Origin of the sequence: Pedobacter frigiditerrae, from assembly GCF_032678705.1 — a bacterium.
Lineage (GTDB): Bacteria > Bacteroidota > Bacteroidia > Sphingobacteriales > Sphingobacteriaceae > Pedobacter > Pedobacter frigiditerrae_A.
Genome location: NZ_JAVTSS010000001.1, coordinates 1038089 through 1499461, shown reverse-complemented (window position 1 = coordinate 1499461; position 461373 = coordinate 1038089). Strand labels below are relative to the sequence as shown.

General features: G+C 34.8%; 377 protein-coding genes, 2 tRNA genes, 2 other RNA genes and 1 riboswitch (2 of these 382 only partly in view). Of the genes, 157 read left to right on the top strand and 224 right to left on the bottom strand.

Translation table 11 applies throughout. From position 1 onward, the window contains the following. A protein-coding gene (locus R2Q59_RS05940) for a DPP IV N-terminal domain-containing protein (RefSeq protein WP_316784377.1) crosses the window boundary here: on the top strand, window positions 1-2650 show its 3' portion. The gene continues 524 nt to the left of window position 1, outside the view; 2650 of the gene's 3174 nt are visible here — the last part of the coding sequence; the start codon falls outside the window, past its left edge; it ends in the stop codon at window positions 2648-2650. A gap of 66 nt (window positions 2651-2716) precedes the next feature. Here R2Q59_RS05940 and R2Q59_RS05935 read toward each other — a convergent pair whose 3' ends face one another. Then, window positions 2717-3067 (bottom strand): GIY-YIG nuclease family protein, encoded by a 351-nt coding sequence (locus tag R2Q59_RS05935; protein WP_316766855.1) that lies wholly within the window; start codon window positions 3065-3067, stop codon window positions 2717-2719. 134 nt (window positions 3068-3201) lie between these two features. Here R2Q59_RS05935 and R2Q59_RS05930 point away from each other — a divergent pair, with 134 nt between their 5' ends. Both R2Q59_RS05930 and R2Q59_RS05925 read left to right on the top strand, forming a co-directional pair. Then, window positions 3202-3978, top strand: coding sequence for an XRE family transcriptional regulator (locus R2Q59_RS05930; RefSeq protein ID WP_131553899.1), 777 nt, complete (start codon window positions 3202-3204; stop codon window positions 3976-3978). Between the two features lie 76 nt (window positions 3979-4054). Continuing rightward, window positions 4055-4504 (top strand): hypothetical protein, encoded by a 450-nt coding sequence (locus R2Q59_RS05925; RefSeq protein WP_316784375.1) that lies wholly within the window; start codon window positions 4055-4057, stop codon window positions 4502-4504. Window positions 4505-4561: 57 nt separating this feature from the next. On the opposite strand, the gene R2Q59_RS05920 is transcribed toward R2Q59_RS05925, so the two are convergent. From R2Q59_RS05920 to R2Q59_RS05880, 9 genes are all read right to left on the bottom strand, one after another. After that, the gene (locus R2Q59_RS05920; protein ID WP_316784373.1) at window positions 4562-5254 is read right to left on the bottom strand and encodes a GDSL-type esterase/lipase family protein; all 693 of its coding nucleotides are present in this window, start codon (window positions 5252-5254) and stop codon (window positions 4562-4564) included. A gap of 18 nt (window positions 5255-5272) precedes the next feature. After that, on the bottom strand, window positions 5273-6628 hold the full coding sequence (gene glpT / locus R2Q59_RS05915) for a glycerol-3-phosphate transporter (RefSeq protein ID WP_316766842.1): 1356 nt from the start codon (window positions 6626-6628) through the stop codon (window positions 5273-5275). A 10-nt stretch (window positions 6629-6638) separates the two neighbouring features. Beyond that, window positions 6639-8789, bottom strand: a complete 2151-nt coding sequence (locus R2Q59_RS05910; RefSeq protein ID WP_316766840.1) for an alpha-galactosidase — start codon at window positions 8787-8789, stop codon at window positions 6639-6641. Next, window positions 8789-9694: a glycerophosphodiester phosphodiesterase family protein gene (locus R2Q59_RS05905; protein ID WP_316784371.1), complete on the bottom strand. Its 906-nt coding sequence runs from the start codon at window positions 9692-9694 to the stop codon at window positions 8789-8791. The genes R2Q59_RS05910 and R2Q59_RS05905 overlap by 1 nt, the downstream gene beginning before the upstream one ends. Window positions 9695-9698: 4 nt before the next feature. Next, window positions 9699-11102, bottom strand: a complete 1404-nt coding sequence (locus R2Q59_RS05900) for a calcineurin-like phosphoesterase family protein (protein WP_316784369.1) — start codon at window positions 11100-11102, stop codon at window positions 9699-9701. Window positions 11103-11243: 141 nt separating this feature from the next. Then, the gene (locus R2Q59_RS05895; RefSeq protein WP_316784367.1) at window positions 11244-12779 is read right to left on the bottom strand and encodes a DUF5689 domain-containing protein; all 1536 of its coding nucleotides are present in this window, start codon (window positions 12777-12779) and stop codon (window positions 11244-11246) included. A gap of 27 nt (window positions 12780-12806) precedes the next feature. Next, the gene (locus R2Q59_RS05890) at window positions 12807-14381 is read right to left on the bottom strand and encodes a SusD/RagB family nutrient-binding outer membrane lipoprotein (RefSeq protein WP_316766831.1); all 1575 of its coding nucleotides are present in this window, start codon (window positions 14379-14381) and stop codon (window positions 12807-12809) included. A gap of 11 nt (window positions 14382-14392) precedes the next feature. Beyond that, entirely contained in the window at window positions 14393-17728 is a 3336-nt protein-coding gene (locus R2Q59_RS05885) for a SusC/RagA family TonB-linked outer membrane protein (RefSeq protein ID WP_316766829.1), read from the bottom strand. A 393-nt stretch (window positions 17729-18121) separates the two neighbouring features. Next, window positions 18122-18886: a DeoR/GlpR family DNA-binding transcription regulator gene (locus R2Q59_RS05880; protein ID WP_131554035.1), complete on the bottom strand. Its 765-nt coding sequence runs from the start codon at window positions 18884-18886 to the stop codon at window positions 18122-18124. Between the two features lie 154 nt (window positions 18887-19040). On the opposite strand from R2Q59_RS05880, the gene R2Q59_RS05875 reads away from it, so the two are divergent. The 8 genes from R2Q59_RS05875 to R2Q59_RS05840 all read left to right on the top strand — a co-directional run bounded on the left by R2Q59_RS05875 (window position 19041) and on the right by R2Q59_RS05840 (window position 26878). Then, a complete protein-coding gene (locus R2Q59_RS05875) occupies window positions 19041-20633 on the top strand; it encodes a glycerol-3-phosphate dehydrogenase/oxidase (protein WP_316784364.1) in 1593 nt (530 codons plus the stop codon). Between the two features lie 23 nt (window positions 20634-20656). After that, a complete protein-coding gene (gene glpK, locus R2Q59_RS05870; protein ID WP_316784362.1) occupies window positions 20657-22147 on the top strand; it encodes a glycerol kinase GlpK in 1491 nt (496 codons plus the stop codon). A 71-nt stretch (window positions 22148-22218) separates the two neighbouring features. Further along, window positions 22219-22950 carry an MIP/aquaporin family protein gene (locus R2Q59_RS05865; RefSeq protein ID WP_316784359.1) on the top strand — a complete coding sequence of 244 codons (732 nt, stop codon included), beginning with the start codon at window positions 22219-22221 and terminating at the stop codon, window positions 22948-22950. 123 nt (window positions 22951-23073) lie between these two features. Next, window positions 23074-24198, top strand: coding sequence for a pyridoxal phosphate-dependent aminotransferase family protein (locus R2Q59_RS05860; protein ID WP_316784357.1), 1125 nt, complete (start codon window positions 23074-23076; stop codon window positions 24196-24198). Next, entirely contained in the window at window positions 24198-24812 is a 615-nt protein-coding gene (bioD, locus tag R2Q59_RS05855) for a dethiobiotin synthase (RefSeq protein WP_316784354.1), read from the top strand. Before R2Q59_RS05860 ends, bioD begins: the two co-directional genes overlap by 1 nt. A gap of 165 nt (window positions 24813-24977) precedes the next feature. Then, window positions 24978-25715: a DUF2071 domain-containing protein gene (locus R2Q59_RS05850; protein WP_316784352.1), complete on the top strand. Its 738-nt coding sequence runs from the start codon at window positions 24978-24980 to the stop codon at window positions 25713-25715. Continuing rightward, on the top strand, window positions 25700-26449 hold the full coding sequence (locus tag R2Q59_RS05845) for a methyltransferase (RefSeq protein WP_316784350.1): 750 nt from the start codon (window positions 25700-25702) through the stop codon (window positions 26447-26449). Before R2Q59_RS05850 ends, R2Q59_RS05845 begins: the two co-directional genes overlap by 16 nt. A gap of 21 nt (window positions 26450-26470) precedes the next feature. After that, window positions 26471-26878 carry a hypothetical protein gene (locus tag R2Q59_RS05840; protein WP_316784348.1) on the top strand — a complete coding sequence of 136 codons (408 nt, stop codon included), beginning with the start codon at window positions 26471-26473 and terminating at the stop codon, window positions 26876-26878. A 452-nt stretch (window positions 26879-27330) separates the two neighbouring features. Here R2Q59_RS05840 and rplT read toward each other — a convergent pair whose 3' ends face one another. The 9 genes from rplT to R2Q59_RS05795 all read right to left on the bottom strand — a co-directional run bounded on the left by rplT (window position 27331) and on the right by R2Q59_RS05795 (window position 36969). Then, on the bottom strand, window positions 27331-27675 hold the full coding sequence (gene rplT, locus R2Q59_RS05835; RefSeq protein WP_055131818.1) for a 50S ribosomal protein L20: 345 nt from the start codon (window positions 27673-27675) through the stop codon (window positions 27331-27333). A gap of 70 nt (window positions 27676-27745) precedes the next feature. After that, the gene (gene rpmI, locus R2Q59_RS05830) at window positions 27746-27946 is read right to left on the bottom strand and encodes a 50S ribosomal protein L35 (protein ID WP_113652647.1); all 201 of its coding nucleotides are present in this window, start codon (window positions 27944-27946) and stop codon (window positions 27746-27748) included. A 25-nt stretch (window positions 27947-27971) separates the two neighbouring features. Continuing rightward, complete coding sequence (infC, locus tag R2Q59_RS05825) at window positions 27972-28541, bottom strand: translation initiation factor IF-3 (protein WP_055131820.1); 570 nt, start codon at window positions 28539-28541, stop codon at window positions 27972-27974. Window positions 28542-28553: 12 nt separating this feature from the next. Continuing rightward, the gene (gene thrS / locus R2Q59_RS05820; protein ID WP_316784346.1) at window positions 28554-30479 is read right to left on the bottom strand and encodes a threonine--tRNA ligase; all 1926 of its coding nucleotides are present in this window, start codon (window positions 30477-30479) and stop codon (window positions 28554-28556) included. 111 nt (window positions 30480-30590) lie between these two features. Further along, window positions 30591-31679 (bottom strand): acyltransferase, encoded by a 1089-nt coding sequence (locus R2Q59_RS05815; protein ID WP_316784344.1) that lies wholly within the window; start codon window positions 31677-31679, stop codon window positions 30591-30593. A gap of 105 nt (window positions 31680-31784) precedes the next feature. Next, complete coding sequence (locus R2Q59_RS05810) at window positions 31785-32711, bottom strand: hypothetical protein (protein WP_316784342.1); 927 nt, start codon at window positions 32709-32711, stop codon at window positions 31785-31787. Between the two features lie 187 nt (window positions 32712-32898). Continuing rightward, window positions 32899-33627, bottom strand: a complete 729-nt coding sequence (locus tag R2Q59_RS05805; protein ID WP_316784339.1) for a (Fe-S)-binding protein — start codon at window positions 33625-33627, stop codon at window positions 32899-32901. Between the two features lie 25 nt (window positions 33628-33652). Continuing rightward, window positions 33653-34966 (bottom strand): MFS transporter, encoded by a 1314-nt coding sequence (locus R2Q59_RS05800; RefSeq protein WP_316784337.1) that lies wholly within the window; start codon window positions 34964-34966, stop codon window positions 33653-33655. Between the two features lie 110 nt (window positions 34967-35076). Next, window positions 35077-36969, bottom strand: a complete 1893-nt coding sequence (locus R2Q59_RS05795) for an ATP-dependent DNA helicase RecQ (protein WP_316784335.1) — start codon at window positions 36967-36969, stop codon at window positions 35077-35079. Window positions 36970-37043: 74 nt separating this feature from the next. On the opposite strand from R2Q59_RS05795, the gene R2Q59_RS05790 reads away from it, so the two are divergent. Beyond that, window positions 37044-40295 (top strand): amidohydrolase family protein, encoded by a 3252-nt coding sequence (locus tag R2Q59_RS05790; protein WP_316784334.1) that lies wholly within the window; start codon window positions 37044-37046, stop codon window positions 40293-40295. A 4-nt stretch (window positions 40296-40299) separates the two neighbouring features. After that, window positions 40300-40782 carry an SRPBCC family protein gene (locus R2Q59_RS05785; RefSeq protein WP_316784332.1) on the top strand — a complete coding sequence of 161 codons (483 nt, stop codon included), beginning with the start codon at window positions 40300-40302 and terminating at the stop codon, window positions 40780-40782. 301 nt (window positions 40783-41083) lie between these two features. Here the strand turns inward: R2Q59_RS05785 and R2Q59_RS05780 are convergent, their stop codons facing one another. The 5 genes from R2Q59_RS05780 to R2Q59_RS05760 all read right to left on the bottom strand — a co-directional run bounded on the left by R2Q59_RS05780 (window position 41084) and on the right by R2Q59_RS05760 (window position 45908). Further along, window positions 41084-43273: a radical SAM protein gene (locus R2Q59_RS05780; protein ID WP_316784330.1), complete on the bottom strand. Its 2190-nt coding sequence runs from the start codon at window positions 43271-43273 to the stop codon at window positions 41084-41086. Window positions 43274-43319: 46 nt separating this feature from the next. Then, the gene (locus R2Q59_RS05775; protein ID WP_316784328.1) at window positions 43320-43646 is read right to left on the bottom strand and encodes a DUF5615 family PIN-like protein; all 327 of its coding nucleotides are present in this window, start codon (window positions 43644-43646) and stop codon (window positions 43320-43322) included. Beyond that, the gene (locus tag R2Q59_RS05770) at window positions 43630-43872 is read right to left on the bottom strand and encodes a DUF433 domain-containing protein (protein WP_316784326.1); all 243 of its coding nucleotides are present in this window, start codon (window positions 43870-43872) and stop codon (window positions 43630-43632) included. Before R2Q59_RS05770 ends, R2Q59_RS05775 begins: the two co-directional genes overlap by 17 nt. Before the next feature lie 131 nt (window positions 43873-44003). Then, window positions 44004-45194, bottom strand: a complete 1191-nt coding sequence (locus R2Q59_RS05765; RefSeq protein ID WP_316784324.1) for an aminoacetone oxidase family FAD-binding enzyme — start codon at window positions 45192-45194, stop codon at window positions 44004-44006. Window positions 45195-45320: 126 nt separating this feature from the next. Then, window positions 45321-45908, bottom strand: coding sequence for a hypothetical protein (locus tag R2Q59_RS05760; protein ID WP_316766768.1), 588 nt, complete (start codon window positions 45906-45908; stop codon window positions 45321-45323). 565 nt (window positions 45909-46473) lie between these two features. Here R2Q59_RS05760 and R2Q59_RS05755 point away from each other — a divergent pair. After that, window positions 46474-47613, top strand: coding sequence for a 5-(carboxyamino)imidazole ribonucleotide synthase (locus R2Q59_RS05755; RefSeq protein WP_316766767.1), 1140 nt, complete (start codon window positions 46474-46476; stop codon window positions 47611-47613). An 88-nt stretch (window positions 47614-47701) separates the two neighbouring features. Continuing rightward, complete coding sequence (gene purE, locus R2Q59_RS05750) at window positions 47702-48193, top strand: 5-(carboxyamino)imidazole ribonucleotide mutase (protein WP_316766765.1); 492 nt, start codon at window positions 47702-47704, stop codon at window positions 48191-48193. Between the two features lie 48 nt (window positions 48194-48241). Here the strand turns inward: purE and R2Q59_RS05745 are convergent, their stop codons facing one another. After that, the gene (locus R2Q59_RS05745) at window positions 48242-48805 is read right to left on the bottom strand and encodes a YqgE/AlgH family protein (RefSeq protein WP_316766763.1); all 564 of its coding nucleotides are present in this window, start codon (window positions 48803-48805) and stop codon (window positions 48242-48244) included. 128 nt (window positions 48806-48933) lie between these two features. On the opposite strand from R2Q59_RS05745, the gene pdxH reads away from it, so the two are divergent. Next, window positions 48934-49584, top strand: a complete 651-nt coding sequence (gene pdxH / locus R2Q59_RS05740) for a pyridoxamine 5'-phosphate oxidase (protein WP_316766761.1) — start codon at window positions 48934-48936, stop codon at window positions 49582-49584. 46 nt (window positions 49585-49630) lie between these two features. On the opposite strand, the gene R2Q59_RS05735 is transcribed toward pdxH, so the two are convergent. Then, entirely contained in the window at window positions 49631-51148 is a 1518-nt protein-coding gene (locus R2Q59_RS05735; RefSeq protein ID WP_316784322.1) for a RagB/SusD family nutrient uptake outer membrane protein, read from the bottom strand. 19 nt (window positions 51149-51167) lie between these two features. Then, window positions 51168-54323, bottom strand: a complete 3156-nt coding sequence (locus tag R2Q59_RS05730; protein WP_316784320.1) for a TonB-dependent receptor — start codon at window positions 54321-54323, stop codon at window positions 51168-51170. Window positions 54324-54614: 291 nt separating this feature from the next. Here R2Q59_RS05730 and R2Q59_RS05725 point away from each other — a divergent pair, with 291 nt between their 5' ends. Beyond that, entirely contained in the window at window positions 54615-55502 is an 888-nt protein-coding gene (locus R2Q59_RS05725) for a 3-hydroxybutyryl-CoA dehydrogenase (RefSeq protein ID WP_316784318.1), read from the top strand. A gap of 65 nt (window positions 55503-55567) precedes the next feature. Further along, window positions 55568-56590 (top strand): Holliday junction branch migration DNA helicase RuvB, encoded by a 1023-nt coding sequence (gene ruvB, locus R2Q59_RS05720; protein WP_316766754.1) that lies wholly within the window; start codon window positions 55568-55570, stop codon window positions 56588-56590. Here ruvB and R2Q59_RS05715 read toward each other — a convergent pair. Continuing rightward, on the bottom strand, window positions 56587-56808 hold the full coding sequence (locus R2Q59_RS05715) for a hypothetical protein (RefSeq protein ID WP_316766751.1): 222 nt from the start codon (window positions 56806-56808) through the stop codon (window positions 56587-56589). The two genes, ruvB and R2Q59_RS05715, sit on opposite strands and share 4 nt — an antisense overlap. Before the next feature lie 82 nt (window positions 56809-56890). On the opposite strand from R2Q59_RS05715, the gene queG reads away from it, so the two are divergent. Both queG and R2Q59_RS05705 read left to right on the top strand, forming a co-directional pair. Next, window positions 56891-57826, top strand: coding sequence for a tRNA epoxyqueuosine(34) reductase QueG (queG, locus tag R2Q59_RS05710; RefSeq protein ID WP_316784316.1), 936 nt, complete (start codon window positions 56891-56893; stop codon window positions 57824-57826). Next, window positions 57827-58708, top strand: a complete 882-nt coding sequence (locus R2Q59_RS05705; protein WP_316784314.1) for a hypothetical protein — start codon at window positions 57827-57829, stop codon at window positions 58706-58708. It begins immediately after the preceding gene. A gap of 194 nt (window positions 58709-58902) precedes the next feature. On the opposite strand, the gene R2Q59_RS05700 is transcribed toward R2Q59_RS05705, so the two are convergent. Both R2Q59_RS05700 and R2Q59_RS05695 read right to left on the bottom strand, forming a co-directional pair. Further along, window positions 58903-60762: a M1 family metallopeptidase gene (locus tag R2Q59_RS05700; RefSeq protein ID WP_316784313.1), complete on the bottom strand. Its 1860-nt coding sequence runs from the start codon at window positions 60760-60762 to the stop codon at window positions 58903-58905. Between the two features lie 82 nt (window positions 60763-60844). Further along, window positions 60845-61783, bottom strand: coding sequence for a 3'-5' exonuclease (locus R2Q59_RS05695; protein WP_316784311.1), 939 nt, complete (start codon window positions 61781-61783; stop codon window positions 60845-60847). Window positions 61784-61932: 149 nt separating this feature from the next. Here R2Q59_RS05695 and R2Q59_RS05690 point away from each other — a divergent pair, with 149 nt between their 5' ends. Continuing rightward, window positions 61933-63906, top strand: a complete 1974-nt coding sequence (locus tag R2Q59_RS05690; protein WP_316784309.1) for a transglutaminase domain-containing protein — start codon at window positions 61933-61935, stop codon at window positions 63904-63906. After that, complete coding sequence (locus R2Q59_RS05685; protein WP_316784307.1) at window positions 63907-65808, top strand: DUF3857 domain-containing transglutaminase family protein; 1902 nt, start codon at window positions 63907-63909, stop codon at window positions 65806-65808. It begins immediately after the preceding gene. Window positions 65809-65957: 149 nt separating this feature from the next. On the opposite strand, the gene R2Q59_RS05680 is transcribed toward R2Q59_RS05685, so the two are convergent. The 11 genes from R2Q59_RS05680 to R2Q59_RS05630 form a co-directional block, all read right to left on the bottom strand. After that, entirely contained in the window at window positions 65958-66572 is a 615-nt protein-coding gene (locus R2Q59_RS05680; RefSeq protein ID WP_316784305.1) for a thioredoxin family protein, read from the bottom strand. A 3-nt stretch (window positions 66573-66575) separates the two neighbouring features. Next, complete coding sequence (locus tag R2Q59_RS05675; protein WP_316766734.1) at window positions 66576-67061, bottom strand: TlpA disulfide reductase family protein; 486 nt, start codon at window positions 67059-67061, stop codon at window positions 66576-66578. Between the two features lie 167 nt (window positions 67062-67228). Continuing rightward, window positions 67229-67777 carry a redoxin family protein gene (locus tag R2Q59_RS05670; RefSeq protein ID WP_316784303.1) on the bottom strand — a complete coding sequence of 183 codons (549 nt, stop codon included), beginning with the start codon at window positions 67775-67777 and terminating at the stop codon, window positions 67229-67231. A 4-nt stretch (window positions 67778-67781) separates the two neighbouring features. Further along, complete coding sequence (locus R2Q59_RS05665; RefSeq protein ID WP_316766728.1) at window positions 67782-68279, bottom strand: C40 family peptidase; 498 nt, start codon at window positions 68277-68279, stop codon at window positions 67782-67784. A 1-nt stretch (window position 68280) separates the two neighbouring features. Then, window positions 68281-70902, bottom strand: a complete 2622-nt coding sequence (mutS, locus tag R2Q59_RS05660) for a DNA mismatch repair protein MutS (protein WP_316766724.1) — start codon at window positions 70900-70902, stop codon at window positions 68281-68283. Between the two features lie 251 nt (window positions 70903-71153). Continuing rightward, complete coding sequence (locus tag R2Q59_RS05655; protein ID WP_316784301.1) at window positions 71154-72812, bottom strand: DUF4172 domain-containing protein; 1659 nt, start codon at window positions 72810-72812, stop codon at window positions 71154-71156. A 94-nt stretch (window positions 72813-72906) separates the two neighbouring features. Then, entirely contained in the window at window positions 72907-73680 is a 774-nt protein-coding gene (locus R2Q59_RS05650) for a sterol desaturase family protein (protein WP_316784299.1), read from the bottom strand. A gap of 63 nt (window positions 73681-73743) precedes the next feature. Further along, a complete protein-coding gene (locus tag R2Q59_RS05645; RefSeq protein WP_316766717.1) occupies window positions 73744-74469 on the bottom strand; it encodes a menaquinone biosynthesis protein in 726 nt (241 codons plus the stop codon). Between the two features lie 103 nt (window positions 74470-74572). Then, window positions 74573-75181, bottom strand: coding sequence for a histidine phosphatase family protein (locus R2Q59_RS05640; RefSeq protein WP_316784297.1), 609 nt, complete (start codon window positions 75179-75181; stop codon window positions 74573-74575). Window positions 75182-75255: 74 nt separating this feature from the next. Continuing rightward, a complete protein-coding gene (gene mqnE / locus R2Q59_RS05635) occupies window positions 75256-76440 on the bottom strand; it encodes an aminofutalosine synthase MqnE (RefSeq protein WP_316766715.1) in 1185 nt (394 codons plus the stop codon). A gap of 140 nt (window positions 76441-76580) precedes the next feature. Continuing rightward, complete coding sequence (locus tag R2Q59_RS05630; protein ID WP_316766713.1) at window positions 76581-77075, bottom strand: hypothetical protein; 495 nt, start codon at window positions 77073-77075, stop codon at window positions 76581-76583. A 102-nt stretch (window positions 77076-77177) separates the two neighbouring features. On the opposite strand from R2Q59_RS05630, the gene R2Q59_RS05625 reads away from it, so the two are divergent. Beyond that, complete coding sequence (locus tag R2Q59_RS05625) at window positions 77178-78293, top strand: aminotransferase class I/II-fold pyridoxal phosphate-dependent enzyme (protein ID WP_316784295.1); 1116 nt, start codon at window positions 77178-77180, stop codon at window positions 78291-78293. A 122-nt stretch (window positions 78294-78415) separates the two neighbouring features. Here R2Q59_RS05625 and cysM read toward each other — a convergent pair whose 3' ends face one another. Beyond that, window positions 78416-79288, bottom strand: coding sequence for a cysteine synthase CysM (cysM, locus tag R2Q59_RS05620; protein WP_316784293.1), 873 nt, complete (start codon window positions 79286-79288; stop codon window positions 78416-78418). A gap of 2 nt (window positions 79289-79290) precedes the next feature. Next, window positions 79291-80085, bottom strand: coding sequence for a serine O-acetyltransferase EpsC (epsC, locus tag R2Q59_RS05615; protein ID WP_316784291.1), 795 nt, complete (start codon window positions 80083-80085; stop codon window positions 79291-79293). Window positions 80086-80318: 233 nt separating this feature from the next. Beyond that, window positions 80319-80431, top strand: a riboswitch (SAM riboswitch). Window positions 80432-80668: 237 nt separating this feature from the next. Here epsC and R2Q59_RS05610 point away from each other — a divergent pair. The 3 genes from R2Q59_RS05610 to R2Q59_RS05600 all read left to right on the top strand — a co-directional run bounded on the left by R2Q59_RS05610 (window position 80669) and on the right by R2Q59_RS05600 (window position 84384). Then, window positions 80669-81991 (top strand): O-acetylhomoserine aminocarboxypropyltransferase/cysteine synthase, encoded by a 1323-nt coding sequence (locus tag R2Q59_RS05610; protein WP_316784289.1) that lies wholly within the window; start codon window positions 80669-80671, stop codon window positions 81989-81991. Window positions 81992-82015: 24 nt separating this feature from the next. Further along, entirely contained in the window at window positions 82016-83068 is a 1053-nt protein-coding gene (gene metX / locus R2Q59_RS05605) for an alpha/beta fold hydrolase (protein WP_316784287.1), read from the top strand. A 74-nt stretch (window positions 83069-83142) separates the two neighbouring features. Further along, window positions 83143-84384: a homoserine dehydrogenase gene (locus R2Q59_RS05600; protein ID WP_316766697.1), complete on the top strand. Its 1242-nt coding sequence runs from the start codon at window positions 83143-83145 to the stop codon at window positions 84382-84384. A 130-nt stretch (window positions 84385-84514) separates the two neighbouring features. Here the strand turns inward: R2Q59_RS05600 and R2Q59_RS05595 are convergent, their stop codons facing one another. The 3 genes from R2Q59_RS05595 to R2Q59_RS05585 are packed head-to-tail and all read right to left on the bottom strand — an operon-like array spanning window position 84515 to window position 89901. Next, window positions 84515-85861, bottom strand: a complete 1347-nt coding sequence (locus tag R2Q59_RS05595) for a dihydrolipoamide acetyltransferase family protein (protein WP_316784286.1) — start codon at window positions 85859-85861, stop codon at window positions 84515-84517. A gap of 56 nt (window positions 85862-85917) precedes the next feature. Beyond that, entirely contained in the window at window positions 85918-87165 is a 1248-nt protein-coding gene (locus tag R2Q59_RS05590; RefSeq protein WP_316784284.1) for a competence/damage-inducible protein A, read from the bottom strand. Between the two features lie 6 nt (window positions 87166-87171). Further along, window positions 87172-89901 (bottom strand): putative LPS assembly protein LptD, encoded by a 2730-nt coding sequence (locus R2Q59_RS05585; protein ID WP_316766688.1) that lies wholly within the window; start codon window positions 89899-89901, stop codon window positions 87172-87174. 56 nt (window positions 89902-89957) lie between these two features. Here R2Q59_RS05585 and R2Q59_RS05580 point away from each other — a divergent pair, with 56 nt between their 5' ends. Genes R2Q59_RS05580 through R2Q59_RS05570 form a run of 3 tightly spaced genes read left to right on the top strand, consistent with a single transcriptional unit; the run spans window position 89958 to window position 92620 of the window. Beyond that, a complete protein-coding gene (locus R2Q59_RS05580; RefSeq protein ID WP_316766684.1) occupies window positions 89958-90836 on the top strand; it encodes an N-acetylmuramoyl-L-alanine amidase in 879 nt (292 codons plus the stop codon). Window positions 90837-90877: 41 nt separating this feature from the next. Further along, window positions 90878-91651 (top strand): N-acetylmuramoyl-L-alanine amidase, encoded by a 774-nt coding sequence (locus tag R2Q59_RS05575; protein ID WP_316766683.1) that lies wholly within the window; start codon window positions 90878-90880, stop codon window positions 91649-91651. A gap of 15 nt (window positions 91652-91666) precedes the next feature. Then, complete coding sequence (locus R2Q59_RS05570) at window positions 91667-92620, top strand: MlaD family protein (protein ID WP_316766681.1); 954 nt, start codon at window positions 91667-91669, stop codon at window positions 92618-92620. A 108-nt stretch (window positions 92621-92728) separates the two neighbouring features. Here R2Q59_RS05570 and R2Q59_RS05565 read toward each other — a convergent pair whose 3' ends face one another. The 3 genes from R2Q59_RS05565 to R2Q59_RS05555 all read right to left on the bottom strand — a co-directional run bounded on the left by R2Q59_RS05565 (window position 92729) and on the right by R2Q59_RS05555 (window position 96362). Then, window positions 92729-93607 (bottom strand): exopolyphosphatase, encoded by an 879-nt coding sequence (locus tag R2Q59_RS05565; protein ID WP_316766678.1) that lies wholly within the window; start codon window positions 93605-93607, stop codon window positions 92729-92731. After that, window positions 93607-95667, bottom strand: coding sequence for a polyphosphate kinase 1 (gene ppk1 / locus R2Q59_RS05560; protein WP_316784282.1), 2061 nt, complete (start codon window positions 95665-95667; stop codon window positions 93607-93609). Before ppk1 ends, R2Q59_RS05565 begins: the two co-directional genes overlap by 1 nt. A 104-nt stretch (window positions 95668-95771) precedes the next feature. Then, window positions 95772-96362, bottom strand: coding sequence for a hypothetical protein (locus tag R2Q59_RS05555; RefSeq protein WP_316784280.1), 591 nt, complete (start codon window positions 96360-96362; stop codon window positions 95772-95774). A 76-nt stretch (window positions 96363-96438) separates the two neighbouring features. Between R2Q59_RS05555 and R2Q59_RS05550 the strand changes: the two genes are divergently transcribed. Next, the gene (locus R2Q59_RS05550; RefSeq protein WP_316784279.1) at window positions 96439-96930 is read left to right on the top strand and encodes a YajQ family cyclic di-GMP-binding protein; all 492 of its coding nucleotides are present in this window, start codon (window positions 96439-96441) and stop codon (window positions 96928-96930) included. Window positions 96931-96989: 59 nt separating this feature from the next. Further along, window positions 96990-97442, top strand: a complete 453-nt coding sequence (locus R2Q59_RS05545; protein ID WP_316784277.1) for a GNAT family N-acetyltransferase — start codon at window positions 96990-96992, stop codon at window positions 97440-97442. A gap of 56 nt (window positions 97443-97498) precedes the next feature. On the opposite strand, the gene R2Q59_RS05540 is transcribed toward R2Q59_RS05545, so the two are convergent. From R2Q59_RS05540 to R2Q59_RS05525, 4 genes are all read right to left on the bottom strand, one after another. After that, entirely contained in the window at window positions 97499-98461 is a 963-nt protein-coding gene (locus tag R2Q59_RS05540; protein WP_316784275.1) for a glycoside hydrolase family 43 protein, read from the bottom strand. 137 nt (window positions 98462-98598) lie between these two features. Next, on the bottom strand, window positions 98599-99543 hold the full coding sequence (rlmF, locus tag R2Q59_RS05535) for a 23S rRNA (adenine(1618)-N(6))-methyltransferase RlmF (protein ID WP_316784273.1): 945 nt from the start codon (window positions 99541-99543) through the stop codon (window positions 98599-98601). Continuing rightward, a complete protein-coding gene (locus R2Q59_RS05530) occupies window positions 99543-100856 on the bottom strand; it encodes a nicotinamide mononucleotide adenylyltransferase (protein ID WP_316784271.1) in 1314 nt (437 codons plus the stop codon). The genes rlmF and R2Q59_RS05530 overlap by 1 nt, the downstream gene beginning before the upstream one ends. A gap of 198 nt (window positions 100857-101054) precedes the next feature. After that, complete coding sequence (locus tag R2Q59_RS05525) at window positions 101055-101486, bottom strand: Hsp20/alpha crystallin family protein (protein WP_316784268.1); 432 nt, start codon at window positions 101484-101486, stop codon at window positions 101055-101057. A 74-nt stretch (window positions 101487-101560) separates the two neighbouring features. Between R2Q59_RS05525 and R2Q59_RS05520 the strand changes: the two genes are divergently transcribed. Next, on the top strand, window positions 101561-102052 hold the full coding sequence (locus tag R2Q59_RS05520) for a thioesterase family protein (protein ID WP_316784266.1): 492 nt from the start codon (window positions 101561-101563) through the stop codon (window positions 102050-102052). Window positions 102053-102462: 410 nt separating this feature from the next. Beyond that, window positions 102463-103359, top strand: coding sequence for a subclass B3 metallo-beta-lactamase (bla, locus tag R2Q59_RS05515; protein WP_410478917.1), 897 nt, complete (start codon window positions 102463-102465; stop codon window positions 103357-103359). 164 nt (window positions 103360-103523) lie between these two features. On the opposite strand, the gene R2Q59_RS05510 is transcribed toward bla, so the two are convergent. The 7 genes from R2Q59_RS05510 to R2Q59_RS05480 all read right to left on the bottom strand — a co-directional run bounded on the left by R2Q59_RS05510 (window position 103524) and on the right by R2Q59_RS05480 (window position 111394). Continuing rightward, window positions 103524-104768, bottom strand: a complete 1245-nt coding sequence (locus tag R2Q59_RS05510; RefSeq protein WP_316784262.1) for a hypothetical protein — start codon at window positions 104766-104768, stop codon at window positions 103524-103526. Window positions 104769-104806: 38 nt separating this feature from the next. After that, window positions 104807-105142 carry a hypothetical protein gene (locus R2Q59_RS05505; RefSeq protein ID WP_316784260.1) on the bottom strand — a complete coding sequence of 112 codons (336 nt, stop codon included), beginning with the start codon at window positions 105140-105142 and terminating at the stop codon, window positions 104807-104809. A 245-nt stretch (window positions 105143-105387) separates the two neighbouring features. Next, a complete protein-coding gene (locus R2Q59_RS05500) occupies window positions 105388-106680 on the bottom strand; it encodes an FAD-dependent oxidoreductase (protein WP_316784258.1) in 1293 nt (430 codons plus the stop codon). Window positions 106681-106829: 149 nt separating this feature from the next. Next, window positions 106830-107828: a 4-hydroxyproline epimerase gene (locus R2Q59_RS05495; protein WP_316766649.1), complete on the bottom strand. Its 999-nt coding sequence runs from the start codon at window positions 107826-107828 to the stop codon at window positions 106830-106832. Further along, window positions 107812-109308 (bottom strand): aldehyde dehydrogenase (NADP(+)), encoded by a 1497-nt coding sequence (locus tag R2Q59_RS05490; RefSeq protein ID WP_316784256.1) that lies wholly within the window; start codon window positions 109306-109308, stop codon window positions 107812-107814. The genes R2Q59_RS05495 and R2Q59_RS05490 overlap by 17 nt, the downstream gene beginning before the upstream one ends. Window position 109309: 1 nt before the next feature. Next, window positions 109310-110227: a dihydrodipicolinate synthase family protein gene (locus R2Q59_RS05485; protein WP_316766644.1), complete on the bottom strand. Its 918-nt coding sequence runs from the start codon at window positions 110225-110227 to the stop codon at window positions 109310-109312. Window positions 110228-110515: 288 nt separating this feature from the next. Next, complete coding sequence (locus tag R2Q59_RS05480; RefSeq protein ID WP_316766642.1) at window positions 110516-111394, bottom strand: AraC family transcriptional regulator; 879 nt, start codon at window positions 111392-111394, stop codon at window positions 110516-110518. Window positions 111395-111782: 388 nt separating this feature from the next. Here R2Q59_RS05480 and R2Q59_RS05475 point away from each other — a divergent pair, with 388 nt between their 5' ends. Both R2Q59_RS05475 and R2Q59_RS05470 read left to right on the top strand, forming a co-directional pair. Continuing rightward, entirely contained in the window at window positions 111783-114134 is a 2352-nt protein-coding gene (locus tag R2Q59_RS05475) for a beta-L-arabinofuranosidase domain-containing protein (protein WP_316784254.1), read from the top strand. A gap of 4 nt (window positions 114135-114138) precedes the next feature. After that, entirely contained in the window at window positions 114139-116532 is a 2394-nt protein-coding gene (locus tag R2Q59_RS05470; RefSeq protein WP_316784253.1) for a glycoside hydrolase family 127 protein, read from the top strand. 481 nt (window positions 116533-117013) lie between these two features. On the opposite strand, the gene R2Q59_RS05465 is transcribed toward R2Q59_RS05470, so the two are convergent. Both R2Q59_RS05465 and R2Q59_RS05460 read right to left on the bottom strand, forming a co-directional pair. Further along, entirely contained in the window at window positions 117014-118414 is a 1401-nt protein-coding gene (locus R2Q59_RS05465; protein WP_316766637.1) for an FAD-binding oxidoreductase, read from the bottom strand. 1 nt (window position 118415) lies between these two features. Then, window positions 118416-118778: a dihydroneopterin aldolase gene (locus R2Q59_RS05460; RefSeq protein ID WP_316784251.1), complete on the bottom strand. Its 363-nt coding sequence runs from the start codon at window positions 118776-118778 to the stop codon at window positions 118416-118418. Between the two features lie 126 nt (window positions 118779-118904). On the opposite strand from R2Q59_RS05460, the gene R2Q59_RS05455 reads away from it, so the two are divergent. The 5 genes from R2Q59_RS05455 to R2Q59_RS05435 all read left to right on the top strand — a co-directional run bounded on the left by R2Q59_RS05455 (window position 118905) and on the right by R2Q59_RS05435 (window position 122037). Then, window positions 118905-120095, top strand: coding sequence for an acyl-CoA dehydrogenase family protein (locus R2Q59_RS05455; protein WP_316784249.1), 1191 nt, complete (start codon window positions 118905-118907; stop codon window positions 120093-120095). A 146-nt stretch (window positions 120096-120241) separates the two neighbouring features. Further along, window positions 120242-120628, top strand: a complete 387-nt coding sequence (locus R2Q59_RS05450) for an SRPBCC domain-containing protein (RefSeq protein WP_316784246.1) — start codon at window positions 120242-120244, stop codon at window positions 120626-120628. After that, window positions 120628-120993 (top strand): DUF1801 domain-containing protein, encoded by a 366-nt coding sequence (locus tag R2Q59_RS05445; protein ID WP_316784244.1) that lies wholly within the window; start codon window positions 120628-120630, stop codon window positions 120991-120993. The genes R2Q59_RS05450 and R2Q59_RS05445 overlap by 1 nt, the downstream gene beginning before the upstream one ends. Beyond that, complete coding sequence (locus tag R2Q59_RS05440) at window positions 120990-121772, top strand: hypothetical protein (RefSeq protein WP_316784242.1); 783 nt, start codon at window positions 120990-120992, stop codon at window positions 121770-121772. Before R2Q59_RS05445 ends, R2Q59_RS05440 begins: the two co-directional genes overlap by 4 nt. Window positions 121773-121824: 52 nt before the next feature. Continuing rightward, a complete protein-coding gene (locus R2Q59_RS05435) occupies window positions 121825-122037 on the top strand; it encodes a DUF3185 family protein (RefSeq protein ID WP_136840153.1) in 213 nt (70 codons plus the stop codon). A 101-nt stretch (window positions 122038-122138) separates the two neighbouring features. Here the strand turns inward: R2Q59_RS05435 and lysA are convergent, their stop codons facing one another. Both lysA and R2Q59_RS05425 read right to left on the bottom strand, forming a co-directional pair. After that, window positions 122139-123308, bottom strand: coding sequence for a diaminopimelate decarboxylase (lysA, locus tag R2Q59_RS05430; RefSeq protein ID WP_316784240.1), 1170 nt, complete (start codon window positions 123306-123308; stop codon window positions 122139-122141). A 182-nt stretch (window positions 123309-123490) separates the two neighbouring features. Further along, entirely contained in the window at window positions 123491-124804 is a 1314-nt protein-coding gene (locus tag R2Q59_RS05425) for an aspartate kinase (protein WP_316784238.1), read from the bottom strand. Between the two features lie 177 nt (window positions 124805-124981). On the opposite strand from R2Q59_RS05425, the gene R2Q59_RS05420 reads away from it, so the two are divergent. Then, the gene (locus R2Q59_RS05420; RefSeq protein WP_316784236.1) at window positions 124982-126715 is read left to right on the top strand and encodes a phospho-sugar mutase; all 1734 of its coding nucleotides are present in this window, start codon (window positions 124982-124984) and stop codon (window positions 126713-126715) included. A gap of 714 nt (window positions 126716-127429) precedes the next feature. Here R2Q59_RS05420 and R2Q59_RS05415 read toward each other — a convergent pair. From R2Q59_RS05415 to R2Q59_RS05405, 3 genes are read right to left on the bottom strand one after another with little or no spacing between them, the layout of a single operon-like run. Continuing rightward, complete coding sequence (locus tag R2Q59_RS05415; protein ID WP_316784234.1) at window positions 127430-129418, bottom strand: beta-mannosidase; 1989 nt, start codon at window positions 129416-129418, stop codon at window positions 127430-127432. Beyond that, a complete protein-coding gene (locus R2Q59_RS05410) occupies window positions 129415-131547 on the bottom strand; it encodes an alpha-L-fucosidase (RefSeq protein WP_316784232.1) in 2133 nt (710 codons plus the stop codon). The genes R2Q59_RS05415 and R2Q59_RS05410 overlap by 4 nt, the downstream gene beginning before the upstream one ends. Further along, on the bottom strand, window positions 131544-133058 hold the full coding sequence (locus R2Q59_RS05405; RefSeq protein WP_316784231.1) for an alpha-L-fucosidase: 1515 nt from the start codon (window positions 133056-133058) through the stop codon (window positions 131544-131546). Before R2Q59_RS05405 ends, R2Q59_RS05410 begins: the two co-directional genes overlap by 4 nt. 64 nt (window positions 133059-133122) lie before the next feature. Between R2Q59_RS05405 and R2Q59_RS05400 the strand changes: the two genes are divergently transcribed. The 8 genes from R2Q59_RS05400 to R2Q59_RS05365 all read left to right on the top strand — a co-directional run bounded on the left by R2Q59_RS05400 (window position 133123) and on the right by R2Q59_RS05365 (window position 140101). Next, complete coding sequence (locus R2Q59_RS05400) at window positions 133123-133500, top strand: hypothetical protein (protein ID WP_316784229.1); 378 nt, start codon at window positions 133123-133125, stop codon at window positions 133498-133500. Between the two features lie 224 nt (window positions 133501-133724). Then, a complete protein-coding gene (locus R2Q59_RS05395) occupies window positions 133725-134495 on the top strand; it encodes an MbnP family protein (protein ID WP_316784227.1) in 771 nt (256 codons plus the stop codon). A gap of 2 nt (window positions 134496-134497) precedes the next feature. Further along, window positions 134498-135535 carry a cytochrome-c peroxidase gene (locus tag R2Q59_RS05390; RefSeq protein ID WP_316784225.1) on the top strand — a complete coding sequence of 346 codons (1038 nt, stop codon included), beginning with the start codon at window positions 134498-134500 and terminating at the stop codon, window positions 135533-135535. After that, on the top strand, window positions 135495-136505 hold the full coding sequence (locus tag R2Q59_RS05385; RefSeq protein ID WP_316784224.1) for a hypothetical protein: 1011 nt from the start codon (window positions 135495-135497) through the stop codon (window positions 136503-136505). Before R2Q59_RS05390 ends, R2Q59_RS05385 begins: the two co-directional genes overlap by 41 nt. A 68-nt stretch (window positions 136506-136573) precedes the next feature. Continuing rightward, window positions 136574-137227, top strand: coding sequence for an SCO family protein (locus tag R2Q59_RS05380; protein ID WP_316784223.1), 654 nt, complete (start codon window positions 136574-136576; stop codon window positions 137225-137227). Next, a complete protein-coding gene (locus tag R2Q59_RS05375) occupies window positions 137227-137649 on the top strand; it encodes a cytochrome c (protein WP_316784221.1) in 423 nt (140 codons plus the stop codon). The genes R2Q59_RS05380 and R2Q59_RS05375 overlap by 1 nt, the downstream gene beginning before the upstream one ends. 101 nt (window positions 137650-137750) lie before the next feature. Next, window positions 137751-138174, top strand: an RNA gene (gene rnpB, locus R2Q59_RS05370) — RNase P RNA component class A. Between the two features lie 526 nt (window positions 138175-138700). After that, window positions 138701-140101, top strand: coding sequence for a sigma-54 dependent transcriptional regulator (locus tag R2Q59_RS05365; protein WP_316784219.1), 1401 nt, complete (start codon window positions 138701-138703; stop codon window positions 140099-140101). Window positions 140102-140498: 397 nt separating this feature from the next. Here R2Q59_RS05365 and R2Q59_RS05360 read toward each other — a convergent pair whose 3' ends face one another. The 4 genes from R2Q59_RS05360 to gatB all read right to left on the bottom strand — a co-directional run bounded on the left by R2Q59_RS05360 (window position 140499) and on the right by gatB (window position 144838). Continuing rightward, window positions 140499-141221, bottom strand: a complete 723-nt coding sequence (locus R2Q59_RS05360) for an RluA family pseudouridine synthase (protein ID WP_131552552.1) — start codon at window positions 141219-141221, stop codon at window positions 140499-140501. A 250-nt stretch (window positions 141222-141471) separates the two neighbouring features. Further along, window positions 141472-142161 carry a response regulator transcription factor gene (locus R2Q59_RS05355; RefSeq protein WP_316766573.1) on the bottom strand — a complete coding sequence of 230 codons (690 nt, stop codon included), beginning with the start codon at window positions 142159-142161 and terminating at the stop codon, window positions 141472-141474. A 106-nt stretch (window positions 142162-142267) separates the two neighbouring features. Continuing rightward, window positions 142268-143374, bottom strand: coding sequence for a TlpA disulfide reductase family protein (locus tag R2Q59_RS05350; protein WP_316784215.1), 1107 nt, complete (start codon window positions 143372-143374; stop codon window positions 142268-142270). A 3-nt stretch (window positions 143375-143377) separates the two neighbouring features. After that, window positions 143378-144838: an Asp-tRNA(Asn)/Glu-tRNA(Gln) amidotransferase subunit GatB gene (gene gatB, locus R2Q59_RS05345; protein WP_316784213.1), complete on the bottom strand. Its 1461-nt coding sequence runs from the start codon at window positions 144836-144838 to the stop codon at window positions 143378-143380. Between the two features lie 229 nt (window positions 144839-145067). On the opposite strand from gatB, the gene R2Q59_RS05340 reads away from it, so the two are divergent. Further along, the gene (locus tag R2Q59_RS05340; RefSeq protein WP_316784211.1) at window positions 145068-145418 is read left to right on the top strand and encodes a hypothetical protein; all 351 of its coding nucleotides are present in this window, start codon (window positions 145068-145070) and stop codon (window positions 145416-145418) included. A gap of 33 nt (window positions 145419-145451) precedes the next feature. Then, on the top strand, window positions 145452-145988 hold the full coding sequence (locus R2Q59_RS05335) for a hypothetical protein (protein ID WP_316784209.1): 537 nt from the start codon (window positions 145452-145454) through the stop codon (window positions 145986-145988). Window positions 145989-146036: 48 nt separating this feature from the next. Here R2Q59_RS05335 and R2Q59_RS05330 read toward each other — a convergent pair whose 3' ends face one another. The 3 genes from R2Q59_RS05330 to alaS all read right to left on the bottom strand — a co-directional run bounded on the left by R2Q59_RS05330 (window position 146037) and on the right by alaS (window position 149920). After that, the gene (locus R2Q59_RS05330) at window positions 146037-146588 is read right to left on the bottom strand and encodes a hypothetical protein (protein ID WP_316766561.1); all 552 of its coding nucleotides are present in this window, start codon (window positions 146586-146588) and stop codon (window positions 146037-146039) included. Window positions 146589-146604: 16 nt separating this feature from the next. Continuing rightward, window positions 146605-147171, bottom strand: coding sequence for a hypothetical protein (locus R2Q59_RS05325; protein WP_316784208.1), 567 nt, complete (start codon window positions 147169-147171; stop codon window positions 146605-146607). 118 nt (window positions 147172-147289) lie between these two features. After that, window positions 147290-149920 carry an alanine--tRNA ligase gene (gene alaS, locus R2Q59_RS05320; protein WP_316784206.1) on the bottom strand — a complete coding sequence of 877 codons (2631 nt, stop codon included), beginning with the start codon at window positions 149918-149920 and terminating at the stop codon, window positions 147290-147292. A 235-nt stretch (window positions 149921-150155) separates the two neighbouring features. On the opposite strand from alaS, the gene R2Q59_RS05315 reads away from it, so the two are divergent. Next, window positions 150156-150491 (top strand): MerR family transcriptional regulator, encoded by a 336-nt coding sequence (locus tag R2Q59_RS05315; RefSeq protein ID WP_316766555.1) that lies wholly within the window; start codon window positions 150156-150158, stop codon window positions 150489-150491. A 77-nt stretch (window positions 150492-150568) separates the two neighbouring features. Here R2Q59_RS05315 and R2Q59_RS05310 read toward each other — a convergent pair whose 3' ends face one another. Both R2Q59_RS05310 and R2Q59_RS05305 read right to left on the bottom strand, forming a co-directional pair. Then, window positions 150569-151636, bottom strand: coding sequence for a serine hydrolase domain-containing protein (locus R2Q59_RS05310; protein WP_316766551.1), 1068 nt, complete (start codon window positions 151634-151636; stop codon window positions 150569-150571). Between the two features lie 138 nt (window positions 151637-151774). Beyond that, window positions 151775-151963: a hypothetical protein gene (locus R2Q59_RS05305; protein WP_316766549.1), complete on the bottom strand. Its 189-nt coding sequence runs from the start codon at window positions 151961-151963 to the stop codon at window positions 151775-151777. Between the two features lie 185 nt (window positions 151964-152148). On the opposite strand from R2Q59_RS05305, the gene R2Q59_RS05300 reads away from it, so the two are divergent. Then, a complete protein-coding gene (locus R2Q59_RS05300) occupies window positions 152149-152934 on the top strand; it encodes a mechanosensitive ion channel family protein (protein ID WP_316766546.1) in 786 nt (261 codons plus the stop codon). 37 nt (window positions 152935-152971) lie between these two features. Here the strand turns inward: R2Q59_RS05300 and R2Q59_RS05295 are convergent, their stop codons facing one another. The 6 genes from R2Q59_RS05295 to cmoA all read right to left on the bottom strand — a co-directional run bounded on the left by R2Q59_RS05295 (window position 152972) and on the right by cmoA (window position 157125). After that, on the bottom strand, window positions 152972-153217 hold the full coding sequence (locus R2Q59_RS05295; RefSeq protein WP_316766543.1) for a hypothetical protein: 246 nt from the start codon (window positions 153215-153217) through the stop codon (window positions 152972-152974). A 198-nt stretch (window positions 153218-153415) separates the two neighbouring features. Continuing rightward, complete coding sequence (locus tag R2Q59_RS05290) at window positions 153416-154264, bottom strand: NAD(P)-dependent oxidoreductase (RefSeq protein ID WP_316784204.1); 849 nt, start codon at window positions 154262-154264, stop codon at window positions 153416-153418. 75 nt (window positions 154265-154339) lie between these two features. Continuing rightward, window positions 154340-155233: an SMP-30/gluconolactonase/LRE family protein gene (locus tag R2Q59_RS05285; RefSeq protein ID WP_316784202.1), complete on the bottom strand. Its 894-nt coding sequence runs from the start codon at window positions 155231-155233 to the stop codon at window positions 154340-154342. 2 nt (window positions 155234-155235) lie between these two features. Further along, window positions 155236-155673, bottom strand: a complete 438-nt coding sequence (locus tag R2Q59_RS05280) for a DUF3592 domain-containing protein (protein WP_316784200.1) — start codon at window positions 155671-155673, stop codon at window positions 155236-155238. After that, a complete protein-coding gene (locus R2Q59_RS05275; protein ID WP_316784198.1) occupies window positions 155661-156383 on the bottom strand; it encodes an isoprenylcysteine carboxylmethyltransferase family protein in 723 nt (240 codons plus the stop codon). Before R2Q59_RS05275 ends, R2Q59_RS05280 begins: the two co-directional genes overlap by 13 nt. Window position 156384: 1 nt before the next feature. Continuing rightward, window positions 156385-157125 (bottom strand): carboxy-S-adenosyl-L-methionine synthase CmoA, encoded by a 741-nt coding sequence (cmoA, locus tag R2Q59_RS05270; RefSeq protein ID WP_316766530.1) that lies wholly within the window; start codon window positions 157123-157125, stop codon window positions 156385-156387. A gap of 143 nt (window positions 157126-157268) precedes the next feature. Here cmoA and R2Q59_RS05265 point away from each other — a divergent pair, with 143 nt between their 5' ends. Beyond that, the gene (locus R2Q59_RS05265) at window positions 157269-157742 is read left to right on the top strand and encodes a DinB family protein (protein ID WP_316784196.1); all 474 of its coding nucleotides are present in this window, start codon (window positions 157269-157271) and stop codon (window positions 157740-157742) included. An 83-nt stretch (window positions 157743-157825) separates the two neighbouring features. Further along, window positions 157826-158617 carry a S1/P1 nuclease gene (locus tag R2Q59_RS05260; protein WP_316784194.1) on the top strand — a complete coding sequence of 264 codons (792 nt, stop codon included), beginning with the start codon at window positions 157826-157828 and terminating at the stop codon, window positions 158615-158617. 302 nt (window positions 158618-158919) lie between these two features. On the opposite strand, the gene R2Q59_RS05255 is transcribed toward R2Q59_RS05260, so the two are convergent. Beyond that, on the bottom strand, window positions 158920-159231 hold the full coding sequence (locus tag R2Q59_RS05255) for a hypothetical protein (RefSeq protein ID WP_316766522.1): 312 nt from the start codon (window positions 159229-159231) through the stop codon (window positions 158920-158922). A 238-nt stretch (window positions 159232-159469) separates the two neighbouring features. Between R2Q59_RS05255 and R2Q59_RS05250 the strand changes: the two genes are divergently transcribed. Then, a complete protein-coding gene (locus R2Q59_RS05250) occupies window positions 159470-159937 on the top strand; it encodes a hypothetical protein (RefSeq protein ID WP_316784192.1) in 468 nt (155 codons plus the stop codon). 111 nt (window positions 159938-160048) lie between these two features. On the opposite strand, the gene R2Q59_RS05245 is transcribed toward R2Q59_RS05250, so the two are convergent. The 5 genes from R2Q59_RS05245 to R2Q59_RS05225 all read right to left on the bottom strand — a co-directional run bounded on the left by R2Q59_RS05245 (window position 160049) and on the right by R2Q59_RS05225 (window position 164486). Further along, the gene (locus R2Q59_RS05245) at window positions 160049-160429 is read right to left on the bottom strand and encodes a YchJ family protein (RefSeq protein ID WP_316784190.1); all 381 of its coding nucleotides are present in this window, start codon (window positions 160427-160429) and stop codon (window positions 160049-160051) included. Window positions 160430-160432: 3 nt separating this feature from the next. After that, complete coding sequence (locus R2Q59_RS05240) at window positions 160433-161026, bottom strand: cupin domain-containing protein (protein WP_316784189.1); 594 nt, start codon at window positions 161024-161026, stop codon at window positions 160433-160435. Window positions 161027-161349: 323 nt separating this feature from the next. Continuing rightward, window positions 161350-161670: a hypothetical protein gene (locus R2Q59_RS05235; RefSeq protein ID WP_316784187.1), complete on the bottom strand. Its 321-nt coding sequence runs from the start codon at window positions 161668-161670 to the stop codon at window positions 161350-161352. 166 nt (window positions 161671-161836) lie between these two features. Next, window positions 161837-162454 carry a hypothetical protein gene (locus R2Q59_RS05230; RefSeq protein ID WP_316784185.1) on the bottom strand — a complete coding sequence of 206 codons (618 nt, stop codon included), beginning with the start codon at window positions 162452-162454 and terminating at the stop codon, window positions 161837-161839. Window positions 162455-162581: 127 nt separating this feature from the next. Continuing rightward, entirely contained in the window at window positions 162582-164486 is a 1905-nt protein-coding gene (locus tag R2Q59_RS05225; protein WP_316784184.1) for a beta-N-acetylhexosaminidase, read from the bottom strand. A 235-nt stretch (window positions 164487-164721) separates the two neighbouring features. On the opposite strand from R2Q59_RS05225, the gene R2Q59_RS05220 reads away from it, so the two are divergent. Continuing rightward, window positions 164722-166560 carry an ATP-dependent nuclease gene (locus R2Q59_RS05220; RefSeq protein WP_316784181.1) on the top strand — a complete coding sequence of 613 codons (1839 nt, stop codon included), beginning with the start codon at window positions 164722-164724 and terminating at the stop codon, window positions 166558-166560. A 69-nt stretch (window positions 166561-166629) separates the two neighbouring features. Here the strand turns inward: R2Q59_RS05220 and trxB are convergent, their stop codons facing one another. The 5 genes from trxB to R2Q59_RS05195 all read right to left on the bottom strand — a co-directional run bounded on the left by trxB (window position 166630) and on the right by R2Q59_RS05195 (window position 171866). Further along, entirely contained in the window at window positions 166630-167610 is a 981-nt protein-coding gene (gene trxB, locus R2Q59_RS05215) for a thioredoxin-disulfide reductase (RefSeq protein ID WP_316766503.1), read from the bottom strand. 202 nt (window positions 167611-167812) lie between these two features. Next, complete coding sequence (locus R2Q59_RS05210; RefSeq protein ID WP_316766501.1) at window positions 167813-168973, bottom strand: membrane dipeptidase; 1161 nt, start codon at window positions 168971-168973, stop codon at window positions 167813-167815. Between the two features lies 1 nt (window position 168974). After that, window positions 168975-169592: a hypothetical protein gene (locus R2Q59_RS05205; RefSeq protein ID WP_316784180.1), complete on the bottom strand. Its 618-nt coding sequence runs from the start codon at window positions 169590-169592 to the stop codon at window positions 168975-168977. 15 nt (window positions 169593-169607) lie between these two features. Then, the gene (locus R2Q59_RS05200; RefSeq protein ID WP_316766497.1) at window positions 169608-170228 is read right to left on the bottom strand and encodes a hypothetical protein; all 621 of its coding nucleotides are present in this window, start codon (window positions 170226-170228) and stop codon (window positions 169608-169610) included. 9 nt (window positions 170229-170237) lie between these two features. Then, complete coding sequence (locus R2Q59_RS05195; RefSeq protein WP_316784178.1) at window positions 170238-171866, bottom strand: acyl-CoA carboxylase subunit beta; 1629 nt, start codon at window positions 171864-171866, stop codon at window positions 170238-170240. Between the two features lie 151 nt (window positions 171867-172017). Here R2Q59_RS05195 and R2Q59_RS05190 point away from each other — a divergent pair, with 151 nt between their 5' ends. After that, a complete protein-coding gene (locus tag R2Q59_RS05190) occupies window positions 172018-172728 on the top strand; it encodes a hypothetical protein (RefSeq protein ID WP_316784176.1) in 711 nt (236 codons plus the stop codon). Between the two features lie 1012 nt (window positions 172729-173740). Here R2Q59_RS05190 and R2Q59_RS05185 read toward each other — a convergent pair. Together R2Q59_RS05185 and gltB are read right to left on the bottom strand one after the other, a co-directional pair. Beyond that, window positions 173741-175207, bottom strand: coding sequence for a glutamate synthase subunit beta (locus R2Q59_RS05185; protein WP_316784174.1), 1467 nt, complete (start codon window positions 175205-175207; stop codon window positions 173741-173743). Window position 175208: 1 nt separating this feature from the next. Next, window positions 175209-179717, bottom strand: coding sequence for a glutamate synthase large subunit (gltB, locus tag R2Q59_RS05180; protein ID WP_316784172.1), 4509 nt, complete (start codon window positions 179715-179717; stop codon window positions 175209-175211). Window positions 179718-180520: 803 nt separating this feature from the next. On the opposite strand from gltB, the gene ffs reads away from it, so the two are divergent. The 3 genes from ffs to R2Q59_RS05165 all read left to right on the top strand — a co-directional run bounded on the left by ffs (window position 180521) and on the right by R2Q59_RS05165 (window position 182126). After that, window positions 180521-180620, top strand: an RNA gene (ffs, locus tag R2Q59_RS05175) — signal recognition particle sRNA small type. A gap of 85 nt (window positions 180621-180705) precedes the next feature. Further along, the gene (gene fsa, locus R2Q59_RS05170; protein ID WP_316766486.1) at window positions 180706-181365 is read left to right on the top strand and encodes a fructose-6-phosphate aldolase; all 660 of its coding nucleotides are present in this window, start codon (window positions 180706-180708) and stop codon (window positions 181363-181365) included. Window positions 181366-181604: 239 nt separating this feature from the next. Then, window positions 181605-182126 carry a hypothetical protein gene (locus R2Q59_RS05165; RefSeq protein WP_316766484.1) on the top strand — a complete coding sequence of 174 codons (522 nt, stop codon included), beginning with the start codon at window positions 181605-181607 and terminating at the stop codon, window positions 182124-182126. A 156-nt stretch (window positions 182127-182282) separates the two neighbouring features. On the opposite strand, the gene R2Q59_RS05160 is transcribed toward R2Q59_RS05165, so the two are convergent. From R2Q59_RS05160 to R2Q59_RS05115, 10 genes are all read right to left on the bottom strand, one after another. Next, complete coding sequence (locus R2Q59_RS05160) at window positions 182283-182780, bottom strand: HAD family hydrolase (RefSeq protein ID WP_316784170.1); 498 nt, start codon at window positions 182778-182780, stop codon at window positions 182283-182285. 112 nt (window positions 182781-182892) lie between these two features. Further along, complete coding sequence (locus R2Q59_RS05155) at window positions 182893-184956, bottom strand: glycoside hydrolase family 2 protein (RefSeq protein WP_316784168.1); 2064 nt, start codon at window positions 184954-184956, stop codon at window positions 182893-182895. 27 nt (window positions 184957-184983) lie between these two features. Beyond that, a complete protein-coding gene (locus R2Q59_RS05150; protein WP_316784166.1) occupies window positions 184984-186420 on the bottom strand; it encodes a sulfatase in 1437 nt (478 codons plus the stop codon). 5 nt (window positions 186421-186425) lie between these two features. Beyond that, window positions 186426-187907: an alpha-L-fucosidase gene (locus tag R2Q59_RS05145; protein WP_316784164.1), complete on the bottom strand. Its 1482-nt coding sequence runs from the start codon at window positions 187905-187907 to the stop codon at window positions 186426-186428. 46 nt (window positions 187908-187953) lie between these two features. Further along, window positions 187954-189150 carry a glycoside hydrolase family 88 protein gene (locus tag R2Q59_RS05140; protein WP_316784162.1) on the bottom strand — a complete coding sequence of 399 codons (1197 nt, stop codon included), beginning with the start codon at window positions 189148-189150 and terminating at the stop codon, window positions 187954-187956. Continuing rightward, window positions 189150-190757 (bottom strand): beta-N-acetylhexosaminidase, encoded by a 1608-nt coding sequence (locus tag R2Q59_RS05135; RefSeq protein WP_316784160.1) that lies wholly within the window; start codon window positions 190755-190757, stop codon window positions 189150-189152. The genes R2Q59_RS05140 and R2Q59_RS05135 overlap by 1 nt, the downstream gene beginning before the upstream one ends. A gap of 157 nt (window positions 190758-190914) precedes the next feature. After that, window positions 190915-192651, bottom strand: a complete 1737-nt coding sequence (locus tag R2Q59_RS05130; RefSeq protein ID WP_316784157.1) for a RagB/SusD family nutrient uptake outer membrane protein — start codon at window positions 192649-192651, stop codon at window positions 190915-190917. A 10-nt stretch (window positions 192652-192661) separates the two neighbouring features. Further along, window positions 192662-195736: a TonB-dependent receptor gene (locus tag R2Q59_RS05125; RefSeq protein ID WP_316784155.1), complete on the bottom strand. Its 3075-nt coding sequence runs from the start codon at window positions 195734-195736 to the stop codon at window positions 192662-192664. Between the two features lie 21 nt (window positions 195737-195757). Continuing rightward, window positions 195758-197389 (bottom strand): RagB/SusD family nutrient uptake outer membrane protein, encoded by a 1632-nt coding sequence (locus R2Q59_RS05120; protein ID WP_316784153.1) that lies wholly within the window; start codon window positions 197387-197389, stop codon window positions 195758-195760. A gap of 9 nt (window positions 197390-197398) precedes the next feature. After that, window positions 197399-200305 (bottom strand): SusC/RagA family TonB-linked outer membrane protein, encoded by a 2907-nt coding sequence (locus R2Q59_RS05115; protein WP_316784151.1) that lies wholly within the window; start codon window positions 200303-200305, stop codon window positions 197399-197401. 567 nt (window positions 200306-200872) lie between these two features. Between R2Q59_RS05115 and R2Q59_RS05110 the strand changes: the two genes are divergently transcribed. From R2Q59_RS05110 to R2Q59_RS05080, 7 genes are all read left to right on the top strand, one after another. After that, a complete protein-coding gene (locus R2Q59_RS05110; protein ID WP_316784149.1) occupies window positions 200873-204967 on the top strand; it encodes a two-component regulator propeller domain-containing protein in 4095 nt (1364 codons plus the stop codon). 121 nt (window positions 204968-205088) lie between these two features. Further along, window positions 205089-205310 carry a hypothetical protein gene (locus tag R2Q59_RS05105; RefSeq protein WP_316784147.1) on the top strand — a complete coding sequence of 74 codons (222 nt, stop codon included), beginning with the start codon at window positions 205089-205091 and terminating at the stop codon, window positions 205308-205310. A gap of 131 nt (window positions 205311-205441) precedes the next feature. After that, a complete protein-coding gene (locus R2Q59_RS05100) occupies window positions 205442-207658 on the top strand; it encodes a PAS domain S-box protein (RefSeq protein ID WP_316784145.1) in 2217 nt (738 codons plus the stop codon). 176 nt (window positions 207659-207834) lie between these two features. Further along, a complete protein-coding gene (locus R2Q59_RS05095; protein ID WP_316784143.1) occupies window positions 207835-209322 on the top strand; it encodes a L,D-transpeptidase family protein in 1488 nt (495 codons plus the stop codon). 5 nt (window positions 209323-209327) lie between these two features. Beyond that, the gene (locus R2Q59_RS05090) at window positions 209328-210197 is read left to right on the top strand and encodes a universal stress protein (RefSeq protein ID WP_316784141.1); all 870 of its coding nucleotides are present in this window, start codon (window positions 209328-209330) and stop codon (window positions 210195-210197) included. A gap of 14 nt (window positions 210198-210211) precedes the next feature. Continuing rightward, on the top strand, window positions 210212-210994 hold the full coding sequence (locus R2Q59_RS05085) for a TIGR00730 family Rossman fold protein (RefSeq protein WP_316784139.1): 783 nt from the start codon (window positions 210212-210214) through the stop codon (window positions 210992-210994). Next, complete coding sequence (locus R2Q59_RS05080) at window positions 210994-211731, top strand: sulfite exporter TauE/SafE family protein (RefSeq protein WP_316784138.1); 738 nt, start codon at window positions 210994-210996, stop codon at window positions 211729-211731. Before R2Q59_RS05085 ends, R2Q59_RS05080 begins: the two co-directional genes overlap by 1 nt. A gap of 41 nt (window positions 211732-211772) precedes the next feature. Here the strand turns inward: R2Q59_RS05080 and R2Q59_RS05075 are convergent, their stop codons facing one another. The 5 genes from R2Q59_RS05075 to R2Q59_RS05055 form a co-directional block, all read right to left on the bottom strand. Then, window positions 211773-212336: an HdeD family acid-resistance protein gene (locus R2Q59_RS05075; RefSeq protein WP_316766443.1), complete on the bottom strand. Its 564-nt coding sequence runs from the start codon at window positions 212334-212336 to the stop codon at window positions 211773-211775. Further along, the gene (locus R2Q59_RS05070) at window positions 212323-213210 is read right to left on the bottom strand and encodes a universal stress protein (protein WP_316784136.1); all 888 of its coding nucleotides are present in this window, start codon (window positions 213208-213210) and stop codon (window positions 212323-212325) included. The genes R2Q59_RS05075 and R2Q59_RS05070 overlap by 14 nt, the downstream gene beginning before the upstream one ends. A gap of 136 nt (window positions 213211-213346) precedes the next feature. Continuing rightward, window positions 213347-213943 (bottom strand): YceI family protein, encoded by a 597-nt coding sequence (locus R2Q59_RS05065; RefSeq protein ID WP_316784134.1) that lies wholly within the window; start codon window positions 213941-213943, stop codon window positions 213347-213349. 54 nt (window positions 213944-213997) lie between these two features. Next, entirely contained in the window at window positions 213998-215320 is a 1323-nt protein-coding gene (locus R2Q59_RS05060) for a hypothetical protein (protein WP_316784133.1), read from the bottom strand. A 29-nt stretch (window positions 215321-215349) separates the two neighbouring features. Beyond that, window positions 215350-215976, bottom strand: a complete 627-nt coding sequence (locus R2Q59_RS05055; RefSeq protein ID WP_316766434.1) for a YceI family protein — start codon at window positions 215974-215976, stop codon at window positions 215350-215352. A gap of 209 nt (window positions 215977-216185) precedes the next feature. On the opposite strand from R2Q59_RS05055, the gene R2Q59_RS05050 reads away from it, so the two are divergent. After that, on the top strand, window positions 216186-217040 hold the full coding sequence (locus tag R2Q59_RS05050; RefSeq protein WP_316784131.1) for a universal stress protein: 855 nt from the start codon (window positions 216186-216188) through the stop codon (window positions 217038-217040). A 227-nt stretch (window positions 217041-217267) separates the two neighbouring features. Here the strand turns inward: R2Q59_RS05050 and R2Q59_RS05045 are convergent, their stop codons facing one another. The 16 genes from R2Q59_RS05045 to R2Q59_RS04970 form a co-directional block, all read right to left on the bottom strand. Next, window positions 217268-217666, bottom strand: coding sequence for a hypothetical protein (locus tag R2Q59_RS05045; protein WP_316784129.1), 399 nt, complete (start codon window positions 217664-217666; stop codon window positions 217268-217270). 23 nt (window positions 217667-217689) lie between these two features. Beyond that, entirely contained in the window at window positions 217690-218724 is a 1035-nt protein-coding gene (gene adhP / locus R2Q59_RS05040) for an alcohol dehydrogenase AdhP (protein ID WP_316784127.1), read from the bottom strand. A gap of 29 nt (window positions 218725-218753) precedes the next feature. Continuing rightward, the gene (locus tag R2Q59_RS05035; RefSeq protein ID WP_316766421.1) at window positions 218754-220031 is read right to left on the bottom strand and encodes an acetyl-CoA hydrolase/transferase family protein; all 1278 of its coding nucleotides are present in this window, start codon (window positions 220029-220031) and stop codon (window positions 218754-218756) included. 117 nt (window positions 220032-220148) lie between these two features. Further along, window positions 220149-220850 (bottom strand): sulfite exporter TauE/SafE family protein, encoded by a 702-nt coding sequence (locus R2Q59_RS05030; RefSeq protein WP_316766418.1) that lies wholly within the window; start codon window positions 220848-220850, stop codon window positions 220149-220151. Further along, a complete protein-coding gene (locus tag R2Q59_RS05025; protein ID WP_316766415.1) occupies window positions 220847-221275 on the bottom strand; it encodes a FixH family protein in 429 nt (142 codons plus the stop codon). The genes R2Q59_RS05030 and R2Q59_RS05025 overlap by 4 nt, the downstream gene beginning before the upstream one ends. A gap of 254 nt (window positions 221276-221529) precedes the next feature. Beyond that, window positions 221530-222900 (bottom strand): cytochrome c oxidase accessory protein CcoG, encoded by a 1371-nt coding sequence (gene ccoG, locus R2Q59_RS05020; RefSeq protein WP_316784124.1) that lies wholly within the window; start codon window positions 222898-222900, stop codon window positions 221530-221532. Further along, window positions 222878-223810 carry a cbb3-type cytochrome c oxidase N-terminal domain-containing protein gene (locus R2Q59_RS05015; protein WP_316766411.1) on the bottom strand — a complete coding sequence of 311 codons (933 nt, stop codon included), beginning with the start codon at window positions 223808-223810 and terminating at the stop codon, window positions 222878-222880. The genes ccoG and R2Q59_RS05015 overlap by 23 nt, the downstream gene beginning before the upstream one ends. Continuing rightward, window positions 223797-223979 (bottom strand): hypothetical protein, encoded by a 183-nt coding sequence (locus R2Q59_RS05010; RefSeq protein WP_316766409.1) that lies wholly within the window; start codon window positions 223977-223979, stop codon window positions 223797-223799. The genes R2Q59_RS05015 and R2Q59_RS05010 overlap by 14 nt, the downstream gene beginning before the upstream one ends. 2 nt (window positions 223980-223981) lie before the next feature. Then, window positions 223982-226120, bottom strand: a complete 2139-nt coding sequence (ccoN, locus tag R2Q59_RS05005; protein ID WP_316784122.1) for a cytochrome-c oxidase, cbb3-type subunit I — start codon at window positions 226118-226120, stop codon at window positions 223982-223984. A 180-nt stretch (window positions 226121-226300) separates the two neighbouring features. After that, window positions 226301-226450 (bottom strand): cbb3-type cytochrome oxidase assembly protein CcoS, encoded by a 150-nt coding sequence (gene ccoS, locus R2Q59_RS05000; protein WP_316766404.1) that lies wholly within the window; start codon window positions 226448-226450, stop codon window positions 226301-226303. Next, window positions 226447-228828 carry a heavy metal translocating P-type ATPase gene (locus R2Q59_RS04995; protein WP_316784119.1) on the bottom strand — a complete coding sequence of 794 codons (2382 nt, stop codon included), beginning with the start codon at window positions 228826-228828 and terminating at the stop codon, window positions 226447-226449. The genes ccoS and R2Q59_RS04995 overlap by 4 nt, the downstream gene beginning before the upstream one ends. Window positions 228829-228836: 8 nt before the next feature. After that, window positions 228837-230228: an oxygen-independent coproporphyrinogen III oxidase gene (gene hemN / locus R2Q59_RS04990; protein ID WP_316784117.1), complete on the bottom strand. Its 1392-nt coding sequence runs from the start codon at window positions 230226-230228 to the stop codon at window positions 228837-228839. Next, entirely contained in the window at window positions 230164-230601 is a 438-nt protein-coding gene (locus tag R2Q59_RS04985) for a lactate dehydrogenase (protein WP_316766398.1), read from the bottom strand. The genes hemN and R2Q59_RS04985 overlap by 65 nt, the downstream gene beginning before the upstream one ends. 137 nt (window positions 230602-230738) lie before the next feature. Next, the gene (locus R2Q59_RS04980) at window positions 230739-231770 is read right to left on the bottom strand and encodes a response regulator (RefSeq protein ID WP_316784115.1); all 1032 of its coding nucleotides are present in this window, start codon (window positions 231768-231770) and stop codon (window positions 230739-230741) included. After that, window positions 231770-232957, bottom strand: a complete 1188-nt coding sequence (locus R2Q59_RS04975) for a PAS domain-containing sensor histidine kinase (RefSeq protein ID WP_316784113.1) — start codon at window positions 232955-232957, stop codon at window positions 231770-231772. Before R2Q59_RS04975 ends, R2Q59_RS04980 begins: the two co-directional genes overlap by 1 nt. A gap of 37 nt (window positions 232958-232994) precedes the next feature. Next, complete coding sequence (locus R2Q59_RS04970; protein WP_316784111.1) at window positions 232995-234770, bottom strand: hypothetical protein; 1776 nt, start codon at window positions 234768-234770, stop codon at window positions 232995-232997. Window positions 234771-235132: 362 nt separating this feature from the next. Here R2Q59_RS04970 and R2Q59_RS04965 point away from each other — a divergent pair, with 362 nt between their 5' ends. Continuing rightward, window positions 235133-235900, top strand: a complete 768-nt coding sequence (locus R2Q59_RS04965; RefSeq protein WP_316784109.1) for a DUF6920 family protein — start codon at window positions 235133-235135, stop codon at window positions 235898-235900. Window positions 235901-235910: 10 nt separating this feature from the next. On the opposite strand, the gene R2Q59_RS04960 is transcribed toward R2Q59_RS04965, so the two are convergent. The 5 genes from R2Q59_RS04960 to R2Q59_RS04940 all read right to left on the bottom strand — a co-directional run bounded on the left by R2Q59_RS04960 (window position 235911) and on the right by R2Q59_RS04940 (window position 242790). Then, a complete protein-coding gene (locus R2Q59_RS04960) occupies window positions 235911-236417 on the bottom strand; it encodes a hypothetical protein (RefSeq protein ID WP_316766392.1) in 507 nt (168 codons plus the stop codon). 143 nt (window positions 236418-236560) lie between these two features. After that, window positions 236561-237292 carry a hypothetical protein gene (locus R2Q59_RS04955; protein WP_316784107.1) on the bottom strand — a complete coding sequence of 244 codons (732 nt, stop codon included), beginning with the start codon at window positions 237290-237292 and terminating at the stop codon, window positions 236561-236563. Window positions 237293-237334: 42 nt separating this feature from the next. After that, the gene (locus tag R2Q59_RS04950; protein ID WP_316784105.1) at window positions 237335-238948 is read right to left on the bottom strand and encodes a hypothetical protein; all 1614 of its coding nucleotides are present in this window, start codon (window positions 238946-238948) and stop codon (window positions 237335-237337) included. An 80-nt stretch (window positions 238949-239028) separates the two neighbouring features. After that, window positions 239029-239661 (bottom strand): response regulator transcription factor, encoded by a 633-nt coding sequence (locus tag R2Q59_RS04945; RefSeq protein WP_316766385.1) that lies wholly within the window; start codon window positions 239659-239661, stop codon window positions 239029-239031. A gap of 57 nt (window positions 239662-239718) precedes the next feature. Beyond that, window positions 239719-242790 (bottom strand): two-component regulator propeller domain-containing protein, encoded by a 3072-nt coding sequence (locus R2Q59_RS04940; RefSeq protein WP_316784103.1) that lies wholly within the window; start codon window positions 242788-242790, stop codon window positions 239719-239721. 459 nt (window positions 242791-243249) lie between these two features. Here R2Q59_RS04940 and R2Q59_RS04935 point away from each other — a divergent pair, with 459 nt between their 5' ends. Further along, entirely contained in the window at window positions 243250-243507 is a 258-nt protein-coding gene (locus tag R2Q59_RS04935; protein ID WP_316766380.1) for a hypothetical protein, read from the top strand. A gap of 98 nt (window positions 243508-243605) precedes the next feature. Here R2Q59_RS04935 and R2Q59_RS04930 read toward each other — a convergent pair whose 3' ends face one another. The 4 genes from R2Q59_RS04930 to R2Q59_RS04915 are packed head-to-tail and all read right to left on the bottom strand — an operon-like array spanning window position 243606 to window position 250674. Then, complete coding sequence (locus tag R2Q59_RS04930; protein WP_316784101.1) at window positions 243606-245975, bottom strand: hypothetical protein; 2370 nt, start codon at window positions 245973-245975, stop codon at window positions 243606-243608. A 10-nt stretch (window positions 245976-245985) separates the two neighbouring features. Beyond that, the gene (locus R2Q59_RS04925; protein ID WP_316766376.1) at window positions 245986-247176 is read right to left on the bottom strand and encodes a DUF4249 domain-containing protein; all 1191 of its coding nucleotides are present in this window, start codon (window positions 247174-247176) and stop codon (window positions 245986-245988) included. 2 nt (window positions 247177-247178) lie between these two features. Continuing rightward, the gene (locus R2Q59_RS04920) at window positions 247179-249938 is read right to left on the bottom strand and encodes a TonB-dependent receptor domain-containing protein (protein WP_316784099.1); all 2760 of its coding nucleotides are present in this window, start codon (window positions 249936-249938) and stop codon (window positions 247179-247181) included. A 1-nt stretch (window position 249939) separates the two neighbouring features. Beyond that, on the bottom strand, window positions 249940-250674 hold the full coding sequence (locus R2Q59_RS04915; RefSeq protein ID WP_316784097.1) for a hypothetical protein: 735 nt from the start codon (window positions 250672-250674) through the stop codon (window positions 249940-249942). A gap of 189 nt (window positions 250675-250863) precedes the next feature. On the opposite strand from R2Q59_RS04915, the gene R2Q59_RS04910 reads away from it, so the two are divergent. The 6 genes from R2Q59_RS04910 (at window position 250864) to R2Q59_RS04885 (ending at window position 257938) form a co-directional block, all read left to right on the top strand. Then, window positions 250864-252711: a Xaa-Pro dipeptidyl-peptidase gene (locus tag R2Q59_RS04910; protein WP_316784095.1), complete on the top strand. Its 1848-nt coding sequence runs from the start codon at window positions 250864-250866 to the stop codon at window positions 252709-252711. 68 nt (window positions 252712-252779) lie between these two features. Further along, window positions 252780-253919 carry a hypothetical protein gene (locus tag R2Q59_RS04905; protein WP_316784093.1) on the top strand — a complete coding sequence of 380 codons (1140 nt, stop codon included), beginning with the start codon at window positions 252780-252782 and terminating at the stop codon, window positions 253917-253919. A 408-nt stretch (window positions 253920-254327) separates the two neighbouring features. Next, the gene (gene lepA, locus R2Q59_RS04900) at window positions 254328-256115 is read left to right on the top strand and encodes a translation elongation factor 4 (RefSeq protein WP_316766366.1); all 1788 of its coding nucleotides are present in this window, start codon (window positions 254328-254330) and stop codon (window positions 256113-256115) included. A gap of 87 nt (window positions 256116-256202) precedes the next feature. After that, the gene (locus tag R2Q59_RS04895; protein WP_316784091.1) at window positions 256203-257084 is read left to right on the top strand and encodes a bifunctional 5,10-methylenetetrahydrofolate dehydrogenase/5,10-methenyltetrahydrofolate cyclohydrolase; all 882 of its coding nucleotides are present in this window, start codon (window positions 256203-256205) and stop codon (window positions 257082-257084) included. A gap of 171 nt (window positions 257085-257255) precedes the next feature. Further along, the gene (locus R2Q59_RS04890) at window positions 257256-257516 is read left to right on the top strand and encodes a DUF6364 family protein (protein WP_316784089.1); all 261 of its coding nucleotides are present in this window, start codon (window positions 257256-257258) and stop codon (window positions 257514-257516) included. Then, window positions 257516-257938, top strand: a complete 423-nt coding sequence (locus tag R2Q59_RS04885) for a PIN domain-containing protein (protein ID WP_316784087.1) — start codon at window positions 257516-257518, stop codon at window positions 257936-257938. The genes R2Q59_RS04890 and R2Q59_RS04885 overlap by 1 nt, the downstream gene beginning before the upstream one ends. 109 nt (window positions 257939-258047) lie before the next feature. On the opposite strand, the gene R2Q59_RS04880 is transcribed toward R2Q59_RS04885, so the two are convergent. Next, window positions 258048-258383, bottom strand: coding sequence for a Rieske (2Fe-2S) protein (locus R2Q59_RS04880; protein WP_316784086.1), 336 nt, complete (start codon window positions 258381-258383; stop codon window positions 258048-258050). Between the two features lie 46 nt (window positions 258384-258429). Here R2Q59_RS04880 and R2Q59_RS04875 point away from each other — a divergent pair, with 46 nt between their 5' ends. The 3 genes from R2Q59_RS04875 to R2Q59_RS04865 are packed head-to-tail and all read left to right on the top strand — an operon-like array spanning window position 258430 to window position 261425. Beyond that, window positions 258430-259053 carry a 7-carboxy-7-deazaguanine synthase QueE gene (locus R2Q59_RS04875; RefSeq protein ID WP_316784084.1) on the top strand — a complete coding sequence of 208 codons (624 nt, stop codon included), beginning with the start codon at window positions 258430-258432 and terminating at the stop codon, window positions 259051-259053. Window positions 259054-259101: 48 nt separating this feature from the next. Next, entirely contained in the window at window positions 259102-260997 is a 1896-nt protein-coding gene (locus R2Q59_RS04870; protein ID WP_316784082.1) for an OmpA family protein, read from the top strand. Beyond that, window positions 260997-261425, top strand: a complete 429-nt coding sequence (locus R2Q59_RS04865) for a DUF6526 family protein (protein ID WP_316766352.1) — start codon at window positions 260997-260999, stop codon at window positions 261423-261425. The genes R2Q59_RS04870 and R2Q59_RS04865 overlap by 1 nt, the downstream gene beginning before the upstream one ends. On the opposite strand, the gene R2Q59_RS04860 is transcribed toward R2Q59_RS04865, so the two are convergent. From R2Q59_RS04860 to recQ, 3 genes are all read right to left on the bottom strand, one after another. Continuing rightward, window positions 261422-262144, bottom strand: a complete 723-nt coding sequence (locus tag R2Q59_RS04860) for a DUF2071 domain-containing protein (RefSeq protein ID WP_316784080.1) — start codon at window positions 262142-262144, stop codon at window positions 261422-261424. The genes R2Q59_RS04865 and R2Q59_RS04860 overlap by 4 nt on opposite strands. Before the next feature lies 1 nt (window position 262145). After that, window positions 262146-262955 carry a 3-deoxy-8-phosphooctulonate synthase gene (gene kdsA / locus R2Q59_RS04855; protein ID WP_316784078.1) on the bottom strand — a complete coding sequence of 270 codons (810 nt, stop codon included), beginning with the start codon at window positions 262953-262955 and terminating at the stop codon, window positions 262146-262148. A gap of 83 nt (window positions 262956-263038) precedes the next feature. Continuing rightward, entirely contained in the window at window positions 263039-265228 is a 2190-nt protein-coding gene (gene recQ, locus R2Q59_RS04850) for a DNA helicase RecQ (protein ID WP_316785467.1), read from the bottom strand. Window positions 265229-265315: 87 nt separating this feature from the next. Here recQ and R2Q59_RS04845 point away from each other — a divergent pair, with 87 nt between their 5' ends. Next, window positions 265316-266281 (top strand): KpsF/GutQ family sugar-phosphate isomerase, encoded by a 966-nt coding sequence (locus tag R2Q59_RS04845; protein WP_316784076.1) that lies wholly within the window; start codon window positions 265316-265318, stop codon window positions 266279-266281. 21 nt (window positions 266282-266302) lie between these two features. Further along, on the top strand, window positions 266303-267394 hold the full coding sequence (locus R2Q59_RS04840) for a mannose-1-phosphate guanylyltransferase (RefSeq protein ID WP_316766343.1): 1092 nt from the start codon (window positions 266303-266305) through the stop codon (window positions 267392-267394). Between the two features lie 69 nt (window positions 267395-267463). On the opposite strand, the gene rlmB is transcribed toward R2Q59_RS04840, so the two are convergent. Then, window positions 267464-268231, bottom strand: a complete 768-nt coding sequence (gene rlmB, locus R2Q59_RS04835) for a 23S rRNA (guanosine(2251)-2'-O)-methyltransferase RlmB (RefSeq protein ID WP_316784074.1) — start codon at window positions 268229-268231, stop codon at window positions 267464-267466. Between the two features lie 183 nt (window positions 268232-268414). Here rlmB and dnaB point away from each other — a divergent pair, with 183 nt between their 5' ends. Continuing rightward, window positions 268415-269980 carry a replicative DNA helicase gene (gene dnaB, locus R2Q59_RS04830; protein WP_316766337.1) on the top strand — a complete coding sequence of 522 codons (1566 nt, stop codon included), beginning with the start codon at window positions 268415-268417 and terminating at the stop codon, window positions 269978-269980. A gap of 323 nt (window positions 269981-270303) precedes the next feature. Here the strand turns inward: dnaB and chrA are convergent, their stop codons facing one another. Then, window positions 270304-271503 (bottom strand): chromate efflux transporter, encoded by a 1200-nt coding sequence (gene chrA / locus R2Q59_RS04825; RefSeq protein ID WP_316784072.1) that lies wholly within the window; start codon window positions 271501-271503, stop codon window positions 270304-270306. Between the two features lie 8 nt (window positions 271504-271511). Beyond that, entirely contained in the window at window positions 271512-271847 is a 336-nt protein-coding gene (locus R2Q59_RS04820) for a tetratricopeptide repeat protein (RefSeq protein WP_316784070.1), read from the bottom strand. A 110-nt stretch (window positions 271848-271957) separates the two neighbouring features. Between R2Q59_RS04820 and R2Q59_RS04815 the strand changes: the two genes are divergently transcribed. The 6 genes from R2Q59_RS04815 to R2Q59_RS04790 all read left to right on the top strand — a co-directional run bounded on the left by R2Q59_RS04815 (window position 271958) and on the right by R2Q59_RS04790 (window position 278310). Then, complete coding sequence (locus tag R2Q59_RS04815; protein WP_316766331.1) at window positions 271958-272695, top strand: electron transfer flavoprotein subunit beta/FixA family protein; 738 nt, start codon at window positions 271958-271960, stop codon at window positions 272693-272695. A gap of 114 nt (window positions 272696-272809) precedes the next feature. Further along, entirely contained in the window at window positions 272810-273778 is a 969-nt protein-coding gene (locus tag R2Q59_RS04810; RefSeq protein ID WP_316766329.1) for an electron transfer flavoprotein subunit alpha/FixB family protein, read from the top strand. 98 nt (window positions 273779-273876) lie between these two features. Continuing rightward, on the top strand, window positions 273877-274491 hold the full coding sequence (locus tag R2Q59_RS04805; RefSeq protein ID WP_316766325.1) for a bifunctional nuclease family protein: 615 nt from the start codon (window positions 273877-273879) through the stop codon (window positions 274489-274491). A 149-nt stretch (window positions 274492-274640) separates the two neighbouring features. Beyond that, window positions 274641-276026 (top strand): nucleoside permease, encoded by a 1386-nt coding sequence (locus R2Q59_RS04800; RefSeq protein ID WP_316784068.1) that lies wholly within the window; start codon window positions 274641-274643, stop codon window positions 276024-276026. Between the two features lie 26 nt (window positions 276027-276052). Further along, entirely contained in the window at window positions 276053-277174 is a 1122-nt protein-coding gene (locus tag R2Q59_RS04795) for a DUF3667 domain-containing protein (RefSeq protein ID WP_316784066.1), read from the top strand. Between the two features lie 8 nt (window positions 277175-277182). Next, entirely contained in the window at window positions 277183-278310 is a 1128-nt protein-coding gene (locus R2Q59_RS04790) for a DUF3667 domain-containing protein (RefSeq protein WP_316784063.1), read from the top strand. Window positions 278311-278566: 256 nt separating this feature from the next. Here the strand turns inward: R2Q59_RS04790 and R2Q59_RS04785 are convergent, their stop codons facing one another. From R2Q59_RS04785 to R2Q59_RS04735, 11 genes are all read right to left on the bottom strand, one after another. Continuing rightward, window positions 278567-279853 (bottom strand): citrate synthase, encoded by a 1287-nt coding sequence (locus tag R2Q59_RS04785; RefSeq protein ID WP_316766317.1) that lies wholly within the window; start codon window positions 279851-279853, stop codon window positions 278567-278569. 109 nt (window positions 279854-279962) lie between these two features. Then, window positions 279963-280496 (bottom strand): DUF3347 domain-containing protein, encoded by a 534-nt coding sequence (locus R2Q59_RS04780; RefSeq protein WP_316766315.1) that lies wholly within the window; start codon window positions 280494-280496, stop codon window positions 279963-279965. Between the two features lie 153 nt (window positions 280497-280649). Next, window positions 280650-281195 (bottom strand): hypothetical protein, encoded by a 546-nt coding sequence (locus tag R2Q59_RS04775; protein WP_316784062.1) that lies wholly within the window; start codon window positions 281193-281195, stop codon window positions 280650-280652. 155 nt (window positions 281196-281350) lie between these two features. Beyond that, window positions 281351-281869: a hypothetical protein gene (locus tag R2Q59_RS04770; RefSeq protein ID WP_316784060.1), complete on the bottom strand. Its 519-nt coding sequence runs from the start codon at window positions 281867-281869 to the stop codon at window positions 281351-281353. Between the two features lie 82 nt (window positions 281870-281951). Beyond that, window positions 281952-282455: an outer membrane beta-barrel protein gene (locus R2Q59_RS04765; protein WP_316766306.1), complete on the bottom strand. Its 504-nt coding sequence runs from the start codon at window positions 282453-282455 to the stop codon at window positions 281952-281954. Between the two features lie 195 nt (window positions 282456-282650). Continuing rightward, window positions 282651-283778 (bottom strand): DNA adenine methylase, encoded by a 1128-nt coding sequence (locus R2Q59_RS04760; protein WP_316784058.1) that lies wholly within the window; start codon window positions 283776-283778, stop codon window positions 282651-282653. 471 nt (window positions 283779-284249) lie between these two features. Then, window positions 284250-285155, bottom strand: coding sequence for a tRNA (adenosine(37)-N6)-dimethylallyltransferase MiaA (miaA, locus tag R2Q59_RS04755; protein WP_316784056.1), 906 nt, complete (start codon window positions 285153-285155; stop codon window positions 284250-284252). Window positions 285156-285168: 13 nt separating this feature from the next. Beyond that, on the bottom strand, window positions 285169-286011 hold the full coding sequence (locus R2Q59_RS04750) for a hypothetical protein (RefSeq protein ID WP_316784054.1): 843 nt from the start codon (window positions 286009-286011) through the stop codon (window positions 285169-285171). After that, window positions 286002-286382: a hypothetical protein gene (locus R2Q59_RS04745; RefSeq protein ID WP_316784052.1), complete on the bottom strand. Its 381-nt coding sequence runs from the start codon at window positions 286380-286382 to the stop codon at window positions 286002-286004. Before R2Q59_RS04745 ends, R2Q59_RS04750 begins: the two co-directional genes overlap by 10 nt. Window positions 286383-286442: 60 nt before the next feature. Then, window positions 286443-287528 (bottom strand): MBL fold metallo-hydrolase, encoded by a 1086-nt coding sequence (locus tag R2Q59_RS04740; protein ID WP_316784050.1) that lies wholly within the window; start codon window positions 287526-287528, stop codon window positions 286443-286445. Between the two features lie 129 nt (window positions 287529-287657). Further along, window positions 287658-288125, bottom strand: coding sequence for a YMGG-like glycine zipper-containing protein (locus tag R2Q59_RS04735; protein ID WP_316784048.1), 468 nt, complete (start codon window positions 288123-288125; stop codon window positions 287658-287660). A gap of 364 nt (window positions 288126-288489) precedes the next feature. Here R2Q59_RS04735 and R2Q59_RS04730 point away from each other — a divergent pair, with 364 nt between their 5' ends. Beyond that, on the top strand, window positions 288490-288675 hold the full coding sequence (locus tag R2Q59_RS04730; protein WP_055133765.1) for a hypothetical protein: 186 nt from the start codon (window positions 288490-288492) through the stop codon (window positions 288673-288675). Between the two features lie 134 nt (window positions 288676-288809). After that, the gene (locus R2Q59_RS04725; protein WP_316784047.1) at window positions 288810-290201 is read left to right on the top strand and encodes an MBL fold metallo-hydrolase; all 1392 of its coding nucleotides are present in this window, start codon (window positions 288810-288812) and stop codon (window positions 290199-290201) included. On the opposite strand, the gene R2Q59_RS04720 is transcribed toward R2Q59_RS04725, so the two are convergent. From R2Q59_RS04720 to R2Q59_RS04695, 6 genes are all read right to left on the bottom strand, one after another. Then, window positions 290198-290536: a hypothetical protein gene (locus tag R2Q59_RS04720; protein ID WP_316784045.1), complete on the bottom strand. Its 339-nt coding sequence runs from the start codon at window positions 290534-290536 to the stop codon at window positions 290198-290200. The genes R2Q59_RS04725 and R2Q59_RS04720 overlap by 4 nt on opposite strands. Window positions 290537-290924: 388 nt before the next feature. Continuing rightward, entirely contained in the window at window positions 290925-291461 is a 537-nt protein-coding gene (locus tag R2Q59_RS04715) for a DUF4199 domain-containing protein (RefSeq protein WP_316784043.1), read from the bottom strand. A 110-nt stretch (window positions 291462-291571) separates the two neighbouring features. Next, on the bottom strand, window positions 291572-292045 hold the full coding sequence (locus R2Q59_RS04710; protein ID WP_316784041.1) for a response regulator transcription factor: 474 nt from the start codon (window positions 292043-292045) through the stop codon (window positions 291572-291574). A 12-nt stretch (window positions 292046-292057) separates the two neighbouring features. Further along, on the bottom strand, window positions 292058-292441 hold the full coding sequence (locus tag R2Q59_RS04705; RefSeq protein ID WP_316766274.1) for a DUF3037 domain-containing protein: 384 nt from the start codon (window positions 292439-292441) through the stop codon (window positions 292058-292060). Next, window positions 292419-293213 (bottom strand): HipA family kinase, encoded by a 795-nt coding sequence (locus R2Q59_RS04700; RefSeq protein ID WP_316784039.1) that lies wholly within the window; start codon window positions 293211-293213, stop codon window positions 292419-292421. The genes R2Q59_RS04705 and R2Q59_RS04700 overlap by 23 nt, the downstream gene beginning before the upstream one ends. An 89-nt stretch (window positions 293214-293302) precedes the next feature. Next, complete coding sequence (locus R2Q59_RS04695; RefSeq protein WP_316766271.1) at window positions 293303-293995, bottom strand: DUF4397 domain-containing protein; 693 nt, start codon at window positions 293993-293995, stop codon at window positions 293303-293305. Between the two features lie 393 nt (window positions 293996-294388). Here R2Q59_RS04695 and traF point away from each other — a divergent pair, with 393 nt between their 5' ends. The 7 genes from traF (at window position 294389) to R2Q59_RS04660 (ending at window position 304902) form a co-directional block, all read left to right on the top strand. After that, on the top strand, window positions 294389-295195 hold the full coding sequence (gene traF, locus R2Q59_RS04690) for a conjugal transfer protein TraF (protein WP_316784037.1): 807 nt from the start codon (window positions 294389-294391) through the stop codon (window positions 295193-295195). Beyond that, window positions 295185-297221 carry a helix-hairpin-helix domain-containing protein gene (locus tag R2Q59_RS04685; RefSeq protein WP_316784035.1) on the top strand — a complete coding sequence of 679 codons (2037 nt, stop codon included), beginning with the start codon at window positions 295185-295187 and terminating at the stop codon, window positions 297219-297221. The genes traF and R2Q59_RS04685 overlap by 11 nt, the downstream gene beginning before the upstream one ends. A 3-nt stretch (window positions 297222-297224) precedes the next feature. After that, complete coding sequence (locus R2Q59_RS04680) at window positions 297225-299312, top strand: ComEC/Rec2 family competence protein (protein ID WP_316784033.1); 2088 nt, start codon at window positions 297225-297227, stop codon at window positions 299310-299312. Window positions 299313-299316: 4 nt separating this feature from the next. Continuing rightward, window positions 299317-300096, top strand: a complete 780-nt coding sequence (locus tag R2Q59_RS04675) for an enoyl-CoA hydratase/isomerase family protein (RefSeq protein ID WP_316766262.1) — start codon at window positions 299317-299319, stop codon at window positions 300094-300096. Window positions 300097-300115: 19 nt separating this feature from the next. Next, complete coding sequence (locus tag R2Q59_RS04670) at window positions 300116-300796, top strand: DUF4412 domain-containing protein (RefSeq protein WP_316784030.1); 681 nt, start codon at window positions 300116-300118, stop codon at window positions 300794-300796. 228 nt (window positions 300797-301024) lie between these two features. Then, a complete protein-coding gene (locus R2Q59_RS04665) occupies window positions 301025-302725 on the top strand; it encodes an LTA synthase family protein (RefSeq protein ID WP_316784028.1) in 1701 nt (566 codons plus the stop codon). A 5-nt stretch (window positions 302726-302730) separates the two neighbouring features. Then, window positions 302731-304902 (top strand): S9 family peptidase, encoded by a 2172-nt coding sequence (locus R2Q59_RS04660; RefSeq protein ID WP_316784026.1) that lies wholly within the window; start codon window positions 302731-302733, stop codon window positions 304900-304902. Between the two features lie 315 nt (window positions 304903-305217). On the opposite strand, the gene R2Q59_RS04655 is transcribed toward R2Q59_RS04660, so the two are convergent. Continuing rightward, a complete protein-coding gene (locus R2Q59_RS04655) occupies window positions 305218-305919 on the bottom strand; it encodes a DUF3307 domain-containing protein (protein ID WP_316784024.1) in 702 nt (233 codons plus the stop codon). After that, window positions 305919-306530 (bottom strand): SatD family protein, encoded by a 612-nt coding sequence (locus R2Q59_RS04650; RefSeq protein WP_316766247.1) that lies wholly within the window; start codon window positions 306528-306530, stop codon window positions 305919-305921. Before R2Q59_RS04650 ends, R2Q59_RS04655 begins: the two co-directional genes overlap by 1 nt. Window positions 306531-306659: 129 nt before the next feature. On the opposite strand from R2Q59_RS04650, the gene R2Q59_RS04645 reads away from it, so the two are divergent. The 4 genes from R2Q59_RS04645 to pdeM all read left to right on the top strand — a co-directional run bounded on the left by R2Q59_RS04645 (window position 306660) and on the right by pdeM (window position 312518). After that, complete coding sequence (locus R2Q59_RS04645) at window positions 306660-307697, top strand: ligase-associated DNA damage response exonuclease (protein ID WP_316784022.1); 1038 nt, start codon at window positions 306660-306662, stop codon at window positions 307695-307697. Next, complete coding sequence (locus R2Q59_RS04640) at window positions 307694-309286, top strand: ATP-dependent DNA ligase (protein ID WP_316766245.1); 1593 nt, start codon at window positions 307694-307696, stop codon at window positions 309284-309286. Before R2Q59_RS04645 ends, R2Q59_RS04640 begins: the two co-directional genes overlap by 4 nt. After that, window positions 309283-311760 carry a ligase-associated DNA damage response DEXH box helicase gene (locus tag R2Q59_RS04635; RefSeq protein ID WP_316784020.1) on the top strand — a complete coding sequence of 826 codons (2478 nt, stop codon included), beginning with the start codon at window positions 309283-309285 and terminating at the stop codon, window positions 311758-311760. The genes R2Q59_RS04640 and R2Q59_RS04635 overlap by 4 nt, the downstream gene beginning before the upstream one ends. 119 nt (window positions 311761-311879) lie before the next feature. Then, complete coding sequence (gene pdeM, locus R2Q59_RS04630; protein ID WP_316784018.1) at window positions 311880-312518, top strand: ligase-associated DNA damage response endonuclease PdeM; 639 nt, start codon at window positions 311880-311882, stop codon at window positions 312516-312518. Here the strand turns inward: pdeM and trxA are convergent. The 6 genes from trxA to R2Q59_RS04600 all read right to left on the bottom strand — a co-directional run bounded on the left by trxA (window position 312515) and on the right by R2Q59_RS04600 (window position 317236). Further along, on the bottom strand, window positions 312515-312811 hold the full coding sequence (trxA, locus tag R2Q59_RS04625) for a thioredoxin (RefSeq protein WP_316784016.1): 297 nt from the start codon (window positions 312809-312811) through the stop codon (window positions 312515-312517). The two genes, pdeM and trxA, sit on opposite strands and share 4 nt — an antisense overlap. Before the next feature lie 261 nt (window positions 312812-313072). Beyond that, window positions 313073-313681 (bottom strand): hypothetical protein, encoded by a 609-nt coding sequence (locus R2Q59_RS04620; RefSeq protein WP_316766236.1) that lies wholly within the window; start codon window positions 313679-313681, stop codon window positions 313073-313075. A gap of 1 nt (window position 313682) precedes the next feature. Then, complete coding sequence (bioA, locus tag R2Q59_RS04615; protein ID WP_316784013.1) at window positions 313683-314951, bottom strand: adenosylmethionine--8-amino-7-oxononanoate transaminase; 1269 nt, start codon at window positions 314949-314951, stop codon at window positions 313683-313685. Further along, window positions 314948-315823, bottom strand: a complete 876-nt coding sequence (locus R2Q59_RS04610) for a CPBP family intramembrane glutamic endopeptidase (protein WP_316766230.1) — start codon at window positions 315821-315823, stop codon at window positions 314948-314950. The genes bioA and R2Q59_RS04610 overlap by 4 nt, the downstream gene beginning before the upstream one ends. Before the next feature lies 1 nt (window position 315824). After that, entirely contained in the window at window positions 315825-316262 is a 438-nt protein-coding gene (locus R2Q59_RS04605) for an NUDIX domain-containing protein (protein ID WP_316784012.1), read from the bottom strand. After that, on the bottom strand, window positions 316259-317236 hold the full coding sequence (locus R2Q59_RS04600; protein ID WP_316766225.1) for a cation diffusion facilitator family transporter: 978 nt from the start codon (window positions 317234-317236) through the stop codon (window positions 316259-316261). The genes R2Q59_RS04605 and R2Q59_RS04600 overlap by 4 nt, the downstream gene beginning before the upstream one ends. 114 nt (window positions 317237-317350) lie before the next feature. Here R2Q59_RS04600 and R2Q59_RS04595 point away from each other — a divergent pair, with 114 nt between their 5' ends. Beyond that, on the top strand, window positions 317351-318547 hold the full coding sequence (locus R2Q59_RS04595) for a pyridoxal phosphate-dependent aminotransferase (RefSeq protein ID WP_316766224.1): 1197 nt from the start codon (window positions 317351-317353) through the stop codon (window positions 318545-318547). A 177-nt stretch (window positions 318548-318724) separates the two neighbouring features. Here the strand turns inward: R2Q59_RS04595 and R2Q59_RS04590 are convergent, their stop codons facing one another. Next, window positions 318725-319969, bottom strand: coding sequence for an ABC transporter permease (locus R2Q59_RS04590; protein WP_316768597.1), 1245 nt, complete (start codon window positions 319967-319969; stop codon window positions 318725-318727). Between the two features lie 163 nt (window positions 319970-320132). Here R2Q59_RS04590 and queA point away from each other — a divergent pair, with 163 nt between their 5' ends. Together queA and R2Q59_RS04580 are read left to right on the top strand one after the other, a co-directional pair. Further along, a complete protein-coding gene (queA, locus tag R2Q59_RS04585; RefSeq protein WP_316766222.1) occupies window positions 320133-321182 on the top strand; it encodes a tRNA preQ1(34) S-adenosylmethionine ribosyltransferase-isomerase QueA in 1050 nt (349 codons plus the stop codon). Between the two features lie 80 nt (window positions 321183-321262). Next, window positions 321263-321925, top strand: coding sequence for a 2-C-methyl-D-erythritol 4-phosphate cytidylyltransferase (locus tag R2Q59_RS04580; protein ID WP_316784011.1), 663 nt, complete (start codon window positions 321263-321265; stop codon window positions 321923-321925). Between the two features lie 50 nt (window positions 321926-321975). Here R2Q59_RS04580 and R2Q59_RS04575 read toward each other — a convergent pair whose 3' ends face one another. From R2Q59_RS04575 to R2Q59_RS04550, 6 genes are all read right to left on the bottom strand, one after another. Then, window positions 321976-322128, bottom strand: coding sequence for a lmo0937 family membrane protein (locus R2Q59_RS04575; protein ID WP_316766216.1), 153 nt, complete (start codon window positions 322126-322128; stop codon window positions 321976-321978). A 144-nt stretch (window positions 322129-322272) separates the two neighbouring features. Beyond that, window positions 322273-322494: a DUF2795 domain-containing protein gene (locus tag R2Q59_RS04570; protein WP_008240955.1), complete on the bottom strand. Its 222-nt coding sequence runs from the start codon at window positions 322492-322494 to the stop codon at window positions 322273-322275. An 83-nt stretch (window positions 322495-322577) separates the two neighbouring features. Beyond that, window positions 322578-323126 (bottom strand): cob(I)yrinic acid a,c-diamide adenosyltransferase, encoded by a 549-nt coding sequence (locus tag R2Q59_RS04565; protein ID WP_316766214.1) that lies wholly within the window; start codon window positions 323124-323126, stop codon window positions 322578-322580. A gap of 76 nt (window positions 323127-323202) precedes the next feature. Further along, on the bottom strand, window positions 323203-323961 hold the full coding sequence (locus tag R2Q59_RS04560; RefSeq protein WP_316766212.1) for an ABC transporter ATP-binding protein: 759 nt from the start codon (window positions 323959-323961) through the stop codon (window positions 323203-323205). Between the two features lie 50 nt (window positions 323962-324011). Continuing rightward, window positions 324012-324302: an Asp-tRNA(Asn)/Glu-tRNA(Gln) amidotransferase subunit GatC gene (gene gatC, locus R2Q59_RS04555; RefSeq protein WP_316766208.1), complete on the bottom strand. Its 291-nt coding sequence runs from the start codon at window positions 324300-324302 to the stop codon at window positions 324012-324014. Further along, the gene (locus R2Q59_RS04550) at window positions 324299-325030 is read right to left on the bottom strand and encodes a lysophospholipid acyltransferase family protein (protein ID WP_316784010.1); all 732 of its coding nucleotides are present in this window, start codon (window positions 325028-325030) and stop codon (window positions 324299-324301) included. Before R2Q59_RS04550 ends, gatC begins: the two co-directional genes overlap by 4 nt. Before the next feature lie 291 nt (window positions 325031-325321). Here R2Q59_RS04550 and trpS point away from each other — a divergent pair, with 291 nt between their 5' ends. The 4 genes from trpS to R2Q59_RS04530 all read left to right on the top strand — a co-directional run bounded on the left by trpS (window position 325322) and on the right by R2Q59_RS04530 (window position 328538). Further along, window positions 325322-326320 carry a tryptophan--tRNA ligase gene (gene trpS, locus R2Q59_RS04545; RefSeq protein ID WP_316784009.1) on the top strand — a complete coding sequence of 333 codons (999 nt, stop codon included), beginning with the start codon at window positions 325322-325324 and terminating at the stop codon, window positions 326318-326320. Between the two features lie 119 nt (window positions 326321-326439). Continuing rightward, window positions 326440-327054, top strand: coding sequence for a deoxynucleoside kinase (locus R2Q59_RS04540; RefSeq protein WP_131553686.1), 615 nt, complete (start codon window positions 326440-326442; stop codon window positions 327052-327054). Window positions 327055-327098: 44 nt separating this feature from the next. Then, window positions 327099-327860 carry a 3-deoxy-manno-octulosonate cytidylyltransferase gene (gene kdsB / locus R2Q59_RS04535; protein ID WP_316784007.1) on the top strand — a complete coding sequence of 254 codons (762 nt, stop codon included), beginning with the start codon at window positions 327099-327101 and terminating at the stop codon, window positions 327858-327860. Window positions 327861-328010: 150 nt separating this feature from the next. Further along, window positions 328011-328538, top strand: coding sequence for a hypothetical protein (locus R2Q59_RS04530; protein WP_316766200.1), 528 nt, complete (start codon window positions 328011-328013; stop codon window positions 328536-328538). Here R2Q59_RS04530 and R2Q59_RS04525 read toward each other — a convergent pair. Next, window positions 328535-331420 (bottom strand): triple tyrosine motif-containing protein, encoded by a 2886-nt coding sequence (locus tag R2Q59_RS04525; protein WP_316784006.1) that lies wholly within the window; start codon window positions 331418-331420, stop codon window positions 328535-328537. The two genes, R2Q59_RS04530 and R2Q59_RS04525, sit on opposite strands and share 4 nt — an antisense overlap. A 275-nt stretch (window positions 331421-331695) precedes the next feature. On the opposite strand from R2Q59_RS04525, the gene R2Q59_RS04520 reads away from it, so the two are divergent. The 11 genes from R2Q59_RS04520 (at window position 331696) to R2Q59_RS04470 (ending at window position 352305) form a co-directional block, all read left to right on the top strand. Further along, window positions 331696-334800 (top strand): TonB-dependent receptor, encoded by a 3105-nt coding sequence (locus R2Q59_RS04520; protein ID WP_316766196.1) that lies wholly within the window; start codon window positions 331696-331698, stop codon window positions 334798-334800. An 8-nt stretch (window positions 334801-334808) separates the two neighbouring features. Then, window positions 334809-336320, top strand: a complete 1512-nt coding sequence (locus tag R2Q59_RS04515; RefSeq protein ID WP_316766194.1) for a RagB/SusD family nutrient uptake outer membrane protein — start codon at window positions 334809-334811, stop codon at window positions 336318-336320. An 11-nt stretch (window positions 336321-336331) separates the two neighbouring features. Next, window positions 336332-337750, top strand: a complete 1419-nt coding sequence (locus tag R2Q59_RS04510; protein WP_316784004.1) for a PKD domain-containing protein — start codon at window positions 336332-336334, stop codon at window positions 337748-337750. Between the two features lie 50 nt (window positions 337751-337800). Beyond that, window positions 337801-338682, top strand: a complete 882-nt coding sequence (locus tag R2Q59_RS04505) for a glycoside hydrolase family 16 protein (RefSeq protein WP_316766192.1) — start codon at window positions 337801-337803, stop codon at window positions 338680-338682. Between the two features lie 211 nt (window positions 338683-338893). Beyond that, complete coding sequence (locus R2Q59_RS04500; protein WP_316784001.1) at window positions 338894-341665, top strand: outer membrane beta-barrel protein; 2772 nt, start codon at window positions 338894-338896, stop codon at window positions 341663-341665. Between the two features lies 1 nt (window position 341666). Then, complete coding sequence (locus tag R2Q59_RS04495) at window positions 341667-342437, top strand: GLPGLI family protein (protein ID WP_316783999.1); 771 nt, start codon at window positions 341667-341669, stop codon at window positions 342435-342437. Between the two features lie 364 nt (window positions 342438-342801). Beyond that, a complete protein-coding gene (locus R2Q59_RS04490) occupies window positions 342802-344427 on the top strand; it encodes a CTP synthase (protein ID WP_316783997.1) in 1626 nt (541 codons plus the stop codon). 89 nt (window positions 344428-344516) lie between these two features. Further along, complete coding sequence (yidC, locus tag R2Q59_RS04485; RefSeq protein ID WP_316783995.1) at window positions 344517-346331, top strand: membrane protein insertase YidC; 1815 nt, start codon at window positions 344517-344519, stop codon at window positions 346329-346331. 431 nt (window positions 346332-346762) lie between these two features. After that, window positions 346763-349675 (top strand): prolyl oligopeptidase family serine peptidase, encoded by a 2913-nt coding sequence (locus tag R2Q59_RS04480; RefSeq protein WP_316783993.1) that lies wholly within the window; start codon window positions 346763-346765, stop codon window positions 349673-349675. 26 nt (window positions 349676-349701) lie between these two features. Further along, window positions 349702-350856 carry a M14 family zinc carboxypeptidase gene (locus R2Q59_RS04475; RefSeq protein ID WP_316783991.1) on the top strand — a complete coding sequence of 385 codons (1155 nt, stop codon included), beginning with the start codon at window positions 349702-349704 and terminating at the stop codon, window positions 350854-350856. Window positions 350857-350889: 33 nt separating this feature from the next. Next, window positions 350890-352305 (top strand): nucleoside recognition domain-containing protein, encoded by a 1416-nt coding sequence (locus R2Q59_RS04470; protein ID WP_316783989.1) that lies wholly within the window; start codon window positions 350890-350892, stop codon window positions 352303-352305. A 183-nt stretch (window positions 352306-352488) separates the two neighbouring features. Here the strand turns inward: R2Q59_RS04470 and R2Q59_RS04465 are convergent, their stop codons facing one another. The 4 genes from R2Q59_RS04465 to R2Q59_RS04450 all read right to left on the bottom strand — a co-directional run bounded on the left by R2Q59_RS04465 (window position 352489) and on the right by R2Q59_RS04450 (window position 358087). Continuing rightward, window positions 352489-353961 carry a RagB/SusD family nutrient uptake outer membrane protein gene (locus tag R2Q59_RS04465; RefSeq protein ID WP_316783987.1) on the bottom strand — a complete coding sequence of 491 codons (1473 nt, stop codon included), beginning with the start codon at window positions 353959-353961 and terminating at the stop codon, window positions 352489-352491. 18 nt (window positions 353962-353979) lie between these two features. Continuing rightward, window positions 353980-357183 (bottom strand): TonB-dependent receptor, encoded by a 3204-nt coding sequence (locus R2Q59_RS04460; RefSeq protein WP_316783985.1) that lies wholly within the window; start codon window positions 357181-357183, stop codon window positions 353980-353982. A 101-nt stretch (window positions 357184-357284) separates the two neighbouring features. After that, window positions 357285-357542, bottom strand: a complete 258-nt coding sequence (locus tag R2Q59_RS04455) for a hypothetical protein (RefSeq protein ID WP_316766164.1) — start codon at window positions 357540-357542, stop codon at window positions 357285-357287. A gap of 101 nt (window positions 357543-357643) precedes the next feature. Continuing rightward, on the bottom strand, window positions 357644-358087 hold the full coding sequence (locus R2Q59_RS04450) for a PaaI family thioesterase (RefSeq protein WP_316783983.1): 444 nt from the start codon (window positions 358085-358087) through the stop codon (window positions 357644-357646). A 43-nt stretch (window positions 358088-358130) separates the two neighbouring features. On the opposite strand from R2Q59_RS04450, the gene R2Q59_RS04445 reads away from it, so the two are divergent. After that, the gene (locus R2Q59_RS04445; RefSeq protein ID WP_316783981.1) at window positions 358131-358520 is read left to right on the top strand and encodes an OsmC family protein; all 390 of its coding nucleotides are present in this window, start codon (window positions 358131-358133) and stop codon (window positions 358518-358520) included. Here R2Q59_RS04445 and R2Q59_RS04440 read toward each other — a convergent pair whose 3' ends face one another. From R2Q59_RS04440 to R2Q59_RS04420, 5 genes are all read right to left on the bottom strand, one after another. Beyond that, a complete protein-coding gene (locus R2Q59_RS04440) occupies window positions 358521-360107 on the bottom strand; it encodes a M1 family metallopeptidase (protein ID WP_316783979.1) in 1587 nt (528 codons plus the stop codon). It abuts the gene before it with no gap. Between the two features lie 93 nt (window positions 360108-360200). Then, window positions 360201-361235 (bottom strand): aldo/keto reductase, encoded by a 1035-nt coding sequence (locus R2Q59_RS04435; protein ID WP_316783977.1) that lies wholly within the window; start codon window positions 361233-361235, stop codon window positions 360201-360203. 55 nt (window positions 361236-361290) lie between these two features. Continuing rightward, a complete protein-coding gene (locus R2Q59_RS04430; RefSeq protein ID WP_316783975.1) occupies window positions 361291-362322 on the bottom strand; it encodes an LLM class flavin-dependent oxidoreductase in 1032 nt (343 codons plus the stop codon). An 11-nt stretch (window positions 362323-362333) separates the two neighbouring features. After that, entirely contained in the window at window positions 362334-362639 is a 306-nt protein-coding gene (locus tag R2Q59_RS04425; protein ID WP_316766149.1) for a metalloregulator ArsR/SmtB family transcription factor, read from the bottom strand. 70 nt (window positions 362640-362709) lie between these two features. After that, window positions 362710-362925 carry a hypothetical protein gene (locus R2Q59_RS04420; protein WP_316766146.1) on the bottom strand — a complete coding sequence of 72 codons (216 nt, stop codon included), beginning with the start codon at window positions 362923-362925 and terminating at the stop codon, window positions 362710-362712. A gap of 99 nt (window positions 362926-363024) precedes the next feature. Between R2Q59_RS04420 and R2Q59_RS04415 the strand changes: the two genes are divergently transcribed. Then, window positions 363025-363393: a hypothetical protein gene (locus R2Q59_RS04415; protein ID WP_316783973.1), complete on the top strand. Its 369-nt coding sequence runs from the start codon at window positions 363025-363027 to the stop codon at window positions 363391-363393. A 1-nt stretch (window position 363394) separates the two neighbouring features. On the opposite strand, the gene R2Q59_RS04410 is transcribed toward R2Q59_RS04415, so the two are convergent. The 4 genes from R2Q59_RS04410 to R2Q59_RS04395 all read right to left on the bottom strand — a co-directional run bounded on the left by R2Q59_RS04410 (window position 363395) and on the right by R2Q59_RS04395 (window position 368639). Next, the gene (locus R2Q59_RS04410; protein WP_316783971.1) at window positions 363395-363787 is read right to left on the bottom strand and encodes a response regulator; all 393 of its coding nucleotides are present in this window, start codon (window positions 363785-363787) and stop codon (window positions 363395-363397) included. A 1-nt stretch (window position 363788) separates the two neighbouring features. Next, on the bottom strand, window positions 363789-364772 hold the full coding sequence (locus tag R2Q59_RS04405) for a type IX secretion system membrane protein PorP/SprF (RefSeq protein WP_316766139.1): 984 nt from the start codon (window positions 364770-364772) through the stop codon (window positions 363789-363791). A gap of 273 nt (window positions 364773-365045) precedes the next feature. Further along, complete coding sequence (locus R2Q59_RS04400) at window positions 365046-367394, bottom strand: response regulator (RefSeq protein WP_316783969.1); 2349 nt, start codon at window positions 367392-367394, stop codon at window positions 365046-365048. Between the two features lie 99 nt (window positions 367395-367493). Next, window positions 367494-368639 carry a serine hydrolase domain-containing protein gene (locus R2Q59_RS04395; protein ID WP_316766135.1) on the bottom strand — a complete coding sequence of 382 codons (1146 nt, stop codon included), beginning with the start codon at window positions 368637-368639 and terminating at the stop codon, window positions 367494-367496. A gap of 100 nt (window positions 368640-368739) precedes the next feature. On the opposite strand from R2Q59_RS04395, the gene R2Q59_RS04390 reads away from it, so the two are divergent. After that, complete coding sequence (locus tag R2Q59_RS04390) at window positions 368740-369774, top strand: arabinogalactan endo-beta-1,4-galactanase (RefSeq protein ID WP_316783966.1); 1035 nt, start codon at window positions 368740-368742, stop codon at window positions 369772-369774. Here the strand turns inward: R2Q59_RS04390 and R2Q59_RS04385 are convergent, their stop codons facing one another. Beyond that, on the bottom strand, window positions 369775-371160 hold the full coding sequence (locus R2Q59_RS04385; RefSeq protein ID WP_316783964.1) for a glycoside hydrolase family 27 protein: 1386 nt from the start codon (window positions 371158-371160) through the stop codon (window positions 369775-369777). After that, window positions 371136-372209 (bottom strand): glycoside hydrolase family 43 protein, encoded by a 1074-nt coding sequence (locus R2Q59_RS04380; protein ID WP_316783962.1) that lies wholly within the window; start codon window positions 372207-372209, stop codon window positions 371136-371138. The genes R2Q59_RS04385 and R2Q59_RS04380 overlap by 25 nt, the downstream gene beginning before the upstream one ends. Before the next feature lie 147 nt (window positions 372210-372356). Here R2Q59_RS04380 and R2Q59_RS04375 point away from each other — a divergent pair, with 147 nt between their 5' ends. Then, a complete protein-coding gene (locus R2Q59_RS04375; RefSeq protein WP_316783960.1) occupies window positions 372357-373346 on the top strand; it encodes an FAD:protein FMN transferase in 990 nt (329 codons plus the stop codon). A gap of 218 nt (window positions 373347-373564) precedes the next feature. Here the strand turns inward: R2Q59_RS04375 and R2Q59_RS04370 are convergent, their stop codons facing one another. Genes R2Q59_RS04370 through R2Q59_RS04360 form a run of 3 tightly spaced genes read right to left on the bottom strand, consistent with a single transcriptional unit; the run spans window position 373565 to window position 377741 of the window. Next, entirely contained in the window at window positions 373565-375760 is a 2196-nt protein-coding gene (locus R2Q59_RS04370; protein WP_316783958.1) for a PepSY domain-containing protein, read from the bottom strand. A 15-nt stretch (window positions 375761-375775) separates the two neighbouring features. Beyond that, window positions 375776-376267 carry a DUF2271 domain-containing protein gene (locus tag R2Q59_RS04365; RefSeq protein ID WP_316766123.1) on the bottom strand — a complete coding sequence of 164 codons (492 nt, stop codon included), beginning with the start codon at window positions 376265-376267 and terminating at the stop codon, window positions 375776-375778. Between the two features lie 4 nt (window positions 376268-376271). Continuing rightward, window positions 376272-377741 (bottom strand): ankyrin repeat domain-containing protein, encoded by a 1470-nt coding sequence (locus tag R2Q59_RS04360; protein ID WP_316783956.1) that lies wholly within the window; start codon window positions 377739-377741, stop codon window positions 376272-376274. A 271-nt stretch (window positions 377742-378012) separates the two neighbouring features. On the opposite strand from R2Q59_RS04360, the gene R2Q59_RS04355 reads away from it, so the two are divergent. The 5 genes from R2Q59_RS04355 (at window position 378013) to R2Q59_RS04335 (ending at window position 382304) form a co-directional block, all read left to right on the top strand. Then, window positions 378013-379506 carry an ankyrin repeat domain-containing protein gene (locus R2Q59_RS04355; RefSeq protein WP_316783954.1) on the top strand — a complete coding sequence of 498 codons (1494 nt, stop codon included), beginning with the start codon at window positions 378013-378015 and terminating at the stop codon, window positions 379504-379506. 104 nt (window positions 379507-379610) lie between these two features. Further along, window positions 379611-380333: a superoxide dismutase gene (locus R2Q59_RS04350; RefSeq protein ID WP_316783952.1), complete on the top strand. Its 723-nt coding sequence runs from the start codon at window positions 379611-379613 to the stop codon at window positions 380331-380333. Window positions 380334-380655: 322 nt separating this feature from the next. Further along, window positions 380656-381156: a hypothetical protein gene (locus R2Q59_RS04345; protein WP_316766114.1), complete on the top strand. Its 501-nt coding sequence runs from the start codon at window positions 380656-380658 to the stop codon at window positions 381154-381156. Then, on the top strand, window positions 381140-381541 hold the full coding sequence (locus tag R2Q59_RS04340) for a DUF2809 domain-containing protein (RefSeq protein ID WP_316783950.1): 402 nt from the start codon (window positions 381140-381142) through the stop codon (window positions 381539-381541). The genes R2Q59_RS04345 and R2Q59_RS04340 overlap by 17 nt, the downstream gene beginning before the upstream one ends. A gap of 1 nt (window position 381542) precedes the next feature. Next, on the top strand, window positions 381543-382304 hold the full coding sequence (locus R2Q59_RS04335) for an oxygenase MpaB family protein (RefSeq protein ID WP_316783948.1): 762 nt from the start codon (window positions 381543-381545) through the stop codon (window positions 382302-382304). Window positions 382305-382652: 348 nt separating this feature from the next. On the opposite strand, the gene msrA is transcribed toward R2Q59_RS04335, so the two are convergent. Further along, window positions 382653-383144: a peptide-methionine (S)-S-oxide reductase MsrA gene (gene msrA / locus R2Q59_RS04330; RefSeq protein ID WP_316783946.1), complete on the bottom strand. Its 492-nt coding sequence runs from the start codon at window positions 383142-383144 to the stop codon at window positions 382653-382655. 149 nt (window positions 383145-383293) lie between these two features. On the opposite strand from msrA, the gene R2Q59_RS04325 reads away from it, so the two are divergent. From R2Q59_RS04325 to R2Q59_RS04275, 11 genes are all read left to right on the top strand, one after another. Further along, the gene (locus R2Q59_RS04325) at window positions 383294-384073 is read left to right on the top strand and encodes an NIPSNAP family protein (RefSeq protein WP_316783944.1); all 780 of its coding nucleotides are present in this window, start codon (window positions 383294-383296) and stop codon (window positions 384071-384073) included. A 298-nt stretch (window positions 384074-384371) separates the two neighbouring features. After that, window positions 384372-386792 carry an outer membrane beta-barrel protein gene (locus R2Q59_RS04320; RefSeq protein WP_316783942.1) on the top strand — a complete coding sequence of 807 codons (2421 nt, stop codon included), beginning with the start codon at window positions 384372-384374 and terminating at the stop codon, window positions 386790-386792. 24 nt (window positions 386793-386816) lie between these two features. Beyond that, window positions 386817-387731: an ATP-binding cassette domain-containing protein gene (locus tag R2Q59_RS04315; protein WP_316783940.1), complete on the top strand. Its 915-nt coding sequence runs from the start codon at window positions 386817-386819 to the stop codon at window positions 387729-387731. After that, window positions 387728-388507, top strand: coding sequence for an ABC transporter permease (locus R2Q59_RS04310; RefSeq protein ID WP_316783938.1), 780 nt, complete (start codon window positions 387728-387730; stop codon window positions 388505-388507). Before R2Q59_RS04315 ends, R2Q59_RS04310 begins: the two co-directional genes overlap by 4 nt. 187 nt (window positions 388508-388694) lie before the next feature. After that, window positions 388695-389048 carry an S-adenosylmethionine decarboxylase gene (locus R2Q59_RS04305; protein ID WP_316783936.1) on the top strand — a complete coding sequence of 118 codons (354 nt, stop codon included), beginning with the start codon at window positions 388695-388697 and terminating at the stop codon, window positions 389046-389048. Next, window positions 389048-390346 (top strand): DUF4178 domain-containing protein, encoded by a 1299-nt coding sequence (locus R2Q59_RS04300; RefSeq protein WP_316783934.1) that lies wholly within the window; start codon window positions 389048-389050, stop codon window positions 390344-390346. The genes R2Q59_RS04305 and R2Q59_RS04300 overlap by 1 nt, the downstream gene beginning before the upstream one ends. A 2-nt stretch (window positions 390347-390348) precedes the next feature. Beyond that, on the top strand, window positions 390349-390522 hold the full coding sequence (locus R2Q59_RS04295; protein ID WP_316783932.1) for a hypothetical protein: 174 nt from the start codon (window positions 390349-390351) through the stop codon (window positions 390520-390522). Window positions 390523-390529: 7 nt separating this feature from the next. Further along, the gene (locus tag R2Q59_RS04290; RefSeq protein WP_316783931.1) at window positions 390530-390754 is read left to right on the top strand and encodes a DUF350 domain-containing protein; all 225 of its coding nucleotides are present in this window, start codon (window positions 390530-390532) and stop codon (window positions 390752-390754) included. Between the two features lies 1 nt (window position 390755). Further along, window positions 390756-392267 carry a polyamine aminopropyltransferase gene (locus R2Q59_RS04285; protein ID WP_316783929.1) on the top strand — a complete coding sequence of 504 codons (1512 nt, stop codon included), beginning with the start codon at window positions 390756-390758 and terminating at the stop codon, window positions 392265-392267. Further along, window positions 392245-393897: an NAD(P)-binding protein gene (locus tag R2Q59_RS04280; RefSeq protein ID WP_316783927.1), complete on the top strand. Its 1653-nt coding sequence runs from the start codon at window positions 392245-392247 to the stop codon at window positions 393895-393897. Before R2Q59_RS04285 ends, R2Q59_RS04280 begins: the two co-directional genes overlap by 23 nt. After that, complete coding sequence (locus R2Q59_RS04275) at window positions 393890-394948, top strand: hypothetical protein (protein WP_316783926.1); 1059 nt, start codon at window positions 393890-393892, stop codon at window positions 394946-394948. Before R2Q59_RS04280 ends, R2Q59_RS04275 begins: the two co-directional genes overlap by 8 nt. Window positions 394949-394978: 30 nt before the next feature. Here R2Q59_RS04275 and R2Q59_RS04270 read toward each other — a convergent pair whose 3' ends face one another. After that, window positions 394979-395872 carry a helix-turn-helix domain-containing protein gene (locus R2Q59_RS04270; RefSeq protein ID WP_316783924.1) on the bottom strand — a complete coding sequence of 298 codons (894 nt, stop codon included), beginning with the start codon at window positions 395870-395872 and terminating at the stop codon, window positions 394979-394981. Between the two features lie 104 nt (window positions 395873-395976). On the opposite strand from R2Q59_RS04270, the gene R2Q59_RS04265 reads away from it, so the two are divergent. From R2Q59_RS04265 to R2Q59_RS04255, 3 genes are all read left to right on the top strand, one after another. Then, window positions 395977-396576 carry a YceI family protein gene (locus R2Q59_RS04265; RefSeq protein ID WP_316783922.1) on the top strand — a complete coding sequence of 200 codons (600 nt, stop codon included), beginning with the start codon at window positions 395977-395979 and terminating at the stop codon, window positions 396574-396576. A gap of 402 nt (window positions 396577-396978) precedes the next feature. Further along, window positions 396979-398754, top strand: a complete 1776-nt coding sequence (locus tag R2Q59_RS04260; RefSeq protein WP_316783920.1) for an aminopeptidase P family protein — start codon at window positions 396979-396981, stop codon at window positions 398752-398754. 344 nt (window positions 398755-399098) lie between these two features. Next, window positions 399099-399416, top strand: a complete 318-nt coding sequence (locus R2Q59_RS04255) for an HPF/RaiA family ribosome-associated protein (protein ID WP_316783918.1) — start codon at window positions 399099-399101, stop codon at window positions 399414-399416. A 164-nt stretch (window positions 399417-399580) separates the two neighbouring features. Here R2Q59_RS04255 and R2Q59_RS04250 read toward each other — a convergent pair whose 3' ends face one another. After that, window positions 399581-400624: a hypothetical protein gene (locus R2Q59_RS04250; RefSeq protein ID WP_316783917.1), complete on the bottom strand. Its 1044-nt coding sequence runs from the start codon at window positions 400622-400624 to the stop codon at window positions 399581-399583. Between the two features lie 309 nt (window positions 400625-400933). Here R2Q59_RS04250 and R2Q59_RS04245 point away from each other — a divergent pair, with 309 nt between their 5' ends. The 4 genes from R2Q59_RS04245 to R2Q59_RS04230 all read left to right on the top strand — a co-directional run bounded on the left by R2Q59_RS04245 (window position 400934) and on the right by R2Q59_RS04230 (window position 404815). Then, the gene (locus R2Q59_RS04245; RefSeq protein ID WP_316783915.1) at window positions 400934-401116 is read left to right on the top strand and encodes a hypothetical protein; all 183 of its coding nucleotides are present in this window, start codon (window positions 400934-400936) and stop codon (window positions 401114-401116) included. A 98-nt stretch (window positions 401117-401214) separates the two neighbouring features. Then, window positions 401215-401955, top strand: coding sequence for a hypothetical protein (locus R2Q59_RS04240; RefSeq protein WP_316783913.1), 741 nt, complete (start codon window positions 401215-401217; stop codon window positions 401953-401955). 126 nt (window positions 401956-402081) lie between these two features. After that, window positions 402082-403404, top strand: coding sequence for a DNA (cytosine-5-)-methyltransferase (gene dcm / locus R2Q59_RS04235; protein ID WP_316783912.1), 1323 nt, complete (start codon window positions 402082-402084; stop codon window positions 403402-403404). Beyond that, entirely contained in the window at window positions 403382-404815 is a 1434-nt protein-coding gene (locus R2Q59_RS04230) for a MutH/Sau3AI family endonuclease (protein WP_316783910.1), read from the top strand. Before dcm ends, R2Q59_RS04230 begins: the two co-directional genes overlap by 23 nt. Before the next feature lie 1029 nt (window positions 404816-405844). Here R2Q59_RS04230 and R2Q59_RS04225 read toward each other — a convergent pair. The 10 genes from R2Q59_RS04225 to R2Q59_RS04180 form a co-directional block, all read right to left on the bottom strand. Further along, window positions 405845-408766 carry a DEAD/DEAH box helicase gene (locus R2Q59_RS04225; RefSeq protein WP_316783909.1) on the bottom strand — a complete coding sequence of 974 codons (2922 nt, stop codon included), beginning with the start codon at window positions 408764-408766 and terminating at the stop codon, window positions 405845-405847. Between the two features lie 685 nt (window positions 408767-409451). Further along, window positions 409452-410402, bottom strand: a complete 951-nt coding sequence (locus tag R2Q59_RS04220) for a pectinesterase family protein (RefSeq protein ID WP_316783907.1) — start codon at window positions 410400-410402, stop codon at window positions 409452-409454. Window positions 410403-410443: 41 nt separating this feature from the next. Next, window positions 410444-411250 (bottom strand): rhamnogalacturonan acetylesterase, encoded by an 807-nt coding sequence (locus R2Q59_RS04215; protein ID WP_316766062.1) that lies wholly within the window; start codon window positions 411248-411250, stop codon window positions 410444-410446. A 1-nt stretch (window position 411251) separates the two neighbouring features. Continuing rightward, complete coding sequence (locus tag R2Q59_RS04210; protein WP_316783906.1) at window positions 411252-412748, bottom strand: pectate lyase; 1497 nt, start codon at window positions 412746-412748, stop codon at window positions 411252-411254. 17 nt (window positions 412749-412765) lie between these two features. Then, on the bottom strand, window positions 412766-415396 hold the full coding sequence (locus tag R2Q59_RS04205) for a glycoside hydrolase family 3 C-terminal domain-containing protein (protein ID WP_316783905.1): 2631 nt from the start codon (window positions 415394-415396) through the stop codon (window positions 412766-412768). 252 nt (window positions 415397-415648) lie between these two features. Next, on the bottom strand, window positions 415649-416677 hold the full coding sequence (locus R2Q59_RS04200) for a LacI family DNA-binding transcriptional regulator (protein WP_316783903.1): 1029 nt from the start codon (window positions 416675-416677) through the stop codon (window positions 415649-415651). Beyond that, window positions 416670-421049 (bottom strand): two-component regulator propeller domain-containing protein, encoded by a 4380-nt coding sequence (locus R2Q59_RS04195; protein WP_316783901.1) that lies wholly within the window; start codon window positions 421047-421049, stop codon window positions 416670-416672. The genes R2Q59_RS04200 and R2Q59_RS04195 overlap by 8 nt, the downstream gene beginning before the upstream one ends. A 334-nt stretch (window positions 421050-421383) precedes the next feature. Continuing rightward, entirely contained in the window at window positions 421384-423021 is a 1638-nt protein-coding gene (locus R2Q59_RS04190; protein ID WP_316783899.1) for a DUF4957 domain-containing protein, read from the bottom strand. A 10-nt stretch (window positions 423022-423031) separates the two neighbouring features. Next, window positions 423032-424858, bottom strand: coding sequence for a RagB/SusD family nutrient uptake outer membrane protein (locus tag R2Q59_RS04185; protein WP_316783898.1), 1827 nt, complete (start codon window positions 424856-424858; stop codon window positions 423032-423034). An 18-nt stretch (window positions 424859-424876) separates the two neighbouring features. Next, a complete protein-coding gene (locus tag R2Q59_RS04180; RefSeq protein WP_316783896.1) occupies window positions 424877-428116 on the bottom strand; it encodes a TonB-dependent receptor in 3240 nt (1079 codons plus the stop codon). Window positions 428117-428543: 427 nt separating this feature from the next. Between R2Q59_RS04180 and R2Q59_RS04175 the strand changes: the two genes are divergently transcribed. Beyond that, window positions 428544-429716: a sialidase family protein gene (locus R2Q59_RS04175; protein ID WP_316783894.1), complete on the top strand. Its 1173-nt coding sequence runs from the start codon at window positions 428544-428546 to the stop codon at window positions 429714-429716. A 114-nt stretch (window positions 429717-429830) separates the two neighbouring features. Here R2Q59_RS04175 and R2Q59_RS04170 read toward each other — a convergent pair whose 3' ends face one another. From R2Q59_RS04170 to R2Q59_RS04135, 8 genes are all read right to left on the bottom strand, one after another. Beyond that, a complete protein-coding gene (locus R2Q59_RS04170; protein ID WP_316783893.1) occupies window positions 429831-431474 on the bottom strand; it encodes a glycoside hydrolase family 28 protein in 1644 nt (547 codons plus the stop codon). 19 nt (window positions 431475-431493) lie between these two features. Beyond that, window positions 431494-432411 (bottom strand): alpha/beta hydrolase, encoded by a 918-nt coding sequence (locus R2Q59_RS04165; RefSeq protein WP_316783892.1) that lies wholly within the window; start codon window positions 432409-432411, stop codon window positions 431494-431496. A gap of 14 nt (window positions 432412-432425) precedes the next feature. Beyond that, entirely contained in the window at window positions 432426-433415 is a 990-nt protein-coding gene (locus R2Q59_RS04160; protein WP_316783891.1) for a pectinesterase family protein, read from the bottom strand. Window positions 433416-433495: 80 nt separating this feature from the next. Then, window positions 433496-434470, bottom strand: coding sequence for an alpha/beta hydrolase (locus R2Q59_RS04155; protein WP_316783890.1), 975 nt, complete (start codon window positions 434468-434470; stop codon window positions 433496-433498). A 94-nt stretch (window positions 434471-434564) separates the two neighbouring features. After that, a complete protein-coding gene (locus R2Q59_RS04150) occupies window positions 434565-435914 on the bottom strand; it encodes a hypothetical protein (protein WP_316783888.1) in 1350 nt (449 codons plus the stop codon). Window positions 435915-436097: 183 nt separating this feature from the next. Beyond that, window positions 436098-438965, bottom strand: a complete 2868-nt coding sequence (locus R2Q59_RS04145; RefSeq protein WP_316783886.1) for a glycoside hydrolase family 2 protein — start codon at window positions 438963-438965, stop codon at window positions 436098-436100. A 36-nt stretch (window positions 438966-439001) separates the two neighbouring features. Beyond that, window positions 439002-440384: a glycoside hydrolase family 88 protein gene (locus tag R2Q59_RS04140; RefSeq protein WP_316783885.1), complete on the bottom strand. Its 1383-nt coding sequence runs from the start codon at window positions 440382-440384 to the stop codon at window positions 439002-439004. Between the two features lie 913 nt (window positions 440385-441297). Beyond that, window positions 441298-443334 (bottom strand): glycoside hydrolase family 3 C-terminal domain-containing protein, encoded by a 2037-nt coding sequence (locus tag R2Q59_RS04135; protein WP_316783883.1) that lies wholly within the window; start codon window positions 443332-443334, stop codon window positions 441298-441300. Window positions 443335-443745: 411 nt separating this feature from the next. Between R2Q59_RS04135 and R2Q59_RS04130 the strand changes: the two genes are divergently transcribed. Continuing rightward, a tRNA-Lys gene (locus R2Q59_RS04130) sits at window positions 443746-443818 on the top strand. Between the two features lie 582 nt (window positions 443819-444400). Here the strand turns inward: R2Q59_RS04130 and R2Q59_RS04125 are convergent. Beyond that, a complete protein-coding gene (locus R2Q59_RS04125; protein WP_316783881.1) occupies window positions 444401-445831 on the bottom strand; it encodes a protein kinase domain-containing protein in 1431 nt (476 codons plus the stop codon). A 240-nt stretch (window positions 445832-446071) separates the two neighbouring features. Between R2Q59_RS04125 and R2Q59_RS04120 the strand changes: the two genes are divergently transcribed. Then, window positions 446072-447343, top strand: a complete 1272-nt coding sequence (locus R2Q59_RS04120; RefSeq protein WP_316783879.1) for a paraquat-inducible protein A — start codon at window positions 446072-446074, stop codon at window positions 447341-447343. Window positions 447344-447394: 51 nt separating this feature from the next. Continuing rightward, window positions 447395-448732: a paraquat-inducible protein A gene (locus R2Q59_RS04115; protein WP_316766009.1), complete on the top strand. Its 1338-nt coding sequence runs from the start codon at window positions 447395-447397 to the stop codon at window positions 448730-448732. Between the two features lie 74 nt (window positions 448733-448806). Here the strand turns inward: R2Q59_RS04115 and R2Q59_RS04110 are convergent, their stop codons facing one another. Then, the gene (locus tag R2Q59_RS04110) at window positions 448807-449457 is read right to left on the bottom strand and encodes a hypothetical protein (RefSeq protein ID WP_316783878.1); all 651 of its coding nucleotides are present in this window, start codon (window positions 449455-449457) and stop codon (window positions 448807-448809) included. A gap of 216 nt (window positions 449458-449673) precedes the next feature. Between R2Q59_RS04110 and R2Q59_RS04105 the strand changes: the two genes are divergently transcribed. Both R2Q59_RS04105 and R2Q59_RS04100 read left to right on the top strand, forming a co-directional pair. Continuing rightward, window positions 449674-451104, top strand: a complete 1431-nt coding sequence (locus tag R2Q59_RS04105) for a sensor histidine kinase (protein WP_316783877.1) — start codon at window positions 449674-449676, stop codon at window positions 451102-451104. Next, complete coding sequence (locus R2Q59_RS04100) at window positions 451101-451853, top strand: LytTR family DNA-binding domain-containing protein (protein ID WP_316783875.1); 753 nt, start codon at window positions 451101-451103, stop codon at window positions 451851-451853. The genes R2Q59_RS04105 and R2Q59_RS04100 overlap by 4 nt, the downstream gene beginning before the upstream one ends. 226 nt (window positions 451854-452079) lie before the next feature. Here R2Q59_RS04100 and R2Q59_RS04095 read toward each other — a convergent pair whose 3' ends face one another. The 3 genes from R2Q59_RS04095 to R2Q59_RS04085 all read right to left on the bottom strand — a co-directional run bounded on the left by R2Q59_RS04095 (window position 452080) and on the right by R2Q59_RS04085 (window position 454213). Further along, window positions 452080-452274 carry a YtxH domain-containing protein gene (locus tag R2Q59_RS04095; RefSeq protein ID WP_316765999.1) on the bottom strand — a complete coding sequence of 65 codons (195 nt, stop codon included), beginning with the start codon at window positions 452272-452274 and terminating at the stop codon, window positions 452080-452082. Window positions 452275-452498: 224 nt separating this feature from the next. After that, window positions 452499-453536, bottom strand: coding sequence for an NAD(P)-dependent alcohol dehydrogenase (locus R2Q59_RS04090; protein WP_316783874.1), 1038 nt, complete (start codon window positions 453534-453536; stop codon window positions 452499-452501). Between the two features lie 167 nt (window positions 453537-453703). Further along, entirely contained in the window at window positions 453704-454213 is a 510-nt protein-coding gene (locus R2Q59_RS04085) for a GNAT family N-acetyltransferase (RefSeq protein ID WP_316783873.1), read from the bottom strand. A 193-nt stretch (window positions 454214-454406) separates the two neighbouring features. On the opposite strand from R2Q59_RS04085, the gene R2Q59_RS04080 reads away from it, so the two are divergent. Together R2Q59_RS04080 and R2Q59_RS04075 are read left to right on the top strand one after the other, a co-directional pair. Beyond that, window positions 454407-454479: transfer RNA gene (locus R2Q59_RS04080), tRNA-Lys, on the top strand. Between the two features lie 226 nt (window positions 454480-454705). Further along, the gene (locus R2Q59_RS04075) at window positions 454706-455629 is read left to right on the top strand and encodes a TolB family protein (RefSeq protein WP_316783871.1); all 924 of its coding nucleotides are present in this window, start codon (window positions 454706-454708) and stop codon (window positions 455627-455629) included. 11 nt (window positions 455630-455640) lie between these two features. Here the strand turns inward: R2Q59_RS04075 and R2Q59_RS04070 are convergent, their stop codons facing one another. From R2Q59_RS04070 to R2Q59_RS04060, 3 genes are all read right to left on the bottom strand, one after another. Then, window positions 455641-456039 carry a hypothetical protein gene (locus R2Q59_RS04070; RefSeq protein WP_316783870.1) on the bottom strand — a complete coding sequence of 133 codons (399 nt, stop codon included), beginning with the start codon at window positions 456037-456039 and terminating at the stop codon, window positions 455641-455643. A 53-nt stretch (window positions 456040-456092) separates the two neighbouring features. Next, complete coding sequence (locus R2Q59_RS04065; protein ID WP_131553776.1) at window positions 456093-456272, bottom strand: histone H1; 180 nt, start codon at window positions 456270-456272, stop codon at window positions 456093-456095. A gap of 234 nt (window positions 456273-456506) precedes the next feature. Then, on the bottom strand, window positions 456507-456902 hold the full coding sequence (locus tag R2Q59_RS04060; protein WP_316765988.1) for a hypothetical protein: 396 nt from the start codon (window positions 456900-456902) through the stop codon (window positions 456507-456509). 113 nt (window positions 456903-457015) lie between these two features. Here R2Q59_RS04060 and R2Q59_RS04055 point away from each other — a divergent pair, with 113 nt between their 5' ends. Together R2Q59_RS04055 and R2Q59_RS04050 are read left to right on the top strand one after the other, a co-directional pair. Beyond that, window positions 457016-457783, top strand: coding sequence for an MBL fold metallo-hydrolase (locus R2Q59_RS04055; RefSeq protein WP_316765985.1), 768 nt, complete (start codon window positions 457016-457018; stop codon window positions 457781-457783). 432 nt (window positions 457784-458215) lie between these two features. Continuing rightward, window positions 458216-458659 carry a DUF2721 domain-containing protein gene (locus R2Q59_RS04050; protein ID WP_316765982.1) on the top strand — a complete coding sequence of 148 codons (444 nt, stop codon included), beginning with the start codon at window positions 458216-458218 and terminating at the stop codon, window positions 458657-458659. A gap of 34 nt (window positions 458660-458693) precedes the next feature. On the opposite strand, the gene R2Q59_RS04045 is transcribed toward R2Q59_RS04050, so the two are convergent. Then, entirely contained in the window at window positions 458694-459278 is a 585-nt protein-coding gene (locus R2Q59_RS04045) for a TIGR00730 family Rossman fold protein (protein WP_316765979.1), read from the bottom strand. A gap of 167 nt (window positions 459279-459445) precedes the next feature. After that, window positions 459446-461373, bottom strand: partial view of a TonB-dependent receptor gene (locus R2Q59_RS04040; RefSeq protein WP_316783869.1) — the 3' portion only. Its footprint extends 661 nt past the window's final position; 1928 of the gene's 2589 nt are visible here — the last part of the coding sequence; the start codon falls outside the window, past its right edge — the gene reads right to left on this strand; its stop codon occupies window positions 459446-459448.

Here is a 461373-nt window from a genome sequence, read left to right as displayed (position 1 = left end):
ATATTTATCCGTCGGTAAAAAAGACGCCTTCACATCTATGTGGATGCGTGATGCTTTATTGAATAGAGATATTCCATCATTAAAAGATTTAACTAATTCTAATAAATACTTCCCCTACCGTTACGGCCAGGCATTTTGGACTTTTGTAGGCTCTCTTTATGGCGATACCACTATTGTTCCATTATTTAAGAATACAGCCAAATTTGGTTATGAAAATGGGATTAAATATACTTTAGGCTATGATGATAAAACGTTATCTGGTTTATGGAAAAATTCAATTGAACAACATTACAGACCATTATTAAAAGCCGATAGTTCACAAATTAAAATATCAGGTGCTAAAATTATCGACAATAAAAATGCTGGGAACATGAATGTTGCGCCTGCTATTAGTCCAAATGGGAATTATTTAGCCTTTTTATCTGAAAAGGATTTATTTGGAATTGACTTGTTTCTAGCGGATGCACGAACAGGAAAAATCATTAGAAAGTTAAGTAGCCAGATTGCTAACTCCCATATTGATGATTTCAATTTTATTGAATCTGCTGGTGCTTGGTCGCCAGATAGTAAACAATTTGCCTTTAGTATTTTTAGTCAGGGGAAAAATCAAATGCTCATTATTGATGTAGCAAATGGCAATACTATATCTCAAACAGCTATGGGGCGAGTTGAACAATTTGGAAATTTAACTTGGTCGCCAGATGGTAAGGAAGTAGCATTCTCTGGCATGGTTGAAGGACAAAGTGATATTTTCTCTTATAACTTAACTACTAAAGAGCTTACACAAATCACTAATGATGAATATTCTGATTATGCACCAAGCTTTTCGCCAGATGGCAAAAAAATAGTTTTCTCATCTGATAGAGCTGCTATAGTTGCTGGAAATATTAATGCTGTTAATCCGATTAATTTAACCGTTTACGATTTTACTACAAAATCTTTAAGCAATATTCCAGTTTTCCCTGGTGCTAATAATTTAAACGCACAGTTTTCTGGAGATAGTAAACGTATTTTCTTTTTATCTAATCGTGATGGTTTCAGGAACTTGTACGAATATAATTTAGATAACAGTTCTGTAAAACAATTGACTGATTACTTTACTGGTATTAGTGGTATTACGGAATTTTCTCCTGCTATAACTGTTTCTAGAAATGATGATATTGTTTACAGTTATTACAGATACCAAAGATATACGCTTTACAATTCTGCTTTAAGTAATTTCAAATCTAAAACTGTTGATGCTAAGGATGTAAACTTAGATGCAGCAGTACTACCTCCAATGGAAAACGTTGGCGTTAACATTGTTAACTCTAATCTAGGCAACTTTGAGCGCTTTGAGAAAACAACAACAGATTCAATGAAAACTGTGGCTTATGTTCCTAAATTTAAACTAGATTACTTAGCCAATAGTGGCGTTGGGGTTTCTACAAGCCGATTCGGAACAGGAATTCAAGGTGGCATTATGGCTATGTTCAGTGATATCCTTGGTAGAAATCAAATCATTGCCAATTTATCAATTAATGGAGAAATTTCAGATTTTGGTGGATTAGTTGGATATATTAACCAAAGACATAGAATTAACTGGGGTGTTGGTATTTCTCATATTCCGTATGTTACTGGATTCACAAGCGTCGGGTTTTATGATGGCTCTACAACAACAGACCCTATTGATACCATAAGCACTAACATATTAAGAACTTTTGAAGATAAATTAGAATTATTTGGCTCTTACCCTTTTAGCAAGGTTCATCGTTTTGAAGCTGGGGGTGCATTTTCTTATTATAGTTATCGCCTAGATAGATTTAATAATTATCATGTTGCAGGCAATTATCCCTATGGTTATTTAGGTTCTGATAGGGAAAAAGTATCCAATTCAAAAGGCTCAAGTCAATTAGGTATACCTTTAAAAGCATTTTCTATCATGCAAACAAATGCATCATTTATAGGAGATAATTCCATATTTGGAGTAACCGCTCCATTAGATGGATTTAGGTATAGAGTTGGTGCAGAAAAATATTTTGGTGATTATAATTTTGCTGCTGTTACAGTAGATGGAAGAAAGTATTTCAGAGCTAAGCCGGTTACATTTGCAGTAAGATCTTATAACTATTTGAGGCTTGGTGAGGATGGAGAAAATCTGTATCCTTTATATGCAGGCTACGGCTATTTAATCAGGGGTTACGATGCAAATTCATTTTACAACAGCAAATATCAAACCGTTGGTACATTTGATATTGATCAATTATCTGGAAGTAAATTAGCTGTATTTAATTTTGAAGCTAGACTACCTTTTACAGGTCCTAAAAAACTGGCGCAAATACAGTCAAGATATTTGTTTTCTGATTTAAACGTATTTTTTGATGCAGGCTTATCTTGGACAGAGACTTCTAAAGTTGTCTTTAAAAGTCAACCCACTTACCAAAGTATACCTTTAGTTGATAATCAAGGAAATCCGGTTTTAGATCAAGGTGGTAATCAAAGAACAACACTAGTAACTAATGAAAGAGTACCAGCGATGAGTGTAGGTGTATCTCTTAGGATTAATGTGTTTGGTTATTTTGTAATAGAACCATACTATGCATATCCTTTTCAACGTAGAGACTTAGGAGGTAAAGGTGTATTTGGTTTAAACTTTGCCCCTGGATGGTAAAAACATTAGCTTTAAATAAAAAAACCACGGCAAACTGTCGTGGTTTTTTTATGAGCTTACTTTTAATTATGACAAAATAGCTAAGGGTAAAGCAACTTGCGTATTAATCTTTCGGTGAGAAAGGATATTTTCAAAATCTAAACCGATAGTTAAATCAACCCAATCAGGATTACAAGAACGAACAATTCTTTCCTTCTGCATTCTTGTAAAACGACTTACCAATTTAAAGCGGCTTAAAGCTTGTGCTTCTGTTCTAAACTCTTCAAAATAAACCAAACGAGTTAACTGTTGTCCACTATCAAAAAAAAGATTTGGCATCTGTTTATAGAAGTCTAACGTTTTAATAAGATCTGCGCTCATTCCTACGTGTAAGCTTGTACGGTTTCTGTCGGTTACGATGTAAACAAATTTTTTCATGACTTCGTGGCTTAATGGGTTAAAAACTAAATTAATTAGATTAATGTTTGCACTTTCAATAAATATTACTAACTTTATTGGCACAATAATACTAACAATTTTAGTAAAAACAAATTTATTTTAAAATTATTTTTATGTCAAACATTTCATCCAACCTTAAGTACTTAAGAAAGAAAAAAGGTCACACACAGCAGCAATTTGCTGATGCTATGGAAATTAAGCGTTCATTGATTGGAGCCTATGAAGAAGATAGAGCAGAACCAAAATATGACTTACTAAAAAAAATAGCAGAATATTTTGACTTAACCATTGATGAATTTATCAATGAAAACATAAATGATAATTGGAAACCAAAACCAAAGAGTCAAGGTTCTAATTTAAGGGTATTAAGTATTTCGGTTGATCAAAATGATAATGAGAACATAGAACTAGTTCCCGTTAAAGCAAGTGCTGGATATTTAAATGGTTTTTCAGACCCCCAATATGTTAAGGATTTGCCAAAATTTCAATTACCATTGCCAGCGTTAAAACAAGGCACATTTAGGGCATTTGAAATTATGGGAGATTCGATGTTGCCTATTCAACCAGGTAGTGTAATTATTGGCGAATACATGGATAATTGGAACGATGTTAAAACTGGCGAAACTTATGTAATCATCAGCAAAAATGAAGGCGTGGTATATAAAAGAGCTGGCAATCGCTTCAAAGAAAACAAGGAATTGAAATTGATATCTGACAACAAGGTATATGATCCTTATTCTGTTGATGCTGATGACATTTTAGAGATTTGGAGAGCGAAGGCCTATATCTCTACAACTTTACCAGACCCTACTCCTGAACCAACTATTGAAACGCTTTCAAGTATGATGGCTCAAATGCAAAAATCTATTTCTCAATTAAATAAGAATTAACATATTTTAACAAAGACCGATTAAACTCTTTACTACTTTTTTCATCTATGCTATTAAATAACCAATTATTAAACAGATGAAAAAAATACTTTACACAATAGCTTTGGTTGTAATGGGAATTACAGCAAGTTATGCACAAAAACGTGAAAGAACTGGAAGAGAAAATCAGACACCAGAGCAAAGAGCCGAAAAAGCAGCTACAGCATTACAGCAAAAACTTTCATTAACTGCCGATCAAAAACAAAAAGTTCAACAAATTGAATTAGATCGCATTAAGAAAAATGAAGAATGGCGCAAGGCTGATGAAGGTACAATGAAGGGAAAGATGGAAGAGCGTAAAGCTTATATGAAGGCCTCTAAAGATAAAATGGATGCTATCTTAACTGCCGACCAGAAAAAAACTTTAGAAGCTTCTCGTGCAGAGATGAAAGATAAGATGAAAGACAGAAAAGGTGGTAAAGGTCCGAGAGGCCCAAGACCTGGAAATGGAACTCCTCCTCCACCTCCACCAGCAAATAATAATTAATTAAAAAAGGTCTCGAAAAATAATTCGAGACCTTTTTACTTTTAATGACCGTCTATATTATTTGAGATAACCCGTAGAGTTTAAAAAATCTGCCCAAACCTTATATCCTTCTGGAATAAGATGAAGACCATCTTTAGTCAGCTCTGCTCTTAAATGGTTATCCTTATCTAAAAATTGTGAATACAAATCTATAACCGTTACATTTTTTGCAGCCAACTTCTTAATCTCACTATTTAAATAAAGAATGTGGTCATCTTTACCATAATGATTTTTAAACTTCTCAAATGAAGCATTAACAGGTAATAAAGTATTAAAATAGATTTGAGTTTTCTTAGAACCTTTTCTAATCCTATCTACTATTTTTTTGTAATTACTTAAAATTGCACTATCAGGAATGTTCCTAGAAATATCATTTATCCCTATTAGGATAAAAATCTTTTTAGGTTTTCCATCAATAATATCTTGCAGACGTTCTAAAACTCCGTAAGTAATATCGCCAGAAATACCTCTGTTTTTTGCTTGAGGAAGATTTAGCAATTTAGCCCAATCAGTGCCTGCTGTAATACTATTTCCTAAAAAGACATAATCCTTTTTTGAGGTTTCTTCGGTTTTCCACTTGGTTACAATTTCCTTATACTTACCGGGGCGATAAGTACTATCCCATTTTACAGTTTGCGCATTTAATTGAGTAAAAGAAACTACTAAAAGTAAGGTGAGTGTTATTAATATTTTATTAAACTGTGTTTTCATATCAATGCAATTTATTAATTAATGAGATAATGGAGTAAGGTTAGCTAAATTTTTCTTCTCCCTATTCCATGTAAATGATGTAAAGAAAATAGCAACTAAACATGAGGCGGCTATTACCATAAAACTCGCATCCCAACCTTGTTTATCAACTAATCTTCCTAAGGCAGCATTTGCTAATAAATCTCCAATAAAATAACCAAATAATCCCGTTAGGCCAGCTGCTGTACCTGCTGCTTTTTTCGGCACCAAATCAATAGCTTGTACACCTATTAACATTACTGGACCATAAATAAAAAAGCCAATCGCCCAAAGTGAGGCATTTTGAACTAAATGATTTGAATCAGGACTTTTCCAATAAACCAATACAGCAACTAGTGTCATTGCCATATAAATGATTGTTACTGGCGCTCTTCTTCCATTAAATACTTTATCACTAATTATTCCACAAAGTAAAGTTCCTGGTATTGCAGCTAATTCGTAACCGCCAGAAGCCCAAGCAGCTTCACCTTTTGTATAATGCTTAACCTCTTGCAAAAATGTTGGTGCCCAATTAATGATACCGTTTCTAACTAAATATATAAATGCATTTGCAATAGCTATAAACCAAAGTAGTCTATTGTTTAAAACATATTCTAAGAATATTTCTTTGGCTGAAAACTCTTTTTCTTGCGTTGCAGCATTATAACTTTTAGGATAATCATTATTGTATTCTTCAATTGGGGGTAAACCAACTGATTGTGGTGTATCTCTAATTAACACTAAAGCTAATATTGCAAATAGAATTGCTACTAATCCAGGAAAATATAGCATACCATGGTAATCAGCAAAAAGCTCAAAACCTAGCACTGTTAATGGTCCTACTAAAAAACCTCCTATGTTGTGCGCTAAGTTCCAAACAGACATTGCCGTTCCTCTTTCTCTGATAGAATACCAATGTGCAACTACCCTACCGCTAGCTGGCCAGCCCATTCCTTGGAACCAACCATTTATAAACATCAAAACAAACATAATTGCAATTGATGAAGTAGCAAATGGGATAACCCCCATAAAAATCATGGTAAAGGCAGATAATATTAAACCGATAGAAAGGAAATACCTAGCGTTACTCCTATCGGATATATTCCCCATTAAAAATTTACTAAAACCGTATGCTATGGAAAGTGCTGACGCAGCTATACCTAATTCGCCTTTACTAAAACCTAGTTTTTGCAGTTCTGGAATAGCAAAAGAAAAATTCTTACGGACAAAATAATAAGCAGCATAGCCAAAGAAAATTCCGATAAATACTTTGATACGTTCTTTACTATAGATAGATTTAATTTTATCTTCTGGCAAACGAGGTATATGCGCCGCCGGTGGTGGAAAAAGTCCCATTTATATATATTTAGTTAGTTGTAGTTATTTCTAAAACCACGCTTGTAAGTGGCTCTGAGTTGGTTTTACTTACATCAATACCAACATTCATTAAATATTCGCCTGTGTAAATTTTATCATTGCTTGCCAATGCAGATTTAACATTAGGCATTAAATTTATCTCTTTAATTTTATACTTTTTTAATGGGTCTAAACCTTGCAATTTAACTGGATTAAAAAACTCCCTGTATCTAGAACTCAAATTGTAAGCAAATAAAACAGCATTGTTTTTCGCTTCGTCGCTATACATCAAAACTGCTCTATTATTCTCATAAGGAGAAACCAATCGATATAAATTACCTTGATAAACAGTAGGGCTAAAACGCTTGTAATTAGCAACTGCTTGTTGACTAAACAATAACTCGTCTTTTGTAAATTCAGCTACATCAATATCATAACCTAATTTATCCATCATGGCTACATCTGTTCTGAATTTTAAAGACTGCTTGCCCCAACTAGTAATATGATTAGCAATTGTATTTGCAGGAAAGAAATAAGAAAATCCCCATTGGATAAACACCCTTTCTAATCCATCGGTATTATCACTTGGCCAAAACTCTGTGAAATACTTCATTGCGCCATAATCTACTCTACCGCCACCACCAGAACAAAGCATGATTGGTACATGAGGGTATTTCTTTCTAATCTTTTCTAAAACTGAATAAAGTGCTTTTGTGTAGTCTATATATAAATGAGATTGATTATAACCCAAATAACTTGAATATCCATTTGTGATGGTTCTATTGCAATCCCACTTAATGTAAGCCAAGTTTGGATTTTCTGTAAATAAATCATCTACTATTTTAAAAACATAATCTTGAACTTTTGGATTCGTTAAATCTAAAACCAATTGATTACGTTGATAGTTTTCTGCCCTGTTTGGCAATTTTAATACCCAATCTGGATGTTTTTCATATAATTCACTTTTCGGACTAACCATTTCAGGCTCAATCCAAATTCCAAATTTAATTCCCTTCTCAGTTGCAGATTTTACTAGATAAGAAACGCCATCTGGCAATTTCTTTTTATCAACCATCCAATCACCTAAACTCGTTTTATCGTTATCACGAGGATATTTTTCTCCAAACCATCCATCATCTAATAAGAACAAATCAACGCCTAAGCTTTTAGCTCCATCGAACAAGTTAACTATCTTTTGCTGGTCAAATTTAAATCCTGTTGCTTCCCAATTGTTTAACAAGGTGAATCTTCCTTTTTCACCATCTAAAACTGCAAATTTTCGAGCCCAAGTATGTAGATTTCTACTTGCTAATCCTTTTCCCTTATTGCTATAAGTAAAAATAAATGCTGGAGTAGTAAAAGTTTCTGCTGGTTTTAAATGATACTCTGAAGCATAATTATTAATTCCAGTTGCGATATGAAGATTATCTCTATTATCAAGTTCGAAAGAAAATTTAAAATTTCCAGTCCAAGCCAAGGTACCAGCAATTAATTCTCCGGTATCTTCTGTTGAAGGTTCATCACCAATGGTTAAGAAAAAGTGAGGTGCTTGATATTTATTAGCTCTCGTTCCTAACTTACTGTCGATAATTTTTATTCCACTTGTTAATTGCTGCTCCTGCATGTTCATTTCCTTTGCCCAATCGCCATGAAATTGAGTTAGAAAATATTTGTTTGCGTTAAAGTGCAACATCGAAGAAGCATAATTAGTTAAAATAATTTCTTTCTTCTCTGCATTTTTAATGCTTACCCAATTTTTAAAAACATTTTGTGCTGAATAAGCCAAGTAATGTAAAACAACTTCAGTATTATAAATTTGGTCTTTTAAAAATATGTCAGTTTGAGTAGAACCATCAACATTTGTTTGAACATTGTGTTTAACATACCTTAATTCTAAAGAAGGGTTTCCATCTGTATGAACAGCACGTATGGCTGGCTCAAATTCAAATTCCATTCCTCCTGCGGGATATGCTTCAAATCTTTTGTCTGAGTAACTTTCATCCGCCAGTTTAACACCAAAATAACTTTGATAAATTCTTTTGTTGTTACCAACTTTAAATATCAACTCTGTGTCTTTACCAGATATTTTTATGGTTGTAACTTCTTGTGCTAATAAATTTAAAGACGCGAATATTAGAAATAAAGAAAACAGTTTATTCATTATAATAAATTTGGATAGTCTGATATAATACCATCAACCTTTAAAGATTTTAAACGATTAATTTCTTCAGTTGCATTTGCAGTCCAAGGCACAACTTTAACTCCATCAGCGTGAGCCTTTTTAACCAATTCTGCATTTACCATACTGTAATTAGGACTTAAAATAAATGGTTTGTAACCTAAATCAGCTATATTTTCCTCGTATGTTTTTTTATTACTTACCAGGAAGGATGTTTTTACACCTGGATATTTTTGATTGATGATTTGAATGGTTCTTTTGTCGAAAGATTGGATAACTACAAAAGGTGTAATCTTTTTACTTTCAATTACATCCATCAATAATTTAACGAAAATCTCTGGTGTTGGATTAACGACATTATCTCCAGCCACGTCACATTTAGTTTCAATATTATAGAAGAGTTGTTTTTTCCCTTTTGTCTTGATATCAGCCTGAACAACATCAATTAAATCTGATAATAGAGGGATAAAGGTTTTAACCTTCTTTTGTTGAGGAAAACCTGTATTTACTTTTGTGCCGATATCAAAGGTTTTTAACAAATCGTAATTCATTTGAAAAATGGCATACTTCTTAGCGTCCTCTTTCGGAATTTCTTTTCCTTCAGGAGTCAACATAAAACCTGGGCTTAAATAATCATCATGCGTTACCACAACTTTATTGTCTTTAGTAATATGTGTATCCATTTCTAAGGTGGTGATACGCTCCATTGTCATCGCATTTTGCATGGCGATGATTGTATTTTCTGGCATTAAGCCTCTACCACCTCGATGTGCTTCGGCACTGAAAGAAGGGAAACTCACATTTTGCATATTTTTTTGATGGGTTGATTGGCTACAACCACTTACTAAAGCTACAGTCAAAAAACTGAATAAGATATTTAATTTCATAATATTATGCTTCTGCGATAAATTTTTCACCGAATCTATCGGTTGCAACAACTTTTACTTTTTTAATAGAGGGTTCAAAATGTGCCACGAATAAATGTTCAGTCATTTTTGGTTCTGCAAAAGTTCTTCCCATTGGTAATTTATCGCCTTTAAATAAGGTAACCGACATTGGGTCAAATCCTTTATGTATCTCCATCTCTCCCAACGATTTTCCATCTAGGAAATATTCTACTTTCCATTGCGGATCCCAATTCCAAACATTGACAATTAATCTTTTCTGATTTGTTAACTCATCCACATAAATACGTAGCTGATTTGTTCTTTCTAATCCAGTAGGCTGATAATACCATTTCAGGTCAGTTCCATTAACTTCATAAACACCATAACCTGAAGGCGTACCATCTTCACATATAGGGCCAGTCCACCAAGCGCCGCATACAGTACCGTGATTATGCTCGTATATATTATTTTTTATAGTGTTTTTGTTATAGTGTGTATGGCCAGACATAAAATGAACATTTGTAAAGCCATTTAATACTTTATATAAATCTTCATTATTTTTAACAGCATTATGAATTGGAATGTGTGCACAAAGGATAACTAATGCATTTTTTGGAACAAATTGTAAATCTTTAGCCAACCAATCTAATTGAGCTTGAGAAATGAAACCATCGTAGGTACGTTCAATCCCCAGGTACCTGACATCATCTAAAACTACATAATGAGCTTTACCTCTATTAAACGAATAATAAGTTGGTCCGTAATGCTCTTGGAAAGTTTTGTCAGATGTTTCATCGCCACCCATGCGATAATCCATATCATGATTACCTAGTGCCTGAAAAAATGGAATGCCCATTTCAGTTACCGCTTTGTTATAATCAACAAATAATTCGTGATTATCCCAAACTATATCGCCCACGCAAACACCATGAACTAGTGCGTTACCTAAAGATTTAATAACCTTTTTTGTATCAGGCACAGACTCAGACATCATTTTCTGAACATCTTTTTTGTTTTTTACTTGTGGGTCTGCCCAAATGATAAAATTATGTTTATTATCATTTTGTTTTAATGCTTTTAACTCGAAATTTAACTTAGCGTTAGCACTTGCATTTTGATAATGCTTAGCTAAATAACTATCTGTTTTAAACTCATAACCAGATGGTGTACTTAACCATACAAATTTGGCTAGCGTATTAACTTCAATGATATAATTGCCGTCTTTGTCAGTTTTAACAACATTAAAACCATCAGAAACAACAACATTTGCAACTCCTTTTCCATTACTAGTTATACTACCAGAGATTTTATTATCTGCATCGAATAACGAAAATGGATAAGATTTTAAACTAACAAATAATGTAGTGGCTAATAAGCTGCCTTCTTTTATAAATGATCTTCTATTCATTTTTAGTTTTTGAAACTATTTTAATTTAGAATGAAACCGTTAAAAACAATTTCTTACCTAATGGGATGATTTTAAAAAAACCCAGAACATTACATTATAAAAATGAGCGTTCTGGGCTTATATATAAATTATTTATACTTATTATTTTATTTCAGTTGACTCAGCATTTTCAATTGCACTTAAAGGAGAGGTTTTAGTTAAGGTAAAAGATTTCTGTGTTCTTGCTTTAACCCATTTACCTAATGTAGTATCAAAAATACCTCCTAATTGATTGAAGTAGCCCAAATCTGCAGTGGTATAAATAAAACTAATTGTATTTGTACCTTGTCTATAAAAAGGTTGAGGTTTTAATGTGATAGGGTCAATTGCATCATATAAATCGGTATTACCAACACGATAACCATAAGCAGGTGGACCAGCTTGATACAACAAACCACCAGTTGCAATCCAAATCACATCAATTGGTTGAGATGACTCTACAACATTTGTACCCCTAAACACAGCCATTCCAGATGCATTACCACTATTCGCAAAGATACCTCCATTTTTAGTTCCAAATCCATCACCATCTGTTGTGGTATAGTTAAATGACCTTATCCACTTAGAAGATGCCATACTAGTAGAACTTGCGCCATTTATTAATTTACCTGCACCACCTACGTAAAAGAATTCGCCTTTAGCAACAGTTCCCGAAGTTAAGTTAAATTTAAAAGTTCTTAAACCTCCAAGCGCCCAACCTGTAACCGGATAGGTTGCTGGAGTTGAAGCTCCTGCATTATTTGTTGTAACAAGTGAGAAAGGAGTTACTGCAAAATCTATGTTTTTTGTCGCTTTAAATTGAACATACTCATAGTTACCATCACCACCAATAACATCAGCTATATAACCAGTTATTACCATTTCTGGAACATCTACAGTAGAGCTTAAAGTAGTGATATCAGTAGCATTTCTTAATCTTATTTGAGGAACTAATTTTCCATCAGTTGATGATTTGAGCATAACTATACCTGTATAATTCCCAGAGAAAGGTGGTTTCACATTAGCAAAAGTTGCACTTGCCTCTGTATGAAGTGTGATATTTTCAAAACCATCATTTAAAGTCTTATCTCCAGACAATACATCGGTTGGAGCCAATGGAGGATTATAAGTTCCTTTAACAATGGAAACCAATGTGCTTTCATACTTACCTGGATCTGTCAAGATAAAACTACTAGGCACACGATTTGCAGCAATCGGTCTATTTGAACCTTTCTTTTTAACATCTCCAGCAGAAATATTTAAAACTTGTAAAATTCCATCTACTCTTTTTAATAAACCACCTGCAATTTTAACATGTACTGAATCTCCAGACACATACTTAGCGGCTTCTGTACCAACAGGAATTGCTATCCCTCTCAATTGACCTAAACGAAGTCTATCTTGAACGATTAATAGTCCTGAGGGCAAGTTACCTGAGGTGTGATCTGAAACAACAATCCCTCTGATGCTATCAGAACCAAACATAACTGGATTAGTTAAGCTTACATCTGATCCTTTATATAGATTTCTTAAATCAAACATCGGAATAAACGAGCTCACATTTCCGCCTGGATAATTTCCATAATTATCATCTTTACATCCAGACCACGCTAAAGCGATCGAAAGTAAAATGAGGCTATTTAATATTATTTTTTTCATCGTAATAATTTTATAAATCTAATATGATTAAGGTTTTTGCCACCAAACATTAGTAAAAATCTCATCTGCACCTTGCGCAGCAACTGCTGCCTTATAGTTTGTTGGATTAGCCGATTCAACATATACAGGATATGTCATCCTCGCAGGCATTACCCCACCATTTCTTAAACCAGGGCCTTTAGGTAAAACAGGGTGACCAGTTCTACGATATTCAAACCATTGCTGCATATCTACCAAAAATAATGCATAATATTTTTGCAAGTGAATTTGTTCCATTTTACCATCAACTGATAGTGCGGGATTCCAGTCAATATCAGCATTATTGATATAACTAATTACTTTTGCATCAGTTGCTGAAGCTGGGAATGAAGGCACCCAATAATTTATTGAACTTGCTATTCCTGTATTATAATATGATTCGGCAGTCCCTGTAGTAATCCACCCCTTTAATGCAGCCTCAGCTAAAATGAATTGTAATTCTGCGTAGTTCATTATAATCCCTGTTAATGGAGATTGTTGTAAAGATCTAGCTCCAATTGCAACACTTGATACTGTATTGTCCGTTGCATAGAAATAAGACTGTACTGTTACACCCGCTCCAACAGCATAACCGCTCGGCACACCCACAAAACCAGATGATCCTTGAGCAATACCAAATCTGTTAATTTGGCCAGTTGCTGGATAACCGCTTGAGGCAGATATATCAATTCGTGGATCTTGCCAATCTCTTAAATGATCTATAAAGAAACTTCCAATTGCAGGTGCTCTAAAATCTTGTGCTCTCACGTTGTTTACAAAAGGAGAAACATACGCTCCCGTTCCAATTTCACCAGACCATTTTAATACACCAGACTCAGCATTACTAGTCATGATAGGATAAGTTGTAGGGTTTTCAACTATTTGCTTAATTTTTGCAATGTTAACAGCAGAAACTTCAGATTTTCCAGAAGTTCTTAACAACAATCTTAAATATAGTGAATTACCTAATTTTCTCCATCTCGCCACGTTGCCAGCAAAAACAGGATCGCTTGCCGTTGTAATAGCTGTGCCAGCGGTTAGTAAGGTATTAGCTTCTTCTAACTTTTTATAGATATCGTTATATATATCTTTTTGTCTATCAAATGCAGGTTCTAAAATTCCTTCTTTACCCTGAGCAGATTGAAGGTATGGTACATCACCATAAGTATCAGTTAAATTTGAATATAACCAAGCTTGGCAAATCAGTGAAATTCCTTGATATGATTTATTAGCTTGATCTGGCTCACCTGCTAGCTTGTACATATCTTTAAAATTAGTAAGCTGAACATACCATGAATTCCATAAGTAATCTGCAATTGACCTTCTATATTCATACCTAAATACCGTTGCATCTCCATCACTTATAGACACGGTAACTTGCATTAATTCATTATTAAAGTTACGGTTTCTGAGCATTCCAGCTGCAAGTGAATTTACAAGCGCTGGAGCCAAGAGTTTATTAGCTGTAGTCTCTCTAATGTTAATGGGATCTGTATTTACTTCTTCAAATCCCTTGTCACAAGATGAAAGCAAAGTGATACCAACCACCATTACACTCATTACTTTATATATTATCTTTTTCATTCTTAAAAAAATTAAATACCTATTGATAAATTAAATCCAAACGTTCTTGTAGACGGCAGTTGACCAATCTCAAAACCTTTAGAAATATCAGAACCATTCAATGTTCCAAACTCTGGATCAAACATTGGCCATGGAGACCAGATGAAAAGGTTACGTCCATAAACACCTATTGTTACAGATGACAAGCCTGTATTTTTAATCCATCTATTTGTGATTTTCCAATTCAAAGTAGCTTCTCTCCATTTGATGAAATCAGTTTTAAAAGTACTACCTTCAGCATTATCAGCACCCATATGAGAGCGATAGTATTCATCAATATCAAATGTAATTACATCATTCTTACGGTAAGAACCATCAGCATTTCTAATTACACCATTACCCACAATACCATTGTATCTACCAGGAACGGTTACTTGTAGTTTCCCTTGTTCAACCATTTTGTAGTTTAAAAGTGAATGAGCTACTCCTCCTAATTGAGCATCGAACAATAAGCCTAAGCTCACGTTTCCTAAACTAAAGGTATTTTGGAAACCAAATTTATATTTTGCAGTAGTGTTACCCAAATAAATTACATCATCAGTAATTTTAGCAAAACCGGTAGTTGCATCATACACAACCTGACCATCTGGTGAACGAACATATCCTCTTCCATATAAATCGCCCATACTTCCACCAACTTTAGCAACAATTTGCCCACCTGCTATTGGTCCAGTTCCAATAATAATCGAACTATCTGGCAAACTAATAATTTTATTCTTGTTTGTAGCAAAAGTGATATTACTATTCCAATTAAATCCACCTTTCTTTTTAGCAGATATTGGTGTTCCATTTATGGCAACTTCCACTCCGGAGTTATTGATTTGACCTGCATTAACGATAGCGCTGTTAAAACCAGAAGATCTATCTACAATACGGGTTAAGATTTGATTGTTGGTATGTCCTAAATAATAAGCTACATCAAACCCTAATCTACCTTTTAACATGCTCATTTCAGCACCGAATTCAAAGGTCGTGGTTTTTAGTGGTTTCAAATTAACGTTTGGTAAAAGCCCTGGATTAGTTAAAGCACTGTCAGGATAAATGCCATTTGCAGCTAATTGATAATTATAAGCTGTTCTATAAGGGGTTGTACCACCACTACCTACTTGTGAAGCAGAGAATCTAAGCTTGGCAGAACTAATAGCTTTAGGAAGTTTCCAATAATCTGAAGCACTGAACGCTAAACTAGCAGCTGGATAAGAAAAACCAACATTATCTGTTCTTGTTGGTGTAGCCAATGCACTGTTATAATCTTTACGAATACTTAACTCTAAAAATAAATAGTCCTTGTATTCTAAATTGGCAATAGCCAACAAGCTATTGAACCTATATAATGCAGTATCTGGAATAGAAATTAATGGGTAAAGATTATTATCCAATCTATAGATGTTAGGAATTCTTAATCCATCAGCTCTTAGGTCTCTTTTAGTATATTTATTTCTTAATTGTTGCCCACCAACACTCGCTGTTAATTTAAGGTCTCTACCAACTGTAGTATTATATCTTAGCAAGAAATCGCCACTTGCCTCATATGTAAGCAAATCTTGGGTACGATAAGAACCTTGCGGCAACCTTGTACCTGCATCATAAGGACGCTCTTGTGCACGTTTTTCCTTAGTCAAGTCCAAAGAAGCACTAACCCTTAAACTTAATTTTTTAGAGAAATTATAAGTTGCAGCTATGTTCCCAGTATAGTTATCTCTATTTGTTCTATTGATGAATTCATTTACAATAGCGTATGGATTTTCTGGGAATGAGCTATATGGATATTTAATCGCCCTATTTTCCTGGCCATTTACCCAATAATTTTTAATGGCATTTAAATCTGCATTTGGTTGCCAAAAAATGAACCAATACATGATAGATTGGTTACCATATCCGTTGCCAGGAAGATTATCACTAAATCTGTTATTATAGGTTAACTTGGTGGTAAAGGTTAAATCTTCAGTAGCTTTAGTTGTGGTAGATAAAGATACGGAAGTACGCTCCATACCTGATTTAGGTACAATCCAAGTATTATCTTGATTGGTTATAGAGATACGACCATTTGTTTTACCGATTTTACCATCTAAACTTAGCGAATTAGTGATGTTATAACCAGTATCAAAAAAATCTCTAATCTGATTTTTGAAAGGAACCCATGGTGTCCTTGTCAATCCAACACCTTGCCTTGTTCCGTCATATTGAAAAAAAGATTGCCCATCAAACCTTGGGCCATAAGCAGAACTTGTTCCACTTGTGCTTGCACCATCAGCACTTGCCCCATAAGAATAGTAAGCAGCCCCATCTAATCCTTGTCCATATTCGTATTGTAAATCTGGCCAACGGTTAACTTCCTCAAATGAACCATTTGAAGTAAATTTAATGTTTACACTATTTTTAGTTCTTTTAGAACTTCCAGATTTTGTGGTAATAATTACAGCACCATTTGCGCCCCTCTGTCCGTAAAGAGCAGCAGCACCAGGTCCCTTTAACACGGTTACACTTTCAATATCTTCAGGATTGATATCATTAATGGTACTTCCATAATCCGCAGGCATGTTATCACTACCTGTTCCGTATACAGCGTCAGAAGCATTTGCAGAACGTCTACCCCCACTATTACTAATTACCACACCATCCAAAACGATTAAAGCTTCATTATCTCCCGTTAAATTGTTCTCACCACGTAAAATAATTTTAGTTGAACCTGCCGGGCCACCATTTGACCTTACCAAGTTTAAACCAGCTACCTTTCCCGACAAGGCATCAGTCCAGTTGTTAGCAACAGCGTTTGTAAGTTGAGTGCTATCAATTGTCGTAGTAGCAAAACCTAATGACTTTTGTTGGCGTTTAATTCCTAAAGCTGTAGTAACCACAACCTCATTCAATTGACTAGTATTTTCTTTCATTCTAATTACAAGGTTATTCTGGGTATCAGAAATAACTCTAGTAATAGTAGTATAACCAATCATTGAAAAACTAATGGAAGCACCTTTTGGAACAGAAACCGAATAAGCTCCCTTTTCATTTGTTACTCCTAATACTTTTTTAGAATTATCCATAATGGTAATCCCTGGAATTGTTTGGCCATCTATATCATCATAAACCACCCCTTTGACTAATACGTTTTGATTTGCAGTTTGTGCAAATGAGGTTTGCAAGATCAATGCCTGAGCTAAAATCCCAAACAAAAAAATCTTAATACAAAAGGCCGAGCCGTAAATGAGATTAGTAATAAGTTTTTTGTGATGTTTCTCTGCGACTTTACTTTCACTTCGCAAAGCATGCCTAGGCACTACAACATGTTGAGTAAATGTTTTGTTCATAATTAATATATCCGGTTAGTTTATGCAATTTTTTTAGTTTCATTACCGGAAGCCCCAAAAGTATAGGACCAACGTTAATACAATATTAACCCAAGGTTAATATGAAACTATATTCTATTACGAATTATTTAAATTTTTGTTTTTAAATATTTCGATATAAAAATATAAAAACAAATTGAAACTAATAATAAATTTTTCTTTTACCAAGAAAACTGCCTGTTTTAAATAGGTAAACTATGAATTTAATACAATAGCCACAACTTTAATGATTGGATTATATTAAAATTAGGCTAGACTAAGCTTGATTTGAATTGCTAACAAAAACGAAACCCTCTTGATGTAACATTTCGTTTACAAAAAGAGGGTCTTAACTATATATTATTGTTTTAACCTTTAAACAATAGTAACTGTAACGCCCAAAGCTTCTAAATGATTTATAATTTGTTGCGAAACACCTTTGTCTGTTATGATATGATCAATATCCTCAAGCCCACATATTTTACCAAAACCTCGTTTTCCAAATTTTGTAGAGTCAGCTAGAACGACCGTTTTTTGAGCAACATTAATCATTTTCTTATTTAAATGCGCTTCCATTGCGTTTGTTGTAGTCAGCCCATAATCCAAATCAATCCCATCAACACCCAAGAACAGTGTATTGAAATAAAAGTCCTGGAGCACTTGTTCTGCATAGGCCCCCATTACAGAAGAGGAGCTTTTACGCAATAAGCCACCCAACTGTATAACCTCAACAGCGGGTTCACTCATCAATTCTAATGCAATATTAAGCGCAGAAGTTACTACGGTTAAATTTAATCCTGACGGTATATTTCTTGCAAAATACAAGAGTGTCGTGCCTGAGGCAACTACAATAGAATCGTTCTCCTTTAGCAATTTAGCAGCAGAGGCACCTATTTTGTTCTTTTCTGTAGACTGTATTTTCTCTTTTTCATTTACCGGTCGGTCTACTGTATATGGATTATTAACTGTTGCTCCACCATGAGTTCTAAACAACAAGTTCTTCTCTTCCAGCAGTTTTAAATCCTTCCTAATAGTTACAGAAGATACTTTAAGCTCCTTACAAAGCTCTACTACATTTATATACTGGTCCTTTTGTATTCTGTTAAGTATAAATTGATGCCTTTCGGCTAAGTTCATCATCATAGTCTATATAGTCTGGTTCTGCAAAATAATAAATTAAACAAAAACTTATTCGATTTATGTCAAATTAATATTTTTTTTTCATTTCATTTTATTATTTCGAAATGTATTACTTATACTTGCTTATTGTTTCGTTTTATTATTTTTATCATTAATGCATAGAATACATAAATATCAATTAACCGATCAATCAGATTGGGACGTTATCATTATTGGTGGGGGCGCTACTGGATTAGGGACTGCCTTAGACTCGGCAAGTAGAGGTTTAAAAACTTTATTAGTTGAACAGTCTGATTTTGCTAAAGGAACATCAAGCAGAAGCACCAAATTAGTGCATGGCGGTGTACGCTATATGGCACAAGGCGACATTGGTCTCGTAAAACATGCATTAAGAGAAAGGGGTTTATTAGAATTAAATGCAAAACATCTCGTAAATAAAGAAGAATTCATCATTCCATGTTATGATTGGTTTTCTGTTATTAAATACTTAACAGGATTAACACTTTATGATTGGCTAGCTGGAAAATATAGTTTTGGAAAGTCTAAATTTTTATCAAAAAAGGAAACCTTAAGTTTAATGCCTGGCATTAAAGATAAAGGTCTTAAAGGTGGCATTAGGTATTTTGATGGCAAGTTTGATGATGCTAGACTAGCTATAAACATTGCACAAACAGCAATAGAACAAGGAGCAACATTAATCAACTACATGAAAGTTACTAATCTTATAAAGAACAAGGATGAAGTAACTGGAGTTGAGATTGAAGATGCGATTACAAAAGATAAATTTAAGGTTAATGGCAAGGTAGTTATTAATGCTACTGGTGTTTTTGTTGATGAAATCTTAAAAATGAACAACCCCAATGCTAAAAAAATGGTTAGGCCAAGCCAGGGTGTCCATATCGTTTTACATAAAGAATTTTTAGATAGCAATTCTGCCTTAATGATTCCAAAAACATCTGATGGCCGTGTGTTATTCGCAGTGCCTTGGCATGACCATCTATTAGTCGGGACAACAGATACACCACTTAACGAACATAGCTTGGAGCCTAGGGCATTAAAGGAAGAAACTGATTTCATCTTAAAAACAGCAGCTTCATATTTTAAAACGAAACCCACCGAAAATGACATCTTAAGTGTTTTTTCTGGCTTAAGACCATTGGCTGCTCCTACTGATTCTAATGGAAGCAGCACAAAAGAAATAAGCAGAGATCATAAATTAATTGTTTCCGCAAAAGGCTTAATTACAATTACTGGAGGGAAATGGACTACCTACCGGAGGATGGCAGAAGAAACTGTTGATTTAGCAATCAATGAAGCTGGATTAAATTCTGCAGCATGTATTACTAAGGATTTAAAAATTCATGGTTGCACAACTTCAAATGATGATAGTTATTTAAACATTTATGGTTCAGATAGAAAACATATCGAGTCCTTAATTAAGGAAAACCAAAAATTGGGAGAAAAATTACATCAAGATTTCCCTCATACAGTAGCAGAAGTTGTTTGGTCTGTTAGAAATGAAATGGCAGAAACTGTTGAAGATATCCTAAGTAGAAGACTAAGAATGTTGTTTATTGATGCAAATGCAGCAATTGAGATGAGTGAAAAAGTAGCTTCAATATTAGCATCAGAATTAGGCGCTGATAAAAACTGGGAAGAAAATCAAATAAAAATATTTAATACATTAGCTAAAGGATATATTTATCACATAGAAAAGAAAGAAAAACAAGCTGCTTTTGCTAGCTAAAAAGCCTAACCAGATATAAACTTATGAGCAATTACATCTTATCTCTCGACCAAGGGACCACTAGTTCGAGGGCTATAGTTTTTAACCACAATGGTGAAATTGTTGCCATTGCCCAAAAAGAATTCACACAAATTTATCCCAAAGCAGGTTGGGTAGAACATGATCCTCTTGAAATTTGGTCTACACAATTATCAGTAGCTGCAGAAGTTATTGTAAAAGCAGGTCTATCTGCAAGTGACATCAACTCAATTGGGATTACAAATCAAAGGGAAACTACAGTTGTTTGGGATAGAGAAACTGGGCAACCTATTCATAATGCTATTGTTTGGCAAGATAGACGTACTTCAGATTACTGTGATAGCATTAGAAAGCAAGGTCTAGCTAATAAGATACAAGATAAAACAGGGTTGATTATCGATTCCTATTTTTCTGCTACAAAAGCTAAATGGATTTTAGAAAATGTTGAAGGCGCTAAAGAGAAGGCAGCAGCAGGAAAATTAGTTTTTGGAACGATTGATACTTGGCTAATTTGGAAATTGACAGGAGGTAAAACCCACGTTACGGATGTGAGTAATGCCTCTCGTACCATGATGTACAATATTCATGATCTATCTTGGGATGAAGAATTACTAGAGCTTTTTGGCATTCCGAAATCTATGTTGCCAGAAGTAAAATCATCTAGTGAGATTTATGGAGAAACTGCGGGTAATATTTTAGCTGCTAAAATACCAATTGCTGGCATCGCTGGAGATCAGCAATCTGCCCTATTCGGACAGATGTGTACTGAAGTTGGAATGGTAAAAAACACTTACGGAACTGGTTGTTTCATGCTGATGAACATTGGTAAAACGCCTAAAATTTCTGCAAACAATTTATTAACCACTATCGCTTGGCAAATTAATGGAGAAACTCATTATGCCCTAGAAGGAAGTATTTTTATTGGTGGTGCCGTTGTGCAATGGCTTAGAGATGAGCTAGGGATGATATCCAAGTCTGCCGATGTAGAAACTTTAGCAGCAAAAGTAAAAGATACACAGGGAGTTTACATTGTTCCAGCATTTGCTGGATTAGGCGCACCACATTGGGATCAACATGCTCGAGGCACAATTACAGGATTAACAAGGGGGACAAATAAATCGCACATGGCAAGGGCTGCATTAGAAAGCATTGCTTATCAAACAATGGATGTATTAAAAGCCATGGAAGCTGATGCGGGTGTTGGAATAGCAGAATTGAGGGTTGACGGTGGAGCAACAGCAAACAATTTGTTAATGCAGTTTCAGGCAGATTTATTAAATTGTAAAGTTATTAGACCAGAAGTTACCGAAGTAACGGCCATTGGCGCAGCTTATTTAGCTGGTTTGGCAACTGGCTTTTGGAACAGTATTGATGAGATAAGGTCGCAATGGAAAATTGACAGAACTTTCGTAGCCGAAGAAGGAATTGACAACATAGAAAGAATTAAAGGCTGGAATAGAGCTGTAAAAGCAGCAAGAGTTAACGCTGAAGATTAATTATCAGTTCTCAATTTCCACAACAGAAAAAGTTAAACAATTTATCAGTTTAAACAATTAACCTATTTAAAATGAACGTATATCTCGCAGAATTTATCGGTACAGGTCTAATGATTTTACTTGGCAACGGCGTGGTGGCTAATGTTGTACTAAAAGATACCAAAGGAAACAATAGCGGCTGGATTGTAATTACAACAGCCTGGGCACTAGCCGTTTTTGTAGGTGTGGTAGTTGCTGGCCCGTACAGTGGCGCACACTTAAACCCAATTGTAAGTTTAGGTTTAGCAATTGCACATAAATTTGATTGGGCATTATTACCAGGTTATGCTGCTGCTCAACTCGGCGGCGCAATGACGGGTTCCTTTTTGGTTTGGTTAATTTACAAAGACCATTTTGATGCAACCGAAGATCAAAGCCTTAAAGCAGCGCCTTTTGCAACAGGTCCTGCAATTCGCAATAACATATCCAACTTACTTTCAGAAATTATTGGAACGTTTGTGCTAATATTCGTTATTTTCTACCTTACTAGTGCTACTATGGGCACAAAAGAAAATCCAACTCCCTTCGGCTTAGGTTCATTGGGTGCTTTGCCAGTAGCTTTTTTAGTTTGGGTTATTGGCCTTGGATTAGGAGGAACAACAGGTTACGCTATTAATCCGGTTCGAGATTTAGGTCCAAGAATTATTCATGCAATTATACCAATGAAAGGAAAAGGCAGTAGTGGTTGGGATTATGCCTGGATTCCTATTTTAGGACCAATTATTGGCTCTACGTTGGCCGCATTGGCATTTTTAGCCATATAGGAACTTCTACTTTTACAAACTTTTTAACACCTTGATTTTAGTTTGTCAAAGTTTATTTAGAATTAATTAAATATAAATTGAAAAGCCCTGATTATTATCGGGGCTTTCTTATTTTTGAGCCCAATGGAAAAAGCAGAAATTTTTCTTCAACAAAAGTTAAGTGAAAGAACTGAGAATGGATTGTTAAGGAAACTTACAAGCGCTTCTCTCCCATTCGATTTTTGCTCAAATGACTATTTAGGTTTTGCTCGTTCTCTCACATTAATATCATTAATTGAAGAACAAATACAACAAATTAAGCCATTTAAAAATGGTTCTGGCGGCTCTAGGCTTTTAAGTGGAAATCATCCTTATGTTGAAGAAACTGAAAAATTCATTGCCAGTTTTCACAAGGCAGAAGCTGGATTAATTTTCAATTCTGGTTATGATGCAAATGTTGGTTTGCTTTCTTCCATCCCTCAACGTGGAGATACAATTATTACCGACGAACTTATTCACGCAAGTTTAATAGATGGCGCAAGATTAAGTTACGCAGAGCGATTTAAGTTTAAACATAACGACTTAAATGACTTAGAACAAAAGCTAAAATCTGCAAAGGGCATAATCTACGTAGTAATAGAAAGTGTTTATTCAATGGATGGTGATTTGGCAAAACTTAATGAAATTAGCGAGTTATGTAAAAAGTATAAAGCCAATTTAATTGTAGATGAAGCTCATGCAACTGGTATTTTTGGTGCAAAAGGAAAAGGCTTGGTTAACCAATTAGGAATAGAAAATGATGTTTTTGCCAGAGTAATTACTTTTGGAAAGGCAATTGGAACACATGGTGCTATAATTCTAGGGAGTGAAAACCTCCGTAATTACCTTATTAATTTTGCTCGTTCTTTTATTTATACAACTGCAGCACCTTTACATAATATTGTTGCGGTAAATTGTGCTTATCAATTATTGGATAAAGGAAATTACCAAGCAGAAATAGCACAAAAGATAGACCTTTACAATACGTTAATCCAAGAAATAAAACTTCTCAGAATTAAAAGCAATAGCGCTATCCAGACTATCTTGTTTAATAACAACGAAATAACTAAAAATGCTGCTAAATATTTGCAGGATAAAGGATTTGATGTAAAAGCCATTCTTAGTCCAACTGTAGCAGAAGGAAAAGAAAGACTAAGAATTTGCTTGCATAGTTATAACACCGACAAAGAAATTATCGAGTTAGTTAATCATTTAAAAGCATTTGAATAATGGCAAATAATTATTTTGTAACAGGAATTGGAACTGGAATTGGTAAAACGATTGTTAGTGCAATTATAACCGAAAAGCTAAACGCAGATTATTGGAAACCCATTCAATCTGGCGATTTGGAGCAAAGTGATAGTTTAGCCATTGAAAGGTTAATAAGTAATGATAAAACCAAAATCCATCCAGAAACTTATCGTTTAAACAATCCACTTTCGCCACATTTATCGGCAAAAATAGATGGAATTGAGATAAAGCTCAATCAATTTATATTACCAGAAACTCAAAACAATTTAATTGTTGAAGGTGCAGGAGGTTTAATGGTTCCACTAAATAATAAAGAACTTATTTTGGATTTAATCAAATACCTAAACCTTGAAGTCATTTTAATTTCGCAAAACTATTTAGGAAGCATCAACCATACCTTACTAACCCTCAACACTTTAAAACAACATAATATTAGCATCAAAGGCATTATATTCAATGGAGAAGCAAATTCAGAAAGCGAAAGCTACATTTTGAACTATACTGGGATAAGTCTTTTAGGAAATATTCCAGTTCTTAAGGCTTTAGATAAAACAAGTATTGTTGAAGCTGGAAAAAATATAAATCTTTTTTGAAAATCAGTTTCAGTATTTCATTTGAAGGTTCAGTCCTGCTGTCCATTATAGCCCTCATACTTCGGGGCTGCCATTTCCATCAGGTTTAAAACGCAAAAGTTTTGCAATAAACAGCGTTTTGGGATGCAGAAAGAAAATAGCATATTTAAACATTAAAAGGGTTAGATGTCATTTCTTAAAAACCATCCGTTTGCAGTAGAAGCTCATTTCAAAAGTACAATTGTACTGACTTATGCTTTGCCAAAAACGCAATTGGAAAGTTTGCTTCCTAAGTGTTTAACACTCGATACACACAACGATAAATGGGCTTTTGTTGCTGTAGCTTTAGTTCAAACAGAAAATCTCCGACCAAAAGGATTTCCAAAATTTATGGGTAACGATTTCTTTTTGGCTGGTTATAGAATTTTTGTCCGTTACACCAATAATGCAGGAAAAAACCTAAGAGGTTTATACATCCTCAAGTCTGAAACTGATAAAAAGAAAATGGCATTTTTTGGCAATATATTTACCCATTACAATTATACTGCTACAGACATTAAGTTATCAGAAACTGATGAAAATATAAATATCTATTCTAATAAATCCGATTTAAAAATTGAATTAAGGAAGAATGAAAATGCACATTTACCAAAGGGAAGTGTTTTTGAAGATTGGAAAACCGCAAGGAGATTTGCTGGTCCGCTCCCATTTACCTTTACTTATAACGAATTAAATAATGAAGTAACCATCATAGAGGGCGTTCGTCAAAATTGGATTCCCAAACCTATTGAAGTTTTAAAAGCAGAAATTGGATTTATCAAACAAGAAAAATTTAAAGGAGCACTTTTAGCTAATGCTTTTATAAACGAAGACATTCCCTATCATTGGAAAAAGGGTAAAACTGAAATATGGAAAGGGCTTTAAGAAAAACATTTCAGGGAGTTTTAAATATCATCAGATTCAACTGGCATTTTTATGTTTTGGCTTTCGTATTAATTGCCTGTTTGTTTACAATTACGGTTTTATTTCCAAACCAATTCAATTGGATAGGCTACTTGCTTATTATAGGAATTATATTAGCTACAACATTATCATTAGTTGCTTCTTATTACATTTATGATTTATCTAATTTATACAGCTTAAATTGGCTTGATGATTTAGAAATTAAAAGTGGAAGCCATTTACTAAACATCAATGCTGGTCTTGATGAAACTAGCTACCTTTTAAAGCAAAAATATGCTGCTTGTAGCTTAACTCCTATGGATTTTTATAATTCTGCCAAACATACAGAAATTTCCATAGAAAGAGCTAGAAAGGCTTATACGCCTTATCCAGGAACTTCATTAATTGAAACAACAGATATTGGTCTATCTCTAAAAAGTATTGATTGTACATTCGTTATTTTAGCTGCACACGAGATTAGGGATAAGCAAGAGCAAGTTGTTTTCTTTAAACAAATCAAACAAGCGTTAAAAGATGATGGGAAGATAGTTGTAGTTGAACACAGTAGAGATATTTATAATTTTTTAGTTTATAATTTCGGTTGTTTTCACTTTTTTAGTCCAAGAAGATGGAAAGAGGTTTTTAGAAATTCTGGACTAGCGTTAATCCAAACAAAGAAAATTACACCTTTTATTAATGTTTATTATTTAACTTAACATTCTTCGACTACGCTCAGAATGACAAACTCTATAGAATTACACCTCAAAATAGTTGGCTTTATATTAGTTGTACTGGCATTTGTGCATATTATTTTTCCTAGATATTTTGCTTGGAAAGAACAGTTGAAATCATTGACATTGATTAACAAACAATTGATGTATGTGCATACGTTTTTTATTGCAGTAACTACATTGCTAATGGGTGTGCTTTGTATGTTGTGCGCTAAAGAATTGACAACGACAGCTTTCGGTCAAAAAATAGCTTTCGGTCTTGCGTTATTTTGGGGAATGCGTTTATTCTTTCAGTTCTTCGTTTATTCCAAAGATTTATGGAAAGGCAAAAGATTCGAAACTTGTGTTCACATCCTATTTTCTATCCTTTGGTTATACATAACTGTTGTGTTTGCTATGGTAGCGATTAATTAACCGCAAAGACACAAAGAGCGCAAAGAAATATCAAGTAAAAATTCCAAGTTTAACGTCGTTATATTCTATTTTCCAAATATTGAAGTATGTTTACTTTCAGACATACAATTTCGCTTTGCAAAGGACCTCTTATTTCTTGCACTGTTTTAAGTTCTCTAAACTGGTCCCGATAGTTATCGGGAGGAGCGGTATACTTTTTACACAGTCCCCTTTAGGGGATTTAGGGGTAAAAAGATTTAGCGGAAAGCCAGACTGACTTTAATAGATGTAATGAAATTGCTTTTCTCAAAAAATGTTATTCCTACTTTATAGTATTCTAATTCGAGAGATTTTTCGCTTCGCTCTGAATGACAATCTAACAAAAGTCCTTCGACAAGCTCAGTATGACACGAATTGAAAAGGCATAAAAAAAGGGGAACAAATTGCTCCCCTTTTCTTTTGTATTGTATTTTTTATTTTACTGCATCAATAATTGCTTTGAAAGCATCTTTATGGTTCATTGCTAAGTCAGCTAATACTTTACGGTTTAAACCGATATTTTTAGCTGCCAATTTACCAATTAATTGAGAGTAAGATACACCGTGCTCACGTGCTCCAGCGTTGATACGTTGGATCCACAATCCGCGGAATTCTCTTTTCTTAACTTTACGGTCACGGTAAGCATATTGCAAACCTTTTTCTACCGTGTTTTTAGCAATGGTGAATACCTTGCTTCTTGATCCCCAATAGCCTTTGGCCATATTTAGGACTTTTTTTCTTCTGCGTCTAGCAGCTACTGCGTTTACCGAACGTGGCATAGTGTGTTGTTTTTGATAAGCGGTGTTGCGTTAGCAATCTTAGTTACCGAGTACCTGGTTAAAAAATTAGTTATTTACCGATTGCAAGCATACGTTTAACGTTGCCCATATCAGCATCACTTACCAGACTAGTCTGGCCTAAGTTACGCTTACGTTTAGTGCTCATTTTTGTTAAAATGTGGCTTTTGTAGGCGTTCTTTCTTTTGATTTTACCTGTTCCAGTAAGCGAAAAACGCTTTTTAGCACTGGAATTGGTTTTCATTTTTGGCATAACCTTGTTTTAATTTATATATGTATTACTTCTTTGCTACTTTAGGTGCTAATGTTAAAAACATACGCTTTCCTTCTAATTTAGGTAATAATTCTACTTTACCTATATCTTCTAAAGCTTGTGCAAACTTTAACAATAAGATTTCACCTTGTTCTTTATAAACAATCGCTCTACCTTTAAAGTGTACGTAAGCTCTAACTTTTTCGCCGTTTTCTAAAAAGCTAACAGCATGTTTTAACTTAAATTGAAAATCGTGATCGTTGGTATTAGGACCAAAACGAATTTCTTTAATAACAGTCTGTTTAGCGTTTGCTTTTATCTCCTTTTGCTTTTTCTTTTGTTCGTAAACAAACTTGCTATAATCGATAATACGGCAAACAGGTGGAACTGCATTTGGAGAAATCTCTACTAAATCTAATTCCAACTCATCAGCAAGTGCCAAAGCTTTTGCCAATGGGTATATCCCCGGCTCAACATTATCTCCAGCTAATCTAACTTCTTGAGCTCTGATATACTGATTAATATTATGTTCTGCTTCTTTTTTCTTAAAAGGAGGACGTGGTCCCCTATTAAATCCTGGTCTTCCTAATGCCAAATGTAATTTCTGTTAAACTGTTATTTCTTTAATTATTATTTCACTAAACTCTGCCAAAGTCATTGAACCTAAATCTCCTTGTCCGTGTTTACGAACCGAAACTTTTTGCTCTTCCATCTCCTTTTCGCCGATTATGAGCATATAAGGCAACTTTTTAACTTCAGCATCTCTGATTTTCCTTCCAATCTTTTCATCTCGAAAGTCTATCAGACCGCGAATATCGGAATTATTTAGTTCATCTGAAACTTTTTTTGCATATTCTTCATACTTCTCTGAGATAGGAAGAATTATATATTGTTCCGGAGAAAGCCATAATGGGAAATTTCCAGCGCAATGTTCTATCAAGACTGCCACAAAACGTTCTAATGAACCAAATGGTGCACGGTGAATCATTACTGGACGATGTTTTAAGTTATCGCTACCAGTATACTCCAATTCAAAACGTTCTGGCAAGTTATAATCTACTTGGATTGTACCCAATTGCCATTTTCTGCCCAATGCATCCTTAACCATAAAATCTAGCTTAGGGCCATAAAAAGCAGCCTCGCCAAGCTCTACAACAGTTGGCAAACCCATTTCTTCTACAGCTTCTATTATAGCAGTTTCGGCTAATTTCCAATTCTCATCAGAACCAATGTATTTGGCTTTATTTTCTGGATCACGTAATGAAATTTGTGCAATGTAATTATCGAACCCTAAAGATTTGAAAACATACAATACCAAATCGATTACTTTTTTAAATTCTTCCTTAACTTGATCTGGACGACAGAATAAGTGAGCATCATCTTGAGTAAAGCCTCTAACACGAGTTAAACCGTGTAATTCTCCGCTTTGCTCATAACGATAAACAGTACCAAACTCTGCAAAACGAACCGGTAAATCTTTATAAGAACGAGGCTTAAACTTATACATCTCACAATGGTGAGGGCAGTTCATCGGTTTTAAGAAAAACTCCTCTCCTTCTTGTGGTGTTTTTATAGGCTGAAAACTATCCTTACCATATTTCTCATAGTGACCAGAAGTAACATACAAATTCTTATGACCAATATGGGGAGTGATTACCTGTTCGTAACCAGATTTAACTTGTGCTTTTGTTAAAAATTGAGCTAAACGTTCACGCAAGGCAGTTCCTTTAGGTAACCACATAGGTAAACCAGCACCAACTTTTTCAGAGAACATGAACAACTCCAGTTCCTTACCTAATTTACGGTGATCACGTTTTTTAGCCTCCTCAATCATTAACAGGTATTCTGTTAATTCACTTGCTTTAGGAAAAGTTACACCGTAAATACGTGTTAATTGTTTTTTAGTTTCATCTCCACGCCAGTAAGCACCAGCAACATTCATCAATTTTATAGCTTTGATAAAACCAGTATTAGGAATGTGTGGACCGCGGCATAAGTCTGTAAACTCACCTTGTGTATAGAAAGTAATTTTACCATCATCTAAACCTTGTAAAAGATCTAGTTTGTAATCATCACCTTTTTCTGTAAAATATTGAATTGCATCAGCTTTGCTAACACTTTTTCTGCTAAACTCTTCTTTTTGTTTAGCTAGTTCAAGCATTTTGGTTTCGATGGCTTTAAAATCATCCGAAGAAAATTCTCTATCTCCAAAATCTACATCGTAATAGAAACCGGTTTCAATGGCAGGGCCAATACCGAATTTTGTACCTGGATAAAGTGCTTCTAAAGCCTCAGCCATTAAGTGTGCGGACGAATGCCAAAACGTAGCCTTACCAGCTGTATCATTCCATGTTAGTAATTTAACAGTAGAATCAGCTTCAATTGCTCTTGAAGAATCCCAGATCTCTCCGTTAACTTCTGCCGCTAAAACGTTTCTTGCTAAGCCCTCAGATATTGACAAGGCTATTTGATGGGCAGATGTGCCCTTTTCATACTGACGGCTTGAACCATCAGGTAAAGTAATGTTAATCATCTACAACTATGATTTAAAGGTTAAAAAAATTGTTTAGTAAAATCACATACCAAGTGATTTTTGAAATGCAAAGATGCCTATTTTAGGATAGATTTCAAAGTATAAGCACTCTTAATTTAAAGAAGTTTTCGTTAGCTTGTTTTTTAAATAATTACGAATTGGCGTATCAATAAATATCAAGATCAGATAAGCGAGGATAATTAATGAGATAACCGAAATAGGAATTACAAAAGCCAGTGTAGAAAGCGAGGGCTTAACCACAGCAACGTAAGTTAGGAATATCCAAACAAAAGGATAATGCGTCATATATAGTGGATATGATATTTCTCCAGATAATTCCGCCAACTTTTTCACTGATGGCTTTAAAGAACTACCAGCTCCTAAGGAAACTATCAATGGGAAATAAATTATAGCTAGCATTGGCTCAACAAGCCAGTTGTATTCATCATTATATGGAATTAAAAATCCAATTAATAAAAATATACCCAATCCTAAAAAGCCTATGTTATTTTTGATAATCCAATTTGACCGATAAATTAACATCCCGAAAAGGAATGAAAATAAAACTCTTGCGCCACCATCCCAAAAGTTTGGACCACCCCAACCACCTGCAATATTTTTAGAATTAAAAGCTACATAAAAAAGAATAACTGCTCCTAATATGGTTAGTAGCTGTAAGACTCTTTTTGGAGCTTTAAAAAGTGCTGAAGCGTAAACTATATTTATTATATATTCCCAAAAGAGTGACCAAGCAGGTGCGTTTAGATTGAAGAGATTAAAGTATCGCTCCTCCATTACTGGGTATGGAATTACGAAAACAGAGCTTATAAAAATGAGTGCAGTTTTGCCAAAACCATAACTAGCATAAAAATCGCTAAACGGGTCAAAAAGAAAAGTAAGCAAACCTAAAATAGAGCCAATAATTACTAAAGGTTGTAAACGAATGAGCCTTAACTTAACAAATTGCCAGATGCCTATTTGTCCAATTCTATTGTCATAGGCATAGACTATTACAAAACCAGATAGACAGAAAAAGAAATCGACTGCTAAATAACCATGGCCAATGAAATTTTTACTATAATCAGTAATTGCTATTTCCATAAAATGAAAAACAACTACTGCAATTGCAGCTATTCCTCTTAATCCATCTAAAATCTCAAAATGTTGTTTTGTCTTTAGTAAGTTTTCTTTGGCAATCATTATATGTGTGCGAATAGGACTTTAATTCCCAAATCTAGAAAATTTAACAACAAAAAAAGTCTCCCGATTTTACATCGGGAGACTTTCATAACTATGTAGGAAAAATTAATTAATAATTACACTTCTAACTTGACTACCTTGGCCACCTCTATTACCGCCACCGCTAAATCTTTTCATCATGTTTTGCATCTTAACCACATACTCTTCTTGAGTAATTGGAGTAGCCTTTTTCGGAGCTGTTACATCTTTAGCACTTACACCTCTATATTCAATACTTTTAGCAGTTGTTGCACTACCTTTAGTCTCAATAGATAAAACTGTACCTTCCGTCCACATATTTGGATTTGGCGAAAAATTGAAACCTAATTCAGTTGTATACCAAACTGCTGTTTCATCAGCAATCTCACCAACTTCACCTAAAACTTTCGCTTTACGGATAGTTTTAACAATAGCTTTTTTACAGTTAAAACCAATTATTTTTTTTGTCTCATCAGATTTTACAATTTCAAATCTTGGTTCTCCTGGTAAATATTCAATTGAACTAGTAGTTGCAGGAGCAGTTGCATTAGCACCACCTTGAGCCTGACCTTGTCTGTTACCACCCATATTTAAATTAGGTTGTGATGCAACAGTTAATTTGCTTTGCATTACGTAAGTTGTATCACTTAAGTCAAATACTTCTACCAATTTTTGGTCAGCGAAAGAATAGAAATATTCTCTTTGGCCACCAGCACCACCAGCAAAACGCATCATACGCATCATTCCACCACCACCGCCACCACCATTGCTATCGTCAGTATCTTCTACAGGCATATAGCTTGCGTTAGTAGCAGTAAATAACAATTCGAAGTTTGCTTTTTGATTTTTTGGCATCCGAGCTTTCATCTCTTCAGATAAAGTTATCCCTCTTTCAGCAGCCATTGCCACAGGATCTATCGCTGTTTCAAACTGGATTGCTCCAGATTTTTTTTGAGCCTGACTTGTTAAGGCTATTGAAAATAAGCCAACAAAGGCAATCAGAGTTTTGTTCATTTTGTAAATGTTTTTGATACTACAAATTTATTGTAGTTTTTAGACTTGAAATGTTAAAAAAGGTTAATTTGTTTTAACATAACTTTTTTATTACATAAGGATAGACTGATAGTCAATGGACCATAGTCCATAGACGTTGCGCAACGCATCCAGACTATCAGCTAAATACTATTGTCCATTAGCCAAATTAATAATCTAACCAACCATTTGCCAATACATCGGCAATATGCATTGTTTTTATAGGCACATTATTTTTTTTGATGTAGCCATCCAAATGCATTAAACAAGATAAATCTGTAGAAATAATGTATTCTGCTTCCATTTCTAGTGCATTATTTACCTTTTGTTCTGCCATAGCCGATGAAATTGCATCGAATTTAACGGCGAAAGTACCGCCGAAACCACAACACATATCAGTGTCTTTCATCTCTACCATTTCTAAACCGTGAACTTTAGAAAGCAGCTGACGAGGCTCTTCTTTTATTTTACATTCTCTTAAACCGCTACAGGAATCATGGTAAACCGCTTTTCCATCGAGCTCTGCTCCAAAATAATCTTTCTTAACAATGTTGATTAGGAAATCAGAAAGTTCAAAGATGTTACCTTGCATATTCCTGCATTTATTATGAACTATAGTATTTGTAAACAAATCATTAAATCCATTTTTTACCATACCTACGCAAGATGCAGATGGAGCAACTATATATTCATTATCAGAAAAATCGTTTAAAAATTTGTTGCCAATTTCTTTGGCTTGCTCCCAGTAACCAGCATTATAGGCTGGCTGACCGCAACAGGTTTGCTTTGAGTTATAACTTACTTCGCAACCTGCCTTTTCGAGGACTTTAATTGTATTAAATGCAGTTTCAGGATATAATTGGTCTACAAAACAGGGAACAAATAACTCTATCTTCATTAGTGGATATTAAATTTCAGGCTCCCTACTCAACAACAACAGTTTTCGGCTCTACCTTTTTTAAGAACAGCAAAAATACTAAACCTAAAATAAAAAACACGGTTAATGCGATAACAGAATTTCTCATACTCCCAGTATATTCCTCAATATAGCCAAAACTAAACATACCAAATACGAGTGCAACCTTCTCTGTTACGTCATAAAAGCTAAAGAATGAAGTATGATCTGGACTTTCTTGTGGCAAAAACTTAGAATAGGTTGAACGCGATAAAGATTGAATTCCGCCCATTATTAAACCAATTACAGCTGCTAAGGCATAAAATTGATATTCTGTACGTATGAAATAGGCTGCTACACATGAACCAATCCAAATGATTACAACGCCTATCAAAACATTAACATTGCCATATTTTTTTGATGATAAATATGACATCAGCATTGCACCAGGAATAGCTACCAATTGCAAAATTAGAATAGTTGCTATCAGTTTTTCTGTTGGGAGATGTAATTCCTTTTCTCCAAATATGGTTGCCACTAACATTACGGTCTGCACACCCATAGAGTAAAAGAAAAAAGCATATAAAAAACGCTTTAGGTAAGCCATTTTTTTAACCTGTAACCATACCTTGTTTAATTCGTTGAATCCATTTGTAAAAACATTTTTTTCTGCTTTAAAGTTTGCACTGCCCTTAGGCAGGTTTCTGAAAGGAATTTGTGCAAAAACCATCCACCAGATGCCAACCATAAAAAATGATAACCTAGCTGGAATTGAGCTATCAGTTATGCCAAACCAATCTGGCTTAAAGACAAACACAAAACATATAATTTGCAAAATGATACTACCAATATATCCATAAGTAAAACCTTTGGCACTCACTTTATCTTGTTGGTCAACAGTTGCAATTTCTGGCAAATAAGAATTGTAAAACACTAAACTTCCCCAAAAACCTATCGCCGCAATAACACATAAGATAACGCCCAATTCCAAAGTTTCTATCTTGAAGAAAAACAACCCGCAACAAGCTAATGAACCTAAATAGGTAAACATCTGCATAAAAACCTTCTTGTTACCTCTTGTATCTGCAATAGAAGAAAGTATCGGAGACAAAATTGCGATCACCAAAAAAGCAAAAGCCATGGCGTAACTGTAAAGGGCAGAGTTAACGAACTTTCTTCCAAAAAAATTCACATAATCAATCGTATCAGGATTTTTATCTGATGTGATGATTGTATAATAAGCTGGAAATATGGTTGAAGTGATAACTAGGTTATAAGCTGAATTAGCCCAATCGAAATAAGCCCAAGAGCGAATTGTCTTTTTGTCGTTTTTTGCTTGCATAATTTTAGATTAACTAAAAGTAGATAAAAAATCGCTTAGTTGTTAAATGTGGAGTTGTTTAGTTGCTTGGAACTTTCACTCATATCTCAAATCTCATGTCTAACATTTCATTACAAATAATACTTCTTTCCATCAGTCTTAATTTTTCCAGCATCCAATAATTCCCTAATTCTTTCTATTTTTTCATTGTCAGTACCCGTCTCTAAACTTTCAACTAAATCGTCCAAACTATAATGCTGGCTTTGCAATAGCGTGGCAATTTCAAATTCTATTTTATCTTTCAATTGAGCTGCTTCTTCTAACTTCCTTTCAGCAAGGCAGATATCGCAGAAACCACATTTTTCGGCATTCGTTTCTCCAAAATAATGTAGCAATTGTTTACTTCTGCAAAGTTGTGTAGATGCATAACTTAAAACTGCACTTACTTGGTCTTTTTGAATTTGCTGGCGAAGCTTGATATATTTTACGTCGATATCTAAATGAGCTTGGTCTCTTCTGGGCAAAATAAATTGCAGTTGCGGTTGGTCGGTTTGTGGCAGATAAGACAGGATTTCAAATTGCTGTAAACGATTTAAAATTTCAATTACATCTTTGTAAGAGAGTTTTAAGCGATTAGATAAATCTGATTCTTTTATTTTTACATAACCATCAAAAGCACCTCCATAACTACGCTGAATAGTTTTTATAATGGGGTCGTAAGCAGAATTCTCTATTTGAAAACGATATACATCTTCGTGGCTTGCCGTAAACATAATCCTCGATTGCAAGAAAATATTCTCAGACAAGGCGATATAACCATCGTGTTCCAAGAATTTCAAAGCAGCTAAGGTTTTAATTACACCTAAACTAAATTTCTTGCAAAAATCGGCTATATCAAACTCAAAACTTAAACCCTCTCCAGCGCCAAATGCCAGTTGAAAATAACTTCCTAAATAATGATACGTTTTTTTGATTTCATCTACAGTTGGGTAACTATCGGTATATTTTGCATTCAATATCAGCTGATCTGATTTATTAGCTAATAATACTGCAAAGGCACGATTTTCATCTCTTCCTGCCCTACCTGCTTCCTGATAATAAGCCTCTAAACTATCTGGTAAATCTAAGTGTATCACAAAACGAACGTTTGGCTTATCGATTCCCATGCCAAAAGCATTGGTAGCAACCATAATTCTAATTATATCCTTCTTCCAATCTTCCTGTTTTTTAAAACGTAAATCCTTTTCTATCCCAGCGTGATAAAAATCTGCAGCGATTCCATTTCGTTGTAGAAAATGAGCTACCTCGGCTGTTTCCCGCCTATTTCTCACATAGACTAAGCCGCATCCTTTAACATTTTTAGCTATTTCGATTAACTTTTTATGTTTATCTTCCAAATCATAAACCACGTAACTTAAATTTCTACGCGAGAAACTTTTAACAAAAACCTGAGCATCCTTCATCTCCAGTTTCTGAACGATATCTTCTTTTACAAAAGCTGTGGCAGTAGCGGTTAAGGCTAATATTGGCTTATCAGGATGAATTTCTCTAAGTTCTTTAACTTTTAAATACGGCGGACGGAAATCATATCCCCATTGGGAAATACAATGAGCCTCATCAATGGCTATTAAATTCACATTCATATAAGAAATGCGAGCCCTTACTATTTCCGAAAGCAATCGTTCTGGAGATAAATAAAGGAATTTGATGTTACCGTAAATACAATTATCTAAAAGGATATCAATTTCTCTTTTACCCATCCCAGCATAAATGGCGATGGCATTAATTCCTTTGGCTTTTAAGTTTTCAACTTGGTCTTTCATCAAGGCTACCAAAGGAGAAACTACGATGCAAATGCCATCCATCACCATTGCTGGAACCTGAAAGCATATAGATTTTCCTCCGCCAGTTGGCAACAAAGCAAGGGTATCTTTTCCGTTTAAAACCGATTGGATAATCTCATCCTGTAGTGGTCTAAAATTATCAAATCCCCAATATTTTTTTAATATCTCCGCTGCTGTCATAAAAAGGTGTCATCAAAACTAATAAAAACGATGTGATATTATTAAATTGCGAAAAATTTATCTCAATCCTTCATATGAACAAAATTCTCCTATTCACAAGTAGTTTATTTCTTACCATTTCATTTGCTGCACAAGCTCAAAAAGAAGCCCCAAAATGGGATGTAGAAAAATATAAAGGCCAAACCAAAACTTTCAACATTAAAACTGATGAAGGAACTTGGATGAATTTAGATGTTAGTCCAGATGGCAATGAGATAGTTTTTGATTTGTTGGGTGATATTTATACTATGCCCATTGTTGGTGGGACAGCCAAGTTAATAAGTGGTGGAATTGCCTTTGATATTCAGCCACGTTATAGCCCAAATGGGAAATACATTTCTTATACTAGTGATAAAAGTGGTGGTGATAACATTTGGATCATGGATCGTGAAGGTGGCAATAAGAAACAAATTACAAAAGAAACTTTTCGATTGCTAAATAATGCCACTTGGATGCCTAATAGTGAGTATTTAATTGCTCGTAAACATTTTACGGCATCTCGTTCGCTAGGTGCTGGCGAAATGTGGATGTACAGCATTTATGGTGGTGATGGCGTACAATTAACCAAAAGAAAAAACGACCAACAAGATGCCGGAGAGCCGAATGTATCGCCTGATGGCAAGTTTTTATACTTTAGTGAAGATGTTTCTCCTGGCCCCAATTTCGAATACAGCAAAGACCCAAATGGATTAATTTATGCCATTAGGCAATTGGACTTAACAACAGGAAGATTAACAAACTTAATTGCTGAACAAGGTGGCTCTGCTCGTCCGCAAATATCGCCAGATGGTAAGTTTATGGCTTATGTAAAACGAGTGAGATTAAAATCTGCTTTATATGTAGAGAACATTAAAACTGGCGAAGAATATCCTTTATATGAAGATTTATCACATGACCAGCAAGAAACCTGGGCTGTTTTTGGGGTATATCCAAACTTTGCATGGACACCAGATTCGAAACGCATTATATTTTATGCTAAAGGTAAAATCAAACAAATTGATTTATCTACATTGTATGTTTCAGACATTCCTTTTGAAGTAGATAGCAAACAAACTGTTCAACAATCATTGCATTTTGAACATGAGGTTTTCAATCCAGAATTTACAGTTAAAATGGTTAGACAGTTAACTACATCGCCTGATGGCAAAATTGTAGTGTTTAATGCTGCAGGTTATTTATATAAAAAGGAGTTACCTAATGGAACACCTGAAAGATTAACCAATGGGATTGATTTTGAGTTCGAGCCAAAATTTAGTCCAGATGGAAAGACTGTAGTTTATGCAACCTGGAGTGATGAATTTAAAGGAGCCATCAAAAGAACGGAGATAAAATCTGGCAAAACGACCTATTTAACTGATGAAAAAGGCTATTACTATTCACCATCTTACTCGAACAAAGGTGATAAAATTGTTTATAGAAAAGGTAGCGGTAACGAAACCTTAGGCTTAACATACAGCAAAAACACTGGTATATTTATAGTTCCAGCGAATGGCGGTCCAAAAACATTGGTAAGTGAAAATGGTATCAAACCGATGTTTAACATTGATGATAGTAGGATTTATTTCCAAGGAAACGAAGCTGGTAAAAAGGCATTTAAGAGTATGGATTTGAATGGCGGAAATGAGCGAACACATTACACTTCTCAATATGCCAATCAGTTTGTTCCTAGTCCAGATGGGAAATGGATGGCATTTACAGAACTGTTCAACGCTTACATCACTCCGATGGTTACCGCAGGGATTGCTTTAGATTTATCTGCTAGCAACAAATCTATTCCTTTGGCTAGAGTTACAAAAGATGCTGGAACATATTTACATTGGAGCGCTGACAGTAAAAAATTACTTTGGACTTTAGGCGAGCAATATTACAATAGAGAAGTTAAAAATACTTTCACATTTGTGGAAGGTGCACCTCAAGTTTTACCAGAACTAGATACGGCTGGAATTGCATTGGGTTTAAAATTAAAAACTGATGTTCCGACTGGATTTTTAGCTCTAAAAGGTGCTAGAATTATCACGATGAAAGGTGATGAAGTTATTGAAGAAGGCACAATCCTTTTAGAAAACAATAAAATTATCGCTGTTGGTAAATTGGCAGATGTGAATATTCCTGCAGATGCAAAAATTATAGATGTAAATGGCAAGACCATTATACCAGGAATGATTGATGTTCACGCTCATTTACGTACTAGTCCAGACGGGATTAGTCCGCAACAAGATTGGTCTTATTTAACCAATTTAGCTTTTGGCGTGACCACATCTCATGACCCTAGTAGTAATACGGAAATGGTTTTTAGCCAAAGTGAAATGTTAAAAGCAGGTAGAATGATTGGTCCGCGATTATACTCTACTGGCTCTATATTATATGGTGCAGATGGCGATTTTAAAGTGGTAATTAATAGTTTAGATGATGCTCTGTCTCATTTAAAAAGATTAAAAGCAGTTGGTGCATTTTCAGTAAAATCTTATAATCAACCTCGTAGAGACCAACGCCAGCAGATATTAGAAGCTGCAAGACAATTAAAAATGGAAGTTGTGCCAGAAGGCGGTTCTACATTTTTTACGAATATGAATATGGTTGCCGATGGACATACAGGAATTGAACATAGCATTCCAGTTGCTCCAGTTTATAAAGATGTAACTACTCTTTGGAACAACACAACTGTGGGATATACGCCCACTTTAATTGTAGCTTATGGCGGTCAGTGGGGCGAAAATTATTGGTACGATAGAACGAATGTTTGGGAAAATGAGAGACTTTTAGCTTTTACGCCAAGGTCGATAATTGATTCTCGTTCAAGAAGAAGAACTACTTCCGAATATGGAGATTATAACCATATCGATGTTTCAAAATCTGTAAAACAAATTGCCGATGGTGGAACAAAGGTGAATCTAGGCGCTCACGGGCAAATACAAGGTTTGGGTGCGCATTGGGAGTTATGGATGTTTGTGCAAGGTGGCGCAACGCCATTACAAGCTATCCGCAACGCAACTTTAAACGGTGCACATTATTTGGGAATGGATAAAGAAATCGGATCTTTAGAAGTAGGTAAATTGGGCGATTTAGTGGTAATGGATTCGAATCCTTTGGATGACATTAGAAACTCAGAAAGAATTAAGTATGTGATGGTTAACGGTAGGCTGTATGATAGCATGACGATGAATGAAACTGGAACTAGAGAAAAAGCTCGTACTAAATTATGGTTCGAGTTAGACAAAGGGGTTGCGTTTTCTATTCCTTATAAAATATCTGAAACTTGGACTTTTACAGTGCCAAATTGCGATTAACTTAATGGAAGATGGAAAAGGTAAAAGGAAAAATGGAACTGAAATAATACTTTCTACTTCTATCAATGCGCATTTTCAAGTCGTATTTGATTGTGCCAGAAGTATAGATATCCATCAATTATCTACTGCAAAAACCAATGAAAAAGCTATTGCAGGCAGAACTAGTGGTTTGTGCGAACTAGGTGATGAAATAACTTGGCAAGCCAAACATTTCGGATTTTATCAAACCTTAAGCTCAAAAATAACCAAGCTAAAAGCGCCTTATCATTTTCAAGATTGTATGGTAAATGGTGCTTTTAGTTTCATAAAACACGACCATTATTTTGAAGAAAACAATGGAGTTACCGAAATGAAAGATGTATTTGCTTATGGTGTTCCTTACGGGATTCTAGGGAAGTTATTTAATAGGATTATCCTTAAGAAATACATGACTACTTTTTTGATGGAGAGAAATAGAGTAATTAAAGAGGTTGCTGAAAGGCAATAATTTATTTTTTTCTAGCCATATTTCCTATTTTCAACTGTTAAAACAGACGTTTCCCTTTCTTCTCCCAGTTAACATCCACATTTGTTCGTATAAATGCCCATTTTGCAAAAGCAGTCTGCTACTTAACACGAATAGCTCACGAAGGAATATCGAATGAGGGGTGGATTTAACGTGCACTAAAGGTGCACTTAACGTGGACTTGTGGTGGACTTGAACAAGGCCTGAAACGATAAAATTTAAGATGAACTAGAACCTTAAAAAGGTTCAAATTAATGGTGGGATTATGAAAGCTAAGTTAAGTTTAAAGAACTAAAAGTCCAAATTCCCTTAAGGTATTGATTGGTTTTGAATACCAGAATAATTCAAAATGTTCAATGTTATTTTCAAAATCAGCTTTGATTTCTTGAAAGGTCAAAGTCTTTTCATTTGAAACTGAGATTTTGTCTAAAATAGAAATCATCCACTCCCCTTCTTTTATACTGGTCTGAATGCTGAAAGATTCCTTTTTACTATGGAAATTCAAAGTCATCATTTCCCAAGTATTGCCTTTTTTAGATTTAACAAAGGTTTCTGTCGTTGGTTTTCCTCCCAACCAAACTATTTTGGCTGTTGGTTTAACATTAAAATTATCAGCATCATGCAAAGCTTTATCAATAAAATTGGAGGGGATGGTAGTTCTAGGAATTTTAAAATCAAACCAATCTTGGAGCTTGTAATCGAAACAAATGCCATGCATAAAATTGAAGAGCGATTTTTTCAATCCGAAACTGAACTTGTTGTGGTCAATTCCAGTTTTATCTGTATAGTTTATATCGTTGTTGGCAAAAGTTCCAATGGCTTCCGTTTCCTTTACCACACCAAATTTCTCAGGATACAAACCTACTGGACTATGCGCTGTCATTGCAAATTGATGCCAAAAGCCAGATTGCAAAACTCCAGCTTCAAATAATTGACGAACCATTTCTAAGCTATCCACTGTTTCTTGCACGGTTTGAGTTGGATAACCATACATTAAGTAAGCATGAACCATTATTCCTGCCTCAGTAAAATTCCGAGTTACCTTAGCAACTTGCTCTACTGTTACACCTTTATCAATCAGCTTCAATAATCTGTCTGACGCGACTTCTAAACCGCCAGAAACAGCGATACAGCCAGACGCTTTTAATAGTAAACACAAATCAGCAGTAAAACTTTTCTCGAAACGAATGTTAGTCCACCAGGTAACAGAAATCTTTCTTCTTAAAATTTCTAAAGCTACTTCACGCATTAGCGCTGGTGGTGCCGCTTCATCCACAAAGTGAAAACCATTTTGACCTGTTTTTTCGGCTAGGTCTTCTATCCTATCCACAATCAGCTTTGCGGCAACAGGTTCGTAAACTTTGATGTAATCTAAAGAGATATCGCAGAAAGTACATTTACCCCAATAACAACCGTGTGCCATAGTGAGTTTATTCCAGCGACCATCACTCCACATTCTGTGCATCGGATTTACAATTTCTATGACTGAGATGTAATTGTCTAACTGCAAATCTGAATAATCTGGCGTACCCACATCAGCCTGTTTGTAGTCGCTCTTTAAAGCATCGTTTCTATAAGCAACTTCTCCATTTTCTAATAAAAAAGTTCTTTTGTAGAGATTAAATTCGCCACCTTTTATAATCGCATTGCACAATAATTCAATTGGTAATTCACCATCATCCAAAGTAATGTAATCGAAAAATTCGAATACTCTTTTATCAGAAAGTGAACGTAATTCTGTATTTGGAAAACCACCACCCATCGATATTTTAATATGCGGATAGTTTCGCTTTACATATTGTGCACAGCGAAAAGCCGCATATAAATTCCCTGGAAAAGGAACAGAGACGAGAAATAGCTTAGGTTCAACTTCCTCTATTCTACTTTTAAGGATATTGATGAGAATTTTATCTATGTAGGTAGGCTCTTGATTTAAAGCAGCATACAATTCATCAAATGAATTTGCGCTTCTACCTAATCGCTCTGCATAACGACTAAAACCAAAATTTGGGTCTACACATTCTACAATAAAATCAGATATATCTTCTAAATAAAGTGTGGCTAAGTGTTTGGCTTTATCTTGCGTTCCCATTGCACCAAAAGCCCAATCTAACTCCTCTAACTGCGCAAAACGAGAAGCTTCCGGCAAATAATCTTCTTGGCAAATCTGTAATGCTAATGTTGGATTTTTCCCTTGTAAAAATGCGATAACAGAGTCTATTGTTTTTAGGTATTCATCCCATAGAGAAATAATCCGATTGGCATTTTCTGACAGATGTTCAATTCCCCCTTTGGGGGTTAGGGGGCTTAATCCTTTTTTAGAAAACAACGCTAAGATTACTTCAATTCCTAAATCTGCTTGGGTTGAAGAAATCCCTTTTGTATTTAAAAAACCTTTGATATACGCAGTTGCTGGATACGGAGTATTCAGTTGTGTAAATGGCGGTGTAATTAAAAGAAGGTCGCTTTTCAAAGGATTTGTTTTCTGCAAAAATACAGGAATTTTCTTAAAGAGAATTTTATGGCTTGGAAATAATATTACTTCCTGCTTTTAAATTCCCTTTTAATGCAATTAAGATTTCAGGAACAAATTCTTTAAGCGTTAAATAAGTATTATCTTTTGCGTTTAATACAATTATGGGCAATGTATATTTAGCAAAGTTTTGCTGAAATTGAAGGTTTTTATCAAATGTAATCAAAGCAATAAATTCATTTTCAATCATCAACTTCAACAATGCTCCATTTTTCACACCATTCCAATTCATATCTCTAACTGTATAAATTTCGTGGTTTTGAAAATGTTCTTTTAATCTTTTGGGAAGATTTTCATCAAGAAGCAATTTCATATAACTTTTCTATATTCCCAGCTGTAACTAATTTATTTGCTACTTCCAATAATGCCAAAACTTGCTTTTTTGAAACACCAGGAAAGTCTTCTAAAAATTCATCAATGGTAATTCCTTTTTCTATGTGGTCAAATAAAGTTTCAATTGGAACTCTAGTACCAGAAAACACAGGCTGACCACCTAAAATTTCAGTATCAACTGATAAAATGTCTTTTAATGCTTCCATACTATCAAATTTACTAAAATATTTCTATAAATTCTGTTTAGTGAGCTACTAGATTAGTTTAGCATATCCTGAGAAACGAAACAATTCTCCTGCAAGAAAGACCCTGAAATAAATTCAGGGTGACGAACATATTATAAATTCTGTGCAATTACAAAACCACTTGCCCAAGCCCATTGGAAGTTATAGCCACCCAACCAACCAGTTACATCCATACATTCGCCGCCAAAATACAAACCTGGTATTTTTTTACATTCTAAAGTTTTAGAGGAAATTTCGTTAGTATCAATTCCACCACGCATTACTTCGGCTTTATCGTAACCTTTATCTCCTGCAGGTTTTACTTTAAACTCGTGAATGGTTTGATGAATTAGTTCCATGTCACCTTTGCTTAAATCGGCTACGGTTTTTGTCAATGGCAAAAACTTCCCCAAAGCATCTGTAAATTTTTTGGCATAAAAGCGGTTTAACAAAGTTGATAATAGTGTTTTTCCGTTTGATTTACGTTCATCGTCTATTAATTCAATTATGTTTTGATTGGGTAATAAGTTGATATTAAATACTTCGCCCCTTCGCCAGTAAGAAGAAATTTGCAAAATTGCAGGGCCGCTTAAACCCCAATGTGTAAATAGAATATTCTCTTCGAAGGAGATTTCATCGTTACTCACTTCACAAAAAACAGAATTGCCAGATAGTTGTGCATACCAATCTTCATCCTTACCCGTAATAGTTAATGGAACTAAAGCTGGAGCAGTTTTTATAATTTTCAATCCATTGTTACGAGCAAATCTCAATGCAAAATCAGTTGCACCCATTTTTGGAATTGGCAGTCCGCCACTTGCAATTACCACTTTGGGAGCAGATATAGATTTGATTTTATCACCAACGGCATAACTTACTGTAAAGCCTTCATCAGTTTGCTCAATATTTTTTACATCGGCATTGCACCAAATTTCTTGCTCCATTTCTTCGCAAAGTGATGTAAAAACTTCAACTATATCTTTAGCATTCTTATCCTCTGGAAACAGCTGACCTAAGGTTTTCTCCTTACCTACAATACCATAAGTTTCAAAAAAGTTGACGGTATCTTCAACTGTCCATTGATTAAAAGAAGATTTAAGGAAATGTGGATTGGCAGAAATAAACTGTTCTGTGGTTGCCCATTGATTGGTAAAATTGCATCTACCACCACCAGAAATTAAGATTTTAGCACCAGATTTGTTATTTTTTTCGAGCACAATAACTTTTTTGCCCAAAAAACCAGCTTGCACTGCACACATTAACCCACAAGCACCGGCACCAATAATTATTGCATCTGCATCCATTGTTGCAAAGTTATAAGAAATAATTGGTTAGTGGAGACACGAACCAAGGCGAGAAAGTTATAAGAAAAGCTATAATTCTAAATTAAATTGGTTAGGAAGACCCGAACTAAGAAAAGGGAAACAAAGCTATTTATTTAAGTCATTAACTTTTTTCATTAATCTTTCAAAATACGCAATCATATCCTCTCCATTTTTTGATGGAAAAGTCTCAATAGCAAGGGCAAAATTCTCTACCAATTCGTTGTATTTCTTAAATTGGTTTTTCATTTTTTCTTCATCGCCCGTTTCCCAGTATTCACTTTCGTCATTAACAATGAAATTACTAAAATATTTATCGTTTAAATATTTAAGCAAGTGAATAATAAATTGATGTAATTCGACACCTGCATATTGCGTTTTTACGGAAATTGTATTCAGAAATATTTGTTCTTGCTCATCTTGAGGATTTAGAGAAAGAAATAGTCTAATGGGGCAAATCATTACGCCACTCCTCAAAAAAGTTAAAGAAATAGTTTCACAATTAGTTGGTGTAAAGCTAATGCCATAAACCTGTTTAGAAGATGGTATCTCTTCAACCGAGTTTTTAGAAAAAACAGCATCGTAAATATGATATTTCCATTTGTAAATCTCTGCTATGTCTTTTACTTCTTCAATTAAATAAGGCAGCAATTCAGGTGCTTTTATTTGTCCGCTGTAATGAATACTTAATCCCATAAATATTTCTTAAAGTATGATACCTAAGTTATTAATGTTTGAGTGAACAAAGAACAATTACGGCTTAAAAATAAATTGGTTTAAGAAGACAAGAACTGTTAATAACAATTTTATTTTTTGCTACGCTTATAGTTATTATTATCCCAGGGGGATAATATATATAGCAAATTATAAAAGATACATTCGACCCCAGCTGGGGTCGGATACTACATTAACTATCAAGCTATAAATATAAGACCTCCCTGAGGTCAAAAAATATGAGTATTCTTTTTCTTGAAGACACGAACCAAGGCGAGACGCCAATGTGCGTGTCTCCACGCACATTGTATTCATTTACATAAAGTTTGCAGGTAATAGTAGCACAATTATTTGTTAACTAGCCGCGACAGTAGCGAACACGTAGCCAAAGTTTACGCAGGGCGAAGTAAAGCGGATGGCGGGACTAAATTTTAATAGTAGCACTGAACCTTGCGCTTCAAAAAAATAGATAAAGCTTGATTTCACAAAATCCCAATTCGCGTTTATTTTTTGTTATTTTTGCGTCTCTAAAAATCTATTACAAATAATGGCAAAACAGATAAGCGAGTTAAAATTAGGCATATTAGGTGGCGGACAACTAGGCAGAATGCTGATACAAGAGGCCATTAACTATAATTTAACCACTTTAGTTTTAGACCCAGACCCAGATGCACCTTGCAAAAGTATTGCTAACAAGTTTGAGTGTGGTTCTATTACAGATTTTGATACGGTTTACAACTTCGGTAAGAAGGCAGACATTATTACCATAGAAATCGAAAAAGTTAACATCGAAGCTCTAGAACAATTAGAAAAAGAAGGTAAAATGGTGTTTCCCCAGTCTCGTGTTATTCGTTTAATACAAGATAAAGGTGTGCAAAAGCAATTTTTTAAAGAAAATGGCATCCCTACTGCTCCTTTTCAATTGGTAAGTTCTGTTGCTGATTTAACCAATGGAAATTTTCCTTTTCCATACATTTTAAAACAACGTAAAGATGGTTATGATGGCAAAGGTGTAATGAAAATCAGCAATCTTGCCGATGTAGATAACGCTTTTGAAGCACCATCGTTAATTGAAGAATTGGTAGATTTTGATAAGGAAATTGCGGTTATTGTTGCCAGAAATGCAAATGGCGATATGAAAACCTTCCCGATGGTGGAAATGGAATTCAATGCCGAAGCTAACTTGGTAGAATTCTTGATTTCTCCATCAACTTACCCTGACGATATTCAAAAAAGAGCAGAGAAAATTGCCATTGATATTGCATCTGCCTTAAATGTTACTGGAATTTTGGCAGTAGAAATGTTCGTTACCAAAAACGGAGATATTTTGGTTAATGAATTAGCTCCTAGACCGCATAATAGCGGGCACCAAACTATTGAAGGCAATTATGTTTCTCAGTTTGAGCAGCATTTACGTTCCATTTTTAATTTACCATTGGGCGATACTCGTTCTATTAGCAATGCTGTAATGATTAATTTATTAGGAGAAAAAGGTCACGATGGTTTAGCTAAATACGATGGTTTAGAGAAAATAATGGCCATTGATGGTGTTTATGTACATTTATACGGAAAGAAATATACCAAACCTTTCCGCAAAATGGGACACATTACCATTGTAGACCAAAACCGCGACCACGCTATTGAGAAGGCAAGATATGTGCAGCAGACTTTGAAAGTGATTTCATAAATAGATATGAGATGTGCGATATGAGAATTGAGACAATCGCAAACAAGAATAAACGATAAAAAATACTGAATTACCAAAAAATAAAAATATGAGCGCAAGAGTAGGTATAATAATGGGTAGCAAATCTGATTTAAATGTGATGCAAGATGCTGCTGATATCTGTAAGGAATTTGGTGTTGAATTTGAAATGACTGTAGTTTCGGCTCACCGTACACCTGAAAGAATGTTTACTTATGCTAAAGAGGCTGCGCAAAAAGGTTTAAAGGTGATTATTGCTGGTGCTGGTGGCGCTGCTCACTTGCCTGGAATGGTTGCATCAATTACAACATTGCCAGTAATTGGCGTTCCCGTTAAATCTTCAAATTCTATTGATGGTTGGGATTCTATCTTATCTATTCTGCAAATGCCAAATGGTATTCCAGTTGCAACAGTTGCTTTAAATGCGGCTAAAAATGCTGGTTTATTGGCTGTTCAAATTTTGGCAACTGCCGATGATAGCTTAGCTCAAAAGATGCAAGCTTACAAGGATGAATTAAGGAAAAAGGTAGAGGAAAGTGCCAGTGAGATGAGTTTGGAGTAAGGAGTTGGGAGTTTAAAGCACTCCAAACTAAAAACTCTCAACTCCAAACTAATTCAAACTCGGATCAATAGGGAAATTACTAACGTGAGCGTACTTTGGACCCAAGTTGATGATAACTTCTCTCCAAAGTTCTTCTTCATTGTGTGAAAAGACAACATCTTGATGGAACTGGTCGGAAACTATCCAAGTATTTTCATTGATCTCTTCAGTCAGTTGATCTATACCCCAACCAGAATAACCTAGAAAAAACTTTACTTCATCAGTTGAAATGCTATTATTGTTCACCAATATTTTAAGTGTTTCAAAGTTTCCACCCCAGTAAATTCCTTTTGCGATTTCTTCTCCACTGTTTAATTTATCATAACAACGATGAATAAAATGGATGGTATCCACTTCTACTGGTCCGCCAATAAAAACAGGGAAATCTGCTTCCCATAAATCGGGAACCAAATCCTTTAATAAAAACTGGCTTGGATGATTTAAAATAAAACCTAAAGTACCTTCCTCACTGTGTTCTGCCATTAAAACAACCGAACGTTTAAAATTTGGGTCATTCAAAAACGGCTCTGATATCAGTAGTTTTCCGGTAGAAGGTATTACTTTGCTTAACATTTGTGAAAATTAAGAAACCAGAATGATTATACAAAATGTAGCAGAATAACAATTGTATTATAAGCATAATCAAACAAAATTATATTCTAAATCAAAAAATTGAAAAAACTAAAGTCTATTTTTGTGCTATGGAACTAACAAAAGAAATGATACAAAGTTTGCGACAAGACTATCGATCTGCAGAGTTAAGCGAAAAGGATGCAGATAAAAACCCAATTAAACAATTCGAAAAGTGGTTTGCTGCAGCAATGGATGCTCAATTATATGAGCCAAATGTAATGACTTTGGCAACTGCTGATAAATCTGGCAAACCTAATGCCCGTATCGTTTTGTTAAAAGGATTTGATGAAAATGGTTTCAGTTTCTACACCAATTACTTAAGTACAAAAGGCAAAGAGATTAAGAAAAACCCACAAGCTTGTTTAGTTTTCTTTTGGGCAGAGCTAGAAAGACAAGTTCGTATTGAAGGTAAGATTGAGAAATTATCTAAAGAAGCTTCAGAAAAATATTTCCATTCTAGACCAATTGGCAGTCAAATCGGCGCAATAGTTTCTCCTCAAAGTCAAATTATAACTGATAGGCAACTATTAGAAAACAAGGTAGAAGAATTAACTACTCAATATGAAGGTAAAACAATTCCAAAACCAGCGCATTGGGGCGGATACATTGTTAAACCAACGTCTATAGAGTTTTGGCAAGGCAGAACAAGCCGTTTACATGATAGAATTAAATATGATTTGATTAACGGTAAATGGCAGACGAATAGATTAGCGCCTTAAAACAAAAAAAACCCGCATATGCGGGTTTTTTGTTAGGTTATTAATATTATGGATTTTGAGGTCCAATATTTGGATTTGCATCAATCTCAGATCTAGGAATAAACCACTCCCATCTTACATCTCCAGCTGGTAATTGCAAGAAATTTGCTACAGATGCAGCAGTAAAGTTAGGAACATTTGCTGTCGTTCTATCTAATGGCAGATTTAAGCGTTTCAAATCTAAATATCTGAAACCTTCACCCCAAAGTTCAATCCTTCTATAAGTTAAAATCTCATTAATCAACGTTGCACCCGTACTTGTAGAAATTACATAGTTTGGATTTCTTTTGAAATTCAAAGTGTATAATGCTTGTTGAGCTAACAATGTTTGGGGCACAGCAGATTTAGCATAGGCCTCAGCTAGGATTAAGTACATTTCTGAAGTCCTCATAATTGGCACATCTCCTAAAGATGGGTCACCAACTGTTTTAACAGAATATTTTCTGCTCATAAAAGGCTGTCTAACAAATGTAGTTGCAGGTAATGGGAAGTTTGTTGCTGTTGGTGCTGGTTCCCACATTTTAGCTCTTACATCAGTTGCTGGAATTTGAGCGTATAAAGCAGAGTTAATTCTTTTTGGTGTACCTCTTTGATAAGTTGTATTTGCATTGTATGCAATTTGAGCAAAGAAAGAACCAAATGTATCACCTTGTTCTAAATTAGGCATCATTGCCCACATTACTTCAGATAAAGATGGTGCATTATTAAATCCACTTTGATAGGCTGCTGCATCCATTAATGGATATGCGTTACCGTCAATAATTTGTTTTGCATATGTAATTGCAGTTGCATAGTCGCCCATAGTTAAAGCAACCCTAGCTTTTAAACCTTTAGCAACCCAAACGTCAGCATGACTCTTACTTACTTTTGTTGTAAGATTTAAAGCAATTGCTGCATCAAGATCTGCATTGATTTGAGTATAAACAGCCTCAACACTTACCCTTGGTTTTTGACTATCAGTAGATTTCAACAATAAAGGAACAGCTAATTGGTTGTTAGGCTTTGCAAGTGCATCGTATCTTTTTCCATAAAATTGAACTAGATAAGAATAAGCATAAGCCCTTAATGTTAAAGCTTCTGCCTTAATTCTATTTTTGTCTGCAGCAAGACCAGGAACCTCATCGATGTTATCAAGAATTGCATTTGCATTACCTATAATTCTATAGAAAGTTCTGTATACCCAAATGTTAGAAGCATGGGTATCAGTCCTAGGTGCCACATAATTACCCTCTCCAGTAGAAGTAAACCAAGTAGCAGCACCTTGATGCAAATCTTCTCCCATAAAATCAATCGCCAACATGATACCAGCAACACCAGGCTTACCTTGTGCGTTACTTGTGGTAGTTGTTGTTCTTTCGAACATATATCTGTAAATACCATTTAATACAGTATTTGCATTAGTAGTACTTGTAAATACATCTCCAGCAGCAACTTTATCAGTTGGTGCGGTTTCCAAATACTCTTTTTTACAACTAGAAATAGCTACTAAAGCTACCACAGCTGAAAATAAAATAATTTTTTTCATCTCTTTAAATATTAACTAATTATAGTGAAAGACTTAAACCAAAACTATAAATTCTGCCCGACAAATAAGTTGCACCATTTACACCATCAAATGATTGTCTTGGATCTAATCCTCTTCTCTTAGAAATTGTCCCTAAATTCTCTCCCGTAAAAAATACTTTTGCACCAGCAACATCAATCTTACTTAGTAGCGATTTAGGCAATCTGTAAGAAAGATTTACGTTAGCAAAGTTTATATATGATGCATCAACTAACCACCTGCTAGAAGCAGCATTAATGTTAGTAGTGTTACCATAATCTAAGCGAGGGATTTGACTAGTTTTATTGGTAGTGGTCCAAGCTCCAGCAGCATCAGCATGTAATGCAGAGCCATAACTAAGGCTCATTAAACCTTGATAAACACTATCATAGAACTTTCCACCAATTTGATAGTTAATTAAGAAAGATAATGATAAATCTTTGTAAGTAAATGTATTGGTAAATGATCCAGATAAATCTGGGATTGCGGTTCCAGAGTAAGCGAATTTAGCAAAGGTTTGGTTTGTTACATACTGAACACCATTTACCGTTCTAATGTTTGAAGCAGCAGTTCCATCTGCTGGAATATATAATGCAGAACCATCATTAGGATCTACACCCGCATATTGTCTCAACCAAAAAGCATAAATATCTTGACCAACTTCCCTTCTCTTTGTACCAGAAATTATGGTTGGTGTTTCAACAGGTAATGCAGTAATTTCATTTTTAAATATTGTCCAGTTGGTTAACAAATTCCAGTTAAAGTTTTTGGTTCTTAAAATATCGCCGCTTAGCTGAAGTTCCCAACCTCTATTTTCCATTGAACCAATATTTGCTAACTCAGAAGTAACAGCATTAGATAATGGTTTTGGAATACTGAAAAGCAATTCTCCTGAACCTCTCTTAAAGTATTCTAGTTCTCCTAATATTCTGTTTTTAAGAAATCCAAAAGATAAACCTAAGTTTAATGTTTTAGATGTTTCCCATTTTAAATTAGGTGCTGCTAAACTTGAAAGCAATACACCTGGCTCACTACTGTTGTTAAAACCTAGGTCATAAAAAGCATCATAAGCATAGAAAGTATCTAAAGCATTGTTTCCAACTTCACCATAAGAAGCTTTCAATCTTAAATCACTAACCCAATTCAAGTTTTTCATGAAATCTTCTTTAATAATACTCCATGAGGCTCCTGCAGAGAAAAATGTTCCCCATCTTTTTGCAGCAGCAAATCTAGAACTTCCATCTCTTCTAACCGATCCCTCCAAAAAATATTTTTCATTGTAATTGTAAGTTGCTCTAGAAAAATAAGATTCAATTCTATCCAGATCTCTATTTCCTGTTAAGCCACTAATTGTAACAAAGTTTGCTAACTCAGTGTTTCCTCTAGCGGTTTGGCTAGTTTTACTTCCAGAGAAAGATCTGATTGTATAATCATAATTTTCGTGACCTAATGTGGCGGTGATATTATGGCTACCTAGCATTTTTCTATAGTTTAAGATTTGGTTAAATGTATAAGATTTAACAGTGTTAGTAGCATATGATGCAAGACCATTTACAGAAGCTCCATCACCTACCAAAGGATTTTGGTATTGATTTGTTACGTTGCTTCTAATATCGATATTAATCGCAGGTGTAAAAGTGAAATCTTTTAAGAATGTAACATCAACATAAGTTCTAGCACCAAAATTATTTCTTCTAGCCAAGTTATCATTTAGCATTGTCTCATAAATTACGTGCCTACCTGCTGATGCTCCTGTTGGACGATTAACCGCTCCTGGATGTTGACCAAAATCATACCAGTCCTCTCCTGTAAGAGGGTTAAAAATAGTTGAGCCACTAGCTGAACGAGCGTGAACTGGATAAATTGGCCCCATACCTCTCGCAAAGCTAAACGCATTTACAAAACTAGAAGCATTACCTGTTGCACTATCAAAAGCATTGTTTAAATCAGTAAGTGATGCAGATAAATTTAAACCAGTTTTTAACCAAGGCTTAATCTGTCCATTAACATTAATACGTCCGTTAAATCTTTTAAAATCTGATTTAATAATGTATCCATTGTCTTTCAAATAACCTAATGATACGAAATAATCAGCTTTCTCAGTTTTTCCTGAGAAACTCATATTCGCATCCGTTCTTTTACCCGTTCTTGTCATCGGTTTAAACCAATCAAATTCATCATACAGTAACGACGCATTTGGGTTAAGCATACCATCTAAGCCAACTACTTGATTATTTGGAACATTAAAAGGATTGTAAACCAAGTTAGTAGCCACTGTATTTGTTGCATTCTGAGAAGCAACAGCTTCTGTTTGAGCAGGAGATGCAGTGAACATCAAGTTATTTTTAATAGCTTGCCAGTAAGCTGGATAGTACTGATAAGCATCTAATCTGTTATATTCGGGTGTCCCTCTTTCAGAAAAACCTTGGTTAATAGTCGCATTAAGACTAGATGACCCTGATTTACCTCTTTTTGTGGTAATGATAATTACACCATTTGCAGCTCTAGCACCATACAAGGCAGATGAAGATGCATCTTTCAAGATTGAGATGTTGTCGATATCATTCACATTAATATCACCAATACTTCCATCATATTGTGATCCATCTAAAACGACTAGAGGACTACTTGATGCAGCAAAAGAACCGAAACCACGTAAACGGATTGTCGTATTAGTACCTGGTTGGCCATTTCCAGAGGTAGTTAATACTCCAGGAGATGCACCTTGCAACAATTGAGTTGCATTGGTAACTGTACGCTTTTCAATGTCAGCAGCTCCAATAGTTGCTACAGAACCAGTAATTGCACTTTTCTTTTGTGTACCATAAGCCACAACAACTACCTGATTCAAAGTGTTTGTTGCCGTTTCTAAAGAAACATTAATAGTTGTTTGGTTGCCAACACTCTTTTCAATAGTTACATAAGACAAGTAAGAATAAACCAAAACTGTTTCTGAACTTGGTACGGTAATACTATAAGTACCATTGTTTTCAGTTTGAACGGCAGTATTAGTACCTTTAATTTTTACGGAAACTCCAGGAATTGGAAGACCATCTTCCGCACCTAAAACTTTACCGGTAATCTTTTTGCTTTGTGCAAATGCTGTACTAATAGCAAGCAAGCTCAAAACAAATAATTTTAGTAATTTTTGTTTCATTTAAGTTAATTTAATGTTAAATTTTTAAAAAAATAGAGCGCAATATACAGCTATCGATATTGTATTGCAATATTATTTTTACAAAGAAAAAGTTTTTTTTATAATGTTTAAACATCCAGTTTTTTAAATATTATCATAAAACCCAACAAATTTTAAATACTAAATCGATTTTTTTTAAACTCAAAAAAGCATCAGTATTTAATATATAACGATCTAAAAATTTACAAAATCTGATAAAATTCTTTCATAGTACTACTTTTAATATAGATTTGCTTCTTGATAATTTATGGTATGAAAAACATAGCAGTAATTGGTTCTGGTACAATGGGTAATGGAATTGCACACACATTTGCGCAATTTGGTTATCAAGTAAAATTAGTAGACATTAATCTTGATGCTTTAGGAAGAGCAATAGCAACCATTACTAAAAATCTAGAAAGGCAAATAGTCAAAGGAACATTAACTGAAGAAGCAAAGGAAGCAACATTAGCTAATATTACAACGGTTACTGATTTACAAACAGGCGTAGAGAATGCTGATTTAATTGTTGAAGCAGCAACAGAAAACATAGAACTTAAATTAAAAATATTTAAGGATTTGGACCAATTTGCCAAACCTGAAGCCATTTTGGCAAGCAATACTTCTTCCATTTCTATTACCCAAATTGCTTCCGTTACCAATCGTGGTGATAAAGTAATTGGTATGCATTTCATGAACCCCGTTCCTGTGATGAAATTGGTAGAAGTAATCAAAGGTTATGCAACCAGTGATGACACCACTTTTCAAGTAATGGAGCTTTCTAAGGTCATTGGTAAAATTCCTGTTGAAGTGAATGATTATCCTGGCTTTGTGGCAAACAGAATATTAATGCCAATGATAAATGAGGCCGTTTATACTTTGCATGAAGGTGTTGCAGGAGTTGATGAGATTGATACAGTAATGAAGTTAGGTATGGCACACCCGATGGGACCATTACAGTTAGCAGATTTTATTGGCCTTGATGTATGTTTGGCAATTTTAAATGTATTAAACCAAGGTTTCGGAAATCCTAAATATGCGCCTTGTCCGCTATTGGTAAATATGGTAATGGCGGGTAAAAAAGGGATTAAATCTGGTGAAGGATTTTACGACTATAGTAATGGTATTAAAGAAGCAAAAGTTGCTGCCAAGTTTTTATAAGTTGAGTTAATGGTTTATAGTCAATGGACCATAGACTATTAACAATTAACCATTATCTTTACACTATGAACGAAAATCTAGATCCTTCTTCAGACAACCTTAGCCCTATTGAACGTGATATTGAAAAAGTATTACGTCCGCAGGAATTTGAAGATTTTACGGGTCAGGATAAAATTCTAGAGAACCTTAAGATTTTCGTTAAAGCTGCAAAACTTCGTGGCGAATCTTTAGACCATGTTCTATTACATGGCCCTCCAGGATTAGGAAAAACTACACTTTCTTATATTATCGCCAATGAAATGGGTGTGAATATTAAGGTAACATCTGGTCCGGTATTAGACAAACCTGGAGATTTAGCTGGTTTATTAACTAATCTAGAAACTGGAGACATTCTTTTTATTGATGAAATTCATCGTCTATCACCTTTGGTGGAGGAATATTTATACTCGGCAATGGAAGATTTTAAGATTGATATCATGCTAGAAAGTGGGCCTAACGCTCGTTCAGTACAAATTAGCTTAAATCCTTTCACATTAGTTGGCGCAACCACACGTTCAGGTTTATTAACTGCTCCGCTAAGAGCTAGGTTTGGGATTAATTCTAGGTTAGCTTATTATGATGCTAAAATATTAACTACGATTGTATTACGTTCATCGGCGATTTTAAATACACCAATTTCTGATGAGGGAGCATACGAAATTGCCCGTCGTAGTAGAGGAACACCTCGTATAGCAAACGCACTTCTGCGAAGAACTAGAGATTTTGCACAAATAAAAGGAAACGGTAGCATTGATACGGAGATTGCTCGTTATGCATTAACGGCCTTAAATGTTGATGAACATGGTTTAGATGAAATGGATAATAAAATCCTACTGGCCATTATAGATAAATTTAAGGGAGGTCCAGTAGGATTAAAAACTATTGCAACTGCTGTTGGCGAAGATGATGGTACAATTGAAGAAGTATATGAGCCTTTTCTAATTCAAGAAGGTTACTTAATGCGTACTGCTCGTGGACGTGAAGTTACCGAAGCCGCGTATAAACACTTAAATAGAATCAAATTAGGCCAAACTGGCAAGCTTTTCTAAGTTGTAGTGTTATTTCTAAAAAAGAAAAACCACACTACTAATAACAAAATAACTACAATAGGAATTATCCATTTCATAGCTTGCCCTGCACCCTCGTTGTCAGGTTCATTTACAGTTGGTGCTGGTCCAGGGTTATCTTTATGGGCATCATAATTTTTTTCAACTGGAGGGACGCTTTTATTTGGGTCTTCGGTATGATTACCTTCTTTATTTTCCATGACGTTATAATTTAGTTTTCAATTCTAATAACAACTAAAGCATTAAAAGGTTTTTAGCTCAAAAGCCTATCTTTGTAAATCAATGTTTAATAATTCTGCAAAATATAGTCAAATGATTAAAAATGAGGCATTACGTCTTGGTTTTATGGCTTGTGGAATTTCAAAAGCAGAGTTTTTGGAAGAAGAAGCACCGAGGTTAGAGAATTGGTTAAACAACAACCATCATGGCGAGATGAGTTATATGGCAAACCATTTCGATAAACGACTTGACCCTCGCCTACTTGTTGATGGTGCAAAATCTGTAGTTTCTTTAACCCTAAACTACTTCACCGAAGAAAAACAATCAGATATTAATGCTCCAAAAATCTCTAAGTACGCTTATGGTACAGATTATCACACTGTGATAAAAGAAAAGCTAAAAGAGTTACTGGCATTTATTAATGACAATATTGGAGAAGTTTCAGGGCGCTGTTTTGTAGATTCTGCACCTGTGATGGATAAAGTTTGGGCACAAAAATCTGGCTTGGGTTGGCGAGGGAAAAATTCAAATTTAATAAGCAAGGATGCAGGTTCTTTTTTCTTTTTAGCAGAGCTAATTATAGATTTAGATTTAGCATACGATACTCCTTTCGTTGCCGACCATTGCGGCTCTTGCACTCGCTGCATTGATGCTTGCCCAACGGATGCTATAATGGCGCCTTATTTGGTTGATGGCAGTAAATGTATTTCTTATTTAACCATTGAGTTAAAAAATGAAATCCCAAATGAATTTAAAGGGAAAATGGAAAATTGGATGTTTGGTTGTGATATTTGTCAGGATGTTTGCCCATGGAATAGGTTTGCAACACCACATACAGAACCAGCTTTTACACCAGCTTTAGAGTTATTAAACCTTAATAAAACAGAGTTGATTGAAATGACCGATGAAGTTTTTAAGCAAGTTTTTAAAGGCTCAGCAGTTAAAAGAACAAAATATACAGGCCTAAAAAGAAATATAGACTTTTTAAGAGAATACTAGATGAAATACCTAATTAGCTTTCTTTTATTGATTTTGAGTTTTCAAGATTTGAATGCGCAAACCCTTAAACTAAAACCTCGCAAAGCTGATGCATTAACAGGTACTGCCTTTGCAAAGTCTATCTCTGATAGCACCTTAACGTTAAAACAAAGAGAAGAAATCATCTTTAATGAAATTAAAAATGGGAATGTTCCTAATTTTTTAAGGAAATTAAGTGAGGTAGTTGATTCTATTAAAATTGAAAATCAGATTGCCCGAGTTAGTTATTACGCTTTACCAGATTACTTTTGTATTGGCAGCGATGATGATTATTTCTATGTACCAATGACTCCTATCTTGGCTCAAAAAGTTGCTGATTTAACAAAATGTAACTTACCAACAAAAAAGATGGTTGATAACATTTATAAAAGTGCGAGTATAAAGCTAACGCCTCAGCCAATTCCACCTACAAAAGCAATGACAACCTTACCTATATTCATTGCCCATAATGATTCTGTAAAAATTCAACTGAAACCTTATTTAAGTAAACATAATAACAGTGCATTAACCGCTGGTAATAAGAAAAATGTTATCATCAGCAATAAGATTTACACAGAAAAAACACCTAAAGTAGTTATTTATGGCTGGCATAAAATGGATGGAAAAGCCATCCAACCAGTATATAACAAGCATACTAACACTTGGGCAGATTATAGCCACGGCATAAGGCTAATCCAACAAAAAGTAAGAGTGGAGGAGAATTTAGAAGGCAAAACAGATCCAAGAAGTAGAAGAACAACTATCAAAAAGCTGCTGAAAAACCCTATACTTTATAAATTGTTAAGTGATGAAGGTGTGATTGAGAAGCCATTTTATCCTTTAACGGAATACTGGATTGACTAGGTTTTGGATATTACAACCTTAAATAATTGCACAGTTTTAGGTTTAATAAACGGGATTGAAGCGAAAATCCTTTTTGTTTTCTCTTAAGCTTTGACAAATTATAGCACGATGGAAAGAAAGTTTTCAAAGCTGAAAACAAAAAGATTGTAGCAAAAAGCCCGACTAACAATAGTCGGGCTTCTGCATTTGCTTTTCTAATTTTTCACAGTGTAAGTGTTGTTGCTTTTATCTTTATCAGGAACGTGACTACTACCTAAAACAACTTTTGTCAGCTTTTTTGTAGTTGAAAACCTAGCTACCACTTCCTTATTTTCTGCTTTCCAAGCCACAATACTCATATGACTCTTTTCTATAGACCCATCTTCGTATGTTAAAGTTAAATCTACAGGCAAGGGTTTATTGCTTTTGTTTTCAACAATAACAGAATAACCAGTTTGGGTTTTAATTACATCTTTTATAGCCAAATCAGTAACTCCTTCTTCAAAAAACCAGCGTTTCCAAAACCAATCAAGATTTTCTCCAGCACCAGTATTCATGCTATAAAAGAAATCGTACGGCATTGGATGCTTGCCATTCCATTGCGTAATGTAATTGTGTAATGCTTTATTAAAACGTTCTTCGCCTAAATAATCTTTTATAAAAAGATAGCCGAAGCCAGGTTTTGGATAATTATTGGTAAATGATGCAATTCCTTTTAAATCTGGCGTTAAAGTCATAATTGGTACGTCGTCTTTTGTACCAGATGTACTTCCAGTTGGCCCAACGCCATAATCGTCTACAATAGTAGAATCTATCATTGGCGAGATTAACCACTCGCCTATTGTAGCCCAACCTTCGTCCATCCAACCGTATTTAGTTTCATTAGTACCCATATAAAATGGAAACATGGTATGGAATATTTCGTGGTCTGTTAAAGTAATAGCATCTGCCCTATTATCAACTGGGTTATCATTTACCATCATTGGATATTCCATTTGGTCTAAGCCATCGAAAACTGTTTCGTGACTATAAGGAAAAGGCCATTTTGGAAAGACATAACTCATGTAATAAACTGTCTTTTTTGCAAAATCAATTACTTCGTAAAAATCTTTATGACTAGCATTAAAAACTGCATCAACCCTAGTTCTTCTTTTTGAGATTGAGTCTACTACTAAACTTGTAGCTTTCCACAGATAATGATTGCTTGTTGCAAAGGCAAAGTCGACTACGTTCTTAGCTTCAAACTTGAAAATGTTAAAATCTTTTTGGGCAGTTACTTTATTTTGAGCTAAAGTTATACTATCAATTACATCAATGGTTTCATTGCTTTTGTTCGCTAATTGAAATTTTTTAAACACTTCTTTAGAAAAAACCTCACTTCCGTTTAATAAATCTCCTGTTGCCCAAACACCGTAATTCTTAGGTACAGTAATGGCAGCTTTGAAATTGCAAAAATCGTTGTAAAACTCTTCTGAACCACTGTAAGGGATTTTGTTCCAACCATCTATATCATCGTAAACTGCAACTCTTGGAAATGAATAAGCAATAAAATGAGCACCTTCATCAACTTGACCAGTACGCATGTGCGAACCTTTATTTAAAATATAGTGATAGTCAAATTTCAACTTTAAACTTTTTCCAGGAGCTAAAGGAGTAATAGCAGTATGCATATTTGTGCCCTCTATAATTAAACTAGCAATTTCTTTTGGCTGATTATTTATTTGTGCACTTGTAATTTGAACTCCATCACCTAAGTCAGCATCTTTGATTCTTGCTTTTCTAACTACTCCTTTTTGATAAAGATTTGGATATAACTTAAACCAAAGTTCATTTAAAACATCAGGACTATTATTCACATAATTAATTTCCACTGTCCCTTTTACTTCTCTAGTAATTGGGTTGAAATTTATTTTCAAATCATAGTCGGCAGTATTTTGCCAATACTTTGCGCCCGGTGCGCCGCTTATATCACGAGTTCCTTTTTGAAAAGCCTGCTGAAAAACAGGTGCGACAGGAAGTTGAGCTTGTGCAAAATTGGACAGTACTAATAAAATAAATAATATTTTCACCTTCATAGGGTAACTGTATAAATGTTAAACTGGTAATCTGTTTTGAAAATCAATTAACCGATTAATCAGTTAACCAATTTGGCAACAGCTATTTACCAAACTTCATTTTTAATTGCTCCAGCATGTCATTATTTATTGGTTTAGCTGGTTCTTGAGGTTTTATTGGCTTCTGTTCTACTTTTGGTGCTTGAACTTGTTGTTTTGCAGCTTTTGCTTCTTCTTTCTTCTTATTCCAACGTGCCCAAATTTCATCTAATTTCTTTTTGGTATACAATGGGAAATCGCCTTGTTTCATCCAAGCATAATAACTTGGTTCAACATCCAAAACAGATTCTACGGTTCTCCCTTTGTGTTTTCCAAAATTAATAACTTCTTCTCCATTTTCGTTATAAACCATCCGCCCTGCGAAATCTACTACCTTATTCATATTGGTAAAGGTATGTAAGGCATCTACATCGTTTTGAACTGGAGTTGACTTTAAGCCTTTCTTGTCTTCAAATTCGGTGTCTTTATATTTATCTAACTGAGCCAATAAAACTTCATACGTGGCTCTAATATCAGCTTCTGCAGAGTGTGCATTGATAATGTCCTTATCACAATAAAATTTATAAGCAGCCTTTAATGTGCGTTGTTCCATTTGATGAAATATGTTTTGTACATCTACAAACTTCCTATCGCTCATGTCAAAATCAATTCCAACTCTTAAAAACTCTTCAAGCAACATCGGAATATCAAATTTGTTAGAATTGTATCCTGCTAAGTCTGCATCTCCAATAAAATCCGCTATTTCTTTTGCCGCAGTTCTAAATGTTGGTTCGTTTTTAATATCTTCATCGTAAATACCATGAATTAAAGAAGTTACCAATGGGATTGGAATTTCTGGGTTGATACGTTTTGTAAGTACTAATTCATCGCCGTTTGGCATAGCTTTCAAAATTCCAATTTCTACAATTCTATCGGCACCAACATTTATACCTGTAGCTTCTAAATCAAAGAATGCTAAAGGTCTTTTTAAATTTAATTTCATTTTTTTAAGGTATATAATTGAGATTTTACTCTCTTTTTCAAATGTGCTAAAAAGGATTGGTTAGTACTACAAAATAGCTAAAATTTTAGTTGTAAATTATTTCATTTTGTTAAACCGTAGATTTAAATTGCCGAAAATTAACCACTTATATGAATCGATTCTTCTTTTTAGCTCTTTTCTGTTTCATCACATCAAATATTTACGCCCAAAACTTTAACTACGGTTCCATACAGAACGATGAATACTATTTCGACAAAAGCAAAATAGACAGTACTGCTAATGCTGTTGTGCTAAAAGAGTTTGGTACTGCTGCTATGCAAATAGATGATGCGACGGGAAGGTTAGTCATTCAATTTGAGCATCATGTAAAAATTAAAATTTATAATAAGGAAGGTTTCAAATTTGCCAACATTGTTATTCCAACTTATAAGGACGACAATAAACAAGAGTTTGTAAATGATTTAAAAGCATCGACCTTTAACATGGTAAACGGGGAATTTGTGGAAACCCTGATGGATAAAAAAGCAGTATTTACTGAAAATAGAAACAAATATACCCAGCTAACCAAATTTACCCTACCGAATATTAAAGACGGGTCGATTATAGAATATAGTTATAGAATCGAATCACCGTTAATTTTCAACTTTAGAACTTGGGAGTTTCAAGGAGATATCCCTAAAGTTTCGAGTGAATTTGTAGCCAATATACCAGGCAATTATAATTACAATGTTTCGCTTCGCGGATATCAAAAACTGAGTGACTCGAAAGCTGAGATATACAAAGAATGTTTAAGGTTAAATGGTGTGTCTATTGATTGCTCAAGGATGACTTACATCATGAAAAATGTGCCTGCTTTTGTGGAGGAGGATTACATGACGGCGGCGAGTAATTTTAAATCGGCCATGTATTTCGAGCTTTCTGATGTGCAGTTAACTAATGGTAGCAAGCAGAGCTATACCAAAACTTGGAATGATGTAGATTACGAGCTTACTTCTGATAAAAATTTCGGCTCGCAGATGAAAAAAGCATCGGTATTTAAAGATTTAATGCCTGCCATTTTAAAAGGTGAAACAGACAATTTAGCGAAGGCAAATGCTGTTTACAACTACATAAAAAAGCAAATAAAATGGAATAACTATTATGGAAATTATAGTATGGAGAATACTAAAACCATTTTAGAAAACAGGTCTGGTAATGTGGCAGACATTAATTTAACCTTAATTTCAGCTCTTTCTGCTGCCGGATTAGAAACTGAAGCGGTTATATTATCTACTCGTGAAAATGGAATGCCAAATAAACTTTTCCCAGTTTTAAGCAGTTTTAACTACGTAGTTGCGAAGGTAAACATTGGAGATAAAACTTATCTTTTAGATGCAACCGAACCCTTATTGCCTTTTGGCTTGCTGCCGATAAGATGTATCAACGATCAAGGAAGGGTAATTAATTTAAAGAAACCATCTTATTGGATAGATTTAAAAGCTTCTCAAAAAAGTGTAACTACCTATGTTTTAACAGGAAAACTAAATGCAGATGGAAAAATAAATGGTGTAATTACAACTACTACTGTTGGCTATGCTGCTTTTAATAAAAGAAAAGACATTAAAAAATATAACTCTACTGAAGAGTTTGTAGAAAAACTTGATGAACGTTTAACAAAAATAAGCTTATCAAACCCAGAAATAAACAATGTTGATAGTGTGGAAAAACCTTTGATGGAAAAATACGAAATTGAATTTTCAGCTCACGATGCTACCGACAAAAATCAATTGTTTATTAACCCCTTTTTTATTAACCGAATTACAAAAAATCCGTTTAATTTAAACGATAGAATGTATCCTGTAGATTTAGGAGCAGCTTCTGATGAACGAATTATCATCAACGTGACTTTACCAGAAAAATACGAGTTAGTAGAAAAACCAAAAGATATGGCCATTAGTTTACCTACAAGTGGAGGAAGATATTTGCTACAAAGCAGCATAGAAGATAACAAATTATCTGTTAATCAAATACTTCAATTCAACAAAGCGATTTACAATGCAGATGACTACCTCTACTTAAAAGAATTTTACAGTAAAATAATTCAAAATCAAAAAAACGATGTCTTGTTAAAAAAGGCAAATTAAATGAAAGCATCTATCCTATTTCTTCTATTAATTTTAGGTCTATCTAGTTTTGCACAAGATAATTACGACGTTGATTTAATTCCATCCTCCTTGCGTAACCGTGCCAACGCCACCATTAGAAATAAAGAAACGGTTGTTGATATGCGTTCGCCAGAAAACGTGATGTATACTGTTAAACAAGCCATTACCGTATTAAATAAAAATGGAGATGAAAGTGCTAGATTAGTTTTATTTTATGACAAAAACACTAGTATTAAAAGCATTAAAGGCGAAATATATAACGAAGTAGGTAAAAGTGTAGGTAAGTTTTCACAGGGCGATTTTAAAGATGAAAGTGCCGTACAAGGATTCTCTCTTTTTGAAGATAGCAGAGTTAAACATTACTTGCCATCTGTAAATACTTATCCTTACACCATTGTTTATAATTACGAAATTCGTTTCAAACAGAACTTAATCATCCCTGACTGGATACCAAAACCTTCTTATAATGTATCTGTAGAAAAAAGCACTTATACTTTTATATGTAAGCCAACCGACCAATTCCGTCTAAAAACACAGAATTTACAAAGCAAAGCTGAAGAAAACATTACTAAAGACCAAAAAATTTTAACGTGGAAAGTAAACAATCTTCTAGCTGTTAAATCAGAGCCGTTTAGTCCGAATGAGGAAACCTACCAAACCAGTGTTAAAATTGCTCCAGAACAATTTAGCTATTTCAATTATAAAGGAAGTTATACAAATTGGCAAGAGTTAGGGAGATGGGCTTATGATAATTTATTAAAAGGTAAAGATAAATTACCAGAAGCAACCATACAACTGGTGAAAGAGTTGGTTAAAAACGAAAAAACTGATAAAGATAAAGCCAGAAAAATATATCAATATTTACAAGAAAAAACTAGATATATAAGTGTTCAAGTTGGTATTGGCGGCTTTCAACCAGTTACAGCCGCAGAGGTTGACCGTTTAGGTTATGGCGATTGTAAAGGATTAGTTAATTATATGCAAAGCCTATTAAGAGCAGCAAATATAGAATCTTATTATTGTGTGGTAGAGGCAGGAAGCCAAAAAATAAGTTTAGACCCCACTTATGCAAGTATGAATCAGGGTAATCATATCATTTTATGTTTGCCACTTAAAGGCGATACAATTTGGCTTGAATGTACTAGCCAGAAAATACCTTTTGGGTTTTTAGGCGATTTTACGGATGACAGAAATGTTTTAGCTTGTACGGCAGAAGGTGGCAAATTATTACGCACTCCAAAACTGCTAACACAAACAAATCTCCAAGTTCGTAATGCGGAATTAACTTTAGATAAGGATGGTAATGTTTCAGGAACTGTTAAGACTACATTCTCTGGAGCTCAATATGACAACCATGAAGAATTTATCGGAAAACCTTTGTCTGAGCAGCAAAAGTTGTTGAAGGAAGCTTACGATATAGATAACATCAACTTTGAGCAAATTAAATACGCTCAAAAGAAAGAAATTGAACCCGTTATTACAGAAAACCTAAATATTAATATTAGAAATTATGCTACGATAAATAATACTAGATTGTTTATGCTGCCTAATGCTTTTAACGTTAAAGCTGCTGTTCCTGAAACTAAAGGTAGAACATTACCAATTTACATTAATCGTGGTTATAGAGACGAAGACACCATTGTTTACAACCTACCGGATAATATAATCCCAATAATTATACCCATTGAAAAAAGTTTAAACAATGATTTTGGTAGTTATACAATAAAAACGCTTATTGAAGGCAACAAGTTAATTTGTGTAAGAAAATTCACATTAAACGACGGAACATTTCCAGCAGAAAGCTATACTGCTTTTACGCAATTTATTAACGAGGTAAGTTCTTCAGATAGGTTAAAGTTAGTGCTTAACTTAAAAAAATAATGCCTAAGCCAATACCTATTATCATCAACAGATACATCAATATTTCTGTTGATGCAAAACGTTTGTATTTAGACCAAAATGAGTAATCTTCCTTAGGTTTAGGCATAAAAAATCCCGAGTTTTTAGTTCGGGATAAAAGTATGAATTATTTATTTCGTAGTTCCTTCTTTCTTCCATTTTATACTGCAACCAACAGCTTTGGTGCTTGTAATTTCTGGCTTTTTGCCCTGTAGCAAAGAATTAACGGCAGCTTTAACATAAGTAGTTTTATCAGCGTTAACTTCTTCTTGATCGTTATCAATTGCTCCTATATAAGCAACTTCATTTCCTTTGGCAGTTTTAGTTAACACAAACGTGTGAGGTGTTTTTGTGGCACCGAATTTTTTGGTATAAATATGATTTGGATCTTCTAAATAAGCATAGCTGAAGTTCTTTTCCTTGGCAAGCTTTTGCATATTCTCATAACTATCTCCAGGAGAAGTGCCTGGGTCATTGGTATTAATGGCGATAACTGGATATCCTTTTGGACCATATTCTTTATGTAAAGCCTCAACCCTACTTTGATAAGCCTTTGCAACAGGACATGTATTACAAGTAAAAACTACAATGTATCCCTTTGCATCCTTATAGTTTGCCAGTGAAACATTCTTCCCATCAACATTCTTCAAATTAAAATCTGTAGCAACATCTCCAACTTGATAACCATTTTGCGCTTTTGCCATAATGCCTAGCATCATTAAGCAAACAATTAAAACTTTTCTCATTTTTTAAAGTTTGTAATCTCCGTGAACTATATTTTTAACTAAATCTTCTAATTCATTGTTGGCAAATTCTTTCTCAAAAAACAATCTGCGAGTTCTCATTGCAACTAAGGTAGCTGGAATTGAGCCAGACCATTTTTTATCTACTTTTTCTATAAATGCTTGTTGGTCGGCCTCGTTAATAACATAGACTTCTGATTTAAGTTTATGTTTTTTAACAAATGGAATAACATCTGATTTAAGCTTAGATTTAAAATCCATACTTATTAAAATCACTTTTACTGGCCTTTTAAAATATTCTTTTTTTAATTTCTCAAAACTTGGTAGCTCTGCAACACATGGTCCGCACCAAGTTGCCCAAAAGTTAATTACATAAGTAGTATCCTTACCTTTTGCTATCCTTCTATCTAACTCACTTAAAGTTAGTAATTTAACTTGAGCATTTGCAAAACTAAATGTGCAAATTAAAAAAAATGTAAACACATATTTCATCTATCAACAACGTTGTTTGTAAATATTATATAAATCAAATTTTGTAAAAAAATATAAACTCTTAATTTGTCATTCCGAGTTCCGAGGAATCTCATAGTAAGAAAATATAGAATTAATGCAGTATTTGAGATTCTTCACTGCGTTCAGAATGACAAAGCATGCTAAAATTAAATTAATTTATCAACTATCTTCTCTACAAATTTGTTTTTAGGTGTTAGCTTTTGATTTTGTTCATCATCTATTCTGCCTATATATTTTATTAAAAAACCAGCTTTAGTTTTTTGCAATACAACAGCAGTTGGAGTTTCTTTAATGCCTAACAACCAAGTGTATTTAAACTTATCGTCAGACAGATAAGGGAATTTGAAATCCTTTTCCTTTGCCAATTTTTTCATTGCTGGCATTGCATCAAAAGGATACTTTATTGGGTCATCTCCATAAGGGCCAATAGCTACTAAGGGATAACCTTTTACTTTGTACTTTTTATCTAAAGCACTAACCCTTGGCTCATAAGCAATGCAATGGTCGCAAGTTGGTGTCATGAAAATTAAGATAAAACCCTTGGTATTTTTCTGTGCTTTTAAATCATATACAGTTCCTGTGGTGCTAAGCAAAGCTAAATTGGGTAAGGTTTCGCCAACCTTTAAAGCTTTTTGGGCATAAGTTACAGAGCTGATAAAAATCAACAGGTAAAGAGAGAAAATTAGTTTACGCATATTCTTATTTTAAAGTTCCTGTTTTAACAATTGCTTTCTGATAAACAGGTAAATTCAGGTCATCAACTACCACACCTCTTGTAGTTGATGCATGTACGAAAAAGTTATTATTCAAGTAAACGCCAACATGGTCTACTTCAGTACCGCCAAAGGAGAAAAATATCAAATCACCTTCCTCTAAATTATTTTGGCTTTTCTTTTTTATCACTTCTGCTTGGTCTCTTGAACGTCTTGGTAACGTACGACCGTAAATATCTCTTTCTAATAACAAAGCGAAACCTGAGCAATCAATTCCTTTTTTATCCAATCCGCCTAACCGATATTTAACGCCAGTCCAATCTGTGATGAAACGATATAAATCTTTACTTTTTAAAGCTGCCATCGCATCTGCCGCTTTTGAAGCTTTATTCTCTGGCTTTACAGGATATTTCCTCGAACCACAGGATGATATGAACAATAGCAACAATGCAGCAATAAAACAATGTATCTTGAAATTTTTCATGCTATGTTTTTATCAATCTCTGTATCTCATCCAATTTAAGTAAAGCTTCAACAGGTGTTAAAACATTTACATCCAAGTTATTTAGCGTATCTCTAATTTTAACTAAAACTGGGTCATCAATTGCAAACATTTGTAACTGATAAGCTTGATTTTGAACTTTTTTAATGCTGTCTTTTATACTTTGTCCTTCAGTTCTATCAATCTCTAATCTTTTTAATATTTCGTTCGCACGATTAATCAATTTAGACGGCATACCAGCCATTTTTGCAACATGGATACCAAAACTATGCTCACTTCCCCCTGGAACTAACTTACGCAAGAAAATCACTTTGTTGCTCATTTCCTTAATCGTTACATTAAAGTTTTTGATACGTCCCATTGTATTTTCTAATTCATTCAATTCGTGGTAGTGCGTTGCAAATAGAGTTTTCGGTCTCGCTGTTGGATGTTCGTGTAAAAACTCTGCAATGGCCCAAGCAATAGAAATCCCATCGTAAGTACTTGTACCACGACCAATTTCATCCAATAAAATCAAACTTCTGTCTGAAATATTATTCAAGATACTTGCCGTCTCATTCATTTCAACCATGAACGTACTTTCTCCAGATGATAAATTATCTGAAGCACCTACACGAGTAAAAATCTTATCTATCAAACCGATGTTTACAGCCTTTGCAGGAACAAAACAGCCCATTTGCGCCATCAAAACAATTAAAGCGGTTTGCCTTAAAATTGCCGACTTACCAGACATGTTCGGACCAGTAATGATGATGATTTGTTGTGTATCATTATCCAAGAAAACATCATTGGTTATGTATTCTTGACCAATTGGCAATTGTTTTTCTATTACCGGATGGCGACCACCTTTAATGTCTAACTCCTTTTTGTTGTTTAAATCTGGTTTTACATAATGATTTGTAACTGCCAATTGCGCAAAGCAAAGCAGAACATCTAGCTGTGCAATTAAATAAGCATTAAGCTGGATAGGTTTGATGTAATGCGAAACCTGATACATCAATTCATTGTATAAACGAACTTCAATAGCTTGAATTTTCTCCTCAGCTCCTAAAATCTGTTCTTCATACTCTTTAAGTTCTGGCGTAATGTATCGCTCTGCATTAACAAGCGTTTGCTTGCGAATCCAGCTTTCTGGAACTTTATCTTTATGCGTATGCGTAACTTCTAAATAGTAGCCAAAAACATTATTGAAGGATATTTTTAATGACGGAATCCCTGTGCTTGCAGCTTCTCTTTTTTGTATCTCAACTAAATATTCTTTTCCGCCGAAAGCGATTTTTCTTAAACGGTCTAAGTCTTCATCAATCCCATCAGCAATAACATTTCCTTTAATCAGCAAAGCTGGAGGGTCTTGATTTAACTCTCTCTCTAACTTTTCCTTAATACTTAAACAAGGATTTAACTGGGAAGCTAATACCGTTAAAAACGGATTTTGAGTTTTTTCTGCAAGGTTTTTAACTTCTTCTATATGAGTTAATGCTCTTTTCAGTTGCACCAATTCCCTCGGTCCGGCTTTTTGCAAACCAACTTTAGAAATTAATCTTTCTAAATCTCCAATCGGTTTTATGTGACTTAAAAACTCTTGCAATAAATCGTCATGATTCACCAAATATTCAACCATTCCCAAACGCTCTTGGATTGGTTTTAATTCTTTAAGCGGCATGATAATCCACTTGTGCAACATCCTTGCTCCCATCGGGGTAGATGTTTGGTCTAAAACATCAAATAAGGTTACGCCATTATCGTTTGCGGTACTTACCAACTCTAAATTGCGAATGGTAAATCTATCCAACCACATGTAACGGTCTTCTTCTAATCTAGAAATAGAAGAAATGTGCTGTAAGTTACGATGCTCGGTTTCTCCCAAATAGTATAGTACAACTCCAGCTGCTACAATACCCGATTGTAATTTATCAACTCCGAAACCTTTTAACGAATTAACTTCAAAGTGTTTGGTTAATATTTCATTTGCATAATCGTTGGTAAACGCCCAATCATCTAGCGTATAGGTGTAAAATTTGTCTCCAAAAAGATTTAAGAACTCTTGGCGTTTACTTTTCTGAAACACAACTTCCGTAGGTCTAAAACCTTGCAAAAGTTTATCTATGTATTCGGCATTTCCTTGGGCAACTAAAAATTCTCCTGTTGAGATATCGCAGAAAGCAACCCCTAAATTTTGTTTGTCGAAATATACGGCCGCTAAATAGTTGTTAGATTTCTGACTTAAAATATTGTCGTTATAAGCAACACCAGGCGTAACTAATTCCGTAACTCCTCTTTTTACGATGGTTTTGGTAGTTTTTGGGTCTTCTAACTGGTCGCAAATTGCTACCCTTTGTCCTGCCCTAACTAATTTGGATAAGTAATTTTCTAAAGAATGGTGCGGAAAACCAGCTAACTCTAAAGCCCCATTAGGACCAGTACCTCTTTTAGTTAAAACGATGCCTAAAATATTGGCTGTTTTAATGGCATCTTCACCAAAAGTTTCATAAAAATCGCCTACTCTAAACAATAACAACGCCCCAGGATATTTCGCCTTTATCGTGTTGTACTGCTGCATTAATGGTGTTACTGTTTCCTTTACTTTAGCCAAAATTATCCTCATTTACTAAAGTGTAAATATACTATCTTGAGGCTTAGTCTTGAAGTTTTTGTGGAGAAAATGTTTAACCGTTAGCAAGTTTAATTGTTAAATTGAACTATTGCTAAATTGTTGCTTCAATCTTTGGAAAAGGAAGTTTCATCGCATTCTTTAATGTCAGTCCTGCTGTCCATTATAGCCCTCATACTTCGGGGCCGCCATTACCATCAGGTTTAGAATTTAAAAGCTTGTGATACTATTGAAGTGTTAGGCGCTTAAAACAAACTTTGCTGAGCCAATGGTTTTGGAGGAAGACCTATAAATTTAAATTCATTTGGAAGAACATCGTACTGCTTTTTTACTGGATTAAATTTTCTCAAAACAATACTTGTACAATCAAATTCCAATTTAGCTTCTTTAAACATCTCCAAAGCAATTGTAACGTTTTCTTCAGTCAATTTTCTTCCTATAGAAATGTGAGGGTCTTTACTGTGATATGATTTTTTGATATTAAGATTTTTTTGAATTCGTTTCATTAAATCTGTCAAAGTCTCCTTAGTTGGTTTATCTGGCGCTAAAAACACAGCTCCATTAGGATAACTACTTACTCCTTCAAAATTTAAATGAATTGGACTTTCGTAACCTGCTATTTCTTTTAAATGATTTATAATATCAACTATTTCATCCTCATCCGTTAAGAATTCACTTATTGTAATATGTGCTTTAGAATTACTGCTGTTATACCAGTCAATCTTAGTTTTTAAATCATCCTTCCAACCTTTTACTTTGTTAAGGCCATTTTCATCAGGCATTATAACAACTGAATATAAATCTTTCATTACCTGATAATTAATATTACGTCCTTCACCTAAAAATGGAAATGCACCCATCTCATTTAAGGCTTTCAAATCTCTTGTCGCGGTCGCTTTTGATGCACCTGTTATGCTCATGTATTTTTTTGCTGTCATCCCCCCAATAAATCCGTCCTTACCGGCATTAAACATTTTGTTGAGTGCTTTTTCTTGCCTAGAGTTTAGTTTGTCCTTAAACCTATCGAAGAATTTCACCTTTTCTATTGTGAAACTTGCTAGTTCTCTAATTTGTTTTTGCGCCTTAATAGCGGTCTCTGCAAAATATTTTATCCAAGCAGTAACTTCATTACTTTTTGACCCTTGTTGTAGCGCATAGTAATATTCTTTTCTCTCTTGTTCAAAAACACTTGATAGGCTTAAAATTAAAGGTCTCTTTAATGTTTGAGACAAAGCCTTCTGCGATATTGCACGCCCAATTCTCCCATTACCATCTTCAAATGGATGGATACTTTCAAAATATAAATGTGCTATTGCAGACCTTACTATTGCATTTCTTATTTCCTTCTTACCATTTGGCGCTGTATCATTAAACCACTCGATGAATAAATCCATCTCAGCTGGAATTTGCGATGAAGGAGGTGCTTCAAAATGTACTTCTTCCTTGCCCACACTACCCGATACAACCTGCATTGGTTCTTCTCCCTGTCTCCAATTTCCAATCACTATCCTGCGTTGTCTAAAAGTTAATAAAGAATGCCATTCGTATAATTTATCTTTCGTCAAATCGTCTTGGTAGCTTTCCCTAACATCTGTCATTAATTTTGCAATGCCCACCGCTTTCTTATCGCTAACGAACTCTTGTTTATCATTTAATTGCAAATTATTTTTGATTGATGACATTACATCCTGCCTGCTCAAATATTCATCTTCTATCTCGGAGGTTTTTAACGCTTCAATTAAGATAGTTTGAATTAATATTTCGTTATGCGAATTTTGGTCAGTAGCCCTTAGCAAACCGCTTACCAAACCAACTTCTTCAGCAAAATCGTAAAGTTTATTTTCTAAATCTTCAAGTTTAAACTTAAAGTTAGGCCAATCTGGAAGTTGCCAATTGTAAAGCATGAGCCGATTAAATTTTTATTCGGCTTAAATATACGTATTTTATGAGCCAATTAAATTTTTATTCGGCTCAATTTTCTATTATATCGTGAGTCGATTAATTTTTTAACCCAAATCTATTAGATTGAACCCTATCATATTCCTGAACATAATTCGGATTTTCAGTCTTACACAACCTATCCCATATCCTAAAATACAAGCCGTAATTACCATTAAACTTACTGTGATGTAAATTATGATGTACCGATGTATTTATAATTTGAAATAGGAAAGAATTTCTAAACCATTTAGGAGCTGTTTCATAACCTAAGTGACCATACACATTGATGATAAAACCAACCAAAACAAAAAGAATAATCCCCAACTTATGCATCGGTAAAAACAAAACAATTAAAATAATAACCGCATTCTCAGCAATAGTTTCTAATAAACTGAAAGAATAGGAAGTAAAAGGCGATGGATTTGTAGACTTGTGATGAACCAAGTGTACCAACCTAAATACTTTAGGTTGATGCAACAATCGATGCATCCAATAAAAATAAGTATCATGGATAATTAAACAAATAAGCACACTAACAAATATCCACCAAATTGGATATTCATTAACGTCTTGATATATTTTTGTGTAGGCAGTAAATGGAGTAAATAGGATGAAATAGCCAATTAATGTAGTTACAACTATCATTTGGAACGAATAAACAAGCTCTCTTTTATAATCTTGTTTACTCGATAACCTCGCTTGTATTTTGGCCTTTTTAGATTTTGAGCTTAAGACAATATAATACAACACAAAAGGAATGCCTGCGAAAAGGATGTACCTAATGGTTGAGATACTGAAAATACGTACTATTTTTTCAAAGTCTTCTTGCATAACCACAAATCAATAAACAAGTTAACTTATATTAGATGATTCAACAAGTATAGCAGATACCTTTTACAATTGTTCAATATAACTCAGAAATAAATTTAGTGCTTTTCTTTTATCAGCAGTCAATTCAAAGTTCAACTTGTTCAACAAATAATCATCTAAATCAAAATTTGTTATAGATTTTAATTCCTTTAAAACTTCTTTTCTATGTGCTAAACCAAACTTTAAGGCTTTGTCAAACTCAGTTACAAATGCTAATGGAATTTCTTTATTGGCTACCCAAGCAGCATATACAAATGGCAAACCTGTAAACTTCATCCACTCCTCACCCATATCATAAGCGTAGGCAAAATCAGCTTTACGCCCAAAAGTTCTATCGCCAATCAAAACAATGGCATCGGTAACAGTTACCTCTTCTGTTATAAATTCTACATCAACCTTAAAATAAAATTTAAGTAGAACCTTAGCTAAATTATTTGATGTTCTAGATTGCGAATCAAGTTTTAAAGTCTTTATCTCAGCTGCCGGAACTTTAGAAAATATGAATACGGAATTTACCGCACCAACAGAACCAATACAATAAGAACCAATAATGTTTGCATTAGGCACAAAAGGAATGGCAGCAACTGGTATTAAACCTATATCAACTTGGTTACTAATTAGTTTAGCAGCACAATCTGAAGGAATATCTAAGCTTAAATCTATCTGATTGATTACTTCACTTCTTTCAATTCCGTAAATAAATGGTTTGGTATTGGTATAAGAAACGGCTGATATTTTTATTTTATTCACTTTAGTTTTACTCCTTCTTTACCATCTAAGAGAGCTTAGAAAAGCTAAGACAGCCTTTAAAAATCATACTCAGATGCCCTTAGATTTCTTAGATGGTGAGTTATTATTTTAAATGGTCTGTATTATTAAAATCGATTACTGAAAACTGCCCATCGGTAAACTCCATTTTATAAAGCGTTGTATTTTGATGTGGGAAATCACCCATTTCTGAGAAAGGCTTTTTAAGTAACATGCACAACAATAAACGCATCGCTCTGCCATGCATACAGACCAAAATCCTCTTTTCGTCAGTTCTGCTTTTTATCAATTCAATGGTTTCGTGCATCCTCAACATCACATCATTAGGACTTTCGCCACCTTCAAATTTAGCCTCGTAATTGCCACCTTGCCATTTTTCTACAATCTCTAAAAATGCGTGTCTTGCTTCTGGGGTATTCGGCTGACCTTCCCACAATCCCCAAGCCAACTCATCTATGCCTTCGTGTTGTTCCCAAGGTAAACCTAAATCAATAAATTGTTGAACTGTTTGATGCGTTCTCTTTAAGGCAGAAGTATATATCTTATCGAATTGGATATCTTTGTAGCGATTAAAAAAAGCAGCTGCTTGGACTCTTCCTGTATCATTCAAGTCACTATCCACTCCTCTACCTTGTACAATTCCTTGCCTGTTTAATTCTGTTTCGCCGTGGCGGATGATGTATATTTCTTTCACAAATATTGAATTAGAGAATGATTGAATTTTGAATGATTATACTACTCGATCATTCAAAATTCAATCACTCGATATTAATTAATTACAGGCAATTTATAGTATTGTGGTTTAACATCTTCTTCAAAAACAACATCAGTAAAATCAGTTACCACATTGTATAAAGTATCTCTTTCAATTGGTTTGCGACCAACTTGTTTAATTAAATTAACCAATTCTTTGGTGCTCATTGCAGGGTTTTGCTCTTCAGCACCTGCCATCGAATAGATTTTAGTGGTATCATCCAATGTTCCATCGATATCGTCAACGCCAAAGTTTAGAGACATTTGAGCAGTTTCTCTGCTAATCATAGCCCAATAAGCTTTGATGTGGTCAAAGTTGTCCATATAAATTCTAGCAATGGCATAATTCCTTAAATCTTCAATTACCGAAACTTCAGGCACATTGCTCATTTGATTATGCTGATTTCTGAACTTCAAAGGGATAAAAGTTTGAAAGCCCCTGGTTTTGTCTTGCAACTGACGCAACTGCTCCATGTGATCTACACGATGCTCAAATTTTTCTATGTGACCATATAACATGGTCGCATTAGAGCGCATTCCTAATTTATGCCATTCTTCGTGTATGGCTAACCACTGCTCCCCAGTACATTTATCCTTAGCAATCTGCTCTCTAATTTCTGGATGAAATATCTCTGCACCTCCACCTGGAATTGATTCCAATCCAGCTTCCTTCATCAACTTCATCCCAGTTGCATAATCAATTTTAGCTTTTTTAAAGATATAATGATATTCAACAGGTGTTAAAGCCTTTACGTGTAAATCTGGTCTGTGTTTTTTAATTGCGGTAAATAAGGCAGAATAAAAAGCAACATCGTACTGCGGCAAAACACCGCCAACAATGTGAACTTCTGTAACGGGCTCTCCATCGTATTTTTTAACAATGTCTAACATTTCTTCCATTGTTAATGCCCAACCTTCTTCCTTCTGTTTAATTAAACGAGAATAGGAACAAAATTTACAATCGTAAACACAAAGATTGGTAGGCTCCAAATGGAAATTTCTGTTGAAATAAGTTTTATCGCCATGCTTTTCTTCTCTAACAAAATTTGCTAAAACTCCTAAATAACCTAGTTCTGCATTTTCATATAGATATACACCATCATCAAAAGTAATGCGTTGGTGATTTTGAACTTTTTGAGCAATAACCTTTAATGGAGTTGGAAGATTTGGATTTTGAAGAAGAATGTCTAAAGCCTGCACCGTAATTCTTTTTTATGTTTACGCAAAAGTACAACATTGCCCTAATTGAACATCATTTTCTTGTAAAAATGGCTTATTTAGAAACAATAAAAGCCCCAATTTTCATTGGAGCTTTTTTATCGAGACAAATTCGTATTAAACTATTTAGCTGCTTTTGCAAAATTCAAAACAACATAAGCAGTTCTTCCCCCGTATTCAATTGGAGATTTAATTACCATCATGTTATCATCAGCAGATGCTAATGCCAATCTGTAACCTGATGTTACGTTTTTAGCTTTATCACCTTCAAATAACTGTTTGTATTGGAAAGTTCCATCAGCTGGACTTACGGACCAGAAAATTGCTTGGGTTTTGGCTGCACAACTAGCACTTGCTGGTAAACTGTAACTTCCATTTCCACTGTTAGTTAAGCTCCAAGTACTGCCTATAAAACATTTATAAGAGCTTTCGCCCAAGAAAGATTTAATGGCAACGTCAGGAATTCCTTCAAAAGTTACATTGTTAATTACCCAATTACCTGTTACATCACCTCTTTTTGCTGATACAGCACCTGCAGCTGTAGTTTTCGGAGAGCAGCTTTGTAACACTATTATAGAACTACAAACTAAGGCTGCTATTAAAAATATTCTTTTCATATACTTGTTTTTTGATTAGCTAATTACATAAATCTTGCCAAAAGTGAAATTTAGGAAGATAAAAATTTAGCTTTGTTATTATAATTTCTAATCGTGTTTAAAATGAAACCAGAAACTACTGCTATCCATGCGCTCAATTTAGTTAAAAGTGCCACAGGCGATGTAACTATGCCAATTAGTTTATCTACCACTTTTTTAAGAGGAGAAGATGGTGGTTATCCGGGTGGACACATTTATAGCAGAGCTAGCAATCCCAATCGCTCTTCATTAGAAAAAGTAATTACAGAATTAGAATTTGGAGAAGATACTTGTGCATTTTCATCTGGTAACACGGCTGGAATGACTGTTTTTCAGGCTTTAAAAGCTGGCAGCCATATTATTTGCCCTGATGATATGTACTGGGGATTAAAAAAACAACTACTCACTATTTTTAATGATGTACTAACGTTTGATTTTGCTGACTTAACAGATTTAGATAATATAGAAAGTTTCATTAAACCGAACACGGTGATGATTTGGGCAGAAACACCATCAAATCCTTTGTTAAAAGTTACAGACATACAAGGGTTAGCAAACATCTGTAAAAAACATAATTTGATGCTTACTGTAGATAGCACCTTTGCCTCTCCTATTCTACAAAATCCTATAAAATTAGGTGCAGATATCGTAATGCACTCTACTACTAAATATATTGGTGGCCATAGCGATGTTTTAGGAGGTGCTTTAACAACGGCTAAAAAGAATGAATTTTGGGAAAGGGTTATAAATGTTCAGCAAACTGGTGGTGCTGTACCTTCACCTTTTGATTGTTTCTTGTTACTAAGAAGCATTAAAACCTTAGCTTATAGAATTAAAGGCCATTGTGAAAATGCAATGAAACTAGCTGAATATTTAGAAGCACATCCCAAGGTTGAGGCTGTTTATTATCCTGGTTTAAAATCTCATGCTCAATACGAGATTGCAAAAAAACAAATGAAAGATTTTGGCGGAATGCTTTCTATCTTAGTTAAAGGCGATGCAATAGCTGCCCGAAAAGTGGTAAATAGCGTGAAAATATTTGCTCAAGCTACAAGCCTAGGTGGTGTAGAAAGCTTAATAGAACATCGTGCTTCAGTAGAAGGTCCAGATACTAAAACACCACAAAATTTAATTCGGATTTCTGTTGGTTTAGAACATATAGATGATTTAATTGCTGATTTAGAGAAGGCTTTGCGTTAGCATCTGCTTATTGGGCATCTTAATGCGATATAAATTTAACAGGCAGCGATAAAAAAATCTCTCTTCAACCTATAATTAGCATTACGATTGCCAGTCAAGCTGGCAATGACGCTTAGTAATGCCTACCCAAACAAATCGCTACTTAAATACCTATCTCCTCTATCGCAGGCGATAAACACAATCAAACCGCTCTCCAGCTCTTCTGCCAGTTTAAGTGCACAATGTAAAGCACCACCACTGCTCATTCCCGCAAAAATGCCTTCTTTTTTTGCTAAAGCTCTGGTTGCTATAATCGCATCTTGCTGAGAAACATCCATAATTCTATCTACACGCTCTGGCTCATAGATTCTAGGTAAATATTCAATTGGCCAGCGGCGAATTCCAGGAATAGATGACTCTTCTGTTGGTTGGCAACCTATGATTTGAACATTTGGATTTTTCTCCTTTAAATATCGAGAATTACCCATGATACTACCTGTGGTTCCCATACTGCTTACAAAATGAGTAATTTCACCATTGGTTTCTCCCCAAATCTCTGGACCAGTGGTTTTATAATGTGCTAAATAATTATCGGGGTTCGCAAATTGATTTAGCAGAAAATACCCTAATTGTTTTCCTTTCTCCTCGGCATAATCCCTGCATACTTCAATAGAATCTAACAAAGTAACTTTAGCACCAAAAGCTTGCATGGTTAAAGTTCGCTCTTTTGTAGAACTCGATGGCATTACTAATTCTATTTCAATACCATAAATTGAGGCAATCATAGCTAAAGCTATACCTGTATTTCCACTTGTAGCCTCTATCAATTTAGTGTTTTTATCAACCTCCCCACGCTCCATCGCACTGCGAATCATATTTAAAGCTGCCCTATCTTTCACACTTCCTCCAGGATTATTCCCCTCTAGCTTAGCATAAATTTTTACGTTTGGGTTTGGATTTAAAAAGCGTATTTCTGCCAACGGTGTATTGCCAATGCAGTCTATAATTGTCTTCATACTTATTTAATTTTAATTTCTGACTGATGATAAACTGTAGAATTTTCTGGAACGCTCATCGTTAACCACACGTTTCCACCAATTAAACTATAATCGCCAATAACAGTTAAACCGCCTAAAATGGTAGCACCAGAATAAATAATTACATAGTTACCAATAGTTGGATGTCTTTTGGTATTACCTTTAGATTTATCAACACTTAATGCACCTAAGGTTACCCCTTGATAAAGTTTTACGTGATGACCTATCTCTGTAGTTTCACCAATTACTAAGCCGGTTCCATGGTCAATATACAGATATTCACCAATTTTTGCTGCTGGATGAATGTCTATGCCGGTTATCGTATGGGCATATTCTGTAATAATTCTGGGGATGTAAGGCACTTCTAATAAATATAACTCATGGGCAAAGCGATACATCGCGGTAGCAAAAAAGCCAGGATAACACCTAATAATTTCGAATTCACTTTGTGCTGCTGGGTCGCCATCAACTAGTGCAGAAAGGTCTGTATTTAGCTTTCGATAAATTTCTGGCAGTCGTTCAAAAAAAGATTCCGCTATCTCTTTGTAGTGATTCTTCTTACAAGCTTTAGTCGATTTTAATATGAGTTGCAACTCCTCTTTAAGTTCAAAAAAAATACCTTTCAATATATCCTGGGTATAATTACTGGATGACCCTCGTTCTGGAAAAAGGAGATTAAGTAGGTCATGAGCCCAGCTTGCAATGGCTTGATTTGATGGTACTACCTGCTGTTGATTTTGACGAAAAATGATGCTATCTAGTAATTTGGCTTCCAATGGTTATAAATTTATTTACTCTACAAAGTTAGTATACTTTATTTGTAATCAATATATTTTGATATTTTAAAACGCTTAATAGCTTATCCAAATTTAAATTCATAAAACAAACTACTGTAAAACAACACATTAAAAAATAATCAGAATTAAATTTTGTATTTAATTATAAAAAACTCTACTTTTGGAATATGATTTGGCGAAAGCTAGATTAAAGTCAATACCGTTTAGGTTTTGATTTATAAAGAAGTGGCGAGAGACAGGCTCTTTGACCCACTGGCAACCCTCCCTAACGGAGAAGGTGCCAATTCCTGACCACTCAACATGGTGTTGATTGGAGATATAAATTAAGAAAGATGAAAACATTAAATTCAATTTCGCAAAGCGAAAATCTTAACTTAAAACCACAAGGTTCGGTTTCTACTATTGTAAATCAAATTCGTTGTAATTCACAGCTGATGAATTGTATGTGCAGTTGCATGTACTAATTTAAAATCTTCCTTTTTGTCTTTCAATCCGGAAGGTCCCAAAACATGGGATACGCAAAATTATAGCATCAAATTCAATTACAATTAATTTAGAAATCATGTCAACTACTCATAAATTCGAAACACTACAATTACACGCTGGCCAAGAAATAGACCCAACAACAGGTTCAAGAGCTGTTCCTATTTATCAAACTACATCTTATGGCTTTAAAAATTCTGAGCATGGCGCCAATTTATTTGCCTTAAAAGAATTTGGCAATATTTATACTCGCTTAATGAACCCAACCACAGATGTATTCGAGAAAAGAATTGCGGCTTTGGAAGGTGGCGTTGCCGCATTAGCTGTTGGTTCTGGACAAGCTGCTCAGTTTATTGCCCTAAATAACATTTTGCAAGCAGGCGATAATTTTGTTTCATCAAGCCATTTATATGGTGGTTCTTACAACCAATTTAAAGTTGCTTTTAAACGTTTAGGCATCGAAACAAAATTTGCCAATGGCGATGACCCATCAGACTTTGAAGCGAAAATTGATGAGCAAACAAAAGCAATCTATCTGGAAACTATTGGCAATCCAGCATTTAGCATTATAGATTTTGAACAAATTGCAGCTATTGCAAAAAAACACGACTTGCCTTTAATCGTAGATAATACTTTCGGTGCTGGTGGCTATTTATTTAGACCATTAGAACACGGGGCTCACATCGTTGTACAATCTGCCACAAAGTGGATTGGTGGTCACGGGACAAGTATTGGAGGGGTAATTGTTGACGGCGGCAACTACAATTGGGCAAATGGTAAATTTCCTCAATTTACAGAACCTTCAGACGGTTACCACGGTTTAGTATTCAGTGAGGTATTTGGTGAAGGTGGACCTTTTGGAAATATTCAATTTATTATCCGTGCTCGTGTAGAAGGATTAAGAGACTTCGGTCCTGCCCTTTCTCCTTTCAATTCGTTTTTATTAATTCAAGGATTAGAAACTTTATCACTTCGTGTTCAACGTCACGTAGATAATGCATTAGCATTGGCTAAATGGTTAGAAAATCATCCAGCGGTTGCTAAGGTAAATTACCCAGGATTAGAAAGCAGTCCTTATCACGCCAATGCAAAAAAATATCTAAGCAACGGTTTTGGAGGTGTACTTTCATTTGAGTTAAATGGGGACAAAGAAAATGCAATTGCTTTAGTTGACAACTTAAAATTAGTTAGCCATTTAGCGAATGTGGGAGATGCAAAAACCTTAATTATTCAACCTGCAGCAACTACACATCAACAATTGAGTATAGATGAGCAAATTGCAGCCGGAGTAACACCGAATCAATTAAGAGTTTCAGTAGGTATCGAGCATATCGATGACATCAAAGCAGATTTCGAACAAGCATTTGCGACCATTGGTTCATTGGCATCATTGGTTCATTAGTCAAATAACAATACAAATTAGAACATGTCTATTATATATAAATATCCAAAATTATTCAAGTTAGAAAGCGGTAAGAAACTACGCAATCTTGAAATTGCTTATCAAACTTTTGGTAAATTAAATGCTAATAAAGATAATGTGGTTTGGGCTTGTCATGCACTTACAGCAAATGCTGATGTTTTAGATTGGTGGGAAGGATTATTTGGAAACAATGCCTTATTTAACCCTAACGAGCATTTTATAGTTTGTGCAAATATCTTAGGTTCAAATTACGGAACAACAAACCCATTAAGTGAAAATCCAATAACAGGTCAACCTTACTATTTATCTTTTCCAGAATTTACCATTAGAGATTTAGCATCCGCACATCATTTACTGGCTAATCATTTAGGAATAGATACCATAAAAGTTTTAATTGGTGGTTCTTTAGGCGGACAACAGGCTTTAGAATGGTCATTATCAAAAACTCAAACCATAGAAAACTTAGTTTTAGTAGCTACAAACGCTGTACATTCTCCTTGGGGAATTGCTTTTAACGAAAGTCAGCGTTTGGCAATAAGTTCAGACAGAACCTTTTATGCAAACCAGCCAACTGGCGGATTAAAAGGCTTGAAAGTAGCACGTAGCATCGCATTATTGTCTTATCGCACTTATCAGGCGTATGCTGACACGCAACTAGAAAGCGTTAACGAAAAAACTACTGGTTATAGAGCTGCATCTTACCAAAATTATCAAGGTGAGAAATTATGTAAACGCTTCAATGCATACAGCTACTGGTATTTAAGCAAAGCGATGGATAGTCATAATGTTGGTCGTGGTAGAAAAAGTATTGCAGCGGCACTTAGTGATGTGAAGTCTAACACCTTAGTAATTGGAATTGAAAATGATGTTTTATTTCCGATAGTTGAACAACAATATCTGGCTAAAAACATTAATGGAGCACAATTTAGCAGTATTAATTGTGCTTATGGCCATGATGGTTTTTTAATTGAGACCGATAAACTGACAAACATTATTGGCACCTTTTTAAAAGAGAGTGCAAACAAGAAAATTATAAAATTAAACAGAACAGCTTAATCGTTTTTCGTCAACCGTTTTTCGAACAACGAACAACAACAAACGAGCAACGAAAAAGAACAACGAACAAAAAAATGAGTAAGAAACTTAAAATAGGATTATTTGGATTCGGAGTAGTTGGACAGGGATTACATGACATTATCCGTGGACAAAACCTTAATTTAGAGATTGTTAAAATCGCTATTAAAAACCCTGAAAAAAAGCGCAGTTTAGATGCACATCTTTTTACTACCTCTCACGAAGAGATTTTAAATGACCCAGAAATAAATACAATTGTAGAATTAATTGATGATGCTGATGCAGCTTTTAGAATTGCTAAAACAGCATTAAGTAGTGGCAAAAATGTTGTATCTGCAAACAAAAAAATGATTGCCTTACATTTAGCAGAGTTAGTTCAACTACAAGCAGATAATGGAACATCTTTACTTTATGAAGGTGCAGTTTGCGGCAGTATTCCAATCATCAGAAACTTAGAAGAGTATTACGATAATGAGCTTTTACACGGAATCAGTGGTATTTTCAATGGTTCATCAAATTATATTTTATCGAAAATATTTAATGAAGGTTTAGCTTATTCTACTGCCTTAAAACAAGCGCAAGATTTAGGATTTGCAGAAACGGATCCAATTTTAGATGTGGGAGGTTATGACCCAAAATTTAAATTGACAATAGCTACAGCTCACGCTTATGGTTTGTTTATAAATCCTGATAAGATATTAAATGTTGGTATTCAAAATATTTCTGAGGCTGATATCCAATATGCCAGAGAGAAAAACTTCAAGATAAAATTGGTGCCAACAGCAAGGAAAATTAGCACTAAACAAGTGGTAACTTTTGTATTGCCTAAGTTTGTTAAGGCTGATGATTTCCTTTACAATGTTGAGAATGAATACAATGGCGTAACTGTTCAGGCAGCTTTTGCCGATAAACAATTCTTCTTTGGTAAAGGCGCAGGCGGTCACCCAACTGGTGCGGCCGTACTTTCAGACATTGCTGCCTTGCGTTACGATTATCGTTATGAGTACAAAAAATACCACCAACAAAACGGCTTAATTCATACGGATAAAGTTAGCATTGAAGTGTATTTACGCTACATTCACGAATACACTGTAGAGAAATTACAAGTTGAAAATATCTCTGAGCGTTTCTCTCGCAACGATTATAAATATGTAATTGGAAGCGTGAGTTTAAAAAGTTTAATAGAAAATAGAGATTTACTTTTAAATAAAGATGTGTTTATCGCACAGACTGGCAAGTTAACTTACAGTCAACAAGATATTGCAGCCATTGCCGAAGAAGGTGTATTGGTAAACTAAAAATTATTTCCTGCCTGCCGGCAGGCAGGTGTTTTGTTTTGATTGCAAATAGCCTCGATTTCATCCATCGGGGCTTTTGCTTTTCTAGAGGTTGATGGCTAATAGACCATAGTCCATTGTCCATCAACAACTAACTAATCTCCCTATTAATATCCCAGTTTTCTAAATAATCCGCTACTCGGCGAACAAAAGAACCACCTAAAGCACCGTCAACAACTCTATGGTCATAAGAAAGAGAAAGAAACATCATGTGACGAATGGCTATTACATCACCAAATTCTGTTTCTAAAACTGCTGGTTTCTTTTTAATAGCGCCAACTGCTAAAATAGCAACTTGTGGCTGATTAATAATTGGAGTTCCCATTACGTTACCAAAAGAACCAACATTGGTTAATGTAAATGTTCCATTTTGAGTTTCATCTGGCTTCAATTTCGAATTACGAGCTCTTGAAGCTAAATCGTTAACTGCTTTTGTTAAACCCACTAAATTTAACTGGTCGGCATTTTTTATTACAGGGACAATTAAATTTCCACTTGGCAAAGCTGCTGCCATACCAATATTAATGTCTCTTTTTTTAATGATTTGTGTTCCATTAACAGTTACATTAATCATCGGGAAATCTTTTATCGCTCTGCTAACCGCTTCGATAAATATTGGAGTAAAAGTTATTTTTTCGTTTTCACGTTGCTCAAATGCCTTTTTAACCTTATCTCTCCATTTTACCATATTAGTCACGTCAGCTTCAACAAAAGAAGTTACGTGCGGAGAAGTTTGCTTACTCATCACCATGTGTTCGGCAATCAGCTTACGCATCCTATCCATCTCCATAATTTCATCGCCACCACTTACCGAAGTTACTGGTTGAGATTTAGGAGTTTCAGGTTTTACAGCTTGAACTGGTACTGTAGCTTGCATTGGAACCTGAACAACCTTTTCTGGAGCACTACCGTTTTTACTTTGGATATAATTTAATAAATCGTCCTTTGTTAAACGACCCTCAGCTCCGCTTCCTTTGATTTGGTCAAGTTCTGCTAGGGCAATGTTTTCTTGAGCAGCAATATTCTTTACCAAAGGCGAATAAAAGCGTTCTGAGTCTTTAAAATCAATTGGTTGAGCAGTTGTTTGATTGTCTTGAGGTAATTGTTCAGTACCAGGAATATTTTCTACAGGTGCACTTACTGGAGCAGTTTCTTCAACTATTGGAGCTTCAAAAACTGGCGTACTTTCTACATTACTATCTGTTTCAATTATTGCAATTACAGCGCCAACTTGTACAACATCATCAGTTGCAAAAAGTTGCTTTACCAATTTACCAGCCACAGGCGATGGAACTTCAGAATCTACCTTATCGGTTGCAATCTCTAAAATAGTATCATCCAGTTGAATCATATCTCCTGGTTGTTTATTCCATTTAATGATGGTTGCTTCTGCAACACTCTCTCCCATTTTTGGTAACAATAATTCGTATTGAGCCATATTGTCTGATTGTTTATAATTGGTAATCGAGCGCAAAAGTACGCCTTTTTACCTATTTAATTCAAATCTTGTTTCAAGAGATTTAAAAGCAAGGTTAAAGCCGCTGTTGCTGAACGTTCTATATTTTGAATTCGTTTATTACTAAAAGTGAATAATTTAGCAATGGTTTCTTTTTTTGATGAAATAGCTATCCACACTGTGCCTACGGGTTTACCTGGCATACCACCATCTGGTCCGGCAATACCACTAACGGCAATTGCATAGTCAGTTTTAAAATGTTCAATTGCACCTTGTGCCATTTCTTTTACGGTTTGTTCACTTACCGCTCCAAAATCAGTTAAGGTTTGATGCTTAACGCCCAAAATAGATTCTTTCAAATCGTAAGAATAAGCAACTGCGCCACCAGCAAAAACTGCAGACGAACCAGCGTGCTGTGTCAATAAATGAGCAATATATCCGCCAGTACAACTTTCTGCGGTAGATAGTGTTAAACCATTAGTTTTCATCAAATCTAATATTGCTTTTTCCAAAGGAACATCATCTTCTGCCGCTACAAAAGTTTTAATTCTTTCTATAATTTTTTGAGCGTGTAGATTAACCTCAGCTTTTAAGGCAATTTCATCATTACCAATGGCACTTAATCGTAACCTTACTTGTCCAAGTTTTGGTAAGTAAGCCAGCTTAATATGGCTTGGCAAAGCATCTTCTAAATCTTCTATTTGTTGAGCTAAAAAAGACTCGCCTTGTCCGATTGTTAAAATGGTTTTATGAACGATGAAAGGTAATTCGAATGCTTTTTGTAAACGAGGAAGAATCTCATCTTCCATTAAATACATCATCTCAAATGGAACACCTGGCATAGAGACAATGATTTTTCCATCAACATCAAACCACATACAAGGTGCCGTTCCATTTTTATTTTGAATAACCGTACAGCCATCTGGAACATCTGCTTGTCGCCTATTTAAATCAATCATCGGTCTATTTAGCTTTGCAAAAAGACCTTCAACATGCGCCAATGTTTCAGCATCCCTTCTCAAAGGCATATTGAAATATTTTGACAGTGTAAGTTTAGTGATATCGTCTTTTGTTGGCCCTAATCCGCCGGTAATTAAAATGATGTTTGCTCTTTTTTGGGCTTCATCCAAGGCTTGTATGATATGGTCCGCATTATCAGAAACTGAAGTAATTTGTTTTACACTAATTCCAATCTTATTCAGCTCCTTACCCATCCAAGCAGAGTTGGTATCTACTATCTGACCAATTAATATCTCGTCGCCTATGGTGATGATTTCCGCTAGCATATATTTTTAGTATTTGGTGTAATAACCTTTTCTTTTGCTCAATTTCAAATCTTGCAGTACTGATGCTTTCACTTTAATATCAATAGAATAACTTTGGTAAGCACCAAAAGGTATCCAACTTGCACTTAAATCCCAGCAATGTAAATCTCTGTAAATTGCAAAAGAGGTATAGGAAATATTTTTAGCCTTAAAATCGTAACCAGAGTTAAATTGAATTTTCCATTTTGGCGTTAAATTAAAATCACCATTAAAATTCAAGGTATTGCTAATTGTTCTGGTTTCTTTTCTTCCTAATGGATTGCTATAGTTAAAACTATATGAAAGCGCAATGTTCCAAGGGATATTAAAATCTACAAAGGCATTTGGGTCTCTACTTATTGCTTGCAATCTGTCAGTCTCTTCTTGCGTTCTTCCGGCAGTAGGAGTTTGATTCTTCACTGCATCTACATTTTTATTACGACTTTTTAAAGCTTCTGGATTAAAGCTGAAATCTGTAGAGAAAGTGATGCTAGTAATACGCGGTAAACGATAACTATCTACTTCACGATAGCTAGGAATAACTGACTGATTTGCTGTACCAGCATTAACAACTGTGCCAACATTTTTAACAGCATAAGGGCTTAATGACCCACTAAAATTAAACCCAAGTTTATCGGTAAACTGAGAACGACCACCAAAACTGATAGGCGCTAATTTCATACTATCGGCCACAAAATTATAAGAACTAGAAAATGTTAAACCTTGGATAATGGGAATTTTCTTTTCCCCTGTTCCAGTTGTATCTGCTGCAGAGGCAACTTTTAATTCGACATTATTATCCAATGAAAAACCAATTGAAGCTTGTTTTCCTGCTGATGGCCCACCATAAATTCCTTGCTCAAATATCGAATATTTTAGTGGCTTTCCTTTTGCGTCTCTTATTATTTGACTGCCATCAGTAGCGATTAATTCCCTTTTCCCAGGTCTTAAATCATTTTTGTATAATTCTTGGTTTTTATAATATCCAAAATTACTGGATGAAAAATCTGGTTTGTAAGAAAAACTAAAATTGGGTGTCATTACGTGGCTAAACCCTTTAATTTTTCCCATATTGGCAAACCTCTTTCTAAAATAAAGCTTTGTAGACATACCAGTACTCAAGGTATATTCGCCTGCCCTTTTAAAACCATTTACAGTATCTGTAACAACTGTTGGAGAACCTGTTGGATTTTCTAAGTAAAAATTTTTAACAGTTTGGAAATACCAACGCTCGTTATAATTTACACTTGTGTTAAAGTTTAAATATTTAAATAGGTTAAAAGGTAAACTAATTGGAATATTATGTTGAAAACCATTTTTAAATCGCTTTAAGCCATCTTTATCAAAAAGCATATCTTCTTTAGTATTAACAGTATTGCTAGCTTGTAAGCTATAACCAACTGTTAATTTTTGATACCATTTTTGCTCTCCAACGCTATTCTTTCCATAAAATGGAGTAAGAGTAGACATATTTAAACTTACTTGAGGTAACGTTAAACTAATAGTTTTTGCTTGTGTTTCTTGACTGTGAGAAAGAGCAGCCGTTAAGTTAAATAATCCATCGCCAAATACTTTACCATAGGCAATACTAGAGCTTAATGTGTTCTGTGCTATTTGATTAATATCATAAGTCGCATTTGCTGCAGTTGTACTAAAATAACTACTCGTTCCAGCATTTACCGAAGCACTAAATGTGGTACCTGGTCTTGCGTTAGCATTCTGACTATGTGTCCATCCAATGTGAAAATTTTTCTGAGGCTTATATTCTGGCGTACCTTCCAGACCATTTCTTGTACTAGAATAAGCTAAGTTTAAATTACCACCATACTTATAACGCTTCAAGTAATTTGTTGCTAAATTTAAGTCGTAAGAACCATTGGTGAAGATATTACCAGTTACTTTAGCATCCCAATAATCACTTAGTATAACATAATACCCACCGTTAGTTAAAGAGAAGCCCTTTGTAGCATCTTCTCCTGGGGTAGGTAAAATAAAACCAGATGATTTCTTATTTGGTTTAGGAAAAAACGCAAAGGGCAAACCCAATGGCATTGGGATTCGCTCAAATTCAAAGTATACTGGACCAGTTATAATGTGATTTTCTGTAGCAATGCCTTTAGTAATATGTAAACCGAAGTGTGGTTCTGGCAAATTACAGGTGCTATAAGTTGTATTAGAAACGTGAAATTCATTATCTGGCTGTACTTTTGTTCGTCCTCCTGTAAAAAAGCCACCTTCTTGTTCTTTAAAAATACCATCCACATTACCTTTTCTAGTCTTGGTATTATAACTTATAGAATCGGCAATGCCTGTTCCGTCAGCTCCCATTTTAAAAATAGGTCTGCCATAATATTTGCCTTTATCATTTGTAATACCTCTGGCAAAAATGATGTTATTTTTAGAGTCGTATCTAATATATTCTGCATCAAGTTCAAAAGTATCATAAATCACTCTAGCCTTTCCGTAAAAATGAACTACACCATTCTTTTTATCAACATGGGTTGAGTCATTTGCAAAATGTTCAATCTTATCATCAAGTCCATCTACGCCTTTTTTCATCTTAACCTTGCTCGTATCTTTTTTAGATGTATCTACTGGTTTAGTGATTTTTTTGGGTACTTGCTGAAAAGAAATAGTAGATGTTGCGAGTGCTTTATTACTAACAGATGTTAATAAAAGAGTAAACGTTATAAAAATGATGTATCTTAAAAGTTTCAAATTCGTGTGTGAATGTTATTTTTGCAATAATGTTTATCCCAAAACGTTCAAAATTAATGAAAAATATACCATTGGTTAGGCCAAAAGCAATTTTGATTGTACTTATTTCTATCATATCTATCTTAGGTATTGATAATCAACTATTTGCGCAAGAATACAAAATTAAAACAATTGTAATTGATGCGGGTCATGGAGGCAAAGATGGGAGCACAAGAGGCTCATATTCTACTGAAAAAGATGTTGCGCTTAAAACTGCCATTAGATTAGGTAAGCTAATTGAAGAAAACATGAAAGATGTTAAGGTCATCTTAACACGAAATGACGATACTTTTGTTCCTCTTTATGAACGTATCGCCATCGCAAATAATGCAAAAGCAGATTTATTTATCTCCATTCATTGTAATGATATGCCGGTTGTTAGCAGTCGTTATATCAGTGGTTATACTAGAAATAAAAAAGGTAAAAAGGTTCCTGTTTACAAAACTAGGTATGCAAAAAGCACTTCTACAAGGGGTGTAGAGACTTTTGTGTCTGGTAGTGGAAGAATAAACGAACAAGATGCAGCCATTAAGCGAGAAAATGCGTCTATCTTTTTAGAGGATAACTATAAAGAGAATTACGATGGTTTTAATCCTGATGATCCAGAAAGTGCTATCATTTTATCCTTAATGAAAAACACCTTTAGAACACAAAGTTTAAAATTAGCCAAAATGGTACAAGACCAATATGTAAGCGTTGGCAGGGTTAATAGAGGTGTTCAAGAAAAAAGTTTAGCTGTTTTAGCTAGAGCAGGAATGCCTGCAATATTAACAGAAATAGGTTTTATCAGTAACCAGGAGGAAGAAGACTATATGAATTCAGAAGCTGGACAAATTGAAATTACCAATTGTCTTTTAAAAGCAATACAAGCCTATAAAATAAGTGTGGAGATTTAGTTGACGATATTTATTATAAATTTGCAGTTCAAACACCGATAATGAGATTAAAACACGTCCCTTTTTCACTTCTTATTCTATTTTTTATCAATATAACTGTTGCAAACGCACAAGGATATAAAATAAAAACCATAGTAATTGATGCTGGCCACGGTGGCGTAAAACCTGGCGCAAAAGGAAAATATTCTTATGAAAAAAATGTTGCCTTACAAGTTGCATTAAAGTTAGGCAAGAAATTAGAAGAGGAACTTCCAAACATAAAAATCATTCAGATTCGTAAAACTGATGTTGATGTTGATTGGTATCGCAGAGCTGAAATAGCTAACAATGCAAAGGCTGATTTATTTATATCAATACATTGTAATTCGATGGAAAAAGGGAATCATTACACCAAAGGAACAGAAACTTTTGTAGGTGCTTATCGTCGTATTAACGAAATGGATGCTGGAATTAAAGAAAATGAAGATATTATAAACGATAAGAATTATAAGAAAAAAGGGACTTACGACCCAACAGACCCTGAAGAATTAATTATGTTATCTTTGTATAAATCTCTTTATCGTGCTAAAAGTTTAGCATTGGCCAAGATGGTGCAAAAAAACTATACTGACGTAAACAAAAGGGTTAACAGAGGTGTTAAGGAGCAAGGATTATTAATACTCCAAAGAGCAGCAATGCCTTCTATTTTAACAGAAATTGGATTTATATCTAACCCTGCGGAAGAAGACTACATCAACTCTGCAGATGGGCAGGAAGAAATTGTAAGTGCAATAGTTAATGCCATCAAACAGTACAAAAAAGAAATTGAAAACTAACAAACACCAAACTACGTGAAGATAAAAAACGAAACCAAGGTAGGCGTATTAGCAGCATTTGCAATAGCTTTATTAATAATTGGATATAACTTTTTAAAAGGGAATTCGATATTTTCTAGCGAAACAACATTATATGCTAGATATACTCAAGTAGATGGATTAGGCGTTTCTAAACCTGTATTAATTAATGGTTTTCAAATTGGAAGAGTTGACAAATTAGAACTAGATTCAAATGGTACTATTTTAGCTACTTTAAAAATCAAAGCCCAATACGAAATACCAATTAATACCATTGCTAGGCTAGAAAGCACAGATTTACTTGGTGGAAAAGCTGTAGTAATGGTTTTAGGGAATAGTAGAGAGATTGCAAAAGAAGGCTATGTTTTAAATGCCAATGTAGAAAAAAGTTTAATGGAATCTGTTCAGCCAGTACAAAAGAAAGCTGAAATGATTATTACAAAAATGGATTCTATCCTGACTAGCGTAAATGCTATTTTAAATCCTAACTTCCAGAAAAACGTAGATAAAAGCTTTACCAGCATTGCTTCTACCCTAGCATCGTTAGAAGGTACTTCTAAAAAGGTTGATGCATTGGTTGGCTCTGAGAGCTCAAAATTATCTGCTATTTTATCTAATGTTGAAACAATAACTGTAAACTTTAAAAATAACGGAGCTAAGATTGATGCCATTTTAACGAACTTAAATACAGTAACAGATAAGGCAGCTGCATTAAATTTTAAAGCAACTATCGATAACGCGAATAAAGCAGTCGCTGATTTACAAGGAATGGTTTCTGATTTAAAAGGAGGAAAAGGTTCTTTAGGCAAATTGCTTAATGACGATGAAATGTATAAAAACCTAACCAACGCAGCTAAAAATCTAGATAACTTGATGATAGATTTAAAGGCTAATCCTAAACGTTATGTACACTTCTCTGTATTTGGTGGCGGTAACAAAACAGATAAATAGGTTTAACTAAATTTATGAAGCCGCAGATGAGCAGATTATTTTTCTGTACATCTGCGGCTTTTTTTGTTGGTTATTGTTATATCCAATTGAGATTATCTGGATAAATTTCTACGCCAAGTTCTCTTCAATCAGTAAATTTATAATCCCATCAACCATACCAACTTTAGGTACGTAAATTTGTTTAATGCCTGTCCATTTCATTAAAGTAAGATAAATTTCACAAGCTGGGATAATTACGTCTGCCCTATCTTGGTTAAGTTTTAACAAGGTTATACGCTCTTTTAATGAGTAAGAATTTAGTTCATTGTACATCGAGTTTAGTTTTGCAAAATTCAATGGCATATCCTCTTTCTCACCAGACATGCGAAACAATTTATTGATGTTTCCTCCTGTACCAATCCCGGCTAAGTTTTTCAAATCCTTTGTACGAGACTTAACCCAATCTTTCATTTCTTCCCAAGTTTCATCTTTATCTTGGTTATCTAAAATCCGGATGGTACCTATATTAAATGATTTTGAAGCAACAGGCTGTTTATTTACAAACACTGACAATTCTGTACTTCCTCCACCAACATCTATGTACAAATAGCTCTTATTGGCGTCTAGGTTTTGTTCTATATGGTTAGAGTAAATAATATTGGCCTCTCTCTGACCTCCAATAATTTCTAAGTCAATGTCTGCAACTTTCTTTATTTTTTTAATGATTTCTTTTCCATTTCCGGCTTCCCGCATTGCGGATGTAGCGCAAGCCAAATATTTAGTAACTTGATAAACGTCCATCAAATTTTTAAATGCACTCATTGTCTTTACTAAATCATCAATCTTTTTTGGAGAAATTTTCTGATCTAAAAAAGCATCATCACCTAAACGTAATGGCACACGCACTAATGTATTTTTCTTAAATCCGTAACCTTTTTCACTTTGTGTAATATCGGCAATTAATAAACGAACGGCATTTGAACCGATATCGATAGCAGCATATCTCATTAGCTATTGTGTTTGTTTTTGAGGTAGTTATAGGTTTGTACTTGTGCCCTAACTTTAGCGGTTAATCTATTTTTATGATATTTGTTATTGTTTAATTTTGTGATATCCCTTGCCTTCACATTATCCTGTAATTGAAACTCAATAATATCACGAATTTCATTTCTCACTTGTTCGTCTAACACAGGAAAGCCTACTTCCACCCTGTGCTCAAAATTTCGGCTCATTAAATCTGCCGAAGAAAGAAACATTTCTTCTTTCCCATTATTGCCAAAGATGAAAACACGAGCGTGTTCTAAGAATTTATCTATGATACTGATTACTGTAATGTTTTCACTAAAGCCAACAACACCTGGTACTAAACAGCAAATACCACGAACTATTAATTTGATTTGAACACCAGCATTACTAGCTTCATATAATTTCTCTACTATACCTTCATCAGCCAAACTATTCACCTTTAAAATCATATATGCCGGCTTTTTTGATTTGGCAAATTTGATTTCCCTGTTAATTAAATCATAAATCTTGTTTCGAGAATCAAGTGGAGAAACAATTAAATGTTTAAAATCCTTGGCAATTGTTTTCTTATTAAGTGCTGTAAAAAGCTTCAATAAATCGGTTGTAATTTCTTTTTTAGCAGTAAAAATGCTGTGGTCACAGTAAATTCTGGCTGTTTTTTCATTAAAATTACCTGTTGCTAAATTTGCATAATAAACTGGTCTTCCTTTCTCAATTCGTTTGACTAAGCAAATTTTAGAATGTACCTTATAATCAGATAAGCCATAATTAACATTTACACCTTCTTCCATTAACCTATTTGTCCAGAAAATATTGGCATTTTCATCAAACCTTGCTTTTAATTCTACCACACAATTAACTTTTTTACCATTTTTAGCAGCGTTAATCAAGGTGTTTATTACTTTAGAATTTTCTGCAAGGCGATAAAGGGTAATATTAATCTCCGTTACTTTAGGATCTATTGCTGCTTCACGAAGAAATAAAATGATATAATCGTAAGATTGATAAGGTAAATTAACGAGATAATCTCTTTCAGCAAGCTTATTAAAAATACTTTCGGTTCTATGTAAACCTTTAACTTTTAGCGGCTCAACTGGCGGATATTCTAACTCTTTTGAACCAACATTTGGGAAAGCAATAAAATCGCCAAATCTGTGGTAACGGTTACCTGGTATTAATCCTTCTGCTTCAATTTTTAACTTTGAAACTAAGACACTCAACATATCAAAAGGCATTTCAGTATCATACAATAAACGCATTGGTTTACCTTTTTTACGTTTATCTAAACTTGTTTTCAGTTCTTCTATAAATTTATCGCTGATATTTTTATCAATATCAAGTTCAGCATCTCTAGTTAGCTGAATAGAGAAAGCTTCAATTTGGTCGTAATTGAAAACATAGAAAATATCATCCAAACAATACTTTATAATATCTTCTGCCAAAATGATAAATTTTAATCCATTTGTCTCTGGTAAAACTAAAAATCGAGGTAAGTTACTAGGTAATTCAATTAAGGCATATTTTTCTCCTTTTTTTGAACCTTTTTTAATCAACCTAACAAAGAAATACAGACGTCTATCTTTTAGTTCAGGAAAAGGACCATCCAAATCTATCATAATGGGAACCAAATTCGATAAAATCTTATCCCTAAAATGATTTCGAACAAACTCCCCTCTAGCTACGTTGAGTTGCGTATCGTTTAAAATAAATATACGATTTTGAGCTAATTCGTTTATTAACGTAGCTTGAAATAGATTTTCGAATTTGCGCTCGTGTTTAACTACAATGTTTTTAATCTCATTTAAAACCTTTTTAGGATTAAAGCCAAGTAGCGCCTTGGCCTTATCATTTAGGTTAACCAAACGACTTAAAGTAGCTACACGAACACGATAAAATTCTTCGAGGTTAGAAGAAAAAATTGAAAGGAATTTTATCCGTTCAATTAAGGGAACGGTTTCGTCTGCTGCTTCCTGCAAAACACGTTCATTAAAATAAAGCCAACTTATTTCTCTATTTAAAAACGGTAGCTTCTTTTTGGCCATGGATAAAAATCAAAAAAATCTTCTGACCTTATCAGAAGATTTTCAAATCTGCAAATTTTAGTGTTAAGTTAGTGTTAATTATTAGCTAATTCAACACCATAAATTTACTTTTTAGTAGTGCTTCCTGTATTTTTCTTAGTCGGAATTGCTTTTGCCGGAACTTTTTTGACAGGATTATTTGCAACTGCTTTTACAACTGCCTTTTTTGCGCTACTTGCTGCTGTTGTTGCTTTATTTGCCATGGCTTTAGTTTTAGTTGCTACTTTTCTTACTGGTTTTTTCAAAGCTGCTTCTGCTTTTTCTTCAGATGCTATAGTTGCTACTTTTACACTTGAGGCTATAGGTTTAGCCTTAGCAACAGCTTTTTTAACTACTTTAGTTACAGATTTATCAACCTTCTTCATCAGTTTAGATGCATCCTTTTTAGCTAACTTAATTTTCTTAGGTGCAGCTTTTTTTGCAGCCGAAACATCTTCAATTTTATGTGCTACAGCCGATTTAACATCTTGAAATGTCTTTGCTAGTTTTTTCGCTGCTACCTTACTTAGTTTTGCTACATCTTCTGCAATTAATTCGGCGTTATGTCCTAACCCTTTAACTGCTTCTAAAAATCTTTCTGTTAAAGTATGTTCTATTTGTTTTTTAACCGCTTTTTTGGTTGGTTTTTTCGGAGATTTAGATTTATTGGTTTTCATATATTTTTTAGCGTTTTTTGTATGGTGATTTATATTTAATTAAATCTATTATTTTTTATCAACTTAAGCCACAATTATGCCCACTTTCGATATTGTAAGCAAGGTAGATGCGCAAACTTTAGATAATGCCATCAACAATGCAAAAAAAGAGATTTTAAACCGTTATGATTTCAATGGCTCTAACAGTACTGTAGAGCTGGATAAAAAATCGAACACCATTACCATTGTTACTGAAGATGACATGCGTCTAAAGGCAATCACCGATTCAATCATCTCTCGAATGGTAAAACAAAACTTAGACCCAAAAAGTTTGGATTTCGGAAAAGAACATGCTGCTTCTGGTAATATGATTAGAAAAGAATTAAAAATTAAGGAAGGAATTGACAAAGAAGCTGCAAAAAAAATTGTTGCTAAAATCAAAGATTCTAAGTTAAAAGTGCAAGCTTCTATGATGGACGACCAAGTTCGCGTACAGAGCAAAAACATAGATGATTTACAGAAAGTGATCTCACTTTGCAGAGGCGAAGACTTTGGCCAGCCTTTGCAGTTTATTAACATGAGGAACTAGTTAAACTATGTGCTGATGGTCAATGGACTATAGTCTATGGACTATTAACGATATTTACAATGGAAATTACCGAAAACGATTTCATTTTTTCTGATGACAGCAATTTAGTTGATGTAAAAGCTGTGCATAATTACTTGAGCACACAATCTTATTGGGCAAAAGAAATCCCATTTGAACTTGTTAAGAGATCGATTGAAAATTCTTTATGTTTCGGAATCTATAAAGATGGAAAACAAGCTGGTTTTGCTCGTTGGGTTACAGATAAAGCTACATTTGCATACCTATGCGATGTTTATATAGAAGAAGCTTTTCGTGGATTAGGCTTATCTAAAAAACTAATGTCGTTAATGATGTTTCATCCAGATTTGCAAGGCTTAAGGACTTACTGTTTGGCAACATTAGATGCTCATGGCTTATATGCTCAATTTGGATTTAAACCTGTCAGCACTCCAGAAAAATTAATGGAAATAAGAATACAGGATATTTACATTAATGGAAAAGGTAAAATGTAAGATGGAAAATGTTTGGTCCATCTACCATCTTACATTTTCCATATTACCTCTTACATCTATAACTTGCTTTTCTTCACCCCTTCGTTTGTAATCTTAACAGGATTAATCAATCCATCTTTATCAAATGTCATTAAATCTATACAAGTAACACGGTGATTGCCATCTGTTTCACCTATTGGCCTGCGGTGATAAATAATATACCATAAATCCTTTTTAACGTTGTGCACCACAGAGTGATGTCCAGCTCCTCTTGCAATGCTAGGGTCTTGTGTTAGTATCCTACCAATACGTTTAAATGGACCCATTGGAGAGTCGCCAATAGCATAAGCAACAAAGTAGTTTGGCCCAGTCCAACCTCCCTCACTCCACATAAAATAATATTTACCATCTTTCATGAACATAAAAGAACCTTCGGTGTATCCTTCTGGTGTAATTTCTTTAAAAGTAGAGCCATCTGGATAAGGAATAAAACCTGTAAAATCTTTATTTAATTTGGCAATGTTACAATGCGACCAGCCACCATATATTAAATAATATTGTCCGTCTTTATCCTTAAAAACAAATTGGTCTATCGGCTGTGCCTTATTATGAAATTTATCTACTAATGGTTTACCTAAATAGTCTTTGTATGGTCCTTCAGGTTTATCAGCAACAGCTACACCAATACCACCCACTTCTTTATCACTTTGTATATCATTAGCACCAAAAAACAGGTAGTACTTTCCATCTTTTTGAGTGATAGATGGCGCCCACATTGCTTTATTTGCCCATTTAATTGATGCTGTATCAATAATCCTTTCATGTTTTTTCCACGTAATCAAATCTTTGGAGGAGAATGCATCCATAAAAACCTGCTCTTTATATTTTGCCGAATAAGTCGGGTAAATCCAATAAGTTTTACCGAAAATCTGACCTTCAGGATCTGCATACCAACCTGGAAAGATAGGATTACCTGATGTTTGCCCTTGCGCAAAAATTGGAAGCAAGAACAATAAAATAGTAAATCGTTTTAGTTTCATAATGCAAGATATATAATTGATTTATTATTTTATAATTTTTGTCATTCAGAGCGCAGCGAAGAATCTACTATTCTCGATTCTCTTAAATAGATTTCTCGTTCCTCGGAATGACAAATCTACCTGAAATAACAAGTCCATTACCAACCCTTAACCCAATCTTCTTGCTGCTTTTCATTTAAATAAGTCCAGGCTACAATCCGTGTGATTTTATTCCCAGTGCTCATTTCGCTTTCCCTTATCTCTACAGCTTCTGCCCTATTTAACATCGCGTAAATCCCACCTAAATTCTCGCTTTTAGAAACCAAAGTAGTAAACCAAAAACATTGATTTTTAAATGATTTACTTTCTTCAATCATTTTCGAAATAAAACCTACTTCTCCACCTTCTGTCCATAATTCAGCATCTTGACCACCAAAATTAAGTACAGGCCTCGAATGGTTTTTATGACCTAAATTTCTACTTTTCCTTTGCGAACCTGCCAGCGCTTCTTCCGCCGATGCGTGGAAAGGAGGATTGCAAATTGTTAAATCAAATTGCTCTTCTTTATGAATGATATTTTTAAAAATGTTCTTTGAAGATTGCAACCTTAATTCAATTGCATTTTTTAGTGATGGATTAATATCCACTATGTTTTTCGCAGAGCGGATAGCAACATCATCGATATCAGAACCTACAAAACTCCATCCATATTCTTGATGTCCGATAATTGGGTAAACACAATTTGCACCTACGCCTACATCCAATACCTTAATCTTTTTTCCTTTCGGGATGACTTGATTATGGCAAGAAGCCAATAAATCTGCAGCGTAGTGCATATAATCGGCCCTACCTGGAATGGGTGGACATAAATATCCTTCTGGGATATCCCAAAAATCTATTTGATAGAAATGTTTAAGTAAAGCTTTATTTAATATTTTAACCGCAACTGGATTAGCAAAATCTATTGATTCATCACCATATTTATTTACGGAAACAAGGCTTTTGAGTTCAGTACAAGAAACAGTTAATGCCTTAAAATCGTATCGCGAACGATGCTTGTTTCTTGAATGTAATGTGCTTTTTTCAGCTCCAGGCTTTTCCATTAAACAGTTTTAACGTCGTCTTCACTGTAATCATTAATGTCTGTAATGTAACCATTAGTCAATAAAAACTCAAATAATGGTTTTGCATCTGGCGTTACAGGCATATTACTTGTAGAAATAACCGTATTGGTCTTTTTATCTATAAATGGATAAGCGAAAAGTTTTACATTTTGCGTAAACATATCACTCACATAAGCCAATAACTGACTAGAATAATTTTCGCCGAAGTTTTTAGAGTTAAACACAAACTTTAAGTTGTTGATGTTGGTTGAGATACCAACACTTTTAGGCTTACAACGACCTAAATATTTTGCTAACCTATTGTGACGGGTAAAGTTAGAAACGATAACCAAGTTGCCAGTTGCACACATTTCTTCAGCTCTTTTAGCAACAGCTTCTAAATCTATATCATCCGGCGTTTCTTGTTCGTTTGTTAAAACATTAGTTAACAAAACCTCAATCATAACGGCCAAATTGCCTTCTTCAACTTTGTTTGTACGTTTAAATTGTTCAGTAGCTTTGTTAAATAAATTAAAGTTAGGTAATGATTTCTGTCCGTATTTGGTACGCAAAATCATGATATCTTTTTTGTACAATAAATCTTTAGCCTGACGAGGGTGAGCATCTGCATCAAAAATTGCTGCTGCAGAAAAGTCTTTCATGATCAAATAAAGATTTAGTAAAGTGTTGTTTACTTCAGAAAACACAGGGCCTTTTACAGAAATTAAATCTATTTCTACAGAACCGATAGTTAAGTTATCCACTAAAGATTCAACCATCACTTTTGGTTCATTGTGGTGATAAAAAGCGGCATAAACTAAATTAACACCAATGATACCTAAAACACGTTGTTGCATGTTTACATCAGTATCAAATAGGCGAACATGAAAAAAAACTTCGTTTGGTAAGCCACCAGGTTCTGTTTGAAAGCAAATTCCTACCCAGCCATGAGGTTCATTAGTTCTTTTAAAATTTAGCGTGGTAACTGTATTTGCAAAAGCGAAAAAAGTGCGGTTTTCGTATTTTTCTCCTAATAAACGTTCATTCAGTAAACTAAATTCGTGGTCTAACATACGTAAAAGCCTATTCTGACTTACATATCTACCAGAAGCTTCTGCCCCATAAATGGCATCACTAAAAGTCATGTCATAAGCAGACATGGTTTTAGCAACGGTACCAGCAGCCGCACCAGCTGTAAAAAAATTACGAGCTACTTCCTGGCCTGCACCTATTTCTGCAAATGTGCCATAGATTTTCTCGTTCAAATTTATTTTTAGTGCCTTCCGCTTCGTATCAAGGATTTCTCTTTCCATGGTGCAAAAATAGTAAAAATCATTAGTTCATTAGTATCATTGGTTCATTAGTGTCATTAGCTCATTGGTATCATTGGTTCATTAGTTCAATTTACGCCCTGCCCAATGAACAAGTGAACCAATGAACTATAAAGACAAAGGGCGATATCTCTCAATACCGCCCTTCTCAACCTTAAACTCAAAATCAAACTTATTGTATTATGAAACTACAATTTCTTTATGTGCTTGTTTAGCTTCGTCTAACTTGCCAATAGTGATATATAAAATACCATTGGTGTATTCTGCGCTAATTTTATCAGCATCAACTCCTTCAGGCAATACAAATGACCTTGCAAATGAGTTATATTCAAATTCTTTACGTGTATAATCTTTTTGGCTATCAGCTTCTACTTTTTTCTCTGCCCAAACAGAAAGATTATCTTTTTTCAAGTCGATTTTAAAGTCTTCTTTGTTTAATCCAGGAGCAGCTAATTCAATTTTATACGCGTTAGCACCTTCATAAATGTTTACATTAGGCACTTTATTTACACCGTGATTTTTATTTAATGCATCACTAAACAAAGAATCGAAAACATTGTTAAAATAAGGTGCTGTGTTTCTCGTTTTGTTATTAAATTTTACTAAAGTCATTTTTATATCCTCCGTTATTTTATTTTTTAAATTATAATTGTTCATATTCAAACCTTATTCCAAAGCAAATATTTATGTTTTTTAAGTCATTTTGGCGCAAAAAAGAAAAATCAACAGACAAAAAGTCAGTATTAGTGGGTCACATAGACACTTTCAAGTATAAAACCAATATCGAAATGCGTTTTGCAGATCTAGACATGATGGGCCACGTAAACAATGCCGTATACTTTACCTATATGGAAATCGGAAGAACAAAATATTGGAAACACGCCATCAATTGGGATTGGAAAACAACAGGTGTTGTAATTGGTCAAGCATCAATAGATTACATTGCCCCTATTTTCTTAGAAGATAAAGTGAGCATGTATGTTCGTACATCCAGAATCGGCAACACCAGTTTTGATTTAGAATATTTGATTGTAAAGGATGTAAATGGAAAGGAAGTAACCTGCAGTAAAGGCAAAACAGTTTGCGTAGCTTTTGATTACGGTTCTAAAACCCCATCGGCCATACCAGATAAAGAAAGAAATAAGATGATTGCGTTTGAGCAATTGGAGACCACTTAAAAATATTTGTAATGCTTGTCATTCAGAGCGCAGCGAAGAATCTATTTAAGCATACTTAGATTGTAGATTCCTCATTCCTCGGAATGACATTTTATTTGAAAAGCAAAAACACTATAAATATTAACGTAAGCCCAGCTATTTGCTACAATCTTTTTGTGCTTCGACAAGCTCAGCATGACAAAAAGGATTTACGCTACTATCTGGTTTATGTTCATTAGTGCTGTGCAACTATTAAGGGTTGCAAACCTCAAATGTATCCTTCCTTAATGCAATGAATTATATATTAAAAACACAAATGGAAAGGATAATCTTAGATTTTAACATAATCACTGTTCTCTAAATAATTTAAACTAATGCTATCAATTACCAATGGTAATCTTTTTAGTTACTTTGAATATTTATATTTGAAAATGATTTCAAGTCCGTTAAAACATCCCATTTCTGCACTTATTATTTGTTTTGCAATTTCAACTTTCTGCTTCAAATCCACTGCCCAAACAATTGTAGAGCCAAAAGACACACCTGCTGAATGGTCAAAACCTTATCCTCCATTTCGCATTGCAGGCAACTTATATTACGTTGGAACTTATGATTTGGCCTGTTATTTAGTAGTTACCGAGAAAGGAAATATCTTAATTAACACTGGCCTAGCAAATTCCAAACAAATCATTAGCAACAATATTAAAACGCTAGGATTCAAGCTAACTGACACCAAGATTTTATTAACTACACAAGCCCATTATGACCATATGGGTGCTATGGCGGCATTGAAAAAAGCTACTGGCGCTAAAGTATTGGTTAATGCAAAAGACGCACAAGTAATGAAAGATGGTGGAAGCTCTGATTATGCATTAGGAAATGGTGTAAAAACTTATGTTCCTTTAAATCCAGATGGGTTATTGCGTGACAAAGCTGTAATTGGCTTAGGAAGCACCAAGTTGGTCATGCTAGACCATCCTGGGCATACTAAAGGCTCTTGTAGTTTTATGCTAGAAGTAAAAGATAAAGCCAAAACCTATAAAGTATTGATTGCCAATATGCCAAGCATTGTTACCGATAAGAAATTTAATGAAGTTGATACTTATAAAAACATAGAGAAAGATTATGCTTACACCTTAAAAGAAATGAAAGCTTTATCATTTGACATTTGGTTAGCTTCTCACGCTAGTCAGTTTAACTTACACCAAAAACACCAACCAACTGATAGCTATAACCCAACTGCTTTTGTAGATAAAAAAGGATACGATAAAGCATTAACGGATTTGCAATTGGCTTTTGATAAAAAGGTTAAAGAAACTAGCAAATAGCATTTTTTACCATCTAAGACATCTTAGAGAATCTAAGGGTATGGAGAATACGACTAAAGAAACCAAAGTTGCTTATATTAAAAAACCAGCTAATAAATCTTAGCTGGTTTTTTAATGCTCTTTATCTTTCCGACTTACGGACTTCCTGACTTTTCTGACTCTCTTTATTTAAACCCAAATATCAATGGGAATATAAAGGTTACAATGATAGTCCATATAAAGTAGACTGGTAAGTAAGAAGCTATTGTTTTACCTACATCATCAATTTCTACTTTCTTAGTGAGTACTTTAAACAGCTTAGTAGTAACCAATAATAGGTTAATCAATATCAAAACATTACTTCCTAAAACAGCTGCCCTATTCGGTGTAATGCCCATTTCAACAATACGGAATACAATTGCAGAAAGTGCAACTACATTTACAATAATGGTTACTGTAGCCAATAAAAAGAGTATCCAGATAGCCATTGCATTTTTTGTTGCTTTAGCTGTTTCTACAATAGAAAAGAAGATAATTGCCAATACACCAATTAACAAGGCATTAAAGATTAATAAAAACTCTCTGTCGTTATATGGGTTTTTACCTGAGTAAACAATGGCAATTAGGTACACTACCAACATCACCAATACTAACGGACTAAAAATCTTAGCGATTACTGGCGAAACTTTACCAACCAATTGCGGATTTGTTTGAACCAAATAAGTACCTACCATAGGTGCTGCAGAAATTCCGAAAACACCAACGTATTGGAAATAGATATCTTCAATTTTAAGACCGATGAGACCAAAAAGACCTACAGTTAGTGCAGACATGATACCACCAGCAATTAAAATAAGGGTAGTCATTACAACTAAATCACCGTTATATTTTAAAAAGCCAAGGCGTTGTTGTTTATCAATAGATTGCTGACCAACAAAAGCAATTCCCAATATTGACCATAAGAATAAACCTAAGTGAATGCATGATAAAATCAAAGTATCACTTTGTTTAACATTGGGAAGGCAATTGATATAAATTAGCCCTAACAATGTTGCACCAGCAATGAAGGCAATTTTAGGGAAAGACAGCTTGTTTTTCCATGCAAAGAAAACAGTTAACATTGGAAAAACAATAAAACCGATATTGCGTGGATAGAAATAGTCTTCGTTTATATTAAAAAAAGAAGGTATTTTGGCAATAAGTCCAGCTATTAACGAGGCTATCATTACAAATAACAACTCGCTACGAGAGCCCCAATTTAATTCAGGACTTTCATAATGCAATCTTTCATTCCAACAATCGGCAATAGGATTTCCTTTAAGTTCAGGATATACTACATCAAAAGACCTTTTAAAACGAACCTTATTGTTCCTGTACAAAGCTTCAAGTTCTGTCGGATTGCTATGGTGATTGCGTATTTCGTTTTCCATGATTTTAAAATTGAATTAAGATAGCTAAATTCTAAAGCTTAGTTCCAAATTGTGCCAGCAAAACCTAATACAGTGCCCATCCATAAACCAATAATAAATATGATGAAGCTTAATAAGATACCAAATATCTTTTTCCAAGTTCCATGATTAGTGAATGAATCTATATAATAATTTACTGCACCACCTGTTGCACCAGCTAATGGTAAAATGATAAAAGGTCTAATCATCCAAAATTTCCCCCAAGCTGGGTTAGGATTTTTTGTAGCATAAAATAATAATGAAACTACTGCGAAACCTATAACCCCTCCTATTAACATTCTTGTAACTAATTGTGGCGTAAAGGCAAACTTTGTTAAGTTGTTTTGATTTGTCATGACAATTGTGTTTTAAATATTTTGTGATTTGGTACGTTTTCTAATTAACTCCACAAAGATAATGTAAAACACTTTGAATTTCAAAGTACTTTATTAAAATAATTCAATATTGTTAATAATTATTCAATCAACATCATAAAATTGTTCATGACGAAACTAATACTAGCAGTAAAAAAAGAATATTTAAATCGTTAATCCTTTGGCAGAAAAACAGATTTAATCAAAATAATGAAAAAATATAGCGGCTAACCAAACCTATCAGGCTTATATACCTCAACTCCTACAGACAATTTGCTTCCAACCGCTAATTCTGCCACCAGTTTACCTGTTGCTGGCGCTAAACTAACCCCCATCATCCCGTGACCGCCAGCGATAATCAAATTTTTCAGTTTCTGCGTGAAACCAATATAAGGTAAGCCATCAGGTGAACATGGCCTAAAGCCATACCAAATTTTATCAATCTGAGGAATTGGAACTTGATAATCTGGATAATAATTAGGTATTGAATTGACAATTCCTTCTACCCTATTCATATTTACCTTATCATTCATTGGCGCAATCTCCATAGTGCCACCAAAACGAATTTGACCATTCATAGGTGTTACCGCAACTCTTGCTTCTAACAATAAAGATGGATGATGAATTTGCTGTCCATTTGGATCTACCATGAAGGAATAACCCTTTCCTGGCATAATTGGAATATTTAAATCTGCCTTTTTAGCCAATTCTGGCAACCAAGCCCCACCAGTCATGACTACTAAATCTGGCGTATATGTTTGGTTGGTGGTTTTAATGGCCGTGATTTTCCCTGCATTTGTTTCAAAGCCTGTCACCTTGCAATTAGTAACAATTTCTACTTCGTTTTTCCTTAAATAAGCAACTAATTGTTGTACTAAATCGCTTGGCGACAAATGTGCATCACACCTGTAATGAACTGAACCTAAAATATCTAATGCTGTATCTGGCTCTAAATCTTGTGTTTGTGCTGGTGTTAGCGGTTCTACATCTAAGCCTAAACTTTGCGCTTTTTTAGCTAAATGGATTTCCTCATCGCCAGCGGCCTGACTTTTATACAACATCAAAATCCCTTTTTTCTCTAGACCAAAATCTAACGTTGGTTCTTTTGCTAAATCATCATACAGTTGTTTGCTCAGCAAATGTAAATCTCTTAAAGGTTCGGCCGATATATCTACATGATTTTGGTTAGAGTATTTCCAGAACTTCAATCCCCAAGAAATTAAAGCTGGATTTAAAGATGGCTTTACATAAAAAGGACTTTTGCTATCAAACATCCATTTGATGCCCTTACTAATCATTCCCGGTGCAGCTAATGGCACAAAGTGGCTAGGCACAATCATTCCTGCGTTGCCAGACGAACAATTATTAATTAAATCGCCTTGCTCTAACAAAGTAACCTTAAAGCCTTCTTTTAGCAAATAATAAGCCGAGCAAAGCCCAATAATACCAGCACCAATGATGGTAACGTTGCCTTTATTGATGGAAGATGGAAGAGGTAAAATGGAAGATGGAATTGTCATAATTGGGAATAGGGAATGGGGAATAGGAAATAGATTTTGTTAAGAGATTCTTCGACTACGCTCAGGATGACAAATATCTTTTAAAGAGTCTTATTATTTGAGTTTAGCTTTTGAGATTTGGCTATAGACCATCAACCATTGACCATCGTCTAAATAACCTGAAACCCATGTGCATAAGGGTCATCATCATCTATAAAAATGGTATTGTAACCTGTTACTTTTGCCCAGCCTTCTATGCCTGGAACAATTGCTGGTTTGCCATTAATGGTTGTTTCCTCTTCAATGGTGCCAATAAATTGAGAACCGATAATACTCTCGTGAATAAATTTATCGCCTTTTTTTAACTTTCCTTTTGCAAACCATTGCGCCATACGGGCAGATGTTCCCGTCCCACAAGGTGAACGGTCAATTGCTTTATCGCCATAAAAAACAGCATTTCTAGCCGTTGCTTCTGGAGAAATAGTTGCCCCAGCCCATAAAAAGTGACTTAAACCATTGATATTTGAATCTTCTGGATGAACAAAAGTATATCGCTCATTCATCAATTTACGACAAGTCCTACTCCAGCTGATTAGTTGGTCGGCAGTATAATTCTCTAATCCTTTAAAATTTTCTTGCGGATCAACAATGGCATAAAAATTACCACCATAAGCTACATCCACAGTTATCTTACCTAAATCCGGACAATCAACTTCCAAACCTTCGGCTGCTAAAAACGATTTAATGTTAATCAGTTTTACCGATTTAACTTTACCATCAATCTGTACATATTCTACTAAAACCAATCCTGCTGGTGTCTCTAAACGCAGCTTTCCTGGTACTTTAGGGATCACCAAACCTTCTTCAATAGCAATGGTAACAGTTCCAATTGTACCGTGACCGCACATGGGCAAACAGCCACTGGTTTCGATGTATAAAACACCAATATCATTTTTAGGGTCTATTGGCGGATATAAAATACTGCCACTCATCATGTCATGGCCACGAGGTTCAAACATCAACCCTTTACGTATCCAATCATATTCCTTCAAGAAATGCAAACGACGTTCCATCATTGAATTTCCAATTAGAATTGGTCCGCCACCTGCAACCACCCTTACCGGATTACCGCAAGTATGTGCATCTATACAACTAAATGTTTTTTTCATCCAGCGGTGATTTAGTTAATTCGTTATTTACAGTCCGCCAAATACCTAACGGATTTCCATTTTTTAACTCGTTTGGTAAAAACTCATCATCCCAATTTTGGTAAGACATTGGTCTGGCGAAACGTTTAATTCCATCTGCCCCTACCGAGGTAAATCTAGCATCAGTACTTGCAGGGTACGGACCTCCGTGATGCATCGCTAAAACTACTTCCACACCTGTGGGAACATTATTTAAAATAAAACGACCACAAATTTCTTGTACTTCATCCAACAGTTGTTGATGATTTTTAATGTCTTTGGAAGTGGCCATTAAGGTAGCCGTTAACTGGCCTTCCATCGCCTTTGCTACAGCCAACATTTCTTTTTCATCAGCACATTGAATGATGAGTGAATACGGTCCAAAAACCTCTTGATGTAAAACTGGATTAGCTAAAAATGTTTTTCCAGAAGTTGTGGCAACGCTGATGAGCACTTTGTCCACTGCTTGCGAATCGTCGGTTTGCCCAATTAATTGAACTCCCCTTTGCGACAATGCTTTTTCTAATTTTTCGTTGAAATTAGTCGCAATTCCTTTATGTAACATCCTAGCCGGTGTTATGCCTTCTATTTCTCTTTTTAAATGGACGATAAATTTATCTAAGTTCTTATCATCAATAGCCACCATTAAACCTGGATTGGTACAAAACTGACCCATTCCTAAAGTAATGGAACCCGCCATTTGTTTAGCCAAGGTTTCAGTCTCTGTAGCTAGCTTTTCTGGCAATAAAAAAACAGGATTAACACTTCCCATCTCTGCAAAAACAGGGATAGGGGTTTTTCGCTGATTAGCCAAATCGAATAATGCTTTTCCACCACTAAAAGAACCTGTAAAGCCGACTGCTTTAACAGACTCGTGTTTCACTAAATATACACCGCTTTCGAAACCAGCACCATAAATATGTGTAAAAATACCATCTGGCATATTGGTTTTTTTGGCTGCTTTTAAAATCGCATCTGCCATTAAAGTAGATGTTTTTGGATGTGCCGGATGTGCCTTTACAATAACCGGACAGCCTGCAGCCAAGGCACAAGCCGTATCGCCACCTGCTGTTGAATAAGCAAATGGAAAATTACTTGCGCCAAAAACCACAACAGGCCCAAGCGGAATTAATATTTTACGTACATCTGGTTTTGGTGGAGTACGTTCTAACAATGCAGTATCAATGCTTGCTTCTAACCAATTCCCTAATTCAGCAGCATCTGCATAGCTATTCAATTGAAAAATTGTTCTAGCTCTTTCTCCTTGCAAACGTGCTTGTGGCAAATTAGTTTCTGCCATGGCCGTATCTATTAACTCGTCGCCAAGTTCAGCTATTTCCAAAGCGATTGCCCGCATAAAATCGGCACGCTGTTTAAGGGTATAGGTTTTATACTGATGATAAGCTTTTACAGCTTTTTCTAATGCGATATCTATTTCTGCCGTGCTGGTGTCTTTATACATGTTACAAATTTAAATAATCTGGCAATTGCGGACGAGTAGCTAAAGCATCATTTATAATTTTTAAAACTCTTTCTCTTTCTGCGCCTTTAATAACCAATCTTGGTGCTCTTACATATTCAGAACTTAATCCTACAGCCGTAGCAGCCAATTTAATATATTGCACTAATTTAGGATGAATATCTAACTCTAACAATGGCATAAACCATCTATAAATTGCTACTGCATCATCATATCTTTTTGCTTTCACTAATCTGTAAATAGCTACTGTTTCTGCAGGGAATGCATCAACCAAACCAGCTACTAAACCATTAGCGCCCATCATTAAACACTCTAGTGAAATGGTATCTACTCCACCAAGGATTTTAAATCTATCGCCAAATTTGTTAATCATATTTGTAACATTGGCCAAATCCCTTGTGCTTTCTTTTACTGCCTGAATATTTGCATAAGGCAATAATTGCTCAAACATCGGGATGCTTACCTTAATACCATAATCTACCGGATTGTTGTAAATTAAGATTGGTAATTTGGTAGCACTAGCAACTGCTTGAAAATAAGTTACTACTTCCTCATCATCTGCTTTATATTTCAATGGTGGCAACAACATCAAGCCATCTGCACCTAATTGTTCAGCCTCTTGAGCCATTGCAATGGCAACTTTTGTACTTTGCTCTGCTACATTGATGATAACAGGAATTTTTCCATTTACTGATTTTACACAGTAGCTTAAAAACTCTGCTTTTTCCTGCGACGTCAAGGTACTCGCCTCGCCCAAGGAACCACCAATGATAATTCCATCAACGCCAGCTGCTATTTGCGCATCTAAGTTCTTTTGAAATAGTGGATAATCTATCTCATCGTTTGCGGTAAAAGGTGTTAAAAGTGCCGGATAGATTCCTTGCCAAGCTACGTGTTTCATATCAAAATAATTTTAATCAAAAGTAATGGCTCAACATCCAATATCTTTCGCAGGATTTAATGAAAAGTAAACGGATTTTAACCTTTGGAAAGAAGAGGTTGATAGCTAATGGTTCATGGTTAATAGAAATGGCGCTTTACTGAACTAAATTTGCATTAAGGAGGAAGAAGCTGATGGTCGATAGTTAATAACTTGATAGCTTTACCTAAATAAATTATTCAATAGCTGGAAAACTTAATGTTATATACTCAGGCCATGGTCTATCAACCATTGACCATTAACCACCCCTTACCCAAAATTACTAAAATAATGCTCCAGATAAGCTTTCGGAGATTCCCCTTTTACTGCTTTAAAGACACGATTAAAGTTAGTAACACTATTAAATCCGCAAGTATAAGCAGCGGTCGCGATGTTTTCATATCGCCCACTTGTTAACTTTTTACAAGCTTCATTGATGCGCATTTCATTTAAAAAAGACACAAAAGTCTGTCGGGTATGTTTCTTAAAATACCTACAAAAAGCTTGTGGTGTCATGTGGGCCTGTTCTGCCACTTCTTCAAGGGTAATGAGCCTCTCATAATGTTGCATGATATAGTTAAATATATGTGCTATCCTTATTCCTTCATTCTCAGAAAACTGAGATGAACGAACAGCCGCTAATGGTTCTGCTTTATTAGACGTTAAATACAATGAATTTAACAATTGCAAAAAACTAATCATTAATTCTTGATTTTTTGCTTGTTGAACGGATAACATTTGTGAAATGACCAATTCATTATGTTTCGATGGCACCTTAAATCCAGCTTGATGCTGATGCAAAAACGATTTTAACAACTGCATTTCGGGTAAATCCAACAAGGGCGTTAACTTACCATTTGGGTCAAAAAATATCATTAAGGCTTGTATTTGCAAACCGCTATTTTCTACAAAATACTCTGGATTACTTTTAAATAAGTGAGGTTGATTAGCGCCTAACAGATACACATCATTTGCTTTGAAAGCGTATAAATGATTATCAACTACCAAAGTTCCCTCTCCCTCTTTTATCCAAATCAATTGCGCTTCGTTATGCCTGTGCAAATGTGTATAAAAATGAGGCATGATATCTTCCTGCACAATCACTGCACTATCATGGGCAACCGGAATGGTAAATTGCAAAACCTTCATAACGCATCAATATTACCTCTATTTTTTTAAATAACTACTATTAAGGTTAAAATTTGTTAATTACTAATCAATTTGAAGCTGTTATAAAAAAGGTTCACCACCCAAAAAGACACCTTAGAAAACCTAAGAAAAAATGAAAACCTATGTGCAAAAAGGTTAACCATCTAAGACAGCTAAGAAAATCTAAGGCATGCTTGGTTTCATAGGTGGATCAAAAACCCATCGACACTAAGATGCCTCAAGATTTCTTAGATGGTAGAAAACTTTGTGCTCTTAGCATCTTTTCGGTAAAAAAAACAGATGTTAAAATCCGTAAAGTTTAAGCCAAAAACCTTATTGCACATCCCTTCCAAATCCATTAGTTTTATTTAGTTAAATCTCCTCTTTTATGAAACGATTATTGCTTGTTTTCGGTTTACTATTTTCGGCCAATGCTTATTCACAAAATTACCTTACCGAATATAATGACACCAAGGCAATTATAAAACCTCAAGTACCCATCAAGGCTTATCCTTTTAACTTACAAGATGTAAAATTATTGGAAAGTCCCTTTTTAACCGCAATGAAAGCTGATGCAGCTTACCTCTTGAAAATTGATGCTGATAGGTTACTTTCTTCTTTCCGTCGACACGCTGGATTACAAGAAAAAGGAAAGATTTATGGGGGTTGGGAATCTGATGGTTTAGCCGGACATACTTTAGGTCATTACCTTTCTGCTCTTTCTATGCATTATGCCTCTACAAAAGATGAAGCATTTTTGAAAAAGATAAATTACATCGTTAACGAATTATACGAATGTCAAAAAGCTCGTAAAACTGGTTATGTTGGCGCTATCCCTAATGAAGACAAAGTTTGGGAAGAAGTAGCTAAAGGCAATATCAAAACAGGTGGTTTCGACCTCAATGGCGCTTGGGCTCCTTGGTACACCGTTCATAAGATCATGGCCGGATTGCAAGATGCATTTCTTTATGCCAACAATACCAAAGCATTGCAAATTAATCAAGGCATTGCCAATTGGGCAGAAAACACGATTAAAGGGTTAGATGACGCACAAATTCAGAAGATGTTAATTTGCGAGTATGGCGGAATGAGCGAAGTAATGGCCAATACTTACGCTTTTACAGGAGACAAAAAATACCTTGACCTTTCCTATAAATTCTACGACAAAAGAGTGTTAGATACATTGGCAAATGGCAAAGACCAATTAGCTGGCAAGCACTCAAACACACAAATCCCTAAAATCATTGCCAGCGCAAGGCGATATGAACTTACCAATAACCCTAAAGATTTAAAGATTGCCACTTTCTTTTATAACGCAATTACCAAAGACCACACTTATGCAAATGGAGGTAATAGCAATTACGAATATTTGAATGCACCAGGTAAACTTAACGACTACCTTACTGATAATACCACCGAGACTTGCAATACCTATAACATGTTGAAATTAACAAGGCATTTATTTGCTTTAAATCCAGAGGCGAGTTACATGGATTATTACGAGAAGGCTTTATACAACCACATTTTAGCTTCACAAAACCATAACAATGGGATGACTTGTTATTTCGTGCCTTTAAGAATGGGTGGCAAAAAAGAATTCAGCGACGAGTTTAACACCTTTACTTGTTGTGTTGGCTCGGGTATGGAAAACCATGTTAAATACAACGAAAGCATTTATTTTAGAGGTAGCAATGGCGATTTATTTGTCAACCTATATATCCCTTCAATTTTAAACTGGAAAGAAAAAGGCGTAACCATTAAACAAGAAACACAATTACCCGCCTCAGACTTGGTTACGTTTACGGTTAATACAGCCAAACCTACCAAATTCACCTTCCGTTTCAGATATCCGCATTGGAGCAAAAATTTCTTAGTTAAAATTAATGGCAAGGTCGAAAAAGACATCGTTAAAAGCGCAAATGGTTATGTAATTATTAGTGGCACTTGGAAAAAAAACGATAAAATTGAACTGATCATTCCTTCAAACCTATATACTGAGGCTATTCCAGACAATCCAAATCGCAGGGCAGTATTTTACGGACCAACGTTATTAGCTGGCGTTTTAGGAGAAAAAGAACCAGATCCTTTAAAAGGTGTTCCGGTTTTTGTAAGCAGCACAAATAATGCGAACGACTGGATTAAAACAACGGATAAAAGTAAACTTCACTTTGTGACCAACAATTTAGCTAAACCTAATGAAGTGCAACTAGTTCCTTTTAATCAGGTTGATAACAGTTACTATTCTGTTTATTGGGATGTTTTTACACCAGAAAGCTGGACTGTGCAGCAAAAGATTTACGAAGCCGCCAAACTTGCAGAGCAAAACCTACTAGCACAAACCATGGATATGTTTAGACCGGGTGAAATGCAACCTGAAAGAGACCATAAATTAATTGGAGAGAAAATGCAAACAGGTGAAGAACATTTGAAGAAATGGAGAATTGCAGGTGTAGATGGTCATTTAAGCTTCGAAATGAAAGTTGATGAAAACCTAACTAATTCATTAATGTTGATGTATTGGGGAATGGATAATAGAGATAGAAGATTTGATATCTTAGTAGATGGAACTCAAATCGCATCAGAAGATTTAAATAAATTTAAGGAGAGCAAGTTCTATAACATCAGCTATGCTATACCAGCAGAATTAACCAAAGGCAAAAAGATGGTTACCATTAAATTACAACCTAAACCAAGAAATAGTGCAGGGCCGTTTTACGAAGCTAGAACTATAAAAAACTAAACGCATGAAATCTAAAATATTATTATTATTCGCCTTTGGTTTAATCGCCATCTCTACAAACGCACAACAAAAGGATTATCCTATACAACCTGTTCCATTTACTCATGTTCATGTAAATGATGAGTTTTGGGCGCCCAAAATGGAAGTAAACGCCAAAGTAACCATTCCCTATATTTTGCAGAAATGTAAAGAGAATGGCAGGATTGATAATTTTTTAAGAGCGGCTAAACTATTGGCAGGCGATAAAATGACGGAATACACTTTTGACGATACTGATTTGTACAAAGTAATTGAAGGTGCATCTTATGCCATGCAAGTACAAAAAAACCCAGAGTTAGATTTATACTTAGATAGCTTGATTAAAATCATTGGCGCTGCCCAAGAAAAAGATGGCTACTTATATACTTTTAGAACTGTTGGCGCCAAAAAACCACACGAATGGATTGGCGATAAACGCTGGGTAAAAGACCAAGATTTGAGTCACGAGTTATACAATTCTGGCCATTTATTCGAAGCCGCTGTTGCCCACTTCCAATCGACTGGAAAAAAGAACTTCTTAAACATCGCCATTAAAAATGCAGATTTATTGGTGAACACTTTTGGCTGGGGTAAGCTAGAAATTTACCCAGGGCATCAGATTGTAGAAATCGGCCTTGCCAAATTATACCGCGTAACTGGCAACAAAAAATACCTAGACTTAGCGAAATTCTTTTTAGATGTTCGCGGACCAAAAGGCGATGCTTATAACCAAGCGAACGAGAAAGTTTTGAAACAAAAAACAGCTGTTGGTCACGCCGTACGAGCAACCTATATGTACACAGGAATGGCAGATATTGCCGCCTTAACTGGAGATCAAGCTTACCTCCACGCCATTGATGACATTTGGGATGATGTGAGTTTAAGGAAATTATATATCACTGGCGGTATTGGCGCTACTAATAATGGCGAAGCTTTTGGCGACGCCTATCAATTGCCAAACATGTCGGCCTATGCCGAAACTTGTGCTGCCATTGCCAATGTGTACTGGAACAACAGGATGTTTTTATTACACGGCGATTCGAAATACATAGATGTTTTAGAACGCACACTTTATAACGGTTTGCTATCTGGAGTTTCGCTAAGTGGCAATAAGTTCTTTTATCCAAATCCATTAGCCTCAATGGGGCAACACCAAAGAAGTGCTTGGTTTAGCTGTGCTTGTTGCATTACCAATATGACTAGGTTTTTGCCTTCTGTTCCGGGTTATGTGTATGCGCAAAACGGAAATAAGTTATATGTGAATTTGTTCATGAGCAACATCAGTACTTTAACCATTCCTGTAGCTGGCAAGGTAAAAATCACTCAACAGACGGAATATCCTTGGAAAGGGAAAATAGACATCGGCATAGATCCGGAAAAATCGAGCGACTTCTCTGTAGAAATCCGTATCCCAGGATGGGCAAAACAGCAACCCGTTCCTGGTGATTTATATCAGTTTGCAAGCCATACCCAAAGCGTAATCAACATTTTTGTTAATGGCAAAAAAGTAGCTTATACCATAGATAAAGGTTATGCTGTTTTAAAACGCAAATGGGCCAAAGGCGATAAAATCTCTTTCGAATTACCAATGGAAACGCAAAAAGTACTGGCCAATACAAATGTGAAAGACGATAGAGGCCGCTTAGCTTTACAACGAGGACCATTAGTTTACTGCCTAGAAGGCCCAGATAATGCAGAAGGTTCAGTACAAAACATCTCTATTAAAAAAGAAACGGCATCTACCACAACCTATCAGCCTGAATTGTTAAACGGAGTGTACACCATTAATTTAACAGGGTCGAGTTATAAAAAACAATTAAACACCGATGTACTTTTAGAAACTACACAGCCAGTAAAAGCAATTCCTTATTACGCCTGGGCAAATCGTGGTTCGACTGAAATGACCGTTTGGATTCCTTATGAAGCCAATGCCATCAGGGCTAAACCGGCACCGACAATTGCAGCATTAAGTACCGTAAGTTCTTCTCTAAATGTACCTAGAATGTACAAGGCTTTAAACGACCAATATGAACCAACAAACTCTATAGATGCCAATTTCCCGTATTTACATTGGTGGCCTAAAAAGAACAGCACCGAGTTTGTTGCCTATACTTTTGATAGCGAAAAAACAGTCTCTTCATCATCTGTTTACTGGTTTGATGATGCACCTTATGGCGGTTGCAGAATTCCAGCTGCATACAAAGTATATTACCAAAAAGATGGCGCCTGGGTAGAAGTTAAATCTATTAAAACAGACGCAATCGCCAAAGACAAATACAATACCATCACTTTCGAACCAGTTAAAACAACCGCTTTAAAACTAGAAGTGCAATTACCAGCAGATAACTCCGCAGGGATTCACGAATGGGTGGTTAAGTGAGTTGGGAAGCTTGGAGTTGGGAGTTAAAAGCCTAGAGCATAAAAGCGATTATCACCCTTATCATCGCGAAGGATCTATATTATTCTCCCTAGAGATTCACTTCTTATAAATCGAGGCAAGCTATTGTTAGAAGGACAACATCCTATGAATATATTAAATGCTTTTTCTGAAAAGCAAAAACACCAAATAAATTAACGTTAGTCCAGCTATTCGCTTCAATCTTTTTGTGCTTTCTAAATAATCATCCGATGAATATCTGCAGTATTCTAAATTCATCGGATGACTAAATCTATTCAAAAAGGATTTTCGCTACTATCTGGTTTATTTAAGTTAGGAAAGTGCTACTATTGAAAGTTGCATAGTTTGCTAAGAACCACCTCGCCTTTCAGGCACCCCTCCAAAGGAGGGGAATGTAGTTTGCAATTCCCCTCTTGTAGAGGGGTGGTCGAAGACTGGGGTGTTTACGCTATTTTTAACTCACTTAAGGTGTTATCTTCCCTGGATTTAAAATTCCATTCGGGTCGAAAACCTTTTTAATGTTTCGCATTAAGTTCAAATGGATTTCGCTGTATTTAATTGGCATGTAATCCTTTTGAACCAAACCAATTCCGTGTTCACCAGAAATTGTACCACCTAAAGCAGTTGTTAGCTCAAATACCTCTACAATTCCATCTTTTAATTTATGTTTCCAATCTTCATCGCTCATTCCGGCTTTAATGATGTTGATGTGCAAATTACCATCACCTGCGTGACCATAACAAACACTCTCGAAACCGTATTTAGCACCAATTTCTTTTATGCCATTCACTAATTTAGGCAAAGCAGCTCGTGGCACAACAGTGTCTTCTTCCTTATAAACAGAGTTAGATTTTACCGATTCAGCCATCGTTCTACGCATCCTCCACAATTCTTCCTTCTGCTGTGCAGTATCAGCGAAAAGTACTTCGGTACATCCAAATTCTTCGAGCACCATATTTACTTTTTCGCAATCCTTAAAAATAACATCTAAATCATCTCCATCAAATTCAATCATCAAAAAGGCATTTACATCATCCTTTAAATCGAATTTTATATCGTCAAATTTAATTACCCACTCTACTCCTTTTCGTTCCATAAACTCTAAAGCTGATGGCGTAACGCCAGCTCTAAAAATTGCAGAAACGGCGCCACAAGCTTGTTCGTTTGTAGAAAAGGAACCCAACATCAACACTGTTAAACTTGTTCTAGGAATAAGCTTAGTTACAATTTTTGTAACCACCGCCAAAGTTCCTTCAGAACCAATCATCAACTGTGTTAAATTATAGCCTGAGGCATATTTTAAGGTATTCGCACCTGTCCAAATCACATCGCCATTGGCTAAAACAACTTCTAGGTTAAGGATGTATTCACGAATAGTCCCATACTTCACCACTCTTGGTCCACCAGAACCATGAGCCACATTACCACCAATGAAACACGAACCTTTACTACTAGGGTCAACGGGATAAAGCAACCCTTTTTCTGCAACCGCATTCATGAATTCTTCGGTAATTACACCAGGCTCTACAGTTGCTTGCAGGTTTTCTGTATCAATGTCAATGATAGACTTGAACTTCTCCATCGACAACAAAACCCCACCAAAAATTGGCAATGCTGCACCACTTAAACCTGTACCGCCACCTCTTGGTGTTACCGGAATTTTGTAACCGTTACAAATTTTAAGTAAAGCAGAAACGCCATCCGTATCAGTTGGCTTAACTACAACTTCAGGATAGTATTTTAAATCTTCCGTTTCATCATGAGCATAATTTGCAAGGGATTCATCGTCTACAAAAACGTTTGACGCACCAATTGCATTTTCAATTTCTGCTAAAATAGCGCTGGTTATTTTAGTGTATTCCATTTTATTTCGAAGAAGTATAACTTAATTGTACAAATGAATGCCCAATTTCCCCAGGCATCATTGGATGTATTTTTCTAATTCCAACTACTATGGTTGACAAAAATGAGTAATTAGACAACAACTCATCTATAATATTTCTAACAACCGTTTCTAGTAGCTTTTGAGTTTCTTGCATTGCCTTGGTAATGATGCTATTTATCACCTCATAATTAACGGTATGTTGCAAATCTTCTGTATCCCCTGATGGCGTAAAAGTTACCTCAGCATCTACCAAAAAATGATTTCCGGTAAGCTGTTCTTCAGGATAAAACCCATGATAAGCATAAAATTTTACGTCTTTTAAAGCAATAGTCTGTACAAACATTAGGTTTAAATTATTTAAAGCAAGATTTAAGGGCAAAATTAAATTTTTATGTGGTTTTTACCAGTCATTACACTAAATTATTACCTTTGATTTTACCAGATTATCAATCCAAATATACTGTAAAAGATGAACAAATCAGCCAAGAAAGACCTTTACGAAGCACCAGATTATTATCAGTTAGATGAACTTTTATCCGAAGAGCACTTATTAATTCGCTCAACTGTAAGAGATTGGGTAAAAAAAGAAGTTAGCCCAATAATTGAAGATTATGCACAAAGAGCAGAGTTTCCAAAACATTTAATTAAAGGTTTAGGAGAAATTGGTGCATTTGGCCCAACTATACCTGTAGAATATGGTGGCGCTGGTTTAGATTATACGGCATACGGAATTATCATGCAAGAAATTGAACGTGGCGATTCTGGAATTCGTTCTACCGCCTCCGTTCAGGGATCGTTAGTAATGTACCCAATTTACGCTTATGGAACAGAAGAGCAACGCAAAAAATATCTACCAAAATTAGCCACAGGCGAATTAATGGGTTGTTTCGGCTTAACAGAACCAGACCATGGTTCTAACCCAGGCGGTATGGTTACCAATATTAAAGATAAAGGCGACCACTATCTATTAAATGGTGCTAAGATGTGGATTTCTAATGCTCCTTTTGCTGATATTGCTGTAGTTTGGGCAAAAGATGAAGAAGGAAAAATTAGAGGAATGGTAGTTGAACGTGGTATGGAAGGCTTTACAACTCCAGAAACACATGGCAAATGGAGTTTGAGAGCTTCAGCCACTGGCGAATTAGTTTTCGACAATGTAAAAGTTCCTAAAGAAAATATCTTCCCTGACATTAAAGGTTTAAAAGGACCATTAGGCTGTTTAAACCAAGCTCGTTATGGCATTGCTTGGGGAGCTTTAGGCGCTGCGATGGATTGTTATGATACCGCACTTCGATATTCAAAAGAACGTGTTCAATTTGGTAAACCAATAGGCGGATTTCAATTACAACAAAAGAAATTAGCCGAAATGATTACAGAGATTACTAAAGGTCAGTTATTGGTTTGGCGTTTAGGCACACTTAAAAGCGAGAACAGAGCAACAGCGGAACAAATATCTATGGCAAAACGTAACAGTGTAGAAATTGCTTTAGACATAGCCAGAAATGCTCGCCAAATGTTAGGTGGAATGGGAATTACTGGAGAATACTCTATCATGCGCCACATGATGAACTTAGAATCTGTTGTAACCTATGAAGGAACACATGATGTTCATTTATTAATTACAGGAATGGACGTAACAGGATTAAATGCGTTTAAGTAGTCTTGAGTAGGATTTTTAGGATTAATAGATTATAGGATTAGAAAATTTTAAAGCATTTGGTTTTAGCACAGATAACATATTAAGCTATTATCTTAGCATCTCTAAATCCTATTCATCCTAATAAAGAAAAAAGAAAATATATCAAAATGAAGAATTACAAAAAATATATACCTCTACCAGCACCACCAGAAGAAGTTTATTTAGCCTTAACTAAACCTCAAAGCATTCAATTATGGACAGGCGCTGAAGTAGAATTTACAGAAGAAGCTGGCACCGAATTCTCTTTTTGGGAAGGCGATATCGTAGGTAAAAACATCGAGTTTGAACCTAATAAGAAAATTGTACAACAATGGTATTTTGGTGACGAAGGTGAACCATCTATTGTAACTATTAAACTTCACGAAGATAAAAAAGGAACATCATTAGAATTTGTTCAAACTAACATTCCTGATGAAGATTATGATGATTTCACTGCTGGAATTGAAGAATATTTTTTAGGTGGATTAGCTGATTTCTTCGAAATAGAATATTAATGTTAAGCGATTTAGATAATTTCTACTTAAAACGAGAAGAGCCTACTAGAGGCTGTTTGTTGGCATTAAGAGATATTATTTTATCACACACTAATGAAATTACCCCTGAATGGAAGTATAAACTTCCATTTTTTTATTTTAAGGGTAAAATGCTTTGTTATTTATGGATACATAAAAAATTCAAAAAACCTTACATTGGATTTGTTGATGGAAATTTAATTGACCATCCAGATTTATTGGTAGAAAAACGTGCTAGAATGAAAATCCTTTTGATTGACATTGAAGAAGATTTACCAATTGAAAAGATTAATAGTATCTTAACACAAGCTATTTATATTTACGACAACAAAATTAACGCTAAATGAAAAATTTAACGCTGCCCTCTCTTCTTGTATTAACTGTTTTATTCATTAGTTCTTGCAGTACCCCCTCCTATTTTGTACCAGCTATTGCAGGTAACGATGTTTCCTATTTACCAAAACCAATGGGCTCTGATTCCATTAAAGTTAAAAACTATATAAGTGCAGGCCTTGCGGGATTAAGTTTACCTTATGGTACCGGCGATTTGACAATGGGAGTGTTAAATTATAGTAGAGCTCATACTACTAAAAACTTGAATATTGCTTATGGTGTTTTTGGCTTTGCTGGCGAAACAAATTATGACAGTGAGTACAATAAAGATAATAATATACCAGAATTTGATGGAAAGGGAATCTTTGGCGGTGGATTAAGAACTTCAATTGGCTATTATGACAATGCTGGTAACGCAGAATTTAGAATTATTAGCTGGGAAAACGCTTTGACATTCGAAAGTGGAGGTTATGCAGATTTTAGGAAACAAATGAAAAACCTAAATAATCCAAATATAATTAGTTCTACAAAAACAACACTATTTACCACGGGAATGGCAAGTGAAATTATTTGGCATCCTAAGAAGAATTTTAATCATCATTATGCTTTTAGACTATTTTATGGTGTAACTCCAGGTTTAAATAACAGTTTAAGAAATCAGTATAATGAAAGCTTAAAAGGTGGGGCATTTGACTTTGCCTTCTATTTCAAATTAAATAAATTATACGGTATCATAAATTCTGGTGTAAATAAAGGTGCTTCGAGCAAGCTAAGCCTTGGGTTTTCTTTTTAGCTAAAATCAAACATTTATTATTATTAAATGTTCTTATCCTAAAGCTAAAATCATGGGAAGAACATTAGGAATAATATTAATTGTGCTAGGAATTGTATTATTAGTATGGACAGGATTTACCTACACCAAAAAAGAAAAAGTAATTGATGCAGGCCCAATTCAAGTTTCTGCTGATAGAGAGAAATCGGTTAATTGGCCACCTTATGTTGGTGGAATTGTATTAATTGCTGGTGTGATTGTATTTGTTGGCTCGAGGAAGAAATAAATAGATGTTTGTCATCGAGCTCTTTTGTCATTCCGCGGAACGAGGAATCTAAAAGTAGAATTACCCTCTTAGATCCTTCGCTGCGCTCTGGATGACAAATATTATATTATTTCCTCACTAGAAACAATGTGAACATTTTCTCTCAAATTGTAATGAGAAGCCATTACCTCGCCATAAGCGCCCGTACTTCTAATGGCAATTAAATCGTTTCTAAAAGTTTCTGGCAATTCAACTTCCTTACCAAAACAATCTGTGCTTTCACAAATTGGTCCTACAACATCGTATTTAGTTGAGAGTTTGGAGTTTGGAGTTTGGAGTTGACTGATATTCTCTATTTTATGATAAGCTTGATATAACGCTGGACGCATCAATTCGGTCATTCCTGCATCTAAAATGATGAAGTTTTTCTTCTTGCCATTTTTCACGTACAGTACTTTACTGATTAAAGAAGAGCTTTGTCCAACCAAGGCCCTACCTAATTCAAAGTGAACTTCCTGATAAGGCTTTACTTCCAAGAAATCTGAGAATATTTTAAAATATGATTTAAAATCTGGTATTTGCTGCTCTGGATTGTGATAATCAATTCCTAATCCACCACCAACATTTAAAATGGTTACTTTAAATCCGTGGTCTTCAAACCAAGTAGCAAATTCGTTAACACGGATGCAAAGGTTTTTATAAACATCCATATTGGTAATTTGAGAACCGATATGAAAGTGAATGCCAACAAATTCTAGATTTGGAGAAATATTTAAAATAGCAGCACAAGCAGGCATATCCCATGAATTTACGCCGAATTTATTTTCATCTAAACCAGTGGTGATGTTCGCATGAGTATGTGCATCAACATTTGGGTTGATACGAATGGCTACTTTAGCAACTTTTTGTTTTGCTTCAGCAAGTTCATTAATTACCTGCAATTCTTGAACAGATTCTACATTGAAACAGAAAATATCATTATCCAAGGCATCATTAATCTCTTTGTCGGATTTTCCTACACCAGCAAAAACAATTTTATCTTTAGAAAAACCAACTTCAATAGCTTTTTTAACTTCACCTCCACTCACACAGTCCGCACCAAAACCAATCTTTTCAATTGCCTTTAAAACCAGCGGATTAAAGTTTGCCTTCATTGCATAGTGAACATGAAACTTGTAAACGCTTGAAGCTTCTTCACAAGCTTTTAACGTACGTTCAAGCAAATTTAAATCGTAATAGTAAAATGGAGTTTCTAAATTCGAGAAATGTGCTATATCTTTATCGGAAAACATAATCTTTGAAATTTCTATTAATATTATTCTTGGTCTTTTTGGCAATAATGTATGCCGGTAATTATTTCGATTATAGAAGAGGTAACATTACCAGAAAAGAATTTGAAAGAAGAATTCGACTTTCGTTTGTACTCCTACTGTTATTTATCCTAGCCTACGTATATCTTAGAAAGCGATTTTAATTATTCAAAAATCCTATCGTGTAAGCTTCTTAAAGCTTCAACCTTGTTTTCTGTTCCTACTAAAAGTGAAATGTTATAAGCACTACCTCCATAAGAAATCATCCTAACTGGAATATGTTTAATTGAATCTAAAACTTTAGCTGCATAACCATGTTTTTCTGCTCCAAAGTCACCTACAACACAAATAATTGATTGATCTTTATCAATTTCAACACTACCAAATGAATTTAATTCTTTTACAATTTCATCCAGGTTATCTGTAAAATCGATAGTTAAGGAAACGGCAACCTCAGATGTGGTAATCATATCGATTGGTGTTTTATATCGCTCAAAAATCTCGAAAATCCTTCTTAAGAAACCATAAGCCAAAAGCATTCTGCTCGATTGGATTTTAATAGCAGTAATGCCATCCTTAGCAGCAATAGATTTAATCTTACCTTTTTCACTCTCCGTACTAATTACAGTACCCAAAGCTTTTGGCTCCATGGTATTTAACAAACGAACTGGGATCTTATATTTCTGTGCTGGAAAAACAGATTGTGGATGCAAGATTTTTGCACCAAAATAAGCCAACTCAGCTGCTTCATCAAAAGATAAATGAGAAATTGGCTTAGTTCCTTTTACAATTCTAGGGTCGTTATTGTGCATCCCATCAATGTCAGTCCAGATTTGAACTTCTTCTGCTAAAATTGCAGCGCCTAATAACGATGCAGTATAGTCACTTCCGCCTCTGCGTAAATTATCTACCTCACCAAAGCTATTTCTACAAATAAATCCTTGTGTAATAAACAAGTTATTTCCTTTATATTTTTCCAACAATGGAGTTAAATGTTCTGTTGTAAAAGGAATATCTGGCTCATTATCTTCATCAATTTTCATAAAATCTAAAGCTGGTAAGAGCACAGACGGCACTCCTATCGACTTTAAATAAATATGATATAACGTAGTTGATAATAACTCACCCTGTGCTAAAACAACTTTATCTTCTATATTGGTAAATAAATCGTTAGCTAATGATGCTAGAAAATTAAAATGATAATCTACTATTTCCTGACCTTGTTCTCTAAAATCGCCTGCTGGCAAAAGCTCGATCACAAACTCATTATATTTTTGGTTTAACGCCTTTATTAATTTGATAGCCTCATCCTTTTCTTCCTTAATTAATTTAGAAGAAATTTCCACTAAACTGTTTGTTGTACCAGACACCGCTGATAATACAACTATTTGTTCTTCAGCTGGATTAATGATATCCAACAGTTTTGTCATTCGCTCAGGGCTACCTACAGACGTTCCACCAAATTTTAATATCTTCATTTTTAATTTTAGAATGCGTATTTTTCTTATTATTGTATCGGGGCGTGAAAATAAGGAAAAGAGGGCTAATTTTCGCCAAAATGACAAAATAAAATTCTGATAACGTTCTCGTAAATAGACCTGAACAATTTTAATTCTGTTTTGTATTATTAATTACAACATCAATCAATTTAAAAAATGCAATTAGAAGAAAGCACCCTAGCAACCATTAACGAATGGCTTAATGGCAATTATGACCAAGAAACAAAAAATTCAATTCAGGCCTTATTAGACAATAATTCGACCACAGAATTAACAGATTCATTTTATAGAAGTTTAGAGTTTGGAACTGGTGGTTTGCGTGGAATCATGGGGGCTGGCTCTAACCGCATTAACAAATATACCATTGGAACTGCTACACAAGGTTTGGCTAACTACTTGAACAAGAAATATCTAGGAGAGAAAATCAGTGTAGCCATTGCACACGACAGCAGAAACAATTCTGATTATTTTGCAAAGATAACTGCCGACGTTTTTTCGGCAAATGGCATTAAAGTTTACTTCTTCTCGGCTTTACGCCCAACTCCAGAACTTTCTTTTGCTATACGCGAATTAGGCTGCAAAAGTGGTGTGATGTTAACTGCTTCTCACAATCCTAAAGAATATAACGGTTACAAAGCTTACGGCAATGATGGTGGCCAGTTTACTTCTCCAGATGACAAAATGGTAATGGATGAAGTGGCTGCAATTAAAAGTATTGATGAGGTTAAATTTGACCGAGTTGAAAGTAACATTGAATTAATTGCAGAAGCAATCGACAAAAGTTATTTAGATAAGATTACAGCACTTTCGGTTTCGCCAGATGCTATTGCTCGTGAACACGATTTAAAAATTGTTTACTCTCCTATTCACGGAACTGGAATTACTTTGGTACCACAGGCTTTAGCTCAATTTGGTTTTACAAATGTTAACATAGTTGAAGAACAAAGCAAACCAGATGGGAATTTCCCAACCGTTGTTTATCCTAATCCTGAAGAAAAAGATGCTTTAAGTTTAGCCATTAAAAAAGCTGAAGAACTTGATGCTGATTTAGTTTTAGCTACAGACCCAGACGCCGACCGTGTTGGTATTGCCGTTAAGAATAATGACGGAGAATTCGTTTTATTAAATGGAAATCAGACTGGTAGTTTATTAATTAACTATCTACTAACCGCTTGGGAAGAAAAAGGAAAATTAACAGGCAATGAATATGTGGTTTCTACTATTGTAACAACCAGTTTAATTAAAGCTATCTGCGATGCTAAAGGCGTTGAGTATTTTAACACCTTAACAGGATTTAAGTGGATTGGTCAGGTAATGACCCAACAACAAGGCAAAAAGACTTTCATCGCAGGTGGTGAAGAAAGTTATGGCTATTTAATTGGCGATTTAGTAAGAGATAAAGATGCGGTAATTTCTTGTGCATTTATTGCCGAGATGACTGCATTTTATAAAGATAAAGGCAGTAGCTTATATCAAGCGATGATTGACATGTACGTGACTTATGGAATGTACAAGGAAGATTTAGTTTCGATTACCAAAAAAGGTAAAACTGGTGCTGAAGAAATCAAAGCGATGATGGAGACATTTAGGAATAATCCACCAGCAAAACTGGGTGGCTCTGAAGTGGTTACCTTAAAAGATTACGAATTAAATAAGGAAACTGATATTAAAGCAGGTTCTAGTAAAGAATTAGGTTTTCCAAAATCTGATGTATTGCAATTCATTACCGCTGATGGAAGCATCATTTCTGCTAGACCAAGTGGTACAGAACCTAAAATTAAGTTCTATTGTAGCGTAAATACACCGCTTGAAAGCGCTGAAGACTTTAAAGCTACAGAAGAGAAGTTAGCAGAAAAGATTAAAAAGATTATGGAGGATTTACAGGCTTAAACCTCACCCCAACCCTCTCCTGAAGGAGAGGGAGTGCATAGTTGGAAAGGCAAAGTCAGTCTGAGCGAACTTGTCCCGACTTCTTCGGGAGTCGCAGACTCCTTATTGAATTTAAAGGTTGGTGTTTTACATCAACCTTTTTTGTTGCCTGTTATTTTGAAGAAAGCGCTTGAGCTTGTCAAACTAAAACCGTCAGCTAAAGTAAATGGAAAGGTTGAGTGAACGTGTGCTGATTTAAATCGGGAACGAAATCCTTAAACTTATGGGAATCAACACTGAAACTAATATATGATAAAAAAACATAATTTGCTGCATCTTACAGAAACGAGAGGATTTGGGCACTTCTGACCTGTTTGAAATTGGTTTGTTCCAGACTTCTCCCAGTGTTGTTCGAGAAACCTTGCTTTAAAGGCCGATTCTCCGAACGAATCTGGGAGGAATGTGGGAGAAAACACCTGCAATTCTGCCCCTTGACAGCTTAAAAAAATTATGTTTTTTTTGAAAGTTTTACATTTTTTTTACTTTACTCGCTAAATTTCAGATGGATTTGATTAAGGGTGGCGAATCTCTTGAAATTTTGTTAATCATCTTGTTACGTCATTTCGAGCGAGCGCAGCGACGAGAAATCTACAACACAAATATCACAGGATATGTTCAGGTAGTTAAAATTACTAACAGATTTCTCCATCGTGAAAAACTCTGTCGAAATGACGCTTAATTCCCTACAACATCCCAAAGCGACTTCAACTTTACTACCACATTCTTAACCTTCAAATCTTTTTGATCAAAAGTTATAATCTTCATTTTCCCTGCTTCCAAATCGAAATAATTATCGCTTAGTTTTCCTTTGTAACCAGCAATATCTACAAAAACATACTTAGCAAAATTTGAAGATTTCAAAATGATTTGATTGCCTTTAATTTGATAAGTAATTTTAGGATTAAGCAACTTTAAATCTTTTGGTTTAACAATATCTCTTTCGATTTTCACATCATCCCTATAAGCTTCTTTTACAGCATACCACGCTGCTTTTGGAGCACGGTCATAATAATCTGTTATACTCCAACTTGCCACTGGCCAACAATCATTTAATTGCCAGAGCAAAGTCCCCATATTGTAAGGTGCTTTACTTCTGTGGATTAAAATCATATTCTTGAAACCATAATATTGCACACATTGAGTGAGATAAGTATAATCTTCAACCGAAAGTTTATTGATTTTTGACGAATCAATCATATAGTTTTGGAGGTAAATATTCAGCTTTGCAAAACCATTCCCCGCCTTTTGATGGTCGTTTAAAACCTTGGAGAACAAATACCTATCCTGTGGTTGTGTATAAGCTAAAACGCTAGCATAATTCGGCATAGCCTGCATGCCGTACTCACTCACAAATCTTCCTGTTTTATTTTCAAAAACCTCAAAGTCTTCATTGCCCCACCAAACACCCCAATAATGACTATCACCTTCTGTAAAGCTATTTTTTACACCCCAACCATATTTTGGCGAAGTGCTAATGTAAGGTCTACTGGCATCAACTTCTTTTACCCATTTGGTAATACTATCTCTAAATAGTCGGGTGTAATCATCCCATAATTTAACCGAATCTTTAGGTTTAATGCGATATTGATTTTGCCATCCCCAACGATTAAAAGCTTCATCAATTTCATTGTTACCACACCATAAAATAATGCTTTTATGATGTCTCAATCGCTTAACTTGATATTTTACTTCCTCTTTTACATTGGTAAAAAAAGCTTTATCTCCTGGCACCATTGTTCCTGCAAACATAAAATCTTGCCAAACGTAAATCCCTAATGAATCGCACAAATCGTAAAACTCATCAGCTTCATAAATTCCACCACCCCAAACTCGTAACATATTCATATTGGCATCTTTTGCCATCATCAACATTTTGCGATAATCATTTTTAGTCATCCGAGTTACAAATGCATCAGATGGAATGTAGTTTGCGCCTTTCATGTAAACAGGCTTACGATCAATCTTAAAATAGAATGATTTACCATCTTTATCGGGCTGTTGCACCAACTCTACATTTATGGGCGCTACAAAAGGTTTTTCAGTCGGTTTGGTGTTGTAACTTTCCAATCTCACTTCTTTCCAAATGCCAACACCTGTTAATTTCGGTCCCCAATCCCAGCCAAAATGAAACTGTGCTTTGCGTACATAAGCTCTTGGATTATCTGGAATGAAATAAGGTAAATCGGCTTTTGCAATGGCATCAACTTTGTTTTGTGCTGAATAAAACTTAACCAATAATTGATTTCCTTTTGACTTAACAAGGCGTTTCACATCAACTGTCCACTGACGGAACATGTTATCAGCTTTTAAAATCAGTTGACCATTTAAATAAACATCAGCATAGGTATCTAAACCGTCGAAGACTAAATCTATATGATTAGAAGCAAGGGTCTGAGCAGAAATATCAAAGGTAGTTTTGTAGTCCCAGTTTTCTTTTTCTACCCATTGAACCTTCTTTTCGTTAGCACGATAAAATGGGTCTGGTATTAACTTGTTATTCATTAAATCTACATGCACCTCCCCAGGTACTTTTGCAGGATACCATTTAGCATCATCCTGTTCTTGAAAAACCCAATTGGTAGTTAATTTTTGTTTTAAGATTTGGGCATCCGCCTCAATAGGTAGACAAAAGATGTAAACTAAAAATATTTTGTACAACTTCATTTTCTTAATTTTTGAAAAAACCATTCCATTGGGACATTTTGCTTTTTTATTTTTGAAGAAGCCACCTTCAAACTCAATTCAGCATCTCCAGTAGCTTGAAAATATGATATTTTGAGACTGTGAAATCCTTTTTTTAAAGCAAATTTTTCCATTTTCTCAATACCACCATGCAAACCATCATTATACAACAATTCACCATCGATCCATAAATTACTGCCATCATCAGCTGATAGAAAAAAATCATAGATATCCGTTTCTGGTATTTTAATATAACCTTCATAAATTAATCCTACTTGTTCTTTTCTAGTGGTATCTACCAATGAAATTTGGCTTGCAGACTTTACTTTAACGGGTTTTAATTTCTCTAATTCATCTACCGAAGTAATAAAAGATTCATAAATACTTAAGGTTAATCCTTTTATGATGTCTTTAGGTATAATTGCATTTTTCCACTGATATACCTTTAATGGGATGGTAACTAATTCACTTGGCAGGATATTTTTGGCGAAGGCCTTCACATTTAAAGTTGAGCTAGTTGTTATTTTCAAAGGCGATTGATATAAATTTGAAGTTGTTGTTGGTAAAGTGCCATCAAGAGTATACCTGATTTCATCATTTGAGCTTATGGTTACCACAGGATTTAAAGCTCCAATACTATAATTAACCGATACTTTAGGTTTTTTAGAAAAAGCACCATAATTAAAAATCTTTAGTACATAAGCATAATTACTTTTGATTTTATTTGGGTCGAATGATGGAAGAGTTACGACCACATCATTACCATTATTTTCCCATTTTAAGGATTCTTTAGTTTCTAATAATTCAATTCGGGTATTAGATTTAAACGATAAATTTTGCAGGACTATTTTTTTGTCTGATGGATAAATTGGCAATAAAGCATATAAGTTATTGGTTGTAGCATTATATGTAAAAAAGCAATTCTTAACGGCATAACCAGTTTCTGGATTTAATGTTATTTTTAACAAATAATCGCCACTACCATCTTTTGCTTTATAGTCTTTTCTACCTTCAGACCACTGAGAAGCATTTCTCCATCGTTCTGTGCCATAAATTGCTTCGCCATTTATATTCATCCAATTACCAATTTGCAACAAACGCTCCTGCATAATTGGTGGAATTTTACCATGTTCATCGGGACCAATATCTAACAAAAAATTACCACCCCTACTTACTTTATCAATCAACTGTAAAACTAAAGACTGCGCAGAATTATAATCCCATGCATCTTCCTCCCTATTGTAGCCATAAGAAAATCCCATTCCACGGCTCTCTTCCCAATAATGATATTCAAAATCTAAATCTGGTTGGTATTCGGGCGTAAAAACAGCTCCATGTTTAAAGCGTACATCGCCACTTCCCCATCTGTCATAAGTAACCACATTTTGTTTAATTGGACTATCATTGTAAAGCCATGCTAAAAACTCCTTGCTTTTCCAGGTCTCTGCACTAGCTTCCCATTCACCATCTGTCCAAAACACATCTGGTTTATAAGTATTTACTAAATCTTTCATCTGCGGCCAAGCATGTTCATTCACATATCTACCTTTATCATTTCTCCATAGTGGATTATACCACTCCATTAAAGAATAATATAGCCCTGGATGCACCGATGTTTTACGGATAGCTTTAAATAAATCGCCAAGCAAATCACGGTGAGGCCCAATTGTAACAGCATTCCAAGGAAACCCCCAGTTCTTATCGGTTTCTTTACTTGGCCATAATGCATAGCCATCATGGTGTTTTGAAGTCAATACAACATATTTTGCACCTGATTTTTCAATCAAATTAGCCCACTCATCTGGTTTAAAAAGCTCAGCTTTGAATTGGTCGGCCAATTCGTAATAAGTTAAATTGCCAAACTTTGCTTTATGGTAGTTTACACGAGCGGTATCCCCATCAGTTAAACCTCTCTGATACCATTCTGAATAACTTCCCTTTCGCCCATAAGCTGGAACAGAATAAACTCCCCAATGTATAAAAATACCAAATTTGCTATCCTTAAACCATTGTGGTACTGGCCTACTATCTAACGAACTCCAGTTTGGTTGGTAATTTTGAGCAGATGCTGATGTAATACCTAACAACAATAAAATGATTATTTTTTTCATTTGCTTTTATACAATCCCAACTCAGTAATTGTTGGATTTAACCTCGATGATAATATTCGTAACCTTACTTCTCTTGCTTTAACGGATTTAAAACGCAATAATCTTTTATAACCAATTGTAGTGCCTTGAGTAATCGTTTTCCAATCCTCCCCCTCTTTATATTCTAACACAAACTTTTCAACTCTTTGGCCAATGGCGATGTTTTCTTGCAGCGATAAAACATCAAATTCTATTGGTTTTGAAAAAGTAAGGTTAATGGTAGCAGTGGTATCTTTAGGCGAGGCAACATAATAAGTATTTTGACTGCCATCTAATATTGAATTTAAATTATTACCATTACTTGCCTTTAAGCTAGCTTGTTTGGCTATGTTTTCTGCAAATAATTCGTTCCTTAAAAACGACCAATCTTTTAAGGTTTTGATATCACTCTCGCTTATTAAACCATTTTTATCGGGTGGAACATTCAATAACAAGACACCATTCCTGCCAACCGATGAAAAATAGATATCCATCAATTTCTCTGGTGTTTTCACTTTATTATCTTGTTCTGGATGATAAAACCAACCATCACGAATAGATACATCAGTCTCTGCTGGATACCAAACCAAACCTTTAGCATTTAAAATCTTCGAGCGACTACCTAAATCCTCACCCATTTTATCACCAGCTGGCACAAAAGCCACTTCCTTTTGAGAATTATCGGCAATTGCTTTTAACATATTCTCATCCGCAGGCAAAACACTCCATTCCGTTTCACGCCCATAACCACTTTCAGTTCCTACCCAACGCACATCTGGTCCCATAACTGCAATAGTTGCCGATGGCTGTAGTTTTCTAATCAGCTTGTACCAATTGGCAAAATCATAAACAGGCTTTTTACCATTTGGACCGGTTCCATTTGCACCATCAAACCAAACCTCATCTACTTTACCATAATTGCTTAGTAATTCGGTTAACTGGTTTACGAAATATTCATTATAAATTTTACTATCGCCATAATCCTTATGGTTCCTGTCCCATGGGGATAAATAAACACCAAAACCAATTTTGTATTCTTTACAGGCAGCGGCTACTTCTTTAACCACATCGCCCTTTCCACCTTTCCAAGTACTGTTCTTAACACTATGTTCCGTAAATTTACTAGGCCATAAACAAAAGCCATCGTGGTGTTTTGCAGTTAAAATAACCTGTTTAAAACCTGCCTCTTTCATCGTTCTAACCCACTGACGAGCATCAAGTTTAGTTGGATTAAAAATTTTAGGGTCTTCCTTTCCATCACCCCACTCTCTATTGGTAAAGGTATTTACGCCAAAATGAAAAAAAGCAGTTAATTCTAACTGTTGCCAACGTAATTGTCTCGTAGACGGTTTTACATTCGCTGCTTTACGAATAATGTCCTCGTGCTTATCCGTTGCTTTAATGATGACTTGATTGCCAGTATTTTCTTGAGCAAAAAGCGAAGAATTAACTAAAACTAGACCAGCAAAAAGAATTGTTTTTATAGTTCGCATATTTCGGAAATTAATATACAGTTTTTGCTTTAATTGAGCAGTAAAAATGTTTAGTTTTGCCGCGATGAAAATCTGGAAACAGTTCATAGCGTTATTTCTTTTGGTTGGAATTTTAACCAACTGTTTTAACTATTGGATTTTATCATCATCTTATATTCTCAACAAACAATACATTTCTACAGTACTTTGTACCAATAAAGATAACCACGAACTTCATTGTGAGGGTAAATGTTTCATGGATATCAAACTGAAAGAACTGGACCAAAAGAATAAACACGACCAAGATAATTTAAAACGAATTATCGAAACTGTAGCACCAGTTACGGCTAGTCTTTTAGCACCAGTTTACGAATTGCCAGTGGAAATTTTTGCGATGAATTATCTGCAAAAAAAACCAATAAAAACTTCCCTCTCTATCTTTCAACCGCCTAAGCACGCATAACATCTATTTGTTACCTTGAATTGCTGTCCTTTGATAGGCAAATTATCAAGGTCGTTCTTGAATTTTCGTCAAGACTAACTATTCGTATTAATTTTTCCCGCTGATTTAACAGATTACGCAGATTGACAATTAAATCTGCGAAATCATTTTCATCTGCGGGAACCAAATAATTAATTGTCAAAATCGCTTTGACATAACTCTACATTTTTTTAAAATTTCAAATAATGAATATCAAAAATATATCAATCGCAATTGTTGCGATTTTAACTATTGCATTTACTTCTTGCAAAAAAGATGAAACCATTAACACAGCCGAAAAGGGAACTTTTACCTTAGAATTCGAAAATCAGATAAATGGCGTCCCACTAGTATTAAACACTCAAAATTACACCAATGCCACTGGCGAGAGTTTCAATATTTCTACATTTAAATATTATGTAAGCAATATCAAATTAACCAAAACAGATGGGTCTATCTATGCAATTCCTGAAAGTTATATTTTAATGGATGCAGCAAAACCAAGTTCTTTATTAAACAATCTCAAAGACATTCCGGCAGGAGATTACACTAAAATAGCTTTTACCATTGGTGTAGATAAGGAGCGGAATTTGGCAGGTGCACAAACTGGAGCATTAGATCCAGCTTTAGGAATGTTCTGGACTTGGAACAGTGGTTACATCTTTGTAAAATTCGAGGGAACATCACCACAATCAACAGCAACAGACAAATCATTAACCTTTCACATCGGTGGAATTGTTGACCCAAATAACACCATTAGAACTTTTAGCACAGATTTTAGTACTGGAAATCCGCTAAGAATTAGGGCAGATAAAAACCCTCAAGTTCATTTTGTGGTGAATGCTGGAAGTTTATTTAAAGGAAAACAAAACATCAGCTTTGCTCAATTAAACTTTACCATGGGCGGCGCTAATTCTGTAATTGTAGCAGATAATTACGTAAATGGTTTATTCGAATTTGAACACATACACAATTAACTATGAGGCATTTAAAAATATACCTCATACTTATAGCAAGTATGGGGATGTTGTATGCCTGTAGTAAAACTGAAATAGTTAAACCACAAACTGAAGAAATTCGGTTTGTGGTTCCTACTAACTTTCCAGATGCGGTATACAAATTCGATGGAAATATTTTAACTAATAATGGCTTTGCTCTAGGCAAAAAGCTATTTTACGATGCACGATTATCAGCAGATAAATCAATTTCCTGCGGTAGCTGTCACCAACAATTTGCAGGTTTTGCAAACCTAGACCATAAAGTAAGTCACGGGGTTAACAATTGTTTAGGGAAGCGAAATGCACCTGTATTATTTAACCTAGCTTGGCAAAGGGAATTCTTTTGGGATGGTGGTGCTAAAAACTTAGAAATTGTACCCATTAATGCGATAACAGATGTATGTGAAATGGGAAGCGACTTAAATACAATTGTCACTTTCTTAAATAACACGGCTCCCTACCCTAGCCTTTTTAAAGATGCTTTTGGTTCAGCAACCGTCAATTCGCAAAACCTTTTGAAGGCACTAACACAGTTCACGGCGGCGATGGTTTCTGCAAATAGCAAGTATGATAAAGTGATGAGAAAGGAAACTGTTTTTACTACTGAAGAACAACAGGGATATCAGTTATTTAAGGATAAATGTGCCAACTGCCATACCGAGCCTTTATTTACTAATCTAAACTACATCAATAACGGATTGGATTTAAACAGTGTTGATGAAGGGCGCAAAACGATTACAGATTTAGTTAGTGATAAGGGGAAGTTTAGAGTTCCAACTTTGAGAAACATCGAATTATCATCGCCATATATGCATGATGGCCGTTTTAATACATTAGAAAAAGTACTAGAACATTATAATGCTGGTGTGCAAGCGAATGAAAATTTAGACGTTTCGCTTTCCAAGAATTCGCAGCTAGGTATTCCGCTATCTAATATTCAAAAACAACAAATTACAAGTTTTTTAAAAACATTAACAGATGATGAATTTATCAAGAATAAAATTTTCAGTGAAAATTAACATTATACTAGTTACCCTGGTTACAATTTCCATAAGCGCTTCTGCTTGTGATATTTGTGGTTGTTTCATGGGACTAACGCCTTACGACAACCAAAGTAGTTTTGGCTTATTATATCGCTATCGTTCTTTTAGCGGATACCAAGGGCAAAACAATTACACTTTCCCAAAAGGCAGTAGTTTTTTCTTTCCAAAAGACGATAAAACATCTCCACTAACAGGCCACAATAACAATCCGAACGATTATGAATTATACCGAACAATGGAAGTTAGAGGCAGGTACTTTGTGCATAGAAGAATTGAATTAAATGCGATTATTCCCTATAATTCAAACAGCGAAAGGTATAATGGTAATACTTCATCTATTTCTGGAGTGGGCGATGTAAATCTTTATGCTGGTTATCACTTGATAAGGAAATTAGCCCAATCAACTTTTAATCAGCGTTTAATTGTAGGTGCAGGCGTTAAATTACCTAGTGGAAAAAATGATATCAAAACAGCTACCGGTATCAAATATTCTGCTTTAATGCAACCTGGAACCGGCAGTACCGATGGATTTGTTTATGCTAATTATTTAATTGGCTATAAAAAATTCGGAATGAGCATTAATACTTCCTATAAAATAAATGGGGATAATAGCGAACAAGAAGGAATTGCCAATAGCAGTACAACATTTTTAAATCTGTTTTACACCCAAAGAATTAATAAGAATTGGCAAGTAATGCCATCCGTTCAGTTTTTTTATGAAAATTCTGCTGGCGAAACTTATAAAGGAGTAAAAACAGGAGAACACAAGATGAACAACTTGATGGCTGGTATTGGGGTAGATTTATATTATAAAAATATAGCACTTAATATGGGTTTGCAAAAAAATGCTTGGCAAGCCAAAACAGACCATCCACAAAGTTCAGCTAAAATCTATTTAGGCATCACCTACAACATCAATCAATTATATTATTTACTTAAATCTTAACAAATCTTACACGCATACGTTAAACTTTATTTGTGTTTAACGTATGTTTGTAACCAATTTCAATCATCATGATAAAAATTAAAAACATTGTCGCCATCGTTGCTTTAATAAGTTTAAGCATTTGCTTTTACGCTTGTAACAACGATAAAAAATTACCTATTTACGGTCAACGCGAAGCACAAATAACAAAAGATGCAGATGGAAATGAAAAAGTAGATACCATTTACCAAACCATTCCAAATTTTAAATTCTTAAATCAAGATAGCACTTACTTAACTCAAGATGCGTTTAAAGAAAAGATATACATAGCAGATTTTTTCTTTACTTCTTGCACCACCATTTGCCCTATCATGCATAGAAACTTGAAGACTGTTTATGATGAATATAAAAACAATCCAGATGTGATGTTTTTATCTCATACAATAGATTTCAAATATGATAAACCTTCGGTTTTAAAAAATTACGCCCAAAAACTAGGTGTCGACACTAAGAAGTGGCAATTTGTTTATGGCCCTAAAGAAGAAGTTTATTCATTGGCTGAAAAAAGCTATCTAACTGTGGTGGGCGAAGATAAAACAGCGCCAGATGGTTACATGCACCAAGGTTGGTTAGTATTAATTGATAAGGAAAAAAGAATGCGTGGCGCTTATGATGGCACAAAGGAAGAGCAAGTTGCCAAGCTAAAAGAAGACTTGAAAACACTTATAGCAGAAGAAAAATAATGCGCAAAACCATTTTACTTTCTATTTTTTCTATTGTCATTTGCTGTATCATTTATTCCTGCCAAAATGCAGAAGAAATGGAACAAACTCAATACATTTCTGGTGGTAAGGATTTATACATTAAATATTGTCAGAATTGCCACAGTGCAAATGGAGAAGGCTTAGGCGAACTTTATCCGGCATTAACAGATACTATTTTTTTAAAGGAAAATAAAGAACAATTAGCCTGCATCATTAAAAATGGTTCAAATAAGCCAATGGTGATTAATGGAAAAAAATATGATGGTAAAATGCCAGCGTTTAAACAAATTGAAAACATAGATTTAGCTAAAATCATAGTTTACATTACCAATTCATTTGGCAACAAACAGGGAATGTACAAGTTTGAGCAAGTTGCTAAGGATTTGGAGAAATGTAAGTAGTTTGGAGTTGAGAGTTTGGAGTTTGGAGTTTCGCTTAACTCTAAACTCTCAACTCCAAACTTTTTTAAGCTTTTCAGCTTAAAAACCTATCTTTAAAAAAAAATGCAAGCCGTTCTATCGCCGTATCTTAATGGTAAGGAGGAAAGTCCGGGCAACATAGAGCATCTCGCTTCCTAACGGGAAGGCATTTAGGATTGAAAACCTGGATGACGGAATAGTGCCACAGAGAATATACCGCCACGTAGTACACACATTGCTGCTTTGCAGTAGCAATTGTGTTACTACGTGGTAAGGGTGAAAACGTGAGGTAAGAGCTCACGAACTCGCTAAGCGATTAGTGTTTTGGTAAACCCCGGGAGTTGAAAGACCAAATAGGCTAACGTCCCGATAGCTATCGGGATAAAGGGCTGCTCGTCCGATGTTAGTGGGTAGGTCGTTAAAGATAAATGGCAACATTTATATTAGATTAATGATAGAAAACTGATTTATCAGGAACAGAACCCGGCTTATAGGCTTGCATTTTTTTCTTTTTTTGAAGCGCAATAGCTTGCTTTTTTTTATGCCACCCCTACTTTCCGCTTTATCTTTTCATTAAACCCATAAGGTTTTGAAAACCTTATAGGTCTATAAAAAGGATATCGCTACAATTAGGGCTATTTAACCAAGGCTTGTGCAAGTAAAATCCCTCATAGTAGCACAACCCATAGTTTAATAAACCTGATTGAAGCGATAGCTCTTGAGCTGAAAGCGAAAAGACTAAAGCTGAAAGCAGGACTGCTCTTGCCAAATGATGAAGGCATTCATTTTCAAAAAATAATTGTTACTTACCACAAAGACACCAAGAAGACAAAGGTTCTTATTAATCAACTTGTTTAGCTCGGTGAAACACCAACCGATAGTTCAACTTGCCCAATGAACTGATGAACAAATGAACTAATGAACCATCTACCAAACCTTTAACCTATTTTAACGTTTATAACTGTATAAAAAACTATACATTAAACAAAAAATAATATATTAGCATTCTTATATAATTGTATACCTAATAACTATGGCAAAACTGCTTATAATTGACGACGAGAGAGCGATAAGAAGCACTCTTCGTGAAATTTTAGAATACGAAAGCTACGAAGTAGATGACATTGACAATGGCATTGACGGATTAGAACTCATCAAAAAAAATAATTACGACTTAGTCTTGTGCGATATCAAGATGAATAAAATGGATGGTATGGAAGTGCTTGAAAATGCACTTTTAATGAAACCAGACCTTCCATTTATCATGATATCTGGACATGGAACCGTAGAAACGGCAATAGAAGCGAGTAAAAAGGGAGCCTTCGATTTTGTTTCAAAACCACCTGATTTAAATAGGTTGTTAATTACGGTTCGTAATGCTTTAGACAGAGGAACATTAGTTACTGAAACGAAAGTCTTAAAACGCAGGGTTAGCAAGACTCGTAATATTTTAGGAGAATCTGATAGCATCAGTAAAATTAAAGAAACGATTGAACGTGTTGCTCCAACCGAAGCTAGGGTATTAATCACTGGGGCAAATGGTAGTGGTAAAGAATTAGTAGCAAGATGGATTCACGAAAAGTCTAACAGAGCTGATGCACCTCTAATTGAGGTTAACTGTGCAGCAATTCCATCAGAATTAATTGAAAGTGAATTGTTTGGTCACGAGAAGGGTTCATTTACTTCTGCAGTAAAACAACGCATTGGTAAATTTGAATTGGCTAATGGCGGCACTTTATTTTTAGATGAGATTGGAGACATGAGTCTTTCGGCTCAAGCGAAAGTATTAAGAGCCTTGCAAGAACATAAAATTACCAAGGTTGGTGGCGAGAAAGAACAAGAAGTTAACGTTCGTGTTTTAGCGGCAACCAATAAAGATTTATTGAAAGAAATTGAATTAGGTAATTTCCGTATGGATTTATACCATCGATTAAATGTTATTAATATTCATGTTCCGCATTTAACGGAAAGAACTGATGATATTCCTGTAATTGCACAAAACTTCTTAGACGAAATTTGTGGTGATTATGGAATGCCTGTTAAAAAGATTAGCGACGGTGCAATGGAAGCTTTAAAGGGTTTGCCTTGGACAGGTAACGTTCGAGAATTGCATAATATGATTGAACGTTTAATCATATTAAGCGATAAAACGATTACTGAAAATGATGTAATTGCTTTTGCTAATCCAACTGGGGGAACAAATATTGGTACTGCTGTAGCTGGTGGTGGTAATGGTTCTTCTGGTGGTTCTGCTATCAATTATGAGAAATTCTCTAACTTCCAAGATTATAAGGATTTCGCAGAAAAAGAATTCATCAAGTTTAAATTAGAAAAAAACAATTGGAACGTTTCTAAAACAGCTGATGACATTGAAATTCAACGAAGTCACTTGTATAGTAAAATTGAGAAATTTGGCTTAAAAAGAGCGGAGTAAAAAATTGGAAGGTTGTAAGGTTTGAATGTTGAAAGGTTACCCACCCTAAACATTTCAACTTTACAACTTTTTATCACTTTAAACTTGTAAAAATTTGTATCTAGTCTAAGCGTCTCGCAAAGACTTTTACAATAATTTTCTATTTTAGCGAGACGCTTAGACTAGAGATTTTAAGGTTTGAATGTTGAAAGGCTATTCATCCTGAACATTTCAACTTTACAACTTTTTATCACTATAAACTTGTAAAAATTTGTATCTAGTCTAAGCGTCTCGCAAAGACTTTTACAATAATTTTCGTTTTAGCAAGACGCTTAGACTAGATATTTTAAGGTTTGAATGCTGAAAGGTTACCCACCCTGAACATTTCAACTTTACAACTTTTCAACATTACAACAACCTATGAATCAAACTTATCCAACAACTTCAATAATGTTGTAAAATCCTTTGGATATGGCGCTTCGATGTGAATATCTTGCTCATCTAAACCTTTGAAAGTTATTTCTTTGGCATGTAAGGCAAAACGTTTCATGATTGGTTGTTCTTCTTCATCCTTCGCAATGCGATAACCTTTTTTAAGCGCAGATAGAAAAACTGGTTTTCCTTTATACATATGGTCACCACAAATTGCAGCACGTTGGGTAGCCAAGTGAATACGAATTTGGTGCATTCGACCTGTAACTGGCTTACATTCAACCAAAGTATAATGTTTGTAATGTGTTAAGGTATTAAAATAAGTCTCAGCACGTTTGCCCTCTGCTCTATCTATCGTTACATTTTTATTACCATCGTTTAAGATTGGCAGGTCGACGAATAGATTATCAAATTGCCATTGACCATCTACCACAGCGTGGTAAATCTTTTTAACTTTCCTACGCTCAAACTGCATGGCCAAGTTGCGGTATGCATCAGGGTTTTTAGCGATTACGATAGCACCAGAAGTTTCTTTATCTAATCGGTGACAAACTTGTGCATCGTCTGAATATTGTCTAGCCATGCGAAGGATATTTACTTCGGCACCAGCTGTACGTTCGTCTAGTGAAGCTACAAAAGGAGGTTTGTTTACAACGATGTAATCATCGTTTTCGAATAAGATAAGGTCTTTAAAAATTGGATATTTCACGCTGTGTTGTTATGTAAAGCGCAAAAGTACGAATATTTAGGGGCATTGAGAGAGATGGAAGAGGTAAAATGTAAAATGCCTGCCTGCCGGACAGGCAGGGAAGATTGAAGTCGTTGACTACGGTAAATTTTGAACGGAATTATAATTCCAAATGGCTTGAACAAAAAAAAGTCTTAGCGAGACACTAAGACTAATTATATTTTTAAATATTATCTTTCGGACTTTCCGACTTTACTGTCTTTCTGACTATTTAACTCAACTCAAACTTATAACCAACTCCTTTTACAGTAGCTACATAAGTTTCGCCTAGTTTTTCACGGAGTTTACGGATATGAACATCAATGGTACGATTGGTTACCACAACTGAATCTTCCCAGATGTTTTTAAGGATTGATTCTCTTGTATAAACTTTACCTGGTTTCGAAGCTAACAAATACAATAATTCGAATTCTTTTTTAGCTAAAACAACTTTAGTTCCGTTTTGATACACCAAATAAGCTTCTCTATCAATTACTAAATCGCCTATTTCAACTTTGTTGTCAGATACTTCTTCGCCACTTGTATTTCTTCGAAGAATAGCATTTATCCTGCTTACTAATGCTCTTGGTTTAATTGGTTTGGCGATGTAATCATCAGCACCCACATTAAAACCAGCAATTTCAGAGTACTCTTCGCTCCTAGCAGTTAAAAACACCATGAAAGTATTTTTAAACTCAGGTATTGCCCTCATTAAACGACAAGCTTCAATTCCATCCATTTTGGGCATCATGATATCCAAAATAATCAAATCTGGTTGAACTTTTTTGGCAACAGTAATTCCTTCCTGACCATTGCTTGCTAAAAATACCTGATAACCTTCTTTTTTTAAGTTGTATTCAATCAGCTCTAAAATATCCGGTTCATCATCAACAATTAATATTTTCTGTTTCGCTGTGCTCATCGCTTATTTTTATTTATTACGAAAGTAAGTATTGATTTGCACTATTGGGTTAAAACTAGGTTAACAAATTGTTAAGCAAGTCAAATATTTTAACACTGAGTTAGGTTTAGGGTAATGTCTTGTTTAAAAAAGTTTCCAGTTCTTCGCCTCTAAGGTTTCTAGCGATGATTTTTCCACTTGGGTCAATAAGAAAAGAAGCCGGTATTGCCTCTACCTGATATAACCTTACGCTTGCTCCTTCAAAGTCGGCTAATTCACTTGCATGTGTCCATGTTAAACCATCTTGTTTAATAGCTTGTTGCCAAGCAGCTTTATCTTTATCTAAAGAAATACCTAAAATAGTGAAGTTTCTATCTTTAAACTTATTGTAAGCTTTAACCACATTTGGGTTTTCATTTCTACATGGCCCGCACCATGAAGCCCAAAAATCAATTAAAGTATATTTTCCTTTAAAATCTGTTAGGTTAATAGTTTTTCCATCAATAGAATTGATACTGAAATTAGGTGCCTGTTGACCAACCTGCACTGCTTTTAATTTAGTCACTTTTTCTACAAATGTTTTAACAGCAGTATTTTTCTTTAAATCTTCATCCACTTTCTCAGCATAAGCAACCATGGCAGCTTCATTACCTTGTGGATTAATTAAACTGATGGCGTAAAAGCTAACTAGCGATTTTGTATTTTCTTGTGCAAATTTAATAATAGCATCATTTAATTCTTTTAATGCAGCCATGTATGTAGGTGTAATTTGTTGTATTAATGCTTCTCTACTATCAGGATTGGCGGCTACCTTTTGCTCAAAATCACTCTTGATGGTTTCCACTTTTGCCGAATAGGTATTCTTTAGTGTATTAAACTCTGTTATCTTTTCAGCATCATCAGAACCACTAAGTTTATATTCGTGATTTTTATTATTTAAATCTGCATTTATGATAACTTCATCACCATTTTTAGCAATTAACATGTATTCATTTGTCCCATTGTTTACACGATAAAAATCAGCTTCTGGTGCAACTCCTTTAAATTCAAATTCACCTTTCTCAGATAAGTTGGTCGAATCTAAAACAACCATGCTGTTACTTGACATTCCGTATAAATACACTTTCTTTTCTGCACCAACATTTTCAAACTTACCATCTATAGTAAATTTCGTTTTGTCTTTACAAGCTGTAAAAACAGTTGCCAAGGCTAATACATATATTAATTTCTTCATCTTTTATTTTAATTTTTCTATGATTGAATCACTTATTTTCTTGGCATCGGCTTTGCCTTTTGCTAATTTCATTACCTCACCAACAAACAAACCTAAAACGCCTTTTTTGCCAGATTTGTATGCTTGTACTTGTGGTTGGTATTTTGCAAACACCTCATCTATAAATCCAGATAAGGCATCATTGTCTTCTACAATCAGTAAATTTAATTGAGCTGCTAGGCTTTCAACATCAGTATCCTTTTCCTCTAAAGCAGGTAAAAGTTGTTGCAATGCATTAGCCTGACTTACCTTTTTATCATCTACCAAGTTAATAACAGCAGCTAATTGATTAGGTTTTACTTTGTAATCGGCAATACCGATTCCTTTTTCATTTAACAAAGCCCTAACAGAACCTAACAACCAGTTAACCAAACTCTTTTGATTTTTAACCTCAAGCTTAGCTTCATTAAAATAATTGTATAAATCTGTGTCCTCTGCCAATAAATTTGCTTCCGTTTTATTAATGCTAAAATCAGCAATCAATTGTTTTGCAATTTCTTTTGGTAAGGCTGGCATGGCCGATTTAATTTCTGCTAACCATTCATCAGATATGGAAATCGGTTGTAAATCTGGGTCTGGAAAATAACGGTAATCATTAGCCTCCTCTTTGGTACGCATAGGCGATGTGGTACCTTTATCTGCGTCAAAATTTAAAGTGCTCTGGATAATTTTACCTCCATTTGATGTTACTTCAACCTGTCTGCCGAATTCAAATTCCATTGCTCTACGTACATTTCTAATAGAGTTTAGGTTTTTAACTTCGCAACGAGTGCCAAATTCAGTAGTGCCGATTTCACGAATAGATATGTTGGCATCACAACGCAATGAGCCTTCTTCCATGTTACCATCACTCACATTTAAATGGCGCACCAATTGCCTAATTTCAGTTAACAAAGCCGATGCTTCTTCCGCACTGCGAATATCTGGTTCAGTTACAATCTCAATTAATGGAACGCCTGCCCTATTTAAATCTACATAAGAATACTTAGCATCTTGGTCATGTAGGCTTTTACCTGCATCTTCCTCTAAATGTATCCTGTTGATGCCAATTCTTTTTTCTTCGCCATTGGCTAAAACCACATTCAGAAACCCATTTCTACAAATAGGGCTATTATCTTGAGTAATTTGATACCCCTTTGGCAAATCTGCATAGAAATAATTCTTACGGTCGAAAAAGTTATGCTGATTGATTTCACAGTTTAAGGCCAATCCTATTCTAATTGCTTTAGCAACAACTTCCTTATTCAATTTAGGTAAAGCACCTGGCAAAGCCAATGAAACTGGCGAAATGTGCTCATTAGGTTTTGCCCCAAAAGTGGCGCTATCAGAAGAAAATATTTTTGATTGTGTGTTTAACTGTACATGTATTTCTAAACCAGAAACCAATTCGAAGGTTACATTTTCAGTTGCAGTTTTTGTACTCATTTAGCGGGTAATATGTATTAAAACAGTCATTTATGACTAGTCAAAGATAGAAAAATATCAATCAATTCTATTGTAAAAAGGCTAACAATATACTTATGGCATAGAAATGGATTTGATATTGGTACACGCAAAATTTTAAAGCTATGAAACCATCATGGTTTTTCAAACCACAAAGTGGGATGGAAAATTCTGATAGCTTCATCACAATTAAAACCAAAACTTTATACAGATGAAAAAATTAATCGTATTTGCAATGTTAGGAATTGCATCAGTTGCTTATCAACCAGCAAAAGCTCAAGTTAGTATTAATGTTAACATCGGCACACCTGCTTATTATGGTTACAATACCTATTATGAACCAGCTCCCGTAGTTTATGTAGATAGAAATGTAAGGTACCATCGTAACTACAATTATTATCCAAAAAGAAATGTGGTAGTATATAGGGCACAGCCTCAACGCCGTACCTATTATAGTAGCTACAGACCTGTAAGCAGACATTATTCAGTTAAAAATGTTAGCTATAAACATTATAACAAGTCTTTTAAACATGGTAGAGGCCATGGTAAAGGAAGACATTAATTCAAATATTCACCAATAACTAAATATAATAAAATGAAAAAATTGATGCTGGTAGCCATGCTAGGGATAGCTTCGTTACTAAACAATACCGCTACAGCGCAAATTAATATTAACATCAGCGCTCAACCCTTATGGGGACCAACTGGCTACGACCACGTAGATTATTACTACCTACCGGATGTAGATAGTTACTATAGCGTACCAAAACGACAATTTGTTTACTTAAATAATGGCAATTGGGTTTTTAACAACACCTTGCCTGCTCGTTACAGCAGTTATAATCTTTATAATGGCTACAAAGTTGTTGTTAATGGAGATAGGCCTTATCTAAATTACAACACAGATAAAGTTAAATATGCCAAGTTTAAAAACTATGGAGGTAAACAACTTGTCATTAAAAACAGTAACGATAAAAAGTACTTTGTTGTTAAAGGTCATCCACATGGAATGCCACCAGGACAAGCTAAAAAGATATATAGTGGTAACGCAAAAGGAAAAGTGATTATGAATAGCCCTGGTAAAGGAAATAGTGGAAAAGGGAACAACGGAAATGGAAAAGGGAAGCATTAATCAAAATAAATAAAAAAGTCCCGACCAAATGGTCGGGACTTTTTTATTTTAAAATCTTTTTCCAATAGTAATACCTGCTCGCGGGTAAGCATCAGCGTTGTTAGCGCCAAAGAGTCTACCTGCACCCAAATAAATCTCACCGACAAAACCATTTTTTGTAAGGAATTTAGCTCCAGCAGCAGCTCCTAAACCAAAATTTGTTTGGGTTTTATCTCCATAATAGGTATAAACATCTGTGACATAGTCATATTTATAATAAGAGCCATAACCATCAGAAGAAATAACTGCTGCATTTCCTTCAATAAAAAAACCATTTGCTTTTTTACCGCCAAAATAGACTCTAAAATTAGGTATAATCCCAAAATTAAATTCAGGATTTTGATCAATTCCAAACAATACAGCAAGACCAACACTCATGTCATCCTTCAAAATCCTCTCATAATTTATTTCAGGAAAACCACCAACAGTATAGGCTAGGTTTAGTTTTAACTCATTGTTGCCGCCTATACCAGAATTCTTGCTAGAAGCAGTATCCACTTTTTGAGCGTATGTAAAGATAGTTGAGGCTAATAAAAAGCCTGAGAGTATTAATTTTTTCATATTTATGAATTTCTGATTAAAATCTTTTGCCAATAGTAATACCACTTCTGGCGTAAGCATCTATTGTTGTACTACCAAAAAGCCTCCCAACACCTAAATATATTTCTCCAACAAAACCATTCTTAGTCAAGAATTTAGCTCCTGCTGCTGCTCCTAAGCCAAAATTAGTATAGGTTTTAGAAATTGGGTTGAAAGTTGGGTTATAACCAGGGGGATATGAAGTATAGGCCAAGGAACTATAATCATAATATTCGTCTCTATTAGAAATTATAGCTGCATTTCCTTCAATAAAGAAGCCATTAGCCTTTTTACCACCAAAGTAAATTCTATAATTCGGAATTACCCCAAATGAATACTCTGCGCTTTTTTCTATACCAACCAGTACTGCGATACCAACACTCATATCGTCTTTGATAATTCTCTCGTAATTTAGCTCTGGAAAACCAGCAACAGTATAAATTAGATTTAATTTTAACTCATTGTCGCCATTGATTTTACTTTTGCTTGCTGCAGTATCTACCTTTTGAGCAAATACAAAAACAGATGAGGCTAGTAATAAGCCTGAGAGTATTAATTTTTTCATAGGTAATTTTGTTTTTCTTAGCTCTAAAGTATAAAATGTTTTTTTAATTCCTAATACTTTAGTTAAAGGTTTTTAATTCGGCCTCTGACTTCCGAACTTTTACCCTTTACAACTAAAACTAACCTATAAAACTCTTTGCTTTTTCTAATACTTGAGCTAAACCTGCAGCATTTTTACCACCAGCAGTTGCATAAAATGGCTGACCGCCACCACCACCTTGGATTTCTTTACCCAATTCACGAACGATTTTAGCCGCATTTAAGCTATCTGAAACTATGTTTTCAGAAATCATTACTGTTATACCTGGTTTATTGTCAATTAAAGTGGTTAAAACTAAGTATAAATCGGGCACTAAAGCTTTTACTTCAAAAGCTAAGTTTTTAACTGCTTCTGCGTTAGGCAAATCTACTTGAGTGGCAATAAAATTGATGCCGTTTATATTTTCTGCTTTAGCTGCGATATCTTGTTTCATATCTCCAGCCTTCGCTAAAATGCTTTTTTCTACTTCTTTCTTAAGTTTGGCATTTTCGTCTATTAAAGCTTGCACTGCAGCGCTGATATTTTGAGCTCCTTTTAGGATATTTTTAAGTTGATGTAACTCTTTACTCTGGTTAACGATGAATTGTTCTGCTTTATCAGCTGTAATAGCCTCTATCCTACGCACACCAGCTGCCACAGCACTTTCAGAAACAATTTTAAAATAACCAATTTGTCCGGTTGCTTTAACGTGTGTACCGCCACAAAGTTCTTTAGAGAAATGGTCGTCGAAAGTAATTACACGAACAAAATCACCATATTTTTCACCAAATAAGGCTGTTACACCAGAATTAATTGCATCATCATAAGGTACATTTCTTTGTTCCTTTAATTTGATGTTAGCTCTAATTTTCTGGTTAACGATATATTCAACTTCTGCTAAATCATCTTCACTAATTTTTGCAAAATGTGAAAAATCGAAACGTAGGTTTTCAGCGTTCACTAAACTTCCTTTTTGGTTTACGTGTGCACCTAAAACCTTTTTTAAGGCTGCATGTAATAAGTGAGTTGCCGAGTGATTATCTTCTGTTAATTCTCTTTTATCTTCGTCAATTACTGCCCAAAATTTACCATCAAGGTCGATAGGTAAAGTATCTGTATAATGAACAATAACGCCATTTTCTTTTTTGGTATCGGTAATTTCTACCCAAAACTGACGGCTATGGTCTTCTAAGCGACCAGTATCGCCTACCTGACCGCCACTTTCTGCATAAAAAGGGGTTTGGCGTAAAACAATTTGATATTGCTCCTTACCTTTTGCACTTACTTTGCGGTATTTTAAAATCTCGGTTTCAATCTCTGTTAAATCATAACCAACAAATTCGGTATCGTTATCTTGGTTTACAATTATCCAATCTCCCGTATCAATTGCAGTTGCAGCACGAGAGCGATTTTTTTGTTCTGCCAATGCTTTATTGAAACCTTCCATATCAACAGACAATCCTTTTTCACGAGCCATCAACTCTGTCAGATCTATTGGAAAACCGAAAGTATCATATAATTCAAAAGCGAAATTTCCATCAATTACATCTTTTGTTTCATACTTCTCAAAACGCTGAATACCAGTAGCTAAAGTTCTCAAAAACGAAACCTCTTCTTCTAAAACTACTTTTTGAACGAAGTCTTTCTGCAGATACAATTCATCAAACACACCCTTAAACTGCTCAGCTAAAACTGGCACCAATTGGTTTAAGAATGGTTCTTTTAAATTCAAGAATGTGTAAGCATAACGCACAGCTCTACGCAAAATACGACGAATTACATAACCAGCTTTATTATTTGAAGGTAATTGTCCATCAGCAATTACAAAAGAGATGGCTCTAATATGGTCGGCCATTACACGCATGGCTACAGCCTCGTTCCATCCTTTATCTCCAGGTTCAGCACTGCTACTATATTCAAATCCAGATTTATCTGCAATAAATTGAATTAATGGTTGGAAAACATCTGAATCATAATTTGAGGTTTTTCCTTGTAAAACACGCACTAAACGCTCAAAGCCCATTCCTGTATCCACATGTTGTGCAGGTAAAGGTTTTAGAGAACCATCCTTCACTCTGTTAAACTGCATGAATACATTATTCCAAATCTCAATTACTTGAGGATGGTCGGCATTAACTAAACTCTTACCGCTTACCGCCAAACGCTCAGCTAAGGGACGACAATCAACATGGATTTCTGAGCAAGGTCCACAAGGTCCAGTATCGCCCATCTCCCAGAAATTGTCTTTTTTATTGCCTAATATGATCCTGTCTTCATCTACAAACTGTTTCCAAAGTTCAAAAGCTTCTGTATCTCTTGGTAAACCTTCTTTTTCATCACCCTCAAAAATAGAGACGTACAATTGGTCTTTCGGAATTTTATAAACTTCAGTTAATAATTCCCAGCTCCAGGCAATAGCTTCTTTTTTGAAATAATCTCCAAAACTCCAGTTGCCCAACATCTCGAACATGGTATGGTGATAAGTATCAATCCCTACTTCTTCTAAGTCGTTATGTTTACCAGAAACACGTAAACAACGTTGCGTATCGGCAACACGGGGATATTTAATGGCAGCTTCTCCTAAAAACAAATCTTTAAACTGGTTCATCCCTGCATTGGTAAACATTAATGTAGGGTCATTTTTAACCACAATTGGCGCAGATGGCACAATGTGATGTTGCTTGCTTTTGAAAAAATCTAAATAGGTCTGTCTTATTTCTTTCGCTGTCATCTTTGGAAGTTGTAATGTTGGAATGTTGTAAAGTTGAAATGTTGTTAATTGACTAACAAAAATTATCAGCAACTAACCTGTAACATACTACTAAACATTCCTTTGAGTTCTTAGTGTCTTTGTGGTTATTTAACGTTAACAAAATTAAAATTTTTATTGTGGTATTTTACTAAAAACCGATTACATTTGAATACTTTAAGTAAAACTCACAATCAATTCATAATCAGCTAAGAAGATGCCGTATAAAGAGAGAGAAATTAATAAAATGTATTATACAATGGGTGAGGTTACCGAAATGTTTGGCGTAAATGCTTCACAAATTAGGTTTTACGAAAAGGAATTTGACGTACTTCAACCTAAAAAAAATAAAAAGGGAAATAGACTTTTTACCCCAGAAGACATTGAAAACTTAAAAATCATTTTCCACCTGGTGGATGATAAAGGTTTTACCTTAAAAGGCGCAAAAGACCATTTAAAAAACAACAGTGGTGAAGTTAAAGAAAATCAAAAAGTGATTGCTTCTTTGGAGAAATTGAAAGATTTTTTATTGAAGCTGAATGAAGAGATATAGAAGAGGGGAAATAAGAAATAAAGAACTTGTCTCATTACGCAATACTCTTTTCTCAATTCCACATTACATCTTCCATCCTACCTACTTATCGCTTCATCCAATATTTTTTTAAGCGATACATATCTTTCTTGTTTGCCATCATTTTTCAAATAGTAGGTCATTAAAAAAGCTGCGTATTTGTTTTTGTTGTCAACCAAAGGATAACTACCAAATAAACCAGGACTACTAACCGTATCATTGCTTACCCATTCTCCAAAGCCATAGCCAATTCCTCCGGCTTCTGATGGCGAATAAGCAACTTTTACACCATCAGTTATGCGATTAATCTGCATTTCTTTGATACTGTTTTCGCTTAAAATCCTATTGCCTTTATAAACTCCTTTGTTTAAAACCATCACCAAAAAGTTTATGTAATCTTCTGACGAACTGGTCGCTCCACCTGCTGGCAAAACAACCTTATTTTGCCCAAATGAAGTGTTCTTCATAGCTAAGGGCCGAGCTATTCTTTCTTGAAAAAGTTGTTCGAAGTTTTTACCTGCAACTTTCTCTATTACAGCACCAGCAATTTGTAAGCCTATATTGCTATAACGAAATACTTTACCTGACTCTCCTTCCATCGGCAAGTTGGCTATATTAGCTACTGCATCATCCATATTAGCATAGCTTCGCATGGCTTCTAAATCATCTTTTAAATTTAAAGCCTTTATACCTGTTTGATGAGATAGACATTGAGCTATCGTTATTTTCCCTTTACCTTTTTTTGATAGGATCGGAAGATATTTTCCAACCGTGTCATTCAATTTCAGTTTACCTTCATCAACAAAAGTCATAATTAATGAGGCACTTAACCATTTACTACAGCTAGCAATTTGAAGTGAAGTTGATGCAGTATAATCATCTTGATTAAATGTTTTGCCTTGGCGTTTTGCCATCATTCTACCTACTATTTTTTGACGAGTATTTAATTCGCTTTCTCCATGGGAGTAGATTACTTTCCCATCTTTATATATCATAAGATATGCTCTCCCGCCCATTACTTTAACATTATCGGAAAGCCATGCATCTATTTTGGTAAAATCGTTTTGTGCTTTAACGGAAAGAGCGCTTAATAATAGCCCAATAAAAAGAAGTTTTATATGTCTCATACTTAATGAATTATTATATCAAATATAAATAATTGCATAAAGGATATTCCAATTTTTGCGTAATAGCCTTAAAAAAGAACAATTGCAAAGCATCCACCCTACAATTGTTCAGTATTAATTAACTATAACTATTAAATTTTATTGATTTTTAGTTGTATCAGGGAGTTTGTTAGTAGTATCTGGCATTTTTTTGGTGGTATCAACCATAGGTGAATCTATTTTATTGGTATCAACCATAGGTGAATCCATTGTGCTATTTGCTTCTTTGCTTGAGCTACATCCTACTACTGCCATACCGGCAATTGCAAGAACTATTAAAAATTTCATTTTCATCTTGTTTTCTTTAGGGTTAAATTTTTGGATTGTTTCGATGTATACTTTATAAAGGATTTAATTAAAAAAAAGTTTTAAATCTTTTAAAAAATATCATGTAGCTATATGTTAACCAATTACTTACCTATTATTTTACCACCATAAGAAAACCACCAGCGATTTAAGTTGTTAACTTAATAATGAATTTAGAGAAATTTTATAATCGTGTATATGACTGGGTGATTGTATTTGGCCCACGTCTCATTTTAGGAATTGCCGTTTTATTTGCTGGCTTGTGGCTTGTTAAAATTGTCATCAAATGGATACAAACTAGTATGCACAAAAAGGAAGTGGACCCGACTGCTAAACCTTTTCTAATAAGTGTAATTGGTGTGGCATTAAGAGTATTGCTCATTTTAGGTGTGATGCAAATTTTGGGTATAGAGATGACCCTCTTTACTGCACTAGTTGGCGCCTTTGGAGTAGCTGCTGGTTTAGCACTTTCAGGCACCTTACAAAATTTTGCCAGTGGAATAATCATCCTTTTAGTTAAGCCCTTCCAAGTTGGAGATAATATTGTAACACAAGGATTAGAAGGGACAGTTACATCTATTCAAGTCTTTTATACTTTCATCACAACTTTTGACAACAGAGCAGTAATTGTACCCAATAGCAAATTATCAAATGAAGTGATCATTAACATTAGCAGGCAAGGAAATAGAAGATTAGACATTGAATTGAAAATTGGCAATGCCATAGATTTCGATGCACTAAAAGCTGTAATTAATGGCGCAATAGATAAATGCAAGAATACCTTAGCAAAACCAGAAAGAAGAATTGGTGTAGCTAGTTTAGAAGGAGATAGTTATAAAGTAAGTGTTAACGTTTGGGTAAACGCACACGGCTTTCAAGACACCAAACTTGCTTTACAGGAATTGATATTAAAAGATGTTAAAGACTCAGGCATTAAATTGGCAGGACTTTAAATAGTTAGGAGTTGCGAGTTAGGAGTAATATAGAATTCTAACTTCCAGCATATTCTAGTGTTGGGTATTTTGTTTCTATAAAATGTCCCAATTCTCCAATAAATTCATCAGGCATTTGCCTCCCACCAATTTGCTCCCAGCCATCTTTAACTTTGTTAATTGTCCCTATTAGCTGGTCGCCAACGCACACATAAAAAACATCACTCATGTCTGCTTGCATTAAGGTATAAAGCAGCGGAAGTTGATTCTCAAACAATTCGCACAAATAATCAATTTTTACCATGACCCATATCAATTAATTTTCCATTTGAATAACTTTATTAGACAACCATAAAACCAATCAAAATGTTTGATGAATTTTAATGATAAATCCCTAAAAATTTAAATATCTTCTCTAGATATGAAATTACAGAATTTATTGAAATTTAAAAACAACAAATTGTTAATTTTCTCTGACAAAGAAGTAATAAATGTGATATACTTATACCTTCTTTGCTATGGCGATGATGTCTTCCTCACCTAATTCTTGTTCTGCATTTTTAAAGCTCTCATAAGCCGCATTAGCCAAGGGCGAATTTAATCCTTCTGCTTTTGCTAAGCCTAAATCCTTAGCTATGTGTTTCAAGGCAAAAACTGCATTATAATTTTCTTGCAAAATGGCATCACCTTTAATTTTCATGAACACATTACCTAAGGCACTGTTATTAATTAGCTCTAATAACTCTTTAGTATCAATCCCTTGTTTTTTAGCGAATGAAACTGCTTCTGCCAAGCCTTGTGCATGAAAACTTAACAAGGTATTTATAGCCAATTTAGCAGAATTACCAGCTCCTATCTCTCCTACTTGTAAAGACAATTTGCCCAGCACATCAAATATGGGTTTTACTTTTTCAAATGCAGTTTTATCTCCGCCGGCCATGATAACCAATGAACCTTCTATAGCTTGTTTTAAACTTCCAGAAACTGGCGCATCAATATAAAAAGAATCTTTTTCACCAAGTAAAGCTTTCATTTCTTTACTGATAGCTGGCGAAACCGTACTCATGTTGATGATGATTTTTCCAGCAGATGCTGAATGAATTAAACCATGTTCACCATTAATGACATCATTAGTTGCTGTATCATCAGCAACCATTAAAATCACAACTTCACATTCTTGCAATAAATCGCTTGGTGTATCAATAAATTTTGCTCCCTCTGCAATTAAATCATCAGCCTTGATGGCACTTCTATTGTAAACAAAAAGTTCATAGCCTGCATTAATTAAATTTTGAGCCATTGGGATACCCATTTTCCCTAAACCAATAAAACCAATTTTTGTATTGTTCATGGTTTAAAGATAGGTAGTCCAGGGTTAATGGTCAATGGTAATTGCAAACTGATAACTGCAAACTGATAACCCGGACTACTCCACTCCTTTAACCTTCATTTTAATGGTATAAATAGATTTAGATGCGGTTATGAACAAGACATCTCTGTTTTTTCCTCCAAAACATAAATTTGCGGTATGATTTTCAGGAACATTGATATGTCCTATTTGTTCGCCTTTCGAATTGTATATCGTAACTCCTTTTCTGGTGAGGTATAGGTTACCTTGGTTATCTAAAGTCATCCCATCAGAGCCCTGACTTACGAACAGTTTACGATTAGTTAGGCTTCCATCCGATTTAATATCATACCTATAAGTCTTATTTGCCTTTGCATCGGTCACATATAAGGTTTTTCCATCCAGACTACCCACAATTCCATTTGGTCTTTGTAACCTATCATCAACAGCTATTATACTTGAACTTTCTTTTGGAAGGTAATAAACTTTTTCTCCAATAATAGCTGGAGCTTTACGTGTCCAATAATCTCTTTGATAATAGGGATCTGTAAAATAAGTCCCACCTTTTTTATCGATCCATAAATCATTTGGACCATTTAAATCGGCCCCTTTTGGATTTTTATAAATTATGGTAGCTACCGCATTTTTATCAAATGACCATAGTTCAAATTGTTCATCAGCACAAGCAATTAAATTACCTTTTTTATCAAAGAATAAGCCATTTGCCCTTCCAGCCTTTGCTGTAAAAAGCGATAACTTACCTTCAACATCATATTTCCAAATGGTATTATTTGGTTGGTCGGTAAAGAAGATATTTCCTTTTTTATCTACCGCAGGCCCTTCTGTAAACTTAAATTGTGAAGAAACCAGTTTGAGGCTATCTTGAATAAATAGAGCTTGATTTTCTTCTATTTGGGCGTTTGCAACTAGATTCAACGAGATAAAGAAAATAATTAGAAAAAATTTTAACATGTTTAAAATATACCAATCAAAAATATAATTAAACAAGTAAAAAAAACAACTAACCCAATAATTAAAATAAGATATTCAAAAAAATAACTTTTTTTATCATCAATGATGAAGTCTTTAGGGCTTTCAGGTAAAAATAATACTTTCACTTTTTCTCTTTTTTTATAGGCGGATGGATTTGTACCTATGTGATTTTTATAGGCGACAGTCTTCCCTTCCATTATATCGAAGCTTACTAAGGGATAAAAAACATTTACATTTGAGTCGAAGCTTGACTCTTCAATTAAATCCTCAACTTCGCCAATAACTGAAATTGCCTTATTTTTATACTTTTGCCTTTTATAAATATTCATTAATCCTCTTAAAAATAGGATCAATCCAATTATGGAGGCAATAAAGTATGGATTACTTAATTCGTTAACCAGTAGCTTTAAGCCTTCCACTTTCCACTTTTTTTCAAATAACGAATAATTACGTAATAAGCAGCTAAAACAACTAAAGCCGTAATACCAATTTTATCTCTTAAAGCATTGTCTCCATCAGTTAGTTGAGGATAATAGTAAAGCAAAATCACTACAATTCCCAACATCCAAACTGTTTGTGTATTGTACTCTTTAATTAACCAGCGTTTGCCATTAAAAGCCATACTGCCTATTGTTTTGTGTATGCCACTAAAGTTAATCCACCACCTATTTACACGGGCACAATATTCATCAAACTGTTTACCGAACTTTCCTCTTAAAAAGTTTTCTTCGGCAAGTACAATTGCTTGATAAATAAATAAGAATAACGGAATGAATACGCACATAAAAATCACAGAATTCATTAAAATCCCTACACCCACCAACATTAAAATATTGCCTACGTATAGCGGATTTCGACCGTGATTAAAAAAACCTTCTGTTACTAAATCATCTGCGTGGACCTTCTTGTTTAAACCACCCCTAACAATATAAGCTAGGGAAATAGCTACCCCACGTATTAACTGGCCTAATATGGTAATAAACAATCCGATAACTAGTGGATATAAATAATAATTTACGCCAAACTCACTCTCTCTAAATATTTGAGGAGATGGAATAAACAAAGCTAAGTACAAGAAAATGAATAAAAAGTTTCTGTACCTGAAAAAAAAGTTTCCTATAGCAATCATATTAGTTTTTTACCGCGATAAAGCCTGAAAAATTATACCATTTAAAAAAGGTTTCAGTATGTTGAAAACCAGCCTCAGCTAACATCTTAAAGTTTTCACTTAATTTATAAGGAATTAAGACGTTCTCTAAAGCCTCTCTTTTTTGAGAAATCTCCATTTCACTATAATTATTTCTACGTTTATAATCGTAATAATATTTAATGAAATTTCTGTTGAACAAACTATCTTCTGCTAGAATCTTTTCTGAAATGATGAGTACGCCTCCTGGAACTAAACCATCATAAATTCTTTTTAATAGTTTCTCCCTAAAAATAGGACGCATGAATTGGAGAGTTAAACAAAGAATTACAACAGATGCATTTTCTATTTTAATCTCATTGTGCAAATCTGCATTAACTAGTTCATAATCGCGTTTAAAATCTGCTTGCTTCAATTTAAGATCGCATTTTTTAAGCATCTCAGCTGAATCATCTATTCCCACAAACTTTATGTTTTCAGAAACATAAGGATTCAATCCAATCATTGTAGTGCCAGTAGAACAACCTAAATCTACCACATTTGTATTTGGTAATGCATGTTCGGCTGCCAACTCAATAATCATACGTTGTATTTCATTGTAAAAAGGCACAGACCTTTCTACCATGTCATCAAATGCATTGGCAACAGTAGCACCAAACTTAAAATCAGAAGGTTTTTTTATTTCTTCCTTAAATACGTTATCTAAATTTTCCTTCTTGTCCATATAAGGTTTAAATTGTTCATTATGATTAGCGTTAAAGATATTGTTTAATCATATTTAAAGCTAACTTAAACAATTGATTTAACTAAGAATTAACATTTGTATAAAATATTTGTTTCAAACAAGTATTACAATTACTTTAAACTATGGTTAATCTATTAAAACAACAATATGATTTGGTTTGCAGTGCAAGAGCAGTAGAATTATCTTTTTTAAAAAAATTTACAGAAGAACAATTATTAACTCCTGTATTAGAATTTAATAATAAAACGATTATTTATTTTGCTGTTCATATCAATCAAGTTTATATTCATTGGATAGGCAAGTTTGCTTTAGACCTAGACATAGCTTATATAGATGAAGAAAATATACAATCCATAGCTCAGTTAAATGAGTTGTTTGATAAAACTAACCAATTAATGGAAAAGTTTTGTGATACATTTGCCCATAATTGGAGCATAGAGATTGATAAAAATTTATCTGATAAAAAAATCAAAACATCTCCCTTAAAACTTTTTACACATGTAATAACCCACGAGTTTCATCATAAAGGACAGATGATGACCATGGCAAGAATATTAGGTAAAACGCCACCAGATACTGATGTAATTAGGACATAATTCTAGCAAAATTCGTAACGGCTTTAACACATTGCATCATGTAAACTGCAATAGCACTACCTTTGTACCATCAAAATTATTTTATGAAACTGAGACAATTATTCCCTATTGCCTTGTTTTGTACAAGCCTGTTTTTAATCTCTTGGGGTTATACTGGTCACAGAACAATTGGTCAAATTACACAGAACCATCTTAATCCTAAAGCAAAAGAGGCCATCAAGAATCTATTAGGAGACACAAGCATTGCTGAAGCTTGCACTTGGGCAGATGATGCCAGAAGGGAACCAGAATTTGCAGAAACAGCCAATTGGCATTTTTTAAATCTTCCATTGGGACTTTCTTTTGAAGATTTCAAAAAATACATTGACACCGTAAGTAAAGAAAATGTTTATTCTGCTTTAAACAAAGCAAAAATAGAATTGACAAATTCTCAATCTACAAAAATTCAAAAAGTGCATGCACTTAAATTTATCATGCATTTTGTAGGCGATTTACACCAACCCATGCACATTAGCAGAGGTGAAGATAAAGGCGGTAGTACCATTCAATTAAACTTCGATGAAAAAGGAACCAACTTACATAGTCTTTGGGACACCAAAATGTTAGAAAAACAAGGCTTAACTTACGATCAACTGGCTACTAAATACGATAATATTTCTGCAGAAAACATTAAACAATGGCAAAGCGACCCACTGATGCAATGGCTTTGGGAAAGTTATCAAATCTCAACTCAACTGTACGCTGATGTAGAGGCCATAAATAAAAGAGTAATTGATGATGCCTATTATCAAAAATACTTGCCTGTTGTAGAAAAACGTATTCAACAATCAGCGATTAGATTGGCAGGCGTTTTAAATGAAATATATCCAGAATAATTATAATAATATTTTTTTATTAAGCGGGGTAAGCAATCCTTAAGGAAATCTTGTCCCTCTTTCTGCTTTAGTTCTTTCGCTTTCATTTTAAAAGCTTTGGCTTAGGCAAGTTGCAACTCTCTATAGTAGCAGAGGTTTGAGTTATTTAAACGGGTACCGATAGCTATCGGTAGAAATGGAAAGCCCACAGGTGAGGCTGGACCGAAGACTTGCCTGCCTGCGATAGGCAGGAAATGAAAAGCCCGTCTAACTTTGATAGAAGATTAGGAACTTGCTTTTCAAAAAACTAAAAATTTAAAATTCTATTTATTTCCTTTAAAAACATTTACCGTACTTGTTTTCCAAACAATGTAACCTTGTAGTGCACAAATTTGCGCCACTTCTTTTTCTACAAAATCTGGAACATCGTTGGCTATTCTCCAACGAACGCTATATTTTAGGTTGTAACTGATGTAGATAACAATATCATCATCCATTGGCGGCATTGATGCCAAGGATTTTAAATGAACGTTTTGCAAATCGGATGCTAAACGTATTAATCTTTCCTTTAGCACTTTAGCTAATGGCGCATGCGGATTAAACTCATCAAATATGGCAACGACAGTAACGGTCATAAAAAATTATGCTATTATTTTTAGCAAATGTAATAAAATTTACCAAAGATAAAAGCAAAAAAATGTCAGTTTTATTATTTATATGCAGATTTATGCTAAACTTGCTCTAAACCAAAACTTTGTGTTTTTATGTTTAATTGATTTATTTCTATTGCAGTAATAGATACCTTTTAAAACTATAACACCGATGTCGCTATGTGGTGAAATCTTTACCTATCTTTGTACAAAGAAAAAACTCATGGCAGTACTACATAAAAAAGAAGAAAAAATACAAGCAGTATTAGGCAGATTGCCTAAAAAATATACAAACGAAGAATTTGTTGCCATGTTTATTAAACTATATTCTAAAGATTGGGGCAAAATTAAATCTGCCTACATTAAACAATCTCAAGACAAAGAACCAGGAACCATTATTAATATGCCTAAGCCTGACCTTTACTTAAAACAGGTTTTAGAAACTTATTTAAAAAACAATGTAGCTATTGTTGAAGTTAAGGAAGAACCAATAGTGGCTGCAAAAGCACCTAAAATTGTTAAAGAAAAGGCAGCTGTTAAGAAAAAAGAAGTGATAAAGGAAAACATTACTGAAGAAGAAGCCACTGCAACAGTTAAAAAAGCAAAAGCACCTGCTAAAAAGAAAGTAGTTGAAGATGAAGCTACTAGTAAACCACAAAAGGCAGAAAAAGTTAAGAAAGAAAAAAAATAATAGCGTTGATATAATAAATAGTTTCTTTCGCTGTTTATATATACGAGAGCGTTAATTTAGATAATGGGGATTGGTCTTTTGATTAATCCCCGTTTCTTTTTTAGAAAAACGTTATTGTTTGGGATATGTACCTTTCAAATAATACCAAATCCCATGTTCTTGTTTAAAAATAGACGTTTCATGATGAATAAATGTTTTTAAACCATTTTGGTAAAAAGCCTTAAATTCTACAATATCCTCTTTTGCTTCACAGATTTCTAGTTTAAGCCAAACATTACTTTTAGCCCAGTTTTCTATTTCCTTCCTTTCATAAAAATGTATTTGCGAAGGATGGGTGGTTTCGATTAAATAATCAATTAAATGTAAGGCGTAGGCAGAAAAACGAGAACGCATTAACTTTTCTGGTGTTAATGGTTTTTCTTTATCTAAATGAAATGGTTGGCAACAATTAGCATAGCTTAAGCTACTGCAACAAGGACAATCGATATGCAATGTTTATACTTTAATTTTTTGCAAAATGACTGTTAATGAAGGTGATATTAATTCTAAATCATGTACTCTATTCATTGGAATATCTATAAAATCACCTAGTTTCATAATTCTTTTATTTCCAGCTACAGTGAATTTACATTCTCCTTCTAATATCAACATACTTTCTAATACGTCAGGATGAGACTCTTCCTTAACACCAGAGGTTGTAGTAACTACCATTTGCAAAACATCCTCATCCTCACGAAGCACGTGTATGGCCTTACCTGCCACTGGTTCCATTTCTAGGTCCTTCGCAAAATTTAACCAGTTTTTATAGCTCGAATAGGCCGTAATTATAGGTAAATCATTAACATTCATCACTTGCTCTTTCTGTAAGTTCACGATGTTATCTATTATCCTACCCCTTAATGCTGGTCTTGGACTGTCAGCATCTAAATCTGAATAGCTTTCAAAAGTCATTTCAATTTCTGAAATCTTTTGAAGTAGTTCAGGATGATTTTTTACTGCTCTTTCTATGTTAAGTTTCTCGTCATTAGGCAAAGAATCTAAAACATAAAGCGCTAACATTCCACTTTCTAAGTAAGGTGCTAAATTCAAGGTTATAAATACGGTTAGTTTTAACTCTTCCTTTAACAGTAAAACAATTTACTAATTAAATTTAAAATAAATATAGGATATATTTTAATTTTAAAACCATTAGGAATAAATAATTTATCAACAAACAACCAACAAATCAACCATGAGTTCAGTCAATATTACAAAAACGCCTATTTTAATTCAAAATTGAACTGAAATTCAGCCTTAAAAAAGCACAAAGGCACTAAATAAGCGAAAATCCGACAAAAAAATGAGCCATAAACAAAACACCCCTTGTTTATAATCAAAACAAAGGGCATCTATTAAGTTTTTATAGCAGTAATCTATCTTCTCACTCTGCTAGGACTATAAGCTATAAAATGATCTGCTCCCAATTGAGATTCTATTACTTGTTCTTTGATATGAATTTTTGGATATTTAGTATTAATGCGACTTAAAACTGCATCTGCAAAATCATCCATACTTTTTTTGTCTACTTCTACACTTACGGTTGGGTAATAATCATGTTCAATAGCTAATTTCTGCTCAAGTGAAACCTTTTCTAATTTCCAATTTTCTGACGGCATAATTCCATTTTCATCATTTGCATTGCTTAAATGGAAAAGATATTCGGTTGCCATAAAGGCGATGTTGTTAGTTTTCATTATATAATTTTAAATGGCTAAATGCCTGTAATTAACCTAAGGAAATGGTCAGCACAAAGAGTAAGCCCAATACGATAAGAACGTCAAAGGTAACTATATAATCGCCATCAAATTATAAACGATAGAAATAATGCAAATATTTTACAAATTAGAATATAAACGGTGTTTATTCTCCTGGTTTAACATCACTTGTAGAAAAACTATTTCCGCTTAATCTATATTTAATGGTTTTAATTAATGTTGTTGTTTTACCACTATCTACATTAACCACTGGAACCGAACGAAACAGATCGCCATTTTTAACGAAAAATTTATCATTCCCTTCATAACCTTTTTTAAGGTTATCCTTTAAACCTGGAAAACTAATTTTATCAAAACTTCCGTTGCTGTATTCAAAAACATTTAAGTCGTTTACGTTTTTCCTTACCACATATTGAACATATAACTCTGGATTTCCGTCATTGTCTAAATCCATGTTCCAAGCATCAGCAATAATGCCTTTTCGCTCAACAGAGATCGATTTGTAGTTGTTTTTTACAGAATCAGACATCAACAATAAATAACCACCTAAGCTATCCACTCCTTTTCCCCAACTTAGCACTTCAAAATTAAAACCAGGCTTAATTTCTATGTTTTTATAAAACGGAAATGGATTTGGCTCTTTAGTATCGCCTTTGGTTGCTGGTGCAGGAGCCAATGCCTTGTCGTCACTTGTACAAGCAGCTATGCATAAAACACTGGCTAAGGCACAACATCCTAATTTAATAGCTTTAATTAATTTCATTTTATGATGATTTTATTTTTTAAACATTAAGAATTTGCAATCGTTAAGTTAAACTTAATTTCTATTCATTTCTAAATGTTTAGTTTTTGTTACGAATTTATCTTTTGAATTATCATATCCACGAAAATTATTTCGTTTTAACATCGGCAGCTCCATTATTTAAAATTGTTTCTGTAACCACACTCCTTCTTCCACTTGGCATGATCACAATGGTTTTAAGCACTTTCTTTTGTCCTTGTAGCACCATCACTTTTATGGCGTTTTTATATTCAGTTGCATTTTCTGATGGACGATAATTGTCTAACGTGTAAAAGATCTTAGCACCAGGAATTGGAGATTTTAGTTCAACTGTTATATTTTCTCCGTTGATTACCTTTTCTGTCTGACCAATTGGCGTTGGCACCCAATAATTGGTATTGGTTTTATCCAGCTTCGCTAAATGTAATGGCAAACGTTCTTCCGTGAAGTTTTTGATATCTTTTCTTTCTACAGGGCTCCATGCTATTTCGGACAAAGAAAACAACCTAGGCAAAAGCATGTATTCTACCTTAGCAGGTGTTTCCATATATTCTGTCCAAATATTAGCTTGCACCCCAATTACATATTTACGTTGATCTGAATTTAATTCTTTCGGAACTGGATCATAACCATAAACCTTAGTAAAATTAGACAAACCACCGATGGTTAAAGGCTCATCAGTTGAAGTAGATTGTTTATGATCAAAATATAAACCTGCAGAACCAGGCGTCATGATTACATCGTGATTTTGTTTAGCAGCCTCAATACCACCTGCTTCTCCTCTCCAAGACATTACGGTTGCATTTGGCGCTAAACCTCCTTCTAAAATTTCATCCCAACCAATAATAGACCTCCCTTTTGAATTAATGTATTTCTCCATTCTTTGGATAAAATAACTTTGCAAACCGTGTTCGTCTTTCAGGTTATTGTCTTTAATAAATTGCTGACAGAATGGCGATTGTTTCCAATATTCTTTAGGGCATTCATCTCCACCAATGTGGATGTATTTTGATGGAAACAAGGCAATAACCTCATCCAACACATTTTCTAAAAACTTGAAGGTATTTTCAGTCGGCACAAAAACATCGTCAAAAACACCCCAAGTTTGTTGAACTTGTTTTCCTTTCCTATCGCCATTCCAAGGAGTTTTATCACTAATAAATGTATCTCTATCAGGGAAACAACTTAATTCTGGATAGGCCGCAATTGCCGCACCAGCGTGACCAGGCATTTCTATTTCTGGCACCACGTTAATGTATTTAGAAGCGGCATAAGCCACCACTTCCTTAACTTCTTCTTGGGTATAATAACCTTTATGCACTTCATTGTCATTACCACCTGTACCTGGATAATTACCTGCAATAGTTCCATTTCTTGTACTACCTACGCTAACCAACTTAGGATATTTTTTAATCTCAATTCTCCAACCCTGGTCCTCTGTTAAATGCCAATGAAAATTATTTAATTTATACTGAGACATGAGGTCGATGTATTTTTTAACAAAAGAAACAGGAAAAAAATGACGAGCGACATCAAGGTGTAAACCACGATATTTAAAACGCGGATAATCATTTATCTCTACTGCTTGAATATTAATTTTATCTTGTTTTTTCTCAGGCATTAATTGCATTAAAGATTGCACTGCGTAAAACAAGCCTACTTCTGTACCAACCACTTTGATTTGGTTAGCTGTGATTGTAATTGTATAACCTTCCTTTGGCAATTGAACAGCACCTGCCGATGTTAAAACAATAGCTTTTTGACCAGCTGTTAATGTTTTTGCTTCTCTTAAAGCGAAACCTCCTTTAGTTACTATAAATGCATTTAATAAATCTGCAGTTTTAGCGTTGGCGGCTTCTTTGCTAACTAATACAACAGTTTTATCTAAAGCAAATGTTCCACTGTTTTTTTTAATGGAAACTGGAACAGGAATAATTCCAAGGTTCGCATCTGTTTGCGCAAAGGTTTGAAAAGCAAGAAGACTTGCCAAGAAAAATAATAGGGATCTTTTCATGGTGTGTGTTTTTTAATATTTGGTAGCCCAAGATATAAAATTTAGAAGAGATAAAGGGAAGGAAGGTTTTAAATATTTAGTGAGGGTATTTCTAAAAAGCAATACATAAATTAAACTTTAATTTAAGATTTAGAACAAAAAATCATATAAATATTTTAAGTATATAGACGAGTAACCTAATTTGATTATATTATTCTTATTTTACAACAGTATTAGACCAAATTAACCTCACAGAATGAAGTATCAACAGTTTAGAATCCAAAACTTTAAGGGTATTGAAGATATCACTTTTAACTTAGATAAATCCCCTGATGCCAATATTTACACACTTGTTGGCTTGAATGAAAGTGGTAAAACGACAATACTTGAGGCAATGAACTTATTTAGTTCTGGGGAAAAAGATTTGAATGCACTGGATTTACCTGGATCTTCTGTTACAGATTATGAGGAATTGATTCCTATCAGCAAAAGAGACAATTTTAACGGCTTAATAAAAATTGAAGTCACCCTGAAACTTGAAAAAGAAGATTTGGCTATCATTAATAACCACTTAAAAAAAAATACAGAATTAAAACAAGTACAACCTAGACAGACGGTGACCTTCATAAAAAATTTTGAGTATAAAAATTCTAAATACGAAAAATCTTTTATGAGATGGAGTGGATTCAGTGCATGTACAAAGAGAAACCCAGCAAAATACATTCCACTCGGTGATAAATACAAAAATGAAATAAATCTAGATTTAGCAAAAATCTGTTTAGACTTATTGCCAAATATTCTCTATTTTCCTAATTTTCTATTTGATTTTCCGAACCAAATTTTGTTAGAAGCATCCGAAAAACCTTCACCAAAAGAGGCTTTCTATTTTGACCTTATACAAGATATTTTAAATTCTTTAGAAAATGGCACTACAATTCAAACGCATTTAATTGATAGAATCAAAAGTGAAAACAAAGTAGACAAAAAAAGCCTACAACGTTTGAATCAACTAATGGAGAAAAAAATTACCGAGGTTGTTTTTGAAGCTTGGAACATTATTTTTAAAAGAAAAATTCTGGATACCAGAGTGAAAATTGACTATGATACGAATGAAAACAATTTAACATATTTAGAATTCACCATTGAGGCAAACGATGGAATTTATCAAATAAACAATAGGTCTTTAGGTTTTAGATGGTTTTTTGTTTTCCTCTTGTTTACTCAATTTAGGCCGTTTAGAAAGGACTCGCCAAGTGGCATTATATTCTTATTTGATGAGCCTGCATCTAATTTACACTCGTCAGCACAACAACAACTTCTAAAAAGTTTCGAAAACCTTATAGGTAATGGTAAAATTATCTACACAACTCATAGCCATCATCTTATAAATCCGATTTGGCTCGAAAGTACTTATGTTGTAAAAAACGAGGGCCTTCGTCTTGAAAGACCCGAAGAATACGATATTAGAAAAACAAACATTATTATTCAACCATACAGAGAATTTGCTGCTGCACATCCTCACAATACAGCTTACTTTCAGCCGATTTTGGATGTTTTAGATTATACACCAAGTAATTTAGAAAACGTGCCTAATTGTGTTTTTTTGGAAGGTAAAAATGATTATTATACTCTTAAATATTTTAAGGATGTCATTCTAAAACTTGATTTGGATTTAAATATGGCTCCAAGTACGAGTTCAAGTAATATGGACACCTTGATAAGCTTATATTTAGGATGGGGTAAGGAATTCCTTGTTCTATTGGATTCTGACAAAGAAGGTCATAACCAACTCAAAAGGTATGTAGACAGTTTCGGGATATCTGTAGAGGGGCGTATTTTTACACTCGAAAATATCGATGCAAATTGGAAAAAAATAGCTTTAGAAAAAATATTTAGACAAGAAGAGTTGTTAGCTTTTCAAACACTTATATATCCAGACACGACCGAGTTTAACAAAACTCATTTTAATAGGGCAATACAGGAGTGTTTAATAAAAAAAACAGAATTTGATTTTTCACAAGAAACAAGAAACAACTTCAATACATTGTTAAATTTCCTAGCTCTATCATTAAATAATAATACTAATCTTAAATAAAAAAGCTTCCTGAAAATCAGGAAGCTTTTTTAATATTCCGTAGCTAGTGGCTTAACAGCCATTTAACAATTAAGGATAAGTTGATGCCAACACATTAACAGCATCGCCTTTGGCTGCCAAGTAACGTTCTGCATCTAAAGCAGCCATACAACCAGAACCAGCGGCAGTAACCGCCTGACGGTAATAATGGTCTTGTACATCGCCACAAGCAAACACCCCTTCTAAGTTAGTTTTTGATGTACCAGGTATAGTAGTTAGATAACCCGTTTCATCCATGTCTAACCAGCCTTTAAAAATATCGGTATTTGGTTTATGACCAATAGCCACAAAGAAACCCTCCACATCTAAAACTTTGGTTTCTTCAGTTTTAACGTTTAAAATTTTAATACCAGTAACATTTTTCCCATTACCAATAACCTCAGTTGCCTGTGTGTCATAAATAACTTCAATGTTTGGTGTGTTTAATACGCGATGAACCATTGCTTTTGAAGCACGGAATTCATCTCTACGTACCAACATGTATACCTTTTTACAAAGTTTAGCCAAGTAGGTTGCTTCTTCTGCAGCTGTATCTCCTGCACCAACAATGGCCACATCTTGACCTTTAAAGAAGAAACCATCACAAACAGCACAAGCAGAAACGCCAAAGCCATTGTATTTTTGCTCACTTTCTAAGCCTAACCATTTTGCAGTTGCGCCAGTGGCGATGATAACGGTGTCAGCAGTGATGGTTTTAATTTCATCAACCACTACTTTACGAGGGAAAGAAGAAAAATCTACAGAACTTACATAACCGAAACGAATTTGAGTTCCAAATCGCTCTGCTTGTTTCCTAAAATCTTCCATCATTTCTGGCCCCATGATACCATCTGGATAACCAGGAAAATTATCTACATCGGTAGTTTGAGTTAACTGACCGCCCATTTCCATACCTGTGTACATTACTGGTTTTAAATCGGCACGAGCAGCATAAATTGCAGCCGTATAACCTGCGGGACCAGACCCTATAATTAAACATTTTACGTGTTCTATTTCTTGTTCTTGCGACATGTTATTTGTATTAATGATACAAATTTAATCTTTTAAGTTCGAAAGCTCAAAGCTTGTGGAGAAAGATGAAATTGTGGAGATAATTCAGTTAACAGCGGGCAGTTTTCAGTATACAGTTTACAACATAACAATTTAACACTTAACCTTCCAGTTTTCAGTTGGTAGTTTACAACAATTCAGCAATCAAACAATATAACAATTCTCAACTTCCTTTATTCGCCTTCAAAACCCTAACAAAATTCCCTCCCAATATTTTAGTAATTTCGGTGGCTTTGTAACCTCTTTTAACTAAGGCGGCTGTGATTTTTGGATAATCAGCGATGCTTTTGATACCTAACGGAAATGCTTCTGCCCCATCAAAGTCGGCACCTAAACCAACATGATCTACACCAATTAATTTTACGATATAATCTATATGGTCTATTAGCTTTTCAATAGATGGTCGCGTGGCATCAGCGTCTGCTTGATGGAGAGAAATTAAGGTATCAATGGCATTGCTCCTACCATACTTTGCCGATAATATTTTTAGTTCTGCATCATATTTTGCGAAGAATATTTTTTGCTTAGCGTTATATGTCGAATCTAAAAAGCCAGCATAAAAGTTAAGCGAGATCACACCACCATTTTTACCGACGGCCTTAATTTGTTCGTCATTTAAATTTCTAGGTACCGGATTTAAAGCATATACACAACTGTGTGATACCAATACAGGTTTTTTAGTGATCGCAATGGCATCAAAAAATGTTTTTACGCCAACGTGAGACAAATCTACCATTACACCTAAATCGTTCATTTTACGAATAATTTGTCTGCCCAACTCATTTAATCCTGCGTTTTCTGGCTTTACTTTTTTTGAGGTCTCTTCTGCTGCAGAACTTGCCCATGAGGTACTATTGTTCCAAGTTAGGGTCATATAAATCATTCCTCTTTTGGCAAGCATTTCTAAGTTTTCCAAGCTGTTCTCAATCATGTGCCCGCCTTCTACACCAATCATTGCCGCAAGCTTCTTAGCCGCAACAGCTTTTTCTAATTCTGCAGCATTCTTAACCAATGTTATCCTATCAGGATATCTTTTGATTAAACTATATAAAGAATCGATTTCTTGATTGGCCAAGGCATAACCACCACTTTCATCACACCAAATAGAAAAAACCTGAACATCCAAACCACCTTGTTTTGCCCTTACCAAATCGAAGTTTCCTGTTTTTTGGAGTTTACCAATATCGATACCAGATTTAATTTGATTGAACAAAATATCACCATGTGTATCTACAACAATGGCTTGTTGGTGAATTGCTTGTGGACTTTGAGCAAAACTAAAAAGACTAAATAAAGAGGCAATAACACTAAATAAATACTTCATATTAATTTTTCACCTCGCCTTTTACTTTTTTTGTTTTTTTAACATATCTGGTTGATTTCCGAACACCATTTTCAAAAGTATCTATTCGGGTTCTATTCTCTGATATCCACTCCCCGTGTTTTTCATTATTTAGGAAATTTCCAGAAAGTGTAACATCACCGTATTTATCGTACTCTTTATAAGCACCATTGGCTAAGCCACCTTTAAATTCCATATAGCTAGAAACATTCCCATCTGGATAATAAGTAAACCAGTTGCCCTCTTCTTTGCCGTTCACAAAGTCACCTTCTTGGCTCTTAAATCTAGCCTTGCCTTTTAAATCATATCTTGTTCTATTGATATTATTATAATCTACAACACCAGTATAAAAAATAAATTTCCCATGAGGGATAGTTAACATTTCATCATTATATGAACCTGTTTGTAATAAATTATCATTAAGATCATACCTTTTGAACATCCAAATATCTTGGTCGCTCAGCTTACCATAAATAGCATAGGATGTTGCTTTATTTTTATTCGATGTAACTTTATCTCCATAAAAATATACAGGTTTAATTTGTGCATTTACCTTAATGAAACCTGTGATTAAAAATAGAAGTAATAATATTTTTTTCATTTAAACTTAAACGTATTAATTAAAAGCAGGTGAGCCATATTCTCTTCTCAATAATTTTTTATCCTTAACACTAGATTTTAAAATACCCATTTCGTAAATATCTTTTTGAAGACCACCATACAAAAGCCATTCACCATCCATTTTTCCGTTAACATAATTCCCTGTACTTATCATTTTCCCTTTTCTATCGTAGCTAGAATAGAGTCCATTTAACATATTTTCTACAAAAATTTCTGAAGTTAACACTTTCCCATCGGGATAAAAAGACAACCACACTCCAGTTTTTTTACCGTCAATAAAATTACCTATTTGACTTGTAAATCTATACCTATCTTTAAAGTAGTAAAAAGTATCAAATTGATTATTAAACATATCTACATCCCCATAATAAGTGAATTTGCCATGAGGAGTTTTCAAATCTACATCCTTATAAGTGCCAGTCATGATTAAATCGTTATACAGATCAAAGCGTTTTATTGTCCATAACTCTTCTGTACTTAATTTACCATAGATGGCATAAGATGTTGCTTTTGTAGAATCTGTAGTAATTTTATCATTGATAAAATAAATAGGTCTTACCTGAGCTAAGGTGGCACCACTAATTACGAAACAAGCTAGAAAGAAAAACCATTTCATATCCTTTAATTAAGTCTGTATAATTCCAACATTAAAAGCCTTTTTAATTGGCGATTGATTTGCAGCTTCAATTCCCATAGAAATCACTTTACGTGTTTCTAAGGGATCTATCACCCCATCTACCCATAAACGTGAAGCCGCATAAAATGGTGTGGTCTGACTATCATATTTATCTGTAATATTTTTAAGCAGTGCAGCTTCCTTTTCTGGAGTAATCGTTTCTCCTTTTGCTTTTAAGGATGCTTCCTCCATCTGTAAAATTACTTTAGCTGCCTGCGCACCACCCATAACAGCAATTTTCGCACTTGGCCAAGCGTAAATTAAACGCGGATCATAAGCCTTACCACACATGGCATAATTACCTGCACCATACGAGTTACCTATTACAATTGTAAATTTAGGAACGACAGAATTTGCAACTGCATTTACCATTTTAGCCCCGTCTTTAATAATGCCACCTTGTTCTGATCGGCTACCCACCATAAAACCAGTAACATCTTGTAAAAAGACCAAAGGGATTTTCTTTTGGTTACAATTCATGATAAACCTACTTGCCTTATCTGCACTATCTGAATAAATAACCCCGCCAAATTGCATTTCGCCCTTCTTAGATTTTACCACCTTACGTTGGTTGGCAACAATACCAACTGCCCAGCCATCAACCCTAGCTAAGCCACAAATAATGCTTTGCCCGAATAATGCCTTATATTCTTCAAATTCAGAGTCATCAACCAAACGAAGAATAATTTCACGCATATCATAAGGTTTCTCCCTGTTTTCTGGCAAGATGCCATAAATGTCTTCTTCATTTAATTTGGGCATGGCCGATTTAATCCTATCAAAACCTGCGTTTTCTGGCTTACCAAGCATACTCATTATTTTACGAATACTATCTAAACAAGCCTGATCATTTGGATGTTTGTAATCGGTAACACCAGATATTTCGCAATGCGTAGTTGCACCACCTAAAGTTTCGTTATCAACTTCTTCGCCAATGGCAGATTTAACTAAATAAGAACCTGCTAAAAACACTGAACCTGTTCCTTCAACTATCATAGCTTCATCGCTCATGATGGGCAAATACGCACCACCTGCTACACAAGAACCCATAATTGCAGAAATTTGTACAATACCATCGGCACTCATCATAGCATTGTTTCTAAACATCCTACCGAAATGCTCCTTATCAGGAAAAATCTCATCTTGCATTGGCAGATAAACACCTGCACTGTCAACTAAATAAATAACAGGTAATCTGTTTTCCATTGCAATTTCTTGCGCTCTTAAATTTTTCTTAGCTGTCATCGGGAACCAAGCCCCAGCTTTTACAGTGGCATCATTGGCAACTATTAAACATTGTCTGCCAGAAACGTAGCCAATTCCAGTAACCACGCCAGCGCTTGGACAACCCCCTTGTTCTGCATACATTCCATCAGCTGCAAAAGCACCCAATTCTAAAAATTCAGTACCTTCATCGGTTAAATAAGCAATTCTTTCTCTTGCCAATAACTTGCCTTTTTCTTTTTGCTTAGCAGCATTCTTTTCTCCCCCACCCTTAAACATCTTGTTCAACTTGGCTTTAAGCTCATAAACCAGTTGTTTATTTATATCCTCGTTCTTGTTGAATTCTATATTCATTTTTTTATTTGGTTAGACTAGCCGTTAAACTGGCGATGCGAGCAAGTTAGCAGTTAAATTTAGTAAACTAAAACCTGTTTTGGTATTCAGTTGTCAAATAATTTAGTTTGCCCTCTCATAACAAAAAGTATTCTTTATCGTTTAATGCATAATGAAATACCTCATTGTTATCTTAATTTTTTGTGCGCAGATTGGCAAATCGCAAACATTTTCTTATCCAGCCTTAAACAAACAAGGGAAAGATATTGCAGCGCTTGTTCCTTTGAGATGGAAAGCTATTGATACCGCTCTTGGCGATTTAAATAATGATAAAATAGAAGATCTGGCCATCATTTATGAATACAATTTGCCAATATCTGAGAATAGAGCTTATGGCGATAATGAAACAGATTTGATTAAAGAGTTTCAAAGACCAAGGGTTTTAGCCATTTATTTCAAAAACCTACAAAGTGGAAAGTATACCTTAGCCACACAAAATAATAACTTTATTTTAAGAGCTAATGAAGGCGGCTCTTTAGGCGACCCATTAAAAAACATCAGCATTGCGGCCAATAAGTTATTATTGCAGTTTGAAGGTGGTGCCAATTGGCGATGGAAATTAAATTATGAGTTTAAATATCAAAACAAGGATTGGAACCTAGTTAATGCAAATAACATCTATTACAATGCCATGTCTGGTGAGATGACCAACAGGCAATATAACTTCTTAGCTAGAAGAATGAGATTGATTTCAGGGAATTTGGCCGATCAAGAAGGAAATAATTTAATAGATGAAGAAACGCTTATTTTCACCAGCTTTAAGACTTTCGCAACCTTCAAAAAACCCTGGACTTGGGAAATCAGCAAGGATAACTTTTTGTAGCGTTCAATTAAGACTTATTTTTTGTCATTCTGAGCATCGCGAAGAACTAAAAGAGTCAGTTTCTCAAACGAAAAGATTATTTGAAAACAAGGTTAGTGGCATTTGGCATATTCAGCCCTTCTTTTCACTTTACTTCGCTTGCGTTCCTTCGGCTCGTGCCATTTCAATGAGGTTTATATTACAAAGGCAGTAGTTCTTTTGGAGGGATTGTTCCGGCAAGAAATAAAAAAGCCACAGAGATTCAGATTAAAATCTGCGAATCTGTGGCTATAATGTTACCGTCATTTCGACGTTAGGAGAAATCTGCTAGTAGATTTCTCGTCGCTGCGCTCACTCGAAATGACGATTTTACACAAAAAAGCAAAAGATATTTCAGACCTAAAACCTGCGAATCTGTGGCTAAAATGTCATCGTCGTTTCGACGTAGGAAAAATCTGCTAGTAGATTTCTCGTCGCTGCGCTCGCTCGAAATGACGATTTTACACAAAAAAGCCATAGACCTTCAGACCTAAATCTGCGAATCTGTGGCTTTAATTTTACCGTCATTTCGACGTTAGGAGAAATCTGCTAGTAGATTTCTCGTCGCTGCGCTCACTCGAAATGACGATTTTACACAAAAAAGCAAAAGATATTTCAGACCTAAAACCTGCGAATCTGTGGCTAAAATGTCATCGTCGTTTCGACGTAGGAAAAATCTGCTAGTAGATTTCTCGTCGCTGCGCTCGCTCGAAATGACGGTTTTATACAAAAAAGCCACAGACTTTCAGACTTTAAAATCTGCGAATCTGTGGCTATAATGTTATCGTCATTTCGACCTTGGGAGAAATCTGCTAGTAGATTTCTCCTCGTGAAGAACTCGTTCGAAATGACGATGAGGCATAGAAAAGCCACATACATTTCAGACCTAAATCTGCGAATCTGTGGCTTTAATGTTACCGTCATTTCGACGTTAGGAGAAATCTGCTAGTAGATTTCTCGTCGCTGCGCTCGCTCGCAATGACGATTTTCTTATTTATGCATAAGCAACCGCATCCTTAGATGGCAACTTGCTATAACCCATTAAATACTCATCTACTTTTCTAGCGGTTTCTCTACCTTCAGAAATGGCCCAAACTACTAATGACTGACCTCTTCTCATGTCACCTGCAGCAAAAACTTTTGGAATATTAGTTTGAAACTCACCTTCAATAGCTTTTACATTTCCACGTACGTCTAATTCTACACCTAGTTTCTCTATCAATCCTTCTTTTTGAGGATGTAAGAAACCCATCGCTAATAAAACCAATTCGCAAGGATATTCTTTCTCAGTGCCTGGAACTTCTTTAAAACCTAAAGCTCTTCCATTGGCATCAATTTCCCACTGAACTTCAATTACACTTAAAGATTTCAAGTTGCCATTTCCATCAGCATTGAATTTCTGTGTATTAACCGCCCAATTTCTGTGTGCGCCTTCCTCGTGCGAAGAAGTTACTTTTAACAACATTGGATATTGTGGCCAAGGCATGTGTTCAGTTCTAGATTGAGGTGGCATTGGCATGATCTCAAACTGCGTAACCGATTTTGCACCCTGACGGTTTGAAGTACCGATACAATCTGAACCTGTATCTCCACCACCAATTACAATTACGTTTTTACCAGTTGCTGTTAACTCTTTTCCTACAACCGGTCTGCCACCAACTCTTTTGTTTTGTTGTTTCAAGAAATCCATTGCAGGATAAATGCCTTCTAATTCTCTTCCAGGTAAATTTAAATCACGCGGAATTGTAGAACCACCAGCCAATACCAAAGCTTGGTAATCTCTTAATAAAGTGCTTAACTCCACGTTTTCACCAACATTTGCATTACAATTAAATACAATGCCTTCCTCTTCCATCAAGCTGATCCTTCTCTCCACTACATCTTTCTGTAGTTTAAAATCTGGAATACCATATCTTAATAGACCACCCGGAACATCATCACGTTCAAAAACTACCACTTCGTGACCAGCTTTATTTAGTTGAGCTGCAGCTGCCAACCCTGCTGGACCAGAGCCAATTACAGCAACTTTTTTACCTGTTCTAATTAATGGAGCATTTGCTTTGATGAAACCTTTTTCAAAAGCAATTTCTATAATGTGTTTTTCAATTTCCTCAATTGATACTGGAGATTTGTTGATACCTAACACACAAGCGCTTTCGCAAGGTGCAGGACAAATCCTTCCTGTAAATTCTGGGAAGTTATTAGTGCTTAATAATATTTCAGTAGCGTTTAACCATTCTCCTTTATAAACTGCATCATTAAATTCTGGTATTACATTACCTAATGGGCAACCCGATTGGCAAAATGGAACGCCACAATCCATACAACGAGCAGCTTGTTTATTCAACTGTTCTGTTGGAAGCGGATCAAGGAATTCGTTATAATGTTGTAAACGATCTTTTGGTTCTTGTCTTGAAGGCGAAACTCTTTCGTATTCAAAAAATCCTGTCACTTTTCCCATCTTAATTGATTTTAACTTGTTGACGTTGTAATAAAACTGCTTTGTATTCTTTAGGGAAAACTTTAACGAAATGTGCAGATTGTGTTTCCCAATCACTTAAAATAAATTCTGCAACCCTACTGCTAGTTAACCTGATATGATTTTTAAGTAAAGTCTGGATTCTTTCTTCATCCTCTGCTTGTAGCGGATCTAAATCAACCATCTCTGGGTTACATTTGTTAGCAAAGGTTTTGCTTACATCATAAATCCAAGCAATACCACCACTCATACCAGCAGCGAAATTACTTCCAGTATCTCCTAAAACCAATACTTCACCACCTGTCATGTATTCACAACCATGATCTCCAACACCTTCTACAACTGCGGTTGCACCTGAGTTACGTACAGCAAAACGCTCACCTGCTTTACCTCTAACATATAACTCCCCAGACGTTGCTCCATAAAGTGCTACGTTACCAATAATGATATTCTGTTCTGGTACATAAGTAATATCTCCGAAAGGATAAATAACCAATTTAGCACCTGATAAACCTTTACCTACATAGTCATTTCCTTCTCCTTCTAATGATAAGGTCAAACCTTTAGCAGCAAAAGCACCAAAACTTTGTCCTGCAGAACCGTGGAATTTAAAGTTGATGGTGTCAGCTGGTAATCCAGCACCTTTATGAACTTTAGAAACTTCATTAGATAACATCGTTCCTAATGCTCTATCTGTATTTTTAACTTCAAAGTTGGCAAAAACAGGCTCGTTATTTAAAATGGCTGCTTGTGCTTTTTCAATCAATTGATGATCTAACACATTATCCAACCCGTGATCTTGGAATTCGGTTTGAGTTAATGGTAAACCATTTGAAGGTTCTTTATATAAGATTGGTGTTAAATCGATGTGTTTTAACTTCCAATCATCCTCACTAAAGTCTCTTACTTTTAACACCTGAGACTGACCAACCATTTCATTGATTGTTCTGAAACCAAGTTCAGCCATGATCTCACGTAATTCTTCAGCTAAGAAATGGAATAAGTTTACCACATGATCGGCATCACCAGTAAATAACTTTCTTAATTCTGGATCTTGAGTTGCCACACCAACCGGACAAGTATTTAAATGACACTTACGCATCATGATACAACCAGCAGTTACTAATGCAGCGGTGGCTACTCCCCATTCTTCTGCTCCTAATAAAGCAGCAATGGCAATATCACGACCAGTTTTTAACTGACCATCAGTTTGTACAACTACCCTACTTCTTAATCTGTTTTTAACCAAGGTTTGGTGTGCTTCTGCCAAACCTAATTCCCATGGCAAACCTGCATGTTGAATTGAAGTTAATGGCGATGCACCTGTTCCACCATCATAACCAGAAACTAAAATTACATCAGCATGTGCTTTTGCAACTCCAGCAGCAATGGTACCAACACCTGCTTTAGAAACTAACTTCACGTTAATTCTAGCGGCTCTGTTGGCATTTTTCAAATCGAAAATTAGCTGTGCTAAATCTTCAATAGAATAAATGTCATGGTGTGGTGGTGGTGAGATTAAACCTACGCCAGGTGTAGCATGACGAACTTTTGCAATCCAATCATCCACTTTGTGACCTGGTAACTGACCACCTTCTCCTGGTTTTGCACCTTGAGCCATTTTAATCTGTAACTCATCAGCATTGGTTAAATAATAACTGGTTACTCCGAAACGAGCAGATGCAATTTGTTTAATGGCCGAACGCATCGAATCGCCGTTTGCCATTTTTTGGTAACGCATCTCGTCTTCACCACCCTCTCCAGTATTGCTTTTTCCGCCGATGCGGTTCATGGCAATTGCTAAAGTTGAGTGTGCCTCATGAGAAATTGACCCAAATGACATGGCGCCAGTTGCAAATCTTTTTAAGATAGATTCAGTAGATTCTACCTCGTCTAATCCTACTGCAGGGCGAGAATAATCAAATTCTAATAAGCCACGAATGGTATATGCCTGAGCAGTTTGCTCATTAATTAATTTAGAATATCTCTTGAAAGTCGCAAAATCATTTCTTCTTGTTGCATTTTGTAACAAGTGGATGCTTTCTGGATTAAACAAGTGTTTTTCACCGCGTCTTCTCCATTTATAAGTTCCACCAGCCGCTAAAATTGGTTCTGCTTGTGTTTTTGGTCCGAAACTACGACGATGTTTAATCAAGGTTTCGTGAGCAATTTCATCTAATCCTAATCCGCCGATACGAGATACAGCACCAGTGAAATGTGTGTTAACTACTTGCTGATTGATACCTAAAATCTCAAAAATCTGTGCACCATGGTATGATTGTAATGTAGAAATTCCCATTTTAGAGAAGATTTTCAATAAACCATTATTTGTAGCGTAGATATAATTTGAAATTAATTTCTCTTGACTTAAACCGCTTTCAACGTCAAATCTTCTGATGGTTTCTAAAGCTAAATATGGGTTAACAGCAGTTGCACCAAAACCAATTAAGGTTGCAAAATGATGAACCTCCCAAACATCACCTGCTTCTACCACTATACCAACTGCACCACGATATCCTTTTCTAATCAAGTGATGGTGAACTGAAGAAACCGCCAATAAAGAAGGAATTGCAGCATGTTCTGAATCGATTGCTCTATCTGAAAGCACAATTACTTGGAAACCATCTTCAACCGCATCTACCGCATAACGACATAAACGATCTAAAGCTTTTTGCATTGCTCCAGGTTTGCCATCAGCTCTAAAATACATTTGAAGTGTTTTAGATTGGAATAATCCAGTATCTATACTTCTTAATTTTTCTAGTTCTAAGTTGGTTAATATTGGATGTTTGATTCCCACACAGTGACACTGCATTTGGTTCTCTTCCAATAAATTACCGTTGTTACCCATAAATCCTGCTAAGGACATGACTACCTTTTCACGAATTGGATCGATTGGTGGATTGGTAACCTGAGCAAATAGTTGTTTGAAGTAAGAAGACAAATGTTGTGGGCGTTTAGACAAAATAGCCAATGGCGTATCTGTACCCATTGATCCAATTGCTTCTTTACCTTCAATTGCCATTGGTTTTAACAACAAATCGATATCTTCTCTGCTGTAACCAAAAACTTGTTGGTATTTAAAGATAGAATCTTCTGCCAAGTTGGTAAACATCACCCTTGGTTCTGGCAATTCTTCTAATTTAATTTGATATTGATTAATCCAATCTGCATAAGGACGGCGACCACAAACTTGTTGTTTGATTTCTTGATCACTGATAATTCTGCCTTGTTGCATGTCTACAACGAACATCTTACCTGGTGTTAATCGGCCTTTTTCAATAACCGTACTTTGGTCAATTGCTAAAGCCCCAGATTCTGAAGCCATGATTACCCTATCATCGCTAGTTAGCACATAACGAGACGGACGTAAACCATTACGATCTAAAGTAGCACCGATTAAACGGCCATCAGTAAAGGCAATGGCTGCTGGTCCATCCCATGGCTCCATTAACGAAGCGTGGAATTGATAGAAAGCCTTTTTAATTGGATCCATGTCATCGTTACCATCCCATGCTTCAGGAATTAACATCATTAAAACGTGAGGTAATGAACGACCAGCGTGCAGTAAGAGCTCAACAACGTTATCTAAACAGCCAGAATCTGATTGGGTCTCATCAATTACTGGAAGAATCATGTTTAATTCTTCTGGTGTAAAATATGGTGAGGCAAATGATTTAACGCTAGATCTAAACCAGTTCAAGTTTCCTTGCAAGGTATTGATCTCACCGTTGTGGGCAATAAATCTAAATGGTTGTGCTAATCTCCAAGAAGGAAAAGTATTGGTAGCAAAACGTGAGTGAACCAAGCCAAACGCAGAAACCATGCGTTTATCACTTAGCTCAGTAAAGTAAGTTCTTACTTGTAAAGAAGTAAGTTGACCTTTATATATAATGGTGCGTGAAGAGAAAGAAACGATATAAAAATTCTCTTTACTGCCATCAACAGTATTATAAATTGTTTTGGTTAAATAGGTTTTAAGGACGAAAAGTTTACGTTCAAAGTCTGCGCCTTCTGCAATATCATAAGGTCTGGCAACAAATACTTGCTCAATTTCTGGTTCAACAGAAAGTGCCATGTTACCAATATCAGTTGTATCGATCTGTACTTTTCTAAAACCCAGCACTTCTAGTCCAAGTTTTTCTGCAGTACGATAAATAATCTCACGGCATTCTTCTCTTGCACGTATTTCTTTAGGTAAAAATAGTTGACCAACGCCATAATCGCCATAAGCAGGCAAGCTAAAGCCTGTTCTTAAACATTCGTCGAATAAAAACTCATGCGGAACTTGAATCATGATCCCTGCTCCATCACCTGTATTTGGTTCTGCGCCACAAGCGCCACGGTGATCTAGGTTTTCGAGAATGGTAATGGCATCTGAAATTATTTGGTGCGATTTTCGACCTTTTACATGGGCAACGAAACCGATACCACAGGCATCGTGTTCGAAACTTTTACGGTATAGTCCTTGTTGTTCATTCAAGTGTTCCATTGTGGTTTGCTAGTTAGTGTATAGGAAACACTAAGATACTGATTTTTTATGACAAATTACATAATCGGTAATATTTTTGAGATACATTCATATATTATCTATTATTTTGACTATTAATTATCAATTTCATAATTGTTAACGATATCATTTGCAATATTGTTAAAGCCAAAAAATACTATTCTTGCATAAGAAATTGAAATTTAAGACTTAGGAAAGGTTTTTCAGTGCTGTAATTAATTGTAATCCGGCTTTACATTTTATCTTTTACTCGAGAAAAACGAGCAAAAGGATGCCATTTCAATCCGGTTTACGAACACTAGCCTGTGCTACTATGGTGGGTTGCAAACTACCAAAAGAACCACTGCCTTAATGATATAAACCTTTCCCGATAGCTATCGGGAGTAATGGAAAGCCCGAAGGTGAGGTACGAGCCGAGGCTTGGAATGAAAAGAAGGGCTGAAATAACCGAAATATCCTGCCATTGTTTTTCTAATCCTATCTATTTAGCAAGCAATTCAACAATAAAACAATCTTAGCATTGCCCCATTAAAAGGAGAGATTGGTTCGGGCGATGAAAAATCGACCTCCGAAGAATCGGAGCAGGCTCTCGCAATGACGAATCTCTATTAGCTAACTTGCAATTCAACAATAAAACAATTCAACAATCTAATAATCCAACAATAAAACAATATATCAATACAACAATCTTAAATATAATCAACTATCAATCAAACACATAAGTTTAATCTCAAAAAATCGCATTTTTCTTTTTGTAAAACGCTTCCTTTTTCTACCTTTGTGCCGGGCAAGTCTTTTACGATCAGCTCCCTTTGAACTCCCCCAGGGCGGGAACGAAGCAAGGGTAGAAGGTTGTAGCGGTGCGATAAAAGTTGCTTGCCCATTTTTTTTCTCTTACCCCTGAACGGGCTATTTTACTAATCAGGGTTTCTTCTGAACCGAACCATATTCTTATAAATACTATTAAATTATGAAATTTTTTATTGATACTGCAAATCTTGACAACATTAGAGAAGCACAAGATTTAGGCGTTTTAGATGGTGTAACTACTAATCCTAGCTTAATGGCTAAGGAAGGTATTACTGGAGATGCAAATGTAATTGCTCATTATAAAGCAATTTGTGATATTGTTGATGATAATGTTAGTGCTGAAGTAATTGCTACTGATTACGAAGGTATCATTAAGGAAGGGGAAGCTTTAGCTGCTTTAAATCCTAAAATCGTTGTTAAAGTTCCGATGATTAAAGATGGTGTTAAAGCCATTAAATATTTCACCAACAAAGGCATTAAAACAAACTGTACGTTGATTTTCTCTGCTGGTCAGGCGTTATTAGCTGCTAAAGCTGGCGCAACTTATGTTTCTCCATTCTTAGGTCGTTTAGATGATATTTCAACTGATGGCTTAACTTTAATTGAAGACATCCGTTTAATATTTGATAACTACGGCTACCCTACTCAAATTTTAGCTGCATCTATCCGCGGACCATTACATATTGTAGCTTGTGCTAAATTAGGTGCTGATGTAATTACAGCGCCTTTAGCTGCAATTACTGCTTTATTAAAACACCCTTTAACTGATAGCGGTTTAGCTACTTTCTTAGCAGATCACGCTAAAGCAAGCGGAAAATAACTGATTGTTATCTTGAGCTCGTCGAAGGGCAATTATAAAACATATTTAAAAGCCCCGAATATTTCGGGGCTTTTTTCATTTTTGACTTTACTGTTTAAGGTGTTAACCTTACAGAAACATAGGCTTTAATGCGTAAATATCCTTGTTCTTTCTTCCTTTCTTTATCCCTATAAATACTCATATTTAGGTATTGATAAAAACCCTCCATTCTTTATATTTACTTCATCAAAATCCTTATCATGAAAGCAAAATTAATCCTCTCTATATTATTGCTGGTATCAATAACAAGCTCTGCTCAATTAACTTTAAATGAGACCATCAATTACATTGATAAGAAGTTAAAAGAGACAGAAGACTTGAAAAGAACTTACAATGATCAGTTTACCTATGTGTTAAGTGGCTTAGGCCTCGGAATAGATGGCAGCAATAAGGATAAAGTGATCTTATCGTATAACCGAAAATTCTCTGATGGCACAAGTGATGAACTACAATATATATTCGACCCAACCCACATTTCGGATGTCCTCTTAATAAGCGATACTTATAAAGATGCTGTAGGAATGGTAAACTTGAAATTTGTTGGAGAAACCTCTATTACTAAACAACGAATAAATGGTAAGGTAACGGATACCACAACATCTGGATTTACATTGCCTTATCTCCGAACTGATCCATTGAATTATGAGCGACTGAAAAAAGCCTTCATCTTATTAAAGCAATTATATGCCGCTAAAAAAGCACCAGATCCATTTGCCAATTAGTGGGCATGTCATCGTCTCGATAGAACATAATTCGGATAACATCTTGTCGTTATATTGAACTCAGCGCTAGCCTGTCCGGCAAGCAAGCAGCGAGGATATATCTGCCAAGAAGGAACAAACTCATAGATCTCTCCTATCGTCGAAATGACGAGAAGCCTAACTCAACAAAACAGCTTTCACTTGATCGTAATTGATCTGTTCATCTGGCTCAATTAATATCCCCTTCACTCCTGCTCCGTTAGCGGCTTCTACATCCCTAGGTTTATCGCCAATCATGACAGATAAAGCTGGATCAATATCATATTTAGCAATCGCATCTAATAGCATACTTGAACCAGGCTTTCTACATAAACAAGGGTCGTTTACGGTTGGGTGGTGTGGACAATGATAAGCATCGATAAATTCTACGCCTTGTTTTTTATAAGTATCGAATAAGATTTGATGCATTTCTGCTAAACCTTCTTCTGTATATCTTTTTAAAGCAATGCCGCCTTGATTGGTAATTACGATTAATAAATAACCATCGTCATAGAACTTTTTTAATGGTGGTATCTGATATTCCAATACTTCAAAGTCTTCTTTACGGCATATATAATCATTGATTTCGTGGTTTAAAACGCCGTCTCTATCTAAAAAAATTGCTTTATTCTTCATGTTGCGAATATCATAATAATTTTTGGTTCTTTAACTTCATATCCAATGCAGCGCACCTGTCGCGACTTCTTCAGTAGCGAGGAGATACACCATCTCAACACCTTACCTCTAATCACTTCAAATTCCAAGTAATCGTATCACTATATTCTTGCTTGTTTTGGCTTGATATCACTTTAAGTGTATTTTTTCCTTTTTTAAGCTGGATATTTTCAAATACATAATGTACAGGAACATCTTTTACCAAAGGTTTTGTTGTTACTTTTTTGCCATTTAAGTAAAGAATTGGTTCTCCAACATTTGAGTAAACAGTTACTGGTGTAATGGCATTTACTCTTTCTGTAGTCCTACGTTCGGTTAAATACAAAACCGGTTCCTTGCTCCAATTTGCTTTATACCAGTAAAAACCATCCTTTTTGAGCTTTCTATCAAACGTTACCAAACCTTTCATGTTACGAGCTGGCATACTTCCCCTGTTCCACATTGGTGTAGCAAAATCGAATGTATTCCAAATATAAGAAGCACTAATGATAGGATGTTTAGCGATGACTGGCCATTGCATTTCATGGGTTTTAGTCGCAAAGTTTTCTGGGTATTGAGGCAAGGTATAATTCCAACTTTCTTTTAATGTTGCTTGTTCTTGTTGTTGCAAAACATTGGCATCAGCACCATATTCTGCCAACATCATTAAATTGTTAGGGTATTTTTGCGTTAGGCCATTTGCCCATTTCTCAATGTCTCCTATTTTACCTTCATACCAACCATAATAACGATTCATACCTTGGATGTCTGCATTTAAATTGGTTGGTCTATCCATTTCTCCATAACCACTTACCGATACCGTATAACGATAGGGATCTATTGTTTTAGCTAAATCATTTAAATCACGTGTAAGCACAGCTGGAAAATCTGCAGGCGTTTTTCCATAAACCTCGTTGTGTAAACCCCATACATAAATAGCAGGGTGATTATAGTTTTGTTTAACCAGCTCTTCCAACTGTTGTTTGGCATTATCACCTTCTTCGCCCGAAAAAGTATTGACAAAAGGGATTTCTGCCCAAATCACAAAACCCATGGTATCACATTGTGAGTACAAATATTCAGATTGCTGGTAATGCGCAAAGCGGATGGTAGTGGCTCCCATTTCTTTAATAATATCTAAATCTTCTTTGTGTTGTGCATTACTTAAGGCACTTCCATAACCCCATCTGTCTTGATGACGGGCAACACCATACATATTATACGGTTTGCCATTCAGCATCATTCCTTTTCCAGCAATCAGTTCAAATTTCCTTAAACCCAAAGGCTGAGTTACTTCATCTATCACGATATTATCTTTTAAGATTTTTGTGACCACTTTATAGAGGTATGGATTATTAAAACCATCCCAAAGAGTTGGATTAGAGATATTTATATCTTGAACAAATTGTTGTCTGCCTTGTGTAGTAAGGTGGTGCGAACTTGTTTTTTCTACTATACTTTTACCAAATTTATCATAGATGGTACTGTTTATCACTATATCTTCTGCTTGAGCACTGCTATTTTCCAACTTAACGGCAAGACTTAAATCAGCACTTGTTGTGCTTACATTTTTTTGAGAAATATAAATTCCTGGAGAAGCATAATCTGTTGTGGTAATGTTGATTTTGTTGGTTACAATTAAATTAACAGGTCTATAAATACCTCCGTAAACCCCAAAAAGAAAATGATTGATAGGTATAATGTCTTTCCTTGCTTTGTTATTGGCTTTTACCAAAATGGTATTTGGGCTACCTAATTTAATGGCATAAGTGATGTCAAAACAAAAAGCACTGTATCCACCTTTGTGCGTGCCTACCAATTTATCGTTCACATACACTTGGGCAACTTGTCCAACGCCTTCAAATCGCAGGAATAGTCGTTTGTCTTTATATTCATTACCAAAGGTGATTTCCTTTTTATATTGCCCTTCACCTTCATAAAACTGCTTGGTTAATTGCATATCCGTTGCATTCCAAGTATGTGGCAAGGTAACTTTCTCCCAGTCTTTTTTGCCAACAGTGGTATCATTTGTTTTTTTAAATATCCACCCTGTGTTAAAATTGGATACAATACGTGAAGTTTGTGCTTTGGTAAATTGATTAAGGCTTAAAAATAAAATGGTATAAATTATAATTTTAATAGTTTTTGGGTTGCTCATTGTGTGTTTTTAGTAATTGTTTTTTTTTTATTTGTTAACCACGGCAGGTTTTCTTCTATTGGCTCCTTTATTTTTTGTCAGGTCATCCCCTAAATCTGCTCTTGCTTGTTCTACGTAAACCATTATTTTTTTAACCATTTCTGGATATTGATTCTGCACGTCGTAAGTTTCTCCTGGATCATGGGCTAAATCGTATAAGGCCATTGGTACATTTATTACCGGTGTTGTTCCATTTTGACCATCTTTTCCTAACACCCCTGCTACGTATGATTGTGTTGCATGTGGCAATACCAATTTCCAGTTCTGATAACGCACAGCCTTGAGGTTATTTGTATCATAATAGTAGTAGAAAACATCTCTGGGACTTTTAATGGTTTTCCCTAATAAAACCGAGCTAAAATCTATTCCATCTATTCGCTCTTTTGGCAAAGTGCTACCACTTAATTTCATCACGGTAGGTAAAATATCCATATTGGTTAACAAGCCGCTAAAAATGCTCCCTGCTTGCACTTTACCCTTCCACCTAATAAAGCATGGTACGCGGGTTCCGCCTTCCCAAGTAGTTCCTTTTCCCTCTCTAAATCCGCCTGAAGAACCTGCATGATTGCCGAAGCGTAGCCAAGGTCCATTATCACTTGTTACAATTAAAATGGTATTTTCTGATAGTTTATATTGGTCAAGCGTTTTAATGATCTCGCCAATTGTCCAATCTAATTCCATGATTACATCTCCAAATAAGCCTATACCACTTTTACCCTTAAACTTTGCAGAAGCTGCCAAAGGAACATGTGGCATAGGTTGTGCAAAATAAAGGAAGAAAGGTTTTTGCTGATTTTTAGCAATAAAGTCTACGGCTCTCTTAGTCAACTTGCCACCAAACTCTCCCTGCTCTGCGAGATTCTGGATATTGCCTATTGTTTTATCTCCTTCTAATATTGGTAAAACAGGGTATTTGAATTGTGGTGTTCCAGCCTTAGCAGGATTTCCGTCATAATCTACCGGCCACATGTCATGTGAATACGGGATACCATAAAAACTATCGAAGCCATAATGTATAGGAAAGTAAGGTGCTTTTGAACCTAAATGCCACTTACCCAACATACCTGTAGTGTAACCATTCTTTTTTAATAGTGATGCAATGGTTTCTTCAGCAGGATTCAATGCAATCTCCGCCCAAGGCATCAGCGCACCAGCCAAGCCCAATCTATTTGGATATGTTCCTGTTAACAGCGCCGCTCTTGATGGACTACAAACTGCTTGTGCCGCATTAAAATGAGTTAAACGCATTCCTTCTTGTGCCATTTTATTAAAATTTGGTGTAGCAATGCCTGTCATTCCATAAGGCTCGGTATCGCCATAACCCATGTCATCCATGTTGATAATGATGACATTAGGTTTTGTAGCCGAACGTTGGGCTAATGAGGCTTGCGTAAACAAGAATAAAAAGATGACCAGGTATTTCATTTCATTTAGGTTTTAGCATCACCAAAAGACTTGCCATTAGTTTTAGTTTCATTCAATTCTATGGCAATTACAAAAGGACTAGTTGTATTTAAATTAGTGGGTAACTGAATATCGAAATAGACATTCGAATCTCCACTCATTCCCATATCCACAGTTGTGATTTGAAGTTGATTTTTACCATTTAACAAGAATGCTTTAGTTGGTTTTTGTTTGTAACTATTTGGAATAGTAAGCCTTAATACGTTATTTACTGGTTTATTGATTACCGTAAGATAGAGTTTGTTGTCTCTTTTGGTATAATAACCATATTCAGGTTTTGGCAAGCCTGAATACCTCACTCCATAAATTGCATCACCATTTAATTTGTTCCACTCGCCAAGTTTAGCAGCGGTATTGGCTTCTTCTGAGCGGATATTCCCTTTACCATCTGGACCAAAGTTAACGACCAAATTGCCGTTCATGGATACCGCATGCAACAACATATCAGTTAAATCATTCGCTGTTTTAATATATGATGATTTCCAATCCGAATTATATCCCCATTGATTGGGTGGAATAGTCATTACACAATCCCAATCGCGGCCATTTAGCACTTCAATACTGCTTGGCAATTTACGCTCCCAACCTTGCTCATAGTCGCCCATCATTTTACCATTGCTATCAAAATGGCGTTTCCCATTTTCATCAGCACGAAATCGACTTCCTATAATTAATCCAGGATGTAAGGACCTCAATTCCTTCTCTAAGTCATCGGCAAATTTGCTTTGTTTAACCCACGCGGCATCCCAAGTACCATCAAACCATAAACCTTTAGCTTTTGGATAGTTTTTTAATAATTCTATCAGTTGATTTCTGGTAAATTGCTTAAAATCTTCATAAGCAATGCTATCTGCTTCTGTTTTTGGTATCGCACTGCGGTAACCTTTATGGTTCCAATCGATGATAGAAAAATATAAATAAACATCAATTCCTTGGGCGTCATAAGCATCTACGACTTGTTTTACGATGTCTTTTTTATAAGGCGTATTGGCGATGGTATAATCGGTGTATTTACTAGGCCATAAAGAAAATCCATCATGATGTTTGGTGGTAAAGATGACATATTTTGCACCCATGGCTTTTGCTTGTTTCGCCCATTTGTTGGCATCAAAATCTGTGGGATTAAACTGTTTGTAAAGGTTATCATAAGTTGTTCTCCAGTTTGCAGGAGCTGATGGGCCAGACCACGAACGAATCCATTCTGCCGCTCCGTTATAACTTTTGCTTTCCCAATGCCCACCTGGAATAGCATAAACGCCCCAGTGTATAAACTGACCAAGGCCATAACTGCGCCAACGTTCCATATCGGCATCGGTTCGGTTACCAGTTCTATGTGCACCATATTTTAAAGGGATGGTATCGGTTTTACTTTTTGCTGCTTGTTGTGCATAAGTAGAAATTGATGTGACTATCATCAAAATTCCAAATAGCAAGTTTCTCTTTTTCATTGTGTATATTTAGAGGGTAATCATTTGTGGCTGATGTTAAATAGGATTACAAATACCATTTCTTATATCTCAACAGAGCTTCTAGAAAATAGTAATCTGCATAAGTTAAAGGCACGTCTACTTCAGATTTCCCTGGTAAGGAACCTGTGCTGTGCATTAATAAAAAACCACCATTTTCTCCAAGTTTTGCTCTGTAGTTTGGTGTAGAGAGTGATTTCAACATCTGCTCTGCAGCAGTTACATAAGTTTCTTGCTCTTTTTTTGTACTGTATTGTCCTAATTCTAGCAAAGCTGATGCAATTAAACTTGCTGAGGAAGCATCTCTAATTTCATTTGGGATTTGAGGCGCATTAAAATCCCAATAAGGAACTTTATCTTTTGGAAGGTTTGGATGGTTTAGAATAAATTGCGCAATGTTTTTTGCTTGATTTAAGTAGCGTTTGTCTTTAGTAAAGCGATACATCATGGCATAACCATAGAGTGCCCAACCTTGTCCCCTGCTCCAAGCAGATTCATTTGCTGCACCTTGAGCGGTTTCTTTTTTAATCACAGTCCCATCAACCATGTTATAATCTACTACGTGATAAGAACTATAGTCTGGTCGGAAATGGTTTTTAAGGGTTTGGTCTGCATGCGAAATTGCAATTTGTTTATAAAGCTGATTTGTTCCATTTGCGCTTACCCAATTTAACAACTCCAAGTTCATCATGTTATCGATAATTACTGGTCCTGCCCATTTTTTACTGGAGTTCCACGATTGAATGACTTTGGCATTTGGTCTATAACGTGTGCTTAGGGAAGCCGCAGCGGTATCTATAGTTGTTTTATAACTAGGATCTTTTAGCAACCTGTAGGCGTTGCCAAAACTACAATACATCATGAAACCTAAATCATGGTTGCCTTTGTAGTGTTTCTCCTTTTCTAGAATGGCTAATCTGCTTTTAGCTTCATTTAAGATTTCTTGATCACCTGTATATTCGTAGATATAAAGCAAAGCACCCGGAAAAAACCCACTGCACCACCATTTAGTATCACTAGTTTCTACTTTTTTACTTGCAGCATAATAGGTTTTTGGCATTAAATGAGGTGCTACATTTTTAGCTAAGATTTTATATTGCTGATTGGCAAATTGAAATTGTGCTTCAATTAGGGCTTTCATTTCCTTCTTGACAATTGCATTTTGCGCATTTGTAGTGAGAAAGGTTATTGACAATAAACAAATAGCGATTAGGGTCTTTATCATTAATCTATATAACTAAGTGGTTGTTTTCTTTCGGTTACGGGTTCTGGGTTTCTAAGCGGATAAAATGGATCGTAATAATACAATCCAGCTAGTTTGTATAGCGGCAAGTGAGTTTTCATTCTATCCGTGAAAGCGTTTGTATTTTTATTAATATTTGTTGTCCAAGCGGCTTCAGCTAAGGCGCTAATACGTGGAAACAGTAAATAATCTAACCTTTGAATGGTTGGCGCAGTCTCTGTCCATAAATTGGCTTGTATACCCAATATATTTTTAGCCTGTTCTGCATTTTCAGCTAGTTTGCTAGCATCAAATTCATATACATTTTGGATTGGGTTATATAGTTTATTCCATTTACGACCATACTGATGGGTGCTGTCTTGTACAAAATCAAAATACAGTGGTAAACGAGGACATAAAACGGTTTGATATTTATTATTTAATGCCGTTTGAAGTTGTTTAGGTTGATCGTGTCTCCACCAAAAAATAATAGTCTTGTCGGCAGGTAAACCAGCATCAGCCATTTCATCCCATACCAAAACCTTGGCATTCATCTGATAAACTGAATCTGCCATTCTTTTCATGAAATACAGCTCAACTGCCTTATCATCTTTTAGATTCTCTTTTTGTTTTAAGCTGGAAATCTCAGGGTCAGTTTTCCATTTTTCATTTCCGTAACTTACTTCATCGCCACCTAAGTGTATTAATCCTGATGGGAAAAGCACATTTGTTTCTTTTACAATGTTGGCTAAATATTGGTAGGTACTTTCTTTACCTGGATTAAAAGTAAACTCTGGATGAGCTTTTGAACCACCACCGGAATAAGCTGGATAAGCCATGTTAGCTGCAGTAGCATGACCTGGCATATCTATTTCTGGAATTACCGTAATGTATCTTTCAGCTGCATAAGAAATGATTTCCTTGATATCGCTTTGGGTATAATACTGTGCGGGAGCATTAGGGTTTAAGTAATTACCAATACCACCAATCAAGGTTAATTTTGGGTACTTTTTAATCTCTAAACGCCAAGCGGGTTCGTCTGTTAAATGCCAATGGAAACGATTAAGTTTATAAAATGCCATCCAATCTAAAATAGCCTTTACCTTTTCCTTTCCATAAAAGGCTCTAGACTCATCTAGCATGATACCACGCCATGCATAGGCAGGTTGATCTTCGATCACTAAATTTGGGATTGACAAACTTTGATTTGTAGCTTTAGCCGTTCTAACCAATTGCAAAAAGGTAGTTATTCCATAAAAAAGACCACTTTCTGTTGCTGCCGAAATTGTTATTTTGTTGGTATTGATGGTTAAGCTATACGCCTCATCATTAGTTTTACTTTTACCCTTATTGGTTAACTGTAGATAAATACTTGGTTTTTCTGATTGATGAACTGCAACTAAACTTAATTTGGTAAAGGTTAACAATTCATTTTTTAAGTACCAGCTTAGTTTCTGTAATTGTTGATTTGCAACAATTAACGTTGTTTGATTTAAAGTAAAACTACCCTCCTTTTGCAAAAGCGAATTAGGCATGGGTATGAGTGATGGCTGCTGCTGAGCCGCAGCATTAATTGCAATAAAAAGCAACAGGAATAAAATCTTCTTCATATACTAATTTAGTGCAATTACTTTTGTAGATAAAACTTTGTTATTAAATAAAGGGAAAAGGTTAATCGATGGGTATGATTTCCATTGATTAGCGGTTGGCATCCCCGATAGGGATAACCAACGCTAACCAAATTATTAATCAACACAAACATTATTTTTACCAGCCTGGGTTTTGTATAAGTACCTGGCTCTTGTTAATTTCTGATTGTGGTATAGGGAAATAATACATTTGAGGGGCTGTAAACTTTCTTGTTTCAAAAGTAAAACGAGCTCCCGTAGTAGTAGATCCATTACGTGTCCATCTCATACCCGTTGCAGGCCCATTGATTAGTGTTTCTGCCACTTTCCATCTTTTGATATCAAAGAATCTTGTTGCTTCTTCGAAGGTTAGTTCTACTCTTCTTTCATTTCTAATCACCTCTCTCATTTGCTCTTTAGTTAACAGTAAAGGCAACTTGAATGGGTTTAAGCCTGCTCTTTCTCTAATTTGCTCTACGGCTTGGTATACTTCTGCGCTGGGTCCGCTAAATTCATTTTGTGCCTCGGCATAGTTGAGCAATATCTCAGCATATCTTATCGCTACTAAGCCAATGTTATTTGATATCCCAAAATTTCCACCAGCACCTTCATGACAAAACTTCCTGTATAAATAGCCTGTTTTTGTAGACCCTGAAGTACCTAAACCATCACCTGGCGCATTCGCGTACAGGTTAACTACTGTTTTGGTATTGGTGGTGTTATTTAACCACAAACTTCCATCATATAATATCGAGTAATAAAATCGAGGATCTCTGTCTTTGTACATATTGGCCTCAACATAGCCCGAGCCAGCTTCATTGATATTCTTTCCATTTTTCATTGGATAAGTGTCTACCAATTCTTGCGTTGGATAAGAATAGGCTTGTCCGCCTCTAGAAACTGGCAAGAGATAAGTTTCATACCATCTACCAGTCGATTTCATCACTTGAAAAATATGTTCTTCGGTATTCCTTGTGATCATCATTTGGTAATAACCGTAACCAGGTGCTGTGGTATTGTCCTTAACCAAATTGTAAGTCCCTAAATCTATTACAGCTTTTGCAGCATCGGCGGCAACTTTCCATCTATTATTATCTAAATTGTCATAACCGGCCAAACTTTTATTTGCACCAGTACCAGGATTTTGTCCGTTAAACAATGGGCTTGCCGCTAATAACAGCACTTTAGATTTTAAGCCTAATGCAGCACCCTGGGTAGGGCGACCAAAATCTTCAATCTTTGTGGTTTTTGGTAATGCTGCACAAGCATCCAATTCGGCAACAATATAATTTACGGTTTCAGCAAATGTAGATCGCGGTAAACCAAAATCATCTGTTATCGCATAAACTTTATCACCAATAATGGGAACGCCACTGTAATTTCTTAATAAATGCCAGTAATAATAGGCTCTTAAAAATCGAGCTTCTAATTTTAAACTTGCTCTTCTTGGTGCAGAAATTGGAGCCCTATCTACATTCGCCAAAAAGACATTTACTCTCCTTATGTTATTGTAACAGTTGTTCCAATGATTTTTAAATCTAGAAAAGTCTGCCAAAGAAGCAAATGTTGCCGAATTAAAAGCAGGTGCAGCTTGTGCAGTTGCTCCACTCCAAACAATATCCGAATCGTCTGATGCATCGCTGTATGACCACAAACCACCACCCGTTAATCCGTTATCTAAATAATAGGTTGTAGCCAAACCAGTGTAAACACCAGTTAAGAATCTAAATGTTAGTAGACTATCTGCAAAAACTGTAGCTTCATTTAGCTGACCCACATCTGTTTTGTCTAAAAAACTACTGTCATCAACCTTTTTGCAGGCACCCAATCCTATTGCTAACAGGACAATTAATGCAAAAGCTTTTAAATTTTTCATATTCTAATTATTAAAATGTTACCTGTAAACCAAAGTTTACAATCTTCTGTTGAGGATAAGATGAATAGGCTTCTACGGTTCCTGTAGAGTTTATTGATTCTGGATCGATATCATAAATCTTTAATTTAAACCACGTAACTAGGTTAGCCGCATTGGTATAAATCCTTGCATTTTTTAATCCGATTTTATTAACCAGTTTGTTATTAAAATTGTAACCTAACTCAATATTTTTCAGCCTTATATAATCAGTTGGGCGTAACCAAAAAGTAGACATGTCAAAGTTAGGCCCACCTAATCGTGGTAATTCTGCAATGTCCTTTGTCTCTGGTGTCCATCTTTTTAAGTGTATTTCTGATGGAATACCATTTACGTTCCCAATTTGAAACATGGTTGATGCACTTAAGCTACCTTTTGCCGCCCCTTGGAATAGAAGGGAAATATCAAACCCTTTGTAGTTTGCGCCTAGAGAAAAACCATAGTTTATTTGAGGGATATTTGGATTACCTATAGGGCCAATATCACCTTGATCAATCTTTCCATCATTATTAATGTCGGCATACTTTAGATCTCCAGGTTTAACGCTTCTTCCAACAGATGTTGGACTATTAGCGATATCATTAGCATCATTATAATAACCTATATTGGTATAACCATAAATTTGTCCGATAGGTCTTCCTGTTCTCATTAACAATGGATTACCTTGATTATATGGCTCGTCTCTTTCGATAATTTTATTTTTGTAAAGTGAGATGTTACCTTTAAAAAAGTAAGAGAAATTTTTAGAGAAATTATCCTGATAAGATAGATCTAGCTCAAAACCTTTATTGTTAACTATACCCAAATTAACAGGAGGCAAAGTGATCCCAGAAAAATTAGGAACAGTTTCTCTCACGGTTAAGATATCATATCTCCTGTGATCGAAATAATCAAAAGTGATCCCCAATTTACTATTCAACAATTTGATGTCGGTACCGATATCCAGTTTTCTTTCCTGCTCCCATTTCACGTCTGAATTAGCCAAAGCACCAGGTGTAATTCCGTATTGTAAAGTATTGTTATCGCCAAACCAATAAGAGTTTGCAGCAGTTGCAGGTGCATTATAAATTTCTTCGTAGATATATCGGTAAGCACTCGGGAAATCATCAGACCCAACTGTACCTAATGAGCCTCTAATCTTCCAGTAATTGATAAATGGAATAGCTTTTTTAAAGAAAGGTTCTTCACTGATATTCCATGCAGCACTCACCGCTGGGAACAAACCATTTCTTTTACTAGCTTTAAACCTGTCAGTACCATTATAAGCGCCATTTAACTCAATTATATATTTAGATTTATAATTATAACCCGCTCTTAATGAATAACCTCTGAAGTTGGCAGGTACAGTTGCACCAGAAATATCTGTTAATTGATTGTAAACCACTAAACCATATAAATTATGATTTCCTAATTGGCGGTTATAGTCGATTATACCTTGTGTATTAATTTTTCTAAATGGAACACCATAGGTAGTAGCCAATGTTAAAGGCTCTATCCTACTTAGTTCTGGAAATACTGGATCTAAAACATCAGACCCTGTTAAATAAGCAAAAGTTGGAAAACGACCTCTAGTAAGTGACCTGCCAAACTCAACATTATTTGTATAAGCTAAAATTACTCTTGCAGCTAAACCTTTGGTAACAAAATCTAAGTTTTGGTTTGCTTTAATATTGGCATTTAAGTTATTGCTATAATCCCTATTGTAACCAGCATATTGCAAAATACCAACGGGATTTAAGGTTGCTGATTTTCTACCACCATAACTTCCATCAGCATTTTTTACAGGGTAGTTCCAAGGCGTTAATAATCCGCTACTTAATCTTCTCCAAAATGAGATGGCACCACCTGCAAGGACATCTGGCAAGTTTGGTTGATTAACTTCATTAAATCTGGCAGATAAATCTAGTTTTAGCGTAAGTGTTTTAGTTACATTTAAATCGATATTAGACCTAATGTTGTATCTCTTTAAGTAATAGTTACTGTTAAAGTTCTCCTCCTTTGCTATCTCTTTTAATATACCGTTTTGGAAAACACTACCAAGTGCCACAAAATATTTTAAGTTTTGCGTACCGCCAACAATATCAACGTTATTACTTTGCTGTAAGGCACTTTTACGCATTACCTCATCATACCATTTTACGCTTGGATAACGATATGGATCATCACCTAATTTAAAATGATTTAAAGCTTCTTCTGTAACCAAACCAGGATAAGTTAGATTTGGATCCCTACCTTCATTTACTTCTTGTTCTTTTAATAAGGTCAACGCATCATAAGCACCTAAAGGTTTCCTTCTAATTGTTGGCATTTGCATACCAAAATCACTTCTAAAGGTAATTTTTGGTTCAGAAACCGTACCTCTTCTAGTGGTAATAGCAATTACGCCGTTTGCACCCTTTATCCCATAAATAGCTGTAGATGATGCATCTTTTAACAAAGAAACACTCTCAATTTCATTAGAACTTAACTGGCTCAATTGTTCATACGGATATTCTACATCATCAACAATTACAAGCGGTCTATTTGATGCACCTGTGTAGGTACTTATACCCCTGATATAGATATTAGCCGCATCTGCCCCTGGTTGACCACTGGTTTGTTGTTGAAATAAACCAGGTAATCGGCCTGCCAATGCATTCTGAAAACTTGCTGCTGGACTTTGCCTTAATTCTTTACCAGACACTGTACTGGTTGCACCAGCATTAGTGATCTTTTTTTGTGCGGTAAAACCAACTACAACAACCTCATTTAAATTTGAGTTGTCTTCTTTTAAAGTAATTTTTAATGGTTGACTGGTGATTGTGATCACTTTTTTAACATAACCAACAGAACTTACAATTAAGCTCGTACTTCTATCGCCCACTTTGATGTTAAAATTACCATTGGCATCTGTGATAACGATGTTTTTAGGATTTTCTTGTTCTGTAATTGTTGTAGAAATTAAAGGAGTGCCAGTATCATCTACAACTACACCTCTTACCACCTTTGTTTGTGCATAAACCAGATTAGTTAACAGCACAAATAATATTATATTAAGTAATTTTTTCATTATTCTATTTTATGCGTGTAACTAATTAGACCATCCTGGATTTTGAACCATTCTATTGTTAGCCAACATTTCGGCCTGTGGTATAGGATACCAATACATTTTAGAAGCATCGAAAGCAGCATTTACTACATTAAAATAGTTGTAGGTTAGCGCAGTTCCTGTTTTGACAATCTGTACACCCCTAACTGGTTTGTTCAACTCTACTTCTGCTAGTTTCCATCTTCTTAAATCCCATGTTCTATGTTCTTCAAAAGCGAACTCAATGCGGCGTTCATTCTGGATGATGGTGCGTAACTGATCCTTAGTTAAGGTTAATGACAAGCCATACAAATTATTTGCACCAGCTGTTATACCTGCTCTTCTTCTGATTAAAACCAGGTTGTTCACGATATCTGCAACTGCACCACCAGATTCGTTTAAAGCCTCCGCATGATTTAATAGAATCTCTGCATACCTTAATAAAATAACATGGTGGCCTTGGTTCGAGTAAGAAGTTGATGTTTCAAACTTGCCCATGAACTTTCTAAGGTAATATCCAGTTCTCGTCTGTGTTCTGTTTCCACCAGGTTTGTCTTGTCCACCATCAAATGTTTCTACTGGTCTACCCAACCAATTTTTACCATTGTGCATGATAGTTGCCGTTAACCTTGGGTCTCTGTTAGCATAAGGATTATTTGGGTTATATATAGAACCGGCATCAGAAATGGCCTTCCCATCCAGCATTAAAAAAGCATCAACTAAATTTTGCGATGGACTAGTTAAACCAACACCTTGCAAATAACCTATTGGGCCATTGTTAACTTCGATACTTGTATTTAAGGCATTCTCTTTAATAAAGATAAACTCAGTGTTTTTTGTGGCATTGAAATTTGCAATCCAATCGGTTACCAAAGTATAACCCAAGGCTTTTACATCAGCTGCTGCTTGTGCTGCAAGTGCCCACTTTTGAGTATTGTTTGTTGGATTACTTAATGGACTAGCTGCATATAAAAGCACCCTAGATTTTAAGGCTAATGCTGCACCTAGGTTTGCCCTTCCCCAGTCGCCATCAGAAACGGCGTAAGGAAGTAGTAAAGTTTTAATTGCATCTAACTCGCTAACGATATAGGCATAACATTCATCAAGTGAACTTCTAGGTATGTTTATATCATCATCAATAGTATAAACCTTATCGCCAATTAAAGGCACACCACCCCAACGTTTCACTAATTCGAAATAAAAATAAGCCCTTAAAAATCTTGCTTCTGCTTTGAACTGCGTCTTTAACAAATCTGTGGTTGGTACTACATCTATTTTGCTTAAAAAGAGGTTTGCTTTTCTTATGCCTAGGTAATTTCTACGCCAAACATCATCTGGTAAGGTACTAGATGAAATTCTTCCGGTACGGTAAAAATCTGCTTGTGTTCCTATTCTAGATGGTACTGCATCATCAGTTCCTGCATCTAAAAAAGTACCATCAATTCTATTGTACCAATCTGGCAATAACAAATAGGTTCCGTTTAAAAACTGTTTTGCATAATCAGCATTTTTATCTGCAGGATCAAAAATCAAATCCCCTGTTATCCTTTCTAAAGGTTCTGCTTCAAACTTTTTTGTGCAACCAAGCGCCAAGAACAGGCAGGTGATTGCGAAATATTTTTTATAATTATTCATGATTAAGAATTAAAACTGAAGGTTAACACCAAAATTGAATATCCTTTGATTAGGCACACTCCCTAAGAGTACTTCTGGATCTACGTCCTTTAGCTTTGTAGAAGTTAAAAGGTTAAGTCCATTTGCGAATAATCGGACATTAGAAAAGCCAACAAATTTGACCATGTTGCTTGGCAAGCTATAGCCTACTTCTACATTTCTTAACCTCAAATAGCTGCCATCTTTAATCCAGAAAGAAGAAGTTTGGTTATTGTTTGGATTACTTCCAACACTTAAACGTGGATATTCTGCTTGTGCTGCAGTTGCAGGTGTCCATCTTAACAGGCTGCTTTCTAATGCTTGTCCGTAGCCCCCAGTTGAACCAGTTGCAGCAAAATTGGTGAAGTTGTAATAAACGTTCCTGTTTGCCACACCATTTAAGGTAAATGAAAAGTCGAACCCTTTATAATTGAACCCAGCAGTAAGACCGTAATAAAACATCGGTTTAGTACTGCCTATAGCCGTTACATCATTGTTATTGATGATGCCATCATTATTCAAGTCTTTGTATCTTAAATCACCTGGAACAGGCGTATATCCATCAACCTTTGGTCCGTTGTTAATTTCTGTGGCATTATTATAAAAGCCATCAGCTATGTATCCAAAAGTTTGACCAATTGGCAAGCCGGTTCTGTACTCGTAAGCATTATTTCTAAAAGGCTCATCATTAAATACTACTTTACTAGCACTCCAATTACCATTTGCTGAAATGAAATACTTGAAATTGTTGATTTGGTTTTGATAGCCTGCGCCAAGTTCAACACCAGAATATTGACTCTTGCCGATATTTTCTGATGGAAGCACAGCGCCAATTACTGCACTAGCGTTTGTTCTTCTAGTTTGCAGTAAATCGTAAAAGTTGTTTTTATAATAATCTGCAGTAAACCATAACTTATCATTTAACAATGCCGCATCAAATCCTATGTTAAATTTCTTTGCTTTCTCCCAAGTTATATTTGGATTGGCAAGCGTTGATTCGTCTTTTGTATTTGAACTTGTTAATGGATTTCTACTGTAAAAGGTATCTCCATTTTCAAAATTTTGTAGGTATTGGAAATAACCAGCTGCAGCATTTGTAGCGGTTAACCCATAAGAAGCTCTTATTTTTAATGAGTTAACAGTCTTTTTCAAATCGCTAAAGAATGCCTCATTGGCGATATTCCATCCTAATCCAACTGTTGGGAAAACTCCCCATTGGTCTCCCTTTTTATACCTATCATAACCCATATATGATGAGCTAAGCTCCAATAGGTATTTGTTATCATAGTCGTAATTAAACCTACCACTTACAGATTGGTTGACTTGAGATAAAGCACCTCCTAAAACATAGCTATCTCTAACATATAAGAGTTGAGCCTGAAAGGTATTTTTATCTATTGTTTTATTGTAACCTAAATCAAAACGAGAAAATATTTGTCTATTTTGATCGGCAACAGTAGAAGTATTTGCTTGGGTACCATCTCCACCAATGGTATTATAAGTGGTTACCCCTGTAGTCGCGTTAACTACTGGTGTGTATACAGCAAAAGTTTTACTTCTGTTGATGCTCTCGCTATAATAAGAATTAAATGATACCGCTCCACTTGCATATAAACCAGTTATAAACTTGTCTAGCTTTTGTGTTAATGAAATATCTGCTCCTAAATTTCTATTTACCGATGGCCTATAACCCGATTTAATCGCCATTCCATAAAGGTTATTTTGAAACTCTGTATTTCCTCCCAATGAGCCATTTTCATTCAATCTTGGATAGGCATTATTTGGCGTAGTTAAAAATGCGCTATAAATACTAGCTACCGTAGATCCTGGCTGGTTACCATTTCTAATTCTTCCAAATAAGTTTAAGCTAAGTAAAGTACTCTCTGTTAAATCAACATCGATATTACTCCTGAATGAAAATCTTTTGAAGCTATTGTTCGTTTCGTAAGTATTGATGGTTTTATCGGTAATTAAAAACCCATTTTGGTTCAAATAATCTAAATCTACAAAATACCTTGTGGTCTTATTCCCTCCCCTAGCATTTATGTTTTGTCTACTTACCGCTGCAGAGTTCTTTAAAATTTCATCGGCCCAATTTACATTAGGATGCGTAAATGGACTAGTCCCATTTTTATATTTATCTAAATCTGATGCTGTATAAATTGGTTGTCTGCCATCATTTATCAAAGCCTCATTAAATAAGGAAGCGTAGTTAAATGCATCAAGAAATTTAGGTGTATTAATTTGTTGCTGTAAACCGTATTGGCTAGTTACCCTAATTTGCTTAGGTATATTTGCGCCTCGTTTTGTTGTAATTAACAATACACCATCTGCGGCTTTCATGCCATAAAGTGCTGTTCCAAGTGCATCTTTTATTACGGTTATGCTTTCTATTTGTTCTGGATTAATGCTTAAATATGAGCGAGGAACACCATCAATTACAACTAAGGGCGAACGTCCTCTTAAGGAAAGGTTTGGTTCATCAGCACCAGCTTGAAAGCTATTTTGCACTACATACAAACCTGGTAATTTGCCATAAAGCATTAGTCCAACTTGTGGTGTCGGAAAACTAGTCAATTCTTCACCACTAACAATAGCAGATGATGAAATTCTTTTTGCATTTTTTTGCTTCCCAAATAGTACAGGAACCTCGTTACTTGGCAAAGCAACAGCGACAGAATTCTTTAATTTGTTTCTCAATGAATCCCTCACATTTGATAGAGAATCATTTTGAATTTGTTTAGTTTGTTGTTGCGATGAGAATGGCTCTATATAATTTATCTTCTTTGAGGAAGAATTAATGGTTGAGAACGCCAAAGCATCAACACTGTTTGTAAAAAGAAGTACTATTCCAAAAAAAGCGACCAATTTTACAACTGAAGTATATGTTCTATTCATTTAAATTAATTTATTTGGTGATAAATTTGTTTCTTTTTGGCATTTCATCGGTATCGAATAAACACACAGTACAGCCAGTGCAATACTTTTTAAGTACTGCCTTTTCCATAAAAATTAGATTTTAAGATTTTAATAACCCAACACTAATCAACCTTAAATTAATGGGCGATTAATTACAGGATACCTTATAAATGAATAAGATTTAATGTTAAGCTGAAGCTTTTGTTTAACATTAAGTAAAAATGTTTGATTGCTAAAAGCGGTACTTTTAATTGAAGTAAAATTGTTTTCATGTTTTGGTTAGTTTATGGTTTTGTTGGTTATTTGATTTTGCATTGCGTATAAACTAGTTAACAATAAATGTTGGTTTCATTCATTAACTAATACAATGCTTTCTACTTGTCAAAAATAGAAGGGTCGCCTTTCAATAAGGTCGAAAATTGTAAAAGAAAGGGTAGAAAAACTGCAATGTTTCTTCAATTTTGATAAGTTCAAGCTATATTTAACCATTAACTCACAAAGACTTATTTATCCTAATCAAAAGATAAGCTTGTCTAAATTTAAATTATGAAACACTGGTTGAAAGCCTTATTGCTTTTCATATTTGTACTGTTTTTTAAGGTAAGCCATGGGCAGAAAAGGATTTCCTTTAACCATTTATCAATGGAAAATGGCTTATCACAAAATTCTGTCATGGCAATTACGCAAGACAAGAATCAGTTTTTATGGTTTGGTACACGCAGTGGTTTAAACAGGTACGATGGATATAGATTTAAGGTTTATACAAGTTCAGAAAGTCATAGTAGCATTTCAGACAACGTAATTACTTCTTTACTTACAACTAGTAATGGGTCTATTATCGTTGGAACAGAAAATGGTTTAAATTTCTATGATGAAAAAACCGATCAGTTTATACGCGTAAACAAACATCGCTCTGCAAATTCAATAAGCAGTAATGCCATAGAGTGTTTATATGAAGATCCTCAAAAAAATATATGGGTTGGTACTTTAAATGGGCTTAATTTATTAATCGACAAAAAAACACAAAAGTTTAAGACTTTCTATTTTGCCAAGGCTAACTCAGGAAATAACTTAAATAGCATCATCTCTATATTTAAAGACGATAGACAAAATTTGTGGCTAGGCACACAGAACGGTGGTTTAATAAGAATGTTTACCAAAAACGGCAACTATTATCATGAAATATATAAACATGATGTTAGCAATGCAAACAGTATAAGCTCTAATTACATCACAAGTATTACCAACGACCAACAACAGAATTTATGGTTAGGTACAGACAATGGCTTAAACATCTTTAACTATAAGGACAAAGCCTTTAGTCGCTTACAAAAGAATATTAACAGTCCAAATTCGCTAGTAAATAATGATATCAGAAGAATCATTTGTGATAAAACTGGTAATTTATGGATTGGTACACAAGAAGGAATTAGTATTTTAAATCCTGCAACAAAGCAATTTGATAATTACAAGCATGATCCAGAGTTAAAAAGCACGCTAAGTCAAAACTCTACGCACAGTATTTTTCAAGATAAACACGGCTCTATTTATATTGGCTCTTATTACAAAGGACTGAGTGTGGTTTACCCCTATTCTACCAATTTCAATATTTATAAAAACACCACATCTGCCAATAGCATTAGTAGCAATATCATTAGCGTAATGATAGAAGATAAATACAATAACTTATGGATAGGAACTGAAGGTGGAGGATTAAATTATCTTAATAGGGATAATAATACTTTTAGTCATTATTATGCTAATCCAAATAATCCGGCAGCACTAAAAACAAACCTGATTAAAACACTCTTCTTAGATAAGACTGGGCAGTTAATTGTAGGTACACACAGAGGTGGATTATATGTTTTTAATGAACTTACCAAGCAATTCAAAAAAATAGCTAATGTTAAAGACGATAAGAACAACATAGGCACAGCTGAAATTATAGCTATTGCACAAGATAGTTATGGTACAGTTTGGGTGGGCTCAAAAAATGGACTTTCAACGCTGGTTAAACAAAATGGTGAATACCTCGATAAAACCATTAAAAGCCCAATAGAAAAGAAAATAAAAAACAAATACATTCAGGTTGTATTTGAAGACCAAACTAAAAATCTTTGGATTGGAACCACCGCTGGTCTTTATACCTACTTACCTCAAACTGGAAAAGTAAGCTCTTATTATAAAAACACAGATTCGAATAGCTTAAAATCTGATCGTATCAATTGTATCATACAAACCAAAACAGGAAGTATCTGTATTGGAACTTATTTAGGTGGATTAAGTATTTTTAATACAAAAACCAGAACATTTAAAACCTATACTCAAAAAGATGGCTTGCCTAATAATAACATTTTAGGCATTATTGAAGATGACCAAAACAACCTTTGGATAAGTACCGACAAAGGATTATCCAAAATGGAAATCTCCACTAAAAAATTCAATAACTATACTAAAAGTGATGGTTTAGCTGGCAACGATTTTAACTTGAGGTCTTTTCTTAAAGATCGAAATGGCAAACTGTTCTTTGGCGGATATGATGGCATCACATCATTTTATGCAAACCAAATAGAAGTTAACCCCAATGTTGCGAAAATCAGTTTTACAGGCTTAAGATTGTTTAACGAACCAGTGTTGGTAAATGGCCCTGACAATTTACTAACTCAAGATATTAAAGAAACAAAACAACTGGTATTTAAGCATAGCGACAATAATTTCAGTATAGAGTTTGCATTACTAAACTATATTAAGCCAGAAAAAAACAATTATAGTTACAAGCTAATAGGTTACAATAAAAATTGGGTAAACACTAATGTGCCAATTGCTACATACGCCAATCTAACACCTGGCAATTACACGTTTGTGGTAAAAGGAATTAATAATGATGGTAAATCCAGCGGAGAAGCTATACAATTAGCCATTAGAATTCTACCTCCATTTTGGGCAACTTGGTGGGCCTATTTATTATATGCTTTACTTTTTTCTGGCATACTATTCTTAGTTATACGTTATCTGTTTGTGCGTGAGCGATTAAAACAAACTGAAGAGGTACAAAGAATGAAATTAAATTTCTTTACCTACATAGCTCATGAAATTAGAACACCACTTACGCTAATTATTGGCCCTTTAGAAAACTTACTAAGCAATTCTCACCACAATCCTGAGCTTCATAAACAGGTAGTCCCTATTAAACACAATGCAGATCGTTTAATAAGATTGATTACCGAGTTAATGGATTTTAGAAAAGCCGAAACCCATCATCTTAAACTTCACGTTAGCGAAGAGAATATAATTGATTTTGTGAATGAAATCTTCCTTTCATTTGCCCACATTGCTCAGGATAAAAACATTAAATATGAATTTGTTCATCAAATAAACAAAATCAACTTATTCTTCGATAAAATTCAACTCGAAAAAGTAATGTTTAACTTGCTTTCAAATGCATTTAAGTTCAGTGCTTTTGGTGGTACAATTACCTTAACCGTAATTGAAAACGAAAGTGAAATTGAAATTAGCGTGACTGATAATGGCAAAGGTATACCCTTAGAGAGCCAGAAAAATCTTTTCAGCGATTTCTTTCAGGTAGATGAACAAGATACCAGTCAAATTGGTTCGGGAATTGGTTTAGCCTTATCTAAAATGATCATTAAGGCGCATCATGGAGAAATTGGCTTTATAAGTAATCCAGCACTAAATGCAGAAGAAGGATTTACCAAGTTCACCATCCAATTAAAAAAGGGAAAATCTCATTTTAAACAAGAGGAATTTGAGAATGTTAAGGACCATAAACAACTGGTCAATACTTATGCATATAATTATGATGAAAGTCAAGTAAACGAACTCATCAAAACGGAGCATCCAACTGCTAAAGAAACCATATTACTAGTTGAAGATAATACTGAAATCATACAATTTATTTCAAAGCTCATTTCCAATCATTATCAGGTAAAAGAGAGCCTAGATGGACTTAGCGGATGGGAAACAGCCGTTAAAATACTACCAGATTTAATTATTTGCGATGTCATGATGCCCAAAATAGATGGTTTGGAACTTTGTAGAAGGCTAAAAGCAGATGAACGTACCAGTCATATTCCAATTATTATTCTTACCGCACGTTCTTCTCATATACACCATGTTGATGGACTTGAAACCGGTGCAGATTTATACATCACAAAACCATTTAGTCCAGAGCTGTTATTGTTAAGCGTTCGCAACTTATTATTATCTAGGGCGGCAGTTAGACAACGATATTTAAAGTATTCCAATCTAGAACCTGGAGATGTTATTTTAAATTCTACAGATGAAGTCTTCATGTCGAAGCTATTAAATTATATAGATGAGCATATTGCTGATGAAAATTTTGGTGTATCAGAGTTAGCTTCAAAAATCGGCATGAGCCGACCGGTTTTATATAAAAAAATAAGAATGCTGACAGACTTATCAGTTAATGATTTTGTGAAATCTGTTCGTTTAAAAAAAGCTAGGCAATTGTTTTTACAAAATAGATATACCATTTATGAAGTTGCTTACCAAGTGGGCTTTAACGATCCGAAATACTTTAGTAGAGAGTTTAAAAAACAATTTGGCGAAAGTCCTCGAGAAGTAATGAACAATACCACAGATAATGGAAAATTGGAGTAATCATCAATAAATACGCCTGTATTAGCGCAAAGATTGCGAATTTTCTACCTCTTCTTTTACAATAATCAACCCCATTGAACCTTACTAGCGCTTAAATTAGCTAAGCTGAAGCATACAAAAAATGGAAGATTATTTAATATTAGAAATAGAAGAATTTCAAGCTCGAACCAAGAACTCCTTAATACAAATTGGCATAACACACATTAGTAATTTGACTTGTTTAAGCGCAAGAGACTTACGATTTATTTATGGGATTGGTAAAAAGGGTAGAGAAACAATTTTAGAATTTTGCCTTAAAAACGGTATACAACTTAGCGAAAGAGATTACTATTTAGATGTATAGTATGAATCTCAGCTTAATTTATAACAAAAATAGCTAATGTTTGTTCCTTCTGTTCTTTGTATTGAGTTCCTTACCTCTCTCCGCTGATTTTGCTTATATTTGTTTAAGCCAATATAACAACCTTGCCCCCTATGGAGAAACCTTCATCCCTAATGGAGAACATTATTTCTGTATCGCCTTTGCCGACGGCAGTAGTAGATACTAATATGCGCTACCTAGCAGTTTCAGAAAAATGGATCTCTTTTTATAATCTTCAGAACATTCCATTAATTGGCAGATCGCACTATGAAGTTTTCCCAGAGATTAATGATACTTGGAAGGATATACATGCATCATGTTTAAAAGGAAATGACCAAACCTGCGAAAGTGATAGGTTTGAACGAGCCGATGGCACTGTAATGTATATTAAATGGGAAGTAAGGCATTTTTTAGGCAACGACGGGAAGATTGCGGGAATGATGATGACGAGTGAGGACGTAACCCAAAGTACTGGTACTTTGATTAATGAAAATCGTTTCCAGCTTTTCATGGAGAATTTCCCTGGGCTTTGTTGGATATCTGGCGAGGACCTAACGCTTAAATATGCAAATAAAAGTTTTTATGAAACACTACATCTTTCTGAAGATATTATAGGAAAGAATAGTGAAGCGATATTTGGCCATGGCATCGCAGTCATTGCAAGCGAGCAGAATAAACAAGTATTGTCTACAGGTAAGGTAATCGAGTTTCAACAAACACTACGTAACGAGCAAGGACATCCACAGGTTTACAAGGTTTACAAATTTCCATTTTCAGATGTAAAATTGGAAGAAAGAATGGTTGGCGCTATTGCATTTGACATCACTAAAAGTACCTTACTTCGCCAAGAACTAGACAAGAGTGAAGCGCAGTTCAAGCTTGCCTTCGAATATTCGCTTATCGGCATGGCGTTAATTAATCCAGATGGCCGTTTAAAAAGAGTAAACAGGAGCCTTTGCCAAATGTTAGGCTATACAGAAAAGGAAATTAAAAATCTAACTGTACAGGATCTAACCCATCCAGAAGATCGAGCGAAAACCTTCGCTATGCTAGAAGATTTCGCCAGTGGCAAGATGGAGCAGGTTAAATATGAAAAGCGTTATCTTCATAAAAATGGAAATATTATTTGGGTGATTATTGCCGCTACCATGCTGCATGACCACAATGGGCTACCATTATATTATGTTTCACAAATTGAAGACATTACCAAGAGGAAGGAAATTGAAAACGACTTAGTGCTGAGTGAGAAAAAATACAGAACCATCTTTGAAAATGTGCAAGATGTATTCTACCAGACAGATCAGCAAGGATTAGTCATCGAAATAAGCCCTTCCATAGAACAATATTCAGGCTTTTCAAGAAGGGAGATTATTGGCAAGCCTGTATCCGACTTCTATTTTTATCCGCAAGATAGGGAACGGATCATGGAAAGCTTAATAACCAATGGTTACGTAATTGATTTTGAAGTTAGGTTAAAAACAAAAGACCATGAACTTCGCTACGCATCAGTAAATGCCAGATTGATTATTGAAAATGGATCTATTGTGGCAACTGAAGGAAGTATGAGAGATGTAACGACGAGAAAGTATCAAGAAAATGCATTAAAAGCATTAAACTCTGAGCTTACTGCATCTAACCAACAAAAGAATAAGTTACTTTCTATTATTGGCCACGATTTACGAAATCCAATTTCTGGTAGTTTGCAGCTTTTGGGACTAACAATTGACAGTTTATCTGAAATAGATCAGGATCAACTTAAAGAGTACCTTGAAGCAATGAAAAAGGGACTGTCTAGTGCTAATGAATTATTAGAAGATTTATTAGACTGGGCGAAATCTCAATTTAACGCAGCTACCTTTGCACCAGTTGAAATTGATGATGTGCGAGATTTGCTCGACAGAGCCATACAAACTATTGGTCCGTTGGCTGCTAAAAAGAACATCAACCTTGTAATCGACTTAAAAGAAATGATTTCTTTAAAAGCTGATAAAGCGATGCTCGAAACAATCATTCGTAATTTATTAACCAATGCCATAAAGTTTACATCGCCCAATGGCACAGTAACCTTAAGTGTTACTCCGCAAGAAATGGCGACCAAATTTTGTATAAGCGATACTGGTATTGGAATTCCGAAAGAACGAATAGCCTTACTGTTCGGTCAGACTGCTTTTAGCACATTTGGCACCGCCGATGAAAAAGGAACAGGAATGGGATTAGGTCTGTGTTATGATTTTGTTACCAAGCATAAAGGACAAATTTGGGCAGAAAGTGAAATAGGAAAAGGTAGTTGTTTCTGCTTCACAATACCAAAAATTGATGATTTCGATTGACAAATCGTTTTTCTGGATGCAACTTTTGGAACAAAGATGCCTGATGTTTAATTCCATTTACATCTAAATCCATTATATTTTTCTTTTTGCTAAACTCATACAATCATTTTAATAAGTGACCACCATCACTTTTATAAACTTCATTGATAATGAACTTTATAACATAAAATGATAACATGAAAACTGGTCAAACTATCTCCATTATCAGAATAGGTCATAAGTTGATGACCTTAGCAATGGGTATCTTTTTTATACTTTCTTTTTTTGCTAATGATGATCTGTTTGCACAGTCAACGAGCATCAGCTTTGCTACACCAGATTCAATTAAAATTGAAATTGAGAAACAGTTAGACAATCCTGACTTATTAAAGCAATTTAACTTTCCAAAAACTGTAAAACGATTTTATAGCCTAAACTCAAATCAAGCTAATTGGTTAAGGCCAGAGCAGGATATTAAGCCTACAGTTTCAGCGATGCTTTTATTGGATTGTGTAAGACAATTCGGATTGCAACCAGCAGATTACCATAATAAAGTTCTCAATTACGTATTGATGTATGATGCACTGAATAACAATAAATTAAAAGCCACCGTGAAAGTGGAATTTGAGCTATTACTAACTGATGCGATGATCAGTATGATTAACCATTTGCATAATGGTAAATACAACCCTTTTTTAGATAAAGATTCAATTGATAATGGTTTAAAGAATGAGTTTAATGCAGAAGAACTGTTGTTAAAATTTAAAAACAGTTCTAGTTTAATGGAAAACATTTTAGCCGTACAACCTCAAATTGATGAATATAGCAAATTACAAGGTTATATGAAATTGATAGCTGGTCAATATACCTGTGATGCTTATGAAACACCTGAAAAAGAAATCAGATTAATTAGCATGAATATGGAAAGGTTAAGGTGGATCAATACTGCCGGTTCTACTTATTTACACGTAAACATTCCAACTTACAAACTTTATTACCATACTGCAGATTCAATTTATGAATTTAAGGTGGTTGTTGGTAAACCTTCAACGCCAACCCCTACTTTAAAAAGCTTTATTTCTCATTTAGAAAGTGCACCGGATTGGAAAGTACCGCATAAAATTTTTATTAATGAACTCTTACCAAAAGCGATAAAGGATAATTCTTATTTCGATAATAATCACATGGCTGTTTATGATCAAAAAGAAAATTTCATCAGCATTAACAGCAAAACTATCGCTCAAATAAAGCAAAACCCCAAATTATACCATGCTAGGCAAACAGCAGGTTGCGATAATGCCTTAGGAAAAGTAGTTTTCCGTTTTAATAATGCGTATGACGTTTATTTACATGACACACCTGAGCAGCAATATTTCAGTCGTTCGAAAAGAGCGCTTAGTCACGGTTGCGTGAGGGTACAAAAAGCAGAAAATTTAGCTGCCTTGTTGTTGGAGAAAGATCAGCAATCAAACCAAATTACAACACTTAAGACAGCTATGATCAATTATACCAAACGGCAATTTACCCTCAAAAACCCAGTTCCCGTCCTCATTACTTACCTCACTACTACTGTAGAAAACGGGCTTATCGTGTACCATGAAGACACATACAAATTAGACAATGTCTTAGAAAAACAGATATTTGGCGAGCCGGCTCAATTCAATAAAGTTTCCATTAAAAAATAACCATCATGAAAAAGATACTTCTACCTATAGATTACTCTACCTATTCAGATAATGCAGTAAGATATGCTATAAATATTGCTAAAAAAATAAATGCTGAGATCCACCTTTTCCATGGTATTGAAATGGCTGAACTTAGCCCGATGGCTGGAGTAATGATGTGGCCAATAGAAAACTTTAGCGAATTAAAGGAAGATGCTGACGAAGATTTAAAGGTTTATATTGAAAATTTAAAAGATGATACTTCACTTGGTTTTCCACTACCAAATATCACTTTTAGTAGCGAGACTGGTTCGGTAAAAAAGATAATTGATAAGCTTTCTCAAGAAAGCCATATAGATCTTATAATAATGGGTTTAGCTGGAGCTGGAAAACTTGATCGGTTCTTTTTGGGAAGCAATAGCAAGGATGTTATAGAAAAAACATGTATTCCTGTGTTGTTAGTTCCAAAAGAAGCGCCTTATAAACCAATTAACAAAATAGCTTTTGCCACAGACTTTACCGAAGGTGATATAAATTCTATACACAATGTAGCTAGAATATTTTGCCTTTTAGATCCAGAAATCCTTCTCGTTCACATAGATGAAGCAGCCTCAGACTTTCATGACCCAAGAACACCAGCAAATGTTTTTTTGAATAGAGTAACTTGTAAACTTAATTATTCGAAAATCTACTACAGGCATGTAAACGCTAAAAAAGTAGAGGAAGGACTTAAATGGTTGTCTGAAAATGGTCAAATTGATATGTTAGCTATGATCCATCGTCACCCAAACTTAATTTCAAGAATACTAGATGGAAGTTACACTCAAAAACTAGCAACCATGGTACAACTGCCCTTATTGGTTATGCCTGAAGACAAAACACCAATTGGGTGGTAAAATATTTAGACAATATGAACAGCATAAATGCTTTACCAGAACAGACAATCCTCAAAACTGTTGATTTAAGCGCTCCACGACAAGAAAAGGATCTGGAAAAGGTGTTTTTGGAAGGACCTCGCTCTCGATTGAAAGAGTTTGTTTTTGCTTTAAAAATATTGATCGAATTTATTTCTGGTTTCAGGGTATTACACTTTATTGGACCTTGTGTAGCCGTTTTTGGCTCGGCTAGGGTAACCGAAGATTCTAAGTTTTACCAAAGCGCAAGAGAAATTGGTGCTGGATTGGCTAAAATAGGTTTTACGATCATAACTGGGGGCGGACCAGGTATAATGGAGGCGGCAAATAGAGGAGCCAAAGAAAACAAAGGTCAGTCGGTAGGTTGTAACATCAGGTTACCAAAAGAGCAGCATCCTAACCCTTATTTAGACAAATGGTTTAGCTGTAAATATTTTTTCGTGAGAAAAGTACTGATGTTTAAATACTCTGATGCATTTGTAATTATGCCAGGCGGAATTGGCACACTAGACGAGTTTTTTGAAGCCCTTACACTCATTCAAACCAAAAAGATATTAGATTTTCCTATAATTCTATTCGGAAAGGATTTTTGGGAGCCTTTACAGCCTTTATTCAACTCTATGTTAACTGCAAATATGATTACTGCAGAGGATATCAAATTAGTGCTCTTTACAGATTCTGTTGATGAAGCGCTTGAACATATTAAAATTACCGCATTAGCAAAACATGCAGAAAAAAGAAGGCAAAGCTTTAGAAGACTGCGCATATTGGGCGAATAATGATTGAGAAATACTGGCTATTTTATTTACTGGCGCTTATCGCCGAAATCATTGGGACAATCAGTGGTTTCGGTTCGTCGATACTTTTCATTCCAATTGCCTCCCTGTTTTTTGATTTTAAAATCGTCCTCGGCATTACAGCCATCTTCCACATCTTTAGCAACCTCTCCAAAATATACTTGTTTAAGAATGGCATTGATAAAAGAATTGCCATAAAAATGGGCATACCTGCAGTTATATCTGTAATCATTGGAGCATTGTTAACTAACCTTCTACCTCAGAAAGAGCTAGAAATAATGATGAGTACAGCTATTTTTATTGTTGCTATTTACCTGCTATTTAATTCTTCTAAAAAATTAGCCGATACAAATTCAAATTTGATAAAAGGTGGTTTGGTTTCTGGATTTTTAGCAGGCCTTGTGGGAACAGGTGGCGCCATACGTGGATTGACACTTACCGCATTCGGACTTGAAAAGAATGTGTTTATTGCTACCTCTGCACTAATTGATTTAGGGGTGGATACAAGTAGAGCAATTGTATATACCGCAAATGGCTACGTTCACAAAGAGTTTCTGATTACCCTACCCTTTTTATTAGTGATTAGTTTATTAGGAACCTGGGTGGGCAAAATAGCATTAAAGAAAATACCACAAAATTGGTTCAAAAACATTGTTTTAATTATTATTTTGCTTACCTGTTTAATAAAGCTTTTGATATATCTTTTTCATAATGTTTAGACAGGTTGAACATAACATTAAAAGCCTATTTTATATATCTACTACTTAGGCATTAAACTCTTCAACCGTTGCGAAAATATAATTCTAAATATGCCAGATAGCACAAAAGCTATCCCTGTAATGAAAACTATGTTAATTAGTTCTGCAAAAGGGTTTATGAGAATAAGAATTGATGGCAGGATTAAAACCATACTAGTAACCAAAAGCCATAACCATCCTTTTACACCAATTGTTTTTAAAGCTATCGAACTGCTAACTGTCATGAATGCCCTAAAGAGCATCCAAATACCAATAACAAATGGCATTAAAATTATAGCAATCAAGGGATAATTCAGTAAATAAACTCCCAAAATCGCGTCTATTAGTCCCCCAATAAATATCCAACCCCAATCTTTTATTTTACGAATATGAAAGATTGAATAAAGGGATTCGAATAGACCAGTAGTCAGCAAACCTATGGCTAATAATAGGCTAAGAAACAAATAAGATTTTTGAGGAGAAACTATAATCCATGATCCTAAAAAAACAAATAACACTCCACTAGCATATAATAGCCACCAATACTTTGTATCGTAGCCAATTACATTAAAACTATGCTTTTTCATAACTGTATTTTTTTTCGCTTGGTTGGAAAATGAGCAAAGGAATTTCTGTAAACCTCGAGAGTTTATGAGCATAACTACCATTTAATAATTTATCTAGTAAACTATGTTGGCGATGAACCATGGCAACAAGGTCAATTTCTTTATTATTTCTTATCCACCTAAATCCTTCATCTATATCAGAATGCCAAATATTTTCAAATCTGATATTATCGTAAGCTAACTTTTTAATAACATCATTATAGTAAGCCAGATTTCTTCCTTCTACCCTTTCTATTTGCTCTAACTCATAACTTGTAATGTGATAAACCACAATTTCTGCATCGAGATTAGTTGCCATCTTACACAGATATTGGAGCGGCTCTAAATCATCAATGGATAAATTGGTTGAGAAGGCAATTGTTTTAATTGACTTGTATTTAGCAACATAAGGCACATATAAAACTGGGAAATCAGCTTTATCAATCATTTCTTTGCTATTGCTGCCTAAAGCCCATTGTACCAGTTGACCGGCACCAGCCATACCCATAACAACTAAATCTATATTTTTTCGTGTTACAAATTCTTTAACAACTTGGCAAACTTCTCCTTTTTCACTTTCGAAAGTAATTTGAGGGCAATAGTTATTGGTTACGGTAAGTTTTTCATTATCAAGTTTGTGAACAAGTTCATTAAGGCTACTGTCTGATTCTATTTCAAGATCAACCTCTTCTATTAATGGCCAAGCAACTTGTGCTGCAATTGGAGATTCTGAAGGCACCTTGAAGGCATTACAAAGTATGATATTTGATTTTTGCGCTTTTGCAAAATTGATGGCATAATGGGCTGCGTTTTCTGCAGCAATTGAAAAATCTGTTGGCACTAATATATTTTTCATCACATATAGGTTGGTTATTTAAAACATTGATTTATATCCAAAGCTGCTAATTAACAGCAACAAAACATGTGACGTTCATCACTTATAACAATGATTTACAACTTACTTTGACTTCGAAAATACCTTCGATTTTAGGTTACACGGCCAATTCCATCTTCAACAAGAAAGCAACAATCAACTGGTCCTTTGCTTGTATCAATTTACCCATCTTTTTTGGCGGTGATAGATTGAAATCTGAGAAGTTGATGGGTTGAAGCCCAATTAGCTCCAATGAGTTGTTCTTCATTTTTAATTGATAGCATATCTCAAATCTTTTAGCTACTCCAGCTATAACTATTTCTACATTGCCTTTGATAAAACTTTTTCCCTGATCTAAACTTGGCGTTTCCTTTAACGATAAAAATTTGATTCGAAGGATTGGAAATTTCTCATCTTGTAGGGTCTTAAGCAATTGTTTAGTCATCATCATGTTACTACAATCGAAGTTTTTTACTTCAATGTTTAATAGACCTGAAAGCACAATTTTGTTGTTTTTATCTTGAGCAACAGTAACCGTATCTGTTTTTGGATATTGTAAAATTGCACAGGAGAACTTGTTTATATTGGTAGTACCATTCACACTGAGGCTGCTGTTTTCACTAATTACCCATCTAGAAGCACGATTTGCCGTTGTATAACTTGTTTTGAAACTAGTTAAAAGGAAAATTAAAAGGATGGCTGTTAATGTTTTCATCTTGATTTGTAAAAAAGGCAGAAACGATATTGTTTCTGCCGATGATATTATTGTTTAAAATCCTACAACTGCTTGGATCACATATCCTTTGAATTTTCCTGCATTGCGATAATCTGCAGTTGGAAAGTCTTTATATTTCTGTGTTACATATTCACCTTTTAGCAAAATGTTTTTAGTCATGAACCATCCCGCAGCAAAAGCAATACGATCTATTTTTACATCGCCAGTATAATTAATTGCTGGTGTAGCTCCAACTGCAGCTACATTAGCCAATAAAGCAGTAACCACATTGTATTTAGCGCCTATGAAGAAGTTTTCTGTTTCACCAAATCTGTACACCCCATCAATTGCCATTTGCTCTGCTCCTCTTACACTGGTTTCTGTTTTAGATCTGCCTTTGGCATTTTCGTAGGTGGCAAACAATTCTAAGCCTTGTAATTTCACAAAAGCATTTAACTGTAAGGCATTTACTTTTTTACTGAACCCAGGATTAAATCTTCCTGAAAAAGCATTAGCCGCTGTTGTACCACCTGCTTTTTCTATCACCATAAAATAATTAGAACCGGTACGGTCGCCACCAAATAAGGTTTGACCACCAGAGCTGTTATTGCTGTAATAAGAAGCTGCAAAACGGAACCTTACATCTTTGTTTAGTTGTTTATCAAATCCACCTTTTAAATAGATGGCTGGAGATTTATGCACATTTGCATCTTGTGCTGTAGCAATCAAGCTATCAATATTTCCTTTAATCATCCCGTTAGAAACACCAATCATACCAAATAAGCCATTTTTCCTAACCAAAATTTCTCCACCAATTTCGGTTGTAAAACCATCCAGGATGTAGTTTTCTATAAAGGGATTATAGATTGTTTGTCCACCATCAGATCTACGGAAATGCTGATCGCCATAGTTAATTTCCATGTGGCCAATTTTAATGGTTGTTACCGACATGATATCGTCCCAAACTTTACCTTTAAATGGTAACTTATCAAATTGGATGTAACCACCTTTTACCCAAGTCTCGTTGTGGTGACGAGAAGAAAGATAACTAGTTAAGTTTAACCTAATTCCATCAGCCAATTGCACATCCATAAAAAGATTGGCATTTGCAGTGTTAAACCCTGGAGTAATTTTATATAATCCGCCAGATGCGTTTTCATGTTTTAAACCCTGAAAAGACTGTGTAAAACCTGCACCGAAATTCACCTTCAGCTTATCGAATACAGCATTGCTGTCTTTTGGCGCTTCAAATATATTGATGCCAGATTTATCGTATGGACGTAGGTTTAATACTTGAGCATCGGCGCTAAAGCTAAAGAGAATGATTAATGCAGTAGCAATTAATGTTACTTGCATATTTGTTAAGGTATTTTTCATGATTTGTATTTTTTTAGAGATGAGTATTGTTATTTAGCTAGGCTTGTTTTACCATAGCTTAAATTAAATTGAATGATTAAATCGTTACCAACTTTCATGGCTCCCAGCATAAAACTTGGTGGCTCTATACCGTAATCGGTTAACATTAGTTTTTCTGTTCCATGGCAGGTTATAGAGCCATCTGCATTTACTAAAGCCATTACTTTCATACCTATGCTTTGTGTTTTACCAGCTATGGTTAATGTACCAGTGGTTTGAATAGCATATTTGTTTGCTTGAATCATGGTAACTGTAGCAAACGTAAGTTGATAGCTAATTTTTGGAAAAGCATCAGCTTTTATGCTTTTATAAGTCCTATTATCCATTGATGTTTTATCACTCTTTAAACTTTTTGCAAGCACGGTAAATTTGAGTGCCGTTAAATCAACCAGTTCATCACGACTATTAAACTTAAAAGTGCCAGTGCTTTCTAAATCTTTTGCAGTCATTGTCCAATCATGAACATTTGATTTACCCAAAACCTTAATGGCATTATCTTTTGAGGAGGTTAACTTATATGCTGTTTGAGCCATGATCACCTGTGGTGAAAGCATAAACATTACAATAGCGATTTTTAAAATGTTCCAGCCGTACTGGAGTTTTTGATTAGTTTTCATAAGGTGATGATTGAGTTTTAATTGTTAATCAAATGTAGCTTGATAGTTAGCTAGCGGTAATGATTAGCAATAGGTATAAAACTGATACTTATCACTTTTTTAAAACATAATTATCTGAAAATCAATATATAATGACAATCATTTTTTAATATGCTTTAACCCACAATTAGCTTCAAAGTCGCAAGTTATTTTTGAGTAAAACAATTGCCATGAAAAAGATTCTTATACCTATTGATTTTTCTGTTTGCGCAGATAACGCAGTTCATTATGCCATTCAATTGGCAAGGGTAGCAAAAGCTGATGTTCATATTTGCCATGCCATAATTCCTATAGAAAGTAATATCATGTATGGGATTGCTATTTCTACACAAAATGATGAGCAAGCGCAGTTATTAAAGACAGAACAATACCTTAAAACTTATGCTGAAAAAATTATTAAGGATGAAAATTTAAATACACCAACCTCTCCTAATTTAATTTATACTTGCGCAGCTGGGACTGTAAAAAACGTTATAAAACAAATGCTCGAACAACAAAAAATAGACTTAATGATAATGGGTTTGTCTGGAGCTGGTGAGATTAAAAGGTTTATGATGGGCAGCAATAGTAGAGATCAAATTGAGGCTGCAAAAGTTCCAATTCTATTGATTCCTAGAAAGGCACATTATGCTTTTATTAAAAAGATTGCATTTGCAACAGACCTTAATATTGGGGATATGAATTCGATACAAAATATTGCTAGGCTATTCTGCAGATTTGAACCTGAGGTTTTACTGACACATATAGATGCTTTACCCTCTACCATTCAGAACCCTAATAGTGATGCCAACTTGTTCCTGAAAAATGTAACTGGGAAAATCAATTATTCTAAAATCTATTATCGCCATATACAACAGAAAAGTGTTAATGATGGCTTAATGTGGTTAGTAGAAAAAGGCCAGGTGGAAATCTTGGCAATGATTCATCGTCATAAAGGGATGTTTGCAGAACTTATTAATGGTAGCCATACACAACAAATGGCAAAAAGTATAACGTTACCACTTTTAGTATTACCTGAAGATTAAAGAGTAATAAAATACTATAAATTGTAAAAACCCTGAGTTTGATAATATTTAGTAAAATAATTTAGTAAAATAATGTAAATACCCTACATTAAAACCAAAACGTCATTGCGAGGATCGATTTTTCATCGTCCGAAGCAATCTGCTTTGTGTGTCGGGTTTCAAAATTCCCCATCGCACTGGCAGATTGCTTCGCTTTAGCTCGCAATGACGAATATTGAATTTACATTCTAATTTCCTTCTACCATCAAAAAGAGTTTGCTTTTCATCAACCTATCAGACAATAAAAGTTCTTGCACTTCTGAGGTAATAGTTGCATGTTCTTCAATTAAATTAATCCCCACAATATGTTCTGCATCTTTTAAAATTCCTTCCAGCAAATGCTGATGTTTGATGACTAATTTCTTCAAATTCACCGTTTTTTCTTGCAAACTTGCAAGGCTCTCACTAATTAGGTTAATTTGTTTTGCAGTGTGGCTTTTTCCAATCACAAATAATTTTTGCCCAAAAAGTTTTTGAAAAAAACGATTCTCATCTTCTAAAAACAACACGTGAGACATCCATTCTTTATTTTGCAAGTAAAGTTCTTGCAATTCTGTTGATAATCGTGATTCTGATAAAACATCCATTTTTTTAAATTTTAAGTGATTATTTAAGGATTAGAAATTTGAAGTACAATACGACCTTCAATCTCTCCCTTTTTCATTTGTTCTAAAATTTCGTTAATGTCTTCTAGTTTCGCCGCGTGTACAGTTGCTTTTACTTTTCCTTCTACTGCAAAGCCAATTGCTTCTTGCATGTCTTTCCTCGTGCCCACTATAGAACCCCTAACTGTATAACGATTTAATACGGTATCAAAAATTGGCAAGTCGAAGCTACCTGGAGGCAACCCGTTAAGCGAAATTGATCCTTTTCTCCTCAATGCTGTTAATGCCTGTTTAAAAGCAATTGGAGAAACTGCAGTAACCAGAACGCCATGCATTCCACCTGTTTGCTTTTTTAGAAAAACACCTGGGTCGTCATTTAATGCATTCACCGTTAAATCGGCTCCTAATCTTTTGGCAAGTGCCAATTTATCATCCGAAACATCAATTGCTGCCACATGTAAACCCATCGCTTTTGCGTATTGAACGGCTAAATGCCCTAATCCACCTATGCCCGAAATAGCTACCCACTCACCTGGTTTAGCTTCAGTTTCTTTTAAACCTTTATAAACAGTTACACCTGCACAAGTAATTGGCGCCATTTCTAAAAAATTTATTCCTTTTGGAAAATGAGCTACATATCTTGCATCGGCAACAACATATTCTGCATAACCACCATCAACACTGTACCCTCCATTCTTTTGGCTTTCACATAAAGTCTCCCATCCGGTGATGCAAAATTCGCAGTGCCCACAAGCACTAAATAACCAAGGCGCACCAACTACATCGCCTTCTTTTACATTTTCTACTCCTCTACCCAATGCCACAACATAACCTACTGCCTCGTGACCAGGAATTAGTGGCAATTTTGGCTTAACGGGCCAATCGCCCATGCAAGCATGCAAATCTGTATGGCAAACGCCACTGGTAACTACCTTGATTAACACCTGATTTTCGCCAGGCATTTTAACTTCAACTTGTTCTATGGTAAGCGGCTTGCCGAATTCACGCAACACTGCGGCTTTCATTGTTTTTGGTATCATGATATGATTATTAGCAGGTGAAAATTTGATTAACTGAATCTCTTTTTATAGGCGATTTCTAGGTTTTCTCTATGGTTAGGATGAGCAATGCTAATAAGTGCTTTCGCTCTTTGTTTTAAGCTCAGACCGAATAAATTTACTTTTCCATATTCGGTCACAATCCAATGCACATGACCTCTGGTAGTTACTACACCCGCCCCTTCTTTTAAAAATGGTACAATCCTACTGATGCCTTTATTGGTTTGCGATGGAATGGCGATGATGGGTTTACCACCTTCAGAAAGTGAAGCGCCATGAATAAAATCCATTTGACCGCCTATGCCAGAATATTGAAGTGTACCAATAGAATCTGAGCATACTTGTCCTGTAATATCTATTTCTATGGCACTATTAATAGCCGTAACTTTTGGGTTTTGCCTAATGATGCTCGTATCGTTTACATAGGCAATATCCATTACCCTAATTGCAGGATTATCGTTTACAAAGTCGTAAAGCTTACGTGTGCCTGTAATAAATGAAGTAACCGACCTGCCCACATTCAATTTCTTTTTGCTATTGTTGATCACACCGCTTTCTAGCAATGGTATAATGCCATCAGAAAACATTTCTGTATGAATGCCTAAATTTTGATGTGTAGTAAGGTTTTTAAGCACTTGGTCTGGGATACTTCCAATCCCCATCTGTAAAGTAGCACCATCACTTATTAAGGAAGCAACATTATAACCGATTCTCTCCACAACATCATTTACCTGACCTGCGTAGTTTACCTCTGGCAAATCTGTATTGTACCAAACCATCGAATCGATTTGTTTTACATGAACAAAACCATCACCATGTGTTCTGGGCATTAAGGGATTTACCTGTGCAATTACGTGTCTAGCAACTTCTATGGCAGATTTAGCAATATCAACCGAAGTTCCCAATGAGCAATAACCATGTGCATCTGGCGGCGAAACCTGTATTAAGGCCACGTCTATCGGTAATATGCTTTTACGAAATAACTGAGGAATTTGACTTAAAAAGATAGGCACATAATCACCATTCTCACTGTTAACTATATTTCTTGTAGTTAATGAAACGAAAAGTGAATTGAAATAGAATGCTCTTTTAAGTTCAGGGGCATCAAAGTTAACATTACCTAATGTTGTAATACTCACTAATTCAACATCTCTAAGCTGATGATGTCTTTTTTGTAAAGCATTAACCAAACAAATAGGAGTTGCCGCTCCTCCGTGGATAAATACCCTATCTCCAGATTTTACAATGGCTAAGGCTTGGTCTTCATTAATATAATTGTGGTTTTCCATTAAATGCTTATTGATACTCAAAAATACCTCGCACTCAGTGTTAAATTAATGACAAACAATAGCTAGAAAACTGATAGTAATCAGATTCTTCTTATAGACGAAATAAGAAAGTGCTCATTATAAACATTCTACAACATGCCCGCTATGTTGTAAATGATTGTTAGGTGATAAAAACGGAATACCTAATTCGGCACTTCGCATGATAAACAAAACCCCTAAAAACAACATGAACCAAGGAATGAGCTTGTTTGGGTTAAAACGAATGTATTTCTTCAGGTAAATTCCACCTAAGGATATCAACAACATTAAAGGGGTGGTTCCCAAGCCAAATAAAAACATAAAACTGGCGGCGTCTTTTATGGTTGCCGTATTTAAAGCAGTTGCCAAAGCAAGGTATACCATTCCGCAGGGAATTAATCCGTTTAGCATTCCAGCAACAAATCCCCAAAGTGGTAAGCCATATATTTTGCCCATTAAATTACTTATTGGCGCAATTAGTTTAGATTGAAAGTTGCTAAAAACCTTGAGATATCTTTTACTGAAATATAATGCCGTAAAAACTACCATCAACACGCCAACAATTAAGCTCAGGGTATGTTGGCTGACAATGAGACTAATGCTGTTCCCAATAAATCCAGCTAACATACCAAGTACAGTGTAAACTAAAATCCGCCCAAATTGATAAAGCAATAGCTGCAGGGCAGATTTATAGTAGTTTTGCTTACCTAATGGCAGACTCAACATTAACGGTCCACACATGACGGCGCAGTGCAAACTTCCTAATAATCCAAGTAAAAATGCTAAAGGTAATCCGTTCACAGGGTGATGCTTTTCTTAAATTGATATTCCTTGCCGTTACTTTCCCATTTCAGTTCTAGAAACCAAAGACCAGCTGGCAAGCCTTTTTTGTCGATAAGAATCAAATGAGCATCACCTACGGTTAAACCCTTTGTTTTGATATCGTTTTTAACAGTTGATGGCCTCATCAATTTAAGTTCATAACAGGCACTGTCTTTTAATTGAATAATCAACTGACTATCACTCAAACTTAATTTCGGTTCTTGGTGACCATTTATAGTATTCTGAGTGGCATTGTATTCTTTGTTGTAGTTGATGCCTTTTTCATAATAATCCTCATCAACTAAGGCGTCATTACCATGTACACTAAACATATAAACTACCATTGCCACAATGAAAAGCATAAAGGCTATCATGCCTAAGATTATTTTTGTTCCCCAATTCATATTTTTAGTAGTTTAATAAGGATTGTTAAATTGTTGTATTGATAAATTGTGATATTGTTGAATTTGAAACGCCCCCGTTGCAACTGCCCTCCGACTTGTCGAGGGAATGTTTTAGGCAATTCCCCTCCTCTGGAGGGGTGCCTGAAAGGCGGGGTGGTGTTTTCAATTCTATTTATATTTAATGTGATATGTATTATAAGTTTTGGATTATTGCATTGCTTATTGCAAACTGAAAACTGCCAACTGCAAACTGACTAGGGTTGCGAAAAAAAAGATGTTTTTGCCGTACTAATCACCTTTCCATCAGCTACTATTTCAAATTCAACATCAGATTTATAAGCATCTATATTTTCTGGTTTTTTAGTGAGAAAAAATGTAAGATGAGTAGTGCCTTCTTTTGCTAAAGTTTCTGGTGCTTGTATAAACTTAATCTCATCTTTAGAATTTGCCGACCTAAATTTAAATTTGATTGCTTTATTGGTTTTATTAATGAGCTCTGCATTGTATAAGTTGCTTACAGTGCCATCCTCGTGGGTTTGATATAAAATTCCACTTGCTCTAAGTACTGTTGTTTGCACATCTTGTCGCTTATAAATTAAGCTAAAAAACACCAGCATGACCACAAATAAAACCGCTGCATAACCATACGCCTTTATCCCCAATTTATAAGGCTTTTGTTTTTGGATAAAATCTTGTGTATAAAAACCAATAAGGTTTGCAGGTTTGTTAATTTTGAGCATTACTTCATTGCAACTATCTATACAAGCAGTACAGTTTACACATTCTAATTGTGTGCCTTGGCGAATATCTATTCCCGTTGGACAAACCTGTACACATAAACCACAATCTATACAATCACCTTTGGTTAAGTCGATATTGTTTTTTTGGAGATATGCTCTTGGCTCGCCTCTTTTTTCATTATATACTACGATTAAACTTTGATTATCTAACAACACACCTTGTAAACGACCATAAGGGCAAATTACAGTGCAAACTACCTCACGTACATAAGCAAAAACACCATAAAAAATGAAAGTAAATAACCAGATAGATAAAAATCCAGAAATATGTAAACTAACTGGTTCTGTGATTATTTTATAAAGTATATCAGAACCAATTAAATAAGCTAAAAAGGTATTAGCAATTGTAAATGAGATACATAAGAATAGAAAATGTTTAAACCCTTTTTTAAGGATTTTTTCTCTTGTCCAATTTTGCGCATCAAGTTTTTTTTGCTGGTTGGCATCACCTTCAATCCAATATTCAATTCGTCTAAAAACCATCTCCATGAAAATAGTTTGCGGACAAACCCAACCACACCACAGCCTCCCTAAAACCACGGTAAAACAAACGATGAAAATAAGCATGATTAACATCGCCAATGCAAAAAGATAAAAATCTTGCGGCGTAAAAATTAAACCGAAGAAGACAAATTTGCGTTCAATAAAATTTAATAAAACGAGTTGCTCATCGTTATATTTAACAAAAGGAAAAGAAAAAAGACAAGCAAGCAAAACATAACTTACCCATTTTCGGTAGGTATATAATTTGCCCGAAGGTTTTTTAGGGTAGAGAAATTCCCTACCCCATTTTTTAACTTGTTTAACCTTTTGGATTGGTTTCATTTTTTACGGTATCCGTAGTTAATTTTGCTTCGTATTTTTCTCCTTGAGGCGCTTTGGCATTAGCAGGTTTGGTTCCTTTTAAGGATTCTATAAAGTTTACAACTTCAGCAATATTTTTAGCACTTAGGTTTTTCTCCCAACTTGCCATTCCTTTTGCCGGAACACCATATTTAACGGTTTTAAAAACATCACTAATGCTTCCGCCATGCAACCAATATTCATCTGCTAAATTTGGCCCAACAATGCCCTGCCCCTTTTCGCCATGACAAGCCACACAGTTTGCTAAAAACACAGCTTTACCATTTGCAACTAATGATGGGTCGACTTTCACAGAGTTTTCATCAAATTTCTCTCCTGCTTTTGCCAAAAACATTCTTTTATCTTCCGTTGCTTTAGCCATTTCGGTTTCATATTCCTGATCCTGTCTTGGTCCATCTGCAAAATGATAATAATAGATATAGCCTACCGCAAAAATCATTGTGCCATAAAAAAGCACGTTAAACCATCTTGGCACTGGATTATCCAATTCATGAATGCCATCGTAAGCATGCGGAATTGTCATATCTGCTTCTTGTTCGAGCGGTTTTAGGCTAAGTAATTTTGTCCAGATGTTTGGTTTTGATTTTTTCTGCCTCAACCATTCTTCATAAGGTAAAGCCACAGGAGGCTCATATTTTTTAAATAAGGATGGGTCAGCCTGCACTTTAAGCATAACTTTAAAAGCATTAAAGAGTATAACAGTAACCAAAAGCAAAACAGCAGCGAATATCAATAAGGCTACAATTAGTACCTCCGTTGTACTTAATCCAATTGAGGGACTAGGAATTACAGCAGCCATTTTTTCAGCTGCACTTGCAAACACCTGCAAGCTGATCATTAAAATTCCGAACGTTAGTTTAAGCTTTCTCATCTCCTTGTATTTGGTTGTCTTCAATTGGTAAATTGCTCATTAAACTGATGTGGTTTTTATTTAGCTTAAGTAGATACACGCCCACTAGGACAAAAAACACCATAAATATGAGTAATGAGGTTATCAAGTACATTTCACCTCCAGCTAGGTCTTTAATTTGTTTAAACATGATTATTGGTTTGATGGGATAGTTGATTTATTTGCTTTGATATCAGTACCTAATCTTTGTAAATAGGCAATTACAGCTATAATTTCTTTATCGCTAGTTACCTTGATATTATTTTGCCTTAAGTCTTTAGCAATAGTATCTGCCTGTTTTTTTAACGATACATTTGCTATTTTATCAAAGTCTTCATCATAAGGAACACCAAGCGTTTGCATAGCCCTAATTTTACTGGCCGTAGTTGTGGTGTCTAACTTCTGACTAATTAACCATTGATAAGATGGCATGATACTGCCTGGCGACATAGAGGTTGGGTCCAATAAATGATTAAAGTGCCAAGTATTACTGTATTTACCACCAATCCTGTGTAAATCTGGCCCAGTACGTTTGCTACCCCATAAAAACGGATGGTCGTACACAAATTCTCCAGCCTTGCTGTATTCTCCATAACGTTCTGTTTCTGAGCGGAAAGGGCGAACCGTTTGAGAGTGACAGTTTACACAACCCTCACGGATATAAACATCTCTACCTTGTAGTTCAAGTGCCGAATAAGGTTTTACACTAGCTATGGTTGGTATATTAGATTGAATGGTAAAAGTTGGCATCATCTCTACCATACCACCAATTAAGATTACAATTAGCGCTAAAACCATTAATTTTATTGGTTTGCGTTCTAATCTTCTATGCCATTTTTTGTCTGATGCATCTTCAACCATTACCTTTTCTAAAGGCATTGCTTCTGCAGCTTCATTAGCTACTAATTTTCCCCTTAACATGGTTTTAGCGAGGTTAACCGTCATTACAATAACTCCGATTAAATAAAGCCCTCCGCCAATGCTTCTTAACACATGCATTGGAATAATTTGCAAGGTTGTAGTCAGAAAATTGGGATATTTTAATAATCCCTCTGGAGTGAACTCTTTCCACATTAAACCTTGTGTAAAACCAGCCCAATACATCGGCACTGCATAAAACAGAATACCTAAGGTGCCAATCCAGAAATGGAATGAAGCCATTTTTTTAGAGTAAAGTTCAGTTTTATAGATGCGTGGAATTAACCAATACAACACACCAAAGGTTAAGAAACCATTCCATCCTAATGCGCCAACATGAACGTGGGCAACAATCCAATCGGTAAAGTGGGCAACCCCATTAATTTGTTTTAACGAAAGTAATGGACCTTCGAAAGTTGCCATGCCATAAGCAGTTAAGGCAACAACCATGAACTTTAAGGTTACATCTTCACGAACTTTATCCCAGGCACCACGCAAGGTTAACAAACCATTGATCATGCCACCCCAACTTGGCGCAATAAGCATAATTGAAAATGCAACCCCTAAAGATTGTGCCCATCCTGGTAAGGAAGTATATAATAAATGGTGCGGGCCAGCCCAGATATAAATAAAGATTAATGACCAAAAGTGCAGAATACTTAACTTATAAGAATATACAGGCCTGTTCGCCATTTTCGGCAAAAAGTAGTACATCATTCCCAAGTACGGCGTAGTTAAGAAAAACGCAACCGCATTATGTCCATACCACCACTGTACCAAGGCATCTTGAACGCCTGCATACACATAATAACTTTTAAAAGCTGAGATTGGTAATTCAAAAGAGTTAACGATGTGCAAAACTGCAATAGTTACAAACGTGGCAATGTAAAACCAAATAGCCACATACAAATGCCTTTCTCTACGTTTAATAATGGTACCAAACATGTTGATACCAAAAACCACCCAAATTAGTGTAATGGCAATATCTATCGGCCATTCTAATTCGGCATATTCATGCGATGTTGTAAGACCTAAAGGCAAGGTTATTACTGCAGAAACGATGATTAATTGCCAACCCCAAAAATGGATTTTGCTTAATACATCGCTAAACATTCTTGCTTTTAAAAGGCGTTGTAAAGAATAATACACACCCATAAAAATGGCATTGCCTACAAAGGCGAAAATTACCGCATTGGTATGCAAAGGTCTAATTCTGCCGAAAGTGGTGTATTGGTTGCCCAAATTCATTGAAGGTTTAAACAACTGCATGGCCACAAGCAAACCAACCGTCATTCCGATAATACCCCAAATAATGGTGGCAAGACCAAAATTTCGTACAATCTTGTTATCGTAAGTAAATTTTTCTAACTGCATAAAAAATAGAGATTTATTGTTTTGTGATACAACAAAAGTATTTACTGAGCCAAGGTTGCATGATGATAAGGCTTAGTTGAAAAAGTGATATTCGTCAGAAAATGGTTAGGCGTTTGATAAAGGTTGATGGTTGATGGACCATAGACTATTGACTATCGACTATTGACTATTGACTATTGACTAACTTTCCTCTTCCTCATCAAACAGCATTCTCATGGCTGGTGTAACCACATCATCGTGTTGACCACTTTTGAGCGACCAAATAAATGCCGCTAAAAATACCAATGCCATTAAAACGCTGCAGCCCACAAGAAAATAAAGTATGTTCATATCAAGTTGTTTTTACGAGCGAAAAATCTGGTGGCAATGGTAGTAAAACTGATAATGGTAATGGTGCTTAAAGGCATCAGCACTGCTGCAACTAATGGATAAAGTGTACCTTGTACTGCATAATACAAACCAACACAATTGTAAGCAATGGCAATAGCAAAGCTGATTTTAATGATTTTCAATCCGTCTTTACTTAATTGATAAAAACTGGGAAGAAACTCCAAAGAACTCCCTTTTAAAATGGCATCGCAACCTGGCGTAAAATTGTTAATGTTATCGGTAATGGCAATTCCAAAATCACTCTGTTTTAAAGCTCCGGCATCGTTAAGACCATCACCAAGCATCATTACCTTTTCCCCGCTTTCTTGTTGTTGTATAATCGCCGCCAACTTTTGTTGCGGACTTTGCTCAAACTTTATGGTTGTTGATAAAGAGAAAAATGACTGAAGTGCTTTTTCGTCCTTATTAGTATCTCCAGAAAGCACTTTTAAGCTAAACTGCTTTGTCAACTTGGTCATCAGCTCAGCCAAATTCGAACGCCATTGTTGAGTAACTATAAAAGAACCTTTGTAAGCACTATCAATTACAACATGAACACCATTATGTTGGTCTGGCTTAATATCAAAAGGTAAAACAGACTGATTACCTGCATAAACCATCTGATTATTCACCAATCCCCTAATTCCCTTCCCTGGTGTTTCTTTAAATTTTGAAATTGGATAAAATTTACCGTAAGAAAAACTGTTTAAAATTTGCCTACTTAAAGGATGTGAGGAATGATTGAGTAATGAAACCAGCAACTTCTTATCATTATCAGTAAGTGTTCCAGTAAAACTGATTTTTGCATCTTCTATGGTGGTCAATGTTCCAGTTTTATCAAAAACAATAGAATTGCAATGGGCCAATTCTTCAACAGCATCAGTATTTTTTACATAAAAGCCCTTTTTATCGAATACTGATAAAATAGCAGAAAGCGTAAAAGGAGTGCTTAACGCCAACACACAAGGACAAGCAACGATGATAACTGCTGTAAATGCCGCCCAAGCTTTTGTACCATTGTTATGGTAAAACCAATAAGCCATGGCGATAAAGGCGATGATAAACACAGCGATACTGAAATATTTAGCTACACTATCATTAAAGTTCTGTTTAAAATTATGGCTGTAGTTTTCCTTATTCCATAGGCTTGTAAGATAACTTTGCGAAGCGTTTTTTAAAACTTCTATTTCAATGCCCTCTCCCATTTGTTTGCCACCTGCATAAATAACTTCACCCAAAACCTTTTGTTGAGGTTCTGTTTCGCCAGTAACAAAACTCATGTCTAACCACGCATCGCCTCGCATCAAAATAGAATCTGCAGGTACTAGCTCTCCATTCCTAATCCATAAGCGATCGCCAATTGCCAATTCATTTATCGCCTTTGGCTTCTCCATTCCATTTTGCAAAGTGGTAATGGCTATTGGGAAATAAGAGCGATAATCTCTATCAAAAGAAATATGATGATAAGTGCGCTGTTTAACCCACTTTCCCATCAACAGCAGAAAGACCAGTCCAGTTAAGGTATCGGCAAAACCTACTCCGTTGTTAAAGACGACAGCAAATGCGGTTCTTAAAAACAACACCGCGATAATTAAAGCTAATGGCGTATCTAAATTAATGTGTTTGTGTTTTAAACTGGCAAGGGCCGATAAGAAATAATCTTTACCGCTAAACAATACAACTGGAATAGAAAAAGCTAAATTTAACCAGCCAAATAAAGCCTTAAATTGAGGTTCTAGATTTGATATGCCAAAATATTCTGGAAAACTAAACAACATCACATTCCCCATGCAAAAACCAGCAACGCCAATTTTTAGGATAAGTGCTTTATCAACTCTGTTGCTATTTTCCTTTACCACATCTTGTAAATTAATAGCTGGCTCATAACCAATTTGCACTAGAATTTCTACAACTTTTCTTAAAGCAATTTCATTATGTTTAAAGCTCAAGTTAACCTCTCTTTTCAAAAAATCTATTCTAGAACTGTAAATAGCTGGATTAATTTTATACAAATGTTCTAAAAGCCAAATGCATGAACTACAATGAATGGCAGGAATATAAAAGGTGACAATGCAATTTTCCTTATCCTGATAATTGACCAGTTGTTTAACAATACTTGGTTCATCTAAATATTCAAAGTGGGCATTTGTTTCTAACCTCTTTCCAGGGCTATCATTATAAGCATAATAAGCACACATGTTATTAGCAGACAGTATTTGATAAACCCCCTTGCAACCTGCGCAACAAAAATGTTTATCGGCTATAACCAAATCAACGCCAGAAATATCCTCACCACAATGGTAACATAAGTTAGCACTCAATATTTTTTGCTGTTCCATACACCTAATTAAACTGCGTTACTAAATAGATTGGTTTGCGGTTGGCGATCCCATAAGTGTTCATCAAATGCCATACATACATTCCTCAGAAAGGATTTTCCTGTCTCAGTAATGCTTACTTCTCTTCCTGTAATCTGAACCAAATTATCAGCTATTAGAGGCTTCAATCTTTCGATGATTACGGTTGGAATTTCTGTATGGAAATAGGTGAAACCTTTGCACATTAAATTTGATATATGTTGTCTGATATACAAATCTTTATCAGTTAAAAGGTGACCTTTTTCTACAGCAAAACAATCATTGTTAATTTGAGCTACGTAGCCTTCCAATGTTTTGCTATTTTGTGCAAATGCTGTTTCGCAATCGCTGATGGAAGAAACGCCCAAACCAATTAATATTTTGGTATGTTGGTCGGTATAACCCATAAAGTTTCTGTGCAATTGATGGCTTTCGCTGGCTTTAAATAAGCTGTCTTTTTTTAGTGCAAAATGGTCCATCCCTATTTCTTGATAACCAGCACTAAGCAATAAATCTCTGCCAATCTGATACAATGCAAACTTTTCGTTACCCTGTGGAATGTCCTTTTCTGAATAATGTCTTTGTCCAGGTTTTAACCACGGCACATGGGCATAACTATAAAAAGCAATTCGCTCTGGCCACATATTAATAACCTCTATTATGGTCTGTTTTAATCCTTTTAAAGTTTGTCCTGGTAAACCATAAATTAAATCGAAATTGATGGAATCATAGCCCAGCGCTCTTGCTTCTTTGGTGATATGGGCAACTTGCTCAGGCGTTTGGAAACGATTAATCATTAGTTGTACTTTCGAATCAAAATCCTGAATACCTAAGCTTAAACGTTTAAAACCCAATTGATGTAAAACCTGTAGATGAGTTGTAGTTGTATTGTCTGGGTGACCTTCAAAGGAACAAGCAATTCCCTCATTATCTTGCCCAATTATTGAGGTAATTAAATACTTTAAATTTTGTGGACTGAAAAACGTTGGCGTTCCGCCTCCTAAATGCAGTTCTTTAATTTTAGGTTTTTCACCTAATACTTTACAATACATTTCCCATTCTTTAATTAAAGCAGTGATGTAAGGAATTTCTACACAATGGTTTTTGGTAATTCGGGTATTGCAGCCACAATACGTACATAGGCTTTCACAAAATGGCAAATGGATATAAATACTTATTCCATCTTCTTTATGAGTAGCGTAACTTTTAATTAAAGAATTTAACCATTGGCCTGTGGTAAATTTATCCGTATTCCAATATGGAACCGTAGGATAACTGGTATAACGAGGAGCAGCAACATTATACTTTTTGAGCAACTTAGTGGTGTCCATTTTCTTTGTGAACAAGGTTAATGAAGCAATTACTTTGGCAACAACAAGCATCGCCAACACATTTACCTGCTGCCCAATTATCCAAATTGGTAATAACTTGATGCATGTTTTCTAAAGTACCACCGTTCTTAAACGGAATGTTTGCAATTTTTATTCCTGCGGCTTTAGCTGCAGGCAAATCAATATGGTAATATTCATAAGAAGATGTGGCTATATATTTAATGCCCAAAGCTTTTAAACCATTAATGATATCAGCGTTTATGGGATCCTCATTAAAAACTATCAGTGCCTCTTTACCAGCAGCAAAGTTTAACGTATCAAGTGTTAAACTATTTGCTATTATAGTAATGTCATGTTTTTTATAGTTGGCCAAAATGAGCCATTCTTTTTCTTTAGGATTGATATTATAGGCAATTGCTTTCATTCTGCATATTTTATATATACAAAACTAGCTTAGAAATACCCTAGAACTGATGAGATGGATTAGAAGAAAAAATGATATTCGTCAGAAAACTATGGTCTATAGTCTATGGACCATAGACCAATAGACTACAAACGAATCTACTGCTTAACGTTTCTCAATTTTTCAATAGAAAGAACATGAATGGCATTTCCGTTTTTTTCGATGAGTTTTTCATCTTTAAAATCTGCCAGCATTCTACTTACTGTTTCACTTGCTGTGCCAACCAAAGCAGCTAAATCATCTCTTGAAATTTTTAGTATGCAACTATCACTATTGGAATCGCCAAATTTACCTGCTACTTGAACCAAAGCATCAGCAACACGCTTACGGACTGAGAAATAAGCCAACCTTAACATTTGCTCTTCCTTTTCTTGCACACTTCCAGAAAGCAAACCAATAAAAACACTTGCAATTTCTTGATGATTTAATAGATAGTCCATGAAATCTGCCTTTGCAATTAAGGTAATTTCACAATCACTTAAAGTCGCTGCGTTATCGGTATAATTAGATGCTTTGCATAAACTTTCATAACCAAAAAAATCACCATCATGGTACAGCGTTGAGGAAAGTTCTCTCCCATCCTTCGCTATTTTATAACTTTTAACCTGCCCTTTTTTGATGAAGTATAAATAAGAAGGATCGTCATTCTCAATGTAGATAATTTGTTTATTGGCAAAAGACCTAGTTTTTCCCTTGGCTTTTAACGCTTCAAATAAGGTTTCTTTATCCCCGCCAGCTGATTTAAAGCCAGCTGGTTTAGCTCTTTTCTTGAGCCTGCTTTCTATAGCATTAAACAGTTCTAAATCATCAAAAGGTTTGGTGAGGTAATCATCTGCTCCCATTTCCATTCCTTTACGCATATCGGCACGCTCTGCCTTTGCTGTCATAAATATAAATGGGATATTTGCAGTTTGAGGGTTCTTTTGCAAAAGATACAATACGCCATAACCATCTAATTCTGGCATCATGATATCACAAAGGATAATATCAGGCAAATGTTTAATGGCTAAATCAACTCCAATCCTTCCATTTTTAGCACTAAAAGTTTCGTATCCAGCCAAATCTAGTATTTCAACTGTCCCTTCCCTTATATCATCGCTATCTTCAATTACTAATGCTTTCTTCATCATTAAAATTTAAAATGGAGTTTAAATGTAGTGCCACTGTTTTGTTCACTTTCACAAGTACAAGTCCCGTTCATTAAACCAACATAGCGTTTCACAATGTTTAGCCCTAAACCAGTACCAGGAATATCACCAGTATTATGCGCCCTAAAAAATGGTTCAAATAAATTGTTCATTTCAGAAGCCGGAATTCCTATTCCATTATCTTTAACATCAATAATCAGTTCATGCTCATTTACAGTACTATTAAACTGAATCATTGTATCCTCTCCAGAATATTTAATGGCATTTGAAATTAAGTTGATGATACAGTTCTTTAATAAGTTTTGATCTAGAAAAACCTGACTTGTAGTGCCTTTATGTTCGTAAACAATTAGTTGCTTCTGCTTGGTCATTAATTGCATTTCTTCGGCAATTTCTTCGGCATAAGTAAAAATATCAAACCATTGAGATTTTACTTCAACTTTTCCAGCTTCTAGCTTTTCTAAAGAGAGGAAATCATTTAATATCGTAGTAAGGTTGTTGATTGCATTTTTGATTTTACCAGTATGTTTTTCTACACTTTCTACATCCTGTTTCTCTACGTATTTATTGATTAGAGAAGCTGATAATTGTATAGAACTTAAAGGAGTTCTAAACTCATGAGAAGCCATAGAAACGAATCTTGTTTTAAGTTGGTTAAGTTCTTTTTCTTTCTCGAAAAGTGTACTTACATGCTCCTTAGCTGTTTCTAGCTCATTTATGGATTTAATTAATTCTTTGGTACGCTCCTTAATTTTTATCTCTAACTCTTCAGTATAGCTTTTAATTTTAATCTCGTCTTCTTTCTGTCTGCTTAGGTCATGAATAAAGCCAGTGTAAATTCTTCTATCTGTAAATTTAATTTCGCTTACACCAAGCCTAAAAGGAAAAGTTGAGCCATCTTTGCGCTGCCCTGTTACTTCCCTACCAATGCCTATAATCTTTTTTTTACCTGTATGTTCATAGTTAGAAAGGTAACTATCGTGTTTATGCCTATCAGGCTCTGGCATTAATACAGAAACATTTTTACCCAGCAATTCATCTCTACTTTCAAAACCAAAAAGTTCTAAAGCTGCAGGATTTATATTTTCAATTAGCCCTCTATCATCAATAGTTATAATTCCGTCAATTGCGTTTTCTATTATTGCTATTAATAACTTTTCTCTTTCCATACCTAAAGTTTCCATCCAAATATAGCGCTAATTCCTGTTAAATACTGATGTCATTTAATCTAGATTCAGCTAACATTAATGGATTAAAGAACTTCGTTTTAAAAAGTATATTCTCTCCAGAAAATTGTACATAAAGGTATTTATAATAATCGATGCCTCTTAAAAGCTGTGCCTTAAAGTTTACCAATTGCGCATGTTTTTTAACATTCACATCTTTTAACAAAATTTTTATTTCGGTGCTTAAATAATTGATGTATAAGTCCAGTTCTTTTATAAAAAAGTTTGGCCTTTTTACTTTTTCCAACAAATCCAATTTCCCATAAATATGGCCTACCATTTCATCCAAAGAATATTTCCTTGAAAAATAAGCTAAATTAGGTCCAGGGCAAATAGCTACTGCCTTACTTTCCTTTGGTTTCAAAATACCGATTTTCTGATAGGTTGAGCTACATAATCCTTCGCAAAGGCATACCTTTTCAATTACATTTTCCAACTGTCTTTCAAATTCGTTTATAGACAATTCCTTACTTTTTAGTTCATTAATCTTAAGGTGTTGATATTCTCTTGAAGCTGTACAAATTGGTTCTGTAGTAAATTCTGTGTTAGTGCATAGGTACTTTTTGGTACAAGGACTTCCTGGTCTGCCTTTTTTAATTCTCTCTAACCTCTCCTTTTCTATTCCACTTCCCTTAAAGTTATTAAATAAAACACCCAATGGGGATGAATTACTTAAATAGAATGAATCTTCGTTTGCAGCTGTTAACTGATTTAATGTAGTATTATCAACATTTGTTACTTCTGGCACCAATAAAAACGGACTACCCCAACCAGTTGAATCTAACTTATAATGCTTAAGCAAAAACTCATTTTCTTGAGCGGTTCCAATACCTCCTTGTACACTCAATTTTTGAGGTTGCATTTGCGCACTTGTTATTCCTTTTGAATGCAAAGCAGCAACATACAATTCAAAAAGTTCCTCATTCATTTGCATTTTCATTTGCTTAAACTCTTCCAAAATAGGTCCAAGTAAATATCCAGCAGTGGCAAAAGCATGACCTCCACAATTTAAACCGCTCTCTACCCTAAATTCAGATACCCAAATTCCTTTTTTCGCTAAAAATTTTGCCTGTATAAATGCAGATCTGAAATCACTTACCTTTAAAATAATCTTCTTTTTAAGCTCATTATTTTCATTGGGATAAAAGTCATCAAATTCTTCCAAGTAACTGTATAAACGTGGATTCATCCCTGCTGAAAGTACCAGTGAAGAACTCAATCTACTTTTTGCAAAACCGCGAAGCGCAGCCATTGCATCACTGCTCTCATCTCCAGTAAAGCCCATTCCGCTTTCATGGTTAACACGGTCTACCTTCGACATGATATTTACATCAATTGAACCTTTTTCCATCCGTTTACGTAAAATATTCTGAAAGATAGTTTTACGTTCTCCTTCTGGGTATTCTAACATCAGTTCGTAACCCTGTTTCAATTGAGAATCATCAGGTAGCATTTCAAAATACTTACAAAGCTCATTATCTTCTTCAAATGGTAATTTTTTTAGGTTTTCAAAATCATAATCTACCATTTTATCTAACATATTTAAGTAGCAAGAAATTCTTCTTGCCCTACTATCTTCTGCTTTTTTTGGTATAGGAATATATTCAATTTCTTGGCAATGATATTCACGCATCCGTTCAATCAATTCATCATCAACAACAGACACCACAGATGATATACCATATTTAGCAACTTTTAACGGCGTATCAATTGAAAATCCTAAACCTAAAACTGGAATGTGAAATTTATGTATCATAATAGTTTATGTTTTTTAATGTTCAAATGTATCGTGGCTACGAATTGCAGAAGCTTGGACATATCACCTAAAAAAATGATTTTGATCACTTTTTAAGATGTTATCATATAAAATACATTAGAATTAGCACTGTGATACAAACATTAATTGATGCTGATAATCAATTTATAAAGTGATAAGCATCAATCTTCATACAAAATGATTCTTAGAAATTTATAACATCAAATTAAATAGAATGAAAAATCAAAACAGAGCACTTAAAATTGCCAATAAAGATAATTCCAAGTCTATCATAATTATTGGAAGTGTCATCATACTGCTTCAGGTAATCTATCACCTTGCAGTTGGTTATTAAACCTAAGATGGGAAATGTACTATATCAGTTTTATACTGAACTGAGAAAAGCAAAAGCATTAGTTAAAAAGATTTATACAGGCAAAAGACCTGTTACTGATTTACCCAAAGCAATGCAACATTTCGTTATTAAATCTGGAATTTTATCATTAGGCAATATCCATCAGGTAAAAATTGAATGGAAAAACACCATGCTAAAATTCTCAAAAAAAGGATATTGGAAATCTATTACTTGCCTACAACACAACTTCCTTCCTGATCCAATAAGGTTAGTTTATATGAAAGCGAAAATACTAGGTATAATTGGACTTGAAGCTTTAGATAGTTTTCGTCATGGTAATGGAAACATGCTAGTTAAGGCAGCTGGACTATTTAAGCTTGTTGATGCAAAGGGTTATAAAATGGATAAAGCAGAATTAGTTACGATCTTGGCAGAAACCATGATTATCCCTGATTATGCATTGCAAACCTATATCAAATGGGAAGAAATTGATTTATATACCGTTAAAGGCACCATTAATTACCATGGCTTAAAAGCAACTGGCCTATTTTATTTCAATGAAAATTTTCAAATGATAAGATTTGAAACTAATGACAGGTATTATACCGAAAGCAATGGTAATTTATTAGAAACTAAATGGATGGCTCAGTGCAAAACCTACATCAAACACAATGAATTAACTTTTCCCTCACAATTTTCTGCAACTTGGAATTTACCACAAGGTGATTTAACTTACTTTAAGGGAGAGATTAGAAATATCATTTTTAGTAGGTAATAAATAAATTCTATATGTCATCCTTCGCATCGTGAAAATCTTTTGATGAACTTCCAGTTCTACTTTGATATTCATTTGGATGCTCATCAGGTTTTTCCGAAGAACCAGTAAATGCATCATCAGTTAGCGAATCATAACCTTGTGTGCCTGTATTATCTAAACCATCTTTTGGAGCTGTGCTTTGTTGCATAACTTTTGGCGCAGATGGAGTTTGTTTAGTCCACCCAACACCAGCCCCTTCCAATTCCTCAACTTTCTGTTCAATGGGTTTAAAATAGGCTTCAAGATCTAAATGAGCTCCTTTGGGCTGCGGATTACGACTAATTGTTTCATGCTCTTTTTTAGTATAATAACCTAAATCTTCACCATCAAGGTTGATGTGATAATCGACTCCATCTCTAATTACAATTATGTGAGCTAATTTTTCTTTGATAAGTATATCGAAAATTAATTTATCTCCTCTCATTTCATTTTCATTGATGACAATGGAGTTTTCTCTTTTATTTTCATCTTTCATGGCGATAGCTTAATAACCAATAGATAACATCAGCCTTAAAGACATTGTTTCGTTTCTATACAAAAAAGCCGCCTAAATCTTTTGATTTAAACGGCCATTGATTGCTAATTTAGTTTATTAATTTGTTTGGTATTTAACCTATATTAAAAAGTTCTTTTTCCTTTTATGGTTATTGTAGCATTATTACCATCTACAAAAACCTCTGCTAATACATCACCCGTCAATGTTGCAAGGGTTTTCCCATCACTTGCATCTATCAATTTATTAGCACTGTTAATACTACCTTTGAAACTATTAACCGTAGTACCTTGATCTTTTTTTGCTGAGCCACTAAAGATTTTCAAGCCACGAGACAATACAATATTAAATGTTCCTTTTTCTGGTCTAGTGCTATCATAAGTGCCTTCGAAACATTCTATTAATTGATTTGAAGTTTCTTTAATGATATTAAAAGAGCTAGTTGCGTGACCAGGAATGTTGAAAGCCGTAACTACTGGATTTTGCCCAGTAGGATTTACCGAAAACGTAACACTAACTGGTTGTCCGTTCCAAGTACCTGTAAATGCCCCAACATAAGTTGTTCCGGCAACTATAGCAACTGTAGATGTAAGCGTGGCAGTTATACCATCTAAAACCATTGTTGCCGTTATGGTTGTTCCAGTGTTTGATAAATCGAATTTAATAGTACCGCTTGAACCAATAATAACACCTTTATAAACTCCTTTATTACTTGCATCGTTAGCTGCAACTGCATCTGGTGTGGTTTTACAAGTTGTGCAGGTATAAACAGGTTCTTCAGTTGTTTTTTTCTTACAACCTGATATTGTAATAGTTACAAATGCTAATATTAGCATAGCGGAAGTTATTTTCTTCATGAGAGATAATTTTAATTTAATGTGATTTATTTAGACGATTAATTATTGAAATACATATTTATTTACCCATAGTTTTTTGTAATCTTCATCACTGCCAACAAATACTAAACTATGCTCATTTAAATCAGCTATCGGGTTAAAACTTTGAGTTAGATAATACTTCTCATTTCCTAGAATGGTAAAACTATTTACAGTAGAACTTTGAGTATCTAATTTGGCAATTCGAGGGAAGTATCGAGGAAAATAGCTTTTGTACCCTGCATAAGCTGCTAAAAAGTCTGCATAACCTTCAAAACCTTTTACTTCTAAAATTAACCAATACAATGATTTACCATCCTTACCAAGTATAAATGATTGCTTAACAGGATAAATTTCACTTTTCTTGTCACTATTGAGTTTTTCGACACCATATTGGGCTTTCAACTGTCCTTGTTTATCAAAATGGAAACAAACAATATCTTCATAGGTTGTTACTGGATTTCCCATTCCCAAATTGGTTTTTCCGTTCAACTGCCCAGCAATTAAATACTCGCCGTTTGGTGTTACCATGAACTCTTGTACCGAGAATTTACTTCCCTTGTAAGCATCAGCTTTTTTATCTGTAGGTGATGTTTTAAATTTCCCTTTAAAATCACTTACTAATGCAGTTGTTGCAAAATCCAGTTTATTCCCAGTAAACTTTAGCAAATGGAAACTGTCCATCTTTTCTGTTGCTTTTTTCTCCCAATTAAAATCATATTTATTGTTTGCTTCTTTAAAACATGGGTTTAAAATTGCACCTGCATAATCATCAAACACTTCGCCATATGCATCTTTAGACTTGGTTGATGTGCCACAGAAAAAAACAGACCCTTCTTCTTCGGTCACCTCTACAATTAGCAGATTTGTAGAAGGACTTTTAAAACCTACCTTATCAACCAATTGCCCTTTTCCTGTATATCTTAAATAAGTGTATGCCGTTAAGTCTGCAGCCCCTTTTTTCGGCGCAAAAACCAATGCTATATCTCCATTCTTAAGCTGAGTACTATAAACAAGTGATTGCCCTCCTGTAATATCTACAGGTTTAGCAATGATTTCTGAACTTGAATTAAATTGTATGATAAAAAAGTCGGTTGCCTTTTTATTTTGCTTGCTCTCTTGCCCGCCCAATACAAAAAGCGATTGATCTGTATTATTGATAAAAGAAGCATATCCTTCATATTTACCATCGTCATTTCTCGCTTTGATGGTTTCAGTTGAAATTGACTTCTTTGTGATGTAACGTTGTTTTTTATAGTCCCAGGCTTGTAGATCTGTATACTTATTAAATTTCAGCTTCATGCTTAAAATATCAAAAGAACTACAACCGCCAACAGTTGCATAATAACCACTTACAGTTCGCTCTGGATGTTGACCAGCACTTTCTTTTGGCTCGGTTACTTCCTGATTTTTTAAAAATTTAATTTGCTGATCAAAAGTGTATGTCTCATAGAAAATTTCATTTTTCTTTTTATCACCAGGTATTTTATAGGTAATGGTATAATTACCAGCCACATTTTCTGCTTTTAGTAAATATCCTTTAGTTGCTTTTTTTGATAAATCTTGTACCGTTTCCTGAGCTTGGGCACTCAACATTGCAGGTAAAAGTAAAATAGAGAGAATTAGGGAGCGTTTCATGATTGCTTAATTTTATTTGTAAAACTAAGCCCCAACAGGTAACGGCAAAATGTGAAAAAAGTAGTAATTATTAACGATGATTATTGATAACCTGTTTTGCGCAATGCCTCTTTTTTATTCTTTACATGAAGTTTCTCATAAGTATTTCTAATATGGGTACGCACGGTATCAATAGAAATAAACAACTTATCTCCTATTTCTTGATAGCTAAAACCCTTACTTAACCATAACAACACTTCATTTTCTCGTGGGCTCAATTGTTCTTTTGCATCAATGTAAGGAGCTTGGTTCTGAAAAGCCATCACTACTTTACGAGCAATCTGGCTACTCATCGGACTTCCGCCTTTTCGTAAATCAATTAAGGATTCTATTAATTTTGAAGCTGGCATATTTTTAAGTACGTAACCAGAAGCACCCGCTTGCAGTGCTTTAAATACCCTTTCGGCATCATCATAAATGCTTAACACCATAAACTGAACCTCTGGACGAAAAGGCTTTAACCACGTAATAAAATCAATGCCCGACTTCTCTGGCAGTTGAATATCAGTTAAAACAATTTCAATATCATAGCCTAATCCACACTCAAAATAGTTAATGGCTTCTTCGGCAGTTACAAAAGATGCTTTTAGATTAAACTCTCCACTGCCTGCTAATAATGCCGATAGGTAGTTCCTTATCTTCTCATCGTCTTCTATAATTACAATTGGCACCATAAGCTTGAAAGGTAGGTTTTAATTCTTGTTCTAGAAATGTGATAAAAGTAGTATTAACTAGTGCTTGCTAGAAAAAGTAAAATGGACACATAAGCCTTTATTGTTGTTAAGCCAAGTTATCTCTCCACCAATGTCATCCATACGTTTACGCATATTTTTAAATCCATTATTCGAAACTTTGGTTGTCGATGTGATGAAGCCAATTCCATTATCTTGCACATCAAAAAACAACATATTCTCTACAATGCTACAACTCAATGTAATCTCAGTTGCATTTGCGTGTTTTAGTGCATTGTTAAGGGCTTCTTTTATAACTAGATATAAATTTCTTCGCTGCTCATTAGTTAACTTAATTTCTGGAATTTCATCTGGAAAATCAATAAACAACTGCAATTTAAATGGTTCAAAATTCTGCTGCATTTGCTCTCTGGTATAAGCCAATAAGCTTTCCAATGTGTCATTTTGAGGATTTAAAGCCCAAATAATTTCATTAATGCTTTCCAGCAGTTTTCTGGCTGCAGTAGAAATACCTTTAACATCTTTCTGAACAGAAAGGGAGGCTTCTTCTTGTGTTTGAATGAGTTCGCTCAATAATGCGATATGTGTCAAACCACTTCCAATTTCATCATGCATATCCCTGCTGATTCGATTTCGCTCTGAAGTAATCGCATGCTCCCTTTCAAGAAAACGTAGTTTCCTTCTAATTTTAACCTGCGACACTTGAAATGTAACATACACAATTGTACCCAATATAAAAATTCCTAATAAAACATAAAACCAAGGCCTCTGCCAAAACGGTGCTTTAATGGTTATCAAGACTTTTTCTACCTCACTCCAAACGCCATAGGTGTTTGATGCCTTTATCTTAAACACATAATTGCCAGGTGGTAAATTAGCATACCGTACAGATTTATTATAAGTCAATATCCAATCTTGATCCCACCCTTCTAGTTGATACTTGAGTTTATTAGCTTCAGGCAAGGTATAATCCAATGCTGCAAAATAAAAATTGAAATCATTTAAGTTGTAACTAACACTAATATCTTCTTCCGAAAAGTATGGTAAAGTCTTTTTAAAAGCTACATTATTTACTTCTATTTTAGTAATTGCAGCAACAGGATTACTTGATGCTAATGTTTTTTTACCTGGCTTGAACCAATTAAAACCCTTAATACCGCCAAAATAAAAATTACCAGTGCTGCTTTTATAAAATGAACGTGTATTAAACTCATTGCTTTGTAAACCATCTAAATAAGAGTAATTCTCGAAAGTATTAGTTTGACGATTAAAATAAGATAATCCCTTATTGGTACTTATCCATAAATTATGATTTTCTTCCTCTAATGTCCCATAAACGTAAGAATTTGGCATTTTATTCTTTTGATTCCAGGTTTTGTGCTTTCCAGAGCGTGTATCAAAATGAACTAGTCCTTTTCCTGTCCCAATCCATAAAAAATCTTTGTCCTTTTCATCTATACTAATACTCCTTAAATCTATTTTAGGTAAATACATATTCAATTTAGTATAGGAAGAGCCTGAAGGTTTAAGATGATAAAGACCATTACCAGATAATGCAATAAATAAAGTTTGGTCTTCCATTTCTATGATATCGACAGCGGTACTTATTAAATAGTTTTCATTTCGGAGGGCATAACCTTTATAAACTCCATTTTCTCGAACAATCTTAACTAATCCATTCATCGTTGCAGCTAACATCGCTCCATTTTTTAGCATAATTATCTGAAAAACAAAAACATTTAGTTTAGGGAAAATGGGAATATTGTAATCAATTTTAATGGTATGAAATTGTTTTTTTATAGGATCAAATCTACTGATTCCCCCACTACTCCCAACCCATATTTGGCCTTTATTATCTTTTGTAATCGTACTTACAATATCACCTGGTAAGCTAAGCACATCGCCTTCTTTGTGTTTAAAGTTTTTTAGTTCTCCAGTTTTAGGATTGTAAATGTTTAATCCACTGCTATGGGTTCCAAACCATATATTTTGTTGCTTATCTTCATAAAAACACTTTATAAAATAATCTTTTAGAGCTGGGTAATCCCCTACGGATAATGGAAACAAATTAAATTTAGGTTCTTTTAAATCTAATTTTGCTACTCCACCTCCATCAAAACCAATCCATAAATTATTGTTTCTATCAATAAAAAAGCAAGTAGTAATATCAAATGGCAATGATTTTAAAATAGAATTATCATGATGATAATTATGCCATTGATCATTTTTGGTGTCATAATAAAATAAACCATCGCCTCTTGAAGTGAACCATTCTCTTCCATAAAAATCTTTAATATGATAAACTGAGAAAAAGTTAATTGCTTTCCCTTTTATTTTCTTCTCAACAACACGTTCGCTATTATCATTTATGGATTTAAATACAACACGGTCTTTATAAGTTAAAATTGTTCTGTCCTTTTCAAAAAAGATGCTTTCTGGTGGGTCTTTTATATATTGATAGGAATAAAGATGTGTTTTGCGATCAAACAGGATATATGGTTCGTTTTTAGACAATAACCTTAACCATACATTGCCTTTAGTATCACAAATAGATTGTGTAAAAACCACTTTGTTATAATCTATTTTAAAAGGAATAGGATATGATTTTAATGTTAATGTTCTGGTATTAAATTCAAAAACCCCTTTAATTACATTTATAATAACCAAAGTTTCGTCATTCTCCATAAACAGGCATTTGAAACCACTATTTCCAAATTCAGCATTATCAAAGGATTTGATTCTTTCAACAACCTCGATTAGTCCATTCCATTTATAAATGCCACTTTCATTGCTATACCAAATATTTCCTTTTTTATCTTCAAATAAACCATCCCTTACATAGTTGTTCACTACATCATTTTCATTTTTTGCTTCATACTTGAAATTTTGCAGCGTACTCCCGTCATAACGAGATAGCCCATCTGGTGTGGCGAACCACATGAAACCTTTTTTATCCTGATAAATACCATAAACCGAACTATGGGGTAATCCATCATCTATTCCAAGGGTTTCAAAACGAGAATTAAGTTGCTGAGCTAAAGTGGTATCGCTAATACAAGCAAATGAGATAAATAGATAGAAGCTAATGAACCATTTTATATTTAGCTTCATTAGTTAACATTGAAAGTTAACAAAATCATTTGAGAGGGATAATTACCTAATAAGTTTTAAACCAATAAGTTAAATACACCAGCAATAATAGATAAAAGTTTTGATATTCCAATTGGTTGTATGGCTAGAGGTGAAAAATCAATGATCCTAAACTGCAAAGGAAATTCTTTTTAAATCCTAAATAAAAAGTCTAATATTTTTATAAACTACATGCTGAAATGATCACTATTGTAAAAGAATTATACCAAGACACCGTCTAGAGTCCGTCTTAACATATACGCTTTTAAGAACTTTTTACTACGCAGGCTTAACTAAGGGTTTGATAGCAAGAAGATTGTTTGAAGAATTCTAAAGAACTCTATTTTGACTATTGTTAACCTATCCTTTGCATATTTTTAAATTCAACAAGTTTTGCATTTAAGGTCAATTTTTATAATTTAGCCAAGCACAAGCGCTCAAATGAAATATCACTACCAATACGTATCAAAAACTACAGTAAGAATAGAGCTTATACCAGAGGATAAAAAAGAAATTTCCCTCATCGCAAAGTTATCGCAGGGCGAAGAAGATAACGAGCAATTAATGGAACTTTTTCGAAAAGGATTAGAAAGTTATAATACTGGCACTATACTCATCAAAACAAAGTTCATGAATTTCCCAAGTGTTGCACTTTGTATCTACACCATATCAACGCGAACCATAGACAATGTGGCATAACATTGCATAAAAATTAAGATAAAAAATCATCATTGATTTATTTAAAGGAAGAGATTCTTAATATTGATTCAAATTGATGCTGGATATGAACTTTGAAATCAATTGATTTTCTCATTGACTTTAAAAATAAAATGGGCATTGCCGATGTTACCATCTTTTGATAAGCCATTTACTACGCCGATATATGTTCCAGCAACATCTGAAGTATAAAAAGTTATTTTACCCTCCCCTTTATCGTTGATACTAATATTTGGCGACCAATACAGCACATTTCTAAAGTCTGGTAATCGGTTATTGATTTTAGATTCCGAATCGTATGATGGATTATAAAACTCTCTTTTTAATTGTAGTCCATCATAATCTAATACTACTGAATTTGGATTAATCTCGATATTTGCCAAATTACTTTTGAAACTAAAAAAACTCAATATTCCATCAAACTTCGATGAGCCATAATGATAAGATTCTGGAACGATTTCCAATCTCTCAATCTTATTGGGATCAATCGCCATAACTTTATCCATATTAAAATAGGGTAATCCATCTAAAAGTACTAGAGGATCATCATCTAACGGCACATCTTTGGCCAATAACTTAATACGATAACCTTCTTCATTTTTCGATATAAAGGTTTCCTTAACTATCTCTCTTAAGCTTTCTTCCATAGTTTTAAAGCGATCATAATCGTTAAATTTGTAATTTTTAAAAGCTTTACCATAAAATGTAACACTATCAGTTACCAAACCATTTGAAATATTAAATTTATTAGGAAAATAAGCACTCTGAACCTGAATGTTCATATTATAGTTCTCGAACTGATCAATTAAATGCCCACCTAATCTGAAATTAATTGAATTAGATATACGATATTTTTCAAAAAATGGACTTTGAATAGTAATTATAGATGAAGTATCTTTTTGATTCGTTTGAACAACAATTTCATTTAATCCATAAAGATCTTTAGTATTAAATATGAAATTACCAGCAGTATCACTTAAAGTTTCATAAAATTGTCCAATTTTTCCGGCACTGCCTAAATATACATTAGCATAATTAAGTGACTTCCCATTTTTCTCCTTAATTTTACCTTTAATCAAATGCCCATTATATTCTGGTAAGAATTTAAATTCACTTTTAGGCTGTTTTATATCGTTCCAATTGAACCTACGCCAACCTTGTGTGATTAGCAAATTATTTAGATCTGAATAAACTTCTTCATTATTTGTAAAATAATATGAGGGATTTTCTACATACCCTTTCAGCTCAGAAACCAGCCAAAAGTAACTCACGATATCACTTTCATCCATCCCTTGCAATGAATCTATTTTATGTACACTTACTGAAAGGTCGGCCGAATTAATAATACCTACTGAGTCTTTGAGCAATACACTTACATCAACCTTTTTGCGCAATGAATATTGTGATTGATCAACTTTTAGTTGAATATCTAGCTTTTTAATTGGCAATTTAAAAAATAATCGTTCACATATTGCGGTTCCTGTCTCATTAAAAATGGTAAAATGAGATATGCCTTCATCAAGCTTTGCTGTTTCAATAAAAAAGGAGGCTTTCCCACCAATTACATCTGTAGTAATAGCATTAGAGATATTTTTACCATGGTGAGAAAAAAGATATACCTTTTCATTTTTTATACTTGAATGAAGATCAACTATCAAATTGCCATCTTTTTGCTTGTTTACAGACATCACGTAACCTGTCCTTTTGGCCGTTAAAAACTCCTTTTCTATCTTCTCCTTTCCTAAAGATGTTATAACTGCCTTATAACTCATATTTGGTTCAGGAATAAATGTAAACTTTCCAATGCCAAATTTTGATGTTTTAAATCTTAGAATGGTATCGTTTTTTTGATTGACAATTGCACCGGCTAAATCTAAACCTTTTCCGTTTTCACCGACTGCCTTAAAACCTACATTGCTTTTTAATCCCTCAACTAAATCTCCACCTTCAGCAAAAAATTGAATATTAAAATTTGGCTTAGCTAGATTTGAAACAGCAGGAGATATTTGTGCGTTTAGCAAAGTGATTTTCTTTTCAAAAAATAACTCTACATCAAAATTTTTCATCCAGTTTGTATAAGCCCTAAGCTTATAAGAACCATTTTTTAAAGTTTTTGGAAGTTCAACTGCACCGTTTCCATTTCCATTTTTAAGTGAGATTTTTAATTGTTTAACTGGCTGATTTAGTTGATCTAATAATTCGACGTAAGCAACTTTACTCAAATCGGCAGGTTGATGCTGATTAGCATCAACTATATAGATTTTTAGCCATAATACTTCTCCTACCAAGTATTGCTCCTTATCGGTATGAATAAATATTTTTTCTTGAAAAACACCTTTTTGGTATGTTGTAAATGTATTTTGCAACTTCTCTAATACCTGAGCTTTAATGCTACCATGCACAAACATCAATAAGAAAACAACGGTTATTCTGCTAAATATTTTTCTCATCAAACTATTTTTATTGCCAAAAGGCAGGTTTTTTATTTGTTCCCCTTAAAGTACAGTCTACACATTCCTTACCGGATGCCAACACACCTGTACCACTAAAACTTATTGGTATAGTAAACCCAGATTGAAAATAAAGAGGAAAGTCAAATGGTGTTAATGGCTCTACAACAGCAGCATTACAATCCGCATTCAACGGTTTATTAAAACCTGGCAGTTCTCCTTTTGTGATGTATATTCTTTGTTTTTGAATTGTCCCAGCACTTATAAATCCTATAACTGGTTCTAAAGGATTAGTTTGATTATGAATATTTCCAGTCAATTGAGATGGTTGCGCATCAAAGATAGAACCTAAGGATTCTGTATTTTTTTTTAGGTTTTGCCAAAAATCATAAGCTTCTTTAGTCAGTGCATACTGTTTAACCAAAATGCTATACCTTTCTGTAAATTTCTCTGAAGTTGATGGATTAAGCACTATTGGTTGCTTAAAAATAACATCCTTATCAAGTTTTACAGAAGATCCGAGAACTATCGTGCTAGATTTTGTATTACCCCAACATTGGTAAATAGAATTAGCAGGATCTCTAAACACTACATTCTTTCCATCCCATATTAAAACAGATTGGTATGCTGCATAGAATATCCAGGTTTCTTCATACTCCCATCTGTAATATCGCGTTTTGTCGGCTTGATCTTTTGTATTTACATAAATCTGCAGTCCTTTAGTAACATCTGCATCATACCCTAAAACATCAATTACAGGAGATATTTTAGTTTCCACAAAATCAGATAAATAAACAGTCCCATTTGTAGTTCTAATTCTAAGTCTATATTTTTTATTGGGATCCAGATTTAAAGGCAAACTTCCGTAAGTTCCCTTTTTTGTTGACAATTCTGGTAATGGATATACCTGATTAGATTCGCTTTCTACTGTTACTGTTGCACCAGTTTCTGGTTTGGCAGTTGTTTTTTGTGATACTAAAACAGTTCTGCTCAAATTTATTATAGTAGAATCTGCGCCAGTATTAATTATACCTTCTACCACTAAAATATTAGTATTTACAGAAGCTACAACAGGGTTAAAATTCTCTTTGCAACTGCTTAATAACAAAAACAAAGCAAATATTGGGAGGTATGTTTTCCACTTAGGGAAATTGTTTACCCAGCTTTCATTTATATGTAAATTAATGTTAGTCTTCTTCATGGCTAAAATTTAATATTGTAACTTATAAATGGTAAAATATTAGCAAATATGGATAGTTTATATCCTGTTATTACACCGTTTTCTTTTGTAAAATAAGTAGAGTAAGCATTTTTTCTTCCTGTTAAATTATACAAACCAAAGGTAAATGAATTATGAAAGGTTTGATCTATTTTATGATTCCCCTCAATATTAAATGCCAAATCTGTTCTAAAATAATCTGGAATTCTATATGCATTTCTATCAGTATAAAATACCCTTTCACTACCAGAATAGTAATATTTAGCTATAGGGAGTGTAATTGGTCTTCCAGTGCTATAGGTTACATTTAACGAAAGACTATAACGTTGTTTAAATGCATAGTTACCTGTAAAATTAAATGCATGAGGTTTATCATGATTTGCTGGATAATATTCTCCCCTGTTAATCGGTTCGCCAATTAATTCATTATCCATTTTTAACATTGTTCTTGAATAAGCATAGCTCATCCATCCAGTTAATTTACCTGCATTTTTCTTTACGAAAAACTCTATACCATATGCTTTTCCTTGGGTACTAATAATGTCAGTTTCAATATGATGGTTCATTATTAAGTTTGCACCACTTTTGTAGTCTAAATAATCTTTTAATTTTTTATAATAAACCTCAATAGAGGTTTCAATTGCTTGGCTATTATAATTTTTGTACAGACCTAATGAAACTTGGTTTCCAAATTGTGGTTTAATATTTGGATCACTTAATTTATAAATATCAGTAGGTGAGATGGCGGTTGTATTGGAAAGTAAATGAATATATTGTCTAAGTGTATTATATGCCGCTTTTATTGAAAAGTCATCAGCAAAGTTATACCTAGCAGACATTCTCATTTCAGGGCCATGATAGGTTTGAATTGGTTTATTTTTTCCAAAGCTGGTTTGTGAAATCTGGTTTTCTACAGTAATTGGCAAATTTGGAGCATAATTATTTACAGTGTAACTACCTAAATAATTATACAAAGAATACCTTAGCCCAAGGTTTACAGCTAACTTATCGCTTACCTTAAATTCGTCACCAAAATAAATGGCACTTTCTAATGCCTGTTCTTGCTGAACTATATCTTTAATCACTAAAGACTCCGAACCTATTGGTTTAAATTCTCCTGGATTCAATTTGTAATAAATTGATGATAGTCCAAATCTTAAACTATGTTTCTCATTTAATTTATAATTAAAATCGGTTTTAAAATTTGATTGATTAATTTTAAACTTCAAATTATAGGCATTAATAGGATTTATATCGCTCATTATGCTATAATCATAAAAGTCAGTTCCCAAAATAAATGAGACATTTAATTTGTCATTAAAAATATGCTTCCACTTAATAGATGCATTTTTATTACTGTAATTATAACTGGTATCGCTGTTTAACTTAAAATTATCTTTGCTATAATATGCCGCAATAGACAGTTCATTGTTTTGATCAAATTGATGATTTATCCCTAAATTGAAGTCATAAAATGATGCTTTACTGTTTTCATAAGCCTCTGGAAGAAGTTTCAACAACCAATTTGAATAGGTTGCCCTACCGCCTAAGATAAAAGATGTTTTGTTACTATCTATAGGCCCCTCTATACTAAATCTACTCGTAATTATACCTATACCGGCTGTTCCTGTAATTTTTTTCTTGTTTCCGTCTCGGTTGTTTACTTCTAAAACTGATGAAAGTCGACCCCCGAATTTCTCTGGAATTGTGCTTTTATACAATTGAATATCTTTTACTATATCAGGGTTAAAAGCAGAGAAAAAACCAAAGAAATGAGAAGGATTATAAATTGTTGCATCATTAAGTAAAATTAAATTCTGATCTGTAGAACCACCTCTAACATTAAAACCCGTACTAGCCTCTCCAACTGTTTGAACGCCTGGTAAAGTTAATACTACTCTCAAAACATCAGGCTCACCAAATAATGAAGGCACTTTTTTGATGGTTTTCAAATCTAATCGGCTCACTCCCATTTCCAGATTTTTAACACTAGATAATTTATTGGCTAAAATCTGCACCTCTTTTAAGGTTAAAACCCTCTCTTTTAAATCAATATTCAATTTTCCATCACCATAAATCATAACTTGGCGTTTGGCATCGATTTTACCAGCTGCCTTTATAATCAAAGTGTGTTTCCCTAAAGGCATATTTAACGAATAAAAGCCCTCTTGATTTGATATTGCTTTAATTTCAGAATTTTCTATCAAGATGTTGGCACCTATTACTGGTGCCTCTGTTGTTGGCTCACGAATAACACCACTTATCAAAGCTGTGCCAGATTTAGATTCATTCGTCTTAATTCCTATTTCATACAATTTGTTTGCCGTTGTGGCGAATTGTATTCTTTCATCTGTCAGATAGCTTGAATCATTTTTTTTTATGCCAGCATGTTCTTTGCCTAGCTTATTTACGTAATAACCTTGTGCTAGATCTAAATCGATTGTTTTACCCTTAATTAAAAAGATATTTTTATCATGAATAGCAAAATTGATATTCGTTCCCTCAAATATCTTTTTTAATAAATTATTAATGGTAAGTTGATCTGATTTGACCGTGATTCTTAAACTATCTAATTGTGAAATATTAAAATAAAAATGGTAGTCGCTTTTTGCTTCTAGATCTTTAACTATCTCGTTTATATTTGCTTGTTTAAAATCAACACTGTATAGAATTTCCTTGTCTTTTTGTGCAAAAACTACAGTTGAAAAAAACAAGGAAGATATAATGAGTAAAATTATACGCATATCAATTTATTAAGCTGTCATGATATTTTGCAATTAAAAGAATTACCTTGATAGGGTCATCTTTAAACCTGACACTAGCCTCTTGCAATTGTTTTTTCATTTCTTTTTTATTTTTATCTAATAAATTGATGAGCGAGTTTTCATCACTAAATTTATAATATTGATTATCTTTTTCTAACAGGTATACTGTTTTCGGTTTAAAATAGTAAGGAATATCTGATTTAGTAGAAAAACCTAATTTCTCAGTGTGTTTCGCTATTACCTTTATTTTTCCATCATATAAAACCTCAAAAAAGCCAGGTTCTAAGGAAATTTTACTGGCTGAGTTTTCAAAATTAAAGTATCTAAAATGATGTTTTGCAACTTCAAATTCACTTACTTTTTCAGTTATTAAACTATAAGCATTTCCATCTACAACAGAAACTAATTTATCAATGTATAAATCGTACATTAAAGGAACTTCGGTATACTTTACACCTTCATAAAAAATTGTCCCTTTAACAAAAACGGTATCTAAAAATATGGCAGATCCCTCAACACCGTTGCCATAAGTGTAATAGGTCGGCCCATTAAAAAGTCTAGATTGTTCTTTAATAGCGGTTATAAAAATACGTTTGGCATTTTCTAAAGATAAGTTTTCGGGATCCTTTTCTTGAGTAGATTGGGCAAATACAGTTTTTACACATAAAATATTCAAAAACAACATACAAAAAACTAAAACCAATTGCTTCTTCATAAAAAAGTGATTTTTTTATGCAATATATATAATTCGTTTTAAAATAAAAGTTCCTACTATACAATAATACTATCGATTTTATTGGTTTCAGGAAATTAAATGTTTAGTAAAAATTAAGATAGACAATCATCATTGATTTATTTACAGGAAGAGATTCTTTATATTAGTCGTTCGTACTAAAACAAAAAGATGATCAATACTCTCCTACCTAAAAGCAAGGCAGTTATTTTCTCACTGACCTTATTCATAACTTCTTTTTCGGCCACTGCCCAAGAAAAAGCTGTACCCGTATTTAAAGATGGCGAAGCCCAGATTGTGGCCGCATTTGAAACGCCAGAAAAATGGATACGCCACGATTTATGGGTAGAAACCACATTTGATACAGATGGTGATGGAAAACTCGATCGCATGCATGTAAGCGTAACCCGACCTTTTCAAACTGAAACTGAAGGATTAAAGCTTCCAGTTATATATGAAACAAGTCCTTATTACGCAGGAACAGCTGGTACAGCACTAGGAACATTTTGGGATGTAAAACATGAAGTTGGCGTAAAACCTCCAGTGGCACGTATTCATCCGACAGTAAAACGCACAGGAACCAGACCTATCATTTCTAATTCATTAATTAGAGAATGGGTTAGACGAGGTTTTATCATCGTTCATTCTTCATCTCCTGGAACAGGACTTTCTCAAGGCTCTCCTACTGTTGGTGGCATTAACGAATCATTAGCACCAAAGGCTGTTATAGAATGGTTATCTGGAAAAGATAACGGTTATACAACACCAGACGGAAATGAAAAAGTAAAAGCATTTTGGAGTACCGGAAGCGTTGGCATGACGGGTACTTCCTACAATGGTACATTACCTGTTGCTGCTGCAACTACAGGTGTTGAAGGCTTAAAAGCAATTATCCCAGTTGCACCAAATACTTCTTATTATAACTATTACCGCTCAAACGGCTTAATTAGAAACCCAGGTGGCTATTTAGGTGAAGATGTTGATGTATTGTATGATTATATCCATAGCGGAGCTGAAGACAAAAGAGCTTATTCGGACAAAACTGTAAGAGATGGCGAAATGGCAAAAGGAATGGATCGTGTTACAGGTGATTACAATAGTTTTTGGGCAGGAAGAGATTACCTAAATGCTGTAAAACCGTGGAAAGCCGCTTTATTAATGTCGCACGGCTTTAACGATTGGAACGTAATGCCAGAGCATAGCTATCGCATTTACAAAGCTGTTGAGGGAAAAGGAATTCCTGCAAAAATCTACTATCATCAAGGCGGTCACGGTGGCCCACCCCCATTACAAATGATGAACAGGTGGTTTACTCGTTATTTATTTGGCATTGAAAATGGCGTGGAGAAAGAACCAAAAGCCTATATCGTAAGAGAGAAAGAGCCTAATACAAATCCTACTGCTTATGCAGATTATCCAAATCCAGCAGCGGCTGATGTTAAACTTTATTTGGGTGCTGGCGGACCTAGCCATGGCACCTTATTGACTAGCAAGCTAGCAAATCAATCTTCAGAAAAACTAAGTGACGATGTTTCCTTCTCAGGTAGTGATTTAGCTAAGGCAGAAAAATCAGAACATCGTTTATTATATGTTAGTCCGGTTTTAAAAGAAGCCATTCATTTATCTGGCCTTGCACAAATTAGTGTTAAACTAGCTAGCAGTAAACCAGCAGCAAACTTTTCAGTATGGCTAGTTGCATTGCCTTGGAGTGAAGGAACTGGTGTAAAATTGATGGATAACGTGATCACGCGTGGCTGGGCAGACCCTCAAAACTATAAATCGATAACTAAGGGCACTCCATTAACGCCTGGTAAATTCTACGATTTGAAGTTTAATCTTCAACCAGATGACCAGATTATCCCAGCTGGTAAACAAATTGCATTAATGATTTTCTCTAGCGATAAGGAATTTACGCTTTGGCCTAAAGCTGGTACAGAAATCACCATCGATTTAAATGGTACCACACTTACTTTACCTGTGGTTGGTGGAGCAAGCGCATTGGAAAAAGCCATCAAATAAATCTTTTATAAAACATCCATAACTGAAGCGATAATTATCCTATCGCTTCAGTTCATAAACAATCTTAGATGAAAAAATTAATTCTATTTCTCTTCTTCATTATCGCATTAACCTCAAAATCTCAATCACAAACTGTTAAACTACCAGATTCTATTTATTCTGGCAAACAAGGTGGTTTGCATGTACAGGGTGTAGTGGTGGATCAAAAAAATGGATTTGTTTATTTTTCTTTTACAGATAAGTTACTTAAAATGGATTTGAAGGGTAATCTAATTGGTAGCGTAACTGGGTTTGTTGGTCATCTGGGCGATTTAGACCTTACTGCCGATGGGAAAATTTATGGTTCATTAGAATATAAAAACGATGCAATTGGTAAAGGCATCAAAAAAGAATTAGGCGTTAAAACGGTTAATGAAGATGGTTTTTACATCGCCATATTTGATGGATCAAGAATTGTACGCCCTAATATGAATGCAGAAAAAGAAGATTTACTGCGTACAGTTTATATCAAAGAAGCAGTAGATGATTACAATGCGAAAGTTAAAGTCGGCAGTAAAGAGGTTGCTCATCGCTTTGCATGTTCTGGCATAGATGGCGTTGCCTTTGCACCTGCTATGGGTAATCCGAATAATGCTAAAAAATTCCTGTATGTCGCTTACGGTGTTTACGGTGATACGGCTAGAAATGACAACGATCATCAAGTGATTTTGAAATATGATATTGCTGATTGGGGGAAATACGAACAAAAGCTTTCACAAGATAAATTGCATCACTCTGGTCCACAAAAACCATTAGAAAAGTATTTCGTAAAAACAGGCAATAGTCGTTATGGAATTCAGAATATGGCTTACGACCCATCCACTGGAAATTTATTTGCCGCAGTTTACAAAGGATCAAAACCTCAATTTCCAAACTATGACTTGTTTGTTATTGATGGCAAGAGAAAGCCTTCCGAAACTTATATCTTATCAGACAACCAAAAAATAAAAGTAAAATCGCTTTCATTATTAGCTGCTGGAAAAAATGATGTTAAATCTGGTATTAGGGGCTGGTCGTTTCCTTATGGCGCTACAGGTTTGTTGCCATTGGGCGATGGTTTATTCTATATCTCTCATAACAGTAAAGCTAAAGATGGGCAACAACAATCTACTATTTATAAGTACAAATGGATTGGTAATGAGAGGAATGCGTTTGAGTTAGTGAAGTAAAGGGCTGTGTAATACTTAACAAATCACGTCATTATGAGTCTCTGTTTTTCATAGGGCGTAGAAATCTTTTAAGAATAGCGTTTCCTACAAGTTTCCTGCCCATTGCTCAAGCTTGCCTCGGTTAGCCACCGAAAGGCTCTTACCTTTCCCTTGATGGAAAGGTAACCAAAGATCAAGGCTTAGTAGCATTTCTCGGTCTGCTATGTCAAAGTGGGTTTAGGTGTCATCATGAGCTTTTCGAAAGACAGTAAAAAGATTAAGTGTAAAGCTGCAATAAATTGTCAAAGTGCTATTAGAATTGCATTTAAACTTATTTTTTGCCTTTCAAACATCTTCTCTTCATAAATTGGGATTTCGCTTTGCTCAACATCTTACTTTTTCCTTTAAAAAAACTATCTTTGCACAAAGATGAAGCACATACGTAATTTTTGCATAATTGCACATATAGACCACGGCAAAAGCACATTAGCCGATAGGTTACTAGAATATACAGCGACGATTTCTCAACGCGAAAGTCAGGCTCAATTGCTTGATAATATGGATTTGGAGCGTGAACGTGGTATCACGATTAAAAGTCACGCTATACAAATGAATTTCAAAATTGATGGTCAGGAATACAATTTTAACCTAATTGATACACCTGGACACGTTGATTTTTCTTACGAAGTATCTCGTTCTATTGCAGCCTGCGAAGGTGCTTTATTGATTGTAGATGCATCTCAAGGTATACAAGCTCAAACTATTTCTAATCTTTATTTAGCATTGGAACACGATTTAGAAATCATTCCGATTTTAAATAAAATGGATTTGCCTGGGGCGATGCCTGAAGAAGTAAAAGACCAAATTATTGATTTGATTGGTTGCAAAAGAGAAGAAATTATTCCTGCATCTGGTAAAACTGGAATGGGAATACCTGAAATTTTGCAAGCTATTGTAGACAGAGTTCCAGCACCAGTTGGCGACCCAGAAGCTCCGTTGCAAGCTTTAATTTTTGACAGTGTATTTAACTCATTTAGAGGAATTATCGCTTACTATAAAGTTGTAAACGGCGAAATCAAAAAAGGTGACAAAGTAAAATTCATTAATACTGGTAAAGAATACTTAGCTGATGAGGTTGGTATTTTAAAACTGGATATGTCGCCAAGAGCATCCGTTAAAACTGGAGATGTGGGTTACATTATTTCTGGTATTAAAGAAGCTCGTGAAGTTAAAGTTGGAGATACGATTACAAATGTTGCTAGACCATCCTTAGACGCTATACAAGGTTTTGAGGAAGTAAAACCTATGGTATTTGCAGGTATTTACCCTGTTGATACTGATGAGTTTGAAGAACTTCGTGAAGCAATGCACAAGTTACAGTTAAACGATGCTTCTATCGTTTTTGAGCCCGAAAGTTCTGCAGCTTTGGGTTTTGGTTTCCGTTGCGGTTTCTTAGGAATGCTACACATGGAGATTATCCAAGAGCGTTTAGAGCGTGAATTTGATATGACGGTAATTACTACCGTTCCCAACGTATCTTACATTGCACATTCAACTAAAGGCGAAGAAATTTTTGTAAATAATCCATCTGATTTGCCCGACCCAAGTAAATTAGATTCTGTTGAAGAGCCATTTATCAAAGCAAACATCATTACAAAAGCTGATTTTGTTGGACCTGTAATGTCACTTTGTATCCAGAAAAGAGGAACAATTGTAAATCAATCATACTTAACTTCTGATAGAGTTGAGTTGGTTTTTGAAATGCCAATGGGCGAAATTGTATTTGATTTTTATGATAAATTAAAAACGATTTCTAAGGGTTATGCTTCTTTCGATTACCATCAAGTAGGTTACCGCAAATCTGATTTGGTACGTTTAGATATGTTAATAAACGATGAACCAGTTGATGCTTTGTCTTCATTAATTCACCGTAGCAATGCTTATGATTTTGGTAAAAAAATCTGCGAAAAGTTGAGAGAACTAATTCCTCGTCAACAATTTGAGATTAAAATTCAAGCTTCAATCGGCGCTAAAGTTATTGCTCGTGAAACTTTAAGTGCTTTACGTAAAGACGTTACCGCTAAATGTTATGGTGGTGATATTTCTCGTAAACGTAAGTTATTGGAGAAACAGAAAAAAGGTAAAAAACGTATGCGCCAAGTTGGAAACGTAGAAATTCCACAGAGTGCGTTTATGGCAGTTTTAAAATTAGATTAACATAGTATTGCGTATTGCGATATGCGTATTGCGATTTTGCAACACGACTTTATGTCTCAATACTCAATACGCTATACTCAATACTAAATGCAACTACTCGACGGCAAATTCGCATCAGAAAAGATAAAAACAGAAATAGCAGCAGAAGCAGCAGATTTTTTAGTACAAAGTGGTCGTAAACCACATTTAGTTGCCATATTGGTTGGTAATGATGGTGGTAGCGAAACTTATGTTGCCAGTAAGATGAAAAACTGTGAGAAAGTTGGTTTTAAATCTTCATTATTTAGATATGATAATTCGGTTACTGAAGCTGAGTTGTTAGCTAAAATAGAAGAGATTAATAAAGATGCGGATGTTGATGGTTTAATAGTCCAATTACCTTTACCAAAACATATCGACCCAGAAAAAGTTACTGAAACTATAGATTATCGCAAAGATGTTGATGGCTTTCACCCTGTGAATTTGGGCAGAATGATGCGCAATTTACCTTGTTTTATTCCGGCAACTCCTTATGGCATTTTATTGATGTTACAAGCTTATCATATTGATACAACTGGTAAACATTGTGTTGTTGTTGGTAGAAGTAATATTGTAGGTAGTCCGATGAGTATTTTAATGGCTCGTAACGCAAACCCAGGAAACTGTACGGTAACCCTTACACACAGTAAAACGCACAACTTAAAAGAAATGGTTTTGCAGGGCGATATAGTTGTAGCTGCAATTGGAAGAAAGAACTTTGTAAAGCAGGATATGGTTAAGCCAGGTGCAATTATTATTGACGTTGGCATTAACAGAGAAACTTCAACAGAAACCAAATCTGGCTTTAAACTATACGGTGATGTAGATTTTGAGAATGTAGCTCCAAAATCATCTTGGATTACCCCTGTACCTGGAGGCGTTGGCTTAATGACTATAGTTGGTTTATTGAAGAATACTCTAGCATCTGCTAAGGGTGAGATATATTCTTAATCCCCTCTAAATCTTCCCAAAGGGGGGGCTTTTTAAATATTCGAAATAAGTTAAAAGATTTGTCAGTCTGAGCGTAGTCGAAGACTCGGATGAGTGAAATTAAATTTACACGTATAAGTAATTTTTATTTCACGTAGTAATTACTATCTTTGATTACTAAATTAGAGAATTATGGATGCGAAATTAACTTTAAGCTTTAATCAAGATGTTGTAGCAAAAGCAAAAAAATATGCTGCAGCTAATAATATAAGTTTGTCTCGTTTAATTGAGCATTTATTAACCCAGGTTACAGCAAAAGAATACAAGTCTTTAGAAGATTTTCCAGTAGCAGATTGGGTAAGTATGGTTGCAGAGGGCGAAGTAGAATATAAAAGAACGCCAAAAACTTCTCGCAAAGCTGGCAAAGATGAGTTCTTCTCTTCTAAAAAATAATGGTTAGGATTTTCTTAGATGCCAACGTTCTTGTTTCTGTGTTAAACAAGGAATATCCAACTTTTACATATTCTTCAAGGATTTTAAGTTTAGCATCAAATCCAAAATTCGAAGTGTACACCTCTCCTCTTTGTTTAGCCATTGCTTTTTACTTCGCAGAGAAAAAGCATAAATCGGCTTTGGCAAAACAAAAGATTGATATCCTTTGCCAACATATAAAAATTGCAGAAAACCTTAGCGATGGAGTTATTAAAACGCTAAGCAATAAAAAAATACACGATTTTGAGGATGGCCTTGAGTATTATGCTGCCAAAGAAAATAAATGCAATTGTATCGTAACTGAAGACACCGAAGATTTTTACTTTTCAGAAATTGAGGTTTTGGATTGTAAGGAGTTTTTTAATAGGTATTTATTGAATTAAGAAAATATAAATATGTTTTCGTCATTGCGAGGCACGAAGCAATCTTACAACGTTTGCAATGTCTCCTATAAAGCTTAGGATTGCTTCGTACCTCGCAATGACGACTTTCTTAAGAAAACAGCTTCTTAATCCAACTTTGCTTAAAACCCACATACAATCCATCTTCTCTCAACTCTGTTGGATAAATATCAATATAATCCCCTTGTCCTTCCGCCCCTCTTCCTGTAGTTAGGCTATATTCGTACCTATGTATAGGACAAACAATATTTCCTTCTTTGCACCATCCTCCACTTAAAATTCCTCCTGCGTGTGGACAAGTATTTTGAATTGCAGAAAAATTTCCCTTATGCTTAATTACACAAATTTTCTTTCCATCGGCTTTTGCCATTTCTACAAAATCTTCTCTTTCAGTTTCTTGTTTTGACAAAACCTTTACCCAAATCATCTTTTCTACTTTTTTGAATGTGTATATTTGCGCTCTAATTTACAAAATGGCACACAATATACCAGAAGATGGGACATTACTTCCTTTAATGGAAGAATTTTATACGATACAGGGCGAAGGATACAATACCGGAAAAGCTGCTTATTTTATTCGTTTAGGAGGATGTGATGTGGGTTGCCATTGGTGTGATGTGAAAGAAAGTTGGGATGCAGAACTACATCCACTTACACTTTCGGATGATATTGTGCAGAAAGCAGATACATTTCCAGGTAAAGCGGTAGTTGTTACCGGTGGAGAGCCATTAATTTATAATTTAGATTATCTAACTAAAAAACTTCAAGACAAAGGAATTTTAACCTTTATAGAAACCTCAGGCGCCTATCCTCTTTCAGGTTCTTGGGATTGGATTTGTCTTTCTCCAAAGAAATTTAAGGCTCCAAGACCAGATATTACTCCTTTTGCCAACGAGCTAAAAGTTATTGTTTTTAATAAAAGCGATTTCGAATGGGCCGAAAAATATGCCGAAAGCGTTTCTTCTACTTGTAAATTATATCTACAACCAGAGTGGTCAAAATCTAAGGAAATGACACCCCTAATTGTTGATTATGTAATGTCCAATCCAAAATGGGAAATATCACTGCAAACCCATAAATTCCTCAACATTCCATAATATTCGATATTTTATTTACATTAGTCATAACCAAATCCCCATGGCTGAATGAAAAAATATTTAATATTTTTCTTTTGTTTAAATACTTTTTCGGCAATTGCCCAAAATTCGCTTAATAAAAAAGCGCAAGAAAGTTTTGAGGATGCACAACAGTATTTAAGACAGAATATTTATGAGGATGGGATAAAGCATTTAGATGAAGCTATAAAAGCCGACCCTAAATTTCAGTTAGCCTATATTCAACTAGGTGACCTCTACCGTAGGTTAAAAAACCATACCAAAGCCAAAGAAAATTACAGAAAAGCTATCAGCTCTGCTCCAAACATAGAACCTAGAATTTACTACGTTTTAGGAGAAAGCGAATTGTTGACAGGCGATTATAGCCAAGCCAAAAATAGTTTCCTTTTGTTTCAACAAAAGTACGCGGGAACAGATAAAGATTATATTAGCAGAACTAAGAAGTATATTTTAGATTGCAATTTTGCTATAACAGCCATTAAATCGCCGACAAAATATGAGCCTATTAATATGGGTTTTTATGTTAACAGCAGCGATAGAGATTATTTTCCAGCGCTAACCGCAGATGGGCAAACCATTATTTTTACGAGGGTTGTAAAAGGTAATGAAGATTTTTACATCAGCACCAAAAAAGATAATGAATGGCAAAAGGCTATTCCATTAAGCAATAAAATTAATACCCCTAATTTTAATGAGGGGGCTCAATCTATATCTCCTGATGGAAAATATCTGTTTTTTACAGGTTGCAATCGCCCAGATGGCTTAGGTAGATGTGATATTTATGTTTCTAGAAAAGAAGGAAATGATTGGGGCAAAGTAATTAATTTAGGTAAAATCATTAACTCAGAATTCTGGGAATCCCAACCTTCAATAAGCCCTGATGGAAGTACACTTTATTTTGTAAGCAACAGACCAGGAGGAATTGGTGGTTATGATATTTGGAAAAGTACGCTTACAGACGAAGGAAAATGGACTGACCCAGTAAACCTTGGTCCGAAAGTAAATACACCTTACGACGAGAATACGCCCTTTATTCATGCTGACGGAAAAACACTCTACTTTTCGTCAAACGGATGGCCTGGCTTTGGCGATAAAGATATTTTTTATAGTCGCATGGCGGATGATGGTCAATTTTCCACCCCTGTTAATTTAGGTTATCCTATAAATACTTTTAATGAAGAAATCGGTTTAATAGTGACCGCCGATGGTTCAGAAGGGTTATTTTCATCAAATATAAAAGATGGAGGATTTGGCGACTTAGATATTTATCACTTCTTATTGCCAGAAAAAGTAAAACCTTTACCCATAACTTATGTAAAAGGAATAGTAAGAGATAAAGAGACCAAAGCATTATTAGAGGCAAATGTTCTAGTAATTGATTTGAAGGCGAACAATCCTGTTTTTAACGATTACACGTCTAAAGAAACTGGAGATTTTTTAGCTGTTATGCCTATTGGAAGTGAATACTCCTTTAATGTTGAAGCTGAGGGTTATTTATTTAACTCTCAAAATTTTCAGCTTACAAAAGTAAATGCCAACAAGCCTTACCTGTTAGAGATATTGTTAGACAAAATAAAAGTAGGGAATACAGTTACCTTATATAACATCTTCTTTGATACCAATAAGTACGATTTACTTCCTACCTCTAAAGTTGAGCTAAGTATTTTGATAGATTTACTTATGGGTAATCCAACTATGTCTATTGAAATTCAAGGACATACGGATGATGTTGGTGATTTAAAATTAAACGATGTGCTTTCTGAAAACAGAGCAAAAGCGGTATATGATTTCTTGGTAAATAATGGGATTGATAAAAAACGACTTTCTTATAAGGGATATGGAGAGACAAAACCAAGGTCTAACAACACTACTGAGGAAGGTAGAAAGCAAAATAGAAGAACAGAATTTGTAATAACGAAAATATAATGGAACAAAATTTCAAAAACCATGGTAGATATGTAAAAGGATACCATTTTGTGTTATCTTTCTTAATAGTTGCAGGAACGATTGGGGCAATCGCTAACTTCTATCATTCTCTAACTAATGCAAATCATTATAATTCGGCTTTGCTGCTGATTTTATTTATGATTGCCATCATTTTATTCTGGTATGTTAGACAGTTTCCACTTAAAGCACAAGATAGGGCTATTTTTGCCCAAGAAAACCTGAGATATTTTACTCTATCGGGAAAATTGTTACCTCAGGAACTTAGAGGTAGCCAAATTATAGCACTACGTTTTGCTTCAGATGAAGAATTGGAAGGATTAGTAAATAAAGCTGTTGCCGAAAAATTATCAGCAAAAGATATAAAAGCTTTAATAAAAAATTGGAGAGCGGATAGATATAGACTTTAACCTTTTAGTTTTTTTCCTTTTTTAACATTGATTTCAGAACCTTCAGCTAACATTACTGAATCAGGTTCCACACTAGCTAAGAAAGCGAAATCTTCTCCATAATTTTTCTCGAAATCCACATCTATTTTATAATCGATAATGGGATAAGTTTCCCATCGTGGATGTCCTACGCCATATTCCGAAGTGATATTTTCGCCAATTTTGGTATAACCCCAATAATGTTCGGTAATAAAATCTTCTTCGCTATCTATTAAGATAGGTTGGCTGTTTGGCATAGCTGTAACCGATATAGAATTCCAATTTTTTAATTTCCAAGCATACTCAACACCTAATTGATTTTCATTTTGTAACCAAGAATGTTTCATTGGCAAAGTCCTATAATTCTCTTTGTAAATTGTGTTTGCAATAAAAGTGATTGCTGGTTTGGGCACAATTTCACTTACAAAAACAACTCCTCGTTTCCAATCACCGTTGTCCTTATACTTTACATAGAACCTTAAATTAACCTCTTCAAAATTACCATGAAATGGAATGTTAACTCCTTTTAAGCGAGTGTTTACAAACATGAAACCAACAAGACTAACATAGTATTTGCCTTGCCAATCATCCAGTTCTGTAAACGGAGGTAAATATTTTAGTAAAACTTCTTTATCAACAGCGTAATTAGCTAGGATTAATTTTCTCCATTCGGCCGTTAAGAAGATATCATTTCCAATCACTCTAAATAATTGCTTGTCTTACTCTAATCAATTTAATCAATAAATCTTCAAGCAAAGCCAAGTTTAGCATATTTGCTCCATCAGATTTTGCATTTGCAGGGTCTGGATGGGTTTCAATAAATAAGCCATCGGCACCTACGGCAATTGCCGCTTTTGCAATCGTAGCAATTAACTCAGGCTTGCCTCCAGTAACACCACTGCTTTGATTTGGTTGTTGTAACGAGTGTGTACAATCCATTACTACTGGTACGCCGAAACTTTGCATTTCGGGTAAACCTCGGTAATCAACTATCAAATCTTGATAACCAAATGTATTTCCCCTATCAGTAAGAATAACTCTGTTATTTCCTGAATCTTTGATTTTGTCTACAGCAAATTTCATAGAACCAGCAGATAAAAATTGCCCTTTTTTAACATTGACAACTTTTCCAGTTTCTGCAGCTGCGATTAATAAATCAGTTTGGCGACAAAGGAATGCTGGAATTTGCAAAACATCAACATAAGCTGCTGCCATTGCTGCTTCTCCACTTTCGTGAATATCTGTAACTGTTGGCACGTTAAATTCTTTCCCGATTTTCTCAAGTATTTTTAATGCCTTTTCATCTCCAATTCCTGTAAATGAACTCCCTTTACTTCTATTCGCTTTGCGATAAGAACCTTTAAAAATAAATGGGATATTAAGTTTGTCAGTAAGTTCAACTATTTTCTCAGCAATTCGAAGAGCAATATCCTCACCTTCTATGGCACAAGGGCCAGCCATTAAAAAGAAATTATTAGAATCTTGGTGTTTTAATTTATCTAGTTGCAGCATTTTATAGTATGTAAGATGTAAAATGGAAAATGGAAAATGTGACTGTTACATCTTACATTTCACCTCTTCCATCTTACCTAATTTTAGTTCCCTAATTCGGACATGAATTTAATCCGCATTAATTGTATTTCTTCACGAGTGTAGTCGCTTTCGCCTAAATCATTTAAAGCATCGTCGATTGAATCGTTATCCGCAGACCTAAAATAATCGAAAACTTCATCCTGTCTGTCTTCATCAATAACTTCATCAACAAAATAACCTAAATTAAGCTTTGTTCCAGAATTTACAATTGCTTCAACTTCTTTTAAAATATCAAAATAAGTAATGCCTTTAGAGCGGGCAATGTCTTCTAAACCAATTTGTCTATCAATATTTTGAATGATAGAAACCTTTAAGGCTGATTTATTTGCTTGAGTTTTAATTACTAAATCAATTGGCCTTTCGATATCATTATCCTCAACATATTTTTTAATGAGTTCGAGGAATGAACTACCAAATTTTAGAGCCTTACCATGACCAACACCAGAAATCTGTTTCAATTCATCCATACTAATAGGATAATGAGTACACATTTCTTCTAAAGATGGGTCTTGGAAAACTACAAAAGGAGGAACATTTTTTTGTTTTGCGATTTTCTTACGTAAATCTTTTATTAAGCCTAATAATTGAGTATCCAAAGCTCCAGTACCATGTTTTACGTCATCTTCATCATCATCTGCTGCGCTTTCTATCAACTCATTTAAAATGAATTTTAAGTTGTAAGGGTTTTCAATAAAGTCTTTACCTATTTTGGTTAAGTGCAATAACCCGTAACTATCTATGTCTTTGGCAACGAAATTATTAAGTACAGCCTGTCTTATTAAGGATTTCCAAAGAATTTCGCCATCCTCTTTTCCGATTCCAAACTCAGGCAATTTATTTTGTTCATAAGCAATAGTTTGCGCCGTTTCACTTCCCATAAAAATGTTAAGTAAATGACTGTCGTCAAACTTCTCACCTGTAGATTCAACTAACTTTAAGAAGGTCATCAAATGCTTCTCTGCTTCAAATAATTGTTTTGGCTTTTTGCAATTATCGCACATGCAGTTACAGCCAGTCTCATTAAAATTCTCGCCAAAATAATGTAAGATTTGTTTTCTTCGGCAAACGCCAGATTCGGCATAATCAATTACTTCCTTAAGGATTTGTGTTCCAATTTCGCGTTCAGAAACTGGCTTATCTTTCATGAACTTAGCCAACTTATCTACGTCTTTTTGTGCATAAAAGGCCAAACAAACACCTTCACCACCATCTCTACCTGCCCTACCAGTCTCCTGATAGTATCCCTCCATACTTTTTGGAATATCATGGTGAATTACAAACCTAACATCTGGCTTGTCTATCCCCATACCAAAAGCAATTGTAGCTACAATTACTTCAGCATCTTCCATTAAAAATTTATCTTGAGTTTCTGCTCTAACTTTTGGCTCTAAACCTGCATGATAAGGCAAAGCTTTAATGCCATTTAAATTTAGGCTTTCTGCAACTTCTTCAACCTTTTTTCTGCTCAAACAATAAATAATGCCAGATTTACCTGTATTATATTTAATGTATCTTATGATTTCCTTAATTACATCCCTTTTGGGGCGAATTTCATAAAACAAATTCGGCCTATTAAATGACGATTTAAACAAAGTTGCATCAGTCATCTGAAGATTTTTAACAATATCTTGCTGCACTTTTGGAGTTGCAGTTGCCGTTAATGCAATGATTGGAATTTCTTCTCCTAAACCAGTTATTACCTGCCTAATCTTTCTGTATTCTGGTCTAAAATCATGTCCCCATTCCGAAATACAATGCGCTTCATCAACTGCAACAAAAGAAATTTTAAGCAACCTTAAAAAATCAATATTCTCTTGTTTAGCTAATGATTCTGGAGCAACGTATAACAATTTAGTTTGTCCATCAAGTAAATCAGATTTAACTTGGGTAATTTCTGTCTTGTTTAATGATGAATTTAGAAAATGTGCAATACTATCACTTCCTCCAAAAGCTCTTAACTGATCAACTTGATTTTTCATTAATGCAATTAAAGGTGAAATAACAATTGCTGTTCCTTCACTCATTAAAGCAGGCAGTTGGTAACAGATAGATTTACCACCACCAGTAGGCATAATTACAAACGTATTCTTCCCTTCAAGTATATTGGTTATGATAGGCTCTTGGTCTCCCTTGAAGTTATCAAAACCGAAGAAAGTTTGCAAGTTATCAAACAACGACTTTTTCACGTCCATTTTTTGTATCAAATATTCTGTGCTATTATTGTTCAAAATAACATAATTTTGCAGTAATTAAAGCATCAATATACTAATAAATTCTCTTTGAAAAGTAAAAAATCTATTATCGAAAGCGCCACAACCACGCTAAAGTTAGAATCTGAAGCAATTTTAAACCTTTTGCAGTACATAAACGATGATTTTGTTGAGATTGTATCTGCAATTTTAGCTTGTAAAGGAAGGGTTATTGTAACAGGAATAGGTAAAAGTGCAATCATCGCACAAAAAATTGTTGCTACTTTTAATTCAACCGGTACGCCAGCAATTTTTATGCATGCTGCAGATGCAGTACATGGCGATTTGGGTATGATACAAAGGGACGATATCGTTATGTGTCTTTCTAAAAGTGGTAATACGCCAGAGATAAAGTTGTTAGCTCCATTATTAAAACAATCAGGTAACTTATTAGTTGGCATGTTAGGTTCTGTAGATTCTGACCTAGCAAAACAAGCAGATTTTATTTTAAACACAAGTGTAGAAAAAGAAGCCTGTCCGCATAACTTAGCACCAACAACGAGCACAACAGCACAATTAGCCATGGGCGATGCTTTGGCTGTTTGCTTATTGGAAGCCAGAGAATTTAATACGAATGATTTTGCAAGATTTCATCCAGGTGGTTCATTGGGCAAAAGATTGTATTTAAAGACTGGTGATTTAGCTGTAAAAAATGAAAAACCAAGTATTAGTCCTGATGCTTCTGTTAAAGATGTAATTATAGAAATTAGCAAAAACCGTTTAGGTGCTGTTGTTGTTATTGCCGATGAAAAGATCATAGGAATAATTACAGATGGAGATATTCGAAGAATGCTTGAAAATCATACAAATATCGAAGAAATTAAAGCTTCGGATTTAATGAGTACTAATCCAAAAAGAATTGACAAAGATGAATTGGCTTTATTAGCTTTAGAAATAATCAAGAAAAACAATATTACTCAACTTTTGGTGACAAAAAACGAGGAATATTTTGGAATAATTCACTTACATGATCTTTTGCAAGAGGGTATTATATAAATAAAATTATATTTGCGATAAATGAATAAAAATAACTACGCATTAATTATGGCTGGTGGCATAGGAAGCCGCTTTTGGCCTGTAAGCAGAACAGAACATCCTAAGCAGTTTATTGATTTTTTTGGCATCGGAAAAACTTTAATCCAAAGTACTTACGATAGATTTTTACAGATTTGCCCAGCAGAAAATATTTTTATCGTTACAAACGATTTGTATGTAGATTTAATTAAACAACAAATCCCATCAATTAGTGAGAACCAAATTTTAGCCGAACCAGTAATGCGCAATACCGCACCTTGTATTGCCTATGGTTCAATGAAGATTGCAAAACTAAATCCTAATGCAGTTATCGTAGTTGCCCCATCAGACCACACCATTGCGAACCCACAAGGTTTTGTAGATGCTATTAATCAATCTATTGATGCTGCTGCTAAAAATAAATGTTTAGTTACATTAGGCATAAAGCCAAATAGACCAGATACTGGTTATGGCTACATTCAGTATGCTGATGAAGTTTTATCAACAGATGAGGCCATCCACAAGGTTAAAACATTCACAGAAAAACCAAATCTAGAATTAGCACAATCTTTTATCCAAAGTGGTGATTTTCTTTGGAATGCAGGTATTTTTATCTGGTCGGCAAAAGCTATTAACAAAGCTTTTGAAAAACATTTACCAGATATGCATGAGATTTTCCAACAAGGAAATTCTTTTTACAATACCAATAACGAATTGAAGTTTATTGCGAACGCCTACCTTCAGTGCACAAATATTTCTATCGATTTCGGCATTATGGAAAAAGCCGACAATGTTTATGTTTTGCCAGCAGATTTTGGTTGGTCTGACTTAGGAACTTGGGCTTCTATTTACGAAATGGCGGAAAAGGATTACGTAGGAAACGCAGTAATACCGTCTGAACAAGTAATGATGTTCGATTCATCAAACTGTATGGTTAATGTTCCAAGCAAAAAACTAGTTATACTTCAAAATTTACACAATTATATTGTTGTCGAATCAAACAATACCTTGTTAATTTGCCCACGTTCTGAAGAACAGAACATCAAAAATGTGGTTGCAGATGTAAAAGCCAAGTTTGGTAACAAGTTTATATAATGGATGATGTAGAATGTAAGATGGAAGATGTATTGGATACATACCATTTTCCATCTTACATTTACCCTTTTACATACTCCTCTGTCTAACTGCTTCGTATAAAATTACACCAGCAGAAACAGAAACATTTAGTGATTCAATTTTACCTGCCATAGGTATTTTTGCTAAATGATTGGCAACACGCAATAAGTCGTTAGAAATTCCTTCGTCTTCAGAGCCCATTACAATTGCCGTTGGCATTGTATAATCTGGAGCGTAAATTAAATCGCTAGTTTTTTCTGTGCAGGCAACAATTTGCAAACCACTATCTTGTAGAAACAAACAGATTTTACGCAAGTTATCATGTCTACAAATTGGAATGCTAAATAAAGCACCTGCTGAAGTTTTTATTGCATCAGCATTAATTTGAGCTGCATTTTTTAGTGGAACAACAATAGCGTGAACACCTACACAAGCAGCCGTTCTAGCAATTGCGCCCATATTACGGACATCTGTAATGCTATCTAAAATTAAAATTAATGGAGTCTCTCCTTTCTCGAACACAGCAGGAATAATATCTTCAATGTTTTGATAAGTAATCGGAGAAATTACAGCAATAACCCCTTGATGGTTTTTCTGCGTCATTCTATTCAATTTTTCAATTGGAACGGAACTTAATGGAATTAAAGTGCCGTGTAGCAAGGTTTTTAACTCTGTAAATAAATCGCCAGCTAAACCACGTTGCAAATAAATTGTCTCTATATCTCGCCCTGCTTTAATCGCTTCAATTACAGCTCTTATACCAAAAACAAATTCATTATTTTCTTTTACGCGTTGTGGTCTTCTAAAATTATCCATAATTTAAATCTGCTACAAAAGTAACAAATAGATATGAGATACTAGATGTGAGATTTGAGACATAACAGTCAGCTAGATTATAGTTTAAAAAATATTTTTATCAACACTAACTGTATCAAGTTGTTAACAAACAACGTAAAACTTGTTAAAACAAACGGCTTAACTTTTAACTACTTTTGTTCTATGATTACCGATAACGAACAACAGGGACAAGGAAAATTTTCAACTTCAGCACGTAAAAGCAGATTATCTACTTCTATGAATACCATGGGCAAAATACCGCCACAAGCTATTGATTTAGAAGAAGCTGTACTGGGTGCCTTGATGTTAGAAAAAGATGCATTGTCTACAGTTATCGATATTTTAAAGCCTGAAGTTTTTTACGCTGAAGCACACAAAAAGATATTTGAAGCCATTCAAACTTTGTTTCAAAAATCTAAACCTGTTGATATTTTAACGGTAACTTCAGAAATGCGTACACAGGGCGTTTTAGAAATGGTTGGTGGTGCTTATTATATCACAAACTTAACTAATCGCGTTGCATCTGCAGCAAACATAGAATACCACGCTCGTATTATTTCTCAAAAATACATTCAACGTGAGCTAATAAGAATTTCTACTGAAATAATTACCAATGCTTATGAAGATACAACTGATATTTTCGATTTATTAGACCACGCAGAGAAAAACTTATTTGATATCGCCCAAAATAACTTGCGTAGAGATACTCAAAAAATGGACGAAATCATTAAACAGTCTTTGGCTACACTTGAAGAGTTACGCACAAAAACTGATGGTTTAACTGGGGTTCCGTCTGGCTTTACCGATTTAGATAGAATTACTGGGGGGTGGCAAAAATCGGATTTGGTTATCATTGCAGCAAGACCAGCGATGGGTAAAACAGCTTTCGTACTTACTTGTGCCCGTAATGCTGCTGTAGATTTTAAAAGACCAGTAGTTGTTTTCTCATTAGAGATGTCTTCAGTACAGTTGGTAAATCGTCTAATTTCTGGTGAAACTGAAATTGAGCAAGAAAAAATTAGAAAAGGTAATTTGGCTGAATGGGAATGGCAACAACTGCATAGTAAAATTGGAACTTTAACAGAAGCTCCACTCCTAATTGATGATACGCCAGCACTTAATATTTTCGAATTTAGAGCGAAGTGCCGTAGGCTAAAAGCTCAATATGATATCCAATTAATCATTATCGATTATTTACAATTAATGCATGGTAAAGGCGAAGGACAAAGTGGTGGTGGTAATCGTGAACAAGAAATTGGTAGTATCTCTAGGGCATTAAAATCAGTTGCTAAAGAACTAGATGTTCCTGTTTTGGCACTTTCGCAGTTAAGTAGAGCGGTAGAAAGTAGACCTGGCCCGAACGGAAAACGACCAATGCTTTCAGATTTACGTGAATCTGGGTCTATTGAGCAAGATGCGGATATGGTTCTATTTTTATACAGACCAGAATATTACGGCTTAACTGAAGATGAAAATGGCCGTTCTATGGCGGGTGTTGGTGAAGTAATTATTGCGAAACACAGAAATGGTGAAACTGGTATCGTGCCACTTCGCTTTATCGGTAAGTACGTTAAATTTGCTGATTTGGAAGATAACTTTGCCCCTCAAAACAGTTTCTCTGGAGAAAGTCAGATGATGCCATCTCAAAGCTTTGATAAACCATCTGGAAATGTAATCATCAGGCCTTCTAAAATGGATGATTTTATTGATGACGGAGCTCCTTTTTAAATTATCTGAATCAAAAAAAGTTAATAATTCGAAAAACAAGGGTGGACATTCTTGGCTAAACCTGACCCACCAATGTTCCTGCCATAAGTCCCGATAGGTATCGGGATGGCATCCTCGAATGTCGCCTGCCTGCCGGACAGGCAGGGGTTTAAAGCACAAAGTAAGTATTCCTTTTGTTAGGTCTGCTCCCTGCAACTGTAAATAGTAGCAGTAGCCAAATTTTATAAACCTTGGCGAAGCGGCATCTCCCGATTTTTATCGGGAATATAGCAAAGCAAAGGACCGAACTTGGCTTTCCTCACAGTTATTGCTTTTCAAAAAAATTAAAGGAGAAATCCTAATACAATACCTGCAAGAATTATAAACGGCGGACTAACCTTTGTAAAGTTTAAGGTCAAGAACGTTCCTATAATTAACGTAATTGGCAACCATTCAAATCCAATCGGCTTTGCCAATAAAATAAAAGCTGCGATAATAAAGCCAACACTTACCGCATTTATACCAGAAAGCGATTTTTTTATTCTAGTAATTTTCTTCAAATCATCCCAAAAAGGAACAATAAATAACAATAAAATAAGCCCAGGTAGATTAATTCCTAAAACTGCTAAGCTACCTCCAAAAACTTGTCCTACTATCCCATAGCCACCTTGTTTCATACTCAAAGCTCCCAAATAACTTGAAAAAGAGAACGTAGGACCTGGCAAAATCTGTTGTAGAGCGAAACCAGAAATGAAATCAGATTGCAATAAATAATGCTTCATCTCTACAAACTCTGTAAACATTAACGGCACTAAGACCTGTCCGCCTCCAAAAACGAAAATTCCGTTACGATAGAAATTTTCAAATAACCTAATAGGTAAACTAAAAGGTGATGTTCTATTAATTATCGCTCCCAACATAGCCATTACTAACAAAACACCTATAAAATAAGAAAGCTTTCGAGGATTAATATTTGCGAATAACCTCACTCGTATCTGAGCTTCATCTGATGGTGTACCTATTGCTGACGAAACCATCCCTCCCACTAAAATTGCAATTGGAAATACATAGGCATTCTTTAAAACTAAAGTTGCTACAACAGCACCAAAAGCAAGAAACATAGAAATCTCGTTCACTAAGACTTTTCTGCCTAACTTAAAAGCCCCATAAGCTACTATGCCTAATGTAATTGGATGAATATATTTTAAAATTTCTTGAAACTTTTCTTTTTGATCTAACATGGCATAGCTAATCGCCGCTAAAGTCATTATTGCTGCAGAAGGTATAATCCAAATCAAAAATGTTAAGATTGCCAATTTTAATCCGCCTACTTTGTAACTGATACCCACCAATGTTTGTGTAGAAGCAGGACCTGGCAAAACTTGCGCTAAAGCATTAAGTTCTAATAGTTCTTCTTCAGAAATAAAGTGAGTACTTTTTACGAAATATCTTAATAAAAGAGAAATGTGCGCCTGTGCTCCTCCAAATGCTGTAAAAGTGAAAAAGATTACATTTCTAATAAATAAGAGCTGTCGTTTTGCCATATTACGATTCAGTCATCTTCATAATCTAAACCAGCTGCAGAATTGTATGCACCTTGCAATTCTGAAAGTGCATGCATATCTCTTTTAGCTCTAGCACTAGCCATCCCTTTTTGGTAAATATCAATTGCTTTATCTTTTTCTCCGGTTTTTTCATACAACTTACCAAGGTGATAATAGGTGCCAACATAATTTGGGTGTTCATTTACCAACTTCAAGTAATAAGCAAATGCATTATCTGTGTCATTTAATGAATTGTATTCGGTTGCTAAAGCATATAAAATAAAGCTATCGTTAGGTTCGTTCTCTAAAAACTCTAATAACTTGGCTAATCGTGTATTTTGCATTTTAAATCCCTGCTTTTTTAATTAGATTTGCACAAAGACAATTTAAGGAAATCATCGTCGTATTAATATCGCTGATGTTGGTTTTCACAACTTTAATCAAATATATACTTATGAAAATATTAGTTTGTATTAGTAATGTACCAGACACCACGACAAAAATAACTTTTACTAACGATAATACACAATTCAATACTGCCGGTGTACAATTTATTGTAAATCCTTATGATGAAATTGCATTATCGAGAGCTATTGAACTTTGTGAAGGTGGTAAAGGAACAGTAACAGTTATTAATGTTGGAGAAGCTGCTACAGAGCCTACCATTAGAAAAGCCCTTGCTATCGGTGCTGATGATGCGGTTAGGGTTAATGCGACACCTCGTGATGCTTATTTTACAGCTTTTCAGATTGCAGAATATGCAAAAGCAAATGATTTTGATGCCATCTTATGTGGAAGAGAATCAATAGATTACAACGGTTCTCAAGTTGCAGCTATGATTGGCGAGTTTCTAGACATTCCTTCTATCTCAATCATTAAAAAATTAGATTTCGACGGAACAACAGCGACTATTGAAAGAGAAATTGAAGGTGGAAAAGAAGTTGTTTCTGTTACGGGAAAATTTGTAGCAAGTTGTGCTGAAGGTACTGCAGAAGCGAAAATTCCGAATATGAGAGGAATCATGTCTGCAAGAACTAAACCACTAACGGTTGTAGAAGCTGCTGCTGTTGAAGAATTAGGTAAGGTAACAAAATTTGAAACCCCTGCTCCTCGTGGCGCAGTTAGGTTAGTTCCTGCTGAAAGTGCAGAAGATTTAATAGGTCTATTGCATAGCGAAGCGAAAGTAATATAAAATTGAGTTGGCAGTTTGGAGTTTTCAGTTCCCAATTGCCTTTATAAAGAGATAATTAATAGGGTTAATTTCATATAAAATTAAAGTCCCTTTAGGGGATTTAGGGGTAAATATATGTCAGTATTAGTATATGTAGAACAAGTTGATGGTAAATTCAAGAAATCTGTTTTTGAAGCAGTTTCTTACGCAAAAGCCATCGCCGATAATCAAAATACAAGCTTAACAGCAATTTCTATAGGAAACGTAGCTGAGGGCGATTTAAAAGAATTGGGAAAATACGGTGCAGCTAAAGTTTTAAATGTTGCAAATGACCAATTAAAAACTTTTGTAAATCAAGCTTATGCAGCTGTAATTGCAGAGGCGGCGACAAAAGAAGGTTCGAACATTGTTGTTTTATCTAACTCTTTCTCTGGTAAAGGTTTATCTCCGCGAATTGCAGTGAAACTTAAAGCAGGCTTGGTAGATGGAGCTGTGGAGTTGCCAAATTTTGATGGTGGTTTTTCGGTTAAAAAGACGGCTTTCTCTGGTAAGGCTTTCGCAGTTACTTCATTAACATCAGCAAACAAAGTGATTGCTTTGAACCCTAATGCTTTTGGTGTTAAAGAAAATCCTGCAGAGGCAGTAATTGAAAACTTTAGCCCTGAAGTTAAGGCTACAGATTTAACTGCAATTGTTAAAGAAATTGTTCGAGCGACCAACAAAGTATCATTACCAGATGCAGAATTAGTAGTATCTGCTGGTAGAGGTTTAAAAGGTCCTGAAAATTGGGGAATGATTGAAGAGTTGGCAGACTTATTAGGTGCAGCAACAGCTTGTTCAAAACCAGTTTCTGATGCAGATTGGAGGCCACATTCAGAACACGTTGGACAAACAGGGATTGCAATTAGTCCGAATTTATACATTGCGATAGGTATTTCTGGTGCTATTCAACATTTAGCTGGAGTAAGTTCATCAAAAGTTATCGTTGTTATCAACAAAGACCCAGAAGCTCCATTCTTTAAGGTAGCCGATTATGGCATTGTTGGTGATGCATTCGAAGTTGTTCCAAAAATAATTGCTGCTTTAAAAGCACATAAAGGATAATATAAATTTGTCATCCTGAGCTTGTCGAAGCCTGCCTGCCGGACAGGCAGGGATTTGTTGAAGATATTTCGACTAGCTCAATATGACAGTCTAAATCTATGAAAAAAGTAAAACTCGATATAGTTGGTTTATCTTATAGCCAAACACAGTCTGGTGCTTATGCGCTTGTTTTAGGCGAAGTAAATGGACGTAGACGTTTACCGATTATTATTGGTGCATTTGAGGCTCAGGCAATTGCCATTGAAATTGAGAAAATGACTCCTACCCGTCCGCTTACGCATGACCTTTTCAAAACATTTGCTCAAGCTTATCATATCGAGATTCAAGAAATCATCATCTATAATTTAGTTGATGGCGTTTTCTTTGCCAAATTGATTTGTAGTGATGGAGAAACTACACAAGAAATTGATGCTAGAACTTCGGATGCTATAGCCTTGGCTGTGAGATTTAACGCTGTTATTTACACCTACGAATTTATTTTATCTTCTGCTGGAATTGTCATAGAAGGAAATGATTTTCTATTCTTAGAAAACATGGATTCAATTACTAAGGAACAAAGTACGGAAGATATGCCTACTTCCATCCCAGTTTCTGGTTATCAAGGTTTAACTGATGAGGAACTACAACAAAAATTAGAAGAAGCATTAGCCGAAGAGGCTTACGAAAAGGCCGCTCGTATTAGAGATGAATTAAATAAAAGAAATTCATCCTAATTATTTAATAATTTTTGCCGTTTTATCTAAATTGTTGAAAAAACAATTAAACAATCACGTTTTTGTCCACAATTTTATTGCCTACATAGTTATTGTTTCAAAATAATTATAACTTACAGCTACTTTTGAAATAAACAAAACTAGCTTATATGAATATCAAGTTTCGCTTAACCATAATGAGTTTCATGCAATTTTTTGTGTGGGGCGCATGGCTAATCACTATTGCAAATTATTGGTTTGGTACTAAACAATGGGATGGTGCACAATTTGGATTAATTTTCGCCACCATGGGTTTTGCATCGTTATTTATGCCTACAATAACAGGTATAATTGCAGATAAATGGATTAATGCGGAAAAGCTTTACGGCATACTTCATATTCTTTATGCAGCTACATTAATTTATATACCTCAAGTAGAAAGTCCGAATGAGTTTTTCTGGACCATATTTTTGGCGATGTGTTTTTACATGCCAACCATCTCTTTGAGTAATTCTATCTCTTATACTACCTTAAAATCTAGTAATCTAGATGTTGTAAAAGACTTTCCGCCAATTAGAGTATGGGGAACCGTAGGTTTTATTGCAGCCATGTGGATTACCAACCTAACAGGAAGTAAAGCTAGTGCAAATCAGTTTTACATTGCAGGTGTTGCAGCTTTAGCCCTCGGTTTGTATTCATTTTCATTACCTAAATGCCCACCATCTAAATTACTGGAAGAGAAATCAACAATTTTCCAAAAATTTGGATTAGATGCATTTAAGTTATTTGCCGATTATAAAATGGCTTTGTTTTTTATATTCTCTATGTTTTTGGGGGGAGCTTTACAATTAACAAATGCTTATGGTGATGTTTTCTTAGATGAATTTAAGTTATTTCCAGTTTATGCTGAATCATTTGTTATTAAATACTCTACCATTATTATGTCTATTTCTCAGGTTTCTGAGACTTTATTCATTTTAGCAATTCCTTTCTTTTTAAAACGATTTGGAATAAAAAAAGTGATGGTAATTGCTATGCTTGCTTGGGTATTCAGGTTTGGATTATTCGCTTACGGAGACCCAGCAGGAAATCTTTGGATGATTGTATTTTCTTGCGTGGTTTACGGAATGGCATTTGACTTTTTCAATATCTCAGGTTCATTGTTTGTAGAAACCTCTACCACTGCTAAAACCCGCTCATCTGCACAAGGACTTTTCATGATGATGACTAATGGTTTTGGTGCGGTTTTAGGAAGCGTTGTTTCGGGTTGGATGATTCAGAAATACTTTACTAAGGCTTATACAGATATTCAATCATTAGCAGAACATGTTGGTTCGGCTTCAAATGATAAACACTTGCTTAAATTTTTAGGCGATAAAGGAATTAGTGTTTTAGAAAATGGAAACTTAAGTAGAGCTTTGGATGTGAAAGATTGGCACACTATCTGGCTTTCATTTACTATATATGCATTGGTAATCACAGTATTATTTATGATTTTCTTTAAACACAAACATACCAGAGCAGAAGTTGAAGCAATTGAAAAGATAAGCCATTAATTAATCCAGATTCCCTTTATACCAAGATGTCATCCGTAAAACTTAGAAAAGAAAAAGACTGCCTTAACTGTGGCCATATAGTTGAAGAACATTTTTGCCCGAAATGTGGCCAAGAAAATATTGTAACAAAAGAGGATGCCTTTCACATGGTAACTCATGCAATTGCAGATTATTTCCATTTTGAACATAAGTTTTTCGGTACCATCGGACCGCTACTTTTAAAACCAGGTAGACTAACTAAAGAATATGTTGCAGGGAAAAGAATGTCGTCCATCCACCCTATTCGCCTATATATTTTTATAAGTATTGTTTTTTTCTTAGTGGTTTTGGGAGGGAAAAAATTTGGCGAGAATAGTGAAGCAAATGAAGATAGAAAATCTACTGCTGACACCACTAAAACTGTTCCAAAGCCTCAAGATACCTTAGCAAAGAAAAAACTTACTGCAGAGGAAATAAGCGAAATTAAAGAAAGCCTTAGATATGTTCCTAATGCTAATGGTTTGCGTGACAGTATCATTAAAAAAACTATCGAGGAAGCAACTTCTGGAAAAAAAGAAAATGAAGGTGCAAGCATTAGATTTGGAGGCAAGAAAAAGAAAGGGTTTTCAAATAAGTGGGCTACCAAGGATACATCTGTTGTGCAATATGAAAGAAATCAAGCATCGTTGGCAAAAGACAAAAGGGACGGTTTTATCAAACATTATTTCATAAAAAGAACGATAGAATTAGAAAAATATGAAAATCCAGAGGAGAAATTTTTAGAAGACTTTCTTCATAACATCCCTAAAATGATGTTCTTGCTCTTACCTATGTTTGCCCTAATATTGAAGCTGGTTTATATAAGCAAAAAGAGGTATTACTATGAGCATTTAATCTACTCCTTCCATTTACATTCGGCAATTTTCTTGAGCATTTTGGCCACCATGTTATTGCAGTGGTTATTTAGTTTTATATATGAAATTGATGCTTGGTTAGGCATTTTGTGCGGCATTTACATCATTTGGTATATCTATCGCTCATTAAGAACTTTTTATGGCAGCACAAGGTGGATAACTGTTTTGAAAATGTTTTTCTTAAGTTTTGCTTACAATATTGTACTTACCATTTGTTTCTTAGTTGTTATAGCGGTAAGTTTCGTAACGATTTAACATAAAATATGTCTGGCGGAAAATACAGAAAAGACCATAATTGTTTAAACTGCGGATTTCTTGTTGAAGAACATTATTGCAGTAGATGTGGACAACCTAATTTAGAGCTCAAAGAAAATTTTTGGCAATTCATAAGTCACAGTATTGCTCATTATTTTCATTTCGACAATAAGTTTTTTCAGACATTAGTTCCATTATTAACTAAGCCAGGAAAGGTTACATTGGATTATTTAGCAGGAAAAAGGGCTAGGTACATCAATCCAATTAGTATGTACATTTTCGTTTCCATTGTTTATTTTTTGGTTGTTTCGCCACCTAAAGCTATAGAAAAAACAAAAAAAGAAACTAAAACAGATATTGCGACAGCACAACAAAAACAAAAAGCAATATTAGATAGCATTGGTGAGCCTCTAGCTCAAGCAGGAATTGGAAAAGAGTTTTCTGAAACAACTCAACAAGCCATAAAGCAAAGTTTAAATGAGGAAACTTTTAAGTCATTGACTTTTAAGCAACAAGACACTGTCCTTAAAAACCTTAAAACTTCTTATCAAACTAATAAAACCGACTCCTTATCAGAAGTTATTAGTAAGCTAAACGCAATTCATATTATAAAAAATGATAGCACTTATGCAGCCTACTTAGCAAGGCAAAAAACCTTAGGAACAGACGAAAAAGATAATTTTATAGAAAGATATGTGGCGAAAAGAAGAATAAGTATTGGTCAAAATGCTGATATCATAAATGAGAAATTAGAGCACAATCGTCCTAAACAATATTTCCTTTTCATGCCTTTAATGGCATTATTTATCATGTTTAATTTTAGGAGGAATCATATTAAATATTTAGACCATCTAATATTTACAATTCACGGTATGACCGCTTTTTTTATGGTTTCGATAATTATTCAACCATTAAGGAGGGTCTTACCAGAAAGTTTATCACTTATTGATTCTTGTTTAGGAATTGGCATTATAGCATGGATTTGCTGGTATCTTTTTAAAAGTTTAAAGATATTTTATCAGCGTAAAACATCTACAACAATCTGGAGAATGCTTTGGGTTATCATTTTATATGTTATTACCTTCAAAGTTTCAGAAACTATTATGATGAACTTGATTTTTTATCTTGCCACCTAGTTTTTCTAAACTCATTAAAGATTTTAGAAAAACCTTGGTTAACAAACTATGAGTGTTTTTTAGTTCGAGGCGAATTAACTTTGTTCCTAAACCCTGCCTGTCCGGCAGGCAGGCTGATGGTAACGAGCACGAAACGAAGTGAAGTAAAGTGGACAGCAGGACTAATTATTGATAGAATTACAGGACTTTCATTTTCAAAAAACATAAAAAAAACCGATACTAAATTAGCATCGGTTTATCTTTTTATATTTTCAATTTATCTTTTATTGATATCTACGAAATCCATGTCAACATCGCCAACATAAATTTGACGAGGACGACCTATTGGTTCTTTGTTTTCATGCATCTCTTTCCATTGTGCAATCCATCCTGGTAAGCGACCTAATGCAAATAATACTGTAAACATATCAGTAGGGAAACCTAATGCTCTGTAAATGATACCTGAATAAAAATCTACGTTTGGATATAATTTACGGTCGATGAAATATGGGTCGCTCAATGCAGCCTCTTCTAATTTTTTAGCAATTTCTAGAACAGGGTCATTAATGCCTAATTTCTCTAGGATATCATCGCAAGCTTTTTTAATGATTTTAGCTCTTGGGTCGAAGTTTTTATACACACGGTGACCAAAACCCATCATACGGAAAGGGTCATTTTTATCTTTTGCTTTGTTAATCCATTTTTCAGTGTCGCCACCATCTTCCTTAATCAACTCAAGCATTTCAATTACCGCTTGGTTTGCACCACCATGTAGTGGACCCCAAAGTGCAGCTATACCTGCAGAAACTGAAGCGTATAAGTTACAATCTGAAGAACCAACCATTCTTACAGTTGATGCAGAACAGTTTTGTTCGTGGTCTGCGTGTAAGATTAGTAAAGTATTCATTGCACTAACTACAACTGGGTCAATTTCTATCTCTTCTGTACGTTGACCAAAAATCATATTCATGAAATTGGTTACATAATCATATTTATTTTTAGGATAAATAAGTGGATGACCTAAAGATTTTTTGTAAATGAATGATACGATTGTTGGGAATTTTGCCAACAACTTAATCATTGTTAAATTCATTTCTTCCTGTGAAGAATTTGCATTTAACGATTCAGGATAGAAAGTGGATAGCGAACACACCAATGAAGCTACTTGAGCCATTGGATGAGATTTAGAAGGATAACCATCTAAAAATTTCTTCATATCTTCATGAATTAGCGTGTGCTTGCTAATGTCATTTTGAAAACCTTCTAATTCGTCTTTTTTAGGCAGTTTACCATAAATAAGTAAATAGGCAACTTCTAAAAATGTAGATTTTTCTGCTAATTGCTCGATAGGATAACCACGATATTTTAAAACACCTAATTCTCCGTCTAAAAAAGTAATTGCGCTTTTGGTTGAGCCTGTGTTTTTGTACCCAAAATCTAATGTGATGTGACCAGTAAGGTCTCTTAACTTCGAAATATCGATGGCCTTCTCACCTTCTGTTCCAGTAATAACCGGAAACTCGTATGTTTTACCGTCTATCTTAATTTCTGCAATAGCTGACATATATTCTTAATAATTTATAATAACAAAAATAGTTAATCTGATTTTAATTAATTGCGTTTAAACCTAACAAAGCTGTTAAGTTAGTGTTAATTTGCGTTTTTTAATAAACTTATTTGGCTTTTATTTCTTCTATCACTGCACCACATTCCATCATCTCACTTCCATAGTATGGATTTTGTATTTTTTTCTCTGAAGCAAGCCAATCTCCACCTTCTCCTTTGTTTGCCATTGGGCAATGTTGTACAAAAATTGCTCCTTTAGTAAGCTCAGCATGTTTAAACATTGCAATCACATCAGAACTTAATGAAGTAAACTCTTTGCGCTGTTCTACAATATCTTTTGCTGCTTCAATTTTATTCGCAGTTATAGCAGTATTCTCACATCCGGTATAATTTTTAAGCTCAGCACCAAGAGCCTTTGCCGCAACTTTAGCTTCATCTTGTTTTGAAGATACCAATGCGTTTTTTAATGAGATGTAAGAAGTATAGATGTTTTGAAGTTTAACATCTTTAAAATCTGGAGCAACCGTAGCTATCACTTCAGTTTTATGATTTGTAGTATCTTTTCCTTCTGCTGTTTTTTTGTCTGCACTATTACAAGCCATTAACAGTATTAAGGCTCCCATTCCGAAATATTTTTTCATTTATATTTAGTTTAATCACGATATCATTTCAGAAAATGTACCGCTGTTTTCATAGATTTTGTTTCCGGCTCAAAATAGCATTTATAATTTTAAAATAACAAAAAAGCCTCCGAAATATCGAAGGCTTTTAATAAAATTAGATTTTAATTATAATTAGAAGTTATATCCAATTCTTAGCGCATATTGGCCATTTACAGGTTGGTAAGTTGAAGAAGAACTATCTTGTTGATAACCTTCGTAACGAATGCCAATTTCAAGACCATTGTTAAATTCATATCCTGTTCCACCACCAAAAATTAATGAAGTTTTAGAACCATCTTGAATGGCAAATCCAGCACCAATATTAGCTGACAGATACATTCTTTTAATTGGAAATACTTTTACGCCACCAATGGCTGGGATAAAATCATAATCTGCAATTGCAGGGAAATTATCACGAGTAAATAGTCGGGTGTAACCGCCAGATGCTGTTAAAGCAACATAAGGAGACAAATCTAATTGCAATCTAACATCCGCTCCTAAAGCATAACTAAAAGGAGAAGAATCTCTTGTAATACCTGCACTAGCCCCGACACCTATTTTGAATTTGATATCAGAATTCATTGTAGACATGGTAGAAGTTTGTGCTTTCGAGTTGAATGCAGTTAAAGATGAAATTGCAATAATCGCAATCATAAAAATTTTAGTAATTGTTTTCATAGTTCAAAATTTTAATACGGATGAATTTTTGTTTTTGTTAATTCATTTACGTGTTAAAACTTCGATTGGTTTTAAAAACAAGGAATATTTTTTGAAATAAATTAAACCTAAAAGGCTTAAAATAGAAAGCTAATTTTTAGCTATAGAAATTACATCTATAGAAAATAGGTAAATGCCAATAGAAATTGATTAGCTCTTGATTGATAGTTTATTGATTTTTTACTTTGCTGATAAGCTTCATATTTAATTCCTAAATCATAACCATTCAAAAAGCGATATCCGAAACCACCACCATAAGTAAAGTTAGTTTTAACACCTTTAACGATTCCAAAACCAGCGCCAACTATACCAACGCTGTAAATACTTTCAGTTATTGGAAATATTTTTATTTCTAGTTTTACAGGAATAAAATCATAATCTTTTATAGGGCTAGTATCCTTTGTAAGCAAACGAGTATAACCAATCACTAGGTTTAATGCTAACTCATCTGAAGGTGAATATTGGATTTGAGGATTTAAATTAATTGCATAGCCAAATGGAGATGCTTTTGTTGTTATCCCGAAACCACCGCCAATGCCAAATTTCACTTTTGTAAAATCATCATAACTTTGAGCTTTTAAGTTATACGTAAGAACTAGTAAGGAAATAAAGGAAACAATAATTTTGTTATTCATTGAGGGACATTAGCATTTAAATATAACAAAAAAGTCCCCTTAAATTTTACTTAAGGGGACTTTTGAATACTATTTGATTTGATTACAATTTAAAGCCGTAAGCCAAACGTATACCAACGTAACCATTAGTACCGCCTGATGCTATGCCTTCATATTTTGCAGCTAAATCTAACCCATTGCTCCAAGCATATCCTAAGGCAGGAGAATAAACAAAATCAGTACCGCTGTAATCTCCCACACCAAAGGCAGCACCAGCTTCTGCTAAACCATAAACACCAGCACCAGTATCATTGAAGAAATATTTAAGGCCAGCTTTTACTGGAATGTATCCAAAACTGATGTCTCCATAAGCATCTTTATACTGAATATTTGTATAACCTGCTGTTATCGGAATAGATAATTGTTTGTCAACATCAAATTGATAACGTAAATCACCACCTATTGCAAAACTCTGTCCAGTGCCAACGCCAGCACCAACATTTAAACCGATCCCAAATTTAGGTGCCGATTGTGCATTTGCGTCAATTGAAAAAAATAAAGCCAGTGCAGCTGCTGCAGAAGCTAAAAATTTAGTTGATTTTTTCATTTTTAAAATACTTTGGTTAAGTGTTTTTTTGTTTTTGTAAGCATTATTGCTCGTTAATATAAATTTAAACAAAAAAGAAGCCAGAAGGTTGACGAAAAATTCAAATAGTTAATAACATATTAACATTCAATACTATAGCAGATATGAAATTGAGCGAATAAAAATTGAACTTTAACTATAAGTTAACGCATTTAATTAATAGTTAGTAATGATGAGATGCTGCACATTTCTATCGTTACGGCCTTTAACATTATATCTATAATTTTTATCGAAAGTATTTATTTTAACTGTGGAATGAGTATATATCTCTCGGATGAAAGAAGTTTCTTTAATTATAATCATCCATTTTGCTGCGATATTGATTAGAAAATCTGCTAATCTTTTTTGGTCGTGCTGTGTAAATGTACTCTGGTCGTATTCAGAAAACTCGCTGTCATAAGGCGGGTCGAGGAATATAAAATCAGTTGGCTTTAAATCGATAGACTTTAAGAATACTTCGAAATCCAAATTAGATAGGCTCGAGTGTTTAAATAACTTGATGATTCGCTCACCAAATATCTTATCTACTTTTTTCCTAAAGTTCTTCCGATTATAAGCGATTCCCCCATAGGGAATATTAAACTCACTTCGTTTATTGAACCTAAACATCGAGCCATAACAAAATTCTCTCACAAAATACCAATTGGCACTTGCTTTTGAATCTACCAACACTATCTGTTTTTTATGCTGTTTATTGAGTAATTCCCTAAAAAACAAATAAACTCCTCCTCTCAACCCTGTTTCAAAATGTGCTTCTAATTCATCAATCGTAAATTTTCTATTTTCCCTTACGGATATATTTCTAATTCTTTTGGTTTTACCTGTAATGCTTGCTAAAACCGTCTTTTGGAATAAGGGGAAATCAATTATAAAATCAGATTCGTTAAATATTAAACTTGATTTAAATACTGATAAGAATTTTGTAAGTAAGGTTTTCTCAAATTGCTCAATTAAGCATTTACCTTTTACATATTTGATAAAATCTACTGAGCAAGTTTTCCAAAGTTCGGCGCAAATTTCAGTTAGTTGCTCCCAAGCATCTACATATTTGAGAAGTCCGGTTTTGAACTCTTCATTACCAATTTGGTTATAAAAGTTAATTAGGTCTGAACTTTTATCGTTAATGAAGGACTGAACACTTGGTTTTAAGGCAAAAAAGACACCACCACCACCGAAAAATGGCTCAATATACCTGTCGAATTTAGGAATATGAGTTGCAAATAAACCAAATTCATCAAACTTCCCTCCCGTCCATTTAAGTAATGGCCTTACCTTTGTATTCATTCAGCGAATATGCAATTATTTTGAATCAAATTTAGGAACTGTTTAAAACGAATGTATGTTTTTTCACAAAGTACAATTATTGTTATTAATGACATCATAAAGCTCGTAAGACTAAAAATTAAAACACATTGGCACATAATTAATATAGAAAAAATGCTCAGACCTTGTTTTCAAGTTTCTATTACCTAAACTGCAGGCAGGTATGGTTAAAAATCAAACGGTAGTTTCAATTATCCCAGAGAGCCTGCCCCGAAATTTCGGGGGATAAAATATCTATAGGAAATTACAAAGCATGCATTCGACCCCAGCTGGGGTCGCACACCATAATTGCGTAATAGCTATAGATATACGACCTCGCTGAGGTCTAAAATAAGTCCTAATAATTTTGTTCCGAACAACGTTGGCGAGGACACCAACAAGGGATAATTCCAGCGTTGGCGTCCTCGCCAACTTATTTATAAATCTAATAACTTAAACAGCTGCCTCTACCAATTTAATTACCCTTTCTTTTAAGAAATTGTCATTAATATCAAACCAGTTGATTTGAATACCATCTTTTTCCATCTTTCTGAAAAAGGTCATTTGCCTTTTGGCAAATTGACAAATTGCAGTACCTAATCTTTCCCTTAGTGTTGCAAAGTCTAATTCATCAGATAAATAAGAAGTGATAAATTTATATTCAAGGCCATAAAAAATTAACGTCTCTTTAGAAATCCCTTTATTCAACAAAGCTTCAACTTCTTCAATTAATCCAGATTTTAGCCTTAGTTCTAGCCTTTCTAAAATTCTTTTCCTCCTGCTTTCTACATCGCTTTGTAAGCCAATAATAAAAGAGTTAATGACTGGTCTCTCAATTTTCTTTAACTGATGATGACTTAAAAACTCTGCTATTTCAATTGCCCTTACCAACCTTTTGGAAGATGAATAATCTACATTTTTAGTTAATTCTTTTGGGTACTTGTCCAGTCGTTGCAACAATTGATATTTTTCTAAATACTGAAGTTCAACTCTCAAATCTTCATCTTTTGGAACAGCGGTAAATTGTTGATTTTGTAATAGACTATGGATATACATACCTGTTCCACCACAAAGAATTGGGTTTACATTTCGTTCAGTAATATCGGTATATGCTTCATAAAAATCATTTTTAAATGCATCTACATGATATTTATCGCCAGCTTCTTTAATGTTAATCAAATGATATGGAATAGATTTTCCATTAACCAGATATTCATTTAAATCTTTACCGGTGCCGATATCCATATCCCTAAAAATTTGGCGACTGTCTGCACTGATTATTTCTCCATTAAACTTATCGGCCAAAGAAACAGCCAATTTTGTTTTACCAGAAGCAGTTGGACCTAAAATTATGAGCAAAGGGTTAGACATTTTAGAGGTATAAATGATACTTTAAATTGCCTGTATTAAATAGTTTTAAATAACCATTTGATGCAAGGAAATCATCCAAATTTAAAATATTTTGCGCTTCAAATGCGGTTAAAATTGTTTTCGGCAAACGATGTGGAAAATATCGGATTAGCTTTTCCTCATTTACATATAAAAAAGCTGGCGGAGTTGTTTCACTAAGTTGAAAACCTAATTTATTATAACCCTTGCCTAAAGACCAATCTCTATCGGCGTAGCTCATTAAATCATCAATCTTAACCTGTTTTAAAAAGTGCTTTATTAATTTACTTAATCCTCCTACAATAGTTAATCCATCAATAGAGGCAAAACGAACTAATTCTGCTGATAGATAACTTTCTCCTTTACTTTTCATCGGCCTTGCCTCGCTAAAACTGGCTACGGCAATTAATTTATCATTATCCATTAAACCAAAATGACATTTGGCCTTTATATAACCTTGTAAGTGGTTATCATTTAAAAAACTAGAAGCTTGTTTTAAATTTAGAGCGGCAATTTTAGCCTTACGACCGTGATAGCTTTTGTTTAATCCTAAAAATGAATTTATCCTGCTTAAGACTTGAGTCCTTTTTGTTAACCAAACATCTTCCCAAAGTTGAATCAGTAATATATTCTCTTTTTGATATTTAACTTGAAGCTGAGTTAATTCTTCTGGATTAAAATCATTATCCAACGGTATCAAGTGAATTAATAATTTTTGGTCAAAAGAAATAATAAAATGATGTTCAGCACATTGTATTTGTGCTTGGTGATAAATACCTTGAACAATTAAAAAAAAATCTTCTTGCCAAAACGGATTTATACCCACCCCTTTTGTTTAAAATTAGTAAAGTTTAAGCCCATGGCATTAATAATTTGTTCCAATAACTTATCATCGAGTTTTGTGATAGAAAAACAAGAACCATCATCTATTGAATGACTTAGCAAATCTGGATGTAAAATTTTATTAAAATCAGTTTCTTCAATCATTGATAATAAGCAAAATTTCACCGCATTTTCTTCAATTGCAACACTGGCAAACGGAGAAACCTCAATTTTATCACCATTAGCATCAAATAACTTTTCATTCCAAAGCTCGTAAACAGTTTCGCTATTTACTCTAGCAGTAAATCCGTTAGCAGTATAAGGCTGAAGATTTGCTCTAATGGTCTGGAAAATTTCTACAAAATCGGTTTTCATAAGCTTAGCTTTTTTGCTTAGTAGAACACTAAATTAGCATCAATTGTTCATTTAAACAATTTATAAATTTTTCCACCATTTAATTTTTGGTAGATTATTTTCCAAATTAAAGGTTTCGCCGAGCTGTGGCGTTAACACATCAATGTTTAAATCTTTAGCACTTTTAGTAACTCCATTTATAGATTCATCCCAGTTATGCAGGGCTAATCTGTATTTACCCCAATGCACTGGAAGTAAGTATTTGGCTTTTAAATCGATACTGGCTTGTACCACTTCTTCTGGAAACATGTGAATATTTGGCCACATTTTATTGAACTGTCCACATTCTAAAATCGCTAAATCAAATGGACCGTAATTCTCTCCAATTTCTTTAAAATGAAAATCATAGCCAGAATCGCCCCCTAAATAAACATTGTTATTTTTGGTTTTAAGGATAAATGAAGACCAAAGTGTTTGGTTCCTTTTAAATAATCGTCCAGAAAAATGTCTAGCTGGCATAGCTTTAAAAGAAATATTTGCCATGGGCGATGTTTCTTCTTGCCAAGCTAATTCCGTTATTCTTTCAGATTCAATTCCCCAATGTTCTAAATGAGCGCCAACACCAAGAGAGGTAATAAACTTTGCATTTGAATTTTTCAATTTTAAAATAGCATTGTAATCTAAATGGTCATAATGATCATGGGTAATTAAAATAATATCTAAAGGTGGAAAATCTTCGATGTTTACAAAATCAGTCCCAGCAAATCTTTTTGTTCCTAAAAATTGGAATGGTGATGTTCGTTCACTAAAAACTGGGTCAACTAAAATATTTTTTCCATCAACCTGAATTAAATAAGAAGAATGGCCAAACCAAGTCAGTTTGAATTGCTCTGAATTACTAAAATCTGGTTTTAGATGAGGAATTATACTTTTCGGAGTTCCATCTTTATTGCCTGCAATTACTTTAGAAAGCATATCCCAATAAGAAACTCCTTCAGGCTTAACGGGTGTAAAACTTTGGTTCTTAATCTCTCCGTCTTGATAATTAGGGAGTTTCTTAATCTTTTCTAATCTATCTCCAGTAGGTAATTTACCAAATACAGGTAAGTTGATTACAAAATAGGTAACAAGAACTAATAAAATAGCTATGGTTAAGAAAGTGTACATTTTCAAGTATTAATATTCTACAATGATATGTACAATTTTGCTGACGTGATAGCTCCAATTCTCAAATTAAAGTAAATAAAAAAGCCTTCAACCAATTAAGGTTGAAGGCTCGTATATAAATAAGGTATATTAATTTTTGGGTTGAACTCTACCACTTTTCACGTCTCTAGACCTACCGATTACATAACCGGCACCAGCACCTGCTAAACCACCAATTATTGCACCTCTACCATCTTTTTTATCAATTAACACGCCACCTAATGCACCAACTCCAGCACCTATTGCAGTACCTTTTGCAGCGCTACTCCAACCTTTTTTCTGTGCTGCAGTAGTTGTACCAGCAGATGATGTTGTGGTACTACCGCTAGAAGAATAGCTTGATGATGCACTTCGTCTTGCAGCAGCTAATTCTGCTTGGTGTTTTTGTTCTTTTAACAATTCTTGTTTAGCAACTTCTGCTTTTTTAAAGCTATCTAATTTTAAACTATCTCTAACTGCAGCCATTGCTTGCTCTTTTGCTAATGCTTCTTCTTTAGCACTATTGCCACATGATGCTAATCCTATAGCCAATGCAACCATTGCGAATATCTTTTTCATTTCTGTATATAATTTAGTTTGTAATTATTATTCATAGTGTAAAAATGATGCCAAGATTGATTATTGTTGATAACAAAATTTTAAATCTTAAGAACAAATTCCACTACTATTTACATAACAACTATAATAGAAATTAGTTTTACGCTTTTTAAATCGTATATTTGCGCAACGGAATATCAATATACTTTTCTCTACACAAACCTACTGCAACAAGCCAATTGTTTCAGCATTGCTATCTTTAGCAGGACAACCGTGACCTTGCCAGATAAAATATACATCTTGACTAGTTCAATTTTAACAACGTTAAAAAGTCAACAAAAAGGTAAACCAGAGAATAGTCAGTTTTTACTTAATACAATATTATATGGCAAAGTCGCAGGCTACCTTCATGAAAAAACAGCTAGAAAAAAATAGACAAAAAAAGAAGGAAGAAAAATTAGAGCGTAAGCAAGAACGTCAACAAAACTCTACAGGTGGAGATTTGGAAAGCATGATGGCTTATGTTAATGAATTCGGTGAGATAGTTTCTACTCCACCAGAAAAGAAATAAATATTAATGCAGCTCCCGCCCTATCCGCGGGAGTTTTGATTCTAAACCAAAATATTATCTAATTCTTACAATTTGATAGATGATTTAGGATTGAAAAATTATATCTTGCCCCATAGCTAAGGAAGTATTTATACATGAAATTAACCATTTGGGGTGCAGCACAACAGGTAACTGGAAGTATGCATTTATTGCAGACAGAAAATTACTCGATACTTATAGATTGCGGTCTTGATTACGAAAGAGACACTTATCAGGAAGAGAATCAACGTTTTCCTTTCAATCCTGCAGAGATTGATTTAGTTATTTTAACCCACGCACACATAGACCATTCAGGTAATTTACCAACGCTTGTGCGAATGGGATTTGAAGGTCAAATACTTTGCACACCACCCACTGCAGATTTAGCAGAATTACTTTTGTTAGACTCTGTAAATATCTTCCTCAGTAAACAAACCAAAAGAAGCAAAGGCCGAAGAGGTCATCATCATGCTGGTCCAGCGCCATTATACTTGCAAAAACATGTAATGGAAACGGTAGATAGGTTTATTACCATTGGTTTTAACAAGCCTTTTAAAATAAATGGAAGTATAGAATTAACTTTTGTACCTGTTGGACATTTATTAGGTGCTGCTGCTGCAATTTTAAGCATTACAGAAAATGGAATAACAAAGAAAATTGGGTTTACTGGAGATATTGGCAGAAAAAACTATCCAGTTTTAGTAGACCCTGAACCACTTCCACAATTAGATTATTTAGTTTGCGAATCTACTTATGGAGGTAGGCTTCATTCATCAGACACTACGCTGGAAGAAACCTTAATAAAAACCATTCAAGAAACTTGCATTAAAAGTCCTGGTAGGTTATTAATCCCAGCTTTTAGCATTGGAAGGACACAATCATTAGTGTTTACCTTAAATAAAATATTTAGTACAGGATTACTACCTCCAGTTCAAATTTTTGTAGATAGTCCATTGGCAAATCACGCCACTGAAGTCTATAGAAAGCACCATACATTGGTAAATGATGAGGCTAAACAATTCTATCAAACCAAAGGTGATGAATTTGAATTTGACAATTTAATCTACGTTCACGATAGAAAAGAGAGTGAATCTGTGATGAATTATTTGGAGCCTTGCATTATCATCTCATCAGCCGGAATGCTTGAAGGAGGAAGAATACAAGACCATTTGTATCATAATATCCAGAACTATTATTGCACCATTTTATTTATCGGTTTTTGTGCAAAAGGTACTCTCGGAGATAGACTTTTACGTGGCGACCCAATTATTCGTTTAAGAAATAGAGATTTAATGGTTTATGCTTCAATTAAAAAAACTGACCTATTAAGTGGACACGGAGACCATAAAGATTTGGTAAATACAGTAAAAAACCAAGATTTAACCAAATTGCAAAGAGTCTTTCTGGTTCATGGAGAAACAAAAAGTATGGAATTACTATCAACCGCTTTAATTGAAGAAGGATATCAGGTAACTATACCAGAAAAAGGTGAAGTAATTGAACTTTAAACGACTAAAAACACGTTAAATTTTGCATTTCTAATAGGCTGTCCTTTAATCGAAAGCGTTTCGCCTTTGTAATCTCTTAAGGGTTTAATTACAAACGGCTCCTCTGATTTATCAAATTCTTCGAAAGCAATTTTTAATCTGTCGATGTAAGTATCAGCATTTACTTTCCACTTTTTATCTTTGTACCAAAAATAAGCAAAAACATTTCTAGTGCCTCCTTGCATTTTTCCATCAAGCCTAATGTAGCCAATGTTAGCTTTTTTTAAAGGCTCTACTGCTTTTTTATAAAATGTTTTAAAGTCTTTAAATTCTGGAATTGTATTCGTCTCGCTCATTTATTTGAATTTTGCGCAATTTACATCATTTACCTTTCAAATAAAATTAATGGTTATATAGAAAGACTTAAAAATCCAAAAAATATCCAATGATGATTTGGAAAACTGCAGTTTCTACATTATGGCTGGCTGTAGTCCTGCCATTCGCTGTAGCCCTCATTGAAATAATTCGGGGCTGTCTCTTCTGTCAGGTTTAACAACAAAGTATCTGCATCTAGCAAACTGCAAATTTTCGTACTGTTTTTGCCAAATAGCCCCAGTTGCAGCGTTACCCTAGAACGAGGAAGAATAACTGCCTGTCCCGATTCTTCGGGAATGCGAAGCGTAAAAGCGCAAAGCGGGAGCAAATTTTGTGTTTTGCTCAGGTGTTGCTCATCTAATTGTTAGACTAAGCAAAATTCAAATCCTGCTTTTGTTTTCTTTTAAGAATTAGCGCACTAATTAAAGTAATAACAATTCCAACCGGAAAAATCTCCATATAAGTAAGTAGAACTACCATTATTGGGCTTTTATATAAATTCTTCATACTGTTAATTCCAGCTATTTGTTCAGTCATTTCTGCACTGGTTAGCTCTTTATTTAGTTTTATCTTTTCGATGCTTTGAGCAGTCATAACTTCCATAAAATCTGGCATAAAATTGTAATAAGCAATTAACCAAGTAATTACATACATTGTAGAGGCAATAAACGAAATTGATAATCCAATTTGTAATGCTTTCCAGAAGGTGATATTTCCGTTGTTGAACTTATCCCTGTAATTTTTTATGCCAACAAAAACGAAAATGAAAGCCAATATCATTACGGTAAAGCCTAATACCATATTGCCTTCAAAATCTTGCTTGCTATAGCAAATTGCAGTTATTGATATTAAACCACTAACGATAAGGCCTGAGATTAGGCCAAAAATTAAAATGTTCTTTTTCATGTTTTGATAATTTATTTTCTGAACACAAAGTAAGTTTAAGCCAATTTAATTCCATTCATACTTTAGTATGATTTGATGAAAACTAACCTAGATTAATACTAAAGTATGAATCAGTAAGAGATGATGGATAGGTTTTTGGCTAGTTCTATCGCTTGCGTTCGGCGTTTTACGTCCATCTTTTCAAAGATTCTGCTAATGTGCGTTTTGATGGTATTTAAGGAGATAAATAATTTGTCGGCAATTTCTTGATTACTTAAACCATTTGCCATCAGTTGTAGCACTTCAATTTCTCTGTCGCTTAATCCCAAATTATCAGCGGCTGCTCTATTGAATTTAAATTCATCAACTCTGTTTATGAAAACTTCTTTTTCGATTATTCTAGTTTCAATTCTTGGCTTAGCCAGTTTTAGTGCTAACCATATTCCCAAAATGGTAAAGATTAAAGCAATTGCTCCCGCATAAATTTCAAAAGAATGCTGAAATATCACATAACGTATTTCGAGCCATTTAATTAAAGCCAATAAAAAAGCAAAGCTGATGCCGTATAATATGGTTTGTTTATAATTTTTAACCTGCAAAGACATAATGTTAGCTATTTATAAAACTAACTGTTGAAATAGTTTTTGCAAAGTTTCTTCTGCATTTATACAAAAACCAGGATGCACTTTAGATGCCTGAACAACGGTACTTCTGGTAGCTGTTAACCATCTAAACCGTGATGGCATATCAAGCTGACCAATTGGTCCACCTTCCAATTCTCCACAACAAATTTTCTCAATTGATTTGAGATTTGACAAAATAATATCAGCCTCAATTTCGCAAGAAAATGCTTTTAATCTATTCTCATTTACTTCAAAAGCGCATTTTAAAAATTTTTGACCAGCACAGTATAAAATTACCCCAACATTGAGAAATTCTTCACGCTCTACCCTAGGCACAACGCGAATTACAGCATATTCAAATAATTGCTTTTTTTGCATTTTGTGCTTCTTTTACAAAAATTGCTGAATTGGCAATTCTTGTGTTTAAAAATAAGGCGTAAGCTTCTCTTTGCGCTTGGCTGGTTTTGAAAATATCTTCATTTAACCATTCATCTGGTATTAAATTCAGAACTTCTTGTATTAAACTCGGAGTTAATATCGTTTTAAAACTTTCATCAACTTCGTTTAAAAATTCTGCTTGCGGTAAAAGAACATGGTCTTTAACTAACATAAAAGGTCGTTTGGCTTGTTCTTCCCAATTTTGCCATGAATGATGAAAATACAAAGATGCACCATGATCTATTAACCATAATTCTTTATGCCAGAACAACATATTTGTGTTGCGAGGAGTACGGTCCATATTGGTTAGTAAACAATCTAACCATACGATTTGAGACGCTAATAGTGGTTCTATCTTAGTAACGGTTGGGTCGTAAGTTATTGCTCCAGAAAGATAATGCAAGGCTAAATTTAAACCTACGCTTGCCTTTAGCAAATCTTGAATTTCCTCATCAGGCTCGGTCCTACCGAAGGCTTCATCTAAATTAGCAAGAACCAGTTCTGGAACTTTCAAACCTAAGATACGAGAAATCTCTCCTCCAATTATTTCAGAAATTAATGCCTTATGACCCTGTCCTGCTCCACGAAATTTTAATACGTAAAGAAAACCATCATCAGCTTCTGCGATTGCGGGCATAGAACCACCTTCACGTAAAGGAGTTACATATCTAGTAACATTAACAGTTCTCAGTGGGTTAATAGTATTTGCCATTTGTTATAGCCAAAAATAGCAAAATTTGGCATTTTTGAGCATAAAAAAAGCATCCTAAATTTAGGATGCTCTTTATAATTTATCACTAATTAATTCTGTTGAATAATATGATATTTGGCTGTTGTAGTATTTGCTGCATCAAACCAAACTGTATAAATTTTACCTGAAAGAAAATTTGTTCCTGCGATATTTCCTGTAATTCCAGAACCTAGAACAGTAAAATCCAGACCAGCACCTGCATCTAATGTAGCATATCCACTTGTTAAATTACCAAAACCTAAACCTGTTAAAACACTAGCGCCACCTGTAACACTTAAATTTAAGGTATTATTTAATGCTGAACCGAAGTTAGCAAACCTAACTTTTACCTTGCCCGAAGCAGGTGCAACAGTATCATCTCCAGCGCCAGTGATTACACCTGTACCTGCTAAATTAGTATAATAAAATGCAGTGTAAGTCCCATTTGTTTCTAAGCCAACATTTAATGAAGCGGTTGTGGTTGTAGTACCAGTATTTTTGAAAGATATAATTGTATTTCCTGCTTTTAATTTAATTAGTGGACTAGTTTCCGTATAAGCAACAGCAGTTGTGCTTAGCTTAGTATCGCCCTGATAGAAGTCTTGAGAATTTGAGCCTGAAGCGGTATTTGTTACTCTAATATTAGCATCTCCATAAACCACTGGCTCATAGGTATCCTCATTTTTTTTACAAGATGAGATTAAGACTGAAATCATACAAAACACAGTAAGTACAAGTGCAGGTTTATTATAAAAGGTTTTCATGTGTTTTTAGTTTAGTGAATAAATTAAATACAATCAATTATTAAGCCAGCTGCATATTTAACAACCTACTTGTTTAAACAAAACTAGTGGTTTATCTCTTCATTCCAAAATATAAGTGGACAGCTAGGATGGTTGCAAAGCTGTGATTAGTTATGTCGACTTTCAAATTCAAATAAATACCATCAAAAAACTAAAATTTTATTTTATAGACTCTCCACAAAAAAATTAACAATTGCTTAAATAATTTCACTGATTATCAACTTAATTAATTAGCAATACAAATTATTAACTTAAAGAATAATAAACTGTTTTTATAATATTTTGGAAATATAATTTCAAATTTAAAAATTTTTATTTTATAATATTTTGTTATAGATTGGTTTACCTAAATCTATGAACAGAATATTTAACCTTTGCTTGTTAGTCCTTCTGAGCAGTAATTACGTCTTCTCTCAGAACAATTTGGGACCAAGACTCTCTGCTATGGGGATGAATGGTGCTGCAGTTAAAGACCTATGGAGCTTGGAAGGAAATCCATGTGGCATCACGGATATCAAATCTTCATCGCTTGCAATTAATTATTCAAAATTCTTATTTGACAGTGAGTTAAGTAAACAAGCAGTAGCGTTTGTTATTCCTTTTAAGAACAATTACGTAGGTGCAAGTTTTCAGCGATATGGGATAAGCGAATACAACGAGATAAAAGGCGGAATAGCTTTGGCAAAACGGTTTGGAGATAAGTTGTCAATCGCTTTAAAAGGCAATTATCATCAAATAAAAATTAACAATTACGGTGCGACGACAGGTTTCTCGATAGATGTTGGAGCAATGTATGATTATAATGAGGTTTTAACTTTTGGAGCGAGCATCAACAATCCGTCGAAACAAAAATTTAGTACAAAAGCCGTCGAAGCTATTATCCCAACCACAGTACAAATCGGCGCCGCGTATAAAGCCTCTAGTAAAATACTGATAGCAACATCAATTTCTAAAGATTTAGATAAACCTATAGATGTTGGATTGGGATTAGAATACAAAGTAGTTGAACTAATTAGTCTGAGAGCAGGATTAACTGCCAAACCTTTTAAACAATATGTTGGATTCGGCTTAAACTATAAAAAGTTGATGATGGATATCGTAGTTGAAAGCGACCCATATCTAGGTTATACACCTCAAATTGCATTGGCTTATGCGTTTTAAAATCTTAATCATTTTGCTGTTTATGGGGGCTGCGGCAAAAGCGCAAACACAAGAAGATAATCTGATTAAAGACTTGATTGAAAGTTTAGCCGAAAATTTACCAGAAGATTATGATTTATCTGAATTAGAAGATAGATTGGTTTTCTTTAAAAAGCATCCAATAAATCTTAACAATACAAATGCTGAAGAATTAAAAAGTTTGTTTTTCTTGTCTCCACTTCAAATCAGCAATCTTTTCACACATATTAAAGAAAATGGAAAACTAATAGATTTATTAGAGTTACAGAGCATAGCAGATTTCGACCTTATAACTATTCAACGGTTATTACCTTTTGTAACATTAAGGCAGTCAGATTTAGTAGATAAGATAAATTACAGAAACATATCTACGCTTGGGGATAATGATTTAGTGTTGCGTTTTGGAAGAGTGATAGAAAAATTAAAAGGCTTTACCGATTTACCCGGCAGTAGATATTTAGGCACTCAAGAACGTTTTTTATTTAGATATAAATACAATTATTCAAATAGAATCTCAGCATCGCTGATATTTGAAAAGGATGCTGGTGAGAAATTTATTAGGGGAGACAAACAATTACTATTCGACTATCAATCTGCCCATGTTGGTATCTACAACGCAGGGCGATTTAAGAAAATCATAGTTGGAGATTACACTTTACAATTTGGACAAGGCTTAACACTTTGGTCGGGCTTTTCTTTTGGCAAGGCGCCAGATGTGGCTAGTGTAGCTAAAAAGGATGTCGGTTTAAAAGCTTATACATCTGCTAACGAATTTTCTTTTTTAAGAGGATTAGCCACAACAGTGAATATTAAAAAGTATATCGATTTTACGCCATTTGTTTCCTTTAGAAATTTAGATGGAAGTTTAAGTTTAAACAGCAATGATGATGAGGTCTTAGCAACGGTTAACGAAACTGGTTTACACAGAACGGCAACTGAAATAAAGAATAAAAACAGTATTTCCCAGAAGATATTTGGTGGGGTTATACAATACCAAAAGGACAATTTAAGCATCGGTGCAATTGCTTATCATTCTATGTACAGCAACGAATTTATCACTGGAACGCAATCTTACAGGCACTATAGTTTTACAGAGAAAAAGCTGACGAACATAGGCTTGCATTATAATTACAGCTTTAAAAACATTTACTTTTTTGGAGAAGGTGGAAAAAGCTTAAACGGTGGCCTAGCATATTTAAATGGAGCTTTAGTTAGTTTATCTTCAAAAATATCAGCTGTTGTGCTACATAGAAACTATAAAAAGGACTACCATAACTTTTTTAATCAGGCAACTGCCGAAGCAAGTGAAGCTTTTAACGAAAAAGGCTTTTATGCAGGCTTAAATATTACTCCTGTAAAGGCTTGGAACATATCATTTTATGCAGATTACTTTAAATTTCCTTGGTTAAAATTCAGGATTGATGCCCCATCAGATGGTTATGAAATTTTAGGTCAAGTTACTTACACACCCACAAAAACTTTTAAGGCATTTGTGAGATATAAGTCTGAGTTGAAACAACAAAATACAGATTTAGAGGTGCCCATAAATTATTTAGATAATGTAAAGAAGGAATCTTATAGAGGTGATGTGAGCTGGCAACTCAACAAATCTTGGAGTTTTCAAAATAGACTGGAAATATCTCAATTTAAAAAAGGAATTGTAAAAGCTGAGTTTGGTTACATGGTTTATCAAGATGTAGACTATTCGCCAACCTTATCAAAAATCTCTGGCAATTTTAGAGTCGCCTATTTCAATACACCATCTTACAATAGCAGAATTTATGCTTACGAGGACGATGTACTCTACAACTTCAGTTTCGGAATGTATAGTGGTAAAGGGTTTAGAAATTACATCAATCTTAAATATAAAATCATAAAACATTTAGATGTTTGGGCTCGATGTGCAATGTTTTTATACAAAGATGTGGAAACTGTTGGGTCGGGTTTAGACGAGATAAAAGGGAATAAAAAAACTGATGTAAAACTTCAAATCCGTTATCAATTCTAAGCTGTGACATTTAAATCTGAAATAGTTTTTGTTAGGATTTTATTTCCATTCATAGCAGGAATCGTATGTGCTTATTTATTTGGAAAAGGAAGTTTAATCACAACTTGTTTGATAGCTACTGCTCTTCTTCTATCCTATCTCTTTTTCATAAATCTATTCTATAAAAAGATAAAAGCCTACAATTTTAAAGGTGCTACTGGTGTGGTGTTTTATATTTTTTGTTTCGCCCTTGGCGGATTATTGTGCCTATTAAATACGCAGTCTTTTAGAAAGGATTATTATGCTAATCAATCTTATGATTATTTAAAAGTTTGGGTTAATGGCGAGCCTCAACTAACCAATAACATTTTACGCTTTGAGGTTGAAGTTAGTAGCGTCTATCAAAACAATAAACCAAAATTTGCGACTGGAAAATTGTTAATTGCACTAAAAATTGATAGCCTTCGACCTGTTAAATTGAATTACGGAGATGAGTTAATTATCGCTAGTAAATATTTGCCAATAGAGCCATCCTATAATCCTGCAGAATTTGATTTTAAAGCTTGGTTATCTTCAAAAAACATCTATCAACAGACTTTTATTAACCAAGACCATTTAGTTAACTTGAAAACATCTACGGGAAATCCAATCATAAAGTACGCCATTGAAGAGCGTAAAAAACAGGTCGAGATATATAGGCACTTTATTAAAAATGATGAGGCTTTTGCCGTTGCTTCAACCTTGGTTTTAGGTTATAGAGCAGATTTAAGTAAAGAAACTTTAGCTGCATATAGCAAAACAGGAACAATTCACGCCCTTTCAGTTTCTGGTTCACATATAGCCATCATATTTTTTCTATTAAACTCAATGTTGTCGTTTTTAGATAGAAAGAAGTTCTTAATGATTTTTAAGCTATTTTTTATCTGTACACTCATTTGGTATTATTCATTATTGACTGGCTTTTCATCTTCAGTATTGCGCTCGGCAATAATGATAACGATTTTCATCTTGGCGAAGGCATTTAATAGAAACAGCAATAATTACAACATTCTTGCTTTTACTGCATTTACATTATTAGTTTACAACCCATTTTTTATTTGGGATGTAGGTTTTCAGCTCTCCTTTATTTCAGTTTTTGGACTCATATATCTTCAACCGAAAATCTACAAATGGATTTACGTTAAAAACAAATGGTTAGATAAAATATGGTCGGCAGTTGCCTTGAGTTTAGCTGCCCAACTCGCTACATTTCCTTTAAGCGTATATTATTTCCATCAGTTTCCGATGTATTTCATCTTAGGAAATCTATTCATTTTATTGCCATTAATTGCAATGATGTATTTAGGGATAGGGATTTTAGTTTTAAGAGTTTACTTTTTAGCTCCCATTTTTGAATGGATAATCACCTTTACTAACAATGGCTTAAAATGGATAGCGGATTTACCTTTCTCTGGGATTACCTCCATTTGGCTAAGTGAGTGGCAACTGCTGTTATTAAGTTTAGCGTTATTATTACTCGTATATTCCCTAGTCAACTATCGTAAAAAGCTCCTAGTTACTTCAATTTGTCTGCTGCTTATTTTCCAATCTTTTTCTGCCTACTATAAAATAGCAGCAGCTAAACAAAGTAAAATCTTATTTTATAGTTTGAGAAAAAATTATGCAGCTGCCTTTATAGACGCAGATAGAGCTATTTTATTAACCGACTTATCTCCAGAGGATAAAAACTATCAATTCTTTGTGCAGCCAGCATTAGATAAAATGCAAGTTGTAGATGTGTTATTTGTTAACTGGGAACAGGACACTATTGTTAACTCATTCGTTAAATTCAAGAAACAAATTAAGTTTCATCAATATAGCATACTGATGATAGATGAAAGCTTCAATTACAAAAAGATTAATGGGCTACCCAAGTTTAATGCGGTATGGCTTCATCAAAATCCTAAGAAAGACATTTCAAGCCTAAGAACAGAAACTATTTTTTCAACACTGTTAATTGATGCGACTAATAAGGATTATAGAATCAAGGCTTATGAAGATGGAGCAAATAAATTTCAATTACAACATTATACTTTAAAGAAAAATAAGGCATATTTGATTAACCTAAAGTAAATATATGAGTGAAGAACTTGTTTTATATGCAGTGAAAGACAGAATTGCCAGTATTACACTTAACCGTGTAGAAAAGCGCAATGCATTAAATCCTGATTTAGTAAATCAATTAACAGACAACTTACAAAAGGCCGCGGAAGACGAAAACGTCAAGGTTATCATTTTGAAAGCCAACGGAAGCGTTTTTAGCGCAGGGGCAGACTTAGCTTATTTACAACAATTACAACAAAACACTTACGAAGAAAATTTAGCTGACTCAAACAATCTAAAAAAGCTTTTTACAACCATTTGTTATTCACCAAAAGTTGTAATAGCGCAAATAGAAGGTCACGCAATTGCTGGCGGATGCGGGCTGGCCACGGTTTGTGACATTATATTTGCTGTGCCTGAAGCCAATTTAGGCTATACAGAAGTTAAACTAGGATTTGTACCTGCCATTGTTTCTTGTTTTTTAATGAGAAAAACAAGTGAAACTATTGCAAAGCGATTATTATTAACTGGCGAATTATTCACAGCAGAAGAAGCGTTGCAATATAATTTGATAACTTTTGTAACAAAAAAAGAAGATATTGCTCAAAAGGTTAATGATTTTGCACTAGATTTGTGTAATAGCGCCTCCGCAAATGCATTAATGGTAACCAAGCAGTTAATTAACCAAACTACTTACCCATTATTAGAAAAAAGTTTGGAGTTGGCTGTTCAAATCAACGCAAGAGTTAGAGAAAGTGATGATTTTAAAAAAGGCGTTTCTTCCTTTCTCAACAAAGAAAAAACTAAATGGTAAACAATTAAAACTAAACACAATGTTTAAATCTATGAAAACTGGCGTTTTGGCCGCAATTTTAATTAGCACAGCAATTTACGCTCACGCACAAAAGAAAATTTCTGAAGGTTCTGTTACATATACAGTAGAATATGCGCCAACTGCAGAACAAGAAGCTATGGCCAGCATGGCACCAAAAGAAGTTAAAGTAAAATTTAATGGCAGTATTACAAGAATTCAAATGGAACAAGGTCCTGCTACCATTACAATTTTGCAAGATGTTGTTTCAAATTTAGGTCTAATTTTAATCGATGTTCCTGTTGCTCAAATGCAATTGGCGGTTAAACGTACTAAAGAAGATAATGATAAAGAAAAAGCTACTGCTCCAAAGTTTAGTGATTTTAAAGCAACTGGTGAGAAAAAAGTAATTGCTACTTATAACGCTGAAAAATACACTTACAAAGACGACAAAGGAGGTACTTATGAGTTATGGGCTACAACAGACGTTGAATTACCTGCTGGGTTTGCTGGTGAAAGTTTTAAAGACGTTAAAGGTTCCTTGGTAAAATTCACTCACTTTCAACAAGGAATGAAACAAACTTTAACTGTTAAAGAGATTAAAGAAGAAAAAAACGGCCCATATAAATTAGATGTTCCTAGTGGTTATGAAGTAAAAACCATGGAGGAAATCATGGCTATGCAAGGTGGTGGTGGCGAATAAACACTAAAAATTACCTTATATCAAATCAGGCTTTTATTTTGGCATTTTTAGTAAATTGCGCCAATGTTTAAAAGCCTGATTTTTTTTGTTCGTTTTTTTCTGTTGTGGCTGTTATTTTTTGCGCTAGATAGATTCATTTTCCTTTTCATATTTCATAAAAAGCTAAGAGAAATTCCCCTTGGAGAAAAAATATTATCCTTTTATCACGGATTAAGATTAGACCTATCAATGGCTGCTTATTTAGCGGTTATTCCAATATTGATTTTTATAGGTTGGTATTTTACAAAAAAAACAACCATTAATTTTAAATGGGTTTCCATTTACAATAAAGTTTTAATAGCACTATTTGGTTTTTTTTCAATTGTTAATTTTAATACTTATCGCGAATGGGGAATTAAAGTAAATTACACTGCTTTAGCTCCTATTATAGAAACACCAAAAGAAGCCATAGCATCTAGCGGCTCCTCTCCTTTTATGTTTTCGATGTTTATTTTGGCCATATTGGTTGGGTCAGGTTTTTATCTCAATTTTATTCTAATCAAAAAACAAATCAACTTTGTTAAAACCCCAGCTTGGATAAAAACTATTGTTGCTATTTTATTATTGGGATTTAATTTCTTATTAATTAGGGGTGGTGTAGATGTAGCACCGAATAACCAAAGTATGGCTTATTATTCTAAATATGAGGTTTTAAATCACGCTTCACTTAACACAGAGTGGAATTTAATATCAAGCATATTAGCATCCAAAAAAACTAACAAAAATCCTTATTTATACTTTGATAATACCACTGCGCAAAAGGAAGTTGCAGAACTATACAAAGTTGAAAAGGATACAACAATATCGATTCTAAAAACTCAAAGACCTAATGTTATCATCTTTATTTTAGAAAGTTTCACTGCAGATTTAACCAAAACCTTGGGTAACGAGGATGGAATTACACCAAACTTTGATAGCTTGTTAAATAAAGGCGTTTTATTTACAAATATTTATGCAGCTGGAAGCAGAACTGATAAGGGTTTGGTTGGCACATTAACAGGTTTTCCAACTTTAGGTACAGGAAGTATTGTAAAATGGCCAGAAAAAATGCAAAAAATACCTGCCATTAGTCAAAAATTGTTTCAAAACAATTACCAAACGTCGTTTTATTATGGTGGAGAATCCGAATTTGATAACTACAAAGCATTCCTTTTAAGCCATAATTATCAAAAGTTAATCGACAAAAATAGCTTCGAGAAAAAAGACATGAACTCAAAATGGGGTGCATTTGATGGCTTGGTTTTTAACAAACAACTTCAAGATATCAATCAAGAAAAACAGCCTTTCTTTTCTACCATTTTATCCTTAACTAATCACGAACCATTTGAGGTTCCGGGTAATTATAAATTTGGAAGTAAAGATATTATCAATAAATTCAAAAGCACTGCTTACTATACAGATTCTTGTATAAATGATTACTTGTCAAAAGCTAAAAACACAGCTTGGTATAAAAATACATTATTCATTTTTGTGGCAGATCACGGACATGTTTATCCTAAAAATGTTGCCGATATTTTTCAACCTCAACGTTATCATATTCCTTTGTTGTTTTATGGAGATGTAATTAAAGATGAGTTTAAAGGCAAAAAATTTGATAAAATTGGCAGTCAACAAGATATCTCAGCAACACTTTTAGCGCAATTAAACATTCCACACAAAGATTTTATATGGAGTAAAAATCTTCTAAATCCATATACCAAACAGTTTGCATTCTTTAGTTGGGACAATGGTCTTGGCTTCATCAATGATAAACAATGTGTTACATTCGATAACATTGGCAAGAATATTTTGTACAATAGCAATGCAAAAGATAACTTGCAAACTAATAAAAATCTAAATTCAGGTAAATCTTACTTACAAACTGTATATCAACAATTTATAAAACTATAATACAAATGAAACTAACCAAATTATTTATTGCAATAACTGCAGTAGCTTTAATTAGCACCGGAATTGCAAAAGCACAAAGAGGTGGTGTTAACTGGACCAAAGATGGTAGCAGTTATTATCAAAATGTTGGTGGAGAAATCGTAACCATCACCCTTCCTAAAAATGAACGTAAAACGATTATTAGCAGACAATTATTAACTCCTGAAAAATCTGCAAGTCCAATTGCGGTAAGAAGTTTTCAATTAAATGATGCTGGGACAAAAGCATTGATTTACACCAATACCAAAAGAGTTTGGCGTCAAGATAGTCGCGGAGATTATTGGGTTGCGGATATCGCAAATAACACCTTAAAACAAATTGGAAAAGGCAAACCAGCTTCTTCACTGATGTTTGCCAAATTCTCTCCAGACGCAACAAAAGTCGCTTACGTGAGCGAACACAATGTTTACGTGGAAGATTTGGCCACTGGCGAAATTAAAGCCTTAACAACTGATGGGACTAGCAGAATGATTAATGGAACATTTGACTGGGTTTATGAAGAAGAATTTAACTGTTTAGATGGTTTTAGATGGAGCCCTGATGGAAAATCTATCGCCTACTGGCAAATTGACGCTACCAAAATCAAGAACTTTTTAATGATTAACAATACAGATTCTATTTATTCATTTAATGTTCCTGTAGAATATCCAAAAGTTGGTCAAAACCCATCTGCTTGTAAAGTTGGTATTGTTGACATCGCTACTGCAAAAACCAATTGGTTAGCAGTTCCTGGCGATAACATTCAACATTATATTCCACGTATGGATTGGATACCAAACACCAACGAAGTTATCTTACAACAATTAAATCGTGAGCAAAATGAAAGTAAATTGTTCATTGCCAATGCCTCAACAGGTGCAGTTACCGAAATTTATAAAGAAAGCGATAAAGCTTGGATAGATGCGCAAGATGATTTCATCTGGCTAAATGGAAATAAGGAGTTCGTTTATCAAACCGAAAAAGATGGTTATACACATTTATATCGCATTAGCAGAGACGGTAAAAAAGAAACATTAATTACAAAAGGAAATTACGATGTGATTAGCGTTAATTTAATAGACGAGAAGAATAATACTGTTTATTTTATGGCGTCGCCAACAAATGCTACTCAAAAATATTTGTACAAAACAAAGTTAGATGGCAAAGGGAAACTAGAAATGGTTACTCCTTCTATCCTGCCTGGTACGCATAGCTATTCAATTTCTCCAAACGGTTTATATGCTCGTCATAGCTACAATAGTTCTATTGTAGCACCAATAACAGAATGGATGAACTTTACAACTAATAATCCATTAACTATGGATGGTAGCATCACAACTCAACTTTCTAAACAGACACCACCAAAAAACAAAGTAGAATTCTTTAAAGTAACTACAGAAGATGGTGTTGAAATGGATGGCTGGATGAAAAAACCAGATAATTTTGACCCAACTAAAAAGTACCCAGTTGTATTTTATGTTTATGGCGAACCTGCTTCACAAACTGCTGCAGATGTTTGGGGTGCTGGCAGAAACGGCTTATACGTTGGTGATATGGCTAAAGATGGTTATATCTACATTTCTATGGATAATCGTGGCGCACCAGTTCCAAAAGGCAAAGAGTGGCGTAAAGCTATTTATAAAAATATTGGTATCATCAATATTCGCGACCAAGCAATGGCTACTAAAAAGTTATTGGCAACTTATTCTTTTATGGATAAAGACCGTGTTGCTGTTCACGGTTGGAGCGGCGGTGGTTCATCTACTTTAAATCTGTTGTTCCAATACCCAGAAATCTATAAAACTGGTATCGCTGTAGCTGCGGTTGCCAACCAATTAACTTACGATAACATTTATCAGGAGCGTTACATGGGCACACCTTTCCCTACAACAGAAGCTTACGTAAAAGGTTCTCCGATTACTTATGCAAAAAATCTGGTTGGAAACCTATTATATATTCACGGTACAGGAGATGATAATGTACATTACCAAAATGCAGAAATGTTGATTAACGAATTGGTTAAAAACAAAAAAGTGTTTCAATTAATGAGTTATCCAAATCGTACACACGGTATTTATGAAGGCGCTGGAACAAGCGATCATTTAGCTTTAACTTACACTAAATTCTTAAAAGAGAATTGCCCTCCAGGAGCAAGATAATCTAAAGTTATAAAAAGCAGAAAGCCTCAAGTATTAAATATTTGAGGCTTTTTTATTTGAAGCGCAATTTCACTGCAATGGTTAAAGTTAGTCCAGCTTTTTGCTTTACTCTCCCGAAGAAATATCGGGATTCGTGCTCGCTCCAATCTGGGCTATTTAACTAAGGCTTGTGCAAGGAAACCACAACTAGTAGCAAAGACCTGCGTTAACTAAACCTGAACGAAGTGTAAAGCCCACAGCGAGGAACGAGCGAGGACTTGAAACAAAGTGCAGGACTACCGTTAATTAGTTACTGCAATTGCTTTTCAAAAAAACTTAAACATTAACATTCAACACACTCATTGCTACAATTAGCGCAATTCCAAAACTCAGTAAAGTTCCAATTAAAACATATTCAGTCAGTTTAATATCGTGAGCTTCTTTTAAATCCCCGAACCTAAAAATTGACTTTGCCGCCAATAAAAAGCCAACAGCTTCAAAATGATTTGTGCAAACGAACAAATAGATTAACAAACGCTCGATAATGCCAATAAACTTGCCTGCGTCTTGCAGCGAAGATGTAGTACTCTCTGGTATCCATTTAGCTATAATTACCCTTATAAATATGGCCGCCGGAGATGTGAGAAAGAGTGCGCCCATTAGAAACAACCAAAACTTAGTATTTTGTAAAAAATGAAGGTTTATGGTAGCGTAGTAATAATATTGCCAGCAAGTTAAGATAACTGCAATATGTAATAGCTGGTCTACAAAAAACCAAATTCGTTTGGTTTTTGCATTTTGAAAGATGAGTTTTAAGGCATCAATAATTCCGTGTAGCGTACCAATAACCAAAGCTATTTTCCAAACACTGAAAGATAAAAAAACAATAAATATGAGTGCAATATGAATGGCTACATGCAAATAAAACTTAACTGATTTTAATTTCTTTTTTTCCTTTTCTTCAACCCAAGAGTTAGGTTGCAAAAAGAAATCGCCCAAGATATGAGCTAGTAAAAGTTTCAGTAAAGCAATTTCCATTATTTTTTGATTAGTTTGGTAATTTGACTTCTGTATCTATTTTCGAGCTCCATTAACTCTGTAAAATGTGCTCTTTTTAAAGCTTCACTAACTGATGATTGGCTTCTTCCAGATATTTTCGCAATCTTATCTTGTTTGGTGTTTTGGTTTTCTATGGCATACTTAACCATTTCTGCAGTAATTTGCCCCCAACTATCCATTGTTATTAATGCCAATTTAATAAATAAATTTAGCTCTTCATCAAACTTTGGCCAAGGCGTTTTAATAGCCATATTTACCTTATTTACTTTTAAAGTATCAAAAGCACCGCCAGAGTTAATAAAAGCTTCTCCGTTTGCCTCAGTTACCTTTTCTGCATTAATGGTTTTCTTTCCAATACCTATTCCTATTCTTACATCGGCACCTTTTAAGGTTTTAATACAGGCCTTAATATATATGGCATTTATTAACGCATCTTTGGCATTTAATTCTATCTGAAAACTATCACCTCTAAATATTTCCCAGTTAATATTTTTACCAAAAAGCCCTTCTAATGCAGCTTTAAGTGTACCTATCCACTCATCAGGTAGTTCTCTAGAATTAATTATGTCTCCAGTTATTACAGCTATCATAAATCTAATATCGGCTAAATACCCGATAATTCCAAATATCGGCTAATTACCCGATAATTTAATATATCGGCTAAATAGCCGATAATTATTACTAAAACTTATAAGCCAGCTTGTTCGTTTATAGTGGGTATGGCATTAATAAAATTTACAAACAGAGGAATTTACTGCAAGCAAGGTAATTTTTACATCGACCCTTGGCATCCTGTAGATTATGCAGTAACCACACACGGGCACGCCGACCACGTAAAATGGGGCAATAAAAACTATTTATGCCACGACTTAACCAAGCCTATTTTAAAGCAACGTTATGGCTTAGAAGATAATGTACAAACCTTGCCATACAATAAGGAAATAGATATAAATGGCGTTAAGTTAAGTCTTTTCCCAGCAGGCCACGTAATTGGTTCATCGCAAATTAGACTAGAATATAAAGGTGAAATCTGTGTAGTTTCTGGAGATTATAAAGTAGAATATGATGGTATCAGTACAGCTTTTGAACCTGTAAAATGCCATACATTCGTTTCTGAAAGTACCTTTGGTCTACCTATTTACAACTGGCAACCTCAAGAATTAATCTTCGAACAGATTAAAAGCTGGATTGCGGACAATTGTATAAAAGGAAAAACTAGCATTCTGGTTGCTTACAGTTTAGGTAAAGCACAACGGTTAATCAAAAATCTAGCTGGAGAATATCCAATCTACGTTCATAATTCTATTGCCAATCTAAATGAAGGTTTTGCTGAGGCTGGTGTAGAATTACCACAAACAATCAGAATAACTCCAGAAATTAAAAAAGATGAAATGCAAAAAGGGATAGTGATTATTCCGCCTGCATTAGCAGATGGGCGTTGGGTAAAAAGCTTACAACAACCTGCAATTGGCGTTTGTAGTGGTTGGATGGCTGTAAGAGCTGGCAGAAGATGGCGTAGTGCAGATGCTGGTTTTGCTTTGAGCGACCACGCAGATTGGGGTGGATTGTTATCGGCTATTAAAGCTACTGAAGCAGAAAAAGTATTTGTTACACACGGTTCTACAGCTGTGTTTTCGAAATATTTAAATGAAATTGGCATTAGTTCTGAAGAAGTAACCACCAAATATGGCGCAGAAGATGATGATGAAATTATTGGCGAAGCGAATGAAAACCCACTTAAGGAGGAAAGTAAATGAAGCGCTTCTCACAACTCATCCAAGAATTAGAACTCAGCAACAAGACGAATGACAAAATTGCTGCTTTGGTTTCTTATTTCACAGAAGCTGATGACAGGGATAAACCTTATGTAATTGCTATGTTTACCGGTAAGCGACCAAAAAGACCAGTAAATACAGCATTAATTAAACAATGGGCAATTGAATTGAGTGGTATTCCAGAATGGTTATTTTCTGAAAGTTACAGTAGCGTTGGCGATCTAAGTGAAACCATTGCTCTGGTTCTTCCTCCAGCAGAAAATGCAGTGGATAAACCTTTGCACCGATGGATTACTGAACTTGCAAAACTACAAGGCGAAACTGATGAAGCCAAAAAAGAATACATTTTAGATGCTTGGAATAGCCTGAATACGCAAGAACGTTTCATTTTTAACAAATTGATATCTGGTAATTTTAGAATTGGCGTTTCTAACAAAATGCTGGTTAATGCTATTGCTAAACAAAGCGAAGAAGATAGCAGTAAAATCATGCACAGCATAATGGGTAAATGGGTGCCAAATGAAATCACCTATCAAGAGCTAATTGCTGGCGCTCACGTAAATACCGATAATAGTTGGCCATACCCTTTTTGTTTGGCTTATGCCTTAGAAACTGAAACAGAAAATTTGGGAGAAACTAGCGCTTGGCAAGCCGAATGGAAATGGGATGGCATACGTGGACAAATTGTAAAACGAAATGGCGAATTGTTTATTTGGTCGCGGGGTGAAGAATTGGTAACTGACCAATTCCCGGAACTTCATTTCTTAAAAGATGAATTGCCTGACGGTACCGTTTTGGATGGAGAAATACTTTCAGTTAAAGACGGTAACGTACAATCATTTAATACATTACAGCAAAGGTTAAATCGTAAAACAATAAATAAATCTCAACTAAACGACGCACCTATTGGCTTTTTTACTTATGATGTTTTGGAGTTTGAAGGTAATGATATTAGACAAGAACCCTTATCTCAAAGGAGAAAAATTTTAGTTGACATTATAAGTAATTTAACCACAAAAGATATCGCCTTATTATCTCCTGTAATCGAATTTGATAGCTGGGAAAAATTAGCCGAGCTAAGAGAAACTTCAAGAGAATTAAACAGCGAAGGAGTTATGCTTAAAAAGTTAGATTCCATATTTCATACGGGTCGCAAGCGTGGCGATTGGTGGAAATGGAAAATAAATCCATACACCGTTGACACAGTTATGATTTATGCGCAAAAAGGAAGCGGACGAAGAGCTAATTTTTACACCGATTATACTTTTGCCGTTAAAGATGGCGAACAATTAATTACCATAGCCAAAGCTTATTCTGGCTTAACAGATAAAGAAATAAAAGAAGTAAACTCGTTTGTAAACAAAAACGCCATAGAAAAATTTGGTCCAGTTAGAACGGTAAAACCAGAACTCGTTTTTGAGATTGCTTTTGAAGGTATTGCCGAAAGTAAACGGCATAAAGCTGGTTTGGCATTGCGTTTTCCTCGTATCGCCCGTTGGCGAAAAGATAAAAAAGCCGATGAAATTAATACTTTAGATGACCTCAAACAGTTATTGCATTCTACATTATGATTTTAACTCAAACAAAAGGTTATCAGCAAGTTCTCAATTGGCTTAAAAAAGACGACAAAAAACCTTTTAAGTTTCAAGAAGAAGCTTGGAGTTATTATGCCAAAGGCTATAGCGGCTTGGTAAACGCTCCCACTGGTTTTGGTAAAACATTTTCCTTGTTTTTAGCGGTTGTAATTGAAGGGATTAACTTAGCAGAACAGAAAGACAAGAAGAAAGCCAAAGACCGCTTACAGCTCATTTGGATAACTCCTTTACGTTCTCTAGCCAAAGATATCGCAAGGGCGATGCGAGAAGTTTTAGCAGAACTTGAATTAGATTGGCACGTTGGCGTAAGAAATGGGGATACCTCTCAAGCAGAAAAGTTGCAACAGAAAAAATCAATGCCAGAGGTTTTACTCATCACTCCAGAGAGTCTACATCTTTTATTAGCACAAAAAGGCTCATCAACTTTGTTTGAAAGTTTAAAATGTATTGTTGCAGATGAGTGGCACGAACTTTTAGGTAGCAAACGTGGTGTTTTAGTAGAATTAGCCATATCTCGAATTAAGGGCTTACAAAAAGCCAATAAAAAACAGCATTTAAGAGTTTGGGGAATTTCGGCAACCATTGGCAATATTGAGGAAGCTTTAGATGTAATTGAGCCTGATACAACCGCCAAACGAACTATCATTAAAGCAAAGCTGAACAAAAAGATTATCATAAAATCTATTTTACCAGATGATATTGAAACCTTGCCTTGGGCAGGACATTTAGGTTTAAAGTTGGCTTATAAACTGCTTCCCATCATCGAAAAAAGCAAAACGACTTTAATTTTTATAAATACTCGTGGTCAGTCTGAGATGTGGTATCAGCATTTGCTAAATATTGAACCAGAATTAGCTGGACGAATTGCAATTCATCATGGTTCTATAGATTTTGAGTTACGTAATTGGATTGAAGATGCTCTGCATACAGGTTTATTGAAAGCGGTTATTGCCACTTCATCGTTAGATTTAGGAGTCGATTTTAAACCTGTAGATACAGTTGTACAAGTCGGTTCCCCGAAAGGTGTTGCCCGTTTTCTGCAAAGAGCTGGTCGTTCGGGCCACTCTCCTGGCGAAACTTCTAAGATTTATTTCTTACCTACTCACGCTTTAGAACTGGTTGAAGCAGCAGCAATTAAAGAAGCTGCTAAAGAAAATAACATCGAAAGTAGAGAGCCAGTAATTATGGTTTTCGATACACTTATTCAATATTTGGTTACGCTTGCCATAGGCGATGGTTTTGACGACAAAATTATCTACGAAGAAGTAAAAAATACCCACGCTTTTAAAATACTATTGCCCGAAGAATGGAGCTGGATGATGCAATTCATCACATCTGGTGGAGATAGCTTAACTGCATATCAAGAGTTCAAAAAAGTTTCTAAAGATGAAGAAGATGGTCTTTGGAAGGTAAAAAGTAGACAAATTGCTATGCGCCACCGATTACATATTGGCACTATTGTAAGTGACGCGATGCTGAAAGTTAAGTTTCTTTCTGGCGGATATATCGGAATGGTAGAAGAATATTTTGTGTCTAAACTTAAAGCTGGAGATAGTTTTACTCTGGCAGGAAGAATTTTAGAATTTGTGAACATTAAAGATATGACGGTGATTGTTCGCAAGAGCAAACAGAAAAAAGCAATGTCGCCGAGTTGGTTGGGTGGCAGGTTGCCACTATCCTCAAATTTAGGAACAGTTTTAAGAAAAAAATACAATGAGGTATTGAATAAAACCCATCAAGAAGAAGAATTAGATGTGGTTTATCCACTATTTTTGGTTCAGCAAGAACGTTCTCACGTACCTAGAAATGATGAATTGTTGATTGAAATGATAAACAACAAAGAAGGATTTCACCTCTTTGCCTACCCTTTTGAAGGTAGATTGGTTCACGAAATTTTAGCGGCTTTAGTTGCTTATCGACTGAGTAAATTAACGCCTATAACTTTCTCTTTAGCAATGAACGATTATGGTTTTGAACTATTGAGTGACATCGAAATTCCGATGGATGATGCGATTGCTTATGAAGTTTTTTCTCCTGAAAATTTAACGGAAGATATATCTTTAAGTATCAATTCTACGGAAATGGCTCGTAGAAAATTTAGAGATATTGCCTGTATTTCTGGTTTGGTTTTTCAAGGTTATCCTGGCAAGTATGTAGCTAATAAACATTTGCAATCTTCAGCAGGTTTGTTTTTTAATGTTTTTAGCGATTTCGATAAACACAATTTGTTATTGCGACAAGCTTATGATGAAGTTTTCTATCAGCAATTGGAAGAACCACGATTAGCGGCTGCTTTACATCGCATCCAGCAAAGCACAATCGTAATCACTCAGCCTAAAAGATTTACACCACTTTCTTTCCCAATTAAAGTTGATAGTTTACGTGCCAATATGAGTTCTGAAGAACTGGAGCACAGAATTGAGCGAATGAAAGTGGAGGTTTTTAAGTAGTTTTTTTGTCATTCCGAGGAACGAGGAATCTCTTTGAATATTAATTTAGAGATTCTTCACTGCATTCAGAATGACAAAAAGGAGTTTTATAAAAATAAAATCATTTAACTTTGGCAAAGATGACAATAACGATTAGAGAGGAGGAGCTGATTTTAGCTAAGGAACGGGCCATTTTTTTACCAAAGGAACAACTATTAGCCGTAAGCGATTTGCACCTAGGCAAAGCTGCCCATTTTCGCAAAGCTGGTTTACAGGTTCCATCGACTCTTGCGCAGGGCGATTTAAATAGATTGAGCGACCTTTTAAATCAATATCAGCCTAGTACATTGTTAATTAATGGCGATATGTTTCATCACGATTTGAACACTGATATTGACGATTTTGAACGCTGGAAAGCACAATATCAAAGTTTAAGATTTGTATTGGTAAAAGGAAATCACGATAAATTGGATGAAAAACAATATCAAAAATTAGGAATAGAAATTCACGAACCTAGTTATTGCACACCAAATTTTTGCTTTATTCATGATGCCGTAAAATGCAAGGAAGAAAACCTATATCCAATTAGTGGGCACATTCATCCAGGTGTATCTATCTATGGAAAGGCAAAACAAAGCTTAAAATTCCCTTGCTTTTATTTTGGGAATGATTTTGCCGTAATGCCTGCTTTTAGTGCTTTTACGGGCTTAAGTTTAGTTAAGCCAAAAGCGAATGAGCAGGTTTATGCAATTACGCCAACGAAGGTTGTGAAGGTTTAACTATTACTCTCAATCACATTTTTAAGCTGAGCAGCTGGAATAGCACCACTTTGTCGCCAGATTTGCTTGCCACTTTTGAACAAAATAAATGTGGGCACACCCTGCACATTATAGGCAGCAGCAGCATTTCTGTTTTTATCTACATCAACCTTTATAATGGTAGCCTTATCTCCTATCTCACCTTTAACTTGGTCTAAAATTGGTGCCATCATTTTACACGGACCACACCATTCGGCGAAAAAATCCACTAAAACTGGTTTATCACCATTTATTAATTCTGAAAACTTTGACATGATATTTGATTTTAATAATGAACAATTGAGAATTGGTTAAGTTTTGAAGCATAGTACTTGGGAATGATAATTTAGGCTATTGCAAGGAAACCACAACTAGAAGCACAAATCTGCGTGTTATAAACCCGATTGCAATGAAAATACTTTTGTTACGCTGCACTTCGACTACGCTCAGTGTGACAGTTCAAAAGTATTGAAATGTAAAGCGGGACGAACCTTAAAATGAAATGCTGATTTTGCTTTTCTAAAAATTTGCAAATATTAGGCTACTTCCTTTGCTAATCCTACCATCCAATCGTTAAACATTTGCTGTTCAATCTTAATAATCTCATTTGCATGTTTTTCCCAGTCTGCAGAAAATTCTCTTAACTGGTTTAACATTTCCTCTAAGTGACCTTCTTCTTCTAAAATGATAGATTTTACTGTAACTCTGCTCTCTTTTGCAGTTAAAATTTCTTGGTAGATAGGATAAAGCTCATCTGCTCTAACTTCAATAGCATAAGTCACAAAAAGATAAGCGGCAAATTTTAAATCGTAGCCAGATAATTTGAAATGGTTTTTTAAGTATCTACACACCAAAACATCTAAAGTATTCAAGTAATATTTAGTATGATTTGGCGCCAATAATTCAGCATTGCTATAAGTCTTGCAAAGATTTTCATCAAGTTTTGCCAGTTGCTTTTTTAAATAATAAGCGTGGCGATGTTCTTCTGCAGCATGCTTTAAAATCAGTAGCGTTACTTCTTCTTTATGCTCAGAGGCTGATATCTTTTTTGCACCTGCATTTTCCATATAAGATAAGGTATTTAACCATCTGGAATGCAGAACATTATTGTTCACAATATTTTCTAAAATCGAAGTTAATTGCATATTATATTTCGTCTAAAGCTTGTTGAATTGAGTTGTAAATGTACGCCAAATCATCGTTAGAAATGACATAAGGAGGTAAGATATAAATGATGTTCCCTAACGGTCGAAGTATAATCCCCTTGCTTAAAAAGTGATTATAAAGTCTGTCTCTTAGTCCGCTAAGGTATGAAGTATCGGTTCCTGTTTCCCATTCTATGGCAATGATAGTTCCGGTTTGCCGAATGGTTCTAACTTTAGGATGGTTTTCTATTTGTTTGAAAAATTCTTTGTGTTGTACTTCTACCCTTTTGATATTTACTAAAGTTTCATCAGCTAATAAAATGTCTAAACTTGCTAAAGAAGCTGCACAAGCCACAGGATTAGCAGTAAATGAATGTCCGTGATACAAGGTTTTTAGTTTATCATCACTTAAAAAGGCTTCGAAAATTTTCTCGTTACAACTGGTTACACCCATGGGCATTGTTCCGCCAGTTAAACCTTTACTTAAGCAGAATACATCTGGATGTTGAGTTAATTGCTCACAAGCGAAATATGTGCCTGTGCGACCGAAACCCGTCATAACTTCATCCGCAATAGTCAGGACATCGTTTTCCTTACAAGTTTTTAGAAGTTCATCAAGGTATTTAGCTTCGTACATTAACATTCCGCCAGCACCTAAAATTAAAGGCTCGAAGATGAAACAGCAAAGCTGAGAAGATAGATCTGAGATGTGAGAAGTGAGATTTGAGATATTTTTCTCATTAGGCAAATCGATAAATTCCACATCGAATAACAAATCGTTAAATGGATTGGTGAAAATACTTCTTCCACTTACAGACATTGCGCCAAAAGTATCACCGTGATAAGCATCTTTAAACGCTAAAACTTTCTTCTTTTTGTCGTTTCCTTTGTTATTCCAGTATTGCAAGCACATTTTTAACGCCACTTCAACCGCCGTTGAACCATTATCGCTATAGAAAATTTTATCTTGCTTACCTGGTAATAAATGTAATAATCGTTCTGCCAAAAGAACTGCGGGCTCGTGAGTAAAGCCAGCAAAAATTACGTGTTCTAGTTTCTTTAATTGTGCCGAAACTTTCTCTGCAATATATGGATGTGAGTGACCATGGATAGTTACCCACCATGAAGAAACAGCATCTATGTATTTATTCCCATCTTCATCATAAAGATAAACGCCTTCTCCTTTAACAATAGGAATAGGATTTTGTGCATCCTTCATTTGAGTATATGGATGCCAGATTACTTTTTTATCTCTTTCTATTAAACTCATATTGTTTCTTCTTCTTCCGGTTCTTCCAATAGTATTTCCTGAACAGGTTCAATTTTGTATTTGAATACCAAAAATGTGATTACAATAATCAATATAGCAGTACAAAAAACAGAACCTTCGATTCCAAAAATACCTCCTGATAAATATGTTTCTCCTACTGGCTTCGAAATTAGTATTCCTGAAGATTTTCCGCCACTGACTTGATAGCCTAAAATGGTTCCTTGCGTAAAATTCCACCCAAAATGTATGCCTATTGCCCAACTTATATTCCATTTTTGTAGTGTGAAAATTGAGAATAGAATTCCTGCCAAAGTTATATTTAACATAGCTAACCAAGTAAATCCATTGTTACCAAGGTGAGCCAATCCAAATAAAACACTGCTTAAGAAGATAGCTATTGCTATATGATATCGCTCTGCGAAAACTAATAAGGGGAAAGTTCTAAACAATAATTCTTCAAAAATCGCTACTAAAATAAAGAATATTAAATAGCCAAAAAACGTAATTATACTGATATTTCCAGAACTAAAAACGACGTTTCCGTTCAACATTACAAAGCCAACACAAGCAGAAATTAAGCACAAGCCGATTAGACTTCCTTTTAAAAATCCTGAAATTGAACTTTCTGGAATTATAAAAACATCGTATAAACTATATTGCCTTAAAATTCTGAGAACCATTAACAATGCTCCAAATACAGCTAAGCATAGGCCCAATTCGACTATCAAATCTGCGATGAGGAGATTTTCGACTTGTTGAATAAAGCTAAACTGAACAATAATGGGTGTTGGCAAGAAACAAAAAAAACACAAAGTCAAGAATAAAAGCAGTTTCAAAACGGGCATTGCATAATATAAAATCCTTTCTCTCATTTTAAAAAACCTCTTTCTTTAAAAGCTTTACTACAGCTTTATCGGTTTTAAATGTAACGTCATCTGCTGATAAATCTTTAAGATTAATCCATCTAAAAGATTGAAAAATTCCCTCATCAAAATCAAAAGTTTTTGTCTTAAAGCTTAATTGCAAAGGATGAACAGCTTTAACCAAATAATAAATGCTAATTACTTGACTATCGTTAAAAGAAGATTTTTCGTAAAAATCAGTTGTATAAAAGTGACCAGTAACTTCAACTTCGGCATTACATTCCTCCATAAACTCACGTTTAAGCGCATCTATCAAACCTTCGCCAAGATCTAATCCACCTCCAGGAAATTTAGAAAAGAATTGTCCATATTCGTGTTCATCACTTACCAAAACCTCATTTTTAGAATTGATGAGCAATCCATAAACTCTTACATTAAAGTAACTCATTGGCTAAAATGTTTTTGGTTTTTCGTTACGTTTTCCATCGTCCACTTTATTTCACCTTTAAAATCTTCTTGTCTAACAGGGCAATTTGGTACTTTACAATAATTACAACAAGCAGGCAGGCAAGGGTCTGCATGAATAAATAGTTCTGTCTGATGAGAACCAGTAACGTTTATTAATTTATCAATGCTTGATATTTCTTTATGAACGGTATTTAAATCAAAGTAATAAGGAAGCGTAACATGACAATCCACGTGTAAATCGGCACCATATTGTTGGGCCCTTAAATTGTGAACATCAATCCAGCTATCTTGCCTATTTCTTTGTAAAACAGCAACAATTTTCTCTACTAATTCTATATTACTTTCATCCATTAAGCCGCCTATAGAACGCCTAGTTAATTTGTAACCGTTAAAAATAATATATAAGCCAAGGGCGATAGAAATAACACTGTCTAACCAATAAATTTGAGTGAACTGAATCAGTATTACTCCCAAAACTAAACCAGCACTGGTAATGGCGTCTGTTAATAAATGCTTTCCATCTGCCTCTAAAGTAATAGACTGATGTTTTTTGCCTGTTTGAATCAGATAAAATCCAATAATTAAATTAACTACCCCAGTACACCCAATAATAATTGCCCCATCATAAAGCTGCTTTATTTGGCTTGGGAAAAATAAATCATGCCCCGACTTAAATATGATGATTATACCTGCAACACCTATTAAAACACCTTCTACAAAGGCCGAGAAAAACTCTACTTTACCATGGCCATAAGGATGGTTTTCATCTTTAGGTAAAGTACTTAAATAAATGCTGTAAAATGCGAATGAACTGGCAATTACATTAACTATACTCTCTGCTGCATCAGTTAAAATTGCATTAGAATTAGTTAAAAAATAAGCTGCAAACTTTGCCAGCATTAAAACAATGCTCACACAGAGTGAAATAAGAATAGCTTTCTTTCTTGGCTGCAAAATCTGATAATTAGTAGGCAAAAATACAGTTTACGCATCGAATTTTAAGAAAAAGTATCTTTTTTATTGCCTAGTAACATTTGGTTTTTATATTTGCGCATTCACAAAAATATTATGGCAGTTTTATCTCAAAGAATCAACAACTTATCAGAGTCCGCTACACTTAAAATGACCAAACTTGGTCGCGAATTAGCAGCCAAAGGAATTAACATTATTAGCTTAAGCATTGGCGAACCAGATTTTAATACACCAGACCACGTTAAAGAAGCTGCAAAAACAGCGTTAGACGAAAACTATACTCGATACTCTCCTGTTCCAGGATACCCAGAATTGCGCAAGGCGATTGTAAATAAATTAAAGACCGAAAATAATTTAGATTATGATATTTCGCAGATTGTAGTTTCTACAGGAGCTAAACAATCTTTATCTAACGTTATATTAACTTTAATTAATCCAGGAGAGGAAGTTATTATCCCAACTCCATATTGGGTTTCTTATTCTGAAATGGTTGTTTTAGCTGAAGGTAAATCTGTTTTCATCGATACGACAATTGAAAGTGATTTTAAAATTACTCCAGAACAATTAGAAGCTGCAATTACACCAAAAAGTAAACTTTTCATGTTTTCTTCGCCATGTAATCCAACAGGTACAGTTTATAGTAGAGAAGAATTAGCAGCATTAGTTAAAGTATTTGAAAAATATCCAGACATCTATATTTTATCTGATGAGATTTATGAACACATCAACTTTGTTGATAAACATGAATCTATTGCACAATTCGACAGTATTAAAGACCGTGTAATTATTGTTAATGGCTTTTCTAAAGCATTTGCAATGACTGGTTGGAGATTAGGATACATTGCTGCAAACAAGGAAATTGCAGCGGCTAACGATAAAATGCAAGGTCAAACTACTTCTGGAACTTGCTCAATTTCTCAAAGAGCTGGTATTGTAGCTTACGAATCAGGCTTAGAAACAGTATTGGAGATGAAAAAGGCTTTTGCAAGACGTAGACAATTAGTTTACGAATTGTTAAATGATATTCCAGGTGTTAAAACAAACTTACCAGATGGCGCATTTTATTTCTTCCCTGAAATTAGCTCTTTCTTTGGCAAAAAAGATGCTGATGGAAATGTGATTAAAGATTCTGCAGACTTAGCTTTATATCTTTTAAATGTAGGTCACGTAGCAACTGTTGGTGGAGATTCATTCGGAAACAACAATTACATTCGTTTATCTTACGCAGCCTCTGATGAGAGCTTAATTGAAGCTTTAAGAAGAATTAAAGAAGCATTAGCTAAACTGAGTTAAGTTAAACTCTAATCCCTCTGATATAAAATCGGAGCAGGCTCTAAAGGGGACTAACAAATTTAGGTTCATATTAATTTTCAAAATAATTGAACAAAAAAAGAGCTTCGAAAATTCGAAGCTCTTTTTTTATAACTTATATCTCTGCGAATTGCAAAGTCCCCTTTAGGGGATTAGGGGTTAAGAACGTATCGCTTCTACTGGATCTAACCTTGAAGCAGCATAGGCAGGCCAAAAACCCGCAATTAAACCAATGATAACTGAAACTCCTATACCTAATGTTATATTACTTAAATATAAAATCACTTCAACATCAGCAAGGTAAGTAATTAATAATGTACCTATATATACTAATCCAAGTCCAAATAAACCTCCCATAATACATAGCGCAACTGCTTCGAAAATAAATTGCAATAAAATAAAGTAATTTTTAGCACCTAAAGATTTTTGAATACCTATAATATTGGTGCGTTCTTTTACAGAAACAAACATGATATTAGCAATTCCAAAACCACCTACTAATATAGAGAACCCTCCTATTATCCAACCAGCAACCTTAACAACACCAAACATAATATCCAATTGGTTAGAAAGCATTGTAGTTTTATTTAGGGAAAAATCATCTTCTTGACCTGGTCTTAAACGTCGAATAGATCTCATTTGGCCTTTCAATTCACTTTCAACCTCTTCTAAGCTTATATTTTCTTTTCCTCTAACAGTTACCTGTGGGTTATATCTTTCGTTGTTAACGTCGAACATACTTTTAGCAAGATTTAATGGAATAAGTACGTTCTTGTCTTGAGACATTCCCATCATATCCTCACCTTCTCTTTTAAAAACACCAACAACTGTTACTCTCCTACCCATTACTTTAATTTGTTTACCAACTGGCTCTTCACCATCAAACAAACCATCAGCAATTTCTGCACCTAATATACAAACGGGTGAACCAGCCCTGCCTTCACTTTCTGTAAAATATCTTCCATCTCCAAATTCTAAATCCCAAGTTTTATCATACTCTTGAGAAGCTGCATTTAAACTTGCTCCGTCTACAGAATTACTACGATATTTAATGGTACGATTGCTTGTAGAAACTTCATAACAAACACCAACCGCCATATCCATACGGTCTTTTAACGCATTATAATCTCTTAATGAAGGTTCTGGGCGATTAACGTATTTCCACCAAGGGAAGTTATCGCTAAATATCCAAGGCCATTTTTGCACAAACAATGTATTAGACCCAAGTTTATCAACACTACTTTGAATTTTATTCTTCATGGTATCTACTCCAGTAAATACAGCTATGATTATAAAAATACCAATCGTGATACCTAATAGAGAAAGTGCCGTTCTTAATTTATTTTGGCGAAGTGCATCCCAAGCAAACCTGAAACTCTCGCCAATGAGTCTAAAAATCATCATCATATTGTTTAGACCAAAAATACTTAAAAAGGTTACACATAGTGATGTATATTATAAAAAATACAATTGATTTGGCTGGTGCTAAAAGACATAGAATTATTAATTGCAAAAAACATAATTATAATTCGTAAATTTGCGCCCTAATTTACTACATCAAAAAAACATGAAGTTATCTCAATTTAAGTTTAATTTACCTGAATCGCTTTTAGCGAACAATCCTGCAGAACAAAGAGACGAAGCCCGTTTAATGGTTTTACACAAAGATAGTGGCAAGATTGAGCATAAGATTTTCAAAGATGTTTTAGGGTATTTTGATGATAAGGATGTCATGATCCTTAATAATACAAAAGTGTTTCCTGCTCGTTTATATGGAAATAAAGAAAAAACTGGAGCAACAATCGAAGTTTTTTTACTTCGCGAATTAAATAAAGAATTACGTTTATGGGATGTTTTAGTAGACCCAGCTCGTAAAATTCGTGTAGGCAACAAATTATATTTTGGTGATGACGATTTATTAGTTGCTGAAGTTGTAGATAACACTACATCTCGTGGTCGTACCATTCGTTTCTTATTTGATGGTACTGATGAAGAATTCAGAAAAAATGTTGAAATCTTAGGAGAAACACCACTTCCAAAATATATCAAGCGTAAAGCAACTGCACAAGATAAAGAACGTTACCAAACAATTTTCGCTAAGCATGAAGGTGCAGTAGCAGCTCCAACTGCTGGTTTACACTTTAGCAGAGAGTTAATGAAACGTTTAGAATTAAAAGGTGTTGATTTTGCTGAAGTTACTTTACACGTTGGTTTAGGTACTTTTAGACCTGTTGAGGTTGAAGATTTAACTAAACATAAAATGGACTCAGAACAGTTTATCATCGAACAACCTGCTGTAGATATTGTTAACAAAGCGATTGAAGATAAAAGAAGAATTTGTGCTGTTGGTACAACATCTATGCGTGCTATCGAATCTGCAGTTTCATCTGGTAAAAGGTTAAAACCTGCTAACGATTGGACTAGCAAGTTTATCTTCCCTCCTTACGATTTCAGTATTGCAAATTGTATGATCACTAACTTCCACACACCAGAATCAACTTTGTTAATGATGGTAAGTGCTTTTGGTGGTTACGAAAATGTAATGAATGCATACCAAGTAGCGTTAAAAGAAAAGTATCGCTTTTATAGCTATGGCGATGCGATGTTAATTATATAGAGACGAGATTGGAGATATGAGATTTGAGACCTAGTTTGTCTTTCTCATATCTCCAATCTATTTTCTCATATCTGCATAAAATGAAATACTACGCAATAATTGTTGGTGGCGGTTCTGGTAAGCGCATGCAAAATTCAGTTGCTAAACAATTCTTATTGCTAAAAGATAAGCCTGTGCTCATGCACACCATTTTGGCTTTTTACAATTCTATCTTCAATCCAGAAATAATTCTTGTTTTAAATGCTGATTTACATCAACAATGGGAAGAATTATGTTTTAAGCACAACTTCAACATCCCTCACTTAATTATTCGAGGTGGAGAGCAAAGATTTCATTCTGTAAGAAATGGATTAATGGCTATTAAAGATGAAGGAATTGTGGCTATACATGATGCAGTTAGACCTATTGTTAGCAATAAATTGATAACAAATGCTTACGAGGTTGCAGAACAAATGGGAAATGCAGTAACCTGCATAAAACCTAGTGATTCTGTTAGAAAAATAAAAGATAAAGAAAGTAAAATCATCAATAGAGATGAACTTGTATTAATACAAACTCCACAAACTTTCGAGATAAGTCAACTAAGAACAGCTTACCAGCAGCATTACAAACCAAAGTTTACAGATGATGCTTCAGTAGTAGAAAAAGCCGGTTTCAAAATCAACCTAATTGAAGGCGAAAGAAGCAATATTAAAATCACTTACCCCGAAGACTTAGAACTAGCTGGGTTTCTAGTAAAATAAAAAAGCCCTGATAAATTAATTATCAGAGCTGAATTTTATTGTTGTATTCTTTAGGCTGCTCCTCTTATCACTCTTAATAATACAGCAATAATTGCTATAACAATTAAAATATGTATCAAATTGCCCCCGAAAGGTGATACAAAAGCGCCGAATATCCAGATAATAATTAAGATTACTGCGATAACATAAAGTAGATTTCCCATGACATTTAGATTTTAGTTGATTAATTAGTTTATAATATTTTTCGTTTTTATCCGATTTCTAAACATTAACAACAACTAGCTCTAAATTGTTCTATAAAATAAAAAAACCTCAATTTTTATATTGAGGTTTTAAATCTTGAGTCTTTAATATTCATCTTCATTAAAGAAGAAGTCATCTTTGGTAGGATAATCCGGCCAAATTTCTTCAATAGTTTCATAAGGCTCACCATCATCTTCCAATGCTTGTAAATTTTCAATCACCTCTACAGGTGCACCAGAACGGATACCGTAATCAATTAATTCGTCTTTTGTTGCAGGCCATGGAGCGTCTTCCAAGTGCGATGCGAGTTCTAATGTCCAATACATATTCTTAATATTAATTATTCTAAATCTGAAAGCGCAAAAGTATGTTAAAAAAAATGAGCAAAACAAATATTTTTTTCCACTATTTAAATTCGTGGTATCCAGATGTTTTCTTCTGTTTTAGCATCGTCATTCAATTTACGAGCCAAAACAAACAAATAATCACTTAATCTGTTCAAATAAATTGTAATATTGCTGTCAACAAAGCTTGATGAAGCCAATTCTACCGTAAGTCTTTCTGCTCTTCTACAAACACAACGAGCTAAATGACAGTAAGATACAACGGTGTTTCCCCCTGGTAATATAAAATGCTTTAAAGCAGGAAGTACTTCATTCATCGCATCCATTTCTTTTTCAAGTAACGTGATATCACTTTCTAAAAGGTCAGGAATTTTCATCTTAGACTTCTCTGGGTCTGATGCTAACGAAGAACCAATTGTGAATAACCTATCTTGAATTTCTTTTAAAACTTGTTGATGATGTGCATCTATCGATTGGCACATGATTAAACCGATGTAAGAATTTAACTCATCAACCGTTCCGTAACTTTCAATTCTGATGTGATATTTAGGAACACGAACACCACCAATTAGTGATGTCTCGCCTTTATCTCCTGTTTTGGTGTAAATTTTCATATTGAGATTTGAGATACTAGATGTGAGATGTGAGATATGAATGGTCTCATATCTAATTTCTCACTTCTCACATCTATTAAACTATGCTTTCAAAATCATCTCCCTTTTTCTCTAAATGAGATAAGCGTGGTGAAACAGTTTTTACATCATCGTTAACGTAATCTTTTTCTATCAATCCATCTCTCATGCGAACAATACGGTGTGCGTGTTGTGCAATATCTTCCTCGTGGGTAACCAAAATAATGGTGTTTCCTTTACTGTGAATCTCTTCTAATAGGCCCATGATTTCAATGGATGTTTTGGTATCTAAGTTACCAGTAGGCTCATCTGCCAATATAATAGAAGGATTATTGATTAAGGCTCTTGCAACAGCTACACGTTGGCGCTGACCACCGGAAAGTTCATTTGGTTTGTGTGTAACACGATTACCTAAACCAACATTTTCCAAAGCCTTAGTTGCACGCTCATTACGTTCCTTTTTACTGGCACCAGCATAAATTAAAGGTAGCGCCACGTTGTCTAATGATGTAGCACGAGGCAACAGGTTAAAGGTTTGAAAAACAAAACCAATCTCTGTATTACGCACCTCAGCTAACTCATTTTCAGTCATGTGACTTACATTGGTACCATTTAAGATATAATCGCCTTTACTTGGTGTATCTAAACAACCTAAAATATTCATCAAGGTAGATTTTCCAGAACCAGAAGGACCCATTAAGGCTACAAACTCTCCTTTGTTTATTGAAAGGCTAACAGATTTTAAAGCGTGAATAACTTCTGAGCCAATAACATATTTACGGCCTATATCATTAATGGTAATGAGTGCTTTTTGCATTGTTTTTTCTTTTTTAGACAGGCTATACCTATTATATGTTACAGTTTAATCTACTTTTCTATAATCTTTGGCACAAAGAAAAAGCTTTCGTTATGTTTAGCAGAATTCTTTAAGCCATCAACCACACTAATTTCTTGCTTAGCAATATCTTCACGCCACACATTAACCTCCTCATTCATATATACAAGAGGCTTAACTCCAATTGTATCCAATTCATTTAGCTTTTCCATAAAGGTTAAAATTTTATTCATTTCAACAGTTAGTGTTTCCACTTCTTCTTCCTTAATGGCAATTCTTGCTAAGTCTGCAACTTTATGAACAGTTTGTTTATCTATTATCATCTATTTTGTAGCTTACTGTTTATCTTTTTAAAAACTTCTTCTTTTAAGGCATCAGCACTATCTTCAGCTAAGATAGTAGTTAAAATTGGCTCATGAACATAAATATCACCAATTCCTGGTCTAGTGCCAAACTTCATCCCATCATCCCACATGATTTGCCAAATGTTTATCACACTTACTGGCACAATCGGTATGTTTTTTTCTATAGCTAACCTAAATGGGCCATTTTTAAATTCTTGTAAAACTGGAGGATAGGCGTCATCAATTCTTCCCTCAGGAAAAATAATTAAACTCATCCCCTTTTCTAAATTTTCGCCAGCCTTTTTAAATGCCCTAAATGCCGATATCTTACTCTCACGAGATACAGCAATATCAATAGTTCTAAAAAAAATGCCTAACACGGGGTTTTTCATTAACTCTTCTTTGCCCATAAAATGATATCGCCCTTTGGCTAATAGACAAAAAATAATGATATCTAAATTAGAAGTATGGTTAGCACAGTAGATATAAGTCTGATTTTCGTCGAGTTCTTTTTCAAAGCTAAACTTGAAAAAAATTCCAACCACCGCAGTACATAAAAATGAGTGTAATGTTCTTATTTTATTTACGAACGAATAATTTTTAGGATTTCTGGTTCCTAAAACATAGATAGGCCAAAATAGAATAAAGAAAAAAAGGATACTGAATAAAGAAAAGACGTAATGTATCTTTCTGAGTAGTTTAATCATCTTATCAAAAGTACAAATTAAGAAAATCTATTTGTTACTTTTTGAAAATCTATTAAATAATTGAGAGATTTTATTGCCATTAGTCGTCGGTATAGGCTCGGTATACCGTCGGTTGACCGTCGAAATAGGCTTTTGGACGGTCAACCGACGGTGAATGGACGATGAAGCGACGGTCAACATATAGTTAAACGTTTATAAATAAGTTATTTATGTAATTTATTTATTAACAATAATTACAAAAAACAAATATTTCAAATCCATTCATAGGTTTTTTCTTAATTTCGTCGAATTATGAAAGAAACAGTTGTGAGCGGCATACGCTCTACAGGAAAATTACATATTGGAAATTATTATGGAGCCGTAAAAAGCTTTGTTCAAATGCAACATGAGTACAATTGCTACTTTTTCATTGCAGATTTACATTCATTAACTACACACCCTACTCCTGCAGATTTACATGGAAATGTGAAGCACGTGTTAGTAGAATATCTAGCTTGTGGTATTGACCCAGAAGCAACTACAATTTACATTCAATCTGACGTTCCAGAGATTGCAGAATTGTATTTATACCTGAATATGAATGCGTACATGGGCGAATTAGAACGTAGTACTTCGTTTAAAGATAAAGTTCGTGGTAATCCAGATAACGTAAATGCAGGTCTATTAACGTATCCAGTATTAATGGCTGCAGATATTTTAATTCATAAAGCAACCAAAGTACCTGTTGGAAAAGACCAAGAGCAACATTTAGAGATGGCTCGTACTTTTGGGAATCGTTTTAACCGTTTATATAATCAAGATTATTTCCCAGAACCTTATGCTTTTAGCTATAGTAAAAGCCTAGTAAAAGTACCAGGCTTAGATGGAAAAGGCAAAATGGGTAAATCTGAAGGCGAAGGCAACGCGGTTTATTTATCAGATACTCCAGAAATTATCCGTAAAAAAGTTTCTAGAGCGGTAACAGATAGCGGACCTACAGCAGAGTTTCAAGAGAAACCAGAAGCTATTCAGAACTTATTCGATTTAATGAAAATCGTTTCTTCAGAAGATACTTTAGCACATTTTGATGAACAGTATAATAAAATGGCTATTCGTTATGGCGACTTTAAAAAGCAATTGGCTGAAGACATGATCATAACAACTGCACCAATGCGTGAACGTATTAACGAAATTGCAGCAGATACGGCTTATCTTCGCCAGGTGGCAAAACACGGTGCATTAAAGGCCAGAGAAAGCGCACAAAAAAGAATACGCGAAGTAAGAGAATTAATTGGTTTTAAAAGTTTTTAATTGATAGATTTGATATTTGAGATGTGAGAAAATAGATGTGAGATATGAGATAATGCAGGTCTCAAATCTCAAGTCTAAAATCTCAAGTCTCAAGTCTCAAATCTCATATCTAAAAATATATGCACATAGCAATAGTTGGAAACATAGGCGCAGGAAAAACTACTTTAACAAGTTTATTGGCCAAAAATTATGGCTGGGAAGCTTTATATGAAGCTGTAGATAACAACCCTTATTTAGAGGATTTCTATAGCGACATGAAACGTTGGAGCTTTAATTTACAGATTTATTTTTTGAATAGCCGTTTTCAACAAATTGTTGAAATTGATAGTCATAAACGTAATGTAATTCAAGACCGTACGATTTATGAAGATGCTTATATTTTTGCAGAAAACTTGCACGAAATGGGCCTAATGACCACTAGAGACCACGAAAACTATAAAGCTATTTTCGAAAATATTACCTCTTTTATTAAACCACCAGATTTATTGGTCTATTTAAAAGCTTCTGTACCAACTTTGGTTAATAATATCCAACGCCGTGGTCGTGAGTACGAAGCAAGTATCCGTATTGATTATTTATCTAAACTTAACGAAAAATATGAAGCTTGGATTAAAGGTTATAACCTGGGTAAACTACTGATTCTAGATAAAGACAAATTAGATTTTACCAATAATCCAGAAGATTTAGGGTCTATCATTCAATCTATTGAAGCAGAGATAAACGGATTGTTTTAACCCCAGCCCCTAAAGGGGAGTTTGTAAACTAAATATAATATCATATGAACAAAGGAAATGAAAAGCCCCTTCAGGGGTTAGGGGTTCTAGGTATCATTCCAGCTCGTTACGCTTCTACCCGCTTTCCTGCAAAACCTTTGGTTGATATTGCTGGCAAAACAATGATACAACGTGTTTACGAGCAAGCAAAAAAATGTGATTTAGATAGAGTTGTTGTGGCAACTGACGATGAGCGTATCTCTTCTGTTGTTGAGGCTTTTGGTGGCGAAGTAATTATGACTGACACCAAACACCAAAGCGGAACAGACCGTTGTGCAGAGGTTGCCATGAAACTGAAAGGTTATGATGTAGTGATAAATATACAGGGTGATGAACCTTTTATAGACCCTGCTCAAATTGCATTAGTTCGTTCTTGTTTTACGGATGATAAAATTCAACTTGCAACGCTAATTAAAGAAATTCATAGTGATGACGAGCTTTTTAACACAAACATTCCGAAGGTTGTGATTAACGCAAATCAGCAAGCCATATATTTTAGCCGCCATCCAATTCCTTATATCCGCAATGCGGAAAAGAAGCAAGATTGGGTAACTGCTCATCAATTCTACAAACATATTGGCATTTATGGTTACACTACCAAAACGCTTTTAGAAATAACCAAATTGGCTCCATCCTCATTAGAGTTGGCAGAAAGCTTAGAACAATTGCGTTGGTTAGAAAATGGTTATCAAATACAAACAAAAGTTACCGGAATAGAAACTATTGCAATTGATACACCAGAAGATTTACAAAAAATAATACTTTAGAAAGGTTGCTGTCAGTCTGAGTGTAATCGAAAACTTTAACGAATTATCCTTCGACTACGCTCAGGGTGACATCTTTCCTCAAACTGAGTTTTCAAATAATTTACTTGAATTTAAATAGTTTCTTATATTCGATTGTAAATTTAGTCCGTTATGAAATTCGCTCATTCCCTACTCTTATTTTTTGCTTTTGCGGTAGTTGCCTGTAATTCCAAGTCAGAAAAAGCTGAACAAAACATTCAGAAAATCAAACTTGAAGCTTTTACAGACACTGCACAATTAGATACGTTTAAAGTTGCTTTATTAGGAGAAGAACCTGATGAGATGAAAATTTTATTTACTATCACCACAAAAAATGGGGAAGAAATTTATAAAAAAGAAATAGCAGCTAAAGAATTATTGAAGAGTTATTTAGCTCCCGCTGATTTAAAAAATGAAGATAAAAAACTGAAGTTCTTAACTAACGAAGTTAATTTCTTTTTTGATGAAGAGCATATTTTAATTCCAGCCGTAACCGAACAAGAAAAGCCGGACAATAATGCTCCTGACAAAGTTTTTTACGAAGAGTTAAAAGCCAGTAAATTAAACGGATTTAGCTATCGCATAGCCAACGACATTAATATTTACATTGGCTGGTCTGCAAAGGATAAAAAAGTTAAAATCTATTACAAATGCTGCTAAGTTGTTTTAGGAGAACTGTTTAGTAGAAAATCAAATAAGTTAACCTCTGGTTTTAAATTCAATTTCTTTCTTAATCTATATCTACTTACTTCAACCGCCCTCGAGGTGATGTTTAATAATTGAGCAATCTCCTTTGAGGATAAATTCAATTTTAAGTAAGCACATAACTTAAGGTCACTTGGACTAAGGTTGGGATATTTCTCCTTTAAATTACTTAAAAAATTTGCATGAACGTGGTCAAAGTGAATGGAGAATTGTTCCCAATCATTATCTAACTTTTTAGCTTCATTTAATAACCTTATAACTTTCTTTAAATCGTTTGCCGTGTCTTTGCTCGTAGTTTGTTGTACAAGTGGCAATAGCTCATCTCCAATTTTAGAAAGCAATTTACCACGTTGAACCAAGTGCATAGTTGTTGTTGCTAATTCTTTGTTTTTAAACTCTACATCTGCTTCTAATTGCTTTTTCTGCAACTTTGTAATCTGTTGCTCGTTTCTTTCCATTTCTAATTGATGTTTTTGTCGTAGGTTATCTTGCTGCTTTTTATGTTCCTTCTCCTGAAATTTTATGAGCAAATAAAGCATATAGCCAAAAAGAAAGAAATAAATTACATAAGCCATATTGCTTCTATACCACGCTGGAGCGATTGTAAATGAATAGCTAATTGTTTTAGATTCGTTGCCCAAATTGTTTCTGGCTTTAACCAAAAACACATACTTTCCATGACTTAAATTGGTGTAATCCTTTTCACTTTTATTGCTCCATGCAGACCATTCTTCATCATATCCTTCTAGTTTATAGCTAAATTCAATATTTTCTTTTTGCTCAAACAATGTTGAAGCGTATTCAAAGTGTAACGAGTTATATGCAAATGAAAGTTTATGTTTAGCCTTTGCATTGCCATTAAAATAGCCACCAAAGAAAACACTATCGGTTTTGCCTACAATTCTAATTTGCCCTAAAAGAACATTTGGCTTGTAAATATTAGCTGCATACTTTTTATAGTCGATATGAATTAGGCCCTTATTTGCCCCGATGAATATGTTTCTATCATTATAAGGATAGATATTTTCAAAACCTGCTACAATTTTCGATGTTAATTCTGGAAGTTCAACGATAGTAAAATTCGTATTTTTAGTCTTTTTCTTAAAATCTACCACACCAACATTTTTTGTAGTTACAAACCAAATGTTTCCATCAGGGTCTTCATTTAAATATTGGATAGATAATTTTTTAAAAATTGGCCTAAAGTACTCGCTTGGTTTAAACTTTTTTCTATTTGCATCATATTCATAGATACCATCAGCAGTTGCTACTACAATCTTATTTTTAATTTTAAATACATAGTTATATAAGGTTAATGGCAAACCATCTTTTTGAGTAAGCAAACTTGCCTTAACCATTTTTTGCCTGTCAGGAGATAAATCAATTTTAAAAACGCCCCTATAAGGATGAGAAGCCCAAACACAGTTTAATTTTTCATCAACCGCTATAAACCTCAATGGCTCGTTTAGAGCAGCAAGAGTTCCTTTATTGCTAAATTTATTATTATCAAAATTGAGGAATTGTAAACCTGTATAAGTACCCGCTATTACATTGGTATTATCTTTATTTAACGAGGAGAACAACCAAGTTCCTGTCCCAGTGTAAAGTGGTGCTGCTTTGTTGTCATTGATAACTGAAGTTCCATCTTCATTTGCTAGTAATAGCTGTTTATTTATTTCAGCCAAACCCCACGTTTGACCTTTACTATTACTTACCTCGGTAAATTGTGATTGTGAATTACTCAAGTCTTTTTGTTTTGTATTTAGCGGTGCAGCAAAAACACCATTTGAAGTTCCAACATAAAGCTTATTGTCAAAAATTCTACTTGCATAACTAGAAACCTGTTTTCTCCTATCAGGATATATATGCTTTATTGCACTGTTAAAAGCAATAAATGAAACTCCATCGTCTAATCCTAACCATAAATTTTGATGTTGGTCTAATAAAATACTCCTGATGTTGCTGTTGTTTAATCCTTCAGAGTAAGAAAATTGTCTTATTAGTGTTCCTTTACGGTTTATAATGAATAGACCAGAAGAAGTCGTTCCCAACGCATACAAATCCTTATTAATTTGCATTGCACCGTTAATTCTGTCATTATAAAAAGTCTTGTCTAAAGCCGTTTTCTTATTGATTAACTCATTACCCTTTAACAAAAATAGACCGTCTTTTAACGTAGTAATCAACAATGTATCTCCATTATATGGTAAAACTGAAGTAACAACCCCAGCAATAATTCTTTTGTCGTTACATTTTATCTCCCACTTATTATTTACAAGTGTTTTTAATCCGATATTTATTTCCTGCGCATAGACCTCGTTGCCCACCTTACCTAAATAAGCCCAAGCTATCGGTGTAGGAAATACCTCAATCTTATTATTTTTTAACCTGAATATTTTATTAACTGTCCTAAAGCAGACTTCGTTGCCATTAAATACGATATCCCAAACATCTGGAAATTGTCTTTCTTTGGGTGCAATTAAATCTTTTAGAGAGTGATAAATTAATATGCCATATTCATTTGGTTCGAAGTAACCAATCTCATTTTGACCTCCGATGTAAATCTTTCCGCTAGCATCAATTTTTACCGATCGTACTATCGTCTTTTGAGGAGTTGGGTACAATTTCCAATATGCTCCATTGTAGGTTAGTAGCCCTTCATTATTTGCGAAATATAGAATCCCGTTTCTGTCTTGAGCAATTCCCCAATTTTGGGTTCCGCCTTTATAGTCTAAACTTGTATAACTACTTACTTGAGGCAAGCCAATTGGGTCTTGTGCTGCCAAGTAAAATTGGGGAAAGAAAGCAAGCAAAAAGATTAGAAAAAAATGTCTCATCTCGTTCAAGTGTAACAGTAAATATTTGGTTTAAACTAATTGCGAACAATTATCATTCAAGATAACAAATTTATTAATGTTGTAGTCGAATAATGCATTTTCATTTAGATAATAAAGAAATAAGTTGTTCTTGTATGGGTATTGTAGTGGGTGGTTTTTTGATTTCTGGATAAGGGAGCATATATATTTGTTACATAATATTTGCGGCGATGGAAAAGCTAATTCCCTAAAACTGCAGATAAAACTTACCAAAATATAAACTTAAATTATTTGTTATGAAAGGAAAATCTACGTTCATTCTTTTGATCTTTTCCCTGTTTTTTTCATTGAGCCTCAGCGCCCAGGAAATTGATGTTTCAGGAAAAGTAACTTCCAAAAGTGACGGATTACCATTACCCGGGGTATCCGTAAAAGTTCAGGGCACAAACACAGGAGTGGCGACAGATCAAAATGGTCAATTCAGAATCAAAGTTCCTAAAGCAGGTTCTATTCTTGAGTTTTCTCAAATTGGCATGGCTACGCAAACATTCACAGTTAATAGTCAACAACCTATTAATATTGCAATGTCTGATTCTCAAGCAGATTTATCAGAAGTAGTTGTTGTAGGTTATGGAACACAAAAGAAAAGTGTGGTAACAGGAGCAATTTCTCAAGTTAAAGCATCCGACCTTGAGAATATGCCAGTAAACAGAATTGAACAATCTTTACAAGGTAGAACTGCAGGTTTAACAATTACTACGAGTTCTGGTCAACCTGGTGATGGAGCAACGCTGCGAATTAGAGGTACTACTTCTATTAATAACAGTGATGCTTTGTATATTGTAGATGGAGTACAAGTTGGTGGAGGTATTGATTATCTTAACCAGGCCGACGTTGAATCTATTGAAGTTTTAAAAGATGCGGCTTCTGCAGCTATTTATGGGGCAAGGGCAGCAAATGGTGTAGTTATCGTTACCACTAAAAAAGGTAATAGAAATGGCAAAATGAGTGTTAATTACAATACTTATTTAGGTACACAAGCGCCATCAAGAAAATTAGACCTATTAAATGCAACTCAATATGCAACGTTATATAACGAAGCAGAATTTGCAGCCAACCCATCTGTTGGAACACCTCGTTTTCCAAATCCATCATCTTTAGGTGTAGGTACAGATTGGCAAGCTGCTGTGTTTAATAACAGTGCTAAAATTCAAAATCATGAATTAAGCTTAAGTGGTGGAAATGAAAAATCTACTTATTATAGCTCTTTCGGTTATTTTGATCAAGACGGAATTGTAGCATCAGATAATTCTAAATACAAAAGATTTACTGCCCGTTTTAACTCTGAACATCAATTAGCTAAGGCTATTAAATTCGGTCAAACTATTGGTTATACAAGAACTAACTCTGTTGGTGTTGCAACAAACACAGAATACGGTTCTCCATTAAATCGTGCCATCAATATAGATCCTATTACGCCTGTAGTAGAAACAGATCCAGCTAGATACAACCTGCCTTTATACACTGGCAATCCAGTTGTTAGAAATTCACAAGGCTTGCCTTACGGGATATCTAGTTATGCACAATCTGAAATTTTAAATCCTATTGCAGCTTTAGCTGTTGCACAAGGTAAGGGATGGTCAGACAAAATTGTTGGTAACGCTTTTGTTGAAGTTGAACCGATTAAAGGTTTAAAATTAAGATCACAAGGTGGTGTTGATTTAGCCTTTTGGGGTAGTGAAAGCTTCTCTCCTATCTATTACCTAAACTCTATTAATCAAACTACAATTACTTCTTATAATAGAAATAATAACAGAGGATTATTCTGGTCATTAGAAAATACCATTAGCTATAATAAAGCGATTGAAAAACATAATTTCACAGTTCTATTAGGTTATTCAGCTCAAAAAAATAAAGGTGAAACAAATGGTGGATCTAAAGATGGGATTCCAGTTAATAACCTAAAAGATGCTTCATTACAATTCCCAGTTTCGAGAGCCAATGATGTATTTTATGGTGGTGAATATTTAAACACTTTAAACTCTATGTTTGCTCGTTTAACTTATGATTACAACGAGAAATATTTATTTACAGGTATTGTGCGTAGAGATGGTTCATCACGTTTTGGTCCAAATAATAAATATGGCTATTTCCCTTCAGGTTCAGTTGGATGGGTTGCAAGTAAAGAAAGCTTCTTCCCTCAAAACAAAGTAGTTACTTTCTTGAAATTCAGGGGGTCGTACGGTATTACTGGTAATGATAATATTGGAGACTTTAGATATTTATCTACTGTTAGTGGTGGAAGGAATTATACTTTAGGTACTTCTGCTGGTTTAAATAATGGTGTTAGTCCTGATGCTTTATCTAATCCAGATTTAAGATGGGAAGAAACATCATCAACAGATATTGGTATGGATGCAACTTTGTTTGGCAACTTTACACTTACAGCAGATTGGTATCACAAAAAGACATCTGGTATGTTGTTGCAAATTGCAGTACCAGGTTATGTAGGTAACTCTGGTCCAATTGGTAACATAGCTGATTTATCAAACAAAGGTTTTGAACTAGAATTAGGTTACAACAAAAAAATTGGAGAATTCTCATTTAGGGTTGCTGCAAATGCATCTTTCTTAACAAACAACATAGATTTCTTAGGAGATGACAAAGAATTCTTAGGTGGACAAACAGTTACACCTCAAGGTTTAGAAGTTACTCGTACTAAAGTAGGATATGCAATTGGTTCATTCTATGGTTATAGAAGCGATGGTTTGTTCCAAACTCCAGCAGACATTACTAATTATAAAAATAGTGCAGGTGGATTAATTCAGCCAAATGCCAAACCAGGTGATATTAAATTCCGCGACTTAAATGGCGATGGTTTAATTAGTGATAACGATAGAGAAATTATCGGCGATCCAACTCCAGACTTTACTTACGGCTTAACATTTAATGCAGCATATAAAGGTTTTGATCTGGTTGTTTTAGGTCAAGGAGTAGCTGGAAACCAAGTTTTTAATGCATTGAGAAGATTTGATTTGCCAACTGCAAATTATACAACTGCTATTTTAAACAGATGGACCGGACCAGGTACTAGCAACACAACGCCTAGACTTACTTTGGCTGATGACAATAAAAATTATAGCCGTGTTTCTAGTTTATTTATAGAAGATGGTTCTTATTTCAGAATAAAAACATTACAAGTTGGTTACTCACTACCAAAAAGTTTAATTAGCAAAGCAGGCTTAAATAAATTAAGATTTTATGTGATGGCAAATAACCTATTAACACTAACTAAATACACAGGTTATGATCCAGAGATTGGTGGGGGTAGTTATGGTGTTGATCGTGGTTTTTACCCACAAGCTAGAACTTTCTTCGCAGGCTTAAATGTTGGTTTTTAATAATATAAATGATGAACAAAAAATATATAAAATGTACTATCGCAATAGTTGCGATGATGCAGGTTTTCGTATCATGTAAAAAAGATTTTCTTGAGCTAACACCAAAAGGCACTGCTTTAGAAGATAATTTCTATAAAAATGAAACAGAGGTAATGCAGGGAATCATTTCTGTTTATGATGTTACCCAATGGGGAACGACAGGTGGTTATACCATGAAAATGCCTTTATTAAGTGCAGCATCAGACGATTGTTGGGCTGGAGGAAGTAATGCTTCGGATCAACCAAATTGGGTTGCATTTGATAATTTCAATATGGATTCTAGAATTGGCCCACAAGGTGGATTATGGAACAAGAACTTTACAGGAATAAATCGTGCTAACTTAATTTTAAGTAAAATTGAAAAAGCAAGTACTTTAAGTGCAGGTTTTAAAACAAGAGTAACAGCCGAGGCAAAATTCTTAAGGGCTTATTTCTATTTTGATTTGGTAAGGTTCTTTGGGAAAGTTCCATTGATAACTTCGGTTTTACCAACTGATGAACTATATAAACAAGTTCAGGCTACTCCTGCTCAAGTGTATGCTCAAATAGAAAAAGATTTGAGAGATGCTTTTCCTGGTTTGCCAGCAACAATTTCTGCTGGTGAAAAAGGTAGAATATCTATGGGAGCTGCTAAAGCGCAATTAGCAAAGGTTTTGTTGTATCAAAACGACAACGCTAAACTTGCAGAAGCCATTACTTTATTTGAAGACATTAATAAAGTTGGCAATGCTTATGGTTACGCTTTACTTGGCAATTATGCTGATATCTTTAATCCTGCAAACAAATTCAACTCAGAATCTATCTTAGAAATCCCTCACTCAAACAATGCTGCTTGGTCAGACTGGGGATGGATTAATGGTGGAGAAGGTAATGTTGGTACTCAATTTATTGGAATGGATAGCTACAATGGCGATACCTATTCTAGCGGCTGGGGTTTCTGTCCGGTTACATTGGATTTAGTTAATGCGCTAAAAACTGACCCTCGTTTTGCCGCAACAATTATTGATGGAGCTGCACTAAAAACTGCTGGTGCGACTTATAATGCTCGTTATCAAAACACTGATTATTTCATTAAAAAATATGCGCCTTTAAAAGCTTTCCGCTCTGCTAGTGGTGTTGCTGAACAAAATTGGCCAATTAATGAAATTGAGATAAGGTTAGCAGACACTTATTTAATGCAAGCTGAGGCTTTAGTTAAAGCTGGTTCAAATCCCTCAAGAGCTAAAGAATTATTAGATGCAGTAAGAGGTAGAGTTGGACTTGGTTCTATACCTGCAACGTTAGATAATATTTATAACGAACGTAGATTAGAATTGGCAACTGAAGGACATCGTTTCTTTGATTTAGTACGTACTGGCAAAGCTGTTACTGTTTTAGGCGCTGTTGGGTTTAAAGCTAACAAAAGCGAGTATTTACCAATTCCTCAAACAGAGATTGATGTTACTAAAGGAAGTATCAAACAAAATCCAGGTTATAATTAATCATTAAAAAAATGAAATCATTAAAAAACACTATAAAAACATCAATCTGGATTGGTCTATGTTTGATGTTAACCATATTGGGTTCTTGTAAAAAAGATGATGCTGTAAATGAACTAGGCAAAGCGCCAACTACAGCAGATGTTCAATTTACAGTAACCCCAACTTCTTCCAACGCTAATATTGTTAATTTTAAAAGTACAGGCCCTGGCTTTAAGGCAATTTGGGATTTTGGAAATGGTGCAACAGCAGAAGGAGTTGATGCTCAAGCCTCTTATCCATTAGCAGGAACTTATACAGTAAAATTAACCATTGTTACAGATGGTGGTTATGCTTCTTCAACTAAAACTGTTGTAATTGCAAGTACAAATCCAGCAATGTTAACAGATCCAGCATTTACTACCTTATCTGGTGGTTTATCTAATGCAACAGGTAAAACTTGGGTTATCGATCAATCACAACAAGGTCACTTAGGCGTTGGTCCTATTGGTTCTCAATTTCCTGATTGGTATCAAGCCGGCCCTGATGAAAAAACAGGAACTGGATTTTACGATGATGAAATGACATTCAATATGAATGCATTGAAATATACGTATGCCAACAATGGAACTACATTTGCAAATGCATCTAATGCGCCTGGTATTGGTGGTCCAACAGGAAGCAATGATCCAACTGTAAATTACACCCCAGCTACAAACTTAACGTGGTTGGTAACAACTGTTAATGGTATAAAATACATCACAATTAGCAATAACGGATTTATCTCCTACTATTTAGGTGTGTCTCAGTACCAAATTCTTTCGTTAACTAACGATGAAATGTGGTTAAGATGTTTAGATAAGTCTAACGCTGGTAATGCTTGGTATTTAAAATTGATAAGAAAAGGATATGTTAGACCGGTTGTTCCTCCTGTTCAAAAACCAATTCAAGCTGCTAATTTAACTGACGATTTCCAAAATACGACTACGTTTACTTGGACTGCAGAAAATATGGATTATGTAAGAAGTTATGACAATCCATCAAAATTCCCTGTTAACACGTCGGCAAAAGTTGGTTATTACGAGAAAAGAACTGGATCTGATGGTCAGCAGTATGGAAACTTAAACGTAACAATGCCTTACAGATTTGATTTAACTGCAAAGAATAAAATTAGATTGAAAGTGTTTTTACCTGGAGGAAATGACTTCACCAAAGTATCACCTACAGTTTCTATCAAACTTCAAAATTCATTGTTAGGTGGTAATGCTTGGACAACCCAGTTAGAAGTTGTGAAAACAATTACTGCAGCCCAATACAATTCTTGGGTACAATTAGAATTTGATTTTGGTGCATATTCTGCTCAAACTTTGTACGATAAAATAGTTGTACAATTAGGTGGCGAAGGACACGTGAACCCAGGAATCTTCTATATTGACGATTTCGAATTTAAATAACATACACAACTGCCTGATTTTGCAATCAGGCAGTTATAATTTTAGCCGATATGATATATAGAAAAATTAAAAATGCTTACTTCCTAATTGCGCTCTCTACTGGCTCGATATTGTCTTGCCAATCGTGCTCTTCAGGTAAAGATGTAGAAGAACCAATTATTATACCACCAACATCTGTTACAGTTGTGGATAAAAATTGGACATTTGAAACTACACCTTCTTGGGCTGATGAATTTGATTATAATGGCTTACCAGCAACTGGAAAGTGGGATTATGACCTTGGTGGTTCGGGTTGGGGCAATAACGAGAAGCAATACTATACCAATTCTTTAGCAAATGCTAGCGTAGCTGATGGAAAACTTTCTATTACTGCCAAAAAAGAAAGCATGAATGGTATGGCATATACATCTACTAGATTGGTAACCAGAAATAAACTTGATGTTCTGTATGGTAGAATTGAAGTAAGCGCAAAATTACCAACTGGAAAAGGGACTTGGCCTGCGATATGGATGTTGCCAACAGATAGAGCTTATGGAGATTGGCCAAAATCTGGCGAAATAGATATCATGGAACATGTGGGTTACGACCAAAACAATGTTCATTTTACAACTCATACTGAGGCATATTATTTCAAAATCAACACGCAAAAAACGAGCACTAAAATGATTCCTGATGCAAGTTCTGCTTTTCATAAATACAGAGTTGATTGGACTCCTTATGCTGTTCGTGGCTATTATGATGATGTAATCATTTTTGAATTTGCCAATGAAGGAAAAGGTTATAAAGTCTGGCCATTCGATAAAAGATTTCATCTATTGCTAAATTTAGCTATTGGTGGCGATTGGGGTGGTAGCCAAGGAATTGATGATAATATTTTCCCTCAAAAAATGGAAGTTGATTATGTTCGTTATTATAAAATGATTGAGAAATAATTCAATCCCTCCTATTTAAAAATATCCAGCTTAGTCTGGATATTTTTTTTTGATTAAAATTTTAAAAACTAAATAATTAGTTATACATTAGCCATATCAACTAAGTTTTTAAGAATTAACATTTATTAACAAGACTTTAACATATTAGCCAAAACAATTAACATACTTTAGTAAAATCAAACACACAAACAAACTATTTATCGCTCTTCCTATGCTCAAAAAGCTCTTTATTCTACTCGCCCTAAATCTTTGTATTTTATCAGCCTTTGCTCAAAAAGCAAGTATTAAAGGCGCTATTGTAGATACAATTGAAAGAAAAAAACTTCAAAATAGTTCAATTGTATTGATCAGAAGCACAGACTCTATCATGGTTAAAACCGTTAGGACCAATGAAAAGGGCGAGTTTGAACTTACTAATCTTAAAAAAGGGGATTACAGCCTATTAATTTCCTATCCAAAAATGGCAGATTATGTGCGAGATATCAGATTAACAGATAGTTCTAAATTTAACTTAGGTCCTATCCATATGGAAACGAAGACCTTTTTATTGAATGAAGTAAAAATTCAGGCACAAAAACAAGCTGCCATAAAAATGAGAGGCGATACCATCGTTTTTCAAGCAGATAGTTTTGCAGTTAAACCAAATGCAAATGTTCAAGACTTATTAAGGCGATTACCTGGTATTGAAGTGGATAAAAATGGTGCGATTAAAGCAGCAGGCGAAGATGTAAATACAGTTTTAGTAGAAGGTGAAGAGTTTTTTGGAGATGACCCATTATTGGCTACTAAATATTTAAAAGCGAGTTCAGTAAAAGAAGTTCAAGTTTACGATAAAAAAAGCAAGGAAACTGAATTAACGGGTATAGAAGACGGTAAGAAGGAGAAAATTATCAACATTAGGCTAAAGGATAATGCGAAAAATGGCTATCTCAGCACACTCGATGGTAATAGTGATTTAGACCATTTTAAGAATATTGGAGGAATGTTAGGTATCTATAAAGGCAAAATGAAAGCTGCAGTTTATGGCAATTCATCAAACTTAAATCAAGATTCAAAAATAACTGCTGCCATGTCTAAATTAAAAGGTGGCGATTATGACATGATTGAAGTAATGGATGACGGCAGTACAATCTCTTACATGTCTGGTGGAGATTATGATGATTACTTCTCTCCTACTAATGGCTTGCCTGACTACACAACATTTGGAGCACACTTTTCTGATAAGTGGAATGAAAATAAGCTAGGTTTAAAGCTTAACTATAAAAATAACGATACTCGTGTAGATGACATTAGAACTTCTAATGGGCAAAATTTATTGCCAAATGGGACATCATTTTTCAGCTCTGGTAAAACAACAGATTATACCAGGAAAACGGGCCAAAACTTAAAGGGAAATTTTGAAATCTTTGTGGATTCTCTCTCAACATTAAAAATATCATTCTCTGGCAAGAAAAATACAAGCGAGAATAGAGCGATTAACTATAGTCAATCTTTAAATGATGCAGGTTTATTTGTTAGCAGAAATGACCAAACCACTAGTGGCGACGGTGATAGTGAATTATTTAACGGAAACATTAACTATACAAGAAAATCTAAAAAGAAAGGCAGAACATTAACGGTTGATCTTCAACCAGAAACTTCTAATAATGCAAGTATTGAAAACAGTTTAAACATTACTGACTATTATACCAATGGTGTATTAAATAATACTAGAAAATTAGATTTATTCAAAGATAATTCAGGTAAGCAAACCTCATTAGGTGCAAGAGTTTCATATACCGAGCCAATAGGTAAAAAATGGTCTTTACAAACAGGATATAGTTTCAAAACCATAGAATCATCGAGTAATAAAATGGTGTATGATAATTTGTTAAACAGACAAAGAATCGATTCTTTAAGTAATAATTTCGACTTTAATAACTTCTCTAATATTGCAAAAGTTGTTTTACAATTTAGAGCAACAAAATTCTCTATTTCTGGCGGTGTAGAGGCCACTCAAACAAGTTTTGATTTGAACGATTTGGACAGAAACAACAAGTTTAGTCGTGATTATTTAAACTGGGCACCTAGAAGTAACTTCAATTATAAGCTAGGTAAAAGCACTAGTTTTTCCGTAAGTTATAATGGTAATACAAATCAACCTAGAGTAGATCAACTGCAACCAATTAGACAAATTAGCAATCCACTTTATGAGGTGGTTGGTAATTTGAATTTAAAACCATCATTCAATAATAATTTTGGTTTTAATTTTAATAGCTATCAGTTTAAATCAGAGCAATTTATGTATGGTTACTTTAGCTATAATTTTACTAACAATGCAATAGTATCAACCCAAACTATCGACAAAAACAACAAGACTGTTTCTAGTTACATAAATATGAATGGTAATAGTAGTTTCTATGGAAATGCATCTTACCAAAAGGGTTTTGCTAAACTCCATTTAAGAACGGGTTTAAGTGTGGGTTACAATGCATCAACCTATGTTTCTGTTATTAATCGAGTGATAAACGAAAATTCTAACAAGAATATCTCAATTAGTCCGAGTGTAAGTTATTACACTGAAAAAGTAAATTTAAGTTACCGACCAAGTGTAAATTTCACAAATAGCAGCTCTACAACTGGAAGTATCAATAACGGTAAAACATACACCCATAACCATGAGATAAATGGTACTATTCAGCTACCTGGTAAAATGGAATTTAACACTACTATTTCCATGTCTTTCAGACCAGCTAATGCATCATTTAATACACCTTTAAATATACATATCTGGAATGCTTACATATCCAAAAAAATGTTAAAAACAGACAATTTAGAACTCAAATTATCAGTTTCTGATATATTGAACGAGAAAATTGGTTACAACCGATATGTGGGTGGAAATTATATAAATGAATCGACCTATAGTTATATTCCTAGATATGTTTTAATTGGACTAACCTATAGTTTAAGTGGGAATTTTGCTAAAGCAGAAAAAAAATAAGATGATGAATAAATCGATAATAATTTTAGTACTGGCTTTTGTAACTGTTAGTTTAAAAGCTCAAAATGTTTTTGTTGCTAGTGCAAAAATCACTTACGAAAAGAAATTAAATCTTCAACGTCAAATGGCTGATAATACTTGGCTATCTGATGATGCAAAAGATAAAATGAAAAAATATGTTACCACATTGTGGGATTATAATTTTAATGAAACCACATCAAGCTACAAAGCACAAAAGAAAGATGCCAATGCTAGTGACATGATGTTTGCTTTTTCATCAGGTCAAAATACCTCAGAAATGTATACTGATTTAGGAAAAAGTAAAAGGATTATCAAAAAATCTATAATGGGCGAAGATTATATCTTACCAGATACTATCCCTAATTTAGATTGGAAAATTATGCATGATGTTCGAAAAATTGCTGGATACGATTGTAGAAAAGCAATAGCAGTGATTAATGATAGCGTTTATGTTGTAGCCTTTTACACTGATGAAATTTTATTAAAAGGCGGTCCTGAAGGATTTACTGGTTTACCAGGAATGATTTTAGGTTTAGCAATTCCTAGATATAACACAACTTGGTTTGCAACAAAGGTAGAATCGGTAAACGTTCCTATCTATGCAATTTCTGAACCAGCAAAGGGTAAAAGAGCAGATAACGAAAAGGAATTTAAAAAGTTGATTGATATGTATACCAGATATGACGACAAAAAGAATCCCAGAAAAATAGAAGACATAAAAAAGAGCTTGTACGGTTTTTTGCTGCAGTAGGAATCTGAACTTTCAAAAGAACCACAGGCCTTTGTAATATAAACCTTATTGAAGCGAATGCCGTGTCAGTCTGAGCGTAGTTGAAGACACGGCAGCAGCGAAAAGAAGGGCTAACTGGCCAAAAGATGCTGACATTGTTTTTCTAAAAAAATTCTAATTTATTAAGAAATTTGCTTTGATGAATGTTCCTTAATTAGATTCTTCGCAGGCTCAGAATGACAAAACGCAGTTAACCATTGACTATCAACTAGATAATTTATTCAAAACAAATACCGCTAAAACCATAAATTTGTGTAGCTTTGTATCCCGTACAAAAACAATTAAAACGGCCTTAAAAGCCTATTAATTTCACAAACTCACAAACATGACTAAGTATATTTTTGTTACGGGCGGTGTTACTTCCTCATTAGGTAAGGGCATCATCTCCGCTTCATTAGCCAAACTTTTACAAGCAAGAGGTTATCGAGTAACCATCCAAAAATTTGACCCTTATATCAATATCGACCCAGGAACATTAAATCCTTATGAGCATGGCGAGTGTTATGTTACAGAAGATGGTGCCGAAACAGATTTGGATTTGGGTCACTATGAGCGTTTCTTGAACACCCCTACTTCACAGGCTAATAACATCACCACTGGTCGTATTTACCAAAATGTAATTAATAAGGAAAGAGCTGGAGATTATCTAGGAAAAACAGTTCAAGTTGTGCCACACATTACCGACGAAATTAAACGCAACATGCGCATTTTGGGTGAAAGTGGAGAGTTTGATATTGTCATCACAGAAATTGGTGGTACAGTTGGCGATATTGAATCTTTACCATTTGTAGAAGCTGTTCGTCAGTTTAAATGGGAAGAAGGTGCTAATAATGCAATTGTAATTCACTTAACTTTAGTTCCATATTTAGCAGCCGCTGGAGAATTAAAAACCAAACCAACGCAACACTCAGTTAAGGCGTTATTAGAATACGGCATCCAGCCTGATATCTTGGTTTGCCGTACAGAACATCATATTAGTCCAGAAATTCGTAAAAAAATTGCACTTTTTTGTAACGTTAACGTTAATGCGGTAGTCGAATCGATAGATGCATCTTCTATTTATAGTGTGCCTTTATTAATGATGAAAGAGCAATTGGACAAAACGGTACTAAGTAAATTAAAACTTCCTTCGAAAAATGAACCAGACATGGAAAGCTGGAAAGATTTCTTAGGTCGTTTAAAAAACCCAACGGCTGATGTTAGAATTGGTTTAGTTGGTAAATATGTAGAATTACCTGATGCTTATAAATCTATTACAGAAGCATTTATTCACGCAGGTGCGAAAAATGAATGTAAAGTTCGTGTAGAATATATTCCATCTGAAAGTATTTATGATGATAATGTAAAAGAAAAATTAAGTCATCTACATGGCGTTTTAGTGGCTCCTGGTTTTGGAAGCCGTGGTATTGAAGGAAAAATAACAGCCATTAAATACGTGAGAGAGAATGAAATTCCTTTTTTTGGAATTTGTTTAGGTATGCAATGTGCGGTTATTGAATATGGTAGAAACGTATTAGGGCTTAAAAATGCAAATACCACCGAAATTGATGAAAATTCTGAACATCCTGTTATTAACATGATGGAAGAGCAGAAAAACATCACTTTAAAAGGTGGAACAATGCGCTTAGGTGCTTATCCATGTGATATTAAAAAAGGCACAAAAGCTTTTGCAGCTTATGGAAAACAACACATAACTGAAAGACATAGACATCGTTATGAATTTAATAGCGATTATTTAAAGCAATATGAGGATGCTGGGATGACTGCTTCGGGTATTAACCCAGATAGCAAATTGGTAGAAATTATTGAGCTTAAAAACCACCCATTTTTTGTTGGTGGACAATTTCACCCAGAATTAAAGTCAACTGTTGCAAATCCTCACCCACTTTTTGTTAAATTTGTCGCCGCTGCGATGGAGCACACCAAAAAGAAAACTAACCGTAACAATTAAATTACTTCTATTTTAATTGTTTAAGCTCCATCTTACAGCTAAAAAACAATATTAAAATAGATGAAATAATACAAGTTTAAAACAAAATAATGGATAGAAATACATTTACAGGACTCTTCTTAATAATGGTTATTATTGGAGCTTCTGTTTTTTTCATGAAGCCTAGCGAGGCTGATATTAAAAAAGAAAGAGAAAAAATTACTGCCGACTCATTAGCAAAAGTAAAAGCATCCCAAAAAGCACCTGAAGTTGTAGCTACAAAACCTGCAGATGCCGTTAAACCTGACACAACAACTTTAAAAGGTCCATTCGGTGGAAACATTAATGGCGTTGCAGAAACTTCAGTTTTAGAAAATGACATATTAAAATTAACCTTCACTAACGTGGGTGGTAAAATTTTATCTGTTGAATTAAAAAAAGAGGTTACTTACACTAAAAAACCTGTTATACTATTTAACGGCAAAGACAATAACAAGTTTGGTTTAAATATCAATATTGATGGTAAAGTTTTAAATACCAACGATTTATATTTTACTAAAGCTGCTCAAACTGCCAATAGCATTAGCATGCGTGCTAACTATAGCGCAGATAAGTACATTGAGTTTGTATATGATGTTAAAGCTGGAAGTAACAACGTTGGTTTCAATATAAACCTAAATGGTTTAAACCAAGTTGTACAAGGAAATAATGTTACTTTAAATTGGGAAACTACTTTATTACAACAAGAAAAATCTCATAAAAAAGAACAAGAACACGCTGCTCCGTATTACAAATACATTGAGAAAAATCCTGACCATTTAGGTATGGGTGGCGATAAAAAAGAAGAGTTAAAAGAAGGCAAAATTGAATGGTTCTCATTTAAGCAACAATTCTTCTCTGCAGTTTTAGTTCCTCAAGTTCCATTTGAAAAAGGCGATTTAGAGGTTAAAATTTTAACTGATACTGGCAAAGTAAAATGGTATGGCGCAAATATGCAATTACCATACACTCATTTAGCTGCTCAGAACTATGCTATGAAGTTTTATTTTGGCGATAATAAATTCGACAACTTAAAAGCCCAAGGCCAAGAGATTGAGAAGCAAGTTGATATGGGTTACTGGCCATTAAAATACATCAATAGATTTGTGGTATTACCTGTATTCCAATTCCTAGAAAGTTTTGGTTGGGGTTATGGTGTTATCATTTTGTTGTTAACGGTATTGCTTAAATTGGCAATGTCTCCGTTAACTTACAAATCGTACATCTCTATGGCTAAAATGAGAATTTTAAAGCCAGAAATGGATGAAATTAAAGCCAAAGTTGGTGAAGATAATGCTACACTTTTACAACAAGAATACTTAAAACTATATAAAAAGGTAGGCGTAAATCCTTTAGGTGGTTGTTTGCCAATGTTATTACAGTTACCTTTTGTAATGGCGTTCTTCTTCTTCTTCCCTAACTTGTTCGAGTTAAGAGGAGAAAGTTTCTTATGGATGCATGACTTATCAACTTATGATGATTTCATTAAGTTTGGTTTCACCATTCCATTTATTGGCGACCACTTAAGTTTAATGTGTATTTTGATGACTATTTCTACATTAATTTACACTTACTTTAACAATCAAATTTCTGGTGCTACTGGGCAGATGAAATATATTGGTTACATCATGCCAATCATTTTCCTAGGTGTTTTAAATAGCTATCCTGCTGGTTTGAACTATTACTATTTCTTAGCGAATATGTTCACTTTCTTACAGCAATACTTAATTAGAAGAATGGTTAACGATGAAAAAATTCACGCCATTTTACAGGAAAACAAAACTAAGCCACAAACTGAGAAGAAAAAATCTAAGTTTCAAGCTCGTTTAGATGATTACATGAGAACTCAGGCACAAGCTAAAACTCAAGAGAAAAAAGGTAAATAGTTTTCAGTTTACAATTCACAGTTGCGAGTTTTGGAAGCAGAACTGAAAATTGCAAATTGTTAACTTAATAGGCCGCAAATGTGCAGATTTAATCTTAACATTTGCGGCTTTTTTATGTCAGCAGCAACCGCCCTTTGTAATTAATTTTTAACTATTAATAATTTGGGCGTTTTAACACGCTGTACGCTATATCTTTTTGGCTATCCTTCGACTGCGCTCAGGATGACAGCCAAAAAGGATGCCGCTCCCATCGTTAACGCAGCTAACTTCCATAAAGAAATTCCCTTACTACAAATACATTAATTAATCGAATTTAGATTTTGAATAAAACGCTCCTTTTTTGTAAAATTTGACGTACACTTAGTGAATTGTGCATAAAATTTGCAATTTTTAAATATCTAATAAAACCAAACCTTAAAACCATTTTAACAATGCAGAAAAAATTAACCTTTTTCTTATTATTAACCGCAAGTGTTGCGTTTGCACAAAAAAAACCATTAGACCATACAGTTTATGATAGTTGGGAAAGCATAGGAACCAAACAAGTATCAAACGATGGACTTTGGGTAGCTCATGGCGTTAGTGTACAAGAAGGCGATGCTAATTTATACTTCCAAAACAGCTTAAATGCTCAAAAAATTAAAATTTCAAGAGGTGTTGCACCAAGCGGTGGTGGTGCTGGCTTTGGAGGTCCAAGTGGTTTTGGCGGAGGTTCATCATCTTCATTATTTAGCCCTGATTCAAAATTCGCTGCTTTTTCTATAAAGCCATTATTTAAAGATACTAGGTTGGCTAAAATCAAAAAGAAGAAACCAGATGAAATGACAAAAGATACTTTGGGCATTGCTAACTTAACCACATTGGCAGTAACTAAAATCCCTAGAGTTAAATCTTTCAAATTTCCTGAAAATGGATCTTCGATTTTAGCTTACAATTTAGAAAAAGCACCAGATACTTCTAAAAAGTCAGCAACTCCAGGTGGTGGAGGCGCAAGACCAAAAAATGATACTGATTATTTGTTTGCAGATGATGAGCCTGCTGGTGCAGCAGCAAAAGAAGGTACAGATTTAATCATAAAAAACTTAACAACTGGGATTGAACGCACCTATAAATATGTTACTGAATATACTTTTAGCAAAGATGGAAAACAACTAGTTTTTGCTTGTTCTGGTTCAAAAAAAGATAAGGATGCAAAACAAGGTGTGTTTTTATTGAATAACGAAACTGGGGTTCTAAAAACATTAGTTAAAGTCAAAGGAAACTTTAAAAACTTTGTTTTTGATGAAGAAAGTGAGCGTTTAGCATTTTTAGGTGAAACTAGCCCTGAAAAACAAGAAATAAAAGACTACAACCTTTACTATAACTCTATCACATTAGATACAGCTCAAATTTTAGTTGATAATGACATGGCTAGTATGCCTGTAAAATATGCAGTAAGTGGTGATGGAAGAGTAAACTTCAGTAAAGACGGAAATAAAATATTCTTTGGCATTGCTCCAATTAAAAAAGCAAAAGATACCACGCTTGTAGATTTCGAAAATGCCAAATTGGATATTTGGGGTTACAAGGATGACTATTTGCAACCAATGCAGTTAAAAAATGCAGATAGAGAATCTAAAAGAAGTTATTTAACTGCAATTGACATTTATAGTACCGACCCTAAAATTGTTCCTTTAACTGATGCAAAGTTACCTGAAGCGAGTTTAGTAAATGAAGGAAATGCCGCATTTGTATTGGCATCCACAGATTATGGCAACCGAATTCCATCTCAATGGACTGGCGGTTCTGTTAGAGATTATTATTTAGTGGATGTAAAAACGGGTGCTCGTAAAAAAATTATCGAGAGCTTAGATGGAAATGCCTCGGCATCGCCAGATGGTAATTATGTAATTTACTACGACAAGATAAAAATGTTATGGAAAACCTACCAAGTTGCTACTGGCAAAACAACAGTTTTAAACGAAGGAATGCAGGTTAAGTTCTACGATGAAGAAAATGATGTACCTGATGAACCAAGTAGCTATGGAATTGCAGGATGGATGGAAGAAGACAAAGCTATTTTACTATATGACCGTTATGATATTTGGCAATTTTCGCCCGATGGAAAAACTGCCCCAAAAAACATTACAGCTGGTTTTGGTAGGGCAAATAACTTAACTTTCAGAGCGCAAAGACTTGACCCAGATTTTAGGTTCTTTACTAAAAAAGACGTGTTGTGGTTAGATGCGTTTAACAATACCAATAAACAAAATGGTTTTTATCGCAAAGCGATTAATGATAGCAAAGCACCAGAATTAGTAATTATGGCTCCATATAAATATTCTAATTTGGTTAAAGCAAAAAATGCAGATGTTATTGTTTTTGATAAAGGAAGTTATACTGCATCGCCAGATGTTTATTTATCTAAAGACAATTTAAAAACTGCATTAAAACTAAGCAGTACAAACCCACAACAAGCTAATTACAATTGGGGAACTGCAGAATTGGTAAAATGGACTACACCAAAAGGTTATAAATCTGAAGGTATTTTGTACAAACCAGAAAACTTCGACCCAAGTAAAAAATACCCAATGATTGTTTATTTCTATGAGAAACTGTCAGAAGGTTTATATGCTTACAATGCACCATCTCCTACTCCATCTCGCTTAAACATTCCATTTTTTGTGAGTAATGGTTATTTGGTTTTCGCACCAGACATTAGTTATGAAACTGGTCACCCTGGTAAATCTGCTGAAGAATTTATCAATTCTGGTGTAGAAAGCTTAAAACAAAATGCTTGGGTTGATGGAACTAAAATAGGTATTCAGGGTCAGAGTTGGGGTGGTTACCAAGTGGCACATTTAATTACTGCTACTAATATATACGCTGCTGCTTGGGCAGGCGCTCCGGTAGTAAATATGACTTCTGCTTATGGCGGCATCCGTTGGGAAAGTGGAATGAACAGACAGTTTCAATATGAAAAAACCCAAAGTAGAATTGGTGCTACCTTATGGGAAAAACCAGAATTATATATCGAGAACTCTCCATTATTTAATTTACCAAAAGTAAAAACTCCTGTAGTTATCATGAGCAATGATGCTGATGGAGCTGTGCCTTGGTACCAAGGAATCGAGATGTTTACAGGCTTAAAACGTTTAGGTAAACCAGTTTGGTTGTTAAACTACAATAATGAAGCACATAACTTGGTTCAACGTCAAAATAGAAAGGATATTCAAATTAGAGAGCAACAGTTTTTTGATTATTATTTAAAAGGCGCAAAAGCTCCAGTTTGGATGGTTAGTGGAGTTCCTGCAACTGAAAAAGGTAGAACTTGGGGCTTTGAACTGACAGACGAAAAACCTTAATCAGTTAGCAGTTTTCAGTTAACAATATGATGATAAAGTCTATAATTGATAATTACGATTTATTTAAAGAAAAGCGGTTGAAAGACCGCTTTTTTAAGCATAAGGATATTGCTGAATTGTTGACAAAGCTTCCATCCGCTTTTGAACTTAGCGAGTTAGGCAAATCTGTAAATGGAAAAAACATCAATCTTATTAGTTGGGGAAAAGGCAAAACAAAAATTATGCTTTGGAGTCAAATGCATGGCGATGAGGCAACAGGAACAATGGCTTTATTTGACCTCTTTAACTTTTTACAGAGCGATAATAAATTAGTAAATCTGCTAGCCGAAAACTGCCAACTGTTTGTCATCCCTATGGTTAATCCGGATGGTGCAGAAGTTTTTACCAGAAGAAATAGCCAACAAATTGATATCAATAGGGATTTTTTAAAAGAAACTACACCAGAGGCTAAAATATTAAAACAATGCAGGGCTGAAATTAATCCTAATTTTGGTTTTAATCTTCATGACCAAATTACTTTATGGAGTGTTACTAAAACATTAAAACCGGCAACACTATCCTTTCTTGCTCCTGCTATTGATGAAGATTTAAGCATTGATGAAACAAGAAAAAATGCAATGCTAGTTATTGCTGATATGTTTAAGGATTTGGATGAATATTTACCACAACATATTGGCTTATTTGATGACGAATTTGAACCTCGGGCATTTGGAGATAATTTTCAAAAAGCAGGCACATCAACCATTTTGATTGAAGCAGGTGGTTATCAAATTGATTTCGAAAAGCAAGAAATTAGAAGGTACTACTTCGCTTCTATCCTATCGGGATTAATTTCTATAGCTACCAAAACTTACGAAGAACAAGACTTAAAAAATTACTTTTCTATTCCAAAGAATAACAAGCAGATTTTCCATTTCCTCATCCACAATGTGATTTTAAATGGAATTGAGGTGAGTATTGGTATAAACTACGATGAATGTCCCGCTTTGGATGGATTGAGTACAGCAAAAACTTACTCCATACAAGATGTTGGAGATTTAAGCTTCTGCGATGCTTACCAAACCTATTCTGCGAAAGAATTAAATCTAAAAGGAGAAGTCATCTTGTATCAAAATGCAAACTTTGAGTTATTGACTGGTGATAAGACGATTTTATCTTTCCAAAATGGGAAATTGCTTTAAAAAACCTAATTTCAACATCAAAATAAAAAACGAATGGCATTAAGTAGAATTTGGAGTGCATTTATAATTATTGCTATTCTGGTAGCAACATCCCAACTATTTTTTTCTGATAATGGCAAAGGGATTTACAGTAGATTAATTGTTGGTAAACAAGGAGATACATCAAGTACACAAGTATTAGATAGCACCAAATTATCAGCAAGTATTATCACTGCAATAGCTAACAACAAAGAGTTTAAACAAGGTGATCTTAAATTCAAAAAAAACGATGACAACCAATATATCTCCTACAGAGAACAAGTAGCTGATGGTGTAATTCAGACTTGCATAAATGCAGTAAACATTTGTATTGGATTAATAGGAATAATGGCGTTATTTATGGGTTTCATGAGCATAGCTGAAAAAGCTGGTGGTATTAGGTTGTTATCTAGAATTATTGGCCCATTCTTTTCAAAAATATTTCCAGAAGTTCCCAATGGGCATCCCGCAACTGGGCACATGGTGATGAATTTTTCAGCCAATTTATTAGGGTTAGACAATGCAGCAACTCCTTTTGGCATTAAAGCGATGGAAAGTTTGCAAGAATTAAACCCGAATAAGGAAGTCGCTTCCAACCCACAAATTATGTTTTTGTGTTTGCATGCGTCTGGCTTAACCTTAATTCCTGTAAGTATTATCGCGGTTAGGGCATCATTAAAGGTTCCAGCTGCAAATCCTACTGATATTTTTATTCCTTGTATGATAGCTACTTTTGTGGCTACAATTGCTGCAATGTTTATTGTTTCGTTTAAACAGAAGATAAATATTTTTCAACCAATGATTTTGGGCTGGATATTAGGGATTTCTGCTGTTATAGCAGGAATGGTATTTTATTTGGTTCATTTAAGTACTGCGGGTTTACAATCGTTTTCAGGATTATTAAGTAATGGATTATTATTATTTATATTCCTATCCATCATTTTAGGTGCTCTATATAAAAAAATTGATGTGTTCGATGCATTTATTGAAGGTGCAAAAGGTGGATTTGAGACTGCTATTAGAATCATTCCATATCTAGTTGGAATGTTAATCGCCATTAGTTTATTACGCACCAGCGGTACATTTGATTTGGTGTTAAATGGTTTTAAAACTGTTTTTGCGGCTTTAGGTGCAGATACTAGATTTGTTGATGGCATACCAACAGCATTGATTAAACCTTTAAGTGGAAGTGGTGCAAGAGGAATGATGATTGACACCATGAATACTTATGGCGCTGATTCATTTGCTGGACGATTAGCAAGTATTCTTCAAGGTTCTTCAGATACGACCTTTTATGTAATTGCAGTTTATTTTGGAGCTGTAAATGTTAAAAATAGTCGTTATGCTGTTTGGGCAATGTTATTGGCAGATTTTGTAGGCATTTGCACCGCAATAGGATTATGTTATCTGTTCTTTGGAAGTAGCCTTTAGTTTTTGCAAAAGTTTTGTTTAATAAACCCGAACGAAGCGAAAAGCCCACAGGTGAGGTACGAGCCGAGGACTTGCAGCGAAGTGCGGGACTAAACAATCAAATGAAACACTGAAATTGCTTTTCAAAATAAAAAGTCCCGCTCTATGTAGAACGGGACTTTTTTATTAACAAGGATTACAAAATTATTGATAGCCTTGGTTTTGTTGCGCTTTTAAACCAGGGTTTGCATTTATTTCTGCTTGCGAAATCGGCAACCTTGTTTTAAAAAATGTTCTATCAATTGTTTTAGTTCTATTAGTTGCAGGAATGCTACCTAACTCATCATTAAATGTAATTGATTTATTTAAACGAATCATATCAAAAAACCTATGCCCTTCGCCAACAAGTTCCTTACTTCTTTCGTCTAGAATCATATCAATAGAAACAGTACCTGCTGTAGCTGCCGCCAAGTTTGGAGATCTTTTACGGATAGCATTTAAATAAATTGCTGCTTGTACCGGATTTGTAGGTAATACGGCCTCAGCAGCTATTAAATATATTTCTGATAATCTGATTACCTTAATATTTACCGCTGTTGGAGAAGCTTTGCCATCACCAGCCAATGCAACACTACCGCTATATTTATATAATGCACCCATACGCGTATTTACGGGAGCTGTTACTGCTTCATCATAACTCATGATACCCCATCTTACATCGGCAGGGTCTTGTTTAAGTCTAGTTTGGAAATAATCACTTGTAGTAAACCAGCCCAAAGCAGTTGATGCTCCATGCGCTTTTCTTCTATGATAAAAACCCAGTGAGCCTGTAGTTAAATCATTTTCTAGTGGTACCACCCCTAATTCGAAAATAGATTCAGAGCCAGCTTCTGTAGTCCAAGAACTTACCCAATTTGCATTTGTATACAAAGTATAGATACTACCAGGTGCGTTAATTATCTCTTCTGCCGCTTTCAAAGAATTTACATTATCTTTCATGTAAAGGTATACCCTTGCTTGCATAGCCAAATTACCATAGTAGTTAATGTATCCTTTGGCTTTTGCTTTAGACAATAACGGAGCAGCATCTTTTAAATCCTTCAAAATTTGGGTATAGTTTTGTTCAACAGTAGCCCTTAGCGGTTGTGCATCTGAAGTTAACTTTGTTAGTACAATTGGCACACCAAATGATGTTTTATCATCATCGTAAGATTTACCGTATAATCTCACCAAATCAAAGTACATTATAGCTCTAGCAGTTAATGCCTGTCCTTTAGCACTCGCAAATCCTGTTGCTCCTGAAGCTTCTAGCTTGTTAATATTCTCTAATAAGTTATTGGTTTGCAATATGGAATAATAAATTTGAGACCAAAATCCAGAGTTGCTTCCTGTTGTTGGAGAATGATTAAAGGTGTAAAGGCCATCTAATCCTCTTCCTTGAGAAAAAATTGTGAAATCGCCACCTTTTGCATCAGCATAAAGTAGAAAATTTCTACCATAATAATCAGCACTCGTCATTGTACGCATGATACCATTTACCATTACTTGAGCATCTGCAGGTGTCTGTATTGCCAAATCAGAATCGCCTGAATTACTTGGCTTTATATCTAAAAACTTTTTGCATGAGGATAGCCCTATGATGAATAGCCCCAATAAAAATATATTAATCTTTTTCATTTTGAAATCTTTAAATAATTAGAAACTAAACTCTAAACCAAAAGTGTAGGTTTTTCCAAATGGAGTTTCCCAACCTCTTGTTCCGTAAGAATTAACCTCTGGGTCTGCATTTTTGTATTTAGAAAGTGTTAACAAATTAGAGCCATTAAAATAAACCCTTGCATTTGACGCACGTAGCTTATTGATTAATTTAGCTGGAAGTTTATACGCTAAAGTAATGTTCTTAAGCCTAACAAAAGTAGCGTCATACATTTGACGACTACTATACTGAATTGCATCAGTTAAATCTAAGCCACTTAATTGAGGCAATGATCCGCTGGTATTTTGTGGTGTCCACATGTTATCGTAATATTCTTGTGCTCTGATTCTTTCCCAATAGTAACCGTCATCTGCTACATCTTTAAAAGCACCATCATAAATTTTCCCTCCAATTTTGTAAGTAAAATTTAATGCTAACGTTATGCCTTTATATTCAACATCGGTATTTAGGCCACCGTAAACTTTAGGAGAAGCGTCACCCAAAATTACCTGACTTGCGTTACCAAAAACATAGGTGGCAGGTCTCCCATTATAAACAAAATCTGAAGACTGTGTTGTTGCTCCATTTTTGTACCATACATTCTTTCCATCTGATGGATTAACTCCTGCCCATTCATAACCATAAAAGCTATAGGTAGGTTGCCCTTCTCTATAAATATATTGTGCTCTTGCATCGCCACCTGTTGGATCCGTCCAGATGATATCTTTTCCGTCACTAAGTTTAGTAATTTTAGATTTAATAAATGATGCATTAACACTTGCACTCCATCTCCAACCATCTTTACGTATAATATCTCCACCTAAATCTAGTTCAATACCACGGTTATTCATCTGCCCGATATTTTTAAGTGTCGAACTAAAGCCAGTAACCATTGAAGTCGGAACATCTTGAAGTAAATCTTTCGAATCACGATTGAAATATTCTACGGAACCGGTAATTCTATTATTAAACAATCCAAACTCTAATGCTAAATTGGTAGAGTAATTAGTTTCCCAAGTTAAATTAGGGTCTGCAATTTGGGTAATTGTGCCACCAGCTTGGGCCATATATTTAGAACCATAACCAGTTAAAGATCTCCAACCAAAATTAGCTGATGGTGTTGTACCATTTGTACCATAAGAGGCCCTTAGACGTAAATTACTAATAGATGTAAGGTCTTTCATAAAATCCTCACCACTTATTTTCCACGCTCCAGCTACTGACCAAAAATTACCCCAACGTACTCTTGGGTCTAATCTAGATGACCCATCCCTACGAAAGGAAGCAGATGCAAAATATTTTTGATTGTAATCATATTCTGCACGAGACAAAAACGATACTATAGAATTACCCCAATCGTAAGCTGTTGCATTGGTAACTCCGGCAGTGGCTACTGTATGTAATGCACTAGAAGGTAAATCTGTACCCGTTGAACGCTGAAAATCTGTTTCATTTTTTTCTACTTCAAAACCTGCTAATAAGCCTAAATTATGCTTATTAAAAGTTTTGTTGAAATTCAAAGTTGTAGACGAAACCAATTTATTGGTATTGGTTGTCATTGCATGAACAGTTCCTTTTGTAGCAGAACCATTAAAGTGTATAGCACTATAATACAAATCGTCTGTTACCTGTGCATTATCATAAGAAAATATTGATTTTAAATTTAACTCAGGTAAAAGTTTAACAGTTACAGTTTCGTTTGCTGTTAATCTTTTAGTTACCGAAGAATTTTCCCATTCATTGTCATAATAAACTGCATTTTGCGCTAAACTATTAAAACGAGCTGTATAAGGCAAACCAGTTTTATAATCGGTAGGCCAATAAAAACCCCATAATAAATTTCTAGTCTGAAAAAAATAATTTCCACCTGTATTTCTAGTATCGTTATATCCAGATTGCCCTGTTCTTGCGAAATTGACATTTGTAGCAAATTCAAAATATTTTCCTACTTTTTGTCCAATATTAACTCGTCCAGACACTCGATCAAACTCATTAACCTTAATTCTACCTTGGTCTTTTGTATAAGATAAAGAAGAAAAATAATTTGTTTTTTCATCACCACCACTTACAGATACATCGTTAGTTTGGTATATAGAAGTTCTAAACAGTGCATCTTCCCAATCATAGAATTTTCCGTCACGATTTTCAACACCGTCACTCTTACCTTTAATGATTACATTTTCATACATACCAGTTCCTAACGTTGAAAATTCGTAACCATGAATTCCAAATCCGTAAGCCGTTGTAGGAGTACCATAGGCCGAACCAGGCGACCAGTTTCTGGAGCTCAGGCGCATCAATGTCTGTTCATTAGCTTGTTGTGGTGTTCTACCCGCTGCAATACGTGAATCGTAAAGTATGCTATACAACATATTTATCTGCTCTTGTGGGTCTGCAATTTCATAATTGTCTGTTGCCCAAGTTGGTGTTAAACCAACAGAAGATTTAACTGTTATCGTAGGTTTTCCAGTTTTTCCCTTTTTAGTAGTAATAATTACAACTCCATTTGCTGCTCTCGAACCATACAATGATGAAGCTGCCGCATCTTTTAATATGGTGATTGTTTCAATATCAGATGGATTAATTGAATTCATAACGTTATTCGTGGCAAAGGTATAATCGCTCATCTGCCCTGCATTACCAGCTACAACTGGCACTCCATCAATTACATATAAAGGATCATTAGAAGCATTCATAGACCCAATACCTCTAATTCTTATACTTGGTGTTGCACCTGCTTGACCAGACGATTGAGTAACTTGAACACCTGGAGTTCTACCAATCAAGGCTCCTTCAAAAGAAGTAAGCGGCAAGTCTTTATTTGGTTTTATCACAGCTGCAGAACCTGTGTAAGTACTCTTTTTAGCTGTTCCATACGCAACAACCATAACACCTTCTAAGGTTTCTGTACTTGAAGAAAGCTTCACATTAATTAAAGTCTTGTCACCAATTGCAATTTCTTGGGTATCAAAACCAAGATATTTAAAAATTAACGTTGTACCGTTCGTAGGCACATTAATGGTGTAAGAACCATCTGTTAACGTTGTTGCTCCTGAACTTGTTCCTTTAACAAGTACACTCACACCAGGGATTCCACTTCCGTCTGAAACATCGGTAACTTTACCCGTAATGGTTTTTTGGGCATAGGTAACCGTTGCAAACAGTAAGAATCCGAATAGAATTAGGATAGATTTTCTGTTCATAGTCTATTAATTAAGTTTTTTATGAATTTACAAAAACATATTAACTTAAAATTAACAATGCAGACTATTAAGATTGAAAATAAATATAAATTAACTCGTAATTATGAAACAGAAAGCATATTTACTTCTTCTGTAACATCTAATTTACCAATAATTTGGTCTAAAACGCTTTGATCTAGGTTTGTGAACTTAGAAGAATACCATTTAGATGTTTTTTCATCAAGCCAAATGCAAAATGAATGGCAATCTTCTAAAATTACCGCATAGGTTAAATGAAAATCATCATGAATTCTCATGCAAAATCCTGAAAAGGTCTTACCTTTTACATCAAACTGGAGGTTTAAATATTCGTTCAACATGGCATTTTTGGTTTTAGGGTAAGCTTACAACAAACTTATGTTTCAAATGTTTTGTGAACGTTAAACATTTAATAAGAAATATATTCTTTTTTAGAATGTGATTATCCTATGTTTAACATATTCGAGTATCCCTTAGCAATTAATCTATTTTTAGAGGGTAAATATACTTCACATTGTAAGTTAATAATTGTTCTTCCCTGTTTTACAATAGCAGTTTTAGCTGTAACGACATCACCTTCTACAGCCGGCGCAAAATAATCTATGTTATTATTAACAGTAGTATATTTTCCATTTAAGCCTAAAATAAACACTGTGGCCCCAATTAAGTCGTCTATAATTCCTGCAGTTATACCTCCATGCAAAATACCATAAGGATTTGTCATTTCTTTCCTAACTACATAACTACAATGCAACTCTCCTCTTGCTGCGCTAATTAAGGTAGGTTTTAACCAATTCATAAAATGAGAAGGAGATTGGGTAATTTCTTTTCCAGTAAATGATTGAAAATTAATTAATCGTTGTTGAGCTTCATTTATTTCTTCCATTTTATGTTATGTTTAAAGTAAATTTAATATTAATACGCAAATTATGATTACGGCAATTACAGAACTAAATAAATCGAGATTTAAAACCAAGGTTTATGCAGGCGGACATTTAATTTACGCTGATGAACCCACTGAATTAGGAGGAACTGATGAAGGAATGAACCCAGGCGCCTTATTATTGGCTAGTTTAGGTAGTTGCACAGCAATAACAATTAGAATGTATGCTGATAGAAAAGAAATACCTCTAGACTCTATAAAAATCGACTTGGCTATTTGCAAGGAAGAAGAAATGTCTAAAGAAACTACCATTTCTAGGCAAATAGAATTCTTTGGTCCGATAACCGCTGAACAACGAGAAAGGCTATTAGTAATAGCCGATAAATGCCCAATCCATAAATTACTAACTAACCCAATAAGAATTTTAACAACTTAATTATTTCTCTTTGAATGACCCTTCTTTGTTTAATAATTCGAAATATTGATTAAGGTTAGTTCCCAAAGATTTTTCAAAAGATGCTTTCATGTCTAATGGTGAAGGATGTTTATTTTTCCAATCATTAAAATAAGTTTTAAAAGCATTATCAACCTTCTCTCTCCCCACTGCAGCTTCTAAAAGGAACATCCATAATGCGGTTTTTATATATGATGTCATGGAATAATCGTCTGATGTGGCAAATTTTTCTAATGAAGTAGCAATTGCTGGTTTCATCGGGATACCCATCATGGCATTATAAATTGCAGCTTGAAACTGATCTACAGGTAATGCTTTTATGTTTTCGGGAATTGCATCCCCAAAAATAGAGTTTGATTTATACTTTTCTGCCTCATACCTAAACTGATAATAAGTGTTTAAACCTTCATCCTGCCAAGTATTTGCTCTTTCATTACTTCCTAAGATACCCATGAACCAATTATGCCCAACTTCATGCGTTATTACTGCATCTAAAGATTGTGCTTTTGCATCAGGACTGGTAATTAATGTAATAGTAGGATATTCCATTCCTCCACTAGCATTATTTTTTGGACCTTCTACTACCTGCACAATGGGATATTCATATTCTCCAATCCATTTGCTATAATTTTTTATAGCATCTTTTGTATAATCAACACTTTGAAGCCAAAGTGATTTCTTTTTATTGTAATAGTATGTAAAAACATCAACAGTTTTGCCTGATGCCATTTTTACCGTATCGTAAGCAATTACATACTTCTTATCGGCGAACCAAGCAAAATCAGGAACATTATTCATCACATAACTTAATGTTTTTGTTCCATTCTTATCTTTAGGAACATATAGAGTAGGTTTATCATCTTTTGTTGCAAAGTTCTTTGCTCCAGTTGTTTTATATTGATTTAACTCATCGTCATTCTGCAAAATTCCGGTCGCTCCCACAATATATTCTGCTGGCAAAGTAATATTTACTTTATAATCTCCATATTCACTATAAAACTCGCCCATATCAAGGTAAGGGAATTCATGCCACCCATCTTTATCAAATACCGCTGGTTTTGGATACCATTGAGTAACCATAAACTCTCCATCAGCAAAACCAGACCTAGAGAAATAGCTTGGTAATTTAACCTTAAAATCAGTTGATATAGAAACAGAGTCACCAGGTTTTAATGGCGATTGAAGTTTAACTTTAATTACATCAATATATTGAGGATTTGGATGGGCTTCAGTTATTGCAATTTGACCATTTACCTTAAAATTGAACCCATCAATATCGCCTGTGCTATATTTTTCTAACTTCTTTTTTCGAGATGGATCATTTTTAATTTGTTGAAACATTGCTGTTGTTTCATTCTTATAGGCATTGGGGTAGATATGAAACCATATAAAATCTAATGTAGAAGCAGAATTATTTTTATAAATTATTGTTTCGTCACCTTTTAGCGTTTTATCAATGTCATTTAAGGTCACATTGATTTGATAATTTAGTTTTTGTTGAAAATAAGGCGTTTGTGCAAATGAACTTAGGCCAAAACAAATTAAAAACAGAAAAATTAGCTTATACATATTTGGTTTTTTTGGGAAGATACTAATTATAGCATAAAACAAAAACGACACATTGAAGTATTTCAATATGCCGTTGGATATAAGGTAAATATTCTAATAAAATTTTGGCTGAGGAACCAATTTTGTATTTTGTTGTTGATGCCAGTAAGGATAAATTGGGTAAACATGACTTGCCTCATCTAATCTTTTAACTTGGTCAGTGGTTAAGTTCCATCCAACCGCTAGCAAGTTCTGTTTTAACTGTTCTTCGTTTCTAGCGCCGATAATAATATTAGCAACCGTTGGTCTTTGTAATAACCAATTTAACGCTACTTGAGGAACCGTTTTTTCTGTTTCTTCAGCAATTGCTTTAAGTGCATCTACAATGTTAAACAAACGTTCTTGATCAATTGCAGGACCATGAGAACCACCTTGCTGAATTCTGTTATCTGTTGGAAAAGGTTTTCCACGTTCGTATTTACCACCTAGTTTGCCAGAAGATAAAGGGCTCCAAACCATTGTTCCAATATTTTGATCTATAGCTAAAGGCATAAGCTCCAACTCAAATTCTCTATCGTACAACGAATACAAAACTTGGTGACCAATATATTTAGACCAGCCGTATCTTTCTGAAACTGATAAAGATTTCATCAAATGCCATCCTGAAAAATTAGAGACAGCAATATATCTTATCTTTCCACTTTGGATTAAGTTATCTAAAGTTTTCAAAGTCTCTTCCACAGGCGTGTTGGCGTCAAAACCATGCAAGTGATAAACATCTATGTAATCTGTATTTAAACGTTTCAAACTTTGATTTACCTGATCAATTAAATGTAACCGACCAGAACCAAAATCGTTTGCTCCATCTCCCATTGGGAAAGTTGCCTTTGTAGAAATCAAAACCTTATCGCGTTGCAAATCTGCAATTGCCTTGCCTAAAATTTCTTCGGCAACGCCACGTGAATATATATTTGCTGTATCGAAAAAATTAACGCCGGCATCCATGCAAACATTAATTAATCGAGTTGCTTCATCTACCTGAGTTGAACCCCAAGCCTTAAAAAATTCGTTTGCTCCACCAAATGTAGCCGTACCAAAACTAAGTACTGGGACATTTAAACCAGATGCCCCTAATTGTCTGTATTCCATATTATTGATATAAAATTGTTCTATTGATAAATTGTTTTATTGTTGATATAAATGGTTAATTATTGAACACCATCTGTAAATTTCCCTTAATGATATTGGCTAAAAGTTCATAAGAATGAAGCCTGGCTTGATGATCATAGATATGAGATGTTGCCATAATTTCATCAATTTGAGTTTGTGCTATAAATGATTGCAATTGATCGCTTAGCTTTTCTGGCCCGCCAATAAAAGCAATGGCTAACATTTGATTTACAGCTTCTTCTTCCATATCACTCCAAACTCCATCCATATTATCTATAGGCGGTTGCAATAATTGGCGTTTTCCTGTCACTATGCCCATAAATAACCTTTTCAACGAAGTTGATAATCTTTCTGCTTCTTGATCTGTATCGGCGGCAACAACATTTACACAAGCCATTACATAAGGCTTATCTAGCGTAGCTGATGGACGGAAATTTTGCCTATAAATTTGTATGGCCTCCATAAAATAAGTAGGTGCAAAATGGCTTGCAAATGCATACGGTAAGCCATATGACGCTGCTAAATGAGCACTTTCGGTACTTGAACCTAAAATCCAAATAGGTACATTGGTACCTTCTCCAGGAATCGCCCTTACTTTGCTTTCGCCGTTATGATCAGATAAATAACGCTGTAGCTTTAAAACATCTTGTGGAAAGTGATGTGGCGCAGAAAAACGTTCACCCCTTATTTCCATTGCGGTTAATTGGTCTGTTCCCGGTGCTCTTCCTAATCCTAAATCTATCCTACCGGGATAAATAGTAGATAATGTTCCGAATTGTTCTGCAACGATTAGCGGTGAATGATTTGGCAACATTATTCCGCCAGAACCTACTTTAATTGTTTTAGTGTGACCAGCAATATGTCCAATTAAAACCGACGTTGCAGAACTTGCAACACTGATCATGTTATGGTGTTCTGCCAACCAATAACGCTGATAACCTAATGATTCGGTATGTTGAGCTAAATCAACACTGTTCCTAAAAGTATCGGCAATTGTTTTTCCTTCTATAACTCCAGCTAAATCTAGTACCGAAAATGGCAACGCTGATAATTGATTTGTACCCATAAATTTAATATCTATAATTCGGATGCGACTAGATTGCTTAAAGCCTCAAACGCTTTTTCATTTCTTTTGTAATAAGTCCACTGACCTACCCTTTTTGCAGTAACTAAACCCGCTCTTTGCAAAACAGCTAAATACTCTGAAATGGTTGATTGTGTTAAACCAGCCTTTTTTTGAATATGACCAACACACACACCACCATTCGTTTCGCCACAAGATACCTTATGGTCTGGAAAATGTAATTCGGGGTCCTTTAACCAGTTTAAGATTTGTAAACGGGTTTTGTTAGAAAGTGCTTTAAATATTTCTACCTGATCCATAGCACAAATATATATCGGTATTTCCCGATATTCCAATTAAAAGATATTAGATGACAGAACTGTGAAGAAATTAATCTTCTGAATGATTTTGGTTATCAGTCAAGTTATTATTCCCGTTTGCGAGGTCTTCACTAAATGGACCATCAGATAGTTCAGTTTGATTATTTTGTAAAATTTCTCCACCAATAATCAAGTTTCCCTCGTCATCAGCATCTATTTCTTCATTGGTTTTTCTAGAAACTGGTTTAACATTTTCTTTTGGGGTATGTGGATTTTGATTTTCCATGACATAAAGATTTATTCAATAGAAATGCCTTATCTTGCTAAAAGGTTTTAAAAATTTTTGATGTTAAAACATATAGCACACAAATAAGGTTTAGGTAATATGGAGATGATTTTCATTTTAGCTATTCCTGTTGCCTGCATTGCATGGACAGTTACCAAAGAAGCTGTATTTAAAGAAATAAGAGATTATTGCATTGATAGATCTATCAATTGCAAAAAGTTTTACAAAAGAAAATTCTTCTATTTATTTACCTGCGAATATTGTTTCAGTCACTATGTGACGATATTAATATTACTAATGGCACCACATCATTTGATATATGATGACTGGAGAGGTTACATATTATCTGGATTTTCAATCGTTTGGATTGCAAATGTATATATGAGTTTATATAATTTGCTAAGGATAGATTTAAAAAAACAAACTATAATTGCAAAAAAAGAGGAAAAGGATTTACCTAAGGATTAACCTATAGCATTTCAGCCAAAGAGTTATTAAACAATGGTTTAGAGATTAACTTTGAAACAGCTGGGTTAGCACTTGCCAGCTCAATATCCTCCATTACATCAGTTGCAGTTAAAACCACTATTTTTATAGCATCCTTTAATTTATCAGCAAATTCAGAAAATCTCTCCAAAAAACCCAAACCATTCATTTCTGGCATGTCTAAGTCAAGTATAATTAAACTTGGTAAAGAAGCGATATTGTCTTCATTACTTTCCAAATAACTTAATGCTTTTATTGGACAATCCATCACTAAAACATCAGATTGCGAATATGAATTTTTCAATACTCTTGTCGTAATCATTTGATCTATGATGTTATCATCAACAATCATTATTGTACTGTTTAATTTAATCATCTTAAAAGTACCTTGGTGTTAGCATTCTTATTATTTGACTTGGTTTAATGGTTACTCCTACCGAAACCTCATGAGATCCACCGCTATAACCCGATAATCGGCTTAATGTTTGGTCATATGCATAACCAACTCTGATGTTTTCAGTAACAAAAAAATCTACCATACCAACAACAGAATTTGTCTTTTGCAGATCTACTTGTAAGTAGCTCTTATCGTATAACTTTACCGCAGAACGATAACTGGCTCCCACCCAAAACCGATTTGCAAAAAGCACGAATGCATTTAAGTCTAAACTAGTTGGACCACCACGATCATCCTTTAATAAGAATGAAGGTTTAACTTGAATATATTCATTTACAGGTAAAAGCATTCCGGCAGTAAGGTAAAAGTGAGATTTTGGTGTTTGAAAATAAACACTCAAATTCTTCTTGTTAATTACATATTGAGCAATTAAATTATCAGCAGAGAAACCAGCATAAAAACGATCGTCAGAATAATATATACCTGCCCTTGCATCTGGTACAATTACACTTTCATTTCCCGACGCTAAAATATAACTATCATTCGCATCTCTTGCATTAAGTCTTTCTGCATCTAGCAATTGCTGCATTACACCCAAACCAATTCCAAAAGCTAAACGAGAATTTTCAGAATTTCCTACTCTTAATCTATACGCATAACTTCCATAAGCTGAGACACTGCTTTCTGCCCCAAGTCTATCCGAAGAAACCTGAAATGCCAAACCAACATTACCGTCATTTGCAATTGCATCTACCGCAACCGACATACTTTTAGGCGAACCTGTTATACCCGTCCATTGGTTACGATAAAAGCTGTGAATATTTAATTGCTCTTTGTAGCCAGCATAAGCCGGATTAATATATATACCATTAAACATATATTGACTGTACTGAGCATCTTGTTGTGCATTACACAAAAAAGATAAGCCAACTAAAATGAATAATATAAATGATCTTTTTATCATTGTTTATTTAATGGAAATCATAATATCCGTTACTATTTATACAAAAGCAAAGCCAATATTTCTAGTTAAGAAAATAAATTCTTCCTAGTTAAAGATATAATGCTAAAACAAATGTTTAAACACTTAAAATATTGTTTAGTAGCACCTTTCAAGGTGAAAGATTTTAACTGAGGCGGAATTGTACAAATACGACTGTTGATTTTATTCCCCAAAATGGGGATAAATTATCAATTACGGGGAATTATATCTACAACACTTCAACAAAATTAATTATTAGTTAATATATGACAATACTTTCTGATAAAGTTCATCTGGCAAGAATGGTTTTACAATTATATCATTTATACCTACTTTCTTCACTTGCTCTTCAACATCTTTTTTGTTATTAGCTGTTAGGGCAATGATTGGAATATTAATCCCCTTTTCTCTAATGTTTTTAGAAGCTTCAAAACCATCCATTACAGGCATGTGCAAATCCATTAAAATTAATTGATGCTTATTGATATCTAGCATATCTAACGCCTGTTTACCATCTTTTGCAACATCAACCTCTGCTCCCCAATTCTTTAAAAAACTTTGCGCAACCATTACATTCAGATCATTATCTTCGACTAATAAAATGGAAAACCCAGATAACCTCATTTCCTTCTCCTTGGTGAAAACATTTTTTAGTTCATTTTGCATAGAATTAGCAGCTATCTTTTTAAATGTTTGCACAAAATAAAAAGTGGCTCCTTTACCTTCTTCACTTACAACTTTTAATGTGGAGTTTTGAAGTTCTAAAATCCGCTTAGAAATAGCTAAACCTAAGCCTGTTCCTCCAAAACTCCTAGAAGTTGAGGAATCTGCCTGCGTAAATCTATCAAATATAATTTTTTGCTTCTCTCTAGAAATGCCAATGCCCGTATCCTTAACTTGAATTTTTAAAGAAATATCTTGATCAGTTTCTGAGATTTTACTTAAGCTTAAATGAACACATCCATTATTGGTAAATTTAATAGCATTGTGTACTAAGTTTGTAATAACCTGAAACATCCGTGTTGGATCTCCTTGTATCCTTGAAGTTATAGGATCTTTAATTGTAAATTTTAGGTCAATACCTTTCTCTACTGCATCGTTTTGATGTCCAGCTACAATATTATTTATAATTGCTATAACATCAATCTCTGTATAATCAAGCTGTATTTTCCCAGCCTCAATTTTGTTAAAATCTAAAATATCATTAACAATTGCCAATAAATTATTAGCAGAAAAAAGCATTATATCTAATTGATCTGCTTGGTCTTTTCGTGGATTGTTCTTTAAAAGTAAATGGCTCATACCAATCACTGAATTTAGTGGCGTTCTAATTTCATGGCTCATCGTGCTTAAAAATTCGCTTTTAGCTATTAAACCTTGTTCTGCCTGCTCTCTAGATTTTTTGAGCTGGTAAGAAACCCTATAAGACAGAATTAAAGATTGCAAAAAGAAAAAACTAACATAAGCACAAAAAGTCAATGCTTGTAACTGTGGTATAATATTAAAATAATGAAGAAGAGAAATAGCAAATACAAACATCATAGCGAAAGAGCTTAACATTGCATAACCAGAACCACTTCTTTTATTTAGATAGCTTAAAATATAAATGTAAAGTGTGTAACAAATACAAAAGATGGTTACAAATAAAAATGGTGTAATTAGTTGTGTAAAATAAAATGGAGGCAACAATAAAGTAGTTAAGCCAAATAAAAAGCAAATGAAACATAGCAACTTAACTATAGTTTTATTTACATCTAGCGGATATAAATATCGAGTGTATAAACCAAACAAGCCAATGCTTAAATATAAACTAATGTATTCTATCCTAACCGTAAATTGCCAATCTAGGTTAGGCAATAATGTATGCAGAATATAATTATCAACTCCTATAATTCTATAACAATAAACAATAGAATAAAGAGAGAACAGCAAAATAGCCTTGTCCTTGTTACCCAAAAGATATAAACCAATAAAAAACATACCACCCATGAACAAACACCCAGTAAGCACTAAATCTATGGCTTCTGCATATCTCCTATCCATTTCCATATTTGTCTTCTCACCAATATAAAGCGACTTTTTTATCCCGCCCTTGCTATGTACATAGTTTGCTATTTGCAGAATCAATACGGCTGTGTCTGTTCCTGCTGGAACATCAAACGCATTATATTGCCAATGTGGAATAAAATCTTTAGCACTTGTTCCTACCTTTCCAGTTTCAGCAACTTTATTTCCATTTAAATACAAACGATAGGCGCAGTAAACATCTGGTATGTCTATTTTAAATGCTGTTTTGCTTTTTGGAAGTAATAAGGTTAATTTATAGGTTGCATATCCAAATGCAGGAAGCTGTTTTCCGTTAATTGACAGGTCGTTCCATTTTTTCGGAAAATCAACCATTATACCTTCGTTGTTTGGCTTTACATTTGGATTAATCAACTGATTCCAATAGAAAACCCATTCACCATTAAGGGCCAACTTAGTTTCAAATGATACTGTTCTTAAATCAATTATTCCTTTTTTGGCGACAGGAATTTGATTTGCGACAACATTATTTAAAGCAAAACAAGAAAGATATATGACAAATAAGACCTTTAGTTTCATTTAGAAAAGCAAAAACCTAGATTATAAAAACAACTTTAGGGTTATTTTAGTTTAGGGTTAAAGATAACTATTGTTTAACTTAAAGTATAACGAAGATTTCTATCTAATTAAATTGTTATAAAGGCTATTAAAACTTGATCTAATTATATCCACAAAAGTTTTTGTATAAGTTGGGTTACACCCATTTGTAATTACAACTATCCCAAATTTTTCCTTAGGGTTAAAGAACATGGCACTGTATAAACCATAGGCAGAACCAGTATGGCCAGTCATTGTTTTACCATCAATTAAATTATCTGAAGTTCTAATGGCTAAACCATAATTTTCTTCATCAGATAGTTTAGTTTGCATCAATTTCGAACTCCTTTTAGAAATAATTCTAATTCCATTATATTTCCCATGGTTCATGTGCATGGTCATGTATTTTGCTAAATCTGTAGCTGATATTTTCATTCCGCCAGTTGGCGAAAAAATTGGGGTATTGTAACCCATGATATAATTCTTTACCTCTTCTGACCTTGGGTTATAAGCCATAGGCGATGATTGAAATTGCTTATTTTTATCATTATATTCATAAAGAGTAGTAAAACGAGATTTGTCTAAAGAATCAACACAATAACCGCCATACAAACCTAAGGGATCTAGAATATGATGTTTAATATATTGGTCAAATCGTTCACCAGATATTTTTTCAATGATAGTGCCCACCATATTGAAGTTTAGGTTACAATACTGGTATCCTTTCCCAGGTTCATAAGCATTATAACACTTTGCCCAGTTTGTATTTTTAGCAGGATTAATTACATCCAAATTAAAATAACCTTCGCTATCATTAATACTTGATGTATGTGACAACACCATTTTTAATGTAATTATGGTTTCTGGAAATTTTGGGTTTCTCACTTTAAAACCTACCAAATCACTAAAATCATCACTTAATTTTATTTTTCCTTTTTCTACCAATTGCATAATAGCAGTAGCAGAAAATGATTTGGAAATAGATGCTATTCTGAAAATATCGTTGTCGCTAAGTGGTGTGTTACTTTCAGTATTTTTTAATCCAAATGAATGCGTGTAAATCAATACTCCTTTTTTAACTACAGCAACAGAAAGCCCAATGGTATTGTATTTTTTCATCGCTTCTTGTATTTCTGCTTCGGCTTTTGAAACTTGTGCAAAACAAGAAATTGTTGTTAATGTAATTACTGCTATAAAAAAGATGCATTTTAATAGGAATTGGTTCATTGAAAAGATTTTAGTTTAGCATAAAGATAATTCATCTTTCTAAATATATGATTAAAAAAAACCATGATTTATAGGTAATTTCCCTCCATATTAAATGCAGATGAAGGCAAAACATTCTTTAATCATTTTAACTTTTTCATTTCTAATCATTGCTTGTGCTTCAAATGCAAGTTGCCAAAAATTTAAATCGGACTTTGCCAAAGGAGGCGATATCAGCTGGTTACCCCAAATGGAAGCAACAGGATTTAAATTTTATGACTCGAATGGTGTTTCACAAGATTGCTTTAAGATTTTAAAAGATCATGGCTTTAATACCATTAGGTTAAGGACTTGGGTAAATCCCTCAAATAGCAAAACTAGTGGACATTGCAGTAAGGAAGAAACGGTAGCAATGGCTTTAAGAGCAAAAAGATGGGGAATGCGTATCATGATTAACTTTCATTATAGCGATACTTGGGCTGACCCTGGGAAACAGCATAAACCAAAAGCTTGGGAAGGTCACGATTTCAAAACCTTGCAAAATGATGTATATAATTACACTTTTGACGTGATGAATACCTTGAAAAGCAAAGGAATTTATCCTGAATGGGTGCAGGTTGGGAATGAAATTCCTAGTGGGATGATTTACCCTGAAGGAAGCACTGACAACTGGCCTCAACTAGCTGCATTAATTAACAAAGGTTATGATGCTATTAAAGCCGTAAGCCCAAAATCAAAGGTAATTTTACATGTGGACCAGGGCAATGATAATGGAAGATTTAGGTATTGGTTTGATAACGCTAAAAAACACAATGCAAAATATGATGTGATTGGCCTCTCCTATTATCCTTATTGGTTAAAAGGCAGTCCAGATTATACTTTATCTATTGATGATTTAGGGAAAAACTTAAATGATTTGGTTACTAGATACGGCAAAGAAGTGATGATAGTAGAAGTTGGTGGAGAAGCAACTAAACCTGAAAACACTTTTGATATGTTAGTTGCGGTGCAACAAAAAGTAAAAGCCGTACCAAATGGAAAAGGTTTAGGCGTACTTTATTGGGAACCGCAAGGCGCTAACATTTGGAGCAAATACAATTTGAGTGCTTGGGGAGATGATGGAAAACCAACCAAAGCACTCAAAGCATTTCAGTAATTATTTACTGATACTATAAACCTTACTGCTATGTGGTGCTAACTGCTGAGAAAAATTAGCTTCTATACCTCTTATGTAATTCCCAGTCCATAACTCTTTAACTCTATATTTACTATCGAATCCAAATTCCTTTAAATTTACAGTAACAGTTGTTGTTTCTTTATCGCTAATATTAAATAAGGCTAGGTAGCGTTCTCCGGTTTTACTGTTACGAGAAGTTATTGCCACCTTTCCATTTTCCATAAAAAGCTGTTTAACATCCGTTCCTTCTTTATGCATTTTAAGAATATCCTTGTTATTAAGCAGCGATAACGTAAAAGCATCATTTGATGGTAAATCGCCACCAAACATTAGTGGAGATCGAAAAATGGTAAAAAACGTCATTAAAGAAACTTGCTCGTCTTTTGTTAAACGAGTCATTCTATCTTTACCACGTTCACCTCTAATTGCAATTCTTCCTAAGGGAATCATATCGCAATCTGGCCAAGTACCTGGTGCCGAATAAGCGTACCAACCTTTAGAAACATTCATCAAGTGAACTAAATCTTTCCAAATGTCCCAAACATCATCAACCATACGCCACATGTTCGCATGTTCTTTAACATGGTCGGCATTTTTTATTGGTGTTTCTCCAGGAGAAGTACTCAATACAATTGGTCGTCCAGTTTTGTCAATCGCTTTACGAATTAATTCTATTTCACCTTGATGGTAAGGGCGAGATAAATCATCAACCTTAATAAAATCAACTCCCCACGAGGCGTATAACTCTAAAATAGAATCATAATATTCTTGTGCGCCTGGTTTATCTGCTAAAACGGTATAATTATCCCTTAACCATTGACATTGCAACGCTGTTGAATAGACTTGGTCTGCAGTAATTCCTTTTGCTCCTTTAATCGGTAATTTTCTTTTTACGGCCTCAACAGGTATTCCACGCATGATATGGATGCCAAATTTCAGGCCTTTGCTATGGATGTAATCAGCCAATGCTTTAAAGCCTTTGCCGCCAGCAGCAGATGGAAAACGGCCAACATAAGGAAGATACCTACCGTACTCATCCATAACATATCTAGGGTCAGTTTGGTTATAGCCGCCTGCTTTATCGTTTTCTACAAACCAACGAATATCTACCACAACATACTGCCAACCTAGCTTTTTTAAGTTGGTAGCCATATAATCGGCATTTGTTTTTACTTCAGCTTCTGTTACTGTTGATCCATAACAATCCCAGCTATTCCATCCCATTGGAGGAGTTTTTGCCCAATCTTTAAATGATGATTTAGTTTGTGCTTGTGTTGTTGATGCAATTGAGTATAACGCAACAATGATGAATGCTTTTTTTAACATAAAATGAATAGCCTTTAAAATTTCATATTTAATCCCCATTTTTTGGCAAGTGCCTGTGCCTCTTTACGGGTAACTTGAATAACTGCTGGGTGTTTTGGGACAGAGAAGTTTGTAGATTTCATTACGCCTTCATTAAAGCGACCAAGATTTGTAAAGTTGATGAAATCTGTGGTTTCACTAAAACCAAAATTATGTGGGTTAATGCGATAAATATCATAAATCATTACCCATTTATTTTGGCCAATATGCTTATAAACTGTAGGTGCTTCGCAACCAACTTTCTCTGGGTCGTACCATTTTGGGTCATAAACATAACCTGTATTAACTGAGTCGGAAACAGCTTGTTTTACGCCAGATGTGCCATCATGAGAAGCATAAAGCATATGGTATTTATTACCCACCTTGGTAATGTCTGCGTCGATATAAGCTACACCATTTGGGTATTCGAAAATAGGTTTAGGAACTGTTTCTAGTTTAGTAAAATCATCACTCAGATAGCTATAGTAAACTTTTTCCTTACCTACACCAAAGCGCATAGAAAAGTAAATCATTGTTTTCTTTTTAACTTCATCGTAAATCATTTCTGGTGCCCAAGCGCAACCAATATTGGCGAGTTCTGGAAATGATTGGTCTACTCGCAGAACTTTGTGCGACCAGTTTATCAAATCAGGCGACTTCATTAAAACTATACCCCTATTATTTCCCCAGCCGTATTGCTTACCATCTCGCTCCCATTCAGTTGTGCGATAGCCAGCTTTTTGACCATAAATATGTAAATCTGTTAATGCTAAATAAAACATTCCATCTGGACAACGATAAATATAAGGGTCACGGATTCCTTTTTGCTCTGCAATGGTATCGCCAGCAATAATTGGTTTTGCATTATTTACATCAGTAAAACTATATCCATCTTTACTTAAAGCCATATACAACCCGTGTGTATCATCTTTAAAATACACCATTAGGTATGCAGCCATTTCTTTTTCGGTAACAGCTTTACGTTTCTTTTGAGCGCTTACATTGCCCAAAAACATTGTCAGCATTGCAAAGATGATAATGCATTTAGATTGCAGTATTCTTATTTTCATTTACGATTTATGATTTGGCTTATTCAAAAATATAAAATAAACGTCAATAATACGTTTATTTATAAACTTATTTGTCAAATTTCATTAAGTAGTGATTGGCATTGCTTATTCTAAATAAATGGTATTTTTGCACCTCTAATCAATCGAATGAAAAAGCTGATCCTAATCTCTCTCCTATTCTTCAGCATTACAATTAATGCACAAGTTTTGCGAACTAGGGCAGTAACATTAATGGGTAGTCGTTTTGATATTACGATTGTAGCTAAAGATTCAGCAACTGCTGAAGCTAATATTGATACGGTTATTAAGGAAGTAACAAGAATTGAAGATTTGATTTCTGATTGGAGACCTTACACACAAGTATCTCAAGTAAATCAGAATGCCGGAATTAAACCTATCAAAGTTGATAAAGAAGTTTTTGAACTGGCAGAAAGAGCGATTAAATTATCTGTCATTACGAATGGTGCATTTGACATCAGCTTTGCTGCGATGGATAGAATTTGGAAGTTTGATGGCTCGATGAAAAAGATGCCAACTCCAGAGGCGATTAAAAAATCTGTAGAGAAAGTCGGCTATAAAAACATCATCCTTGATAAAAAAAACAGTACTATTTTCTTAAAATTAAAAGGAATGAAGATTGGTTTTGGTGCACTGGGAGAAGGATATGCTGCTGATAAATGCCGCAAAATGATGTTGGAAAGAGGTATTAATGCAGGAATTGTAAATGGCTCTGGCGATATGAATACTTGGGGCAAACAGCCTGATGGAAGTGCTTGGAACATTGGCATTACTAATCCCAAAAGTCCAGGAGAGCTTTTTGCAGTTGTGCCTTTAGAACACGGTGCTGTTGTTACTTCTGGTAGCTACGAAAAATTTGTAATGTTTAATGGCAAACGTTATGCTCACATCATTAATCCAAAAACAGGTTATCCAGCTACTGGTTTATCTAGTGTGACAGTTTTTGGACCAAGTGCAGAAGCGGCAAATGGCTTGAGTACCTCTATAATGGTATTGGGCAAAACGGCTGGACTACAACTCATTAAACGTTATCCAAAAATGAGCTGCATTTTGGTTACGGATAATGGAAATTATTTCTGTTCCCCTAATTTTAATATTGATAAGTATTTGGTTAGGTAAGAGAGTCAGAAAAGTCAGAGGTCCGAAAGTCCGAAGTTTAAAATGCAGCAAGTGAATGCGTTAACGATTGAAGCGGCATCCTTCGATTCTTCATCGAAGATATAGCGGAAAGCGTGTTAAAACGCCCAAAAAATGTATTAGAAATTTAAGGATGAGATTGCCACGAGCATTACCGATGAAAAATCGGAGAATGCTCTCGCAATGACGGCAAGTTTAGATTAATAACAGTCCATTAAAATTCTATTGTGCGATTGGTAATAGCTCACTTCTTGATTGTTGATCTCCTTAAATATCCCATCTAATATTTCGATGATATCTTTTTGCATAGCCAATGAACCACAAATCATAACAACACCATCTTTTTGCATTGCATTAGCTATTAATTCTTTATCTCTAAGTACCAAATCGCTCACATATTGTCTATTTCCTTCTCTAGAATAAGACAAGTTTAATGAGCTTAATTTCTTTTCTTCTTGGTTTTTATGGATAGCAGCTTTATAAAGTTCAAATGAAGAAGAACTTCGGAAACCACAATATAAATGAGTACTTACCTTTTTACTGTTCTCATCAATCATCCCTAAAAAAGGAGCTATTCCTGTTCCATTAGCAATCATGATTACTGTTGATGCCTTTTTAGGAAAATGAAAATGAGGGTTTAAGTCTAATGCTGCTTGGATGGTTTGGCCTTTTTTCAACTTGTAAAGAAAATTTGAGCCTAGACCACCTTTGTGTAGCTTAACACTCAATTGTATATTTTTATTAACCTTACCGATGGAATATTGTCTTTCTCTATGGTCTTTTGCAGGATAAATGGCCAGTAAATCTCCAGACGTAAATCGAAGATTGCGTTTAGGTTCGAGATGAATTAAAAATGAGCCTTCCTCGTGCTTAACTGTAGTCTTTTCTATCACTACCAGCTTATGCAAATGTTTAGTTTTACCAGCAAATAGCTTTGGCGAAATTGTAAGTGGAATTTCCGTTTTTTGCGACCAAAGTGCTGCCCATTGTCCAAATTCTTCTGGCGACCTATCATTAACAGTATGAATTTCCATTGATGAAGTCGCCCATTCTTGCAATGAAAGACTATTATTTACTTCGTAAGCATATTTACAGAAATCTGGATATGATTTAGAACCAAAGCCAACAACAGAAAAGTCAACTTTGTTAGGCTGAGGTTGTTTCTTTAACAATTCCATAAACTTACTAGCGTTTGTTGGTGCATCACCCAAACCATAAGTTGCTGTAAATACAATTAAATGTTCTGCTTTTGGATAAACTGTATAATTATTCAACTCTGTTATAAAGCATTTTTGTCCTGCTTTAATTAATTGCTGATATACTGCTTTCGCAAAATGGAAAGTACTTCCATTCTCTGAACCTACTAGTATAATGTAATTACAATCTTCTTTTTTGTATTTGTTTTTGGTAACTCCCGACCTACGTTTTAAAGTGATGGCAAAGCCAGAGTAAATGAAAAATAAAATGTTACAAGATGCAATAGCCAATACTATTGCCCAAATCATATTGGTGCGACCAGTATGTAAATCTAAGCTTAACTCGGTTAGTAAAACAGTAGTTGGATATAATGCTTCAGTTAATACATCACCAGTTAGCTGGTTAACAGTTATCTCTCTATCTTTTAATTTTAAAGTATAATAATCTTCAACATCTTCAGAAAATGGAAACTCGATATTGTTTACTTCTGCTAATGGAATATTCTTAAAAATAGCAAAATCTGACAATTTCTTTTCGGGGTCGGATTTAATAGAATCAAAATCTACTTTTGAAGAAACCTTATGTTCTGGGATTATTTTAAAACGTACTAGAGATAAATAAGTTCCGCTAATGGTAATAATTAAAATGGGGATTAGTAATATACGCCCTAGTGTAACGTGGTAGTATTGAAAGAAATTCTCTTTTACTATTTTGGTAAAAAAACGTTTAATTCCGCGTTGCCTTTGAATAATTAAAGCAATGCCTGAAACTGTAATAAGCAGCAATAAAAATGCAGTTAAGCCAATAAAAAACCTACCTAATTCATTCAAAAACAACGACCTATGAAATGATGTTACCCATTGAAAAAACTCACTTTGTTTCTCTGGAACTCCAAGTGTTTTTCCAGTTTTAGGGTCTACGTAGACAGTTACATCATCACCTTTGGCATTAATTCCTTTTACAATTACAAACTGATTATGGTCTACCGTTAAATCAGTAATTTCCTCGAAGTTTTTTTTAAGTACAGGCAGTGTTTCTGCAAGTGTAATTTGATTAAAATTATCGACTTTGTAAGGAAGGGTTTTAAGGGAAACAGGCTCAAATGCCAGTATAATACCCGTAATGGATGCAAGCGCTATAAGTAGAAAAGAAGATATAGCCAATACTAAATGGCTATATCTCCATACTGAAATGGTCATATAGATAGATGTATCTTAGTTTTGGCTAAACCTTACGTAACGGATATAATTTGTGCCTTCTGTTTTGGTTGAAACACCTTCTGTAGTTAAAGGAACTTCAATATCTTTTGCATAGTATTGTTTGTCTTCAACTGCTGTTTCAAAACGCAATTTATAACCCGCATTTAATTTAGAATCTTCTATTTCGAAAGTAGTCACACTACGATCGCCTCCAGCTACAGAAGCACCAGTAATAGCACTAATATTTGCTGGTTTTTTTGAGTTAAATTTATTCCATTCTTTAATATGAGTATACCATTTTTTATCAGGTCCCATTACATATAAAGTTTTCTCATACAATCCTTTAGGATTAATTAATGACACAACAACATAAGCATCTTCACCAACGTAATTTGTCATCTGAACCATACATTTATATTTAGTAACGCCTGGTTTTTGAGCTAATGAAGTAAAAGGAATTGTGAAAATAAGGGCGATTGCCAAAAGTGTTCTAGTGAAGTTATTCATTATATTATTTTAAAAAATCTATGGATATATGCTGTTTAGTTAAAAATTCATTTTCTTTAGCAAGATTATATGCAGTTTCATTAAATGCAGTGGTTAATTCTTTTTTAGCTCCAATTGAAATAAGATATTTTAGCACTGTGTCATCCTCCGCCACCATTGCGGCTTTATGCAATGCGGTTAAGCCTTCTTTATTTTTGGCATTAACATTCACTTTGTATCTCTCAACACGTTTTAATAAGGCTAATCCATTTTTAACCAGTATTAAATGATAAAGAGAACTGCCATTTTTTTGAGTCGCTGCAATATCAAACCCCTTGTCTTCTAATAGTTTTAATTTAACATCAAAAGCTTTTGGATTTTGAGCAAAGGTTGGGATGAGGTAATAAGCTAAATTATATCCTTCTGCATCAACGGTTGTAATATCAGCACCTTTATCTATCAATAATTTAACTATTTCTGACGTGTTTCTACGCACAGCGTAAGCCAATGCCGTTGTACCTTTTTTATCCGTTTGATTAATATTTGCAGATAAACCAATCAACCTTGTTATGGTTGCTATATCATTATTTGTACTTGTTGCATACATTAATGGCGTCATGCCATCGTTATTGGTTTTATTTACATCAACCCCTTTTTCTATAAAGTAATTGACAACATCCAACTGGTTTGGCTTTCTAATCAGATAATGCAATACATTTTCACCTGAGGCAGCTATTACATTAGGACTTAAGTTTAGGCTAATTAAATATTTGTAAAGTTCCAGACTAGCACCATCACTTCCGTAAGTACCAATGCTTGCAGCAAGAATAGCATCTTTATCAAATTTAACTCCTTTGGCAATTAGCGCTTTTAAAACTTCTATATGACCTCCTTTTACGGCATAATCAAAAGCAGTTTTACCAAGTGAATCAGTACTTTTAACATCAATACCTTTATTGATGAAATAACTAATTAATGAAAAATCCTTATCACGAGGAGCTAGTAACAATAAAGCGTTAGCACCACTAACTTTTTCATTTACTACATCAGCACCCACTCTAATACAAACATCATATACTTTTGTATTAGTCTGCCCGATAGCTGCTGAATAAGATAAAACAGTGTAACCAAAATTATCTTTTAAATTGGTTTTAGCTCCCTTACTAATCAAATATTCCATTAGCTCGATATTCGCATTGCTTGCTGCAGAGTACAAATAAGTACGTCCATTAGAAACAATTTTGTTAATGTCATTTCCTTTTTGACTTAACATAAATTGAATTGTTTCCATTGTAGCATTTGCATTAATGGCATAAACTACAGCATCAGCTCCATAAGGACCAGCTTCAGTTGCGCTGCTTCCTTTAGCAATCTCCATCTTAAGCTGTTCAATACTTGGTTTACCTTCCCAAAATATAGGGTTATGGAAAACATTCTTCTGTCCAAATACACAAATGGAGCCAAACATTAAAAATGTTATTATGAATGTTTTCATTAGTATTGATTTCTCTGCTATTGCTTAACTATCTAATTCTGCCACAAATCTAATAAGAATTAGTCTAAATAAGAATTGTTTTGCAGAAAAACTTTGTAACTATTTGCAGGAATAAAGCCCTCCAGCTATTAAAAAATGAAGAATTTTATCTTCACCTACTCTTACGTTTACAGCTACTACAAAAATAGTCATCAAATTTAATTTTTATTTAGACTGATTCTTGTTAATTTTACCGAACAAATTAAACATAGCCCCTACATTCTTATAAATTATGACCTATTTAAAAATTAAAACTTCACTTGTTGCCATTTTAACACTTGTTTCCGTTACTGTTATGGCTCAAAAAAATGTATTTCTTGACCAAGCATTTTGGAGAACTAATCCTACTGTTGACCAAGTTAAGGCAGAAATAGCAAAAGGTAATAGCCCATCAGAACTTAATTCAAATAGCTTTGATGCTGTTGTGATGGCAATTAACGCTGGAGCGACTAATGAATCAATCAAGTTTTTACTTACTCAACCAGGTAACGATGTAAATAAATTAACTCATGATGGTAGAACTTATATTTTTTGGAGTGCAAGCAGAGGAAATGTAGAATTGATGGAATATCTATTAAGTAAAGGTGCGAAACTGACTATTAAAGATAGTAATGGCTCAACTCCACTTAATTTTGCCGCATCTGGCGGACAACAAAATACAAAAGTTTACGACTTATTAATTGCTAATGGCGCTGACTTAAAGAAGGATTTAAGCAGTCAAGGTGCAAATGCATTATTGTTAACTATCCCATCTGCAAAAGATTTTACGTTGGTTGATTATTTTGTTGCTAAAGGCTTAAGCTTAAACAGTGTTGATGCTAAAGGCAATACTGCATTTAATTATGCCGCAAGAGCAGGAAACATTGAATTATTGAAAACACTAGTTTCAAAAGGTGTTAAGTTTAATGATAATGCCATGTTAATGGCTACACAAGGTGGTAGAGGTGCAACAGCAAACACATTAGAGTTATTCCAATACTTAGAAAGCTTAAAAATTAACCCTGCTGTAATCGGGCCAAATGGTGAAAACGTATTGCACAGTATTGCTAGAAAACCAAAACAAGAAGAAATCATTAAATATTTCATTTCTAAAGGTGTAGATATCAATAAAGCAGATAAAGACGGTAATACGCCAATTATTAATGCTGCTGCATCTAATACAGACTTACAATTACTTACTTACTTAAGTACGTTAGTTAAAAACATCAATCAAGCTAATGTTAAAGGAGAAACTGCACTTACAATGGCTGTTCGTGGCAATACAGCAGATGCAGTCTCACTTTTACTTTCAAAAGGTGCTGATATTAATGTAGTTGATGCTGCTGGCGATAATTTAGTTGCTTACTTAATTCAAGGTTACAATCCACAAAGAGGAACTGAACTTTTTGAAGCTAAACTTAAGTTATTGCAAGATAAAGGTGTTGACTTTGCTAAAGCCCAGAAAAACGGCAATACTTTATATCACCTTGTGTTAGCTAAAGAAGACTTTACTTTACTTAAACGCATAGAAAGCTTTAAGGCTGATGTAAACGCAAAAAATAAAGAAGGAATTACTGCGTTACACAAAGCTGCAATGACCGCAAAGGATGATAGCGTAATGAAATATTTGATTTCTCTTGGAGCAAAAAAAGATGCTACTACAGAGTTTAAAGAAACAGCTTTTGACCTTGCTAAGGAAAACGAATATCTTTCTAAAAACAAAATAGCGATTGATTTCTTGAAATAATCAGCTAATAAATATTAAACCAAAACACCCTTTTTATTGTTTATTAACAAATTAAGGGTGTTTTTTTTTGTCCTTTAATCTCTGTCTAGTTAATCCCTAAAATTATGGAACCCATAAAAAGAAGAAAATTTATAGACTTATCAATCAAAGCAGCAGGTGCAGTTACTTTTGCAAGTTTGGTTGGTTCATCACTGGATGTTTTTGCGCTTGATAAAGAGAATGCTGGAGCATTTGCATTTTCACAAATTCCTTTGCCCTATGCCTATAATGCTTTAGAGCCTGCAATAGATGCGATGACAATGGAAATTCATTATACCAAACATCACGCTACGTATGTTAAAAATGTGAATGATGCCATCAAGGCTGAAAATTTGACTTATAAAAATGAGTTGGAGTTTTTCTCCTATGCTTCAAAATTATCAGCTAAAGCTAGAAATAACGCTGGTGGCGTGTGGAATCATAACTTCTTTTGGGAATGTATGCATCCAGGACCAGCAACAAAACCAACTGGAAAATTAAAAGCAGCCATAGATAAATCGTTCGGTTCTCTAGCTAATTTAAAAGATGAATTTGGTAAAGCTGCTTTGGGCCAATTTGGTTCTGGATGGGCTTGGCTAACTGTTGAAGATGGAAAATTAAAGATAGGTTCTACTCCTAATCAAGATAATCCGTTAATGGATAACGTGCTTTTTAGAGGAACACCCCTACTTGCCTTAGATGTTTGGGAACACGCTTATTACCTTAAATATCAAAATAAAAGAGCAGATTACATTAATGCATGGTGGGATATTGTGAACTGGGAAAAAGTAGCGCAGCGAATGTTGTAGATTGTTATCCTTTCAAATTCTTGCACGAGTGTTCTGTGTGCCACAGACCACGGATGAAGATAATTTGTAGGGGCAATCCCTTGCGGTTGCCCTTAAAACATTATACAAAATAAATTTGGCAGAAGTAAACCCAGCCTCTATAATTCAAAATTCTTACCTCAGGAAAGCTCAACTTTCCATGAGGTTTTTTCTTTTCAAAAAAATGAAATTCTAAACACTCGGGCAGGTAAACCCTGCCCCTACAGCTCAGGTTTTTAATTTAATATTTGGATTGGTGAAATATTTATATTTACTTTGTATTACAAAGTACTTTTAATAACCAATGAAAACTACAGAAAAAAGCATAAGGCGAAAACTAAAAACCTATATAATCATCATTATAATTGGTTTAGCCCTCAGTGGAATAACTGCATTCCCTATAGAAACTGAACTGGCTTGTTTGGTTAATCACATTGATAATCTACCACTGGCATTGCAACAATGGATACAAAATGTCTATACTGCCGTGAAAAACACCAATCATAACTACCCCTATTTAAGTTATGGAACGGATTGGCTTGCTTTTGCTCACGTAATGCTAGCTATACTTTTTATAGGGCCATTAAAAAACCCAATCAAAAATAAGTGGGTAATTCAATTTGGAATTATTTGTTGCGTTTCTATTATTCCATTGGCCTTTATTGCTGGACACATTAGACAAATACCTTTCTTCTGGCAAATGATTGATTGTTCTTTTGGCGTAATAGCAATCATCCCTCTGGGTTTATGCCTTTTAAATATTAAGAAACTTGAAAAATTAAATGACTATGAAATTTACGTTTAACCTCTCCTATTTTATAGGATTCTCACTCTTATTGGGAGTTGAAATAATTATTGGCTTTTTTATAAAAGATAATTGGATTAGGGCCTATTTTGGCGATTTTCTCGTCGTAATTTTACTTTATTGTTTAGTAAAGAGTTTTTTCAATGCAAAGGTTAGTCCAACATTATTTTGGGTTTTAATGTTTAGCTATTTAGTAGAAATCCTTCAATATCTCCGTTTTGTAGAACTCATTGGCTTACAACATATACCTCTTGCAAACACATTAATTGGAACATCTTTTTCTTGGGTGGATATGCTGATGTACACCTTAGGCGTTTGTTTCGTAGCTATTGTTGAATTGTTGAGAAGGCAGCACCAAACCGAAAACGAATTAAAAACATATTAAGATGAGTGATTTTGTAAAAGAAGATTCGATAGTGAAAAAAATCTGGGGCAACACAGATACCATACTGTTTATTTTTGCTGGAGCAGCAGCTGAATTTAGCTTAAATAAAGCGGTCGACTGGCTATATTTTACAGGTAAATTGCCGAAAGACCCATTAGGCAGGTTGTTTTCTACGGTAGCTTATGCACAAAAAATTGTGTTTGCAACTACAGATAAAGCAAATGCAGCTATAGACCAAATTACAGCCATTCACCAAAATGTAGAAGCGGCCAGAAATACTAAAATACCTGATTGGGCTTATAGGGACGTATTATTTATGTTGATTGACTATTCTATCCGTTCTTTTGAAATGTTAGAGAGAGAATTGACCGACTTAGAAAAAGAAGAGATATTTGATACGTTTAACCGTGTTGGTCAGAGAATGAAAATTGGTGGGCTACCTACTAATTACAATGAATGGACAATCATGCATAGCTCACAGCTAATGGAAAACCTAGCCTATGGTAAATTTTCGAAAGACCTTTACCAACAATATTTAAAACATCTAGGTTTTTTAAGGTATAACCTGATGAAAAAAATTCAAGCTGTTTTGGTGCCGAAAGAAGTTAATCACTTGCTCAAATTGGGTAAAGGAAAAGGCGTATCTTCTATTTTAACAATTTACAAAACAAGCCGATTTTTTAAGCTCAATACTTTTTTCAGGAACTTGCTACTTCCCAATACTTACAAAGCACAAATTTTGAGTATTGGCAATGTAAGTTAGTTTTTAAAGCTAAAAAGATGGATTTGAAAATGAACGGCAGTTGCAATGTGGGAGACTTCAGTCCCGCCATTCGCTAAAGCCTCTCCCGATGAAAAATCGGGATTCGGGCTAACGCTACTGTCGGGTTTAACAACAAAGTTTGTACACTGTACAATCTCCAAAAATTGAAAGACTGCTTTTGCTTCTTAGGGGTTGCAGCGTTACCCTGCAGCAAGGAGGAACGACTGCCTGTCCCGATTCTTCGGGAATGCGAAGCGTAAAAGCGAAAGACGGGAACTTACGCCTTATTTAGCAGAAGCCTTGCGCTATAAAATTAATTTAAATTAAAAGCAGCTGATTCACAATAGCTTAACTCAACTTCCATTCTGGTCTTTCGAAATGGCAAGTATAACCATAAGGATTTTTCTGTAAATAATCTTGATGCTCTTCTTCGGCACTCCAAAAATCAGTTTCTGGAACAACTTCTGTTACAATTTTACCTGGCCATACACCAGAAGCATCCATTTCTTCGATTAATGCATTTGCTGTTTCCTTTTGAGCATCATTTACATAAAATATAGCAGAGCGATAAGAAGTACCAATATCGTTCCCTTGTCTATTTCTGGTGGTTGGATTGTGAATTTGGAAGAAATATTCAAGCAATTTACGGTAGCTTAATTTTTCTGGGTCGAATGTAATTTCAATTCCTTCTGCATGCGTACCATGATTTCTATAAGTCGCATTAGGAACATCGCCACCAGTATAACCAACCACAGTTGAAATCACACCTGGATAATGACGAAAAAGTTCTTCAACTCCCCAAAAACAACCGCCTGCTAAAACTGCTTTCTCCGTATTCATATCTATTTTCTTTTATGATATAAAGTTACGATGTGTTATTATAGCTAACAATTTTGTCTGTATTTTAAAAGTCACAATTGAGACTTATAATTTTTAATCTAAATAACTATCTTTAAAACTCATCAATTTCAACAACCAGATTATAAGAAATGTTTAAAATATATCTAGTGTTTATCTCCTTTTTTAGCCTTTTAACTTTGCAATCTTCAGCTGCACAAAAAGATTTTTATCAGCTAAAAGTATATCACCTAAAAACAGTTCAACAAGAAGAAAAAGTTGATACTTATTTAAGGCAAGCTTATCTTCCAGCATTACACAGAGCAGGAATTGCAAAAGTTGGTGTGTTTAAACCCATTTATCCAACAGATGTTGCACCTACAGAGAAATTGATTTATGTATTTATCCCTTTCCGCTCTTTTGATGGAATAGCAAAATTAGAACAGCAATTAGTGAAAGACCAAACTTACCATAGCGATGGAAAAGCATATTTAGAGGCACTTTACACTGAACCACCTTACGAAAGATTAGAAGTTATCTTGATGAATGCGTTTGATGAACATCCAAAATTCACCATGCCTCAGTTAAAAGCGCCACTTAAGGATAGAGTTTATGAATTGAGAAGTTATGAAAGCCATACAGAAGCCATCGCTAAAAATAAAATTGAAATGTTTAATAAAGGTGGCGAAATCAGTTTGTTTAAACGCTTAAACTTCAACGCTGTATTTTATGCCGAAGTAGTTGCAGGTAGCAGAATGCCAAATTTGATGTATTTAACTACGTTTGAAAACAAGGTAGATAGAGATGCACATTGGAAAGCTTTTGGTGCAGATGCTTTTTGGAAAACCTTATCGGCTTTGCCACAATATAAAAACAACGTCTCTAAAAACGATACGAAGTTTATCAGCCCTACTGACTATTCTGATATTTAAAAATCTATAATCTTCTTTCCAATTATTGCAGTATAATAAATGATGCATAAATAAAACTGAATATTTTACTTTGTATCTCAAAGTACTTTCATATATTTGCTTTGTCAATTAAAATGCTACCTGATGTAGGAACTGGACCAACAAAGACTATTAAGTAATAAATAAAAATTACGCTTTCGTCACATTTTTTAACCCACTCATCACATTTTATTTGCAATTAAAAAAAATCGTCGTATACTTGTGTACTATTTAGCTAGTACACTAATTAATATATACACAGAAACAATCAAACAACAATATGAAAATGTTAATTTTTACACTCCTTTGCGCCTTTTTCAGCATTTCTGCATTGGCCCAAAACACTCCATCTTTACAAATCAGTGGAAAGATAGTAGACACGGCAGGTCAAAAGCCAATCAGCTTTGCTACGGTTTTATTAAAAAACGATAAAAAAATACAGCTTAAATCTGTTGCAACTTCAAAAGAAGGTTCATTTACGATAACAGGTCTTTCAGCAGGAAATTATTATTTGAATGTAGTTATTGTGGGCTACCAAACCAAAGTAGTTCCAATAGTATTAACCTCTAGTTCTAAAACATTAGGAAATATTGCATTGTTAGCCTCTCCTACTCAATTAAAAAATGTATCAATTACTGCCGATAGGCCACTAATCAAACAAGAAATCGACCGCATATCTTACGATGTAAAAGCAGACCCTGAAAGCAAGGTTAATAATGTTTTAGAGATGATGCGCAAAGTACCTATGTTATCTGTAGATGGTGATGATAACATCCAACTACAAGGAAATAGCAATTACAAAATATTGGTAAATGGTCGTCCATCTGGAATGATGGAGAGAAACCCAAAAGATATTTTAAAAAGTATGCCAGCTTCAAGCATCGAAAGAATTGAAGTAATTACCACGCCACCTGCAAAATATGACGGAGAAGGTTTAGTTGGAATTATCAATATCATCACCTTTAAAAAAGCAGATAATGGCACCAATGGAACTGTTAATTTAAGTGAGCGTTTTCCTGTTGGCGGACCAACACTGGGTGGTTCCTTTACTGCAAAACTTGGCAAATTTGGTATTGCCACAAATGCTGGTGGAAGTTTAAACAGCTCTCCTTTACTTGATAATACCAACTCTAGAATAACTTTAAACAACCCAACTAACTTATGGCAATATGGTAACAGAGATCAATCTGGAAAGAGTGGCTATGCAGGTGCAGAATTAAGTTATGAGATTGATAGTTTGAATTTAATTTCAGCCCAAATCAATTACAACGCCAATGATAATGAGAGCTTGAGTAACCAATTTTCTACCTTGAATAATTCTCAAAAACTGCTTCATTCTTATCAGTTACAGAATAATTTAGATGGAAGAGGAAGTGGAATTGATGCCGCCTTCAACTACCAGTTAGGTTTTAAAAAGGATAAAAATCGCCTGTTAACTTTTTCTTACCGTTATTATGATTTTAGCAACAGTCAATATAACAACGTTGATGTATTGAACCAGATTATCGATAACACTAACCCCTCTTTAACTGCCTTAAAAGATTACCAACAAGAAAACACAGGAGGTTCATCTGAACAGACAGCACAAATTGATTTAGTGTATCCATTAAAAAAGGTAACGATTGAAGCTGGTGTAAAAGCTATCCTGAGAGATAATAGCAGTAATTTCGAATTCCTTTCAGTTAACCCTGCTGGCGATTTCGTAATAGATGCAACAAGGTCAAACAATTTCGATAATAAACAGAATGTATACGGTATTTATAACACTTACCAGTTTAACATTCAAAAATGGGGTGTAAAAACTGGGATTAGAGTAGAACAAACAGATATTAAACTTGGTAATCAAATTAATAACAACTCTATAAATTTTATTCCTTCAATCTCTGTTAACCGTAAATTTAAAAACAATAGCAGTATCAACTTTGGTTTTACCTCTAGAATTCAAAGACCAGGTATCAATCAGCTTAATCCTTTTGTAGACCGTTCGAATCCCAATTTCGAGTCTTCGGGTAATCCAGATTTGAAACCAATGATTGGGCAGAGTTTCGAAGCTACCTACAGCAGATTCAAAAAAGCCACCTTAAACATCGGTTTTAGAGCAATCATTATCGATAACTTAATTATGCCTCAAGTATCTACCGACCTTTCAACAAATATTACCCGTACAAGTTTTGCCAACACAGGTGGCGCAAAATTATTAGGATTAAACGTTAATGTAAATTATCCTTTCACCCCTAAATTAAGAGCTGCACTAGGTGCAATGGCTAACTACGGGATGGTGCATGGCGAAGTTAATGGTGTTGAGATAGACAAAAAGGGATTAATGAGAAAAGCTTTTACTTCGTTAACCTATCGTGCTAGCAAAACTTTACAAGCTACAGGTAGCTTCAACTATAACGGACCAAACCTTTCTTTGCAAGGAACATCAAATTCTTTTGTTGCAAGTTCATTCAGTGTAAATAAAGATTTTTTCAATAACAAATTAACTGTTTCATTTGCTGCTAATAACGCCTTTAGCAAATACAGAAAAGCAATTAATTACACTACTGGACCAAACTTTACACAAGAAAGTTATAACCAAAACTATCAACGTAATTTCACTACGAGTATTAACTATCGCTTTGGTAAACTAAAAGACGCCATCAAGAAAAACAAAAAAGGAATCAGTAATAACGACGTTTCTGAAGGTTCAAATCTATAACGCTCACCATCAAACAAAAAACAGATGACCGATAATTATATTATCAAAACAACAGGTCTGGAGCATTCCCATGCCAAAGGCTCAAAAACGTTAACAAACATTAACCTTGAAGTTAAAAAAGGAGACATCTATGGTTTCCTTGGCCCAAATGGAGCTGGTAAAACCACTACACTACGCTTATTGCTCGGCCTAACTAAAATACAAACTGGTAAAATTGAAGTATTTGGTCAGGAGTTTAGTTCAAATAGGTTAGATATCTTAAGAAAAGTTGGTTCATTAATTGAAAATCCATCATTATATGGACATTTAAGAGCAAATGAAAACCTAGAAGTGTACCGTGAAATATATGGTGCTTCAAAGGCTAGAGTTGCTGAAGTGCTTAAGATTGTTGGACTGGAAAACACAGGGAAGAAAAAGGTGAAATCTTTTTCATTGGGGATGAAACAGCGCCTTTCTGTGGCGCTTGCCCTGCTACCAAACCCAGAGCTGTTAATTTTAGATGAGCCTGCCAACGGACTAGACCCTACTGGGATTATTGAGTTGAGGGAATTGGTTAAAAAACTAAACAAAGAAGAAGGGATGACCATTCTGATGTCTAGTCACCAATTAGCTGAAATAGAGAAAATGGTAAACCGCATTGGAATAATTTCTAAAGGTGAAATGATTTTTCAAGGCTCGATGAATGAGCTAAACAAGTTGCAAAAAAAGCAATCTAAATTGTTTATTCATACTTCAGATGACCAAGCAGCCCTACAGATTTTAAAGGATCATCAGCCAGAATTAGGCGACGGTGTAATCTCTGTTTCTTATCAGGATGAGCAAGAAATTGCCAAAATGAGTAGATCCTTATACGAAAAGCAATTAGACATTTATTTGCTTCATCCTCAACAAAACACCTTAGAACAATTATTTATGGACTTAACAACCCAACACGTATGAGTTTAGCCATTTCTTTAAAATCAGAATTCTTAAAAACAAAACGTTCGCCAACTTGGATTTTAACCTTAATTATGGCAGCCTTTGCTCCCGTATTTATGTTATTGGTTTTCCAAGAAGAACAAGATGGTCATGTATCAGATGATATTGCAAGGGTAAGCAAAGACGCTTGGAATTTCTATCATTATCAAGGTTGGGGAATTATTAGCATGGTTTTTTTACCAATGTTTGTAGTTTTAATGAGCACTTTGTTACCTCAAATAGAATTTAGAAACCATACGTGGAAACAAGTTTTCGCCGCTCCTCAATCGTTGGCTAAACTTTATTTCTCTAAATTTCTATTATTCCAATTCTTTATTCTGGCTTTTATAGCACTTCATATTATACTTGTTGGCGTGTCAGGGTATTTCTCAGGCATCCTAAATCCGAGATTTAATTTTAGCGGGAACCATTTAGATTGGGTTAAAACATTAACGCAATTGGGTAAAACTTATGTGGCTATTCTAGCCCTTTCCACATTCCAATTTTGGATGGGAATGCGTTTTAAAAGCTTCTTAGTTCCAATTGGAGTGGGCGTTTTAATGTCGATATTGGGTATGATTAATATGATTGGCTTTCCAGTAGTTGATGCTGCCAAATACTTTTTTAATTATTCTGGTTTCATTGTTATTAAAAGTAACGCCGCTAAAGTTCCTTATGTTTTATGGAGTTCTGCAACTTATGCAGCAGCTTTTTTAATCTTAGGATTTTTAGATTTTACCAGCATAAAAGAAAGATAATTTACCTTAACGTTTATCAAAATAGAAAAAGCCTTAGAGATATCTAGGGCTTTTCTTGTTTTTTTAAATTTATTATAAACACAATGAGCTTAAACTCAAATTAATACCAAACATTATAAATTCAATTCCCATTAGACAGTAACTAATCCAAAATAATTTATATTTTTGAGATGGAACCGCCTGTTTTATGAGCTATAAGCCTGGATTACATATTTTATCAGAATTCACATCAACAAAGTCTACTTATTTATCTTCTTTTGAGCCTTGTAAAGAACTTTTCAATTCATTAATAGAACTAAACGAATTGCAGAAAGTTGGAGAAGTCTATCATAATTTTGAAAATGGTGGTTTTACAGCTGTCATTTGCCTCACAGAATCTCATCTTTCTATTCATACTTGGCCTGAATATGAACTAGCAACTTTCGATATTTTTTTATCTAATTACAAAAAAGATAATACGCTTAAAGTTAATTTAATATATAATGAAGTATTGGCTTTTTTCGAGGGAATTGAAACACAAAAAAATGAAATAATTCGTTAATGGCAACAGTAAATTTACCACGGTTTTCTTTAAGTAAGAACATCACTTGCGTTACTTGCTCAACAGAGGTTACTGTTTTTGACTTTGAGGGCAGTGAATATGTAACTTGTTCTAAATGTTTCAGCTATTTACATGCAACAGATAAGGGATATAATTTCATAAAAAAATTAACTAAACCTTTACTTGAACCCGTTTTAAAAATTGGTTCTAAAGGTTTGCTTGATGGCGATGAATTTATTGTAATAACCTATTTAGAGAAAAAGGAAAGAGATACAAGCTATTCTTGGAGAGAATATCTAGTATATAATTTCAACAAAGGGTATGCAACACTTGTTGAATTTGATGGACACTGGAGTATTGTTAAAGGTGAAAACTTCATTCCAGAATTAAAGGATATTAAAAACGATTTGTTTAATGACATTAACTATAATAAAATTAGCTTTAGTCTTTTCAATAAATATACTCCTGTTGTTAAAGCGATGATTGGTGAAGCAGATTGGGATGTAATTAATGATAAAGTTAATGCTTTTGAGTTTATAGCTCCCCCTTTTATGCTTGTAAAAGAAAATCCTGGTCCAATATTTTACTTAGGTGAATATATTGAAGCTTCCACGATTGCTACTGCCTTTGGTGCTAATATTGATATTTTTCCTACTAAAATTGGAATAGGCGCTACTCAGCCTTCTAAGTTTTTTGACAAATGGAATAATTTATTCACAATTTCTGGGATTGCAATCATTTTGGTGTTGGTTATCCATCTTTTAGTAGGGTTTATTAAACCAGAAAAGGAATTACTTAACCAAGATTTTTCACTTACGCATGTAATTTTAAATGGTACTGATGAGGTTAAACCATTTGTATCACCAGACTTCATTATAGATGATGTATCATCTAACATAGAATTTACAATGAGTTCTGCCGTGGATAACAACTGGCTCGAAGCAACAATAGTTTTGGTAAATGAAGGTAATAACCAAACTTGGGAAGTTACGAAGGGTATAGAACACTATTCTGGATACGAAGGTGGAGAATCATGGTCCGAAGGTTCGCAAACAGCAAATATTATGCTTTCTAATATTCCGCAAGGTAAATATCATTTAAACATTTATCCGGCAACAGGCGATGTCTTAAGAAACAATTTATATATTAAGGCTATAGCAAACAGTAGCTTGTGGCGAAATACATTATTAACCGCCCTACTTTTGTGTATATATCCTGCTTATTGCTGGATAAGAATGAAAAATTTTGAGAAAAAACGTTGGGATAATAGTGATCATTCTCCCTATACCTCTTCATAATCATGAATATAAAACCTATAAAAATTTATTTCTTTTTACTCTTGGCTATCATTGGTGCTTATAGCTTTGCTACTTGGAGTGGTTATGCTTTTTACAATGATAAAGTAGAAAAAAATACAGAATACAATGGCGCAAAAGGCCGTTCAGGATACGTTAACAGATTTTATCATAAATAATAAAGACATGAGCTTAAACGAACTTATTAACATCAAATATATCATCGCTTCTTTGGTATATTCATTTCTTGGAATTTTTGTTTTATTTCTAGCCTTTTGGCTAATTGAAAAAATAACTCCCGAAAACTTATGGAAAGAAATTCTGGAGAAACATAATATTGCTTTAGCAATAGTTTTTGCTGCGTTTATAATTGCAATTGCAATCATTATCAGTTCAGCAATACATAGTTAAAATGCATAAAAAATTACCTGCCTTATTGCTCATTTCGGTATTTGTAGTAGCTACTTGTGGCTTAATCTACGAGTTAATAGCAGGAACATTAGCCAGTTATTTACTAGGTGATTCTGTCACTCAGTTTTCCACGATCATCGGCTTATATCTATTTTCTATGGGTATTGGCTCTTGGCTTTCTAAATATTTCGATAAAAATATACTCTCTTGGTTTATTCAGATTGAAATTTTAGTTGGGCTTGTTGGCGGTTTTAGTGCTAGTATTCTTTTCTTGGTATTTGAAAGCATTGCTTCTTTTAGGATTGTACTTTACGGTTTGGTTGGGCTTACTGGAATTTTAGTTGGGCTCGAAATTCCATTATTAATGAGAATACTTCAAGACAGATTTGAATTCAAAGATCTTGTATCAAAAGTATTTACATTTGATTATATCGGGGCATTATTAGCATCACTTATTTTTCCTTTATTACTCATCCCATATCTTGGCTTAGTAAAAACTGCTTACCTTTTCGGGATGCTAAATGTTGCAGTTGCGTTAATAGTATGTGTTAATTTTAAGCGAGAAATTAAAGCTGCAACTTATCTTAGGAATGCTTCTTTTGTGAGTATTTTAATCTTATTAGTGGGTTTTGTTTATGCTGATAAGATAACCAATTACTCAGAAAGTTTAACTTACAGCGACACCATTATTTATACTAAAAGCACACCTTACCAGAGAATAATTCTCACAAAAAAGAACAAAGTACTTCGATTATTCCTTAATGGTAATTTACAGTTTAGCTCTGATGATGAATATCGTTATCATGAAGCATTGGTTCACCCAGGGTTACAAGCATTACCTAATGCCAAGCATATTTTAGTGATGGGTGGGGGTGATGGACTTGCAGTTAGAGAAATTTTAAAATATCCAAAAGTTGAAAGTGTAACATTAGTTGATTTAGACCACGGTATGACTTCCTTATTTCAATCTAATAAGATCCTTTTGCAATTAAACAAAAATTCTTTGTTATCCACAAAGGTAAAGGTTATCAATGCAGATGCATTTAGTTGGGTTAAGATGCAAAAAAGGCAGTTTGACTTCATTGTTATCGATTTTCCAGACCCATCAAATTATGCTGTTGGAAAACTTTACACTAACTCGTTTTATAAATTGGTTAAAGGGATATTAGCTCCACAAGGGTTAATGGTAGTTCAGTCTACATCACCTTATGTAGCACCGAAATCATTTTGGACAGTTAATACCACCTTAGAAAGTGTTGGATTAAAAACCATTCCTTATCACAACTATGTACCTTCTTTTGGAGAATGGGGTTACATTATGGCCGCAAATCCAGATTTTAAGTATAAAAAACCTCTAGCTTACCTTAAAGGACTAAAATTCATCTCCAAAGAAAGCCTCAATCAAATGTTATATTTCCCGAATGATATGGCCAAGATACCAACTGAGGTAAATAAGCTAAACAACCAGATACTGGTTAAACATTTTGAAAATGAGTGGGCATCAGTTTTATAAGGATACTTTCTCTAATTATATACAGAGACGTTCTTTTTTATTAAGGCTTGGCCTCTTAACGAGTGGCATATTCTTAAATGGATGTTATAAAAAAGTAAAGCCTAAGAAATATGAAATAACTGGGCAGCTTAATGGTCAAAATGCAAAGGCTGGCCATGTTTTAAGGGATAAAATTCAAATACCCATTGCATCGAATACCAAAAAAGTTAAAACACTTATTGTTGGAGCTGGTATTACCGGATTATCTGCCGCTAGATGGCTAAAGCAGAATGGAGAAATTGATTTTGAGATTTTAGAACTAGAAAACCATCCAGGTGGTAATTCTCATTTTTCAAGTAATAATGTATCTTCTTATCCACTTGGGGCTCACTACATTACTATTGCCAATAATGAAGATTTACTTTTACAAGCATTTTTACAAGAAATTGGTGTTATTACACATTATGAAAATAATATTCCAAGTTACAATGAATACTACCTCACTTTTGACCCGGAAGAACGATTACTGATTAACGGGGAATGGCAAGAGGGATTAATTCCTGACTTTGGTGTACCAGAAATTGATAAAAAACAAATCAAGGCTTTTTTAAAAGAAGCAGAACACTTCAAAATGACCAAAGGAAATGACGGTAAATTTATTTTCAATATCCCTATTAGCGCTTCTTCTAACGATGAAACATATACAAAGTTAGAGCAAATCACTTTTAAGCAATATCTACAAAACAAGGGTTATACTTCAAAATACTTGCTTTGGTATTTAAATTATGCCTGTAAAGATGATTTTGGTCAAGAACTTGAAAAAGTTTCTGCTTGGGCCGGATTACATTATTTTTCTAGCAGGCGTGGCAAAGCTGCTAATGCAGAAGACAATGCCATTTTAACTTGGCCGCAAGGAAATGGATGGTTAATGGAACAAATGTCCATTCAATTAAATGATCATCTCATTAAGTCATCAATTTGTTATGAACTAAAAGATGGTAAAAACGGATGTGTTGAGGCATTAGTTTTTAATCATCAAACTAACAAGACAACTAAAATAGAAGCTAGTAAAGTAATTCTATGTACACCTCAATTTATAAACAAGCGTATTTTACAACACTTTAACAGGCCATCTGTCTCCTATCAAAATTTTAGTTATTCACCTTGGTTAATAGCTAACATAACCCTAAATGAGTTACCCAATTCTAAAGGAATGGAATTATGTTGGGATAATGTAGCTTTCGGAACTCCTTCTGTAGGTTATGTAAATGCAAGCCAGCAAAAACTAGAGCAAGGCTCAAGTAAAAAGGTATTAACCTATTATTTACCACTCTGTAAGTTCGAACCAACAATTTCTAGATTAGCAGCGTATACACGAACGTACGATCAATGGTTAGACATTGTCATGCCCGAGTTGACCTTTATCCATCCTGGCATTGAGCAATCTATTGAAGCCATTGACTTTTGGATTTGGGGCCATGGGATGATTGCGCCGACACCAAATTTAATTTTCGGACAAAATATAAAGGAAGCTAGAAAACCTATTCAAGATAAGATATTTTTTGCACATAGCGACCTTAGTGGAATTTCTATTTTTGAAGAAGCATTTCACCAAGGTATTAGGGCAGCTAAAGAAGTTTTAAATGGATAAACAACAACCTTGGCTAAACTCGATATGGAGTGATATTATTTTTATATTATCACCTCCATTTGTTTCACTGTTATTAGTTTTTGCTTTCCCTTCGCATTTTCAACAAAGTATCGGTATGCCAATTGTCTATTGGGTTATATTAGTGGTATTTATTGATGTTGCCCATGTTTACAGCACCTTGTATCGCACTTATTTTAACCATGGTAATTTTAAGCGCAACAGTACTTTACTTTTAATTATTCCACTTTCTTGTTATTTGTTTGGCGTAATTGTTTATCAATATGATGCTTTATGGTTTTGGCGTATTTTGGCGTATTTGGCCGTCTTTCATTTTATAAGACAACAATATGGTTTTATGAGCTTATACTCCCGTCAAGAAAGGAGCTCAAAATGGATTAAGTACATAGATATATTAACCATTTACACCGCAACCATTTATCCTCTATTATATTGGCATTTAAGTGCTAACAGAAATTTCAATTGGTTTATAGCAGGTGATTTTATGTTATTTAAAAACAACTGGTTAATGAAGTGGTCATCTATATTATATATGCTAATACTATTACTGTATATCATAAAAGAAATCTACATTATTATAAAAAAAAAGCGATTTAATATTCCAAAAAATTTATTGATCATAGGTACTAGTTTATCATGGTATTTTGGCATCATCTATTTTAATGGCGACATAGCGTTTACCACACTTAACGTCATCTCTCATGGCATTCCATATATGGCATTAATTTGGTTTTTCGAAAAGAAAAAAATTGACCAAGTTAAACTTAACCAGAACAAACTAATGAAACTTTCATTTGGCAAATTCGGAATTCTGTATTTTCTATTGATCCTTATTGCCTTTGCTTATTTTGAAGAAGGTTTATGGGATGGCTTAATATGGAAGGAGCATCAACAAATATTTAAACTCTTCTCATTTTTACCTCAATTAACAGATCAAATTATCATTAGTCTATTGATACCATTGTTGGCACTCCCACAAGCCACTCATTATGTGCTTGATGGATTTATCTGGAAAAAGAAGCATCAATTTTAGTATCTAAGATTTCTATTGATTTACTTAGGCCTATTTGATTACCTCTAATTTATAACCCCTACCGTGAATATTTTTTAATTGAATAGATAAATCTGCTTCTAATTTCTTCCTTAACTTCGAAATAAACACATCTAAACTTCTACCAACTATTACACCTTCATCTTCCCATATTTCTTTTTGGAGCCTGCTTCTATCAACAACTACATTCTGCTCATTCCCCAATATCCATAATAACTTAGCCTCTTTAACAGTAAGCTTCGTAACCATTTCGGCAAAAGTCAATTTACGGTTTTGAAAGTCAAAAAATGTATGCCCAATTTTCAATTGTTCATTAACAACATTATTTTCAATTTGTAATTTCTTTCTTCCTTTGGCATTTGTAAATAATAATCCCACAATGGCAAGAAATGGAATCCCACCAAGTAAATATCCTTTTTGTGTTGGTGATAAACCATTATTTTGAAACTTGATTTCAATTAAATAACATCCCTTTGGTTGTATCCTTCCAGTACAAGCAATTACATCATCTTTCACATTTCCAGCCATAGAATATCCGAAAACAATATCTAAACCTGTACAATTGCGCACATTTACAATATACCCATCAGAAAGGTGATCTTTAGTGAGCGTATTTTTAACAATCTTTACTAGCGAATCTGACTGAAAGGTAAGTTCATTTTCAAATCTAATCTGATATTCATTGGCATTTATTTTTTTAACAGGCATTACCCTCGATGTGCTATCTCCAGCACGCAAAAGCAACTCGTGCCCGATCTTCCTTAACAAGATTTGCTGTTTAGCCAATTCAAAATCTTCATTAGTGCTTAAGTTAAAAGCAACGCAAATCATTGCTACACTTAAAAGTAAAGTAAACCCAAAAAGATATTTCATCTTTGAATATGAACGTAATTGTTGAAATATCATATCGTTTGCCTATTTTTTTACAAAGTTTACATTTTAATTTACAATAACTTTTCCTGCAAATTTATCATTGGTAACTAGGTTTACGACTTTAAACCCATAAACTCATGATTAATAAAATTACAATTATTCTGCTATTATGTAGCCTTTCATTTTCTGCAATGGCGCAAAAAAGTTATCCTTTGGATACTAAAAAAAGTAAAATCTTATGGAAAATAGAAACCGTTGGTAAGCACAATGGCCAAATTCTATTTAGCTGGGGCAAATTAGATTATACTGCAAAAGGCGAACCCTTAACGGCGAGCTTTATCATGGATATGAATGAAATGACCAGTTTAGACCGTCCAACAGAAAAAGGCAGAGCAGAAATTGACAAGGAATTACGTTCACCTGGCTTTTTTGATGTCCCTGTTTATCCAACAGCTACAATGGTTGTTAAACAAATCTTTAAAACATCAACGTCAAATGTTTTTAAAGTGACTGGCGATTTAACCATTAAGGGAATTACCCACCGTATCGAATTTAATTCGACTATCGTAAAAAATGGAGAGTTAATTACTGCTAAAGCCAATTTTAATATCGCCCGCAAAAAATGGAATATAGATTTTAAAGAGAAACCAAATGATTGGGATTTTACAGCAGCAATCAAAAACAAAATGATAGATGATGACATACAAATCTCATTGGATCTAATTTTTGGGAAATAAATTGATTAATATTTTAAGATTTTGAAAAGCAAAATCTGTTTTTCAATTTAATGTTAGTCCCGCATTTCGTTACCTGCCTACCGCAGGCAGGCAATCTTTTTTGTGAATTTACAATAGTCATCCGATGAATATAACCATTCGTACAGGTATTCATCGGATAACTAACTAGGCGAAGCAAAAAAGGATTTCCACTTTAAGCGGGTTTATGAAACATAGGTGGTGCTACTATTAGGGGTTAACAATGACTAATAAGCTTTCAATCTATTTCCTATTCCCCATTCCAATTCCCCATTTAATATTTCCTATTCCCTATTTCCTATTCCCCATTTCCCCCAATGAACTATTGAACAAATGAACTCCTAAACTATTGACCAAACATTTAAAATTTCCCACCTTTGCTCAATGACTAATCCTGAAAAACTAAGCGCCATTCGTGAGCAAATGAAAGCCGATGGTGTTGCTGCCTACATTATCCCTTCTGCAGATCCACATATCAGCGAATATTTACCAAGCCACTATAAATGTATCCCATTTGTAACTGGCTTTACCGGTTCTGTAAGTACGGTTGTCATTACACAAGACTTTGCAGGTTTATGGGCAGATGCTCGGTATTTCGAACAAGCAGAAGAGCAATTAGAAGGAAGTGGCTTTGAATTAGTTAAACTTAAAGTTCAGCACAGTCCAGAATACATACAATGGTTAGGCGAAACACTAGCACCTAGCGCTACTATTGCATTCGATGAAAAATTAGTTTCAGTTGCTTTAGGTGAGTTATTGCAAAAACAACTGGCCTATCAACGCATCCAATTCAAACATAAAGATTATTTAAGCCCGATTTGGGAGAACAGACCTGCCCTACCAGCGCAACCAACATTTTTAATCGCAGATGAGCACATTGGTCAATCCGTTGCCGATAAATTAACCGCTGTTAGAAAAGCAATGAAACAGAAAAATGCGAAATACCATTTAGTTTCTTCGTTAGATGACATGGCTTGGTTGTTCAATATGCGTGGCGCTGATGTAAGCTACAATCCCGTAGTTTTAAGCTTCGCCTTAATCTCGGCAACTGAAGCTACCTTATATATCCAAAGTGATAAATTAACTGCTGATGCTAAAGCTGATCTGGCTAAAAGTGGTGTCTCAGTTTTAGGATATGATACCATTGCCAAAGACTTACAATTTTTACCTGCCGAGAGTTCTATTTTAATAGATCCCAAACGTAACTGTTTAGCGCTTTATAAATTAATCCCTACATCTGTTCAAAAGATTTTAGAGACCAATCCATCAACACTATTAAAAGCAGTTAAGAACAATGTTGAGGTAAACAATACTCGCCAAGCGATGATTAAAGACGGTGTGGCCATCACACAATTCATCAAATGGGTTAAGGATAACGTAGGAAAGATAGAAATCACCGAAATATCTGCAGCTGCGCATTTAAAAGAATTGAGAGCAGCACAAGATGGCTTTATTGGCGAAAGTTTCAACACTATTGCTGCCTATAGAGCCCACGGTGCTTTGCCTCACTACGGTGCAACAGAAAAAAGTGACGTAGCCATCCAAGCGGAAGGTTTGTTCTTGGTAGATTCTGGCGGTCAGTATCGTTATGGCACCACAGATATTACTCGTGTAATCCCAATGGGAAACAATACCGAAGAAGAAAAAACAGATTATACCTTGGTGCTAAAAGCGATGATTGAAGGCTGTAAAACTCGTTTCCCTAAAGGAACTTGTGGTTATCAAATTGATGCCATTACCCGCCGACCAATGTGGGATTACGCCTTGAACTATGGCCACGGAACCGGACATGGCGTTGGTTATTTCTTGAACGTTCACGAAGGTCCGCAGGTATTTAATGCAACGGCCACTGCCGTACCTGTTGAGCTAGGGATGATTACCTCCATCGAACCCGGAATTTATCGTCCAGGCAAACACGGTATCCGAATTGAAAATTTAGTGCTAACCATTGCAGATCAAAGCAATCAGTTCAATGAGTTTTATGCTTTCGAATCCTTAACCTTAGCACCTATTGATACGACTTTAGTTAAAAAAGAACTATTGGAACAATCTCACATTGCTTGGTTAAATCAATATCACGCTAATGTTTATGCAAAGCTAAGTCCATTTTTAAAGGAAGAAGAAAAAGTGTTTTTAGGTAGAATGACGAGCGAGATTTAGAAAGCTGAAAGACTAAAGGAAAGGTTCACCATCTTAGACATCTTAGAGAATCTAAGACCAAATAAAAGGGGTAAAATTATTAACCATATAAGGCATTGAAGAGAATATAAGAATTATGACTTATATGTTCTTTTAATCTCTTATATGGTTCATCTATCCTTTACGGTTTAAAAATTTTCTAAACAATGCCCTAAGATTTCTTACCTGCCTACCGCAGGCAGGTAAGAAAAAACCTTAACCTCTAAACACCTAACCCTTAACCACTTTAACAAAGTTAACTTTCTAACCAAACAACCTTCCTTTTCTACTGTTGTACTAGTAATATAAATCTAAAACTTTAACACATGATCATTCAATTAAACGCAGACAAAAGTCTAACCATACACAGCGAATACGAAGCTCAAATTACAGCACAATTAACAAAAGACCTAGAAAGATTTACAGGCCACATTACTAGAGTAGAAGTTCACCTATCAGATGAAAATGGAAACAAAAGTGGTATCAACGATAAAAAATGTCTACTTGAAGCAAGATTTGAAGGCAAGTCGCCTATTGTAACTAGCGACTTAGGCAACACTTACGATTTAGCCTTAAAAGGAGCTACAGAAAAACTAAAACACGCTTTAACAACCATTGTCAGTAAGTTAAAAGAGAAAGTTTAACCAACCTACACTTCATCGCGACAGAGCGCAGCGACGAGAGATCTATCAAAGACGGAAGCAATCTCATAGGCAGATTTTTTGGCTTCCTCGAAAAAATACAAAAGACCGATTTATTCGGTCTTTTTTTTTATTAGCACCTTACTGTTTACTAACGGTTTGTGGTTTCAATACGTAAGTACATACTCAATTTTTTGCTCAGGCCGAGTTCCATAAAATTGCTCTGCCTTTGTCAAGTCACCTTTTTCGTTGTAACTAAAGATTTTTCTGTAAATCATTATGCCTTTAAAAACACCGGCATTCCAAGTATATAATGCATCAGGAAAAAACGTCATTGAATTAAATTGCACCTCAATTTCCTTCAGTCTTTCCCCATCATAAATAAACTTTGCTATCTTAAAGTTAGAATCCAATCTAGCCTCATAAGTAGAAATACGTCCCTTGGCATCGTAACCATATAGAAAATTAAAGTTCTTTTTAGGTGGCATCTCATCTTGATTACGCTTCCCTACCAATTTACCATCTTTCCAAACATACTGGATTATTTTCATTAATGTACTTTCTTTGGAAGTCACATAAAATTCCTTCGTCTCAACTAACTTACCTTCTCCATTATAACTGTATTCCATTCTTTTCTTAGCCACCGAACCAGTAACCTGACTCACCATTTCCACAACATTCAAGCCTTGATAACGATAATTTCGCTGTATAGATAGCCTACCAGCATGATAATCACTCCGCTGTAGCAACTTGCCTGCTGCATCGTACTTAAATATTGCACCGCCACTTGCAATTGTATCGCCTTTGCTATTGTAATCCATGTTATAAAAATGCAAAGGAACACCAGCAGAACGATAGGTGGTTTTACTGGTCCATACCGTTTTATCCTTTAACCTTTGCGAGCGCCAACTCCAAGTTTTACCATCCTTACTATTTACATAGGTAGTAATCGACTCGGGCTTATTATCACTGAAACCCTTATTATAAATTTTAAGCCCCTGTGCATCAAAACGAGTAATACTAATGGTATCGCTACCATTTTTCAGCATAATTATTTGTTTCAAAGCCTTCGTCACGTTATCGGGAGGGTAAACAGACGTGGGGTCAATCTCTAACAAGTCTTCAATGTTTCTATAGCTCTGCTGGGCGCTAGCGGTTAAGGAAAGGCTAATTAGTGATGAGATAATGAAGATTCTAAATAATTGTAGCATATAGCAAGATAGGAATTTTTAAGGAGCCTAATATACTAGTGTAAAGCGTTTAGCGATTGAGATACTTTTAATCAAATGCACTAGCCCACTCCTTTAATTAATAATTAATAAAAGCTTCCATTTATATTTTGCCTACTATACATTAACTATGCTTCATCTATACTTCACATATGCATGAGCTATACTTGAGCTATAGTTAAACTAGAAAGAAAGTATTGCATTATTTTATTGCCGAACCTTAGAACTTGTTGAAAGAATGGGCTCAGACTTTAAAAAGTATTCCATTATATTTAAGAAGATATAAGCTATATGACCAGAGACGATTTTATGAACTTTTTTCGTGATGACGAAAAATTAAATCTATTGAGTGCCGATGACAGAGTGGAGGTTTTCCGTACTATTTTAATAGGAAGTTCTGACTTTACCAAACATTTATTTGACGAGATACTTTCTGATTATTGTGTAGATCATTTGGAGATAATAGAGAATTAATTCCCTACTCCAATAAAAGGAACATTTAATATATATATAATATTTCTTTATAGTTAATTAATTATCTATATTAAAAATATTATAATTAAAGATTCATAATGGCTTTTATACCAAGTGTACAATATTTTGACAGTAATTCTGACTGGCTAATATCTATTAAAGATTTAGAAATCAATGGTAGAAATAAAAAAAACCCTTTAAAACTGAATCTAGATATTAATTCCAATCAATGTAAATATTTGGGATGTCCCAATATATTTTTGAGAACTAGAACTAGCGGACTGTGCAATGATCACCATAATCATCAACATGATATATTCTTAGATGTATATAATTTTAATGCACACATTTCATCTCCAACACACGCACAGATAATAAACAACTTAATCGATTGGTCTAAGTCACGAAATTTTGATTTAATTAATTTTTTCAAAGATTGTTCATTTACTATTTTAGGCAATGTACCTGACATAAGTACAATTTCCAAAGAGATTAATCACACAGGGTTTGTTTCAAAAAATTTAAGTGCTTATTTAGATATATGCATAGAATGTGTGAATAGACATTTTCCTTCAGACAACAATTCTTCCTATCAAAAAATCAAGATTAAAAATATAGAATATCCTGCTAGGGTACTTGCCATAATATTTGTTGGATTATTGCTTTGCGAAGAATCAAATCGAGGAGATAGATGGTTTTGGAGAGAGATAATTAAAGACGAATCCAGAACGACTTTATTAGGTGGTGCAATGCCAATTGCATACTTCGCAAGTATGAATTTTCCATGGGGTATGGAAATTGGGAAAGCTGCTCCAAAATTCATTCCTTCTGGAATATAGCAAGCAATATTTTTTAGGAACTGTGGGCTCTATAAATAACAAATTAGTCAAAATTGAAGACTTATAAAATTAAAGAGATAAAATCAATTTGGATCAAACATTTACAAAGCTTATCTTTGGAAAAGTATGAGTAAATATGAGAAAGTCAAAGTCGCAGAATTGTTTGCAGGCGTTGGAGGATTTAGGCTTGGTCTTGAAGGTTGGGAAGGCAAGTCATCTTTGAGCAACTATAATCATAAAATTGAAAGTGATTATGAAATAGTATGGAGTAATCAATGGGAACCTTCAACAAAAAGCCAAGATGCTTCAATAATTTATGAAAAAAGATTTGGAAAAGAATTTCATTCCAATGAAGATATAGGGAAAGTTTCAACACATGATATACCAAATCATGACATGTTAGTTGGCGGTTTTCCTTGTCAAGATTATTCTGTAGCTAGAACACTTAGCCAATCAGGTGGCCTTCAAGGTAAAAAAGGAGTTTTATGGTGGGAAATACATAGAATTTTAAAAGAAAAATCTGAAAAAGGAAATCCAGTTAAATATTTATTTTTAGAGAACGTAGATCGTTTATTGAAGTCCCCAGTAAAACAGCGTGGACGTGATTTTGCGATTATCCTTGCTTCTTTATCAGATTTAGGGTATGCCGTAGAATGGCGTGTAATTAATGCTGCTGAATACGGTCTCCCCCAAAGAAGAAGAAGAACCTTCATTTTAGGCTTTCACAAAAGCACAGGGCTCTATAATGAAATTGAAGAGAGTAACGATCAAACCAGTTGGATTCTTGATGAGGGAGTTATGGCAAAGGCTTTCCCAGTTAGTGATAATGTTATTAAAAAAAGCATATTTGAAATAAGAGGTGGATTAGCTGATATTTCTGAAGATTTCAGTGAACAAATCAATACTCCAAGTCCTTTTGAAAACTCTGGCTGTATGATCAACCGAAAAATAACATCTCTGAAAACAATCCCTAAGTTTGAGGGTTCAAAAACTACTTTAGGTGACATCATATTAGATGATTATGGCATTCCTGAAAGTTTTTATTTAGACCAAAATAGTTTCGAAAAATGGGTAAAGTTAAAAGGGGCCAAAAGTGAAGAAAGAACAAATAAGACAACAGGATTTACTTATAAATATTCTGAAGGTGGAATGATTTTCCCAGACCCCTTAAATCAGCCATCACGCACTATTATAACTGGAGAAGGGGGCGCATCACCTTCAAGGTTTAAACATGTTGTATTAACAAAAGATGGAAGGCATAGAAGGTTGATGCCTATCGAGTTAGAAAGATTAAACATGTTCCCTGATAATCATACTGATGGGGCTTCAGATGTCAAACGAGCATTTTTTATGGGCAATGCATTGGTCGTTGGAGTAATTGAAAAAATAGGATTGCAATTACTTTCACATATAAAATCCTTTGAACATGCAGGAACTACCGTACGATAGTAGCGACCCACATTCTATTGCTAGATATGCAAAGCAATTAATAGATATCTCACTTAGAGAAAGTCTTGCTGACACAAGCCTACTTAATTTATTGGTAAAAGGTAAGGGTACCCTTGGTCAAATGATAGAAGAATATTACTTCTACTACAAACCCAATAGTACAGCTGGCCCAGATTTTCCAGATGCAGGACTAGAACTAAAAACCACTCCATTATTAAGTGACAAAAAAGCCATATTTAAGGCAAAGGAACGCCTTGTATTTAATATCATTAATTATGAAACCGAACATTCTAACGAGTTTCAAGAAAGTAGTTTTTGGAAAAAAAATCAATTATTATTATTAATGTTCTTTCTTTATGAAAGAGAAAAACAAGACATTGACCAAGTATTCAAACTTGTAAATTTGTTTCGTTTTCCTGCAATTGATTTAAAGATTATAAAAGATGACTGGGAAAAAATAAGAGAAAAGATTAGAACTGGCAAAGCACATGAAATTTCTGAAGGTGATACTTTTTACTTAGGGGCATGTACTAAAGGAGCAAATAGCAATTCAACTCGCAGACAACCCTATTCAGATATCCAAGCAAAACAAAGAGCATATTCTTTAAAGCCAAAATATGTTAATATAATAATTCAAAAAATTTTAAAAGGAGAAGACAAATTAATTGATGAAACCGAAGGCTATCGAACCGTTCTCAACTCATTAATAGTTGAGGACCCGCTAGTAAAATACTCTGTTAAATCAAAAGAGGGAGAACTCTCTCCCATTGTTAAAACACTTTCAGATTATAAGAGAAATGAAACCATAGAAGACTTGATTATTAGATTATTCCAACCTTTTTATGGTTATTCTGAAAATGATTTGTTTGAGAAATTAAATTTAACAAAAAGTAAAGCAAAAAGTAGGTTTTACAATTTAGCTAAAGCTATACTTAATGTTAATGCGCAAAAAATTGAAGAATTTGAAAAAGCTGATATTCAATTAAAAACAATAATATTAGAACCTTCTGGCAAACTAAAAGAAAGTATGTCATTTCCTCAAATTAAATATACCCATATAATTGAAGAAAAATGGGAAGATTCTGAATTTTTCGAACAAATTTCCAAGAGATTCTTTTTCGTAATATTTAAAAAAAACATAAATGGAGAACCCATATTTAAAAAAGTGATGTTTTGGAATATGAAAGCAAAGGATTTAGAAACAATACAGCATGTTTGGCTGGACACACAATCCAAAATTTCTAAGGGTGATTTTAATCATTTTATCAAAATTTCAAATAAAATGATTGGACATGTTAGACCAAAAGCAGCTAACGCACTGGACACTATGCTTACTCATTTGGGCACTTATGAAAAAAAGAAATGCTTTTGGTTAAATAGTGATTATGTTTTAGAAGCAATTACTGGTTAATTCTATTTCCTTTCCCGATGTCATCCCCCTAGTACATACTCTGCTTCGACTCGCTTCTTTAATTAATGTCCAACAAAAAGTCGGCTTCGAAGACGAAGTGAATTTAGGAGCTTGTTGTAGGTTGCTATAAAGATTGAACATTTTATTTTTACACATTTAAAGTTTAAGCTCCTTTCTCTCCACAATTACCTCAAAACTTAATTTCACCTTCCCCATTTACCCAAAATTTATTATCTTAGTCTAACTATTGCATCTCTAGCAATCCAGCTTGTTCAAAGCGTTTAAATCCCTTTAATTTCAATCCATCAAGTCCAAGTCAAGTCCAAGTTAAGTCCAGGTCAAGTCCACGTTATATCCACCCTTCCGCTATTCCCTATCCCATCCCCATTGCACCGCTATCCCAGTCCTACCCTATGATACTTGCTTCCGACTCTATTTCTTAGAAACTAAAGTACAACTAAGAGACATAGGGATAGGTAATCAGGAGGTGTGCAAGCTTGGTGCAAGGAACAAGGAATGGTTAATCTAGTATCATACAATATGAATTGGAAAGATTGATGATTTTGTCAATGGTAACTGAAACATTCTCCAATCCTTTTGGAAAACGTGCTTAATCTTTAAAATTTCTATGGCTAGTCAGACGAAAAATAGCGCTTAAATTTGGAGGTAATCACAGTCAAAAAAAGAGAAAAACCTTTTAAATCTTCTATATCTTCTCCCAGATTCCTCCCAGATTCGTTCGGGGAATCGGCCTTTAAAGCAACGTTTCTCGAACAACACTGGGAGAAGTCTCGAACAAACCCACTGTCAAACCAGTCAATTCCCATCAAATCCAGTCAAATCCGGTCACGGTGTTTCCAATCGCTACAAGCTATGGTTTTTCTTCTTACATTCGTTTCAACGTTATTAGTTCTTTGATTTCTTATTGATCGGTCGGGTTGAATTCTTTTAAAGTGTATAGGATAGTTGAATTCCGTTTTTTTGCCAAGTTTAGGCCTATAGCTATGCACCACCAGTTCGCATAAATCCCTATATCAACTCCAACAGATCCTTTTTCGTTAACGATTTAAAGATAGATTCCTCAGTTTTAATCAAATCACTAGCCAAGTCTTTTTTGGTTTCTTGCATGAGCATGATCTTTTCTTCGATGGTATCTGGACAGATTAATCGTACTGCCATTACATTTTGATGTTGCCCAATTCGATAAGCCCTATCTATGGCTTGATTTTCAACGGCAGGGTTCCACCAAGGGTCGATAAGGTAAACATAATCCGCTTTGGTTAGGTTTAAGCCTACCCCACCTGCTTTTAAACTAATTAAAAACACCCTTACTTCTGAGTTATTCTGGAAAGAGTCTACAACACTTTCTCTGTTTTTTGTTTGTCCGGTTAGGGAAGCAAATTGAATTTGACGTAGTTCTAGTTCTGCCTTTACCAATTCTAACATGCTAACAAACTGAGAAAAGACTAATATTTTATGGTGTGGTGATTTACTTTCAATTTGTTCTAGCAATACATCCATTTTGGCTGAAGCATCCCCATAGTACTTCTCTTTACTTAAAATGGCTGGGGAATTACAGATTTGCCTTAACTTGGTAATGCCTTGCAATACATGCATACTACTTCGTTTGAGTTCGTCTTCTGCTGTGCCCATTAGGTAATCTCTAATCTCAGTGCGACAACTTTCATAAATTTCACGCTGTTGCGTACCCATTTCGCAATAAATCACCATTTCAGTTTTATCTGGCAATTCATCAGCCACCTGCTCTTTGGTACGCCTTAATAAAAAAGGATTGATGCGTTTTTGCAATTCGACAGCACGTTTGGTATCTTTAAACTGATCTATGGGAACAGAATAAATCTGGCGGAAATGTTCTCTACTACCTAACAAACCTGGACAAGCGAAAGAAAGTTGTCCGTATAAATCGAAAGTATTATTCTCTATTGGCGTTCCGGTCATCACTACCTTATTCCTCGATTGTAATAATCGCACTGCTTTGTAACGTTGCGAATCTGGATTTTTAATGGTTTGCGATTCATCTAAAAAGATATAGTTAAAACGATAATCTTTTAAGAACCTCACATCAGACAATAACGTTCCGTAAGAAGTTAGGATGACCTCATATTTATCAAAATCTGCTGCAATTTTGGCTCGGTCGGCACCATAAATAGTTAATACTTTAAGCGTTGGGGCAAACTTTTTAATTTCTTGTTGCCAGTTAAACACTAAGGAAGCTGGCACCACAACTAGATTGGTATTATGTCCCATTTTTTCCTTTTGGGATAAGATGAATGCCAAAACCTGCACTGTTTTACCCAAGCCCATATCATCAGCTAAACAACCTCCAAAATTGAAACCATCCAAGAAGTTGAGCCAGTTTAATCCTTCTTTTTGGTAACCACGCAAGGTCGCATTTAAATCAGCAGGAACTTTAATGTCTTCTATATTTTCGAAAGCCGAAAGTTTAGAGCGATACAATGCTAGTCTTTGCTTGGTTTCAATATCTAAAATTTCATCTTCATATAATTCTTCTACCGTTGCATAATTGATGTTTGGCGTATGTAAGGTCTCTCCTACAATTTCCGCTGCTCCAAAATAGCCTTCAAACTTTTGCAACCATTCATCGGGCAAGATGCCCATGGTTCCATCGTCTAATTGCACAAACTTGTTTTTGTTTCTTATGGATTTATGCAAGTGTTTAAGGGAAACGGTTTGTTTGTTAAATTTGACCCTAATGGCTGTTTCAAACCAATCTATGCCACTAATTACGTTAATGGCTATTTCAGCTTTATACTGACTGATTTTATTATCCTTTAATTCATTGAAACCTAAGATGGCAATCCCTTTACTTCGCCATGATTCAAAGGCTTCGAGAAACCACCCTGGTTCTAAGAAATGTTTGCGGTGCATCCAGAAACAATCAGCGTGCCGCTGATCACCAAACTCCTTTGCTTGCTCCATAAAATAGGGATGCATTTTGGCGATGTTGGTAATGAATTGTAGTTCTTTTTCATCATCGCGATCGAGGGTAAAGATCTTTCCTCTTTTATCTTTTGCCTGAATTTGTTTTTGGGAGATAACAGGAATTTCTAGTCCACCATAACGCATAACTGGCGTAAGCAACACAAAATCTTCCGACTCTGTCAAATAAATGATTTGCTCATTCTCTAAATCGAAACCTTGCTCTTCTATTTGTTTTTTGGTAGCCGGTTTGAGATAAGCATAATTAATTTTGATTTTCTCTTCTACTTTTGCTAAAATATCCTGTTGGAATTCTTCATATTCAGAACGCTCAATGACTAGGTTGTTTTGGTGCTGTTTAAAGAAGTCGATCACACTAAGCACATAGGGATTATCTATTAAATGTAATTGATCCTTAATCTCTATAAAATAATGAAAACGAAGTTTGATCTCTTCTAAATCGTATGTTTTGCCGTTCAGGTGTAATAAACCAGAAATAGCAAAACTATCACCTCTTTCATCTACACTTAGCTCTAAATTTACTTTAAGGATAGATAGTTTGATTTTTGTTACCGAACCAGCATTTACAATTGAATTTATCTTTTCATCGTGTAGGTAAAAATCTAAATTCAGTGGATTTGTTGCTATCGCTTTTAATGCTTCTAAATCAGATCCATTTCTACTTTCGTTGTAGTTGTTCTTGAAACGAGATATACCAGTATAAAACTTAAGTTCGGCTTGTTTTTCGGTTTTCCAAACTAGGTCTAGTGGATCGAGAACTTGAATAGGGTTTTTAAGTTTGCCGTTTTTGGCAACTTCTACACTCGCTAGCTCTACCACCAAATGCCTGTAATATTTATGGCGACTGAAAATAACGACCATTTTTTTGGGAAGATGGTCTGATAGGTTTAACTGCGAAGTTTTGTCGGCCTTTAATATTGGCGCCAGTTTTCCGTAGTCAAGCTTATTTGAGTCTTCTTTATCGGTCATAGAGTGGGTTAAAGATAAGAGAAAATGGAGAGAATTTTAATGAGATACATACATTAATGTGTGCGTCATTTCGACAGAGCGCAGCGACGAGATATCTGTTAGCTGCAGTAAATTTTCCCTAGGCTATAAGCTTGCCTCGGTTCACCGCCACCGAGTGGCTCTTTCTTTTTCCTTGATGAAAAAGAAACAAAAAATCAAGGCTGCAAATGCCTCCTCGGATAAGTACGTCAATTGTTTTTCTACCGCAAGCTGAGCTACTTCGACAGGCTCAGTACAGGCTCTAGCGGCGAAAAGCCTTCAGTTTTTCGGCTGTAGTAGTTTTGTTTTTGCCCTCAAGATTGCTTCGCAATTCTCCACCTTGCTGATTTATCGCTAGAGAGAAGACATTGCTTTAAACAATTAACTACTTCTCCGTCAGATGCATTTAAGGCCGGTATTCGTACTTGGGATAAGGTTGTGTGGTTTTGAGGGGTTGCGAAGGTTCCTAACAAACCACGTCATTGCGAGAGCCTGCTCCGATTCTTCGGAGGCTCGGTTTTTCACCGCCCGAAGCAATCTCATTTTTTAGTATCCTCATTGATACTAAATAAGAACAGCAAAGGCTACCCATCCAGGTAGCCTTTAACCAAATATATGTTACCTGTATGAAAGAGTAACAAGATCTTATAGCATAGATTTTAACTCATTAAAATGGTTTCCAATCTCCTAATACTTTTTTCTTAGTAAACTCGCTAGCTTCTAAATCATTCAATTCTTTTGCCCAGCTTACACGCTTGTCTTTTTGATAACCTTCGCCTTTGCTCTGATACTCCGAATAAAAAGCTGTTTGCTCATTTTCTACCTTGCCCCAGTTATGCCATCCCTCTGGTCTGATGTGTGCTCCCATTTCGCAGTTTAGAAAAACCACATTTGCATAAGGACGCCAAGGTCTGCCTAAATAAACTTTGTTTTTTGCGAGTGATGGCTCTGCTGTTAATTTACATTGAGAGAAAACATAGCCGTATTTCTGACCTTGTGGTGTTGATGCAGCAGTTAGGTATCCTGCAGAAATGCTATGTAAAGTACAATCTTCAAAATAAGCTGTAGAAGCGCCAAATATGAAATCTACCGTTCCTGCGATGAAACAGTTTTTAAAGTATTGAATGGTATTTCCACCAGCATAAAAAGTATCTTGATGCCCAAGGAAACTACAATTTTTAAATGCTGCCCTATCACCAGTCACGCTAATGGCTAAGGCTTGCCCACCAGTAGTACCTGAACTATTTTCGAAAGTTAGGTCTTCTGCTGTAAAGTTATCAGCTAATACATAAACTGAGGATGAACCGAATGTGCCGTATTCCTTTCCATTTGCATCTAATTTTCTAGCCGAATTATCAAATGTTAAAATGGTATTTACAGCTCCTTCTCCTTTTAAAGAAATAAAGTTTTTTCCTTTGGAAATGTTAATCAATTCTTTATAAATACCCTTTTTAATTAAAATGGTATAGAATTCATTTCTTCCAGCAGGTGCTGCATCTATAGCTGCTTGCACAGTTGTATAATCTCCAGAGCCATCTTTAGCCACAATTTTATCAGGTCTTTTAGCAAAGCTTGAAGCAACAGCCATTTTAGCGTCGAATGTGACAAGTGTAATCATAACTAATAAGAAAATTCTAGTTTTCCCTAACATCTCTATTGCTATTTATTCTCTTTTAAATACAAATTCAATGGACAGCTCTTTAATCCTTTTAGTCCTTCTACCACAGCGGCTGCATTTAATTGTGCGCCTTTAAGATTGGTATGTGTACCATCTACAGGAAAAAAGGTTTTCACTTCCACGGTTCCTAATGTTTTCCATTTACTGGCAACAATACTGTTTAGGTTGATGTAATAAGTATTGTTCTTTTTGGCAATTTCTTCTGTCCATTTTGGATATGCTGCTTCTACTACAACTCCCCCATTTTTCCATTTATTTCTAGGTACCAATGAACAAGTAATTGGAATTGCGCCTTTTGCCTTCGCTTCGGTAATAAATTTTTGCAAATACCATCCGTAGGTATGTACAATTTCTTCCTGATTTGTTCTTCTACTGATGATCACTCTTGTCGAATCGCCAGCGCCCAATAATGTTCCTCGTTGGTCTTTAGGGTCATCTACGCCCGAATGATCATTATGACCGAATTGCATGATCACAAAATCGCCTTTTTTTAGTTCAGCTAAAATCTTATCCCATCTGCCATCTAAAATGAAAGTACGGGTACTTGTACCTGCCTTTGCGTGATTCTCAATTGCTATTCTATTGGTATCTAAATAAGCTTTCAGTAAACTCCCCCATCCCCAATATTCGTTTTTGCCATTTCCATCACTATTTTGAACAGTCGAATCGCCAATGATGTACAATACAGGTTTTTCCTGTTTGGCCATACTGATAAAGCACAATAAGGCAAACCCTAAAAAAGTGAGTTTAGCTAGTTTCTGGAATGTAAATGCGTTATGCTTCGTCATCTTATTTTCTGTACTGCTCTGCTGTAATTTGTTTAACCAAAGAATTTACATAAACTTCAATATTATCGTAGCCAGTGCTTAAATCTCTGCCATTTGCATTGGCTTTATTAGGATCAAGTTTATTGGCTTTTTCCCATTCATCGGGCATCCCATCTAAATCTGCATCTGTTAAAGCTACCCCAGCATTTAAAAATGGCCAGCCGCCAACATCACTCTGTTTATCTATAATTCCATTGGTGCTATTAGTTTCTCCACTTGATCCGTTTGCCGTAAAAGTTCCCTTTTTGGTATGCTCAATGATTCGAGCATCAATGGCATCTCTTTTTAAGGATGCTCCTGCAAAATCAAGCACCACTTGATAAGCCATTATTGCGGTATGAGTAGTTACGTTGCTGTTTATTTCTAACGGATTGGCGAGTTTCATTGCATCTTTATCTGCTTGCGAAACTGTTCCATAACTACTATGAAACTGATTGTAAACGCCATAAGTCCAATTATCATTAGTTGGCGCAGTTCTTCCGTCTACATAATTACCAGCAATGTAAAACTTACCCCATTGGTTGTAAATCGGCGAGGTAGTCGACTTCATGTATTTATCTATAGAGAATATACGTTCCTTATTTTTGGTTGCTGGTCCGGGTTTGTAATAATTGTTAACGATATTGATGTTCATCGCTTCGCCACCATAAGCACTATTGCTACCCCAATTGTAAAACACATTATTTCTTACATCAACCAAATCTGTTAAGGCGTAAGCAGTACCTTCACGTTCGCCAAACCTTGGATTACGACTATCATGATTGGCCATTAAGTTGTGATGGAATGATGCGTTTTTTCCACCCCAAATGCCGCCATAACCATGAGCGCCTTTGCCATGGGCAGAAACTCTCAGGCTTTCTGAAATGATACACCATTGCAACGAAAGGTTATCATTGTTATAAAATGAAACACATTCATCTGTAGACCAACTCATAGAACAATGATCTACAATGATATCTCTAGATTCGAAACCACCAATCGCATCCGCTTCTACCGCTTTCTCATCGCCCATTCTAAACCGCATGAAACGAATAATCACATTGTAGGTTTTTACATTCAGTGGATAGTTTTTCAAAGTAATACCATCTCCTGGTGCAGTTTGTCCAGCAATGCTGATGTCTTTATTCCTTAACTCGATGGCACTGTTTAATTCTATTGTTCCTGAAACATCAAACACGATAATTCTCGCTCCTGTTGCATCAACTGCAGCTCTAAAACTTCCGATGCCGCTATCATTCAGATTTGTGACCTTAATTACCTTACCACCTCTTCCGCCAGTTACTTCTTTTCCAAAACCTTCTGCACCTGGAAAAGCAATAGCCGTTTCATTAACCTGAACAGGTTTTTCCGTATTGGTTTTTACCTCTTCAGCTTGAAAGGTTTTTGTTTTTTTGCAATTGATGGCGAGAAAGGCCAATGAAATCATTATTGTACTTCTCCAAAAGGTATTTTCAATCATCTTTAAATGAAATTAAGCTAGTTAATATTGATGATGCTTTTTAATACGTTACCACTTGTTTTGTTTGGTTCATCGGGCTGACTACCACCTATGTTTATTTGCAGGTTTCCTTTAAATCGCTGTTTTGCACCATTAGCATCTATGTAAGATAAATCGTCTGGTGTTAATAGAAATTTAACGATTTTAGTTTCGCCAGCTTTTAAATTAATCCTTTCGAAACCCTTTAAAGCTTTAATTGATGTTTTAATGTTTTTATTCTGATTAACAATATAAAGTTGAGCCACTTCATCACCAGCCATTTTACCATTATTAGTTACCGTTACTGCAATAGGCACATTTTTTCCTTTAACTACCTTAACAGGGATGTTTTGTTTAGCATAGCTGAAAGTCGTATAACTTAATCCGTAGCCAAAACCATAAAGTGGTTTGTTCTTGAAATAACGATAGGTACGATTTTCCATGTTGTAATCGTTAAAATCAGCTAGATCTGTATCACTTTTATAAAATGTAACCGGTAATCGTCCTGATGGGTTGTAATCGCCAAAAAGAATATCGGCCGCTGCCGTACCAGCAGATTGACCACCATACCAAGTATTAAGAATAGCAGGTATGTTTTCAGACTCATATGGTGTAGCAATGGCGCTGCCTGTCATCATGACAAATACAACAGGTTTACCACTTGCTTTTAAGACTTTCATCAACTCTGTTTGCACTGCTGGTAATAAAATAGAGGTACGGTCTCCCCCAGTAAACCCAGGATCATCAACTTTCATTGATTCTCCCTCTAACTGTGGTGAAATACCTCCCACAAAGATGAAAGCGTCAGCGTCATGATGTTTGGCAGCTAATGCATTAAAATCCGTCTGTACATAATTACCTACATCCATTCTCACACCAGATTGTCCATCTCCTTGCCAAAACTCTACAACAAGATTATAAGTACTATCTTTTTTTGTATTTAACTCAAACCGTTTAATTTCTTTCTTTTTGTTTACCCATTCGTCTAAAACTATCTTACCATTTAAGATTAATCGATAGCCATTATCAGCCTCTAGCTCGAAAGCTAATTTCTGATTTGTATTTGCCTTGAAATTAGTGGTGTAACGAGCAGAAAAATCGTTTGCGGCTAAATTGCCAATTACATTTTCTCCTTCTTGCCAGAAGTGGTTAATTTTTGCTTCCTGACGAACCGCTATTGGTGTACCATTTAAGGCAATATTACTGAAATATTCGGCTTTAAAACCTTGTTTACCATCAAATGAATACTGGCTTTCTACATCTTGAAAAACCAACATATTAGCATTAGTAAAGTTGATGGCCTTTTCATAAACTACTTGAGTGTTTTTGCTAACTTTTCGCTTAATACCATCTAATATTGTAGTTAATTCAGTTGGATTGCCATTATAGTTACCAAGTATTGAAACAGCGTTTGCTGCATTAGGACCTAATACAACAATCTTTTTTAAGTCTTTGCGAAGCGGAAGCGTATTGTTTTCATTTTTAAGCAACACCATAGATTGCTGCGCCATTTTTAAAGCATGGGCTTTATGGGCTGGACTTTCTAAAATCGAAGCAGGTGTTTGTGCATATTTAACCAGTTCTTTTGGATCAAAAAGGCCAAGCTGAAAGCGAATCATAAATAAACGATGTAAAGAAACATCCAACTGTTTTTCAGTGATGTTGCCATTTTTAACCGCTTGCACCAAGGCAAAATAAGCTTCCTTGCCACAATCTACGTCTGTACCGTGAAATACAGCATCTACAGCTGCAGATTCTGCATCCTTATGGGTTTTATGTTTTTTATAAAAGTCGTCTATTGCCCCACAATCTGATGTTACATAGCCTTTAAAGCCCCATTGTTTCCTTAAAATATCTGTTAAAAGTACATCGCTGGCACAACAAGGTTGAGTTCTGAAGGCATTGTAGGCACACATTACACCAGCAACTTTCGAATCGACCACCAATTTTTGGAAAGCAGGCAAATAAGTATCCCAAAGGTCATAAGCACTCACATCAATATTAAAAACATGACGAAGAGGTTCTGGACCACTATGTACAGCAAAATGTTTAGCACAAGCGGCTGCTTTTAGGTATTTAGGATCATTGCCTTGCAAACCCTTTACAAAAGCATCACCAAGCATTGCTGTTAAAAAAGGGTCTTCCCCATAAGTTTCTTGTCCCCTGCCCCAACGTGGATCGCGGAAGATATTTACATTGGGTGTCCAATAGGTTAAGCCAACATATTTGGAACCTTCTTTACCATCTTGTACTGCTTTATTATAAACAGCTCTTCCTTCTAAAGCCGAATAATCAGCCATTTTATACAGCGAATTTTTATCAAAACCAGCCGCCATTGCAATTGCCTGTGGAAATACAGTAGTTTTATATGGTGATCTGGCAACGCCGTGTAATACTTCATTCCACCAATCGTGGGCAGGTACACCTAACCTGGGAATTGCTGGTGCAGAATTAAGCATTTGTGCCACTTTTTCTTCTACGGTTAATCTACTTACCAAATCCTTAACCCTAACTTCAAAACTTAATTTATAATCTTGAAAGGGATATTTTTTTGTCTGACAGTAAGTAGCTTGTGAGGTAAAACATGCGATAGCTAGTGCAATTATATAAGCGGTCTTTTTAATATTCATACAAAGAGATGGACGAATCCTTGGTTTATAATATTTGGTTTATTGATTGTAGTACACAACAAACATAGGCAGTCATTAAGATTTAGAGGTCTAAAAATTAATCGAACTGGTTTAAAATACGGTATAAATAGAAAGTATGAGTTGATTTATAGCTAAAAACTAATTTGCGGTGTAAAGCCGATGTAAGGTAACGTTTGCAAATTTTCCCTACACACAGGCATTTTGCTTCGCTCCATCACACAGAGCCTTGCTTCAGCTCGCAATGACGTTAGGGCTCATAGAAGAGGCTCGAATCACTAATTCAGATTTCATGGTAATTAATGGTGATGCATTCATGTCTAGTTTATTGCTTAAATGATCGAGTAATTTGGCTGCGATAACCTTACCCATCTCGAAACCAGGATAATTTATAGTGGTAAGAGCTGGGTCGATATTTCTTGAGATCAAATCATTATTAAATCCTGCAAATTTTACATCTTGAGGCATTTTAAAACCTTGCGATTTTAATTCATTCATACAAGTTGCGGCACAACTATCATTAGCAGCAAAAACACCATCACCTTTAAGTTCTGCTATTAATTTTGCAGCTGTTATGCCAGCCTTTTCACTTAAATCTGTAACAATAAGCTGATTTTCATTAAAAGCTAATCCGGCAGCCAAAAGTGCTTTTTTAAATCCCGTAGTTCGCTCCTTATAAACACTAACAGATTGATGCCCTGTGATATGAAATAAATTCTTTGCTCCCATTTCAATTAAATGTTGAGTAATTAAAAAAGCAGCATTTTCATTATCAATCGTTACCGAAGGAACCGTTAATCCATTTGGTGCACGATCAAAGAAAAGCACGGGTATTTTACGATCTTGGAAAATATCAAAACCTGTTGTCCCATTGCTACCAGCAGCTACAGATACCAATAAACCATCAACCCTGTTATTGAACATTGTTTTGAGGTTACTGATTTCTTTTTCTACATTTTCCATTGATTGGCTAATGATCAAATTATAGCCTGCATCGTTGGTTACACTTTCTATACCTGAGATAACTTCGGACATGAAGTAGCTATTTAACCTAGGCACAATTAAACCTATGGTATTGCTCCGTTGCATGCGCAGGTTTGCAGCAAAGGTATTACTGCGATAACCCATAGAAGTTGCCATTGCAATTATCTTTTGCTGTGTCTTTTCATTGACTAAAGAATTTGCATTTAATGCCCTACTAACTGTTGATGCAGAAATAGAAAGCTTTTCGGCAATGTCATATATGGTAACTTCTTTATGCATTATCTTTTTCGTCTAAATTAATTGATTTCAGGTAATCTGAAGGCGATATGCCATAAAATGTTCTAAAACAGGTACTGAAATACTTTGCGCTACTAAAACCAACCGTGTAAGCAATTTCAGTAATGTTACCCATTCCAGCATCGAGGTATTGTTTTGCTCGTTTTAATCTCATATCTCTAATAAATTCTACTGGAGCTTGTTGCGTAAGGCTCTTAAACTTTTTAAAGAAAGTTGCCCTAGCCATATTTACGGTTTCTGCTACTGCATCTATGTTAAACTTTGGATCAGTCATGTGTTCTTCTACAATGGCTATAATTTTTTGCAGGAACAACTCATCTTTAGAAGTTACCACAATTTGACTAGGCCCCAGATCCATTACTTTTTGCTTCGCAACAAACTGCCCAAAAACACGCTTACGTTGATCGAGTATGTTTTCCATTGCAGCAAATAACAACTCATTATCGAAAGGTTTACTGATGTAATAGTCGGCACCGTATTTTAATCCTGTAATCTGGCTTTCTAACGCACTTTTGGCTGAAAGTAAAATTACTGGAATATGGCTAGTTTCTTGATCATTTTTTAATTGATCTAACATTTCAATACCATCCATTTTCGGCATCATGATGTCGCTTAAAATAAGGTCTGGTTGTATTTTTTTTGCCATTGCTAATCCTTGCAAACCATCTTCAGCTGTTTTTACCCTATAGGTCGAACTGAGGTTAATAGCCAAAAACGAACGCATGTCTTCATTATCTTCTACCAAAAGGACAAGCTGTTTCTCATTTTCTTTTTTCTCTTCTACTGATTCATCATTATTTTGAACTGGCAATCCGATGTTTGCTGTAGCTGATGTTTTGACCTTATCTTTTTCTGCGCTCGTAACATTGGTAGTTATCAATGGTAAATTAATAGTGATAGAGAGTCCTTCTTCTTCACGGTTTACTGCGCTAATCGTTCCTTTATGTAGTTCTACCAGTTCTTTAGCTAAAGCAAGTCCAATTCCAGATCCTTTAAGTTGTTGTGTATCCGGATGTTCGCTTTCATGATACAACAGAAAAATATTTTCCAAATCGGCCTCATTAACACCACAACCTTCATCATTAACTACAATTTGAATGTTATTATCCTTTTTAAGAATGTTTACTTCAATGCGTTTTCCTGCTGGCGAAAATTTAAAAGAATTACTTAATAAGTTGTAAATAACGGTTTCCATCTTATCGGCATCCACCAAAATCTCAATAAATTCATCACTATTAACTTCCAGTGTGATATGGTTTGCTCTAGCCGCTTCCTGAAAGTTTTCGGCCACTTCTTGTATAAAACTTTTCAGTTCAATTTTGCTCAGGTTAAGTTTCGATTGTCCACTCTGTGATTTTCTTAAGTCTAACAGCTGATTCACAAAACGAACCATTCTTGTGGCGTTTCTGCTTACAATGGTTGCATATTCCCTGCCCTGTTCGCTTAGTTTTTCTTGTTGCAACAACTCTTCAATCGGATTAACAATTAAGGTAAGTGGGGTGCGTAATTCATGAGATACATTAGTAAAAAAAGCCATCTTTAAGGCGGTCATTTTTTGCTCAATGGCAATGCCTTGCCTTAAATGCAACATGGTAATCACAATCCTCCTGGTTGCTTCTATCGCAATACACAAAAGCAAGAAATAAATTAAGTAGGCCCACCATGTTTTCCAAGGTGGCGGTAATATGGTAATTTTTAATTCCTTAGCAGGAATAGTGGTATAGTTATCTAAATCTGGGCTTTTAACTTCTAACAGGTATTCTCCTGGCGGAAGATTAGTGTAAGTTGCCCTTCTCTGATTTTTGTTATCATGCCAAGTGGTATCCAAACCCTTCATTCTGTACATGTAACTTTGTCTGTCTACCGAACGAAAATCTAAAACTGTATAATCTACACTGATGGTATTTTCATTGTATTTTAGTTTCAGTTCTTTGGTATAATTAATGTTTTTTTGAAGCAAGCTTTCTTCATCACCAAGGGTTACATCTTCATTGTTAACCTGCAAACCTGTAAAAGCAAGGTTGGCGTTAATGGCGTGATATTTAATCAGCATAGGATCAAAACTGAGTATGCCTTTAATTGTACCAAATACAAGTTTACCATCTCTTGTTAATTGGCAAGAAGCTTCAGAGAAACCATCAGTAGGTACGCCATCATAAGAGTTGAAATTATCAAACTTGCCTTTTGTAGGATCAAACCTAGTTAATGTGCTTTTGGTAGCTATCCAAATTCTATTCTGATTATCTTCTATAGAACTCAGAATGTAATTGTTCCCTAAGCCATTTTTAGTTGAGTAAACATTAAATGTAAGCGATTGTGAGCCAGCCTTTTCAATAGCTAGATTTAAACCTCCACCAGATGTGGCCAACCACATTCTATTTAAATGATCTTTAAGGATAAATTGAATATCATTGTTACCTAGGCTATGCAAATCATCAGACTGTTTGCTATAGGTTTTGAACTTCATGTTAGTTGTGCCCGAAGGCGTTCCAATCACTAAACCATCTGTTGAGCCAATCCATAACCTGCCTCTTGCATCAAAAGTTAAATGCCTTATTTTATTATAGAGCGTTGGATAGCCATTTGACTTGTCATAAAACCGCTTAAAAACTCGATCTCCTTTTTGAGGATCAATCATATTCAAACCATAGTCAAACGTACCAATCCATATTTTTCCTTGATTATCCTCCGCAATTGAGTAAACCTGATTACTGCTAATCGAATTTGGGTTGTTTTGTTCGTTTGCGTAATGAGTAAGGCGATAATTTGTATGTGCAGCATTTAAAGGTTCAGCTTTAAACACACCATTTTCCTTAGTACCCATCCATATTACACCATTTCTTGCCTGAATAATGGTGTAAACCAAGCCTAGTCGATCTTTTGACCCATTTTCGAAAGTAATATTAGCAGGCACACCATTTTCATAAATGTAAAGCAGTCCACTTTTTGCGCCAACCCATAGCCTATTATGGCTATCGCTTAATAACCCTCTCACCTCATTTTGAGATTTGAATAAACCAGGATCAACAACTAATCGTTGTTTAAAATCATTTGGATGAAAGATTACCTTTTCAAGCCCACGTTGATCGGTATGTAGCCAAATAATTCCTGCTGGATCATAAAAAGAAACAAAAGTAATGTTCGAAATGCGACGTTGGGCAGTCCCTGGCTCGTTATAGAAGTAGTTGAACTTATTCGTTTTTTGATCATAATAGCCGAAACCACCATCTCTTAAGATAGACCAAACTGTTCCATTTTTATCTTCAAAAACCCTGAAATGGTTATTTGGTATTGAACTATTAAAAGTATCGTTTCTTTGCAGAAATGTGCTGAAGGTTTTATTCAGAATATCGAAACGAACAACCCCTTTCTGCTTTGGCTCAATCCACAAATCGCCTCTCTTATCCTCAAAGATGGAGAATAGTCCTACTTTTTTATCATAACTATAACTGTTCATAGACCCGTGCCTAGGGTCAAAACTGATTAATTCGCCTAAAGTAGTGGTGACATGAACATCACCTGTCTTTTTTGACAATAACATTTTATTGATGCGTCCATTACTTACGCTAATGCGATGATGGCTACCCGATCTTTTATCTATCACCACCAAATCTCCATTAGCCGTACCAAAATAAAGCTCGCCTTGGTTTGCCGCAACTGCGGAAAATTCTTCACCAGGATTACCTCCGGTATTCATAATTTGTGAATTAAACTTAGTGCCGCCCTTGCTAAAGATGTGCAATAGACCGTTTGAAGATCCTACCCAATAGCTTAATTTGTTTTCCCTAAAAAGAAACCTGATCTTATCTGATGAAAGGCGTGTTTTAGGATCAATAGCATTTGCAAAAATTTGATAACTTGAATGAGCTTGGCTTACATCATCTACAACCAAAACACCCTTATTAATTGTGCTCACCCAAAGTTTGCCATCAGCAACCTGTAAAATTCGATCAAATATGATCTTCTTTTGAAGTGATAAAATACTAGATAAAGAGGTAAAACGCTCTGTTCCTTTATCAAATCGGTAAACCTCACCATCGTAAGATTTAACCCAAAGGTGATTTACCTTGTCTTCAAAAATCTGTTCTATCCTAACATTTTTAATTTGAGATACTTTGTCTGGAGAAGAAGTAAAAGCAGTAAAATTATGTCCATCAAAACGGTTAATTCCGTTCCAAGTACCAAACCACATGTAACCTTGACTATCCTTAAACATGCAAGTAATGATGTCATGAGAAAGGCCATCTTCGGTAGAATAATGTTCTATCTTAACTGGAGGTTGAGCAAATGCCTTTGCAACCAAGAGCAATAAAATCAAAGTAAACTTTAACTTAAAAATATAATTTAATTTCATTCAATTCCTTTTCAATCAGTTTGGGATGCATTTTACTAAGTGGTTAATTTAGCACTAAATATTCTTAATGTTATCCAATTTACGTTTAACTGGATATTATAAACATCAGTTCGACTAATAATTTGCATTTTGAAGCTATTCAAGCAGTTAATTCTGTTTAAACCACCCCGCCCCTTGGGCACCCCTCCATAGTAGGGGAATTGCGAAATAATTCCTAAACTGCAGTTATAAAATTAACAAACCCATCTTTAATAGATAGGTTTGTTGGTATTCATTGTTAGCATATATTTTTACAAAATTAGACTCAGTTTACACCGAGCCTAATTTCATTGTTTTAATAAGTCCACCTTGGATCTCCTATTTGTGCACTTGCACTACTTGCTGTCCTTAATGGAGAATTAGCTGGAAGTGTGAAAACACTGGTTGTAGCTGTCCAATCTAAAACTACAGCAAGATTACCTGCTTGAGAAGTATTTGTAGTTGGCAATGTTAGTGCTGTACCTGTTCCATTTGTAAAATTAAAGGTATTGTTATAGCTAAATACCATTGTTGTGCCTGCCCCATTAGCTCTCATGACAACACCGTTAACAGTACCTGCTGGCCTAGGTACATTTCCAATAATACTATTCGTCATAGAAAACTTAACTGGGTTGGCGTTGGCATCCAATAAGATATAATGATTGCCTGCTCCAAAATTATTAAAAGTACAATAGTCTATGGTAATAGCTGGTGGTGTACCGGGAATCACAGTAGAACAAGCTATAAAAGCCCTACCGATATTGTAAAAAGTAGACTTAGTTACTGTAAGCGAATTAAATTGCAAATCATTTAGGTGAAAAAAGTGATACCCAAGTGTAGATGCGATATCGTATATAGTAGAATTTTTCACTACAATTTGATCCATTTTATAATCTGCAACTGCACCTCTATCTGCTCTCATGAAACTTGTTGTAGCACCACGGATAATGCAATTGTTAATTTTTATGTTAGCAAAATCTGCCTTTTCTGCATCTGCGGCAACCCCTGTTAGATTAATAAAGTACAATGAACCTGAAGGCGTTCCATCTAGTTCTATGCCATCAAGGCTGATGCCTGCACCTGTTCCCCTTAAGGTAAATTCTCTAAAATTAACCTTCGTATTTAATGGGTTACCAGAAGTAGATTTCAATGTAACTGATTTCTGCAATAAGGTAAACACTGCTGATCCAGCACTGTATGTACCAGGATTAAGTCCTATGATCGCATTGTTCGCAGCAGAGTTAATTGCAGCAACTAAATCGGCACCTGAATTAAGGATAACAGAATAAACTGTTACTGCCAATGTAGAAATCTCTAATAACCCTTTGCTCTTTGCACCAAGAAATATCTCTGTACTATACTTTACATCGGGTGTAAGGCCAGTTATTGTTTTTACTCCTGCCAATGCATCTGCAGCCGAAAGCGTAACAACGATTGGCGCTCCTGTAGCAGGTGTTAAAGTGATTTTATCTAATCCCACCGTTGGTTTCCAACGAACTGTAAATTGGGTTTCCATGATTTCCAATTCGCGAACTGGCAAAAATAGTTGCTCGCCTGTTACCGTAAAACCATTACTTCGTTGCCATTGAGATTCAGGCTGGTCTGCTGTAGCCAAGGCCTTAACACGAGCATAATACTTTTTACGAACGACTAATTTCTCATCTGTAACAGTAACGCCCATTGTATCTGTTTTAACAGAAAACTCTGTAGTAGCAAATGTAGTATCTTGTGAGAATTCTGTTAAATAAGATAGTTTTAAGTTTGTACTCAATATTGGTGCAGCCCAAGTTAATTTTGCTGAAGTTTGATCTGTTTTAATTGAGATGGCGCCAGGTTTAAACAAGCGAGGTGCTGCTAATCCTTCATTCGGATCCTCTTTCTGGCAAGCCAGCATGGTAAACAACATGACCATTATCGATAATGTTGCTTTTAATGAAAATTTTGTTGTTTTCATATTATTAGGTTTAATAGCCATAATTCTGAACAATTTTAGTGTTATAGAGTCTTACATCGTTATGGAAAGGAAACACTTCGCCTCTATTTGATTCGAAATATGTAGCAAAGCCCGATGATTTTCCTGTGATGTACTCTTCGTTGATTGATGCTCTCCAGTTTTTTGTTGTATAACCTGTTGGAGCTCCAGAAACGCCTAAGCCTGGTTGAAACAAAGTTACTGAAGGAGAACCTCCATAAGTATCAAGCGTATTAAACTCTTGTTGAGAAGGTATTACATTATAAGCTGCTGGTTTTGCATAAACATATTTAGGAACATTTACGTAAGCACCTTCACCGTTCATTAATTGACGAAGCTTGATACGAACTTCAGCGAATTTAGCAGCCATGATATTCCATCTGATTAAATCATATTTACGGACTGCTTCTCCCCCAAACTCTAATAAACGTTCTTTAACAATAGCATCAAAAAATCCTGCGTAATCTGTAGGCATTGGAGGTATGCGACTTTCAAAACCAACAAAAGCACGACTTCTAACTTCTAAAAGTGCTGCTTGCGCTGCTGCAGAAGGACCAGTATTTAATTCATTATCTGCCTCTGCAAACATTAATAACACATCTGCAAAGCGAAGCACAGGCCAATTTACCGCTAGTGTTTGTGTTGTACCAGCAATGTTAGTCCATGATCTTCTAAATTTCGCATCTGTCATGTTATTAAGCGTATTCATTACTTTTTGAGAGTTTGCATCAATCTCATAAGATCCAATAGTTACATCTCTACGGCAATCACCTAACTGATCAAATTCATAAAAATAAGTTGCAATAGCAGTTACGCCACCACCGGTACCACCAAAACGTGATGAAGCGTTAAATCTCATTCCGTCATAATAACCAAGCTTGGTATCTGTTCTTGAGCCTGCACCAAAAGCACCAACTTCAAACATTAGTTCAAAAGTTGGATCAAAACGTGTGCTGGTATGTAATGATTTAAATACATTCTCATACACTGGGTTTAGGTTATGTTCGCCTCTTTTCGCCATGATGTCTTTACATTCATCCAAAGCAATCTGATAGTATTTTTTATAATCCGCACTTCGTACCATGGTATGACTTTCTTTATCCATCATGTATCCACCACGGAAAAGTGCTATCCTCGATCTTAAAGCCTTAACAGCTCCTTTTGTCCATCTTGTGCTACCATAACCAGATTCACTACGCCAAGGCACTAAATCTTCTGCTACTTTTAAATCTGCCAAAAGCTTGTCAAGGATAACTGTTCCTGCAGTAACTGGTGCATCTAATTCTTTCACATCAAGAGAAGGTTCCCATTGTGCAACAACACTACCCCAGTTTCTTACCAAAGTAAAATAGAATAATGCCCTTAAAGTCATGGCCTCTCCTAAAAATTTGCCCATAGTGGCTTTATTTGCTCCTCCATCAGTATAAATAGGCGAATTGTTAATGCCTTTGATACAGATGTTTGCTCTTTCTATTCCTGTATAAAGCTGATTGAATGCACCTAAAAGCTCGCCATTTGCATTACTGGCTAAATACATACTAATACCCCTACGATCTTCTGCACTGTAACTTCCAGAAGTTTTAAATTCATCTGTAGATAAAGACCAAATGGTACCTTCTTTGGTTAAACCATTATCGCCAGGCAATAGGTTATATACCCCGATAAGTGCAGTATTTGCATAAGATGTACTTTCAAAAGCTACTTCTTGTGAGATAGTTGAAGGGTTTTCAATATCTAAATATTTTTTACACGAACTACCAGCTAAGATAAATGCACCTATGCTTAACAGTACGATTGATTTTTTATATGTTGATTTCATTTTCAATTGATCTAATGGTTAAAAACTGATATCTAAACCTGCCAATACATAACGGCTTCTTGGATAAGCTGCATAATCTACTCCTGGCGTAAGCGGTCCTCTACGTGTATTCGCTTCTGGATCATAACCAGTATATTTTGTGAAAGTATACAAGTTGTTTACCGTAGCATAAATCCTGAATTTAGAGAACACTTTCGTTTTACTCAATAAAGATTGAGGAAGTGAATAACCTAGAGTGATGTTACTTACACGAAGGAATGAACCATCTTCAATAGCATAAGAAGTTAAAATATATTGACCAGCAGCTGGTGTCCAAAACGTTGTATTTTGGTTCATTGCAGCTAATTGCGTAGGATCAGTTACCCTATTTCCATTTTCATCAAAAGATTTCCAACGATCTGCCACTATGGAAAGCATGTTATTATCTTTATACAAATATTGACCTGTAAATTCTGTTTTATTGGCGTTATAAGTTTTGTTACCAACTGAGAAGTTCATGAAAACACTTGCATCAAAGTTTTTATAGCTAAACTGTTGGTTAATACCACCTGCAAACTTTGGAAATGCATTACCCAATACTGTTCTATCATCTGTAGAAATAGGATCACCAGGATTTCCTGTTAATTTTTTAAGTTTCATGTCTCCTGGCTGTGGATCTCTTCCTCCTAATGCAATTGCTCTAGCACTTGGAATACCTGCTTTTAAAACATAAGAATAAGTATTTGCAGTAGAATTATATATTGCATCAAAATCACTTAATTCATAACGACCATCACTCACATAACCATAAAACTGGCCAATTGGTCCACCAACTTCAGCTAAAAAGTCGAAACCATTGATTCCTCCAGATGCAACAGCATAAGAACTATTTGGATTACCGTATTGATCATTACCTAAACTAACAATCCTGTTTTTGTTGGTATAAATATTGAAATTGATATTGTAGCTAAAGTTTTTTGTATTGGCAACCACACCACTTAATTGCAATTCTATACCTTTATTTGATGTTTTACCAATATTTTGTTGTTGATCTGTCCAACCAGAGGTAACTGGAACTTTTGCTAATAATAACAAATCATCAGTGGTATTATTATAAAAATCTAAAGTGGCATTTAATCTACTATTGAAAAACGCAAGGTCCAATCCAAGGTTTCTTGACACTGTAGTTTCCCATCTAATGTTTGGATTAGCCAATGCATTTGGTGCAAAACCAGGTGTTACAGACTCGTCAATTGCATAACCATAATTGCTTCCTCCTAAATATAATACTTTCCAAAGGTCGGTTGCAATACGGTTATTACCACCTGCACCATAACTAGCCCTAATTTTTGCACTACCTAACCATTTAAGATCAAGGCTTTTCATGAACTCTTCTTCACTTAAACGCCAAGCCAATTGCCCTGAAGGGAAAAGTGCATTGCGATTTTCTGGTGCAAAAAGAGAAGATGCATCATTACGAACAATAAATGAAGCCAGGTATTTTCCTTTGTAGTTATAAGAAGCACGACCAAATAAAGAGAAAAGCCTATTTTGACCTTCTGAGGTAGTTGGCGCATCTTGTACTCCACCAGTTGGTGGCGTAGCTTTTTGTATACCTGCAAAAGCTTGTTCTGCCGTTAAATCTACTGGTAACCACTTTGTTGTACTTGCAGCATTACGTGTTCTACTTTGGTTAATCTCCTGACCAGCTAATAAACCTATTTTATGAGATTTACCTAAAACAAAATCATAGGTAACTGTATTGGTATTGATTAAAGTAAGCGTTGAGGCATTACTTAAATTTACAACAGGTAAATTAGCATTTTGCCTAGCGATACCTGTAACTGAGCTATTAAATTGATCTGTTCTACGTTCGGCATTGGTAACGCCAAATAAAGATTTAATGGTTAAGCCTTTAATTGGTGTGAATTGAGCATTTCCACTGGTAACCAATTGATTATTATAATCGTTTTTAGTAACCGAATAAGCACTTAAAACCGGACTTGTTAAATTAGTTAAGTTAGCATAGTCTGGATCAAATTCATCTATATCAGTACTTTGTCCAGGTTCGTCATAAGGACGATAACGTACACCATTTCTTAAACTGTTGTTACTTTGGCTACCTGTATTTGATGTTCCTGCGCCATACACTTTTTGGCGGCTATACCTTGCGTTAAAACCAAAACGGAACTTATCAGAACTAGAGTTATCAAAACGGAAAGAAACAAAAGTACGAGCAGCACCAGAATTAAGCATGATACCGTCTTCCTTGTAATTATTAACGTTTAAGTTATAACTTGAAGTTTTTGTACCTCCATTGATCGTCATGTTTTCGGTATGAGAAAAAGCCTCACGACCAAATACTTTATCTTGCCAATCTGTAAAAGGAACGTTTTTATAGATGTCTAAATCAGAATAAGCACCAAATCTCTTTACAAAAGCTTCTCTATCGGCAATGCTACCATTATAAAGTTGATATTGGTACATCACGAAATCATACGGTTTCATTACATCTAATACATTGGTAATCTGACGAACACCAGCGTAAGTACTTAAGGAAACAACGGTACGTGAATTTCTACCGGCTTTTGTAGTAATTAAAACTACGCCATTTGCACCTCTTGCACCATAAATTGCAGTAGAGGCGACATCTTTTAATACATCTATCGATTCTATTTCTTGTGGTGATACTACTGAAAGCGCATTTTCTAGTTGTACTCCATCTACAATGTACAAAGGAGAGTTATCTTGCGTGATAGAACTACCTGCTCTAACACGTACTGTAATCTCAGCACCAGGCTTTCCTTCAGAAGTAACTACAGATACACCAGCTAACTTTCCAGCAAGCGCTTCAGCTGCCGTGGCAACAGGAAAATCTTTTAAGTCTTTAGCACTTACTGATGATACCGCCCCTGTTATGGCATCTTTTGATACTTTGCCATAACCGATGTTAATGACTTGAACTTCTGCAAGCGTGCTTTCATCATCTTGGTTCATTTCAAAAAGAATCTCTTTTTTATCACCAACACTTAGCTCAACAGATTTAGAACCAATGTAGCTAGCAACAAGCGTGGTATTACCAGTTGTAGGAATGTTGATCTTGAATTTTCCACCTGCGTCTGTAATCACTTGAGTTTGGGTGCCCTTGATGGTGATGGTTACCCCGACCAGGATTTGATCATCTTTGTCGACCACCTTTCCTGTTACCGTTCGAGTTTGTGCCCACAAAGAAGCACAACAGCACAACAGCAACAGTGTTTGAAGTAAAATTTTTTTCATATTTGGTTGGTTGTTTTCTTTGGCCATTTGTGGTTTTGGCTTCCACAATAGACCGATTATAAATATTTGGTTATTGTATCATGATCATCTTTTAATTCATGCGCAAGAATTGGAAATGAATGATTTAGATACAATACAAACTTAGTTCATACCGCTATAAATGATGGTTCACTAATTGATACAATAGGTTCAAATATTGATTTTTACTACGTTTAAGGCTATGTTCAACCGATTGCATTATAATTACAGTTATGAAGTGATATTACAATCAAAACAGTAAAAATAAAACGTTTTATTAAACCAAAACAAGAAAGCAATGCGGCTTAGCAATTTAAAATCTCCTCAATATTTATACAATAATTCTACGGTCTGTAAATTTTAATTGAATATCTTGTTCAAATCAAAACACACAATTGAATTATCACTAATGAAAACAATCATCAGCACCACCTACTTATTCTTAATTGCCTTTGGCCATTGTTTGGCACAAATAAAATATACTCCAGTTTTTGTATCTGGAGCAGATGGACATAAAAGCTATCGCATACCTGCCATAGTGAGCTTAAAAAATGGCGATTTATTGGCTTTTGCTGAAGGCAGAGTAAATGATGCTGGCGATTTTGGAGATATCAACATCGTGCTTAAAAGAAGTAAGGACAGTGGTAAAACTTGGTCAAGCTTACAAACTGTTGTTAATTACGATCAAATGCAAGCCGGAAACCCTGCTCCTGTAATGGACTTAACTGATTCTAAATATCCAAAAGGTCGTTTGTTTTTATTTTATAATACAGGCAACCAGCATGAAAGTGAAGTTAGAAAAGGAAACGGTTTAAGAGAAGTATGGTATAAAACATCAATAGATGACGGGATGACTTGGTCTGAACCTATAAATATCACTACACAAGTTCATCGTCCAAAAATGCCGCAACTTAACACGGCTTATAATTTTGATGAAGATTGGCGCAGTTACGCGAACACGCCTGGCCATGCATTACAATTTAACGAAGGATTATATAAGGGAAGGATATTTGTTTCAGCCAATCACTCAGCTGGGCCACCTCAAAAAGCAGGCATGGATTACATCGCCCATGGCTACTTTACAGATGACCATGGCCTTACCTTTAAGCTATCTGAAAATGTTAGTTTTAAAGGTGGTAATGAGGCAATGGCAGCCCAGTTAAGTGGAGATAAAATGGTAATGAACATCCGAAACCAACAAGGAAATGTAAGACAAAGAATTATTGCCATTAGTAATGATGGTGGACAAAGCTGGGATAAGACAGCTTTTGACCCCAATTTACCCGACCCTGTGTGCCAAGGAAGTACACTTTCTTACCTAGATAAAACAAAAAGAAGAATTTTATTTGTGTGCAATGCTGCAGATACCAAAAAGAGAGACAATCTTACACTGAGAGTGAGCAATGATGATGGAAAAACTTGGTTTAAGAACTTAGTAATTGCCAAAAGCGCTACCGACTATAAAGGAAATAACTATTCGGCATACTCAGACATTGTTAAAATTGACAATAAGAATATTGGTGTTCTATTTGAAAAAGATGAATACAACGTTATCGTTTTTGCGGTTCAAAAATGGCAGTAAACACTTTTAGCTAAGTATAAATTTTGGTTGGTCTGGATTTGTTATCCAGACCCTTTAATTGAGAATTTTATATCCTCAGCTACTTGAGACGAGATTACAAATCTCGCCTAGAACTTATTTATAAGTCACCGAACTTTCCTTAGCGCCATCTTTAAGTTCTAGGGTTTTCCCGGTAGATTTTAAATCTGTCCCTAAAACCTGAATACGCTCATTTCCTACACCATTTACCTGCAATAGACTTGGAAGGCCATTGTTATAGCTCACCTTATTTATACTGATATCTTTACTGCCAGTAAGTGAGAAAACTGGCAGTTGATTTTTAACAACGAAACGAACATTATCAAATTTGATATGAGTTGCATCCGTCAATTCAACACCTTTTTCTGCTGCAATGGTAGAATTACTTATCGTAATCCCTTGAACAGGCATTTCTGACAGCCCTCTTATAAAAACTGCTGTTTCTGCACCATTACAAATAATGTTATCAAATACCATGTTACGGAATATTGGAGTTCCCTCATTTACTACGGGTGAATTATCTCTAACGCCATCGGTCGCAAATTTCACGAAATAAAACATGTCAAAAAAGATGGCTTCTTGAAGAATATCTTTCATCGTTAAATTCCTCGCATAAATGTTTTCTACTACTCCGCCCCTTCCTCTAGTCGACTTAAACCTTAAACCTTTATCTGTTCCCATAAAAGTACAGTTTTCGATAAAGATGTTATTTGCGCCACCACTCATTTCGCTACCAATTACCACAGCACCGTGACCGCTGTACACCAAATTCCCTCTAATAATTCCTTGAGCAGACGGAATACCTCTTTTTCTACCTTCTTCATCTTTACCCGATTTGATACATATGGCATCATCTCCAACATCCAACACACTATTTTCAACGATAAAACGTGTACAAGATTCGATATCAATACCATCTCCGTTTTGTGCATAATGCGGGTTTTTAACCCTGATGCCAGAAATCGTTAAATCTTCACACATCAGTGGATGAAGGCACCATGCTGGAGAATTTTGAAAGGTAATGCCTTCAATTAATACCTTTTTACAGTTTTTAAGTACTAAAAGGTTTGGCCTAAGGAAATCTTTCATATCAGCAAATGCAGATAAATCCATTCCTGGTTGTATCAACATACTTTTGCCTTTTACCTGAGCTTGCTTAAACTGTTCGCTTGGAAACCAAGTCTTTTTATCATCGCTTAATACACCTCCTTTAGTCAATTGATCTTTCCATTGGGAGGCAGTAAGTTTTCCTTGACCAACCGCACGCCATACATCACCACTGCCGTCAATAACACCTTTACCTGTTATGGCTATATTTTGTAGATTTTTTCCGTTAATAGGCGATTCATTCCTTGCTGCACTTTTTCCTTCATAATCTCCTTCCACAATTTTATACTTGCTCTTATCTGTTGTAAAAACTAAAAATGCGCCTTGTTTAAGGTGCAAGTTCACTCCGCTTTTCAAATATATCGGACCAGATAACCACAAACCCGCTGGTATAAGTACCACACCGCCACCATTTTTACTGCAATCGTTAATGGCGGTGTTAATTGCATCGGTATTTAAATAAATTCCATCTGCAACTGCACGATATTTAACGATATTAAAAGTATCCTTCTTAAATACTGGTTTGCTTATTACTGGAAGATTGTTCCAAGAGAATGTTTTTGTTTTAGCTGTTTGTCCATAAACCAACGAAGAAACAGTTAACATAAAGGCAGTAAAAATTGTAGTTTTCATCTATAAAATATTTGGAAGATTATTTTTTTAAGGTTGAAGGAATAATAGACATTTCTACCATCCATTCCTCACAAAGTTTTGTCCACATCTCTGTAGAACCTGGATTATTACGCAAAGCGATAGCGTGCCCACCTTGCGGAAAAACATGTAAGGTGCTAGTCACCTTATTTTCTAGTAGTGCTTGATAAAATAACAGACTATTATGTGGATCAACGGTTTTATCGTCAAATGCATCGGCAATAAAACATATTGGAGTGTTTTTTTTTACCTGAAATTGAGTAGAATATTGTTTGATGGTTTCTGGCTTAGGGTTTTCGCCCAACAAGTTTTTCTTACTTCCCTTGTGTGCATAATCGCCCATGTCAATTACAGGCGAAACTAATATCATGAAATTCGCAAGAGCGGAAACAGTATCTAATTGGTCGTTAATTTTAACCATATCGGCAGGTGCCGTACCAACTAAACTTGCCAAATGACCACCTGCAGATGAGCCTTGTATCCCTATTTTATCGGGCTTGATGCCCCATTTATTAGCATTATTACGGATTACTTTTATTGCTCGTTGTGCATCCTGCAATGGTGCTTTTTCTCGTTCTACTAAATCTGGGTCGTTTGGCAACCTATAATTAAGTACAAAAGCAGAAATGCCCATCGTATTAAACCATTTAGCCAACTGTGTACCGCTAATAATATAAGCTAATCGTTCGTAACCACCACCCGGACAAATAACTATAGCCGCCCCTTTATTTTCTTGTGTACCAGGGAAAAAGCAATACATTCCAGGAGTTGCCACTCTGTATACTCTTTCATTGGCAATACTGTCTTTTCGTTTAGTACCTTTCGAGTTAGGAATATTATTTGCAGTATAAAGTGGCAAAAACTCCTGAGCTTTGGCAAAATAAGTGGTGAACAATAACAGGAAAAGTATTTTTTTCATATTGGTTTCGATTATTAGAATTCAGGATTCCAAGACCCGAAGATGTTTTTTAGGGTATAAGCCTTTGCTTGTTTACCTGTTAACTGTTTAGACCAAGGCACTCTTTCGGCAGTTGCCGAACCAGCTCCTGTATTTGCATATTCAGCGTAAAAGGCAGTTTTATCCTTATCAGCAAACATTGGGTCGCCAGGCCAAGCATTCCATCCTGCTGGGATAATATGAGATCCTAAATTACATCTGATAAATACGGTTTTTGCAAATGGTCGCCAAGGCCTGCCTAAAAATACCTTTGTTGCTGTTGGGGCTGCAATTAAATCGCAATCTAAAAAGACATAACCAAAACGTTGTTCTTTTGTAGTAGATGCTGCTGTGATGTAAGAATTAGATAAACTCTTAATAGTGCATTTGCTAAACACAACTGTCGCTTCCCCGAAAATAAAGTCTGTAGTACCTACAATGAAACAAGATTCGAAATAATTCCTTCCATCCCTAGACGTGTAAAGTGTATCCTGATTACCTAAAAAAGCACAATTTCTAGCTGCAAAACGATCCGCTTCTACTGTTAATGCAACCGCTTGCCCTACAGTTCCTGCCGTATTTTCTATAGTTAGATTTTCTAGTCTGCAATCATTTCCCTGGACCAAAACGGTGTAAGAAGTATAGGTGCTGTATTTGGGATTACCCGTAAAATCTTTTGTCGGAAAAGCTTTTCCTGAATAATCAGCATTGGTAATGATGGTATTTTCTTTGCTTTCTCCAATTAGGGTGATATTTTTTTTCCAAGCTGGAATAACTAATTTTTCTGCGTATGTTCCTGCTTTCACTTCAATCGTAACCCTTGTTTGCATGTGATCTCTCACGGAGTTCACTGCTTCTTGAATAGTCTTGAAGTTTCCACTTCCATCTTGTGCTACAACAATTTTATTTGGAGTGGTTTGTTGGGCAATTACGTTTGTTAGCGATGTAAAGATGAAAAGCATCGCTATAAGTATTCTTGGTATCATGTGTTATTAATATTTGGTCGTGTTAGCGTTTATTCAATAAGGAGTAAATTTCAGAAAATATCATCATTTAGAACCTTATTTCATTTAAATACTTTTTCTAAAAAAGACGTTATGTGATTTACCGTTAAATCAAACCAAGGTTGATATAAACAGAATGAATGTGGCGAATCTTTAAAGCTTACAATTTCGGTATAAATTCCTTTTTTATCCATTAGTTTTTTAAAATCATCTCGACCAGCATGCATTCTTTCTACTGCACTATTCAAAAACAGGAAAGGGACCTTGTTTTCATTAGCATAAGTAAAGGGTGATGCTTCCTTCCATAAATCCAACCTTTCGTTACCTGCATAACCAAGCCACATGGCTGATGCTCCCTTGTTAGTATTGATGTTTTGTAATTCCCAAGATTCAGGATGAACAAAAGAAAGTGTGCCATCAATATCTATCACGGCATTTACTTTACTTGAATATTTGAAACTACCTATGTCACCTTCTAGTTTTTTCACGTTTTCTGTTACCCCAACCAATGAAGCCAGTTGGCCACCAGCCGAAAAACCAAGTATGGCTATTTTATTGGTGTCTACATTAAATTGTTTAGCATTTGCTTTTAACCAACGCACAGCAGATTTAACATCAAAAACACTAGCCGGATAAAAAGCTTCGGTTGATAAACGATATTCGACTGTAAAGGATGCCATTCCCTTTGCGGCCAAATGTTGGGCTAAGGGAATATGCTGACTTCTATCTCCAGAACGCCAACCACCACCATGTACAATCAGTACAGCAGCCGTTTTGCTTTTACTTTTTGGCAAAAATGCATCTATCAGTAATTTCCGATCGCCAATCTTAGCATAAGCTAAATTGCGTTTCTCTGTCACGTTGGGCATTTGCTGCTCAACAACCAGCTTAATGAAAGGATATTTTTTGATGTTATTACGAAAATCGCGTTGCGTATTGTAACTGGTATCTTTTATGCCAGTGCGCCACTCGATTCGCTGTTCTTGAGCATTTGCAAAACTTGAAATTGCAAGGAAGAAAAGTAGGTATTTAAGCATATTTGGTTTGATACTTTACAAACATAATTTAAATCAAACCTTTTGATGGTTCACAAATAGATACAATTGGTTCAAAGACTGGTCGTTTAGAAAGTTAATTCGCCTTAATCCATTCTTGAGGAATATTGATTACACAAATATTCATAGAACGGTTATCTGCAGATAACATTGCCGATTGGATTTGGATTTTTGTGCCATCAGGATTCATTGTTGGGTGTGGATGATCAGATGCTGTTTGTTTATGTCCAGCCGATAATAAGCGCATCTCGTGTGTATTTCTATCAATCAGGTAAATACTTCTCGAAAAATCATCTCCAACTGCCCACCTTCCATCTGGCGAACCACTTACGTGCCAAAGTCCGCTGCCACTAGAGGTTTGACCAACAATGGTCATTTGTCTCGTTCTGAGATTAACAATACCTAATCCTGTTGGCTTTTCACGAGTTCCCGATGGTCCCCAAGCAGTTTCTTGACCAGGATTAGCACCACCAACACCTGTTTGAGGACTTGTAGCACCATCCGTTCCAGGTATTTTTCGATGTCCCATGATGGCTATTGCCACTTCATCTTTAGAAATTATTGCTTCATGTGTTACCCATTCATATTCTGCTTCAGGATATAATGGTCGCAATCCAGTACCATCCGATAAAACCGTCCAAGTACGTTGTGGCGACTTACCTCCTGTTTCCCAGCAAAAAACGATCTCTCCAGCAACCCAAGGATTAGTTTGAATATGGCCAACTTGAAAGGGCACGGAAATAACGTGTTTTATTTCTCCAGTATTGATATTCATCGCGGCAATACCAGACGGCCCTGCCCCCATCTTCCTCGGACCAAAACTAGGTTCTAATTTAGTTCCAGCTTTAAGATGTCTAGCGGCTTCATCCTTGCCCACTCTAAAATAAGCCCAATCTTCTGCTCCATCTAATGCCATGTCTCCACCTGCGCCAATTGCCGCAGGTGTGGTGCCGCAAATACGTTGATAGGTACTTGCCGATTTCATTTTACCAGCTTTACTATCAGCAAATACCCTAGCTAAATCTACTTCTATGATTTGTACTGCACCGCCTCTTTTGGTTGTATCTACATTTCTCATGAAATACAACTTCATCGACTTTCTGGCAATATTTAGCATTCCGGTATAACCACCTTCTGTTACTTGAACTAGTTCTCCAGTTTGCTCATTTACTGCCATTGCCTCTCGGCTAACCCTACCAGAGCGAAATATTAACCATTGTCCATCAGCTGTCCATTGGTTATGTGTTTGGTAAATTTTCGAATCTCCAACTAGTGTACTTGTTAAAAATATAAGTTCAACTCCTGTAACAGGGTCTTTTACAATCTTTCTTTCAGAAGGAAAACGCCTACCAATTTGAGCATTAGCAGTATTAGCAATCAGCATTACTAAAGCTGCAACAAGCAATAAATAGGGTTTATGTTTCATGGTTTATTTGTATTAATTATCCATTTCTCCCGCTGATTTAGCTCATTACACAGATCTTTTTTTATCTGCGTAATCCCCGTTATCTGCGGGAAAAGAACATCATTAAATTCCTCCCGCTGATTTAGCTGATTGCGCAGATCTTTTTTTTATCTGCGTAATCCCCGTTATCTGCGGGAAATTATTTTAATTAGTTAATATATTCTCTTTAGGCATGGCAAACTGTTGTGGTGCATCAGATTTAGGCAAACCAAAATAAAACAACAACGTTCTCTTTTTTGTGGTATTGATGTGGTTTAACTCACCCAACGGACCTAAATTCTTCGCATCTGGTGTTACATTTAAAGCCAATTTACTGCCAATTGGAGGAATAGCATCAAGGAAAGAAATATCGCCCAATGGCAATTGCGGATAAGAAGCTACGCCACTTAAACCATAAAAGTTGAACAGCCTTACATATAAATCATTATCTGGCGAAGCGATGGTAAACTTACCTTGCACCGTATTCATCTCTAACCAAACCACATCAGAAAAATAGCCTTTAAATTCTGGATAAACCCAAGGTGCACTGCCTGTATGTGTATTGTTGTTCCTGTTTTCCCAAACATTGTAAACGCCACCTTGTGTACGGTTTTTCCAAACTCTTGACGGACCTTTACCCAACCATTTTGCACCTAATACAAAGTTTTCAGGATAGTTAAAACTGATTCCTGCAAATCTGTAATCGCCATTTAGCGCATATTCGTAAGTCATTTCTAACCAACCATTAGGGTTCATCTTCCATTTAACTGATTTCATATCGCCTGTATAGCTTGATTCTACCACATAGCTATCTCCATCTTTATATGATTTCAAACCAGTAAAAGTTGCATTTCCTGAAACGAGAATTGGCCCATTATTGAAGGATAGAGCCGCACTGGTTTCATTAGCCAGCTGGATTAATTTACCTGATTTTTTGCTTAAGGTTACCGATATGCCGCTTGCTTTCATGGTTAGTGTGGTATCAGCTTCTGTAGTTACGACACCTGTTGCATTTGCAGGTTTTCTATCTAAAGATTTGGCAAATAAAGTCGTATTCGATTTCACTTTCCAAACCCATCTATAAACCTCATTCCCAAAAGGGTCATAAGCAGCTAAAGCTAAACCATCATGGTTTTTCCAATCTTGTGGTAAATCTATTTTTAGCTGACCTTTTGCCACTGGTGCAATAGATGGTGCGGCAGCAGTTCCTTGTTTTACAACAATATAACCATTGTTTCTATCATCTTGACCTTTAAAATTAATCAACTCCCATTTGAATTTACATTGGTTGATATTGGTAAAATGATAACGGTTTTCTATCGCTACTTCACCGTTAAAGTCTGTTGGTAAAACTTTTAAATCTATTTTAACGGGGCTGTAAATTTCACGAATGGCATAAGCACTACCTTCTTTTTCTCGGTGTGGACCAACTAATCCGTCTGGTGCATTAACACCATTTACATCAATGATGTTATTTTGATCAGTGCGAACAATGCCTTCATCAGCTAAATCCCAAATAAAACCACCCGCCCCTCTTTTTTCATTCCAATGCAAATCCCAAAAATCGGCCAATGAAGCTGCGCCACCTCCATCATCCTGTGCATGTAAAAACTCAGTTGGCATGTAAATATTGGTATCTGCTAAGATTTTTTTAGAACTGTAAAAATCCTCATAATGGTTACAATCTATTCCATTAAATGCATTACCTGGTTTATGGTGAGCGTGGATTACTGTACGTTTCGATAAGTCGTATTTTCCATATTCAGCATCTAAATCAAAATTATGACCGCCTTCATTTCCATTACTCCAAAAGATAATAGAAGGGTGATTCACATCTCTAATCACCATTTCTTTTACCAAAGGGATACCGGCCTTTGTGCTGTACGCCTTTTGCCAACCTGCCAATTCATCCAAAACATAAAGCCCAAGCGAATCACATAAGTTTAAAAAACTCTGATCTGGTGGATAATGAGAACAACGCACCGCATTCATATTCATTTCCTTCATTAGTTTTACATCCATTAAATCAATTTCTGGATTAATGGCTCTTCCAGTTTCTGGCCACCAAACATGTCGGTTAACACCTTTCATTTTTATTTTAGTTCCATTCAAATAAATGCCATCGCTTTTTCTAATCTCAAGCGTTCTAAAGCCAAATTTCTCTTTAGTTTGGTAAATATTTTGACCAGCATTTTGTACGGAAATATTAACTTGATAGCGGTTTGGAGTTTCTGCAGTCCACAGTTTAGGGTTCTTTAGTGTTGTTTTTACATTAGCTAAGGAATCTGATGTAGTGGTCGTTTTTCCTGTTGCCACAACTTTACCTTTATCGTCTACAATTTCAGCCAAAATTGTGCGACCAGCTTTTACATTTTTTAGGTAGACATTCATATTAAAAGTACCATCGGCTTTGGCATCAATAGCCGTCCATTCGATGTGTTCTTTAGGGAAAGCCTCTAAGTAAACTGGTCTAAATATGCCACCAAAAATCCAGTAATCTGCCAAGCGTTCTGCATTATTAACCGAATTATCGGATGACATTTTACTAACCGTAGCTTCTAGTTGATTGAGCTTACCAAAGTTTAGCTTATCGCTGATGTTATACCTAAATCTATAAAATGCACCTTTATGAGTTGCTCCGGCAGATTTGCCATTAACTTTCAATTCGGTATCAGTCATCGAGCCTTCAAAAACGATAAAAATATCTTTGCCTTTCCAACTTAAGGGAACATTAAAACTGTGTCTGTATATCCCTTTTTCATCTGCAAAGCGGAAGTTTTTTCCATAGGTTACATAATCGCGACCATAATTGTACGAACCAAAGCCTTGTTGTTCCCAGTGTGAGGGTACTTCTATTTTAGACCAGATTCCGCTTTTTCTTCCGCCAGTAGCCCAAAAGTCCCAAGTTTTTGTGTGTACATTATCTGTACCCGAAAGGTATTGAACTTGTTTTACAGGTTTAGTTTGTGAAAAAACTTGTAAGCTGATTAACATACATATGCCTAAACCGAAAGCGTTTAGTTTTAAATTCATAAGGTGGTATTTAAAAATTGGAATTTGATAAAAAGATTATTTATACATCTGAACAGCACTGTCATTGATCTCGAAAGGATGTTGTTGCAACATTCTATAAGTTTCGGCACCTGCCAACAATACTGGTCCATAACTATGCGCTGCAAAAACATTAATTGGTCGGTAATAATAAAAGGCAGGGTCAAAACCCATTCCTGTACCCACGCAAGTACCTTCTACCTGACCGTTTGCATTTATTTTGGTACTCACTGCATTCCACGCCAACAAAGCCATGGGGCCGTATGCTTTGGCATCTAACCAACCTTTGTTAACTGCCCTAGCTATGCAATAAGTATATATCGCAGTGGCGGAAGTTTCTAAATAAGAATCATTGCGATCTAAAAGCTGGTGCCAAAAACCTGTTCCATCTTGTAAAGTAGCTAATCCTTTTACATGGGCCTTTAACATCTTTAAGATAATTGGTCTACCAGGATGATTAGCTGGTAAAGCATCCAGTAGTTCAATCTTAGTCATTAAACCCCAACCATTTGCCCTTGCCCAATGAAACTGCGGATGTGGATCCATATCCTGTACCCATCCATGCATGTATAATCCTTTTTCGGCATTAAACATTCGGTCTGCAAACAGTTGATATTGTTTAACTGCCTCGTCAAAATACTTTGTATCGCCAGTTAAAACACCCATTTGTACCACAGCAGGTAAACTCATGTACAAATCATCCAACCAAAGGGTATTAGGTTGAGGCCTGTTTCTTGCCAATGTCCCGTCTTTTAAACGAAACTCTTTGGTCATGATATAGTTTAAGTAGTTATCTATAATTGGGCGAAGGTTAGCTTTAATCTCTCCTGTTCTTTGCGCCTTAATCATCGATGCGGCAATTGAACCTGCATCATCTAAAGCGTGAGGATCTAAAACTGAACGTACTGGTGTTAACGCTCCTGCGTTTGTTTTTAAGTAACTCTGATAAGCGTTCACCACATCAGCCAAGAAATTGATGCGTTTAATGGTATAATCAAGATATTTTTTATCGCCTGTTGCAGCAGCAACTTCTAGCATCCCTGTATAGGTAACACCCCACTCGTAACTGGTTAAGCGATAATCACCAGGTTTAAATATCGAATTTGAATTGGCCTTTTTCAAATCTGAAATTACTTCATTAGTAGTTTTATCAACCAATTGTGCTGGAGTAGTTTGGTCAAGGTATTTAAAAACTCGATCTAAAGAAACTTTAATATCTGCTGGTTTTGTCTGACCATAAGGTGTAACATAGGCAGGTTTAAGTAGATGCAATGGTGTAGTTACATCATTACCTTTATGCTCAACGTATTGTGCAAATGTGGTAGATGCAGGAAATAGCAGTCCGCAGATACAAAGTGCACTAAAGCAAGAAATTTTAATAGATGGAGCAGAAATAAACATAAATAACAAGATAAGCTACATTATCTTATCTCTTTGAATAAGAGCAAAATATATGTATAGGTTTATAAATGGTTTTAATCTACCTAAACTACTTTATTATAATGTTTGGGGCAACCTGTGCCGTCCTGCTTTCGGCGTAAAGAAGTTATTACAGTTGGATGCCTTCGGTGGCGTCATTTCGACACAGCGCACCTGTCCCGACTTCTTCGGGAGCGAGGAGAAATCTGTTAGTTTACACCTTATCGTATTTCTTCCATAGAAATTAGGATATATCGTCGAGATGACGTGACTTCTAAATTAAACTCGTCATTTCGACGCAGCGCATCCATCCCTACTTCTTCGAGAGTGAGGAAACCTTTAACTTATTAATAAAAAATTAGGTTTAAGAAATTGGTTAGAAAATGAGCGGCAGTGCCAGTGGTTTATGCAGTCCCGCCAACGTTGCAATCTTTTTTGTTGTTCGCAATGAAATACAAGAACAAAAAAGGATTTCCACTAATGTCGGGTTTAGGGAACAGCGGTTCTGTTACAAACACGTGATCGCTTAAACTGCAAACCTATTAAGGAATAGACTAGAAGATTCGTCATTGCGAGAGCCCGCTCCAGCTAGCGCCCAATGTCATTAAGTTAGCTTTATGATTTGACTAATCATACGTCACTGCGAGGAACGAAGCAATCTTAAAGCGTTATTTAATAGTTAATTAATCGAATGAGATTGCTTCGTTCCTCGCAATGACGCAACTTTCTTAACTTAATGACCTTGCTCTTTCGCTAGAAGGGGTAAGTAAAAGAAGTCATTTCAATTGGAGGCAATAATCCCTTCACCTCAAGTGAGCATAGCGGAAGAGAGATCTATTAGTTAACACCCTTACAAGTCTATCCTATCGTTGAGATGACTAGAGATGGCGAAAAGCTACCTAATCTCAAAAACCCCAACCAACTTGGCATCTGCAGATGACGGACCAATCATTACTTGAACCTTTCCTATCTTGGTCTTCAAATCATCTAGCTTCGCATCATAATGTTGAATGTCGGAAGCCTTCAATTCGAAGGTTAATTGTTGTTGTGTGCCTTTCTTTAAATGAACGCGTTTAAAACCCTTCAACTCTTTAATTGGCATATCAGCACCTGCTTGTTTAATATAAAGTTGTACTACTTCATCACCATCATAAAGCCCTGTATTTTTTAAAGTTAAGTTAATAAGTAGAGGTGTTTTATTTTTGAGCTGGGTAGACGACAACTTCAATCCGCTATAATTGAAATTTGTATAACTCAAGCCATAACCAAAAGGATAAAGCACAGGTTTGGTTACGTAACGATATGTTTTTCCTTCCATACTGTAATTATCAAAAGCAGGAATATCAGTAATCGATTTATAAAAAGTGACAGGTAATCTCCCAGCTGGATTATATTTGCCAATCAGCACATCAGCCAATGCTGCACCGCCTTTTTCTCCCCCATACCAAGTTTCTACAATAGCATTTAGGTTTTCTTGCTCCCAGTTAATGGACAAGGCACTTCCGTTTAACAAAACCAGTACAATAGGCTTGCCCAGTTTTTTCAATTCTTTTAAAAGCAACAATTGTACATTCGGTAAGTTTAAATCTGTTTTATCCCCACCTAAAAACCCAGGGACTTTTACTTTCAAATCCTCTCCTTCTAATCTCGGCGAAATTCCGCCTACAAATACAATCACCTCTGCTTTTGCCGCCACAGCCAAAGCTTCTTCAAATTCTTTCTGATGATTGTAGTTAGGAGTGTCTATCACATTGCAACCTTTGGCATATAACACATTGGTGGATGAAAAAGCTTTTTGGATGCCTTCTAAGGGCGTAACAATATGTTTGGGCTCTCCATTATAATTCCCTAATAAAACGGCTGCATCATTCGCATTCGGACCAATTACAGCCATACTTTTAAGGTCACGTTTTAAGGGCAACACATTTCCAGCATTTTTTAGCAACACGATAGACTCCCTTGCCATTTGCAAAGCTTGTGCTTGATGTGTCTCATTATTAACTACGCTATAAGGGATTTTTGAATAAGGATTAGCTTCATCTGCATCAAAAACCCCTAGTTTAAACTTTGCCCTTAATAAACGGGCCACTGCCGTATCTAATTCGCTTACTTTTAATAAACCTTGTTTTATGGCAGGAATAACCGCTTTTGTATAACCATAACATTGATTATCGGCACCTGCCTTTATAGCCTGAGCTACTGCTTCTACGCTATCCTTTGCGGTTTTATGGAACATGTAAAAATCATATACTGCTCCGCAATCTGTCGCCACAAAACCTTTGAAATTCCATTTATTACGTAAAATGTCATTCAGTAAAAAAGCATCGCTACAGCAAGGTTTGCCATACAGGCGATTGTAAGCACACATGAACGAATAAACGTGTCCTTCTTGTGTCAGCATTTTAAAAGCCGGCAAATAGGTTTCCCATAAATCTCTTTTGCTCGGTCTGGCATCAAACTCGTGTCTACTTGGTTCTGGTCCGCTGTGCACGGCAAAATGTTTAGCAGTAGTAATGGTTTTAAAATATCTTGGGTCATCGCCCTGCATGCTTTTCACAAAAGCTACGCCTAGTTTTCCGGTTAGATAAGGGTCTTCGCCAAAAGTCTCATGACCTCTGCCCCAACGCGGATCTCTAAAAATATTAATATTGGGCGAATAGAATGTTAATCCAGTATACTCTTTCCTATTTCCTTCCCTAACAAATTGATGGTGTTTTGCTCGTGCCTCATCGCTCACCATTGTCCCCATTGTAAACATCCCGTTGGTGTTAAAAGTAGCTGCAAGACCAATAGGCTGAGGAAATGAAGTAGCTAAGCCAGCTCTTGCTACGCCATGCAAAGCTTCATTCCACCAATCGTAAGCGGGTATTTTTAAGCGATCTATTGCTGGTGTACGATTATCCATTTGTAAAGCTTTCTCTTCTAAAGTCATTCTTTTTAGCAAATCCTGGACCCGAGTTTCTAAAGGCAATTTTGCATTTAAATAAGGTGCATCTTGTGCAAAACAGGTGGCCGTACAAAAAAATAAAAAGGGAATGATGAACTTGGAGTACATAATAGGATGGTGAATTAGCTTTAGTCGTAAACAATTTTACAAATTTTTTAAGTCTAAACACCTATTGTTACTTGAAACGATGCATTTTTCTAACGCTGCTCAAGGTCTCAACAACTAAACTAATAACCCAATACACCCTAACCCCTAACCAACTCAACCCTAATTACAATTAATCCCCTTATAAATCAGTAGACTACGACATTGCCAAAAAAAAACCTTGCATTAAAAATTCCATAAAGCTATATTTGCACCACTTTAAAGGAAACGGTTAAACGAATACCTTAAATTGATTCCGTAGCTCAGCTGGTAGAGCATTACACTTTTAATGTAGTGGTCCTGGGTTCGAATCCCAGCGGGATCACAGAAGGCCTTACAGAAATGTGAGGCTTTTTTGTTTTAACATAGTTTGTCATTCCGACTTCGGAGGAATCTATTAGTTAAACTACCTAAAGCTAAATTCAGTTGACAAGGTCAATCCGGAGGTATAATACCTTTATAATCCCAGCGCCAAATTGCCAAATGGTTAGTAAACGGGATTACAAATCCCTGGGATAAGAAGTACGAGATGCCTTTCAGAACATCTCGAACAGCAGGATATCTTATAATCCCAGCGGGATCAAAGAAAGCCTTTCAGATTGAAAGACTTTTTTGTTTTAACATGGTTTGTCATTCCGAGTTCCGAGGAATCTATTAGTTAAACAACCTAAAAATAATTAAGAGACAATACTGCATACCATGATTGAGGCTTTGGACAAGGTCAATGCGGTGGTATAATACATTTATAGGCCCTGTACCAAATTGCCTAATAGTTAGTAAACTGGATTAAAAATCCCTGGGATAAGAAGTACGAGATGCCTTTCAGAACATCTCGAACAGCAAGGGACTTCCTCAGATGCTTGTAATTAAACTGAACTAAAAATTTATGAATATAGTGAGACTTAACTTATTTAACCGATTTTAGAATATCGTCAAGAGCTTTAAATCCCTTCTCAAAATCCATTAGTACATCCTGCTTTAAATTAGGCTGATTAAAATTAAACTCTTTAATCACAACATCCCCATGCAAAATGGGAGTTAATGAACCCACTGGAATATACGCAGGTATAATACAGTATTTTTGTTTGTCAAACCCGCTTAGGTTTAATTCAAAATAAATGGCTAAAATTAACTGCGGATACTTATTTATATTCTCTAAATTTAATCTAATAAAAAAACCATCACAATTTACTGTTAACGGGTGAGAGATACCAAGCATTTCAGGCGTGCAAAAATCTAGGAAGTGATCTGCTTGAGCTCTATCAACGGCATTTCCAAAACCAAAACTTTCATAATGTTTAGTGGATATGGTTCCCCATTCTTCAGTTAATTCTTCCGATACTCTATGAAATGCAGCTAAAATTTGGTCATACTCTTCTCTAATTAGCCTTTCCATTTTTATTTTATTACCTTTTGACTGATTATCGATGTCGTTTAACATCACTTCAATAAAATTTTCATGTGTTAGCTTTTGTTTAGTTTTAAGCCAAAATTCCAGACCGGTGATGAATGCATCAATTGTGGATCGCAGATTAGGATCGAATTTAGTTGCGTCAGCAATCACATAATCTAACGAATAAGGATTTCTGACCTTCCTACCGCTATTTACAATAGTCATTTTTGTAAATTCCAAATCTGTTAATAAATGAGGCTCTTTACCATAAATTAAAGTCCAGAGAATCCTTCCAAGAGCAAAGATGTCTGATGGGCGATGATCAGAATCATCAAGGCGTCCACGAAGTAATTCGGGTGCCCGATAACTGACAGAGCCAATCAGTTCCAGCATACCACTTAGTCGTTGATCTTTTTCAGGTATGTCATTTAAATCAATACTTAATCCAAAATCAGAAATGAAAATATTCTCATTGTCATCAATAAGGATGTTTTCTGGTTTCAAATCACGATGAGCATAATGCTTATCATGTAGTCTTTTAATTGCTTTTGATATGCCTAACATAACTTTCACCGCATTAGTTCCATCATCGTCGGCAAATGATGTGATTTTTTCAGATAGATTAGCCTGATAAAGATTCATCACGTAATAAGCTAGATCTGCTAATTCATTAATTTCATTACATTGTTTAATCTTCTTTGGGGGTTGTTGATTAAAATCAATAACCTCAACAATTCCTTCGATATCTCGCAAAGCAGCCATAGTATTAATCTCAGCAATAAACCTGGGATAGCGTTCTGGTGAACTAAATCTTCGGAAAACCTTAATCGCAATTGGTTTTGTGTTGTCTGTTGCTTTTAAAACATAACTATTACCACCTTCATTAAAATATTCAACGTCTGCCCATTTAGTTTTTAGTATTTCTTTTATTTTACCTTTACACATACCCTATTTTTCCCTAAATTAAGTATTTATTACTTTTAAAAACTAAATAAATTGCCCTTTTAAGTACCATTTGTTTTATAGTTCCACCCAGATCACCTCCACAATACAGTTTTCATCCCAACCCCAAGCCCCTTCCCAAAACAATCTCTCCCATCTTTTGTTACTAGGCAATAACCTACAAACTTGTCTAAAAACACTCAATCAATCCCCGTTAAAAAATCTAGCATAATCAAAATCTTTTTGATTATAGGTCTTTCATTGTTACTGATTGGCGAAGGATACTTTGGTATTCAGCTACATGAACTTTCAGAACGCCAAGAACATTTAAAGAAGGACTTTGCAGATATGAATAACATCAACCTAGGTCTTTTTTCTGTCGACCAATGGCACGATAAGGTAGAGCATATCATCAAACATCAAGTTAGAGACTTAAACATCACTGCTGAAGAGAAAAGGGCGCTTCAAAAGGAAATTGAAGGCGTTATTATCGCACTCATCAATAAGGCAGAAGCATTGGTAACCAAGCCAGAAAAAAAATCTCTTAGGGGTAAATTAGTCAAGTTTGCGGTTAAGAATTTTGTAAATGTCGATACCATCAAGAAGCAGGTTCCGGGCATGGCCAGAACAATGATGAAGAAAATCGACAATCCTAATAACAAAAAACAATTGAGTAAAATGGCACTCAAGGAGCTCGACAAGTTTGAACAGAGTGATGTAATTGACAGTATTTTAACTGCTAATGCCGTAGCCATCAGCAAGGTTTACAAAAAATACAAAGTCGATTCTAATGAGCAGCTGAACCAAAAAATCAAAGCAGAACTCAAACACATCGAAACAGCTACTTATACCTATTGTTCAGCCATGCTGATTTGTATAGTAGTGGCGCTCACTTTATGGTGGATCTTCAGAAAACAAAAAGCATTACATGCTACCCTATTTATCATGTCATTGCTTTTTGCGTTTATTCTATTGGGTGTTGGCCTAACCGCATCAATGATTGAAGTAGATGCTCGTATCAATGCTTTAGATTTTGTATTGCTTGGTCAGCACGTTACCTTCCAAGACCAAGTTTTGTTTTTCCAAAGCAAGAGCATTTTAGATGTAGTGATTATCCTTGTGAATGGAACAGCTATAGATTCTATTCTGGTTGGTGTGCTAATTCTTGTGTTTAGTATTCTATTTCCCATCATGAAGCTCAGTTCGACAGGTATACATCTGCTTGGGAGAAAAAGCTGGGCAGAAAACAAAGTCATCAAATATTTTGCATTCCAATCAGGCAAATGGAGCATGGCCGACGTGATTGTTATAGGCATACTAATGGCTTACATTGGATTAAACGGTTTGTTGGAAAGTCAATTGCAACGCCTTAAAGTTCCTATTGATTCCCTCACCTTAATATCTACCCATAATACAGCTTTACAACCTGGCTATATCATATTCATTGCATTTGTATTGTTTGGCTTAATATTATCAACGATTCTCAAATTCATTACACCCAACGATGCCTCTTAAATCATCAACACAAAAAACTAGAATTTTAACCTTTATAAATCAACGCTTAAATTGACTGTAGAAAAACATAATCAGCAACCACAGAAAACTAAAAAAAGCATCCTCGCTAATATCCTTTTGATTTTAGGTCTTGGTATTTTTCTAGTTGGAGAATGCTATTGCGGTTACAAACTTTACACCTTATCTAATGAGCAAGAGCAAATTGCGGAGGATTACGCTACAGTAAACAGCATCACCTTTGGGGTATTTTCAGTGGATCTTTGGCGAGATAAGATATCACATATCGTAACCAAGGAGATCAAAGGTTTTAAAATTACCAAGGAACAGAAAAAAGAGATGCGTATTGAGGTAGAAACGCAACTCCACGCCATGATTAGCAAGGTAACGAAGGAAATTACAAAACCACAAAAAGGCATTGGTAATAAATTGAAGAAGTTTGCCTTCAAACAATTTGTTGATCCTAAAGAAATTCACGATCAGGTTCCCTCTTTCGCTAATATCATTATCAACAAAATTACCAGTCCACGAGCGACTAATAAACTGAAGAATATTGCAACTGATAAGTTCGAAAAATTAGTTGATGAAACTTATGACAGTACCAAAGTAGCGACTTATCAAGTTAGCAAACAGCTGTACAGTAAGTACTATGTGAATAGCCAACGTACTTTTAATAAACAGATAGAAACTAGATTAAGCAACATCCGAGAGGTAACTTACAATTATGCTTATGCAATGTTAGGCTTTATGGCAACGGCCTTTATCGCTTGGATTATCTTGAGAAAAAAGACCCATCTACACAGCACTCTATTTGTTATGTCCTTACTTTTTGCATTGGCATTATTGATCACAGGTGTAACAGTTTCCATTATTGAAGTAGATGCCAGATTGAGCTCCCTTGAATTTCTAATGATGGGCGATAAAGTAGCATTCGAAAATCAGGTGTTGTTTTTCCAAAGCAAAAGTATTTTAGGGATTGGAGAAGTACTGATGCAGCAACCTAAACCTGATGCAATTGCTGTTGGTGTCATCATTATACTTTTCGTAATCATCTTGCCTATCCTGCGCATCACAGCCAGGGGAATCCACATGCTTTGTAAACCAATAATTGCAGAAAATGGGATTACTAGGTACTTGGCTTTCGAATCTGGTAAATGGGACATGGCCGATGTCATGGTGGTGGGTATATTGATGACTTATATCGGCTTAAACGGAATTCTTAAAAGTCAGTTATCTGGACTGAACATGAATGATGAGTTTCTTAAAACTGCAACTGTCAATTATACCTCTTTGCAACCCGGCTTTATCATTTTCGTGGGTTATGTGAGCTTTGCATTTTTTCTTTCTTATATGTTGAAGAAGATTACTTGTAGTATTAATAAGGATTTATAGAATTTGGAAGTAGTCATTAACTTGCAGATTTCTCCTCGTTCCTAGCTCGGAATGACAGTAGATTTTAAAATCATCTATTTCTCCAAACAACCTTTATTCCCCTTATTTTTAAAAGCCAATAACGCATTAAAATCCTTCAATAAACCCTTTATTGGTTTACAGTTTACAACTTTATTTGGCACATCATTAGGTATTGGATTATCTTTTACATTTTTTCTGCTGGTATACTTCTTCTCCAAACAAAGTATAGACTGATTATTTACTACATACACCCGTGATTCTGTAATATCGTCGTTTGTAACACCATCGCCTGCTCCACTAACAAAACTCCATATTAACTTATTCAAGTGTGCAAAATATAGTTGACCATCATTTACAAAATATAGGTCCGTCGCCTCAAAATGGCTGTACTCATTATAATTGTGTTTAATCAACATTAATTTACCATTTTTTGAGAAGTAAGAAATTTTTCCTCCTCGCTCCTGTTGACAATTGTAATTATAGGATACCGAATCAAGTTGACCAGCATTTAGCAGATTACTGGTAGCTGCATAAACCTGTTTGATAGCAGCTACAGAATTAGGTTGTATAATTTCAGACCTTTGTCTATTCCCTATTTCAACTGCTTGATGTGGAGTATCTTTTATAGTTTTTGTATCAGTTTTTTTCTCCTGTCCGCAGGCAAGCAATAATAGACAGATCACTAAACAATTAACATTCTTCATAATCATCATTAGGTTATAGTTAACAATTTAAAAAGCTATTGGTTTACCAAAAAAATTATACCTCCAAATTCACATCCATAGCTCCCATCCTCACAGTTATGCTATTTTATGACTTTGCACCGCTGTATTTTTGATTTTAATAAAACTTAAGGATTCAATGACTTTATACGATGATTGTCATTGTTAAAACTATAATCCATTATATTAGCAATTATTATGATTTCATATTCAACACTTTTTTCAGCAAAAGTCGGTCGGTATATTACATTAATTTTATTGCTCCTTATTGCAAAGCCGAATGTTCAGGCTCAGGAAGTAAATGATTATCTTAGTTTTAATCCCGCAGGAATAGAAGGTAATCAAATCAAAATCATCCCTCAAGGTAAAACTGTTAAAGTTTTAGCAACAGGCGGCTATGTAGACATCCGGGTTAATAAGGCACTTAGAATAACAGAGGGGATAATCTTTCGCACATATTTCAAAAATAAATCGGTTGAAAAAACAGTTGACAATCCATTTGATGCTGCAATTTACCTTTCTCCTGGTAATGATTTTTATATTGATTTGCTCGATGTCAATTCAAACGATTTAATAAAAAGGTACATCCTACAACGGCCTCATTTAATTCCGCGAATTGAATTTTATAATCAGGAAAACCATCATATCTATACTACAAATCAAGATGGCAAAGAAGGCGCATTCAAGTTGCCTCCTGGAGAAAAAATAAGACTAGAACTAACACAAGACAATGGGTTTAAGTTTATGCATGTAGAGTATGTTTTACGTAACTTAAAAACTGGAAAAACACAGCAAGGAACTAGCAAATACAGGATCAAAGATTTAAGCTTTGAAGCCAACACTTATTACGAGCTTCGAGTTAATTACGTTGATCAGCGTGAAAGTACAATTGTAGTTCATATACGTGTAAAACCCTACTGGTATCAATCTATCATTACTTACGTGAGTATCTTGGTTGTTTTAGCAGCTCTTGGTATTTTGTTGATCATTAAAACCTTCAAGAAAAGGATCAACATTTCTAAGAAAGAACAACGCAAGTTAGAACAAGCAGCAATTCGATTACAATCTTTACTTAATCCACATTTTACCTTTAATGCCTTGAGCTCAATACAAGGTTTAATGAACACCAATCGCATTGATGAAGCCAACCAGTACCTAGAAGAATTTAGCTCTTTATTGCGACAAACTCTGGCTACCAGTCAGCAAGTTTATACCACGCTCGATAAGGAATTAGAAATGATGCGTTTATACATCAAACTAGAAGCATTTAGGTTTAATTTCTCATGGGAAATAGAAATTGATGAGGAGTTAAACTTATCGGAAATTGAAATTCCAACTTTGTTATTGCAACCATTGATAGAAAATGCCATTAAACACGGGATTGGGAATTTGGGAGATCAAGGAAAATTGATAATTAAGTGCAAGGAAGGCGCAAAAAAGGATACTTTTATTATTGTAATCAGAGATAATGGCACATGGGTGGAAAAAGAACATAACGGTTATGGTCTTTCTTTAACTGCAGAGCGGATACAAACCATTAATAAAATGAAAAAAGAACAATCTATTGTATTAACTTTTAACAAAGTTGAAGGTACGGAAGCCATTTTAACATTCGAAAATTGGATATGATTACAGCAGTACTGGTAGATGATGAATTGATCAATAACAGCAACCTAAAGGCTTTGCTTAATCGGCATTGCCCAAAAATTAATGTTATCGCTACCACCACAAATGCTGATGAGGCTAAAATTCAAATTATGGAATTAAAACCTGATGTGGTATTTTTAGATATAGAAATGCCTGATAAAAATGGATTTGATTTATTAAAATCAATAAAAGAACCTAATTTTGATGTGGTTTTTGTAACTGCATACGACAATTATGGGATCATGGCCATCAAGTTTTCTGCATTGGATTACCTATTAAAACCTATTAATATCACAGAACTGAAAAAAACGATAGAAAGAGTTGAACAATCAGTTCAAGTTAAAAAGCAAAATGCTCGACTTGATAACTTACTTGAATTATTGGATAAAAAGCACAATAATGATAGTCAGAAAATAGCTTTACCAACGCAAAAGGAAACTTATCTAGTGCCTGTTAAAGAGATTGTGAGGTGCGAATCTTCTAATAATTATACCACATTTTTCTTGACTAACGGCTCATCACACTTAATTTCGAGGCCACTCTATGAATATGATGAGTTGTTAAGTCCTTATGGTTTTGTACGTTGCCACCAATCTCATTTGGTGAACAAAACACATGTTACCAGTATTTTAAATGAAGATGCTGGTTATTTGATTTTGGATTATACCGATCAAAAGATTCCAATTGCTAAACAACGCAAAAGCGAGGTTAAGTCTTTGTTGAGAATGTGATGAGATGGCGTTTCTATCGGTGAGACACTGGTCGAAGGGAACTCAATACATTTAGTAATCTATCCTACCATCGCATTACGATTGCCAGTCGAGCTGGCAATGACGCATCTTTCACAGAAATTCTTCGTTTGCAGACTACGTTGCCCTGTTCCCTAGATTACTCCTTGAATTTATAGCACAAAAAAGAGGCTGCTTTCACAACCTCTTTTTATCTTTTTAAGCTAGTTTATCTCGCTAAATCATCATTCATGTATTTAGCCTGTAAATCTTCTTTGTAAGCTTTTGCTTTTTCCATCCACTCTGGTGCTTTGTCTTTCAGATCGTCTACAATAGACTTACCAGTTACTTCATCAGGTTTAGTGATGTATTTATAGGCGCCATAAATGGCCGCTCCAATTATTGCTGTTCTTAATAATCCCATGGTTTCTGTTTTTTAGGTTTAACATTTATGTTATTAAAATGTTTGGAGTAGCATAATTTATTTTTGTTACAGGTAGTTAAGCGATTAGGTACTCATAAAAAAAGAGATACCAATTGGGTATCTCTTTTTTTTAATCTACGTCATTTCGACTTTAGGAGAAATCTCTTTGTTTATTAGTAATAGATCTCTCGTCGCTGCGCTCTGTCGAGATGACGTCAATACTGTTACAAAGTAGCCATGTCAATTACAAATCGATACCTTACATCGCCTTTAACCATTCTTTCATAAGCAGCGGTTATGTCTTTGATGTCTATCAATTCGATATCTGAAACAATGTTGTGTTCTGCGCAAAAATTTAACATCTCTTGAGTTTCGGGTAAACCTCCAATACCAGAACCAGCCAAGCTTTTACGACCACCGATTAAAGAAAATGGATGGATAGCATAAGGAGCTGGAACACCTACCACAATATGAACACCATTGGTACGCAACAACGAAAGGTACATATTCATGTCATGATCTGCAGATACTGTATCTAATATAAAATCAAAACTACCAGTTACGGCTTTTACTTGTGCTGCATCTGAAGTTACCACAAAGTGATGTGCACCCAATTCTATAGCTGCTTGTTCTTTAGATGGAGACGTACTCAATACGGTTACTTCAGCGCCAAAAGCCACACCAAATTTAACAGCCATGTGTCCTAAACCGCCTAGACCTAAAACAGCTAATTTGTGTCCTTTTCCTACTTTCCAATGTTTTAAAGGAGAATAAGTAGTAATACCTGCGCATAACAATGGCGCCGTTGCCGCTAAAGGTAATTTATCCGAAATGTGTAATACAAACTCTTCACGCACTACAATATTGTTCGAGTAACCACCATAAGTAGGCACGCCATCTCTACCTTTGTTATTATAGGTTTGTGTATTTCCATCTAAACAATATTGCTCAAGGCCATCTTTACAGTTTTCGCATACCTGGCAAGAATCAACTAAACATCCCACTCCTGCTAAATCACCTAATTTAAAGTTTTTCACATGATCGCCTACCTTAATTACCTTGCCCACAATTTCGTGACCTGGTACCATAGGGAATATTCCTGGAAACCAATCGTTTTTAATTTGATGTAAATCGCTATGGCAAACACCACAGAATAATATTTCAAGCTGAACATCGTATGCGCCAACTTCTCTACGCTCAAAGTTCCAAGCTGCTAAATCAGTCTCTGGAGTTTGTGCTGCATATCCTTTTGATTGTATCATAATTTATTTTGTTTTGATAAGTAAAGTTATCATAAGTGAGAATACAGTAAGTAGCCATTTTAAATTATGGCGAATAAGTTACAAATACGTTTAGGATTTAGAGTGCATCACAGACAAGAAACTCCGCCTTAGAGAGCAAAAATGGCAGAATAAAGTAATGACATTGCTTACCTAACCGCTAACCGTTTCTCATAACAGTAAAACAATAAACTTGGTCTAAAACTTAAATCAATTTCGCCAGCAAATCCATAGCCTAATCTCGGGAATAGTGCTTGCGTGGCTTTGTTCATGCTATTGGTATCTACACGAAAGATATGGATATTTTTATTGATAGCAATGAGTTCAGCTTTTTCTAATAGTGCTACCGCAATACCTTTGCCTTGATAGGCCGGATGTACAGCTAAGCGATGGATAACGATGGCAGTTTCATTAGTATCCCAACCAACTTTTGCATATTCTGCTTCTTGGTCTGTGGTAATGGCAGCGATGCCCGCTATAGCTCCATCAATTTCTGCAAGCCATAATTGCTGTAATTGTATGTCTGTTTCAAATACTTCAGGATTTGGATAAGTATCATCCCATTGGAAATTACCAGCCTCAATCATTAACGGGACAACTGCTTTAACCAATTGCATGACAGGATCAATATCCAAAAGTGTAGCTTGTCTGATGAGCATATGGCTTGTCTTTAGATTTATTAATGGTTTATTTTTCACCATAAGCAAAGAAACAAATTTCATTTTTACAGCACAAGGAATCCTTTAATATGTTGGTTCACAATGGAGAAAAAACGTATTTATATTTTTTTCAGAAATAATTGGGCAAATTCATTTTAATCTCTATATTTGCACCTCCTTAAACAAAAGGAATGATTCCGTAGCTCAGCTGGTAGAGCATTACACTTTTAATGTAGTGGTCCTGGGTTCGAATCCCAGCGGGATCACAGAAAGCTTCACAATAGTGAGGCTTTTTTCGTTTAGAAACCTCCAAAACTCACTTTTGAAGAGGTAGACAAATGAAAAAAGATATTCCTGCCTATTACATAGTAGAATTGAATTTTTGTTTCCGCTATTTTATTAGAAAATTGATCATTCAAAAATTTTAGTTAAATTTCATCAGCGTAATAGAATATGTACGCTATCTAAAAATTAACACTCAAACTAAACACTATGAAAAGACAGCTTATTTTCTTCTTTATTGGTTTCTTTTGCTTGAGTTCTTGTGGCTTATTTAAAAAAACCACAACTAAGTCTTATGAGGCCTCTCGTAGCCAAATTATGTTTACTAGCAATAGAGATGCAAATTACGAGGTTTATATCATGAATGATGATAGCACAGGGGTTAAAAACCTAACCAATAATCCTGCTACAGATTATGGACAAAATTGGTCGCCTGATGGAAAATATATATTATTCTATAGCAGCAGGACTGAAAATGAAGAGATCTGGCGTATGAATAGTGATGGGACCAACTTAATCAACCTTACTAATGCCCCATCTAATGAAAGAGGCGCTTCTTATTCACCAAGTGGCAGATCCATTGTTTTTACTTCAAATCGTGATAACAAAACTTCAGACCTATATTTAATGAATGCTGATGGAAGCAATATTAAAAGATTAACATTTGATAAGGGTTATTGTGAAAGCCCTACATGGACACTTGAGGGTAAACAAATTGTATTTACTTTTTTTGTTGAAGACGATGTGAATAATAAAAAAGCCAGTGGGGAGCTTTTCATAATCAATGCTAATGGAAGTAACAGAAAAAGATTAACTCACAAAGAAGGCTATGATTCTGGTGCTGCTATCTCTCCCAATGGAAAAAACATTGCTTTTTATGGAAAATCCGAAAGCGGTAATACTGATCTTTTCATTATGAATATAGACGGAACAGGGATTGTTAACATTACCAATGATAAGTTAGAAGATTATTCTCCAGCTTGGTCGCAAGATGGCAAATGGCTTGCATACACTTCTGGTAACTCGGCCAATTATGATGTTTGGAAAATAAATATCGATACCAAACAAAAGATGCGTTTAACAAATCAGGTAAAAAGAGATGAAACTCCCTACTATAAACCTGTAAAAAAATGAATTAACTCATCCTAACTCACAACACCTAAAGAAGAACCAAATAAGCTCAATCTTTCTACTGATGGACTTACGCTCAGTCCACTTTCGTCTCGTTGTTGTTGGAAGGCTAAAAATGATGGAGTAGATAATATGGTTTGCTGTACTTCTTCATTCTCATACATCGAGATGTGCAGAAAGGTTAATCCATCATCTTGAAGATAAACATTGTAGAGAAATTTCAGTTGCTTTAACTGCTTAAAATCGGTTAAAAAAGCATTGATATTCTGCTTGTTTTGCGCAGCAAATTCGGGTTTTACAGTGTAGCTAACTTTAACTGATATCATTTTAGGGAAAATAAAATCTAACACTCTTTTAGTGCTAATATACTGATATTTAGCATATTTAAAATACAAAATAAGAGTTTTATGCATAAAAAAAAGACTTCACCTTGGTAAAGTCTTTTTAGTAATATAGAGCCTGTAGCTTATTTACCTGAGTTTTTTTTCTCAGTTACTTCAGTACGAATTTCTTGAGCTAAACCTTTAAGGTCTTGCATGGCTTTACGTACTCTTGTACCTGCTGCAGCGTTACCACCGTTATAAAATTTTTCTGCATCTGCTTCAATTGCAGCGATTACTTCTTTCACTTTTGAAAATTTTTCCATGTTTTTATATTTGTTTTTTTTAAGGTTTGGAAGCAGTCTTATGACGGTTTCCATTTTTTAGTTTTAATTTGATTTCAAATATATCATTTAAACCTAATAAACAAGTATCTGTTTAATAATTAATATTGCCTTACGATATTGCTAAGCCACTTTTTGCATAAAAACTCCCTGAAAAGCAATTTGTTAGCTATTAGGTTTTTTTTTACTTTTTTTTCTATAAAGTGCCTTTAATTGCTATTTAACCATAGTAAGTAGACAAATAGCATCAGAAATTGCACTCGTTTTAAAGGATAGTTGCTGATGTAAAGTAACCAATTCGCCATCTTTTAGCTCCACTTTATTGCCCAAACTTTCAAATAAAACCTGCCCTTTTATTACTTGTAAACTCATTGTTGCTTCATTTTCTTCTTTTCCAGGATGAAATTCTGAATCAATTTTCATGGCAATCAAGGTAATGGTTACGCTATCAGACTTAAAAACAGTAATGGCATTCTTGCCGTTTTTCTGATAGGCATCCTCGCCTTTTAATTGATCAATATATTTAGGAATATTTATCGGAATTATTCCAGCATCTAACGGCCTCGCTCCTTCCGGACGCTGCTTTGTTGCATTATTGTGTTTCTCCTCCATGGTTATTCATTTATGTTGTAAAAACAGTAATTTACTAAAGTTGTTTCAATCAACACAATGTTTATAAATATGCTGCATTTGAATTGATAAATTCATTTTCTTTGTAGCCTCCTATGGCATTATTCATCAGCTCCTTAAACACCGGTAGTAACGGCAATTGTTTCTACATTGGCAATACCGATGAAGCAATATTAGTTGATGCTGGTTTAAGCTGTAAGGAAACTGAAATAAGGATGCAAAGGTTATCGCTCTCTATGAGCAAGGTAAAAGCCATATTTATTTCCCATGAGCACAGCGACCATATCCGTGGATTACCAGTGCTGGCAAAAAAATATCAAATACCTGTTTATATAACTCAAAGCACCTTGCTTAGTGGAAGACAACAAATCCAATCTCATTTGATCCAATCATTTTTGGCTTACGTTCCTGTGCAGTTTGGCAACTTAAGCATCACTGCATTCCCAAAAAAACACGATGCCGCAGAACCTCATAGTTTTACGGTTTGTTGTAATGGTGTTACTGTAGGTGTATTTACAGATATTGGAGGCCATTGTGATCATGTGATCAATAACTTTAAGAATTGTCACGCTGCTTTTTTAGAAGCCAATTACGATGAGGAAATGTTAGAAAAAGGACGTTATCCCTATTTTCTCAAGAACCGCATTCGTGGTGGTAATGGTCACCTCTCAAATAAACAAGCTTTAGATTTATTCCTAGCACATAAACCTGCTCACATGAGTCATTTATTCCTTTCCCACTTAAGTAAGGATAATAATTGTCCAGATTTGGTGCATAACTTATTTCAATCGCATGCAAATGGAACTGAGATCATTGTAGCTTCTAGGCTGCAAGAAACAGCGGTTTACCATATTAGCGCTTAAATAGTGTTTTTTGTCATTCAGTGGACACCTGTACTGACTTCTTCGGGAGCGAAAAATCTAGTAGGTGAACTTTTGGTAAATCCAGACTTTGTATAAAATTGAGTTGAAAAGGTAAATCAGTAACTATTATTAAAGTCAGTCCTTCTTTCCGCTTAATCTTTTGGCCATCCTTCTCTACGTTCAGGATAACAGCCAAAAGTATATCGCTGCAATAAGGTTTAATGAACAATGGCTTTTGCTACTATGTTAGGTTGCAGAAGCGCAGACCTACATTACTAAACCTGCCTACTGCACCTTAGGCAGGGAATGGAAAGCCCAACTAACTTTAAAAACCACTTATGTTTTTGCTTTTCAAAAAACAATAAGCATTAAAAATAAAGCTATCAGTAAAATTTGCCTATTATTTAATATGTTTGGGTAAATTGAGCTCAAATGAATTTAAGCATAAATACTCCCGCACTATTATTTCCTGCAATAAGTTTAATCATGTTGGCTTATACCAACAGGTTTTTATCATTGGCAAGTTTAGTGAGAAGTTTACACGCTAAATATGCTGCCGATAGCAAGGATGGCTCGATTATTCATAGCCAAATAAAAAACCTGCGTTATAGGTTACGCCTTATTAAAAATATGCAGACTTATGGCATTTGTAGTTTTATAAGTTGCATATTTTGTATGTTTTTTATTTATATAGAAAAAGAAATAATGGGCGAAATATTGTTTGCTATTAGTTTATTATTCTTTATTGCATCGTTGTTTACTTCTCTAATTGAAATTAGATTAAGCACTAAAGCTTTAGAATATGAATTAAGCGATATGGAAGACCTGCAAGATCCTTCGTTAGTTCAGTATATTAAAAATAAGTTTGATAAATAGTTGGGAGTTCAGAGTTGGGAGTGAAGCCTCAAGACTAAGAAAGATTTCTATCTCTAAACCATACCTCATCTGGAGCCGCTTTAAAGTTTTGCATTTTTGAAACCAACACAGCCGCATCTGTTTCATTAAAGACTAAATCTCTATTGGTTTGTTTTAAGAAACGATGTTCTACCATGACATCCATTTGTTTAAAGAGATGGTCGTAGAAACCATTTACGTTTAACACACCTATTGGCTTGCCGTGTAAACCTAATTGTAGCCAAGTTAAAACCTCAAACAGTTCCTCTAGCGTACCAAAACCACCTGGCAAAATCACAAAGCCATCGGCCAAATCTGCCATTTTTTGTTTACGTTGGTGCATATTTTCGGTAACAATCATTTCTGTTAAACCTTTATGACCAACTTCTTTATCCATTAAAAACTGAGGAATAATGCCAGTTGCTTTTCCGTTGTGTTTTAATATTTCATCTGCAATTACACCCATTACACCTACGCTTCCACCACCAAAAACTAAAGTGATATTTTGGGATGCCATTGTTTCAGCTAAATCTTCTATAGCTTTTCTTAAAACTGGGTCGCCATTAAAATTGGAACCGCAATACACGCAGAGTGATTTCATTAATTTTGGATTAAGCCCAAAAGTAATGATTTAGTTCATTTGTTCAATAGTATCATTGGTTCATTGAGCTAATTAGCTTAAAATAAAAAAGTTGATAGTCCATAGATAATAGTTGGTTGCCTAAGCGCCCAAGCCATTGACTATAAACCATCAACTATAGGCTATATCTAGAAACTATATCTCAACGTTGTACCATAAGTTCTTGGATCGCCAAGTACACCTGCATATAAACCAGAATTACCTGCTGCAGCTTGTAATTGTTCGTAATAATTTTTGTTGGCAATGTTTCTGCTCCAAACGAATATTGAGATTTTTTCTGACTTAAATCCTGCCCTAGCATTTAATAAAGCATAGCCATCAACATTTAACACTTTTGATGGAGTTGGGTTTGAAGAATAACCTGAACGGTAACTAGCATCTGCAGCTATAAAAAACCTTCCAATTTTGGTTGCCAAATTACCTGGAGTGCTAAATTCTGCACCACCAGAAACATTCCATTTAGATATACCTGGCAATCTGCCACCAGAAGCATCTTTAAAAGCCACTTGAGTAGATACTCCATTAATGATTTCAGTATGCCCAGTTTCTTCTAAAGGCAAAGGTGCATTAGTGAACTTTACGTATTTACCATCAAGATAAGCCAAGGCTGCATTAACAGTTAAAAATCTTTCTAACTGCAAGCTACCATCTACCTCTAATCCTCTTACTTTAACCTTCTCAGCATTAGCTAAATAACCTCTATTTACACCTAATTGCGGAGATTGAACGTTAGTTTGGTAATCTTTAATATCTGTATTAAAAGCTGTTACATTTACAATTAAACCTTTAATTGGTTTTGTCTTCAAGCCTAACTCGTAATGCTCAACATATTCTGGTTTTACAATTGCCAATGATAAGTCTGCTTGTCCGTTTGATGTTGTTGGCAAACCACCTACATTTACGCCAACAGGTTTATAAGCAGTAGAAAAAGTACCATAAGCATTTACTTTATCGGTTGGACGGTAAGATAGCGTAATGTTACCAGACAAGTTGTTGTTATCTGTGCTTGTGGTAAACTGTTGATTAGCATAAACTGCTGCTTTTAACGCAAGTAATGCAGCATCTGAGGTTTGTAGACCCCCGTAAGTAACCCTATCATAATCAACATCTTTTTTATCATAAGTGTATCTTAAACCGGGCAAAATATGTAAGTGATTTAAAAATTCCCAATCAACTTGTGCAAACACAGCAGCACTTAACGATTTAATTGTTGAATTGGTTTTAATTCCAAAACCATCTAATAAACCAGGGGTTGAATATAAAGCTTGTGCACCTGTAGCTGCTGTTTGAACAAATCTCCATTGGTCTTTACCAACTTCTTCTGTTTGAGACAATCCTTTTAAATTCTGACCAAGAACGAACACACCAACCACACCACTCAACTTCTCGGTGATTTGACCAGCATATCTTACCTCTTGAGAATACTGATCATGACGAGAGTTTCCTTGAGATTTGGTTAAGGCAGACAACTCTGAGAAATCACGGTCGTTTGTAGGGTCCCAGTTCCAAAATCTCCAAGCACTTGTAGAAGTAAGTGTTCCATTGCCAATTTTATAATCTACGTTTAATGATGCACCACCGATTGATTGGTTTTGTTTCCAAGGTGTATTTGTATTTATTGTTCTTGAAAATGGGTCAATAACAGGTTGTTTGTAACCTAAATCGGAAACAATTTTAGCATATTGACGGTAAGCACTCCTCTCTGTTGTGGTAACACCTGCAATTACAAGTGGGTAACCAGCAGGATGTTGAATGCTCACATCTCCACTTAACAGTATTTGTAATTTGTCTGATGGTGTGTAATAATATTGACTTTTAATACCAATGTTGTTTTGTCCACTGTATTTACGTTCTTCTCTAGTATTATAAATTGTACCATCTCTTTGTGTACCAGAGATAGCTAGTTTTGCAGCAAGATTTTTTGCCAAGCCACCAGAAATTGATGTCTTTGCTTGTATAAAGTTATAGTTACCAAAGCTTAGCTCTGCTTTTGCTGTTGGCACTTGAGTTGGTTTTGTTGTAGTGATGTTAAACGCACCAGCGGTAGTGTTTTTAC

Bases quoted from the DNA above. Each gene is read 5' to 3' on its own strand.
- R2Q59_RS04580 (WP_316784011.1), top strand. From the start codon at position 321,263: ATGAAATACTACGCAATAATTGTTGGTGGCGGTTCTGGTAAGCGCATG.
- lysA (WP_316784240.1), bottom strand. From the start codon at position 123,308: ATGTTTTCCGATAAAGATATAGCACATTTCTCGAATTTAGAAACTCCA.
- R2Q59_RS04730 (WP_055133765.1), top strand. From the start codon at position 288,490: ATGGCAAAGTCGCAGGCTACCTTCATGAAAAAACAGCTAGAAAAAAAT.
- R2Q59_RS05335 (WP_316784209.1), top strand. From the start codon at position 145,452: ATGAAAAAATTGATGCTGGTAGCCATGCTAGGGATAGCTTCGTTACTA.
- R2Q59_RS04715 (WP_316784043.1), bottom strand. From the start codon at position 291,461: ATGAAAAAGAACATTTTAATTTTTGGCCTAATCTCAGGCCTTATCGTT.
- R2Q59_RS04710 (WP_316784041.1), bottom strand. From the start codon at position 292,045: ATGTCTTTGCAGGTTAAAAATTATAAACAAACCATATTATACGGCATC.
- R2Q59_RS04965 (WP_316784109.1), top strand. From the start codon at position 235,133: ATGGGAAATGTACTATATCAGTTTTATACTGAACTGAGAAAAGCAAAA.
- R2Q59_RS05340 (WP_316784211.1), top strand. From the start codon at position 145,068: ATGAAAAAATTAATCGTATTTGCAATGTTAGGAATTGCATCAGTTGCT.
- R2Q59_RS05590 (WP_316784284.1), bottom strand. From the start codon at position 87,165: ATGCTAGCGGAAATCATCACCATAGGCGACGAGATATTAATTGGTCAG.
- R2Q59_RS05425 (WP_316784238.1), bottom strand. From the start codon at position 124,804: ATGAAGATATTAAAATTTGGTGGAACGTCTGTAGGTAGCCCTGAGCGA.
- R2Q59_RS05575 (WP_316766683.1), top strand. From the start codon at position 90,878: ATGAGATTAAAACACGTCCCTTTTTCACTTCTTATTCTATTTTTTATC.
- R2Q59_RS05435 (WP_136840153.1), top strand. From the start codon at position 121,825: ATGGGAAGAACATTAGGAATAATATTAATTGTGCTAGGAATTGTATTA.
- R2Q59_RS04930 (WP_316784101.1), bottom strand. From the start codon at position 245,975: ATGAGAAAAATATTTAGCAGAATAACCGTTGTTTTCTTATTGATGTTT.
- R2Q59_RS04100 (WP_316783875.1), top strand. From the start codon at position 451,101: ATGATTACAGCAGTACTGGTAGATGATGAATTGATCAATAACAGCAAC.
- R2Q59_RS04385 (WP_316783964.1), bottom strand. From the start codon at position 371,160: ATGGGGATTAAATATGAAATTTTAAAGGCTATTCATTTTATGTTAAAA.
- trxB (WP_316766503.1), bottom strand. From the start codon at position 167,610: ATGTCGCAAGAACAAGAAATAGAACACGTAAAATGTTTAATTATAGGG.
- R2Q59_RS04800 (WP_316784068.1), top strand. From the start codon at position 274,641: ATGAATATCAAGTTTCGCTTAACCATAATGAGTTTCATGCAATTTTTT.
- R2Q59_RS04315 (WP_316783940.1), top strand. From the start codon at position 386,817: ATGACCGATAATTATATTATCAAAACAACAGGTCTGGAGCATTCCCAT.
- R2Q59_RS05480 (WP_316766642.1), bottom strand. From the start codon at position 111,394: ATGAAGGTTTTGCAATTTACCATTCCGGTTGCCCATGATAGTGCAGTG.
- R2Q59_RS04975 (WP_316784113.1), bottom strand. From the start codon at position 232,957: ATGGAAAGAGAAAAGTTATTAATAGCAATAATAGAAAACGCAATTGAC.
- R2Q59_RS05055 (WP_316766434.1), bottom strand. From the start codon at position 215,976: ATGAAAACTAATCAAAAACTCCAGTACGGCTGGAACATTTTAAAAATC.
- R2Q59_RS05790 (WP_316784334.1), top strand. From the start codon at position 37,044: ATGAACAAAATTCTCCTATTCACAAGTAGTTTATTTCTTACCATTTCA.
- R2Q59_RS05065 (WP_316784134.1), bottom strand. From the start codon at position 213,943: ATGAAAACATTAACAGCCATCCTTTTAATTTTCCTTTTAACTAGTTTC.
- R2Q59_RS04325 (WP_316783944.1), top strand. From the start codon at position 383,294: ATGTTTAAAATATATCTAGTGTTTATCTCCTTTTTTAGCCTTTTAACT.
- R2Q59_RS04665 (WP_316784028.1), top strand. From the start codon at position 301,025: ATGGCTGCTTATTTAGCGGTTATTCCAATATTGATTTTTATAGGTTGG.
- R2Q59_RS05655 (WP_316784301.1), bottom strand. From the start codon at position 72,812: ATGCTTTACAATTGGCAACTTCCAGATTGGCCTAACTTTAAGTTTAAA.
- R2Q59_RS04640 (WP_316766245.1), top strand. From the start codon at position 307,694: ATGAAGCGCTTCTCACAACTCATCCAAGAATTAGAACTCAGCAACAAG.
- R2Q59_RS04090 (WP_316783874.1), bottom strand. From the start codon at position 453,536: ATGATACAATCAAAAGGATATGCAGCACAAACTCCAGAGACTGATTTA.
- ccoN (WP_316784122.1), bottom strand. From the start codon at position 226,120: ATGCAGTTAGAAAAATTTACTTACGATAACAAGATTGTACGAAATTTT.
- R2Q59_RS05125 (WP_316784155.1), bottom strand. From the start codon at position 195,736: ATGAAAAAATTACTTAATATAATATTATTTGTGCTGTTAACTAATCTG.
- R2Q59_RS05850 (WP_316784352.1), top strand. From the start codon at position 24,978: ATGTCATTTCTTAAAAACCATCCGTTTGCAGTAGAAGCTCATTTCAAA.
- rlmF (WP_316784273.1), bottom strand. From the start codon at position 99,543: ATGGAAAAGCCTGGAGCTGAAAAAAGCACATTACATTCAAGAAACAAG.
- R2Q59_RS04530 (WP_316766200.1), top strand. From the start codon at position 328,011: ATGAAATTCGCTCATTCCCTACTCTTATTTTTTGCTTTTGCGGTAGTT.
- R2Q59_RS04450 (WP_316783983.1), bottom strand. From the start codon at position 358,087: ATGGAAGAAATAAATGAAGCTCAACAACGATTAATTAATTTTCAATCA.
- trpS (WP_316784009.1), top strand. From the start codon at position 325,322: ATGAAAGAAACAGTTGTGAGCGGCATACGCTCTACAGGAAAATTACAT.
- R2Q59_RS04260 (WP_316783920.1), top strand. From the start codon at position 396,979: ATGACTAATCCTGAAAAACTAAGCGCCATTCGTGAGCAAATGAAAGCC.
- kdsB (WP_316784007.1), top strand. From the start codon at position 327,099: ATGAACAAAGGAAATGAAAAGCCCCTTCAGGGGTTAGGGGTTCTAGGT.
- R2Q59_RS04405 (WP_316766139.1), bottom strand. From the start codon at position 364,772: ATGATAAAAAGATCATTTATATTATTCATTTTAGTTGGCTTATCTTTT.
- R2Q59_RS04395 (WP_316766135.1), bottom strand. From the start codon at position 368,639: ATGAACCAATTCCTATTAAAATGCATCTTTTTTATAGCAGTAATTACA.
- R2Q59_RS04560 (WP_316766212.1), bottom strand. From the start codon at position 323,961: ATGCAAAAAGCACTCATTACCATTAATGATATAGGCCGTAAATATGTT.
- R2Q59_RS04345 (WP_316766114.1), top strand. From the start codon at position 380,656: ATGAAAACTACAGAAAAAAGCATAAGGCGAAAACTAAAAACCTATATA.
- R2Q59_RS05490 (WP_316784256.1), bottom strand. From the start codon at position 109,308: ATGTATAAAGACACCAGCACGGCAGAAATAGATATCGCATTAGAAAAA.
- R2Q59_RS05550 (WP_316784279.1), top strand. From the start codon at position 96,439: ATGCCCACTTTCGATATTGTAAGCAAGGTAGATGCGCAAACTTTAGAT.
- R2Q59_RS05090 (WP_316784141.1), top strand. From the start codon at position 209,328: ATGAAAAAGATACTTCTACCTATAGATTACTCTACCTATTCAGATAAT.
- R2Q59_RS04945 (WP_316766385.1), bottom strand. From the start codon at position 239,661: ATGGTGCCAATTGTAATTATAGAAGACGATGAGAAGATAAGGAACTAC.
- R2Q59_RS05580 (WP_316766684.1), top strand. From the start codon at position 89,958: ATGAAAAATATACCATTGGTTAGGCCAAAAGCAATTTTGATTGTACTT.
- R2Q59_RS04445 (WP_316783981.1), top strand. From the start codon at position 358,131: ATGATTACGGCAATTACAGAACTAAATAAATCGAGATTTAAAACCAAG.
- R2Q59_RS05465 (WP_316766637.1), bottom strand. From the start codon at position 118,414: ATGGAATACACTAAAATAACCAGCGCTATTTTAGCAGAAATTGAAAAT.
- R2Q59_RS04370 (WP_316783958.1), bottom strand. From the start codon at position 375,760: ATGACCATTTCAGTATGGAGATATAGCCATTTAGTATTGGCTATATCT.
- R2Q59_RS05325 (WP_316784208.1), bottom strand. From the start codon at position 147,171: ATGAAAAAATTAATACTCTCAGGCTTATTACTAGCCTCATCTGTTTTT.
- R2Q59_RS04635 (WP_316784020.1), top strand. From the start codon at position 309,283: ATGATTTTAACTCAAACAAAAGGTTATCAGCAAGTTCTCAATTGGCTT.
- R2Q59_RS04840 (WP_316766343.1), top strand. From the start codon at position 266,303: ATGAATAAAAATAACTACGCATTAATTATGGCTGGTGGCATAGGAAGC.
- R2Q59_RS05285 (WP_316784202.1), bottom strand. From the start codon at position 155,233: ATGTTAAAATTTTTTCTAATTATTTTCTTTATCTCGTTGAATCTAGTT.
- R2Q59_RS04760 (WP_316784058.1), bottom strand. From the start codon at position 283,778: ATGAATACAAAGGTAAGGCCATTACTTAAATGGACGGGAGGGAAGTTT.
- dcm (WP_316783912.1), top strand. From the start codon at position 402,082: ATGAGTAAATATGAGAAAGTCAAAGTCGCAGAATTGTTTGCAGGCGTT.
- R2Q59_RS04910 (WP_316784095.1), top strand. From the start codon at position 250,864: ATGATCAATACTCTCCTACCTAAAAGCAAGGCAGTTATTTTCTCACTG.
- R2Q59_RS05220 (WP_316784181.1), top strand. From the start codon at position 164,722: ATGAAGTATCAACAGTTTAGAATCCAAAACTTTAAGGGTATTGAAGAT.
- R2Q59_RS05080 (WP_316784138.1), top strand. From the start codon at position 210,994: ATGATTGAGAAATACTGGCTATTTTATTTACTGGCGCTTATCGCCGAA.
- R2Q59_RS04065 (WP_131553776.1), bottom strand. From the start codon at position 456,272: ATGGAAAAATTTTCAAAAGTGAAAGAAGTAATCGCTGCAATTGAAGCA.
- alaS (WP_316784206.1), bottom strand. From the start codon at position 149,920: ATGACAGCGAAAGAAATAAGACAGACCTATTTAGATTTTTTCAAAAGC.
- R2Q59_RS05400 (WP_316784229.1), top strand. From the start codon at position 133,123: ATGAAAATCTGGAAACAGTTCATAGCGTTATTTCTTTTGGTTGGAATT.
- hemN (WP_316784117.1), bottom strand. From the start codon at position 230,228: ATGCTTGTTGTTGCCAAAGTAATTGCTTCATTAACCTTGTTCACAAAG.
- R2Q59_RS04175 (WP_316783894.1), top strand. From the start codon at position 428,544: ATGAAAACAATCATCAGCACCACCTACTTATTCTTAATTGCCTTTGGC.
- recQ (WP_316785467.1), bottom strand. From the start codon at position 265,228: ATGGACGTGAAAAAGTCGTTGTTTGATAACTTGCAAACTTTCTTCGGT.
- R2Q59_RS04510 (WP_316784004.1), top strand. From the start codon at position 336,332: ATGAAATCATTAAAAAACACTATAAAAACATCAATCTGGATTGGTCTA.
- R2Q59_RS05495 (WP_316766649.1), bottom strand. From the start codon at position 107,828: ATGAAAAAAACATTTAGTTGTATAGATGCACATACTTGCGGTAATCCG.
- R2Q59_RS05095 (WP_316784143.1), top strand. From the start codon at position 207,835: ATGAAAACTGGTCAAACTATCTCCATTATCAGAATAGGTCATAAGTTG.
- R2Q59_RS05140 (WP_316784162.1), bottom strand. From the start codon at position 189,150: ATGATAAAGACCCTAATCGCTATTTGTTTATTGTCAATAACCTTTCTC.
- R2Q59_RS05705 (WP_316784314.1), top strand. From the start codon at position 57,827: ATGAAATACCTAATTAGCTTTCTTTTATTGATTTTGAGTTTTCAAGAT.
- cysM (WP_316784293.1), bottom strand. From the start codon at position 79,288: ATGAAGACAATTATAGACTGCATTGGCAATACACCGTTGGCAGAAATA.
- R2Q59_RS05295 (WP_316766543.1), bottom strand. From the start codon at position 153,217: ATGGTAAAAATTGATTATTTGTGCGAATTGTTTGAGAATCAACTTCCG.
- R2Q59_RS05365 (WP_316784219.1), top strand. From the start codon at position 138,701: ATGGCAAAACTGCTTATAATTGACGACGAGAGAGCGATAAGAAGCACT.
- R2Q59_RS04950 (WP_316784105.1), bottom strand. From the start codon at position 238,948: ATGAAACGCTCCCTAATTCTCTCTATTTTACTTTTACCTGCAATGTTG.
- R2Q59_RS05225 (WP_316784184.1), bottom strand. From the start codon at position 164,486: ATGAAAAGATCCCTATTATTTTTCTTGGCAAGTCTTCTTGCTTTTCAA.
- R2Q59_RS05045 (WP_316784129.1), bottom strand. From the start codon at position 217,666: ATGGATGTTTTATCAGAATCACGATTATCAACAGAATTGCAAGAACTT.
- R2Q59_RS05410 (WP_316784232.1), bottom strand. From the start codon at position 131,547: ATGAAAAAAATAATCATTTTATTGTTGTTAGGTATTACATCAGCATCT.
- R2Q59_RS05650 (WP_316784299.1), bottom strand. From the start codon at position 73,680: ATGCAAGAAGACTTTGAAAAAATAGTACGTATTTTCAGTATCTCAACC.
- R2Q59_RS04940 (WP_316784103.1), bottom strand. From the start codon at position 242,790: ATGAAGCTAAATATAAAATGGTTCATTAGCTTCTATCTATTTATCTCA.
- glpK (WP_316784362.1), top strand. From the start codon at position 20,657: ATGAGCAATTACATCTTATCTCTCGACCAAGGGACCACTAGTTCGAGG.
- R2Q59_RS05310 (WP_316766551.1), bottom strand. From the start codon at position 151,636: ATGAGACATATAAAACTTCTTTTTATTGGGCTATTATTAAGCGCTCTT.
- R2Q59_RS05390 (WP_316784225.1), top strand. From the start codon at position 134,498: ATGAGGCATTTAAAAATATACCTCATACTTATAGCAAGTATGGGGATG.
- R2Q59_RS04140 (WP_316783885.1), bottom strand. From the start codon at position 440,384: ATGTTTATTTCTGCTCCATCTATTAAAATTTCTTGCTTTAGTGCACTT.
- R2Q59_RS05130 (WP_316784157.1), bottom strand. From the start codon at position 192,651: ATGAAAAATTTAAAAGCTTTTGCATTAATTGTCCTGTTAGCAATAGGA.
- R2Q59_RS04375 (WP_316783960.1), top strand. From the start codon at position 372,357: ATGAAAAAGCTGATCCTAATCTCTCTCCTATTCTTCAGCATTACAATT.
- mutS (WP_316766724.1), bottom strand. From the start codon at position 70,902: ATGAGGATAATTTTGGCTAAAGTAAAGGAAACAGTAACACCATTAATG.
- R2Q59_RS05665 (WP_316766728.1), bottom strand. From the start codon at position 68,279: ATGAAAAATTTCAAGATACATTGTTTTATTGCTGCATTGTTGCTATTG.
- R2Q59_RS04805 (WP_316766325.1), top strand. From the start codon at position 273,877: ATGAAAAAAGTAAAACTCGATATAGTTGGTTTATCTTATAGCCAAACA.
- R2Q59_RS04465 (WP_316783987.1), bottom strand. From the start codon at position 353,961: ATGAAAAAGATTAATATATTTTTATTGGGGCTATTCATCATAGGGCTA.
- R2Q59_RS05745 (WP_316766763.1), bottom strand. From the start codon at position 48,805: ATGTTAAGCAAAGTAATACCTTCTACCGGAAAACTACTGATATCAGAG.
- R2Q59_RS05305 (WP_316766549.1), bottom strand. From the start codon at position 151,963: ATGAAATTTTTAATAGTTCTTGCAATTGCCGGTATGGCAGTAGTAGGA.
- R2Q59_RS05105 (WP_316784147.1), top strand. From the start codon at position 205,089: ATGGAAGATTATTTAATATTAGAAATAGAAGAATTTCAAGCTCGAACC.
- queA (WP_316766222.1), top strand. From the start codon at position 320,133: ATGAAGTTATCTCAATTTAAGTTTAATTTACCTGAATCGCTTTTAGCG.
- R2Q59_RS05075 (WP_316766443.1), bottom strand. From the start codon at position 212,336: ATGAAAAAGCATAGTTTTAATGTAATTGGCTACGATACAAAGTATTGG.
- gatB (WP_316784213.1), bottom strand. From the start codon at position 144,838: ATGAGTACAAAAACTGCAACTGAAAATGTAACCTTCGAATTGGTTTCT.
- R2Q59_RS05470 (WP_316784253.1), top strand. From the start codon at position 114,139: ATGAAATCTAAAATATTATTATTATTCGCCTTTGGTTTAATCGCCATC.
- R2Q59_RS04960 (WP_316766392.1), bottom strand. From the start codon at position 236,417: ATGAAAGATGAAAATAAAAGAGAAAACTCCATTGTCATCAATGAAAAT.
- R2Q59_RS04720 (WP_316784045.1), bottom strand. From the start codon at position 290,536: ATGAGCGAGACGAATACAATTCCAGAATTTAAAGACTTTAAAACATTT.
- R2Q59_RS04185 (WP_316783898.1), bottom strand. From the start codon at position 424,858: ATGAAATCAACATATAAAAAATCAATCGTACTGTTAAGCATAGGTGCA.
- R2Q59_RS04045 (WP_316765979.1), bottom strand. From the start codon at position 459,278: ATGAAATCACTCTGCGTGTATTGCGGTTCCAATTTTAATGGCGACCCA.
- R2Q59_RS04870 (WP_316784082.1), top strand. From the start codon at position 259,102: ATGAAAAAATATTTAATATTTTTCTTTTGTTTAAATACTTTTTCGGCA.
- R2Q59_RS04525 (WP_316784006.1), bottom strand. From the start codon at position 331,420: ATGAGACATTTTTTTCTAATCTTTTTGCTTGCTTTCTTTCCCCAATTT.
- R2Q59_RS04225 (WP_316783909.1), bottom strand. From the start codon at position 408,766: ATGACCGATAAAGAAGACTCAAATAAGCTTGACTACGGAAAACTGGCG.
- R2Q59_RS04660 (WP_316784026.1), top strand. From the start codon at position 302,731: ATGAAACTAACCAAATTATTTATTGCAATAACTGCAGTAGCTTTAATT.
- R2Q59_RS04180 (WP_316783896.1), bottom strand. From the start codon at position 428,116: ATGAAAAAAATTTTACTTCAAACACTGTTGCTGTTGTGCTGTTGTGCT.
- R2Q59_RS04895 (WP_316784091.1), top strand. From the start codon at position 256,203: ATGCAACTACTCGACGGCAAATTCGCATCAGAAAAGATAAAAACAGAA.
- R2Q59_RS04195 (WP_316783901.1), bottom strand. From the start codon at position 421,049: ATGAAATTAAATTATATTTTTAAGTTAAAGTTTACTTTGATTTTATTG.
- R2Q59_RS04675 (WP_316766262.1), top strand. From the start codon at position 299,317: ATGAGTGAAGAACTTGTTTTATATGCAGTGAAAGACAGAATTGCCAGT.
- R2Q59_RS04340 (WP_316783950.1), top strand. From the start codon at position 381,140: ATGAAATTTACGTTTAACCTCTCCTATTTTATAGGATTCTCACTCTTA.
- R2Q59_RS05210 (WP_316766501.1), bottom strand. From the start codon at position 168,973: ATGAAGTATTTATTTAGTGTTATTGCCTCTTTATTTAGTCTTTTTAGT.
- R2Q59_RS04595 (WP_316766224.1), top strand. From the start codon at position 317,351: ATGGCAGTTTTATCTCAAAGAATCAACAACTTATCAGAGTCCGCTACA.
- R2Q59_RS04205 (WP_316783905.1), bottom strand. From the start codon at position 415,396: ATGAATATTAAAAAGACCGCTTATATAATTGCACTAGCTATCGCATGT.
- R2Q59_RS04970 (WP_316784111.1), bottom strand. From the start codon at position 234,770: ATGATACATAAATTTCACATTCCAGTTTTAGGTTTAGGATTTTCAATT.
- R2Q59_RS05035 (WP_316766421.1), bottom strand. From the start codon at position 220,031: ATGGAAAACCACAATTATATTAATGAAGACCAAGCCTTAGCCATTGTA.
- R2Q59_RS05860 (WP_316784357.1), top strand. From the start codon at position 23,074: ATGGAAAAAGCAGAAATTTTTCTTCAACAAAAGTTAAGTGAAAGAACT.
- R2Q59_RS04700 (WP_316784039.1), bottom strand. From the start codon at position 293,213: ATGGCAAATACTATTAACCCACTGAGAACTGTTAATGTTACTAGATAT.
- R2Q59_RS04935 (WP_316766380.1), top strand. From the start codon at position 243,250: ATGAAATATCACTACCAATACGTATCAAAAACTACAGTAAGAATAGAG.
- R2Q59_RS05520 (WP_316784266.1), top strand. From the start codon at position 101,561: ATGTTTTTTAAGTCATTTTGGCGCAAAAAAGAAAAATCAACAGACAAA.
- dnaB (WP_316766337.1), top strand. From the start codon at position 268,415: ATGATTACCGATAACGAACAACAGGGACAAGGAAAATTTTCAACTTCA.
- R2Q59_RS05330 (WP_316766561.1), bottom strand. From the start codon at position 146,588: ATGAAAAAATTAATACTCTCAGGCTTTTTATTAGCCTCAACTATCTTT.
- R2Q59_RS04875 (WP_316784084.1), top strand. From the start codon at position 258,430: ATGGCACACAATATACCAGAAGATGGGACATTACTTCCTTTAATGGAA.
- R2Q59_RS05380 (WP_316784223.1), top strand. From the start codon at position 136,574: ATGATAAAAATTAAAAACATTGTCGCCATCGTTGCTTTAATAAGTTTA.
- R2Q59_RS05010 (WP_316766409.1), bottom strand. From the start codon at position 223,979: ATGTTTAAACAAATTAAAGACCTAGCTGGAGGTGAAATGTACTTGATA.
- R2Q59_RS05925 (WP_316784375.1), top strand. From the start codon at position 4,055: ATGAAAAAAATACTTTACACAATAGCTTTGGTTGTAATGGGAATTACA.
- R2Q59_RS04305 (WP_316783936.1), top strand. From the start codon at position 388,695: ATGAGCTATAAGCCTGGATTACATATTTTATCAGAATTCACATCAACA.
- R2Q59_RS04270 (WP_316783924.1), bottom strand. From the start codon at position 395,872: ATGATATTTCAACAATTACGTTCATATTCAAAGATGAAATATCTTTTT.
- R2Q59_RS04230 (WP_316783910.1), top strand. From the start codon at position 403,382: ATGCAGGAACTACCGTACGATAGTAGCGACCCACATTCTATTGCTAGA.
- R2Q59_RS05920 (WP_316784373.1), bottom strand. From the start codon at position 5,254: ATGAAAACACAGTTTAATAAAATATTAATAACACTCACCTTACTTTTA.
- R2Q59_RS04300 (WP_316783934.1), top strand. From the start codon at position 389,048: ATGGCAACAGTAAATTTACCACGGTTTTCTTTAAGTAAGAACATCACT.
- rlmB (WP_316784074.1), bottom strand. From the start codon at position 268,231: ATGGATAATTTTAGAAGACCACAACGCGTAAAAGAAAATAATGAATTT.
- R2Q59_RS04655 (WP_316784024.1), bottom strand. From the start codon at position 305,919: ATGGAAATTGCTTTACTGAAACTTTTACTAGCTCATATCTTGGGCGAT.
- rpmI (WP_113652647.1), bottom strand. From the start codon at position 27,946: ATGCCAAAAATGAAAACCAATTCCAGTGCTAAAAAGCGTTTTTCGCTT.
- bioD (WP_316784354.1), top strand. From the start codon at position 24,198: ATGGCAAATAATTATTTTGTAACAGGAATTGGAACTGGAATTGGTAAA.
- R2Q59_RS04765 (WP_316766306.1), bottom strand. From the start codon at position 282,455: ATGAAAAAATCAACTAAATTTTTAGCTTCTGCAGCAGCTGCACTGGCT.
- R2Q59_RS04995 (WP_316784119.1), bottom strand. From the start codon at position 228,828: ATGGAACAGCAAAAAATATTGAGTGCTAACTTATGTTACCATTGTGGT.
- glpT (WP_316766842.1), bottom strand. From the start codon at position 6,628: ATGGGACTTTTTCCACCACCGGCGGCGCATATACCTCGTTTGCCAGAA.
- R2Q59_RS04645 (WP_316784022.1), top strand. From the start codon at position 306,660: ATGGCATTAATAAAATTTACAAACAGAGGAATTTACTGCAAGCAAGGT.
- R2Q59_RS04255 (WP_316783918.1), top strand. From the start codon at position 399,099: ATGATCATTCAATTAAACGCAGACAAAAGTCTAACCATACACAGCGAA.
- ccoS (WP_316766404.1), bottom strand. From the start codon at position 226,450: ATGAACATACTTTATTTTCTTGTGGGCTGCAGCGTTTTAATGGCATTG.
- R2Q59_RS05190 (WP_316784176.1), top strand. From the start codon at position 172,018: ATGAAATACCTCATTGTTATCTTAATTTTTTGTGCGCAGATTGGCAAA.
- R2Q59_RS04415 (WP_316783973.1), top strand. From the start codon at position 363,025: ATGGAGATGATTTTCATTTTAGCTATTCCTGTTGCCTGCATTGCATGG.
- R2Q59_RS05555 (WP_316784280.1), bottom strand. From the start codon at position 96,362: ATGAAAACCAATAAATCTAAATCTCCGAAAAAACCAACCAAAAAAGCG.
- R2Q59_RS04455 (WP_316766164.1), bottom strand. From the start codon at position 357,542: ATGTTGAACGAATATTTAAACCTCCAGTTTGATGTAAAAGGTAAGACC.
- R2Q59_RS04280 (WP_316783927.1), top strand. From the start codon at position 392,245: ATGAGTGGGCATCAGTTTTATAAGGATACTTTCTCTAATTATATACAG.
- R2Q59_RS05235 (WP_316784187.1), bottom strand. From the start codon at position 161,670: ATGAAAACTAACAACATCGCCTTTATGGCAACCGAATATCTTTTCCAT.
- R2Q59_RS04475 (WP_316783991.1), top strand. From the start codon at position 349,702: ATGATGATAAAGTCTATAATTGATAATTACGATTTATTTAAAGAAAAG.
- R2Q59_RS04780 (WP_316766315.1), bottom strand. From the start codon at position 280,496: ATGAAAAAATATTTCGGAATGGGAGCCTTAATACTGTTAATGGCTTGT.
- R2Q59_RS05265 (WP_316784196.1), top strand. From the start codon at position 157,269: ATGGTTAATCTATTAAAACAACAATATGATTTGGTTTGCAGTGCAAGA.
- R2Q59_RS04980 (WP_316784115.1), bottom strand. From the start codon at position 231,770: ATGATGAAGAAAGCATTAGTAATTGAAGATAGCGATGATATAAGGGAA.
- R2Q59_RS04295 (WP_316783932.1), top strand. From the start codon at position 390,349: ATGAATATAAAACCTATAAAAATTTATTTCTTTTTACTCTTGGCTATC.
- R2Q59_RS04505 (WP_316766192.1), top strand. From the start codon at position 337,801: ATGATATATAGAAAAATTAAAAATGCTTACTTCCTAATTGCGCTCTCT.
- R2Q59_RS04620 (WP_316766236.1), bottom strand. From the start codon at position 313,681: ATGCAATTAACTTCGATTTTAGAAAATATTGTGAACAATAATGTTCTG.
- R2Q59_RS04350 (WP_316783952.1), top strand. From the start codon at position 379,611: ATGGAACCCATAAAAAGAAGAAAATTTATAGACTTATCAATCAAAGCA.
- R2Q59_RS04060 (WP_316765988.1), bottom strand. From the start codon at position 456,902: ATGGAGGAGAAACACAATAATGCAACAAAGCAGCGTCCGGAAGGAGCG.
- R2Q59_RS05150 (WP_316784166.1), bottom strand. From the start codon at position 186,420: ATGAAATACCTGGTCATCTTTTTATTCTTGTTTACGCAAGCCTCATTA.
- R2Q59_RS05375 (WP_316784221.1), top strand. From the start codon at position 137,227: ATGCGCAAAACCATTTTACTTTCTATTTTTTCTATTGTCATTTGCTGT.
- R2Q59_RS04925 (WP_316766376.1), bottom strand. From the start codon at position 247,176: ATGAAGAAGACTAACATTAATTTACATATAAATGAAAGCTGGGTAAAC.
- R2Q59_RS04265 (WP_316783922.1), top strand. From the start codon at position 395,977: ATGATTAATAAAATTACAATTATTCTGCTATTATGTAGCCTTTCATTT.
- R2Q59_RS04570 (WP_008240955.1), bottom strand. From the start codon at position 322,494: ATGTATTGGACATTAGAACTCGCATCGCACTTGGAAGACGCTCCATGG.
- R2Q59_RS05875 (WP_316784364.1), top strand. From the start codon at position 19,041: ATGCATAGAATACATAAATATCAATTAACCGATCAATCAGATTGGGAC.
- R2Q59_RS05450 (WP_316784246.1), top strand. From the start codon at position 120,242: ATGAAGAATTACAAAAAATATATACCTCTACCAGCACCACCAGAAGAA.
- R2Q59_RS04380 (WP_316783962.1), bottom strand. From the start codon at position 372,209: ATGAAAATAAGAATACTGCAATCTAAATGCATTATCATCTTTGCAATG.
- thrS (WP_316784346.1), bottom strand. From the start codon at position 30,479: ATGATTAACATTACTTTACCTGATGGTTCAAGCCGTCAGTATGAAAAG.
- R2Q59_RS04605 (WP_316784012.1), bottom strand. From the start codon at position 316,262: ATGAGTTACTTTAATGTAAGAGTTTATGGATTGCTCATCAATTCTAAA.
- R2Q59_RS05315 (WP_316766555.1), top strand. From the start codon at position 150,156: ATGCCGTATAAAGAGAGAGAAATTAATAAAATGTATTATACAATGGGT.
- R2Q59_RS04215 (WP_316766062.1), bottom strand. From the start codon at position 411,250: ATGACGAAGCATAACGCATTTACATTCCAGAAACTAGCTAAACTCACT.
- R2Q59_RS04435 (WP_316783977.1), bottom strand. From the start codon at position 361,235: ATGGAATACAGACAATTAGGGGCATCTGGTTTAAATGTCCCAGTACTT.
- R2Q59_RS04320 (WP_316783942.1), top strand. From the start codon at position 384,372: ATGAAAATGTTAATTTTTACACTCCTTTGCGCCTTTTTCAGCATTTCT.
- R2Q59_RS05250 (WP_316784192.1), top strand. From the start codon at position 159,470: ATGGCAGTACTACATAAAAAAGAAGAAAAAATACAAGCAGTATTAGGC.
- R2Q59_RS05300 (WP_316766546.1), top strand. From the start codon at position 152,149: ATGAATTTAGAGAAATTTTATAATCGTGTATATGACTGGGTGATTGTA.
- bioA (WP_316784013.1), bottom strand. From the start codon at position 314,951: ATGAGTTTAATAGAAAGAGATAAAAAAGTAATCTGGCATCCATATACT.
- R2Q59_RS05505 (WP_316784260.1), bottom strand. From the start codon at position 105,142: ATGACAAATCAAAACAACTTAACAAAGTTTGCCTTTACGCCACAATTA.
- R2Q59_RS04365 (WP_316766123.1), bottom strand. From the start codon at position 376,267: ATGAATAACTTCACTAGAACACTTTTGGCAATCGCCCTTATTTTCACA.
- R2Q59_RS05685 (WP_316784307.1), top strand. From the start codon at position 63,907: ATGAAAGCATCTATCCTATTTCTTCTATTAATTTTAGGTCTATCTAGT.
- R2Q59_RS05355 (WP_316766573.1), bottom strand. From the start codon at position 142,161: ATGAGCACAGCGAAACAGAAAATATTAATTGTTGATGATGAACCGGAT.
- R2Q59_RS04390 (WP_316783966.1), top strand. From the start codon at position 368,740: ATGAAGGCAAAACATTCTTTAATCATTTTAACTTTTTCATTTCTAATC.
- R2Q59_RS04865 (WP_316766352.1), top strand. From the start codon at position 260,997: ATGGAACAAAATTTCAAAAACCATGGTAGATATGTAAAAGGATACCAT.
- R2Q59_RS05195 (WP_316784178.1), bottom strand. From the start codon at position 171,866: ATGAATATAGAATTCAACAAGAACGAGGATATAAATAAACAACTGGTT.
- R2Q59_RS04220 (WP_316783907.1), bottom strand. From the start codon at position 410,402: ATGATTACACTTGTCACATTCGACGCTAAAATGGCTGTTGCTTCAAGC.
- R2Q59_RS05185 (WP_316784174.1), bottom strand. From the start codon at position 175,207: ATGGGAAAAGTGACAGGATTTTTTGAATACGAAAGAGTTTCGCCTTCA.
- R2Q59_RS05275 (WP_316784198.1), bottom strand. From the start codon at position 156,383: ATGATTGCTATAGGAAACTTTTTTTTCAGGTACAGAAACTTTTTATTC.
- R2Q59_RS05715 (WP_316766751.1), bottom strand. From the start codon at position 56,808: ATGGAAAATAAAGAAGGTAATCATACCGAAGACCCAAATAAAAGCGTC.
- R2Q59_RS04095 (WP_316765999.1), bottom strand. From the start codon at position 452,274: ATGGGATTATTAAGAACAGCAATAATTGGAGCGGCCATTTATGGCGCC.
- yidC (WP_316783995.1), top strand. From the start codon at position 344,517: ATGGATAGAAATACATTTACAGGACTCTTCTTAATAATGGTTATTATT.
- R2Q59_RS05155 (WP_316784168.1), bottom strand. From the start codon at position 184,956: ATGAGCAACCCAAAAACTATTAAAATTATAATTTATACCATTTTATTT.
- R2Q59_RS04790 (WP_316784063.1), top strand. From the start codon at position 277,183: ATGTCTGGCGGAAAATACAGAAAAGACCATAATTGTTTAAACTGCGGA.
- R2Q59_RS04955 (WP_316784107.1), bottom strand. From the start codon at position 237,292: ATGAAGAAAATAACTTCCGCTATGCTAATATTAGCATTTGTAACTATT.
- R2Q59_RS04165 (WP_316783892.1), bottom strand. From the start codon at position 432,411: ATGAAAAAAATACTTTTCCTGTTATTGTTCACCACTTATTTTGCCAAA.
- R2Q59_RS04275 (WP_316783926.1), top strand. From the start codon at position 393,890: ATGGATAAACAACAACCTTGGCTAAACTCGATATGGAGTGATATTATT.
- R2Q59_RS04360 (WP_316783956.1), bottom strand. From the start codon at position 377,741: ATGAAAACATTCATAATAACATTTTTAATGTTTGGCTCCATTTGTGTA.
- R2Q59_RS04565 (WP_316766214.1), bottom strand. From the start codon at position 323,126: ATGAAAATTTACACCAAAACAGGAGATAAAGGCGAGACATCACTAATT.
- adhP (WP_316784127.1), bottom strand. From the start codon at position 218,724: ATGATACCAAAAACAATGAAAGCCGCAGTGTTGCGTGAATTCGGCAAG.
- R2Q59_RS05445 (WP_316784244.1), top strand. From the start codon at position 120,628: ATGTTAAGCGATTTAGATAATTTCTACTTAAAACGAGAAGAGCCTACT.
- R2Q59_RS04495 (WP_316783999.1), top strand. From the start codon at position 341,667: ATGATGAATAAATCGATAATAATTTTAGTACTGGCTTTTGTAACTGTT.
- R2Q59_RS04520 (WP_316766196.1), top strand. From the start codon at position 331,696: ATGAAAGGAAAATCTACGTTCATTCTTTTGATCTTTTCCCTGTTTTTT.
- R2Q59_RS05765 (WP_316784324.1), bottom strand. From the start codon at position 45,194: ATGGATGCAGATGCAATAATTATTGGTGCCGGTGCTTGTGGGTTAATG.
- metX (WP_316784287.1), top strand. From the start codon at position 82,016: ATGTCTATTATATATAAATATCCAAAATTATTCAAGTTAGAAAGCGGT.
- R2Q59_RS04610 (WP_316766230.1), bottom strand. From the start codon at position 315,823: ATGAGAGAAAGGATTTTATATTATGCAATGCCCGTTTTGAAACTGCTT.
- R2Q59_RS04685 (WP_316784035.1), top strand. From the start codon at position 295,185: ATGCGTTTTAAAATCTTAATCATTTTGCTGTTTATGGGGGCTGCGGCA.
- R2Q59_RS04725 (WP_316784047.1), top strand. From the start codon at position 288,810: ATGAAATTAACCATTTGGGGTGCAGCACAACAGGTAACTGGAAGTATG.
- R2Q59_RS05440 (WP_316784242.1), top strand. From the start codon at position 120,990: ATGAAAAATTTAACGCTGCCCTCTCTTCTTGTATTAACTGTTTTATTC.
- R2Q59_RS05385 (WP_316784224.1), top strand. From the start codon at position 135,495: ATGATGAATTTATCAAGAATAAAATTTTCAGTGAAAATTAACATTATA.
- R2Q59_RS05100 (WP_316784145.1), top strand. From the start codon at position 205,442: ATGGAGAAACCTTCATCCCTAATGGAGAACATTATTTCTGTATCGCCT.
- R2Q59_RS04670 (WP_316784030.1), top strand. From the start codon at position 300,116: ATGTTTAAATCTATGAAAACTGGCGTTTTGGCCGCAATTTTAATTAGC.
- R2Q59_RS05865 (WP_316784359.1), top strand. From the start codon at position 22,219: ATGAACGTATATCTCGCAGAATTTATCGGTACAGGTCTAATGATTTTA.
- R2Q59_RS05510 (WP_316784262.1), bottom strand. From the start codon at position 104,768: ATGGAAAACGAAATACGCAATCACCATAGCAATCCGACAGAACTTGAA.
- R2Q59_RS04240 (WP_316783913.1), top strand. From the start codon at position 401,215: ATGGCTTTTATACCAAGTGTACAATATTTTGACAGTAATTCTGACTGG.
- gatC (WP_316766208.1), bottom strand. From the start codon at position 324,302: ATGATAATAGATAAACAAACTGTTCATAAAGTTGCAGACTTAGCAAGA.
- fsa (WP_316766486.1), top strand. From the start codon at position 180,706: ATGAAATTTTTTATTGATACTGCAAATCTTGACAACATTAGAGAAGCA.
- R2Q59_RS04420 (WP_316766146.1), bottom strand. From the start codon at position 362,925: ATGGAAAATCAAAATCCACATACCCCAAAAGAAAATGTTAAACCAGTT.
- R2Q59_RS04425 (WP_316766149.1), bottom strand. From the start codon at position 362,639: ATGGATCAGGTAGAAATATTTAAAGCACTTTCTAACAAAACCCGTTTA.
- R2Q59_RS05810 (WP_316784342.1), bottom strand. From the start codon at position 32,711: ATGAACAAAACTCTGATTGCCTTTGTTGGCTTATTTTCAATAGCCTTA.
- R2Q59_RS04155 (WP_316783890.1), bottom strand. From the start codon at position 434,470: ATGCTTAAATACCTACTTTTCTTCCTTGCAATTTCAAGTTTTGCAAAT.
- ruvB (WP_316766754.1), top strand. From the start codon at position 55,568: ATGAACGAAAATCTAGATCCTTCTTCAGACAACCTTAGCCCTATTGAA.
- traF (WP_316784037.1), top strand. From the start codon at position 294,389: ATGAACAGAATATTTAACCTTTGCTTGTTAGTCCTTCTGAGCAGTAAT.
- R2Q59_RS05675 (WP_316766734.1), bottom strand. From the start codon at position 67,061: ATGAAATATGTGTTTACATTTTTTTTAATTTGCACATTTAGTTTTGCA.
- R2Q59_RS04540 (WP_131553686.1), top strand. From the start codon at position 326,440: ATGCACATAGCAATAGTTGGAAACATAGGCGCAGGAAAAACTACTTTA.
- R2Q59_RS04775 (WP_316784062.1), bottom strand. From the start codon at position 281,195: ATGAAAACAATTACTAAAATTTTTATGATTGCGATTATTGCAATTTCA.
- R2Q59_RS05070 (WP_316784136.1), bottom strand. From the start codon at position 213,210: ATGAAAAATATATTAGTGCCAACAGATTTTTCAATTGCTGCAGAAAAC.
- R2Q59_RS04135 (WP_316783883.1), bottom strand. From the start codon at position 443,334: ATGACTTTAGAAGAGAAAGCTTTACAAATGGATAATCGTACACCAGCA.
- R2Q59_RS04810 (WP_316766329.1), top strand. From the start codon at position 272,810: ATGTCAGTATTAGTATATGTAGAACAAGTTGATGGTAAATTCAAGAAA.
- R2Q59_RS05015 (WP_316766411.1), bottom strand. From the start codon at position 223,810: ATGAGAAAGCTTAAACTAACGTTCGGAATTTTAATGATCAGCTTGCAG.
- R2Q59_RS05420 (WP_316784236.1), top strand. From the start codon at position 124,982: ATGCAATTAGAAGAAAGCACCCTAGCAACCATTAACGAATGGCTTAAT.
- gltB (WP_316784172.1), bottom strand. From the start codon at position 179,717: ATGGAACACTTGAATGAACAACAAGGACTATACCGTAAAAGTTTCGAA.
- R2Q59_RS04210 (WP_316783906.1), bottom strand. From the start codon at position 412,748: ATGATTGAAAATACCTTTTGGAGAAGTACAATAATGATTTCATTGGCC.
- R2Q59_RS05900 (WP_316784369.1), bottom strand. From the start codon at position 11,102: ATGAATAGAAGATCATTTATAAAAGAAGGCAGCTTATTAGCCACTACA.
- R2Q59_RS05540 (WP_316784275.1), bottom strand. From the start codon at position 98,461: ATGAAACTAAAACGATTTACTATTTTATTGTTCTTGCTTCCAATTTTT.
- R2Q59_RS05935 (WP_316766855.1), bottom strand. From the start codon at position 3,067: ATGAAAAAATTTGTTTACATCGTAACCGACAGAAACCGTACAAGCTTA.
- R2Q59_RS05395 (WP_316784227.1), top strand. From the start codon at position 133,725: ATGAATATCAAAAATATATCAATCGCAATTGTTGCGATTTTAACTATT.
- queG (WP_316784316.1), top strand. From the start codon at position 56,891: ATGTTTAATAATTCTGCAAAATATAGTCAAATGATTAAAAATGAGGCA.
- R2Q59_RS05755 (WP_316766767.1), top strand. From the start codon at position 46,474: ATGGCAAAACAGATAAGCGAGTTAAAATTAGGCATATTAGGTGGCGGA.
- R2Q59_RS04905 (WP_316784093.1), top strand. From the start codon at position 252,780: ATGAAAAAATTAATTCTATTTCTCTTCTTCATTATCGCATTAACCTCA.
- R2Q59_RS05805 (WP_316784339.1), bottom strand. From the start codon at position 33,627: ATGAAGATAGAGTTATTTGTTCCCTGTTTTGTAGACCAATTATATCCT.
- R2Q59_RS05165 (WP_316766484.1), top strand. From the start codon at position 181,605: ATGAAAGCAAAATTAATCCTCTCTATATTATTGCTGGTATCAATAACA.
- R2Q59_RS04770 (WP_316784060.1), bottom strand. From the start codon at position 281,869: ATGAATAACAAAATTATTGTTTCCTTTATTTCCTTACTAGTTCTTACG.
- R2Q59_RS05135 (WP_316784160.1), bottom strand. From the start codon at position 190,757: ATGAAGAAGATTTTATTCCTGTTGCTTTTTATTGCAATTAATGCTGCG.
- R2Q59_RS05910 (WP_316766840.1), bottom strand. From the start codon at position 8,789: ATGAATAAACTGTTTTCTTTATTTCTAATATTCGCGTCTTTAAATTTA.
- R2Q59_RS04550 (WP_316784010.1), bottom strand. From the start codon at position 325,030: ATGATTAAACTACTCAGAAAGATACATTACGTCTTTTCTTTATTCAGT.
- R2Q59_RS04285 (WP_316783929.1), top strand. From the start codon at position 390,756: ATGCATAAAAAATTACCTGCCTTATTGCTCATTTCGGTATTTGTAGTA.
- R2Q59_RS04705 (WP_316766274.1), bottom strand. From the start codon at position 292,441: ATGCAAAAAAAGCAATTATTTGAATATGCTGTAATTCGCGTTGTGCCT.
- R2Q59_RS05415 (WP_316784234.1), bottom strand. From the start codon at position 129,418: ATGAAGTTGTACAAAATATTTTTAGTTTACATCTTTTGTCTACCTATT.
- R2Q59_RS04310 (WP_316783938.1), top strand. From the start codon at position 387,728: ATGAGTTTAGCCATTTCTTTAAAATCAGAATTCTTAAAAACAAAACGT.
- R2Q59_RS04250 (WP_316783917.1), bottom strand. From the start codon at position 400,624: ATGCTACAATTATTTAGAATCTTCATTATCTCATCACTAATTAGCCTT.
- R2Q59_RS04590 (WP_316768597.1), bottom strand. From the start codon at position 319,969: ATGATGATTTTTAGACTCATTGGCGAGAGTTTCAGGTTTGCTTGGGAT.
- R2Q59_RS05690 (WP_316784309.1), top strand. From the start codon at position 61,933: ATGAATCGATTCTTCTTTTTAGCTCTTTTCTGTTTCATCACATCAAAT.
- R2Q59_RS04110 (WP_316783878.1), bottom strand. From the start codon at position 449,457: ATGAAGAATGTTAATTGTTTAGTGATCTGTCTATTATTGCTTGCCTGC.
- R2Q59_RS04355 (WP_316783954.1), top strand. From the start codon at position 378,013: ATGACCTATTTAAAAATTAAAACTTCACTTGTTGCCATTTTAACACTT.
- R2Q59_RS04650 (WP_316766247.1), bottom strand. From the start codon at position 306,530: ATGATAGCTGTAATAACTGGAGACATAATTAATTCTAGAGAACTACCT.
- R2Q59_RS05730 (WP_316784320.1), bottom strand. From the start codon at position 54,323: ATGAAACAAAAATTACTAAAATTATTTGTTTTGAGCTTGCTTGCTATT.
- R2Q59_RS04890 (WP_316784089.1), top strand. From the start codon at position 257,256: ATGGATGCGAAATTAACTTTAAGCTTTAATCAAGATGTTGTAGCAAAA.
- R2Q59_RS05025 (WP_316766415.1), bottom strand. From the start codon at position 221,275: ATGAATTGGGGAACAAAAATAATCTTAGGCATGATAGCCTTTATGCTT.
- R2Q59_RS05260 (WP_316784194.1), top strand. From the start codon at position 157,826: ATGAAACTGAGACAATTATTCCCTATTGCCTTGTTTTGTACAAGCCTG.
- R2Q59_RS05115 (WP_316784151.1), bottom strand. From the start codon at position 200,305: ATGAATAGAACATATACTTCAGTTGTAAAATTGGTCGCTTTTTTTGGA.
- R2Q59_RS05760 (WP_316766768.1), bottom strand. From the start codon at position 45,908: ATGGGATTAAGTATTCATTACAGCGGACAAATAAAAGCACCTGAATTG.
- R2Q59_RS05120 (WP_316784153.1), bottom strand. From the start codon at position 197,389: ATGAATAATTATAAAAAATATTTCGCAATCACCTGCCTGTTCTTGGCG.
- R2Q59_RS05700 (WP_316784313.1), bottom strand. From the start codon at position 60,762: ATGAAGGTGAAAATATTATTTATTTTATTAGTACTGTCCAATTTTGCA.
- R2Q59_RS04915 (WP_316784097.1), bottom strand. From the start codon at position 250,674: ATGAAGAAGCAATTGGTTTTAGTTTTTTGTATGTTGTTTTTGAATATT.
- R2Q59_RS05600 (WP_316766697.1), top strand. From the start codon at position 83,143: ATGAGTAAGAAACTTAAAATAGGATTATTTGGATTCGGAGTAGTTGGA.
- R2Q59_RS04160 (WP_316783891.1), bottom strand. From the start codon at position 433,415: ATGATACCAAGAATACTTATAGCGATGCTTTTCATCTTTACATCGCTA.
- R2Q59_RS04105 (WP_316783877.1), top strand. From the start codon at position 449,674: ATGATTTCATATTCAACACTTTTTTCAGCAAAAGTCGGTCGGTATATT.
- R2Q59_RS04985 (WP_316766398.1), bottom strand. From the start codon at position 230,601: ATGAAAGCAATTGCCTATAATATCAATCCTAAAGAAAAAGAATGGCTC.
- R2Q59_RS05770 (WP_316784326.1), bottom strand. From the start codon at position 43,872: ATGGAAGCATTAAAAGACATTTTATCAGTTGATACTGAAATTTTAGGT.
- R2Q59_RS04785 (WP_316766317.1), bottom strand. From the start codon at position 279,853: ATGTCAGCTATTGCAGAAATTAAGATAGACGGTAAAACATACGAGTTT.
- R2Q59_RS05815 (WP_316784344.1), bottom strand. From the start codon at position 31,679: ATGATTGCCAAAGAAAACTTACTAAAGACAAAACAACATTTTGAGATT.
- ppk1 (WP_316784282.1), bottom strand. From the start codon at position 95,667: ATGGCCAAAAAGAAGCTACCGTTTTTAAATAGAGAAATAAGTTGGCTT.
- R2Q59_RS05405 (WP_316784231.1), bottom strand. From the start codon at position 133,058: ATGCGAACTATAAAAACAATTCTTTTTGCTGGTCTAGTTTTAGTTAAT.
- R2Q59_RS05680 (WP_316784305.1), bottom strand. From the start codon at position 66,572: ATGAGAAAAGTTTTAATTGTTTGCTTAATGATGCTAGGCATTATGGCA.
- R2Q59_RS05775 (WP_316784328.1), bottom strand. From the start codon at position 43,646: ATGAAATTGCTTCTTGATGAAAATCTTCCCAAAAGATTAAAAGAACAT.
- R2Q59_RS05895 (WP_316784367.1), bottom strand. From the start codon at position 12,779: ATGAAAAAAATAATATTAAATAGCCTCATTTTACTTTCGATCGCTTTA.
- R2Q59_RS04125 (WP_316783881.1), bottom strand. From the start codon at position 445,831: ATGTGTAAAGGTAAAATAAAAGAAATACTAAAAACTAAATGGGCAGAC.
- R2Q59_RS04190 (WP_316783899.1), bottom strand. From the start codon at position 423,021: ATGAAAACAACAAAATTTTCATTAAAAGCAACATTATCGATAATGGTC.
- R2Q59_RS05060 (WP_316784133.1), bottom strand. From the start codon at position 215,320: ATGAAAAATACCTTAACAAATATGCAAGTAACATTAATTGCTACTGCA.
- R2Q59_RS04480 (WP_316783993.1), top strand. From the start codon at position 346,763: ATGCAGAAAAAATTAACCTTTTTCTTATTATTAACCGCAAGTGTTGCG.
- R2Q59_RS04430 (WP_316783975.1), bottom strand. From the start codon at position 362,322: ATGGGTACAAATCAATTATCAGCGTTGCCATTTTCGGTACTAGATTTA.
- R2Q59_RS05455 (WP_316784249.1), top strand. From the start codon at position 118,905: ATGAACAAATCAGCCAAGAAAGACCTTTACGAAGCACCAGATTATTAT.
- R2Q59_RS05785 (WP_316784332.1), top strand. From the start codon at position 40,300: ATGGAAGATGGAAAAGGTAAAAGGAAAAATGGAACTGAAATAATACTT.
- R2Q59_RS05890 (WP_316766831.1), bottom strand. From the start codon at position 14,381: ATGAAAAAGATAATATATAAAGTAATGAGTGTAATGGTGGTTGGTATC.
- R2Q59_RS05845 (WP_316784350.1), top strand. From the start codon at position 25,700: ATGGAAAGGGCTTTAAGAAAAACATTTCAGGGAGTTTTAAATATCATC.
- R2Q59_RS04820 (WP_316784070.1), bottom strand. From the start codon at position 271,847: ATGCAAAATACACGATTAGCCAAGTTATTAGAGTTTTTAGAGAACGAA.
- R2Q59_RS04145 (WP_316783886.1), bottom strand. From the start codon at position 438,965: ATGAATTTAAAACTAAACGCTTTCGGTTTAGGCATATGTATGTTAATC.
- rplT (WP_055131818.1), bottom strand. From the start codon at position 27,675: ATGCCACGTTCGGTAAACGCAGTAGCTGCTAGACGCAGAAGAAAAAAA.
- R2Q59_RS04290 (WP_316783931.1), top strand. From the start codon at position 390,530: ATGAGCTTAAACGAACTTATTAACATCAAATATATCATCGCTTCTTTG.
- R2Q59_RS05290 (WP_316784204.1), bottom strand. From the start codon at position 154,264: ATGAACAATACAAAAATTGGTTTTATTGGTTTAGGGAAAATGGGTATC.
- R2Q59_RS04515 (WP_316766194.1), top strand. From the start codon at position 334,809: ATGATGAACAAAAAATATATAAAATGTACTATCGCAATAGTTGCGATG.
- R2Q59_RS05475 (WP_316784254.1), top strand. From the start codon at position 111,783: ATGAAACGATTATTGCTTGTTTTCGGTTTACTATTTTCGGCCAATGCT.
- R2Q59_RS05885 (WP_316766829.1), bottom strand. From the start codon at position 17,728: ATGAACAAAACATTTACTCAACATGTTGTAGTGCCTAGGCATGCTTTG.
- R2Q59_RS05800 (WP_316784337.1), bottom strand. From the start codon at position 34,966: ATGCAAGCAAAAAACGACAAAAAGACAATTCGCTCTTGGGCTTATTTC.
- R2Q59_RS04075 (WP_316783871.1), top strand. From the start codon at position 454,706: ATGAAAAGACAGCTTATTTTCTTCTTTATTGGTTTCTTTTGCTTGAGT.
- R2Q59_RS05110 (WP_316784149.1), top strand. From the start codon at position 200,873: ATGAAACACTGGTTGAAAGCCTTATTGCTTTTCATATTTGTACTGTTT.
- R2Q59_RS05695 (WP_316784311.1), bottom strand. From the start codon at position 61,783: ATGAAATTAAATTTAAAAAGACCTTTAGCATTCTTTGATTTAGAAGCT.
- pdxH (WP_316766761.1), top strand. From the start codon at position 48,934: ATGGAACTAACAAAAGAAATGATACAAAGTTTGCGACAAGACTATCGA.
- pdeM (WP_316784018.1), top strand. From the start codon at position 311,880: ATGACAATAACGATTAGAGAGGAGGAGCTGATTTTAGCTAAGGAACGG.
- R2Q59_RS04200 (WP_316783903.1), bottom strand. From the start codon at position 416,677: ATGCATAAAGAAGTTACCATATATGACATTGCCGAAAAGCTTTCTATT.
- R2Q59_RS04490 (WP_316783997.1), top strand. From the start codon at position 342,802: ATGACTAAGTATATTTTTGTTACGGGCGGTGTTACTTCCTCATTAGGT.
- R2Q59_RS04880 (WP_316784086.1), bottom strand. From the start codon at position 258,383: ATGATTTGGGTAAAGGTTTTGTCAAAACAAGAAACTGAAAGAGAAGAT.
- kdsA (WP_316784078.1), bottom strand. From the start codon at position 262,955: ATGCTGCAACTAGATAAATTAAAACACCAAGATTCTAATAATTTCTTT.
- R2Q59_RS04815 (WP_316766331.1), top strand. From the start codon at position 271,958: ATGAAAATATTAGTTTGTATTAGTAATGTACCAGACACCACGACAAAA.
- R2Q59_RS05350 (WP_316784215.1), bottom strand. From the start codon at position 143,374: ATGAAGAAATTAATATATGTATTAGCCTTGGCAACTGTTTTTACAGCT.
- R2Q59_RS05525 (WP_316784268.1), bottom strand. From the start codon at position 101,486: ATGACTTTAGTAAAATTTAATAACAAAACGAGAAACACAGCACCTTAT.
- R2Q59_RS04335 (WP_316783948.1), top strand. From the start codon at position 381,543: ATGAGTGATTTTGTAAAAGAAGATTCGATAGTGAAAAAAATCTGGGGC.
- R2Q59_RS04400 (WP_316783969.1), bottom strand. From the start codon at position 367,394: ATGAAACTAAAGGTCTTATTTGTCATATATCTTTCTTGTTTTGCTTTA.
- R2Q59_RS05255 (WP_316766522.1), bottom strand. From the start codon at position 159,231: ATGACCGTTACTGTCGTTGCCATATTTGATGAGTTTAATCCGCATGCG.
- msrA (WP_316783946.1), bottom strand. From the start codon at position 383,144: ATGAATACGGAGAAAGCAGTTTTAGCAGGCGGTTGTTTTTGGGGAGTT.
- R2Q59_RS04245 (WP_316783915.1), top strand. From the start codon at position 400,934: ATGACCAGAGACGATTTTATGAACTTTTTTCGTGATGACGAAAAATTA.
- R2Q59_RS05840 (WP_316784348.1), top strand. From the start codon at position 26,471: ATGACAAACTCTATAGAATTACACCTCAAAATAGTTGGCTTTATATTA.
- R2Q59_RS05460 (WP_316784251.1), bottom strand. From the start codon at position 118,778: ATGTTTGTACAGACTATTGCTTTAAAAGACGTAAAATTTTATGCTTAT.
- R2Q59_RS05735 (WP_316784322.1), bottom strand. From the start codon at position 51,148: ATGAAAAAAATTATTTTATTTTCAGCTGTGGTAGCTTTAGTAGCTATT.
- R2Q59_RS04500 (WP_316784001.1), top strand. From the start codon at position 338,894: ATGCTCAAAAAGCTCTTTATTCTACTCGCCCTAAATCTTTGTATTTTA.
- purE (WP_316766765.1), top strand. From the start codon at position 47,702: ATGAGCGCAAGAGTAGGTATAATAATGGGTAGCAAATCTGATTTAAAT.
- R2Q59_RS05565 (WP_316766678.1), bottom strand. From the start codon at position 93,607: ATGAGATATGCTGCTATCGATATCGGTTCAAATGCCGTTCGTTTATTA.
- R2Q59_RS05610 (WP_316784289.1), top strand. From the start codon at position 80,669: ATGTCAACTACTCATAAATTCGAAACACTACAATTACACGCTGGCCAA.
- R2Q59_RS05930 (WP_131553899.1), top strand. From the start codon at position 3,202: ATGTCAAACATTTCATCCAACCTTAAGTACTTAAGAAAGAAAAAAGGT.
- R2Q59_RS04170 (WP_316783893.1), bottom strand. From the start codon at position 431,474: ATGAAAACTACAATTTTTACTGCCTTTATGTTAACTGTTTCTTCGTTG.
- R2Q59_RS04795 (WP_316784066.1), top strand. From the start codon at position 276,053: ATGTCATCCGTAAAACTTAGAAAAGAAAAAGACTGCCTTAACTGTGGC.
- R2Q59_RS05530 (WP_316784271.1), bottom strand. From the start codon at position 100,856: ATGGAAAGAGAAATCCTTGATACGAAGCGGAAGGCACTAAAAATAAAT.
- R2Q59_RS04085 (WP_316783873.1), bottom strand. From the start codon at position 454,213: ATGCTCATCAGACAAGCTACACTTTTGGATATTGATCCTGTCATGCAA.
- R2Q59_RS05160 (WP_316784170.1), bottom strand. From the start codon at position 182,780: ATGAAGAATAAAGCAATTTTTTTAGATAGAGACGGCGTTTTAAACCAC.
- R2Q59_RS04920 (WP_316784099.1), bottom strand. From the start codon at position 249,938: ATGCGTATAATTTTACTCATTATATCTTCCTTGTTTTTTTCAACTGTA.
- R2Q59_RS05085 (WP_316784139.1), top strand. From the start codon at position 210,212: ATGAACAGCATAAATGCTTTACCAGAACAGACAATCCTCAAAACTGTT.
- trxA (WP_316784016.1), bottom strand. From the start codon at position 312,811: ATGTCAAAGTTTTCAGAATTAATAAATGGTGATAAACCAGTTTTAGTG.
- R2Q59_RS04070 (WP_316783870.1), bottom strand. From the start codon at position 456,039: ATGCATAAAACTCTTATTTTGTATTTTAAATATGCTAAATATCAGTAT.
- R2Q59_RS04050 (WP_316765982.1), top strand. From the start codon at position 458,216: ATGAATTTAAGCATAAATACTCCCGCACTATTATTTCCTGCAATAAGT.
- R2Q59_RS05595 (WP_316784286.1), bottom strand. From the start codon at position 85,861: ATGGCTCAATACGAATTATTGTTACCAAAAATGGGAGAGAGTGTTGCA.
- R2Q59_RS05485 (WP_316766644.1), bottom strand. From the start codon at position 110,227: ATGAAACACGTAGCTTGGCAAGGAATCTATCCGGCACTTTTAACACCT.
- R2Q59_RS05545 (WP_316784277.1), top strand. From the start codon at position 96,990: ATGGAAATTACCGAAAACGATTTCATTTTTTCTGATGACAGCAATTTA.
- R2Q59_RS05200 (WP_316766497.1), bottom strand. From the start codon at position 170,228: ATGAAATGGTTTTTCTTTCTAGCTTGTTTCGTAATTAGTGGTGCCACC.
- R2Q59_RS05145 (WP_316784164.1), bottom strand. From the start codon at position 187,907: ATGAAAAAGAGAAACTTGCTATTTGGAATTTTGATGATAGTCACATCA.
- R2Q59_RS05670 (WP_316784303.1), bottom strand. From the start codon at position 67,777: ATGCGTAAACTAATTTTCTCTCTTTACCTGTTGATTTTTATCAGCTCT.
- R2Q59_RS05795 (WP_316784335.1), bottom strand. From the start codon at position 36,969: ATGACAGCAGCGGAGATATTAAAAAAATATTGGGGATTTGATAATTTT.
- ccoG (WP_316784124.1), bottom strand. From the start codon at position 222,900: ATGAAACCAATCCAAAAGGTTAAACAAGTTAAAAAATGGGGTAGGGAA.
- R2Q59_RS04885 (WP_316784087.1), top strand. From the start codon at position 257,516: ATGGTTAGGATTTTCTTAGATGCCAACGTTCTTGTTTCTGTGTTAAAC.
- chrA (WP_316784072.1), bottom strand. From the start codon at position 271,503: ATGGCAAAACGACAGCTCTTATTTATTAGAAATGTAATCTTTTTCACT.
- R2Q59_RS05230 (WP_316784185.1), bottom strand. From the start codon at position 162,454: ATGAAATTAATTAAAGCTATTAAATTAGGATGTTGTGCCTTAGCCAGT.
- R2Q59_RS04735 (WP_316784048.1), bottom strand. From the start codon at position 288,125: ATGAAAAAGATATTCGCAATGGTTGCATTGGCTATAGGATTAGCATCA.
- R2Q59_RS04460 (WP_316783985.1), bottom strand. From the start codon at position 357,183: ATGAACAGAAAATCTATCCTAATTCTATTCGGATTCTTACTGTTTGCA.
- R2Q59_RS05205 (WP_316784180.1), bottom strand. From the start codon at position 169,592: ATGAAAAAAATATTATTACTTCTATTTTTAATCACAGGTTTCATTAAG.
- R2Q59_RS04470 (WP_316783989.1), top strand. From the start codon at position 350,890: ATGGCATTAAGTAGAATTTGGAGTGCATTTATAATTATTGCTATTCTG.
- R2Q59_RS05725 (WP_316784318.1), top strand. From the start codon at position 54,615: ATGAAAAACATAGCAGTAATTGGTTCTGGTACAATGGGTAATGGAATT.
- R2Q59_RS04745 (WP_316784052.1), bottom strand. From the start codon at position 286,382: ATGAAAACCGATTTTGTAGAAATTTTCCAGACCATTAGAGCAAATCTT.
- R2Q59_RS05050 (WP_316784131.1), top strand. From the start codon at position 216,186: ATGAAAAAGATTCTTATACCTATTGATTTTTCTGTTTGCGCAGATAAC.
- R2Q59_RS04150 (WP_316783888.1), bottom strand. From the start codon at position 435,914: ATGAAACATAAACCCTATTTATTGCTTGTTGCAGCTTTAGTAATGCTG.
- R2Q59_RS04740 (WP_316784050.1), bottom strand. From the start codon at position 287,528: ATGTACACTTTCTTAACCATAGCTATTTTATTAGTTCTTGTTACCTAT.
- R2Q59_RS04055 (WP_316765985.1), top strand. From the start codon at position 457,016: ATGGCATTATTCATCAGCTCCTTAAACACCGGTAGTAACGGCAATTGT.
- R2Q59_RS05880 (WP_131554035.1), bottom strand. From the start codon at position 18,886: ATGATGAACTTAGCCGAAAGGCATCAATTTATACTTAACAGAATACAA.
- R2Q59_RS05630 (WP_316766713.1), bottom strand. From the start codon at position 77,075: ATGAAAAGAATATTTTTAATAGCAGCCTTAGTTTGTAGTTCTATAATA.
- R2Q59_RS04440 (WP_316783979.1), bottom strand. From the start codon at position 360,107: ATGTATAAGCTAATTTTTCTGTTTTTAATTTGTTTTGGCCTAAGTTCA.
- cmoA (WP_316766530.1), bottom strand. From the start codon at position 157,125: ATGGACAAGAAGGAAAATTTAGATAACGTATTTAAGGAAGAAATAAAA.
- bla (WP_410478917.1), top strand. From the start codon at position 102,463: ATGATTTCAAGTCCGTTAAAACATCCCATTTCTGCACTTATTATTTGT.
- R2Q59_RS05905 (WP_316784371.1), bottom strand. From the start codon at position 9,694: ATGAAATTAAATATCTTATTCAGTTTTTTGACTGTAGCTTTAGTAAGT.
- R2Q59_RS05500 (WP_316784258.1), bottom strand. From the start codon at position 106,680: ATGACAATTCCATCTTCCATTTTACCTCTTCCATCTTCCATCAATAAA.
- R2Q59_RS05625 (WP_316784295.1), top strand. From the start codon at position 77,178: ATGAAACCAGAAACTACTGCTATCCATGCGCTCAATTTAGTTAAAAGT.
- R2Q59_RS04575 (WP_316766216.1), bottom strand. From the start codon at position 322,128: ATGGGAAATCTACTTTATGTTATCGCAGTAATCTTAATTATTATCTGG.
- R2Q59_RS04410 (WP_316783971.1), bottom strand. From the start codon at position 363,787: ATGATTAAATTAAACAGTACAATAATGATTGTTGATGATAACATCATA.
- lepA (WP_316766366.1), top strand. From the start codon at position 254,328: ATGAAGCACATACGTAATTTTTGCATAATTGCACATATAGACCACGGC.
- R2Q59_RS04695 (WP_316766271.1), bottom strand. From the start codon at position 293,995: ATGAAAACCTTTTATAATAAACCTGCACTTGTACTTACTGTGTTTTGT.